The sequence below is a fragment of the Enterobacter sp. BIDMC 30 genome, from assembly GCF_000534355.1.
In the GTDB taxonomy this organism is placed as follows: Bacteria; Pseudomonadota; Gammaproteobacteria; order Enterobacterales; family Enterobacteriaceae; genus Enterobacter; species Enterobacter ludwigii.
Genome location: NZ_KI973169.1, coordinates 172,313 through 633,685, shown reverse-complemented (window position 1 = coordinate 633,685; position 461,373 = coordinate 172,313). Strand labels below are relative to the sequence as shown.

The 461,373-nt window shown below is 55.6% G+C and carries 407 protein-coding genes, 11 tRNA genes, 9 rRNA genes, 2 pseudogenes, 1 riboswitch and 1 other annotated feature (2 of these 431 only partly in view); of the genes and pseudogenes, 195 read left to right on the top strand and 234 right to left on the bottom strand.

All coding sequences use genetic code 11. The annotated features are described in order from the left end of the window. Positions 1-628, bottom strand: partial view of an osmolarity response regulator transcription factor OmpR gene (gene ompR, locus L466_RS19280; protein WP_006177890.1) — the 5' portion only. 92 nt of this gene lie to the left of the window's left edge; 628 of the gene's 720 nt are visible here — the first part of the coding sequence; it begins with the start codon at positions 626-628; its stop codon lies beyond the left edge, outside the window. 232 nt (positions 629-860) lie between these two features. On the opposite strand from ompR, the gene greB reads away from it, so the two are divergent. The 5 genes from greB (at position 861) to feoC (ending at position 6,872) form a co-directional block, all read left to right on the top strand. Beyond that, positions 861-1,334, top strand: a complete 474-nt coding sequence (gene greB, locus L466_RS19285; protein WP_014171964.1) for a transcription elongation factor GreB — start codon at positions 861-863, stop codon at positions 1,332-1,334. Positions 1,335-1,422: 88 nt separating this feature from the next. Further along, the gene (locus tag L466_RS19290) at positions 1,423-3,753 is read left to right on the top strand and encodes a Tex family protein (RefSeq protein WP_025202857.1); all 2,331 of its coding nucleotides are present in this window, start codon (positions 1,423-1,425) and stop codon (positions 3,751-3,753) included. A gap of 292 nt (positions 3,754-4,045) precedes the next feature. Then, positions 4,046-4,273, top strand: a complete 228-nt coding sequence (feoA, locus tag L466_RS19295; protein ID WP_020884570.1) for a ferrous iron transporter A — start codon at positions 4,046-4,048, stop codon at positions 4,271-4,273. Positions 4,274-4,303: 30 nt separating this feature from the next. Then, positions 4,304-6,622, top strand: a complete 2,319-nt coding sequence (feoB, locus tag L466_RS19300; protein ID WP_014171967.1) for a Fe(2+) transporter permease subunit FeoB — start codon at positions 4,304-4,306, stop codon at positions 6,620-6,622. 10 nt (positions 6,623-6,632) lie between these two features. Next, positions 6,633-6,872, top strand: a complete 240-nt coding sequence (gene feoC, locus L466_RS19305) for a [Fe-S]-dependent transcriptional repressor FeoC (protein WP_014171968.1) — start codon at positions 6,633-6,635, stop codon at positions 6,870-6,872. Between the two features lie 30 nt (positions 6,873-6,902). Here the strand turns inward: feoC and L466_RS19310 are convergent, their stop codons facing one another. Further along, entirely contained in the window at positions 6,903-7,172 is a 270-nt protein-coding gene (locus L466_RS19310; RefSeq protein ID WP_020884569.1) for a YdgH/BhsA/McbA-like domain containing protein, read from the bottom strand. 111 nt (positions 7,173-7,283) lie between these two features. Next, complete coding sequence (bioH, locus tag L466_RS19315; protein WP_032680144.1) at positions 7,284-8,057, bottom strand: pimeloyl-ACP methyl ester esterase BioH; 774 nt, start codon at positions 8,055-8,057, stop codon at positions 7,284-7,286. Positions 8,058-8,093: 36 nt separating this feature from the next. Between bioH and gntX the strand changes: the two genes are divergently transcribed. From gntX to gntT, 3 genes are all read left to right on the top strand, one after another. After that, on the top strand, positions 8,094-8,777 hold the full coding sequence (gene gntX, locus L466_RS19320; RefSeq protein ID WP_032680139.1) for a DNA utilization protein GntX: 684 nt from the start codon (positions 8,094-8,096) through the stop codon (positions 8,775-8,777). A gap of 61 nt (positions 8,778-8,838) precedes the next feature. After that, positions 8,839-9,414, top strand: a complete 576-nt coding sequence (gene nfuA / locus L466_RS19325) for a Fe-S biogenesis protein NfuA (RefSeq protein ID WP_003861601.1) — start codon at positions 8,839-8,841, stop codon at positions 9,412-9,414. Between the two features lie 307 nt (positions 9,415-9,721). Then, positions 9,722-11,038: a gluconate transporter gene (gntT, locus tag L466_RS19330; RefSeq protein ID WP_014171973.1), complete on the top strand. Its 1,317-nt coding sequence runs from the start codon at positions 9,722-9,724 to the stop codon at positions 11,036-11,038. 52 nt (positions 11,039-11,090) lie between these two features. Here the strand turns inward: gntT and malQ are convergent, their stop codons facing one another. Both malQ and malP read right to left on the bottom strand, forming a co-directional pair. Further along, positions 11,091-13,172 (bottom strand): 4-alpha-glucanotransferase, encoded by a 2,082-nt coding sequence (malQ, locus tag L466_RS19335; RefSeq protein WP_025202852.1) that lies wholly within the window; start codon positions 13,170-13,172, stop codon positions 11,091-11,093. 9 nt (positions 13,173-13,181) lie between these two features. Beyond that, on the bottom strand, positions 13,182-15,575 hold the full coding sequence (gene malP, locus L466_RS19340; RefSeq protein WP_032680138.1) for a maltodextrin phosphorylase: 2,394 nt from the start codon (positions 15,573-15,575) through the stop codon (positions 13,182-13,184). A 585-nt stretch (positions 15,576-16,160) separates the two neighbouring features. Here malP and malT point away from each other — a divergent pair. After that, a complete protein-coding gene (malT, locus tag L466_RS19345) occupies positions 16,161-18,866 on the top strand; it encodes an HTH-type transcriptional regulator MalT (RefSeq protein WP_032679122.1) in 2,706 nt (901 codons plus the stop codon). Positions 18,867-18,950: 84 nt separating this feature from the next. Here the strand turns inward: malT and L466_RS19350 are convergent, their stop codons facing one another. From L466_RS19350 to glpE, 3 genes are read right to left on the bottom strand one after another with little or no spacing between them, the layout of a single operon-like run. After that, positions 18,951-19,709: a DeoR/GlpR family transcriptional regulator gene (locus L466_RS19350; RefSeq protein WP_008503060.1), complete on the bottom strand. Its 759-nt coding sequence runs from the start codon at positions 19,707-19,709 to the stop codon at positions 18,951-18,953. 16 nt (positions 19,710-19,725) lie between these two features. After that, a complete protein-coding gene (gene glpG / locus L466_RS19355) occupies positions 19,726-20,556 on the bottom strand; it encodes a rhomboid family intramembrane serine protease GlpG (protein WP_032679123.1) in 831 nt (276 codons plus the stop codon). 47 nt (positions 20,557-20,603) lie between these two features. Further along, a complete protein-coding gene (gene glpE / locus L466_RS19360) occupies positions 20,604-20,936 on the bottom strand; it encodes a thiosulfate sulfurtransferase GlpE (RefSeq protein ID WP_020884562.1) in 333 nt (110 codons plus the stop codon). Between the two features lie 250 nt (positions 20,937-21,186). Between glpE and glpD the strand changes: the two genes are divergently transcribed. Further along, a complete protein-coding gene (gene glpD / locus L466_RS19365) occupies positions 21,187-22,695 on the top strand; it encodes a glycerol-3-phosphate dehydrogenase (protein ID WP_025202849.1) in 1,509 nt (502 codons plus the stop codon). An 87-nt stretch (positions 22,696-22,782) separates the two neighbouring features. On the opposite strand, the gene glgP is transcribed toward glpD, so the two are convergent. The 6 genes from glgP to asd all read right to left on the bottom strand — a co-directional run bounded on the left by glgP (position 22,783) and on the right by asd (position 33,486). Further along, a complete protein-coding gene (gene glgP, locus L466_RS19370; protein ID WP_014171981.1) occupies positions 22,783-25,230 on the bottom strand; it encodes a glycogen phosphorylase in 2,448 nt (815 codons plus the stop codon). 18 nt (positions 25,231-25,248) lie between these two features. Next, positions 25,249-26,682: a glycogen synthase GlgA gene (gene glgA / locus L466_RS19375; protein WP_014171982.1), complete on the bottom strand. Its 1,434-nt coding sequence runs from the start codon at positions 26,680-26,682 to the stop codon at positions 25,249-25,251. Beyond that, the gene (gene glgC, locus L466_RS19380; RefSeq protein WP_020884559.1) at positions 26,682-27,977 is read right to left on the bottom strand and encodes a glucose-1-phosphate adenylyltransferase; all 1,296 of its coding nucleotides are present in this window, start codon (positions 27,975-27,977) and stop codon (positions 26,682-26,684) included. Before glgC ends, glgA begins: the two co-directional genes overlap by 1 nt. 17 nt (positions 27,978-27,994) lie before the next feature. Beyond that, positions 27,995-29,968 carry a glycogen debranching protein GlgX gene (gene glgX, locus L466_RS19385; protein ID WP_032680137.1) on the bottom strand — a complete coding sequence of 658 codons (1,974 nt, stop codon included), beginning with the start codon at positions 29,966-29,968 and terminating at the stop codon, positions 27,995-27,997. Further along, on the bottom strand, positions 29,965-32,151 hold the full coding sequence (gene glgB, locus L466_RS19390; protein WP_020884557.1) for a 1,4-alpha-glucan branching enzyme: 2,187 nt from the start codon (positions 32,149-32,151) through the stop codon (positions 29,965-29,967). Before glgB ends, glgX begins: the two co-directional genes overlap by 4 nt. 231 nt (positions 32,152-32,382) lie before the next feature. Next, positions 32,383-33,486: an aspartate-semialdehyde dehydrogenase gene (gene asd / locus L466_RS19395; protein ID WP_014171986.1), complete on the bottom strand. Its 1,104-nt coding sequence runs from the start codon at positions 33,484-33,486 to the stop codon at positions 32,383-32,385. 177 nt (positions 33,487-33,663) lie between these two features. On the opposite strand from asd, the gene yhgN reads away from it, so the two are divergent. After that, positions 33,664-34,257, top strand: a complete 594-nt coding sequence (gene yhgN / locus L466_RS19400) for an NAAT family transporter YhgN (protein ID WP_003861574.1) — start codon at positions 33,664-33,666, stop codon at positions 34,255-34,257. Between the two features lie 50 nt (positions 34,258-34,307). Here the strand turns inward: yhgN and gntU are convergent, their stop codons facing one another. The 5 genes from gntU to L466_RS19425 form a co-directional block, all read right to left on the bottom strand. Then, entirely contained in the window at positions 34,308-35,648 is a 1,341-nt protein-coding gene (gene gntU, locus L466_RS19405) for a gluconate transporter (RefSeq protein WP_014171987.1), read from the bottom strand. A gap of 3 nt (positions 35,649-35,651) precedes the next feature. Then, positions 35,652-36,179: a gluconokinase gene (gene gntK, locus L466_RS19410; RefSeq protein WP_020884556.1), complete on the bottom strand. Its 528-nt coding sequence runs from the start codon at positions 36,177-36,179 to the stop codon at positions 35,652-35,654. A 126-nt stretch (positions 36,180-36,305) separates the two neighbouring features. Further along, complete coding sequence (gene gntR, locus L466_RS19415; RefSeq protein WP_014171989.1) at positions 36,306-37,301, bottom strand: gluconate operon transcriptional repressor GntR; 996 nt, start codon at positions 37,299-37,301, stop codon at positions 36,306-36,308. Between the two features lie 100 nt (positions 37,302-37,401). Continuing rightward, positions 37,402-38,097, bottom strand: coding sequence for a pirin family protein (locus L466_RS19420; RefSeq protein ID WP_014171990.1), 696 nt, complete (start codon positions 38,095-38,097; stop codon positions 37,402-37,404). A gap of 122 nt (positions 38,098-38,219) precedes the next feature. Then, positions 38,220-39,257: an oxidoreductase gene (locus tag L466_RS19425; protein ID WP_032680136.1), complete on the bottom strand. Its 1,038-nt coding sequence runs from the start codon at positions 39,255-39,257 to the stop codon at positions 38,220-38,222. Between the two features lie 308 nt (positions 39,258-39,565). On the opposite strand from L466_RS19425, the gene yhhY reads away from it, so the two are divergent. Beyond that, positions 39,566-40,054: an N-acetyltransferase gene (gene yhhY / locus L466_RS19430; RefSeq protein WP_014171992.1), complete on the top strand. Its 489-nt coding sequence runs from the start codon at positions 39,566-39,568 to the stop codon at positions 40,052-40,054. Positions 40,055-40,093: 39 nt separating this feature from the next. Here yhhY and ggt read toward each other — a convergent pair whose 3' ends face one another. Then, positions 40,094-41,836: a gamma-glutamyltransferase gene (gene ggt, locus L466_RS19435; protein WP_025202845.1), complete on the bottom strand. Its 1,743-nt coding sequence runs from the start codon at positions 41,834-41,836 to the stop codon at positions 40,094-40,096. A gap of 127 nt (positions 41,837-41,963) precedes the next feature. On the opposite strand from ggt, the gene L466_RS19440 reads away from it, so the two are divergent. Beyond that, positions 41,964-42,350 carry a DUF2756 family protein gene (locus tag L466_RS19440; RefSeq protein WP_020884553.1) on the top strand — a complete coding sequence of 129 codons (387 nt, stop codon included), beginning with the start codon at positions 41,964-41,966 and terminating at the stop codon, positions 42,348-42,350. On the opposite strand, the gene ugpQ is transcribed toward L466_RS19440, so the two are convergent. From ugpQ to livK, 10 genes are all read right to left on the bottom strand, one after another. Further along, a complete protein-coding gene (ugpQ, locus tag L466_RS19445; RefSeq protein ID WP_032680135.1) occupies positions 42,331-43,080 on the bottom strand; it encodes a glycerophosphodiester phosphodiesterase in 750 nt (249 codons plus the stop codon). The genes L466_RS19440 and ugpQ overlap by 20 nt on opposite strands. Then, entirely contained in the window at positions 43,077-44,147 is a 1,071-nt protein-coding gene (locus tag L466_RS19450) for a sn-glycerol-3-phosphate import ATP-binding protein UgpC (RefSeq protein ID WP_032679131.1), read from the bottom strand. Before L466_RS19450 ends, ugpQ begins: the two co-directional genes overlap by 4 nt. A gap of 1 nt (position 44,148) precedes the next feature. Further along, on the bottom strand, positions 44,149-44,994 hold the full coding sequence (gene ugpE, locus L466_RS19455; RefSeq protein WP_014171997.1) for a sn-glycerol-3-phosphate ABC transporter permease UgpE: 846 nt from the start codon (positions 44,992-44,994) through the stop codon (positions 44,149-44,151). Continuing rightward, positions 44,991-45,878 (bottom strand): sn-glycerol-3-phosphate ABC transporter permease UgpA, encoded by an 888-nt coding sequence (gene ugpA, locus L466_RS19460; RefSeq protein WP_014171998.1) that lies wholly within the window; start codon positions 45,876-45,878, stop codon positions 44,991-44,993. Before ugpA ends, ugpE begins: the two co-directional genes overlap by 4 nt. A gap of 73 nt (positions 45,879-45,951) precedes the next feature. After that, positions 45,952-47,268 carry a sn-glycerol-3-phosphate ABC transporter substrate-binding protein UgpB gene (gene ugpB / locus L466_RS19465; protein ID WP_032680134.1) on the bottom strand — a complete coding sequence of 439 codons (1,317 nt, stop codon included), beginning with the start codon at positions 47,266-47,268 and terminating at the stop codon, positions 45,952-45,954. A gap of 227 nt (positions 47,269-47,495) precedes the next feature. Next, entirely contained in the window at positions 47,496-48,209 is a 714-nt protein-coding gene (gene livF, locus L466_RS19470) for a high-affinity branched-chain amino acid ABC transporter ATP-binding protein LivF (protein ID WP_020884549.1), read from the bottom strand. Between the two features lies 1 nt (position 48,210). Then, positions 48,211-48,978: a high-affinity branched-chain amino acid ABC transporter ATP-binding protein LivG gene (livG, locus tag L466_RS19475; RefSeq protein WP_014172002.1), complete on the bottom strand. Its 768-nt coding sequence runs from the start codon at positions 48,976-48,978 to the stop codon at positions 48,211-48,213. Then, positions 48,975-50,252, bottom strand: a complete 1,278-nt coding sequence (livM, locus tag L466_RS19480; RefSeq protein WP_014172003.1) for a branched chain amino acid ABC transporter permease LivM — start codon at positions 50,250-50,252, stop codon at positions 48,975-48,977. The genes livG and livM overlap by 4 nt, the downstream gene beginning before the upstream one ends. After that, positions 50,249-51,175, bottom strand: a complete 927-nt coding sequence (livH, locus tag L466_RS19485; RefSeq protein ID WP_020884547.1) for a high-affinity branched-chain amino acid ABC transporter permease LivH — start codon at positions 51,173-51,175, stop codon at positions 50,249-50,251. Before livH ends, livM begins: the two co-directional genes overlap by 4 nt. 46 nt (positions 51,176-51,221) lie before the next feature. Beyond that, positions 51,222-52,331 carry a high-affinity branched-chain amino acid ABC transporter substrate-binding protein LivK gene (livK, locus tag L466_RS19490; RefSeq protein ID WP_020884546.1) on the bottom strand — a complete coding sequence of 370 codons (1,110 nt, stop codon included), beginning with the start codon at positions 52,329-52,331 and terminating at the stop codon, positions 51,222-51,224. Positions 52,332-52,755: 424 nt separating this feature from the next. Here livK and panM point away from each other — a divergent pair, with 424 nt between their 5' ends. Continuing rightward, on the top strand, positions 52,756-53,148 hold the full coding sequence (gene panM / locus L466_RS19495; protein ID WP_020884545.1) for an aspartate 1-decarboxylase autocleavage activator PanM: 393 nt from the start codon (positions 52,756-52,758) through the stop codon (positions 53,146-53,148). Between the two features lie 86 nt (positions 53,149-53,234). Here panM and livJ read toward each other — a convergent pair whose 3' ends face one another. The 6 genes from livJ to ftsY form a co-directional block, all read right to left on the bottom strand. Then, a complete protein-coding gene (gene livJ, locus L466_RS19500) occupies positions 53,235-54,335 on the bottom strand; it encodes a branched chain amino acid ABC transporter substrate-binding protein LivJ (RefSeq protein WP_072126534.1) in 1,101 nt (366 codons plus the stop codon). Positions 54,336-54,531: 196 nt separating this feature from the next. Then, complete coding sequence (locus tag L466_RS19505; RefSeq protein ID WP_032680133.1) at positions 54,532-55,797, bottom strand: 4-aminobutyrate--2-oxoglutarate transaminase; 1,266 nt, start codon at positions 55,795-55,797, stop codon at positions 54,532-54,534. A 135-nt stretch (positions 55,798-55,932) separates the two neighbouring features. Next, positions 55,933-56,790 (bottom strand): RNA polymerase sigma factor RpoH, encoded by an 858-nt coding sequence (gene rpoH, locus L466_RS19510; protein ID WP_014172011.1) that lies wholly within the window; start codon positions 56,788-56,790, stop codon positions 55,933-55,935. Positions 56,791-57,041: 251 nt separating this feature from the next. After that, positions 57,042-58,097 carry a permease-like cell division protein FtsX gene (gene ftsX, locus L466_RS19515; RefSeq protein WP_014172012.1) on the bottom strand — a complete coding sequence of 352 codons (1,056 nt, stop codon included), beginning with the start codon at positions 58,095-58,097 and terminating at the stop codon, positions 57,042-57,044. Next, positions 58,090-58,755 (bottom strand): cell division ATP-binding protein FtsE, encoded by a 666-nt coding sequence (gene ftsE / locus L466_RS19520; protein WP_014172013.1) that lies wholly within the window; start codon positions 58,753-58,755, stop codon positions 58,090-58,092. Before ftsE ends, ftsX begins: the two co-directional genes overlap by 8 nt. Before the next feature lie 2 nt (positions 58,756-58,757). Further along, positions 58,758-60,224 carry a signal recognition particle-docking protein FtsY gene (gene ftsY / locus L466_RS19525; protein WP_020884542.1) on the bottom strand — a complete coding sequence of 489 codons (1,467 nt, stop codon included), beginning with the start codon at positions 60,222-60,224 and terminating at the stop codon, positions 58,758-58,760. A 127-nt stretch (positions 60,225-60,351) separates the two neighbouring features. On the opposite strand from ftsY, the gene rsmD reads away from it, so the two are divergent. Beyond that, a complete protein-coding gene (gene rsmD / locus L466_RS19530; protein WP_020884541.1) occupies positions 60,352-60,954 on the top strand; it encodes a 16S rRNA (guanine(966)-N(2))-methyltransferase in 603 nt (200 codons plus the stop codon). Then, on the top strand, positions 60,938-61,219 hold the full coding sequence (locus L466_RS19535) for a DUF1145 family protein (RefSeq protein WP_014172016.1): 282 nt from the start codon (positions 60,938-60,940) through the stop codon (positions 61,217-61,219). The genes rsmD and L466_RS19535 overlap by 17 nt, the downstream gene beginning before the upstream one ends. 47 nt (positions 61,220-61,266) lie before the next feature. On the opposite strand, the gene L466_RS19540 is transcribed toward L466_RS19535, so the two are convergent. Further along, positions 61,267-61,626 carry a DUF2500 domain-containing protein gene (locus L466_RS19540; protein WP_014172017.1) on the bottom strand — a complete coding sequence of 120 codons (360 nt, stop codon included), beginning with the start codon at positions 61,624-61,626 and terminating at the stop codon, positions 61,267-61,269. A 129-nt stretch (positions 61,627-61,755) separates the two neighbouring features. On the opposite strand from L466_RS19540, the gene L466_RS19545 reads away from it, so the two are divergent. Further along, positions 61,756-62,382, top strand: coding sequence for a lysoplasmalogenase (locus L466_RS19545; RefSeq protein WP_014172018.1), 627 nt, complete (start codon positions 61,756-61,758; stop codon positions 62,380-62,382). Positions 62,383-62,458: 76 nt separating this feature from the next. Continuing rightward, positions 62,459-64,645 carry a Zn(II)/Cd(II)/Pb(II) translocating P-type ATPase ZntA gene (gene zntA, locus L466_RS19550; protein ID WP_032680132.1) on the top strand — a complete coding sequence of 729 codons (2,187 nt, stop codon included), beginning with the start codon at positions 62,459-62,461 and terminating at the stop codon, positions 64,643-64,645. Positions 64,646-64,687: 42 nt separating this feature from the next. On the opposite strand, the gene L466_RS19555 is transcribed toward zntA, so the two are convergent. From L466_RS19555 to tusA, 4 genes are all read right to left on the bottom strand, one after another. Beyond that, a complete protein-coding gene (locus L466_RS19555; RefSeq protein ID WP_014172020.1) occupies positions 64,688-65,974 on the bottom strand; it encodes a TRAP transporter large permease in 1,287 nt (428 codons plus the stop codon). A 10-nt stretch (positions 65,975-65,984) separates the two neighbouring features. Continuing rightward, complete coding sequence (locus L466_RS19560) at positions 65,985-66,494, bottom strand: TRAP transporter small permease (protein WP_014172021.1); 510 nt, start codon at positions 66,492-66,494, stop codon at positions 65,985-65,987. Between the two features lie 11 nt (positions 66,495-66,505). Further along, positions 66,506-67,477: a TRAP transporter substrate-binding protein gene (locus tag L466_RS19565; protein WP_014172022.1), complete on the bottom strand. Its 972-nt coding sequence runs from the start codon at positions 67,475-67,477 to the stop codon at positions 66,506-66,508. A 191-nt stretch (positions 67,478-67,668) separates the two neighbouring features. Continuing rightward, positions 67,669-67,911, bottom strand: coding sequence for a sulfurtransferase TusA (tusA, locus tag L466_RS19570; protein ID WP_020884537.1), 243 nt, complete (start codon positions 67,909-67,911; stop codon positions 67,669-67,671). Positions 67,912-68,077: 166 nt separating this feature from the next. Between tusA and L466_RS19575 the strand changes: the two genes are divergently transcribed. After that, positions 68,078-68,743 carry a 7-cyano-7-deazaguanine/7-aminomethyl-7-deazaguanine transporter gene (locus L466_RS19575; RefSeq protein WP_020884536.1) on the top strand — a complete coding sequence of 222 codons (666 nt, stop codon included), beginning with the start codon at positions 68,078-68,080 and terminating at the stop codon, positions 68,741-68,743. 72 nt (positions 68,744-68,815) lie between these two features. Then, the gene (locus L466_RS19580) at positions 68,816-69,373 is read left to right on the top strand and encodes a DcrB family lipoprotein (RefSeq protein WP_014172025.1); all 558 of its coding nucleotides are present in this window, start codon (positions 68,816-68,818) and stop codon (positions 69,371-69,373) included. Positions 69,374-69,377: 4 nt separating this feature from the next. Here L466_RS19580 and L466_RS19585 read toward each other — a convergent pair whose 3' ends face one another. Next, positions 69,378-70,595 carry an MFS transporter gene (locus tag L466_RS19585; RefSeq protein ID WP_020884535.1) on the bottom strand — a complete coding sequence of 406 codons (1,218 nt, stop codon included), beginning with the start codon at positions 70,593-70,595 and terminating at the stop codon, positions 69,378-69,380. A 144-nt stretch (positions 70,596-70,739) separates the two neighbouring features. On the opposite strand from L466_RS19585, the gene L466_RS19590 reads away from it, so the two are divergent. The 20 genes from L466_RS19590 (at position 70,740) to acpT (ending at position 87,793) form a co-directional block, all read left to right on the top strand. After that, positions 70,740-71,789 carry an AI-2E family transporter gene (locus L466_RS19590; protein ID WP_014172027.1) on the top strand — a complete coding sequence of 350 codons (1,050 nt, stop codon included), beginning with the start codon at positions 70,740-70,742 and terminating at the stop codon, positions 71,787-71,789. Between the two features lie 323 nt (positions 71,790-72,112). Further along, entirely contained in the window at positions 72,113-72,502 is a 390-nt protein-coding gene (locus tag L466_RS19595; protein WP_020884534.1) for a hypothetical protein, read from the top strand. 67 nt (positions 72,503-72,569) lie between these two features. Further along, positions 72,570-73,634 carry a methyltransferase gene (locus tag L466_RS19600; RefSeq protein ID WP_014172029.1) on the top strand — a complete coding sequence of 355 codons (1,065 nt, stop codon included), beginning with the start codon at positions 72,570-72,572 and terminating at the stop codon, positions 73,632-73,634. A 64-nt stretch (positions 73,635-73,698) separates the two neighbouring features. After that, positions 73,699-74,421 carry a beta-ketoacyl synthase chain length factor gene (locus L466_RS19605; RefSeq protein WP_032680131.1) on the top strand — a complete coding sequence of 241 codons (723 nt, stop codon included), beginning with the start codon at positions 73,699-73,701 and terminating at the stop codon, positions 74,419-74,421. Further along, entirely contained in the window at positions 74,418-75,233 is an 816-nt protein-coding gene (locus L466_RS19610) for a lysophospholipid acyltransferase family protein (RefSeq protein WP_025202835.1), read from the top strand. Before L466_RS19605 ends, L466_RS19610 begins: the two co-directional genes overlap by 4 nt. Beyond that, positions 75,214-75,471: a phosphopantetheine-binding protein gene (locus L466_RS19615; protein WP_020884530.1), complete on the top strand. Its 258-nt coding sequence runs from the start codon at positions 75,214-75,216 to the stop codon at positions 75,469-75,471. The genes L466_RS19610 and L466_RS19615 overlap by 20 nt, the downstream gene beginning before the upstream one ends. Before the next feature lie 13 nt (positions 75,472-75,484). Beyond that, entirely contained in the window at positions 75,485-75,736 is a 252-nt protein-coding gene (locus L466_RS19620; RefSeq protein WP_014172033.1) for an acyl carrier protein, read from the top strand. A gap of 6 nt (positions 75,737-75,742) precedes the next feature. After that, positions 75,743-76,330 (top strand): COG4648 family protein, encoded by a 588-nt coding sequence (locus L466_RS19625; RefSeq protein WP_032680130.1) that lies wholly within the window; start codon positions 75,743-75,745, stop codon positions 76,328-76,330. Then, the gene (locus L466_RS19630; RefSeq protein ID WP_032680129.1) at positions 76,323-77,684 is read left to right on the top strand and encodes a class I adenylate-forming enzyme family protein; all 1,362 of its coding nucleotides are present in this window, start codon (positions 76,323-76,325) and stop codon (positions 77,682-77,684) included. The genes L466_RS19625 and L466_RS19630 overlap by 8 nt, the downstream gene beginning before the upstream one ends. After that, positions 77,671-78,024, top strand: coding sequence for an ApeI family dehydratase (locus L466_RS19635; RefSeq protein ID WP_020884527.1), 354 nt, complete (start codon positions 77,671-77,673; stop codon positions 78,022-78,024). Before L466_RS19630 ends, L466_RS19635 begins: the two co-directional genes overlap by 14 nt. Beyond that, complete coding sequence (locus tag L466_RS19640) at positions 78,015-79,706, top strand: glycosyltransferase family 2 protein (RefSeq protein WP_032680128.1); 1,692 nt, start codon at positions 78,015-78,017, stop codon at positions 79,704-79,706. Before L466_RS19635 ends, L466_RS19640 begins: the two co-directional genes overlap by 10 nt. Positions 79,707-79,709: 3 nt before the next feature. Then, positions 79,710-80,132, top strand: a complete 423-nt coding sequence (locus L466_RS19645; protein WP_014172038.1) for an acyl-CoA thioesterase — start codon at positions 79,710-79,712, stop codon at positions 80,130-80,132. Beyond that, the gene (locus tag L466_RS19650; RefSeq protein ID WP_032680127.1) at positions 80,129-80,734 is read left to right on the top strand and encodes an outer membrane lipoprotein carrier protein LolA; all 606 of its coding nucleotides are present in this window, start codon (positions 80,129-80,131) and stop codon (positions 80,732-80,734) included. The genes L466_RS19645 and L466_RS19650 overlap by 4 nt, the downstream gene beginning before the upstream one ends. Beyond that, positions 80,703-83,027, top strand: coding sequence for an MMPL family transporter (locus L466_RS19655; protein ID WP_032680126.1), 2,325 nt, complete (start codon positions 80,703-80,705; stop codon positions 83,025-83,027). Before L466_RS19650 ends, L466_RS19655 begins: the two co-directional genes overlap by 32 nt. Continuing rightward, positions 83,024-83,602 carry a DUF3261 domain-containing protein gene (locus tag L466_RS19660; protein WP_014172042.1) on the top strand — a complete coding sequence of 193 codons (579 nt, stop codon included), beginning with the start codon at positions 83,024-83,026 and terminating at the stop codon, positions 83,600-83,602. The genes L466_RS19655 and L466_RS19660 overlap by 4 nt, the downstream gene beginning before the upstream one ends. Position 83,603: 1 nt before the next feature. Then, entirely contained in the window at positions 83,604-84,773 is a 1,170-nt protein-coding gene (locus L466_RS19665) for a beta-ketoacyl-[acyl-carrier-protein] synthase family protein (RefSeq protein WP_032680125.1), read from the top strand. Next, on the top strand, positions 84,770-85,243 hold the full coding sequence (locus L466_RS19670) for a hotdog family protein (protein ID WP_025202828.1): 474 nt from the start codon (positions 84,770-84,772) through the stop codon (positions 85,241-85,243). Before L466_RS19665 ends, L466_RS19670 begins: the two co-directional genes overlap by 4 nt. Further along, positions 85,240-85,971, top strand: coding sequence for a 3-ketoacyl-ACP reductase FabG2 (locus L466_RS19675; protein ID WP_020884521.1), 732 nt, complete (start codon positions 85,240-85,242; stop codon positions 85,969-85,971). Before L466_RS19670 ends, L466_RS19675 begins: the two co-directional genes overlap by 4 nt. Beyond that, a complete protein-coding gene (locus L466_RS19680) occupies positions 85,968-87,197 on the top strand; it encodes a beta-ketoacyl-ACP synthase (RefSeq protein WP_032680124.1) in 1,230 nt (409 codons plus the stop codon). The genes L466_RS19675 and L466_RS19680 overlap by 4 nt, the downstream gene beginning before the upstream one ends. 2 nt (positions 87,198-87,199) lie before the next feature. Further along, the gene (gene acpT, locus L466_RS19685; protein ID WP_025202827.1) at positions 87,200-87,793 is read left to right on the top strand and encodes a 4'-phosphopantetheinyl transferase AcpT; all 594 of its coding nucleotides are present in this window, start codon (positions 87,200-87,202) and stop codon (positions 87,791-87,793) included. Here acpT and arnF read toward each other — a convergent pair. The 8 genes from arnF to L466_RS19725 all read right to left on the bottom strand — a co-directional run bounded on the left by arnF (position 87,750) and on the right by L466_RS19725 (position 95,969). Further along, on the bottom strand, positions 87,750-88,154 hold the full coding sequence (arnF, locus tag L466_RS19690; protein ID WP_014172048.1) for a 4-amino-4-deoxy-L-arabinose-phosphoundecaprenol flippase subunit ArnF: 405 nt from the start codon (positions 88,152-88,154) through the stop codon (positions 87,750-87,752). The genes acpT and arnF overlap by 44 nt on opposite strands. Further along, entirely contained in the window at positions 88,151-88,489 is a 339-nt protein-coding gene (gene arnE / locus L466_RS19695) for a 4-amino-4-deoxy-L-arabinose-phosphoundecaprenol flippase subunit ArnE (RefSeq protein ID WP_014172049.1), read from the bottom strand. The genes arnF and arnE overlap by 4 nt, the downstream gene beginning before the upstream one ends. Next, positions 88,486-90,141 carry a lipid IV(A) 4-amino-4-deoxy-L-arabinosyltransferase gene (gene arnT, locus L466_RS19700; protein WP_032680123.1) on the bottom strand — a complete coding sequence of 552 codons (1,656 nt, stop codon included), beginning with the start codon at positions 90,139-90,141 and terminating at the stop codon, positions 88,486-88,488. Before arnT ends, arnE begins: the two co-directional genes overlap by 4 nt. After that, complete coding sequence (gene arnD / locus L466_RS19705; protein WP_032680122.1) at positions 90,138-91,040, bottom strand: 4-deoxy-4-formamido-L-arabinose-phosphoundecaprenol deformylase; 903 nt, start codon at positions 91,038-91,040, stop codon at positions 90,138-90,140. Before arnD ends, arnT begins: the two co-directional genes overlap by 4 nt. Beyond that, positions 91,037-93,019, bottom strand: coding sequence for a bifunctional UDP-4-amino-4-deoxy-L-arabinose formyltransferase/UDP-glucuronic acid oxidase ArnA (gene arnA / locus L466_RS19710; protein ID WP_032680121.1), 1,983 nt, complete (start codon positions 93,017-93,019; stop codon positions 91,037-91,039). Before arnA ends, arnD begins: the two co-directional genes overlap by 4 nt. Further along, entirely contained in the window at positions 93,016-93,999 is a 984-nt protein-coding gene (gene arnC, locus L466_RS19715; protein WP_020884516.1) for an undecaprenyl-phosphate 4-deoxy-4-formamido-L-arabinose transferase, read from the bottom strand. Before arnC ends, arnA begins: the two co-directional genes overlap by 4 nt. A gap of 1 nt (position 94,000) precedes the next feature. Next, a complete protein-coding gene (gene arnB, locus L466_RS19720) occupies positions 94,001-95,140 on the bottom strand; it encodes a UDP-4-amino-4-deoxy-L-arabinose aminotransferase (protein WP_032680119.1) in 1,140 nt (379 codons plus the stop codon). Between the two features lie 322 nt (positions 95,141-95,462). Beyond that, entirely contained in the window at positions 95,463-95,969 is a 507-nt protein-coding gene (locus tag L466_RS19725; RefSeq protein ID WP_020884514.1) for a phenolic acid decarboxylase, read from the bottom strand. 99 nt (positions 95,970-96,068) lie between these two features. Between L466_RS19725 and L466_RS19730 the strand changes: the two genes are divergently transcribed. Continuing rightward, positions 96,069-96,950 (top strand): LysR family transcriptional regulator, encoded by an 882-nt coding sequence (locus tag L466_RS19730; RefSeq protein ID WP_020884513.1) that lies wholly within the window; start codon positions 96,069-96,071, stop codon positions 96,948-96,950. Between the two features lie 33 nt (positions 96,951-96,983). Further along, positions 96,984-97,778 (top strand): SDR family NAD(P)-dependent oxidoreductase, encoded by a 795-nt coding sequence (locus L466_RS19735; RefSeq protein ID WP_025202822.1) that lies wholly within the window; start codon positions 96,984-96,986, stop codon positions 97,776-97,778. Between the two features lie 4 nt (positions 97,779-97,782). Here L466_RS19735 and L466_RS19740 read toward each other — a convergent pair whose 3' ends face one another. Next, positions 97,783-98,310 (bottom strand): NlpC/P60 family protein, encoded by a 528-nt coding sequence (locus L466_RS19740; RefSeq protein ID WP_020884511.1) that lies wholly within the window; start codon positions 98,308-98,310, stop codon positions 97,783-97,785. Positions 98,311-98,550: 240 nt separating this feature from the next. Between L466_RS19740 and L466_RS19745 the strand changes: the two genes are divergently transcribed. Beyond that, entirely contained in the window at positions 98,551-99,213 is a 663-nt protein-coding gene (locus L466_RS19745) for an HAD family hydrolase (RefSeq protein ID WP_014172059.1), read from the top strand. A 45-nt stretch (positions 99,214-99,258) separates the two neighbouring features. Here L466_RS19745 and L466_RS19750 read toward each other — a convergent pair whose 3' ends face one another. Further along, positions 99,259-100,287 (bottom strand): TerC/Alx family metal homeostasis membrane protein, encoded by a 1,029-nt coding sequence (locus tag L466_RS19750; RefSeq protein ID WP_025202820.1) that lies wholly within the window; start codon positions 100,285-100,287, stop codon positions 99,259-99,261. 165 nt (positions 100,288-100,452) lie between these two features. Next, complete coding sequence (locus tag L466_RS19755) at positions 100,453-100,851, bottom strand: potassium channel family protein (RefSeq protein WP_032680118.1); 399 nt, start codon at positions 100,849-100,851, stop codon at positions 100,453-100,455. Between the two features lie 334 nt (positions 100,852-101,185). Between L466_RS19755 and L466_RS19760 the strand changes: the two genes are divergently transcribed. After that, on the top strand, positions 101,186-102,520 hold the full coding sequence (locus L466_RS19760) for an MFS transporter (RefSeq protein WP_014172063.1): 1,335 nt from the start codon (positions 101,186-101,188) through the stop codon (positions 102,518-102,520). 37 nt (positions 102,521-102,557) lie between these two features. On the opposite strand, the gene L466_RS19765 is transcribed toward L466_RS19760, so the two are convergent. Then, complete coding sequence (locus L466_RS19765) at positions 102,558-103,295, bottom strand: IclR family transcriptional regulator (protein ID WP_032680117.1); 738 nt, start codon at positions 103,293-103,295, stop codon at positions 102,558-102,560. Between the two features lie 169 nt (positions 103,296-103,464). On the opposite strand from L466_RS19765, the gene L466_RS19770 reads away from it, so the two are divergent. Both L466_RS19770 and L466_RS19775 read left to right on the top strand, forming a co-directional pair. Then, a complete protein-coding gene (locus L466_RS19770; protein ID WP_025202818.1) occupies positions 103,465-104,157 on the top strand; it encodes an RraA family protein in 693 nt (230 codons plus the stop codon). Further along, positions 104,157-105,095 carry an NAD(P)-dependent oxidoreductase gene (locus L466_RS19775; protein WP_020884505.1) on the top strand — a complete coding sequence of 313 codons (939 nt, stop codon included), beginning with the start codon at positions 104,157-104,159 and terminating at the stop codon, positions 105,093-105,095. The genes L466_RS19770 and L466_RS19775 overlap by 1 nt, the downstream gene beginning before the upstream one ends. A 32-nt stretch (positions 105,096-105,127) precedes the next feature. On the opposite strand, the gene L466_RS19780 is transcribed toward L466_RS19775, so the two are convergent. Continuing rightward, the gene (locus L466_RS19780; RefSeq protein ID WP_032681933.1) at positions 105,128-106,324 is read right to left on the bottom strand and encodes a BaiN/RdsA family NAD(P)/FAD-dependent oxidoreductase; all 1,197 of its coding nucleotides are present in this window, start codon (positions 106,322-106,324) and stop codon (positions 105,128-105,130) included. Positions 106,325-106,553: 229 nt separating this feature from the next. Between L466_RS19780 and pitA the strand changes: the two genes are divergently transcribed. Further along, entirely contained in the window at positions 106,554-108,053 is a 1,500-nt protein-coding gene (gene pitA / locus L466_RS19785) for an inorganic phosphate transporter PitA (RefSeq protein ID WP_014172068.1), read from the top strand. A gap of 54 nt (positions 108,054-108,107) precedes the next feature. Here the strand turns inward: pitA and uspB are convergent, their stop codons facing one another. Then, positions 108,108-108,443, bottom strand: a complete 336-nt coding sequence (gene uspB, locus L466_RS19790; protein ID WP_003861224.1) for a universal stress protein UspB — start codon at positions 108,441-108,443, stop codon at positions 108,108-108,110. Positions 108,444-108,726: 283 nt separating this feature from the next. On the opposite strand from uspB, the gene uspA reads away from it, so the two are divergent. After that, complete coding sequence (uspA, locus tag L466_RS19795) at positions 108,727-109,164, top strand: universal stress protein UspA (RefSeq protein ID WP_003861223.1); 438 nt, start codon at positions 108,727-108,729, stop codon at positions 109,162-109,164. Between the two features lie 86 nt (positions 109,165-109,250). Here uspA and rsmJ read toward each other — a convergent pair whose 3' ends face one another. Next, positions 109,251-110,012, bottom strand: a complete 762-nt coding sequence (gene rsmJ, locus L466_RS19800; protein ID WP_032680116.1) for a 16S rRNA (guanine(1516)-N(2))-methyltransferase RsmJ — start codon at positions 110,010-110,012, stop codon at positions 109,251-109,253. Between the two features lie 7 nt (positions 110,013-110,019). Then, positions 110,020-112,062, bottom strand: a complete 2,043-nt coding sequence (gene prlC, locus L466_RS19805; RefSeq protein WP_032680115.1) for an oligopeptidase A — start codon at positions 112,060-112,062, stop codon at positions 110,020-110,022. Positions 112,063-112,276: 214 nt separating this feature from the next. Between prlC and L466_RS19810 the strand changes: the two genes are divergently transcribed. The 3 genes from L466_RS19810 to L466_RS19820 all read left to right on the top strand — a co-directional run bounded on the left by L466_RS19810 (position 112,277) and on the right by L466_RS19820 (position 116,464). Then, on the top strand, positions 112,277-113,119 hold the full coding sequence (locus L466_RS19810) for a 23S rRNA (adenine(2030)-N(6))-methyltransferase RlmJ (RefSeq protein ID WP_020884500.1): 843 nt from the start codon (positions 112,277-112,279) through the stop codon (positions 113,117-113,119). 71 nt (positions 113,120-113,190) lie between these two features. Then, on the top strand, positions 113,191-114,543 hold the full coding sequence (gorA, locus tag L466_RS19815; protein WP_032680113.1) for a glutathione-disulfide reductase: 1,353 nt from the start codon (positions 113,191-113,193) through the stop codon (positions 114,541-114,543). Positions 114,544-114,814: 271 nt separating this feature from the next. Continuing rightward, positions 114,815-116,464: an alpha,alpha-trehalase gene (locus L466_RS19820; protein WP_020884498.1), complete on the top strand. Its 1,650-nt coding sequence runs from the start codon at positions 114,815-114,817 to the stop codon at positions 116,462-116,464. A 60-nt stretch (positions 116,465-116,524) separates the two neighbouring features. Here L466_RS19820 and L466_RS19825 read toward each other — a convergent pair whose 3' ends face one another. After that, positions 116,525-118,114: an STY4199 family HEPN domain-containing protein gene (locus L466_RS19825; protein ID WP_014172075.1), complete on the bottom strand. Its 1,590-nt coding sequence runs from the start codon at positions 118,112-118,114 to the stop codon at positions 116,525-116,527. A gap of 148 nt (positions 118,115-118,262) precedes the next feature. On the opposite strand from L466_RS19825, the gene L466_RS19830 reads away from it, so the two are divergent. Both L466_RS19830 and L466_RS19835 read left to right on the top strand, forming a co-directional pair. Next, positions 118,263-118,802, top strand: a complete 540-nt coding sequence (locus L466_RS19830) for a GNAT family N-acetyltransferase (RefSeq protein ID WP_025202811.1) — start codon at positions 118,263-118,265, stop codon at positions 118,800-118,802. 71 nt (positions 118,803-118,873) lie between these two features. Then, positions 118,874-119,212: a lysozyme gene (locus L466_RS19835; protein WP_014172077.1), complete on the top strand. Its 339-nt coding sequence runs from the start codon at positions 118,874-118,876 to the stop codon at positions 119,210-119,212. Here the strand turns inward: L466_RS19835 and L466_RS19840 are convergent. Both L466_RS19840 and L466_RS19845 read right to left on the bottom strand, forming a co-directional pair. Further along, positions 119,191-119,793 carry a response regulator transcription factor gene (locus L466_RS19840; RefSeq protein ID WP_032680112.1) on the bottom strand — a complete coding sequence of 201 codons (603 nt, stop codon included), beginning with the start codon at positions 119,791-119,793 and terminating at the stop codon, positions 119,191-119,193. The two genes, L466_RS19835 and L466_RS19840, sit on opposite strands and share 22 nt — an antisense overlap. A gap of 173 nt (positions 119,794-119,966) precedes the next feature. Beyond that, a complete protein-coding gene (locus L466_RS19845; RefSeq protein WP_032680111.1) occupies positions 119,967-120,725 on the bottom strand; it encodes an SDR family NAD(P)-dependent oxidoreductase in 759 nt (252 codons plus the stop codon). 119 nt (positions 120,726-120,844) lie between these two features. On the opposite strand from L466_RS19845, the gene L466_RS19850 reads away from it, so the two are divergent. From L466_RS19850 to L466_RS19860, 3 genes are all read left to right on the top strand, one after another. Next, positions 120,845-121,744 carry a LysR family transcriptional regulator gene (locus tag L466_RS19850; RefSeq protein ID WP_014172080.1) on the top strand — a complete coding sequence of 300 codons (900 nt, stop codon included), beginning with the start codon at positions 120,845-120,847 and terminating at the stop codon, positions 121,742-121,744. Between the two features lie 50 nt (positions 121,745-121,794). Continuing rightward, positions 121,795-122,820: an inner membrane protein YhjD gene (gene yhjD, locus L466_RS19855; RefSeq protein WP_032680110.1), complete on the top strand. Its 1,026-nt coding sequence runs from the start codon at positions 121,795-121,797 to the stop codon at positions 122,818-122,820. 261 nt (positions 122,821-123,081) lie between these two features. Next, entirely contained in the window at positions 123,082-124,404 is a 1,323-nt protein-coding gene (locus L466_RS19860) for an MFS transporter (protein WP_014172082.1), read from the top strand. 60 nt (positions 124,405-124,464) lie between these two features. Here the strand turns inward: L466_RS19860 and L466_RS19865 are convergent, their stop codons facing one another. After that, positions 124,465-126,507, bottom strand: a complete 2,043-nt coding sequence (locus tag L466_RS19865) for an AsmA family protein (RefSeq protein WP_032680109.1) — start codon at positions 126,505-126,507, stop codon at positions 124,465-124,467. 65 nt (positions 126,508-126,572) lie between these two features. After that, positions 126,573-127,346 (bottom strand): cyclic-guanylate-specific phosphodiesterase, encoded by a 774-nt coding sequence (gene pdeH / locus L466_RS19870; protein ID WP_032679195.1) that lies wholly within the window; start codon positions 127,344-127,346, stop codon positions 126,573-126,575. Between the two features lie 228 nt (positions 127,347-127,574). Between pdeH and L466_RS19875 the strand changes: the two genes are divergently transcribed. After that, the gene (locus tag L466_RS19875; RefSeq protein WP_020884489.1) at positions 127,575-128,504 is read left to right on the top strand and encodes a 2-dehydro-3-deoxygluconokinase; all 930 of its coding nucleotides are present in this window, start codon (positions 127,575-127,577) and stop codon (positions 128,502-128,504) included. A gap of 45 nt (positions 128,505-128,549) precedes the next feature. Here L466_RS19875 and L466_RS19880 read toward each other — a convergent pair whose 3' ends face one another. The 9 genes from L466_RS19880 to bcsR form a co-directional block, all read right to left on the bottom strand. Beyond that, positions 128,550-130,043, bottom strand: a complete 1,494-nt coding sequence (locus L466_RS19880) for a M16 family metallopeptidase (RefSeq protein WP_014172086.1) — start codon at positions 130,041-130,043, stop codon at positions 128,550-128,552. 226 nt (positions 130,044-130,269) lie between these two features. Next, positions 130,270-131,556: a dicarboxylate/amino acid:cation symporter gene (locus tag L466_RS19885; RefSeq protein ID WP_014172087.1), complete on the bottom strand. Its 1,287-nt coding sequence runs from the start codon at positions 131,554-131,556 to the stop codon at positions 130,270-130,272. Positions 131,557-131,715: 159 nt separating this feature from the next. Beyond that, positions 131,716-133,722: a biofilm formation regulator HmsP gene (gene hmsP / locus L466_RS19890; protein WP_032680108.1), complete on the bottom strand. Its 2,007-nt coding sequence runs from the start codon at positions 133,720-133,722 to the stop codon at positions 131,716-131,718. A 119-nt stretch (positions 133,723-133,841) separates the two neighbouring features. Then, positions 133,842-137,324, bottom strand: a complete 3,483-nt coding sequence (gene bcsC / locus L466_RS19895; RefSeq protein ID WP_032680107.1) for a cellulose synthase complex outer membrane protein BcsC — start codon at positions 137,322-137,324, stop codon at positions 133,842-133,844. Then, complete coding sequence (gene bcsZ / locus L466_RS19900; RefSeq protein WP_032680105.1) at positions 137,306-138,412, bottom strand: cellulose synthase complex periplasmic endoglucanase BcsZ; 1,107 nt, start codon at positions 138,410-138,412, stop codon at positions 137,306-137,308. The genes bcsC and bcsZ overlap by 19 nt, the downstream gene beginning before the upstream one ends. Positions 138,413-138,418: 6 nt before the next feature. Continuing rightward, positions 138,419-140,839, bottom strand: coding sequence for a cellulose biosynthesis cyclic di-GMP-binding regulatory protein BcsB (gene bcsB / locus L466_RS19905; RefSeq protein WP_032670490.1), 2,421 nt, complete (start codon positions 140,837-140,839; stop codon positions 138,419-138,421). Between the two features lie 10 nt (positions 140,840-140,849). Then, positions 140,850-143,465 carry a UDP-forming cellulose synthase catalytic subunit gene (gene bcsA / locus L466_RS19910; RefSeq protein WP_025202799.1) on the bottom strand — a complete coding sequence of 872 codons (2,616 nt, stop codon included), beginning with the start codon at positions 143,463-143,465 and terminating at the stop codon, positions 140,850-140,852. Beyond that, positions 143,462-144,214, bottom strand: coding sequence for a cellulose biosynthesis protein BcsQ (gene bcsQ, locus L466_RS19915; protein ID WP_020884482.1), 753 nt, complete (start codon positions 144,212-144,214; stop codon positions 143,462-143,464). The genes bcsA and bcsQ overlap by 4 nt, the downstream gene beginning before the upstream one ends. Positions 144,215-144,225: 11 nt before the next feature. Beyond that, positions 144,226-144,414 carry a cellulose biosynthesis protein BcsR gene (gene bcsR, locus L466_RS19920; RefSeq protein ID WP_020884481.1) on the bottom strand — a complete coding sequence of 63 codons (189 nt, stop codon included), beginning with the start codon at positions 144,412-144,414 and terminating at the stop codon, positions 144,226-144,228. A gap of 173 nt (positions 144,415-144,587) precedes the next feature. Between bcsR and bcsE the strand changes: the two genes are divergently transcribed. The 3 genes from bcsE to bcsG are packed head-to-tail and all read left to right on the top strand — an operon-like array spanning position 144,588 to position 148,013. Then, a complete protein-coding gene (gene bcsE / locus L466_RS19925) occupies positions 144,588-146,150 on the top strand; it encodes a cellulose biosynthesis c-di-GMP-binding protein BcsE (protein ID WP_020884480.1) in 1,563 nt (520 codons plus the stop codon). Then, positions 146,144-146,341, top strand: a complete 198-nt coding sequence (bcsF, locus tag L466_RS19930; protein ID WP_025202797.1) for a cellulose biosynthesis protein BcsF — start codon at positions 146,144-146,146, stop codon at positions 146,339-146,341. Before bcsE ends, bcsF begins: the two co-directional genes overlap by 7 nt. After that, positions 146,334-148,013, top strand: coding sequence for a cellulose biosynthesis protein BcsG (gene bcsG, locus L466_RS19935; RefSeq protein ID WP_020884479.1), 1,680 nt, complete (start codon positions 146,334-146,336; stop codon positions 148,011-148,013). Before bcsF ends, bcsG begins: the two co-directional genes overlap by 8 nt. A 45-nt stretch (positions 148,014-148,058) precedes the next feature. Here the strand turns inward: bcsG and L466_RS19940 are convergent, their stop codons facing one another. From L466_RS19940 to pepQ, 12 genes are all read right to left on the bottom strand, one after another. Continuing rightward, positions 148,059-149,054, bottom strand: a complete 996-nt coding sequence (locus L466_RS19940; protein ID WP_032680104.1) for a glycosyl hydrolase family 8 — start codon at positions 149,052-149,054, stop codon at positions 148,059-148,061. Positions 149,055-149,060: 6 nt separating this feature from the next. Continuing rightward, the gene (birA, locus tag L466_RS19945; RefSeq protein ID WP_032680102.1) at positions 149,061-150,023 is read right to left on the bottom strand and encodes a bifunctional biotin--[acetyl-CoA-carboxylase] ligase/biotin operon repressor BirA; all 963 of its coding nucleotides are present in this window, start codon (positions 150,021-150,023) and stop codon (positions 149,061-149,063) included. Then, entirely contained in the window at positions 150,020-151,048 is a 1,029-nt protein-coding gene (murB, locus tag L466_RS19950; protein WP_032680100.1) for a UDP-N-acetylmuramate dehydrogenase, read from the bottom strand. Before murB ends, birA begins: the two co-directional genes overlap by 4 nt. Positions 151,049-151,182: 134 nt before the next feature. Further along, positions 151,183-151,298, bottom strand: a 5S ribosomal RNA gene (gene rrf / locus L466_RS19955). Positions 151,299-151,361: 63 nt separating this feature from the next. Beyond that, a 23S ribosomal RNA gene (locus L466_RS19960) occupies positions 151,362-154,267 on the bottom strand. A 180-nt stretch (positions 154,268-154,447) separates the two neighbouring features. After that, a tRNA-Ala gene (locus L466_RS19965) sits at positions 154,448-154,523 on the bottom strand. A gap of 38 nt (positions 154,524-154,561) precedes the next feature. After that, positions 154,562-154,638: transfer RNA gene (locus tag L466_RS19970), tRNA-Ile, on the bottom strand. Positions 154,639-154,708: 70 nt separating this feature from the next. Beyond that, a 16S ribosomal RNA gene (locus L466_RS19975) occupies positions 154,709-156,248 on the bottom strand. The 16S, 23S and 5S rRNA genes sit together here with 2 tRNA genes alongside, the layout of an rRNA operon. A gap of 381 nt (positions 156,249-156,629) precedes the next feature. After that, entirely contained in the window at positions 156,630-157,175 is a 546-nt protein-coding gene (gene hemG, locus L466_RS19980) for a menaquinone-dependent protoporphyrinogen IX dehydrogenase (RefSeq protein ID WP_020882866.1), read from the bottom strand. Between the two features lie 10 nt (positions 157,176-157,185). Beyond that, the gene (trkH, locus tag L466_RS19985; RefSeq protein WP_025202793.1) at positions 157,186-158,637 is read right to left on the bottom strand and encodes a Trk system potassium transporter TrkH; all 1,452 of its coding nucleotides are present in this window, start codon (positions 158,635-158,637) and stop codon (positions 157,186-157,188) included. A 41-nt stretch (positions 158,638-158,678) separates the two neighbouring features. Then, on the bottom strand, positions 158,679-159,293 hold the full coding sequence (locus tag L466_RS19990) for an IMPACT family protein (protein ID WP_020882868.1): 615 nt from the start codon (positions 159,291-159,293) through the stop codon (positions 158,679-158,681). Beyond that, positions 159,293-160,624, bottom strand: a complete 1,332-nt coding sequence (pepQ, locus tag L466_RS19995; protein WP_025202792.1) for a Xaa-Pro dipeptidase — start codon at positions 160,622-160,624, stop codon at positions 159,293-159,295. Before pepQ ends, L466_RS19990 begins: the two co-directional genes overlap by 1 nt. 190 nt (positions 160,625-160,814) lie before the next feature. Between pepQ and fadB the strand changes: the two genes are divergently transcribed. Both fadB and fadA read left to right on the top strand, forming a co-directional pair. Then, complete coding sequence (fadB, locus tag L466_RS20000) at positions 160,815-163,004, top strand: fatty acid oxidation complex subunit alpha FadB (RefSeq protein WP_032680099.1); 2,190 nt, start codon at positions 160,815-160,817, stop codon at positions 163,002-163,004. Positions 163,005-163,013: 9 nt separating this feature from the next. Continuing rightward, positions 163,014-164,177, top strand: a complete 1,164-nt coding sequence (gene fadA / locus L466_RS20005) for an acetyl-CoA C-acyltransferase FadA (protein ID WP_014172105.1) — start codon at positions 163,014-163,016, stop codon at positions 164,175-164,177. Positions 164,178-164,359: 182 nt separating this feature from the next. Here the strand turns inward: fadA and fre are convergent, their stop codons facing one another. Both fre and ubiD read right to left on the bottom strand, forming a co-directional pair. Continuing rightward, complete coding sequence (fre, locus tag L466_RS20010; protein WP_014172106.1) at positions 164,360-165,061, bottom strand: NAD(P)H-flavin reductase; 702 nt, start codon at positions 165,059-165,061, stop codon at positions 164,360-164,362. A 30-nt stretch (positions 165,062-165,091) separates the two neighbouring features. Beyond that, positions 165,092-166,597 (bottom strand): 4-hydroxy-3-polyprenylbenzoate decarboxylase, encoded by a 1,506-nt coding sequence (ubiD, locus tag L466_RS20015; protein WP_032680098.1) that lies wholly within the window; start codon positions 166,595-166,597, stop codon positions 165,092-165,094. A 170-nt stretch (positions 166,598-166,767) separates the two neighbouring features. Here ubiD and rfaH point away from each other — a divergent pair, with 170 nt between their 5' ends. Beyond that, complete coding sequence (gene rfaH, locus L466_RS20020; RefSeq protein ID WP_020882871.1) at positions 166,768-167,259, top strand: transcription/translation regulatory transformer protein RfaH; 492 nt, start codon at positions 166,768-166,770, stop codon at positions 167,257-167,259. On the opposite strand, the gene tatD is transcribed toward rfaH, so the two are convergent. The 9 genes from tatD to udp all read right to left on the bottom strand — a co-directional run bounded on the left by tatD (position 167,256) and on the right by udp (position 175,164). Next, positions 167,256-168,038, bottom strand: a complete 783-nt coding sequence (gene tatD, locus L466_RS20025; protein ID WP_032680097.1) for a 3'-5' ssDNA/RNA exonuclease TatD — start codon at positions 168,036-168,038, stop codon at positions 167,256-167,258. The two genes, rfaH and tatD, sit on opposite strands and share 4 nt — an antisense overlap. Before the next feature lie 41 nt (positions 168,039-168,079). Then, a complete protein-coding gene (tatC, locus tag L466_RS20030; RefSeq protein WP_014172110.1) occupies positions 168,080-168,850 on the bottom strand; it encodes a Sec-independent protein translocase subunit TatC in 771 nt (256 codons plus the stop codon). Between the two features lie 2 nt (positions 168,851-168,852). Further along, positions 168,853-169,395: a Sec-independent protein translocase protein TatB gene (gene tatB, locus L466_RS20035; RefSeq protein WP_032679208.1), complete on the bottom strand. Its 543-nt coding sequence runs from the start codon at positions 169,393-169,395 to the stop codon at positions 168,853-168,855. Between the two features lie 3 nt (positions 169,396-169,398). Then, the gene (gene tatA / locus L466_RS20040) at positions 169,399-169,653 is read right to left on the bottom strand and encodes a Sec-independent protein translocase subunit TatA (RefSeq protein WP_020882874.1); all 255 of its coding nucleotides are present in this window, start codon (positions 169,651-169,653) and stop codon (positions 169,399-169,401) included. 76 nt (positions 169,654-169,729) lie between these two features. Beyond that, on the bottom strand, positions 169,730-171,370 hold the full coding sequence (ubiB, locus tag L466_RS20045; protein WP_032680096.1) for a ubiquinone biosynthesis regulatory protein kinase UbiB: 1,641 nt from the start codon (positions 171,368-171,370) through the stop codon (positions 169,730-169,732). Continuing rightward, positions 171,367-171,972 carry a ubiquinone biosynthesis protein UbiJ gene (gene ubiJ, locus L466_RS20050; RefSeq protein WP_032680095.1) on the bottom strand — a complete coding sequence of 202 codons (606 nt, stop codon included), beginning with the start codon at positions 171,970-171,972 and terminating at the stop codon, positions 171,367-171,369. The genes ubiB and ubiJ overlap by 4 nt, the downstream gene beginning before the upstream one ends. A gap of 13 nt (positions 171,973-171,985) precedes the next feature. Further along, positions 171,986-172,741 (bottom strand): bifunctional demethylmenaquinone methyltransferase/2-methoxy-6-polyprenyl-1,4-benzoquinol methylase UbiE, encoded by a 756-nt coding sequence (ubiE, locus tag L466_RS20055; RefSeq protein WP_014172115.1) that lies wholly within the window; start codon positions 172,739-172,741, stop codon positions 171,986-171,988. A gap of 66 nt (positions 172,742-172,807) precedes the next feature. Further along, the gene (rmuC, locus tag L466_RS20060; RefSeq protein WP_014172116.1) at positions 172,808-174,265 is read right to left on the bottom strand and encodes a DNA recombination protein RmuC; all 1,458 of its coding nucleotides are present in this window, start codon (positions 174,263-174,265) and stop codon (positions 172,808-172,810) included. 137 nt (positions 174,266-174,402) lie between these two features. Further along, complete coding sequence (udp, locus tag L466_RS20065) at positions 174,403-175,164, bottom strand: uridine phosphorylase (RefSeq protein ID WP_003860792.1); 762 nt, start codon at positions 175,162-175,164, stop codon at positions 174,403-174,405. A 255-nt stretch (positions 175,165-175,419) separates the two neighbouring features. On the opposite strand from udp, the gene L466_RS20070 reads away from it, so the two are divergent. After that, positions 175,420-176,226 (top strand): dienelactone hydrolase family protein, encoded by an 807-nt coding sequence (locus L466_RS20070; RefSeq protein WP_014172118.1) that lies wholly within the window; start codon positions 175,420-175,422, stop codon positions 176,224-176,226. A 45-nt stretch (positions 176,227-176,271) separates the two neighbouring features. Here the strand turns inward: L466_RS20070 and metE are convergent, their stop codons facing one another. Further along, positions 176,272-178,533, bottom strand: coding sequence for a 5-methyltetrahydropteroyltriglutamate--homocysteine S-methyltransferase (metE, locus tag L466_RS20075; protein ID WP_032680094.1), 2,262 nt, complete (start codon positions 178,531-178,533; stop codon positions 176,272-176,274). A 116-nt stretch (positions 178,534-178,649) separates the two neighbouring features. On the opposite strand from metE, the gene metR reads away from it, so the two are divergent. Then, positions 178,650-179,603: an HTH-type transcriptional regulator MetR gene (gene metR / locus L466_RS20080; RefSeq protein WP_014172120.1), complete on the top strand. Its 954-nt coding sequence runs from the start codon at positions 178,650-178,652 to the stop codon at positions 179,601-179,603. On the opposite strand, the gene L466_RS20085 is transcribed toward metR, so the two are convergent. From L466_RS20085 to pldB, 3 genes are all read right to left on the bottom strand, one after another. Continuing rightward, the gene (locus L466_RS20085; protein ID WP_020882877.1) at positions 179,491-180,390 is read right to left on the bottom strand and encodes a carboxylate/amino acid/amine transporter; all 900 of its coding nucleotides are present in this window, start codon (positions 180,388-180,390) and stop codon (positions 179,491-179,493) included. The two genes, metR and L466_RS20085, sit on opposite strands and share 113 nt — an antisense overlap. A gap of 82 nt (positions 180,391-180,472) precedes the next feature. Continuing rightward, positions 180,473-181,273 carry a sugar/pyridoxal phosphate phosphatase YigL gene (gene yigL / locus L466_RS20090; protein ID WP_020882878.1) on the bottom strand — a complete coding sequence of 267 codons (801 nt, stop codon included), beginning with the start codon at positions 181,271-181,273 and terminating at the stop codon, positions 180,473-180,475. 32 nt (positions 181,274-181,305) lie between these two features. Beyond that, positions 181,306-182,298 carry a lysophospholipase L2 gene (gene pldB, locus L466_RS20095; protein WP_020882879.1) on the bottom strand — a complete coding sequence of 331 codons (993 nt, stop codon included), beginning with the start codon at positions 182,296-182,298 and terminating at the stop codon, positions 181,306-181,308. 109 nt (positions 182,299-182,407) lie between these two features. Here pldB and rhtB point away from each other — a divergent pair, with 109 nt between their 5' ends. After that, positions 182,408-183,028, top strand: a complete 621-nt coding sequence (gene rhtB, locus L466_RS20100; RefSeq protein ID WP_014172125.1) for a homoserine/homoserine lactone efflux protein — start codon at positions 182,408-182,410, stop codon at positions 183,026-183,028. Here the strand turns inward: rhtB and rhtC are convergent. From rhtC to pldA, 3 genes are all read right to left on the bottom strand, one after another. Continuing rightward, on the bottom strand, positions 183,025-183,645 hold the full coding sequence (gene rhtC / locus L466_RS20105; protein ID WP_014172126.1) for a threonine export protein RhtC: 621 nt from the start codon (positions 183,643-183,645) through the stop codon (positions 183,025-183,027). The two genes, rhtB and rhtC, sit on opposite strands and share 4 nt — an antisense overlap. Before the next feature lie 61 nt (positions 183,646-183,706). Further along, entirely contained in the window at positions 183,707-185,536 is a 1,830-nt protein-coding gene (recQ, locus tag L466_RS20110) for an ATP-dependent DNA helicase RecQ (RefSeq protein ID WP_025202782.1), read from the bottom strand. A gap of 90 nt (positions 185,537-185,626) precedes the next feature. Then, positions 185,627-186,496, bottom strand: coding sequence for a phospholipase A (pldA, locus tag L466_RS20115; protein WP_020882880.1), 870 nt, complete (start codon positions 186,494-186,496; stop codon positions 185,627-185,629). 161 nt (positions 186,497-186,657) lie between these two features. On the opposite strand from pldA, the gene yigI reads away from it, so the two are divergent. Beyond that, a complete protein-coding gene (gene yigI / locus L466_RS20120; RefSeq protein WP_014172129.1) occupies positions 186,658-187,125 on the top strand; it encodes an acyl-CoA thioesterase YigI in 468 nt (155 codons plus the stop codon). 51 nt (positions 187,126-187,176) lie between these two features. Next, positions 187,177-188,073, top strand: coding sequence for an EamA family transporter RarD (gene rarD, locus L466_RS20125; protein WP_014172130.1), 897 nt, complete (start codon positions 187,177-187,179; stop codon positions 188,071-188,073). Positions 188,074-188,115: 42 nt separating this feature from the next. Here rarD and corA read toward each other — a convergent pair whose 3' ends face one another. From corA to L466_RS0122220, 8 genes are all read right to left on the bottom strand, one after another. Next, positions 188,116-189,066 (bottom strand): magnesium/cobalt transporter CorA, encoded by a 951-nt coding sequence (gene corA, locus L466_RS20130; RefSeq protein WP_020882881.1) that lies wholly within the window; start codon positions 189,064-189,066, stop codon positions 188,116-188,118. Between the two features lie 151 nt (positions 189,067-189,217). Further along, on the bottom strand, positions 189,218-189,274 hold the full coding sequence (gene ysgD, locus L466_RS23850; protein ID WP_212743980.1) for a YsgD/CorL family protein: 57 nt from the start codon (positions 189,272-189,274) through the stop codon (positions 189,218-189,220). A 149-nt stretch (positions 189,275-189,423) separates the two neighbouring features. Beyond that, entirely contained in the window at positions 189,424-191,586 is a 2,163-nt protein-coding gene (gene uvrD / locus L466_RS20135) for a DNA helicase II (protein ID WP_032681932.1), read from the bottom strand. 80 nt (positions 191,587-191,666) lie between these two features. Further along, complete coding sequence (gene yigB / locus L466_RS20140; protein WP_014172133.1) at positions 191,667-192,383, bottom strand: 5-amino-6-(5-phospho-D-ribitylamino)uracil phosphatase YigB; 717 nt, start codon at positions 192,381-192,383, stop codon at positions 191,667-191,669. After that, positions 192,383-193,285 (bottom strand): tyrosine recombinase XerC, encoded by a 903-nt coding sequence (gene xerC, locus L466_RS20145; protein WP_032680093.1) that lies wholly within the window; start codon positions 193,283-193,285, stop codon positions 192,383-192,385. The genes yigB and xerC overlap by 1 nt, the downstream gene beginning before the upstream one ends. After that, entirely contained in the window at positions 193,282-193,989 is a 708-nt protein-coding gene (locus tag L466_RS20150; RefSeq protein WP_014172135.1) for a DUF484 domain-containing protein, read from the bottom strand. Before L466_RS20150 ends, xerC begins: the two co-directional genes overlap by 4 nt. Then, entirely contained in the window at positions 193,986-194,810 is an 825-nt protein-coding gene (gene dapF, locus L466_RS20155; RefSeq protein WP_032680092.1) for a diaminopimelate epimerase, read from the bottom strand. Before dapF ends, L466_RS20150 begins: the two co-directional genes overlap by 4 nt. 35 nt (positions 194,811-194,845) lie before the next feature. After that, positions 194,846-195,049, bottom strand: a complete 204-nt coding sequence (locus tag L466_RS0122220; RefSeq protein WP_025202779.1) for an LPS translocon maturation chaperone LptM — start codon at positions 195,047-195,049, stop codon at positions 194,846-194,848. A gap of 135 nt (positions 195,050-195,184) precedes the next feature. On the opposite strand from L466_RS0122220, the gene cyaY reads away from it, so the two are divergent. Further along, entirely contained in the window at positions 195,185-195,505 is a 321-nt protein-coding gene (cyaY, locus tag L466_RS20160; protein WP_014172137.1) for an iron donor protein CyaY, read from the top strand. Positions 195,506-195,548: 43 nt separating this feature from the next. Here cyaY and cyaA read toward each other — a convergent pair whose 3' ends face one another. Beyond that, positions 195,549-198,092 carry a class I adenylate cyclase gene (gene cyaA, locus L466_RS20165; protein ID WP_014172138.1) on the bottom strand — a complete coding sequence of 848 codons (2,544 nt, stop codon included), beginning with the start codon at positions 198,090-198,092 and terminating at the stop codon, positions 195,549-195,551. 346 nt (positions 198,093-198,438) lie between these two features. Here cyaA and hemC point away from each other — a divergent pair, with 346 nt between their 5' ends. From hemC to L466_RS20190, 5 genes are all read left to right on the top strand, one after another. Beyond that, positions 198,439-199,380 (top strand): hydroxymethylbilane synthase, encoded by a 942-nt coding sequence (gene hemC, locus L466_RS20170; RefSeq protein ID WP_032680091.1) that lies wholly within the window; start codon positions 198,439-198,441, stop codon positions 199,378-199,380. Beyond that, positions 199,377-200,117: a uroporphyrinogen-III synthase gene (gene hemD, locus L466_RS20175; protein ID WP_014172140.1), complete on the top strand. Its 741-nt coding sequence runs from the start codon at positions 199,377-199,379 to the stop codon at positions 200,115-200,117. Before hemC ends, hemD begins: the two co-directional genes overlap by 4 nt. A gap of 21 nt (positions 200,118-200,138) precedes the next feature. Beyond that, on the top strand, positions 200,139-201,332 hold the full coding sequence (gene hemX / locus L466_RS20180) for a uroporphyrinogen-III C-methyltransferase (RefSeq protein ID WP_032680090.1): 1,194 nt from the start codon (positions 200,139-200,141) through the stop codon (positions 201,330-201,332). Positions 201,333-201,334: 2 nt separating this feature from the next. Continuing rightward, positions 201,335-202,534, top strand: a complete 1,200-nt coding sequence (gene hemY, locus L466_RS20185) for a protoheme IX biogenesis protein HemY (RefSeq protein WP_032680089.1) — start codon at positions 201,335-201,337, stop codon at positions 202,532-202,534. A 169-nt stretch (positions 202,535-202,703) separates the two neighbouring features. Next, positions 202,704-203,915 (top strand): MFS transporter, encoded by a 1,212-nt coding sequence (locus L466_RS20190; protein ID WP_032680088.1) that lies wholly within the window; start codon positions 202,704-202,706, stop codon positions 203,913-203,915. 507 nt (positions 203,916-204,422) lie between these two features. Here the strand turns inward: L466_RS20190 and L466_RS20195 are convergent. The 17 genes from L466_RS20195 to trxA form a co-directional block, all read right to left on the bottom strand. Further along, positions 204,423-204,499, bottom strand: a tRNA-Pro gene (locus L466_RS20195). A gap of 44 nt (positions 204,500-204,543) precedes the next feature. Further along, positions 204,544-204,630 (bottom strand) — tRNA-Leu (locus tag L466_RS20200). A gap of 21 nt (positions 204,631-204,651) precedes the next feature. Continuing rightward, positions 204,652-204,727, bottom strand: a tRNA-His gene (locus L466_RS20205). Positions 204,728-204,794: 67 nt separating this feature from the next. Continuing rightward, positions 204,795-204,871 (bottom strand) — tRNA-Arg (locus L466_RS20210). Between the two features lie 102 nt (positions 204,872-204,973). After that, positions 204,974-206,359, bottom strand: coding sequence for a bifunctional threonine/serine APC transporter ThrP (locus L466_RS20215; protein WP_014172144.1), 1,386 nt, complete (start codon positions 206,357-206,359; stop codon positions 204,974-204,976). Positions 206,360-206,556: 197 nt separating this feature from the next. Further along, positions 206,557-207,297 (bottom strand): lipopolysaccharide N-acetylmannosaminouronosyltransferase, encoded by a 741-nt coding sequence (wecG, locus tag L466_RS20220; RefSeq protein ID WP_032680087.1) that lies wholly within the window; start codon positions 207,295-207,297, stop codon positions 206,557-206,559. Between the two features lie 12 nt (positions 207,298-207,309). Further along, positions 207,310-208,662 carry an ECA oligosaccharide polymerase gene (gene wzyE / locus L466_RS20225; protein WP_020882888.1) on the bottom strand — a complete coding sequence of 451 codons (1,353 nt, stop codon included), beginning with the start codon at positions 208,660-208,662 and terminating at the stop codon, positions 207,310-207,312. Then, positions 208,659-209,738, bottom strand: coding sequence for a TDP-N-acetylfucosamine:lipid II N-acetylfucosaminyltransferase (locus L466_RS20230; protein ID WP_032680086.1), 1,080 nt, complete (start codon positions 209,736-209,738; stop codon positions 208,659-208,661). Before L466_RS20230 ends, wzyE begins: the two co-directional genes overlap by 4 nt. After that, on the bottom strand, positions 209,735-210,985 hold the full coding sequence (wzxE, locus tag L466_RS20235; RefSeq protein ID WP_032680085.1) for a lipid III flippase WzxE: 1,251 nt from the start codon (positions 210,983-210,985) through the stop codon (positions 209,735-209,737). Before wzxE ends, L466_RS20230 begins: the two co-directional genes overlap by 4 nt. A 1-nt stretch (position 210,986) precedes the next feature. Further along, positions 210,987-212,117: a dTDP-4-amino-4,6-dideoxygalactose transaminase gene (rffA, locus tag L466_RS20240; protein WP_020882890.1), complete on the bottom strand. Its 1,131-nt coding sequence runs from the start codon at positions 212,115-212,117 to the stop codon at positions 210,987-210,989. Positions 212,118-212,121: 4 nt separating this feature from the next. Continuing rightward, positions 212,122-212,799, bottom strand: a complete 678-nt coding sequence (gene rffC, locus L466_RS20245; protein ID WP_014172151.1) for a dTDP-4-amino-4,6-dideoxy-D-galactose acyltransferase — start codon at positions 212,797-212,799, stop codon at positions 212,122-212,124. Further along, on the bottom strand, positions 212,796-214,058 hold the full coding sequence (gene wecC, locus L466_RS20250; RefSeq protein ID WP_032680084.1) for a UDP-N-acetyl-D-mannosamine dehydrogenase: 1,263 nt from the start codon (positions 214,056-214,058) through the stop codon (positions 212,796-212,798). Before wecC ends, rffC begins: the two co-directional genes overlap by 4 nt. Continuing rightward, positions 214,055-215,185 carry a non-hydrolyzing UDP-N-acetylglucosamine 2-epimerase gene (wecB, locus tag L466_RS20255; RefSeq protein WP_014172153.1) on the bottom strand — a complete coding sequence of 377 codons (1,131 nt, stop codon included), beginning with the start codon at positions 215,183-215,185 and terminating at the stop codon, positions 214,055-214,057. The genes wecC and wecB overlap by 4 nt, the downstream gene beginning before the upstream one ends. Before the next feature lie 56 nt (positions 215,186-215,241). Continuing rightward, positions 215,242-216,288 (bottom strand): ECA polysaccharide chain length modulation protein, encoded by a 1,047-nt coding sequence (gene wzzE, locus L466_RS20260; protein ID WP_032680083.1) that lies wholly within the window; start codon positions 216,286-216,288, stop codon positions 215,242-215,244. Positions 216,289-216,301: 13 nt separating this feature from the next. Continuing rightward, positions 216,302-217,405, bottom strand: a complete 1,104-nt coding sequence (wecA, locus tag L466_RS20265; RefSeq protein ID WP_014172155.1) for a UDP-N-acetylglucosamine--undecaprenyl-phosphate N-acetylglucosaminephosphotransferase — start codon at positions 217,403-217,405, stop codon at positions 216,302-216,304. A gap of 242 nt (positions 217,406-217,647) precedes the next feature. Beyond that, positions 217,648-218,907 (bottom strand): transcription termination factor Rho, encoded by a 1,260-nt coding sequence (gene rho / locus L466_RS20270; protein ID WP_008501566.1) that lies wholly within the window; start codon positions 218,905-218,907, stop codon positions 217,648-217,650. 341 nt (positions 218,908-219,248) lie between these two features. Further along, positions 219,249-219,578 (bottom strand): thioredoxin TrxA, encoded by a 330-nt coding sequence (gene trxA / locus L466_RS20275; protein ID WP_004386384.1) that lies wholly within the window; start codon positions 219,576-219,578, stop codon positions 219,249-219,251. A gap of 144 nt (positions 219,579-219,722) precedes the next feature. Here trxA and rhlB point away from each other — a divergent pair, with 144 nt between their 5' ends. Next, the gene (gene rhlB, locus L466_RS20280) at positions 219,723-220,988 is read left to right on the top strand and encodes an ATP-dependent RNA helicase RhlB (RefSeq protein ID WP_014172158.1); all 1,266 of its coding nucleotides are present in this window, start codon (positions 219,723-219,725) and stop codon (positions 220,986-220,988) included. A gap of 6 nt (positions 220,989-220,994) precedes the next feature. Further along, positions 220,995-222,479, top strand: coding sequence for a guanosine-5'-triphosphate,3'-diphosphate diphosphatase (gene gppA / locus L466_RS20285; RefSeq protein ID WP_014172159.1), 1,485 nt, complete (start codon positions 220,995-220,997; stop codon positions 222,477-222,479). A gap of 48 nt (positions 222,480-222,527) precedes the next feature. Here gppA and rep read toward each other — a convergent pair whose 3' ends face one another. Further along, a complete protein-coding gene (gene rep, locus L466_RS20290) occupies positions 222,528-224,552 on the bottom strand; it encodes a DNA helicase Rep (RefSeq protein ID WP_014172160.1) in 2,025 nt (674 codons plus the stop codon). 85 nt (positions 224,553-224,637) lie between these two features. Between rep and ppiC the strand changes: the two genes are divergently transcribed. Continuing rightward, positions 224,638-224,919, top strand: a complete 282-nt coding sequence (ppiC, locus tag L466_RS20295) for a peptidylprolyl isomerase PpiC (protein ID WP_008501570.1) — start codon at positions 224,638-224,640, stop codon at positions 224,917-224,919. 68 nt (positions 224,920-224,987) lie between these two features. Here ppiC and ilvC read toward each other — a convergent pair whose 3' ends face one another. Further along, entirely contained in the window at positions 224,988-226,463 is a 1,476-nt protein-coding gene (gene ilvC, locus L466_RS20300; protein ID WP_014172161.1) for a ketol-acid reductoisomerase, read from the bottom strand. 153 nt (positions 226,464-226,616) lie between these two features. Between ilvC and ilvY the strand changes: the two genes are divergently transcribed. Continuing rightward, positions 226,617-227,507 (top strand): HTH-type transcriptional activator IlvY, encoded by an 891-nt coding sequence (ilvY, locus tag L466_RS20305; protein ID WP_020882896.1) that lies wholly within the window; start codon positions 226,617-226,619, stop codon positions 227,505-227,507. Here the strand turns inward: ilvY and ilvA are convergent. From ilvA to ilvL, 7 genes are all read right to left on the bottom strand, one after another. After that, positions 227,504-229,048, bottom strand: a complete 1,545-nt coding sequence (gene ilvA, locus L466_RS20310) for a threonine ammonia-lyase, biosynthetic (RefSeq protein ID WP_025202773.1) — start codon at positions 229,046-229,048, stop codon at positions 227,504-227,506. The two genes, ilvY and ilvA, sit on opposite strands and share 4 nt — an antisense overlap. A 2-nt stretch (positions 229,049-229,050) precedes the next feature. Beyond that, positions 229,051-230,901 carry a dihydroxy-acid dehydratase gene (ilvD, locus tag L466_RS20315; protein WP_014172164.1) on the bottom strand — a complete coding sequence of 617 codons (1,851 nt, stop codon included), beginning with the start codon at positions 230,899-230,901 and terminating at the stop codon, positions 229,051-229,053. Between the two features lie 60 nt (positions 230,902-230,961). Next, on the bottom strand, positions 230,962-231,891 hold the full coding sequence (ilvE, locus tag L466_RS20320) for a branched-chain-amino-acid transaminase (protein WP_025202772.1): 930 nt from the start codon (positions 231,889-231,891) through the stop codon (positions 230,962-230,964). An 18-nt stretch (positions 231,892-231,909) separates the two neighbouring features. Next, complete coding sequence (gene ilvM / locus L466_RS20325) at positions 231,910-232,173, bottom strand: acetolactate synthase 2 small subunit (RefSeq protein WP_014172166.1); 264 nt, start codon at positions 232,171-232,173, stop codon at positions 231,910-231,912. Further along, positions 232,170-233,816 (bottom strand): acetolactate synthase 2 catalytic subunit, encoded by a 1,647-nt coding sequence (ilvG, locus tag L466_RS20330; protein WP_014172167.1) that lies wholly within the window; start codon positions 233,814-233,816, stop codon positions 232,170-232,172. The genes ilvM and ilvG overlap by 4 nt, the downstream gene beginning before the upstream one ends. A gap of 2 nt (positions 233,817-233,818) precedes the next feature. Further along, positions 233,819-233,869, bottom strand: a complete 51-nt coding sequence (gene ilvX, locus L466_RS23545) for a peptide IlvX (RefSeq protein WP_102046757.1) — start codon at positions 233,867-233,869, stop codon at positions 233,819-233,821. 86 nt (positions 233,870-233,955) lie between these two features. Further along, positions 233,956-234,054 carry an ilv operon leader peptide gene (gene ilvL / locus L466_RS22855; RefSeq protein ID WP_001311244.1) on the bottom strand — a complete coding sequence of 33 codons (99 nt, stop codon included), beginning with the start codon at positions 234,052-234,054 and terminating at the stop codon, positions 233,956-233,958. 339 nt (positions 234,055-234,393) lie between these two features. On the opposite strand from ilvL, the gene L466_RS20335 reads away from it, so the two are divergent. After that, positions 234,394-235,914 (top strand): YifB family Mg chelatase-like AAA ATPase, encoded by a 1,521-nt coding sequence (locus L466_RS20335; RefSeq protein WP_032680082.1) that lies wholly within the window; start codon positions 234,394-234,396, stop codon positions 235,912-235,914. A gap of 27 nt (positions 235,915-235,941) precedes the next feature. Here the strand turns inward: L466_RS20335 and L466_RS20340 are convergent, their stop codons facing one another. Continuing rightward, positions 235,942-236,280 carry a MaoP family protein gene (locus L466_RS20340; protein ID WP_014172168.1) on the bottom strand — a complete coding sequence of 113 codons (339 nt, stop codon included), beginning with the start codon at positions 236,278-236,280 and terminating at the stop codon, positions 235,942-235,944. A 118-nt stretch (positions 236,281-236,398) separates the two neighbouring features. On the opposite strand from L466_RS20340, the gene hdfR reads away from it, so the two are divergent. After that, entirely contained in the window at positions 236,399-237,220 is an 822-nt protein-coding gene (gene hdfR, locus L466_RS20345) for an HTH-type transcriptional regulator HdfR (protein WP_014172169.1), read from the top strand. 99 nt (positions 237,221-237,319) lie between these two features. On the opposite strand, the gene L466_RS20350 is transcribed toward hdfR, so the two are convergent. The 9 genes from L466_RS20350 to btuB all read right to left on the bottom strand — a co-directional run bounded on the left by L466_RS20350 (position 237,320) and on the right by btuB (position 245,672). Beyond that, a tRNA-Trp gene (locus tag L466_RS20350) sits at positions 237,320-237,395 on the bottom strand. Between the two features lie 53 nt (positions 237,396-237,448). Then, positions 237,449-237,525: transfer RNA gene (locus L466_RS20355), tRNA-Asp, on the bottom strand. A 55-nt stretch (positions 237,526-237,580) separates the two neighbouring features. Then, positions 237,581-237,696: ribosomal RNA gene (gene rrf / locus L466_RS20360) — 5S ribosomal RNA — on the bottom strand. A gap of 62 nt (positions 237,697-237,758) precedes the next feature. Then, positions 237,759-240,664: ribosomal RNA gene (locus tag L466_RS20365) — 23S ribosomal RNA — on the bottom strand. Positions 240,665-240,844: 180 nt separating this feature from the next. After that, positions 240,845-240,920 (bottom strand) — tRNA-Ala (locus L466_RS20370). A gap of 38 nt (positions 240,921-240,958) precedes the next feature. After that, positions 240,959-241,035: transfer RNA gene (locus L466_RS20375), tRNA-Ile, on the bottom strand. A 70-nt stretch (positions 241,036-241,105) separates the two neighbouring features. Beyond that, a 16S ribosomal RNA gene (locus L466_RS20380) occupies positions 241,106-242,645 on the bottom strand. A gap of 383 nt (positions 242,646-243,028) precedes the next feature. Further along, positions 243,029-243,880: a glutamate racemase gene (murI, locus tag L466_RS20385; RefSeq protein ID WP_020883936.1), complete on the bottom strand. Its 852-nt coding sequence runs from the start codon at positions 243,878-243,880 to the stop codon at positions 243,029-243,031. Continuing rightward, positions 243,825-245,672 carry a TonB-dependent vitamin B12 receptor BtuB gene (btuB, locus tag L466_RS20390; RefSeq protein WP_020883937.1) on the bottom strand — a complete coding sequence of 616 codons (1,848 nt, stop codon included), beginning with the start codon at positions 245,670-245,672 and terminating at the stop codon, positions 243,825-243,827. Before btuB ends, murI begins: the two co-directional genes overlap by 56 nt. A gap of 65 nt (positions 245,673-245,737) precedes the next feature. After that, positions 245,738-245,914: riboswitch (cobalamin riboswitch) on the bottom strand. 104 nt (positions 245,915-246,018) lie between these two features. On the opposite strand from btuB, the gene trmA reads away from it, so the two are divergent. Beyond that, positions 246,019-247,119, top strand: coding sequence for a tRNA (uridine(54)-C5)-methyltransferase TrmA (gene trmA / locus L466_RS20395; protein WP_032680081.1), 1,101 nt, complete (start codon positions 246,019-246,021; stop codon positions 247,117-247,119). A 41-nt stretch (positions 247,120-247,160) separates the two neighbouring features. On the opposite strand, the gene L466_RS20400 is transcribed toward trmA, so the two are convergent. Continuing rightward, positions 247,161-247,520, bottom strand: coding sequence for a YijD family membrane protein (locus tag L466_RS20400; RefSeq protein WP_014172173.1), 360 nt, complete (start codon positions 247,518-247,520; stop codon positions 247,161-247,163). 9 nt (positions 247,521-247,529) lie between these two features. Next, a complete protein-coding gene (gene fabR, locus L466_RS20405) occupies positions 247,530-248,168 on the bottom strand; it encodes an HTH-type transcriptional repressor FabR (RefSeq protein ID WP_008501784.1) in 639 nt (212 codons plus the stop codon). A 196-nt stretch (positions 248,169-248,364) separates the two neighbouring features. Between fabR and sthA the strand changes: the two genes are divergently transcribed. Then, positions 248,365-249,765, top strand: coding sequence for a Si-specific NAD(P)(+) transhydrogenase (gene sthA, locus L466_RS20410; protein ID WP_014172175.1), 1,401 nt, complete (start codon positions 248,365-248,367; stop codon positions 249,763-249,765). Here sthA and oxyR read toward each other — a convergent pair. The 4 genes from oxyR to argC all read right to left on the bottom strand — a co-directional run bounded on the left by oxyR (position 249,748) and on the right by argC (position 254,232). Continuing rightward, positions 249,748-250,665, bottom strand: a complete 918-nt coding sequence (gene oxyR / locus L466_RS20415; protein ID WP_014172176.1) for a DNA-binding transcriptional regulator OxyR — start codon at positions 250,663-250,665, stop codon at positions 249,748-249,750. The two genes, sthA and oxyR, sit on opposite strands and share 18 nt — an antisense overlap. A 327-nt stretch (positions 250,666-250,992) precedes the next feature. After that, the gene (gene argH, locus L466_RS20420; protein WP_014172177.1) at positions 250,993-252,366 is read right to left on the bottom strand and encodes an argininosuccinate lyase; all 1,374 of its coding nucleotides are present in this window, start codon (positions 252,364-252,366) and stop codon (positions 250,993-250,995) included. Positions 252,367-252,444: 78 nt separating this feature from the next. After that, positions 252,445-253,221 carry an acetylglutamate kinase gene (gene argB, locus L466_RS20425; RefSeq protein WP_086462987.1) on the bottom strand — a complete coding sequence of 259 codons (777 nt, stop codon included), beginning with the start codon at positions 253,219-253,221 and terminating at the stop codon, positions 252,445-252,447. A gap of 6 nt (positions 253,222-253,227) precedes the next feature. Continuing rightward, a complete protein-coding gene (gene argC / locus L466_RS20430; protein ID WP_032680080.1) occupies positions 253,228-254,232 on the bottom strand; it encodes an N-acetyl-gamma-glutamyl-phosphate reductase in 1,005 nt (334 codons plus the stop codon). Between the two features lie 88 nt (positions 254,233-254,320). On the opposite strand from argC, the gene argE reads away from it, so the two are divergent. From argE to L466_RS20455, 5 genes are all read left to right on the top strand, one after another. Then, on the top strand, positions 254,321-255,472 hold the full coding sequence (gene argE, locus L466_RS20435) for an acetylornithine deacetylase (RefSeq protein WP_020883942.1): 1,152 nt from the start codon (positions 254,321-254,323) through the stop codon (positions 255,470-255,472). A 270-nt stretch (positions 255,473-255,742) separates the two neighbouring features. After that, entirely contained in the window at positions 255,743-258,394 is a 2,652-nt protein-coding gene (gene ppc, locus L466_RS20440) for a phosphoenolpyruvate carboxylase (RefSeq protein WP_014172182.1), read from the top strand. Positions 258,395-258,457: 63 nt separating this feature from the next. Next, on the top strand, positions 258,458-259,222 hold the full coding sequence (locus L466_RS20445) for a helix-turn-helix transcriptional regulator (RefSeq protein ID WP_032680079.1): 765 nt from the start codon (positions 258,458-258,460) through the stop codon (positions 259,220-259,222). A 128-nt stretch (positions 259,223-259,350) separates the two neighbouring features. After that, positions 259,351-260,013 (top strand): fructose-6-phosphate aldolase, encoded by a 663-nt coding sequence (gene fsa, locus L466_RS20450; protein WP_032679238.1) that lies wholly within the window; start codon positions 259,351-259,353, stop codon positions 260,011-260,013. A gap of 12 nt (positions 260,014-260,025) precedes the next feature. Then, the gene (locus L466_RS20455) at positions 260,026-261,129 is read left to right on the top strand and encodes a bifunctional L-1,2-propanediol dehydrogenase/glycerol dehydrogenase (RefSeq protein WP_032680077.1); all 1,104 of its coding nucleotides are present in this window, start codon (positions 260,026-260,028) and stop codon (positions 261,127-261,129) included. A gap of 49 nt (positions 261,130-261,178) precedes the next feature. Here L466_RS20455 and katG read toward each other — a convergent pair whose 3' ends face one another. The 4 genes from katG to metB form a co-directional block, all read right to left on the bottom strand. Then, positions 261,179-263,359 (bottom strand): catalase/peroxidase HPI, encoded by a 2,181-nt coding sequence (gene katG / locus L466_RS20460; RefSeq protein WP_025202761.1) that lies wholly within the window; start codon positions 263,357-263,359, stop codon positions 261,179-261,181. Between the two features lie 209 nt (positions 263,360-263,568). After that, positions 263,569-264,459 carry a methylenetetrahydrofolate reductase gene (gene metF / locus L466_RS20465; RefSeq protein ID WP_014172187.1) on the bottom strand — a complete coding sequence of 297 codons (891 nt, stop codon included), beginning with the start codon at positions 264,457-264,459 and terminating at the stop codon, positions 263,569-263,571. Between the two features lie 226 nt (positions 264,460-264,685). Next, complete coding sequence (locus tag L466_RS20470) at positions 264,686-267,118, bottom strand: bifunctional aspartate kinase/homoserine dehydrogenase II (RefSeq protein WP_032680076.1); 2,433 nt, start codon at positions 267,116-267,118, stop codon at positions 264,686-264,688. Between the two features lie 2 nt (positions 267,119-267,120). Next, a complete protein-coding gene (gene metB, locus L466_RS20475; RefSeq protein ID WP_014172189.1) occupies positions 267,121-268,281 on the bottom strand; it encodes a cystathionine gamma-synthase in 1,161 nt (386 codons plus the stop codon). Between the two features lie 276 nt (positions 268,282-268,557). On the opposite strand from metB, the gene metJ reads away from it, so the two are divergent. After that, a complete protein-coding gene (gene metJ / locus L466_RS20480; RefSeq protein WP_007369220.1) occupies positions 268,558-268,875 on the top strand; it encodes a met regulon transcriptional regulator MetJ in 318 nt (105 codons plus the stop codon). 48 nt (positions 268,876-268,923) lie between these two features. On the opposite strand, the gene rpmE is transcribed toward metJ, so the two are convergent. Further along, on the bottom strand, positions 268,924-269,136 hold the full coding sequence (rpmE, locus tag L466_RS20485; protein ID WP_003862040.1) for a 50S ribosomal protein L31: 213 nt from the start codon (positions 269,134-269,136) through the stop codon (positions 268,924-268,926). A gap of 200 nt (positions 269,137-269,336) precedes the next feature. On the opposite strand from rpmE, the gene priA reads away from it, so the two are divergent. The 7 genes from priA to rraA all read left to right on the top strand — a co-directional run bounded on the left by priA (position 269,337) and on the right by rraA (position 277,305). Beyond that, entirely contained in the window at positions 269,337-271,532 is a 2,196-nt protein-coding gene (gene priA, locus L466_RS20490) for a primosomal protein N' (RefSeq protein ID WP_032679240.1), read from the top strand. Positions 271,533-271,651: 119 nt separating this feature from the next. Next, positions 271,652-272,677 carry a DNA-binding transcriptional regulator CytR gene (gene cytR / locus L466_RS20495; RefSeq protein ID WP_020883949.1) on the top strand — a complete coding sequence of 342 codons (1,026 nt, stop codon included), beginning with the start codon at positions 271,652-271,654 and terminating at the stop codon, positions 272,675-272,677. 93 nt (positions 272,678-272,770) lie between these two features. Then, on the top strand, positions 272,771-273,772 hold the full coding sequence (gene ftsN / locus L466_RS20500) for a cell division protein FtsN (protein WP_014172193.1): 1,002 nt from the start codon (positions 272,771-272,773) through the stop codon (positions 273,770-273,772). Positions 273,773-273,866: 94 nt separating this feature from the next. Continuing rightward, positions 273,867-274,397 (top strand): ATP-dependent protease subunit HslV, encoded by a 531-nt coding sequence (gene hslV / locus L466_RS20505; protein ID WP_014172194.1) that lies wholly within the window; start codon positions 273,867-273,869, stop codon positions 274,395-274,397. Between the two features lie 9 nt (positions 274,398-274,406). Next, complete coding sequence (gene hslU / locus L466_RS20510) at positions 274,407-275,738, top strand: HslU--HslV peptidase ATPase subunit (RefSeq protein ID WP_014172195.1); 1,332 nt, start codon at positions 274,407-274,409, stop codon at positions 275,736-275,738. A gap of 68 nt (positions 275,739-275,806) precedes the next feature. Continuing rightward, a complete protein-coding gene (menA, locus tag L466_RS20515; protein ID WP_014172196.1) occupies positions 275,807-276,727 on the top strand; it encodes a 1,4-dihydroxy-2-naphthoate polyprenyltransferase in 921 nt (306 codons plus the stop codon). Positions 276,728-276,819: 92 nt separating this feature from the next. Beyond that, the gene (gene rraA / locus L466_RS20520; protein WP_014172197.1) at positions 276,820-277,305 is read left to right on the top strand and encodes a ribonuclease E activity regulator RraA; all 486 of its coding nucleotides are present in this window, start codon (positions 276,820-276,822) and stop codon (positions 277,303-277,305) included. A 59-nt stretch (positions 277,306-277,364) separates the two neighbouring features. Here rraA and zapB read toward each other — a convergent pair whose 3' ends face one another. Beyond that, positions 277,365-277,604, bottom strand: a complete 240-nt coding sequence (gene zapB, locus L466_RS20525) for a septal ring assembly protein ZapB (RefSeq protein ID WP_008501806.1) — start codon at positions 277,602-277,604, stop codon at positions 277,365-277,367. Positions 277,605-278,002: 398 nt separating this feature from the next. On the opposite strand from zapB, the gene L466_RS20530 reads away from it, so the two are divergent. The 4 genes from L466_RS20530 (at position 278,003) to fpr (ending at position 282,341) form a co-directional block, all read left to right on the top strand. Then, positions 278,003-278,848 carry an MIP/aquaporin family protein gene (locus L466_RS20530; RefSeq protein WP_014885705.1) on the top strand — a complete coding sequence of 282 codons (846 nt, stop codon included), beginning with the start codon at positions 278,003-278,005 and terminating at the stop codon, positions 278,846-278,848. Positions 278,849-278,869: 21 nt separating this feature from the next. After that, positions 278,870-280,378 carry a glycerol kinase GlpK gene (glpK, locus tag L466_RS20535; protein WP_014172201.1) on the top strand — a complete coding sequence of 503 codons (1,509 nt, stop codon included), beginning with the start codon at positions 278,870-278,872 and terminating at the stop codon, positions 280,376-280,378. 109 nt (positions 280,379-280,487) lie between these two features. Then, a complete protein-coding gene (gene glpX, locus L466_RS20540; RefSeq protein ID WP_032680075.1) occupies positions 280,488-281,498 on the top strand; it encodes a class II fructose-bisphosphatase in 1,011 nt (336 codons plus the stop codon). Between the two features lie 96 nt (positions 281,499-281,594). After that, complete coding sequence (gene fpr / locus L466_RS20545) at positions 281,595-282,341, top strand: ferredoxin--NADP(+) reductase (protein WP_014172203.1); 747 nt, start codon at positions 281,595-281,597, stop codon at positions 282,339-282,341. Here the strand turns inward: fpr and L466_RS20550 are convergent, their stop codons facing one another. Next, positions 282,342-282,761, bottom strand: coding sequence for a DUF805 domain-containing protein (locus L466_RS20550; RefSeq protein ID WP_025202755.1), 420 nt, complete (start codon positions 282,759-282,761; stop codon positions 282,342-282,344). Between the two features lie 112 nt (positions 282,762-282,873). On the opposite strand from L466_RS20550, the gene L466_RS20555 reads away from it, so the two are divergent. Together L466_RS20555 and tpiA are read left to right on the top strand one after the other, a co-directional pair. After that, on the top strand, positions 282,874-283,470 hold the full coding sequence (locus L466_RS20555; protein WP_032680074.1) for a DUF1454 family protein: 597 nt from the start codon (positions 282,874-282,876) through the stop codon (positions 283,468-283,470). Between the two features lie 111 nt (positions 283,471-283,581). Continuing rightward, a complete protein-coding gene (gene tpiA, locus L466_RS20560; protein ID WP_014172206.1) occupies positions 283,582-284,349 on the top strand; it encodes a triose-phosphate isomerase in 768 nt (255 codons plus the stop codon). 33 nt (positions 284,350-284,382) lie between these two features. On the opposite strand, the gene L466_RS20565 is transcribed toward tpiA, so the two are convergent. The 6 genes from L466_RS20565 to cpxP all read right to left on the bottom strand — a co-directional run bounded on the left by L466_RS20565 (position 284,383) and on the right by cpxP (position 290,502). Continuing rightward, the gene (locus L466_RS20565; protein WP_025202752.1) at positions 284,383-285,687 is read right to left on the bottom strand and encodes an SLC13 family permease; all 1,305 of its coding nucleotides are present in this window, start codon (positions 285,685-285,687) and stop codon (positions 284,383-284,385) included. A gap of 73 nt (positions 285,688-285,760) precedes the next feature. After that, positions 285,761-286,504 (bottom strand): CDP-diacylglycerol diphosphatase, encoded by a 744-nt coding sequence (locus tag L466_RS20570; protein WP_025202751.1) that lies wholly within the window; start codon positions 286,502-286,504, stop codon positions 285,761-285,763. 109 nt (positions 286,505-286,613) lie between these two features. Then, complete coding sequence (locus L466_RS20575) at positions 286,614-287,603, bottom strand: sulfate ABC transporter substrate-binding protein (RefSeq protein ID WP_032680073.1); 990 nt, start codon at positions 287,601-287,603, stop codon at positions 286,614-286,616. A gap of 209 nt (positions 287,604-287,812) precedes the next feature. Next, on the bottom strand, positions 287,813-288,775 hold the full coding sequence (gene pfkA / locus L466_RS20580) for a 6-phosphofructokinase (RefSeq protein WP_014172210.1): 963 nt from the start codon (positions 288,773-288,775) through the stop codon (positions 287,813-287,815). A gap of 173 nt (positions 288,776-288,948) precedes the next feature. Next, on the bottom strand, positions 288,949-289,842 hold the full coding sequence (gene fieF, locus L466_RS20585) for a CDF family cation-efflux transporter FieF (RefSeq protein WP_032680072.1): 894 nt from the start codon (positions 289,840-289,842) through the stop codon (positions 288,949-288,951). A 153-nt stretch (positions 289,843-289,995) separates the two neighbouring features. Then, positions 289,996-290,502 carry a cell-envelope stress modulator CpxP gene (cpxP, locus tag L466_RS20590; RefSeq protein ID WP_020883960.1) on the bottom strand — a complete coding sequence of 169 codons (507 nt, stop codon included), beginning with the start codon at positions 290,500-290,502 and terminating at the stop codon, positions 289,996-289,998. Between the two features lie 150 nt (positions 290,503-290,652). On the opposite strand from cpxP, the gene cpxR reads away from it, so the two are divergent. Both cpxR and cpxA read left to right on the top strand, forming a co-directional pair. Further along, complete coding sequence (cpxR, locus tag L466_RS20595) at positions 290,653-291,351, top strand: envelope stress response regulator transcription factor CpxR (RefSeq protein ID WP_014172213.1); 699 nt, start codon at positions 290,653-290,655, stop codon at positions 291,349-291,351. Continuing rightward, the gene (gene cpxA, locus L466_RS20600; protein ID WP_010436910.1) at positions 291,348-292,721 is read left to right on the top strand and encodes an envelope stress sensor histidine kinase CpxA; all 1,374 of its coding nucleotides are present in this window, start codon (positions 291,348-291,350) and stop codon (positions 292,719-292,721) included. Before cpxR ends, cpxA begins: the two co-directional genes overlap by 4 nt. 54 nt (positions 292,722-292,775) lie before the next feature. Here cpxA and yiiM read toward each other — a convergent pair whose 3' ends face one another. After that, positions 292,776-293,450, bottom strand: a complete 675-nt coding sequence (gene yiiM / locus L466_RS20605) for a 6-hydroxyaminopurine reductase (RefSeq protein ID WP_032679245.1) — start codon at positions 293,448-293,450, stop codon at positions 292,776-292,778. Positions 293,451-293,520: 70 nt separating this feature from the next. Next, a complete protein-coding gene (sodA, locus tag L466_RS20610) occupies positions 293,521-294,141 on the bottom strand; it encodes a superoxide dismutase [Mn] (protein ID WP_014833772.1) in 621 nt (206 codons plus the stop codon). Positions 294,142-294,430: 289 nt separating this feature from the next. Here sodA and rhaT point away from each other — a divergent pair, with 289 nt between their 5' ends. After that, the gene (gene rhaT / locus L466_RS20615) at positions 294,431-295,465 is read left to right on the top strand and encodes an L-rhamnose/proton symporter RhaT (RefSeq protein WP_032680071.1); all 1,035 of its coding nucleotides are present in this window, start codon (positions 294,431-294,433) and stop codon (positions 295,463-295,465) included. On the opposite strand, the gene rhaR is transcribed toward rhaT, so the two are convergent. Together rhaR and rhaS are read right to left on the bottom strand one after the other, a co-directional pair. Further along, entirely contained in the window at positions 295,466-296,314 is an 849-nt protein-coding gene (rhaR, locus tag L466_RS20620) for an HTH-type transcriptional activator RhaR (RefSeq protein WP_014172216.1), read from the bottom strand. It lies immediately after the preceding gene. Positions 296,315-296,387: 73 nt separating this feature from the next. Beyond that, positions 296,388-297,224, bottom strand: a complete 837-nt coding sequence (gene rhaS, locus L466_RS20625) for an HTH-type transcriptional activator RhaS (RefSeq protein ID WP_032680070.1) — start codon at positions 297,222-297,224, stop codon at positions 296,388-296,390. A 301-nt stretch (positions 297,225-297,525) separates the two neighbouring features. On the opposite strand from rhaS, the gene rhaB reads away from it, so the two are divergent. The 4 genes from rhaB (at position 297,526) to rhaM (ending at position 301,533) form a co-directional block, all read left to right on the top strand. Next, on the top strand, positions 297,526-298,995 hold the full coding sequence (rhaB, locus tag L466_RS20630) for a rhamnulokinase (RefSeq protein WP_032680069.1): 1,470 nt from the start codon (positions 297,526-297,528) through the stop codon (positions 298,993-298,995). Then, complete coding sequence (gene rhaA / locus L466_RS20635; protein ID WP_020883965.1) at positions 298,992-300,251, top strand: L-rhamnose isomerase; 1,260 nt, start codon at positions 298,992-298,994, stop codon at positions 300,249-300,251. The genes rhaB and rhaA overlap by 4 nt, the downstream gene beginning before the upstream one ends. 109 nt (positions 300,252-300,360) lie before the next feature. After that, complete coding sequence (gene rhaD / locus L466_RS20640) at positions 300,361-301,191, top strand: rhamnulose-1-phosphate aldolase (RefSeq protein WP_014172220.1); 831 nt, start codon at positions 300,361-300,363, stop codon at positions 301,189-301,191. Between the two features lie 27 nt (positions 301,192-301,218). Then, the gene (gene rhaM / locus L466_RS20645; RefSeq protein ID WP_025202745.1) at positions 301,219-301,533 is read left to right on the top strand and encodes an L-rhamnose mutarotase; all 315 of its coding nucleotides are present in this window, start codon (positions 301,219-301,221) and stop codon (positions 301,531-301,533) included. A gap of 37 nt (positions 301,534-301,570) precedes the next feature. Here rhaM and L466_RS20650 read toward each other — a convergent pair whose 3' ends face one another. The 4 genes from L466_RS20650 to L466_RS20665 form a co-directional block, all read right to left on the bottom strand. Continuing rightward, positions 301,571-302,836 (bottom strand): MFS transporter, encoded by a 1,266-nt coding sequence (locus L466_RS20650; RefSeq protein WP_032680067.1) that lies wholly within the window; start codon positions 302,834-302,836, stop codon positions 301,571-301,573. 44 nt (positions 302,837-302,880) lie between these two features. After that, on the bottom strand, positions 302,881-305,004 hold the full coding sequence (locus L466_RS20655; protein WP_032680066.1) for an alpha-galactosidase: 2,124 nt from the start codon (positions 305,002-305,004) through the stop codon (positions 302,881-302,883). Positions 305,005-305,108: 104 nt separating this feature from the next. Further along, complete coding sequence (locus L466_RS20660) at positions 305,109-306,104, bottom strand: substrate-binding domain-containing protein (protein WP_014172224.1); 996 nt, start codon at positions 306,102-306,104, stop codon at positions 305,109-305,111. Between the two features lie 17 nt (positions 306,105-306,121). Further along, complete coding sequence (locus L466_RS20665) at positions 306,122-306,670, bottom strand: helix-turn-helix domain-containing protein (RefSeq protein WP_014172225.1); 549 nt, start codon at positions 306,668-306,670, stop codon at positions 306,122-306,124. Between the two features lie 104 nt (positions 306,671-306,774). Here L466_RS20665 and L466_RS20670 point away from each other — a divergent pair, with 104 nt between their 5' ends. Both L466_RS20670 and L466_RS20675 read left to right on the top strand, forming a co-directional pair. After that, positions 306,775-307,434: an AzlC family ABC transporter permease gene (locus L466_RS20670; RefSeq protein WP_032680065.1), complete on the top strand. Its 660-nt coding sequence runs from the start codon at positions 306,775-306,777 to the stop codon at positions 307,432-307,434. Then, positions 307,434-307,757: an AzlD domain-containing protein gene (locus L466_RS20675; protein WP_032680064.1), complete on the top strand. Its 324-nt coding sequence runs from the start codon at positions 307,434-307,436 to the stop codon at positions 307,755-307,757. The genes L466_RS20670 and L466_RS20675 overlap by 1 nt, the downstream gene beginning before the upstream one ends. 41 nt (positions 307,758-307,798) lie before the next feature. Here the strand turns inward: L466_RS20675 and L466_RS20680 are convergent, their stop codons facing one another. Both L466_RS20680 and fdhD read right to left on the bottom strand, forming a co-directional pair. Continuing rightward, the gene (locus L466_RS20680) at positions 307,799-308,011 is read right to left on the bottom strand and encodes a YdgH/BhsA/McbA family protein (protein ID WP_008501827.1); all 213 of its coding nucleotides are present in this window, start codon (positions 308,009-308,011) and stop codon (positions 307,799-307,801) included. Positions 308,012-308,125: 114 nt separating this feature from the next. Continuing rightward, the gene (gene fdhD, locus L466_RS20685; RefSeq protein ID WP_020883973.1) at positions 308,126-308,962 is read right to left on the bottom strand and encodes a formate dehydrogenase accessory sulfurtransferase FdhD; all 837 of its coding nucleotides are present in this window, start codon (positions 308,960-308,962) and stop codon (positions 308,126-308,128) included. Between the two features lie 383 nt (positions 308,963-309,345). Between fdhD and fdnG the strand changes: the two genes are divergently transcribed. The 5 genes from fdnG (at position 309,346) to L466_RS20715 (ending at position 316,049) form a co-directional block, all read left to right on the top strand. Beyond that, the gene (gene fdnG, locus L466_RS20695; protein WP_088202997.1) at positions 309,346-312,396 is read left to right on the top strand and encodes a formate dehydrogenase-N subunit alpha; all 3,051 of its coding nucleotides are present in this window, start codon (positions 309,346-309,348) and stop codon (positions 312,394-312,396) included. Between the two features lie 12 nt (positions 312,397-312,408). Further along, entirely contained in the window at positions 312,409-313,311 is a 903-nt protein-coding gene (gene fdxH, locus L466_RS20700; protein ID WP_014172231.1) for a formate dehydrogenase subunit beta, read from the top strand. After that, positions 313,308-313,943, top strand: a complete 636-nt coding sequence (fdoI, locus tag L466_RS20705; RefSeq protein WP_014172232.1) for a formate dehydrogenase cytochrome b556 subunit — start codon at positions 313,308-313,310, stop codon at positions 313,941-313,943. The genes fdxH and fdoI overlap by 4 nt, the downstream gene beginning before the upstream one ends. After that, positions 313,940-314,869 carry a formate dehydrogenase accessory protein FdhE gene (fdhE, locus tag L466_RS20710; RefSeq protein ID WP_032680063.1) on the top strand — a complete coding sequence of 310 codons (930 nt, stop codon included), beginning with the start codon at positions 313,940-313,942 and terminating at the stop codon, positions 314,867-314,869. Before fdoI ends, fdhE begins: the two co-directional genes overlap by 4 nt. A gap of 265 nt (positions 314,870-315,134) precedes the next feature. After that, positions 315,135-316,049 (top strand): alpha/beta hydrolase, encoded by a 915-nt coding sequence (locus tag L466_RS20715; protein WP_032680062.1) that lies wholly within the window; start codon positions 315,135-315,137, stop codon positions 316,047-316,049. A 28-nt stretch (positions 316,050-316,077) separates the two neighbouring features. Here L466_RS20715 and fabY read toward each other — a convergent pair whose 3' ends face one another. From fabY to L466_RS20745, 6 genes are all read right to left on the bottom strand, one after another. Further along, on the bottom strand, positions 316,078-317,019 hold the full coding sequence (gene fabY, locus L466_RS20720) for a fatty acid biosynthesis protein FabY (protein ID WP_020883976.1): 942 nt from the start codon (positions 317,017-317,019) through the stop codon (positions 316,078-316,080). A 44-nt stretch (positions 317,020-317,063) separates the two neighbouring features. Beyond that, positions 317,064-317,501 (bottom strand): D-aminoacyl-tRNA deacylase, encoded by a 438-nt coding sequence (dtd, locus tag L466_RS20725; RefSeq protein ID WP_020883977.1) that lies wholly within the window; start codon positions 317,499-317,501, stop codon positions 317,064-317,066. Continuing rightward, positions 317,498-318,379, bottom strand: a complete 882-nt coding sequence (locus tag L466_RS20730; protein WP_014172237.1) for a virulence factor BrkB family protein — start codon at positions 318,377-318,379, stop codon at positions 317,498-317,500. Before L466_RS20730 ends, dtd begins: the two co-directional genes overlap by 4 nt. Beyond that, the gene (yihX, locus tag L466_RS20735) at positions 318,373-318,972 is read right to left on the bottom strand and encodes a glucose-1-phosphatase (protein ID WP_014172238.1); all 600 of its coding nucleotides are present in this window, start codon (positions 318,970-318,972) and stop codon (positions 318,373-318,375) included. The genes L466_RS20730 and yihX overlap by 7 nt, the downstream gene beginning before the upstream one ends. Before the next feature lie 122 nt (positions 318,973-319,094). Further along, positions 319,095-319,895, bottom strand: a complete 801-nt coding sequence (locus L466_RS20740; protein ID WP_032679260.1) for a DeoR/GlpR family DNA-binding transcription regulator — start codon at positions 319,893-319,895, stop codon at positions 319,095-319,097. Positions 319,896-319,929: 34 nt separating this feature from the next. Further along, on the bottom strand, positions 319,930-320,826 hold the full coding sequence (locus L466_RS20745; protein ID WP_032680061.1) for a sugar kinase: 897 nt from the start codon (positions 320,824-320,826) through the stop codon (positions 319,930-319,932). A gap of 155 nt (positions 320,827-320,981) precedes the next feature. Here L466_RS20745 and yihU point away from each other — a divergent pair, with 155 nt between their 5' ends. The 7 genes from yihU (at position 320,982) to ompL (ending at position 329,719) form a co-directional block, all read left to right on the top strand. Further along, positions 320,982-321,872 (top strand): sulfolactaldehyde 3-reductase, encoded by an 891-nt coding sequence (yihU, locus tag L466_RS20750; protein ID WP_032680060.1) that lies wholly within the window; start codon positions 320,982-320,984, stop codon positions 321,870-321,872. Between the two features lie 17 nt (positions 321,873-321,889). Then, positions 321,890-322,765 (top strand): sulfofructosephosphate aldolase, encoded by an 876-nt coding sequence (yihT, locus tag L466_RS20755; RefSeq protein WP_025202734.1) that lies wholly within the window; start codon positions 321,890-321,892, stop codon positions 322,763-322,765. Positions 322,766-322,779: 14 nt separating this feature from the next. Further along, positions 322,780-324,021: a sulfoquinovose isomerase gene (yihS, locus tag L466_RS20760; RefSeq protein WP_032680059.1), complete on the top strand. Its 1,242-nt coding sequence runs from the start codon at positions 322,780-322,782 to the stop codon at positions 324,019-324,021. A gap of 16 nt (positions 324,022-324,037) precedes the next feature. Beyond that, positions 324,038-326,062: an alpha-glucosidase gene (locus L466_RS20765; RefSeq protein WP_020883981.1), complete on the top strand. Its 2,025-nt coding sequence runs from the start codon at positions 324,038-324,040 to the stop codon at positions 326,060-326,062. 45 nt (positions 326,063-326,107) lie between these two features. Next, entirely contained in the window at positions 326,108-327,490 is a 1,383-nt protein-coding gene (locus tag L466_RS20770) for an MFS transporter (protein WP_020883982.1), read from the top strand. Positions 327,491-327,533: 43 nt separating this feature from the next. Beyond that, the gene (locus L466_RS20775; protein WP_020883983.1) at positions 327,534-328,958 is read left to right on the top strand and encodes an MFS transporter; all 1,425 of its coding nucleotides are present in this window, start codon (positions 327,534-327,536) and stop codon (positions 328,956-328,958) included. Positions 328,959-329,032: 74 nt separating this feature from the next. Further along, positions 329,033-329,719, top strand: a complete 687-nt coding sequence (ompL, locus tag L466_RS20780) for a porin OmpL (protein ID WP_032680058.1) — start codon at positions 329,033-329,035, stop codon at positions 329,717-329,719. A gap of 83 nt (positions 329,720-329,802) precedes the next feature. Here the strand turns inward: ompL and typA are convergent, their stop codons facing one another. Further along, positions 329,803-331,626 carry a ribosome-dependent GTPase TypA gene (gene typA, locus L466_RS20785; protein ID WP_014172248.1) on the bottom strand — a complete coding sequence of 608 codons (1,824 nt, stop codon included), beginning with the start codon at positions 331,624-331,626 and terminating at the stop codon, positions 329,803-329,805. Between the two features lie 387 nt (positions 331,627-332,013). On the opposite strand from typA, the gene glnA reads away from it, so the two are divergent. The 4 genes from glnA to L466_RS23540 all read left to right on the top strand — a co-directional run bounded on the left by glnA (position 332,014) and on the right by L466_RS23540 (position 336,303). Then, on the top strand, positions 332,014-333,423 hold the full coding sequence (glnA, locus tag L466_RS20790; protein ID WP_014172249.1) for a glutamate--ammonia ligase: 1,410 nt from the start codon (positions 332,014-332,016) through the stop codon (positions 333,421-333,423). Between the two features lie 185 nt (positions 333,424-333,608). Continuing rightward, the gene (gene glnL / locus L466_RS20795; RefSeq protein ID WP_014172250.1) at positions 333,609-334,658 is read left to right on the top strand and encodes a nitrogen regulation protein NR(II); all 1,050 of its coding nucleotides are present in this window, start codon (positions 333,609-333,611) and stop codon (positions 334,656-334,658) included. A gap of 11 nt (positions 334,659-334,669) precedes the next feature. Further along, on the top strand, positions 334,670-336,082 hold the full coding sequence (gene glnG, locus L466_RS20800) for a nitrogen regulation protein NR(I) (RefSeq protein ID WP_020883985.1): 1,413 nt from the start codon (positions 334,670-334,672) through the stop codon (positions 336,080-336,082). Between the two features lie 110 nt (positions 336,083-336,192). Beyond that, positions 336,193-336,303, top strand: coding sequence for a YshB family small membrane protein (locus L466_RS23540; RefSeq protein WP_032670298.1), 111 nt, complete (start codon positions 336,193-336,195; stop codon positions 336,301-336,303). Between the two features lie 64 nt (positions 336,304-336,367). Here the strand turns inward: L466_RS23540 and hemN are convergent, their stop codons facing one another. Next, positions 336,368-337,741 (bottom strand): oxygen-independent coproporphyrinogen III oxidase, encoded by a 1,374-nt coding sequence (hemN, locus tag L466_RS20805; RefSeq protein WP_032680057.1) that lies wholly within the window; start codon positions 337,739-337,741, stop codon positions 336,368-336,370. Between the two features lie 188 nt (positions 337,742-337,929). Beyond that, positions 337,930-338,445: a Der GTPase-activating protein YihI gene (gene yihI / locus L466_RS20810; RefSeq protein ID WP_014172254.1), complete on the bottom strand. Its 516-nt coding sequence runs from the start codon at positions 338,443-338,445 to the stop codon at positions 337,930-337,932. Positions 338,446-339,023: 578 nt separating this feature from the next. Between yihI and yihA the strand changes: the two genes are divergently transcribed. Continuing rightward, positions 339,024-339,653, top strand: a complete 630-nt coding sequence (yihA, locus tag L466_RS20815; RefSeq protein WP_014172255.1) for a ribosome biogenesis GTP-binding protein YihA/YsxC — start codon at positions 339,024-339,026, stop codon at positions 339,651-339,653. 311 nt (positions 339,654-339,964) lie between these two features. Here yihA and polA read toward each other — a convergent pair whose 3' ends face one another. Beyond that, positions 339,965-342,757 carry a DNA polymerase I gene (gene polA, locus L466_RS20820; protein ID WP_032680056.1) on the bottom strand — a complete coding sequence of 931 codons (2,793 nt, stop codon included), beginning with the start codon at positions 342,755-342,757 and terminating at the stop codon, positions 339,965-339,967. A 440-nt stretch (positions 342,758-343,197) separates the two neighbouring features. Between polA and L466_RS20825 the strand changes: the two genes are divergently transcribed. Beyond that, on the top strand, positions 343,198-344,106 hold the full coding sequence (locus tag L466_RS20825) for an acyltransferase (protein WP_032679750.1): 909 nt from the start codon (positions 343,198-343,200) through the stop codon (positions 344,104-344,106). Between the two features lie 24 nt (positions 344,107-344,130). Here L466_RS20825 and dsbA read toward each other — a convergent pair whose 3' ends face one another. The 3 genes from dsbA to L466_RS20840 all read right to left on the bottom strand — a co-directional run bounded on the left by dsbA (position 344,131) and on the right by L466_RS20840 (position 346,113). Further along, a complete protein-coding gene (gene dsbA / locus L466_RS20830) occupies positions 344,131-344,754 on the bottom strand; it encodes a thiol:disulfide interchange protein DsbA (RefSeq protein WP_020883990.1) in 624 nt (207 codons plus the stop codon). 27 nt (positions 344,755-344,781) lie between these two features. Next, entirely contained in the window at positions 344,782-345,768 is a 987-nt protein-coding gene (locus L466_RS20835) for a serine/threonine protein kinase (RefSeq protein ID WP_020883991.1), read from the bottom strand. Between the two features lie 75 nt (positions 345,769-345,843). Further along, complete coding sequence (locus L466_RS20840; RefSeq protein WP_010436801.1) at positions 345,844-346,113, bottom strand: YihD family protein; 270 nt, start codon at positions 346,111-346,113, stop codon at positions 345,844-345,846. 68 nt (positions 346,114-346,181) lie between these two features. Here L466_RS20840 and mobA point away from each other — a divergent pair, with 68 nt between their 5' ends. Together mobA and mobB are read left to right on the top strand one after the other, a co-directional pair. Beyond that, on the top strand, positions 346,182-346,766 hold the full coding sequence (gene mobA / locus L466_RS20845; RefSeq protein WP_032679272.1) for a molybdenum cofactor guanylyltransferase MobA: 585 nt from the start codon (positions 346,182-346,184) through the stop codon (positions 346,764-346,766). Next, positions 346,763-347,266, top strand: coding sequence for a molybdopterin-guanine dinucleotide biosynthesis protein MobB (gene mobB, locus L466_RS20850; protein WP_032680055.1), 504 nt, complete (start codon positions 346,763-346,765; stop codon positions 347,264-347,266). The genes mobA and mobB overlap by 4 nt, the downstream gene beginning before the upstream one ends. A 74-nt stretch (positions 347,267-347,340) precedes the next feature. On the opposite strand, the gene rrf (L466_RS20855) is transcribed toward mobB, so the two are convergent. From rrf (L466_RS20855) to L466_RS20870, 4 genes are all read right to left on the bottom strand, one after another. Continuing rightward, positions 347,341-347,456, bottom strand: a 5S ribosomal RNA gene (rrf, locus tag L466_RS20855). Between the two features lie 63 nt (positions 347,457-347,519). Further along, a 23S ribosomal RNA gene (locus tag L466_RS20860) occupies positions 347,520-350,425 on the bottom strand. A 192-nt stretch (positions 350,426-350,617) separates the two neighbouring features. Beyond that, a tRNA-Glu gene (locus tag L466_RS20865) sits at positions 350,618-350,693 on the bottom strand. 85 nt (positions 350,694-350,778) lie between these two features. Further along, positions 350,779-352,318: ribosomal RNA gene (locus L466_RS20870) — 16S ribosomal RNA — on the bottom strand. A gap of 454 nt (positions 352,319-352,772) precedes the next feature. On the opposite strand from L466_RS20870, the gene L466_RS20875 reads away from it, so the two are divergent. Together L466_RS20875 and mdtD are read left to right on the top strand one after the other, a co-directional pair. Further along, complete coding sequence (locus tag L466_RS20875; RefSeq protein WP_032680054.1) at positions 352,773-353,480, top strand: FadR/GntR family transcriptional regulator; 708 nt, start codon at positions 352,773-352,775, stop codon at positions 353,478-353,480. Next, on the top strand, positions 353,477-354,910 hold the full coding sequence (gene mdtD, locus L466_RS20880) for a multidrug transporter subunit MdtD (protein WP_014172264.1): 1,434 nt from the start codon (positions 353,477-353,479) through the stop codon (positions 354,908-354,910). Before L466_RS20875 ends, mdtD begins: the two co-directional genes overlap by 4 nt. Here the strand turns inward: mdtD and rbsR are convergent. The 7 genes from rbsR to kup all read right to left on the bottom strand — a co-directional run bounded on the left by rbsR (position 354,876) and on the right by kup (position 362,814). Next, positions 354,876-355,868 (bottom strand): ribose operon transcriptional repressor RbsR, encoded by a 993-nt coding sequence (gene rbsR, locus L466_RS20885; RefSeq protein ID WP_072255737.1) that lies wholly within the window; start codon positions 355,866-355,868, stop codon positions 354,876-354,878. The genes mdtD and rbsR overlap by 35 nt on opposite strands. A gap of 3 nt (positions 355,869-355,871) precedes the next feature. Beyond that, on the bottom strand, positions 355,872-356,801 hold the full coding sequence (gene rbsK, locus L466_RS20890; protein ID WP_032681931.1) for a ribokinase: 930 nt from the start codon (positions 356,799-356,801) through the stop codon (positions 355,872-355,874). A gap of 107 nt (positions 356,802-356,908) precedes the next feature. Beyond that, positions 356,909-357,799 (bottom strand): ribose ABC transporter substrate-binding protein RbsB, encoded by an 891-nt coding sequence (gene rbsB, locus L466_RS20895; RefSeq protein ID WP_014172267.1) that lies wholly within the window; start codon positions 357,797-357,799, stop codon positions 356,909-356,911. Between the two features lie 27 nt (positions 357,800-357,826). Then, a complete protein-coding gene (gene rbsC / locus L466_RS20900; protein ID WP_020882772.1) occupies positions 357,827-358,792 on the bottom strand; it encodes a ribose ABC transporter permease in 966 nt (321 codons plus the stop codon). A gap of 4 nt (positions 358,793-358,796) precedes the next feature. Next, complete coding sequence (gene rbsA, locus L466_RS20905; protein ID WP_020882771.1) at positions 358,797-360,302, bottom strand: ribose ABC transporter ATP-binding protein RbsA; 1,506 nt, start codon at positions 360,300-360,302, stop codon at positions 358,797-358,799. Between the two features lie 7 nt (positions 360,303-360,309). Next, positions 360,310-360,729, bottom strand: coding sequence for a D-ribose pyranase (gene rbsD, locus L466_RS20910; RefSeq protein WP_020882770.1), 420 nt, complete (start codon positions 360,727-360,729; stop codon positions 360,310-360,312). 216 nt (positions 360,730-360,945) lie between these two features. Continuing rightward, positions 360,946-362,814 carry a low affinity potassium transporter Kup gene (gene kup, locus L466_RS20915; protein WP_014172271.1) on the bottom strand — a complete coding sequence of 623 codons (1,869 nt, stop codon included), beginning with the start codon at positions 362,812-362,814 and terminating at the stop codon, positions 360,946-360,948. A 222-nt stretch (positions 362,815-363,036) separates the two neighbouring features. Here kup and ravA point away from each other — a divergent pair, with 222 nt between their 5' ends. Next, on the top strand, positions 363,037-364,533 hold the full coding sequence (gene ravA / locus L466_RS20920; protein WP_025202724.1) for an ATPase RavA: 1,497 nt from the start codon (positions 363,037-363,039) through the stop codon (positions 364,531-364,533). Further along, on the top strand, positions 364,527-365,978 hold the full coding sequence (gene viaA / locus L466_RS20925; RefSeq protein WP_032680053.1) for an ATPase RavA stimulator ViaA: 1,452 nt from the start codon (positions 364,527-364,529) through the stop codon (positions 365,976-365,978). Before ravA ends, viaA begins: the two co-directional genes overlap by 7 nt. Here viaA and asnA read toward each other — a convergent pair whose 3' ends face one another. After that, positions 365,979-366,971, bottom strand: a complete 993-nt coding sequence (gene asnA / locus L466_RS20930; RefSeq protein ID WP_020882768.1) for an aspartate--ammonia ligase — start codon at positions 366,969-366,971, stop codon at positions 365,979-365,981. Positions 366,972-367,122: 151 nt separating this feature from the next. On the opposite strand from asnA, the gene asnC reads away from it, so the two are divergent. The 20 genes from asnC (at position 367,123) to phoU (ending at position 387,196) form a co-directional block, all read left to right on the top strand. Then, positions 367,123-367,581, top strand: coding sequence for a transcriptional regulator AsnC (gene asnC, locus L466_RS20935; RefSeq protein ID WP_014172275.1), 459 nt, complete (start codon positions 367,123-367,125; stop codon positions 367,579-367,581). Between the two features lie 90 nt (positions 367,582-367,671). After that, a complete protein-coding gene (gene mioC / locus L466_RS20940) occupies positions 367,672-368,121 on the top strand; it encodes an FMN-binding protein MioC (RefSeq protein WP_020882767.1) in 450 nt (149 codons plus the stop codon). A gap of 374 nt (positions 368,122-368,495) precedes the next feature. Then, positions 368,496-370,385 (top strand): tRNA uridine-5-carboxymethylaminomethyl(34) synthesis enzyme MnmG, encoded by a 1,890-nt coding sequence (gene mnmG / locus L466_RS20945; RefSeq protein ID WP_032679278.1) that lies wholly within the window; start codon positions 368,496-368,498, stop codon positions 370,383-370,385. A 100-nt stretch (positions 370,386-370,485) separates the two neighbouring features. Beyond that, entirely contained in the window at positions 370,486-371,109 is a 624-nt protein-coding gene (gene rsmG / locus L466_RS20950; RefSeq protein WP_032679279.1) for a 16S rRNA (guanine(527)-N(7))-methyltransferase RsmG, read from the top strand. Between the two features lie 616 nt (positions 371,110-371,725). Then, positions 371,726-372,106 (top strand): F0F1 ATP synthase subunit I, encoded by a 381-nt coding sequence (gene atpI, locus L466_RS20955; RefSeq protein WP_008500194.1) that lies wholly within the window; start codon positions 371,726-371,728, stop codon positions 372,104-372,106. A gap of 8 nt (positions 372,107-372,114) precedes the next feature. Beyond that, positions 372,115-372,930, top strand: coding sequence for a F0F1 ATP synthase subunit A (gene atpB, locus L466_RS20960; protein WP_014172280.1), 816 nt, complete (start codon positions 372,115-372,117; stop codon positions 372,928-372,930). Positions 372,931-372,979: 49 nt separating this feature from the next. Beyond that, positions 372,980-373,219 (top strand): F0F1 ATP synthase subunit C, encoded by a 240-nt coding sequence (gene atpE / locus L466_RS20965; protein ID WP_000429386.1) that lies wholly within the window; start codon positions 372,980-372,982, stop codon positions 373,217-373,219. Between the two features lie 48 nt (positions 373,220-373,267). Continuing rightward, positions 373,268-373,738 (top strand): F0F1 ATP synthase subunit B, encoded by a 471-nt coding sequence (atpF, locus tag L466_RS20970; RefSeq protein ID WP_003862370.1) that lies wholly within the window; start codon positions 373,268-373,270, stop codon positions 373,736-373,738. A 14-nt stretch (positions 373,739-373,752) separates the two neighbouring features. Then, entirely contained in the window at positions 373,753-374,286 is a 534-nt protein-coding gene (gene atpH / locus L466_RS20975) for a F0F1 ATP synthase subunit delta (protein WP_014172281.1), read from the top strand. Positions 374,287-374,298: 12 nt separating this feature from the next. Then, positions 374,299-375,840 carry a F0F1 ATP synthase subunit alpha gene (gene atpA, locus L466_RS20980; protein ID WP_006808751.1) on the top strand — a complete coding sequence of 514 codons (1,542 nt, stop codon included), beginning with the start codon at positions 374,299-374,301 and terminating at the stop codon, positions 375,838-375,840. Between the two features lie 51 nt (positions 375,841-375,891). Continuing rightward, entirely contained in the window at positions 375,892-376,755 is an 864-nt protein-coding gene (gene atpG / locus L466_RS20985; RefSeq protein ID WP_020882764.1) for a F0F1 ATP synthase subunit gamma, read from the top strand. Positions 376,756-376,786: 31 nt separating this feature from the next. Next, on the top strand, positions 376,787-378,169 hold the full coding sequence (gene atpD, locus L466_RS20990) for a F0F1 ATP synthase subunit beta (protein ID WP_006177559.1): 1,383 nt from the start codon (positions 376,787-376,789) through the stop codon (positions 378,167-378,169). Between the two features lie 20 nt (positions 378,170-378,189). Continuing rightward, a complete protein-coding gene (locus L466_RS20995; RefSeq protein ID WP_006177560.1) occupies positions 378,190-378,609 on the top strand; it encodes a F0F1 ATP synthase subunit epsilon in 420 nt (139 codons plus the stop codon). Positions 378,610-378,914: 305 nt separating this feature from the next. Beyond that, positions 378,915-380,285: a bifunctional UDP-N-acetylglucosamine diphosphorylase/glucosamine-1-phosphate N-acetyltransferase GlmU gene (glmU, locus tag L466_RS21000; protein ID WP_032679280.1), complete on the top strand. Its 1,371-nt coding sequence runs from the start codon at positions 378,915-378,917 to the stop codon at positions 380,283-380,285. 228 nt (positions 380,286-380,513) lie between these two features. Then, a complete protein-coding gene (gene glmS / locus L466_RS21005; protein WP_020882762.1) occupies positions 380,514-382,343 on the top strand; it encodes a glutamine--fructose-6-phosphate transaminase (isomerizing) in 1,830 nt (609 codons plus the stop codon). Positions 382,344-382,664: 321 nt separating this feature from the next. Beyond that, the gene (pstS, locus tag L466_RS21010; protein ID WP_014172287.1) at positions 382,665-383,705 is read left to right on the top strand and encodes a phosphate ABC transporter substrate-binding protein PstS; all 1,041 of its coding nucleotides are present in this window, start codon (positions 382,665-382,667) and stop codon (positions 383,703-383,705) included. Between the two features lie 80 nt (positions 383,706-383,785). Continuing rightward, positions 383,786-384,745 carry a phosphate ABC transporter permease PstC gene (gene pstC / locus L466_RS21015; protein WP_014172288.1) on the top strand — a complete coding sequence of 320 codons (960 nt, stop codon included), beginning with the start codon at positions 383,786-383,788 and terminating at the stop codon, positions 384,743-384,745. Next, on the top strand, positions 384,745-385,635 hold the full coding sequence (pstA, locus tag L466_RS21020) for a phosphate ABC transporter permease PstA (protein WP_014172289.1): 891 nt from the start codon (positions 384,745-384,747) through the stop codon (positions 385,633-385,635). Before pstC ends, pstA begins: the two co-directional genes overlap by 1 nt. Positions 385,636-385,682: 47 nt before the next feature. Beyond that, complete coding sequence (gene pstB / locus L466_RS21025) at positions 385,683-386,456, top strand: phosphate ABC transporter ATP-binding protein PstB (protein WP_014172291.1); 774 nt, start codon at positions 385,683-385,685, stop codon at positions 386,454-386,456. Positions 386,457-386,470: 14 nt separating this feature from the next. Then, positions 386,471-387,196 (top strand): phosphate signaling complex protein PhoU, encoded by a 726-nt coding sequence (gene phoU, locus L466_RS21030; protein ID WP_008500182.1) that lies wholly within the window; start codon positions 386,471-386,473, stop codon positions 387,194-387,196. Between the two features lie 85 nt (positions 387,197-387,281). Here the strand turns inward: phoU and yieH are convergent, their stop codons facing one another. Further along, a complete protein-coding gene (gene yieH / locus L466_RS21035; RefSeq protein ID WP_032680051.1) occupies positions 387,282-387,947 on the bottom strand; it encodes a 6-phosphogluconate phosphatase in 666 nt (221 codons plus the stop codon). A 166-nt stretch (positions 387,948-388,113) separates the two neighbouring features. On the opposite strand from yieH, the gene L466_RS21040 reads away from it, so the two are divergent. Continuing rightward, positions 388,114-389,451: an NCS2 family permease gene (locus L466_RS21040; protein WP_138614807.1), complete on the top strand. Its 1,338-nt coding sequence runs from the start codon at positions 388,114-388,116 to the stop codon at positions 389,449-389,451. A gap of 87 nt (positions 389,452-389,538) precedes the next feature. Here the strand turns inward: L466_RS21040 and L466_RS21045 are convergent, their stop codons facing one another. The 9 genes from L466_RS21045 to rpmH all read right to left on the bottom strand — a co-directional run bounded on the left by L466_RS21045 (position 389,539) and on the right by rpmH (position 397,058). After that, entirely contained in the window at positions 389,539-390,105 is a 567-nt protein-coding gene (locus tag L466_RS21045; RefSeq protein WP_020882759.1) for an NADPH-dependent FMN reductase, read from the bottom strand. A 36-nt stretch (positions 390,106-390,141) separates the two neighbouring features. Then, complete coding sequence (locus L466_RS21050; protein WP_014172296.1) at positions 390,142-390,888, bottom strand: 4'-phosphopantetheinyl transferase family protein; 747 nt, start codon at positions 390,886-390,888, stop codon at positions 390,142-390,144. A gap of 122 nt (positions 390,889-391,010) precedes the next feature. Further along, positions 391,011-391,982: an HTH-type transcriptional regulator YidZ gene (gene yidZ / locus L466_RS21055; protein WP_032680050.1), complete on the bottom strand. Its 972-nt coding sequence runs from the start codon at positions 391,980-391,982 to the stop codon at positions 391,011-391,013. Next, complete coding sequence (locus tag L466_RS21060; RefSeq protein ID WP_020882757.1) at positions 391,951-393,126, bottom strand: MFS transporter; 1,176 nt, start codon at positions 393,124-393,126, stop codon at positions 391,951-391,953. The genes yidZ and L466_RS21060 overlap by 32 nt, the downstream gene beginning before the upstream one ends. 111 nt (positions 393,127-393,237) lie before the next feature. Beyond that, entirely contained in the window at positions 393,238-394,602 is a 1,365-nt protein-coding gene (mnmE, locus tag L466_RS21065) for a tRNA uridine-5-carboxymethylaminomethyl(34) synthesis GTPase MnmE (RefSeq protein WP_014172299.1), read from the bottom strand. Positions 394,603-394,674: 72 nt separating this feature from the next. Continuing rightward, positions 394,675-396,318, bottom strand: a complete 1,644-nt coding sequence (gene yidC / locus L466_RS21070; protein ID WP_014172300.1) for a membrane protein insertase YidC — start codon at positions 396,316-396,318, stop codon at positions 394,675-394,677. 2 nt (positions 396,319-396,320) lie between these two features. Then, complete coding sequence (gene yidD / locus L466_RS22825; RefSeq protein ID WP_001307474.1) at positions 396,321-396,578, bottom strand: membrane protein insertion efficiency factor YidD; 258 nt, start codon at positions 396,576-396,578, stop codon at positions 396,321-396,323. Continuing rightward, positions 396,542-396,901, bottom strand: coding sequence for a ribonuclease P protein component (gene rnpA / locus L466_RS21075; RefSeq protein ID WP_014172301.1), 360 nt, complete (start codon positions 396,899-396,901; stop codon positions 396,542-396,544). The genes yidD and rnpA overlap by 37 nt, the downstream gene beginning before the upstream one ends. 16 nt (positions 396,902-396,917) lie before the next feature. After that, positions 396,918-397,058, bottom strand: a complete 141-nt coding sequence (gene rpmH, locus L466_RS0122205; protein WP_000831330.1) for a 50S ribosomal protein L34 — start codon at positions 397,056-397,058, stop codon at positions 396,918-396,920. 600 nt (positions 397,059-397,658) lie between these two features. On the opposite strand from rpmH, the gene dnaA reads away from it, so the two are divergent. The 4 genes from dnaA to gyrB all read left to right on the top strand — a co-directional run bounded on the left by dnaA (position 397,659) and on the right by gyrB (position 403,822). Beyond that, a complete protein-coding gene (dnaA, locus tag L466_RS21080) occupies positions 397,659-399,056 on the top strand; it encodes a chromosomal replication initiator protein DnaA (protein ID WP_020882755.1) in 1,398 nt (465 codons plus the stop codon). Between the two features lie 4 nt (positions 399,057-399,060). Further along, positions 399,061-400,161, top strand: coding sequence for a DNA polymerase III subunit beta (gene dnaN / locus L466_RS21085; RefSeq protein WP_014167956.1), 1,101 nt, complete (start codon positions 399,061-399,063; stop codon positions 400,159-400,161). A 147-nt stretch (positions 400,162-400,308) separates the two neighbouring features. Beyond that, positions 400,309-401,382 (top strand): DNA replication/repair protein RecF, encoded by a 1,074-nt coding sequence (gene recF, locus L466_RS21090; RefSeq protein ID WP_025202644.1) that lies wholly within the window; start codon positions 400,309-400,311, stop codon positions 401,380-401,382. Positions 401,383-401,410: 28 nt separating this feature from the next. Further along, positions 401,411-403,822 carry a DNA topoisomerase (ATP-hydrolyzing) subunit B gene (gene gyrB / locus L466_RS21095; protein WP_032679286.1) on the top strand — a complete coding sequence of 804 codons (2,412 nt, stop codon included), beginning with the start codon at positions 401,411-401,413 and terminating at the stop codon, positions 403,820-403,822. A gap of 33 nt (positions 403,823-403,855) precedes the next feature. Here gyrB and L466_RS21100 read toward each other — a convergent pair whose 3' ends face one another. Then, positions 403,856-404,803 carry a LysR family transcriptional regulator gene (locus L466_RS21100; RefSeq protein ID WP_032680049.1) on the bottom strand — a complete coding sequence of 316 codons (948 nt, stop codon included), beginning with the start codon at positions 404,801-404,803 and terminating at the stop codon, positions 403,856-403,858. A 109-nt stretch (positions 404,804-404,912) separates the two neighbouring features. On the opposite strand from L466_RS21100, the gene L466_RS21105 reads away from it, so the two are divergent. From L466_RS21105 to L466_RS21140, 8 genes are all read left to right on the top strand, one after another. Continuing rightward, a complete protein-coding gene (locus L466_RS21105) occupies positions 404,913-405,938 on the top strand; it encodes a zinc-dependent alcohol dehydrogenase family protein (protein ID WP_032680048.1) in 1,026 nt (341 codons plus the stop codon). Positions 405,939-406,051: 113 nt separating this feature from the next. Continuing rightward, positions 406,052-406,864: a sugar-phosphatase gene (gene yidA, locus L466_RS21110; protein ID WP_032679289.1), complete on the top strand. Its 813-nt coding sequence runs from the start codon at positions 406,052-406,054 to the stop codon at positions 406,862-406,864. A gap of 226 nt (positions 406,865-407,090) precedes the next feature. After that, positions 407,091-407,780: a D-galactonate utilization transcriptional regulator DgoR gene (dgoR, locus tag L466_RS21115; protein ID WP_006177594.1), complete on the top strand. Its 690-nt coding sequence runs from the start codon at positions 407,091-407,093 to the stop codon at positions 407,778-407,780. Continuing rightward, entirely contained in the window at positions 407,777-408,655 is an 879-nt protein-coding gene (locus L466_RS21120; protein WP_032680047.1) for a 2-dehydro-3-deoxygalactonokinase, read from the top strand. The genes dgoR and L466_RS21120 overlap by 4 nt, the downstream gene beginning before the upstream one ends. After that, positions 408,639-409,256 carry a 2-dehydro-3-deoxy-6-phosphogalactonate aldolase gene (locus L466_RS21125; protein WP_032680045.1) on the top strand — a complete coding sequence of 206 codons (618 nt, stop codon included), beginning with the start codon at positions 408,639-408,641 and terminating at the stop codon, positions 409,254-409,256. The genes L466_RS21120 and L466_RS21125 overlap by 17 nt, the downstream gene beginning before the upstream one ends. After that, positions 409,253-410,401 carry a galactonate dehydratase gene (gene dgoD, locus L466_RS21130; RefSeq protein ID WP_032680044.1) on the top strand — a complete coding sequence of 383 codons (1,149 nt, stop codon included), beginning with the start codon at positions 409,253-409,255 and terminating at the stop codon, positions 410,399-410,401. Before L466_RS21125 ends, dgoD begins: the two co-directional genes overlap by 4 nt. Positions 410,402-410,475: 74 nt before the next feature. Continuing rightward, entirely contained in the window at positions 410,476-411,813 is a 1,338-nt protein-coding gene (locus L466_RS21135) for an MFS transporter (RefSeq protein ID WP_078775102.1), read from the top strand. A 51-nt stretch (positions 411,814-411,864) separates the two neighbouring features. Continuing rightward, positions 411,865-413,094, top strand: a complete 1,230-nt coding sequence (locus tag L466_RS21140) for a DUF3748 domain-containing protein (protein WP_176586958.1) — start codon at positions 411,865-411,867, stop codon at positions 413,092-413,094. A gap of 10 nt (positions 413,095-413,104) precedes the next feature. Here the strand turns inward: L466_RS21140 and L466_RS21145 are convergent, their stop codons facing one another. Then, positions 413,105-413,422: a YceK/YidQ family lipoprotein gene (locus tag L466_RS21145; RefSeq protein WP_025202651.1), complete on the bottom strand. Its 318-nt coding sequence runs from the start codon at positions 413,420-413,422 to the stop codon at positions 413,105-413,107. Positions 413,423-413,670: 248 nt separating this feature from the next. Continuing rightward, positions 413,671-413,743, top strand: a sequence feature (ROSE (Repression Of Heat Shock gene Expression) occurs in the 5'-region of heat shock genes and acts as an RNA thermometer to modulate expression.). On the opposite strand from L466_RS21145, the gene ibpA reads away from it, so the two are divergent. The 3 genes from ibpA to L466_RS21160 all read left to right on the top strand — a co-directional run bounded on the left by ibpA (position 413,737) and on the right by L466_RS21160 (position 416,526). Beyond that, on the top strand, positions 413,737-414,147 hold the full coding sequence (ibpA, locus tag L466_RS21150) for a small heat shock chaperone IbpA (protein WP_008500162.1): 411 nt from the start codon (positions 413,737-413,739) through the stop codon (positions 414,145-414,147). (Overlaps the previous feature by 7 nt.) 136 nt (positions 414,148-414,283) lie before the next feature. Beyond that, a complete protein-coding gene (ibpB, locus tag L466_RS21155; protein WP_025202652.1) occupies positions 414,284-414,712 on the top strand; it encodes a small heat shock chaperone IbpB in 429 nt (142 codons plus the stop codon). A 152-nt stretch (positions 414,713-414,864) separates the two neighbouring features. Next, positions 414,865-416,526, top strand: coding sequence for a putative transporter (locus L466_RS21160; RefSeq protein ID WP_020882744.1), 1,662 nt, complete (start codon positions 414,865-414,867; stop codon positions 416,524-416,526). On the opposite strand, the gene L466_RS21165 is transcribed toward L466_RS21160, so the two are convergent. Then, complete coding sequence (locus L466_RS21165) at positions 416,494-417,240, bottom strand: GntR family transcriptional regulator (RefSeq protein WP_032680041.1); 747 nt, start codon at positions 417,238-417,240, stop codon at positions 416,494-416,496. The genes L466_RS21160 and L466_RS21165 overlap by 33 nt on opposite strands. Before the next feature lie 223 nt (positions 417,241-417,463). On the opposite strand from L466_RS21165, the gene L466_RS21170 reads away from it, so the two are divergent. From L466_RS21170 to L466_RS21185, 4 genes are all read left to right on the top strand, one after another. After that, positions 417,464-419,086 (top strand): alpha-glucoside-specific PTS transporter subunit IIBC, encoded by a 1,623-nt coding sequence (locus tag L466_RS21170; RefSeq protein ID WP_020882743.1) that lies wholly within the window; start codon positions 417,464-417,466, stop codon positions 419,084-419,086. Continuing rightward, positions 419,083-420,405 carry a 6-phospho-alpha-glucosidase gene (locus L466_RS21175; RefSeq protein ID WP_014167975.1) on the top strand — a complete coding sequence of 441 codons (1,323 nt, stop codon included), beginning with the start codon at positions 419,083-419,085 and terminating at the stop codon, positions 420,403-420,405. Before L466_RS21170 ends, L466_RS21175 begins: the two co-directional genes overlap by 4 nt. A gap of 91 nt (positions 420,406-420,496) precedes the next feature. Continuing rightward, positions 420,497-420,844, top strand: coding sequence for a YidH family protein (locus L466_RS21180; protein WP_020882741.1), 348 nt, complete (start codon positions 420,497-420,499; stop codon positions 420,842-420,844). Continuing rightward, complete coding sequence (locus tag L466_RS21185; protein ID WP_014167977.1) at positions 420,834-421,181, top strand: DUF202 domain-containing protein; 348 nt, start codon at positions 420,834-420,836, stop codon at positions 421,179-421,181. Before L466_RS21180 ends, L466_RS21185 begins: the two co-directional genes overlap by 11 nt. On the opposite strand, the gene dsdA is transcribed toward L466_RS21185, so the two are convergent. Continuing rightward, positions 421,165-422,457 (bottom strand): D-serine ammonia-lyase, encoded by a 1,293-nt coding sequence (gene dsdA / locus L466_RS21190; protein WP_032680040.1) that lies wholly within the window; start codon positions 422,455-422,457, stop codon positions 421,165-421,167. The genes L466_RS21185 and dsdA overlap by 17 nt on opposite strands. Before the next feature lie 17 nt (positions 422,458-422,474). Then, positions 422,475-423,812, bottom strand: a complete 1,338-nt coding sequence (dsdX, locus tag L466_RS21195; protein ID WP_032680039.1) for a D-serine transporter DsdX — start codon at positions 423,810-423,812, stop codon at positions 422,475-422,477. 204 nt (positions 423,813-424,016) lie between these two features. Here dsdX and dsdC point away from each other — a divergent pair, with 204 nt between their 5' ends. Next, positions 424,017-424,943, top strand: a complete 927-nt coding sequence (gene dsdC, locus L466_RS21200; protein WP_032680038.1) for a DNA-binding transcriptional regulator DsdC — start codon at positions 424,017-424,019, stop codon at positions 424,941-424,943. Between the two features lie 85 nt (positions 424,944-425,028). Further along, on the top strand, positions 425,029-426,117 hold the full coding sequence (locus L466_RS21205; protein ID WP_032680037.1) for a cellulase family glycosylhydrolase: 1,089 nt from the start codon (positions 425,029-425,031) through the stop codon (positions 426,115-426,117). On the opposite strand, the gene emrD is transcribed toward L466_RS21205, so the two are convergent. From emrD to tisB, 4 genes are all read right to left on the bottom strand, one after another. Then, positions 426,020-427,204: a multidrug efflux MFS transporter EmrD gene (emrD, locus tag L466_RS21210; RefSeq protein WP_020882737.1), complete on the bottom strand. Its 1,185-nt coding sequence runs from the start codon at positions 427,202-427,204 to the stop codon at positions 426,020-426,022. The genes L466_RS21205 and emrD overlap by 98 nt on opposite strands. Positions 427,205-427,379: 175 nt before the next feature. Next, the gene (locus L466_RS21215) at positions 427,380-428,213 is read right to left on the bottom strand and encodes an EamA family transporter (RefSeq protein ID WP_032680035.1); all 834 of its coding nucleotides are present in this window, start codon (positions 428,211-428,213) and stop codon (positions 427,380-427,382) included. 62 nt (positions 428,214-428,275) lie between these two features. Further along, positions 428,276-428,722, bottom strand: coding sequence for a GNAT family N-acetyltransferase (locus L466_RS21220; RefSeq protein WP_014167984.1), 447 nt, complete (start codon positions 428,720-428,722; stop codon positions 428,276-428,278). Between the two features lie 64 nt (positions 428,723-428,786). After that, positions 428,787-428,876, bottom strand: coding sequence for a type I toxin-antitoxin system toxin TisB (gene tisB / locus L466_RS22815; RefSeq protein WP_020684667.1), 90 nt, complete (start codon positions 428,874-428,876; stop codon positions 428,787-428,789). 525 nt (positions 428,877-429,401) lie between these two features. On the opposite strand from tisB, the gene ivbL reads away from it, so the two are divergent. The 9 genes from ivbL (at position 429,402) to L466_RS21260 (ending at position 438,390) form a co-directional block, all read left to right on the top strand. After that, on the top strand, positions 429,402-429,500 hold the full coding sequence (gene ivbL, locus L466_RS23535; protein ID WP_071605430.1) for an ilvB operon leader peptide IvbL: 99 nt from the start codon (positions 429,402-429,404) through the stop codon (positions 429,498-429,500). A 107-nt stretch (positions 429,501-429,607) separates the two neighbouring features. Further along, positions 429,608-431,296: an acetolactate synthase large subunit gene (gene ilvB / locus L466_RS21225; RefSeq protein WP_032680034.1), complete on the top strand. Its 1,689-nt coding sequence runs from the start codon at positions 429,608-429,610 to the stop codon at positions 431,294-431,296. Positions 431,297-431,299: 3 nt separating this feature from the next. Beyond that, positions 431,300-431,587 (top strand): acetolactate synthase small subunit, encoded by a 288-nt coding sequence (gene ilvN, locus L466_RS21230; protein WP_014167986.1) that lies wholly within the window; start codon positions 431,300-431,302, stop codon positions 431,585-431,587. 73 nt (positions 431,588-431,660) lie between these two features. After that, positions 431,661-432,254 (top strand): transcriptional regulator UhpA, encoded by a 594-nt coding sequence (gene uhpA / locus L466_RS21235; RefSeq protein ID WP_014167987.1) that lies wholly within the window; start codon positions 431,661-431,663, stop codon positions 432,252-432,254. Then, on the top strand, positions 432,251-433,756 hold the full coding sequence (gene uhpB, locus L466_RS21240) for a signal transduction histidine-protein kinase/phosphatase UhpB (RefSeq protein WP_032680033.1): 1,506 nt from the start codon (positions 432,251-432,253) through the stop codon (positions 433,754-433,756). The genes uhpA and uhpB overlap by 4 nt, the downstream gene beginning before the upstream one ends. Further along, positions 433,749-435,068 (top strand): MFS transporter, encoded by a 1,320-nt coding sequence (locus L466_RS21245; RefSeq protein WP_014167989.1) that lies wholly within the window; start codon positions 433,749-433,751, stop codon positions 435,066-435,068. The genes uhpB and L466_RS21245 overlap by 8 nt, the downstream gene beginning before the upstream one ends. Positions 435,069-435,200: 132 nt before the next feature. Beyond that, positions 435,201-436,592: a hexose-6-phosphate:phosphate antiporter gene (uhpT, locus tag L466_RS21250; RefSeq protein WP_020882733.1), complete on the top strand. Its 1,392-nt coding sequence runs from the start codon at positions 435,201-435,203 to the stop codon at positions 436,590-436,592. 154 nt (positions 436,593-436,746) lie between these two features. Continuing rightward, the gene (locus L466_RS21255) at positions 436,747-437,751 is read left to right on the top strand and encodes an alpha/beta fold hydrolase (RefSeq protein WP_020882732.1); all 1,005 of its coding nucleotides are present in this window, start codon (positions 436,747-436,749) and stop codon (positions 437,749-437,751) included. A gap of 186 nt (positions 437,752-437,937) precedes the next feature. Further along, on the top strand, positions 437,938-438,390 hold the full coding sequence (locus tag L466_RS21260; RefSeq protein WP_014167992.1) for a DUF1198 domain-containing protein: 453 nt from the start codon (positions 437,938-437,940) through the stop codon (positions 438,388-438,390). Here the strand turns inward: L466_RS21260 and L466_RS21265 are convergent. After that, the gene (locus L466_RS21265) at positions 438,387-439,307 is read right to left on the bottom strand and encodes a LysR family transcriptional regulator (RefSeq protein ID WP_032680032.1); all 921 of its coding nucleotides are present in this window, start codon (positions 439,305-439,307) and stop codon (positions 438,387-438,389) included. The two genes, L466_RS21260 and L466_RS21265, sit on opposite strands and share 4 nt — an antisense overlap. 372 nt (positions 439,308-439,679) lie before the next feature. Here L466_RS21265 and L466_RS21270 point away from each other — a divergent pair, with 372 nt between their 5' ends. The 6 genes and pseudogenes from L466_RS21270 to L466_RS22805 all read left to right on the top strand — a co-directional run. Beyond that, entirely contained in the window at positions 439,680-439,898 is a 219-nt protein-coding gene (locus tag L466_RS21270; RefSeq protein ID WP_032680031.1) for a hypothetical protein, read from the top strand. 14 nt (positions 439,899-439,912) lie between these two features. Next, the gene (locus L466_RS21275) at positions 439,913-440,506 is read left to right on the top strand and encodes an HAD family hydrolase (protein ID WP_032680030.1); all 594 of its coding nucleotides are present in this window, start codon (positions 439,913-439,915) and stop codon (positions 440,504-440,506) included. Positions 440,507-440,527: 21 nt separating this feature from the next. Then, positions 440,528-441,748 (top strand): MFS transporter, encoded by a 1,221-nt coding sequence (locus L466_RS21280; RefSeq protein WP_025206519.1) that lies wholly within the window; start codon positions 440,528-440,530, stop codon positions 441,746-441,748. Further along, positions 441,735-442,148 (top strand): carboxymuconolactone decarboxylase family protein, encoded by a 414-nt coding sequence (locus tag L466_RS21285; RefSeq protein ID WP_014167999.1) that lies wholly within the window; start codon positions 441,735-441,737, stop codon positions 442,146-442,148. The genes L466_RS21280 and L466_RS21285 overlap by 14 nt, the downstream gene beginning before the upstream one ends. Beyond that, positions 442,145-442,324 (top strand): annotated as a pseudogene (locus L466_RS21290) (acetyl-CoA acetyltransferase); the annotation flags it as partial. The gene L466_RS21285 and the pseudogene L466_RS21290, both read left to right, overlap by 4 nt. Then, positions 442,318-442,449: pseudogene (locus L466_RS22805) on the top strand (acetyl-CoA C-acetyltransferase); the annotation flags it as partial. The pseudogenes L466_RS21290 and L466_RS22805, both read left to right, overlap by 7 nt. 65 nt (positions 442,450-442,514) lie before the next feature. Here L466_RS22805 and L466_RS21295 read toward each other — a convergent pair. Continuing rightward, positions 442,515-443,513 carry an aldo/keto reductase gene (locus tag L466_RS21295; RefSeq protein ID WP_014168002.1) on the bottom strand — a complete coding sequence of 333 codons (999 nt, stop codon included), beginning with the start codon at positions 443,511-443,513 and terminating at the stop codon, positions 442,515-442,517. 206 nt (positions 443,514-443,719) lie between these two features. Between L466_RS21295 and nepI the strand changes: the two genes are divergently transcribed. After that, entirely contained in the window at positions 443,720-444,910 is a 1,191-nt protein-coding gene (gene nepI / locus L466_RS21300) for a purine ribonucleoside efflux pump NepI (RefSeq protein WP_032680029.1), read from the top strand. 39 nt (positions 444,911-444,949) lie between these two features. Here the strand turns inward: nepI and L466_RS21305 are convergent, their stop codons facing one another. The 6 genes from L466_RS21305 to L466_RS21330 all read right to left on the bottom strand — a co-directional run bounded on the left by L466_RS21305 (position 444,950) and on the right by L466_RS21330 (position 450,879). Next, complete coding sequence (locus tag L466_RS21305; RefSeq protein ID WP_020882723.1) at positions 444,950-445,855, bottom strand: DMT family transporter; 906 nt, start codon at positions 445,853-445,855, stop codon at positions 444,950-444,952. 152 nt (positions 445,856-446,007) lie between these two features. Beyond that, positions 446,008-447,387, bottom strand: coding sequence for a carbohydrate porin (locus L466_RS21310; protein ID WP_014168005.1), 1,380 nt, complete (start codon positions 447,385-447,387; stop codon positions 446,008-446,010). A gap of 138 nt (positions 447,388-447,525) precedes the next feature. Next, complete coding sequence (locus L466_RS21315; protein ID WP_014168006.1) at positions 447,526-447,828, bottom strand: PTS lactose/cellobiose transporter subunit IIA; 303 nt, start codon at positions 447,826-447,828, stop codon at positions 447,526-447,528. Further along, the gene (locus L466_RS21320; RefSeq protein WP_032680028.1) at positions 447,828-449,210 is read right to left on the bottom strand and encodes a glycoside hydrolase family 1 protein; all 1,383 of its coding nucleotides are present in this window, start codon (positions 449,208-449,210) and stop codon (positions 447,828-447,830) included. Before L466_RS21320 ends, L466_RS21315 begins: the two co-directional genes overlap by 1 nt. 17 nt (positions 449,211-449,227) lie before the next feature. Continuing rightward, positions 449,228-450,553, bottom strand: a complete 1,326-nt coding sequence (locus tag L466_RS21325) for a PTS cellobiose transporter subunit IIC (RefSeq protein WP_014168008.1) — start codon at positions 450,551-450,553, stop codon at positions 449,228-449,230. A gap of 11 nt (positions 450,554-450,564) precedes the next feature. After that, positions 450,565-450,879 carry a PTS sugar transporter subunit IIB gene (locus tag L466_RS21330; protein ID WP_014830072.1) on the bottom strand — a complete coding sequence of 105 codons (315 nt, stop codon included), beginning with the start codon at positions 450,877-450,879 and terminating at the stop codon, positions 450,565-450,567. 293 nt (positions 450,880-451,172) lie between these two features. Between L466_RS21330 and L466_RS21335 the strand changes: the two genes are divergently transcribed. Beyond that, entirely contained in the window at positions 451,173-452,123 is a 951-nt protein-coding gene (locus L466_RS21335; protein WP_014168010.1) for a LacI family DNA-binding transcriptional regulator, read from the top strand. A 27-nt stretch (positions 452,124-452,150) separates the two neighbouring features. Here the strand turns inward: L466_RS21335 and L466_RS21340 are convergent, their stop codons facing one another. The 5 genes from L466_RS21340 to L466_RS21360 all read right to left on the bottom strand — a co-directional run bounded on the left by L466_RS21340 (position 452,151) and on the right by L466_RS21360 (position 458,938). Beyond that, positions 452,151-452,447, bottom strand: coding sequence for a YicS family protein (locus L466_RS21340; protein WP_020882719.1), 297 nt, complete (start codon positions 452,445-452,447; stop codon positions 452,151-452,153). 179 nt (positions 452,448-452,626) lie between these two features. Further along, a complete protein-coding gene (locus L466_RS21345) occupies positions 452,627-453,991 on the bottom strand; it encodes an efflux transporter outer membrane subunit (protein WP_032680026.1) in 1,365 nt (454 codons plus the stop codon). Further along, positions 453,991-457,101, bottom strand: a complete 3,111-nt coding sequence (locus L466_RS21350; RefSeq protein WP_032680024.1) for an efflux RND transporter permease subunit — start codon at positions 457,099-457,101, stop codon at positions 453,991-453,993. Before L466_RS21350 ends, L466_RS21345 begins: the two co-directional genes overlap by 1 nt. Further along, positions 457,101-458,222 carry an efflux RND transporter periplasmic adaptor subunit gene (locus tag L466_RS21355; protein WP_032679304.1) on the bottom strand — a complete coding sequence of 374 codons (1,122 nt, stop codon included), beginning with the start codon at positions 458,220-458,222 and terminating at the stop codon, positions 457,101-457,103. Before L466_RS21355 ends, L466_RS21350 begins: the two co-directional genes overlap by 1 nt. A gap of 146 nt (positions 458,223-458,368) precedes the next feature. Next, entirely contained in the window at positions 458,369-458,938 is a 570-nt protein-coding gene (locus L466_RS21360; protein ID WP_032680022.1) for a TetR/AcrR family transcriptional regulator, read from the bottom strand. A gap of 186 nt (positions 458,939-459,124) precedes the next feature. Between L466_RS21360 and L466_RS21365 the strand changes: the two genes are divergently transcribed. Continuing rightward, positions 459,125-459,544 (top strand): GNAT family N-acetyltransferase, encoded by a 420-nt coding sequence (locus tag L466_RS21365; RefSeq protein WP_014168016.1) that lies wholly within the window; start codon positions 459,125-459,127, stop codon positions 459,542-459,544. On the opposite strand, the gene L466_RS21370 is transcribed toward L466_RS21365, so the two are convergent. Continuing rightward, positions 459,541-460,188 carry a TetR/AcrR family transcriptional regulator gene (locus tag L466_RS21370; RefSeq protein WP_025206509.1) on the bottom strand — a complete coding sequence of 216 codons (648 nt, stop codon included), beginning with the start codon at positions 460,186-460,188 and terminating at the stop codon, positions 459,541-459,543. The genes L466_RS21365 and L466_RS21370 overlap by 4 nt on opposite strands. 78 nt (positions 460,189-460,266) lie before the next feature. Between L466_RS21370 and L466_RS21375 the strand changes: the two genes are divergently transcribed. Beyond that, positions 460,267-461,373 carry the 5' portion of an MDR family MFS transporter gene (locus tag L466_RS21375; RefSeq protein ID WP_032680021.1) on the top strand. 411 nt of this gene lie beyond the right edge of the window, so only the first 1,107 of its 1,518 coding nucleotides appear in the window; the start codon lies at positions 460,267-460,269; its stop codon lies beyond the right edge, outside the window.

The following is a 461,373-nucleotide window of genomic DNA, read 5'->3' as shown; positions in this document are numbered from 1 at the left end:
GGCGCAGACGGGAGATCTGCACGTCAATGGAACGTTCCATTGCGGAGTATTCACGGCCACGCGCCAGGTTCATCAGCTTGTCACGTGAAAGCGGCTCACGCGGGTGGCTGACCAGCGCTTTCAGCACCGCGAACTCACCGCTGGTGAGCGGCATAGGTTCATCTTCACGGAACATCTCACGGGTACCGAGATTCAGCTTGAACTTACCAAACGCAATCACCGCTTCTTCCTGCGACGGTGCGCCAGGCAGTTCGTTCGCCTGACGGCGCAGCACAGCGCGAATACGGGCCAGCAGTTCACGCGGGTTGAACGGTTTTGGAATGTAGTCGTCAGCGCCGATTTCCAGACCAACGATGCGGTCAACCTCTTCCCCTTTCGCCGTCACCATGATGATCGGCATAGGGTTGCTCTGGCTACGCAGACGGCGGCAGATGGAAAGCCCGTCTTCACCAGGCAGCATCAGGTCGAGTACCATAAGATGGAATGATTCGCGGGTCAGCAGACGGTCCATCTGCTCAGCGTTGGCCACGCTACGAACCTGGAAGCCCTGCTCGGTCAGATAACGCTCAAGCAGCGCACGCAGGCGCATGTCGTCATCCACGACCAGAATTTTGTAGTTCTCTTGCATTGTGTGTACTCCCAAAGGTTCGGATAGTCTAATAACAGCGTATTCTAAAAAAGTGCACGTGTTCGACCAGCTAATTCTGGTATAAATTCTAGTCGAAATTGTTACAAAGCATATTTAACAGCAGCTTATCTGCACATTTCATCACATAAATCATTATTAACGTTGTCTGTTAGACTACGTGATACGTAATGTGCGCAAAGAATGCAATGATGTCGAGTCTTAAGGTCACCCCATGAAAACGCCCCTGATCACCCGCGAAGGGTATGAGAAACTCAAAAAAGAGATGGATTACCTGTGGCGCGAAGAGCGTCCTGAAGTGACCAAGAAAGTGACCTGGGCCGCAAGCCTGGGCGATCGCAGTGAAAATGCTGACTACCAGTACAACAAAAAACGGTTACGTGAAATCGACCGCCGGGTCCGCTATCTGACCAAATGCCTTGAGAACCTCAAAATAGTGGATTACTCCCCACAGCAGGAAGGCAAAGTGTTTTTCGGCGCGTGGGTCGAGATTGAGAACGACGATGGCGACACCCTGCGTTTTCGTATCGTCGGCTATGACGAAATTTTTGGTCGTAAGGATTACATCTCTATCGACTCACCAATGGCCCGTGCGCTGCTGAAAAAGGAAGTGGGCGATTTGGCCGTCGTGCAGACCCCTGGCGGCGAAGCCAGCTGGTACGTCAACGAAATTACGTACGTTAAATAGTCCGAGAGCGCCCTCCGCGGCTGGCATTTTGCCGTGTCAGCCCGTATAACTATCCCCTGATTTTTTCGACTCAACAGATGATAAAGCCATGATGAAAGATTCGCTCTGCCGCATTATTGCGGGTGAACTTCAGGCCAGAGCCGAACAGGTAGAAGCTGCCGTTCGCCTGCTTGATGAAGGGAACACCGTGCCGTTTATTGCACGTTATCGTAAGGAAGTCACCGGCGGTCTGGATGACACGCAGCTGCGTAACCTGGAGACCCGTCTCGGTTACCTGCGTGAACTGGAAGACCGTCGTCAGGCGATCCTCAAATCCATCGGCGAACAGGGAAAACTGACCAGCGAGCTGGAAACCGCAATCAACGGCACCCTGAGCAAAACCGAACTCGAAGACCTTTATCTGCCGTACAAACCGAAGCGCCGCACCCGTGGACAGATTGCCATTGAGGCAGGCCTGGAGCCGCTGGCCGAACTGCTGTGGAACGAACCGTCCCACGACCCGGAAACCGAAGCCGCGAAGTTTATCGATGCCGATAAAGGGGTCGCAGACACCAAAGCCGCACTCGACGGCGCGCGCTATATTCTGATGGAGCGTTTCTCCGAAGATGCCGCTCTGCTCGCGAAAGTGCGTGACTATCTGTGGAAAAACGCCCACATTGTCTCTACCGTGGTCAGCGGGAAAGAGGAAGAAGGCGCCAAGTTCCGCGATTATTTCGATCATCACGAACCCATCTCTACCACCCCTTCACACCGCGCGCTGGCGATGTTCCGCGGCCGCAACGAAGGCGTGCTCCAGCTCTCCCTGAATGCCGACCCACAGTTTGACGAGCCACCAAAAGAGAGCCACTGCGAGCAGATCATTATCGACCACCTCGGCCTGCGCCTGAACAACGCGCCGGCAGACAGCTGGCGCAAAGGCGTGGTGAGCTGGACGTGGCGCATCAAGGTACTAATGCACCTCGAAACCGAACTGATGGGCACCGTGCGTGAACGCGCCGAAGACGAAGCAATCAACGTCTTCGCCCGTAACCTGCACGACCTGCTGATGGCCGCACCTGCCGGCCTGCGCGCCACCATGGGACTCGATCCGGGTCTGCGTACCGGCGTAAAAGTGGCCGTGGTTGACGGTACCGGCAAGCTGGTGGCTACCGACACCATTTATCCGCATACCGGCCAGGCGGCGAAGGCTGCCGTCGTGGTTGCGGCGCTGTGCGAGAAATACAACGTGGAGCTAGTGGCCATCGGCAACGGTACGGCCTCCCGTGAAACCGAGCGTTTCTACCTCGATGTGCAGAAACAGTTCCCGAAAGTCACCGCACAGAAAGTGATTGTCAGCGAGGCGGGCGCTTCCGTCTATTCGGCGTCTGAACTGGCCGCCCTGGAGTTCCCGGACCTGGACGTTTCCCTGCGCGGTGCGGTTTCTATCGCCCGTCGTCTGCAGGATCCGCTGGCGGAGCTGGTTAAGATCGACCCGAAATCCATCGGCGTCGGCCAGTATCAGCATGACGTGAGCCAGACTCAGCTGGCCCGTAAGCTGGATGCGGTCGTGGAAGACTGCGTAAACGCCGTCGGCGTTGACCTGAACACGGCCTCTGTTCCCCTGCTGACCCGCGTGGCGGGCTTAACCCGCATGATGGCGCAAAACATCGTTGCCTGGCGTGATGAGAACGGCCAGTTCCAGAACCGCCAGCAGTTGCTGAAGGTGAGCCGTCTGGGGCCAAAAGCGTTTGAGCAGTGCGCGGGCTTCCTGCGCATCAACCACGGCGATAACCCGCTGGATGCCTCAACCGTTCACCCGGAAGCGTACCCGGTAGTGGAACGCATTCTGGCCGCAACCCAGCAGGCGCTGAAAGACCTGATGGGCGACAGCAGCGCGCTGCGTAACCTGAAGGCGGTCGATTTTACCGACGAGCAGTTCGGGGTGCCGACGGTCACGGACATCATCAAAGAGCTGGAAAAACCGGGCCGCGATCCGCGTCCTGAGTTTAAAACCGCGACCTTCGCCGACGGCGTTGAAACCATGAATGACCTGCTTCCAGGCATGGTACTCGAAGGGGCTGTCACTAACGTCACCAACTTTGGCGCGTTTGTCGATATCGGCGTGCACCAGGACGGTCTGGTCCACATCTCTTCCCTTGCCGATAAATTCGTTGAAGATCCGCATACCGTGGTCAAAGCGGGCGACATCGTGAAGGTGAAGGTGATGGAAGTGGATCTGCAGCGTAAGCGTATCGCCCTGACGATGCGTCTGGACGAGCAGCCAGGTGAAACCAACGCGCGCCGCGGCAGTAACGGCGGCGGACGCGAGCAGCAGCGCCCGGCCGCAAAAGCGGCGAAGCCACGCGGACGTGACGCCCAGCCTGCGGGCAACAGCGCCATGATGGATGCGCTGGCGGCAGCAATGGGTAAGAAACGCTAACCGCATAAAAAAGGCCCGGTGATGCGTCACTCACCGGGCCGATATCCCGCCGAAATTAATTGTAAAATATGAAACCGGTTGTATATCTATATTTCAACCATCAGTGATCACACTATTAACATATAAGCCTTTCCTCTCCCTGCCGCAGAATCAGTAAATATTGAGCAAGGTCAAACAGGCCGTAAATTAATACCGCAAACAACATTCCGTCACAGTTTTATTATTGCTGATAAAAACTATTCTCATTATCATCCCATAGTAGATATTTTAACCTCTCGTGGAATCAGGCATTATGCAATTCACTCCAGACAGTGCATGGAAAATTACCGGTTTTACCCACGAAATTAGCCCGGCCTACCGACAAAAGCTGCTGTCGCTGGGCATGCTGCCCGGCTCGTCATTTCAGGTCGTGCGCGTCGCCCCGTTAGGTGATCCGGTGCATATCGAAACCCGACGCGTAAATCTGGTATTGCGTAAAAAAGATCTCGCATTAATAGAAGTCGAAGCCTTATCCCGATAACAAGCCAGCGGTTTCAGTGAGTCCAGAAAAATGAAAAAATTAACTATTGGCTTAATTGGCAATCCTAATTCCGGCAAGACAACGCTATTTAACCAGCTCACGGGTGCGCGCCAGCGCGTCGGTAACTGGGCTGGCGTAACGGTTGAACGTAAAGAAGGCCTGTTCTCAACAACAGATCACCAGGTCACGCTGGTTGACCTACCCGGCACGTACTCCTTAACCACGATCTCCTCGCAAACTTCGCTCGATGAGCAGATTGCCTGCCACTATATTCTTAGCGGCGACGCGGATCTGCTCATCAACGTGGTTGATGCCTCAAACCTTGAGCGTAACCTCTACCTGACGCTGCAGCTGCTGGAGCTGGGCATTCCCTGCATCGTGGCGCTCAACATGCTCGACATTGCAGAGAAACAGAAACTGCGTATCGACGTCGATGCCCTCTCCGCACGGCTGGGGTGCCCGGTCGTTCCGCTGGTGTCGACGCGCGCCCGCGGTATTGATGCCCTGAAACTGGCTATCGATCGCCACGCGGGAAATCGTAACGTTGAGCTGGTGCACTACGCCCAGCCGCTCCTGCGCGAAGCGGATCTGCTGGCGCAAGAGATGGACAAAAGCATGCCCGCGAAACAGCGCCTGTGGCTCGGCCTGCAAATGCTGGAAGGGGATATCTACAGCCGCGCCTATGCTGGTCATGCGGCAGATAAACTGGACGTGGTCCTCGCCCGTCTGAGCGACGAGCTGGATGACCCGGCCCTGCATATCGCTGATGCTCGCTATCAGGCCATCGCCGCGATTTGCGACGTGGTCAGTAACGCCCTGACGGCGGAACCGAGCCGCTTCACCGCGGCCGTGGATAAGGTTGTGCTTAACCGCTTCCTCGGTTTGCCGGTCTTCTTGCTGGTGATGTACCTGATGTTCTTGCTCGCCATTAACATTGGTGGCGCACTCCAGCCGATTTTCGATGCCGGTTCCGTTGCTATCTTTGTTCATGGCATTCAGTGGGTGGGTTACACCCTGCATTTCCCGGAATGGCTGACCATCTTCCTTGCCCAGGGGATTGGCGGTGGTATCAACACCGTACTGCCTCTGGTGCCGCAAATTGGCATGATGTATCTGTTCCTCTCCTTCCTTGAGGATTCCGGTTACATGGCGCGCGCCGCCTTCGTCATGGATCGCCTGATGCAGGCGCTCGGTCTGCCGGGCAAATCCTTCGTGCCGCTGATCGTTGGCTTCGGCTGTAACGTGCCCTCGGTTATGGGTGCCCGTACGCTGGATGCACCGCGTGAACGTCTGATGACCATTATGATGGCACCGTTTATGTCCTGCGGTGCGCGACTGGCTATCTTCGCGGTCTTTGCCGCGGCCTTCTTTGGGCAGCAGGGGGCGCTGGCGGTCTTCTCGCTGTACGTGCTGGGTATCGTCATGGCCATTCTCACGGGGCTGATGCTGAAACACACCATCATGCGCGGCGAAGCGTCGCCGTTCGTAATGGAACTGCCGGTCTACCACGTCCCCCATCTTAAAAGCCTGGTGATCCAGACCTGGCAGCGCCTGAAAGGCTTCGTCCTGCGTGCCGGTAAAGTGATTGTTATCGTGAGTATTTTCCTGAGCGCGCTGAACAGCTTCACCCTGAGCGGACAGGCTGCGGATAACATCAACGACTCCGCCCTCGCCTCCGTCAGCCGCGTCATAACCCCGGTCTTCAAACCGATTGGCGTCCATGACGATAACTGGCAGGCGACCGTCGGTCTGTTCACCGGTGCGATGGCGAAAGAGGTGGTCGTCGGGACCCTGAATACGCTCTACACCGCGGAGAACATCCAGGAGCAAGCGTTCAATCCGGCAGAGTTTCATCTCGGTAACGAACTGCTGGGCGCCGTCGAAGAGACATGGCAGAGCCTGAAAGACACCTTCAGCCTGAGCGTGCTGGCGAACCCTATCGAGGCCAGTAAAGGTGACGGCGAAATGGCAACGGGTGCCATGGGCGTGATGAGCGAGAAATTTGGCAGCGCCTCTGCGGCCTACAGCTACCTCATCTTTGTTCTGCTCTATATTCCGTGCATCTCCGTCATGGGCGCGATTGCCCGCGAGTCCAGCCGTGGCTGGATGGGTTTCTCCATTCTGTGGGGGCTCAACATCGCTTACTCGCTGGCGACGCTCTTTTATCAGACCGTTAACTTTAGCCAGCACCCGCGGTATAGCCTGGTGTGCATCCTGGCGGTTGTGCTCTTTAACGTGCTCGTTCTCGGCCTGCTACGCCGGGCACGCAGCCGGGTTGATATCAACCTGCTGGCAAACCGCAAAACGGCTGCCACCTGCTGCAACAGCCCGGCGGGCGACTGTCACTAAGGGGTAAGCCATGGCATCGTTGATTCAGGTACGTGACCTGCTGGCGTTACAAGGGCGAATGGAGGCGAAACAGCTGAGCCTCACCCTGCATACCCCGCAGCCGATGATCGATGCCATGCTGGAAAGACTGGAAGCCATGGGAAAAGCGGTGCGTATTCAGGAAGAGGCGGAGGGCTGCCTGTCCGGCAGTTGTAAAAGCTGCCCGGAAGGAAAAGCCTGCCTCAGAGAGTGGTGGGCACTGCGCGCATAAAGCCGGGCATCGCTGCCCGGCATTATCGTATTACTTATAGACGTCCGCCGTTGCGCGCACGTTTTTGGTCTGTTTTTCGGCACTGGTGACGACGTAGTACTTCCCACCCAGCTCATCCGCTTTCTTAGACAGCTCTCTTTTGGCGTCCATCGGCGCGGTCGTGTCAGACGTAGAAATCTCACCAACTTTGGTCAGATTCATCCCGGCAACTTTATCTTTTTCCAGCTCTTGTGCCGCAAAGGCGCCAAATGAAAGTGACCCAATAACCAGAGAAGTGACGATACCTGTAACAAGTTTCATAGCCTGACTCTCCATAGGATTGTTGTTTTGATTATCGTAGGCAGAACAACCGCAACGACATCTGGAGTATGGTTGCGGTGTGAAACTTTTTCCAGGCTGGATAGAAAATAATCAGTCTAAACGTTGACTTAACGCAACGAGCGCTGAACAAAACTCCGCCGGATGAGAGATAAACGGCGCATGCGCGGCTTTGTTTATCACCAGAGACTCACTTTGTGGCCAGAGTGAATCCAGCACTGGAACCACTTTGCGCGGCACCAGCCCGTCGAGGTAGCCGTAGATACGCAGGTGCGGCATCGCCAGCGCGGCCAGCGGCTCACGCAAATCGACAGTTTTGAGGATCTCAAGCCCCCCGTTAAGCACCTCAACGTCCGGCATCGGCAGGGAAAGCACGGTCTGCTTCAGCACTCTGGCATCCTGACGCGCGGTGTCGGTTCCCATTGTCTGCAGGGCCAGGAAACGCTCAACGGTCCGCTGGAAGTCTTCGCTCAACTGTTTCTGGAACCCGGCCAGCACATCCGGTTTTATGCCCGGCCAGTCGTCCTTTGCACTGAAGCACGGTGACGAGGCGACCGTGACCAGCGCACGCACGCGCTCGGGATGGGTCAACGCAATCTGGCTCGCCACCAGCCCACCCAGGCTCCAGCCCAGCCAGATGGCGTGTTGCGGCGCAGCGTCCAGAACCTGCTGCGCCATCTCCTCGACCGACATTGCCCCAAAGCCGCGGCTGCGGCCAAAGCCCGGTAAATCCACCAGATGCAGGGTAAATTGCGAGGCGAGTTCCCCGGTTATGCAATTCCATACTTCGGCATTCAGGCCCCATCCGTGCAGCAGCACAAGATGGCAATTTCCCGTCCCTACGGTCTGCCACCACAGCGTCTTCATCAGTTACTGTTCTCTTTTTTCACATGGAGGTTGAACATGTTAACAGTGCCTGGCTTGTGCTGGCTATGCCGGATGCCGCTTGCCCTCAGCGCATGGGGCGTCTGCTCCGTTTGCACCCGCTCGCTGAAAAGGCAGGCGATGACGTGTCCGCAGTGTGGGCTAGCGGCCACTGGGCGAGACGTTCCCTGCGGCCGCTGCCTGAAAAAAGCGCCGCCGTGGTGTGCCCTGGTGGCTGTGGATGATTATGTTGCGCCGTTAAGCGGCCTTATACATGCGCTGAAGTTTGCCGGCCAGAGTGTGCTGGCGCGTCCCCTCGCCCGCTTGTTACTGCTGGCCGTTTTACAGGCGCGACGCACCCGCGGCCTGCCGAACATCGACATGGTGGTCAACGTGCCTTTATACTGTCGCCGACACTGGCGACGCGGCTATAACCAAAGTGACCTGCTCTGCCGCCCGCTCGCCCGATGGCTCGGTTGCCGGTACGACGCCCGTGCGCTCAAACGCGTCCATAACACGGCCATCCAGCATCAGCTCACGGCCCGGCTTCGCAAAAGGAACCTCAAAAATGCCTTTCGTCTTGAATTCCCGGTCAAAGGCCTCCATATCGCGATTGTGGATGATGTCGTCACCACAGGCAGTACCGTTGCTGAACTTTCCCGACTGCTTTTGCAAAGCGGCGCCGCGTCGGTTCAGGTATGGTGTCTGTGCCGTACCTTGTAGCCCTTCTTCAATGGGCGTATGATTATACCCAGGTAATTTAGTCAACTATTAGGCCAAAGCTATGATCCGTATTTCCGATTCTGCACAAGCGCACTTTGCCAAACTGCTGGCAAATCAGGAAGAAGGGACGCAGATCCGCGTGTTTGTGATCAATCCAGGCACTCCGAATGCAGAATGTGGTGTCTCTTATTGTCCTCCGGACGCAGTGGAAGCGACTGACACTGCCCTTAAATTTGAACAGCTCACGGCTTACGTTGATGAGCTGAGCGCACCGTATCTTGAAGATGCGGAGATCGACTTCGTCACCGATCAGCTGGGTTCTCAGCTGACCCTGAAAGCGCCAAACGCCAAAATGCGTAAAGTGTCTGACGATGCCCCCCTGATGGAGCGCGTCGAGTACCTGCTGCAGTCTCAGATCAACCCACAGCTGGCGGGCCACGGCGGTCGTGTTTCCCTGATGGAAATCACTGAAGACGGCCTGGCGATCCTGCAGTTCGGCGGCGGCTGTAACGGTTGTTCAATGGTTGATGTCACGCTGAAAGAAGGGATCGAGAAGCAGCTGCTGAACGAATTCCCGGAACTGAAAGGTGTGCGCGATCTGACCGAACACCAGCGCGGCGAGCACTCTTACTACTAAGCGTCCGCCTGCTTTTGCCCGGTGGCGCTATGCTTACCGGGCCTGCTTTCCCCTCCCTGCCTTGCCTCCCCATATGTTGACCTGCGTCTCATAATTCAAATTTAGCCCCCCAGGGTGATTCTCAACCACGACATGTTACCCGTATCATTCTCGTGGGCACTAAGCACCTTCATAACAGCCGACTAAACTTAATAGTTTCCAAGGCAACAGTATTAGTGCCGTTAACACTCTGTTCCCAGTTGGGACAATCGGAATTTGTCGTTGAAACAATGACGTTACCCATAACAATTCAAAGGCCAGGTAAATCATGCCATTAGTCATCGTTGCTATCGGTGTTGTGTTATTACTGCTCTTGATGATCCGTTTCAAAATGAACGGGTTTATCGCTCTGGTTCTGGTGGCACTTGCAGTCGGTCTGATGCAAGGGATGCCGCTGGTGAAAGTCATCAGCTCCATTAAAGCCGGTGTCGGCGGCACGCTCGGTAGCCTGGCACTGATCATGGGCTTTGGCGCTATGCTCGGCAAAATGCTGGCAGACTGTGGGGGCGCCCAGCGTATTGCCACCACGCTGATTGCCAAATTTGGTAAGAAGAATATTCAGTGGGCGGTCGTGTTAACCGGGTTTACCGTCGGTTTCGCACTGTTCTATGAAGTGGGCTTCGTGCTGATGCTGCCACTGGTGTTCACCATCGCAGCGGCAGCGAACATTCCACTGCTGTATGTCGGTGTACCGATGGCCGCCGCGCTGTCCGTTACGCACGGTTTCCTGCCACCACACCCGGGTCCAACCGCGATCGCCACCATCTTCCATGCCGATATGGGTAAAACCCTGCTGTTCGGTACGATTCTGGCAATCCCGACGGTGATCCTGGCCGGCCCGGTTTATGCCCGCTTCCTGAAAGGGATTGATAAGCCTATCCCGGAAGGTCTGTACAGCGCGAAAACCTTCACGGAAGAAGAGATGCCTGGTTTTGGCGTCAGCGTCTGGACCTCTCTGGTGCCGGTCATCCTGATGGCGATGCGTGCCGTGGCGGAAATGATCCTGCCAAAAGGCCACCCGTTCCTGTCCGTTGCCGAGTTCCTGGGCGACCCGGTGATGGCGACGCTGATTGCGGTACTGATTGCGATGTTCACCTTCGGCCTGAACCGTGGTCGTTCAATGGATCAGATTAACGACACGCTGACCTCTTCCATCAAAATCATTGCCATGATGCTGCTGATTATCGGTGGTGGCGGTGCGTTCAAGCAGGTGCTGGTCGACAGCGGCGTGGATAAATACATCGCGGCCATGATGCATGAAACCAATGTGTCACCGCTGCTGATGGCGTGGTCTATCGCTGCGGTGCTGCGTATCGCGCTCGGCTCTGCAACCGTTGCAGCAATCACCGCCGGTGGTATCGTTGCGCCGCTGATTGCGACGACGGGCGTGAGCCCTGAGCTGATGGTTATCGCGGTAGGTTCCGGTAGCGTGATTTTCTCTCACGTGAACGATCCGGGCTTCTGGCTGTTCAAGGAATATTTCAACCTGACTATCGGTGAAACCATCAAGTCCTGGTCTGCACTGGAAACCATTATTTCGGTGTGTGGTCTGGTCGGGGTTCTGCTGTTGAACATGGTTATCTGATATCAAAAAGCCGGGTAGCTTGCGCTTACCCGGCTTTCTTCTCTCTGTGAGACTACCGCGTTTTACCCACCGCTTTTCTGCGCTTATCCAAATCCTTAATCAGCCTGTTCACCCCGTCATCGGCAAACATCTTCTCAAGCGTGATGGACAATTTGCGACGCCAGTTCTTGTACTGATAGCTGGTACCCGGAATGTTCACCGGCTCCGCCATATCAATCCAGTCTTCCGGCTGCAGACCCAGCAGGGCACTGTTGCTGTCGGCAATATAGCGCTGCAATCCGCGGTTGAGTGTAGGCGTCATCGACATCAGTGATGCCTTATGCCCGGCGCGTTTCGGCAGGCAGCCATGCTTGTGTAACGCATCAAGCAACCCTTGCTTCGCCAGCTCGCGATCCTGATACAGCCCACGTAAGACCTCTTCATCCGGATACAGACCCAGCGTTTTACCGAGTGTCAGATCGCCGCTTTCCCAATAGCCACGAAGCGTAGGAAGGTCATGCGTCGTCGCGACTGCCATTGACTGTTCAGGGTACGCTTTCGGCGCGCGGAAGGTTTTCTCATGGTCGTTTTCAAAATAGAGCACTTTATAGGAGTAAACACCGCTGTCGCGGAGCTTACTGACAATCTCAACCGGCACGGTACCGAGATCTTCGCCGATCACCATGCACTGATGACGTTTACTCTCCAGCGCCAGGATCGAGAGCAGATCGTCAACCGGATACTGTACATACGCGCCGTGGTCAGCCGTTTCACCATAAGGGATCCACCACAGACGCAGGACGGACATCACGTGGTCAATTCGCAGCGCGCCGCAGTTTTGCATGTTGGCGCGCAGCAGGTCGATAAACGGCTCGTAAGCCCGCGCAGCCATGACGTGCGGATCCATCGGCGGCAAACCCCAGTTCTGGCCGAGGGGGCCAAGAATATCCGGCGGTGCGCCCACGGAGGCCTTCAGGCAATAAAGCTCGCGGTCACACCAGGTTTCCGCCCCGCCTTCCGCCACGCCAACGGCCAGATCGCGGTACAGGCCGATCGGCATTTTATAGCCCTGGCTCACCTGCCAGCAGGCAGCAAACTGGCTGTAAGCCAGCCACTGCAGCCAGAGGAAGAAGTCCACCTCGTCAGCATATTTTTTGCAGAACGCCTGCACTTCGGGCGTATCGACAGATTGATACGCTTCCGGCCATACCGGCCAGCCCCAGCGCATTTCGTCCTCTTTTACCTGATAAGCGTGCAATGCATCGAACGCCGCCTGCCAGTAAAGGCTCTCGCCTTCCTGAGCTACAAACTGGCGGAAAGCCGACATCTGCTCATCATCACGCTGCGAAAAACCTTTCCACGCCAGACGTAACGCGGCCATTTTCAGTGCGGTGACGGTAGCATAGTCTACCCAGTCCGTCTCGCGCGCCTGCTTCAGCGCCTGCTGAGTGGTCGTGAGGTTCCACCACGCCTGCGCCTCTTTGCTGCTTTTGAAATCGTCTAAGGCATTCACGTCAATGTAAATCACGTTCAGCCAGCGACGGGATGACGGGCTGTACGGACTGGCACTTTCCGGGTTCGCCGGATAGAGCGCATGAATGGGGTTGAGGCCGATAAACGCACCGCCGCGCTCGCCCACATCCGCCAGCATCTTTTTCAGGTCGCCAAAATCGCCGATACCCCAGTTGCTGTCAGAGCGCAGCGTGTAGAGCTGCACGCAGGCCCCCCACAGCTTTTTACCCTCGAGCAACGCCTGCGGCTCATAGCAGCGTTTTGGCGCAACAATCACCCGACAATGAAAACGCTGGTCGTCCTGCGTGAGGGTTAACGTGTGATAGCCCTCCGGCAGTTTTGCCGGAAGATTAAGCGCTTTGCCACCGGTGGCGTGGCCTTTGTGCTGTTGCCCCTCTTCGGTCGTGAGCAGCCAGCTAAATTCGCCGCGCCCGTTTACCGTTAGCGGCATCTTTTTACCGGCGGTAAACACCTTCACGTTCGGCACCGGAGCAACCGACGCTTTCGCGTCGGTCTTGTGCATGGCATCCAGCAAACGTCTTTTGGTGTCGGCGCCAATAGACTGTGGTTTGCCATGAGCATTAATGTAACTAAGGCTGATCCCCGCCGCCTGCGCGGCACTGTCCAGACGTTTACTCTCCATCGCGCTTCCTTAGCATTTTGCCTGCCAGATACGAGCCTGATAATCACGGATTGAGCGGTCAGAACTGAACATCCCGCAGCGGGCGGTGTTCAGAATGCACGCCCGGGTCCACGCTTCCTGGTCGCGATACAGCACATCGACCTGTTTTTGCGCGTCCACATAGGCCGTAAAGTCCGCCATGACCAGATACGGGTCACCGCCGTGTTTGTCCATGCTGTGCAGCATCTGGTCAAAGGCATGTTTATCGCCGTCACTGTACTTGCCGCTTTCCAGCTCTTTCAGAACCGCATCAAGAACTTTGTCTTTCTTACGCCATTTCACCGGGTCGTAACCTTTGGCCTTGAGGGCTTTCACTTCTTCGACGGTATGGCCGAAGATAAAGATGTTCTCTTCCCCCACCTTTTCGGCGATCTCGACGTTCGCGCCGTCGAGCGTACCGACGGTCAGCGCACCGTTCAGCGCCAGCTTCATGTTGCCGGTACCGGAAGCTTCTTTCCCTGCCGTGGAGATCTGCTCGGAGATATCCGCCGCCGGGATCAGCATCTCAGCTGCAGAGACGCAGTAGTCCGGCAGGAACACCACCTTCAGCTTGTCACCCACTTTCGGATCGTTATTGATGGCCGCGGCCACTTTATTAATGGCGAGGATAATGTTTTTCGCCAGGTAGTAGCCCGGTGCGGCTTTCGCCCCAAACAGGAACACGCGCGGTACGCGGTCAGCCTGCGGGTTCTCGCGGATCTCTTTATACAGCGCCAGAATGTGCAGCAGGTTCAGGTGCTGGCGTTTGTACTCATGCAGACGTTTGATCTGAATATCGAAAATGGCGTTCGGGTTGATCTCAATCCCGGTACGCGCTTTGACAAAATGCGCCAGACGCACTTTGTTTTCGAGCTTAATGGCGCGGTACTGCTCGCGGAATGCCGCGTCGTCGGCATACTTTTCCAGATTGATAAGCTGGTCCAGATCGTTGGCCCACTCTTTCTTCAGGGTTTTGTCCAGCAAGCCGGCCAGCAGCGGGTTGCACTGCTTAATCCAGCGACGCGGCGTGATGCCGTTGGTCACGTTATGGAATTTGGTCGGCCACAGCTGGTGGTATTCCGGGAACAGGTCTTTCACCACCAGATCCGAGTGCAGCGCCGCCACACCGTTCACCGCAAAACCGCTCACCACGCACATGTTCGCCATGCGCACCTGTTTGTCATGTACCACAGCCAGCTTCGCCCACACCGCTTTGTCGCCCGGCCAGGTTTTATCCACTTGCTTTTTAAACGCGTCGTTAATCTTGTTGATGATCTGCATATGACGCGGCAGCAGGGCTTTCACCAGCTTCTCATCCCAGCACTCCAGCGCTTCAGGCATCAGGGTGTGGTTGGTATAGGCAAACGTACGGCTGGTGATCGCCCACGCGTCATCCCAGCCCAGCTGGTGCTCGTCAATCAGCACGCGCAACAGTTCAGGAATCGCAATCGTCGGGTGCGTATCGTTAAGCTGGATCACTTCGAAGTCCGGCAGCTGCGCCAGCTTGCGGCCCGCCAGGTGATGACGACGCAGAATATCCGCAATGGAACAGGCACACTGGAAGTACTGCTGCATCAGACGCAGTTTCTTGCCCGCCAGATGGTTGTCGTTCGGGTAAAGGACTTTGGTCAGTTTCTCGGCGTCGATCCCCTGCTGCTCGGCACGCAGGAAATCGCCGTCGTTGAATTTGGTCAGGTTGAAGGGATGAGCATGCTTTGCCTGCCACAGACGCAGCGGTTGCGCCACGCCGTTATGGTAGCCCAGCACCGGCAGATCCCAGGCTTCGCCGGTCAGGGTAAACGCAGGCTCCCACAGCCCCTGCTTCGTGACTTTACCACCAATGCCTACCTGAACATCAAGCTGTGCATTGTGGCGGAACCAGGGGTAAGTATTGCGGTGCCAGTCATCCGGTGCTTCCATCTGATGACCATCAGCAAACGACTGACGGAACAGGCCGTACTGGTAGTTCAGACCGTAGCCAATGGCCGACTGACCGACGGTGGCCATCGAGTCAAGGAAACAGGCCGCCAGACGTCCCAGACCACCGTTACCCAGCGCCGGGTCAATCTCTTCTTCCAGCAAGTCGGTCAGGTTAATGTCATGCTCTTTCAGCACATCACCCACCTCCTGATACCAGCCGAGGTTCAGCAGGTTATTACCTGTCAGACGGCCAATCAGGAACTCCATTGAGATGTAGTTAACGTGGCGCTGGTCTTTCGTCGGTTTTGCCAACGGTTGAGCATCCAGCTGCTCCGCGAGCGCACCGCTCACTGCCTGCCACCACTGGTGAGGCGTCATCTCGTTTGCAGCGTGAAGGCCAAAACGCTGCCACTGACGCGTCAGGGCAGCCTGGAATTGAGCTTTGTTAAAGGTAGGCTGTGACATAGGGAATTGGCATCCTGTAGAGAGAAAACACATGTTGGCGCTAGTGTGCCAGGCTCATTTCGCCTCTTCCTCATCCCGCAGGGGATTAGGCAGGGAGGAGTAGCGGGGATGAGCATAAAAGTGTGATCAAGGCCACTCTGAGAGCATAGTGTGAGTGTGCCAGGAAGAAAAAAAGATAACCGGGGAGAATGTCAAAAAAATGAAATACAGTTTCGGATGAAATTAATCCGCGCCGAAATGATTACTTACGCAGAATAATATTTCTGCAATGGGGCCTTACCTAAGGGGATTATTAATCTCACTCAACTTTACCCGAACTTTATTAAATTTGACGTCACTATACCTTTCTGAAACCAGTTTCAGCGTAACCGTGTGACACTGGGACAAGCCAGCGCTGACGCGGTGTTAAAGCCATTCTGGAAAAGTTCCGGTACTCGCCTGAATGTTTTGTGACAGAGTGCAAATTCAGAGCCACAAAACCCAGACATAACTTGCAATAGTTCTCTTTCTGGCCGACCTTATAGCTATTAATTACGAAGCGCAAAAAAAATAAATTCTCTCGTTCCCCACAGTGAAGTGAAAACTATGTTGATTCCGTCTAAATTAAGTCGCCCGGTTCGTCTTGACCATACAGTGGTCCGCGAGCGTCTGCTGGCTAAACTTTCCGGCGCGCATAATTTCCGACTGGCGCTGGTTACGAGCCCTGCAGGTTATGGAAAAACAACGCTCATTTCGCAATGGGCCGCAGGTAAGAGCGACCTTGGCTGGTACTCCCTTGATGAGGGCGATAACCAGCAAGAGCGTTTTGCCAGCTATCTGATTGCCGCCATTCAGCAGGCAACCAACGGACACTGCGTCGCCAGTGAGGTCATGGTGCAAAAGCGCCAGTACGCCAGCCTGTCTTCCCTTTTCTCGCAGCTGTTTATCGAACTGGCCGAATGGCATCGCCCGCTGTACGTGGTGATTGATGATTATCATCTCATCACTAACCCGGTTATCCATGAATCGATGCGTTTCTTCCTGCGTCATCAGCCGGAAAACCTGACCCTGGTCGTGCTGTCGCGTAACCTGCCGCAACTGGGCATCGCCAACCTGCGCGTGCGCGATCAGCTGCTGGAAGTCGGCAGCCAGCAGCTGGCCTTTACCCATCAGGAAGCCAAACAGTTCTTTGACTGTCGACTGAACTCGCCAATTGAGGCCTCCGAAAGCAGCCGCCTGTGTGATGATGTCGCCGGCTGGGCGACGGCGCTGCAGCTGATTGCTCTCTCTGCCCGGCAAAATAACAGCCCGACGCACCAGTCTGCGCGTCGCCTGGCGGGGATTAACGCGAGCCATCTTTCTGATTATCTCGTCGACGAAGTGCTGAACAGCGTTGATCCGTCGACCCGAAATTTCCTGCTCAAAAGTTCTCTGCTGCGTTCCATGAACGACGCGCTGATCGTTCGCGTGACCGGCTGTGAAAACGGTCAGCTGCAGCTGGAAGAGATTGAGCGCCAGGGCCTGTTCCTGACCCGAATGGACGATCCCGGCGAGTGGTTCAGCTATCACCCACTGTTTGGCAGCTTCCTGCGCCAGCGCTGTCAGTGGGAGCTTGCGACGGAACTGCCGGAAATCCATCGCGCCGCCGCCGAAAGCTGGATGGCACAAGGTTTTCCGAGCGAGGCGATTCACCACGCGCTTGCCGCCGGTGATGCCGGCATGCTGCGCGATATCCTCCTTAACCACGCATGGGGCTTGTTTAACCACAGCGAGCTGACGTTGCTTGAAGAGTCACTGAAAGCCCTGCCGTGGGAGAGCCTGCTGGAGAATCCGCGCCTGGTGCTGCTGCAGGCCTGGCTGATGCAGAGCCAGCATCGCTACAGTGAAGTAAATACCCTGCTGGCACGTGCCGAGCAGGAGATGGAAAGCGATATGGATGCCACCCTGCACGGCGAATTCAACGCCCTGCGGGCGCAGGTGGCGATTAACGACGGTGATCCGGAAGAGGCGGAGCGCCTGGCGATGGTTGCGCTGGATGAACTGCCGCTGGCCAATTTCTACAGCCGTATTGTGGCCACCTCGGTACACGGTGAAGTTCTGCACTGCAAAGGCGAGCTGACGCGCTCCCTTTCGCTCATGCAACAAACTGAACAGATGGCCCGCCGCCACGATGTCTGGCATTACGCGCTGTGGAGCCTGATCCAGCAAAGTGAAATTTTGTTTGCGCAGGGGTTCCTGCAGGCCGCCTGGGAAAATCAGGAAAAGGCCTTCCAGCTGATTCGTGAGCAGCATCTGGAACAGCTGCCGATGCACGAGTTCCTGCTGCGCATTCGTGCACAGCTCCTTTGGGCATGGTCGCGTCTGGATGAAGCGGAAAGCTGCGCCCGTCAGGGTGTGGACGTTCTCTCCAGCTTCCAGCCACAGCAGCAATTGCAGTGTCTGGCGCTGTTGGTTCAGTGCTCGCTGGCGCGTGGCGATCTCGATAACGCCCGCAACCACCTTAACCGTCTGGAAAACCTGCTCGGTAACGGTCAGTACCACAGCGACTGGGTGTCCAACGCCGATAAGGTGCGGGTGATTTACTGGCAGATGACCGGCGACAAAAAATCCGCCGCCAACTGGTTACGTCAGACCCCTAAACCGGAATTTGCCAACAACCACTTCCTGCAGAGCCAGTGGCGCAACATTGCCCGCGTCCAGATCCTGCTTGGTGAATTAGACCCTGCCGAAATCGTGCTGGAAGAGCTTAATGAAAACGCCCGCAGCCTGCGGCTGATGAGCGATCTCAACCGCAACCTGCTTCTGCTGAACCAGCTCTACTGGCAGGCGGGCCGCAAAAACGATGCCCAGCGCGTCCTGCTGGAAGCGCTGCAGCTGGCGAACCGCACCGGGTTTATCAGCCACTTTGTCATTGAAGGTGAAGTGATGGCCCAGCAGCTGCGACAGTTGATTCAACTCAATACGCTGCCAGAGCTGGATCAGCATCGTGCCCAGCGTATTCTGCGCGAGATTAACCAGCACCATCGCCATAAGTTTGCACACTTTGATGAGAACTTCGTTGAACGTCTGCTGAACCATCCAGAAGTACCGGAACTGATCCGCACCAGCCCGCTCACTCAGCGCGAATGGCAGGTGCTGGGGCTGATCTACTCAGGCTACAGCAACGAGCAGATCGCCGGTGAACTGGCGGTGGCGGCGACCACCATCAAAACCCATATCCGTAATCTCTATCAGAAGCTGGGCGTCGCCCATCGTCAGGATGCGGTGCAGCATGCACAGCAATTGCTGAAGATGATGGGGTACGGCGTGTAATTCTGGTGCGCGTGGGTGCCCTCACCCGGGCCTGTTTTGCAGAAACTAAAAACGGCAACCTTCGGTTGCCGTTTTGCTTTTACGTCAGCACAGTTCCAGCTGCAGATTATTATCCTTAATCACCTGCATCACGCCTGCCGGCGGCATCACGTCGGTATAAACCGCATCAACCATGCTGATGCTGCCCATATTCACCATCGCGTTACGGCCAAACTTGGAGTGGTCCACCACGAGCATAACATGGCGTGAATTCTCAATAATCGCGCGCTTGGTGCGGACTTCATGATAATCAAACTCCAGCAGGGAGCCATCGCTGTCGATACCGCTGATCCCGAGAATGCCGAAATCGAGACGGAACTGAGAGATAAAGTCGAGCGTCGCTTCACCGATGATGCCGCCGTCGCGGCTGCGCAACTCGCCGCCCGCAAGGATGATGCGGAAATCGTCTTTCTGCATCAGGGTATTCGCGACATTCAGGTTATTGGTCACGACGCGCAGGTTTTCATGATCCAGCAGCGCATGGGCGACCGCTTCCGGCGTGGTGCCGATATCAATAAACAGCGTCGCCCCGTTAGGGATCTGGCTGGCGACTTTCCGCGCAATGCGCTCTTTCTCCGCCGTTTGCGTGGCTTTACGGTCATGCCATGAGGTATTGACCGAGCTGGACGGCAGCGCCGCCCCGCCGTGGTGGCGCAGAATACGGTTTTGATCGGCAAGGTCGTTCAGGTCACGACGAATGGTCTGCGGGCTGACGGCAAACTGCTCGACCAGCTCTTCGGTACTGACATATCCCTGTTTTTTAACCAGTTCGATAATGGCGTCATGACGTTGTGTTTGTTTCATCGATTATCCCTGAGAATTATGTTCGTTTTCGCGCATGGAGCGTGTCGGCAAACGCCATCGCCAGCCCAACGGCCAGCCCGGTGACGTGTGCACCATTGGCGATAGACATACCAAACAGATCAAACCATCCGGCAATTAGCCATATTAATGCAAAGGTTATTAACCCGCGTTGCAGATAGATGCCACTTTCAGGATCGCGCTCACCTCTGAGCCAGACATAGCCCATCAGGGCATACACAACACCTGATAATCCGCCAAACCATGGGCCGCTGAATTTGTGCTGCACATAGCCACTCAACAGGGCACTGATGACGGTGATCACAATCAGCTTCCCGCTGCCAAGACGCTTCTCGACGGCACCGCCAAGGTACCACCACCACAGCAGGTTAAAGAGAATATGCATCACCGAGAAGTGCATCAGCGCGTGGGTAAAATAGCGCCAGACGTCAACGTCCAGTGAAGGGTCATAGGGCCATGCCAGGGCGATCATGACGCTCTGGTCGCCGACCACGTTCATCATAATGAACACGATAATGCAGGCCGCCATCAGCAGCAGCGTAAACGGACCCGCGCGTTCGCGCACGGTGGCAAAGAAGGGAAAACGACGATAGTGCAGCCCGCTGCCCGTCTGGCCTGATTGCCAGCTTGCGGCCAGATAGCGCGGGTCGCCGGGGTTCTCAAGGAATCGCGCCAGCTCCTCATTTACCCTCGCGGCCTGGCTCTCGTCGGCCAGCCACACATCGGTCTGATGATGTTGCTGGATGGTCAGAATAACGCCCTGCGTCGCCATATAGTCGACAAACGCCTGGGCGACGCGCGGGTTGGTAAAAGAGGTGATCATCAACATGGGCAGCCGTCGCTTATTTCCACACAAAAGGGGACAGTATAGCGGTATCAGCGCTCAAACGCGTATTCAACTTCTGCCGGGAAATGACGATGCCAGGCATCGAAGCCGCCATCAACGCTGTAAACCGCATCGTAGCCCTGCTGAAGCAGGTACTGCGCTGCACCTTTACTGCTGTTGCCGTGGTAGCACATGACCATCACCGGCGTGTCGAAGTCGTTATCGCGCATAAACGCGCCCAGGGAGTCGTTGGTCAGGTGGAACGCGCCTGGCGTGTGGCCCATCGCAAAGCTCTGTGGATCGCGGATGTCCACCAGTACAGCCGTTCCCTGGTGCATTTTCTGATGGGCTTCTTCTACGTTAATACATTCAAACTGATCCATGGTGCTCTCATCTTATATTCAGGTGTGGTGCGCTTCCTCTCCCCCACTCTCTCCTGAAGTGAGAAGGTTGGGCGAGGGCATCAAGCGGCACTATTTTACCCCGTAGTGTACGTCCTGGCGGCGGGTAAACGCCATTATGTTATCCATATCACTCTAAATTGTTTTTTTGATGTTACCAAAAGCGCGTTCCTTTGCTATTATGAGCGATATCGAACATTTCTGAGCTTTAACGAAAGTGCGTGAGGGTGTTATGGAAACCAAAGATCTGATTGTGATAGGCGGTGGCATCAACGGTGCCGGGATTGCGGCCGATGCTGCAGGACGCGGTTTATCCGTGCTGATGCTGGAAGCTAACGATCTCGCCTGCGCGACCTCGTCCGCCAGCTCCAAACTGATCCACGGTGGCCTGCGCTACCTGGAACACTACGAATTCCGCCTGGTCAGCGAAGCCCTGGCCGAACGTGAAGTGCTGCTGAAAATGGCCCCGCATCTGGCGATTCCGATGCGCTTTCGCCTGCCCCACCGCCCGCATCTGCGTCCGGCGTGGATGATTCGAATCGGTCTGTTTATGTACGATCATCTGGGCAAACGTACCAGCCTGCCAGGATCGACCGGTTTGCGTTTTGGCTCAGAATCGGTCCTTAAACCTGAAATCGTGCGCGGATTCGAATATTCCGACTGCTGGGTAGACGATGCGCGTCTGGTCCTTGCCAATGCGCAGATGGTGGTGAAAAAAGGCGGCGAGGTGAAAACCCGCACCCGCGCCACGGCTGCCCGTCGTGAAAACGGCCTGTGGATTGTTGAAGCGGAAGACGTGGATACCGGCGAGAAGTTCAGCTGGAAAGCGCGCGGCCTGGTAAACGCCACCGGGCCGTGGGTGAAACAGTTCTTTGATGAGGGAATGCACCTGCCTTCGCCGTACGGCATCCGCCTGATCAAAGGCAGCCACATTGTCGTGCCACGCGTGCATACCCAGAAGCAGGCCTATATCCTGCAAAACGAAGATAAACGTATCGTGTTTGTGATCCCGTGGATGGACGAGTTCTCCATCATCGGCACCACCGACGTGGAGTACAAAGGCGATCCGAAAAATGTCGAGATCGACGAAAGTGAAGTCAGCTACCTGCTGAAAGTGTATAACGCGCACTTCAAAAAACAGCTGGCACGCGATGACGTGGTCTGGACTTACTCCGGCGTGCGTCCGCTGTGTGATGACGAATCGGACTCACCGCAGGCCATCACCCGCGACTATACGCTGGATATTCATGACGTGGACGGCCAGGCACCGCTGCTGTCGGTCTTTGGCGGCAAGCTCACTACCTATCGTAAGCTGGCCGAACACGCACTGGAAAAACTGGTGCCGTACTACAAGGGCATTGGCCCGGCCTGGACTAAAGGTGCCGTATTGCCTGGCGGCGATATCGGGGATAACCGCGATGATTATGCCGCGAAACTGCGCCGTCGTTACCCGTTCATCACCGAAGGGATGGCGCGTCACTACGCCCGTACCTACGGCAGTAATACGGAATGGATCCTGGGTGAAGCCAAAACGCTTGCCGACCTGGGTGAACATTTCGGTCACGAACTCTACGAAGCCGAACTGCGCTATCTGGTTGAGAACGAGTGGGTGCGCCGCCTGGATGATGCCATCTGGCGTCGTACCAAAGAAGGGATGTGGCTGGATGCCGAGCAGCAGTCGCGCGTGGCGCAGTGGCTGGCGCAGAACGCGGGAAAGCGTGAGCTGTCATTAGCATCGTGATGTAAAAAGGCCCGGTGGCGTTACGCTTCCCGGGCCTGCAGATCGCACAAGCCGGGTCAGGCGAAGCCGCCACCCGGCTCTGTTTTTTTATAACCGCACGGGATCGATATGCCAGATAGTTTCAGCATATTCTTTGATAGTACGGTCTGATGAGAAATAGCCCATATTGGCGATGTTATGCATCGCGGCGCTGGTCCACTTCTCCTGCTGACGGTACAACTCGTCCACGTTGTCCTGGCAGTCGACATAGCTGCGGTAATCCGCCAGCACCTGATAGTGGTCACCAAAGTTAATCAGTGAATCGACCAGATCGCGATAGCGGCTCGGCTCTTCAGGGTTAAACACGCCGGTGGCGATTTGCGTCAACACCTGGCGCAGCTCTTCATCTTCTTCATAGTACTCGCGCGGCGAGTAGCCCTTCCTGCGAAGCGCCTCCACCTCCTCCGTCGTGTTACCGAAGATAAAGATATTTTCTGCCCCGACATGCTCCAGCATCTCAACGTTCGCGCCATCCAGCGTACCGATGGTCAGTGCGCCATTCAGGGCAAACTTCATATTACTGGTGCCGGAGGCTTCCGTACCGGCCGTGGAAATCTGCTCAGACAGGTCCGCCGCCGGAATGATCAGCTGCGCCAGACTCACACTGTAGTTCGGGACAAAGACCACCTTCAGCTTGTCACCGATATCCGGATCGTTGTTGACCACCTTCGCCACATCATTGATGAGATGAATAATGTGCTTCGCCATGTAGTATGCCGACGCCGCCTTACCGGCAAAGATTTTCACCCGTGGCACCCAGTCGGCCGTTGGGTCGGCTTTGATGCGATTGTAGTGCGTGATCACGTGCAGCACGTTCATGAGCTGTCGCTTGTACTCATGGATACGCTTGATTTGCACATCAAACAACGCTTTCGGGTTGGCCACCACGTTCAGGTGCAGCGCAAGATACACCGACAGCCGCTTCTTGTTCAGAAGCTTGGCTTCACGCACGGCTTTGTTCACCGCCGGGAAATCCAGGTGCTGTTCAAGCTCGCCCAGTTGACTCAAATCGGTACGCCAGGTGCGGCCAATATGTTCGTCCAGGACGTCGGAGAGCGGCTGGTTAGCCAGCGCCAGCCAGCGACGCGGGGTAACACCGTTCGTCACGTTGCAAAAACGCGTCGGGAAGATCTTCGCGAAATCAGCAAACAGCGACTGCACCATCAGGTTCGAGTGCAGTCCGGAAACCCCGTTCACCTTGTGACTGATCACCACCGCCAGCCAGGCCATACGCACGCGGCGACCGTTGGATTCATCAATGATTGAAGCCCGGCTCAGCAGGCCAGTATCGTTTGGATACTGCTCCTGCAGCGTCTTCAGGAAGTAGTCGTTAATCTCAAAGATAATCTGCAGATGGCGCGGCAAAATTTTACCGAGCATGTCGACCGGCCAGGTTTCCAGCGCTTCGCTCATCAGGGTGTGGTTGGTGTACGAGAAGACCTGGCAGGTCACTTCAAACGCATCATCCCAGCTGAATTTGTGCTCGTCGATCAGCAGACGCATGAGCTCGGGGATCGAAAGCACCGGGTGGGTGTCGTTGAGGTGAATGGCGGTTTTTTCCGCCAGGTTACTGTAGGTTTTGTGCAGCTGATAGTGACGGCTCAGGATGTCCTGAATCGTCGCGGACACAAGGAAATACTCCTGACGCAGACGCAGTTCGCGTCCGGAATAGGTCGAGTCATCCGGATAAAGCACGCGGGAGACGTTTTCAGAGTGGTTTTTATCTTCCACCGCCGCAAAATAGTCGCCCTGGTTGAATTTACCGAGGTTGATTTCGCTACTGGCCTGGGCGCTCCACAGGCGCAGGGTGTTGGTGGCATCGGTGTCGTATCCGGGGATAATCTGGTCATAGGCCACGGCCAGGATCTCTTCCGTCTCAACCCAGCGGGATTTTTTTCCCTCCTGCTGAATACGGCCACCAAAGCGCACTTTGTAGCGCGTGTTGTGTCGTTTGAATTCCCACGGGTTGCCGTACTCAAGCCAGTAGTCCGGAGACTCTTTCTGTCGGCCTTCCACAATGTTCTGTTTGAACATGCCGTAGTCGTAGCGAATCCCGTAGCCGCGGCCCGGCAGGGCCAGCGTCGCCAGCGAGTCCAGGAAACAGGCGGCCAGGCGCCCCAGGCCGCCGTTACCGAGGCCCGGGTCGTTCTCTTCGTCAATCAGCTCTTCTAAATCTAACCCCATCTCTTCCAGTGCGGTTTTGACGTCGTCATAGATACCGAGCGACAACAGCGCATTGGACAGCGTGCGGCCAATCAAAAATTCCATCGACAGGTAATAAACCTGACGCGTTTCCTGCGAGAGCTGGGCGCGGTTAGAGCGCAGCCAGCGTTCCACTAAGCGGTCACGCACGGCAAACAGCGTGGCGTTCAGCCACTCGTGTTTGTTGGCGATGACCGGGTCTTTCCCGATGGTAAACATCAGCTTATAGGCGATAGAGTGCTTTAACGCCTCAACGCTGAGCGTGGGTGAAGAATAGCTAAAAGGAGCATTCATATCAGTAACTTCGCCTCGTTACATCAAGCGTTGATAAAGGTCGCGGTATGACTGCGCCGCAACGTGCCAGCCAAAGTCCAGGGACATCGCCTGACGCTGAACGTAACGCCACAGAGATGGACGGGACCACAAGACGAAAGCACGCCGAATCGCCCGCAGCAGCGACCAGGCATTACTGTCCTCAAAGACAAACCCGCTGGCGATACCGTCCGCAAGGTTTTCCAGAGAACTGTCCGATACGGTATCCGCCAGCCCGCCGGTACGACGTACCAGCGGCAGCGTGCCGTATTTCAGGCCATAAAGCTGCGTCAGGCCACACGGTTCGAAACGGCTCGGCACCAGAATGACGTCAGCACCGCCCATAATCCGGTGCGAAAACGCTTCGTGATAGCCAATCTGCACCCCTACCTGCCCGGGGTGTTCCGCCGCTGCCGCAAGGAAACCTTCCTGCAGCACCGGGTCGCCGGCACCGAGCAGCGCCAGTTGTCCCCCCTGCTCCAGTAAGCCCGGCAGCGCCTCCAGCACTAAATCCAGCCCTTTCTGGCTGGTCAGACGGCTGACGACGGCGAACAGCGGCACTTTATCGTTCACCTTCAGCCCCATCGCAATCTGCAGCTGGCGTTTGTTTTCCGCTTTGTCTTCCACGGAATCGCGGCCATAGCGTGCCGCCAGCAGAAGATCGGTCTCCGGATTCCAGATCTGCTCATCAACGCCGTTGAGGATCCCCGACAGGCGGCCCTCACGATGGCGCTGTCGCAGCAACCCTTCCAGACCGTTACCAAACTCCGGCTGGGTAATTTCCCGGGCGTAGGTCGGGCTCACGGCCGTAATGTGATCGGCGTAGTAGATGCCGGCTTTCAGGAACGAAATCTGCCCGTTAAACTCCAGCCCGTGCATGTTATAGAACGACCATGGCAGATCGATGTCATTCATGTGATGGGCATAGTACATGCCCTGATACGCCAGGTTGTGAACGGTAAAGACCGATTTCGCCGGGTGGCCGCGCGCCGCCAGATACGCCGGTGCAAGCCCGGCGTGCCAGTCGTGAGCGTGTACCACATTCGGGCGCCAGAACGGATCCAGCCCGGTTGCCATTTCAGCACCGACCCAGCCGAGCAGTGCGAAACGCAGCACGTTGTCGGTATAGGCGAACAGGTTCGTATCGTGATACGGGCTACCCGGTCGATCGTATAAATGCGGCGCATCAATCAGGTAAATGCCTACGCCATTGTAATGTCCAAACAGCAGGGTGATGCGGCCGGCGAAGGTTTCACGACGAGTGACCACCTTTGCATCTGGAATACCACGCCGGATATCCGGAAAAGCGGGCAACAGAACTCGGGTATCTACACCCCCGGCGATTTGCGCCGCAGGCAATGCGCCAAGAACATCCGCCAGACCGCCCGTTTTTAACAACGGGAACATCTCAGAACATACATGTAAAACCTGCATTATCGCTCCTGTTTGACCTGCAGCTTCCGCAACATTTCCCGTGTTACTAACACGATCCCCTCTTCCGAACGGTAGAAACGACGCGCGTCTTCTTCCGCATTTTCACCAATCACCATGCCTTCAGGTATGACGCAGGCACGGTCGATAACGCAACGGCGCAGACGGCATGAGCGTCCGACCCAGACATCCGGCAACAGCACCGCCGAATCGATATTACAGAATGAGTTCACGCGCACGCGGGGGAACAGCACCGACTGCACCACCACCGACCCCGAGATAATGCATCCGCCGGACACCAGCGAGTTCAGCGTCATGCCGTGGCTGCCGGAGCGGTCCTGAACGAATTTCGCCGGCGGCAGCGATTCCATGTGGGTACGGATTGGCCAGTTCTGGTCGTACATATCCAGTTCAGGCGTCACCGACGCGAGATCGAGGTTTGCCTTCCAGTAGGCCTCCAGTGTTCCGACGTCGCGCCAGTAAGGTTCAGCATTCGGATCAGACTGCACGCAGGACAACGGGAAGGGATGTGCATACGCCATGCCAGCTTTGGTAATTTTCGGAATGATATCTTTGCCGAAGTCGTGGCTGGAGTTTTCGTCTTTGTCGTCTTCTTCCAGTAGCGCGTAAAGATAATCAGCATCAAAGACATAGATCCCCATGCTGGCGAGCGATTTGGTATCGTCTCCTGGCATTGTCGGTGGGTTCGCCGGTTTTTCGACAAAATCGATAATCTTGTCGTCGGCGTCGACGTGCATCACCCCAAATGCCGTCGCCTCAGCAACAGGCACGGGCAGGCATGCCACGGTGCAACGCGCCCCTTTTTCGACGTGGTCGATCAGCATGTGGGAGTAGTCTTGCTTGTAGATATGATCGCCCGCGAGGATCACGATGTATTCCGCGTTATAACGACGAATAATGTCGAGGTTTTGCGTCACCGCATCCGCCGTCCCGCGATACCAGTTCTCACCGTGAACGCGCTGCTGGGCAGGCAGAAGATCGACAAACTCATTCATCTCTTCACTGAAGAATGACCAGCCGCGCTGGATGTGCTGCACCAGAGTATGCGACTGATACTGCGTAATGACGCCAATGCGGCGAATGCCTGAGTTCAGGCAGTTGGAGAGCGCAAAGTCGATAATACGGAACTTACCACCAAAGTGGACGGCAGGTTTGGCGCGTTTGATGGTCAAATCTTTCAGACGAGTACCACGCCCGCCTGCGAGTATCAGGGCAACAGTTTTTAATGGTAGCTGGCGTGCCAACATTAAGGGATCGTTCTTCTCTAATCTAACCATGACTAACTCCTTTTTTATCATCTTTGGAATACGCACACTCCGTGCGCAGGCCCGTGCCAGACAGCCATTACTACCGGATTATCCGCTCCGGCAAATGGGGGAACAGCGCGCCATTCCCCGTCAGGTAAAACAATCTCAGCGACGTCATCCGTCGCGTTCAGCGTGACCAGCCACCTCTCCGAAAGCAGGATTTGCAGGCGTGGTACGCCGTGTTGCCACTCTTGCGCGCTTAAGGGTTGCGCGTCTTGATTCAGCCAGCGGACATTACCGTCGCCCTCTTCCCACCAGCGATCGGCGGTGAGCGCGGGAATTTGCTGGCGAAGATGGATCAGCGCAGCGGTAAAATGAATCAACCCGCTGTTCGCTTCATCCCAGTCGAGCCAGGTCAACGTGTTGTCCTGGCAATACGCATTGTTGTTACCATGCTGACTGTGACCATGTTCATCGCCTGCCAGCAGCATCGGCGTGCCCTGCGACAATAACAGCGTTGTCAGCAGCGCATGCACGCTGGCGCGTCGCCGCTCGATAACATCAAGGCTTCCGCCTAACCCTTCTATACCATGATTGAAGCTATGGTTATTGTTAGTGCCATCGCGATTCTCCTCGCCGTTCGCTTCATTGTGTTTCTGATTGAAACAAACGCAGTCCCGGAGCGTAAAACCGTCGTGCGCCGTCAGCAGGTTGATCGTCGCAGACGGTCGTTTGCCATCACGCTTAAAAAGATCGCTGGATCCGGCAAAGCGTCCGGCGAACTCCCCCAGCGACAGATTCCGTTCCAGCCAGAAGCGGCGCGCGGCATCGCGATAGTGATCGTTCCACTCGGCAAACAGGGGCGGGAAATTCCCGACCTGATAACCCCCTTCACCGATGTCCCACGGCTCGGCAATGAGCTTCACCTGTGACAGCACCGGACAGTTTTTGATCGCTTCAAACAGCGGCGCCTGCTGGCTGAAGGCCGGCGTACGCCCCATAACCGGTGCCAGATCAAAACGAAAACCGTCGACGTGGAACGTGTCCACCCAGTACTTCAGGCATTCATACGCGAAATGCATGACCGCCGGGTGGCTGAGATTGAGCGTGTTACCGCAACCGGTCCAGTTGAAGTAATCGCCATCGTCCCTGATCCAATAATAGCTACGGTTATCAATTCCGCGCATGGAGAGCGTCGGTCCATCGAGATCGCTTTCCGCACTGTGGTTCAGTACCACGTCCAGAATGACCTCAATACCTGCCGCATGAAGCGCCTTTACCGCATCACGAAACTCGTCCCGCGCCTTGTCCGGATGAGCGGCATAGCGGGGTTCGAGCGCAAACATCGCCAGCGGGTTGTAGCCCCAGTAGTTACTGAGCCCCAGCCGCTGCAGACGAGGTTCACTGGCAAAATGCGCGACGGGCAACAGCTCCAGGGCCGTGATCCCGAGGTGCTTAAGGTAGGCAATCATGGTCGGATGACCGAGCGCCTTGTAGGTGCCGCGCATCTCTTTCGGGATCGACGGATGCAGATACGTCAGCCCTTTGACATGCGCCTCGTAGATAACGGTGTTGCCCCACGGCGTGCGCGGCGGGGCATCGTCTTCCCAGTCGTAGAGATCGTTCACCACCACGCTTTTAGGCGCCACGGGGGCGCTGTCGCGGTGGTCGGGTTCACCGTAGCCGACATGGAAAATAGGGTCGTCTTTAAACTCGCCATCCACGCGGTGCGCACACGGATCGATCAGCAGCTTCGCCGGGTTAAACCAGTGCCCCTGCGCAGGTGCCCACGGGCCGTGTACGCGATAGCCGTAGTGCATTCCTGGCCGTCCCCCGGCCAGGTAGCCGTGCCAGGTATCTCCTGTGCGAGACGGCAGGTCGTAACGATGTTCATTACCCTCGCCGTCAAATACGCACAGTTCAACCCGCTCCGCATGGGCAGAAAAGAGCGTGAAATTCACCCCCTTTCCATCAAAACGTGCCCCGAGCGGTTCGGGTTTACCTGCCGTAAGCTGGGTCATTCCCCCTCCCGGATCAGCCAGATGGTGCTGAGCGGCGGTAGCGTAAGGCTCAGGGAATTCGGTCGCCCGTGGCTTTCAATGGCATCGCTTTGCACCAGACCACCGTTACCGGCATTGCTGCCGTGGTAGTGCGTGGAATCGGTATTCAGGATTTCACGCCACTTGCCGGCCTGGTTAATCCCGAAGCGATAATGATGGCGCGGTACAGGGGTAAAGTTGCTGGCGACGATAATTTCGTTGCCGGCTTTATCCCGCCGCACAAAGACAAACACCGAGCGCTCATGGTCATCCACCACCAGCCACTCGAAACCGTACGGGTCAAAATCAAGCTCATGCAGGGCTTTGTGGTGACGGTAGGTCAGGTTCAGGTCCCGCACCAGACGCTGTACGCCGTGGTGCCAGTTGTCGCCCCCTTCCAGCAGATGCCAGTCGAGGCTGGTGTCGTGGTTCCACTCGCGCCCCTGGGCGAACTCATTGCCCATAAACAGCAGTTTTTTACCCGGGAAGGCGAACATCCAGCCGTAGTAGGCGCGCAGGTTGGCGAACTTCTGCCATGCATCGCCCGGCATGCGGTCGAGAATGGATTTTTTGCCATGCACCACTTCGTCATGCGACAGCGGCAGCATGAAGTTCTCGGTGTAGTTGTAGAGCAGCCCGAAGGTGAGTTTGTCATGGTGATACTGACGGTAGACGGGATCCAGCTTCATGTAGTCGAGCGTGTCGTGCATCCACCCCAGGTTCCATTTGTACCAGAACCCCAGTCCGCCGGTTGACGGTGGACGGGAGACGCCAGGGAAGTCGGTGGACTCTTCCGCCATCGTCACCGCACCTTCGACCTGCTCGCCGATAATACGGTTGGTGTTGCGCAGAAACTCAATCGCTTCCAGGTTTTCACGGCCGCCATACTCGTTCGGGATCCACTCGCCTTCTTTGCGGCTGTAGTCGCGGTAGATCATCGACGCCACGGCATCAACGCGCAGGGCATCAATGCCAAAGCGCTCAATCCAGTACAGCGCATTGCCCACGAGGTAGTTTGCCACTTCACGACGACCGTAGTTGTAGATCAGCGTGTTCCAGTCCTGGTGATAGCCTTCGCGCGGGTCGCTGTGCTCGTACAGCTTAGTGCCGTCAAACTCTGAAAGACTAAAATCATCGGACGGGAAATGGCCCGGCACCCAGTCGAGGATCACGTTTAACCCGGCGGCGTGCGCGGCATTGATAAAATAGCGGAAGTCATCGCGCGTGCCGAAGCGACGCGTCGGGGCATACATCCCGGTCGGCTGATAACCCCAGCTTCCGTCGAACGGGTGTTCATTAATTGGCAGCAGCTCAAGGTGGGTAAAGCCCATCCATTTCGCGTACGGAACCAGCTGGTCGGCAAGCTCCCGGTAGCTGAGCCAGAAGTTGTTATCGGTATGGCGACGCCAGGAACCGAGATGCACTTCGTAGACGGAGATTGGCGCATCAAAGCGGTTGGCCTGCTTGCGTTCTTCACTCTGGACAACTTTTTCCGGCAGGCCGCAAATCATTGACGCGGTTTCCGGACGCATCTGTGCTTCGAAGGCGTACGGGTCGGACTTAATACGCAGCTTGCCGTGCGCATCGATCATCTCGAATTTATACAGCTGGCCGTTGTGCGCGCCGGGGATAAACAGCTCCCAGATACCGCTTTCGCGGCGCAGACGCATCGGGTGACGACGGCCATCCCAGTAGTTGAACTGGCCAACAACGGAGACTCGCTGGGCGTTAGGCGCCCACACGGCAAACCGCGTGCCGGTGATGCCATCCATCGTATCGGCATGGGCACCCAGCGTTTCATAAGGTCGCAGGTGGGTACCTTCAGACAGCAGCCACGCGTCCATCTCCTGTAAAAGAGGCCCAAAACTGTAGGGATCATCGATGAGATTTTGCTGACCATGCCAGATAACGGCAAGCTGATAACGAAAAGGGTTTTTACGACGGGGCATTACGCCCGAAAAGAAGCCACGAGAATCGAGGCATTCCAGATTGCCGACCTTGCGGCCGGTTTTGGGTTCGATAACCCACACTTCTGTGGCATCCGGTAACAGTGCCCGGACTTCCAGCCCGGCCTCGGTACGGTGCATCCCCAGTACGGAAAAGGGGTCGGCAAAATGACCCGCAATAAGCGCATTAATCACGTCTCTATCCACACGATCGGACATGGTATTCATCCTGTTTTTTATGTCGTCCTTTTTTAGCGCCTGGGACGACTTTAATGTGACCTGAACGGGCATCCTCTCAGCCCCGTCCTAACCTCAGGTAAGAAATAACTCTTCCTTAAAGCATAGCCAACGCTCTAAATGACTCCTGATAAAAAATAAGACATATGCGTTTTACTCCATGTAGTACGCGGAAAAGGGGGTGAAAATCACCCCCCGGGGTTTAACAAATTATTACGCCAGCTGGCGCAGCATGCGACGCAGCGGCTCGGCTGCGCCCCACAGAAGCTGGTCGCCGACGGTGAATGCAGAAAGGAACTCCGGCCCCATGTTCAGCTTACGCAGACGACCCACCGGGGTGGTCAGCGTGCCGGTGACGGCAGCCGGGGTCAATTCACGCATGGTGATGTCGCGATCGTTTGGAACCACTTTCGCCCACGGGTTGTGTGCAGCCAGCAGCTCTTCCACGGTCGGAATCGACACATCTTTTTTCAGTTTAATCGTGAAGGCCTGGCTGTGGCAGCGCAGCGCGCCGATACGTACGCACAGACCGTCAACTGGAATGGTGTTCGCGGTATTGAGTATTTTGTTGGTCTCAGCCTGACCTTTCCACTCTTCGCGGGTCTGGCCGTTATCCAGCTGTTTGTCGATCCACGGGATCAGACCACCGGCCAGCGGTACACCAAAGTTATCCACCGGCAGCTCGCCGCTGCGGGTCAGCTCGGTGACTTTACGCTCGATATCGAGAATAGCGGAGGCCGGGTTTGCCAGCTCGGTTGCAACGCTGTGGTGCAACTGGCCCATCTGCGTCAGCAGCTCGCGCATATGACGCGCACCGCCGCCGGACGCGGCCTGGTAAGTCGCCACGGAGACCCACTCCACCAGGTCCTGCGCGAACAGGCCGCCGAGGGACATCAGCATCAGGCTGACGGTGCAGTTACCGCCGACAAAGGTTTTTACGCCGTTGTTCAGGCCGTCGGTGATGACGTCCTGGTTGACCGGGTCGAGAATGATGATGGCATCGTCTTTCATGCGCAGTGAAGACGCCGCATCAATCCAGTAGCCCTGCCAGCCGCTTTCACGCAGCTTTGGATAAATTTCGTTGGTATAATCGCCGCCCTGGCAAGTGACAATAATGTCGAGTGCCTTCAGCGCTTCCAGATCGAAAGCATCCTGCAACGTACCGGTGCTGCCGCCAAAAGAAGGTGCAGCCTGGCCGAGCTGGGAAGTGGAGAAGAAGACCGGGCGGATGGCGTCAAAATCGCGCTCTTCAACCATGCGTTGCATGAGAACAGAGCCGACCATACCGCGCCAGCCGATAAAACCAACGTTTTTCATAGCATTTTTTTCCTGCAGAGGGTGTGTGCTGATTGTGCAAACCAGTATTCAACTGGGATATGCTTCACATTACAAAATGCTGCCAAAGTCGCAAGCGAAATTAATCGATGATGGCCCCCCAATCAGAAATAGCGCTAATCATCATAATAACCATAGAGAGTTTCAGGGATAATTTTAATGAGTGAAATCATATCCGCGGCGGTTTTATTGATCCTGATAATGGATCCTCTGGGCAACCTGCCTATCTTCATGTCGGTGCTGAAGCACACCGAACCCAAACGCCGTCGGGCGATCATGATCCGCGAGCTGCTTATCGCGCTGCTGGTGATGTTCATCTTCCTGTTTGCCGGTGAGAAAATCCTCGCCTTCCTGAATCTGCGTGCCGAAACGGTTTCGATTTCCGGTGGGATTATCCTGTTCCTGATAGCGATTAAGATGATTTTCCCGAGCGCCGAAGGCAGCAGCAGCGGCCTGCCCGCGGGGGAAGAGCCGTTTATTGTGCCGCTGGCGATTCCCCTTGTCGCCGGACCGACGATTCTGGCAACGCTGATGCTGCTGTCGCATCAGTACCCCAATCAGATGAGCCATCTGGTGATTGCCTTGCTGATTGCCTGGGGCGGGACGTTTATCATTCTGCTGCAGTCGTCGTTGTTCCTGCGTCTGCTGGGTGAGAAAGGCGTAAACGCGCTGGAGCGCCTGATGGGGTTGATTCTGGTGATGATGGCGACGCAGATGTTCCTGGACGGGATCCGCGCGTGGATGAAGGGCTAGGTAAAAACAAAAAAGGACAACTCACGTTGTCCTTTTGCTTTTAGCCGGGTTTAACTCAACAGCGTAAACGCAATCATCCCGACAATGGCACCCGTCGTGCCGAGGATGGTTTCCATCAGCGTCCAGGTTTTCAGGGTTTGCGCTTCGGTCGCACCGGTAAATTTACCGAACAGCCAGAAGCCGGCGTCGTTGACGTGTGACACCACAATCGACCCGCCCGCAATACAGATTGAGAGCGCGGCCATCTGGGCACCGGAGTAGTTAAGCTGTTCAATCACCGGCATCACCAGACCCACGGCGGTTAAACATGCCACCGTCGCAGAGCCCTGGATGATACGCACCGCCGCAGCCAGTACGAAACAGGTCACCGCAATGGGCAGCCCCATGCCGGTCAGGGCTTCGCCCAGCGCCGGACCCACGCCGGAATCCACCAGCACCTGTTTGAACACGCCACCGGCACCGATCACCAGCAGAATGATACCCGCCGGCTGCAGCGCATGGCCGCAGATTTCCATCACTTTGTCTTTCGGCATGCCCTGACGCATCGCCAGGCCGTACATCGCCACCAGACACGCCACCAGGATCGCCGTGAACGGGTGGCCGATAAACTCAAACCATTCGTACGCGGTAGACCCTACCGGCACGAAACGCGCGGCGATGGTTTTCAGCCCCACCAGCACCAGCGGCAGCAGGATTAGCGCCAGGCTGAAGCCGAAGGACGGCATTTTGCCTTCGCCAAGGTGTGGCTCGGTGACGTCATCCGGAATGTGAAGCTCAACGTAACGGCTGATGAAGTTGCCCCACAGCGGGCCGGCAATAATCATTCCCGGGATCGCTGCACACAGACCAATCAGGATCATCCAGCCAAAATCGGCGTGCATCTGAGAAGCCAGCAGCATCGGCGCAGGCCCAGGCAGCAGGAACGCCGCCGCAGCCGCCACGCCCGCAAACAGCGGAATCACAAGCTTCACGAGGTTAGTGCCGGTATGGCGCGCCATCGAGAACGCCACGCTAATCAGCAGCACCACGGCCACTTCGAAGAACAGCGGCAGCGCACAAATCAGACCGGCGAGGCCAATCGCGTAGTGCGCACGGCTGTGTCCGAAGGATTTGAGCATTTTGACGGCAATCTGGTCGACTGCGCCCGTCTCATGCAGGATCTTGCCAAACATCGCGCCCAGCGCGACCACAATGGCCAGGAAACCCAGCGTGCCTCCCATCCCTTTTTCCATCGTCGCTGCGATCTTATCGAGCGGCATACCGGAAAAGAGACCTGCACCAATAGACACCACCATTAAGGCAACGAAAGCATGCATACGCGCTTTCATCACTAAAAACAGCAGCAGCAATACGGAACCAACTGCTGTTAAAACTAGCGTTAATGTACTCAAAACTTACTGCCTTTTATTAATGACCTCGATGGTGCTGGCAACAACACCCTCCAGTGACTGATCGATATCAACCACTAAGACGTCTTTCTCATCGTCGCCCGGCTCCTGCAACGCTTCGAACTGCGTCACCAGCATCTGGGTTTTGAAGAAGTGGCCTTTACGCGCCTTCAGACGGCTCTCAATCACCTCGAAATCGCCTTTCAGGTAGATGAAAGAGAGGTTCGGGTTGCCGTCACGCAGCAGGTCGCGGTAGGTTTTTTTCAGCGCGGAGCAGACGATCAGGGAGACCTTGTTGGTACGCTGCATCGCGAACGCGGCGTCATTCAGCGCCTGCAACCACGGTTTGCGGTCGTCATCGTTCAGCGGCTCGCCGGAGGCCATTTTCATGATATTGCTGCGCGGATGGAGGAAGTCGCCATCAAGAAACGCCGCATGAAGTTGATGCGCCACTTCGCTGGCCACGGCAGATTTACCGCTACCGGAAACGCCCATCAGGACGTAAACGTGGTGATCATGATTAGTCGTGCTCAAAGGGTGTCCCTCAGTCAATTGTTACGGGTAACAGTTATCGGTAACATTGTCCTGCCGGGGCAAAAGAGAAGCAATATCCAAACGTGCGCGAAGTGAATAAGTGTGACCCACTTCAAATTTGTCAGCTTAAATAGATCCACCCGGTGACAAGGTGAAACCTAAATCTAACATTTTCGGCGTCACCGTCTCGCCACGTATGCGCGCCAGCAGGCGTTCTGCGCCAATACGGCCCATACGTTCACGCGGTGTCAGGACGCTCGCCAGACGGGGTTCCATCACCTGGCCGATATCGTGGCCGTGGAAACCGGCAATCGCCATGTCTTCGGGGATCTTCAGCCCCAGACGCTGGCATTCGAACGCTGCACCGACCGCAAGGTCATCGTTGGTACAGAAAATACCGTCCAGTTGCGGATACTCGCGTCGTGCCTGACGCATCAGCTCAATACCCGACGTGTAGGATGACGACTGCTCAACCATCACGCTGTACGGTGTTAAACCGGCGTCGAGCATTGCCTGCTCGTATCCCTTCTGTTTGATGATAGTACGTTCATCCAGACGTGCACCCAGGTAGGCAATGTGGCGATGGCCGCGGGCAATGATAGCCGCCGTCATCTGGCGCGCCGCTTCGAAGTTATCAAAGCCCACCGCAATATCGAGACACGGCGACTGGCTGTCCATCAGCTCCACCACCGGAATGCCTGCCACTTCAATCATTTTTAGCGTACGGGGGGTGTGAGTACGTTCGGTTAAAATCAGACCGTCGATGTTCCAGGAGAGCATGGACTCAAGACGTTCTTCTTCCAGTTCCGGCTTGTACCCATAGTGAGCGAGCATGGTCTGATAGCCAAAGGCATCGGTCACGCTTTCAATGCCGCGCAACACTTCGGCAAAAACCTGGTTGGTTAAGGAAGGCAGGAGGACGCCAACCGCGCGGCTGGTCGCATTCGAAAGAATATCGGGGGCGCGGTTAGGGATATACCCCAGTTCATCGAGGGCAGCGGCAATCTTGCCACGCAACGCCACGGAAACCTGTTCCGGGTTACGTAAAAACCGGCTGACCGTCATTTTGGTCACACCGACGCGATCGGCTACATCCTGAAGTACGGGGCGTTTCTTTTTCATCGTCCTGAGAAATCGTAAGTGATAGATTTGCTCAGTTTATCACGGACAAAGCCCATCCTTCCCCTGTCAAAGGGAAGGATGGGCATTTATTTATGATTTATTACACCGGTGGCAGATCAAACAGCAGAATTTCGCTTTCACTGTCGGCATGCACGGACAGTGCCTGCTCATCCCAGATTGCCAGACCATCCGCCGTGGTAGCTTTCGTGCCGTTAATAGACACCTCGCCTTTCACCACCTGGATCCAGACGCGGCGGTTAGCGGCAATCTGATGGACAGACTGTTCGTCTTTTGCCAGCGCCCAGCGGTACAGTTCCATATCCTGGTGCACTTTCAGCGAACCGTCACGCGCATCCGGAGAGAGCACCAGCTGTTTGCCCTGTTTAGCATCAAAGCGGCGCTGTTCGTAGCGCGGGGTGATGCCGGTTTCTTCCGGAATGATCCAGATTTGATACAGGTGCAGTTTTTCCGTTTTGCTTGGGTTGTATTCAGAGTGACGCACCCCGGTACCCGCACTCATAATCTGGAACTCGCCCGCCGGAACCTGCTCTTTGTTACCCATGCTGTCCTGGTGCTCAACCGCCCCTTCCAACACATACGTCAGGATTTCCATGTCTTTGTGCGGGTGGGTACCGAAGCCCTGGCCTGCATCAATCACGTCATCGTTAATGACGCGCAGTGCGGAGAAGCCCATAAAGTTCGGGTCGTAGTAGTCAGCAAACGAGAATGAATGCCATGAGTCCAGCCAGCCATGATTCGCGTGACCACGTTCGTTTGCTTTGCGTAAGTAGATCATTGTTTCACCCTCAGTTCGTTTCGATGGAGTAAGTGTGGACGCAAACGGCCTGGGATCATAGAGGGTGAAAATTGACTCCTCTGTTCAAAAATTTAGAACAAGCAAAGAGGAGTCATGTTTTCTTATCTGGCGAGGGTTATCGTGGCAGGAGAGGCCTGTTCGAAGGCCCGTTCAAGGAGTTCGAGATTGGTCATAACTTCAGATTCCTTGACGTAATTGGGCGCACCGTTAGTCAGGGTCTCATACAGCGCATCGTAAACGCGGCCATAGTCACCCGCTTCGGGTTTCACGTCCTCTTTAACGGTGATGCCCTCTGCGTTGACATACTCCAGCACGCCCACGGAGTCATCCGCCGCAAACCTCGGGTCGCCTGGCATAATGTTCGCCTTCAGGCTGGTCTCCTGCTGGTCGATACCGTACTTGATAAACGAGCCTCTGGTGCCATGCACAATAAATTTCGGGTAGTCAATTTTCACCAGATGGCTGGTTTTGACGATGGCTTTCAGGTCGCCGTAAAACAGCTGGGCTTCGAAGGTGTCATCCGGATTGGCTTTGTTGCGCAGGCTGCGGATGTCGTACGCCATGTGGTCCGGTCGGCCAAACAGAGAGATGATTTGATCGAGCGTATGCACGCCCAGACCATAGAATGAGCCATCCTGCGGCAGGCCGGGATGCGTTTCGGCCACCGGACGGTAGTAATCAAAGTGGCTTTCAATCTCGACGATGTCACCCAGTTTACCGCTCTCAATCACTTTTTTTGCCGTCAGGAAGCAGCTGTCAAAGCGGCGGTTTTGGTACGGCGTGACGGTCAGCCCTTTGCGCTTCGCCAGGTCAAACAACGTTTTCGCCTCTGTCATTGTCGGGGTAAACGGCTTTTCCACCAGCACGTTTTTGCCCGCCTCCAGCGCGCGTTTTGCGTACTCGAAATGGCTGTCAGCGTGGGTACAGACAATCACCAGTTTGACCTGCGGATCGTTGAGGACCTCATCAAGATCGCAGGTGAAATGAATATGGGAGTACTGGGGAGACTGCTCTTCCGGCTTCGCGCGACGCCGGTAGATATGGGCAACGTGCCAGCTGTCTTTGCGGTTGAGAACATACGGAAGGTGGTAACGCGTGGTGCTTTTGCCAAATCCAATAAATGCGCAATGTAATGTCATGGCTCAGTCCTTTTTAAGGTTACTGAGTGCAACCATAGCGCAAGTTTTGCCCTCACCCCAGCCCTCTTGCACGGGGAGCGGGCGAAAAAAGACAAAAAAAAGCCAGCGAAAAGCTGGCTAAAGTAATACTGGAAGCAATGTGAGCAATGTCGTGCTTTCAGGTTCCCGTAGGGGTCTTCCTGAACGCAGAGCAATAATAATCATTCTCATTCGCACTTGTCCAATCTTTTTTGCAAAAATTAGCAGTTGACTCAAATTTTAATCTCACTGATGTTGGAATGGACGTTTAACTGACTGAGGATGAAGGAATGAGTGAGATTGTGATACGCCATATCGAAGCCCGCGATGCAGAAGCGCTACGTGACATTATGTCGCATCCTGGGGTGTATCACGACACACTACAACTTCCCCATCCCTCAATGGATATGTGGCATGACCGGGTCGCGACGAAACCGGGAAGACGGCATCTCGTCGCCTGTCTGGACCAGCGAGTGGTTGGCCATATGGCACTCGATGTGATGGAAAATCCCCGCCGCAGCCACGTTGCAACGTTCGGCATTAGCGTGGCCGCTGATGTACAGGGACGCGGTGTGGGTCGTGCGCTCATGCGCGAAATGGTCAATCTCTGCGACAACTGGTTGCGCATTGAACGCATTGAGCTCACGGTTTTTGCAGATAACCCTGCGGCACTGGCGCTGTATAAGAAGTTTGGGTTTGAAATCGAAGGGACCGGCAGGAACTTCGCCCTGCGTAACGGCGACTATGTGGACGCGTATTACATGGCGCGGCTGAAGTGATAAATTGCCCGGTAGCGCGACGCTTACCGGGCAATAAAATCAGAACCCCGCCGTCAAATCATCCACCGAACGCGGATCCGAGGCCCCAAACAGCGTGCCGTCCGGGCCGACCATAATGCTCTGGGTGCTGCCCATTGCCTCTTTCAGCGCCACCTTCTGTCCGCGCTGCTCCAGCAGTTTTAAGGTGTCCGGGCTAAAGCCCTTCTCAACGCGCAGCTCATCCGGCAGCCACTGATGATGGAAACGTGGTGCGTTCGTCGCTTCGGCGACATTCATTCCAAAGTCGATGCTGTTCACCACCATCTGCAGCACCGTGGTGATAATACGGCTGCCGCCAGGGCTGCCTGTCACCAGCCAGGTTTTACCGTCTTTGACCACGATGGTAGGCGACATGGACGACAGCGGACGCTTCTTCGGCCCGACCGCATTCGCATCCCCGCCTACCAGCCCGTAGACGTTCGGCACGCCCGGTTTGGCCGAGAAGTCATCCATCTCGTTATTGAGCAGAATCCCGCTGTTGCCTGCCACGATGCCTGTACCAAAGGTGGTGTTGAGGGTATAGGTCACCGCCACCGCGTTACCGTCTTTATCCACCACCGAGAAGTGGGTGGTCTGGTTGCTCTCATACGGTGCCAGCTTGCCCGGGCGGATCTCGCTCGACGGTTTGGCCTTGTTGATGTCAATCTCATCAGCAATCGATTTGGCATAGGCTTTATTGGTCAGCGCCTGCCACGGCACCTTCACGAAGTCCGGGTCGCCCAGGTATTCTGAACGGTCGGCGTAGGCGCGTTTTTCCGCCTCTGCCATCACCTGCATGGCATCCGCACTGCCGAAGCCGAACTTGTGCATATCGAAGTTTTCAAGAATGTTGAGGATCTGCACGATGTGAATGCCGCCGGAAGACGGCGGTGGCATCGAGAAAACGTCATAGCCGCGATAGCTTCCGTGAATCGGCTCACGCTCGACGGCCTTGTACTCCGCGAGATCCGCTTTGGTGATAAGCCCACCGTTCTTTTGCATCTCTTCGGCAATCTGATCGGCAATCGCCCCTTTATAGAACGCATCCGGGCCGTGCTCCGCAATCAGCTCCAGACTTTTCGCCAGGTTCTTCTGCACCAGCTTATCGCCCTTCTTCAGCGGTTCACCGTCTTTCCAGAAGATAGCCTTGCTGTTTTCGTGATTCGGAATCACTTCGCTGCCATAGGTTTTAAGATCGTCAGCCAGGGCGTCATTCACCACAAAACCTTCGCGGGCGAGCTTAATCGCAGGCTGTACCACTTTGTTGAGCGGCAGGGTGCCATATTTTTCCAGCGCCAGGGAGAAGCCTGCGACGGTGCCCGGCGTACCGGAGGCGAGATGCGAGGTCAGGGATTTTTTGCTGTCCGGGTTGCCTTGATCGTCAAGGAACATATCGCGGGAAGCCTGTCCGGGGGCCATCTCACGGAAGTCGATGGCGGTGGTTTTGCCGTCTTTGGTCCGCAGCATCATAAAGCCGCCGCCGCCCAGGTTCCCCGCCTGCGGATGCGTCACCGCCAGCGCATAGCCCACCGCGACTGCCGCATCCACCGCATTACCGCCCTGCCGGAGAATATCGACGCCCACTTTCGTTGCCAGCGCATCCACCGACGCCACCATACCCTGCGTTGCCCGCACGGGATGAAAAACATCTTCCTCCACGCCGTACGAGACTGGCGGAGCCGCTGGCGGGTTGGCCGCCACGCTAAATGTGCCGCCTGCCATCAGCGCGGCGATCGCTATCCAGCGCAAAAACGTTGGTTTCATCATTATTGTTCTCCAGGTGAAGAGGGCCATATTCCCCGCTTAAGCCTGGTTCACAACTCCTAAAAAATCATCGTCATGGTGAAATCAGGGTAAACTTAAGAGAAGCCTCAAAAGAAGGGAGATGACAATGAAACGCTTACTGATTCTTACGGCGCTGCTTCCGTTTGCCGCGCTCGCACAGCCACTCAATACGATGAACAACCCGAACCAGCAGGGCTACGTCATTCCAAGCCAGCAGCGTATGCAAACGGAGATGATGAGCCAGCAGCAACAGCAGAAAGGGATGCTAAACCAGCAGTTGAAAACGCAGACCCAGATGCAGCAGCAAAGCCTGCAAAACCAGATGAACACCAACACCCAGCGCATACAGCAGGGTCAGGTGCGTGAGCAGCCGCTGCCTAACCCAAACGGCGGGATGCTGGGCGGAATGACCTCGTCGGGCAGCGGACAGCAGCATATGCTGCCGTCTCAGTCACCGTCGAATGGCGGGATGCTTAATTCTTCGCAGAACTAAAGTTCGGGCCGATCACGTCAATCGCATCGGTACAGATACTGTCCACCCCCCAGCGCAGCAGCTCCGCCGCGCGCTGGGGTTTGTTGACGGTATAAACCAGAATATGCAGCCCTGCCTCTTTCAACACGTTTACCCGTGCCTCATCCAGCAGCGCGTGGTTCAGGTGAATCGACACACACCCTAAACGGCTGGTCAGCTCACGCCAGTCATCACGCCACGTATCAAGCAACAGTCCGCGCGGCAACGCCGGGACGGACGCCTGCGCCGCCTCCAGGGCATCAATGTCAAACGACGACAGCAGGGGTGGCGTCATGCCCTCCCACAGCTCACGCGCGGCCAGCGCAATGACTTTACCTGTGAGCGGCCCGGTGCCGGTGGTTGGTTTGATTTCGATATTGGCCATCATGCCATGCAGGCGACAGCGGTCGGCCACTTCCGCCAGCAGCGGCAGCGGCTCGCCTTTGAACTCGCTGCTGTACCAGCTTCCGGCGTCGACGTTCAGCAGATCGCGCCACGGCAGGTCTCCCGCCACGCCCCAGCCATTGCTGGTGCGTTCGAGGTTGTCATCATGCAGAAGGAAAATCTCGCCGTCTTTCGATAGCTTGGCGTCGAACTCGATCATCGTGTGACCGTAATGCGCGCCCATATCGATAGCCGCCAGCGTGTTTTCCGGCGCCAGTTTACCGCCGCCCCGGTGGGCGACGATGTGGGGATAAGGCCAGTTACTCATATACGTTGTCCTGTTTCACCGTCGAATACGTGCAGGTGATTTTCCGGCAGATGCAGCCACAGCGTGCTGCCTGCTTTAGGGCGCTCCTGATGGGCCAGACGCACCACCATTTTTTGTTCACCCCAACGTCCGTGCGCCAGGTTGTCAGCCCCCAGCATCTCCAGCGTGTCCATGACCAGCGGCACGCCGCCTTCCGCCTGTGAGGTTAACCCAATATGTTCCGGGCGGATACCGAGCGTCATCTTACGCCCGGCATAGCCACGATAGTACCCGTTTACGGGCAGCGCCATCCCACTTTCCAGCTCAAAGTGCGTACCGGCGCTGCTGAGCCGCCCTTCCAGCAGGTTCATCGCCGGGCTGCCAATAAAGCTCGCCACAAAGCGGGAGGCCGGTTTCTCGTATACCTCTACCGGGGTGCCAATCTGCTCGGCGACGCCTTTGTTCATCACCATCACGCGCTGAGCGAGGGTCATCGCTTCCACCTGATCGTGCGTCACATACAGGGAGGTGGTTTTCAGACGACGGTGCAACTGCTGCAGCTCAAGGCGCATCTGCACGCGCAGCTTGGCATCAAGGTTTGAGAGCGGCTCGTCGAACAGGAACACCGCAGGGTCACGCACAATGGCGCGCCCCATCGCCACGCGCTGGCGCTGTCCGCCGGACAGTTCACGCGGACGTCGCTTGAGCAGGCCATCCAGCTCCAGAATACGCGCCGCCTCTTTCACGCGCTCATCGATATGGCTTTTGCCCATCCCGCGGATTTTCAGCCCCCATGCCATGTTCTCTTCCACGCTCATGTGCGGATAAAGGGCGTAGTTCTGAAACACCATCGCGATGCCCCGGTCCTTCGGCTCCATCTCGGTCACGCGCTGGCGATCGATCCAGATATCGCCGCTGGTCACACGTTCAAGCCCGGCAACCATGCGCAGCAGCGTTGATTTACCGCAGCCTGACGGGCCAACCATCACGATAAACTCCCCGTCCGCCACGTCGAGCGTTAACGGCTGAATGACCTGGGTTTTGTTGTCCCAGCTTTTGGTCACTGCCTGTAATTTTAAACCTGCCATCTTATTTCTCACTGTCCACTAAACCACGCACGAACGCACGTTGCATGGCTAAAACGATAACGACCGGGGGGATAAGGGTGAGCAGCATCGCCGCCATCACCTGATTCCAGAGCGTGGTGCCTTCACCGGTGGCGATCATGCCTTTGATGCCCGCCACGGCGGTGCCAAGATTGACGTCCTGAATAATCAGCAGCGGCCACAGATACTGGTTCCAGCCGTAGATAAAGGTGATGACAAACAGCGCCGCAAGGTTGGTTTTCGACAGCGGCAGCACGATGTCACGGAAGAAGCGCATCGGCGAGGCACCGTCAATACGCGCGGCCTCAATCAGCTCGTCCGGCAGGGTCATAAAGAACTGGCGGAACAGGAAGGTGGCGGTGGCCGAGGCCATCAGCGGCAGGGTTAAACCTGCGTAGCTGTCCAGCATCTTCAGGTTGGCGATCACTTCCACCGTCGGGAAGATACGCACTTCGACCGGCAGCATCAGAGTGATGAAGATCATCCAGAAGAACAGATTACGCAGGGGGAAGCGGAACCAGACGATGGCGAAGGCCGAGAGCATCGACACCGTGATTTTGCCCACCGTAATACCGAACGCCATGATGAAGCTGTTCAGCATCATCAGCCAGAATGGCGCGCTGTTAGCGCCCACGCCCTGGGTCCAGATGGTTTTCATGTTTTCGAAAAGATGCCCGCCTGGGATCAGCGTCATCGGCGTATCAAACACCGCTTTGGTGTCCAGCGTGGCGGCAACGAAGGCCACGTACAGCGGGAACAGAATGACGATGATGCCCAAAATCAGCATGGTGTGGCTGAACATCGTCAGCCCGCGACGGTTCTCGATCATTGGTAGCGCACCTTACTTTCGACATAACGGAACTGCACTACCGTGAGAAGGATGACGAGGAACATCAGCACGACCGACTGGGCGGCGGATGCCGAGAGATCCAGACCGGCAAAGCCTTCGCGATAGATCTTATAGATAAGCGTCGTCGTGGCCTGTACCGGGCCACCGGCCGTGGCGGCGTCGATCACCGGGAAGGTGTCGAAGAAGGCGTAAACCAGGTTGACCACCAGCAGGAAGAAACTCACCGGGGCAATCAGCGGCAGCGACAGCCTAAAGAAACGACGGACCGGCCCTGCACCATCAATCGCCGCGGCTTCAACCAGCGAGCGCGGAATAGACTGCAGCGCAGCAAAGAAGAACAGGAAGTTGTAGCTGATCTGTTTCCACACCGACGCGAAGACCACCAGGAACATCGCCTGACCGCTGTTCTGGGCGTGGTTCCAGTCGTAGCCGAACTCCGCCAGGAAATGGGTAATCAGCCCGCGCCCTGGGTTAAACAGGAAGATCCACAGCACGGCGGCGACGGCAGGCGCCACGGCGTAAGGTAGCAGCATCAGCGTCTGATACAGACGGCTGCCGCGCACCACGTAATCCACCAGCGCCGCGAAAAAGAGCGATGCGACAAGACCGCTGACAGTGACCAGCGCGCTGAACTTCATGGTCGTCCAGAAGGCGTCGAGGTAATAGCTGTCATGGAACAGTGCGGTAAAGTTGTCCAGCCCGACAAACTGGCTGGAAAGCCCAAACGGATCGACGCTTTGTACCGAGTACCAGAGCGCCTCGCCCGCAGGCCAGATAAAGAAGATAACGGTGATGACCAGCTGCGGCGCGACCAGCAAATACGGCAGCCAGCGCGAACGGAACACCGGACGGGATGAGGACATAGTTTAGCTCAGCATAGGTAGCCCTCACCCCAGCCCTTCCCGCAGGGAGAGGGACAGGATGAGGGTAAAATGATTAAGACTTTGTTGATTGCTCAAAGCGTCGCAGCAGCTGATTACCGCGCTCTACCGCAGAATCCAGGGCCTGCTGTGGGGTTTTCTTCCCGGTCCACACGCTTTCCAGCTCTTCATCTACGATGGTACGGATCTGCGGCATGTTCCCCAGACGCAGGCCTTTGGTGAACGGCAATGGCGGCTTGTTGAGCATCTGACGCGTCGCGATATCCGCGCCCGGGTTTTTGCTGTAGAAGCCCTGCTCGCGGGTCAGGTCATACGCGGCCGTGGTGATAGGCAGGTAGCCGGTTTTCTGATGCCATTCGGCGGCATTCTCTGGTTTCGCCAGGAAGTCGAGGAACTCGGCCACGCCCTTGTAGGTGCCCTTGTCTTTGCCCTGCATGACCCACAGGCTCGCCCCACCGATGATGGCGTTCTGCGGTGCGCCTTTCACGTCAGCGTCGTAAGGCATCATGCCTACGCCGTAGTTGAATTTTGCGTAATGACGGATATCCGCCAGAGAGCCGGAAGAGGCGGTCGTAATCGCGCAGTCACCGTTGTAGAACTTCTCGGTGGATTCGTCTTTACGCCCGAAGTAGCTGAAATCGCCCTTCTTGTTGAGATCGGCAAGCAGAGCGATGTGCTTCACCTGCTCTGACTTGTTGAACTCCAGTACCGCGTCGGTGCCGTCGAAGCCGTTGTTTTTGGTGGCCACCGGCAAGCCGTGCCAGGCGCTGAAGTTTTCAATCTGGATCCAGCCCTGCCAGCCGCTGGCGTAGCCGCACTTCATCCCCGCCGCTTTCAGCTTAGCGGTGTACGCCGCCAGATCCTGCCAGGTTTTTGGCGGTTGTTCCGGATCTAAACCGGCTTTCTTGAAGGCGTCTTTGTTGTAGTACAGCACCGGCGTGGAGCTGTTAAACGGCTGAGACAGCAGATGACCGGTTTTGGAATCGGTGTAGTAACCCGCCACGGTCGGCACGAATTGCGATTCGTCGAAGTTGATACCTGCGTCTTTAAACACTTCGTAGACCGGTTTAATGGCTTTAGAGGCCATCATGGTCGCAGTACCGACTTCGTAAACCTGAAGCAGCGCAGGTGCATTACCGGTACGGAAAGCGGCAATGCCCGCGCTCAGGCTCTGCTCGTAGTTACCTTTGTACACCGGCACAATTTTGTAATCCGGATGGGTGTCGTTGAAACGCTGCGCCAGGGAGTCAACTTCTTTACCCAACTCCCCTTCCATGGAATGCCAGAACGGAATGGTGGTGACAGCCATTGCGTTCGCCGCAAAAGTCAGCCCCATTGCCAGACCCAAAGCTGTGTGTCGTAACGATGTCATTGTCATCTCTCTTATTGTGCCGGATGCGCGATATCACGCGTTTTTATGCTCGCGAGGTAACATGACATGCTCGAATGACAGAAAAATAACTGTTTCTTTACAGTGAGATGACAACAAAACGTCAGGCGGATGATGGTTGTGTGAAGGCGGTTGGGGTAAGTTCGGTGCGGTCTGGTGCCCTGCATGAAAAAAGGCAACTGACGTTGCCTTTTTGCTTTTGCTTTTATCTAGCCGCCGAGATAGGCGCTTCGCACCGCTTCGTTTGCCAGCAGCGCGTCGCCGGTATCGGAGAGCACCACGTGGCCGTTTTCCAGCACGTAGCCGCGGTCGGCGAGCTTCAGCGCCTGGTTGGCGTTCTGCTCGACGAGGAAGATGGTCATCCCCTCTTTACGCAGCTGTTCGATGGTGTCGAAGATCTGCTGAATGATGATCGGCGCAAGACCGAGCGACGGTTCATCCAGCAGCAGCAAACGCGGCTGGCTCATCAGCGCGCGGCCAATCGCCAGCATCTGCTGTTCACCACCGGACATCGTGCCGGCCCGCTGAATACGGCGCTCCCACAAACGCGGAAACAGCTCATAGACCCATTTGATGCGGGACTGGTACTGGTCGCGGTCAGCAAAGAAGCCGCCCATCGCAAGGTTCTCTTCCACCGTCATTCGTGAGAAGACGCGACGCCCTTCCGGGACAATCGCCACCGCTTCACGCATGATTCTGGCGGTTTGCCAGTCGGTAATATCTTTGCCATCAAAGACAATCCGCCCGCTGGTGGCGCGCGGGTCGCCGCACAGGGTGCCGAGCAGCGTGGTTTTACCCGCACCGTTCGCGCCAATCAGGGTGACGATTTCGCCCTGATTGATATGCAGGCTGACGTCGTGCAGCGCCTGTATCTTGCCGTAGTGAGCATTAACCTTGTCGAACGTTAACATCGCTTTTTCCATCTTATGCCTCACCCAGGTATGCACGGATCACGTCCGGGTTGTTGCGGATCTCTTCCGGCGTCCCGTTTGCCAGCGGCGTGCCCTGGTTTACCACGTAGATACGGTCAGAAATGCCCATCACCAGCTTCATGTCATGCTCAATCAGCAGGATGGTGGTGTCGTGATGATCGCGCAGTTCGGCAATCAACTCGTCCAGCTCTTTGGTCTCTTTCGGATTAAGCCCTGCCGCCGGTTCATCGAGCATCAGGATTTCTGGCTGCGTCACCATGCAGCGTACGATCTCCAGACGACGCTGGTCACCGTAGGCCAGGTTGCTGGCCTGACGGTTCGCATGCTGCAGCAGGCCGATACGGTCGAGCCAGGTGGCGGCGCGGTCGAGCGCTTCATCCTGAGCACGGCGGAAGGCCGGGGTTTTCAGCAGGCCAGAGAAAAGGCCGGTTTTGAGCTGCAGGTGTTGCGCCACCAGCAGGTTCTCTATCACCGTCATCTCGCGGAACAGACGCACGTGCTGGAAGGTACGCACCACCCCCATGCGGGCAATCTGCTGGCCCGGAAGCCCTTCCAGATGCTGGTCGCGCAGCTTGATGGTGCCGCCCGTCGGCTTGTAGAAACCGGTCAGGCAGTTAAAGACCGTGGTTTTCCCCGCGCCGTTAGGGCCAATCAGGGAGACAATCTCTTTCTTGTGCAGATCCAGATTCACGTTGTTGACGGCCAGCAGGCCGCCAAAACGCATCATCAGGCCGTTAACGGATAATAATGGCTGGCTCATGCCTGCTCTCCTTTCGCTTGCCCGTTTTTCAGCTTCAGCTGTGGACGGGTCATCGGCAGCAAGCCCTGCGGACGCCAGATCATCATCAGCACCATCAAACCACCCAGCATCAGCATGCTGTATTCGTTAAAGTCGCGCATCAGCTCACGGGAGACCACCAGCAGAATGGCCGCCAGGATAACGGCAAACTGCGAGCCCATACCGCCGAGCACCACAATCGCCAGCACAAAGGCAGATTCGGCAAAGGTAAACGATTCGGGGCTGACAAAGCCCTGACGCGCGGCAAACAGCGTACCGGCAAAACCGGCAAACGCGGCGCTGATGGTAAACGCGGTCAGCTTGATGCGGGTCGGGTTGAGGCCCAGTGAACGGCAGGCGATTTCATCTTCACGCAGCGCTTCCCACGCACGGCCCAGCGGCATACGCAGCAGACGGTTAATCACGAACAGGGTAAGCACCACCAGCAGCAACGCCACCAGGTAGAGCCAAATCACCCGGTCGGACGGATCGTACTTCACGCCAAAGAAGTTGCTGAAGGTATCCCAGCCCCCTTCGCGAGCCGTACGGCTGAACTCCAGACCAAAGAAGGTCGGTTTCGGGATCTGGCTGATCCCGTTCGGGCCGCCGGTCACTTCGGTGTTGTTGAGCAGCAGGATACGCACGATTTCGCCGAAACCTAAGGTCACAATCGCCAGGTAGTCACCGCGCAGGCGTAAGACCGGGAAGCCCAGCAGGAAGCCCGCCGCGGCGGAGACCAGGCCCGCCAGCGGCAGACAGGTCCAGAAGCCGAGACCGTAATAGTGGTTAAGCAGCGCGAAGGTATAGGCCCCGATGGCGTAGAATCCACCGTAGCCCAGCACCAGCAGGCCAGACAGCCCCACCACCACGTTCAGGCCCAGACCGAGGATCACGTAGATCATGGTCAGGGTCGCGATATCGACCGTACCGCGAGAAACCACAAACGGCCACGCCACCGCAGCCACCAGTAGCGCCACGAAGAACAGCTTCTGCTTAACGGTTGAACCGTCGAGAGCCGGCAGAACGAATTTCGGACCGGAGACACTTTTCAGCGTCTTCTGGAACACAGGACGCAGCATCTGGAACAGAAACACGACCGCGGTGCCAATGAATATCCACTGCCAGCGAATGTCGGCGGCGGTATCCACCACCAGTTTTGTGCCGTCCAGCTCTAACTGGACGCCCATAAAGACGCCTGCCAGCACGAAGAACATGGCGGCAGAGAGGAGCGCCATTGCGAAATGCATCGGTTTCATACTTTCTCTACCTCCGGACGACCCAGAATACCGGTAGGCATTACCAGCAGAACCAGAATCAGCAGGGCAAACGACACCACATCTTTATATTCCGTACTCAGATACGCGGAGGAGAGCGCTTCGGCCACGCCCAGGATCAGGCCGCCAATCATCGCGCCTGGAATACTGCCGATACCGCCCAGGACCGCCGCGGTGAAGGCTTTCATCCCGGCCATAAAGCCGATGTACGGGTTGATAACGCCGTAGAACTGCCCCAGCAGGACGCCCGCGACCGCCGCCATCGCTGCCCCAATCACAAAGGTCAGGGCGATAACGCGGTCGGTGTTGATGCCAAGCAGGCTCGCCATCTTCAGATCTTCTGCGCAGGCACGGCAGGCGCGTCCCATACGCGAGTAGCGGATAAAGACCGTCAGGGCGAGCATTGCAACGAAGGTCACCACCCAGATCACCAGCTGCATGGTGGTGATAGAGGCAGAGAAGTTCTCGCTGGCACCGACCACCCACTGACCGTTGAACAGGCTTGGCAGCGCCACGTCGCGCGAGCCTTCCGTCAGGCTGACGTAGTTTTGCAGGAAGATCGACATTCCGATGGCGGAGATCAGCGCAATCAGGCGTTTGGAGCTACGCACCGGCCGGTACGCCACGCGTTCAATGCTCCAGCCATAGGCGCTGGCAATCACAATCGCGCCGACAAACCCGGCGGCGACCAGCAGCCAGCTGCTGTCGATACCCATCATCATCAGGGCGGCGATAATCATAAAGGAGACATAGCTACCGATCATGTAGACCTCGCCGTGGGCGAAGTTAATCATGCCGATAATGCCGTAAACCATCGTGTAGCCGATGGCGATCAGCGCGTAGGTGCTTCCCAGCGTGACGCCGTTAAACATCTGCTGCAGGAAATAGAGAAACTGCTCGGACATATGCAAACCTTTTTATACCCGCCCGGCGGTCCGGGCGGTGGGATAATTATTTGGCGACCGAGGACGAACCGTCGGCGTGCCACTTAAAGACACCAAACTCAAATCCCTTCAGATCGCCTTTCTCATCCCAGTTCAGCGGCCCAATCACGGTGTTCGCCCCGTGTGCTTTTAAATCTTTCACCAGATCCAGCGGTTCTTTGCTGCCGGTGCGATCCAGCGCGGTTGCCAGAGACTGCACCGCCGCGTAGGTGATCCAGACATACGGACCACTTGGATCTTTCTTCTGCGCCTTGAGCGCGTCTACGATAGCCTTGTTCGCAGGATCCTGGTCATAGCGTTTTGGCATCGTCACCAGCATGCCTTCGCCTGCGTCCCCGGCGATGTTCGACAGGGAAGCGTTACCGACGCCTTCTGGCCCCATAAACTGGGTTTTCAGCCCGACCGAACGCGCCTGACGCAGCATCTGACCCATTTCCGGGTAGTAGCCGCCGTAGTAAACAAAATCGATATTCTCTTTTTGCAGGCGGGCGATCAGCGCGGAGAAATCTTTCTCGCCAGCGGTGATGCCATCAAAGAAGACGATATTCGCGCCGCCTTTTTTCAGCCCGTCCTGAACGGAGCGCGCCAGGCCTTCGCCGTACTGCTGTTTGTCATGAATAATGGCGATGCGCGTCGGCTTGACGGTATCGAGGATGTATCGGGCGGCGGTTGGTCCCTGAGACGAGTCCAGACCGGCAGTACGCATGATGTGCTGATAACCGCGCTGAGTCAGTTCAGGGTTGGTTGCGCCCGGGGTAATCATCAGAATGCCTTCGTCTTCGTAGATATCCGACGCAGGCTGGGTGGACGACGAGCACAGGTGGCCAATCACGTACTGGATGCCATCGTTCACGATTTTGTTAGCGACCGCGACGGCCTGTTTGGGATCGCAGGCGTCGTCATATTCCACGCCAACCAGCTTGTCGCCTTTGATGCCGCCTTTGGCGTTGATGTCTTTGATTGCCTGGCGAGCACCGTTGAACTCCATATCCCCCCACTGGGCAACAGGACCGGACATCGCACCCACTACAGCAACCTTAATATCTTCCGCCATGGCTGCATGCGAAATCGCCAATGCAACCATCCCCGCGATTAACGTCTTCGCGTTCCTTTTCATCTCTGAATCCCCATTCGTGATGTCGTGTATATATTTTGTTTTATTATGGTTAAAAAGCATTCTGTACTTTTAATGCACAACGCTATTTTTACCAGCGCCTTTAATGGTTTAGCGCAGTTTTTTCATAAAAACCAGACTAAAATCTCTATTTTTCAGGCGATTAAGCAAAGATAATATTCTGAAATAGGGCAGAGATAAACAAATAAAATTGCAGTTTGCAGCATAAAATAACGGTACAAAGCGCCGAATAATTCACTGCCATTCAGGTTAAAATTCTGCTTATTTTTCGATCCATGTGTTTTCAAACTGCCCTTCGCGCTGCCAAAAAACTAATCACCTGGTGAGCCGGGATAAAAAGAGGAAGCCGCTGAGGGAATAAATTGAGTACACTGCCCCTACTCAATTTGATTTGGACAAGCAGCTAATGAAACTGACTATCGTGCGTCTGGTGACCTTTAGCGACCAGGATCATATCGACCTGGGCAAGATCTGGCCGGAATATTCCCCTTCGTCGCTCCGTGTCGATGAGACACACCGCATCTACGCCGCGCGCTTTAACGAGCGTCTGCTCGCCGCGGTTCGCGTGACGCTGAGCGGCACCGAAGGGGCGCTGGACTCACTGCGCGTACGTGACGTGACCCGTCGTCGCGGTGTGGGGCAGTATTTAATTGAAGAGATAATCCGTGAAAACCCGAACGTCACCTCCTGGTGGATGGCCGACGTGGGCGTGGAAGACCGCGGCGTGATGGCGGCGTTTATGCAGGCGTTAGGGTTTACGGCGCAGGAAAACGGGTGGGAGAAACGTCAGGTTTGCTGAATGCCGCCTGATGCCCTCACCCCGCCCCTCTCCCACAGGAGAGGGTGAAAATACTAAAACGGCAACCGAAAGGTTGCCGTTTGCTTTTATTTGGCGTCGGTCGCCGTTCCGTTAGCATGCCAGTCAAACACGCCGAACTCGAAGCCTTTCAGATCGCCCTTCGCATCCCAGGAAAGCGGACCCATCACGGTATCGACAGAGTTGGCTTTCAGCCAGGTGGCAATCTCAGCCGGATCGGCTGACTGGTTCAGACCCGCCTGCAGAGACTGCAGCGCAGCGTAGGTGGTCCAGACGAACGCGCCGCTTGGATCCTGTTTCTTCGCCTTGATGGCATCCACGATCGGTTTGTTCGCAGGCACCTGGTCGTAGTTCTTCGGTTTGGTCACCAGCAGGCCTTCAGCAGACTCACCGGCGATGTTAGACAGGGAAACGTTCGCAACCCCTTCCGGGCCCATAAACTGGGTTTTCAGGCCGGCCGCACGTGCCTGACGCAGGATCTGGCCCATTTCAGGGTGATAGCCACCGTAGTAAACGAAATCAATATTCTCTTTCTTCAGACGTGCCACTAGAGTGGAGAAGTCTTTCTCACCGGCGGTGATACCGTCGAAGAAGACCACATTGGCATTGCCTTTCTTCAGACCATCCTGCACGGCACGCGCCAGACCTTCACCGTACTGCTGTTTGTCGTGAACAATCGCGATACGCTTCGGCTTCACGTTGTCCAGAATGTATTTTGCCGCGGTTGGGCCCTGGTCTGAATCCAGACCGGTGGTACGCAGGGTCAGCTTATAGCCACGTGCGGTCAGCTCCGGCGCCGTTGCAGCCGGGGTGATCATCAGAATGCCTTCGTCTTCGTAGATATCAGACGCGGGCTGTGTGGAAGAGGAGCACAGGTGACCGATAACGTATTTGATTCCGTCGTTCACCACTTTGTTCGCCACGGCAACCGCTTGTTTCGGGTCACAGGCATCATCATATTTTACGATCTGCAGTTTTTCGCCCTTGATGCCGCCCTTAGCATTAATGTCTGCAACCGCCTGTTCTGCGCCGGTAAATTCCTGGTCGCCGTACTGTGCTACCGGACCGGACATCGCGCCCACGACAGCCACTTTAATATCGGCTTGTGCCATCGTGCTGAATGCCAACGCAATACATCCTGCCAGTAACGCTTTACCCTTCATATTCATCCTGAGATTCCCCATTATTATGGTTATTACGATTGTCGTGATGTTGTTGTGTAGCGCTTTATTTCAGTTATAGGTATGGCAGTCGCGCTTTTTCAGCATACTCTGCTAAAACATACCCCATTTTTATGATTTTGGAATAGCTAATTTGAAATGAATATATGATAAGCCCGGCAGGGATCACCGCCGGGCCAGGGCTTTAACGTGTCAGCGACGCGGAGATAATATCCAGCGCTTTACGGAACTGAACTTCGGGGATGGTAAGCGGATAGAGGAAACGGATAACGTTGCCGTACACGCCGCAGCTCAGCAGCAATAGACCTTCCTGTAACGCACGCTCCTGGACCTGACGCGTGAATTCCGGCGACGGCAGCCCGGTTTGCGGGTCATTAAACTCCACCGCCACCATTGAGCCCTGGGCACGGATATCGGCAATAAACGGACAGTCGCCCTTCGCTTTGTTCAGCACTTCCACCAGATGATGGCCAAGATGCGCCGCGCGCGTGCAGAGATCCTCTTCATCAATCACATCCAGCACGGCATGGGCTGCGGCAATCGCCAGCGGGTTGCCGGCGTAAGTCCCGCCCAGCCCGCCAGGTGCGGGGGCATCCATCACCTCCGCCCGGCCAGAGACCGCCGAGAGCGGCATCCCGCCGGCCAGGCTTTTCGCCATGGTGATCAGATCCGGCTTCACGCAATGGTGTTCCATCGAGAACAGCTTGCCGGTTCGCGCAAAGCCACTTTGCACTTCATCGGCAATCAGCAAAATTCCGTGCGTATCGCACAGTTCGCGCAGGGCCTGCATAAAATCGGCGGGGGCAATGTTGAATCCCCCCTCCCCCTGAACCGGTTCCAGGATAATGGCCGCCACCTGGTCCGGCGCAATGTCGGCTTTGAAGATGCGTTCGAGACTTTTTAACGCTTCTGCCGTGCTGACGCCGTACAGATCATTTGGATAGTGTGCGTGATAAACCGATCCGGGAAACGGACCGAAACCGAGTTTGTACGGCGCCACTTTCCCCGTCAACGCCATCGTCATAAAGGTACGGCCGTGGAAGGCTCCGCCAAAGGCGATCAGGCCAGGACGACGGGTATACGCGCGGGCAATTTTTACCGCGTTTTCGACCGCCTCTGCTCCCGTAGAGAAGAAGGCCGTTTTGGCAGGCCCATCAACGGGTACATGTTGGTTGATGCGCTCGGCAAGCGCCACATAGCCTTCGTACGGGACAATCTGGTATGCCGTATGGGTAAATGCGTGGAGTTGTTTTTCGATGGCGGCAATAACTTTTGGATGCCGATGGCCGGTATTCAGCACCGCAATCCCGGCGGCGAAGTCGATATACTCGTTACCCTCGACGTCCCACACCGTGGCATTTTCGGCTTTATCGGCGTAGAAGTTACACATCACGCCGATACCGCGCGGCGTCGCCTGCAAACGCCGGTCATTCAGTTCACTGTTTTTCACCCTGTCCCCCTGAGAAAGTCACCTGCTTAGCGCATCTGTAAGTGTTTGCCAGGGGGAGGGAATTCGCCAGAGCGGGAGATAAAAAAACAAAACCCCCGAATTTGCATTCGAGGGTTATCGGGGACATCGCGGAAATTACGCTTCGATAGCGGCGCGAAGTTTTTTCATGGCGTTCTTTTCAAGCTGACGCACACGTTCAGCGGAGACGCCGTAGCGATCGGCCAGCTCCTGCAGCGTGGACTTGTTGTCTTCGTCCAGCCAGCGGGCGCGGATAATATCCTGGCTACGTTCGTCAAGGCCTTCCATTGCTGAAGTCAGCTTGTTCGCGGCCTGATCTTCCCAGTTATCCTCTTCAATGCCGTCAGCAAAGTTAGAGGTTTTATCCTGCAGATACAGAACCGGTGCCATTGGCTGGCTGTCAGAGCCGTCGTCGTCGGAGGACATATCGAAGGTCATGTCCTGCGCGGCCATACGGGATTCCATCTCACGCACGTCTTTGCTGGATACGCCCAGCTCGCGCGCCACCATTTCAACTTCATCCTGATTGAACCAGCCCAGACGCTGCTTGGTTTTACGCAGGTTGAAGAACAGTTTACGTTGCGCTTTTGTCGTGGCGACTTTCACGATACGCCAGTTGCGCAGCACGTATTCATGAATTTCTGCTTTGATCCAGTGCACGGCGAAGGAGACCAGTCGCACACCCACTTCCGGGTTGAAGCGACGTACAGCCTTCATCAGACCGATGTTACCTTCCTGAATCAAGTCCGCCTGCGGCAGGCCATAGCCCGCATAATTACGAGCAATGTGAACAACAAAGCGCAGGTGAGACAGGATCAGCTTTTTCGCTGCTTCCAGATCGCCCTGGTAATGCAGCTTTTCAGCAAGCTCCTTTTCTTCCTCGGCCGTTAACATCGGCCAGGTGTTCGCAGCCCGGATATAAGATTCCAGGTTACCAACAGGGGCTAAAGCTAAAGTTTGCATTTCTTTGGTCATTCATTCCTCTCAATGTTTCTTCTGGTCCAGGCTGTCCCCATCAGGCAACAACCATGCCAAAGCGTTTGAGCCACGAGATTAGCATTCACTCTTTTATCAGACAGTGATTTTATCCACAAGTTCCAGGTGCAACGGTGAATAAATTACGCACAAATTGTGACATGGAGATGATAACAGGGGAAGAGACAACAGGGACGCTTTCCCTGCAGAGCGAACATCTCGGTGCAGGGAAAGATTATATCACGCTTTTATTAGTCGGGAGTAAAGTGACGTAAATGTTGCACGGTTGCCAGCCATGCTGCCACCCAGCCGATCATCGAGCACACCAGCAGCAGTAACAGGCACTCATCGAACCCTAAGCCGCTGATATCAAACTTCGTTCCGAAAACCTGCGCCACTTCGGTTACGGCAGAGGACAGCCGCATCACCAAAATTTCTGACAATATCAGTGAAAGAAATGCGCCGGAAAAACCGAGCAATGCGCCGCCGTACAGGAACGGACGCAGGATGAAGCCATCCGTCGCACCAATCAGTTTCTGCACGTTAATGGTGTCGCGACGCGCGAAAATGCTCAGGCGCACGCTGTTACCGATGACGAGGAAGACCGCCGCCACCATCAGCACACCAATCATCGCCGCCACGCGCCCTACCAGCCCGGTCAGCGCAGCAAGACGCGCAAACCAGCTGTCATCCATGCGCACTTCATCAATCCCGTTGATACGGGTGATGCGGTCACGCAGGGTGTTGAGCGAATCGGTCCCCTGGAAATCGAGTTTCGGGATCACCACCGCCACGGCCGGGAGGGGGTTCTCTTCAAGCATGTCCAGCGCACCGCCAAAGCCTGACCAGTTACGGAACTCACCCAGGGCTTCTTCACGAGAGAGATAATTCACTTTCTCTACGCCCTGTTCGGCCTGGATTTGCCCCACAACCTGCGCCGCCGCGTTATCGTCGAGCGCCTTATCCAGATAGACCGTGATCTGCGGAGAAGGATAGTACTGCGACGCCGCCTGGTTAACGTTTTTATAGACCATGTAGCAGACGCTTGGCAGCGTCAGGGAGATGGCAATCACCATCACCGTCAGGAACGTCGCCAGCGGTTTGCTTTTCAGGTCCTGCAACGCACCGTGGAACGCATAACGCACCTGCTCGTTGAACACGTTGGTTTTGCGGGAGTTCGGCTTAGGCGCCGCTTTCGCACGCTTTGGTGCATTACGATTGCCGTCACCGCCGCCCTGCGGCTTACGGAAGCGGTCAAACCGGTTTCCGAACTGCCGAATCTGGTTTATTGCATCACGCTTATTCACCGAGGCCTCCGTGCAAATGACCGTCGCTCAGGGTCAGCATGCGGTACGAACGACGGGAAATCAGCCCGATGTCGTGCGTTGCCATCAATACCGTCACCCCAACGCGGTTAAATTCCTCAAACAGACGCAAAATCCCTTCTGACAGGGCGTCGTCCAGGTTACCGGTCGGTTCATCCGCCAGCAGTACCGCAGGTTTGTTCACCACCGCACGGGCAATCCCCACACGCTGCTGTTCACCGCCAGACAGCTGGATCGGGAAGTTCTTCGCTTTGTCCAGCAGCCCGACTTTATCCAGCGCCGCAGAGACGCGACGACGGATATCATCATAGCTGGCACCGGCAATAATCAGCGGAATGGCCACGTTATCGAAAACGGTGCGATCCATCAGCAGGTGGTGGTCCTGGAAAATCATGCCAATCTGACGACGCAGGAAAGGCACCTCACGGTTTTTCAGACGGCTAATATCATGGCCGCTGAACCAGATTTTCCCGGCGCTCGGCCGCTCGATCCCACAGATAAGCTTGAGCAGGGTACTTTTCCCCGCGCCGGAATGGCCGGTCAGGAATGCCATCTCGCCTGGCTGCAGGTGGAATGTCACCCCCTGCAGCGCTTGTCTCCCACCGAGATAGGCCTTGCTGACGTGTTCAAAGCGAATCATTGTTAGTCCTCTCGGGCAAATAGTGCCTCAATAAAGTCGTCCGCTTTAAACGGACGTAAATCCTCAATACGCTCGCCCACACCGATGTAACGGATAGGAATATTGAACTGATCGGCCACGGAGAAGATCACCCCGCCTTTCGCGGTGCCGTCCAGTTTGGTCAGCGTGATCCCGGTCAGCCCTACCGCTTCATGGAACAGCTTCGCCTGGCTGATGGCGTTCTGTCCGGTGCTGGCATCAATGGTCAGCATAATTTCATGCGGTGCCTCTTCGTCCAGCTTCTTCATGACGCGGACGATTTTCTTCAACTCTTCCATCAGGTGCGCTTTGTTCTGCAAACGCCCTGCGGTGTCGGCAATCAGCACATCCACATTACGCGACTTCGCCGCCTGGATAGCGTCAAAGATAACGGAGGCGGAATCCGCACCGGTATGCTGCGCAATCACCGGGATGTTGTTACGCTGGCCCCAGACCTGCAGCTGCTCAACCGCCGCCGCACGGAAGGTATCACCTGCCGCCAGCATTACCGATTTGCCCTGCTGCTCAAACTGTCGCGCCAGCTTGCCGATAGTGGTGGTTTTCCCCACACCGTTCACGCCAACCATCAGAATAACAAATGGCGTTTTGCCTTCAATATTAAGCGGTTCGTCAACTTTTGCGAGGATTTCGCCCATCTCGTCTTTCAGCAGACCGTACAGCGCTTCGGCGTCACGCAACTCCTTGCGGCTCGCCCCTTCGGTCAGACTGGCGATGATCTTACGGGTTGTTTCCACCCCAACGTCGGCGATCAGCAGTTGCTCTTCCAGCTCTTCAAAGAGATCGTCGTCGATCTTCTTGCCGCGGAACAGACTGATAAATCCGGAACCTAAGTTTTCTTTGGTTTTGAGCAGGCTACGCTTCAGGCGGGCGAAGAAACCTTCTTTGGTGGGTTTTTCCTGCTCCTGAGCAACCTCTTCACCCTGCTCTGGTTGCGCTTCCACCGGCACGACGATAACCGCTTCTTCCGCCGCGTCTGCTGCCAGCGCCTGGGCTTCCAGCTCTTCGTCGGTAAGCGCTGGCTCGTCTTGTGCTTCTTCTTCCACCGCCTCAACAATTTCGACGGTTTCTGCCTCGGCCTGCCACTCCTGCGCTGAAACCTCTTCGGCTTTCACCTCTTCCGGCAGCGGCAACGTTTCATGCTCGATAATCGCCTGCGGCGTATCGATAACGTCTTCTACCACAACGGGTTCTGGCTTCTCGCTTTCCTGAACCTGTTCGGTAACTTCCACCACCTCTTCAGCAAAGGCTTCGGTCTCTTCTTTGCTGTGCGCGTGCTCTTCCGCGTCGACAACGGCGGCAGTTTCTACCGGCGTTTCAGGCTGAGACTGCTCTTCAACGGCTTGTTGTTCTTCGGTTTTCTGCTCTGTTTCTTGCTCTTTTTCACCGAAGCCCAGCCAGGAAAAGAAGCCACGTTTTTTTTGTTTTGCCATCTGCGACTACACTCCTCGCGGCGCTATATACATGGAAGCTAAAAAAATGATGAAATAGTCTAACACTTTACTTAATTGACATCACCGCCCGCAATCGCAGGCCAATTGTTAACAGAGCTTTCCAGAGATGAAGAAACCCAACCGCGCCCCAGCCGGTCAAATTCGTATTATCGGCGGCCAGTGGCGAGGCCGGAAATTACCGGTGCCGGATAGCCCCGGACTACGCCCAACCACGGACCGCGTACGCGAAACGCTGTTTAACTGGCTGGCCCCCTCAATGGTGGATGCCCACTGCCTGGACTGCTTCGCGGGCAGCGGCGCGCTGGGTCTGGAGGCGCTGTCGCGCTATGCCGCCAGCGCCACGCTGCTGGAAATGGAGCGCGGCGTTGCGCAGACGTTGCAGCAAAATCTGGCAACGCTGAAAGCGACCAACGCCAAAGTAGTGAATACCAACACACTGAGCTTCCTCGCGCAAAAGGGCACGCCGCACAACGTGGTGTTTGTCGACCCGCCGTTCCGCAAGGGGCTGCTGGAAGAGACGTTATCCCTGCTGGAAAACAACGGCTGGCTGGCGGATGACGCGTTAATCTACGTCGAAAGCGAAGTCGAAAATGGTTTACCGCCGGTCCCGGTTCACTGGGATCTGCACCGAGAAAAAGTGGCAGGTCAGGTCGCTTATCGTCTGTATCACCGTCAGGCACAAGGAGAATCCAATGCCAGTACTGATTAATGTGGGACGTTTGTTGATGCTGGGCGTCTGGGCATTTCTGCTCCTCAATCTGGTGCACCCGTTCCCGCGCCCGATGAACATCTTTGTGAACGTGGCCTTTATCTTTACCACCTTCATGCACGCCCTGCAGATGGTGATGCTGAAAAACGGCCTGCCAAAAGACGGTCCGCAGATGACCGGCTGGCAGCAGCTGCGCGTGTTTATTTTTGGCGTATTTGAACTGCTGGTGTGGATGAAGAAATTTAAGGCCCAGGCGAAGAAGTAAGGCGCCTCAAGCCTCAGCCTACCCCTCTCCCTGCGGGAGAGGGAACATTACCGATCTGGCGTAAACCCTTCAAACCGCGACCCTTTGTAACTCAGCATCCCTTTTTCTCCCACCGTCAGTTGATGGTACTGCTGCGCCTCAAGACGGTAGGTCATCTCCAGCCCGCCGGTTTCCGGCTTAAAGCTCGCTTCATAGCGCATGGTGGCTCCCGCCGGCGTAACCTGCTGCTGGCGCGAGCGTCGGTCATTGAGGGCTTTCTCGCGTTTATTGCTTACCACCACGCGTTTTTGCATCAACGGCGCGGCATCGTTGTCCGCCTTCTCACGGCGCTGCTGCACGAAACGAAAGGAGGCGGCAATGACGATAATCGCCACCACGATAACGAAAAAAAGCGGCATCTTGCTCATTCAAAAATCCCATCAGATTATACGGAATTCAGGATACCTTGCCTTCCCCGGCATTGCCAAACGCCTGCCCCCATCACTACACTGAATAAGAAACTGATTATTCAGACTCAACAGTTACAGGGAGTTAATATGCTTTGGTCATTTATCGCTGTCTGTTTTTCCGCATGGCTTTACGTCGATGCATCCTATCGCGGCCCTGCCTGGCAGCGATGGTTGTTTAAACCCGTCACGCTGTTGTTACTCCTGCTGCTTGCCTGGCAAGCGCCCATGTTTAACGCCGTCAGCTATCTGGTTCTTGCCGGTCTGTGTGCGTCCCTGATTGGTGATGCCTTAACCCTGCTGCCGCGACAGCGCCTGCTGTATGCCGTTGGGGCATTTTTCCTGTCGCATTTGCTTTATACCATTTACTTCGCCAGCCAGATGACGCTCTCCTTCTTCTGGCCGCTGCCGCTGGTGCTGCTGGTCATTGGCGCGCTGCTGATCGCGGTGATCTGGACGCGTCTGGAAGAGATGCGCTTGCCTGTCTGCACGTTTATCGCCATGACGCTGGTGATGGTATGGCTGGCGGGTGAACTGTGGTTCTTCCGTCCGACGGCACCGGCAATGTCCGCGTTCTTTGGTGCCACGCTGCTGTTACTCGGGAATATCGTCTGGCTGGGCAGCCACTATCGTCGCCGCTTCCGTGCGGATAACGCGATTGCCGCCGCCTGCTACTTTGCCGGGCACTTCCTGATTGTGCGTTCACTGTATATCTAAATAAGCCTTGACTCTGGAGTCGACTCCAGAGTGTATGCTGCGGTTAATGAGAAAATTATCATTACCGGAGACTGCCATGTCGACTCCAGAAACACCTAAAAAAGTTCCACAATTCTCGGCACTTAAGCTCAGCCCCGTTCCCGCGAAGGACGACTGCTGCTGCGACGGCGCATGCGAAACGCAAAACACGCCGCCGCTCCCGGAAAACGCAAACCGCTACAGCTGGGTGGTCAACGGTATGGACTGCGCGGCCTGCGCCCGTAAAGTCGAAAACGCGGTAAAACAGGTCCCGGGCGTCAGCCACGTCCAGGTCCTTTTCGCCACCGAGAAGCTGCTGGTCAGCGCCGATAATGACATCAGCACGCTGGTTGAAGCCGCCGTCAGTAAGGCCGGTTACAGCCTGCGCAGCGAAACCGCACCTGTCGAAAAGACGTCAGCCCTGCGAGAAAACCTGCCCATTATCACCCTTGTCATCATGATGGCCCTGAGCTGGGGTCTGGAGCAGTTTAACCACCCGTTCGGTAACCTGGCGTTCATCGCCACGACGCTTGTCGGACTGTTCCCGATTGCCCGTCAGGCCGTGCGGCTGATGAAAAGCGGAAGCTGGTTCGCCATCGAAACGCTGATGAGCGTGGCGGCGATCGGCGCGTTGTTTATTGGCGCGACGGCGGAAGCGGCCATGGTGCTGCTGCTGTTCTTAATTGGCGAGCGCCTTGAGGGCTGGGCGGCGAGTCGGGCACGGAAAGGGGTCAGCGCGCTGATGGCGCTGAAACCGGAAACCGCAACGCGGGTGACGGGCAGCGAACGCCAGACGGTGGCTATTAACACGCTGCGCCCGGGTGATGTGATTGAGGTCGCCGCTGGCGGGCGTCTGCCTGCGGACGGTGAGCTGCTTACCGCCACGGCGAGTTTCGATGAAAGTGCCCTCACCGGCGAGTCGATTCCGGTTGAACGCTCAGCGGGCGAGAAAGTGCCTGCAGGCGCCACCAGCGTCGATCGTCTGGTGCAACTCACGGTTCTCTCCGGACCGGGTGAGAGCGCCATCGACCGCATCCTGAAGCTGATTGAAGAGGCCGAGGAGCGTCGCGCACCCGTTGAGCGCTTTATCGATCGCTTCAGCCGGATCTACACCCCCGCCATCATGCTGGTCGCCCTGCTGGTGACAATTATTCCACCGCTGTTCCTGGGCGCAGCCTGGGGGGGCTGGGTTTATAAGGGTCTGACGTTGCTGCTGATTGGTTGCCCGTGCGCGCTGGTGATCTCCACGCCGGCGGCCATTACCTCCGGTCTGGCGGCCGCGGCGCGTCGTGGAGCGCTGATTAAAGGCGGTGCGGCGCTGGAGCAACTGAGCCAGGTACAACATATCGCCTTCGATAAAACCGGTACGCTGACGGTGGGTAAACCGCAGGTCACGGGCATTTATCCTCAGGAGGTCAGTGAAAATACGCTGCTCGCCCTGGCCGCTGCCGTCGAACAAGGCTCCACCCACCCGCTGGCACAGGCAATAGTCCGCGAGGCGCAGTCGCGTGGGCTGGACATCCCTGCCGCCACCGCACAGCGGGCGCTGGTCGGGTCCGGGATTGAAGCCGACGTTGAAGGGAATAACGTCCTGATCGTTGCCGCGAATACGTTTCCAGCGGCCGGGCTGAGCCAGCCAGTCCAGGCGCTGGAACAGGCCGGGCAAACCGTGGTGATGGTAGTGCAAAACGGCGTGGCGATAGGGATGCTGGCACTGCGTGATACCCTGCGTGACGATGCAAAAGACGCCGTCGCCGCGCTGCATCAACTGGGCGTGCAGGGGGTGATCCTCACCGGGGATAACCCGCGAGCCGCGGCAGCGATTGCCGGTGAGCTGGGGCTGGCGTTTAAAGCCGGGTTATTGCCTGCGGATAAAGTGCGCGCTGTAACGGAACTGAACAACCATGCACCGCTGGCAATGGTGGGTGACGGCATCAACGATGCCCCGGCGATGAAAGCCGCCACCATTGGCATTGCAATGGGCAGCGGCACCGACGTGGCGCTGGAAACCGCCGACGCGGCGCTCACCCATAACCGCCTGACCGGGCTGGCGCAGATGATTGCTCTGGCGCGCGCCACGCGGGCCAATATCCGTCAGAACATCGGGATTGCGCTGGGCCTGAAGGGGATTTTCCTGGTCACCACGCTGCTCGGTATAACCGGCCTGTGGCTGGCGGTACTGGCGGATACCGGCGCGACGGTACTGGTGACGGCGAACGCGCTCCGCTTATTACGTCGACAATAACACGAGATGCCCTCTCCCACCGGGAGAGGGCGGAAAACGGCGTCACTGCATCCCTAACACGCGCGGCAGCCACAGCGAGATGGCCGGGATGTACGTCACCATCGCCAGCACCACCAGCAGCATGCCGTAAAACGGCAGCATGGCGCGAACCACATGCTCGATTTTCTGTTTACTTACCGCGCTCGCCACAAACAGCACCGAACCGACCGGCGGCGTAATCAGCCCGATCCCCAGGTTCACCATCATGATCATCCCAAAATGCACCGGATCGATGCCCAGCGAATTGGTCACCGGCAACAGCACTGGCGTCAGGATCAGGATGATCGGCGCCATGTCCATTAACGTGCCGATCAGCAGCAGCATGATGTTGAGATACATCAGGATCACGTACTTGTTATCGGAGAGCGAGGTGAAGAACTCGGTGATACGGCTCGGGAGCTGCATGTAGGTCATCACCGCGCCAAACGCCGCCGCAAAGCCAATCAGTATCATCACGATGGTGACGGTTTTCACCGTCCTGCACATCAGCTTCGGCAGCTCGTTCCATTTGTAGTCCCGGTAGATAAACATGGTGACAAAGAACGCCCACAGACAGGCCACAGCAGCGGATTCCGTTGCGGTAAATATCCCGGACAGTATCCCGCCGAGAATAATCACTACAGTCATCAGCCCCCACAGCGCGTCCAGCGTGATTTTCAGCGCCTGCTTAAAGGGAATTTTTTCCCCTTTCGGGTAGCCACGTTTGCGGGCAAAGCCCAGACACATTGCCATCAGGCTTACGCCGAGCAGCAGCCCTGGCAGCACCCCCGCGATAAACAGCGTCGCGATAGAGACCGTTCCGCCTGCCGCGAGGGAATAAATTACCGAGTTGTGGCTGGGCGGGATCAAAATCGCCTGTACCGATCCGCTGGCGGTCACCGCCGCCGCATAATCGCGTGGATAGCCCTTCTTCTCCATCTCCGGGATCATTACGCTGCCAATGGAGGCCGTATCCGCCACCGACGAGCCGGAAATCGCGCCGAAGAACGTGGAGGCCACAATATTCACCAGCGACAGCCCACCGCGAATAAAGCCAACAAACACGTAGGCGAAATTGACCAGCCGTCGGGCAATCCCCCCTTCCGCCATAATCGCACCCGCGAGAATAAAGAAGGGGATCGCCAGCAGCGTGAATTTATTCACCCCGCTGGTTATCTGAATCATCAGCGCCTCGAGGGGTAAATCTATCCACAACGCGCCCGCGACGGCGCTTAGCCCGACGGCAAAGGCCACCGGCATCCCCAGCGCCAGCAAAATGGCGAGGGTGAATAACAAAACGAATGCATCCATTGTTCACCCCTTAACTGTGGTTGCCGATCAGCACGACGGGACGGTTTTCCTGCGAGCCAAACAGCAGGCGCTCAATCACAAACAGGATCAGAACGGCAGAGCCCACCGGCAGCGGCAGATAGCTCTCGCCGGAGGTCAGGACCGGAAATTCGGCGACCGGTTGCTCCCAGAGTTCGACGCACAGCCAGTAGCTGTACCAGAACATCAGGCCAGCGATCAGCAGCATCAGCAGATCAACGGCCCGTGCGCAGACGGTTTTTAACGGCCCGGGCAGCCGGTCGGTGAGCATATTCACCGCAATGTGCGAACCGGCACGGTAGCTGACCGCCGCGCCGATAAAGGTGAAGGTCACCATGCAGATGATGGCAACCGGCTCCGGCCAGGATTCACCGCGGTTAAGCACATAGCGCGAAAAGATGCCGATGGGGATCACAATCGTCATCACCAGCAGCGAGATGCCCGCCACGGCCATCGCCAGCAGGTAGAGACGGTCCATCCACTTCAGATAGAGTTCGGACATACGTACTCCGGTTACTTGACGTCAGCGATGGCTTTCATCAGATCCTGATGCTTTTCGCCATACTGGGCGCGCACCGGCTCTGTGGCTTTGATAAATACCGTTTTGTCGATCTCGTGGAACTGCACCCCGCCAGCCTTCATTTTTTCCAGCGCCTGGGCGTTATAGGCTTCCCACAACTTACGTTGTTCAAACTGGGCTTCACGGGCCAGGGTCAGGATCTTTTTCTGCTCGTCGGCGCTGAGTTTGTCCCACTTCACTTTTGAGTAGAGCAGCATTTCCGGGGTGATAAAGTGGCCGCTGAGGGTGTAGTTTTTGGCGACCGGCATATAGTTATGCGCGACATAGGTCGGTGGATTATTCTCCGCGCCGTCAATCACGCCGGTTTGCATCCCGCTGTAAACTTCGCTCACCCCCATTGCCACCGCGTTAGCACCCATATCTTTCAGCGTCGCCAGCGCCACCGGACTGCCCTGTACGCGGATTTTCTTCCCTTTCAGATCGTCGGGTTTAACAATCGGATCTTTGGTGATCAGGTTGCGGGTGCCGGAGTCCATCCAGCCGAGGAACACCAGTCGTGATTTCGGGTTGGCGGTCAGCTTATCGCCAATTTGCTTGCCGATATCCCCGTCGATCACTTTGTGCATGTGGTCTTCATCGCGGAAAACGTAGGGCAGCGTGAAGACTTCGATATCGGGCAGGATGGCCGCCACCGGCGCCATCGAGACGCGGATCATATCGATCGCCCCCATCTGCGCCTGCTCAATCATCTGTTTTTCATCCCCCAGCACGCCGCCGGGGAAAACCTTAATCTCCAGCTTGCCATCGGTTTGTTGTTTGAGTTTTTCACCCATTTGCTGAACCGCCACCACGTTCGGGTAGCCTTCAGGGTGCACATCGGCGGCTTTGATGGTTTGCGCAGCGACAGAGCAGGCAAAAGCGGAGAGGCACAGGGCGGCCAGTAACGGCTTGAGGGTCGTTTTCATCGGGTCAACTCCAGGGTAGTGAGATAAGCGTTAAAACAGTGTTTTATTTTTGTACGCTTAAAAACTAGACTACGGCCGGAAAAGCGGAGGTGAAGCGCCTCACAAAAGCGTGAAATTTTGAAACGATGGTTTAGAAAGGTTTTCTCCCTCTCCCGGTGGGAGAGGGTCGTGGTGAGGCCATCAGGCCGCACTTACCCCTTACGGATCACATACCGGTACGGCAGCGTTTCGGTCTGCTGTGCCACTAGCTCATGTTCCATAAAGGTACAAAAACCGGGAATGTCGCGGGTGGTGGCGGGGTCGTCGGCGATGATCAGCAGCGTCTCACCGGTCTGCATGTTGCGCACGGTTTTACGTACCATCATTACCGGCTCCGGGCAGCGAAGGCCCTGAGCATCAAGGGTGTGGTCTGGGCTGGAAAACAGATCGGTCATGTTCTTCTCGGTCAGGTAAAAACGGCTGTAGTTTACGCCCCATCGTCGGCAATGCAACCAGGTTAACGATTGCGTAAAAACTAACCATTGCAATGTCCGGCCAAAGCAGTATCATGCTGCGGTTTTTATTGGGTTCCCTCACCCCAACGTATAAAAAGGTTACAACATGATGCAGTTTTCTGATTCGCAGCGCGTTAAAGCGTTGTTCTGGCTTTCGCTTTTTCATTTGCTGGTGATTACCTCCAGCAACTATCTGGTGCAACTCCCGATCTCCATCTTTGGTTTTCATACCACGTGGGGTGCGTTCAGTTTCCCGTTTATTTTTCTCGCCACTGATTTGACCGTGCGTATTTTCGGCGCACCGCTGGCTCGCCGCATTATTTTTGCGGTCATGCTGCCGGCGCTGTTCATTTCGTACGTGATCTCTTCCCTGTTTTATATGGGAAGCTGGCAGGGGTTCGAGGCATTAACGCACTTCAACCTCTTTGTCGCCCGTATCGCCTCCGCCAGCTTTATGGCCTACGCGCTGGGGCAGATCCTCGACGTTCACGTGTTTAACCGCCTGCGTCAAAATCATCGCTGGTGGATGGCACCTACGGCGTCCACGCTGTTCGGCAACGTCAGCGACACGCTGGCCTTCTTCTTTATCGCATTCTGGCGTAGCCCGGATGCATTTATGGCCCAGCACTGGATGGAAATCGCCCTTGTGGACTACTGCTTCAAGGTGCTTATCAGTATTGTGTTCTTCCTGCCGATGTACGGCGTCCTGCTGAATATGCTGCTGAAAAGACTCGCAGATAAATCTGAAATCACAGCATTGCAGGCTGGTTAAGGGTTCGCTTTATCAGTTGTGATAAGATGAACCAATCAGCCGTTATGGCCGTTTATCGAAAGGAAGAAGTTAATGCGCAATCTGGTTAAATATGTCGGGATTGGCCTGCTGGTTGTGGGCCTTGCAGCCTGTGATAACAGCGACACGAAAACGCCTGCTCAGGGCGCGTCTGCAGAGAGCAACGCCACCGGTCAGCCGGTGAGTCTGCTGGACGGTAAACTCAGTTTCTCTCTGCCGGCAGATATGACTGACCAGAGCGGCAAGCTGGGTACCCAGGCGAACAATATGCACGTTTACTCCGATGCAACCGGGCAGAAAGCCGTCATTGTGATTGTGGGCGACGACACCAGCGAAGACCTGGCCGTCATGACCAAACGTCTGGAAGATCAGCAGCGCAGCCGCGATCCGCAGCTGCAGGTCGTGACCAATAAATCTATCGAACTGAAAGGCCACACGCTGCAACAGCTGGACAGCATCATCTCAGCAAAAGGCCAGACCGCTTACTCTTCCGTGGTGCTTGGCAAGGTCGATAACAAACTGCTGACCCTGCAGATCACTCTGCCGGCGGAAAATCAGCAGAAAGCGCAGACGGCTGCTGAAAACATCATTAACACCATCGTGATCCAGTAATTCTTCACGATGATGACGTGGCCTCCGGTGCCTGCACCGGGGGCCATTTTTTTAGCCGCCATGTCAGCATCAATGCGATAACCACCAGACCCGCCGCGGCAAGATAGATTACCGGTACCCCTGCCCACGCCATCACCAGCCCTGCCAGCGGCCCGGTAATGCCCAGCGACATGTCCATAAACACCGTGTAGGTCGCCAGCGCCGACCCCTGGTTCTGCTGTGGCACGGCTTTTACCGCGACCACGCCGAGTGCCGGGAAGACCAGCGAAAAGCCTGCGCCGGCGAGGAAAACGCCCATTTTCGCCATCCACGGTGCGGTGGCAATCCCGGTCAACACCAGCCCGACAATCTCTACCGCAAAGCAGATCAACGCCACATTCAGTCCCCCCAGACGGTTGATACCGTTCGGGAAGAGTAAACGCGCGCCGACAAACGCACAGCTAAACAGCGTCAGGGCAAAGGCTGCGCCGTCCCAGCCTTTGGCGTCATAGAAGAGAGTGATGAACGTGGCGATCACGCCGAAGCCGGTGGTTGCCAGCGCCAGCGCCATACCATAAGGCCAGACGCGCCCCAGCACCGCCCTGAACGGCAGTGGCTTGCCTTTGCTGGCCTTCACCTTCGGGCGCGGCAGGGCAAACAGAATCGCGAGCAGCGCGACGACCATAATGGTGATAGCCAGCCCGGATAGCCCGCCATAGGCATAACAGATCACCCCCAGCGGTGCGCCCAGCGCCATTGCGCCGTAAGTGACGATACCGTTCCACGAGATCACCCGGCCAATATGGGACGCACCCACCACACCCACGCCCCACAGCGTCGAACCGGTGCCCGCCAGACTTTGTCCAATACCCAGAATCACACGCCCCAGACAGAGCAGCGCCAGGCTGACCAGCGGCCAGTGGCTGGTGGTGGCGGCCAGCAGGTAGCCCAGACCACTCAGAAAACAGCCGCAGAGCCCCACAATGACGATGCGCTTTGGCCCAAACAGATCCGCATAGCGCCCGGCATGCGGGCGGCTCAGGAGCGTGGCGAAATACTGCAGGCTGATGACCAGCCCCGCCCAGAATGCGCTAAAACCCATGACGTCATGGACATAGCCCGGCAACACCGCCAGCGGCAGGCCAATCGTCAGATAACTGGCGAAGTTAAAAATCACAACGGAAACAATGCGCAGATTGAGGCGCAATCCGCTCAGCGCCGGTTCGGCGGCATGCTCTGGCATGGGGTTTAACCTGAATTTTTACAACAGTGTTTCACTATTACCACGGCAGGATAAGAAAATCAGCACTGACTTTCAGATTATCGGCTCCAGACGAAGCGGCCACCGGGCACTACACTTAACGGGCTATCACATTAAGGAACCCGCATGATACCGAACCAGTCCGACAAAGCAGGACTTCACATCTTATTAAAACTCGCCTGCCTGGTGGTTATCCTCGCAGGTATCCATGCTGCCGCTGACATCATTGTCCAGCTCCTGCTGGCGCTCTTTTTTGCCATTGTGCTTAATCCGCTGGTGACCTGGTTTTTGCGCCGGGGCATCAGCCGTCCGGTGGCCATTACTATCGTGGTCATCGTGATGATGATTGCCCTGACGGCGCTTTTCGGCGTGCTGGCGGCGTCGCTCAGTGAATTCTCCACCATGCTCCCGCAGTACAACAAAGAGCTGACGCGTAAGATCGTTTCGCTTCAGGAGATGATGCCTTTTCTTAACCTGCATATCTCACCCGAGCGGATGTTACGCCGCATGGATTCAGAGAAGGTCATGACCTACGCCACCACCCTGATGACCGGCCTTTCCGGCGCGATGGCCAGCATCCTGCTGCTGGTGATGACGGTGGTGTTTATGCTGTTCGAGGTCCGCCATGTTCCTTATAAGCTGCGCTTTGCGCTGAATAACCCGCAAATTCATATTGCGGGTTTACACCGGGCCCTGAAGGGCGTGTCCAAATATCTGGCCCTGAAAACGCTGTTAAGCGTCTGGACCGGGGTGATTGTCTGGCTGGGACTGATGCTGATGGGCGTGCAGTTCGCGCTGATGTGGGGCGTACTGGCGTTTCTGCTGAACTACGTACCCAACATCGGCGCGGTGCTTTCCGCCGTGCCGCCGATGATTCAGGCGTTTCTGTTCAATGGCTTTTACGAATGCATGCTGGTGGGGGCGCTGTTCCTGGTCGTGCATATGGTGCTGGGCAATATCCTTGAGCCGCGCATGATGGGCCACCGTCTCGGAATGTCGACGCTGGTGGTGTTCTTGTCGTTGCTGATCTGGGGATGGCTGCTGGGACCGGTCGGGATGTTACTGTCAGTACCGCTGACCAGCGTGTGTAAGATCTGGATGGAAACCACCAAAGGTGGCAGCAAACTGGCGATCCTGTTGGGTCCCGGGCGACCGAAAAGCCGATTGCCGGGATAACGGGTCCCACAACGCGTAACTGTGCAACACACCGAAAATTACCGCGACGCTCACCGCGCGGTAATTTTCATTTTCGTTAAGGAGGATTTCGCGTTATTTATCCCGCCCTAATAAATGAATTATCATGCAAATATTTATTTAACGCAAATTACATGACATATAATTCTCACCCTTTCGTTTCAATGCATTACACCTCCCCTCGCGTAAAATAAATAACCACTTTTATATCGACAAAAATTATCCTCATTAGCGATAATACCCCGCCAAAATATAATTTTTTAAAATTACTGATTTAAATTGTTATTATTGATACGGAGTTGTTGATGAAAAAGATCATTAAATGGTTTGCTGCTGTTGCTGTCGTCGGCGCACTGGCCGGTTGCGCGCGTACCGCCCCAATCGATCAGGTTCACGCTACTGTCAGTACAGGCCACACCGCTGAGCAGGTGAAAACCGCCATTCTGAAAGCAGGCCAGAAGCGCGACTGGATCATGAGCGAAGCGGGCCCGGGCGTAATTAAAGGCCGTCTGCAGGCACGCGACCACTCGGTCGAAATCCGTATTCCTTATTCTGCGACAAGCTATTCAATTAATTACGAAAGCAGTATGAACCTGAAAGCCGCCGACGGTAAAATCCACAAGAACTATAACCGCTGGGTGCATAACCTCGACCACGATATTCAGATGAACCTCTCTGCAGGTGCCGCGCTGTAATATTTTCCTCATGTCGGGCCGAAATAGCCCGATAACGTTTTTCTCGGCCTCATAAGGTTACGCACGCATGTACGAAAAGGACACCCTCAACGCGCTGGACGCCATTACCGAAGCGCAACGCATCGCTTTTGCGCCGATGCTGTTTCAGACCGCGCGTTGTCTGCGTAATTCGGGCGTGCTTTCCTGGCTGGATAAAAAAGGGAAAACAGGGGCAAGTCTCGAGGAAATAACCGAAAACAGTACCCTGAGCAGTTATAGCGTAAGCGTATTGCTGGATATGGGATTAAGCGGACGGATCGTTACCTGTAAAGAAGGGCGCTATTTCCTGGCAAAGGTGGGTCATTTCTTATTGCATGACACCATGACCCGCGTGAATATGGATTTCACGCAGGATGTTTGTTACCAGGGATTATTCCATCTGGCCGATGCCCTGCAGGAAGAAAAACCGGCGGGATTATCCGTGTTTGGCAACTGGCCAACCATCTATCCGGCATTATCACAATTACCCGCGCAGGCAAAAGAGAGCTGGTTCGCTTTTGATCATTACTATTCTGATGCCGCTTTCGACGCGGCGCTGCCATATATATTCGCAAGCTCGCCGACAAAATTGTACGATGTGGGCGGAAATACGGGTAAATGGGCGTTACGCTGCTGCCGCTATGACGACAATGTTGCCGTGACGATCCTTGACCTGCCACAGCAGATAACGCTGGCGCAGGAAAACATCGAAAAAGCAGGTTTATCTCATCGCATTGGCTTCCATGCTGTCGATATGCTTAGTCATGCGACATTGCCGGGTGAAGCCGATATCTGGTGGATGAGCCAGTTCCTGGATTGTTTCTCTCCGGACCAGATTGTCGCCATGTTGACTCGCGTTGCACAGGTTATGAAGCCCGGCGCGCGACTGTGCATCATGGAACTGTTCTGGGATGCCCAAAAATTTGAAGCCGCCTCATTCAGCCTGAATGCTACCTCGCTTTATTTCACCTGTATGGCGAACGGCAACAGCCGGTTTTACAGTGTAGAGAAATTTTATCACTACCTGGAGCGGGCCGGTTTCCACGTAGAACAGCGGCTGGACAACCTTGGGGTAGGTCATACCCTTTTGATTTGTCAAAAAATTGAACAATAGAGCAGTTGAACTGCCCGGCAGGCTTGCCTGTCTTTTAATGATGGTTTTCCGCGGACGCGCGTAGATGAAATTTTCACTGAACATAATTGACTGGCAGGCAAGAGCGCCAGGCCTGAGCGATGCCGCAGAGTGGCAGGCGTGGTCACGCCAGCACCTTACCCTCGACCCGGCTGCGCCGCTGCCTAAGCTTACCGAACTGCCAATGATGACCGCGCGCCGCCTCAACTCGGGCAGTAAGCTGGCGGTAGACCTCGGACTCACCCTGCTTCGCCGCCACGCGATTGATGCCGTTGTCTATTCCAGCCGTCATGGCGAACTGGAGCGTAATTTCCGCATCCTGCACTCCCTGGCGACCGGTCAGGCCGTCTCGCCGACAGACTTTGCCATGTCCGTGCACAATTCGGCGGTGGGCAACCTGACGATCACTGCGCGACACCCCATCGTCTCGTCTTCTGTTTCTGCCGGGCTGGACACCTTCCAGCAGGCATTATGTGAAGTGTTGAGCCTGCTTCAGGCGGGCTATTCCCGCGTCTTGCTGGTCGATTTTGACGGCGCCCTGCCCGATTTTTATCATCCGGGTTTACCGCCGCAGATGCCCACCTGGCCCTACGCGCTGGCCCTGGTGATTGAAGCCGGGAGCACACTGCAGTGTGAAACCCACAGCGGCAGCACGGGTGAAGAACCTCCCCTGCCGCAGAGCCTGATGTTCCTGCAACGTTACCTCCGCGATGAACGACAGTTTGTGGTTTCAGGCGAACGTCTGCTGTGGCAATGGACACGCAAATGAGCCGCCTGACTGCCCGTATCAACTGGTTATGGCGTCTGATGATGACCGGCTTCTGCTTCGTGCTGTTTGGCACGGGCGGGCTGCTGCTGTCGCTGGTGTGGTTCAACCTGCTGTTGCTGGTTCAGCGCGACCGCGCCAGACGCCGTCGCCTGGCGCGTCGCAGTATCGCGGCCAGCTTCCGCTTTTTCTTACATGTCGCCCGTGGCACCGGGGTACTGGACTATCGCATTCACAATCTTGACGCCCTTCGCGGGGATCGCGGTTGTCTGGTGGTGGCCAATCACCCCACGCTGATTGATTACGTGATTCTGGCGTCAGTCATGCCCGAAACCGACTGTCTGGTGAAAAGTGCGTTGCTCCGCAACCCCTTTGTCAGCGGCGTCATTCGCGCAGCGGATTACCTGATTAACAGCGAAGCGGAAACGCTCCTCAGTGCAAGCCAGCAGCGTCTGGCCCAGGGCGACACGCTGTTAATTTTCCCGGAAGGCACACGAACCCGGTCGGGAGAGGCAATCTCCCTCCAGCGCGGCGCGGCAAATATTGCCGTGCGCTGCCACAGCGACCTGCGCATCGTGGTGATCCACTGCAGCGAACCTCTGCTGGATAAAAAAAGTCACTGGTACGACGTACCGCCCGTAAAACCTGTTTTCACCGTAGATGTTCGCGATCGCGTGAATATCGACGCTTTTTACGATGCGAAGACACAAGAACCGGCACTGGCGGCAAGGCAGTTAAACCGGCATCTGCAGCATCGATTAACATCAGGCCTTCAATCTTTGTCAGGAATTAATGATGCAAGCGCTTCATCTTGAAATTAAAAACCTCATCATCACCACGCTGAATCTGGACGAGCTTACCGCCGAGGATATCGATACCGATGCTGCGCTGTTTGGTGATGGACTGGGTCTCGACTCTATCGACGCCCTCGAACTTGGCCTGGCCGTGAAAAACCAGTATGGCGTGGTGCTGTCTGCCGAAAGCGAAGAGATGCGTCAGCACTTCTTTTCCGTCGCCACGCTGGCTTCTTTTATCAACGCTCAACGCGCCTGAGATGTGATCCGTTATGACTGAACAAGAAACCATTTATCAGGAAGTCTGCGAACTCCTGGCTACGCTGTTTGAACTCGACCCACAGGAAATCACGCCTGAGGCTCGCCTGTACGAAGATCTGGATCTGGACAGTATCGATGCAGTGGACATGATTGTTCACCTGCAGAAGAAAACGGGGACGAAAATCAAACCGGAAACCTTCAAATCTGTCCGTACCGTGCAGGATGTGGTTGACGCTGTCGCTCAGCTTTTGCGCGACGAGTAAACCACCGTGCCTGGAGGACGAGCGTTTCCGGCGATCCCACTCCTGACGGGAGTCGTGTTGCTGGCATGGCCATTCCTGATTGGATTGGGGCTGACGCACAACGGTCTGCACTGGCTGTTGCCGCTGATGGCCCTGGTGCTGGTGCTGCGTCTGCATCAGGCGCGGCGAAACGCAGGCCCGATGCGGTATGTGGTGCAGTGCATTGCGCTGGCAGGCCTGGCGCTCTGCGCGGCGAGCTATCTGCTGAAAGCGCACCAGTGGCTGCTGCTCTATCCGGTGGTGGTTAATCTCGTGATGCTGGCCGTGTTTGGCGGCTCACTGTGGACAACCATGCCGCTGGTTGAACGGCTGGCACGTCTGCGTGAACCGAATTTGCCTCCGGTGGGTGTGCGATATACCCGTAAGGTGACGCTGGTGTGGTGCGGGTTTTTCCTCGGTAACGGTGCGATAGCCCTGTTTACCGTGCTACACGGCGATATGCATGTCTGGACAGTGTGGAACGGTATGGTGGCTTATTTTCTGATGGGCACGCTGATGGCGACAGAGTGGCTGGTGCGTCAACGGGTGATGAAAAAAGAGAAGCTCGATGAATAAACCCCTCCCGCTGGGCCAGTGGTTAAATGCTCCACGCCCTGACGACACGCCGATCGCCTGGCTTGACGATCGCACCTGGACGCTGGGTGAGTTGCGCCACGATGTCACCTTGCTGGTAGAAGCATTGCGACAGCAGGAGGGTGAACGCTGGGCGCTGTGCTTTGAAAACAGCTACCTGTTTATTGTTGCGCTGCTGGCCTCACTGCATTCCGGTAAAACCCCGGTCATTCCAGGCCATAGCCGGGTCTCTCTGCTCGACGAACAGCAGTCGCTGTTTAGCGGTGTCCTGAGCGATCAGACGCTGGATATTCAGGGAAAGGTCATTGTGGTGACCTCCTCCCCTCAGCGCGCGTGCCAATGGGCACCGTTGCCCGTCATTGACGACGCGCGCTTTGTTGAACTCTTTACCTCGGGCTCCACGGGCACCCCGCGCCGGGTCATTAAACACATCGCCAGCCTGGACCGTGAAGCATGCCTGCTGGCGAACCGTTTTGGCGAACGCCTGGCGGGCTGCAGCATTGTGGCCTCGGTTGTGCCACAACATCTCTATGGCCTGACGTTCCGCATCATGTTGCCAATGGCGATGGGGCTTCCGCTGCACGCCGCCATGCTCTATTACGCTGAGCAGCTGGCGGCACTCCCTCACGACAGACAGTACCTTTTTATCAGTAGTCCGGCGTTCCTGAAACGGCTGGATACCGAGCTGACTGCCCCTCCTGTCGTGATGCTGATCTCCGCCGGGGGAATGCTGCCCTGGTGCGATGTCACGGAGACCCATGGCTGGCTTAACGTCTGGCCGGATGAAATCTACGGCAGCACCGAAACCGGGATCCTCGCCTGGCGGCACCGTCAGGCGGACAGCGTTCCCTGGCTCGCCTTCCCCGGCGTGGTGTTCCAGAGTGAAGGGGAAATCTGCCGCGTGACCTCCCCGCTCATTCACGAAGGCGCAGGGTTAGAGCTGGACGATATCCTGCACTTCGACAGTAACGGTTTTTTTAGCATTGCCGGACGTCGTGGTCGGGTGGTCAAAATCGAAGAAAAGCGTATCTCACTGAACGAGATTGAACGTCGCCTGCTGGAGCTTGAGGGCATATGTGAAGCCGCAGCATTACCGGTTACCCGCGGAGGTCGTCAGGGTATAGGTGTCCTGCTGGTTCTGGATGAGAAGACCCGTCAGCGCTGGCATCAGCAGGGCAAAAAAACGCAGGAACTGGCCTGGCGCCGCGCCCTGCGGCCCTGGCTTGAGCCGGTCGCCGTCCCCCGCTACTGGCGCATTATCGATGAGATGCCGGTAAACAGTATGAATAAGCGTGTCTATGCGCAGTTACAGGAGTTGTTTCATGAAAATTCATGAAATCGAACGCCACCAGGCACAGCCGCAGCACCTGGAAATCGTTTTGCATCTTGACCCCTCCCTGTTCTGGTTCCAGGGGCATTTTGCCGTACAGCCGTTGCTGCCAGGTGTGGCACAGATTGACTGGGTCATGCACTACGCCACCACGCTGCTGGCGCCGGGTTACCGTTTTCACAGCATCCAAAATGTGAAATTCCAGGCCCCTCTGCTGCCGGATACCACGGTCACGCTGGTCCTTAACTGGCATGCCGAACGTCAGATACTGACCTTCAGCTACCAGCGCCATGCCGGTGACGATCGCCATACTGCCAGCAGCGGGAAGATTCGCCTGTGTCAGTAACCTTCCGCCCCTGCGTGCTGATCCCGTGCTACAACCATGGCGCGATGATGGCAAAAGTACTGTCGCGGCTGGCACCGTTCGGCTTGCCCTGTCTGGTGGTCGATGACGGAAGTGACGAGCAGACGCGCCGCATTCTGGAGCGTCTGGCCGCCGGGCAGCCCCAGGTTACGCTGGTACGTCTGGCGCAAAACGCAGGTAAAGGTGCCGCGGTCATTAAGGGGCTGGAAGAGTCGGCCCGCGCGGGCTATACCCACGCCGTACAGGTGGATGCCGACGGCCAGCATGCTATTGAGGATATCCCCAAAATGCTGGCTCTGGCTGAGCGTCACCCGGAGGCGCTGATATCTGGCCAGCCCATTTACGATGAGTCCATTCCGCGCTCCCGCCTCTACGGTCGCTGGATAACGCACGTCTGGGTATGGATTGAAACCCTGTCCCTGCAACTTAAAGACAGCATGTGCGGTTTTCGGGTCTACCCGGTCTCGCCCACGCTGCAGCTGGCCGCACGCGTGCCGCTTGGTAAACGTATGGACTTTGACACCGAAGTGATGGTCCGTCTCTACTGGCAGGGCAATACCAGCTATTTTCTGCCGACCCGCGTTACCTATCCGCCGGACGGGTTATCCCATTTCGACGCGCTCAAAGACAACGTGCGGATCTCACTGATGCACACCCGGCTGTTCTTCGGCATGCTGCCCCGCATTCCCGCCCTGCTGCTTCGTCGTCGTCGCCAGCACTGGGCGCAGCAGGACGAGGTGAAGGGCCTGTGGGGAATGCGCCTGATGCTGCGCGTCTGGCAGCTGTTTGGCCGCCGGGCCTTTACCGTGCTGCTGTGGCCGGTTATCGGGGTGTACTGGCTTACGGCCCAACAGGCGCGACAGGCTTCGCAGCAGTGGACAGCACGAGTGAAGCAGGTGCTGACGCAGCGGAACATGCCTGTTCCGCCACGCCTTAACAGCTTTTTCCATTTTATGCGCTTCGGCAACGCCATGCTGGATAAAGTCGCCAGCTGGCGCGGCGAACTGAAGTTTCATCGTGACGTGGTCTTTGCTCCCGGTGCGTATGACGTGCTGGATGCTGACGCATCGCAAGGCAAACTGCTACTCGCGTCGCATCTTGGCGATGTGGAAGCCTGCCGGGCACTGGCTCAGCTGGAAGGCAGCAAAGTCATCAACGCGCTGGTCTTTAGCGATAACGCGCAGCGCTTTAAACAGATCATGACCGAGATGGCACCCCAGGCGGGGGTTAACCTGATGCCCGTGACGGACATTGGGCCGGATACCGCCATCGCCATCAAAGAGAAGCTTGAGCGCGGTGAATGGGTCGCCATTGTGGGCGATCGCATAGCGGTCACGCCACAGCGCGGCGGCGACTGGCGGGTGATCTGGAGTTCGTTTATGGGACAGCCCGCCCCGTTCCCGCAAGGGCCGTTTATTCTCGCCTCCATTCTGCGCTGCCCGGTGGTGCTGATTTACGCCCTGCGTCAGCAGGATGCGCTCACGATACACTGCGAACCATTTGCCGACCCGCTGCTTCTGCCACGCGGGGAGCGCCAGCAGGCGCTGCAACAGGCCGTCGATCGCTATGCACAGCGGCTTGAGCATTACGCCTTAATGTCACCGCTCGACTGGTTTAATTTTTTCGATTTCTGGCACCTGCCGGATGCCAAAGAGAAGGAGTAAAGGGTGCTGACCGATCCCCGCTTTACGACCGAAGTAGAAATCACCGTTCCGTTCCACGATGTCGATATGATGGGCGTGGTCTGGCACGGCAACTATTTTCGCTACTTTGAGATTGCCCGCGAGGCGCTGCTCAACCAGTTTAACTACGGCTATCGCCAGATGAAGGCGTCAGGCTATGTCTGGCCGGTAGTCGATACCCGGGTGAAATACCGCGATGCGGTGACCTTTGAGCAGCGCATCCGTGTGCGCGCGCACATCGAAGAGTATGAAAACCGTCTGCGCATCGCCTATCAAATTTTCGACGCGCAAACCGGTAAACGCACCACCACCGGCTATACCATCCAGGTGGCCGTCGAAGAAGCCAGCCGTGAAATGTGCTTTGTCAGCCCGGCTATATTGTTTGAACGAATGGGAGTTACGCCATGAGATGGTTGCCTGTGCTGGCACTGATGATCAGCCCGCTGGTGAGCGCCGTGACGCTGGATGAGCTGCAGCAGCGGTTTACCGGGCAACCTGTCGTGCGCGCGCATTTCGAACAGGTCCGGACGATTAAGGATCTGCCACAGCCGCTGCGCTCGCAGGGCGAAATGTTGCTCGCACGCGACAGCGGCCTGCTGTGGGATCAAAAAGCGCCTTTCCCCATGACGTTGTTGCTGGATGATAAACGGATGATCCAGACGATCAATGGCCAGCCTCCGCAGACCATTACCGCCGACAATAACCCGCAGATGTTCCAGTTCAACCACCTGCTGCGGGCGCTGTTCCAGGCCGACCGCAAGGTGCTGGAAGAGAACTTCCGCATCGATTTTCGCGATCTCGGCGAAGGCCGCTGGTCGCTGGTGCTGACCCCCACAACGACACCGCTGGACAAAATTTTCGCTACCCTCGATCTGGGCGGCGCGACCTACCTTGAGACGATTCGCCTCAACGATAAGCAGGGCGACCGTACCGATATCGTCCTTTCCCGCCACACACTGACGCCCGCCAGCCTGACCGATGACGAACGCCAACGCTTTGCCGCACCGTAAATCCCTGCGCCCGGCGCTGCTGTGGGCGACGGTATGCCTGATTCTGTTGGGTGTGTTGCTGTCGCTGCTGCCCGGCGCGCGCCTGAACAGCAGCGTACTGGCTATGCTGCCGAAGCAGACGCTCGGGGCAATCCCGCCGGCACTCAACGACGCGTTTATGCAGCGTCTTGACCGCCAGCTTGTCTGGCTGGTCAGTCCCGGTAAAGAACCCGATCCGCGGGTGGCGCAGCAGTGGCTGGATCTGTTGAAAAACAGCCATTCGCTCAGGGAGGTTAAAGGCCCGATGGACGCCGCCGGGCAAAAAGCCTGGGGCGAGTTCTTCTGGCAGCATCGCAACGGCCTGATTGATTCGGCCACCCGGGCCCGCCTGCAAAACGGCGGTGAGGCGCAGGCGCAGTGGATTTTATCCCAGCTCTACTCGGCCTTTTCCGGCGTGAGTGGCAAAGAGTTGCAAAACGATCCCCTGATGCTGATACGCGGCTCGCAGCTGGCGCTGGCGCAAAACAGCCAGAAGCTACGGCTGATGGACGGCTGGCTGGTCACCCAGGATGCCAGTGGAAATTACTGGTATATGCTGCACGGTGAGCTGGCGGGCTCATCGTTTGATATGCAGCAAACCCATCAGCTGGTAACCACCCTTACCGCCCTGCAGGAGACGCTGAAAACACGCTTTCCGCAGGCGCAGCTGCTCTCACGCGGTACCGTGTTTTACAGTGATTACGCCAGCCAGCAGGCAAAACGGGACATCTCTACGCTGGGCATCGTCACGATCCTTGGGGTTATCCTGCTCATCCTGGCAGTGTTTCGTTCCCTGAAACCCCTGCTGCTGTGTCTGATTTCCATTGCCACAGGTGCGCTGGCGGGTACGGTGGTGACGCTGCTGCTGTTTGGCGAACTGCATCTGATGACGCTGGTGATGAGCATGAGCATCATCGGAATTTCAGCGGATTACACGCTCTATTACCTCACCGAACGCATGGTGCACGGCGCAGAACATTCCCCGTGGCAAAGCCTGGCCAAAGTACGTAATGCGCTGCTGCTGGCGCTGCTGACGACCGTTGCCGCCTACCTGATTATGATGCTGGCCCCCTTCCCCGGGATCCGCCAGATGGCAGTGTTTGCCGCGGTGGGGCTGAGCGCCTCCTGCCTGACGGTGATTTTCTGGCATCCCTGGCTGTGCCGTGGTTTGCCGGTGCGGCCGGTTCCGTTTATGGTCCTGATGTTGCGCTGGCTGGCCGCCTGGCGACGCAATAAAAAACTCTCTGTGGGCCTGCCTGTGGTACTGGCGCTGGTCTCGGCTGCCGGGCTTGCCACCCTGAAGGTCAACGACGATATCGCCCAGCTACAGGCGCTGCCCAAAGACATTCTGGCGCAGGAGAAAACCATTACCGCCCTGACCGGGCAAGGTGTCGATCAGAAATGGTTTGTGGTGTATGGCGCATCGCCGCAGCAAACGCTGGAACGGCTGGAAGCCTTTACCCCGGCGTTAGCCCAGGCCCAAAAAGCGGGGGATATTACCCGCTGGCGGACCCTGCCCTTAAATTCGCTGGCGCGCCAGAAAAGCGATCTGCTGCTGTTGCAGCAGGCCGCGCCGGCCATAACGAACGCGCTGCGAAACGCGGGGCTGAACACCGTCACACCGAATCTGAACGCCATGCCCGTGAGCGTGGAGGCGTGGCTCGCCAGCCCGGCCAGCGAAGGCTGGCGTCTGCTGTGGCTGACCCTGCCTGACGGCGAAAGCGGTGTGTTAGTGCCGGTGGACAACGCCCGGAACAGCGCCGCACTCAGCGAAGTAGCCGCCCGTCATGCGGGCGTTGTCTGGGTCGATCGCAAGGCCAGTTTTGACAGCCTGTTTGCGCTCTACCGCACGCTGTTAACGGGACTCTTGTTTGTCGCGCTGGCGGTGATTGCCTGCGGGGCGATGGTACGCCTCGGCTGGCGAAAAGGACTTATCAGTCTGGTCCCGTCCGTGCTGTCGCTCAGCTGCGGGCTGGCCGCGCTGGCCGTCACGGGGCATCCGGTAAATCTGTTTTCACTGCTGGCGCTGGTCCTGGTGCTCGGCATTGGCATTAACTACACGCTGTTTTTCGGCAACCCGCGCGGTACGCCGCTGACGTCGATGCTGGCCATCACACTGGCGATGATGACCACGCTGCTGACGTTAGGCATGCTCGTGTTCAGCGCCACGCAGGCCATCAGCAGCTTCGGTATTGTGCTGGTGAGCGGCATTTTTACCGCCTTCCTGCTGGCGCCGCTGGCGATGCCTGTTAAGAAAGAGAGAAAACGAAAATGAATGCTTTTTACCGCGCAGCCGCGCTGGTCGCGACGCTGCTGCTGGCAGGCTGTAGCCATTCGACCGATACTGAAGGGACACGTCCGCAGGCCTGGCTTCAGCCGGGAACCCGAGTGACGCTGCCGCCGCCCGGTATTACCCCGGCGGTCAGTTCGCAGCAGCTGCTGACCGGAACCTTCAACGGACAAACGCAGTCCCTGCTGGTCATGCTCAACGCGGATGATCACAAAGTGACGCTTGCCGGGCTCTCTTCCGTCGGTATCCGTCTGTTCCTGGCGACTTACGACGACACCGGGATCCACACCGAACAGTCGATCGTTGTACCGCAGTTGCCTCCCGCCAGCCAGGTACTGGCCGATGTGATGCTCAGCCACTGGCCACTCAGTGCCTGGCAGCCACAACTGCCAAAGGGCTGGACGCTTAAAGACAAGGGCGATCGGCGCGAGCTACGCAATGCCAGCGGCAAGCTGGTGACTGACATTGTCTACCTGCAACGCAAAGGCAAGCGCGTGCCAATCAGCATCGAGCAACACGTCTTTAACTACCACATCACCATTCAATATCTGGGTGACTGAGATGATTTACATTTTTGCTGTTGGCATGGTCAACGCGCTGGGTAACTCGCTGGATGAGATTGCCGCTAACCTGACGGCGGGCGTAGCCCCTGGCATGCACTGTCGGTCCGGCTGGTTGCAGGATGCACCCGACGCCGTGCTGGGTGGCGTGGAAGGTGAATTGCCGTCCATTCCGGATACCCTGTCCGCGCACCACACCCGCAATAACCAGCTGCTGCTGGCCGCGCTGGCACAGATTCAGTCCACCGTTGACGACGCGATTGCCCGGGTCGGCCGCGACCGCGTGGCCGTGGTTTTGGGTACCAGCACCTCCGGCCTCGATGAAGGGGATGAGCACGTACGATTAACGCTCAACGGCGAAGCCAGCACCCGGTGGCAGTATCCACAACAGGAGCTGGGCGATCCGTCCCGCTTTCTTGCTAACTGGTTACAGCTCGAGGGCCCGGCATATACCCTCTCGACCGCCTGCTCCTCCAGCGCGCGGGCAATTATCAGCGGCCGGCGTCTGATTGACGCCGGGCTGGTGGATATTGCCATTGTTGGCGGCGCAGATACCCTGAGCCGGATGCCCGTCAATGGCTTTCACAGTCTGGAATCGCTTTCTCCAACGCTCTGCGAGCCGTTTGGCCGCGACCGTCGGGGTATCACCATTGGTGAAGCCGCTGCGCTGATGGTGTTGAGCCGTGAACCCGCCGGGGTCGCGCTGCTGGGAACAGGCGAGTCCAGCGATGCTTACCATATTTCGGCGCCGCATCCGCAGGGTGAAGGTGCCATTCGCGCCATTACCCAGGCGCTCAATGACGCGGGTCTGCAGCCGGAGGATATTGGCTATATCAACCTGCACGGCACCGCCACACCGCTCAATGACCAGATTGAATCACACGTGGTACACGACCTCTTTGGAGAAAACGTGCCCTGCAGTTCTACCAAACACCTTACCGGCCATACGCTGGGCGCTGCCGGTATCACCGAAGCGGCGTTGAGCTGGCTTATTCTGACGCGTGACCTGCCGTTACCCCCACAGGATTTCGCCCGCTACGCGCCGGACGAGACGCTGTCGCCGTGCGGCGTGCTGCACCAGAGCACCGCGCTGAAAAAACCGGTCATTTTATCTAACTCGTTCGCGTTTGGTGGCAACAACGCCAGCATCCTGCTGGGGAGAGTGTCATGAGCTACTTATCACCCGTCGACTATCTGCCGCACGATGCGCCAATGATGCTGCTGGGATCCGTTGAACGCGTCACCGACGATTCCGCCGTATGCCGTGTCGCGGTCAACGGCCAAAGCGTACTGGCGCCCTTTTTGAATGCCGAGGGCGATTTGCCTGGCTGGTACGCGCTCGAACTGATGGCGCAGACCGTTGGCGTCTGGTCAGGCTGGCATCGCCAGCAGAAAGGGCAAGATCATATTGCGCTGGGCATGGTGCTGGGTGCGCGCGAGTTGGTCTGCGCCAGTGGACGTTTCGCAAAAGACGCGACGCTGGACATCACCGTCAGACTGCTGATGCAGGATGAACGCTTCGGCAGTTTTGAATGTACGATCTCCTCAGGTGAGGAGACGCTGGCCACGGGCCGGGTCAATACCTTCCAGCCGAGCGCAGAAGAATTAACATCGCTTTTTAATCAGGGATCTCACGCATGAGTCGTTCCGTACTGGTCACCGGGGCCAGCAAAGGCATTGGTCGTGCCATCGCCTGCCAGCTTGCCGCTGATGGGTTTACCGTAGGCGTACATTACCACCGTGACGCCGCAGGCGCGCAGGCGACGCTGGATACCATCACACAGGCGGGCGGTCAGGGTCGCCTGCTCTCTTTCGATGCAGGTAACCGCGAACAGTGCCGTGACGTGCTGGAGCAGAATATCGAGGCCCACGGCGCATGGTATGGCGTGGTCAGTAATGCCGGTATCACCCGCGACGGTGCGTTTCCGGCCCTCAGCGAAGACGACTGGGACAGCGTCATCCATACCAATCTCGACAGTTTTTATAACGTTATTCAACCCTGCATTATGCCGATGATCGCCACCCGAAAAGGGGGGCGCATTATCACCTTATCCTCCGTGTCCGGCATGATGGGCAACCGCGGTCAGGTGAACTACAGCGCGGCAAAAGCGGGCATTATTGGCGCGACCAAAGCACTGGCAATTGAGCTGGCAAAACGCAACATCACCGTGAACTGCATTGCGCCGGGGCTGATTGATACCGGCATGATTGAAATGGAAGAGGCTGCGCTGAAAGAGGCAATGTCCATCATTCCCATGAAACGGATGGGCCAGGCCGAAGAGGTTGCAGGACTTGCCAGCTATCTGATGTCAGATATTGCAGGCTACGTTACCCGCCAGGTCATTTCCATCAACGGAGGAATGCTATGACGCGTCGCGTGGTGATTACCGGTATGGGCGGCGTTACCGCCTTCGGCGAGGACTGGCAATCCGTTTCCCGCAGGCTGCTGGCGTATGACAACGCGGTACGCAAAATGCCGGAGTGGCAGGTTTACGATGGCCTGCACACCCTGCTGGGCGCGCCGATTGATGATTTCACCCTGCCGGAACACTATACCCGCAAGCGTATTCGCGCCATGGGCCGCGTGTCGTGGATGTCGACCCGCGCCACCGAGCTGGCGCTGGAGCAGGCGGGGCTGATTGGCGAGGCGGTGCTCACGAATGGCCAAACCGGTATCGCCTATGGCTCCTCCACAGGCAGTACCGGGCCAGTCAGCGAATTCGCCACCATGCTCACCGAAAAACACACCCACAACATCACCGGTACGACCTATGTGCAGATGATGCCGCACACGACCGCGGTGAATACCGGCCTGTTCTTTGGCCTTCGGGGTCGCGTTATCCCGACGTCGAGTGCCTGTACGTCGGGCAGTCAGGCCATTGGCTACGCCTGGGAAGCCATTCGTCACGGTTATCAGACCGTGATGGTCGCAGGCGGAGCAGAGGAGCTTTGTCCGTCAGAGGCGGCGGTGTTTGACACCTTATTCGCGACCAGCCAGCGCAACGATGCGCCGAAAACCACCCCTTCGCCATTTGATACGCAGCGTGATGGTCTGGTCATTGGGGAAGGCGCAGGCACCCTGATTCTGGAAGAGCTTGAGCATGCCAGAGCACGCGGTGCAACTATCTATGGCGAGATCGTTGGCTTCGCCACCAACTGTGATGCAGCCCATATCACCCAGCCACAACGTGACACCATGCAAATTTGTATGGAGCAGTCGCTGGCGTTAGCAGGGTTAAGCGCGCGGGACATGGGGTACATCTCCGCGCACGGTACCGCCACCGATCGCGGTGATATCGCTGAAAGCCAGGCCACCGCCGCTATCTTTGGCGACAACGTGCCAATTTCGTCGCTGAAGAGCTATTTTGGCCACACGTTAGGCGCCTGTGGGGCACTGGAAGCCTGGATGAGTCTGCAGATGATGCGTGAGGGCTGGTTTGCCCCGACGCTCAATTTAAGACAACCGGATGAGCAATGTGGTGCTTTAGATTATATTATGGGTGAAGCCCGTCAGATTGACTGCGAGTATCTGCAAAGCAATAACTTCGCATTTGGCGGCATCAACACGTCGATAATCATCAAACGCTGGGCGTAACTATGTACCAGTTTATACTGGGAAAGATCTCCACCCTGAGCGCAGACCCGCTGGCGTCGACGCTTGCACATATGGCACCTGCGGGTGCACGAAATGCATCCTGGCTGGCGGGGAGAACCCTGCTCGCCAAAACGCTTTCTCCTTCTCCGTTACCCGAGATCGTCTATGGTGAGCAAGGGAAGCCGGCCTTCGTGGATGCGCAGCCCTTCTGGTTTAACCTGAGTCACAGCGGCGATAATATCGCGCTGCTGCTGAGCGACGAAGGCGAAGTGGGGTGTGATATCGAAGTTATCCGCCCACGTGAAAACTGGCAGGCGCTGGCTAACGCCGTCTTCAGCGTGGCGGAACATGCGGAGCTGGAGCGCGAAGACCCGGAGACAAAGCTTTCTGCTTTCTGGGGGATCTGGACGCGTAAAGAGGCCATCGTGAAGCAGAGAGGCGGCAGCGCCTGGCAGATTGTCAGTATCGACAGCACGTCGCAGACGCATTCGGTAAGCCAGCTCCAGTTCGGCTCGCTCAGTCTTGCCGTCTGCACCTCAACGCCTTATACCCTTACCGCCGGGACGATTGCTCACCACGGGATGTCCGTGGCATAAAAATCACCAGCACGCCGAGAATAATCATCCCGACCCCCGCCAGCCCGTGCCAGGAAAAGTGTTCGTTCCAGCCGGGCAACAAAATGGCCGCGGCCCACACCAGAATGTAACTGAGGCTCAGCAAGGCATACGCTTTGCTGAGCGCCATGCGATGCAACGCCAGATACCAGCAGCCCATCGAGGCCACATACCCCATGAGTCCCAGCAGCAGCGCGCCAGTACCGGATGAGACGTGCCAGAGCGCGGAGACAAACGCATAAAGCTCGCTGACTGGCGGCAGAGCCTGCATGGCATAGCGCAGCAGCAGCTGCGCCGCGCTGACCAGCATTACGCTGCATAACGCCCAGAACGTTCCTCTCACAGGCTTCCTCCGAGGATAACAATGCCGATGATGATGAACCCGACGCCCAGCCAGTGATGCAACGCGACTTTTTCATGCCAGAATGCTTTCGCCGCCAGGGTCACCCAGACAAAATTGAGGCTCAGCATAGGGTAGGCAACGCCGACAGGCAGGCGCTGCAGGACAACCAGCCAGACCAGCATGCCGCTGCCCAGCGCCAGCAATGCCAGGCCCAGCCACAGCATAATATGCGCGCCACGCCGCCCGGCTTTCGCCGGACGGGTGGCCTGCTTCTGACACAGCTGCCCTGCGCAGGTCAGCAGGCTTGCCAGTATCAACCAGAGCCAGGTCGTCATTGCGGTAAATACTGCAGCCAGGCCAGACGGCCCTGAATATACAGGCTGTCCGGTTCTGGCAGATGAGCCCGCTTAATATCGTCGTGTTTTGACAGCAGGATCACCAGTGACACGCCCCCCTGCTGGCGATGCGTTGCCAGCCACTGCGCAAAATTATCTTTCTCGACAAACCGGTCTTTCACATCCGGGTACGCTAGCCCGTAGCTCAGCTCGCCGCTCTGACCAAACAGAATGATGTCATTACGCCTAAGCTCCCACGCCAGCCCGGAGGCTACGCCAACATTGTTCGCCAGCACAAACCGGCTGCTCTGAAGCGGGTCACGGATGGTATCCACCAGCGACTGCGGCTGTTTGGAATCTACCACCAGGTTAGGAATGGCAAACCCAATCAGCAGCGCCACGCCAGCAGGACACAACGCCGCCAGCCACCAGCGCTGCGCGCTTTGCCGCACGGTAAACCAGCCGACAGCCGCCCAGACGAGAAACGCCAGCACTGCGCAGAAGACTTTATACAGCTCAACGGATGTCCAGACCGGATGCTTAGCAACCCCCCACGGCGAGACCACCAGCGCCGCCACCACGCCAATCACACCAAACGCCAGGTTAATCCCGCCGTTAATGCGTAACGCTCTGGCCCCTTTGTCCGCCGCGATGCAGGCATAGCGCGCCATCAGGATAGCCAGCGGCGCAAAACACGGCAGGATGTAGGTTGGCAGTTTGCCTTTGGCAATGCTGAAGAACAGCAGCGGCATCACGACCCATCCAAGCAGATAAAAGCCACCGCCCGTGTTGTCTCTTTCGCGCCAGCCCAGCCGAAATGCGCCGGGCAACAGCGCCAGCCACGGCAGACTGCCGGCCAGCAGGAACGGCAGGTAGTACCAGAACGGCGCCTTGTGCTGAGCATCGCTCTGGGCAAAGCGCTGAATATGCTCAACCCAGAAGAAGTAGCGCCAGAAATCAGGCTCTCGATGCGCAATGGCCAGCGCCCAGGGCAGGACGATCAGCACACAGCTCACGATGGCCAGCCAGCCAAAGATCAGCACCTCTTTCCAGCGTTTCTGGGCAATCACCCACGGCAGCACGCCTATTACCGGCACCGCCAGCGCCAGGAATCCTTTGGTCATCACCCCCATGCCGCAGGCAAGCCCGAGCAGCACGTAGCCACCCGCTTTTCCGGCCACGGTTTCAGCCTGCGAGGCCAGCCAGAAGCTGCACATAGCGGCCACCAGCCACAGGGTAATGATGGGATCCAGCACGGCGTACGTACCAATGCCATACACCAGGAACAGGGTCAGGAAGATAAGGCCGGAGAAAATGGCAACGCGCTTATCCCGCCACAGGCGCCACGCCATCCAGATCACCAGCAGAGCCGTCAACCCGGTTGAGAATATGGCGCCGGCGCGCACGGCAAAGTTAGTATGCCCAAACAGCAGTTGTCCGATACTGTTGATCCAGTAGCCCGCAATCGGCTTTTCAAAGTAACGCAGCCCCAGAAAATGCGGGACAATCCAGTCTCCTGACGCCAGCATTTCGCGGCTGATTTCCGCATAGCGCGTTTCATCAGGCTGCCACAACAGGCGGATATCGATCGGAATGAGGTAGTAAACGATAAACAGTGCGAGAAGCGCTAAGCCATAACGGGCTGCTTTCATGATACCGGACTCACGGTTTGTTGATAGCCAAGCCAGCCTTCCCGGCCAGCCAGTTCATTACGCACAATTTTACCCACGGGCAGGACGCTAAGATCCTTTGGCAGCAATTCGCTCAATGGACAAAACTGAATGCCCTCCTGAGCGGCCATCGTCAACAGTGCATCGAAATCATGCTGATACGCAATCCCTTCCACTTCCGCGTGGATGGTATAGACGGGCGTACCGGTGTCGCGATGAATGCAGTCCAGAATATAGCGATTGAACCCTCCGGCACTGACCTCGCGCCCAACCACTTCATCCCAGGTGGGAAGCGTGACCGGGATTTGCACCGTCCCCAGGCGATTCTCCCCGATGAGCGGCAAAAAAGGCCCGGTGCCGCGGCAATCGCTGTTGTAGCGAAACGCGAAGGGTTCTTTGGCTTTCACCACGCGTTGGTCGGCACGCCATCCTGCCACGGCGGAGCAGCGAATCGTCTGACCGGTGATGGCCTCCAGCTCCAGCATGCCGCGCTCAACTTCACGCGACAGGCGTGGAATATCCCAGACGCCAGCCCAGGCCTGCCAGGCATGGTGATCCCAGGCATGCAGTCCAACCTCATGGTGCTGCGCCGCGTCGCGGATAACGGCTTCGTTACCCGCGCCAATGCGCCTGCCGGGCCATGCGGTTCCGGCCAGCAAAATATCCCAGCCGTAGAGAGAGGCTGCGCGTGAGCGCAGCATTTTGAACAGAAATGCCGGTTTAACCAGACGCCATAAATGACGTCCCATATTGTCAGGCCCCACGCTGAAGAAAATAGATGAGCGCACGTTGTGCTTGCTCAGCAGTTCCAGCAGTTTGGGTACGCCGTCACGCGTCCCCCTGAAGGTGTCGACATCAATGCGTAAACCGACTTTTCTCATGAGACCTGTTCCGACAGCTCCACGGTGCGCAGGAAGAAATCGAGCGTTTCATCAATGGTCTGATCCATCTTCACCGTCGGTGTCCAGTTCAGGCAGCGTTTCGCATTACGAATGCTCGGTTTACGGTGCTCAACGTCCTGATAACCTTTACCGTAGTAGCTGCTGCTTTCCACTTCACGGAAACCGGCAAACGGCGGGAAGCGATCGCGCAGCGGATGACGTTCAAAGCTTGCCAGCAGCATCTCAGCCAGTTCGCGAATGCTCGCTTCGTTATCCGGGTTACCGATGTTGATGATCTCTCCGTTGCAGCGACCCTCTTTGTTTTCGATGATGCGGAACAGCGCCTCGATACCGTCGCTGATATCCGTAAAGCAGCGTTTTTGTTTACCGCCTTCGATAAGCTTGATGGGCGAGCCTTCCACCAGGTTCAGGATCAGTTGGGTGATGGCACGTGAGCTGCCGATACGCGCCGCGTTAAGGTTATCCAGACGTGGCCCCATCCAGTTAAACGGACGGAACAGCGTAAAGCGCAGACCCGCTTTCTCACCGTAGGCCCAGATCACGCGGTCGAGCAGCTGCTTGGAGACGGAATAAATCCAGCGCTGTTTGTTGATCGGCCCGACGACCAGGTTAGAGGTATCTTCGTCGAAGTTTTTGTCAGTACACATGCCGTACACTTCAGAAGTGGACGGGAAGATGATGCGCTTGTCGTATTTCACACAGTCGCGGATGATCTTCAGGTTCTCTTCGAAGTCCAGCTCGAACACGCGCAGCGGGTTACGGGTGTACTCAATCGGCGTGGCAATCGCCACCAGCGGCAGCACCACGTCACATTTTTTAATGTGATATTCAATCCACTCGGAGTGAATGCTGATATCCCCTTCCACAAAGTGGAAACGCGGGTTGTCGAGGAAACGACTGATGGCATCAGCACCGATATCCAGACCATAAATTTCGTAGTTATCGTCTTTCAGCAGACGCTCGGTCAGGTGGTTGCCGATAAAGCCGTTGACGCCGAGGATCAGCACGCGGGTGCGGCGTTTGATGGCCACAACCGGTGCGCTGGTGATCAGTGCGCCAGTGACCAGCCCCAGAGACTGAGCCAGCTGCGCGCCCTGAACATAAACGCCGTTATCGGTTTGCCCGGTAACGATCTCCAGCGCCTGCTCGCCGCAGCTGACAATCAGCGGGGAAGCCGAGACAACGGTGCCCGGTTTGGCGGCAGGAATGTCGTCGCGTACGCGGGATTTCCAGACGATAAATTTACTCACGCCGGCAAAGCTGTACGCTCCCGGCCAGGGGTCGGTGACGGCACGCACCAGGTTGTGCAACTGACGAGCCGGCTTGTTCCAGTCCAGGCGACCATCTTCTGGCTTGCGACGGCCAAAACAGCTCGCCTTGCTCTCATCCTGCGCGGTCTCGCTGAAGGTGCCGTTAAGGATCGCTGGCAACACATCACGTAACAGGCTTTGCGCTACGGTGCAGAGCTTCTGATGAAGCTGCAGCGCAGTTTCATCCGCATCGATAGCCACGCGCTGCTGCGCGATGATGGCACCGGCATCTGCGCGGTGCACCATACGGTGCAGAGTGACGCCGGTTTCCGTTTCGCCGTTCACCAGCACCCAGTTCAGCGGTGCGCGGCCACGGTAGGCGGGCAGCAAAGAGCCGTGAAGATTAAATGCCCCTTTTGCGGCCAGACTTAAAATCTCATCGCAAATCAGGTTGCGATAATAGAATGAGAAGATGGCATCAGGCGCGAGCGCCCGGATGCGGTCCACCCACAGCGGATGGTTGACATCGTCCGGGGCGTAAACCGGAATACCGCGCTCTGCGGCGATACGCGCCACCGAGCCAAAGAAGTTATTCTCTCCGGCCGTGTCCGGATGCGTGAAGATTGCAGCGATTTCATAGCCCGCTTCCAGCAGGGCCAGCGTGCCCGCACACCCCATATCGTGATAGGCAAAGACAACAGCTTTCATGGGTGAATTTCCTCTTGAGATGCTTTGTGTTCCTGGCGGACAACACGTTGAATAAAGTAGCGCGGACGTGCGCGAACATCGTTATAAATACGGCCAATGTATTCCCCGAGCAGGCCCATCCCGACAAACTGGGCGCCGATGAACATAAACAGCACGGCAAAGAGCATGAAGACCCCTTCCGCCGCCCATTGGGGACCGTAGATCAGGCGGAGTAACACCAGCAGCACGGAGAGCGCGAAGCCGAACACGGCAATGATGCTGCCGAAAACGCTCAACAGGCGCAGCGGCGTGGTGGTCAGGCAGGTGATAAGGTCGTACATCAGGTTGATGAGACGCATAAAGCTGTACTTCGACTCCCCGTGCTCGCGCTCGGCGTGCAGTACCGGGATTTCCGTCGCCTTACGGGCAAAGGTGTTCGCGAGAATGGGAATAAACGTGCTGCGTTCATGGCAGTGCAGCATGGCGTCGACAATATGGCGGCGGTAGGCGCGCAGCATGCAGCCATAATCGCCCATCGCTTTGCCGGTGGTCCGCTGGATCAAACGGTTGATTGTGCGGGAAGCCAGCTTACGGAACAGGCTGTCCTGACGGTTTTGCCGCACCGTGCCGACCACGTCGTACCCTTCATCGGCCTTTGCAACCAGACGCGGGATCTCTTCCGGCGGGTTTTGCAGATCGGCATCAAGCGTAATAATCAGATCGCCCGTCACGTGGCTGAACCCGGCCATAATGGCGGAGTGCTGGCCGTAGTTACGGTTAAGCAGCACGGCAACAATATGGCTGCCCTCGGCCTGCGCGGCTTCGGTCAGCATCAGCGCGGAATTATCGCTACTGCCATCATCCACCAGCAGTATTTCATAGGCTTTGCCGAGCGTGTCGCAGGCGGCCGTCGTACGGCTGATCAGTTCGGGCAGGCTCTCCTGTTCGTTGTAAACGGGGATTACCACAGAAACTTTTTGTACTGGCGGTGCGCTGAACATATCAATTTCCTGCAAGCTGATGGAGCGCGGTAATGACGCGGGTTGTGTCGTCATGAGTCATGTCCGGGAAAAGGGGGAGAGAACAAATACGCGCGCTATTCCATTCAGAATTCGGGAGCGATACATCAGGAAAACGCTCGCGGTAGTATTTTTGCGTGTGCGCCGCGCGGAAATGCAGGCCGGTGCCAATGCCTTTTTCCTTCAGGGCTGCCATCAGGTTGTCGCGAGAAATCCCGCAGCGGGCTTCATCCACGCGAATGATGAACAGGTGCCAGGCGTGGACGTGCGGCCATGAAGGAATACGCAGCGGGTGGAACGGCGTATCGGCAAGCTCGCGCAGATAGCGTTCAGCAATGTCATGACGTCGTGCGTTGGCCTCTTTCAGTTTGCCCAACTGCACCAGCGCCAGCGCGGCGTTGATATCCGCCAGGTTGTATTTGAAGCCGGGCGTGATAACTTCTGCCTGCGGCGCACGACCGTGCGTCTGGCGGTCGTAGGCATCCACACCCAGGCCGTGGAATTTCAGGCTACGGATCCGCTGCGCCAGTTGCGCATCGTCCGTGACCACTAACCCGCCTTCGGCGCAGGTCATGTTTTTAATGGCGTGGAATGAGAAAATCGCGGTGCCCTGCCAGCCCACGTGACGCGAGTGGTAGTACGTGCCGGCTGCATGCGCCGCATCTTCAATGACCGGGATACCGTGACGTTCCCCGATGGCGCGAATGGCGTCGATGTCACACGGCGCGCCGGCATAATGAACCGGAACAATCGCTTTTGTGCGTGGCGTAATGGCGGCGTCGATCGCATCCGGCGTGACCATCAACGTATCCCGGTCCACATCAATCATCACCGGGGTTGCGCCCAGCAGCACAATCATATTCAGTGTGGATACCCAGGTCAGGGAGGGGGTAATCACTTCATCGCCTGGACCAATACCCAGCGCCATCAGCGTGACATGCATTCCCGCGGTCGCTGAGCTGACGGCAATCGCATGTTGATTCCCGGTTAGCTGACAGAATGCCTCTTCAAGCGCCTGATTTTTCGGTCCTGTGGTGATCCAGCCGGAGGTTAATACCTCCTGCAACGCCGCTAATTCCTCGCTACCCATGGACGGCCGGGAAAAAGGCAAAAAATCACTCATCATTAATTTCCTTGAAATAAGAATGGCACGCTTTTGATATTAACCAAATGCCGGCTCGTTTATTTCAACGAACCATAAACTTATATCAAGGTAGCTAACATTTCTTAGGGAAAAATTAAGAAAGACATTCCATTCACTTTATCAACCCATTAACCACTTAAAATACAAAGAGTTAAATTATTATGAATTATTTATTGTGTGATCAAACTCGACCTTTGCCTGCAATTTTTTAAACATAACATCAACAAACAAAAAAAATCCCGGCTATTTCTTTTAAAAGAAGAAATAGCCGGGAACTTTTCTTTTTAGTTAATTGTCGCGCTTATTTTAAATTATCAGGAAAGTTTTTTGGTAACTCGCTCGCCGCACAGGCAATAACGCTTTCATTATTCGCCCCACAGTCGCGAACAAAGGTGATCGTCGCAAATTCATCAATGACTTCAGTGGGGTATGCCGGACCCGCATCACGATACGCATTCATCAATGGAATATGATCGTTCTGGAAGCAGACGGTTTTTTCTGGATTGTTGATCACCCAACGTGGGAAGAAGATGGTGCCGTGGAACAGTTTGTCACCCAGGTTTGCTATCAGGCTCACGTCGGTACCGGTTGGTTCTGTCCAGGAAATTTTATAGATGCTCTCCCCTACGCGAACAATATAAGCCTGCTGATCTTTCACCCAACGGTTCGCCACAATCCCGCTGTGAATACGGTAATCAAGGGTGGTTTCATTTTTGACATAAATCTCGTAGTTCCAGCCATTATCGTAGGTATATACAAGGTGTTTGCCGACGAAGCCGCTTAAGTCATGTTTGTCGAAGGTGTTCATAATGTGTCTCCTTTGTTTTGATGAGACGATCGTACCCCTTCAAAAAATGAATGAATAACGCTATGTTTGAATCAAATTCATCCAGATTTTAGATTAATCATGCATAAGACGACGCTTGAACAATGGTCATTACTGGAAAGAGTGGTCGAGGCAGGTAGCTTTGCCAAAGCAGCGGAAGAGACCAACCGCAGCCAGTCCTCGGTCAGCTATAACCTGTCGCTGCTGCAGGAGCGGCTGGGCGTGGCGCTGCTGGTGCCCGAGGGGCGGCGGGCGGTCTTGACCCCGGCCGGCGAACTCCTGCTCAACCAGGTTAAACCGTTGCTGAAAGCCTTCGCCTATGTTGAGACTCGTGCGGCAAGCCTGCGTAACGGAATGCGCACGCGGTTAGATCTGGTGGTGGACAGCATTTTCCCGCGCCGACGCCTGTTCGCTATTTTGCGTCAGTTCCAGCAGCTGTATCCACAAACGCAGGTCCGTCTCACCGAAGTGCTGGAAAATAGCCGCACCGATGTCATTAATGATGAAGCCGACGTGATGGTGTTAACCCGCCGCCAGGACATAACCGGTCTTGGCGAATGGCTGATGAATATCGACTTTGTTGCCGTGGCGCATCATCAACATCCCCTCTTTAGCCTCGACGCGCCGCTTAACGACGATATGCTGCGCCCGTGGCCGCTCATTCAGATAGCCGACAGCCAGACCGCCGCGCGTGCGGCCGGTGAGTCGTGGACCTTTTCCACCATTGATGCAGCCATAGAGGCGGTGATGTCTCAGGTCGGCTATGGCTGGCTGCCAGAGGAGCGTATTCAGACCCAGCTTGATCTGGGGGTGCTTAAACGCCTGCCGCTTAGCCATGGCGCACGCCGGGCTACGCCGCTGCACCTGATTGTGAAACGCTCCCTCGGCCCGCTGGATGAACAGGTTGAGACCCTGCTGCGCCTTTTTAGCCAGGAGCCGCCATCCTCACCTGCTACGCTTTAAGGTCCGAACGTTAAACACGATAAGGAGCAGATGATGAAGATCGATTTTACGGGGAAAGTCGCGCTGGTGACCGCCTCTACCGGCGGGATCGGGTTCGCCATAGCCCGAGGGCTGGCTGAAAGCGGTGCGGAAGTGATCATCAATGGCCGTAGCACGGAGTCGGTGAATAAAGGTATCCAGCAGCTACAACAGGTTGTGCCTGGGGTGCAGGTACGCGCTGCAATTGCCGACCTCAGCACGGCTGAAGGGGTGGAATCGCTGCTGAACGTGGCGACCCACGTCGACATCCTGGTCAACAACGCCGGCATTTACGGCCAGCAGGATTTTTATGGCACCGACGATGACACCTGGGAGCGTTACTGGCAGACAAACGTGATGTCCGGCGTACGTATCTCCCGTGCGCTGCTGCCGGGTATGGTGCAGAAAGGCTGGGGACGCGTGGTGTTTATTTCGTCCGAGTCGGCCTGCAATATTCCGGCAGACATGATCCACTATGGCGTGACCAAAACGGCGCAGCTGTCGCTCGCTCGCGGGCTGGCGAAGTTCGTGGCGGGAAGCGGTGTCACGGTGAACAGCGTATTGCCCGGTCCCACCCTTTCAGACGGTTTTGCCGGCATGATGAAAGACGAGATCGAGAGAACCGGCAAATCGCTGGAGGAACTGGCGAAAGAGTTTGTGATGACTCACCGCCCGAGCTCGGTTATCCAGCGTGCCGCGACGGTGGAAGAAGTCGCCAATATGGTGGTGTATGTCTGCTCGCCCCAGGCCTCCGCCACCTCGGGCGCGGCACTGCGCGTCGATGGCGGCGTGGTGGATGACATCATCTGATCCCTCAGACAGAACGGTCTGTGACCCGTCGGGCAGTAATATAGTGCGCCTGCCAGTAGTCATCAGTCAGGGTTGAGACGGTTACGCCCTGGCTGCGTGAGGCATGAATAAACTGGCTATTGCCGATGTACACGCCCACGTGCCTTCGGTCTGGACCGGTCTGAAAGAAGACCAAATCCCCCGCCTTCAGACGGTATTGCGCCACCTTCACGCCGCGATGGATCTGTTCGCCCGTCGTGCGCGGCAGATTAAGGTGCGCCGCATCGCTGAACAGATGCTGCATCAGCGCGGAGCAGTCCACGCCCCGATGTGTGGTCCCGCCCCACTGATAGTGGGTGCCTTTCCACTTCTGGTATTGATCAAGGATCCGGGTACGCAGTGGTCCTGTTTCCTGGTGCAGCAGCGCGGATTTTGCCGGAGAAAGGGCAAGCTCGCGGTTCATTGACAGCATCGACGCCGGCAGTTGAAAACTCAATGCCGAAAACGAAGCCAGACTTAACGAGAGGATTGAAATAAGCGATCTAAACGTCATATCAAAATAGATTCAGTGAGTGAATATTTTCCTTACCGGTGGGGGCCAACGTTCCCCCGAAATAGCGCTCAATGTGGCGATAATATAGACAGCTCGCTTTTCAACCAATTATTATTGAGACCAAAAATGGACTCACTTTCCGATCGCAAGATCGCGAAAAAAATGCTCAAGACAGAAGGACAGACAGGGTAAAGCAGGTAAACTAATCAACAGAATGTGTATTTTAGCTAAGACGTATTTATGACCAATATGATTGCCGACGAGGCCGTGGCCAAATCCAACGTGCTCTCCGTCTTCGACTTTGATGGAACACTGACGCACCACGACAGCTTTATCCCTTTCCTGCGTTTTGCCTTTGGTAAACGTTACTTCGCGGGCCGCCTGGTGCGTATGGCCTTGCCCACGCTCCACTGCGTGCGTCGTAAGCTGACGCGCGATGAGCTGAAGGAAGTGTTGATTAAAACGTTCCTGACGGGCGTGGATGAACACTGGCTACGCCAGCAGGCGGAAGCGTTTTGCGAAAAATACTGGGACAAGCTGATGCGCCCTGCCGGCGTACTGGCCGTCGCCGCAGAGGTGAATTCCGGTGCGGAAGTGACCATCTGCTCCGCCTCTCCGGCGCTGGTGCTCCAGCCGTGGGCTGACAAGCTGGGGATTAAGCTGATTGGCACACAGCTGGAAGTGAAAGACGGCAAGCTGACCGGGCGTATCACCGGCAACAACTGCCGCTGTGCCCAGAAGGTGGCGAGGCTGGAAAAAGTGTATGGCGATCTGAATAGCTACCACCTGCGCGCGTGGGGCGATACCCGCGGCGACCATGAACTGCTGGCGGCGGCGCAGGATGCACACTGGCGGCACTTCCATCCACCGCGCAAGCGTCGACATTCACCGATTAAGTGTTAGACACTGTCTACCCGAAAACGGCAACCAAAGGTTGCCGTTTTGCTTTTAATGGGCTTCTTTCTTACCCGGGAACATCACGCTGGTGATAATCCCCAGCGCCAGCACGCCAAGCACCACAAACAGGCTTGCCGTGGCACCAATGCTGTAACCGTGGTGCCAGAAGTGATCGGTGGCATTTAATCCGAGCTTGAACGCCACGAAGAACAGCAGCAGCACCACCGCTTTCTCCAGATGCACCAGATACTGCTTCAGCGCTTCCAGCACGAAGTAGAGCGTACGCAAGCCGAGGATGGCGAACATCATTGCGCTGTAAATAATAAGCGGCTCACGGCTGACGGCAATAATGGCCGGCACGGAGTCAAACGCGAACATCACATCAGAGAGTTCCACGACCGCCACGCAAAGCAGCAGCGGCGTTGCGTAGCGTTTCGCCTTCTTCACGCGTCCAACCGTTACGTCCTGGTTTTCAGGTTTCTCCAGCTCCGCGTCCACCTCTTTCTGGGTCAGAATAAAGGCATTGCTGCTGATTTTAGGCCAGACAGGATAGAAGCGTTTCACCAGACGGTAAGCCAGATGGCCGGAGTAATCTTCAACCTCGTCACTCTCTTCATTACGTCTGAGCATCATCACCGCCGTCCAGCCGACGACCAGCGCGAAGATAACCTCGACGTAAGGCCCCAGACTTAACAAGCTGGTCCCAATGGCCACAAAGATACCGCGGAAAACAATCGCCCCCAGCACGCCCCAGTAGAGGACGCGGTGACGATATTTATCCGGCACGCCGAACCAGGCAAAAATCGCCATCATCACAAACAGGTTATCGACGGAGAGCACCTCTTCCAGCGCGTAACCGGTGAGGAACAGGCTCGCCATCTCTGCGCCGTGGTGAACATACAGGAACCCGGCGAAAGCCATGGCCATCATGACCCAGAAGAGGGACCACATGGCAGCGCTTTTCAGCGAGATCGGTTTATCGTGACGGTGCATAAAGAGGTCGATAAACATCGCCCCGACGGCCATCACTACAAAGACAACAACGGTTTCAGTCGGGAAACCGAGATGAGCAGCAGACATACACAACCCTTTTGGCAGACAAAACACAGCACCATGCAAACTGGCGTAAACCAGGAACGGAAAGGGGCAGGCTGTTTACCAGCCTTTACCCCTTAAAGCCGCGGCCTTCCAGGCCCGGCAAAGAGAGGTACTTTACCGCACTCCATGGGGTCGCGCATCTGCCGTTTAGGCGCTCATGCCGCGCAAACGCTGCAGTACGGCCACCAGAACCGCCACTGACCAGCCCACCATCAAGGCGCCGACCAGGCCTTCCACACCCCCAATCAGCCGCCAGTGCTGAGGCAACGTGACATCGCCGTATCCCACCGTGGCGTAACTGACCAGCGAAAAGTAGAAGCTGGTGTTCCAGTCGTTAAATGCATCAATAACAAAATAAAACCCGGCGAAGAGACCGGCTTCAAGAAGATGGGCGAAGATCATGGAGATAACGATCCCGACGTTACGCAAAACCACACGCACCGCAGAGCCGACCTCTAAGTTAATGAATTTTAAAACGCAAAACATCCACAGCGAATGGATGACCACCGTAAGGGTAAGCAAAATAATGATGCTGAGTAGCTGCATGAAAGGTGCTCTGACCGGGAAGAAAAATGACCCCGCGAACGCAGCGGGGCACCTGGAGCTGTCTGGCCTGGTCGAAGCTTAGTGGATCGGAGGAAAAAAGTTGGTGCAATAATTGCGCTGCGTGATTATCACCCTTTTAGAGTCTCCTCTTTGCGGCTGGTTCGACTGCTGTGAGCGATATATCTGGAGCGCACTATCTGTGAGTCACCTCTTATTTACATCATTTAAACCTTCCATTAACTGGATAAAAAGAACGCGCCGTCGCTATAGTGGTTTTGTTTAATAAAACTCAGTTGTACCTAATAAAACAAAGAACATACCCTGCGAGGACACAATGACAGAACATTTACGTAACGGTGCTACCGCCACCGAGGACATAGAAAGAGAGACGATGCGGAAGGTGATCTGGCGTATTCTCCCGTTTCTGATTGTCAGTTACCTGGTCTCCATTATCGATCGCGGGAATATCGGCATGGCTTCGCTGCAGATGAATGAGGACCTTGGCCTCAGCAAAGCTGCATTTGGCTTCGCCAGCAGTCTTTATTTCGTGGCCTATTTTCTGTTTGAAGTACCCAGCAACCTGGCCATGCAGAAAGTCGGCGCCCGGCTGTGGATCCCGCGCATTATGATCAGTTGGGGCATCGTCTCCATGTGTATGTCCCTGGTGCAGAACACCACGTCGCTCTATATCGTCCGTTTTCTTCTCGGTGCTGCAGAGGCGGGCTTCTTCCCGGGCGTCGTGCTGTATCTGACCTGGTGGATCCCGTCCCGCTACCGCGCACGCATTATTGCGTCCTTTATGGTCGCCATCCCACTCGCTAACTTCATTGGCTCCCCGCTTTCCGGGTTGATACTGTCACTGGATGGCTGGCTGGGTCTTCGCGGCTGGCATCTGCTGTTCATTATTGAAGGCTTGCCGGCGGTGCTGCTGGGTATTGCCGCCTGGTTTATTCTCCGGGATCGCCCTCATCAGGCGAGCTGGCTTAGCAGTGAACAGAAACAATGGCTGGAAACCACGCTGGAAACCGAGCGCAATCAGCAAAAGAATATCGGACACCAGACCACCTGGCAGTTGTTAAAGCATCGCCAAATCTGGCTGATGGCGCTTATTTACGCGGGTGCATCGTCCGCGGGTACCACCATCAGCGTCTGGTCTCCTCAACTGCTGAAATCCTTCCATCTCGATAATCTTGAGACAGGTCTGCTTAACGCCATTCCTTACGGTCTGGCATCTGTTCTCATGATTGTATGGGGACGGAATTCCGATCGTACCAACGAACGCCGCTGGCATACCGCACTCACGCTATTCATAATTGCCGCCGGCGTGTTCGCCGCCTTTGTGAGCGTTTCGCTGTCTGCCACGATCGTTATCCTCAGCATTATGCTGATAGGCGCCTATTCAATGAAAGGGCCTTTCTGGGCGCTGGCGTCCGGTTGGATGAGCAGTACTTCAGCGGCGGCGGGACTGGCCGCGATTGGCGCCATCGCAAACCTGATAGGCGGGGCGGTGATGGTAAACGCGTACGGTATTATCAATGAGCGGACGGGCAGCTACACGCTGGCGATGCTTCCGCTGGCCGCGCTGTGCGTGGCCGGGGGGATAGCGGTGCTCATTATGGGCCGACAGGCCCGCAACGCTCAGCTACACGAAAAACAGGTCACGCATTAGCGTTGACAGAAGCGGGACAACTGTCCCGCTTCTGCATTTAAAGATGTTCTTCCGCCGTATCGCTCGTCTCCCCAAAAAACTGCTGACAGAAGAGCTTACTGGCTCCCATTTTCTGCGACAGACGGCTTGCTGCCGCCTTCATCAACTGACCTATCTCCTTCTCACGACGATCTTCCGTCAGCCGTGAGATGGGGCCGGTCAGGGCTAACACCGCAACCAGCTTGTCGTGAACGCCGAAGACAGGCATCGCAAACGCAGCGGTGTGGGGATCGCGTGCGCCTGACGTGTAGAAAGGGAGTTCAGCGTCTCCCTCCGGCAGGCTCTCATTGAGCCCCCAATGGCGTAATACCTTACTGATGGCCGAATTATCGAGCGGAAACTGGCTACCGGGAAGATTGCTGTGTCGCAGGCCATGCGACGCTTCAGCGCGAAACAGGCAAAGCCGCTGCCCTCCCTCCAGCACATACCAGCTGGCACTCTCCTGAGACGCCAGGGATAAGGCCTGAAGCTCTGGCTGAACCACTCGGGAAAGATGGAAAGAGTGTTCATACAGCTTGCCGAGGTAAAGCAGACGTGGGCCCAGCGCATAATTGCCGTCTTCATGCCTGACGACGTAATTCATCCGTTCAAGAGAATTCATCAAGCGGTAAACCGTGGTTTTGTGATAACCCGATAGCTGTGCCAGCGCGGTCAGCGTCAGGCTCTCATCCCCAGGACGGAAGCAATCCAGTAAAGCCAGCGCTTTTTCAACCGCTACAACGCCTTCATTCCCCATCATTATCTCCTTGTTAGCCCGGCAGTGAGTGTACCTCAAATTTTGTGAGTCACTTCGTGTTTACATCACAAACGCCATCTCGGGTCTGGCTAAAAGGAAAGCAACACCGCTATAGTTGTTTTGCACTGTACACCTGCATTGTACTTAGTAAAACAATATGGAGGCATTCATGTCCGTTACTGAAAAAAAACCGATTAATCGCCAGTTTGATCGCGTTTCTGCCGAGGACGTTCGTCGGGCTGCCGAGTATCAGGCCGCTATTCTGGCCGACGTGGCCGGTCGCCGCGGTACGCTTCATGGCCGCATCAAACCGCTGGCCCCACACATGTCCGTTGCGGGTCCGGCCATCACCGTTGAAGTCCGTCCGGGTGATAATCTGGCGATTCATGCCGCGATGGCGGTGGCGCAGCCCGGCGATGTCCTGATCGTCGATGGCAAAGGCGACCTGAGCTGCGCGCTGCTTGGGGAAATCATGGCCACTCAGGCTCAGGCGAGCGGCATTGCGGGCATTATTATTGACGGCGCTGTACGAGACGCCGATACCTTAAGCAAAGGTCACTACCCTGTCTTTTCTGCCGGTCTGAACCCCTGCGGCCCGACAAAGCTAATTTCTGGTCGGGTTAATCATCCCATTTCAGTCGCCGGGGCGACGGTTCAGGCCGGGGATCTGGTTGTCGCGGATATCGACGGCGTGGTAGTCATCCCGCGCGATGAGGTTCAGGAAGTTATCGCGCTGGCAAAAGGAAAGCTGGAGATGGAGACCCGACGCCTTGCCGCCATCCGTGAAGGCGATTTACGTCCACACTGGCTTGATGACGCGCTTCGTAAGGCAGGTATGTTAGATGACGGGGAGACGCTGTGATGGGGGGCAAAGACGTAGTTCTGGTTACCGGAAGCGACCTGGCGGAGCAGGCCATGGTGATGTTGCAGGGCTTTGAGGTGGTGTTTGCGGGCCGCCAGCCCACAGAAGATGAACTGATCGCGCTGTGTGAACGACACAATCCTGTGGCGATTCTGGTACGTTACGGCAAGATTACCGCGAAAGTCATGGATGCCGCCCCCGCTCTGCAGGTTATTTCCAAGCACGGAAGCGGGATCGATGTGATAGACCAGACGGCAGCGGCCGAGCGCAACATCGCCGTCCGCGCTGCGCCAGGTGCAAACGCGGCGGCAGTGGCTGAACATACCTGGGCGCAGATCCTCGCCTGCGCAAAGTCGGTGGTACCTCTGGACAAGCGCCTGCGAGACGGGCACTGGGATAAGGCAACGCATAAATCCATTGAACTGGAGGGCTTAACGTTAGGGCTCATCGGATTGGGTGCTATCGGCTCGCGTGTGGCACATATTGGCCACGCATTCGGCATGAAGGTGCTGGCTTACGATCCCTATGCTAAGTCCATGCCTGCCCTGTGTGAACGCGCAGAAACGCTGAATGGACTTCTTTCCCGTTCCGATGTCATCTCTTTGCACTGTCCGCTGACCGATGAGAATCGGGGGATGATCAATAGCCAGACGCTCGCACACTGCAAGCGGAACGCAATTCTGGTAAATACGGCACGCGGCGGACTGATCGACGATGAATCGTTACTGGCGGCGCTCAGGGATGGCACGCTGCACAGCGCAGCGCTGGACAGCTTTACCCACGAGCCGCTGACGGCGCCGCACCTCTGGCAGTCCGTAGAAAACGTGGTTATTTCACCGCATATTGGCGGCGTTACCGCAGCGTCATATATCAAGATGGGGACAGTGGCCGCAAGCAATATTCTTGCTGTAACAGACGTAACCACCGTCAGCCCGTAAAGCCATCTGTGACGAGTGGCAGTGCTCTTATGTCACTTGTCTTCTGCCAGCGCCTGAGCACACGCCCAGGCACTTGCCCATGCCCACTGGAAATTGTACCCGCCGAGCCAGCCGGTCACATCCATCACCTCACCAATAAAATAGAGCCCCGGCACGTTGCGCGCTTCCATGGTGCGTGAGGAGAGTTCATGGGTGTCGACCCCACCAAGCGTCACTTCCGCCGTGCGGTAGCCTTCGGTACCGTTGGGCTGCACCCGCCAGGCTGTCAGCGTCTCAACCAGCACCGCCTGTTCGCGGCTGTTAAGCTGCTTGAGCGACACATCGGGGATCTGACCCAGCACCTGCAAACATTCCACCAGACGTTTTGGCAACTGCATGGCCAGCGTGTTTTTCAGGCTTTGATTCGGGTGCGCCGCGCGTTGCTCGTTGAGGAAAGCCTCCAGGTCGCAATCGGGTAGCAGGTTAACCGTGACAAACTCCCCCGGCTGCCAGTAGCTGGAGATTTGCAGTACCGCCGGGCCGGAAAGACCACGGTGGGTAAACAGCAGGTTTTCACGGAACACCGTACCGTCTTCAGCCGTAATGACCGACGGCACCGAGACGCCAGAAAGCGTCTGGAGCTGTTCCAGCAGGGGCTTATGCAGGGTGAACGGTACCAGCCCCGCACGGGTGGGCAGCACGTTCAGGCCAAACTGTTCGGCAATCTTGTAGCCGAATGGTGAAGCACCCAGCCCCGGCATGGAGAGGCCACCGCTGGCAATCACCAGGTTATCGGCGCTGACGCTTTCCCCGCTTAACTGCAGCGTGTAGCCCTGCTCATCGCGGGACACCTCCAGCACTTCCGTGCGCAGGCGCATCACCACGCCGCCCTTCTCGCACTCGGCCACCAGCATATCGACAATCTGCTGGGCGGAGTCATCACAGAACAGCTGGCCCAGCGTTTTCTCATGCCATGCGATACCGTGCTTACCCACCAGGTCGATAAAGTCCCACTGGGTGTAACGCGCCAGGGCCGATTTGCAAAAATGACGGTTCTGGCTCAGATAAGCTGCGGGTTCGACATAGAGATTTGTAAAGTTGCAGCGCCCGCCACCGGACATCAGAATTTTACGTCCTGGCTTTTTACCGTTATCCAGCAATAGCACGCGACGACCCGCCTGTCCGGCCATCGCCGCACAAAACATACCCGCCGCACCGGCGCCAATTACCACGGCATCAAACCTTTCCACGTCAAAATCCTCTTCGTTAACTGCCGCGGATTGTAAAGTTTCCTCTGTGGTCACACCAGCGCAATTAACCGAGATATCAGTCATATACTTGAAATATAAAATATATTTCTTTACCTAACGCCAACAAAGCCGAAGTTATATCAAAAAAAAGCTATATTTCACTTTGCCCGCCGCGCATTTGTCCTGGATAATGCGCCGCGTTCATGTCCTCAAAATGGCGTAACGTCCTATGCTACATTTGTTTGCTGGCCTGGATTTACATACCGGGCTTTTATTATTGCTTGCTCTGGTTTTTGTACTGTTTTACGAAGCGATCAACGGCTTCCACGACACTGCAAACGCAGTAGCAACGGTTATCTACACTCGCGCAATGCGATCGCAGCTCGCGGTTGTTATGGCGGCGGTATTTAACTTTTTTGGTGTTCTTCTGGGTGGACTGAGCGTTGCATATGCGATCGTGCATATGTTGCCAACGGATCTGCTTCTCAACGTTAGTTCTGGCCATGGCCTCGCTATGGTGTTCTCAATGCTGCTTGCTGCAATTATCTGGAACCTCGGTACCTGGTATTTCGGCCTGCCTGCATCCAGTTCTCACACCCTCATCGGCGCGATTATCGGTATTGGGTTAACGAATGCCCTCATGACCGGTACCTCGGTTGTTGATGCGTTAAACATCCCGAAAGTGCTGGGAATTTTCGCCTCACTGATTGTCTCCCCTATCGTGGGTCTGGTGGTCGCAGGCGGATTGATTTTCATCCTGCGTCGTTACTGGAGCAATACGAAAAAACGCTCCCGTATTCACCTGACACCGGCAGAGCGTGAGAAGAAAGACGGCAAGAAAAAGCCGCCATTCTGGACGCGGATTGCCCTGATCCTTTCCGCTATCGGCGTTGCCTTCTCTCACGGCGCGAACGACGGTCAGAAAGGCATTGGTCTGGTAATGCTGGTACTGATTGGCGTCGCACCGGCGGGATTCGTGGTTAACATGAACGCCTCCGGTTACGAAATCACCCGTACCCGTGATGCGGTGAACAACGTTGAAATCTATTTCCAGCAACACCCTGAGCTGCTGAAGAAGGCAACCGGCGTTGACCAGTTGATCCCTTCTCCTGAAGCAGGCGCTACCACTGCGCCGGGCGAATTCCACTGCCATCCGGCAAACGCGATTAACGCGCTGGAACGCGCCAAAGGCATGCTGGGTAATATCGAAAGCTACGACAAACTGTCCGTTGAGCAACGTGGTCAACTGCGTCGCATTATGCTGTGCATCTCTGATGTCACGGATAAAGTGGCGAAGCTGCCAGAAGTGAATGCTGACGACCAGCGTCTGCTGAAGAAACTGAAAGGCGATATGCTCAATACTATTGAGTACGCGCCAATCTGGATCATCATGGCTGTCGCACTGGCTCTCGGTATCGGTACGATGATTGGCTGGCGTCGTGTGGCGACCACCATCGGCGAGAAGATCGGTAAGAAAGGCATGACGTATGCGCAGGGTATGTCCGCGCAGATGACGGCGGCGGTTTCAATCGGTCTGGCGAGCTATACCGGTATGCCAGTTTCGACCACCCACGTACTCTCCTCTTCCGTGGCAGGGACCATGATTGTTGACGGCGGCGGTCTGCAACGCAAAACCGTGACCAACATTCTGATGGCCTGGGTATTTACCCTTCCGGCCTCTATCCTGCTGTCGGGTGGGTTGTACTGGATTTCGCTGAAGCTTATCTAATCGGCAGAACGCGATAAAAAAGCGGGTCAGGAAACTGACCCGCTTTTTTTATGCTCAGTGCCAAATCATCAAGGCAATCATGCTGACCACAACCAGACCACACAGGGCGCTGGTTAAAATGAACTGACGGCGAAGACGCTCGCAACGGCGAATAAACTCTTCATCGTGGTGATCGCGATAGCGCTGGTAATAGATATACCCTACCAGACGCATCTGCTTGCTGGGCTGTCCGTGCGAGGTGAAGAACCCTCCACCGTCCACATACTGATAAAGCAACGGATCGCAACCACGAAGTACCACTAACAGCGCACGTAACGATGAGAAGTAGCGCGCCATATTCACTATGCAAACCACGCATAACGCCCAAAACAATGCGACGGTGCTAATCATACATCCTCCCCGGCGTACGCCCACGAAGCAAGGCCTCTGAGCTACCGCACTCCAGTGCCCTGACAGACAGTTCAGTGAAAGAATGAACAAAAGTCGATCCGGTTCGCGTTTTAATATCCGAACGGCTCATTAAATAGTGTAGGAGATCCGTTAATTTTTTTGCCACAAGGTTAATCGTTATCAACACCAAAGCTTGAAAAATATGTTTTACTGGGCCGTAATGAAAGCATCAGACGACGGCTTTTCCATTTAGTCATCGATAACTTAAGGAAGGAGTAACACTATGGCTTACAAACACATTCTCATCGCGGTAGACCTCTCTCCGGAGAGTAAAGTGCTGGTTGATAAAGCGGTATCCATGGCACGCCCTTACAACGCGAAAGTTTCTCTTATCCACGTTGATGTGAATTACTCCGACCTCTATACCGGTCTGATTGACGTCAATCTCGGTGATATGCAGAAACGCATCTCTGAAGAGACACACCACGCCCTGAGCGAACTGTCCACCAACGCGGGCTACCCTATCACCGAAACCTTAAGCGGCAGCGGCGATCTGGGTCAGGTGCTGGTTGATGCGATTAAGAAATACGATATGGACCTGGTCGTTTGTGGTCACCACCAGGACTTCTGGAGCAAGCTGATGTCTTCAGCGCGTCAGCTGATTAACACCGTTCATGTGGATATGCTAATTGTTCCACTGCGTGACGAAGAAGACGAGTAAGTCTGCTTTCCCTCTCCCAAAGGGAGAGGGAACCGTTCGAGCCTCTTTCCAGCGCGGGTTGGGGTGACGGCATCAAACCGCACACCCTAACCTTCCTGTTCCGTCGTCCCCGAATAAATATCAAACCGGTGCCCTTTGGTAACCACCGCATTGGCCGTGGCCACGTCCGCCAGCGGCGGCGCATAGTCCGGACGTTTCACCACCACGCGCTTCGTGGCTAGCTGACGAGCAGGCGCCAGCAAACCATCCGCGTCTAAATCCGGTCCGACCAGCGACTGGAACACCCGCATCTCTTTCTTCACCAGCGCGCTTTTCTGCTTATGCGGGAACATCGGGTCGAGGTAGACCACCTGTGGACGCGGAGTGATATCGGTCAGCGCCGTCAGGCTGGAGGCGTGAATCAACTGCAAGCGCGCCTGCAGCCACAGTCCAATCTCCGGGTCGGCATAGCCGCGCGTCAGCCCGTCGTCGAGCAGCGCGGCCACGACCGGATTGCGCTCCAGCATCCGCACGTGACACCCTACCGAGGCCAGCACAAACGCATCGCGCCCTAAACCCGCCGTGGCATCCACCACGTCAGGAAGATAGCTTCCTTTGACGCCAACCGCTTTGGCAACCGCTTCACCGCGACCGCCGCCGAACTTGCGCCGGTGCGCCATAGCGCCCCCCACAAAATCGACAAATATCCCGCCGAGCCTGGGTTCGTCACGCTTACGTAATTCCAGATGCGCCGGCGTCATCACCAGCGCCATCAGGTTTTCATCATCATGCTCCAGCCCCCAGCGGGTGGCCAGAACAGATAAGGCGCCGTCTCCGGCGCCTGTTTCATCGACTAAACAGATCTTCACGTAACGGTTAGCCTTTAATTCCGTAGTGCTCAAGCATCGCATCCAGCTGCGGCTCGCGGCCACGGAAGCGTTTGAACAGCACCATTGGCTCTTCAGAACCGCCGCGCGTCAGGATGTTATCAAGGAACGACTGGCCGGTTTCACGGTTGAATATGCCCTCTTCTTCAAAGCGAGAGAACGCATCCGCCGCCAGCACGTCGGCCCACAGGTAGCTGTAATAGCCTGCCGCATAGCCGCCCGCGAAGATATGGCTGAACGCGTGCGGGAAGCGGCCCCAGGTTGGGCCAGGAATAACGGCGACCTGCTTTTTAATCTCGGCCAGCGTCTCGAGGATTTTCGCCCCCTGCTCCGGACTAAACTCGGCGTGCAGACGGAAGTCGAACAGGCCGAACTCCAGCTGGCGCAGGATAAACATCGCCGCCTGGTAGTTTTTCGCCGCCAGCATTTTATCCAGCAGTTCTTTCGGCAGCGGTTCGCCGGTTTCGTAATGGCCGGAGATGAACGCCAGCGCGTCCGGCTCCCAGCACCAGTTTTCCATAAACTGGCTTGGCAGTTCGACCGCATCCCATGGCACACCGCTGATACCGGCAACGCCTGCGGTTTCGATGCGGGTCAGCATATGGTGCAGGCCGTGACCGAATTCGTGGAACAGGGTAATCACTTCGTCATGGGTAAACAGCGCAGGTTTGCCATTCACCGGACGGTTGAAGTTACAGGTCAGGTACGCCACCGGCTTCTGCAGGGAACCGTCCGCTTTACGCATCTGCCCGACGCAATCATCCATCCATGCACCGCCGCGTTTGTTCTCGCGAGCGTACAGATCCAGGTAGAAGCTCCCGCGCAGCTCGTTCTTCTCGTCATACAGTTCGAAGAAGCGCACGTCCGGATGCCAGACGTCGATGTCGGTACGTTCTTTGGCGGTGATCCCGTAAATGCGTTTAACCACTTCAAACAGACCGTTAACGGCTTTGTTTTCCGGGAAGTAAGGACGCAGCTGCTCATCGCTGATGCTGTAAAGGTGCTGTTTCTGTTTTTCACTGTACCAGGCGATATCCCACGGCTGCAGCTCGTCGACACCGTATTCCGCTTTCGCGAAGGCGCGCAGCTGTGCCAGCTCTTTCTCGCCCTGCGGACGCGCACGTTTCGCCAGGTCAGTCAGGAAATCGAGGACCTGCTGTGGATTTTCCGCCATTTTGGTGGCGAGGGATTTGGAAGCGTAGCTCTCAAAGCCCAGCAGCTGTGCCAGCTCGTGACGCAGCGCGAGGATTTCAGCCATCACCGGGCTGTTATCCCACTTACCGGCATTCGGGCCCTGATCGGAGGCGCGGGTGCTGTACGCACGGTACATCTCCTCGCGCAGCGCCTGATTGTCGCAGTAGGTCATGACCGGCAGGTAGCTCGGGATGTCCAGGGTTAAGAGGAAGCCTTCCTGCTCTTTCGCTTCGGCCTGCGCTTTCGCCGCCGCCAGCGCGCTTTCCGGCATACCGGCCAGCTCGGCTTCGTCGGTAATCAGCTTCGTCCAGCCCATGGTCGCGTCCAGCACGTTGTTGCTGTACTGGTTGCCCAGCTCAGACAGACGGGCCGCAATTTCACCGTAACGGGTCTGTTTCTCTTTCGGCAAACCAATACCGGAGAGTTCGAAATCACGCAGAGCGTTATCGACCGATTTTTTCTGCGCGGTATTGAGTTCGGCATAGTGGTCGCCATCGCGCAGGTCGCGATAGGCTTTGTACAGCCCCTCGTGTTGACCAACCCAGGTGCTGTACTCAGAGAGCAACGGCAGGGTTTGTTCATACGCTTCACGGAGTTCCGGGCTGTTTTTCACTGAATTCAGATGGCTTACCGGGGAGAAGAGGCGTCCCAGCACGTCATCCACTTCGGCCAGCGGCTGACACAGATTTTCCCAGGTGTACGGCGCGCCCTGCGCCACCACGCTTTCTACCGCCGCACGGCAGTTGTCCAGCGCCTGTGTTACGGCTGGAACCACATGCTCAGGGCGGATTTTAGAAAACGGTGGCAACGAAAAAGGCGTCAGTAATGGATTGGTCATAAACGCTGTCCTGTTGAATAAGATGAATGAAGCGCGCATCCGGCGCTGTGCATATGCGATCTAGAATGGGGATAAGTGTAGAGGATTTCAATGCCAGACGTTGCGCTTTCGCGGCAGGATAAACTTTTCTGTATACTGTGGCGATACGCTCTATTTTTGCCCGATGGCGCTACGCTTATCAGGCCTACGTTTACTACCTGGAACACATTCATTCATGCTCAGTTATCGCCACAGCTTTCACGCAGGCAACCACGCCGACGTCCTTAAACACACCGTTCAGAGCCTGATCATTGAATCACTTAAAGAGAAAGATAAACCGTTTCTCTATCTGGACACCCACGCGGGCGCGGGACGTTATCAGCTAAGCGGCGAACATGCCGAACGCACCGGGGAATACCTGGAAGGGATCGCCCGCATCTGGCAGCAGGACGACCTGCCGGCAGAGCTGGAGCCCTACATTGGTGTGGTGAATCATTTTAACCGCAACGGCCAGTTGCGCTACTACCCTGGCTCGCCGTTGATTGCCCGCCAGCTGCTGCGCGAGCAGGACAGCCTTCAGCTGACCGAGCTGCACCCAAGCGACTTCCCGCTGCTGCGTTCTGAATTCCAGAAAGACAGCCGCGCCCGTGTGGAAAAGGCGGATGGCTACCAGCAGCTGAAGGCCAAACTGCCGCCGGTATCCCGTCGCGGTCTGGTGCTGATCGACCCGCCTTATGAGATCAAAACCGACTATCAGGCGGTAGTGAGCGGTATTAACGACGGCTACAAACGTTTTGCGACGGGCACCTATGCCCTGTGGTATCCGGTGGTGCTGCGCGCGCAAATTAAACGCATGATCAAAGACCTGGAAGCGACCGGTATCCGCAAAATTCTGCAAATTGAACTGGCCGTGCGCCCGGACAGCGACCAGCGCGGCATGACCGCTTCCGGCATGATTGTGATCAACCCGCCATGGAAGCTCGAAGCGCAGATGAACAACGTGCTGCCATGGCTGCACAAGACGCTGGTGCCGGCCGGAACGGGCCATGCCACCGTCAGTTGGATCGTGCCGGAGTAATCGCAGTCATCGGTGGAAACTATTGATTTCAGGTATACAATCGCGGCAATTCACGATTAAGGATAAAAGCTATGACTAAGCATTATGACTACATCGCAATCGGCGGCGGCAGCGGCGGCATCGCCTCCATCAACCGCGCGGCCATGTATGGCCAGAAATGTGCGCTGATCGAAGCCAAAGCGCTGGGCGGCACCTGCGTCAACGTGGGTTGTGTACCGAAGAAAGTGATGTGGCATGCGGCCCAGATCCGTGAAGCAATCCATATGTATGGCCCGGATTACGGCTTTGACACCACCATCAATAACTTTGACTGGAACAAGCTGATCGCCAGCCGTACTGCCTATATCGACCGTATTCATACCTCGTACGACAATGTGCTGGGCAAGAACAACGTCGATGTTATTCATGGTTTTGCGCGCTTTGTTGATGCGAAGACGATAGAAGTTAACGGTGAGACGATCACTGCCGATCACATCCTGATCGCGACCGGCGGGCGTCCGAGCCACCCGGATATTCCCGGTGTGGAATACGGTATCGACTCCGACGGTTTCTTCGAGCTGCCTGCTCTGCCAGAACGTGTTGCCGTGGTGGGCGCGGGATACATCGCCGTAGAACTGGCCGGTGTGATTAATGGCCTGGGCGCAGAAACGCACCTGTTCGTGCGTAAACACGCGCCGCTGCGCAACTTTGACCCGCTGATCGTCGATACGCTGGTCGAAGTGATGAATACCGAAGGCCCAACGCTGCACACCCACGCCGTGCCAAAAGCGGTCGTGAAAAATGCAGACGGTAGCCTGACGCTTGAGCTGGAAGATGGCCGTAGCCAGACCGTGGATTGCCTGATCTGGGCGATTGGTCGTGAACCGGCTAACGACAACTTCAACCTGGCGGCGACGGGCGTTAAAACCGATGAGAAAGGGTATATCGTTGTCGATAAATTCCAGAACACCAGCGTTCCGGGCATTTACGCGGTGGGCGATAACACCGGTGCGGTCGAACTGACGCCGGTTGCGGTTGCCGCGGGCCGTCGCCTCTCTGAGCGTCTGTTTAACAACAAACCGGAAGAGCATCTGGACTACAGTAACATTCCGACCGTGGTCTTCAGCCACCCGCCAATCGGCACAGTGGGCTTAACAGAACCTCAGGCGCGCGAGCAGTATGGCGACGACCAGGTGAAAGTATATAAATCCGCGTTCACCGCGATGTATACCGCCGTCACCTCTCACCGTCAGCCATGCCGCATGAAGCTGGTCTGCGTGGGTCCGGAAGAGAAGATTGTCGGTATCCACGGCATTGGCTTTGGCATGGACGAGATCCTGCAGGGCTTCGCCGTGGCGTTGAAAATGGGTGCCACCAAGAAAGACTTCGATAACACCGTTGCGATCCACCCGACAGCGGCCGAAGAATTTGTCACCATGCGTTAAGCAAAATGCCCCTCTGCGGAGGGGCGTTTGTTTCAGACATAAATCGTTGCACAACGAATGCTCTGAATTATTTGCCCCATAAATTTGTCTAAAAATCCCTTTTAGCCTTTATTTTTCAGGCAATTACTGTTTTAACTCCGCAAATACCCCGCGTTTAAAAACGTGATCAACCGCACATTTCCCTCAGCCAACACCGAAGCGAATGTCTACGCTTATAAGACGCCCGGAAAAAACTGTTATTTTGAACACACAACCGGAGGTCCTTATCGCCATGTTCAACCAGAAACTACAGGCTGCCGAGAACATCGAGTTCGAGATTGCAGAAGAGCTGCGCTACGAGACCGATCCCTGCGAGTTAAAACTGGATGAAATGATTGAGGCGGAGCCGGAACCCGAAATGATTGAGGGGCTACCCGCCTCTGATGCTCTGACGCCCGCCGATCGCTATCTGGAACTGTTCGAGCACGTGCAGTCGACACGTCTGTTTGCGGACAGCAAAACCTTCCCCGACTGTGCCCCGAAGATGGATCCTCTGGATATTCTGATCCGCTATCGCAAGGTCAGGCGCCACCGGGATTTCGACCTGCGCCGGTTCGTGGAGAACCACTTCTGGCTGCCAGAGACCTATACCACGGAATATGTCTCCGACCCCGGCCTGTCGCTAAAAGAGCACATTGACAGCCTGTGGCCCGTGCTGACGCGCGAGCCGCAGGACCACATCCCCTGGTCTTCTCTGCTGGCGCTGCCGCAGGCCTATATCGTGCCCGGCGGGCGTTTTAGTGAGACCTATTACTGGGATTCCTACTTCTCTATGCTGGGTCTGGCAGAGAGCGGACGTAACGATCTGCTGAAATGTATGGCGGATAACTTCGCGTGGTTGATTGAACGCTACGGCCATATCCCGAACGGTAACCGTACCTATTATCTCAGCCGCTCCCAGCCGCCGGTATTTGCCCTGATGGTAGAGCTGTTTGAAGAGGATGGTGTGCGCGGTGCAAAGCGCTACCTTGAACACCTCAAAATGGAGCATGCCTTCTGGATGGACGGGGCGGAATCGCTGCTGCTTAATCAGGCCTATCGCAGCGCGGTGCGTATGCCGGATGGCTCGCTGTTAAACCGCTACTGGGACGACCGTGACACGCCGCGTGATGAATCATGGATTGAGGATGTGGAAACCGCCCGTCACTCTGGCCGTCCGCCGAATGAGGTTTATCGCGATTTGCGCGCAGGCGCGGCCTCCGGCTGGGATTACTCCTCGCGCTGGCTGCGGGAGCCTGGCCGACTTGCCAGCATCCGCACCACGCAGTTTATTCCTATCGATTTGAACGCGTTCCTGTTCAAACTGGAAAGCGCGATCGCCAATATTTCGGCATCGAAAGGGGATAAAGAGACAGCGGAACTGTTCCGCCAGAAAGCCAGCGATCGCCGCGCCGCGGTGAACCGGTATCTGTGGGATGACGAGAATGGCTGTTACCGTGACTACGACTGGCGCCGCGAGGTCATGGCGCTGTTCTCAGCGGCGAGCATTGTGCCGCTGTACGTTGGCATGGCGACTCACGAGCAGGCTGAACGCTTGTCTGATGCGGTAAAAGCACGTCTGCTGACGCCGGGCGGGATTCTGGCCACCGAGTACGAAACCGGCGAGCAGTGGGATAAACCCAACGGCTGGGCGCCGCTGCAGTGGATGGCGATTCAGGGCTTCAAACAGTACGGCAATGACTCGCTGGGCGATGAGATTGCCTGGAGCTGGCTGCAGACGGTGAATCATTTCTATAAAGCCCACCATAAGCTGATTGAGAAATATCACATCGCCAGCAGTACGCCGCGCGAAGGGGGCGGGGGTGAGTACCCGCTGCAGGATGGCTTCGGCTGGACTAACGGCGTGGTACGGCGGTTGATTGGGTTGTATGGGGAGCCGTGACCTTCTGCGGTCTGATGCCCGTATCCATCCCTCTCCTCCCGGGAGAGGGAGAAGACAGGATTAACGAATCACTTCATAAATGGCGGTCTGGATGGACTGCCATTTTTTTGTGGTGGCATCCGGCTGTGACTGTGCCCGACGCGTCGCCAAATCCAGATCATGCTGCTGGCGCTTCACCACGGCAGGCACGGTGCAAAACGCCTTTAGATACTGTTTACGCATTGACGTCAGGGACTCGCCATTCGACATGGCATGGCTGAGCGTGTTGATAAAGCGCCGGCACGGCTTCTGTTCCACCATGTTCTGTCGGTAGCGCAACATCAGCTCCAGAACGTCGTCATAGTCAGCCGACATCGCCTCTTCCGTCCAGGAGAGCTTCCAGTCCATCCCTCCCTGCAAAAACAGCAGTGCCACCCGGGTATCATTGCGGTTAATCGCCGAGCGGAAATTATTCTCGTCCCAGGTCACGCCCATGCGCGACAGCGTCTCGCGCGAGGACGGGGTTTCGCGCATCTCCTGAGGCTGGGCCGTTTCTGCAACGTTCCCGGCTGCAGGCTGGGGTTTACTGCTGGTTACCAGCCAGAAGCCGCCCGCCACAATGGCAATCACCATCACGCCAACCGCCCCCCATAACGCGCCGGAAATAAGCTGCTCACGCTGTTCTGGCGTGCGCGGTGCGCGCTGGGTCGGTTTTTCAATCGTGTCACGAACCTCAAAGAGATCCCCGCCGGTCACGCGATCCATTTTCTGCGCCTTTTCCCAGAAAGCATGCAGCTCGCTGGCATCCACCGCCATCAGTCCGGCCGGGTTGACGCGGGTTCTCCCCTCTTCAAAAGCACGTTGAACCGGTCGGGTGATCTGCGTGTAGTAGTTATCCAGCAGCTGGATTTGCGCCGAACTTAACGCCTTCTGCACGGTAATATTGTTGCGGATTTGCCGAATATCATCGAGGAAGGTTTGCAGGGTTTTCCGCGGTTCCACCATCAGCGTGAGCATTGACGGATCGTTAAACAGCGAAGCGTAGTAGCGGCTGAACTCTTTTTTATCCACCAGCATCTGTGCCAGCTCACTGAACATCATGCCGCTCAGCACATCATTGATGTCACCAAGCTTCAGCCAGCGCCGCACGCGGTCCGCGTTAAACAGGGTTTTAAGATGGTTATTCAGCCGCACCTGATCGGGCCAGGCCTGCTGGATGAGCCCTTTTATCATCAACTCAATCGTACGCACCTGCTTGTGCGCCTGTTGTTGCTGGAGTTCACTGCCAGGCGCCACTTCGGTGCTGTAGGTCAGAAGAGGCTGTTGCAAACGAAGGTGCTCCAGCGTAGTCACAAACCGCATCGCGGCAATCAGCTGGTTTTCACTGACATCCTGACCGCTTTCGTACTGAGGAACACGCTGCTGAAGCAGACGCAATTGCAGCGTGAATTCGGACATCTCCGCGTCATTCAAATTGAGCGTCTTCGCAACCGCATTCCAGCCCCCCAGGCCTAAACGCGCGCTGTCCAGTTGTTCCAGAAACCAGCGTGGATCTTTTCCCTCAGAAACATGTACATTCAGGAGAAGTAAAATTTCAACCGAGGCCTGGCGAATAACCGCCAGACAGTGTTCGAACTGTTCGCGGATAGGGTGTGCTGTGCTGAGAGTCATTGTTTTCCTTAAGCGACAACGAAGACAACCAGAATGGGCCCGTAATGGCCGTTTTTCTTTTTATTTATACGAGGTTAACCATACCTGACTTTCTGTTGAAATAAAGTGACACCACGAAAATCATTTTAAATGTTTCAGGAGAATCTGAATGCCTGTCTTAACGACATCGCGTCTTATCTGTTCACCGCTGCAAGACCATGACTGGCCCTTTTTCCTGGCGTTACAGCACGACCCCGAGGTGATGCGTTTTGTCGCGGAAGATCGCCCCGTGGAGGCGATCCGCGAGGCGTTCGAATCTCGTCTGACGCCCTGGACGCCGGGCAGCGCGCACTGGCTTTGCCTCGTTGTGCGTGACGCCACCTCCGGCGTACCGCTCGGCGTCACCGGTTATATTCATCGCGATGACGATTGCGCGGAAGTGGGTTTTCTTTTTGCACCTGCGGCCCAGGGGAAAGGCTACGGCTTCGAATCGCTGCAGGCGCTGTGCGGTTACGCCTTTCATCAGGGCGGCATACGCCGCCTCACCGCCACCGTCACGGCGGGGAATATCGCCTCCAGACGCCTGCTGGAAAAAACGGGCTTTCGTCTGGAGGGCGAGTTACGCGAGAGTTATTACCTTGGCGGACAATGGCATAATGACTGGCTGTTTGGTTTATTGAAGCAGGAATATCTCAGCAATCATTCCTGATCTATAGCCATTTGGCGGATATTTCGCGTGTGTCGTTTCCTCTACAATATTGCCATTAAGAGGAAACGAATATGAAAGGTCATGCGCTGAAGATATCTTCTGCCGCCATTGCGTTAATAAAAAAACACCAGGGGCTTTCTCTGGAGAAATATCGTGATGAAAACGGTTTATGGGTTATTGGCTATGGCCATGTTATTCGCCAGGGCGAATGTTTTCAGCGTCTTATCACGCCGCTACAGGCTGAATATTTACTTCACGATGATATTCAGCTGTGCGAAACGCTGCTGCGGGAAAAATTTAAACGCCCGTTAACCCAACAGCAGCACGACGCGCTGGTGTTGATGATGCTCAGTTTCGGTGAGACGACCTCACTCCCGACCGCAATTCTTCAGGCCGTCGCCCGGGTATAGTACATCGCGGCCTGGGTTCTGTTTTTCACCTCCAGGCGGCGGAAAAGCGCTTCCAGGTGCGCTTTCACCGTGGCGGCGCTGATGTTGAGATTGCGTCCGATCTCTTTGTTGGACTCCCCCGCCGCCAGTAATTTCAGGACTTCGCGCTGGCGTTCGCTTAAGGATAATAACGCCTGCGGCGCCGACGGTTGCCTCACCCACTCACCGGGGAAGCACACCATTCCTCGGGAGACCGAATCCAGCACCGCGGAAAAGCGCTCCGGGTGCGCATTGCGGGGAATAATGGCCATCACGTTTCGCTGCAGCAATTGCTCAACCCATCGGGCCTCTTTTTTAGCCAGAACCATTACCACGCGTATCGTCGGAAAACGCTGCATGATCGCTTCCAACCAGGCGATCCCCTCATCCTCAATTAAATTCCCGTCAATCATGACGATAGCCGAGGGTGACGCTGAAATTTGCGCCCGTAAATCTTCTGCCTGACAGCTTCCCGTAATATTTATTTCCGGAATTAATTTCTGAAGACTGTGTATCGCTCCGTGAATAAACAGGGACTGCCTGTCAAACATAATTACCCGCATCGTTTTTCTCCCTCTGAGAGTCGCGAAGGGAGATTCTACAGAGGCATTATTTAAGAAAAAACTCAATGAACGGAGACGTTACAAATCCACCAGTGTTATTTATATCTCCCAGTATCTGGACACATTCAATTTGAGGATTTCCTTAAGAGGTTCCTTCCCCTTAAGCGAAGGCATCACAGGAACATACCGCCTGACACTTCAATACGTTGCGCATTCATCCAGCCCAGTTTATCGCTGAGCAGCGCCGCAATGGCATCACCGATATCATCCGGCAGCCCTACGCGCCCGAGCGCCGTCTGCGTTGCCAGCATCTGGTTAAGCTGCGCGTTGTCACGCACGCGTCCGCCGCCAAAGTCGGTTTCTATCGCACCGGGAGCAATGATATTGACGGAGATACCGCGCGCGCCCAGCTCTTTCGCCTGGTAGCGGGTCAGCACTTCCATCGCCCCTTTCATTGCCGCATAGGTGCCGGAACCGGGTTGCGTAAAACGGGCCAGCCCGCTGGAGACGTTCAGGATCCGCCCACCGTCGTTCAGCAAGGGAAGCAAACGCTGCGTCAGGAAAAAAGGCCCTTTGAAATGGATATTCAGCGCCTCATCAAACTGGGCTTCCGTTGTCTCGGCATAGGGCGCGTACAAGCCCGTCCCGGCGTTGTTTAATAAATAATCAAAGGTTTCACGCTGCCATACGGTATTAAGGATTTCCTGAAGCTGACCGGCAAAAAGGTCGAAACTGGCAACATCGCCGACGTTGAGCTGCAATGCGGCCGCGTTAACGCCTTTTTGCTGAATTTCGCGCACAACATCCAGCGCGTCCTGTTGGCTTCGGTTATAGGTCAGGATAATTCCCGTTCCGTCTGCTGCCAGCTTTAAGGCCGCGTTTTTACCCAGGCCACGGCTACCACCTGTGACTAATGCAATACGTTCAGACATAAGAAACCTCGTTTTGACTGTTGTGGAGATTGAGAAAGAGCTTATTAGGTGATAGAAGATCAATAAAGATGTCGCAGAGCGCTTCACTGTTTCAATTGCAACAACAATGAGCTTCGTCTATGGATAAAATTCACGCAATGCAGCTGTTTGTTCGTGTCGCGGAACTGGAGAGTTTTTCCCGGGCGGCGGAGTCACTGACGCTGCCGAAAGGCAGTGTTTCGCGGCAAATTCAGGCGCTGGAAAACCGACTGGGAACCCAGCTATTGCACCGAACCACGCGTCGCGTAAGCCTGACGCAGGACGGCATGGTGTATTACGAGCGGGCAAAAGATCTTCTGACAAACCTGGATGAACTGGACGGTATGTTCCAGCATGACCCCTCCACCATCAGCGGTCGGTTACGCGTGGATATGCCCGTCAGCGTTGCTCGAAATTTAGTCATCCCCAAACTGCCTGCTTTTCTGCAGCAATATCCGGGCATCGAGCTGGAACTTAGCAGCAGCGATCGCCTGGTGGATGTTATTCGTGAAGGGTTTGATTGTGTGGTACGCGTCGGCGCGCTCAAAGACTCGGGACTTATCGCCCGCCCGCTGGGCAAGCTGTCGGTGATTAACTGCGCCAGCCCGGATTATGTCACGCGTTTTGGCTATCCGGAAACGCTGGAAGATTTGGGTTCACACGCCGTCATTCACTACGCCGCCACGCTGGGAACACGTCCCCAGGGCTTTGAGTTTTATAACGGCACGTCGACGCAGTGGGTGAAGACGGGCGGGGTTTTGACCGTCAACAGCACAGAAACGTATCAGGCGGCCTGCATCGCCGGACTGGGTATTATCCAGGTGCCGCGCGTTGGCGTGCGTGACGCTCTGCGCACCAGGAAGTTGATTGAAGTTCTCCCGCAGTACCGGGCGGAACCGATGCCGGTATCGCTGATTTATCCCCACCGGCGCAACCTCTCCCGTCGGGTACATCTGTTTATGGAGTGGCTTACTGCACTCACAAAAGCTTACGTGGATTAGTCGCAAGCTATAATTCAATAACATCCAGCCAAACGAAAAGGAAAAGTCGCGTGACGCCGGAAAACAACCCGCAACGACCTACCCAACATTTAGATTACGAACCCATCCAGAAGATGGAAACCGGGCCCGAAGAAGTAAAAATGCCAGGCACCGCCAGCAAAGCGCTGGGGACTGTCACCAGCCTGGCAGAGCGGATACAGCAGTTCCCCATGATTGCGCACCTGATACGCGCGACAGAGCGGTTTAATGACCGCATGGGTAACCAGTTTGGGGCTGCCATCACCTATTTCTCTTTTTTATCGATGATCCCGATCCTGATGGTGTCTTTTGCCGCAGCCGGTTTTGTGCTCGCGTCACACCCAACGCTGCTGCAGGATATCTTCAATAAAATCCTGAATAACGTCAGTGATCCGACCCTCGCCACCACGCTCAAAAACACCATTAATACCGCCGTACAGCAACGTACGACGGTCGGTATCGTCGGTCTATTGATTGCCCTTTACTCCGGGATTAACTGGATGGGCAACCTCCGCGAGGCCATTCGTGCCCAGTCGCGTGAGGTGTGGGAGCGTAAGCCTCAGGACCAGGAGAAAATCTGGGTTAAGTATCTTCGCGACTTTGTTTCGCTGATTGGCCTGCTCGTCGCGCTGATTGTGACGCTCTCCATCACCTCCGTCGCCGGTTCGGCGCAGCAGATGATTATCTCTGCGCTCTATCTGGATTACATCGAGTGGCTGAAGCCCGCGTGGCGCGGCATTGGACTGGCTATTTCCATCTTCGCCAACTATCTGCTGTTCTTCTGGATCTTCTGGCGCTTGCCCCGCCATCGTCCGCGTAAGAAGGCGTTGATCCGCGGCACATTGATTGCGGCGATAGGCTTTGAAGTGATCAAAATTGTGATGACTTACACTCTGCCATCGCTGGTGAAATCCCCTTCTGGCGCGGCGTTTGGCTCGGTGCTGGGGCTGATGGCGTTCTTCTACTTCTTCGCCCGCCTAACCTTGTTCTGCGCGGCGTGGATTGCCACCGCCGAGTACAAAGACGACCCGCCTATGCCGGGTAAAACACACCGATAACGCCTCTCCCGGGCTGAAACTTCAGCCCGCTTCATCATTTCAGCATATAAATCCAGTCCGTAACTTTTATTTAACCAAAAACCAGTTTTATCAGCTGATATTTGAAAACTGTGAAGCATTTCATGGAAGTTTTTTGTCTGGCCTGAACATTATCCGCTTTTTGTTGCTTTTATCACCAGCAGGCGGCTTTGTTACAGATTGAAATGTCGCTTTTGCTGTGCGTAATATGGCCTTTCGTCCGACTAAAAATAAGAAAATATTATGCAAGCAACAGCCACAACACTCGACTCCGGTGCGGAAACCGCGCCGGTTAACTCGCGAAACAAAGTTGTCGTCGCCTCGCTGATTGGCACCGCCATTGAGTTCTTCGACTTTTACATTTATGCCACCGCAGCGGTCATTGTCTTCCCGCATATTTTCTTCCCGCAGGGTGACCCGACGGCAGCCACGCTGCAGTCTCTGGCTACCTTTGCGATCGCGTTTGTTGCGCGTCCGATTGGCTCGGCCCTGTTTGGACACTTTGGCGATCGCATCGGCCGTAAGGTCACGCTGGTGGCCTCGCTGCTGACGATGGGGATCTCCACCGTCGCTATCGGCTTGCTGCCTACCTACGAAACCATTGGTATTCTGGCCCCGATGCTGCTGGCGCTGGCGCGTTTTGGTCAGGGTCTGGGGCTGGGCGGTGAATGGGGTGGTGCGGCGCTGCTGGCCACGGAGAACGCACCGGCACGCAAACGCGCGCTGTACGGTTCATTCCCGCAGCTTGGTGCACCGATTGGCTTCTTCTTTGCGAACGGGACTTTCCTGCTGCTCTCCTGGCTGCTGACGGACGAACAGTTCATGAGCTGGGGCTGGCGTATTCCGTTCGTCTTCTCCGCCGTGCTGGTGCTGATTGGCCTGTATGTCCGCGTGTCACTCCACGAAACGCCGGTTTTCGCTAAAGTTGCCGCCGCGAAAAAACAGGTAAAAGTGCCGCTGGGTACGCTGCTGACTAAACACGTCCGCGTGACGGTACTGGGCACGTTTATCATGCTCGCGACCTACACGCTGTTCTATATCATGACGGTCTACTCAATGACATTCAGCACCGCCGCCGCGCCGGTTGGGCTCGGCCTGCCGCGTAACGAAGTGCTGTGGATGTTGATGATGGCGGTCATTGGGTTTGGCGTTATGGTGCCGATTGCCGGCCTGCTGGCGGATAAGTTTGGTCGTCGCTCAAGCATGATTGTTATCACCACGCTGATCATTCTGTTTGCCCTGTTCGTCTTCCCGCCACTGCTGGGTTCAGGTAGCCCTGCGCTGGTCATGGCGTACCTGCTCATTGGTCTGAGCCTGATGGGCCTGACCTTCGGCCCGATGGGTGCGCTGCTGCCAGAGCTGTTCCCGACGGAAGTGCGTTATACCGGTGCGTCGTTCTCCTATAACGTTGCCTCTATTCTGGGTGCGTCCGTTGCGCCTTATATCGCCACCTGGCTGCAGGCAAATTATGGCCTGTTCTACGTGGGCGTTTACCTGGCCGCAATGGCAGCGTTGACGCTGATTGCCCTGCTGCTGACCCACGAGACGAAGCACCAGTCTCTGTAATTCACCGCGGCCTGATACCCTCTCCCCCAGGGAGAGGGTAAAGGTCCCGAAAGCCGTACGTTATTTTTTCATCTGCGACAAAATGTTCCGGCACTGATTCGCATCCCCTTCTGACGGCGAAATTAACGCCAACAGCGCCGCCGCTGGCGTAACCAGCGTCGCGAGTGCTGCCGCCACCGCGCCGCGCGCAATCAGCGGACCGGGTTTCACACCCGCCTGAGGATTTTTAAAGGTCCCACGCACGTAGAGCGGCGAACGCAGGGTGATGATACGAATCCCCTTACTTTCCGGATCGATGGTTAAATCAAGCTGCTCGGAGGCCATACTGGCGGTGCCGGTCACGTTGATGACCGCGTTCTCCGTATCGAAGGCAAAAATCTGCGGGCGCGCCACGCCGTTGACCAGATCCAGGTTGGCCGCCGCACAGTTCACCCGCACCTCATCATCACCGAAGATTTGCCCGATGACGTAGTTCCCGACGTTCAGCCCCAGGATTTCCATCAGGTTACGGCTCACCAGCCCGTCATTCATCAGAAGCTTCAGGTTACCGTTACTGCTCCCGAGCAGTGCAGCCACAGAATTCCCCACGCCGCGGATATCGGCATCGCCGTTCATTTCACCCAGGGTTTTCTGCATCAATTCCACGTTCGGCATCAGCTCTTTCAGTTTGAGCCGGCGGGCCTTGATATCGGCACGCCCCTGCATCGGCTTTTTATCGCCTTCGAGGTGAATGTTCGATGAGAGGGTCCCACCCGCCATACCAAACTTCAGCGGCTGCAGGCGTAAATCGGCATTTTTAAGCAGGATATGGGTCGAAAGATTGCTGATCGGCAGCGTACTGCCATGCTCGATTTTGCCCCCTTTAAAGCGAACATCCGCATCCATTACGTCCCACTTATCGGTCTCAAAGCGATCGTAAGGCAGGACTTTCCCCGCCGGCTGGCGATCTTTCTTCACCTCTTTTGATTTCGTGCCTTTACCGGAATCAATCCCGATCAGCGGCCCCAAATCGGCCAGCCGCAGCTGGCGAGACTCCACATCGCCTTCCAGTTTCGGACGCGGTTTTCCGGTGGTGTAGGTCAACGAGCCATGGATATCGCTGTCGCCAATACGGCCATTGAAATCGCGATAATCAAATACCGACGATTTTTCCGTGTCGATTTTTGCCACCAGATGCCCGTCCGTCTCAAACGGTGGCGTATCTGGCAGCAGGACGCCAGTGAGTTCATACAGTTCACCCAGCGAATCACCGGCAAATTTCAGCCGCAGATCAACGCCCCCCATGTTCATAGGGTCGTTGACGGCCCCGGTGAAGGCCACCCGCGTGTTCCCGGAGCGGAAATCCGCCTGCACAGGAAACGGCGTCGAGTCGCTTCGAAGCGCCAGCATGCCGCCAATTTTACCGGTGCCGGTCAGGGGCTGCCCTTTGTAGCGCCCTTCGGCCTTCAGGCCGAAAACATAATCCCCGGCTTTGGCATTATCGCCCTTCGCTTTTGCGCCGGTCACTTCGCTAAACGGCAGCGGTTTGCCCAACGGATCGACCAGGATCTCGATATCAGCTTTGCTGACCTTGTCGTCGATGGCGATCCGCCCGCGATCGAAGAGAATATTGTCGAGACGGAATGACCATGATGAGGGCTGCGCATTGGGATCTTTTTCGTCGCTGCTGGCGAGATCAAACGTCCAGTTGTTGTTCTTTTCGGAAAGGCGGATCAGACGCGCATCGGGCTGCTGAAGCTTGATCCACGGCAGGTAAACCGTTTTGGTCAGTAGCGCTAACGGGGCCAGCGTGGCTTCTACGCGGGGCAGATGCACCATTGTCACGTCAGGAATATCCGGCGGGTTGCCGAGAATGATGTCGTCGGCGTGGACATGCGGCCAGGGGATCCAGCTTCGCCAGCCGGTCTCCTCTTTCTGACGTTCCCACACCACCCCGAGATCGCCGCGTATGGCGAAGGGGCGATTGAGTTCGGTGGAGACTTTCTGGTTGATGGTCGGCTTAAGGCGGTTCCAGTCAAACGTCGCGATAATGACGACGGCGACCACGATCAACAACAATAAAATCCCTGCTGTCCAGGAGATTACCCTGGTTGTTTTTGTCATTGTTATCCCCTTTCCTGATGACCTTACCTGTAAAACTATAGTTCAGACAAAGGGAAGCGGGCAGATCAGAGGATCGTTATCACGGAATCGAGGGTATCCATTGGGACCGGACGAGAGAGGAAATAGCCTTGTGCCGCCGCCGCGGGAGAATTTTGCACATCACGCCACTCATCCAGCGTTTCCACACCTTCCACTATCACGCCCTGGCAGTAGCGGTTCATCAGCTGTAATAACAGCGTAAACAGATTCCGCCCTTCCGGGGTCTGGCGCAGCATAATGAACAGGTCGCGGGCCACTTTAATGTAGTCGTAACGCACTTCGCTGAGGGCAGAGAAGTTCGCCATCCCGGTGCCAAAGTCATCCAGCCACAGCGGGCCGAATTCGCACATCGAGGCAAATGATGAGTCCTGTGGCAGACGAACATGCTCCACCAGCTCAAAGCGCATCCACGGTAAGGAGGCGATCAGCTCCTGTAATTTCGCGTTCTGGCGCAGCGCCAGCAGGGTGGGTCCATCGACGTTGACCGAGGCGAGGATGGCATGCTGTTCGAAAAAGGCCTGTTTGGTTGCCAGCATACGGAGCTGTTCTTCCAGCACATCCAGGCGCTGGCGCACGGCAACTTCGGCAAAATAGCGGTCCGGTGCGATACGCTGTGAGGGGTTTGACGGGTGCGTCACGACGGTCAAAATTTCAATAGCCATCAGTCGACCGTCCGTTCGGTAGATCGGCTGATAGGTGTACGCACGCTCACATTGCAGCCAGTAGCGATGCTCCTGCAAGTTCTCAATACTTGCCTCAGGCGTAGTGCTCAGCCGCTGGATAACCTGCTCTGACTTCATTTCAGATGTCCTGTTGTTGGATGGCCTTTCTGGACTCGTCAAAGGGTTATCGGCCCGGCAATTGAGAACTTTATGTTCAATTCACCGGGAAAATGAAATTAAGCGGGCAGAAATTAACAGGAACACGCGCTGGCTCAAATAAAATAATGGAACGTCGTTTTAATATAGTTGACCGCATAATTCACTCAGCGCACACTACCGAAAATTACTCTGTTCAGGTTCACGACTATGACCAAGAAAATTGCCGTGATTGGCGAATGCATGATTGAGCTGTCACAAAAAGGCGCGGAAGTCAGCCGCGGTTTTGGTGGCGATACGTTAAACACCTCCGTTTATATTGCCCGTCAGGTTGCCCCTGAGGCCCTTACCGTGAACTACGTCACCGCCCTGGGGACGGACAGTTTCAGCCAGCAAATGCTGGAAGCCTGGCAGAGTGAGCAGGTGGACACCTCGCTGATACAGCGTATGGAAAACCGCCTGCCGGGGCTTTACTACATTGAAACCGACGATACCGGCGAGCGGACCTTCTACTACTGGCGTAACGAAGCCGCGGCCAAATTCTGGCTGGAGAGCGACGATGCGGCTGCCATCTGCGAAGCGTTAGCCACCTTTGATTATCTTTATCTGAGCGGGATTAGCCTGGCTATTTTAAGCTCAGCCAGCCGTGAAAAGCTGCTGTCGTTACTGCGTGAATGCCGCGCCAATGGCGGCAAGGTTATTTTCGATAATAACTACCGTCCGCGCCTGTGGGCCAGCCGTGAAGAGACGCAGCAGGTTTATCAGCAGATACTGCAATGCACCGATATCGCCTTCCTGACGCTCGATGATGAAGATGCGCTGTGGGGTGAGAAACCCGTTGATGAGGTGATTGCGCGTACGCAGGCCGCCGGCGTAAGTGAAGTGGTGATTAAGCGCGGGGCTGATTCGTGTCTGGTCGCCATCGAAGGTGAAGCCGTCATCGACGTCCCTGCGGTGACGTTGCCGAAAGAGAAAGTGATTGATACGACGGCGGCGGGTGATTCATTCAGTGCGGGCTATCTGGCGGTGCGTCTGACGGGCGGGACGCCAGAAGCGGCGGCCCAGCGTGGACACCTGACGGCGAGCACCGTGATCCAGTATCGCGGGGCAATTATTCCGCGTGAGGCAATGCCACAGTAAAAACAAAACCCTCTCCGACAGGGAGAGGGTTCTGGATGAGGGGCATTACTGCCCCTGCGGGATATCCGTTGCGTCCTGGTGCAAATCATCTGCCGTAGCAGCCTGCGATGGCTGCGGCGCGGAGGCCATAATGGTATTCCAGGTCGACTGAAGTTCCTTCATGTCATATTCCGGCTCGCCTTTCGGCTGCAGAAGAATCAACGCCATTTCCTGCGACAGCTGCTGACGTAAGTCCTGATTCAACATATCGACGGTCAACCCCTCCAGGAAGTCCTGACGAAGCTTCTGGTACTGCTCCGGCGCGATATCCACCACCTGATTCTGCAGTGAGCGAATACGCTGGCTGATCAGAATGTCGGTATCGGCGCGGGCATACGTTGCAAACAGCTTCTGCAGCTCAAGTTTTTTCTGCGCGACCAGCGCATTGAACTCTTCTTCCGACAGGCCCTCTTTGCGCACTTTTGCCAGCTCTTTTGCCACCACGCCCAGATTCGCATTCAGCTTATCGCCCGGCGATTCAACGTTAATGGCACACTGTGCACGCTGGAACAGCACGCGGCAGTCAAAGCCGAGACCGATATTCTTCACGTTATTCTTGCTGAGCGTCTGCTGAACGTGCCAGAACAGCGCTTCACGTGCCAGATCGGCACGCCAGTAGCGCAGCAGCGCCGCTGACTCACGGATTGGCTGCCAGGCGTTATCCCACATGACGGAGAGGCGATCCTGACGAACGGTATCCGTCATAATGCTGACAGGCTCTGCGCGCAGCGGAGAGAGCGTTGGGACAGGGGCCGGTGTTTCGCGTTTGCCTTTCAGTTCGCCAAACGCTTTGTTGATCTGCTCCACCACCGCACGGCTGTCCACATTCCCCACCACGATAAGCGTCATCGCGTCCGGGGTGTACCATTTCTGGTAGAACGATTTTACCTGCTCAGCGTCCACCGGCTGTTTCAGCGGCTCGGCCGGGTCATGCCCAAGCAGCGTTGAACCCTTCAGGCGGTAACGCCACCAGCCCTCTTTGGTGTCCACAGGCCAGGTGGCAACCATGTCACTGTTGCTCAGCGCATAGTTAACGGTTTCCGGCGTAATCGCCAGATTGCCCGACGCATCGGCGAGATACGTAAGGGCTTCTTTGAGCAGGTCGTTACGGTTATTTGGCAGGCTCAGGTTGAACATGGTGTAGTCATACGAGACCACGGCCGGCGGAAGCGGGCGTTTCGGATCAATGGCCTGTTGCCAGAGCGAACGCACCTGAACTGCTTGTAAACTGCCGCTCTGCGTGAGCGCCAGTCGGGGAATAAAATGGCTAAAACCGGTTTGCTGAGTGCTTTCCGTGAGGGAGCCGGTATTAACAGACAGACGGATTTCAACACGGTCACTTGGACGTTGTGGGGTGGCTAAAACCTGCCACTGAAAACCGTTCGCTAGTGTCCCTTGTTGCCAGGCCGGGTCTGGCTGGAGCGCATCTGCCTGCACATAACTGGCTGCTGCCATCATCAGCAAACCGCCGGTTAAGAGTCGAATTTTTGTGCCCTGCATGTGAACCCCTGATCAACATTCCTGGTTAAAGAGAGTGTCTCGCGACGCGTTTCACTCTTAAAGATGACGATGAAAACACGTCGATTAGACCGCGTGTTCTACAAAACGTCACGGTCAGAAGTGAAATATACCCAAAAAAAATCTTGTCGAATTATGACAGGTACGAACAGTTATTATGCGCAGGAGCCCGCATCCCGACAAGGGAATGCGGGCATTTGTGACAATATTAAGAGGATAAACCAGGAGTTTTGCTGTCTGACTGGCGATTATTTAACGTATCGTCGAGCTTTTTGTGATCCAGCTCTTTCACCCATTTTGCCACGACTACCGTTGCCACACCGTTACCTACGAGGTTGGTTAAGGCACGGGCTTCAGACATAAAGCGGTCAATACCGAGAATCAGCGCCAGCCCCGCCACCGGCAGGTGTCCGACCGCGGAAATGGTGGCCGCCAGCACGATAAAGCCACTGCCAGTAACACCTGCGGCCCCTTTAGACGAGAGCAGGAGCACCACCAGCAGGGTAACCTGATGGAAAATGTCCATATGGCTGTTGGTCGCCTGAGCGATAAACACGGCCGCCATTGTCAGGTATATCGAGGTGCCATCAAGGTTGAAGGAGTAGCCCGTCGGGATGACCAGCCCCACCACCGATTTACGGCAGCCCAGCTTTTCCATCTTATCGAGCATGCGCGGCAGGGCCGATTCGGATGAAGAGGTCCCCAGAACAATCAGCAGCTCTTCGCGGATATAACGGATAAATTTGAAAATGCTGAACCCTGCCGCGCGGGCGATTGAGCCCAGCACCACCACCACGAACAGAATACAGGTGATATAGAAGCAGATGATGAGCTGGCCCAGCTGCACCAGGGTACCCACGCCGTACTTACCGATGGTGAATGCCATCGCACCGAAGGCCCCAATAGGCGCCAGGCGCATGATCATATTGATGATGCCGAAGATGACCTGCGAGAAGCTTTCGATGACGTTAAAGATCAGCTGGCCTTTGTTGCCCAGACGGTGCAGGGCAAAGCCAAACATGACGGCAAACAGCAGCACCTGCAGAATGTTGCCGCTGGCAAATGCACCAATGACGCTGCCTGGGATAACGTCCAGCAGGAAAGCCACTACCCCCTGGTCTTTCGCCTGATCGGCATACACCGCGACCGCTTTGGCATCCAGCGTCGACGGGTCAACGTTCATCCCCGCGCCGGGCTGCACCACGTTCACGATGATAAGACCAATAATCAGCGCAAGGGTACTGACCACTTCGAAATAGAGAAGCGCCACTGCACCGGTACGGCCTACCGCCTTCATGCTTTCCATGCCAGCGATGCCCGTCACGACGGTACAGAAGATCACCGGGGCGATGACCATTTTGATGAGCTTAACGAATGCGTCGCCAAGCGGTTTCATTTGTGCGCCAAGTTCAGGGTAATAGTGACCAAGCAAAATACCGATTGCGATGGCTGTCAGGACCTGAAAATAGAGACTTTTGAAGAGTGAGGTTTTCATAGGGTGTCCTTGGGAAGAAAAACCACAGGCTTTGTAAGGTTATGGTTAACCTGCGGCTTTAAAATAACACCCGTATAACAGGACAGAAATAAACCCAGTTCAAATTTGAAACACAAATGTTAAGAACTTTGAGCTGGCTCGCACAAGCCAGCAACAAAATTACACGTTTGCGCTATTGTCCCCACCGGAAAGGTAGCGTTGTTCAAAGACATCCGACGGAACAGCCGGTGCAAACAGGAAGCCCTGTCCACCCTCCACGCCCGCTTCAGCCAGCCAGGTGCGCTGCGCGTCTGTCTCAATCCCTTCGGCAATCAGCTGCAGTTTCAGGCTGCGGGCCAGCTGGATAATGGCCTGGACCATGCTGCTGTCTTCCGGCAACCCTTCAACAAAGGCTTTGTCGATTTTCAGCACATCCACCGGCAGGGTTTTCATATGCTGGAGCTGACGCAGCCCGGCATAACCCATACCGAAATCGTCCAGCGCGATGCGTATACCGGCATTACGCAGCGGTTTCAGAATCGCGACCGCCTCATTAGGATCGTCAATACGCCGGCTTTCCGTGACTTCCAGCGTCAGCGTATCAGGCTTGATCCGGTAACGATGGATAAGCTCCAGCATCTCAGACACCATGGTCGGATGCATCAGCTGCAGGGCGGACAAGTTGACCGACAGCGGGAGCGTCACGCCTCGTTCCTGCCAGGCAGCAAGCTGTCGGCACGACTCCTCCAGCACCCAGTAACCGACGGTGACCATCAGGCCACAGGATTCGATGCGCTCAATGAGCCCTTCCGGCAATTCCCATGAACCATCCGGCTGCTGCACGCGCAGCAGCGCTTCCGAGCTGATCACCTCGCCCGTCAGCAAATTCACCTGCGGCTGGAGCCAGAGGGCAAACTGACGGTTATCCAGCGCGGTCAAAATGTCGCTCTCTTCCGTCAGGCGCTGCTGCGCCCTTTCCATCTGTTCCGGGTCGAAGAACTGGATCTGATTTTTCCCTTTGCGCCGGGCGGTAAACGCCGCCGAGAAAGCACGACGGTAAAGCTGTTCCGCCGTTAAGTCACCGTAGTACATCGCAATACCGATACTGGCGCTTGGACGAAGCTGGATGCCCTGAATGGGCAGCCGCTCATTAATGACAGTGAGTACTTGCTGACCTAACGTGATCGCATGCCACGGCTCTTTCACGCCGTTGGCAATCACCACCAGGTCATACCCGCTGACCTGGGTCAGCACCATGCGCGGGGCCAGCACGGACTTCACTTTCTCCACCAGCGTCAGGAGCAGCATTTCACGCTGGTTCTCTTTGAGCACGCCGGCGGTGTCCTGCAGGGTTTCACAGGCGATCACCATCAGCGCGGTGGTTTGCTGGCGGGCAACAGTCTGTTCCAGCATCGCCATCAGGAAGGCTTTATTGGGCAGCTCCGACACCGGGAAGCGCGTGGCGCTGCTGTTCAGCTCATCCTGCTGGCGCTGCATCCGCTGCTGGTTGAGGTTATAGCTACGTACCAGCATGCCAATCTCGTCGTCATGATGAAGACGCGGCAGCGGAAGCTGATGCCCCACCTGGTCCTGCGGTGAAAGCGTGTTCAACTCCCGGGCAATCCGGCGTAGCGGATGCACAATCAGACGGTTAATACACCAGGTCAGCGCCACGCTCAGAATAAGCGTCATAAGTAAGCAAGTGGTCACTAACGTGACAACCCAGCTCATGACGAACTTGTACATGCGGTACGAGTCTGCCTGCAGAACAAGGTAGGCCAACGGCTGTGGATTCGCGGGACGCTCAAGCGAATAGACCGGCAGCGAAATCTGCACCGGCAGTTCAAACAGCCGCATCACCATCATGGGGACCGGGCGCTCGGGGATAAAACTCATCCGCAGCGCCTGAAACTGATTGGGTAACACCACGTCTGCGCGGCTCACGACACCGGCAGGCTGAATGCGTTTTAAAATGGTTTCCGCTTCGGGAATGTCCCCTTTCAAAATAGAGGCAGAGAGCGGGCCACGCACCGAGCGGGCAATACTTTCTAATTGCGAAGCCGTGTTATAGCGATTCTGCTGTACGGAATGAAACAGCAAAATTACGCAAAAAAGGAGTACAAACAGCATTGTGACGGCAGAAACCATCGCCATCTGTTTGATAGTTAAGGAACGGCTGACACGCAAAATGACTCTCCACAAAACTCGAAGCGCAGGGCGCACCAGGGTGTAAACCTGGTGCGCCTGAGTATACCCGATTGCTGTACTTTTAAGAGAGACTTACAAATGGATTAAGTTAAATCCGATTACCAGTCCGCGTAAGGGATCAGCGGCTGCGGCGGTAAGTCCATATCGCCCTGCCAGCCTGCAGCAGAGTAGCGAACATAAAGCAGTGCGTGGCTTGGGGTATAATCTTTTGCTTCCTGAATATCCACACCGAGGCCCACAAACCAGTTGGACGTGACCCGGCGCTCGATAATGGCCCGTGCGGTATAACCCGTGCCTGAGGAGCTGCTGCCGGTTTCCATTTCGCCTCTGTCGGTGTAGCGACCGGGCTCATCGGTCGGAATCAGTCCCTGAATGGGATAGCGCATCACGTCGTTAGTTTTAGAATGAGACCATGACACCGATCCGCCCAGCTCCCAGGACCAGTTCTCGGTACGTTTACGCCAGGTGACAGGCAACGCGAAGGAGACATACTCCTGCGGGCTGTAATAACCGCCCTGACCCAGGGTATAACCGCTCAGATCTTTATCGTAGTGCCAGAGCATGTTGCTCACGCCAACGGTCAGACGCTCATTGTTTTTATTGATGAGCTTGTAGTAGTAACCGGTCATCCAGCGGACGCGCCAGTTATCTTCCACATTTTTACCCGTCAGCGTTTCCGCATTCAGGCTCGACCAGACGCCGTGCGCCTCACCTTTGTCATAACTGATGCTCGCGCCACCGCCGGTTGCGCGCACGCCGCCCCAGGTGGTGCCGGTGTTGGTATCTTTTTGCCCGGCAAAGGCGAGCAGAGAGCTGGAGATCGGGCGACGATGGGCGTTAACGGTATAACCGATTGGCCCCAGGTCGCTGCTGTAGCTTACACCACCGACCACGTCGACAACGTCAAAGCCCATCGGCGTGGTCCCAATATCCCACGCCCAGGTTTTGTTCTGCCAGCCCACGGCAATACTCGCGCCATTTGCTGACTGATGCGTGTTGCCACTACACGGCGTTTCGTAACAGGTGCCCCATTTCGGATCGTAAGTACCGTTATCGGTGGAAAAGGACCCGGCATCCATATTGACCAAATCGCTACGCAGGAACATACGGCCATCTGCCAGTGGCGCATCCGCCTGTAACATGGTGGTATGCGCTTTAAGATCGGAATAGCCGCCGGTGCCGCTGGAGCCCCAGTAATCATGCTGCAGCGTGACGTTAACATCCTGCTGACGGTACAAATCACCGGCGTCGCTACGCACGCCGCGTTTCAGCCAGTCGTCTTTTTCGTCGTTACGCGTCAGGCGGGTAAAGCTGTCATTGTCAGCCGGACGTGTCGTCGTGACGCCTGACGACACCATCGCATCTTTATACGTTTCCAGTGCCTGCTGAGGCTGACCATTTTGCGTCTGGAAACGGGCGGCATCACGTAATACCAGCGCGTTTTCCATAGATGCAGGCTGTGATTTCGCCTGAGGAATAATCTTGCTGAACGTCTGCTCTGCGGCGGCGGAATCCCCAAGGCCTGCCTGCGCCATCGCGATCCGGCGCTGCATATTGAGCGACAGCGGCTCTCCGTTTTGCGCAGCAGGCAGTTTTGCCAGCGCGGCACGGGCTGCCTCTTTGTTGCCCTGGGCGCTATACACTTCGGTCAGACCGAGGATCGCATCTTCGTTCTGCGGTTCACGCTCCAGCACGGTGTTGTAAGCCGTTTTCGCGGCCTCCAGATCGCCACGCTGCTGCGCCCAGTCCGCAAGGGTTAAGTCGATACGGGTAGAGGACGGCTGCTGGCGAAGGAGGTTTTCCGCCTCCTGCTCTTTGCCGCTGTCGCGCAGTCGGTTTGCCGTTTCCAGCGTCTGGTTACTCTGCAGGCGGTCGGCAAGCTCCTTAATATTGGCGTTCCACTGGCTGCGCGGAAGCGTCTCCAGATGCGTGAGCGCGGCCCGGTCCTGATCGTTTCCGGAGAGATACAGCCCACTGGCATACACCTGTTCCGGATCGGACGGTTTCTGGCTGGCAAGCTGGCGCATCAGGGTATCCGCCTGGCTGCGCTGGCCCGCGCTATAGAGATCGCGCGACAGACGGTAGGTTATCCAGACGTCGCCCGGAGAGAGTGCCAGACGACGACGCTGAATTTCCGCCGCCTGAGCGTATTGGCCCTGGTTTTCCAGCTGTTCCGCCTGGGCTGACAGCTGCTCGTTGGTCAGGCTGCGTTCAATGTCATCAATGCTTCGGCGCTGGCTGGCAGAGAGCGACTGGATAAACTGCGCGGCCTTTTCCGGGGACTGCGCACGATAAACATTGGCAAGGCCACGAACGGCATTGCTGTTACCGCTGTCCATACGCAGCGCCTGACGGTAATAACGTTCCGCCGCAGCCGTGTCTTTACGCGCCGCCGCGGCATCTCCCAGCCCCAGTACCGCATAACTGTCGGTATTGTCGAGGGTACGCGCCTGCTGGTAATAACGTTCCGCCTGCGCCGTATTGTTCGCTTTCAGGGCGGTATCACCCTGCTGGATCAGCAGCCAGTAGCGGTTAACTTTCAGCAAACTGTCCCATTTGCCGCGGTTATCGCTCTGCGGATCGAGGGCGATCGCCTTTTCAAACTGCGCCACCGCACGGGCGCGATCGCCTTTCTGAGAGTACGCCTGTCCAAGCGCGCCCACGGCTTCGCTGTCGGCATGATTTGCGCTGACCGCTTTTTGCAGATCCGCCACCGCCTTATCGCCCTGCCCGGCATCCACCGCCGCCAGCCCTTGTGCTTTCGCACGGAACGTTGGGTCGGCGAGCTGTTTTTGCTGCGTATCAAGTTGAGTACGCGCCGCCGCTACGCTGTCGCCGTCGCTGAAGACGCTCAGGTATTTTTGCAGCGCGCTGACGCTGGCGTTACTGACAGGCTGATCTTTGATCTGCTCATACCACATATCAGATGCCTGGCTGCGGCCATTGCTGGATTTGGCCATTTCCTGCAACACCGCAAAGCCTTCATCGCGACGACCGGTCTGGAACAGCAGCTGTGCCAGCGTGCCCTGCAGCTGCGTATTGCCCGGGCTGCTGGCGTTAATTTTCTTCAACTGGTTAATGGCGACGCTACGGCGGGCAGGATCTTTCGCCACAACATTCCAGTATTCCGTCGCCACGTCACCGCCCGGCGGATTACCGTCAAAAAGCTTGTCATAGGCCGCGATGGCCTCCTGAGTATGCCCCGTTGTAGCCAGTAACCGGGCCTGCTGTAACTGCTGACGGCCTTCAGGCGTAGAAAGCAGCATCGTATTGCGCGAGGACTGATACGCACTGGAGCCCGGCGCGATCCCTTTCAGACGATCCAGCTCTTTTTGCGCACCGGCGTTATCACCCTGACGAAGCAGGTAACGAAAGCGCGCCGCAATGACGTCGGGGTTGTTCGGGTCAATCAGCTCAAGGCGGTAGAGCGACTGACGAACCAAATCCTCACGCTGCGTCGATTCACCCAGCCGCACCTGTTGCAGCAGCTGTTGCTGCTGCGGGGAGTTAGCGGCCTGAGCCAGCGGCATCAGTGCCAGGCTAAGCGATAAACTGAGAAGATTTACTGTGAAGTTGCGCATTCCTGGCCCCAGTCCGGTATTAATTCACCTTGAGCGGTGAAGCGAAAACGATGCTGATCCCATCCTTGCCCGAAGAGAGTCAGTACGTAGCTGTAATAGGCATTATTATCGGGAAAATTATCTGCAACGCGCTGGCGCTGTACCGCCTGCGCATCACGCTGCTGTAAAAAAGGCAGCATCGCAGCGGAAAAGCCGACCGGCCCCTTGCCCGCAGGCTTCCCGCTCGCCACATCCACTTTTTCCGGCGGTACACCGTGTTTCGTGGTCATTGTCGCCATCGGCCGGAAGCGCGTAAGCAACCGGGCTTTCTGGGCGTCTTTGTCACTCATCATTCCGACCCAGAGGTAGACGCGGATGGCGTCGTAGCCGCCCACCAGCGATTTATCCTGCTGCAAATGCCAGCCTCTGTTTTTCTGATACTGCACCCAGTCCGGCGAAAACCCCTTTGGCGCCGTTTCCAGCAACAAGCGCAGATTGGTTTCACGAAGGGTCGTCCACGGGGCACCAAAGCGCGTGAAATAGCTCGCTATCTGCGGGGGAAGATAGCTGGGGTTAAAGCGCCAGGCTTTCTCCTCGGCAAAACCGACCTTCCCGGGCAGCAGCATGGAGCCGAGTCCCGGTACTTTCACCACTTCCTCATGGGCAATGCGTTTAAGGAGCGCCTTACCCGTGCGGGTATAGCCCGGATGTTTCCACAGCCGACCCGCCTCAAGCAGTGACCATGCAATCCAGACATCGGCATCCGAGGCGGAGTTGGTATCGATTATCGCCCAGTTGTCGTGGTCTTTCTGACCCCATAGCCAGGCGGGCAAATTATCGTTCAGATTGCCCCCGGCCAGGTTGTCGCGCGTCCACGTCAGCAATTGATCAAAGGCTTTGCGATCGTTCGCGGCCAGGGCAAAGAACAACGCATAGCTTTGCCCTTCCGACGTGGTGATTTTGCGCGTGTCGCTGGGATCAATGACACGCCCGCTCTCACTGATGTAATCCTTTTTAAACTGCTCCCAGGCAGGCCAGGTGCAGGCGGCGCGAAGAGGGATCGCCGCCAGCATCAACGCTGCTAACACACACCAGCGAAACGCTTTCATCACCTGTTACTCATCCGGGTTAAGGCGACGACGGCTGATGATACGCAGCAGACGCCACAGCACCCACGCCAGCAACACCACGCTGACGGCGGCCAGGATAGCCAGCAGAACCGGATGGTTAGCCAGCGCATACCACAGACGCTCGAACCACGGCAGATGGCCCACATAGTACACATCGCCCACGCGCAGGCTATTGACCCCAGACTCGCGGATCACCGCCACCGAACCATACATCGCGGCACGTTTGCCGCTGTCGTTCATCGCGCTGTTGAGTAACGCATACCCACGCGGGCTGTCCGCCAGGAGCGCCACTACGCTACGCTGCTCGTTGTAAGGTGACTGGAAGCCAACCACCGCGGCCATTGGTCCCTGAGACGTAACGGTTGTCTGCACGCTGGCCTGACGATCGTTGATATCCGGCATAATGCTCGGGAACTCGGTCTGACGCAGTGGCGTGTTAACCCAGGACTGCGCCGCTTTGACCAGCAGATCGATACGCTTGTCATCCTTCAGCTTATCCGGGATGTTACCGATCACCATGATGTCCGCGTCTTTGTTCTGGATCTGGCTACCATCGTCAGTCAACGTGACGTTAATTGCCGGTAATCCGGTCTGCGCACCCACGGACGCCATGGTGTCCAGCAGGGTCGTCACCTGGCCCTCATTTGGTGCTTTTGGCATGACGACAATGGATTCAGAGAGATCGGCCATACGGCTGAACGGGAAGCTGGCATTGGCAAATGCACGCAGGTCCGGCATGGCAAGGAAGTGATAATACTTCGAGAAGTCGATGGTTGACTCATCACCAATCACAACGTGGTTCTGTACTTGCTGGAAGGTGATGCAGTTATCCACCGAGCCGCCAGGCATCGGGTTCATGTACTGGAAATCAAAGCGCAGCTGGTTGATCGCCCCAAGCTTCAGCGCCGGAATAGAGACGTCCGTTTTCCCGTCCAGCAGCCCCTGCAACACCGGCAGACGGAGCATCAGTCGGTTAGTATCCTGCGTGCTTGTCAGACTGAAAGATTGCAGGAACTGGTTGTTCAGGCTGATATCCATGCGTGAACTGTCTTTGGTTGCCGGCGCGGTGTAACGGTAGCTCAGATTGATATCAATACCGTTGGTGCGCAGCAGGTACAGGTCTGGCGGCAGATTCAGTGACAGACTAATCGGGGCTGGCTCAAGCCCCGTCGCCTGCAGCTGTTCTTCATACGTTTTCAGTTCGCCAAACGTGACGGCACGGTCAGTACGCACCCAGTTTGGTGCATCATAAGGTTTACGCGGCAGCAGCGGTTTAACCTCATCCACCACCACGCTGTTTCCACGGAACAGAACGTTACCCTGGGCAATGCCCTTGGCCGCCTGCACCAGGTCTTTATCATCACGCCCGAAGACCACCAGCAGCTTCACGTACGGGTTATCCGGGTGGCTCATCATCTCAATGGTCGGCGCTTTTACGTCCGGGTGATCGCGCAGGAAGGCAGGACGTTTCGCGTTGGTCGCAAACACGATCGCGTTTCTGTCCGGCATTTTGTCGTACATCACCGGGAAGTTCTGCCCGCGCCAGCCGGAACGTGAACCAAACCACGATGCCACAATGGTGGCCGCCAGCTGCTCGGTGACGTCCGGAGACGCCGCAAACACCATTGGCAGCACTAACTGACGATTATCACGCGGATCAAAGAACGGAACCGGGAACGACGAGAGGTCGTTTTTCAGCGCCAGCGACTGGTAGGTCATCTGCAGCGAAGAGTTGCGTCCTACGTCTACCCACAGGGTATTGCTGGCAGGGTTCTCACAGACGTCACGGTAGTGACCGACAAACTCAAGACGTATGCGGTTAAAGTCGGTGATGAAAAGGGGGTTAATTGGCACCTGGGCCTGTGTTTTCTTACCCAGTTGCTCTTTCGTGACGGGCAGGACGTCCATCAGCTCATCATTCAGGTAAACCTTCAGTTGAGACTGTACCGGCAACAGCGACGGTGATGGCGTGTATTCAAGGTTCAGCATGGCGTGAGAGACAACCTCATCGCTGCGCATACCGAACTCAATGCCGCCGTTAGGGTTAATACCGCGCAGCACCATGCTGCCCGGCGGCGGCGCAATCTGCGCAAAGCTCAGCTTCACGTCCCGTGACGGGGCATCTTCCGCGACAATAGGCGCGTTTGCTCCCTGTACGCCCGGCATCACCTGACCGACGACATTGCTGTCTGCCGGCAGGGTGTTGCCGTCCGTAGGCTGGTTCGGAATGACGTTTTCCGTTTGACCGGGTGCCGCGGTGATAACCGGATCGGTCGCCTGGGCGACCACAGGCACCGTCGGAGCAGGCGTTGCCGCTGCGTTATCGGGTGCTGCGTTAGCCATCGTTGTGGGGAGCGCACTTACCCCCATTGCCACTGCACATAACCAGGAAAGTTTAGTTTTCATCGCGTTATCATCATTGTTGAGCCATAACCGGGTCCGCCTGCTTCGCCTCATCCCGCTCGGGACGACGAGGAACGAACGATACGATCCAGGAAACCAGCGAAGTAAGGGACCGGAAAATTAATTTCACCGACGACGGGGCAAATTCTGCAAGGTGACGATAGCCACGGAACCCCAGCTTCAGAATATCCAGCAGGCTTTCCAGAGGTTTATCTTCCGGGAAGCTGTCCTGCCAGAGAGCCCACGTGTCCGCGCGGGCAAACGTACACTGCACAAAATCAATATGTTGCTTTTTCGTCAGCGGCATCAGTTGCAGACCGACTTCATTACCGGCTACACGCACCACCTGCGTCGGGAAGACGTACTCCTGCTGGCCGCGTTTCAGCAGCAGGTTAACCTTCTGCCCTTCCAGCACCTTCGCCTGACCGTTGATTTTTATCCCCAGACCACCGTCTGAGAAGTCGTGCACGGTACAGGAGAAGAGGTGACCATCTTCACGGGCGATTGCCGCAGGCATGCAGATTTCCACGCGATGCGCACGGCGGACCTGTTTGCTCTCCACCGACACCGCAACCGCGCCGCCGAGGATAATCAGGTTGTAGAACACCCATGCCATGCTCACGAACACGGTCAGGATCTCGTTTTCCGGGCCGTAGAAGTAGCGCCAGATACCGGCAATCACGCCCACGATATTCAGCAACACCAGGAAGATGTACGGCCGGGAGATGACCCAGTCGACATACTCCTCTTCCACCAGACCGCCCTTCGCGGTGACGTTGAATTTACCTTTGTGCGGGTTGATCAGTGCCACCATCGTCGGCGGCGCGATGTACCAGGCCAGCACCGTTTCGTAGATTTCACTCCAGAACGAATGGCGGTATTTACCCTGAATCTTCGAGTTCGTCAGGCTCGCGTGAATCATGTGCGGCAGAACGAACAGCGCAATCATCAGCGCAGGCGCGTAGATGATATAGGCGTGAAGAAGCAGGAACGCCAGCGGCGCGGTCAGGAAGATGAGGCGCGGGATACCGGACAGGAAGTGGAACATGGCGTTGACGTAGCACAGACGCTGCGCGAGTTTCAGCCCTTTCCCAATCAGGGGGTTATCGAGACGGAAAATCTGCACCATGCCGCGCGCCCAGCGAATACGCTGGCCGATGTGCGCCGAGAGAGATTCCGTTGCCAGACCCGCGGCCTGCGGAATACGCATATACGCGGAGGTGTAGCCCCGACGGTGCAGGCGCAGCGAGGTATGCGCATCTTCGGTGACCGTTTCGACGGCAATGCCACCGATCTCATCCAGCGGTTTACGGCGAATAACCGCACAGGAACCGCAGAAGAAGGTCGCATCCCACATGTCGTTCCCGTCCTGCACCAGGCCATAGAACAGCGTGCCTTCGTTAGGGGTTTTACGGAAACGGCCAAGGTTACGTTCAAATGGATCCGGCGAGAAGAAGTGGTGCGGCGTCTGCATCATCGCCAACTCTTTCTCCTTCAGGAACCAGCCCATCGTCATCTGCAGGAACGAGCGCGTCGGCACGTGGTCGCAGTCAAAGATTGAGACAAACTCACCTTTGGCATATTTGAGGGCGTTGTTGATGTTCCCGGCCTTGGCGTGTTCATGCGTGGTACGGGCGATGTACTCGACACCCACCTCTTCCGCGAACTGGCGGAACGCCGGGCGGCCGCCGTCATCCAGGACCCAGATTTTGAGTTTATCTTTCGGCCAGTCGATACCCAGCGCGGCGTAAATCGTGTTTTTTACCACGCTCAGGTCTTCGTTGTAGGTCGGCACGAAGAGATCGACAGACGGCCATTGTGACGTGTCTTTTGGCAGCGGAACCGGCTGACGGTTGAGCGGCCAGATGACCTGGAAATACCCCAGCACCAGTACAACCCAGGCGTACGTTTCCGCAAACAGCAGAACCAGACCGCACACCAGGCTGACCGGGTCATCCCAGTTGAGCGTTGAGGTGTAACGCCACCAGATGTAGCGACAGGAGACGGTCAGCGACAGCACTATCAGCATCAGGGCGGAGAAGCGTCCCGGAATACGGCGCACCAGCAATGCCACGCCCCACAGCAGGATCAGGAAGGTGAACTGCGCCAGAGGGTTAAAGGGCTGCGTAATACAGACCAGGGCCAGAATGAGCGAGAAAACGACGATTACGCCGAGTATAAAACGCCGCAAGCCCGGGTGCAGATGCCCGAGCTCTTTATGGTTATCCAGATGGCTGGTCTTGTCACCCACGCGGTCAGGCAAACTGTCCAGCCACTGGTGATAGCGCTCACGTAAATGTTGCACGCGGGAGAAGCTGCGCCAGCGCGGCGCTTTGTTTTCTGAGCGGGACGACGTGGCCACCAGCCAGACAGCCTGAATGATATAACGCGCCGGATCCAACGGTCGCGGGCGGTCGGGATGAATATGCGGATATAACTCACTGTGCTGCGCACGAATGCGCTGCCAGCGCGGGTGTTCGAGGGGAATAAACGTCCAGGCCAGAATCATCCAGAAGCAGCCGAGCGCGGCGCTGAATGCCGAAGCTCCGTGCCGGCGAAAATGCCGGTAATGTTCGCTCAGACGCGAACTGACCGGCGGGATGAGTAACCAGCTGGCGAGACGGCTCATACAGAACTCCCTGCAGGCTCTGCCCCTTTGGCAAAGTGCAGCAGACACCAGTTCGCCAGCGTCAGGATCTCTTCTGCCGCCAGGGAATCGCTGCGGTATTCACCGAGTGGCTGTTTGGAGGCAAGGCATTCCGCCATGCCCTCATCACGATGGATAACAATCGGCAGCAGACGGCGCTGGCTTTGCAGCCAAACCTGATACAGATCGTCCTGGATCTGGCTGCCAATACGTAAATCGTTAATCAGGATATGACCATTTTCAGGCAACCCTTGCTGATGCAGACGGATATGGCAATTCGCGTCGACGTTCACAATCGACAGCACGCGATCGCACTGCGCCATAAGTTGTCGGGTCAGCGTGCCGGCGCCGTGCGGCAGATCCAGAAGGATCCACTTATAATGGCCTTTTTCTTTCAGCTCCTGCAGCGCGACGGTGAACTGGGAAAACAGACGCTGATAGGCAGCTTCATTTTCACGCTCGGTAGTGGTCAATTGGCCAAAGGGCAGTAAATCAAGCTGCGAGGTATAACGCATACCCGCATCGCGCCAGTCTTTATCATCAAGCAGCGCGCGAGCCCAACCCTCTGTACGCGTAAAGTCGACATTAAACGACATGCGCAGCAAATTATCGGCACAGGCGTCAATCACCAATACCGATTCACCTAAAAGCTGTAATGACCACGCCAGCGCCGCGGTAACGGATGTTGTACCTACTCCACCACGGACGCCCTGTAATCCTAGTATGGCCATCAATGGCTCCCTTATTGTTGTTGGGCAAATTCAGCTAATAGCGGCCAACGTTTAATAGCCGCGGCCAACTGTTCCCGCTGGGAAATGTCGGTGTAATCTATTTCAGGTAATGAAAACGCCTGCGTCAGCGCCAGAAAGTCGTTCTGGAATGTGTAACCCAGGGTTGAGTCGACTGGGGTGCCGGGTTCGTTATTATCCATTCTATTCCATCCCTTTGAGTAAAATCGCACAATCAGAAGTAGCGAGGCTTCCTGCCCTATCAAATTTCATTTACATGCTAAATCTGATGTTCTTTAATTTCAATGTTAGGTTTATTTCTACGCTTTCGCTAGTAAACTGAGATACAGAGAAATTAAACGAAAAGAGGGACACCGTGGACTCCATATTTTCTATTGGCATCCAGTCATTATGGGACGAATTGAGCCACATGCCAGTCGGAGGAGTCTGGTGGATTAATACGGATCGTAATGAAGATGCTATCAGTCTGGTAAACAAGACAATTGCCGCTCAGGGCAAGGATTCCCGCGTGGCCGTCGTGAGCATGGGCGAAGAGCCAAAGAAAATTATCACCCTTGAAAACGATCGCGGTCCGCAGACGGTGCGATTATTTTCCATGCCTGCGGAGGCCGATAGTCTATACTTTTTGTCCCGCGACATTCAGTGCTCTATTGATCCGGATCACTATCTGGTGATTCTGAAATGCTCAAATAACGCCCTGCAAAATATCCCTGCTGAAAAACTACTGCCCTGGCTGGAAAAAATCAATAAATGGGCAAAATTTCAAAATTGCACGCTATTGATAGTCAATCCTGGCAGTAATAACGACAAACTGTTTTCCCTTTTAATGGGCGAATATCGCTCCCTGTTTGGTCTGGCGAGTCTTCGGAACCAGGCAGACAGCTATCTCTACGATATTGCGTTCTGGTGTAATGAAAAAGGCGTAAGCGCCAGACAACAGCTCACCCTTAAACATATTGAGGGCGAATGGCACCTGGCGCAGCAGGAAGAAACCGTGGTGCAACCGCGCAGCGATGAAAAACGAATCCTGAGCCATATTGCCGTTTTAGAGGGGGCGCCTGCGCTCTCGGAAAATTGGTCATTGTTTGATTCTAACGAAGCGCTTTTTAATGAAGCTCGCACAACCCAGGCAGCAACCATTGTTTTTTCGCTCATGCAAAATAACCAGATTGAAACGCTGGCGCGACAGATCCACACCTTACGTCGCCAGCGCGGAAGCGCCTTAAAAATAGTGGTGCGCGAAAATAACACCAGCCTTCGCGCCACGGATGAGCGCCTGCTTCTGGGCTGCGGTGCCAATATGGTGATTCCGTGGAATGCGCCGTTATCACGCTGCCTGACGCTTCTCGAAAGCGTTCAGGGCCAGCAGTTCAACCGTCACGTACCGGAAGATATCTCCACCCTGCTCTCCATGACGCAGCCGATGAAGCTGCGCGGATACCAGAAATGGGATACCTTCTGCGACGCCGTCGGCAACATGATGAGCAACACGCTGCTTCCTGCAGACGGGAAAGGGGTAATGGTTGCCCTGCGCCCGGTACCGGGTATCCGCGTTGAACAGGCGCTCACGTTATGTCGTCCGAACCGCACAGGAGACATCATGACCATCGGCGACAACCGCCTGGTGCTGTTCTTGTCCTTCTGCCGGATAAACGATCTTGATACCGCCCTTAACCATATCTTCCCCCTGCCAACCGGGGATATTTTCTCGAACCGTATGATCTGGTTCGAAGATAATTCTATCAGTGCAGAGCTGGTGCAGATGCGTGCCCTCGAGCCTGAACAATGGGCGAAACCGCTCACCGTGAAGAGCGATGCCAAACCGATTCTCAACGCCCGACATGACGGACACGTCTGGCGGCGAATACCGGAACCCCTTCGCCTGTTAACTGAGAATGGGGAGAACGCACCATCATGAATATCAGCGATATCATTCAACTGGTCGTATTCTGTGCGCTGATCTTTTTCCCGCTTGGCTACTATGCACGCCATTCCATACGCCGTATCCGCGATACGGCCAGAGTGCTGTTTGTAAAACCTCGCTATGTAAAACCAGCCGGAACACTGACACGGGCATCACACGTCAAGGCAGACCGAAAACATGACTAATTCTACCTATACCGCTTCGTCACCATCGCCGCTCTGGCAATACTGGCGCGGCCTTTCCGGCTGGAACTTCTACTTTCTGGTGAAGTTTGGTCTGCTGTGGGCAGGCTATCTGAATTTCCATCCCCTGCTCAACCTGGTGTTTATGGCTTTCCTGCTGATGCCTTTGCCCAATATCAGGCTGCATCGCTTGCGTCACTGGATTGCTATCCCTGTCGGCTTTGCTCTGTTCTGGCATGACACCTGGCTGCCGGGACCGGACAGCATTATGAGTCAGGGTTCGCAGGTGGCAGGGTTTAGCGCCAGCTATGTCCTTGACCTGACCGAGCGCTTTATTAACTGGCAAATGATAGGTGCCGTCTTTGTGCTGCTGGTAGCCTGGCTGTTCCTGTCACAATGGATCCGCGTCACGGTATTTGTCGTCGCCATTATGATCTGGCTGAACGTGCTGACGCTTGCAGGTCCAGACTTCTCCCTGTGGCCCGCGGGTCAACCCACGACCACGGTGACCACTACCGGGGGAAGTGCAGCGGCAACCGTCACGACGGCAGGTGATACGCCTGTGGTCGGCGATATCCCGACGCAGACCGCACCGCCGACGTCCACTAACCTGAACGCCTGGCTCTCCAGCTTCTATACCGCGGAAGATAAACGTCAGACCAAATTCCCGGAAGCCCTGCCGGCGGATGCTCAGCCGTTTGAGCTGCTGGTGATCAACATCTGTTCACTCTCCTGGGCTGACGTCGATGCCGCGGGTTTGATGTCTCACCCGCTGTGGTCCCATTTCGATATCCAGTTTAAAGACTTTAACTCTGCCACCTCGTACAGCGGCCCGGCGGCAATTCGCCTGCTTCGTGCAAGCTGCGGTCAGACATCGCATAAGAACCTGTATCAACCCGCCGGCAACCAGTGTTATCTGTTCGATAACCTCTCAAAACTGGGCTTCACGCAGCATCTGATGCTGGGACATAACGGCCAGTTCGGTAACTTCCTGAAAGAGGTGCGCGAACAGGGTGGTATGCAGGCACAGCTGATGGATCAAACCGGACTGCCGGTCACTCTGCTGGGCTTTGACGGTTCACCTGTTTATGACGATACCGCCGTGCTGCAACGCTGGCTGAAGACCATCGAAAAAGACAGTAATCCGCGCAGTGCAACGTTCTACAACACGCTGCCGCTTCACGATGGTAACCACTTCCCTGGCGTGAGCAAAACGGCCGATTATAAAGTTCGTGCGCAGAAATTCTTCGATGAACTGGACGCGTTCTTTACGGAGCTGGATAAATCGGGCCGTAAAGTAATGGTGGTTGTGGTACCTGAACACGGCGCCGCGCTGAAAGGCGACAGAATGCAGGTGTCAGGTCTGCGTGATATCCCTAGCCCGTCTATTACCAACGTACCGGCAGGCATTAAATTCTTTGGTATGAAGGCACCTCATCAGGGCGCACCGATTGAGATCGCTCAGCCAACCAGCTATCTGGCCATTTCAGAACTGGTTGCCCGCGCGGTTGACGGCAAACTGTTTGTGGAAGACAGCGTGAACTGGGATCAACTCACCAGTAACCTGCCGCAAACTGCCGAAGTCTCTGAGAACGCGAACGCGGTTGTGATTCAGTATCAGAACAAACCGTACGTTCGCCTGAACGGTGGAGACTGGGTACCTTATCCGCAGTAAACCGCATTTCCCTCTCCCCCCAGGGGAGAGGGCTCACCCGTTCCGTTATGGCTGCTCAGCAAGCCATACAAGCATTTTCAGGCTTGCGGAGTAGTAATCATCCTTTGCAGTGATCTCGGGTTCTCCGGATGGCTGTCCCATCGTTAAATCACGTACCGCCAGCAGCCCCCCTTCCATCATGTAAGGCGCATATTCATTGGTCGTCACGTTTACCCATGCGGGAGTTTGTTCGCGGGGGAACTGACCGAACCAGACTCGCCACGTCGTTAACAGCGGGCTCTTCTTATCAGACCAGGCCAGGTAAAGTGGAATGCGGATCGCGTCGTAGCTCATCCGTGGCGGCCAGGCTTTGGCCGGGGACAGCGTGCCCGTAGAGTCCAGTGAGACCCAGTCCGTGGGAAGTCTGGCTTTACCCGATCCCATTTTTGCCAGCAAGCGATGGCCATCCTGAATCAACTTGCCCCAGACCGGCGAATGGCTGCGGCTGGCAAAGGCCTGCCAGGCCGGGAAGACGAAATAAGAGGGGTTTAGCACGATCTCACCGTCGAGGGTAAACCCCTGAACGCCGGGCAGCATCACGCGGTAACCCGCATAACGGGTCACGGTGTGGCTAATGAGTGCTTTCGTTATCGCATCCGATGCGGCGCTGTACTGTTTGTCATGCCAGCGCGTATCCGCTTTCAACAGCGCCCAGGCAATCAGGACATCGCCATCGGCGGCGTTATTTTTGTCAGCAATCGGGTTGGACTCGGCAGGGTTATAACGCCAGTAAAACAGACCATTTTCTTTGTTCTTTAACGTACCGTCAGTCCATTTCCACAGCTTATCAAACGTGGCTTTATCGTCGTTAGCCACCGCCATTAGCATGGCGAAGCCCTGGCCTTCAGTATGCGAAACATTGCCGTTGCCGGTATCGACAATCCGCCCTTCAGGCGTAAAGAAGCGTGCTTTGTAACTCTCCCAGGCCTGGCCCGCCTGAGAGAGGGGGGAGAACAGTAAACTCATCATGACGGCCAGAGCGGCGCATGCGGGTTTTCGCATAATGGGTTATTCCGCGCTGCGCAGTGAAATCTCACCGCCCACCCAGGGTTTGATCACGCCATCCTGCTCCAGGAGCAACGCGCCCTGTGCGTCGATGCCGCGGGAAATACCGTAGATCTCTTTATCACCAATCAGCAATTTCACCGGACGGTTAATAAAGTTATCCAGCTTTTCCCAACGGGACAGGAAGGATGCCAGCCCCTCTTGTTCAAAGAGCGAAAGCGAACTGCGTAATTCTTTAATCATACGCACGGCAAGGGTGTTGCGATCGATGGTGATCCCCGCTTCCTGCAGGTTGGTCCACGCCTGATTCACCACGTCATTTTGTACATTGCGCATCACCATATTGAGGCCGGCACCAATGACAATTTGCGCCGCGTCGCCTGTTTTACCCGTTAATTCAACGAGAATACCGGCAAGTTTACGATCGTTCAGATAAAGATCGTTTGGCCATTTCACCCGCACCTTATCAGCGCCCAGATCGTGCAGCACTTCCGCCATCACAATCCCGATGACCAGACTCAGGCCAACAGCAGCAGCGGGACCCTGCTCCAGACGCCAGTACATGGAGAGATAGAGGTTGGCACCAAATGGCGAAAACCACTTGCGGCCTCGACGGCCACGCCCGGCCTGCTGGTACTCGGCTACACAGGCATCCCCGGAGGATAATTCGCTGAGTCGATCCATAAGGTACTGGTTGGTCGAATCGATCACCGGCAAGACCGCAACATTGCCATGCTCTACCTGGCTGCGGATCAGCTCTTCATTCAGCAGCTGAATCGGCTCCGGCAAGCTGTAGCCTTTTCCGGGTACCGTAAAGACATCGACACCCCAGTCGCGGAGGGTCTGGATATGCTTGTTAATGGCGGCACGGCTCATGCCCAGGTGTTCACCCAGTTGCTCGCCGGAATGGAATTCACCGTCGGCAAGAATGCTTATCAGGGTTAAAGGGATAGTATTGTCCTTCACGCGATAACCTCCACGGCATTCACTTCACCCGTACGGCCAATGAAGCGGACCTCTGGCTCCAGCCAGACGTTAAATTTTTCGCCCACTTGCTGACGGACGTGATGGGCCAACTGGACAACATCCTCGCTGGTCGCATCGTTTTGATTAATCAGCACCAGAGCCTGCTGGCGATGAACGGCCGCACCGCCCACGGAGGCGCCTTTTAACTGGCATTGATCGATAAGCCAGCCCGCGGCCAGCTTCACGCTACCATCCGCCTGTGGGTAATGGGGCGCGGCAGGCCAACCTGCAAGAAACGCTTGTGCGTTTTCGCTGCTGATAACCGGGTTTTTGAAGAAACTTCCCGCATTTCCATTCACTTTAGGATCAGGAAGCTTGGTCGTGCGCATATGGCACACCGAGTCAAAAACGTCACGGGCAGTCGCCGTTTCGGGATCGAGACGCGTTAAATCACCGTAGGTCAGCACCGGCTGCCAGTTTTTTGACAGACGCAGGCCTACGGCGACAATCACGTAGCGATCCTGATATTCATGCTTGAAAATACTGTCACGGTAGCCAAAACGGCACTGTTCAGCGGTTAAACGCTGAGCCGCGCCGGTCGACAGCTCAATACAATCTACATATTCACAAACGTGTTTCAGTTCGATGCCATAGGCACCGATATTTTGAATGGGGGATGATCCGGCGCAGCCAGGGATAAGGGCAAGGTTTTCCAGTCCTGGCATCCCTTTGTCCAGGGTGTATTGCACCAGATGATGCCAGTTTTCACCGGCGCCAACGTGCAGATGCCAGCTATCGGCGCGCTCTTCCACATCAATTCCCATGATGCGGTTAACGATCACCGTTCCCGCAAAATCATCGAGAAACAGGACATTACTTCCTTCGCCCAGAATCAGTACAGGTTCGTCTTGTTCTGTTGCGCTTTGCCAGGCATCCAGCAGCTGCTGTGTAGTATCGGCACGTACAATTTTATTAGCATTACGTTGAATGCCAAAGGTATTCCAGGGCTTAAGGGAGTGATTCATAGACGCTATCCTGAGACAAAAACCGGGATAGTTTACCGTATATACGGGGGGATAGGTGATTAGTTTAGAGCAACGAGGAAGGGATAAAAACGCAAAAAGGCCATCCTTTCGGATGGCCTCTTCACTTATTTGATGCCTGGCAGTTCCCTACTCTCACATGGGGAGACCCCACACTACCATCGGCGCTACGGCGTTTCACTTCTGAGTTCGGCATGGGGTCAGGTGGGACCACCGCGCTAAAGCCGCCAGGCAAATTCTGTTATCTGTATCAGCTGAAAATCGTCTCTCATCGCCAAAACATCTTCGGCGTTGTAAGGTTAAGCCTCACGGTTCATTAGTATCGGTTAGCTCAACGCATCGCTGCGCTTACACACCCGACCTATCAACGTCGTAGTCTTCAACGTTCCTTCAGGAGACTTAAAGTCTCAGGGAGAACTCATCTCGGGGCAAGTTTCGTGCTTAGATGCTTTCAGCACTTATCTCTTCCGCATTTAGCTACCGGGCAGTGCCATTGGCATGACAACCCGAACACCAGTGATGCGTCCACTCCGGTCCTCTCGTACTAGGAGCAGCCCCCCTCAATTCTCCAGCGCCCACGGCAGATAGGGACCGAACTGTCTCACGACGTTCTAAACCCAGCTCGCGTACCACTTTAAATGGCGAACAGCCATACCCTTGGGACCTACTTCAGCCCCAGGATGTGATGAGCCGACATCGAGGTGCCAAACACCGCCGTCGATATGAACTCTTGGGCGGTATCAGCCTGTTATCCCCGGAGTACCTTTTATCCGTTGAGCGATGGCCCTTCCATTCAGAACCACCGGATCACTATGACCTGCTTTCGCACCTGCTCGAGCCGTCACTCTCGCAGTCAAGCTAGCTTATGCCATTGCACTAACCTCCTGATGTCCGACCAGGATTAGCTAACCTTCGTGCTCCTCCGTTACTCTTTGGGAGGAGACCGCCCCAGTCAAACTACCCACCAGACACTGTCCGCAACCCGGATCACGGGTCTACGTTAGAACACCAGCCATTAAAGGGTGGTATTTCAAGGTTGGCTCCACGCAGACTGGCGTCCACGCTTCAAAGCCTCCCACCTATCCTACACATCAAGGACCAGTGTTCAGTGTCAAGCTATAGTAAAGGTTCACGGGGTCTTTCCGTCTTGCCGCGGGTACACTGCATCTTCACAGCGAGTTCAATTTCACTGAGTCTCGGGTGGAGACAGCCTGGCCATCATTACGCCATTCGTGCAGGTCGGAACTTACCCGACAAGGAATTTCGCTACCTTAGGACCGTTATAGTTACGGCCGCCGTTTACCGGGGCTTCGATCAAGAGCTTCGCGTTACCGCTAACCCCATCAATTAACCTTCCGGCACCGGGCAGGCGTCACACCGTATACGTCCACTTTCGTGTTTGCACAGTGCTGTGTTTTTAATAAACAGTTGCAGCCAGCTGGTATCTTCGACTGATTTCAGCTCCACCCGCAGGGGCTTCACCTACATATCAGCGTGCCTTCTCCCGAAGTTACGGCACCATTTTGCCTAGTTCCTTCACCCGAGTTCTCTCAAGCGCCTTGGTATTCTCTACCTGACCACCTGTGTCGGTTTGGGGTACGATTTGATGTTACCTGATGCTTAGAGGCTTTTCCTGGAAGCAGGGCATTTGTTACTTCAGCACCGTAGTGCCTCGTCATCACACCTCAGCGTTAATAAACGACCGGATTTACCTAATCGTTCCGCCTACATGCTTAAACCGGGACAACCGTCGCCCGGCTAACATAGCCTTCTCCGTCCCCCCTTCGCAGTAACACCAAGTACAGGAATATTAACCTGTTTCCCATCGACTACGCCTTTCGGCCTCGCCTTAGGGGTCGACTCACCCTGCCCCGATTAACGTTGGACAGGAACCCTTGGTCTTCCGGCGAGCGGGCTTTTCACCCGCTTTATCGTTACTTATGTCAGCATTCGCACTTCTGATACCTCCAGCACCCCTCACAGGACACCTTCAACGGCTTACAGAACGCTCCCCTACCCAACAACACATAGTGTCGCTGCCGCAGCTTCGGTGCATGGTTTAGCCCCGTTACATCTTCCGCGCAGGCCGACTCGACCAGTGAGCTATTACGCTTTCTTTAAATGATGGCTGCTTCTAAGCCAACATCCTGGCTGTCTGTGCCTTCCCACATCGTTTCCCACTTAACCATGACTTTGGGACCTTAGCTGGCGGTCTGGGTTGTTTCCCTCTTCACGACGGACGTTAGCACCCGCCGTGTGTCTCCCGTGATAACATTCTTCGGTATTCGTAGTTTGCATCGGGTTGGTAAGCCGGGATGGCCCCCTAGCCGAAACAGTGCTCTACCCCCGAAGATGAGTTCACGAGGCGCTACCTAAATAGCTTTCGGGGAGAACCAGCTATCTCCCGGTTTGATTGGCCTTTCACCCCCAGCCACAAGTCATCCGCTAATTTTTCAACATTAGTCGGTTCGGTCCTCCAGTTAGTGTTACCCAACCTTCAACCTGCCCATGGCTAGATCACCGGGTTTCGGGTCTATACCCTGCAACTTAACGCCCAGTTAAGACTCGGTTTCCCTTCGGCTCCCCTATACGGTTAACCTTGCTACAGAATATAAGTCGCTGACCCATTATACAAAAGGTACGCAGTCACCCCATAAAAGAGGCTCCCACTGCTTGTACGTACACGGTTTCAGGTTCTTTTTCACTCCCCTCGCCGGGGTTCTTTTCGCCTTTCCCTCACGGTACTGGTTCACTATCGGTCAGTCAGGAGTATTTAGCCTTGGAGGATGGTCCCCCCATATTCAGACAGGATACCACGTGTCCCGCCCTACTCTTCGAGTTCACAGCCTGTGCATTTTCGTGTACGGGACTGTCACCCTGTACCGTGCGACTTTCCAGACGCTTCCACTAACACACAAGCTGATTCAGACTCTGGGCTGCTCCCCGTTCGCTCGCCGCTACTGGGGGAATCTCGGTTGATTTCTTTTCCTCGGGGTACTTAGATGTTTCAGTTCCCCCGGTTCGCCTCGTTAACCTATGTATTCAGTTAACGATAGTGTGACGGATCACACTGGGTTTCCCCATTCGGACATCGCCGGGTCAAAGGTTCATATCACCTCGCCGGCGCTTTTCGCAGATTAGCACGTCCTTCATCGCCTCTGACTGCCAGGGCATCCACCGTGTACGCTTAGTCGCTTAACCTCACAACCCGAAGATGTTTCTTTCGATTCATCACCGGCTTGCGAAAATTTGAGAGACTCGAACACACATTAGCTGTGTGTCGTTTCAATTTTCAGCTTGATCCAGATTTTTAAAGAGCAAAACTTCGCAGTGCACCTTTTCAGGTTCACTCTGAAGTTTTCTTGTTTTCGCAGTAAAAGATGGTGGAGCTATGCGGGATCGAACCGCAGACCTCCTGCGTGCAAAGCAGGCGCTCTCCCAGCTGAGCTATAGCCCCATCGTATGACCAACCTCTTCAAATCTGCATGACAGATTTGGTAGGCCTGAGTGGACTTGAACCACCGACCTCACCCTTATCAGGGGTGCGCTCTAACCACCTGAGCTACAAGCCTGTAGAGGTTTTTTACTGCTGTTTTTCATCAGACAATCTGTGTGGACACTACAAAGGCAGGTTCTTTAAGGTAAGGAGGTGATCCAACCGCAGGTTCCCCTACGGTTACCTTGTTACGACTTCACCCCAGTCATGAATCACAAAGTGGTAAGCGCCCTCCCGAAGGTTAAGCTACCTACTTCTTTTGCAACCCACTCCCATGGTGTGACGGGCGGTGTGTACAAGGCCCGGGAACGTATTCACCGTAGCATTCTGATCTACGATTACTAGCGATTCCGACTTCATGGAGTCGAGTTGCAGACTCCAATCCGGACTACGACGCACTTTATGAGGTCCGCTTGCTCTCGCGAGTTCGCTTCTCTTTGTATGCGCCATTGTAGCACGTGTGTAGCCCTACTCGTAAGGGCCATGATGACTTGACGTCATCCCCACCTTCCTCCAGTTTATCACTGGCAGTCTCCTTTGAGTTCCCGGCCGGACCGCTGGCAACAAAGGATAAGGGTTGCGCTCGTTGCGGGACTTAACCCAACATTTCACAACACGAGCTGACGACAGCCATGCAGCACCTGTCTCAGAGTTCCCGAAGGCACCAATCCATCTCTGGAAAGTTCTCTGGATGTCAAGAGTAGGTAAGGTTCTTCGCGTTGCATCGAATTAAACCACATGCTCCACCGCTTGTGCGGGCCCCCGTCAATTCATTTGAGTTTTAACCTTGCGGCCGTACTCCCCAGGCGGTCGACTTAACGCGTTAGCTCCGGAAGCCACGCCTCAAGGGCACAACCTCCAAGTCGACATCGTTTACGGCGTGGACTACCAGGGTATCTAATCCTGTTTGCTCCCCACGCTTTCGCACCTGAGCGTCAGTCTTTGTCCAGGGGGCCGCCTTCGCCACCGGTATTCCTCCAGATCTCTACGCATTTCACCGCTACACCTGGAATTCTACCCCCCTCTACAAGACTCTAGCCTGCCAGTTTCGAATGCAGTTCCCAGGTTGAGCCCGGGGATTTCACATCCGACTTGACAGACCGCCTGCGTGCGCTTTACGCCCAGTAATTCCGATTAACGCTTGCACCCTCCGTATTACCGCGGCTGCTGGCACGGAGTTAGCCGGTGCTTCTTCTGCGGGTAACGTCAATTGCTGCGGTTATTAACCACAACACCTTCCTCCCCGCTGAAAGTACTTTACAACCCGAAGGCCTTCTTCATACACGCGGCATGGCTGCATCAGGCTTGCGCCCATTGTGCAATATTCCCCACTGCTGCCTCCCGTAGGAGTCTGGACCGTGTCTCAGTTCCAGTGTGGCTGGTCATCCTCTCAGACCAGCTAGGGATCGTCGCCTAGGTGAGCCGTTACCCCACCTACTAGCTAATCCCATCTGGGCACATCTGATGGCAAGAGGCCCGAAGGTCCCCCTCTTTGGTCTTGCGACGTTATGCGGTATTAGCTACCGTTTCCAGTAGTTATCCCCCTCCATCAGGCAGTTTCCCAGACATTACTCACCCGTCCGCCACTCGTCACCCGAGAGCAAGCTCTCTGTGCTACCGTTCGACTTGCATGTGTTAGGCCTGCCGCCAGCGTTCAATCTGAGCCATGATCAAACTCTTCAATTTAAGTTTGATGCTCGTGAATTAAACTTCGTAATGAATTACGTATGTTCACTCAGAGACTTGGTATTCATTTTTTGTCCGAAGACATTAAGAATCCATGTCACTTTGAGTGCCCACACAGATTGTCTGATAAATTGTTAAAGAGCAGTTGCGACGCGGCTTACAGCTCACCGCCGCGAGGTCACGTATATTACGTTTTCCTCATTCAGAGTCAAGCATTTATTTTCGCTTATCTCTGTTGGTGTTCATCTCTGAACCCCGCTAACCCGGCGGCGTGTGTGCCGTTGTTCCGTGTCAGTGGAGGCGCATTATAGGGAGTTATTCTGAAGTGACAAGCACAAAATACAAAAAACTTTTCGTTCGCTCACTTTTCAAACTTCACGCCTATTTAAGCCGCGAATCGCCTGATAAATGTGCGATCTCCCGCGCAAAACTGGCGACCTGCGACCAGTCGGTATACACCACCTCTTTGCGCGTATCGGTTTCGCCGCCGGTCATCTTCATAATGAGGCGAATCATAAAGCGGTCATACCAGCGATAGCGCGGATAACGCAGCGCGCCGGCAAAGACGGCGCTGATGTCCGGCTGCCACGGAGAGCTCAACAGAAACTTGCGCGTATAGCTGTTGGTCTGCGGCGTACGTTTCTCAGGTTTACGCGCCACCAGATTGACCGAGTAAAAAGCCCCGGGCAGTTTATTGAGCACTGCCGTATGCTTTTTCACAAAACGATCCAGCGCCGGATGGAAATGCCCGTAACGAATAGACGCGCCAATAACCACACGGTCGTAATCCTGCCAGGCTATCTGCTCCGTGCGGTTCAGGTTCACCACATCAGAGTAAATCCCCAGCTCTTTTAATTCTGAAGCCAGATATGAGGCAATCTCACGCGTTTGCCCATCCCGCGTAGAGAAAAGAATAAGTGTTTTCACCGACGACTCCTTACTCGCGCCAGAATGTTGGGGTGAACAGCACCAGCAGCGTAAAGACCTCCAGACGACCAAACAGCATGTTGGCGATGAGGATCCATTTCGCGACCGGGTTCATACTGGCAAAGTTATCCGCCACAACCCCCAGGCCAGGCCCGAGGTTATTCAACGTTGCTACGACGGAAGCAAAGGCAGAGAAATCATCCACCCCCGTCGCGATAATCGCCAGCATACTGACGATGAAGACCAGCGCATAGGCCGAGAAGAACCCCCACACCGCTTCAAGAATACGTTCCGGCAGGGCACGGTTACCCAGTTTGATGCTGTAAACCGCGTTCGGGTGGACCAGACGTTTAAGTTCACGGTTCCCCTGCTTAAACAACAGCAGAATACGGATCACCTTCAGGCCACCGCCCGTCGACCCCGCACAACCCCCGATGAACGCAGAACACAGCAGCAGTACCGGCAGGAACAGCGGCCAGCGCGCAATACTGTCCGTTGTAAAACCGGCGGTGGTTGCCATCGACACCACCTGGAAGAACGCCTGATTTAACGTGGTCAACGCGGAGTTATAGACATCGTGGAACCACAACACCACGGTACAGATGATGACGAGCGTAAGCTGGACACCAATGAACATGCGAAACTCCGGGTCACGCCAGTACACCTTCAGGCTACGCCCGCTGAGTAAGGAGAAGTGCAGACCGTAGTTACAGCCGGAAATCAGCAGGAAGATGGCAATGATCGTGTTAATGGTGGGGCTGTCGAAGTAACCCACGCTGGCATCGTGGGTCGAGAACCCGCCGATGGCGATCGTCGCAAAACTGTGCCCGATAGCGTCGAATGCAGGCATCCCGGCAAACCATAATGCTAACGCACAGGCGACCGTCAGTAAGACATAGATAAGCCACAGGGTTTTCGCCGTCTCGGCTATGCGCGGGCGCATCTTGTTATCTTTCAGTGGACCCGGCATTTCCGCACGGTAAAGCTGCATCCCCCCGACGCCAAGAATAGGCAGGATGGCCACTGCCAGGACGATGATCCCCATCCCCCCGAACCATTGCAGCATCTGGCGATAAAAGAGAATGGCATGCGGTAAGGAATCCAGCCCGACCAGCGTGGTCGCCCCGGTCGTCGTTAAACCCGAGAACGATTCAAAAAACGCATCCGTGACGGTCAGATTAGGCTGCTCAGAGAAGATAAAGGGTAGCGCACCCACACTTCCCAGCACTGTCCAGAACAGAACAACAATCAGAAACCCTTCGCGAGATTTCAGCTCACCCTTTTGACGACGGTTTGGCCACCACAGCAGTGAGCCAATCGCCAGCGCGACAAAGAAGGTCTGGGTAAATGCCCGCCCCGCGCCGTCCCGGTAGATAAGCGCTACCAGTCCAGGGAGAATCATCGTCCCGGAAAAAAGTATGACCAGCAGTCCAACGATTCGGGTAATGGCACGAAAATGCATCTCTGCCGCTTCCTTTGGTATTCAAAAAAGTGAGGTGGGGATTATTCTTCAATCGGCAGCAATTGCAACGAACCGCGACTAAAATCCGCCAGCTTTGCTGAAAAAGCAGCCAGTTCCGCCTGCGGAAGCGCCACGCGCAGTTGCACCATTGCCTGATAGTCACTGTGCGCGATGACGCCGTTAAACTGCTTTAGCAATGCCTCAATGCCGGATAACTGGCCGTAATCGCACAATAAAGTATATTCGGTGAGCGGCGTTTTGCGGGTGGTAATCAGCATATTCAGTGCCTGCTGAACCCCACCGCCATACGCTTTAACCAGTCCACCCGTGCCTAATAAAATACCGCCGTAGTAGCGAACGACCACGGCGGTGATTTCACCCACGCCGCTGCCCATCAACTGGGAGAGCATGGGTTTACCGGCTGTGCCTGCCGGTTCACCGTCATCGGAAAACCCCAGCTGTTGTGAATCGTTCGGCGGCCCTGCCACCCATGCCACGCAATGGTGACGTGCGTCAGGGTGCTGCGCGCGAACGGACTCAACAAACGCTTTTGCCGCCTCAACGCCGTCTGTATGTGCCAGCAGCGTAATGAATCGGCTCTTCTTAATTTCCTCAACAAAGGTGACCGGTTCAGCCGGTATCAGCCAGCTATCCATCAGGCCAGCTTCAGGTCTCGCGTCATATTCTCAATACCGTTTTCGTGGATCACCACGTTGTCTTCGATACGAATACCGCCAAACGGTTTCAGCGCTTCAATTTTGTCCCAGTTGAAGTGCTTGCTGAACGGGCCTTCACGCCATGGCGCTAACAGCGATTCGATAAAGTAGATACCCGGCTCGATGGTCAGCACCATACGCGGCTCAAGAATACGCGTGCAGCGCAGGTAAGGATATTTAGACGGCGCGGCCAGGTGCGTACCGGTATCGTCCTGCATAAAACCGGCAACATCATGAACCTGCAGGCCCAGCGGGTGACCAATACCGTGCGGCATGAACGGCCCGGTCAGATCGTTTTCCACCATCGCCTCTTCGCTCATGTCTTTCACGATCTGGTGCTTACGCAGCAGTTTAGCGATGCGCTGATGGAACTGGATGTGGTAATCCACATAGCTGGTTCCCGCTTTCATGGTGCCAATAAGCGCCAGTTGCTCATCGTTAACGTCTTTAATCAACTGTGCAAAATCGGTATCCGCATTTGCCGCCCAGGTGCGGGTCAGGTCGGCCGCATAGCCGTTGTACTCTGCCCCAGCGTCCAACAGGAAGCTGCGCAACTCGGATGGCACCTGGTGATCGAGCCTGGTGTAGTGCAGAACGGACGCATGCTCATTCAGCGCCACGATGTTGCTGTAAGGGACATCAGTGTCACGGTGGCCGGTGGCGGTCAGATACGCCTGGTTAATATCGAACTCGCTCATGCCAGACTGGAACGCTTCATGCGCAGCACGGTGACCATTTACCGCCGTTTTTTGCGCTTCACGCATGCAGTAAAGTTCGTAGTCGGTCTTATAAGCGCGATAGTAGTGCAGATAATCCAGAACCCCTTTCGGATTGAGTTTATCCGCCGGAATATCCAGACCGAGCGCACGCTCGGGAACCGGGCCAATATAAGCAATATTGCCGCGCCCGGCTGGCAGGAGGCTGCCAATGCCATCGGCTTTTGGTAAAGCGATAACGTCCACTTCTTCCGTCCAGAAGCTGGTCGGCAGCGGCTCAACGTTGTGCCAGTAATCGACAGGCAGATAGAACCACAGTTTCGGCTTGTTCACCCCGTCCACCAGCAACCAGCAATTTGGGACCTGCGTGACCGGCACCCAGGCTTTGAACTGCGGGTTGACCTTAAACGGATACGCATGGTCATCCAGGAAGGTGTTAATCAGCTCTCCGGAGTGGATTAACAGCGCATCCAGCTTAAAGCGCGCCAGTACATCACGGGTACGTTCCTGTAGGGTAACGATATGATTTTTATAAAGCGAAGCCAGTGAGTCCATCTTTCTTCCTTTCATTTTTCTGAGCTCAAGTCATCGCATCTTAGCACACCTGACTCCGACTGCGTGATTTCCACCGACCGTGATCAATGCAGCAATTTCTTAATGAGAAATTTGCATTTTATTAACATAAATCCCACACTCCGTCTCATCTGGTATGACCAGATCCACTTGCTGGATTCAGGAGACTGACATGCTCTACAAAGGCGACACCCTGTACCTCAACTGGCTGGAAGATGGCATTGCCGAACTGGTGTTCGATGCCCCCGGCTCAGTCAACAAGCTTGATACCGCGACGGTGGCCAGTCTTGGCCAGGCGCTGGATGTGCTTGAAAAACAATCTGAATTAAAAGGGCTGCTGCTGCGCTCAAACAAAGCGGCTTTTATTGTCGGTGCAGATATCACCGAATTCCTTTCACTGTTCCAGGTCCCGGAAGAACAGCTGAGCCAGTGGCTGCACTTTGCCAACAGCGTCTTTAATCGTCTGGAAGATCTGCCTGTTCCGACAGTCTCCGCCGTTAACGGCTACGCGCTGGGCGGCGGCTGCGAGTGCGTGCTGGCGACCGACTATCGTCTGGCCACGCCAGACCTGCGCATCGGCCTGCCGGAAACAAAACTGGGCATCATGCCAGGCTTTGGCGGTTCCGTACGCATGCCACGCATGCTGGGTGCCGATAGCGCCCTGGAGATCATCGCCGCCGGTAAAGATGTCGGGGCGGAACAGGCGCAGAAAATAGGCCTGGTGGACGGTGTGGTTAAACCAGAAAAACTGATTGAAGGCTCCCTCGCCATTCTCCATCAGGCCATTAATGGCGACCTCGACTGGAAAGCCAAACGTCAGCCGAAGCTTGAACCGTTGAAACTCAGCAAAATTGAAGCCGCCATGAGCTTCACCATCGCCAAAGGGATGGTGATGCAGACGGCAGGCAAACACTACCCCGCGCCCATTACCGCCGTTAAAACGATTGAAGCCGCGGCCCGCTTTGGCCGTGATGAAGCGCTGAAACTGGAAAACCAAAGCTTTGTTCCGCTGGCGCACACTAATGAAGCTCGCGCACTGGTGGGCATCTTCCTGAACGATCAATTCGTGAAAGGTAAGGCGAAACAGCTGACCAAAAATGTTGAGACGCCAAAACAGGCGGCGGTACTCGGTGCAGGCATTATGGGCGGCGGCATCGCTTATCAGTCGGCCTGGAAAGGCGTGCCTGTGGTGATGAAAGACATCAGCGAGAAATCCCTGACGCTGGGCATGACCGAAGCGGCCAAGCTGCTGAATAAACAGCTGGAACGCGGCAAAATTGACGGTCTGAAACTCTCAGGGGTGATCTCGACAATCCACCCGACCCTGGACTATAGCGGTTTCGACCGTGTGGATGTGGTCGTTGAAGCGGTCGTTGAGAACCCGAAAGTCAAAAAAGCGGTGCTGGCGGAAACCGAAGAGAAGGTTCGTCCTGATACCGTACTGGCCTCAAACACCTCCACCATCCCGATTAGCGAACTGGCAGGCGTTCTGAAGCGCCCGGAAAACTTCTGCGGTATGCACTTCTTTAACCCGGTGCACCGTATGCCGCTTGTCGAAGTGATCCGTGGGGAAAAAACCTCTGACGAAACGATCGCCAAAGTCGTGGCATGGGCCAGCAAAATGGGCAAAACCCCAATCGTGGTCAACGACTGTCCGGGCTTCTTCGTCAACCGCGTGCTGTTCCCGTACTTCGCCGGTTTCAGCCAGCTCCTGCGCGACGGTGCGGATTTCCGCAAAGTCGACAAAGTGATGGAAAAACAGTTCGGCTGGCCGATGGGCCCGGCGTATCTGCTGGATGTGGTCGGCATTGACACCGCACACCACGCCCAGGCGGTGATGGCGGCAGGCTTCCCGCAGCGCATGCAGAAAGATTACCGCGACGCGATTGACGCCCTGTTTGACGCCAGCCGCTTTGGTCAGAAAAACGGCCTGGGCTTCTGGCGTTATAAAGAAGACAGCAAAGGCAAACCGAAGAAAGAAGAAGACGCGGCGGTGGATGGCCTGCTGGCCGACGTCAGCCAGCCGAAACGTGACTTCACCGACGATGAAATCATCGCCCGAATGATGATTCCAATGATCAACGAAGTGGTGCGTTGCCTGGAAGAAGGCATTATCGCCAGCCCGGCAGAAGCGGATATGGCACTGGTGTACGGCCTCGGCTTCCCTCCGTTCCACGGCGGCGCGTTCCGCTGGCTGGATACGCTCGGCAGCGCCCGTTATCTCGATATGGCTCAGCAGTACCAGCACCTCGGCCCGCTGTATGACGTGCCGGAAGGTCTGCGTAACAAAGCGCGCCATAACGAACCCTATTACCCAGCAGTTGAGCCAGCCCGTCCGGTTGGCGAGCTGAAAACGGCTTAAGGAGTCACAATGGAAAAGGTTGTCATTGTTGATGCGATTCGCACCCCGATGGGCCGTTCAAAAGGCGGTGCATTCCGTAATGTGCGCGCGGAAGACCTCTCCGCGCACCTGATGCGTAGCCTGCTGGCGCGTAACCCGGCACTGGATCCCGCTGCGCTCGACGATATTTACTGGGGCTGTGTACAACAAACCCTCGAACAGGGCTTTAACATCGCCCGTAACGCTTCGCTGCTGGCGGAGATCCCGCATTCAGTTCCGGCGGTGACCGTTAACCGTCTGTGTGGTTCGTCAATGCAGGCGCTGCACGATGCGGCACGCATGATCATGACCGGTGATGCACAGGCCTGTCTGGTCGGCGGCGTGGAGCACATGGGCCACGTGCCGATGAGCCACGGGGTTGATTTCCACCCGGGTATGAGCCGTAACGTGGCGAAAGCGGCGGGAATGATGGGCCTGACCGCTGAGATGCTTTCCCGCCTCCACGGCATCAGCCGCGAAATGCAGGATACCTTTGCTGCGCGCTCCCACGCACGCGCCTGGGCCGCAACGCAATCCGGCGCATTTAAGCATGAGATCATCCCAACCGGTGGTCACGATGCTGACGGCGTTTTGAAGCAGTTCAGCTACGATGAAGTGATTCGCCCGGAAACCACTGTAGAAACCCTTTCTACGCTGCGCCCGGCGTTTGACCCGGTCACCGGTACGGTAACGGCAGGCACCTCGTCTGCCCTATCTGACGGGGCCGCCGCGATGCTGGTGATGAGTGAAAGCCGTGCCCGCGAGTTAGGCCTGACGCCTCGCGCCCGGGTGCGTTCGATGGCGGTGGTGGGTTGCGATCCGTCCATTATGGGTTACGGTCCGGTGCCGGCCTCGAAGCTGGCGCTGAAAAAAGCAGGCTTAACCACCAGTGATATCGATCTGTTTGAGATGAACGAAGCCTTTGCCGCGCAGATCCTGCCGTGCATCAAAGATCTGGGCCTGATGGATCAGATAGACGACAAGATTAACCTCAATGGCGGCGCGATCGCCCTCGGTCACCCGCTGGGTTGTTCCGGGGCACGCATCAGCACCACGCTGATTAACCTGATGGAACGCAAAGACGCTCAGTTTGGTCTGGCGACGATGTGTATCGGGCTGGGTCAGGGTATCGCGACGGTATTTGAGCGAGTGTAATTCTTCGAGGGGTTCTTACAGCCAGTGTCGCCAGAACACGGCGGCACGCGAGCGGCGCCCGATGCGCTTACGGAAGTAAGGAATTCGGGTGAGCACGCGCAGCCAACGCAGTTATGGCGCCAGTGGCGAAGAGATAAAGTTTAGTTGCCGTTCTTCCCGCCTGTCAGGGGCGGGTTTTTTATTTAAATGAACGCGAACGCATCGCCGAAGAGACGGTCTTCACGCGCGTCACGTTCGTTGCAGAACAGGTCACGGGCAATTTTCGCCATCTCAAAACGGCCAGCAATATAGATATCATGTCCCGCCAGCGTGCCGTGATCCTGCAGCACCGCCGTCAGCACCGTACCGCTGCGCCCACGCCAGCCCTCTTCAGGCTGCTCCACCACCGGCTCAATACGCAGGTGTGGATGATTGACGCTTAATGCTTCCAGTTCAGACAGGTCGTAGAGATGTTTCTCTTCGCGGCCGCCCCAGTAGATGGTGATATCGCGATCCGGGTTACGCGCCAGGGCCGTCAGCAGGATAGAGCGCACGTAAGAGAAACCTGTTCCCCCCGCAATCAGGATCAGCGGACGGTCTTCATCTTCACGCAGCCAGGCATCACCGTGAGGAATATCTACCACGATTTCACGTTCTTTCAGAATGCGATCCATGACGGCCATCGCATACAGGTTAAGCTCAGACGCACCAATATGAAGCTCAATAAATTCCTGCTCTGCTGGCGTAGAAGCCATAGAGAAGGGACGCTTATCACGCTCATCCATCACGACCATCAAGTACTGACCGGCGCGGAAAGAGAATGCCGCTTCAGGTACTAAACGGACGCGATATACGGTGTCGGTGATAGCATCTACCGAGGTCACTTTACAGCTTAAGGTTGTCATTCGCTCTCTCTGTCGTGAAGTCTATAGGGCTTAACGGCCTGTTTCAGGTTTACCGTTATTCATTATGGCCAGTTCATCCCAGATCGCGTCAATGCGCGCGGTCACGGCAGGATCTTTTTTGATCGGTCGACCCCATTCACGCTCGGTTTCGCCGGGCCATTTGTTTGTGGCATCCAGTCCCATTTTTGAGCCAAGACCGGAGACCGGCGAGGCAAAATCCAGATAATCTATCGGCGTGTTTTCGACTAACACCGTATCGCGCGCCGGATCCATTCGCGTAGTAATGGCCCAGATAACGTCATTCCAGTCGCGGGCGTTAACATCATCATCGCAGACAATAACAAATTTGGTATACATAAACTGGCGCAGGAAAGACCATACGCCCATCATCACGCGTTTAGCGTGACCAGGATATTGCTTCTTCATCGTCACCACCGCCAGGCGATACGAACACCCTTCCGGCGGCAGGTAAAAATCAACAATTTCCGGGAACTGCTTTTGCAGGATCGGCACAAACACTTCGTTCAGCGCCACTCCCAGTACCGCCGGTTCATCCGGTGGACGTCCGGTATAGGTGGAGTGGTAAATCGCATCTTCACGCTGGGTGATGTGCGTGACGGTAAACACCGGGAAGTTATCAACTTCGTTGTAATAGCCAGTGTGGTCACCGTATGGCCCTTCCGGTGCCATTTCGCCCTGCTCAAGGTAACCTTCCAGAACGATCTCCGCGCTGGCAGGAACTTCAAGGTCATTAGAAATACACTTCACGACTTCGGTTTTGGTTCCGCGCAGCAGGCCTGCAAAGGCATATTCGGACAGCGTATCCGGCACTGGCGTTACCGCCCCCAGAATCGTGGCCGGATCGGCGCCTAACGCAACGGAAACCGGGAAACGCTCGCCCGGGTGTTCAGTACACCACTCCTGGAAATCCAGGGCGCCGCCACGATGTGACAACCAGCGCATGATGAGCTTATTCTTGCCAATCAGCTGCTGGCGGTAAATACCCAGATTTTGTCGCTCTTTGTGCGGACCACGCGTGACGGTGAGCCCCCAGGTGATAAGCGGCGCAGCATCTTCAGGCCAGCATTGCATGACCGGAATTTTAGTCAGATCCACCGCATCGCCTTCCAGCACTTTCTGCTGACACGGTGCGCCGCGCAGACGTTTGGTTGGCATGTTTAGCACCTGCTTAAACTGCGGCAGTTTATCGAACAGATCGCGGAAACCTTTCGGTGGTTCTGGCTCTTTCAGAAACGCCAGCAGTTTACCCACTTCGCGCAGCGCCGTGACGTCCTCCTGTCCCATCCCCAACGCCACACGGCGCGGTGTGCCAAACAGGTTGCACAGCACCGGCATCGAATACCCTTTTGGGTTTTCAAACAGTAAAGCGGGGCCACCGGCACGCAGGGTGCGGTCAGCAATTTCTGTCATTTCCAGATAAGGATCAACAGGAAGTGTAATGCGTTTGAGTTCGCCCTGCTTTTCCAGCAGCGTCAGGAAGTCGCGGAGATCGTGGTATTTCATGCAGTTAGTCATGGCCTCTCTGTAAGCGCTTCATTATACGGCGTAAGCCTGCTTGATGCTGTAATTTTGTTAAATTAGCGTGAACTTATGCATTCTGTTCCCTTTTCCCCCATTATAATCAACTTAGCGATCCCGCCAGGGTTTTGATATGCTTGCGCCCCGAACTAAGGGAAAGAGTGATTATGCAGGCCTGGTATTTACTGTATTGCAAACGCGGGCAACTTCAGCGCGCGCAGGAACATCTTGAACGTCAGTCTGTAAATTGCCTGACACCCGTGATCACGCTTGAAAAAATGCAGCGCGGGAAGCGCACGACCGTCAGTGAGCCATTATTCCCGAACTATCTGTTCGTTGAGTTCGACCCGGAAGTGATTCACACCACGACCATCAGCGCCACACGCGGTGTCAGCCACTTTGTGCGTTTTGGCGCTCACCCGGCCACGGTCCCGTCAACGGTGATTCATCAGCTTTCGGTGTACCAGCAACCTGAAGGCATCACCGATCCGGAAACCCCCTACGCAGGCGACAGCGTCGTCATCACTGAAGGGGCTTTCGAGGGCTTACAGGCGATTTTCGCCGAGCCTGACGGTGAAGCACGCTCCATGCTGCTGCTCAACCTGCTGAATAAGCAGGTATTGCAGAGCGTGAAAAACACCGACTTCCGCAAAGTTTAAACGTCTATCCCGAACAGGCGACGCACGTTGTCATCCGTCTGTGCGCACAGCCAGTGCGGGTCTTCTCCGCGCCAGCGCGCTACGCTCTCAAGAATATGCCCCAGATAGGCCGGTTCGTTACGTCGAGAAGCCGGTTTGGGTTGCATATCTCGCGGCAGCAGATAAGGTGCGTCGGTTTCAACAAGCAAGCGGTCCGCCGGGATCACCTGCAACAGCTCGCGAAGCTCAAGCCCGCGACGTTCATCGCAAACCCAGCCGGTAATGCCCAGATATAACCCGCGTTCCAGACAATCCAGCGCTTCCTGCCGTGAACCGGTAAAGCAGTGCAGTACCGCACCGGGCAGTTTATCGAGCCAGGGTTCCAGTAAGGCGAGGAATCGCTCATGCGCGTCACGGCAGTGCATAAACACAGGCATTCCAAGCTCTGCCGCCAGGGCGAGCTGGGCGGTGAAGGCGTTTTCCTGTTCGGCTGGCGTGGAAAAGTTACGGTTGAAATCGAGACCACATTCGCCAATGGCCACGACTTCAGGGGTTTTCGCCAGCCTGTGTATGATTTCAGCGCTCTGCGGCGTCCACTGGCTGCTGTCATGAGGATGCACGCCAGCGGTTGACCAGCAGCGATCATAGCGTTGAGCAAGCTGTTGCGCCTGCTCGCTTTCATGCAGGTTGGTTCCCGTCAGGAGCAGTCCTTTCACCCCGGCGGCAAAAGCACGCGCGACGACTTCATCGCAGTCTTTCGCAAACTGCGAGCTGGTCAGGTTGAGTCCGATATCAAACATGCGATTCCCCATAGCACAACCGCCCTGACGGGCGGCTGGTTTTACTCTTCAGTGGTCTTTTCCGACGTATCGTCTTCGTCATCCGACCGACGCCCTTTTCCCACGTAGAAACGCGAGAAGAATACGCCGACTTCAAACAGACAATACATCGGTATTGCCAGCAGCGTTTGTGAGAAGACGTCAGGTGGTGTGAGCAGCATGCCAACCACAAACGCGCCGACCAGGATATACGGGCGCTTCTTACGCAGGTCATCAGGGGTCGTCACTCCTACCCAGCAAAGCAGCACAATGGCTACCGGCACTTCGAATGCCACACCGAACGCCATAAACAGCGCCATCACAAAGCTGAGGTAGCTGGCGATATCCGTCGACACCTGAACCCCTTCCGGCGCGGTATGCGTCAGGAAGCCAAAGGCCAGCGGGAAGACAACAAAGTAGGCGAACGCCATGCCGATATAGAACAGCAGCGAGCTGGATACCAGCAGCGGGATCACCAGCTTGCGTTCATGCTTGTACAGCGCTGGCGCCACAAACGCCCACACCTGATAAAGAATGACCGGCGCAGAGGCAATCAGCGATACCCAGAATGTGAGCTTAATAGGGGTAAAGAACGGTGATGCAACGTCCGTTGCGATCATCGTTGCCCCCAGCGGCATCTGCTTGATCAGCGGCGCAGAGACAACCTGGTAGATATCATTGGCGAAATAGACCAGGCATAAGAAAATGAGGAAAACCGCGATAATGCAGTTTAACAGGCGCTTACGCAGCTCTATGAGGTGCGTAATCAGCGGTTGGGTATCATCTACTGCCATGTTTACGCTTTATCACTCGACGAGGGGGATGATTCGGAAACAGGCGCGGCAGGCTTAACGTCAGCCGCTTTTACTACCGGTGCTTCCGGCTGCGTCTGTTTTTTCGGTTCAGATTCCTGCGGCGTTTGTTCAGGCGCGGTAGCCTGATGCTCCGCGCTGGCAGGCGTAACGCCCTCGCGCTGCGCTTCGCTGTCCTTCACCACCGGGTTGTGGATGGTGTTGGCTTCATCGCTCGCCTTTTCAGGATCGTTGACGCTGTAGGAGCGCTTCATGGATTCTGCCGCTTCACGCAGTTCATCCATTGAGGCTTTCAGTTCAGGCGTCAGGTTATCCATGCTCGCCTTTTCCACCTTTTTCAGGCTTTCCTGAAACTCCTGCAGCTTAAGTTCCTGCGCCAGCTCATTTTGTACGGTCGAAGCCAGCGATCTCAGCGCGCGTACCCAGCCCACAACGGTTTTCACCGCCACCGGCAGACGCTGGGGTCCTAACACTATCAGGCCAATCACAAAGACCAGCAGCAGCTCACTAAAACCAATGTCGAACACGAATTACACCTGCTCTTTATCGTGGCGTTTAGCGTCTTCTTTTTTCGCCTCTTCCTGCTTGTCGGAGATGGATTTAGCAGTAAAGTCAGCATCCTGGCTGGTTTTATCCTGCTTGCTCTCATCATCGCTCATCGCTTTCTTGAAGCCTTTGATAGACGCGCCCAGATCGGAGCCGATAGAACCGAGCTTTTTCGTGCCAAACAGCAGCACGACGATGACGGCAATGATCAACAATTGCCAGATACTGATACCACCCATACATGTACCTCAGGGATAGATGATTAATGAGTCAGGTCGCATTATACGTAGGCGACCCGTCGATAGCGACGCAAAATCAGCGCGTTTTTCTCCAGCCGGCGAGCCAGACCACAACACCGCCAGCCATCAGCCAGGCGGGCATCATCTGCCAGTCAGGGCGAGTAATCAGCAACAGCGTACCACTCAGCAGCAGCGTTGCTCCAATGCCAAAGAGATAGCGCGACTGCCCCTGTCGAACACGGCTGGACTGAAGCTCGCGGGCGATTTTATCCATGCTGTGCTGAAGGTTCTTGCTCTGACGCAAACTGTCGTAAATCAGTTCAGGAATATCAGGCATTTTTTCTATCCAGAACGGGCCTTTCTCTTTAATAGAGCGCACCAGCGCCGGAATGCCCACCTGATCCTTAATCCAGGATTCAAGGAAAGGTTTCGCAGTCTTCCATAAGTCTAACTGAGGATAGAGCTGTCGACCTACACCTTCAACGTAAAGTAATGTTTTCTGAAGTAAAACTAACTGTGGCTGCACTTCCATGTTGAAGCGGCGTGCCGTGTTAAACAGGTTCAGCAATACGTGTCCGAAGGAAATTTCTGCCAGCGGCTTTTCAAAAATCGGCTCGCAGACGGTACGGATAGCAAACTCAAACTCTTCGACGTTGGTGTCCGGCGGAACCCAGCCAGAATCAACGTGCAGCTCGGCCACCTTGCGGTAATCACGGTTAAAGAAGGCGATGAAGTTCTCAGCGAGATAGCGCTTATCTTCTTTGTTCAGCGAGCCCACAATACCGCAGTCAATACCGATATATTTCGGGTCTTCCGGGTGCTCATAACTGACGAAGATATTCCCCGGGTGCATGTCCGCGTGGAAAAAGCTGTCGCGGAATACCTGGGTAAAGAAGACCTGTACGCCACGCTCGGCCAGCAGCTTCATGTTGGTTCCCTGCTTTTCCAGGGCTGCCACATCCGAGACCGGAATACCGTAAATCCGCTCCATTACCATCATGTTCTGGCTGCAGTAGTCCGAATACACTTCCGGCACATAGAGCATCGGGCTGTTTTCAAAGTTCCGGCGCAGCTGGATGGCATTTGCCGATTCACGCAGCAGGTTTAATTCATCAATCAGCGTTTTTTCATACTCCCGCACAACTTCCATTGGGCGCAAACGGCGTCCGTCGGGGAGCAGGCGCGGAACCCAGCGTGCAAGCCGATAGATAAGCTTCATGTCCGCTCGGATTACCGGCATGATGTCCGGGCGGATCACTTTGATAACCACCTCTTTGCCGTTCTCTTTCAGACGGGCTGTATGCACCTGGGCGATGGAGGCTGAAGCAAGAGGTTCTATTTCGAAATCGTCAAACCATGTCTCGACAGGAATATTGCCCATCGCCTCTTCGATCTGTTTTTTCGCTCTCACACCGTCAAACGGTGCAACGCGGTCCTGCAGCAGTGCCAGTTCATCGGCAATCTGCGGCGGGAAAAGATCGCGGCGAGTCGAGAGCATTTGCCCGAACTTAATCCATACCGGGCCCAGCTCCTGGAGCGCCAGGCGAAGACGTTCACCCAGCGGCTGATCTTTATGACGATTAGGCATCCAGAACAACATCCGCCGCCAGATGCGAAGCAGCAGCGTGATACGCATTTTGGGGATAAGCTCGTCGAGCCCGTAACTCAAAAAGGTGTGGACGATAAAATAGAGGCGCCGAATTTCACCAGGCGTCATTTGCCCTCCAGTTTTTCCAGCCGTTTGGTTAAGGCATCCACCGCGCGTTCAACCGCTGCGGTCTCTTCCGCAAACCATGCAACTTCAAGCGCGCCAGGGGCCATACGCCACTCTTCAGTCAGTACTTCCGCCGCATAGCGTTGCTGCCGTTGCAGACTCTTGCGAAGGAAAGCCGTACCGCCATGAATGGCTTTACCGATCCCTTCGGCAGCAATGTCGCCAATGAAAGGCGCAAGCAGCTCTGCCGGGTCAAACTCGGCCAGATCGCTGAGCGCAACGAAATTCTGTACGACCTGAATGTCGCCTTCCACTTCCAGCTCACCGCTGCGGATAAGCGCCGTAAGCTGCTGACGGTCACGTAATTTTGGCAGCACGCTCATGTGCGTAATCACGGAGCAGTCGGCTTCACCTTCCCACTCACCCAGAACGTCAAGCTGGCGTTCACTGAAAACCAGCACAAGCGGCGTCGAGAACTCTTTCAGAACAACACGCAGCACCTTGCCGTTAAGCCGCTGACGTGCGGCTTTTAGCGCCGGTGCGCGGTAAAGAAAGGCATTCAGGACATTCTCGATGCCTGCGGTGACTAAGGGTTTAAAGGGCACGGGAAACCTCCACTCAGAACTTATAACCGCGATGCAGCGCGACGACACCTGCCGTCATGTTGAAATACTCAACGTTCTCGAATTCCGCATCCTGCATCATGGCCTTTAAAGTGTCCTGATCCGGGTGCATACGGATAGATTCCGCCAGGTACCGATAGCTTTCCGCGTCGTTTGCCACCAGCTCACCAATGCGCGGCAGCACATGGAATGAGTATGCGTCGTAAGCTTTGCTTAACGGCTCAAGAATCGGTTTGGAGAATTCGAGCACCAGCAGGCGTCCACCCGGCTTTAACACGCGGTACATGGAGCGCAGCGCTTTTTCTTTATCGGTGACGTTACGCAGGCCGAAGGAGATAGTGATGCAGTCAAAGGTATTATCCGGGAAAGGCAGCGCTTCGGCGTTCGCCTGCACATACTCGACATTACCTACCACGCCGATGTTACGCAGCTTCTCACGTCCCATTTTGAGCATTGAGTCGTTAATATCTGCCAGAACAACGCGACCGGTTTCGCCCACCAGACGGGAGAATTTTGCTGTCAAATCGCCTGTACCGCCGGCTAAATCCAGTACCGTTTGTCCACGACGCACACCGCTACAGTCGATGGTGAAGCGCTTCCACAAGCGATGAATGCCGAACGACATCAAGTCATTCATCACATCGTACTTCGCCGCCACGGAATGAAATACGTGGGCCACCATATCAGCTTTCTGCGCTTTGGCGACAGTCTGAAAGCCAAAGTGCGTCGTGTCTTGTGAATCGTCAACCATCTCAGAGCCTGCTTATCAGTAAAATGTTCGTGAAGTGTAACAGATTGGGCGCGTTTGCCCTACGTTTCAACCTTCGCGAAAGAAACGTGCCGGACGCTCGTCTGACGTTAAATCTGTCGCTAACGTATTGTCTTCACTGTTTGTCTTTTGTTCGCCAGCGCCTTCGCGCAGGCGAAACTCTTCATCCTGGGCGGTGGCCTGCTCAACTAATTCCGGATTAATCTCGCGCTTCACCTCCACACCCAGGGAACGAAACGCTTCGGCCTGCGCCAGTAAGTTGCCACGCCCGGAAGAGAGTTTTTTCATCGCCTGGCGATAGTTATCCTGGGCGCGGTCAAGGCTTTGCCCGACCGAGGACATATCATCCACAAAAAGGCGCATTTTGTCGTAAAGCTTGCTGGCGCGATCGGCAATCTGCTGCGCATTACGGCTCTGATGTTCATAGCGCCACAGGTTGGCAATAGTGCGCAATGCCACCAGCAGCGTGGTGGGGCTCACCAGCATAATGTTATTTTTTAGGGCTTCGGTAATCAGTTCAGGCTGTCTGTCGAGCGCCAGCAAGAACGCGGGTTCAACCGGAATAAACATCAGGACGTAATCCAGCGAGCGCAGGCCGGGTAACTGCTGGTAGTCTTTTCTGCCCAGCAGACGAATGTGGTTACGCACGGAGGCGATGTGCTCCTGCAGCGCCGACTCGCGGGTGTAGTCATCTTCCGCATTGAAATAGCGCTCATAAGCCACCAGCGTCATTTTGGCGTCTATCACCACATCTTTGCCCTGCGGGAGCCGCACAATCACATCAGGCTGCATACGCGAGCGGGCATCGTTCTCGATACTCACCTGCGTTTCGTATTCATACCCTTCCCGCAGGCCAGAGGCCTCCAGCACGCGGGTCAGCACCACTTCCCCCCAGTTGCCCTGGGTTTTGTTATCGCCCTTCAGCGCACGGGTCAGGTTGACCGCTTCCTGCGCCATTTGCGCATTCAGCTGCTGAAGATTGCGAATTTCATGCGCCAGCGTGTGCCGCTCGCGAGCCTCCTGCCCAAAGCTGTCCTGTACCTGACGACGAAAGCCGTCCAGCTGTTCACGCAGGGGCGTTAGCAGGCTATTCAGGCTTTGGCGGTTTTGTTCGTCTACGCGGCGGTTGCTGTGTTCAAAAATGCGGTTCGCGAGATTCTCGAACTGCTCGCTGAGGCGTTGCTCGCTGTTCATCATCTGGCGGATTTTATCTTCCGCATGCAGCTGGGTGGATTCGAGGCGGGTAGTCACTTCGCGGAGATCGGCCTCCAGCGAGGTGTTGATATCGCGAAGATTGCGCAGCTCGTTGTTGAGCAGTTCGCATTCGTCACGCCAGTGTTCGCTCAGCGCAACCTGCTGTTTTGCTGCGCTTAAATCGGCGACTATCTCTTCGCGCTCGGCCAGCTGATCGGCCTTTTGTTGCGCGTGCTGGTAGCTGGAAATCAGCCAGCCTGCCCCCACGCCCACCAGCGCAATCACTGCATAAATCAGGATTGAGATATCCACAATGCCCCCTGCATCAACGTATTACCTGCACAAAATAGAATTGTGCTGTATAAACGTCCAGTTTGAAAGGGTTTTCCTGCGAGGCGCTACGCAAAAAAAAGGCCGAACGGGTCGGCCTTTTTTCGTATAAGAAGGGATTAGATCAGGCGACGCGCTGCTTCAACCACGATTTTCACCGCATGACTTTCGGTCTGCTTCATGGTTTCCGCGTTCGGGATCTCCTGCTGGGTACGGTTGACGATAACGCCCGCCACCATACCGGCACGCAGACCCTGGCTTGCGCACATGGTCAGCAAGGTTGCAGATTCCATTTCGTAGTTCATTACGCCCATAGACTGCCACTCTTCCATAGAACCTTTGAAACGGCTTACCACGCGGCCGGAGAAGGTGTCATAACGCTCCTGGCCTGGGTAGAAGGTATCAGAAGAGGCGGTCACGCCTACGTGGGTGGTTGCGCCAACGGATTTCGCGGCTTCAACCAGTGCGGTGGTGCATTCGAAATCCGCCACCGCCGGGAATTCCATAGGGGCAAAGTGCAGACTCGCGCCGTCCAGACGCACGGAAGCGGTTGTCACCAGCACGTCGCCAACGTTGATATGCGGCTGAATGGCACCGGTAGTCCCGATACGCAGGAAAGTACGAATGCCCAGCTGCGCCAGCTCTTCAACAGCAATTGAGGTGGACGGGCCACCGATACCGGTAGAACAGACGATCACCGCTTTGCCATCCAGCTCAGCGCGCCAGGTGGTGAATTCACGATGGGCAGCAAGCTTAACCGGCTTATCCATCAGCGCGGCGATCTTTTCCACACGCTCAGGATCGCCCGGGACGATAGCCAGCGTAGCCCCTTGTAAATCGTTTTTAGTGAGGCCGAGATGAAAAACATCAGACTTAGACATAGGTGACTCCTCTGTGGGTCGGTTAGTCAGAAGAAGTAAAAAGGTACTTTACAGAAGCAGTAAGCAGAATTACGTGACACATCTCACCATGAATGAAAATGATTGCAGTAAATTTCCATGAAATAGTGATTCACATCACATTAACAAGTTATATCGTCAGGTGCTGCACAAAAGATAGACCGTTTCAGGCACTGTGAATTGTTAACCTGGTGACTATATTTACCTTTGCGCTAACTCATTGGTACGGAGAATGCCATGACTGAAAAAACCGGTTTTGCACCTGCAGCGGCCCCTCATGCATCAACCATCGTCTCAACACCTGAAGAGGCCATTACGGCAGGTGAGACCTCCATCCCCTCACAGGGGGAGAATATGCCTGCTTACCACGCGCGGCCAAAATCGGCCGACGGCCCGCTGCCCATCGTGATTGTGGTTCAGGAAATTTTCGGCGTTCACGAACATATTCGCGACCTTTGCCGCCGTCTGGCGCTGGAAGGTTATCTGGCTGTTGCGCCAGAGCTCTATTTCCGTCAGGGCGATCCGAACGACTACAGCGATATACCGACGCTGTTCAGCAACCTGGTCAGCAAAGTGCCGGATGCACAGGTACTGGCCGATCTGGACCACGTGGCCAGTTGGGCTGCGCGCAATGGCGGCGACGCACATCGTCTGATGGTGACGGGTTTCTGCTGGGGAGGACGTATCAGCTGGCTGTATGCCGCACATAATCCGCAGCTTAAAGCCGCCGTTGCCTGGTACGGCAAACTGGTGGGGGAGAAAACGCTGAACTCGCCGAAGCATCCCGTTGATATCGCCACCGAGTTAAATGCCCCAGTCTTAGGGCTTTATGGCGGCCAGGACACCGGGATCCCGCTTGATACGGTAGAGACCATGCGCCATGCGCTCCGCGCAGCCAATGCAAAAGCTGAAATCATCGTTTACCCGGATGCCGGCCACGCCTTTAATGCCGACTATCGTCCGAGCTATCACGCGGAATCGGCTAAAGATGGCTGGCAGCGGATGCTGGCATGGTTCAGCCAGTACGGCGGGAAAAAAGCGTAAAACAAAAGCCCGGTCGCGGCTACGCCTTGCCGGGCTTCGGATTTATCAGGCCTGACGCAAATTCTGCGCCGCCCTGACCATGTTCGCGAGTGCCGCGCGGGTCTCCGGCCAGCCGCGGGTTTTCAGTCCGCAGTCCGGGTTGACCCACAGGCGCTCAGCCGGGATCCGCTGGGCGGCTTTTTTCAGCAGGCTTTCAATCCACTCCACGCTCGGTACGTTCGGGGAGTGGATGTCGTAGACACCCGGCCCAATTTCGTTTGGATACTCGAACGCTTCGAAGGACTCCAGCAGTTCCATGTCTGAACGCGACGTTTCGATGGTGATCACGTCGGCATCCAGCGCGGCAATCGAATCCATAATGTCGTTAAATTCGCAGTAACACATGTGGGTGTGGATCTGCGTGTCGTCTTTCGCGACCGCGGCGTTGAGGCGGAAAGCCTCCACACCCCACTTCAGATAAGCATCCCAGTCACTGCGACGCAGCGGCAAACCTTCGCGTAGCGCCGGTTCATCAATCTGGATGATGCCGATACCCGCCGCTTCCAGATCGGCCACTTCATCACGCAGCGCGAGCGCAATCTGTTTGGCGATGGTTTCACGGGTCACATCTTCACGCGGGAAGGACCAGCAGAGGATCGTCACCGGGCCGGTCAGCATCCCTTTCACCGGTTTGTCGGTCAGGGACTGGGCGAATTTTGCCCACTCTACGGTGATCGCTTGCGGGCGGCTGACGTCACCAATCACCACCGGTGGCTTCACACAGCGGGAACCATAGCTCTGCACCCAACCGTTCTGCGTAAAGACGAAACCGTCCAGATGTTCGCCGAAGTATTCCACCATGTCGTTACGCTCGGCTTCACCGTGCACCAGCACGTCCAGACCTAAACGTTCCTGCTCAACAATCGCCTGTCTGATGTGCTCAGCGATGCCGGTGCGGTAGTGATTCGCATCGAGGTTGCCCTTTTTGAAATCCAGACGCAGGCCGCGGATCTCCGTCGTCTGCGGGAAGGAGCCGATGGTGGTGGTTGGCCACGCTGGCAGGTTGAAACGGGCACGCTGGGCTTCGGCACGCACTTCATAGGGGCTCTGACGCTGGCTGTCCTGCGCGGTAATGGCCGCCAGACGTTTTTCGACCGCCGGGTTGTGGACGCGCGCCGAATGACGACGCGCCTGAATGGGGGCGCTCCAGTCGGTAATGGCCGTGGTGTCACCGCTATTTAACGCATCACGCAGCAGCGCCAGCTCTTCACATTTTTGCAGCGCAAAGGCAAACCAGCTCTTCACCTCGGGATCCAGACGGGTTTCCACACTCAGATCGATTGGGCTGTGCAGCAGAGAGCAGGAGGAGGCCACCCACAGCTCACGTTTGCCGACGATATCTTTAATCTGTGCATATTTCTCGCTCAGATCGGCGCGCCAGACGTTACGGCCATTCACCAGTCCGGCCGAGAGTAGCCACTCTTCGGGCAGACGTTTGTGCAGTTCGGCCAGGTCATCTTTGCCGTGGACCAGGTCAACATGAAGACCCTGAACCGGCAGCGCAGTAATAGTACTCAGGTTCGGCGTCACGCCTTCAAAATAGGTGGTCAGCAATAGCTTCACCTGACCAGTAAGGGCATCGTAAGCGGGTTTAAACGCTTTCAGCCACGCCTGCGGCAGCTCCAGCACCAGCGCAGGCTCATCGATTTGCACCCACTGAATTCCGCGTTTACCCAGTTCAATCAGCACCTGTTTGTAGACCGGCAGAATATCGTTCAGCAGGCTGAGACGGTCAAACTGCTCGCCTTTCACTTTACCCAGCCACAAATACGTTACCGGCCCCAGCAGTACCGGTTTCACCTGGTGGCCCAGCGCCAGCGCTTCATCGACTTCGTCGAGCAACTGGGTCCAGCTCAGTTTGAACTGCTGGCCTTTCACAAATTCCGGCACCATATAGTGATAGTTGGTGTTGAACCACTTGGTCATTTCCGCCGCTGCCGCAGGCTCTCCCGTTGGCGCACGACCACGGCCAATGCGGAACAGGGTGTCGATATCTACCGATCCATCTTTGTTCTGATGACGAGCCGGCACGTTGCCAAGCAGCAGGCTGGTGGTCAGAACATGGTCGTACCAGGCGAAATCGCCCACGGGCAGCAGGTCAATGCCCGCCTGCTTTTGCTGTTCCCAGTGGCGCGCACGCAGTTCGCGGCCCACGGCCAGCAATTCTTCACGGCCAGAGGTACCTGCCCAGTAACTTTCCTGCGCTTTTTTCAGCTCGCGGCGAAGGCCAACGCGAGGGAAACCGAGAGTGTGATTGCGAATTGTCATGGTGTGTCCCCTGTGAATTTTTCGTATTTAGCCATCCAGATGTTTACACATCCATAATTGGCAGTTACTGTATATTCCTCAAGCGCAAAATGTTCATGGCGAAGTGAAGGACTTTCATGATCGAGATTAAACACCTGAAAACGCTACAAGCGTTGCGAAATTGCGGTTCTCTCGCGGCGGCGGCAGCCACGCTGCACCAGACCCAGTCCGCCCTTTCTCACCAGTTCAGCGATCTGGAACAACGCCTCGGCTTTCGTCTTTTTGTGCGTAAGAGCCAGCCGCTACGCTTTACGCCTCAGGGCGAGATCCTGCTGCAGCTGGCTAATCAGGTGCTGCCGCAAATAGCCAGCGCGCTGCAGTCCTGTAACGAGCCGCAGCAAACCAGACTGCGTATCGCCATTGAGTGTCACAGCTGTATTCAATGGCTGACACCCGCGCTTGAGAACTTCCGCCAGAGGTGGCCGCAGGTGGAGATGGATTTCAAATCCGGCGTGACGTTCGACCCGCAGCCGTCGCTCCAGCAGGGCGAACTGGATCTGGTGATGACCTCAGACATTCTGCCCCGCAGCGGCCTGCACTATTCGCCAATGTTTGATTATGAGGTACGTCTGGTGCTGGCTCCGGATCATCCGCTGGCCAGTAAAACGCGTATCACCCCGGAAGATTTAGCCAGTGAAACGCTGCTGATTTACCCGGTACAGCGCAGTCGGCTGGATATCTGGCGTCACTTCCTGCAGCCGGCCGGCATTAGCCCGCAGCTCAAAAGCGTGGATAACACCCTGCTGTTAATTCAGATGGTTGCCGCCAGAATGGGCATCGCTGCGCTGCCACACTGGGTTGTGGAGAGTTTTGAACGCCAGGGTCTGGTTGTCACTAAAACCCTGGGTGAGGGACTATGGAGCCGGCTGTACGCCGCCGTGCGCGATGGCGAGCAGCGTCAGCCGATTACGGAAGCGTTTATTCGCTCTGCGCGGAACCACGCGTGCGATCATCTTCCGTTTGTGCGGAGCGCGGAGCGACCCAACGGCGATGGACCCACAGCGAAGCCAGAATCACTGCTCCCCCAATAAGGAAGCTCGGCCAGTGAGGCTGCTGCTGCCAGATGGCAAGGTTCACCAGCAGCCCTGCAGGCACATGCACGTTGTTCATGATCCCCAGCGTACCGGCGTCTACCTGCGTAGCGCCGTAGTTCCACATGAAGTAACCCAGCCCCGATGCCACCACGCCCAGCCAGACCAGAACGCCCCACTGCAGGGTTGTCGTCGGGAGCTTTTGCGGGTTACCGAGCATAAACCATGCCGCCACCGCGACGATAGCTGCCCCCATATAGAACCAGGCGAACGCGTTATGCTGTGGCATCGGTCGGGTTTCCATCAGGCGCTTGTACCCGACCATACCGATGGCAAAGCTGAGGTTCGCCAGCTGCACGAACATCAGCCCGGTCCAGAAGTGGTCGCTCACTTTGTCGTAGCGAATAATCGCCGCCCCGATCACCGCCAGCGCCGCGCTCAACAGATATCCCCAGCGCAAACGACGTTTGCTGAGCAGATCGTAAATCAGCGTGATATAGAGCGGTGTAAGCACGGTGAAAAGCAGAAATTCAGAGACAGACAGGTAGACGTAAGCCCGGAAGCTGAACAGGTACATGATGCCGAGCTGCATCGCCCCCACCAGCATGTACAGCAAAATGGTCTTCAGCGATTGCCCGCGTGTACGCAGGAAGGGCAGGAATACCAGCGCCGCCAGCCCCACGCGCATCAGCACCGAGAAGTAGCTGTCGACGTGCCCGGCGAGATACTCGCCAATCAGGCTAAAAGAGAAGGCCCACAGGATAGTGGTAATAATGAGTAGCGCCACAATGCTTGTCTCTCAGAAAGAAGGACAGGCATTGTAGCGAACTCTTTAGTTGACAACTGAGCAATAAACAATCAAATGAAGATTATTCAAGGAACAGTTTGCGCAGGTATTTTGGTACCGCGTTGTCAGCGTTAGACCCAATCACTTCCAGTTCCGGGTGCAGGTCTTTCAGACGCTGGTGTGCATTCTGCATAATGCAGCCTTTGCCCGCCATAGAGAGCATCTCGGCGTCGTTCATGCCATCACCGAAGGCGATACAGTCTTTCAGTTCGAAGCCCAGACGTTTCGCCACGGCTTCCAACGCGTGCCCTTTGGAAACACCCCCGGCCATAACTTCCAGACAGGTCAGGGTCGAGAAACTCACGTTGACGCGGTCACCCCAACGCGCATTAATCGCCTGTTCCAGCGGCAGCAACGCTTCGTGGCTTTCGCAGGTAAAGAACACCTTGCTGATCCCTTCCGGCTCCAGCAGGCCTGGCTCGTACAGGGAATAGTTAAATACCGCTTCCTTGAAGAAACGCATTTCATCCGGGCGATGGCGATTCATGAACCAGTCGTCATCGCGATAAACGTTAGTGATAATGTCCGGGTTGTTATGCACTACGCCGAACAGATCGGCGGCAATGTCGCGATCCAGGTTATGCGTAAAGATCAGGTTGCCATCGGTATCGTGCACGCGCGCACCGTTGGAGGTGATCATGTACGATTTGATCTCAAGATTATCGCGGATCTGCCCCACGTCCACGTGGTGGCGGCCGGTGGCAAACACGAAGTTCACTCCGCGGGCGGTCAGAAGCTTTAAGGTCTCTTTCGCGTAAGGCGACAGGGTATGGTCGGGCGAAAGCAGCGTGCCATCTAAATCAGATGCAACAACCTGGTACATAGGGATTTCAACCTCTGGTGGTAAAACAACAATCAATTATGCCTGTCGAAAAATTCAACAATGGCGTTGAGCGCGACTGAGCGCATAGCGTCCTTTTCAAAAAGGATCTCATGGTACGCGCCGTTGATGACCAGCGGTTTACCCCCTTCGCAAGGGTGACCGGCGGCAGCGCGGAGTTCACAAAAGCGGTCATGCATGCGGTTATCCACCACACGCTCTTCTTCAGCCTGAATCAGAAGTGTCGGCGTATCATCTTTACCAACACCAGCAAGCACCTGTTCACCGGCAAGGATCCCTTCCCGCACCCAGTGATATGTCGGGCCACCGACGCGCAGGCGCGGTTCATCGGCATAAAAACGCAGGTTACGGCGATAACGCTGCCGGCTATGGGTCAATACGTTGAGGGCAAACGGCAGCGCGCGCCAGCGCCCTGTCCCGATGGCATACCCTTCACGAATGCGCTGATGGCCCTCAGCCCAGTCGAGAATATGGCGCACCATCCAGTCCGGAAAACGCATGACGATGCCATACATTGGCGCGGTAAGCGCAATGGCATCACACTGGTGGTCATAGCGCTGTAAAAACAGCGTCGAAATCGCCCCACCCATAGAGTGCGCCAGAATATAGCGCTTACGCCACGGGCCCGGCTGAACTTCCTGCTGCCAGAAGGCGGCAAGATCGTCGACGTAATCGCTGAAGTTATCCACATGACCGCGATGCGTGTCCGACAATAAGCGGCCAGAAAGCCCCTGCCCGCGATGGTCGATAATCAACACATCGAAGCCCAGATGGAACAGGTCATAGGCCAGTTCAGCGTATTTGATGTAGCTCTCGATACGTCCCGGACAGACCACGATCACCCGATCGTTTTTCTCATCATGGAAACGCACAAAGCGTACCGGAACATCGCCAACACCCGTAAACTCATCTTCCTCACGCTGACGCCAGAAATCGGTCAGCGGCCCCATAGAGAAAGCAGCAAATGCGTTTTCTCGTGTTTCCCAGTCCTTTTTCTGCTGAAACATCGGGTTTCCACCCCCGTAAGCCAAGGAATATCGTTTTTTCGTCACCGGTCACAAAATGACGTAACAATAGCGTATTGTGGCATAAAAACAGACAATTCGGGAGTTTCAAATGACCTTCGAGTGGTGGTTCGCTTATCTGCTGACATCCATCATCCTTAGCCTTTCCCCAGGTTCAGGCGCCATTAACACCATGACCACCTCCATCAACCACGGCTATCGCGGTGCCGCGGCGTCCATTGCCGGTTTGCAGACCGGTCTGGGCATTCATATCGTGCTGGTGGGCATTGGTCTGGGTACGCTCTTCTCCCGCTCGGTACTGGCCTTTGACGTGCTGAAATGGGCCGGTGCCGCGTACCTGATTTGGCTCGGTATTCAGCAGTGGCGTGCGGCAGGCTCAATTGATCTTAATACGCTCGCCCAGACGCAAACACGCGGGCGCCTGTTTAAACGCGCGGTGTTTGTGAACCTGACCAACCCGAAAAGTATTGTTTTCCTCGCCGCGCTGTTCCCGCAGTTTATCGTCCCGCATCAGCCACAGGTCATGCAGTACGTGGTGCTGGGTGCGACCACCATTGTTGTCGATATCATCGTGATGATTGGTTACGCGACGCTGGCGCAGCGGATTGCGGTATGGATTAAAGGGCCTAAGCAGATGAAGGCCCTGAACAAAATCTTTGGTTCGCTGTTTATGCTGGTAGGCGCGCTGCTTGCGTCAGCGCGTCATGCTTAGCGAGAAATGATGAGATGAATGCCAAAGCCGGCGAACAACGCGCCGGCGAAGCCGTCAATCCACTTCGCAATACGCTGGTAACCGCGGCGCATCGCCGGTAAGGCAAACAGGCTGGCAACCACGGTAAACCACGCAAAAGTTTCCACCACGATCAGCAGGAAAATGCCCCAACGCGCACCCGCCCCCACGTTGTCACCCACAAACAGGGAGAACACGGAGCCGAAATAGATAATCGCTTTTGGGTTCGCCAGGTTGGTGAGCAGCCCTTTAATAAAACTCCGGCCGCCCGTTGCCAGCTCAACTTTCGGTTCTTCCGGCTTTTTCTCTTCTTTCTTCAACGCCCCGCGCAGCATCTGGTAGCCCATCCAGCAAAGGTAAAGCCCCCCGCCAACCATGATGATGTTGTGCAACCAGGCCATCTTCGCCAGAATCAGGTTCAGACCAAGCAGCGCCACGGCCGCCCAGACCATAACGCCCATGGTGATACCCAGTACCCCCATCATCGCTTCTTTGCGGGAGCGGCTGACGGCGGTTTGGGACACGAAGAAAAAGTCAGGACCCGGGCTCATGAGCGCAACGATGTGCACTAACGCCACGGTAAGAAATAGCATTAACATAATTAACTCGCAGGGAAATAATTAAGTGAGTCACCATCCTGACATTTTTTAGGCTGGCTGACTACTCCTCATCGTCACCGTCGACATGAGCACGGATAAGCGCCATAAACTCTTTGCCAAAGCGTTCCAGCTTGCGCGTACCAACACCGTTGACGCTGAGCATTTCGCTGGCGCTGAGCGGCGTCTGCTCTGCCATCTCGATAAGCGTCGCATCGTTGAAGACCACGTAGGGCGGAATGTTCTCTTCATCAGCAATGGCTTTACGCAGCTTGCGCAGTTTGGCAAACAGCTTGCGGTCGTAATTGCCGCCGTACGATTTTTGCATCACCCGCGGCTTCAGGGCGACAACGCGCGGAACCGCGAGCTTCAGTTCGATATCCCCGCGCAGCACCGGACGTGCCGCTTCGGTAAGCTGAAGCGCGGAGTGTTGGGCAATGTTTTGCGTGGCAAAGCCCAGGTGAATCAGCTGACGGATGATGCTCACCCAGTGCTCGTGGCTCTGGTCTTTGCCGATACCGTAGACGGGCAGCTTATCGTGTCCCATGTCGCGGATACGCTGGTTATTCGCCCCGCGTAACACTTCCACCACGTAGCCCATGCCGAAGCGCTGGTTCACACGATAGATGGTCGAGAGCGCTTTGCGCGCATCCATCAGGCCATCGTATTGCTTTGGTGGGTCAAGACAGATATCGCAGTTGCCGCACGGCTCCTGACGCCCCTCGCCAAAGTAGTTGAGCAGCACCAGACGGCGGCAGGTTTGCGCTTCGGCAAACGCGCCCATCGCGTTGAGCTTGTGGCGTTCGATATCCTGCAGTTGGCCCTGCGGTTTCTCTTCCAGACAACGGCGCAGCCACGCCATGTCGGCCGGATCGTAAAACAGCATGGCTTCTGCAGGCAGTCCATCACGCCCGGCGCGGCCAGTTTCCTGGTAGTACGATTCGATATTGCGCGGAATGTCGAAGTGTACGACGAAGCGCACGTTCGGCTTGTTGATCCCCATTCCGAACGCCACCGTCGCCACCACAATCTGCAGGTCATCGCGCTGGAATTTCTCCTGCACATCGGCGCGAACCGCGTTTTCCAGCCCGGCATGGTAGGCGGCGGCGCTAAAACCACGGTTCTGCAGGCGCGCGGCCGTGTCTTCCACCTTCGCGCGGCTGTTGCAGTAGATGATGCCGGACTTCCCGCGCTGCTCCTGCACGTAGCGCAGAAGCTGATCCAGCGGCTTGAATTTTTCCATCAGCATGTAGCGGATGTTCGGGCGGTCGAAGCTGCTGACCTGAATCAGCGGATCGTTCAGCCCCAGCAGCCGGACGATATCCTGACGCGTGGTGTCATCTGCCGTCGCGGTGAGCGCCATAAACGGCAGTTCGGGAAAACGCTGACGGAGCTGGCCGAGCGCCGCATATTCCGGGCGGAAATCATGTCCCCACTGGGAGATACAGTGGGCTTCATCCACCGCCAGCAGGACCGGATTCCAGTGCGACAGATGATCGAGGAAGTTATCCAGCATCAGACGTTCCGGCGCGATATACAGCAGGCGAACCTGCCCGGTACGGCAACCGGCCATAACCTCTTGCTGCTGCTCGCGGGTCTGGCTGGAGTTAAGACAGGCCGCCGCCACGCCGTTGGCAAGGAGCTGATCGACCTGATCTTTCATCAGGGAAATAAGAGGCGATACCACGACCGTCAAGCCGTTGAGCACCAGCGCAGGCACCTGATAGCAGAGGGATTTACCGCCGCCGGTAGGCATGACCACCAGACAATCGCGGCCTTCCAGCACGGTTTCAATGATGGTTTCCTGGCCAGGGCGGAACTGCTGGTAGCCAAAGGTTTCATGCAAAACCTGTTTAGCCAGCGATTCCTGATTCAATACTTCCGCCTGCGCCACGTTAACCCCATTTGCCAGAAATAAAACAGGCGCTATTTTCAGCGCCTGAGAGAGAAACTTCAACGTTTAACGAAAAAACATTCGAGCTGCCTAGAAAATATCGTTCAGCATCACACCCACACCTACACGGGTCTGGTTGAAGTTGTAATCGATAAGCGACTCGCCGTAACCGCTGTAAACCTGAGTATAGAGCCGAACGTGCTTGCTCACCGGATAACTGAGGCCCAGTTCCGCGCCACCGTAACCGGTGTTCCAGTTGTACTGGCCTTTGGCGCTCAGCACCGCGTCACCCAACTGATAGCCGATTTTGAGCTGATAATAACCCATATATTTGGTGATATCCGGGTTGTCGTCGGTATCGCCCACCACAAACCACGGCTTCACTTCCGCCATCCAGTTGCCGTTTTGCGCCATCAGTCGCGTATAGGCACGGTTCCAGCTGCGCGAGGTAGGGTCGGAGCGTCCATTTGAATCGTGGTTAAAGCCCACCTCAATGTCACGCAGCGTCCAACCCGCGAATTCATAATCGGTCGCAAAACCGAGGAACAGCTGCGGCTCATAGTTGGTTTCACGGAACGGTGAAGATTCGCCACTGTTGGAAAGCTGCCACCAGGATTTCTGCGTGTAAGAGGCGCCGAGCACCGAATTCGGTCCCAGAATGCCGCGCCAGAACGGGAACGCGAGACTTAACTGGAACTTCACTTCGTCTTTACGCGCATTATCGGACCAGTTATAGGAGCTTATCGCCTCTTTGTTGAGATCGCTGGTCTGCGTGTATATCACGTAGTTGGTGTCATACGGATACAGCGTGAACGGATTATCATGTTCCTGAAGAAGGTTCGCGATAATGCTGCCCTGCACGGCAGGTTGATCGTGAACTTCTTTAATCGTCGCTTCCTGGGCATATGCTGTGAGGGGCAGCGCAACCGCCGCCAGTAACCAGGCCAGATACGTCCGCATCGGTGGTGTTCTCCTGCAAAGAGTTAATTAGTTGAATTGTTATGTGGCGGATATTCTACATACTTCTGCGACAACTGCTGCATCCTCGTTTCTGAAAGTGGAATTCCTTATTGCTGAAGCATAAAATCAACATTTTATTAACAATAAGGATGTGATGCCTCATGTCAGCCATGCTTACCGCCGAAGAAGCGTTAAAACTCGTGGGCGAGATTTTTGTTTACCATATGCCGTTTAACCGTGCACTGGGTCTGGAGCTCGAGCGCTACGAGAAAGCGTTTGCCCAGCTCAGCTTCAACAACCAGCCGATGATGGTAGGCAACTGGGCGCAGAGTATTTTGCACGGCGGGGTGATTGCCTCAGCGCTGGATGTGGCGGCGGGTCTGGTCTGTGTGGGCAGTACGCTGACGCGCCATGACACCATCAATGAAGACGAGTTGCGCCAGCGTTTGTCGCGTATGGGCACCATCGATTTACGCGTCGATTACCTGCGTCCCGGGCGCGGAAACCGTTTTACCGCCACCAGCAGCCTGCTGCGCGCCGGGAATAAGGTTGCCGTCGCCCGCGTTGAATTGCATAACGAAGAGCAGGTCTATATCGCCAGCGCAACTGCCACTTATATGGTGGGTTGAAACCCTAAAATCGGGTAAAATTAATTCACTTTTTTGTAACGGATTATCCCGATGGATGCTAAACAAACGCGGCAGGGCGTACTACTCGCCCTTGCCGCTTATTTTATTTGGGGTATCGCACCGGCGTACTTCAAGTTTATCGCTTACGTACCCGCTGACGAGATCCTCACACACCGTGTGATTTGGTCGTTTTTCTTTATGATCGCGCTGATGAGCGTTAGCCGTCAGTGGTCTGGCGTCAAAACGCTGCTGAAAACGCCGAAAAAGGTGTTCCTGCTGGCCCTCTCAGCCGTGCTGATAGGCGGCAACTGGCTGCTCTTTATCTGGGCAGTCAATAACCATCACATGCTCGAAGCGAGCCTGGGCTATTTTATTAATCCCCTGGTCAACATTGTTCTGGGCATGATTTTCCTGGGCGAGCGCTTCCGTCGCATGCAGTGGCTGGCGGTCATCCTCGCTTTTTGCGGCGTGCTGGTCCAACTGTGGACCTTCGGTTCGCTGCCCGTGATCGCTCTGGGCCTGGCGTTCAGCTTTGCGTTTTACGGGCTGGTCCGGAAGAAAATAGCCGTTGAAGCGCAGACCGGGATGCTGTTTGAAACCCTGTGGCTATTACCGGTCGCGGCGATTTACCTGTTTGGTATTGCCGACAGCGCAACCAGCCATATGGGCAGTAACCCGTTGTCGTTGAATCTGATGCTGATGGCGGCCGGTGTGGTAACCACCATTCCTCTGCTGTGCTTCACCGGTGCCGCAACGCGCCTGCGTCTCTCCACGCTGGGCTTCTTTCAGTACATCGGTCCGACGCTGATGTTCCTGCTGGCAGTGGTGTTTTACGGCGAAGTACCGGGCGCAGATAAGATGGTGACGTTTGCCTTTATCTGGGTGGCGCTGGCGATTTTTGTTGCAGACGCCCTTTATACCCAGCGCAGAACGCGCAAAGGATTGTAAGCGGTGATGAGGCGGGCAGGCACAACGCCACCCGCCTGAAGTTTACAGCCAGTTACGGCGCTTGAAGTAGAGGTACGGCGCCAGCCCGGCGAGGATCATAAAGATAATCGCGCCAGGGTAGCCAAAGCTCCACTTAAGCTCCGGCATAAACTCAAAGTTCATCCCGTAGCTCGAGGCCACCAGCGTTGGTGGCAGGAAGACCACCGAGACCACCGAGAAGATCTTGATGATGCGGTTCTGCTCGATATTGATAAAGCCCATCGCCGCCTGCATCAGGAAGTTGACCTTCTGGAACAACGATTCATTGTGCGGCAGCAGGGATTCGATATCGCGCAGGATCTCACGTGCCTGCTCCAGCTGACCGCCCGGCAGACGCGCCTTACGCACCAGGAAGTTCAGCGCGCGCTGGGTATCCATCAGACACAAACGCACCTTCCAGCCGATATCTTCCAGCTCTGCCAGCGTCGAGAGCGCTTCGTCGTATTCATCGCCCTGATGACCTTCCATGATGACGCGGCTCAGCTTTTCCAGGTCGCTGTAGATGTTTTCAATTTCATCCGCCAGCTGTTCGATTTTGGTTTCAAACAGGTCCAGCAGCAGTTCGTAGGCATTACCGTCGACCATCGCCTGGCTACGGGCGCGCATGCGGTAGAGACGAAACGCGGGCAGCTCACGCTCGCGCAGGGTAAACAGGCGACCGTCACGAATGGTAAACGCCACGGTGGAGTTACCTGCGTGATCGTCGGCGTCTTCAAAAAAGAAGAAGGAGTGAATATGCAGACCGTCTTCATCTTCAAAAAAACGAGCAGATGCTTCGATGTCTTCCAGTTCCGGGCGGGTTGCCAGGCTTTGCCCCAGCTCAGATTGTACGCGAAGGCGCTCATCGTCGTCCGGCTCGACCAGATCCACCCATACGGCATCAATGAGGGGCTGTGACTCTTCGGCTTCAAGCCGAGTCAGTCGGTTATTTTCGAGTTGAAATGCGCTCAACATGACCGGGACTCCCAATGCAAAAAATATCGGACAGTTCGGTGGGCACACAGAAACAAATTGGGTTTCAGACCATTAAACAGCCTGACTCAGCGCGACGGGAATAATGCAGGTCGCTGACAACCACTAAGGCCATCAGCAAGAGGAGATAGCCTTAGGAGTTGTTCCTGGATGACAGGGAATTGAGCCAGTATCTACTGGGTGTGTCCAAGGCGAATGTCCTCTTAGCGTAATCGTGCGCGCATGTTACGCCAGCAGTAATAGTGGCGTCAACACGCAACGGAACGCTGAAGGGCATTAATTGACCTTCAACGTATAAGGCTAGCAGATTATTACAAAATAATGATATTTTTCTGAAAGTTACACATTTTCCAGCCTGGCGTAGGCTGCCACCAGCCATTTGATACCTTGCCCCTGGAACGCCACCTGCAGGCGGCTGTGCTCGCCGCTACCTTCCAGATTGACGATGGTGCCTTCACCAAACTTAGCATGACGCACGCGCTGACCCAGCTTGTAGCCGGTGTCCGTTTCAGCAATCGGCGAGCCCATACGCTGATGGCTGACCGGGCGGCTGATACTGGCGCGCAGGCGCACCTCTTCCACGCACTCTTCCGGCAGTTCGCCGATAAAGCGCGACGGACGGTGATACACCTCTTTACCGTACAGGCGTCGGGTTTCGGCATAGGTCAGCGTCAGCTTTTGCATCGCGCGCGTCACGCCAACATAGGCCAGACGACGCTCCTCCTCCAGACGCCCACCTTCATCCAGCGACATCTGGCTCGGGAACATCCCCTCTTCCATCCCGACGATAAACACCTGCGGGAACTCCAGACCTTTGGCGGAGTGCAGGGTCATAAGTTGAACCGCATCCTGCCAGGTGTCTGCCTGCCCTTCGCCCGCTTCCAGCGCCGCGTGGGAGAGGAACGCCTGCAGCGGCATCAAATCTTCGTCTTCTTCGTTGTAGCTGAACTGGCGCGTCGCCGTCACCAGTTCCTCTAAGTTCTCAATACGGGTCTGGCCCTTTTCGCCTTTCTCCTGCTCATACATGGTGCGCAGACCGGAGTCTTTAATCACCCGGTCAGTCTGTACGTGCAGAGGCATATCGGCCGTTTCCTGTGCCAGGGCATCAATCAGCTCCAGGAAGCGTTGTAAGGCGCTGGCTGCACGTCCGGCGAGCGCTTTCTCCTGCAACAGCTCGCGGCACGCCTGCCAGAGTGTCAGCTGGCGATCGCGGGAGGCCTGGCGCACCACGTCCAGGGTACGGTCACCGATGCCGCGGGTTGGGGTGTTCACCACGCGCTCAAACGCCGCATCGTCATTACGGTTTGCGATCAGACGCAGATACGAGAGCGCGTCTTTGATCTCCTGACGTTCAAAGAAGCGCATGCCACCGTAAATGCGGTACGGCATACTCACCTGCAGCAACGCCTCTTCCAGCACGCGCGACTGGGCGTTGCTGCGATAGAGAATGGCACACTGCTCCAGCGCGCCACCGTTGTCCTGCCAGGTTTTAATACGGTTCACCACAAAGCGCGCTTCATCAAGTTCGTTGAATGCGCAGTAGATAGAGATCGGTTCACCGTCAACGCCATCGGTCCACAGCTTTTTACCCAGACGCCCGTTGTTGTTCTCAATCAGGGCGTTGGCGGCGCTCAGAATGTTGCTGGTCGAACGGTAGTTCTGCTCCAGACGGATGGTCTGAGCACCGGGGAAATCATTGAGGAAGCGCTGAATGTTTTCCACCTGCGCCCCACGCCAGCCATAGATGGACTGATCGTCATCACCGACGATCATCACCTTGCCGGTATCACCGGCCAGCAGGCGGATCCATGCATACTGGATGTTGTTGGTATCCTGGAATTCGTCCACCAGAATATTGGTGAAGCGTTCACGATAGTGCTGCAGGATATGCGGTTTGTTGAGCCACAGCTCATGCGCACGCAGCAGCAGCTCAGCAAAGTCCACCAGACCTGCGCGATCGCACGCCTCCTGGTAGGCTTTATAAACGTTCTGCCAGGTTTGCTCGACCGGGTTGCCGAAGCTCTGAATATGGTGCGGACGCAGCCCTTCGTCTTTCTGGCCGTTGATGTACCACATTGCCTGACGCGGCGGCCACTGCTTCTCGTCGAGATTCATCGCCTTGATAAGACGCTTCAGCAGACGCAGCTGATCTTCGCTGTCGAGGATCTGGAAATCCTGCGGCAGGTTAGCGTCCATATGGTGCGCCCGCAGCAGGCGATGCGCCAGACCGTGGAAAGTCCCCACCCACATGCCGCCCTGGCTGGTGCCCATCAGCTGTGCGATTCGGTGGCGCATCTCTGCCGCCGCCTTGTTGGTAAACGTCACCGCCATAATGGAGTACGGCGAGCAGTTTTCCACGCTCTGCAGCCACGCAATACGGTGTACCAGCACGCGCGTCTTACCACTGCCCGCCCCAGCCAGCACCAGCATGTTGGTGCGCGAAGCGGCAACCGCGTCACGCTGTTTGTCATTAAGGCTGTCGAGCAGGTAAGAAACGTCCATTGGCACCGTCACGTAATGTCAGGCAGGCGAATGTGATTCCTTCGCCAAAACCCTGTTAATTTATACAGAACAATTGATGATTATATCAGCGTCGTGAGGGATGCCAACCGTGAAATTTCCACGTGCGGCAGAAGACGGCTGTCCGGCGTTGTCATCAGGTCAGCGTTTTCCGGCTTGATCCAGCAGGCCTGCATGCCGCAGCGGATCGCCCCGGCCACGTCCGTGGTCAGGTCATCACCCACATGCAACATTTCGCCGAGCGGCAGGTTCAGTTTTTCCGCCGCCAGGTGATACATATCGTTAAACGGTTTCGAGCGCCCGTGCGGGCCCGCGCGCAGCACAAACTCAAAATAATCGCCAAGACCAAACAGCTCAGGCTGGGCATTGCCATTGGTAATCGCCACCAGCGGCCACTTCTCTGCCAGCGCGGCCAGCGTATCGTGGGTTTCCTGTGGCACATCAATACGGCTGCGCCATTTGGCGAAGTTTTCCATGGACGCTTCAGCCCCTATCGCCGCATCACGCGCGCTCATGCCAACATTCAGCATCGCCTGTTCAACCGCACGTCGACGCCATTCGGTCACGTCATGGTAAATGTCCGGCTCGGTCTCCCGCAGGGACTGACGCAGCTGCTGGAAGTCCTTGTTCTGCATCGTCTTCAGCGCCGGGTGATAGTTCTGCACAAACGCCAGCGACTCCTGCTCGGTACGCAGGATCACCTGGCGGTTATCATAAAGGGTGTCATCAAGGTCAAAGGTAAGGGCTGATATCTGACCCAGTGGGCGGTAAAAACGCATTATTTCCCCCGTTTGGCGCGTGGATGCGCCGCGTCATACACCGAGGCAAGGTGCTGGAAGTCTAAGTGGGTATAAATTTGGGTGGTGGACAAATTCGCGTGGCCGAGCAGTTCCTGCACGCCGCGCAGATCGCCGCTTGATTCAAGCATGTGGGTCGCAAAAGAGTGGCGCAGCTTGTGCGGGTGAACATGGCTGTTCAGCCCCTGCTTAATGCCCCACTCCGCAAAACGCTTCTGCACGTTACGCGCCGAGATCCGCTTGCCGAGTTTCGACAGGAACAGCGCCTCTTCTTCCGTGCCAAACAGCCCGCGCAGGTCAAGCCAGTGCTCAATCCAGGCGACAGCGTTGCGACCAATCGGCAGGCGGCGCTCTTTGCTGCCTTTGCCCATCACCCACACTTCGCCGGTATCCAGATCGAGATGTTTTATATCGAGATTGACCAGTTCAGACAGACGCAGTCCGGCACCGTACATCACCTCCAGCATCGCGCGGTCACGCACCGCCAGCGGATCGTTAAGATCGATATCCAGCAGGCGATTGACATCATCGACGTCGATATTTTTAGGCAGATGACGCGGTGCTTTTGGCGTGGCAATGCCTTTCGCCGGGTTGGCTTTAAGGCTGCCCTGGCTCACCAGCCAGTCGAAGAAACTGCGCAGGGCAGAGAGCCTGAGCGCCAGACTCGCCGGGCCTAACCCTTTCCTGCGGCTACGCACGACGACTCCACGAACCGTCGCAGCGTCACATTGTTGCCAGCTTTTCAGGCCGATTTCATCGGCAATCTGAATGATGGCATCAAGCTGACGCTGATAGTTCAGCAGCGTTATGGGGCTAAGCTGACGTTCAACTCCCAGGTAGCGCAGAAAGCGCGCGACGTCAGTGGCAAGAAGTCCGTCCGTCATACGCGCTCAATCCAGCGCTCCAGCAGCTCAGGCAGCATCAGGGCGATCTCCTGCAACAGGTGCGTACCTTGCCCCTGCTCATAGTGATGCGCGTCGCGACTGGTAAATAACATCACGCCTAAGTCGCCATCGCGCCCCATCAATGACATGGCCACCGAGCCAATCGCTTTGGCTTCTGGCAATACCACCAGCAATTCTGGTCCGTTCAGCGGCCCCAGATAGTGATGTTGATGACCCAGGCGCTGAATACGTAGCGGCTCAAACGCCTGACGGCTGAGCGCCAGATGGGTGAAACCAGACGGTGCACCAATGCGCCAGCGGTCGGGGAAGAGACGAAGGGTTGCGCCTGCAAGCCCCAGTTCTCGCGCCCAGCGGTGGAAACGGCTGAGAAACTCGTCAAGGCTGTGGGCCGAGGCCAGACGCGCCTGCAGATGCAGCAGTCGATAGAACAGGCTTTCGTTATTGTTCGCCTGTTCCATGAGCAGCGTCATGTTCTCTTCAAGCTGATTGATGTGGTTGCGCGCGCGAGCCATGTGCCATTCGACCAGCGACACGGTCCCGCGCACCGGATGCGGCACGCGCATCTGTTCGACAAGACGTGCATTGCGAATAAAAAACGCGGGATTGTTCAGCAGATAATCAACAACAGCACTGTCGTCCAGTTCCGTCACCGTTTCCTGCAGTTCTTCCCCTGGTTGCTTCATAGATGGATAAACCCGTCATAGACATGTACCGCCGGGCCAGTCATAAACAGCGGATGACCCGGTCCTTTCCAGGCGACATCAAGACGACCGCCTGGTAACTCCACGCGAACCTCTTCTGCCAGTAACCCCTGAGCGATGCCGACGGCCACTGCCGCGCAGGCACCGCTTCCGCAGGCCTGGGTTTCGCCCGCGCCGCGTTCATACACCCGCAGACGGATGTGTTCACGCTTCACCACCTGCATAAAACCAATGTTCGCGCGTTCCGGGAAGCGTTCATGGCTTTCCAGCACCGGGCCGAGGGTTTCAACGGCGGCGGTCTCCACATCATCAACCTGAATCACGCAGTGCGGGTTTCCCATCGAGACGACGCCACACAATACTGTCTGCTCGGCCGCACGCATAATATAGGTCTTTTCCGCTTTGTTTGCGCGAAACGGCACGGCGGAAGGTTCAAAGTTCGGCTCGCCCATATTCACGCGAACCAGATCGTCATCGGTGACGCTGAGCACCATGCGACCATTCGCGGTACTGACGCGGATATCGCGCTTGTTCGTCAGCCCTTTCAGGCGGACAAAGCGGGCAAAACAGCGCGCACCGTTGCCGCACTGGGAGACTTCACTGCCGTCAGCGTTAAAAATACGGTAGTGGAAATCGAGGTCAGGATCGTACGGCGGCTCAACCACCAGCAGCTGATCGAACCCCACGCCCAGATGCCGATCCGCCAGGCGGCGGATCAGTTCCGGGGAGAAAAAGACATTCTGCGTTACCGCGTCGACGACCATAAAATCGTTGCCAAGGCCATGCATCTTAGAGAACTGCATCATTCGCTCCATTGCGCGGGTACAGAACGTAATCGTCAGAGATTAACCTGAGTCGGACCACCATTATTGCCACGATCGTTCGTGTCTGGCGTGGAAGACTCAATACCGCTTTGCACAGGTTTCGTCGGCGGCGGCGCCGTTTTATCCGCTGGCGGGAAGTAAAGCGGTCCCTTCAGTCCACAGCCCGTCAGACTAAACAGCGTGATGAGAACGGCAAGCGTTCGGAAAACGTTTTTCATTATAAAGTTGCCCGTAAGTTCAAATCTGTTTCTATCATCGCAGGAGAAGACACAAAAGCAAGAGTTTGCCGCTTTCCTGCAACGGGAATTATTTAGCGTTATACTGCCGGCATCACGAAAAACAGGAACAAAACCATGAACGACAGTGAATTCCATCGCCTTGCAGACACCTTATGGATGACCATCGAAGAGCGGCTTGACGACTGGGACGGCGACAGCGATATCGATTGTGAGATCAACGGCGGCATTCTGACCCTGAGCTTCGAAAACGGCAGCAAAATTATTATTAACCGCCAGGAGCCGCTTCACCAGGTCTGGCTGGCCGCCAAACAGGGTGGCTACCATTTCGATCTGAAAGAGGGCGAATGGGTGTGTGACCGTAGCGGCGAAACGTTCTGGGATCTGCTGGAACAGGCGGCGACCGCGCAGGCAGGCGAAGACGTGCGTTTTCGTTGAGTCTGTTTTGCCCGGTGGTGCGCTGCATACCGGGCAAAAACTGTCAGGAGAAATACTGCTGCAACAGCGGGGTAGTGTCCTGGCTGGCGGGAACCGCTGGCGTAACGGCCTGCGTACGGAACGGAATCACCTGCGAACGTCCGTCTACATTCACAATCTGATAGAACTGCGGCAGGTTAAAGTTGATGAAGCTGGAGCCGTAGGTAAAGCGGTCATGTGAGGACGAATAGAAGCGGCTGACGTCGCGCACCAGCTCCTCTTTACTGCCTTCACAGTGGTGATAAACCTCAGCGCGGTTCGTCTCATCCAGGATGTAGATGTTGAAACCGGCGTCGTCACCCGACTCTTCAAAGAAGAACTGAATAATCCCTTCGCTCGCAAAGCCATCCACGACCTGTGGCAGTTTCACGTGGTTGGTTTCCACCTGCACTGACAGGCCATGCAGCTTGTTGTGCGAAATGGCGCCGTAGAACTCGATGGCGTTTTCCAGCTTCTGTACTGAAACATTCAGGCGCTCGAAGAACAGGCCCCAGGTCTGTCCAGAGACGCGCAGCGCTTTAAAGCGACCGGTTTCCTGACGGGTACTGGAGAGGCGCAGTTCGATGCACTCTGAAACCAGCTGCTGCACACGGGTACGGATCAGACCGCGCAGATGCTGGCTATAGCAGAACACCTCAACGCTGTCCGGCGGCGCAGCGTCCTGGTGCATCTTGCCGAGAATCGTTTTCAGCGCTTCGATCATCGCCTGCTCGCCGTTGAAGTGCAGAGTACGCACTTCGTTCCACGAGTTGCGGTACAGCAGGTCTACGCTGCCCACCAGGCAGTTTTGCTGCTCGCCAAAGCTAAAGACATCCAGCTTGCGGAAATCAAAATGGACCACCTGATTGCGGAAGGCCGCCGTCGGGTCATATTCCAGGTTGACGATAATCGCCAGATGGCGAATTTCACACGGACTGTAGAGCGCTTTTGGCGTCGGTGCCGGCAGACGCAGCGGGAAGTGGTGGGAGACATCCGCCACCATCTCCTGCAGTTTGGCTAAATCGACAACCTCGTTGCCTTTGATAAACAGCCGGGTACGCGAGGTCAGCAGGCCGTTGAACCAGGCCCAGGCCACCAGCTTGTTCAGGTAGCGGTTATATTCCAGCGGCTGATGGCTGATGATCGAGTCCATGCTTGGCGCACGGTTGTACAGGTACCACCCGGTGCGGTTTGCGCGGCCCGGCGGCACATAGATAAAGGTCAGGTTCGGTTCTGACAGGTCCGGTGAAATCTGCGGGTTAACCAGCGTGACTTTACCCGGCAATGCTTCAAACGCCGCATACAGTTTACGCGTCAACACCCCGATATCCTGCGGGCTGGCGGAAACGCTGAGATTGTTACGACGCGCAAAGCGGATAAGGTTGCGGTAGCTTTGCATCATGGCATCGAGCAGTTCGTTGTGCGCTTCACGCACCTGATCGATTTTCCAGTTGGCGCGGTTATCAAGCATCGACAGACGTTCTTCGTCCCATCCCCACTCTTTAACCAACTGACTGACCACTTCACGACGCCAGCCTACGCATGCGCGTTCGCGGCTGAGTTTTTCACAGACTTTGAGATAGAAACATCGACGCACCAGATCGAGACGCGTGGTGTCATCAATGGCTTTCAGGTATTCGGTGACGCGTTCAAGCATCATGCAGTAAGCATCCAGCCCGTAGGAGACAATTTCTCCGTCGTGCAGACGCTGCTTGATATCTTTCGCCAGCAAACGCGGCGTGGGGTATTCCCAGGAATAGGCTTCCAGCAGCAGGGTTTTCAGCACGGCCTTATACGGCGAATCAATGCTTTTATAGAGCTGCCAGAGGCTCGCGCCAAAGTACTCTTCGGCGGAAAGCGAACTGAGGCCACCCAGATCCAGCCATTCATTTGGTGTCAACACACCCTGGGAGTACAACGACATTACGTAATCGTCGTAATGCTCTTCTTCGTCGCACGGCACCATATTCCACAGAATACGCTTACCGGCCAGGCGTACGGCAGTACGATAAAACTCGTCCAGCAATAAGATGTGCTGGGTTGAGCCGCAGTCTTCACCACCCAGACTGCCACTTTCGTTATGACGGAAACGGTTTTCATCAATCAGGAAGAAACTGACTTCTACGCCAAGCGACGCGGCCCAGCTTTCCAGCAGGCTGCACTTTCGCTGCAGCAGCTGACGCTCGTCATTATCGAGCCAGGACTGATGACAGACCCAGATGTCCAGGTCCGAAGAACAGCTTTGCCCAACCGAGGAGGTGCTGCCCATGGTGTAAACGCCTGTAATCGGCAGTTCACCTTTCGGTGATTCCTGCGGCGGCATACCACGGTAGAGTTCAAGTTCGGTCAGGTAGTGTTGTTGGGTTTCATCAGGCGTGAAAAGACAGATGCCTCTGGGAACGTTACCGTCAAGGTAGCCAGGCATCAGCGGATGGTGATAGTGCAATAATGTCGGCAGAAGACTGTATACCTGCTGGAAAGCAGGGCCCATAGCAGCAAGCGCGCGATCGACACGCAGTTGGTTTATGGCATCCAGTCTCTGTTTCAGAGTCTCAATATAGAGGTACAAGACGTATCGCCTGATGTTTCCGGGTGTCGCACGCTATTCAAAACAGAAATAACAGCGGACCCGCAGTATTACAAAAAGAGAACCGTTACCTTTTTTCGCCCTTATCATTATGGTGGTACCGACGAAAAAATGGTCTAAAACGTGATCAATTTAACACCTTGCCGGTTGACCGTAAAGAAAGATGCGCTACATACAGTGTAGCACCGTTCTGTACGTGTAAATTCCTTAATACGGCTGTGGCTGACGAGAACCCCGCCCTGTCCCTCTCTTCTTCATCACCGTAAAACTGCCATCCCAGAGTCAACAATGTTAGGATGGTTAGCGATTGATAATGACGGTAACAAGCATGTTAGACAATGTTTTGAGAATTGCCACACGCCAAAGCCCTCTTGCGCTCTGGCAGGCACATTATGTTAAGCAGCGCCTTGAAGCCTGCCACAGTGGATTGTGCGTCGAGCTGGTGCCGATGGTCACGCGCGGTGACGTGATCCTTGATACGCCACTGGCTAAAGTGGGCGGCAAGGGCCTGTTTGTCAAAGAACTGGAACTGGCATTGCTTGAGAACCGCGCCGATATCGCCGTACATTCGATGAAAGATGTGCCCGTCGAGTTCCCGGAAGGGCTGGGGCTGGTGACCATTTGCGAGCGTGAAGATCCGCGCGATGCGTTTGTCTCCAATCACTATGATTCGCTCGATGCGTTGCCAGAAGGCAGCGTGGTTGGCACGTCCAGTTTACGTCGTCAGTGTCAGCTGGCAGAACGTCGTCCGGACCTGATCATTCGTTCGCTGCGCGGTAACGTTGGTACGCGTCTGAGCAAGCTGGATAACGGCGATTACGATGCCATTATCCTCGCGGTTGCGGGTCTGAAGCGCCTGGGGCTGACGTCGCGCATTCGCGTCGCGTTGCCGCCTGAGCTGTCGCTGCCGGCTGTGGGTCAGGGGGCCGTCGGCATTGAATGCCGTCTGGATGATGAGCGTACCCGCACGCTGCTTGCCCCGCTGAACCATGATGAGACCGCTATCCGCGTAAACGCCGAGCGCGCCATGAACACCCGCCTCGAAGGAGGGTGTCAGGTGCCGATTGGCAGCTATGCTGAATTAATTAACGGTGAACTGTGGCTGCGAGCGCTGGTTGGCGCACCGGATGGTTCACAGATGGTCCGCGGCGAACGTCGTGGTAAAGCGCAAGATGCCGAACAGCTTGGCGTGTCGCTGGCAGAAGAGCTGCTGGATAACGGCGCCCGCGAGATCCTGGCTGAGGTTTATAATGGAGAACCCCCTGCATGAGTATTCTTGTCACCCGCCCTTCTCCCGCAGGAGAGCAATTAGTGAGCCGTCTGCGCGCACTGGGGCAGGTGGCCTGGAGTTTTCCGCTCATTGAATTCTCCCCCGGTCGGGAGCTGTCCGCGCTTGCCGACCATATGAATACCCTCCAGCAGGGCGACTTGCTGTTTGCGCTGTCGCAACATGCGGTGGAATTTGCCCAGGCGCAGCTACAACAGCAGGGGCTTAACTGGCCAACCGCCCCTCACTATTTTGCGATTGGTCGTACAACGGCACTGGCGTTGCATACCGTAAGCGGAACAGACGTTCGTTACCCGTTAGATCGGGAAATCAGCGAAGTCTTGCTACAATTACCTGAATTACAAACTATTGCCGGAAAGCGTGCACTCATTTTACGCGGTAACGGCGGGCGCGAACTGTTGGGCGAAACGCTGCGGGAACGCGGGGCTGAGGTCACGTTCTGCGAATGCTATCAGCGTTGTGCAAAACATTACGATGGTGCGGAAGAGGCGATGCGCTGGCATATGCGCGGCATTACGACCCTGGTGGTGACCAGCGGTGAAATGCTGCAGCAGCTCTGGTCGCTGGTGCCCCTTTGGTATCGTGAAAACTGGTTACTCCACTGCCGGCTTCTGGTCGTCAGTGAGCGTCTGGCGAACCAGGCCCGGGAACTGGGCTGGCAAGATATTCGGATCGCTGATAACGCTGACAACGATGCGCTGCTGCGCGCATTACAATAACTCTCATAATGGGAAGCCATAATGACGGAACACGATAAATCCTCCGCCGTGGTTGAAGAGACCAGGGAGACTGTGGACATCACGCCGCAGTCAGAAACGACTGAGAAAACCGTTGAGAAGAAGAACGGCAGCAATAAAACCAGCCTCGCGCTGAGCGCGATAGCCATCGCCATTGCGCTGGCCGCAGGCGTTGGCCTCTATGGCCTGGTGAAACAGCAAGGTTCCAGCCAGACAGCGACCAACGACACGCTGGTCAATCAGCTTACCGCCCTGCAAAAAGCGCAGGAGACGCAGAAAACTGAACTGGAAACGGTGATTAAACAGCAGTCCGCGGCGCTCGCTGAGGAGAACAGCAAACAGGAAGAGCTGACCAAACAGCTGGACGACGTGCAGCAGAAAGTCGCCACGATTTCCGGTACCGATGCCAAAACCTGGCTGCTCTCGCAGGCCGATTTCCTGGTGAAGCTGGCCGGACGTAAGCTCTGGAGCGATCAGGACGTCACCACCGCCGCCGCGCTGCTGAAAAGCGCTGATGCGAGCCTGGCAGACATGAACGATCCGAGCCTCATTACCGCGCGTCGTGCCATTACCGAAGATATCGCCAGCCTCTCTGCCGTTTCGCAGGTGGACTACGATGGCATCATCCTGAAGGTCAATCAGCTTTCAAACCAGATTGATAACCTGCAGCTGGCGGATAACAACGACGATGACTCCCCGATGGATTCTGACGGCACCGAGCTTTCCAGCTCCCTGAGCGAATGGCGCGTGAACCTGCAAAAAAGCTGGCAGAACTTTATGGATAGCTTCATTACTATCCGCCGCCGCGACGAAACCGCCGTTCCGCTGTTAGCGCCGAATCAGGACATTTATCTGCGCGAAAACATTCGCTCCCGCCTGCTGGTGGCGGCCCAGGCCGTGCCGCGTCATCAGGAAGAAACCTACAAACAGGCGCTTGATAACGTCTCGACATGGGTACGTGCTTACTACAATACCGATGATGCCACGACCACGGCTTTCCTCGATGACATTGATAAACTGAGCCAGCAGAACATCACCATGAACGTGCCGGACAAGCTGGAAAGCCAGCCGATTCTGGAGAAACTGATGCAGACGCGCGTGCGCAACCTGCTGGCGCAGCCGGGCGTTCCGGCAGAACCTCACGCCCAGGCCCCTGCCGCCGCGCCAGCGCCTGAAAGCGCGCCACAAGGAGAGTAATGATGCTTAAAGTACTCTTACTCTTCATCCTGCTGATCGCCGGGATCGTGCTGGGGCCGATGCTTGCCGGTCATCAGGGTTACGTCCTGATCCAGACCGATAACTACAACATCGAAACCAGCGTAACGGGTCTGGTGATCATCCTGATCCTCGGTGTGGTGGTGCTCCTTGCGGTGGAGTGGATCCTGCGCCGAATTTTCCGTACCGGTGCGCATACGCGTGGCTGGTTCGTTGGCCGTAAACGCCGCCGCGCCCGTAAGCAGACTGAGCAGGCACTGCTTAAGCTGGCCGAGGGTGACTATCAGCAGGTTGAAAAGCTGATGTCGAAAAATGCTGACCATGCCGAACAGCCGGTGGTGAACTATCTGCTGGCCGCCGAGGCAGCGCAACAGCGGGGTGACGAAGCCCGCGCCAACCAGCACCTGGAACGCGCGTCAGAACTTTCTCCGAAAGACCCGATTCCCGTTGAGATCACCCGCGTTCGCCTGCAGCTGGCCCGCAACGAAAACCACGCCGCGCGTCACGGTATCGACCGTCTGCTGGAAGTCTCGCCACGCCACCCGGAAGTGCTGCGTCTTGCCGAGCAGGCCTATATTCGCACCGGTGCCTGGGGTTCACTGCTGGATATCATTCCGTCGATGGCCAAAGCCGACGTCGGTGATGATGAGCATCGTGATGAACTTCAGCGTCTGGCATGGATTGGCCTGATGGATCAGGCGCGTGCCGATCTCGGCAGCGATGGCCTGAAAACCTGGTGGAAGAATCAGAGCCGGAAAACGCGTCAGCAGGTTCCGTTGCAGGTTGCGATGGCAGAACATCTGATTGAATGTGACGATCATGACACGGCGCAGGAGATCCTCCTCGACGGACTGAAGCGACAGTATGACGATCGCCTGGTTATGGTGATCCCGCGTCTGAAAACCAATAACCCTGAGCAAATTGAAAAAATGCTGCGTCAGCAGATTAAAGCCGTCGGCGACCGTCCATTGCTGTGGAGTACGCTGGGCCAGTCGCTGATGAAGCACGGTGAATGGCAGGAAGCGAGTCTCGCCTTCCGTGCAGCGCTGAAACAGCGCCCGGACGCGTTTGACTACGCGTGGCTTGCCGATTCGCTGGACAAGCAGCACAAGCCGGAAGAGGCTGCCGCCATGCGCCGCGATGGACTGTTATTAACGCTGCAAAATAATGGCAGCCAGCAATAAATAACAAGGAGGCCAGACGGCCTCCTTTTTTTATTCCCCTTCGCCTGCTACATTCTTTACCACATCATCTAAAACGAACCCGCCAATGTAACGACGTCTTTTCATTAACTTTTTTCCATACACGCGACGAGTGCCGCGTGGACTGAATCGTTTTTGAAAGGAAATCGTCATGAACTCCCTTTTGTACGCGCTTATTGAAGCGCTGCGCTGCCACCGCTGGCTGCGCCTGCTGGCCTGTGCCTTTATCTTTACATCACTGGGAAATGGCGTCACCCAGGTGGTGGTCTTCGGCTTACTGTTAGCATGGTCCGCCCCGCCCGCGCTGCTTACCCTCGCCTTTCTTTTCGCCACGCTACCTGGCTTTATCGGCAGCCTCATCAGTGAAAAGCTGTGCGCGCGCTATTCTCCGATATCCCTGTTGATACTCACCGAGGGGCTTGGCTTACTGGCCCTGCTCTTTCCCCTGCTGGGCGTGCAGTATCACAGTATCCCTGCGTTACTGGCCGTGCAGTCCACCGAAGCACTGCTCAACGGGATGAGCTGGCCTGCGCTGACGCTGCTCTTTAAACGCGGACTCAGAGAAGCAGAACTGCCTGCCGCAACCTGCCTCGAGAATGTGATTTTTGCCGCTCAGGTTTTGTTAGGCACCGGGCTGGGGATGGTACTTTTCCAGAAGATCGCCATCCTCGCCTTGCTGGCCATTGATGCCATCAGCTTTCTCGGATCGCTGTTCATGCTCTGGCTGGTGGGTCGTGTATATTTCGCGCCCACACTGGCAGTCCCCACTGAAGAGAAAGCGCCTGCGGCTTTACGCTGGCAGATGTTGACCATCCGGCAGAAACGCAGTTTGCTGATTTTGCCTGCGCTGGCCGCCGTCGGTTCACCGGCCATGGCACTTCTTCCGGCAATGGCACAGCAGATCCATCCTCAGGATGCGGCCAGCCTTGCTTTGCCACTGCTTTTTGCAAGGAGCATGGGACAACTTTGCGGTCCCCTGCTGCTAAAAAGAGACAGCCTGACGCGTTTTGCAGCACACACGCCACGGATTTTACTGTGTCTCGGCATCTTCCTTGCCGCGTATGGGATGCTCCCGCTGTTGTCCGGGTGGATGGCATGCGCGCTGGGGATGATATTTGTCGCACACCTGGCCTCAAATGTTCTCTTTGCGGCTGGCACGTTTGCCGTACTCAGCAGTTTTCAAACCACGCACATGGCTTCGGCCAGCAGTAAAGCCTGGCGCTGGCAAACGCTCAGTGCCTCGCTTTTCACCGGTATTGCCGCGATGGCGGCAGCAGGGTTTGGCTCCATACAAGCGCTTTACAGCGTTTCGTCAGCCGCTCTGATACTGGTCGCCCTGATCATGTACGTTTACCGGGAATAAGGCATAAAAAAACGCCTGCTATAAAAGCAGGCGTTAAAACAGGTCTGTAAGACAACATATTTGGTGCTTCACTCAACGTTATGCCCATGGTGTCTGATGAGGCCGAAGCGACATCTGTCAGTGGACGATAAGCACCGTAAATGGCTCTGCGTCATTCCTGAGTTTATGAGGCACTAAGGCGAACATAAGAGATGGAATGAGCATCTACACGTATATTATTGCACGTAACGTGCCAACTTGACACGCAGAACTTTTACATCGCGCAACATTTTAAGATAAAAGGAAATTATGTTGTTGAGCGGTATCTTAGACCCTACAACCTGCTGATAAACACGACGAAATGTCGTCTGGAGGAGACACGAAAGCCGCCAAATTATTATATCTTTTACTTTCAGTGTGTTATGTGTCGCTGAATCGCGACAAGGAAGCCGGCTGTTGTCGTGGAATCACTACAGAGGAGAGAAAGGCGCAGAAAACAAAAAACCCCGCCGAAGCGGGGTTCAAAATTGGTCGGCGAGAGAGGATTCGAACCTCCGACCCACTGGTCCCAAACCAGTTGCGCTACCAAGCTGCGCTACTCGCCGATGTACTGCTTTTTGAATTTTTAGTTCAATTCATTAAAAAGTCGTGGTGCGAGGGGGGGGACTTGAACCCCCACGTCCGTAAGAACACTAACACCTGAAGCTAGCGCGTCTACCAATTCCGCCACCTTCGCAATTCACAACTCTTTCAATAATGGGGTGGCTAATGGGATTCGAACCCACGACAACTGGAATCACAATCCAGGGCTCTACCAACTGAGCTATAGCCACCACTGTATTCTTTCACGCGGTACTGACTACTTCTCAGACCACCGCAGCTCTAGCGCCGGGACTAAAATGGCGCGCCCGACAGGATTCGAACCTGAGACCTCTGCCTCCGGAGGGCAGCGCTCTATCCAGCTGAGCTACGGGCGCTTAGCGCCGTTGCGGGGCTGGATATTACGTACCTCCGACCCCGCTGTCTAGTGCTTTTTTGAAAAAAATGCGCGTTTGGTTATGGTTTGCACATTTTGCCGCTTATTCCTCCACTTTCTGCGAGGTAGCGCGGCGGCCCAGACCAAAAAGCTTATACGCCGCGGTCACCGCCGCCAGGAAGATCATCCCGACAAACAGCGACATGCGCGTATCTTCATTAAAGTACATTCCAATTAATACGCAAACCAGGAACGCCATCGTCAAATAGTTGGCGTACGGGAACAGAATGGAACGGAACGGATGGCTGGCGATGGCCTTTTTATGTGCCTGGCGGAAACGCAGCTGGCTAATCAGGATAACAAACCAGGGCACCATGCCTGGCAGCACGCTGGCGCTGTAGACATAAACGAATACGCGCTGCGGATTCGGGATGATGTAGTTCAGGCAAGAGCCAATCAGCAGGATCACAATCGACACCGCCACACCCGCAACCGGCACGCCCGCACGCGAAACTTTTGCCATTGCCGCTGGCAGCTGGTTGTTTCTGGACAGCGCGTAGAGCATACGTCCGCAGCTGTACATCCCGCTGTTGCAGCCTGACAACGCCGCCGTCAGAACCACAAAGTTAATGATGCCTGCTGCTGCCGTGATACCAATCTTTGCGAAGGTTAAGACAAACGGGCTACCGGTCGTGCCAATTTCATTCCACGGGAAGATGGTTACGATAACGAAGATCGCCCCCACATAGAAAATCAGGATACGCCACAGCACCTTGCCTACGGCGCTGCGCAGCGTAACCTGCGGGTTTTTCGCTTCACCCGCGGTAATACCGATAAGCTCGACCCCCTGATAAGAGGCCACAACGATACACAGTGCCGTCAGGAAGCCCTTCCAGCCGCCCGCAAAGAAGCCGCCGTTTTCGGTCAGGTTACCAAAGCCAATGGCGTGCCCGCCGTTGCCAAAGCCGAAGAAGATAACGCCCAGCCCGACCACAATCATCACGATGATGGTGGTGACTTTGATCATCGCAAACCAGAATTCGATTTCACCATAAAGACGAACCGCGGCAAGGTTTGCCAGTGCCACCAGCCCCACGGCAATCAGCGCCGGTATCCACTGGACCATGTCCGGGAACCAGAACTGCACATAGACCCCTATCGCCGTGATTTCAGAGATGCCAACCGCCATCCACATAAACCAGTATGACCAGGCCGTCAGGTAGCCAAAGAACGGGCTCATATATCGGTGCGCGTAAACGGCGAAGGAACCCGTGACGGGCTCCATGAAAAGCATTTCGCCCATCGAACGCATGATGAAGAAAACGAACAATCCCGCAATGATATAAGCCAGCAAGACCGAAGGTCCTGCCCATTTGAGCGTGCTTGCGGAGCCCATAAACAGGCCCACGCCGATAGTGCCGCCCAGCGCTATCAGTTCAATATGACGAGCCTCCAGCCCACGCTGTAGCTCCGGTTTTTTCTCTGCCATAGATCCTCGATTGTGTTTGCTGTTTCCCGACTTCAGGCCAGGTATTGTTTTTTAGGGGTACTAAAATACGGGGCGAATGGTTTCTTAAAATGCGGCAAATGGCAAACGATGCATAAAAAAAATGAATGCATTGCACAGATTCGCAGCAGTTTTGCAGGGGAGTTGCAGCGCGAACAGCATATCGCGCTACATTTTGATTACATTTTCCCGGTGTAGTGCCAGGTAAGGTAGCGAAGCAGACGGATCTGTCGTGTAATCCGCGTCGGCTGAGATAGCAGGCGATACAGCCACTCCAGCCCCAGGTTTTGCCAGACTTTGGGCGCACGCTTAACATGGCCGGTAAAGACGTCATACGTTCCGCCAACGCCCATATAAAGGGCATCCGGACACACCTGACGGCAGTCACGCATCAGGAGCTCCTGGCGTGGGGAGCCCATCGCCACGGTGATGATTTTCGCTCCGCTGTCGCGAACGCGTTCAAACAGCGCCTGCCGGGCCTCTGGTTTGAAGTAGCCATCCTGGCTGCCCACGATGTTAACATTCCATTGACTGCGCAATTTCGCTTCGGTCTGCGCCAGTACCTCCGGCTTACCGCCAATCAGGAATACCGGCGTGCCTTCCGCCCCTGCGCGTGCCATCAGTTGCTCCCAGAGATCGGCCCCTGCCACGCGAGATACATTAGCGCCAGGATACTTTTTGCGGATTGAACGCACCACGCTGATACCGTCGGCATATTTAAATTCAGCCGCTTCTATCAGGCTTCTCACTTCGGCGTTGTCTTCCACCGCCAGCATCTTTTCCGCATTGATGGCGACCAGCGTACCGGATTTCATCTGACCATCAGCGAACAGAAAATCCAGCGCGTGTTGCATATCGCGCCAGCCAATAAGCTGCAGACCGCGCAGCGTATAGCGCGGTGCAGAAGTTTTATCCGTCATGACTTTCCCTACTCACACTTGCGACAGCGTTGTGCTGCCCTGCGGCTCGCGCTTATGCACAAGCCCTGCACTGTCAAACAGCCAGTACAACAGTTTGGCCAGTAACAGGCAGATGCCAAAAACGACCATGAAGAAAACCACGCGCGACACGAATGAATCCAGCCCTTCACGCGCCAGAACGATCATATTGAAAATGGCACCAAAGCAGAAACTGTGCAAAATAGCCGCCTTATAGCGGTTTGTTTCTTCGTTGCCGCGCACGTAGAGCCAGTCAAACCACTTGATGATCAGCCCCACCACCACCGCCCCCGGCAGGATAAACCAGCTTCCCCCCATCACCACCAGCGAGCCAATCAACGTAGGTGAGATCGCAAGGCCTGAGTGGTTGTTCAACACTTCCCAGGTAAAATAGTTTGCCGTGTTGAGAACGACGCCGGGACGGTCTGGCCACAGCCAGGTTGGGATAAAGACATAAAAGTCGCGCACAATAGGCGCAAGGCCCTGGAAATCGATTTTGTCGTAGTTTTGCAGCAACAACGCCAGGTTTTCCCACGGCGAGAAGGTGTCGCGCGTGAGATAGAGGAATGTGTAAAACGCCTCGTCACCGGCTACGTTGAGCCCGTAGCGCTTCAGGGCAAGCCAGAACATACCAACAATGCCAAACACCCCAGCAGCCACCAGCATCCATAAAGAGATCCACCCGCGGATGATGCCGATAAACAGGAAGATTGCGAAAGCGATGATGATGTTTGCACGCGTCCCTCCCACAATCATGTAGGTCAGGAAACCGAAGGCGACGGTACTCACCAGGAAAAACAGCCAGGCTTTGCTGTCCTGACGCAGGAAAAAGATCACCAGCATCGCCGGAATGAAGAAGTAGAAGAAGCGCTTAAGCGCCACGCCCGACACTTCGGCAGAAAAAATCTGGCTGTAGGACTGGAGCTTGAACAGCAGAAAACCATTGTGCATGAAGAAGATACCCACGCTTACCAGCGCGATCGTCATCAGCATCACCCACGTCAGGTGCGTCTCCACCCGGTTCATGGTGAAGAGCGCCCGGCGCGGCGCGGTGGATTGCGCTGAACGCAGGCGCGTTTTATAGGTGGCGTAGTAGACGGCGTAGAAGCAGGTCGCTGCCAGGATCGCCTGAAGCAGGATCTCGGGCGGGGCAACACTCACGTCAAACCGGAAGACCAGAATGCTGGTCAGCGGGAATCCGAAAAAGAAGGTCAGAAGAAACAGTAACGAGAAGAAGACGTTAAAGTTAAAACGCACCCGGCGAAACTCGAACCAGGTGAGCGTGGCGATGAATAAAGTGCTCAGAAGCCAAACGATCAGTAAGCCGCTGAATTGCAACTGGCTCATGCTTTGTCTCCTGCAGCGATACGCAGCGCGCGGTGCCACGGCGTGAGGTAGTTCGGGCTAAAGAAGTCGATGGCACTTTTGTCCACCAGCGCCAGTTGTCTCTGCGCTTCGCGGACCACCTCTTCGTTAAGCACGTCGGAAGTAAACAGCACCGGCAGATGCTGCTCCGCCATGTCCTGCCAGAACGGGTTTTCGCGATTGAGTACGCAGGGCACACCCGCCTGAATCAGCAGACACAGCGTGCCAATTCCTTGCTGACGGGCAAAGATGAAATAGCCCAGATCGCACCGACGCAGCAGCGCAAGATACTCATCAAATTCCAGCTTATCGTGGAGAATGTGCACATTCGCGGCGCTAAATAACGCGAGTGCCTGCTGGCGGACCTCATTGATATAGGCATCGTTATTGGCCGGATACCCCATCGGCACAATCACATTGACGGTATCGCCAAACTGCTGATGTACCGCCCTGAGCGCGGCAAGATGTTCATTGCTGCGATCGCCTGAATTACCCACCAGAATCGTCAGTTTACCCTCGCGCGGCGTATCATTCGCCATGTTGTTCAGCGCCGGGTTCATTCGGGTCGGGAAATAGAGTAGCTCACCGCGTACGTCAGGGTGGCGTTTAGCAAAATAATTGAGATCGCCACGGGTCGCGAAAACGCATCCCACACGCCCCTGCGCCATGCGCCGCAACGGGTAGAAAAGACGGAATTTCCAGCCGCTGGAGACTTCGTAGAGATCGGCTCCCCAGATATGCCAGCTGCACTGCGAAGGTTTGATCCCCCCGCTCAGGAGCGCCAGCCACAGGCCGGTATTAAACTGCCCATGGAAAAAGAAACGTTGCTCACGATCCGCTTTGGCTTTGGCAACAACCGCCTTCGCCAGCGCAGCCTTGTCCGGCCAGAAAGAGAGAGTCAGCGCCGGACACGCCACGCTCAGGCCATTATCCTGACCGGCAACCATAAACTCACGAGCGTCGGGATCCCCCGATGCCAGTTCATCATTGAAGAACCGTAACACGGTCTGGTTATGGTGTGGGATATCCGATCCCAGTATGTGAATCAGTGCAGTCATGCGCGTTTACGCCAAAGTAAAAATACGCCGCAACAGGCAGCGAAATAAACGATATAGGTTGCCATATAGGCCTGAGCCGCCCCCAGCGCACCGTGTGACGGGATCAACCAGTGTGAGAATGCGGTCAGTAATGCAAACTGGCTGATTTCCGCCAGGATATACAACCGTAGCGAGGCTTTCGCAATCACCAGATAACCAAAAACGTAAGCCCCCACTTTCAGTACGTCGCCCACCAGTTGCCAGGCAAACAGATCGCGCATGGCGGTAAACTTCGCGGAGAAGAGCAGCCAGATGGCGACATCGCGCAATAGCCATACGGTTAAACTGGCTGCCGCAACGGCGGGAAGGACAAACCGCAGTGAGCGGGAAATTTCGCGCGTGATATCCTGCCTGGAGGTCAGGCGCGATAAGGTTGGCAGCAAATAGACGCTAAAGGAAGCCGTTATAAATTGGAGGTAGGCATCGGAAATACTGCTCACCCCTTGCCAAATCCCAACTTCGTCCCAGCTGTAATGCGCCGCCAGCAGGTTTCGCATCATCACATAGGCGACGGGGAGCGTGACGGAGGTGATGAGCGCCATCAGGGTAAATTTTCCCAGCTGGCTTGCCAGCACCTTATCCCATTGAGGTTTCAGGTAACTCAACGGAATGGTGCCCCGACTCATTAGCATGAACGCCGCCGGAACGACCACTAATGCCGGTACCAGCGCCAGCCCCAGCAACGCGCCTTCATAGCCGCCCAGCCGATAACAAAAATAGTAGGCAATCACGCCGATGACGCTGCCGAGGATTAACGCCAGTGCGTTCCCGGCCGCATCACGAAAGCCTTTCATCAGCGCCAGCAGCAGGTTAGCCCAGGCAATGCCCAGCTGAACCAGCGCGACCAGACGAACCAGCCCCTGATAATGGGTGTGACCAAATAACCCCTGGCTTATGGGTGCCGCTGCCAGCAGGAAAATAACCGCCATCAGGGTCGAAAAGCCGGTGACCATCGCCGAGGATGTACCGACAACACGGCGAAGCTGGGCCGCATCATCATGGTACTGCGCAACATATTTCGTGACGCCGTTGAAAATCCCTGCGCCGGCCAGTACCCCAAGGACGGTCACAAGCTGACGGAAATTGCCTGCCAGCCCGACGCCTGAAGGGCCGAATGAGACGGCCAGCAGCTTGACGACCAGTAGCCCGGCGCCAATTTTGACAAGTGTGGACGCGGCGGTCCACACCGATGCTTTTGCCAGAGACATATCAGCCGAAATAACTCAGAAGGGTGTTAATCACCGTACGCTGGTTAACAGGCGCGAGGTTGTAGAACAGTGGCAAACGAAGCAAACGCTCACTTTCTTTCGTGGTGTAGCGATCTTCACCCGCGAATACCCCAAATGCCTCTCCTGCCGGGCTGGAATGCAGCGGGATATAGTGGAACACCGCCAGAATTTCGGCTTCTTTTAGCCAGGCAATCAACTTGCTGCGATCGTCGTTATCGCGCAGTTTGATATAGAACATATGGGCATTATGGACGCAATCAGCCGGAAGGGTCGGCAGCTCTATTCGCCCGGCTTGGGCCAGCGGTTGCAGCGCGTCGTAATAAGTTTGCCACAGGGACAAGCGCTGAAGATTAATGCGGTCCGCTGCCTCCAGCTGCGCCCACAGGTATGCCGCCTGCAGATCGGCCATCAGATAGCTTGAGCCAATATCGCGCCAGGTATATTTGTCTACCTGCCCCCGGAAGAACTGGCTGCGGTTGGTGCCTTTTTCCCGGATCACTTCCGCGCGCTCGACCAGCGCACGGTCGTTAATCAGCGTCGCACCACCTTCGCCACCGGCGGTATAGTTTTTGGTTTCGTGGAAACTAAAGCAGCCGATATGGCCGATCGTTCCCAGCGCTCGCCCTTTATAGGTCGACATCACGCCTTGAGCGGCATCTTCAACCACGAACAGGTCATGTTTTTTGGCGATCGCCATGATGGTGTCCATCTCACACGCCACTCCCGCGTAGTGAACCGGCACAATCGCGCGCGTTTTGTCCGTGATTGCCGCTTCAATCAGCGTCTCATCGATGTTCATGGTATCCGGGCGAATATCCACAAAGACGATTTTCGCACCACGCAGGACAAAGGCATTCGCTGTAGAGACGAAGGTGTAGCTCGGCATGATCACTTCATCGCCCGGCTGGATATCCAGCAGCAACGCCGCCATTTCCAGCGATGCGGTACAGGACGGGGTCAGCAGGACTTTAGCGCTGTGAAACCGCTGCTCCATCCACTGCTGGCAGCGACGGGTAAAACCACCGTCACCACAGAGTTTGCCGCTGCCCATAGCAGACTGCATATAGTCGAGTTCAGTGCCCACGACGGGTGGTGCGTTAAATGGAATCATCTTGTCACCTGTATAACCAGTAAGCGGTGGCGTCGATGTTGGCACCACTCGCGATATAACGTTTAAGCGCGGCGGTGTTGCCCATCTGGGTTGCCACCCGCAGAGTCAAAAGCTGTTGCTGCTGCGCCCAGTGAAGCGCCGCCTGCATGAGTTTTTCGCCCATGCCGCGCCCGGCTAATAAACCAATACGCCCCTCGTTCGCGTTGAGCTTACGAAGCGAGACAAATCCCTCAATCTGGCCGTCTGCAGTGCGAAACACCAGGCACACATGGTCAAAGGTGCCTTTTACCGCGTTCTCTACCCACTGGGCGTAGAAACGTCCACTGTCGTCCGGTGCATACCACGGTGCGCGAAAACGGCTCCGGGCAAACGCCTGCGCCGCCATCTGACGCAGCGCGGGGATATCCTGCTCCGTTGCCACTTCCGCACCGGGCGAATCATGACGGGCGAGCGTAAGGGACAGATCAACCTCGCCTTCAACCAGCTGAAAACCTTGTTGCTGGAGCGCATCGAGCAGGTCGGCACGGTCTGCGGGGATCCTGGCCTGTACCCGCGGCCAGGCGGTGAAGTCGGCGTCAGTCAGAACCGGCGCATCGTCGCGCAGGCGCACGATGGCTGATGGCAGACCAAAAAAGGCACTCTCCCACTCAAGGGACTCGAGAACCCCCTTCAGGTGGCTCAACGCCAGACACCTTTCGTATCAACCACATACTGTTGGCGTACGGCATCACCGGACGTCGCTTTAAATTCTTTATGATCCACCAGCAGCACCAGCACATTCGCCGTCGCCAGTGCCTCATCCAGCGCGGTCAACGTACAGTGGCCCGCCAGTTTTGCCGGCAGTTCATGAATATTGGGTTCAACCACCAGCGTTTCGCCGGTGTGCCAGCCAGCGATCATCTCTGCAATCTCCATCGCCGGGCTTTCGCGTAAGTCGTCAATATTCGGTTTGAATGCCAGACCAAAGCAGGCAATTTTCAGCTCACTGGCGCGTTTGCCGCTCTCAGCCAGACAGTCCGCTACGGTGGCTTTCACCTGACTGAGCACCCAGTGTGGCTTGCTGTCATTCACTTCACGCGCGGTGCGGATCAGGCGGGCCTGCGCCGGGTTTTGCGCCACAATAAACCACGGGTCGACAGCGATACAGTGACCGCCCACGCCCGGGCCAGGCTGGAGGATATTTACGCGCGGATGGCGATTCGCCAGGCTAATCAACTCCCAGACGTTAATCCCCTGATCGGCGCAAATCAGCGACAGTTCATTCGCGAAGGCGATATTCACGTCCCGGAAACTATTTTCCGTGAGCTTGCACATTTCGGCGGTGCGGGAGTTGGTCACCACACATTCGCCTTCAAGGAAAATCTTGTAAAGCGCGCTGGCGCGTGCAGAACAGACTGGCGTCATGCCGCCGATCACGCGATCGTTTTTAATCAGCTCTACCATCACCTGACCTGGCAGCACGCGCTCAGGACAGTAAGCAATATTGATATCAGCTTGCTCGCCCGCCTGCTGCGGGAAGCGTAAGTCAGGTCGGGCTTGCGCCAGCCACTGCGCCATCTGTTCGGTAGCACCGACGGGTGAAGTGGACTCCAGGATCACCAGAGCCCCTTTTTTCAGGACCGGTGCAATCGATTTTGCCGCCGCTTCGACGTAAGCCATGTCGGGCTCATGGTCGCCTTTAAAGGGGGTTGGCACCGCAATCAGATATGCATCCGCCTCGACCGGCGTCGTGCTGGCACGCAGGAATCCGCCATCAACCGCCTCTTTCACCACGCGACCGAGATCGGGCTCCACGATATGAATTTCGCCACGGTTAATGGTTTCCACCGCATGCACGTTGATATCCACGCCCACAACCTGTTTTTGGCGGGAGGCAAACGCTGCCGCTGTGGGCAAGCCAATGTAGCCAAGACCAATGACAGAGATGGTTGTAAAACTCATAGCGATACCCGATTGTGTTTAAGTGCATGCAAAATACGGCCACAAGCCTGCCCATCGCCATACGGGTTATGGGCCCGGCTCATCGCCTGATACTCTTCGTCGTCGTGAAGCAGGCGCGTCACCTCTTCGACGATCAGCTGTGCATTGGTGCCGACCAGACGTACCGTGCCCGCTTTCACCGCTTCCGGGCGTTCAGTCGTTTCACGCATGACCAGCACAGGCTTGCCGAGAGACGGCGCCTCTTCCTGAATACCACCGGAATCGGTCAGGATCAGCCAGGCGTGGTTCATCAGCCAGACAAACGGCAAATAGTCCTGCGGTTCAATCAGCAGGACGTTTTCTATATGCCCAAGGATACGGTTGACCGGCTCGCTGACGTTAGGATTAAGGTGTACCGGGTAGACAATCTGCACATCCTGATTCTGCGCAGCGATTTCCGCCAGGGCATGACAGATTTGCTCAAAGCCGCGTCCAAAGCTCTCGCGACGGTGGCCGGTGACCAGAATGGTTTTTTTGCCATTGTTCAGGAAGGGGTAGCGTGCAGCGAGTTCTTTCTGAAGATCGTTGTTTGACAGCACGCGGTCACGAACCCAAATCAGGGCATCAATCACCGTATTCCCGGTGACAAAGATTTTGTTGTCGGCAATATTTTCACGCAGCAGGTTCTGTCGTGAATTTTCGGTGGGCGCAAAATGGTACATCGCCAGATGGCCGGTGAGTGTGCGGTTGGCCTCTTCGGGCCACGGCGAATAAAGGTTGCCAGTACGCAGACCCGCCTCAACGTGGCCGACAGGAATTCGCTGGTAAAACGCAGCCAGGCTGGTTGCCACCGTGGTGGTGGTATCGCCATGCACCAGAACCACGTCAGGTTTGAAGGACTCCAGAATCGGCTTGAGCTCTTGCAGAATACGGCAGGTTATCTCCGTTAACCCCTGCCCCGGCTTCATAATATTGAGATCGTAATCCGGGACGATAGAAAAGAGAGTTAAGACCTGATCGAGCATCTCACGGTGTTGGGCAGTGACGCACACTTTCGCTTCAATATCAGGATCACTGGCCAGCGCATGAACCAGAGGTGCCATCTTAATGGCCTCCGGCCTGGTGCCAAATACGGTAAGTACTTTCACATCGATTCTCTTCGATTAAACGATGAAGGCCGCAGCCTTCATCGTAGACGGCGTTCTTAGTTAGTGCGACGACGCGTTAACGCCACGCCTGCGCCAGTCAGTGCACCCACAATCCCCCACATGATCATCAGGAATGCGCGGCGCGGACTATCGCGTTTTACAGGTTCTTCAGGCGTTCGCAAATAACGATAGGTCTGAAAACGCGGGTCCATTGTTGGACCGACATTCAGGGTGTTCAGCATCGCGCGGTTTTGATCGTAGTCGAGGTCAAAATCAGGGCCAACGGCCTGGAGGTTTTCCAGTCGAGCCTGCAGCATTGGGCGCCCGAGAAGGAACATTTCTGAATCAGGCAGTTCATCTGCCGGCACGTCCGTCTCGGTGCGGGAAATATTGTGCTGTTCGGCAATTTTTAGCGCCTGCTCAATATTGTGTACACGGCGGGCGAAGATGGCTTTAGCCACCTCTTCCTGACGTTTAACCTGCGCTTTCATCTGGATAGTACGGGCAGCCCAGGCACCTTTCAGCTCTTCATTAAGGTGGCTTGCCGCACGCTGGCTGGCAAAGGCAACGTACTGGCGCAACAGGTTATTGGCATCCGGCGCGGTTTCGGCAATCAGCTTGACGCTGTCGTTGACGTTACGCAGCGCATCTCCCGGCATAAACTGAATGTTGTTAATCATGTCATCCAGCAGCGCGGCATCGGCTTTACTGTTGCCCACCATCCGTTGCTTGTAATAATCCGTCTGGCTCCAGAAATCACGGCGCGTATCCCAGGAAGCCAGCTGCATCACAAACTCTTTATAGGCCTCATCCATGACGGAAGCCTGATCAGGGGTGGTCAGATTGGCTTTGATGTCCAGGTTACGCAGGAACTGCTGCTGGGAATAGAACCCCCCGAGCATATTAACCGTTGGTTTATCTGTGATTGCCGTAGCGCTCCACTCTTGTTTTGCAAAGAAGGTGTAGGCCAGCGCTAACAATGCAAACCCCAGCGCGATCCCCGCAATCCAAAGTTTGCCTGCCCACAACACGCGAAACAAACCCCGAATATCCAGCTCATTCTCAGTTACCACTGATTTCGCTCCCGCCAACGGTTGAGTCATCATAGTCCCGGTTTTACTTAGTTAATGTTGTATTGTTGCCACTGTTGCGACGCATCCTGCGTTTAAGACGTTTAATAAACCGCGCCACTTTCCATGCGCGCTTAATGCAGTAGCCGTACAGGAAAAACGCTAGCAAGAATAATACCAACATGACCCATTCAGGGATGAAATGAGCATATTCCGCAGCCACCCCAATTGCGGCCAGAATAGCGGCAGCCAGGGTAATCAGCACAAACGCCTGACGTGAAGTAAAACCGGCACGCATGATGAGATGGTGAATATGCTGGCGATCGGGAGAGAAAGGACTCATTCCTTTACGCAGACGACGATACATAATCGCCACCATATCCATTAGCGGAATGGCAATAATCCACAGCGCTGTTACCGGGCTAATCGGGTGGGTTTTACCCTGAGTAGTCTCCAGCAAAATCCAGATAACGGTAAAGCCGATCAGCGTACTGCCCGCATCACCCATAAACACTTTATAGCGACGACCGAGCGCACCGAGATTTAAGAGGATATAAGGCAGAATGGCGGCAATCATGGCAAAACACCACATCGACAGGCTGTACTGACCATCGAACCATAAAATGATGCCGATTGCGGCAAACGAAACCGACGACAATCCACCGAGCAGGCCGTCAATACCATCCACCATGTTGAAAGCATTTATCGCCGCCCAGACGGCAAACAGTGTCAGGAAGAAGCCAAAGGGCCCCAGTACTAACTCCCAGGGTCCGAACACATAACCGAGGCTTCTCAGATATAGCCCACCAACGACCATCATGATAACGCCAATGGCGGCCTGGACGGTGGCGCGAATTTTTACCGCGATATCGAACCGATCATCCAGCGCCCCGACTAATACCAGGACACCGGCGCAGGCAAGGTAGAGGGCGGCGTGTGGAATATAATAATCCGCAATACCAAACGTGAAACAGATACCAGCGTAAACAGAAATCCCTCCAACCAGAGGAATAAGTCCCTGATGACGTTTACGAAAATTAGGCTTATCCACCAACCCTATTCTTTTGGCCACCTTACGCGCGATGAACAAAAAACAGGTTGTGAATAAAAAAATACTGATTAGCTCAGTAACGGCGGTGAGTAGATTCACAATGGATTGCTCTCAACAAAAGTTAGTCCCGGAAGTATAACCATGAAGCCCCTGCCTCAGAAGTAATAAAGAAGGCTTCTTACAACTCCCTTTGTATATTTTTCAATCAATTATTTCGTTAACTGCACAAACAGTCTTATTGTCGCACTGACTGGTCTGAAATGGGAGTCTGCATTAATAGCGTATAAGCCATAAAAGAAAAACGCCACGTAAAAACGTGGCGCTTGCTGGCTTTATTTGCGTTACGAGCGTTTCATCATATCGAAGAAATCGTCGTTAGTTTTGGTCATCGCCAGTTTGTTAATGAGGAACTCCATTGCGTCGATTTCACCCATTGGATGGATGATTTTGCGCAGGATCCACATTTTCTGCAGCTCTTCCTGGGTGGTGAGCAGCTCTTCTTTACGGGTACCGGAACGGTTGTAGTCGATAGCCGGGAAGACGCGTTTCTCAGCAATTTTACGAGAGAGGTGCAGTTCCATGTTACCTGTACCTTTAAACTCTTCGTAAATAACTTCGTCCATTTTGGAACCCGTATCGATCAGCGCCGTAGCGATGATGGTCAGGCTGCCGCCCTCTTCCACGTTACGTGCCGCACCGAAGAAGCGTTTTGGACGATGCAGGGCGTTAGCGTCCACACCCCCCGTCAGCACTTTACCGGAAGCCGGAACGACGGTGTTGTAGGCACGCGCCAGACGGGTGATGGAGTCGAGCAGGATGATCACGTCTTTCTTGTGTTCAACCAGGCGTTTCGCCTTCTCGATAACCATTTCCGCAACCTGAACGTGGCGAGATGCGGGTTCGTCAAAGGTAGAAGCAACCACTTCACCTTTAACCAGACGCTGCATCTCGGTCACTTCTTCCGGACGTTCGTCAATCAGCAGTACCATCAGTACGCAGTCTGGGTGGTTATAAGCGATGCTCTGCGCGATATTCTGCAGCAGCATGGTTTTACCCGCTTTTGGCGGTGCGACGATCAGACCACGCTGTCCACGACCGATTGGCGATGCCAGATCCAGGACGCGAGCGGTTAAATCTTCAGTTGAGCCGTTACCACGCTCCATGCGCAGGCGAGAGTTCGCGTGCAGCGGCGTTAAGTTCTCAAACAGGATCTTATTACGGGAGTTTTCCGGTTTGTCGAAGTTAACTTCATTCACTTTCAACAGCGCAAAGTAGCGTTCACCCTCTTTTGGAGGACGAATCTTACCTGAAATGGTGTCACCAGTGCGGAGGTTGAAACGGCGGATTTGGCTAGGGGATACGTAGATGTCGTCAGGGCCGGCGAGGTAGGAGCTGTCTGCAGAGCGGAGGAAACCAAATCCGTCTTGCAATATCTCCAGCACACCGTCGCCAAAGATATCTTCGCCACTCTTAGCGTGCTGCTTCAGGATGGCGAAAATGATGTCCTGCTTGCGCATACGAGCCTGGTTTTCCAGCCCCATATTTTCGCCGAGAGTGATCAGCTCAGAAACCGGCGTATTCTTTAATTCGGTAAGATTCATAATGGTGTGGGTTCTTAAACTCGGGGTGATACTCGAACTTAATGTTGTGAATGGTATGGCAGGGTCATCCATGCCTGTTTAGCGGCCATCAACTCATGTCTGTTCGCTGTCTGGTCACAGGGAAAAAACGCAGAACTGAAACGACAAGACGGATTGAGTGACAAGCCCGGAATTTAGCAACTTCACGCACTGTTTGTGTCAACAACGGGAAGTATCGGGTAAAACAAGATTCAAACAACAAGATATGTTTAAAACGAAGTCATAGCTAACTTAGCACGACTTCAGCCGGGCGTCCAGAGTTCCACATAATTTAGGCGCTCTGGACGCGCAGCAAAGAAACCTTACGCCAGGTTAGCGTCGAGGAACTCTTTCAGTTGACCTTTGGACAGTGCGCCCACTTTGGTCGCTGCCACTTCGCCGTTTTTGAACAGCAGCAGGGTCGGAATGCCACGGATACCGTATTTTGGTGCGGTGCCCGGGTTCTGGTCGATGTTCAGCTTGGCAACGGTCAGTTTGCCCTGATATTCGTCAGCGATCTCATCCAGAATCGGGGCGATCATTTTGCAAGGACCACACCATTCAGCCCAGAAATCGACGAGTGTCAGCCCGTCAGCCTTAAGTACGTCCGTGTCAAAACTGTCGTCAGTCAGGTGAATAATTTTATCGCTCATATATAACTCCACAGGAATAAGCCTGGTGCGTTGGTTTCGCCCTCATCAACGACGTGTTGATGTCGCATTAACCAACTAAAGGTTGACTTTATTTCACCGGATACGCTTTCGTAAAGCAATAGTAAGCTGATATTCTACCACACTATGAGCAAAACACATTTAACAGAACAGAAGTTTTCCGACTTCGCCCTGCACCCAAAAGTGATCGAAGCCCTTGAAAATAAAGGGTTTCATAACTGCACGCCCATTCAGGCTCTCGCCCTGCCGCTGACGCTGGCGGGACGTGACGTAGCAGGGCAGGCGCAAACCGGTACTGGCAAAACGATGGCGTTTTTAACGTCAACGTTTCATTATTTACTTTCTCATCCAGCGATTGCAGACCGCAAAGTTAACCAGCCGCGCGCGCTAATTATGGCCCCGACGCGAGAACTGGCGGTACAGATCCACGCAGACGCTGAACCCCTGATGCAGGCTACGGGCCTGAAAATCGGCCTGGCTTATGGCGGCGATGGTTACGATAAGCAGCTGAAAGTGCTGGAAAGCGGTGTGGATATCCTGATCGGTACCACCGGCCGTCTTATCGACTACGCAAAACAGAACCACATTAACCTTGGTGCCATCCAGGTTGTGGTGCTGGATGAAGCTGACCGTATGTACGATCTGGGCTTCATTAAAGATATCCGCTGGCTGTTCCGCCGCATGCCACCCGCGAATCAGCGCCTCAACATGCTGTTCTCTGCAACCCTGTCGTATCGCGTACGCGAACTGGCATTCGAGCAGATGAACAACGCCGAATATGTGGAAGTGGAACCCGAGCAGAAAACCGGCCACCGCATCAAAGAAGAACTCTTCTATCCTTCCAATGAAGAGAAAATGCGTCTGCTGCAAACGCTGATCGAAGAAGAGTGGCCAGACCGCGCCATTATCTTCGCGAACACCAAGCACCGCTGTGAAGATATCTGGGGCCATCTGGCTGCAGACGGTCACCGTGTTGGCCTGCTGACGGGCGATGTCGCGCAGAAAAAACGCCTGCGTATTCTTGAAGAATTCACCCGTGGCGATCTCGATATTCTGGTCGCCACCGACGTCGCAGCGCGCGGCCTGCACATTCCAGCCGTTACGCACGTCTTTAACTATGACCTGCCGGATGACTGCGAAGACTATGTACACCGTATCGGTCGTACCGGTCGTGCGGGTGCAAGCGGCCACTCTATCAGCCTCGCGTGTGAAGAGTATGCGCTGAACCTGCCGGCGATTGAGACGTACATCGGCCATTCTATTCCGGTGAGTAAGTACAACCCGGATGCGCTATTAAGCGAACTGCCGCCGGCTAAGCGCCTTACCCGCGCCCGTTCCGGCAATGGCCCGCGTCGATCTGGCGCGCCGCGTAATCGTCGTCGCTCAGGTTAAAAAATTATGCTCAGCTCCACCTCGCTTTATGCGGCAATTGATCTCGGTTCGAATAGTTTTCATATGCTGGTTGTGCGCGAGGTGGCGGGAAGCATACAAACGCTGACGCGCATTAAGCGCAAGGTCCGCCTCGCGGCGGGCCTGAGCAGCGATAATCACCTCTCTCCTGAAGCCATGGAACGTGGCTGGCAGTGCCTGCGACTCTTTGCAGAGCGTCTGCAGGATATCCCGCATTCCCAAATCACCGTCGTCGCCACAGCGACACTCCGCCTGGCGGTTAACGCCGTGGATTTTATTGCCAAAGCGCAGGAAATTCTCGGTTGTCCGGTGCAGGTTATCAGCGGTGAAGAAGAAGCGCGCCTGATTTATCAGGGCGTTGCGCACACCACGGGAGGCGACGATCGTCGTCTGGTTGTGGATATCGGGGGCGCCAGTACCGAACTCGTGACCGGCACCGGTGCGCAGGCAACGTCGCTATTCAGCCTGTCGATGGGTTGCGTAACCTGGCTTGAGCGCTACTTTACTGACCGCAATCTGGGTCAGGAGAACTTCGACGAGGCGGAAACTGCCGCACGCGAGGTGTTACGCCCGGTGATGGACGAACTGCGCTACCACGGCTGGAAAGTCTGCGTGGGGGCCTCCGGTACCGTGCAGGCATTGCAGGAAATTATGATGGCGCAGGGCATGGATGAGCGGATCACGCTTGCCAAGCTTCAGCAGCTTAAACAGCGGGCCATTCAGTGCGGGCGTCTGGAAGAGCTGGAAATTGAAGGCCTGACGCTTGAACGCGCGCTGGTATTCCCGAGCGGGCTCGCGATCCTGATCGCCATCTTCACCGAGCTGAACATCAAATGTATGACGCTGGCGGGCGGCGCGCTGCGTGAAGGTCTGGTCTACGGAATGTTGCATCTGTCGGTCGATCAGGACATTCGCAGCCGTACCCTGCGAAACGTGCAGCGTCGTTTCCTGGTTGATATCGATCAGGCAGGCCGCGTGGCACAGCTGGCGTCACGCTTCGCCGATCATGTGGCTAATGCCTGGGATCTGGACCCTTTGAGTCGCGATCTGCTGCTAAGTGCCTGTGCACTGCATGAAATCGGGCTGAGCATTGATTTTAAACAGGCCCCGGCTCATGCCGCTTATCTGGTGCGTAACCTCGATTTACCCGGCTATACCCCTGCGCAGAAAAAGTTGCTGGCAACGCTGCTGCTGAACCAGACGAACGCCGTTGACCTCTCCTCTTTGCATCAGCAAAACGCCGTACCGCCGCGCGTGGCCGAGCATATGTGCCGCCTGCTGCGTCTGGCTATTCTGTTTGCCAGCCGCCGCCGCGATGATTTGCTGCCGGCACTCAATCTGGTGGCGGATGACGAAAAACTTTCGCTGACGTTGCCGGAAAACTGGCTGGATAATCATCCGCTTGGGGCGGAGATGGTCGAGCAAGAGTGTCAGTGGCAGAGCTACGTACACTGGGTGCTTGAGGTGAAATAACAGGGCGGACATGCCCGGTAGCGCTACGCTTGCCGGGCCTGTAACAACCTACCCCTTCTCTTTGGCTTTCGCCAGCATGGCGCGGATGTTAGCGACGTTCGCCTGCCCCTTATGCATCCGCTCTTCAGCCGTAATCACTTTACGCTCCTGCTCCCAGATGAGGTCGTCCTGCGGAAGTTCCAGCAGGAAACGGCTCGGCTCCGGGCGCACCAGTTCGCCATATTGTCTACGCTCTTTGCACAGCGTGAAGGTCAGCTCTTTCTGAGCGCGCGTGATGCCTACATAGGCCAGACGGCGCTCCTCATCGACATTATCTTCATCAATGCTGCTCTGGTGCGGCAGTAACCCCTCTTCCATGCCAACCAGATAGACATACGGGAATTCCAGACCTTTTGACGCATGCAGCGTCATCAGCTGAACCTGATCGGCCTCTTCTTCGCTCTCGCCTCGCTCCATCATATCGCGCAGGGTAAAGCGGGTAACCACCTGCGTCAGGGTCATCGGTTCATCAATCTCCGAGCCTTCCAGCATTTCAGTCATCCAGCTGAACAGCTGGTTAACGTTTTTCATGCGCATCTCGGCCGCTTTCGGACTGGCGGAGGTTTCATACAGCCAGGACTCGTAGTCGATACCGTGGATAAGGTCGCGCACGGCGGCGATAGGTTCGCGCTCTGCCAGCCGCTGCACTTCACCAAGCCAGTGGGTAAAGCGGGTTAATGAATCGTAGCCGCGTCCGGTGAGTGTCTGACTCAGCCCCATATCGAAGCTGGCGGTAAACAGACTCTTATTACGCGTCATCGCCCACTCGCCAAGCTTTTGTAGCGTCGCCGGGCCAATTTCCCGTTTCGGGGTATTCACGATACGCAGAAACGCGCTGTCATCATCCGGGTTAGTGAGCACACGCAGGTAGGCCAGAAGATCTTTGATTTCGGGCCGCGAGAAAAAGGAGGTCCCGCCCGAAATTTTGTACGGGATGCGGTTTTGCATCAGCATCTTTTCAAAGACGCGTGACTGGTGGTTGCCGCGATAGAGGATCGCGTAATCTTTGTATTCGGTTTTATTGACGAAGTGGTGGGCGATGAGTTCGCCTGTGACCCGCTCCGCTTCGTGCTCTTCATTGTTGGCACTGAGCACTTTAAGCTCTGTACCGTAGCCCAGTTCGGAGAACAGGCGTTTTTCGAACACGTGCGGGTTGTTGGCGATCAGGATGTTCGCGGCTTTAAGGATACGCCCGGAGGAACGGTAGTTCTGCTCCAGTTTGATCACCTGCAGCGCCGGGAAATCTTTACTCAGCAGGACCAGGTTTTGCGGACGCGCACCGCGCCAGGAGTAAATGGACTGATCGTCATCACCGACCACCGTGAAACGTGCGCGCTGTCCCACCAGCAGTTTCACCAGTTCATACTGACTGGTATTGGTGTCCTGATACTCATCCACCAGCAGGTAGCGGATTTTATTCTGCCAGCGCTCACGCACCTCTTCATTACGCTGCAGCAGTAGCGTGGGAAGCAGGATCAGGTCGTCGAAATCCAGCACGTTACAGGCTTTCATATGCGCATCGTACAGACCGTAGCAGTGGGCGAAGATCCGATCCCGCTCGCCTTTGGCGATCGCCGCGGCCTGGGCCGGGGTCATCAGATCGTTTTTCCAGTTGGAGATCGTCGAGATCAGCTGTTGCAGCAGAACCTTATCATCTTCGATCAGCCCCTCGGTGAGCTCCTTGAGCAGGGCCACCTGGTCGGTATCGTCAAACAGTGAGAAGTTGGATTTCATCCCCAGCGCGGCGTATTCACGTTTGATGATATCCAGCCCCAGCGTATGGAAGGTAGAAATCATCAGACCGCGCGCCTCTTTACGCCCCAGCGTCTGGCCGACACGCTCTTTCATCTCGCGCGCTGCTTTGTTAGTAAACGTCACCGCCGCGATGTGGCGAGCCTGATACCCGCAGCCGCGGATCAGGTGGGCAATCTTATTGGTGATGACGCGCGTTTTGCCGGATCCCGCGCCCGCCAGCACCAGACAGGGTCCAGTGACAAATTCGACGGCTTGTTGTTGTCCGGGGTTTAAACGCATAAATGATCACTCAATGAAAGTCAGGAGGGGAGAATAACAGCGTGGTAGTATAGCGAGCCTAATCCATACCACTCAAGGCACGATCATGGCAAAAACCGCGGCAGCACTGCATATCCTTGTAAAAGAAGAAAAACTGGCTCTGGATCTTCTCGAGCAGATCAAAAACGGCGCCGACTTCGGCAAGCTGGCGAAGAAACACTCTATTTGTCCGTCAGGTAAACGCGGCGGTGATTTAGGTGAATTCCGTCAGGGTCAAATGGTTCCGGCGTTCGATAAAGTGGTCTTTTCCTGCCCGGTGCTGGAACCCACAGGCCCACTGCACACGCAGTTTGGCTACCATGTTATTAAGGTTCTGTACCGCAAATAACAGCAAGGCCTTCTCTGAGAGAAGGCCTTGTACGTTTAGTCAGGTCAGGGCATCAGCCCGCCCGGGTATTAACCTGCTACCGCGATACGTTTCATATCGGTCATGTAGCCACGCAGTTTCTGGCCCACTTTCTCGATTTCATGGCCGCGAATGGCTTCGTTTACATCACGCAGCTGCGCGTTATCCACTGCACCTTCCGCAATCGCTTTGCCCAAGTCGCCCGGCTGCAGAGTCGTCATGAACTCTTTCAGCAGCGGTACGCAAGCGTAAGAGAACAGGTAGTTACCGTACTCGGCGGTATCAGAGATAACCACGTTCATTTCGTACAGACGCTTACGGGCGATGGTGTTCGCAATCAGCGGCAGCTCGTGCAGTGATTCATAGTAGGCAGACTCTTCGATGATGCCGGAATCCACCATGGTTTCGAACGCCAGCTCAACGCCAGCTTTCACCATCGCAATCATCAGAACGCCTTTATCGAAGTACTCCTGCTCGCCGATTTTACCTTCAAACTGTGGGGCGGTTTCAAAAGCGGTTTTACCGGTCTCTTCACGCCAGGTCAGCAGTTTCTTATCGTCGTTAGCCCAGTCCGCCATCATGCCGGAAGAGAACTCGCCAGAGATAATGTCGTCCATATGTTTCTGGAACAGCGGTGCCATGATCGTTTTCAGCTGTTCAGACAGCGCGTAAGCACGCAGTTTCGCCGGGTTGGACAGACGATCCATCATCAGCGTGATACCGCCCTGCTTCAGCGCTTCGGTGATCGTTTCCCAGCCGAACTGAATCAGTTTTTCTGCGTACGCCGGGTCTGTACCCTCTTCCACCAGCTTGTCGAAGCACAGCAGAGAGCCCGCCTGCAGCATACCGCACAGGATGGTTTGCTCACCCATCAGGTCAGATTTAACTTCCGCGACGAAAGACGATTCCAGAACGCCCGCACGGTGGCCACCCGTTGCTGCAGCCCATGCTTTGGCGATCGCCATACCTTCGCCTTTCGGATCGTTTTCCGGGTGAACGGCGATAAGCGTTGGCACGCCGAAGCCACGTTTGTACTCTTCACGTACTTCAGTACCAGGGCACTTCGGTGCCACCATCACAACGGTGATGTCTTTACGGATCTGCTCGCCCACTTCAACGATATTAAAGCCGTGGGAGTAACCTAACGCCGCACCGTCTTTCATCAGCGGCTGCACGGAACGCACAACGTCAGAGTGCTGTTTGTCTGGCGTCAGGTTAACCACCAGGTCTGCCTGGGGGATCAGTTCTTCATAGGTACCGACTTTAAAACCGTTTTCGGTCGCTTTGCGCCAGGACGCACGCTTCTCAGCAATCGCTTCTTTACGCAGGGCGTAGGAAATATCCAGACCGGAGTCACGCATGTTCAGGCCCTGGTTCAGACCCTGGGCGCCGCAGCCGACGATGACCACTTTTTTACCCTGAAGGTAGCTCGCGCCATCGGCAAATTCGTCGCGCGCCATAAAGCGGCATTTGCCCAGCTGCGCCAGCTGCTGGCGCAAATTCAGTGTATTAAAGTAGTTAGCCATAATGGACTCCGTGATGTTGTGTTGTTGTGCTTATTGTTCGGTTCGCTTTTGCGAGAATGAACTTACTATATGACAGGAAATTTATTGCGGAAATTGATATATTCACAACATCACGTTGCAATATTTGCAATGTAAAAAGGGGGAGTGAAATCAGTGGATTTACGCGATCTGAAAATGTTCCTGCATCTGGCGGAAAGCCGTCACTTTGGGCGCAGCGCCCGGGCGATGCACGTCAGTCCCTCCACGCTTTCGCGCCAGATCCAGCGCCTTGAGGAAGACCTCGGTCAGCCCCTGTTTGTACGCGACAACCGCACCGTCACCCTCACGGAAGCCGGTGAGGAGTTACGGGTCTTTGCCCAACAAACGCTGCTGCAGTATCAACAGCTGCGACACACCATTGACCAGAAAGGGCCATCGCTGTCCGGCGAGCTGCATATTTTCTGCTCCGTGACCGCGGCCTATAGCCATCTGCCGCCGATTCTTGACCGCTTTCGCGCAGAACAACCGTCGGTGGAAATTAAACTCACCACCGGTGATGCCGCCGACGCAATGGAAAAAGTGGTGACAGGCGAGGCGGATCTCGCCATTGCCGGGAAACCCGAAACCCTGCCAGGCGCTGTCGCGTTCTCAATGCTGGAGAACCTGGCGGTCGTGTTGATTGCCCCCGCGTTACCCTGCCCGGTGCGTAATCAGGTGTCGGTGGAAAAGCCAGACTGGTCCACGGTGCCTTTTATCATGGCCGATCAGGGGCCGGTGCGCCGTCGTATTGAGCTCTGGTTTCGTCGCCAGAAGATCAGCAACCCGTCAATTTACGCGACGGTTGGCGGGCATGAGGCGATGGTGTCAATGGTGGCGCTGGGCTGCGGCGTGGCACTGCTGCCGGAAGTGGTCCTGGAGAACAGCCCGGAACCGGTGCGTAATCGCGTGATGATTCTGGAGCGCAGCGACGAAAAAACGCCGTTTGAGCTTGGCGTGTGCGCACAAAAAAAGCGGCTGCAGGAGCCGCTTATTGATGCCTTCTGGCAGATACTGCCTAACCACTAGCCCGCCAGGAAGAACCTGAACGCCGGGTTATGGGTTTCATCGTGACACTCATAGCCCAGCTCGTTCAGCCGCGTTTCGAAATCAGGCTCGTGCTCGCCCAGTTCGAAGGCGGCCAGCACGCGCCCATAATCGGTACCGTGGCTGCGGTAGTGGAACAGAGAGATGTTCCAGTGCGTGCCCAGCGTATGCAGGAACTTGAGCAACGCGCCCGGTGACTCCGGGAACTCGAAGCTGTAGAGACGTTCCTGCAGCGGCTTCGATGGACGCCCGCCCACCATGTAACGCACGTGCAGTTTCGCCATCTCATCGTCGGAGAGATCCACGACGCTGTAGCCACCTTCGTGGAGCAGGTGGAGGATCTCTTTACGCTCTTCCAGACCACGGCTTAACCGTACGCCGACAAAAATGCAGGCATCTCGGGCGTCGGCAAAACGGTAGTTAAACTCCGTGACTGAACGGCCGCCCAGCAGCTGACAAAACTTCAGGAAGCTGCCCTTCTCTTCCGGGATGGTAACCGCCAGCAGCGCTTCGCGTTGCTCACCCAGCTCGCAGCGTTCGGAAACATAGCGCAGACCGTGGAAGTTCACGTTGGCACCAGAAAGGACATGCGCCAGACGCTCGCCGCGGATGTTGTGCTGCGCGATGTATTTCTTCATCCCCGCCAGCGCCAGCGCACCGGAAGGTTCCGCTACCGCACGCACATCTTCGAACAGATCTTTCATTGCGGCGCAGATGGCGTCGCTGTCGACGGTGATAATATCGTCAAGATACTCCTGGCAAAGACGGAAGGTTTCATCGCCAATGCGTTTAACCGCCACGCCTTCAGCAAACAGCCCGACGCGTGGTAAGTCCACCGGATGACCGGCATCCAGCGCCGCTTTCAGACAGGCTGAGTCTTCCGCCTCAACGGCAATCACTTTGATTTGCGGCATCAGCTGTTTGATCAGCACCGCTACGCCCGCCGCGAGGCCGCCACCGCCAACCGGCACGAAGACGCGGTCGAGATGCGCATCCTGCTGCAGCAGCTCAAGCGCCAGCGTCCCCTGTCCGGCAATGACCATCGGATGATCGAACGGCGGCACCCAGGTAAACCCCTGTTGCTGCGCCAGCTCTATCGCTTTGGCTTTGGCTTCGTCAAAGTTTGCGCCGTGGAGCAACACTTCACCGCCGAAACCGCGTACGGCATCCACTTTGATATCAGCAGTAGCAACCGGCATAACAATCAGCGCTTTCAGCCCCAGGCGCGCTGAGGAGAACGCGACGCCCTGCGCGTGGTTGCCCGCAGAGGCGGTAATCACCCCCCGCGCTTTTTGCTCGTCGGTCAACCCGGCCATCATTGCGTAGGCGCCACGCAGCTTGAAGCTGTGTACCGGCTGGCGGTCTTCGCGTTTCACCAGAATCACGTTGTCGAGGCGCGAGGAGAGTTTTTCCATCTTCTGCAGCGGCGTGACCTGTACGGCTTCATAGACCGGTGCACGTAGCACCGCCCTGAGGTATTCCGCCCCCTCAGGGGCGGCGGATAACGGTTGCGACTCGGCCATCATTAGCCCCCAAGTTTCGATTTGTCGCGCACCGCGCCTTTATCTGCACTGGTGGCAAGGCTCGCATAGGCACGCAGGGCGAAGGAGACGTCGCGCTGGCGATCTTTTGGCGTCCAGGCTTTGTCGCCGCGAGCCTCCTGGGCTTCACGACGCGCCGCAATATCCTGGTCGCTCAGTTTCAACTGAATACCGCGATTCGGGATATCAATTTCGATCAGGTCGCCATCTTCAATAATCGCGATGTTGCCGCCGCTTGCCGCTTCCGGTGACACGTGGCCAATGGAGAGACCAGACGTACCGCCAGAGAAACGTCCGTCGGTGATCAGCGCACAGGCTTTACCGAGGCCCATGGATTTCAGGAAGGTGGTGGGATAGAGCATCTCCTGCATACCCGGCCCGCCTTTCGGCCCTTCGTAGCGAATGACAACCACGTCGCCTTCCACCACTTTGCCACCGAGAATAGCCTCTACCGCGTCGTCCTGGCTTTCGTACACTTTTGCCGGGCCGGTGAATTTGAGAATGCTGTCATCCACGCCTGCGGTTTTTACAATACAGCCGTTTTCTGCAAAGTTACCGTAGAGCACGGCCAGACCGCCGTCCTTGCTGTAGGCATGTTCCAGTGAGCGAATACAGCCTTCTGCACGATCGTCATCCAGCGTGTCCCAGCGGCAATCCTGTGAGAAGGCCTGGGTGGTACGAATACCTGCCGGGCCGGCGCGGAACATCTTTTTCACCGCATCGTCTTTCGTGAGCATGACGTCGTATTTGTCCAGCGACTCCGGCAGCGTCAGGCCGAGCACGTTTTTGACGTTGCGGTTCAGCAGCCCGGCGCGATCCAGCTCACCGAGAATACCCAGTACGCCACCCGCACGGTGGACATCTTCCATGTGGTATTTCTGGGTACTCGGCGCAACTTTACAGAGCTGCGGTACTTTGCGGGACAGCTTGTCGATATCGCTCATGGTGAAGTCGATTTCAGCTTCCTGCGCGGCGGCCAGCAGGTGGAGAACGGTGTTGGTGGAACCGCCCATGGCGATATCCAGCGTCATGGCATTTTCAAACGCGGCTTTGCTGGCGATATTACGCGGCAGCGCGCTTTCATCATCTTGCTCGTAGTAGCGTTTGGTCAGCTCAACGATGCGTTTACCGGCATTGAGGAACAGCTGTTTACGGTCGGCGTGGGTCGCCAGCAGCGAGCCGTTGCCCGGCTGAGACAGACCCAGCGCTTCGGTCAGACAGTTCATGGAGTTCGCGGTGAACATACCTGAGCAGGAGCCACAGGTTGGGCACGCAGAACGTTCAACCTGATCGCTTTGTTCATCAGAAACTTTTGGATCCGCGCCCTGAATCATCGCATCGACCAGGTCGAGCTTGATGATTTTATCGGAAAGCTTGGTTTTACCCGCTTCCATTGGACCGCCGGAGACGAAGATCACCGGAATGTTCAGACGCAGGGAAGCCATCAGCATCCCCGGGGTAATTTTATCGCAGTTGGAGATACAAACCATGGCATCCGCGCAGTGGGCGTTCACCATATACTCCACCGAGTCGGCGATCAGCTCACGCGACGGCAGTGAATAGAGCATACCCCCGTGACCCATCGCGATACCGTCATCCACCGCAATGGTGTTGAACTCTTTCGCCACACCGCCGGAGGCTTCGATTTGCTCGGCAACGAGTTTGCCGAGATCGCGCAGGTGCACGTGGCCCGGCACAAACTGGGTGAAGGAGTTCACCACGGCGATAATAGGCTTACCGAAATCGGCGTCGGTCATCCCGGTGGCGCGCCACAGTGCGCGGGCACCCGCCATGTTACGGCCATGAGTGGTGGTGGCGGAACGATACTTAGGCATGCTTTATTTACTCCCGTCTGACTATTGAATGGGACGGTGCGTGCCGTCCCATATTTATGCTTATTGATTAACCTGATCCAGCCAGCCGTATTTATCTTCCGTTTCACCGGTGAAGAGGCCAAAGAAGGCTTGCTGAATACGTTTGGTGACCGGACCACAGCGGCCAGCACCAACCTGAATACCGTCTACGCTACGAACCGGCGTAATTTCCGCCGCGGTACCGGACATGAACACTTCATCGGCCAGGTACAGGGATTCGCGGGACAGGACCTGCTCACGGACTTCGATACCCAAATCTTTTGCCAGCTTGATGATGGCGTCACGGGTAATACCCGGCAGAGCGGAAGAGGTAAATGGCGGCGTAAACAGAATGCCGTCTTTCACTTCGAACAGGTTTTCACCTGCACCTTCAGAGATATAGCCATTCACGTCCAGCGCGATACCTTCCTGATAACCGTGACGGCGCGCTTCGCTACCGACCAGCAGTGAGGAGAGGTAGTTACCGCCCGCTTTTGCCGCCGTCGGGATCGTGTTTGGTGCCACGCGGTTCCAGGAAGAAACCATTGCGTCGATCCCCTGCTCCAGGGCTTCAGCCCCCAGATAAGCACCCCACGGGAACGCAGCAATGATCACATCGGTGGTATAACCGGCTGGCGGGTTCACGCCCATGCCTACATCACCTACAAACACCAGCGGACGAATATAGGCACTGGTGAGGTTGTTCTTACGAATCACGTCGCGGCAGGCTTCCATCAGCTCATCCACGCTCTGAGAAACCGGGAAACGATAAATTTTGGCTGAGTCATGCAGACGCTGCATGTGTTCGCGATGACGGAACACCACTGGCCCTTTGTGTGAGTCGTAGCAACGGATGCCTTCGAAGACAGAGGTACCGTAATGCAACGCGTGGGACATAACGTGGACTTTCGCGTCCTCCCAGCGAACCATCTCACCATTGAACCAAATGTAATCAGCTTTTTTTGTCGTCATTTTCTCTTCCTGTCGCGCTTAAGCACGGATCTGTTGTGATGTGGTTGTGCTCTGGCAGATGGCAACATGTGCAACGTCTACCAGTTTTGTTAACTGACTAAACAGTAAGTCGACCGACCGCGGGCTGGCAACGGTTAATTCGATACTGATATTTTGAGCATCAGTGGCCGTCTCCATATTCATAGAGCAAATCTGAAAGCCACGGTGACGCACCACACGCAAAACGCGTTCTAATGTCTCTGGATTGAAGCGAGCCTGCACGGCGACCTGATGTTGCATCATGATAATTTCTCCAGCATTTGTGAGTTACTGGCACCTGGCGGTACCAACGGCCAGACATTCTCAAGCTCGTCGATTGAGACATGAAGCAGGTACGGCCCTTCGCTTGACAGCATGGTGTCGAGTGCCGCTTCAACCTGGTCTTTACGGGTGATGTGCTGGCCAGGGATACCAAAGGCACTGGCCAGAATGAGGAAATCAGGGTTATCCGTCAGGGTAGTCTCACTGTAGCGTTCCTGGAAAAACAGCTGTTGCCACTGACGAACCATTCCTAAACGCTGGTTATCGAGCAAGACGATTTTCAACGGTAACTGCTTGCGCTTAACGGTGCCCAGCTCCTGAACGTTCATCATGAAAGAGCCGTCACCGGAGATACAGATAACCGTATCGTTCGGGCGGGCAACCTGCGCCCCTACCGCGGCAGGGAGACCGAAGCCCATCGTCCCTAAGCCGCTGGAGGTAATGAAGTTTTCCGGGCGCGTGTAAGTCATGTGCTGTGCTGACCACATCTGGTGTTGGCCTACATCCGTCGTGACCACACAGTCTGCCGGTTTACGGTCGGACAATTGCTTTAACAGCAGTGGCGCATAGATGGCGTCACCAGGATGGTCGTAACGCCAGGTATGTTCAACGCGCATATCGGCGGTGTGCTGACGCCATGCGTCGATTTTCAGAGGCTGCTGTAAAGCCGGTAATAACGCGTTGAGATTGCCCTGCAGGGCCACATGCGCCTGACGCAGTTTGTTCATCTCCGCCGGGTCGATATCCATGTGGATCACGTTGGCATTCGGCGCGAAGGTATTCAGCTTGCCGGTGACACGATCATCAAAACGGGCACCTACGGCGATCAGCAAGTCACACGCCTGCACGGCCAGGTTCGCCGCTTTGGTACCGTGCATCCCCAGCATGCCCAGATAGTACGGATAGTCCGCATCTACCGCGCCAAGACCTTTCAGCGTACAGGTGGCGGGCATTTGCGTAACCGCGATGAATTCGCGCAGGGCGGGAACGGCCTGTGCCATACCAACCCCACCCCCTACGTACAACATCGGTTGTTTAGCGTGGGCAATCATCTGCCGCGCCTCTTCCACCGCGGCGTGCGGGAATGCATCGTCGCTTTCAACGGTGGAGAAGTGCGGTTCCAGATCGCCCAGAGCAACCTGGATATCTTTCGGGATATCAACCAGAACCGGTCCAGGGCGACCAGAGTTTGCTACCTCAAACGCCTCTGCCATCACACGCGGCAGCTCTTCCAGAGACTGAACGAGGAAGCTGTGTTTGGTGCAGGCCAGTGACAAGCCGAGCACGTCCACTTCCTGGAAGGCATCAGTACCAATGAGGGGCGAGGCCACCTGACCGGTGATGGCGACAACGGGAACGGAATCAAGCAGTGCATCCGCCAGGCCGGTGATCAGGTTTGTGGCGCCCGGCCCTGAGGTTGCCATGCAGACACCGGTTTTACCGGTGGCACGTGCATAGCCAATGGCGGCCATCGCAGCGCCCTGCTCGTGTCGGCACAAGAGGTGTTCCACGCCGCCGTCATACAATGCATCGTAAATCGGCATTATTGCGCCCCCCGGATAACCGAAGACAGTGTCGACTCCCTGTGCGCGCAACGCATGTACTACCCACTGTGCACCATTCATAGTTAGTTCCCCGTCATAAATCGGGAGAAACAGAATTTTGTGCTATTAGTCATTCTCTGCTCCTCATGTAAGTTTTTTAGTCATAAAAAAACCCCCGGACCTTTCGGTGCGGGGGTCTTAGTTCGTTAAGGCTTGATTTCTAAGCCTTTCCTCGTCCAAGTGCAGCCCCGCACGGTGGGATAATAATCACCACCACGCTAATCACGACCAGGCTAATCACTCGTAGAAGGGCTGTCATTTTCAGTTCTTTTTGCATCTTGTTCGAAGGAATACCTAAAGAGGTATCACAGTTTTTAAATCAAACACAAGATTTATTTATGGCTGGTTTCGTTAGCCTGCGAATCATATTTTCTGAACGTATTGTTTTATATAAAGAAATTTGATAGTGAATATTTTTCATTTTTTCAGCACGGACAGAGCGGTATGTCGCCAGTACATTTTTTTGCGAGCAGGGTTCCGCAGAAAAGAAAAGGTTACATCTTGACGTTAAAACCTCGGAAGAGGATGCGTAAATCCGCTAAATGTGGCTAAACATGCATATCGGTCACGGGCATAGTCATCTCCTGAGGAGGTGCTTATGTCACTGTCAGTTGTTTATACCCGTGCGGCCATTGGAGTAAAAGCACCGCTTATTTCGGTAGAAGTTCATCTCAGCAACGGGCTGCCCGGGCTGACGCTGGTTGGATTGCCGGAGACCACGGTAAAGGAAGCCAGAGATCGGGTGCGCAGTGCGATTATTAATAGCGGTTATACCTTTCCGGCAAAGAAAATCACCATCAACCTTGCGCCTGCAGACTTGCCTAAAGAGGGAGGGCGATATGATTTACCTATCGCTATAGCGCTCCTCGCCGCCTCTGAGCAGCTTAACAGCAGCAGACTAGGCGCATATGAGTTCATCGGTGAACTGGCGCTCACAGGCGCGCTGAGGGGCGTTCCTGGTGCCATCTCGGGTGCGCTGGAGGCCATTCGCGCAGGTCGACAAATCATTGTTGCCAATGAAAATGGTGCAGAAGTGAGCCTGATAGCCGAGAGAGGATGTCTGCTAGCCGGGCATTTACAGGAAGTGTGCGCGTATCTTGAGGGGCAACATGTGCTGTCAGAGCCGGAAGAATCAGGCGATCCCCTGGCAGAAAGCCCGGACGATCTGAGCGATATTTACGGCCAGGAGCAGGGGAAGCGGGCGCTGGAAATCACCGCTGCCGGCGGACATAACCTGTTGTTGATTGGCCCACCGGGTACAGGAAAAACGATGCTGGCGAGCAGGTTGAATGGTTTACTGCCTCCACTTAATAACCATGAAGCGCTGGAAAGCGCGGCGATATTTAGTCTGGTGAGTTCAGTGTCATTGCAAAAACAGTGGCGACGTCGCCCGTTTCGCTCTCCGCACCACAGTGCCTCACTGGCGGCCATGGTCGGCGGTGGCACCATACCAGGGCCGGGAGAGATCTCTCTGGCGCACAACGGCATCCTGTTTCTGGATGAACTGCCTGAATTTGAACGCCGTGTTCTGGATGCGCTGAGGGAGCCCATCGAATCGGGTGAGATCCACATCTCCCGTGCACGCGCTAAAATAAGCTATCCCGCGCGGTTCCAGCTGGTAGCGGCAATGAACCCCAGCCCATCGGGCCATTATCAGGGAAACCACAATCGCTCCACGCCTGAACAGACGCTGCGCTACCTGGGGAAGTTATCTGGTCCTTTCCTGGATCGTTTCGATTTGTCGCTGGAAATCCCCTTGCCTCCTCCCGGCCTGCTCAGCCAGAGCAGCGCCAGAGGAGAGAGTACGGTGGAGGTTCGCGAGCGGGTTATCTCCGCGCAGGCCCGGCAGTATATGCGTCAACATAAGCTGAATGCCCGTCTGGATAACGCTGAGATTCGGCAGTTTTGTCCTCTTAAGACTGAAGATTCATGCTGGCTGGAGGATACGTTGACGCGCTTTGGGCTTTCCATTCGCGCATGGCAGCGTCTTATAAAAGTCGCCCGCACCATCGCCGATGTGGAAAAGTGCCCTGACATTGAGAGGCGGCATCTGCAGGAAGCGTTAAGCTATCGTGCGATCGATCGCTTGCTCCTGCACCTGCAAAAGTTACTGGCATAAAAAAAGGGGCCACAGCCCCTTTTCTTGTTAGTCGTCAGACTCAGTGTAGTCTTCAGCACCTTCCATCTGCGGCTTACCGCCAGACAGCGTATGGAAACGCTTTGGACGCTTAATGCGTGCCATATACTTGATCCATACACGTTCTGCTTCAGACTGTGGCTCACGCTCGCCACGGCAGACTGCGACAAACTGTTTTTCGTCTTCAGTTGCAGGCTCACGTTTACCCAGATCCAGCTCGTTAAAGGCATAACCATGACGCTCAAGCATCTGCGCCTCTTTGATGGTGAAATCGCCGTGACGAGAGAACCCGCGTGGATAATTTTTATTGTCGAAAAAACGATTAGTCGTCGTAAAGCTTTCCGCCATCCTACACGCTCCTAATTCTTTGGCCGAGCTATTTATGGCGCGGAGTATTAGTTACGCTTGACAGAGTGTAAAACAAAACATTTAAATCATAACGACAAATTATTTTGCGGAGAAAGATGTGGATACGGAATTGCTAAAAACTTTCCTGGAAGTGAGCAGAACGCGCCACTTTGGGCGAGCAGCGGAAGCCCTTTACCTGACGCAGTCAGCGGTCAGTTTTCGTATTCGACAGCTGGAAAATCAACTGGGTGTGAACCTTTTTACCCGCCACCGCAACAACATACGCCTCACGCCAGCCGGTGAAAAACTGCTGCCGTATGCAGAAACACTGATGAATACCTGGCAGGCGGCACGAAAAGAGGTTGCGCACACCTCGAGGCATAACGAGTTCTCCATTGGGGCCAGCGCATCGTTGTGGGAATGTATGCTCAGTCAGTGGCTTACCCGGCTCTACCCTTCCCACAACCATTTGCAATTTGAAGCGCGGATTGCGCAACGTCAGTCGCTCGTTAAGCAACTGCACGAGCGCCAGCTGGATCTTCTGATCACGACCGAAGCCCCCAAAATGGACGAATTTAGCAGCCAGATTGTTGGCCAGTTTGGCCTTGCGCTTTATGCCTCCGAGCCTTCAATGATGAAAGCCGACCTGACCTATCTGCGTCTGGAGTGGGGGCCAGATTTCCAGCAACACGAGGCGGGATTGATTGCTCCGGATGATGTGCCACAGTTAACAACCAGCTCTGCGGAGATCGCCTGTCAGCAGCTCTCCTTACTGAAGGGGTGCACCTGGTTACCTGTTCGCTGGGCAGACACGAAACCCGGGTTGCATACCGTTGTGGACTCCACCACGCTTTCCAGACCGCTGTATGCCATCTGGCTCCAGAACAGCGATAAGCAATCGCAGATAAAAGATCTTCTAAAAATTAATATTATGGATTGATGCATGCGCCAGCAGAAATGCTGGCTGCAACGTCTGAAGAGGGGACTCGGCGTCTTTCAGGCAAAAAAAAAATCCTTTGCCGAAGCAAAGGATTATATATGGCAGGGGCGGAGAGACTCGAACTCGCGACACCCGGTTTTGGAGACCGGTGCTCTACCAACTGAGCTACGCCCCTAAAGTCTTTTGCCATTAAGCCTGCCGGGTAGGCAGGCTTAATGTCTTAATAAGTGGCGGAACGGACGGGACTCGAACCCGCGACCCCCTGCGTGACAGGCAGGTATTCTAACCGACTGAACTACCGCTCCACCGAAGACTGCTGTAACCACCGGATTTATGCACCGGCTTACTACGTAATTTGATGCCTGGCAGTTCCCTACTCTCACATGGGGAGACCCCACACTACCATCGGCGCTACGGCGTTTCACTTCTGAGTTCGGCATGGGGTCAGGTGGGACCACCGCGCTAAAGCCGCCAGGCAAATTCTGTAATCTGTATCAGCTGAAAATCTCTCTCATCGCCAAAACATCTTCGGCGTTGTAAGGTTAAGCCTCACGGTTCATTAGTATCGGTTAGCTCAACGCATCGCTGCGCTTACACACCCGACCTATCAACGTCGTAGTCTTCAACGTTCCTTCAGGAGACTTAAAGTCTCAGGGAGAACTCATCTCGGGGCAAGTTTCGTGCTTAGATGCTTTCAGCACTTATCTCTTCCGCATTTAGCTACCGGGCAGTGCCATTGGCATGACAACCCGAACACCAGTGATGCGTCCACTCCGGTCCTCTCGTACTAGGAGCAGCCCCCCTCAATTCTCCAGCGCCCACGGCAGATAGGGACCGAACTGTCTCACGACGTTCTAAACCCAGCTCGCGTACCACTTTAAATGGCGAACAGCCATACCCTTGGGACCTACTTCAGCCCCAGGATGTGATGAGCCGACATCGAGGTGCCAAACACCGCCGTCGATATGAACTCTTGGGCGGTATCAGCCTGTTATCCCCGGAGTACCTTTTATCCGTTGAGCGATGGCCCTTCCATTCAGAACCACCGGATCACTATGACCTGCTTTCGCACCTGCTCGAGCCGTCACTCTCGCAGTCAAGCTAGCTTATGCCATTGCACTAACCTCCTGATGTCCGACCAGGATTAGCTAACCTTCGTGCTCCTCCGTTACTCTTTGGGAGGAGACCGCCCCAGTCAAACTACCCACCAGACACTGTCCGCAACCCGGATCACGGGTCTACGTTAGAACACCAGCCATTAAAGGGTGGTATTTCAAGGTTGGCTCCACGCAGACTGGCGTCCACGCTTCAAAGCCTCCCACCTATCCTACACATCAAGGACCAGTGTTCAGTGTCAAGCTATAGTAAAGGTTCACGGGGTCTTTCCGTCTTGCCGCGGGTACACTGCATCTTCACAGCGAGTTCAATTTCACTGAGTCTCGGGTGGAGACAGCCTGGCCATCATTACGCCATTCGTGCAGGTCGGAACTTACCCGACAAGGAATTTCGCTACCTTAGGACCGTTATAGTTACGGCCGCCGTTTACCGGGGCTTCGATCAAGAGCTTCGCGTTACCGCTAACCCCATCAATTAACCTTCCGGCACCGGGCAGGCGTCACACCGTATACGTCCACTTTCGTGTTTGCACAGTGCTGTGTTTTTAATAAACAGTTGCAGCCAGCTGGTATCTTCGACTGATTTCAGCTCCACCCGCAGGGGCTTCACCTACATATCAGCGTGCCTTCTCCCGAAGTTACGGCACCATTTTGCCTAGTTCCTTCACCCGAGTTCTCTCAAGCGCCTTGGTATTCTCTACCTGACCACCTGTGTCGGTTTGGGGTACGATTTGATGTTACCTGATGCTTAGAGGCTTTTCCTGGAAGCAGGGCATTTGTTACTTCAGCACCGTAGTGCCTCGTCATCACACCTCAGCGTTAATAAACGACCGGATTTACCTAATCGTTCCGCCTACATGCTTAAACCGGGACAACCGTCGCCCGGCTAACATAGCCTTCTCCGTCCCCCCTTCGCAGTAACACCAAGTACAGGAATATTAACCTGTTTCCCATCGACTACGCCTTTCGGCCTCGCCTTAGGGGTCGACTCACCCTGCCCCGATTAACGTTGGACAGGAACCCTTGGTCTTCCGGCGAGCGGGCTTTTCACCCGCTTTATCGTTACTTATGTCAGCATTCGCACTTCTGATACCTCCAGCACCCCTCACAGGACACCTTCAACGGCTTACAGAACGCTCCCCTACCCAACAACACATAGTGTCGCTGCCGCAGCTTCGGTGCATGGTTTAGCCCCGTTACATCTTCCGCGCAGGCCGACTCGACCAGTGAGCTATTACGCTTTCTTTAAATGATGGCTGCTTCTAAGCCAACATCCTGGCTGTCTGTGCCTTCCCACATCGTTTCCCACTTAACCATGACTTTGGGACCTTAGCTGGCGGTCTGGGTTGTTTCCCTCTTCACGACGGACGTTAGCACCCGCCGTGTGTCTCCCGTGATAACATTCTTCGGTATTCGTAGTTTGCATCGGGTTGGTAAGCCGGGATGGCCCCCTAGCCGAAACAGTGCTCTACCCCCGAAGATGAGTTCACGAGGCGCTACCTAAATAGCTTTCGGGGAGAACCAGCTATCTCCCGGTTTGATTGGCCTTTCACCCCCAGCCACAAGTCATCCGCTAATTTTTCAACATTAGTCGGTTCGGTCCTCCAGTTAGTGTTACCCAACCTTCAACCTGCCCATGGCTAGATCACCGGGTTTCGGGTCTATACCCTGCAACTTAACGCCCAGTTAAGACTCGGTTTCCCTTCGGCTCCCCTATACGGTTAACCTTGCTACAGAATATAAGTCGCTGACCCATTATACAAAAGGTACGCAGTCACCCCATAAAAGAGGCTCCCACTGCTTGTACGTACACGGTTTCAGGTTCTTTTTCACTCCCCTCGCCGGGGTTCTTTTCGCCTTTCCCTCACGGTACTGGTTCACTATCGGTCAGTCAGGAGTATTTAGCCTTGGAGGATGGTCCCCCCATATTCAGACAGGATACCACGTGTCCCGCCCTACTCTTCGAGTTCACAGCCTGTGCATTTTCGTGTACGGGACTGTCACCCTGTACCGTGCGACTTTCCAGACGCTTCCACTAACACACAAGCTGATTCAGACTCTGGGCTGCTCCCCGTTCGCTCGCCGCTACTGGGGGAATCTCGGTTGATTTCTTTTCCTCGGGGTACTTAGATGTTTCAGTTCCCCCGGTTCGCCTCGTTAACCTATGTATTCAGTTAACGATAGTGTGACGGATCACACTGGGTTTCCCCATTCGGACATCGCCGGGTCAAAGGTTCATATCACCTCGCCGGCGCTTTTCGCAGATTAGCACGTCCTTCATCGCCTCTGACTGCCAGGGCATCCACCGTGTACGCTTAGTCGCTTAACCTCACAACCCGAAGATGTTTCTTTCGATTCATCACCGGCTTGCGAAAATTTGAGAGACTCGAACACACATTAGCTGTGTGTCGTTTCAATTTTCAGCTTGATCCAGATTTTTAAAGAGCAAAACTTCGCAGTGCACCTTTTCAGGTTCACTCTGAAGTTTTCTTGTTTTCGCAGTAAAAGATGGTGGAGCTATGCGGGATCGAACCGCAGACCTCCTGCGTGCAAAGCAGGCGCTCTCCCAGCTGAGCTATAGCCCCATCGTATGACCAACCTCTTCAAATCTGCATGACAGATTTGGTAGGCCTGAGTGGACTTGAACCACCGACCTCACCCTTATCAGGGGTGCGCTCTAACCACCTGAGCTACAAGCCTGTAGAGGTTTTTTACTGCTGTTTTTCATCAGACAATCTGTGTGGACACTACAAAGGCAGGTTCTTTAAGGTAAGGAGGTGATCCAACCGCAGGTTCCCCTACGGTTACCTTGTTACGACTTCACCCCAGTCATGAATCACAAAGTGGTAAGCGCCCTCCCGAAGGTTAAGCTACCTACTTCTTTTGCAACCCACTCCCATGGTGTGACGGGCGGTGTGTACAAGGCCCGGGAACGTATTCACCGTAGCATTCTGATCTACGATTACTAGCGATTCCGACTTCATGGAGTCGAGTTGCAGACTCCAATCCGGACTACGACGCACTTTATGAGGTCCGCTTGCTCTCGCGAGTTCGCTTCTCTTTGTATGCGCCATTGTAGCACGTGTGTAGCCCTACTCGTAAGGGCCATGATGACTTGACGTCATCCCCACCTTCCTCCAGTTTATCACTGGCAGTCTCCTTTGAGTTCCCGGCCGGACCGCTGGCAACAAAGGATAAGGGTTGCGCTCGTTGCGGGACTTAACCCAACATTTCACAACACGAGCTGACGACAGCCATGCAGCACCTGTCTCAGAGTTCCCGAAGGCACCAAAGCATCTCTGCTAAGTTCTCTGGATGTCAAGAGTAGGTAAGGTTCTTCGCGTTGCATCGAATTAAACCACATGCTCCACCGCTTGTGCGGGCCCCCGTCAATTCATTTGAGTTTTAACCTTGCGGCCGTACTCCCCAGGCGGTCGACTTAACGCGTTAGCTCCGGAAGCCACGCCTCAAGGGCACAACCTCCAAGTCGACATCGTTTACGGCGTGGACTACCAGGGTATCTAATCCTGTTTGCTCCCCACGCTTTCGCACCTGAGCGTCAGTCTTTGTCCAGGGGGCCGCCTTCGCCACCGGTATTCCTCCAGATCTCTACGCATTTCACCGCTACACCTGGAATTCTACCCCCCTCTACAAGACTCTAGCCTGCCAGTTTCGAATGCAGTTCCCAGGTTGAGCCCGGGGATTTCACATCCGACTTGACAGACCGCCTGCGTGCGCTTTACGCCCAGTAATTCCGATTAACGCTTGCACCCTCCGTATTACCGCGGCTGCTGGCACGGAGTTAGCCGGTGCTTCTTCTGCGGGTAACGTCAATTGCTGCGGTTATTAACCACAACACCTTCCTCCCCGCTGAAAGTACTTTACAACCCGAAGGCCTTCTTCATACACGCGGCATGGCTGCATCAGGCTTGCGCCCATTGTGCAATATTCCCCACTGCTGCCTCCCGTAGGAGTCTGGACCGTGTCTCAGTTCCAGTGTGGCTGGTCATCCTCTCAGACCAGCTAGGGATCGTCGCCTAGGTGAGCCGTTACCCCACCTACTAGCTAATCCCATCTGGGCACATCTGATGGCAAGAGGCCCGAAGGTCCCCCTCTTTGGTCTTGCGACGTTATGCGGTATTAGCTACCGTTTCCAGTAGTTATCCCCCTCCATCAGGCAGTTTCCCAGACATTACTCACCCGTCCGCCACTCGTCACCCGAGAGCAAGCTCTCTGTGCTACCGTTCGACTTGCATGTGTTAGGCCTGCCGCCAGCGTTCAATCTGAGCCATGATCAAACTCTTCAATTTAAGTTTGATGCTCGTGAATTAAACTTCGTAATGAATTACGTATGTTCACTCAGAGACTTGGTATTCATTTTTCGTCCGAGGACGTTAAGAATCCATGTCACTTTGAGTGCCCACACAGATTGTCTGATAAATTGTTAAAGAGCAGTTGCGACGCGGCTTACAGCTCACCGTCGCGAGGTCACGTATATTACGTTTTCCTCATTCAGAGTCAAGCATTTATTTTTGCTTTTCTCTGTTGGTGTTCATCTCTGAACCCCGCTAACCCGGCGGCTTGTAAGCCGTTGTTCCGTGTCAGTGGAGGCGCATTATAGGGAGTTCTCAGACGTTGACAACCCCTCTTTTAAAAAAAACGTTCAACCGTCTCTTTTTTGCTCAAAATCGTGCTACAGCGCCAGTTTTTCGAGCGTTTCAAAGCCATAACGGCGTAAAACGGGCAAAAGTTGCTCGGTCTCGTTAGTGATGGCCATACAAAAAGCGATGTTTGCATCGGCAGATTTAGCATCCGGAGCTTCATGTTCCAGCAACCAGGCCGTACGTCGGGCTATAGCCGCCCCCGAATCCACCAGCCGTGTGCCCTCAGGCAGAACTTCTAATAACTCTTCCTGTAATAGAGGGAAATGGGTGCACCCCAGCACAACGGTGTCCGGTGGCTCCGGCATCCGCAGCCACGGGCGGAGAATACGGCGCAACTCTTCGAGCGGCACTGCCTTTCCGTGTAGCTTCGCTTCGGCGATCTCGACCAGTTCCGCCGAACCGAGCATCGCAATCTGGCATTCGTTGGCAAAGCGGTCGATTAACTCGCGCGTATAAGGTCGCTTCACCGTGCCTCGCGTTGCCAGTAAACCAACAATGCCATTTGCCGTCAGACGCGCGGCAGGCTTTATTGCAGGAACAACGCCCACAACCGGGAACTGGAATTTTTCGCGCAATGCAGGAAGCGATACTGTACTGGCCGTGTTACAGGCGATGACCGCCAGCGAGAGGGGATAACGCTTTTGTACCGCGGTGACGATTTCAACCACACGCTCAACAATAAAGTCTTCACTCTTTTCCCCATACGGGAACGCGACGTTATCAAAGGCGTAAATGTAATGGAGATCCGGCAGAAGATGTCGAATCTCATCATAGACCGAAAGCCCACCGACGCCGGAATCAAATACCAGCACGGTGGGACGCGGATTAGAAGGTGTAGCTGCCAGACAAGGTGTATTCCCGTCCTGCAGTTTGGTAGCCATAAACTGTCTCGTAATCTTTATCGAACAGGTTGGCTATTTTACCACGAACTGTAAGGTGAGAGGTGACAGGATATGAAACTGCGACATCCCACAGGCTTACGCCGCCCATTTTCACCTTTTCAGACGGGTAGGTACCAAAGTCAGTGTCGTAACGTGTTCCCAGGTAGTGGTAAGTCAGGCTCCAGTCGAATTCATAGACCTGCGTATCAAGCTGATACTTCACCTGCTGCTTAGCCCGGCGATCCAATAGCTGGTTTGTTGCCGCATTGCGTGCATCCACATAATCGTAACCGACCGTATGAGTCAGTGGACCTGTATCAAAGGACGCTGTGGCTTCAACCCCTTTAATACGCGCCTTGCCTACGTTGTAGTATTCCTGAAGGTTGTTATTAAAGTCGATCAGGTTATCAACGTCATTGCGATAGGCCGATACGCGCCAGTTCACGCCAGCCGTCAGACCTTCGAACGCGCCTTCCCACTGTTTACTCTCCTCAGGATCAAGATGGTCGTTGCCATAGAAACCATACAACTGCCCGAGGTTGGGTGCTTTATAGGCAGTGCCATACGAGGCAATGAATCGATAACCTTCAATGAACTCCCAGCCCGCACTGCTCTGCCAGGTGCCATGGCGACCAAACTGAGAGTTATCGTCGCTACGCGCTGCCCCTTCCAGGGTAAAGTCGCCAAACTGCTGCAGCGCAGTCAGGTAGACGCCGGTGTTACGCAGGTCATAGCCGTTTGTGACATAGCTTGTTCCTGGTTCGGTGCTCTGCTTCTGCCAGTCGACACCTGCGCCAATATTGCCATGGCCCACCTCAACGGAGTTGGTCCACTGCACGTTGTACTGTTTGATCTCATCCAGCGTGGCATTGGAATCATAACGTCCCAGATGCGGGTCGTAGTTATAATCTTTGCTGTGGCTATAGCTGGTGAGAAGTTGTGAATGGACGATGTCATTATTAAAGCGCAGTCCAGCGTCCCAGGTCTGGCTATAGAGCTGACGGGTATCAACCAAAACATCAGGCGTAAATGAACTGTAATAGCCGTCATAGGCGGTACGGTTGCTGTAGCCATAGCCGCGAACGAACCCGCTCCACTGATCAGAGAAAGCATGCTCCAGCGCACCGTAGAGGGTTTTATTCATAAAGCCGTCACGATCGGTCTGAGCCAGACCACCGTTGTTGCCATCCGCAACCACGTCAAAGCCTTTGGTATAGGTATAATCACCCGCCAGCGTCACGCGTGTGCTGTCACCCAGGGTTTGCTGGGTGCTGCCGCCGTAATTTTGGTAGCCATGCGAGCCTACGCCCGCATTCAACGTCGTGCCGTCCTTTGCGCGGGTAGTAATAATGTTCACTACGCCACCAATCGCATCAGAACCATAGACTGCAGAGCGTGGCCCGCGAATATATTCAATGCGCTGCACCAGGGCGATCGGGAATTGGCTGAGATCGGACGACCCCGTTACCCCAGCCTGGTTAAGACGGATCCCGTCGACAAGAATAAGAACATGACTGGAATTAGTTCCCCGAATAAAAAGAGAGGAAAGTTGCCCCATTCCGCCGTTTTGGGCGGTATCCACGCCAGGCAAGCGACGCATAACGTCAATGACGGTGTTTGCCTGCCAGCGATCAATATCCTCGCGCGTCACCACAGACGTTGGTGCAAGAACGGTATTAACAGGTTGCTCAAAACGGTTTGCTGTCACCACCAACGAGTCGGCGCTATCCTGCGCCCAGCCCGAAAATGCCGTGACGGACAACGCCGTCAACAGCGATACTTTTTTAATCATTGTTAAAGCATCCACAATATAAGAAGGATGCCGCAGGCTTCATCTATAGCACGCGATGACGAAACCAAATGCGACGTGATCCCGGCAGGTCTTCGGGCTAGGTGGCGTTTTGCGGATGAAGACTTCCCATTTTCACAGTGTCTACAATTCTCATCCCGCCAGTCTTTACCGCTGCGCGTCAGCTCCAGATTTTCACTGGATTCCCTTTTCACTCTCAGGAGACCGGAAACAGAATGCTACAATTAGACACGTATAGATGTCCAGATAGCTATTGGCCATTAAATCTGGACATCCACTGCACAATCCCTACAATCCCCGCGTAATTCTTTATCACTCAGGACGCATCATGACCCCCGAACACCTCCCAACAGAACAGTACGACGCACAGCTGGCAGAGAAAGTTGTCCGCCTGCAAAGTATGATGACGCCTTTCAACGCGCCCGTTCCTGAGGTGTTCCGCTCGCCCGTTAGCCACTACCGCATGCGTGCGGAATTCCGCATCTGGCACGACGGTGACGACCTGTACCACATCATTTTCGATCAGCAGACGAAGTCCCGCATTCGGGTTAACAGCTTCCCGGCGGCGAGTGAACTCATCAACCAGCTCATGACGCTGATGATCGACGGCGTACGCAACAACCCTGTGCTGCGCCACAAGCTGTTCCAGATTGATTATCTGACCACACAAAGCAACCAGGCGATTGTCTCTCTGCTGTATCACAAAGCGCTGAATGACGAATGGCGCGAGCAGGCAGAAGTGCTGCGCGATGCCCTGCGCGCGCAGAACATCAACGTTCACCTGATTGGTCGTGCGACAAAAACCAAAATCATGCTGGATCAGGATTTCATCGACGAACGTCTGTCGGTGGCGGGAAAAGAGATGGTGTACCGCCAGGTTGAGAACAGCTTTACCCAGCCAAACGCAGCAATGAACGTACAGATGCTAGAGTGGGCGCTGAAGGCGACCGAAGGGTCAAAGGGCGATCTGCTTGAGCTGTACTGCGGGAACGGCAACTTCTCCCTGGCGCTGGCGCGTAACTTTGAGCGCGTCCTGGCGACGGAGATTGCCAAGCCGTCCGTTGCCGCTGCACAGTACAACATTGCCGCCAATCACATCGACAATGTGCAGATCATCCGTATGTCTGCAGAAGAGTTCACGCAGGCCATGAATGGCGTACGACAGTTTAATCGCCTGGAGGGGATCGATCTGAAGAGCTACCAGTGTGAGACGATTTTTGTCGATCCGCCGCGCAGTGGCCTGGACAGCGAAACCGAGAAGATGGTGCAGGCGTACCCGCGTATTTTGTACATTTCCTGTAACCCGGAAACGCTGTGCAAGAATCTCGAAACATTAAGCCAGACGCACAATGTTGAACGTCTGGCTCTCTTCGATCAGTTCCCGTATACGCACCATATGGAGTGCGGCGTACTTCTTACCGCGAAGTAACGTGATGGCAGGCAGGTCAACCTGCCTGCAACCCCACTCTCTTACTCCGGCAGCCCGTGCTTGCGGCTACGCATGCGCGAGCCAATCCAGAACACCAGTGCCACGGAAAGTACCGCCGGCAGGAAGTTAGAACCGATATCCGGATACTCTGCACGCACCACGGTGCTATACAGCAACACGCCAAGAATAAAGCAGGCCGCGGCCAGCCCAGGCAACCCGACCGGCATGGTGCGGTTCAGGTAACGCTGATGCAGACAGTACACCGTCAGCACCAGCGCAATGAGCGGGAAAATAGAAAATGGAACGATCGAGCTGAACACAGCCGCAAACGTGCCATTAATTGATAAGCCAGCGATCAATGCCAGCAACAGCGTACCCTTATCCTGACCTGACTGTTTCATTACTCACCTTCACTCTTCGGTTTGATGTGCCAGTTTCTCTTGTTCACGGCGATACCAGTAGTACGCGCCTTTGGAGATCATCCTGAGCTGTAATACCAGTCGCTCTTCGAGCTGCTTGCGTTGTTCGATGCTGACATCCAGCGCTTCGGCACCCGCGCTGAAAACAATCGTCACCATCGCCTCAGCCTGTGCTTCAGTGAACGCACGCGGCATATGGTTTTCGAGTTCAAGATAGTCGGCAAGTTCCGCGATAAAATGCTGAATTTCACGCGCCACAGCGGCACGGAACGCGGCTGATGTTCCGGAACGTTCCCGCAACAGCAGGCGAAACGCGTTGGGGTTATTGCCAATAAATTCCATAAAGGTCGACACAGAGGTGCGGATCACGCTCCCCCCTTTAGCGATACGCTGCCGCGCCTGGCGCATAAGCTGACGCAGCATCAGACCGCTCTCGTCGACCATGGTCAGACCCAGTTCATCCACATCACGGAAATGACGATAGAAGGACGTTGGCGCAATGCCGGCCTCGCGCGCAACTTCACGCAGGCTTAAACTGGCAAAACTACGCTCGGCACTCAGTTGACTGAATGCGGCTTCCACCAGCGAACGCCGGGTTTTCTCTTTTTGTTGTGCTCTTACGCCCATCACGATAGTTGAATCCTTCCAAAGGCCTGATGGCACTATACCAGAGAATAAAATTAATCTGTTTGCCTGGCTTTGTGAATGATTGTTTACGTACGGTTTGTGCTCCACTGCCGGAAAAAAGCACAACGATAATTGGGTTACTCGGGCAATGATGTTATGATTCTGTTGCTTTTATGTATAAGAACAGGTAAGCCTTACCATGCCACATTCCTACGATTACGACGCAATTGTGATAGGTTCCGGCCCCGGCGGCGAAGGCGCTGCTATGGGACTGGTGAAACAGGGAGCCAGAGTAGCGGTGATAGAGCGCTACCATAACGTTGGCGGCGGTTGCACCCATTGGGGCACCATCCCTTCCAAAGCCCTCCGCCATGCCGTTAGCCGCATTATTGAATTTAACCAGAACCCTCTTTACAGCGACCACTCCCGACTTCTTCGTTCCTCCTTTGCTGACATCCTGAATCATGCGGATACCGTTATTAACCAGCAGACGCGGATGCGCCAGGGGTTTTATGAGCGTAACCACTGTGAAATTTTGCAGGGCAATGCGCACTTTGTTGATGAACACACCCTGGCACTCGAATGCCACGACGGATCGGTCGAAACCATCACGGCGGAAAAATTTGTCATCGCCTGTGGTTCACGCCCGTACCATCCGGCAGACGTGGACTTCTCCCACCCGCGCATTTACGACAGCGATTCCATCCTGAGCCTGCACCACGAACCCCGTCATGTGATTATCTATGGCGCAGGGGTGATTGGCTGCGAATATGCGTCGATCTTCCGGGGCATGGACGTGAAAGTTGACCTGATCAACACCCGCGACCGCCTGCTGGCCTTCCTCGATCAGGAAATGTCAGACTCGCTCTCTTACCACTTCTGGAACAGCGGCGTGGTGATTCGCCACAACGAAGAGTACGAGAAAATTGAAGGCTGCGACGACGGTGTGATCATGCATCTGAAATCGGGCAAGAAGCTGAAAGCAGACTGCCTGCTGTACGCCAACGGCCGTACCGGTAACACCGATTCTCTGGCTCTGGAAAATATCGGGCTCGAAACCGACAGCCGCGGTCAGCTGAAGGTGAACAGCATGTACCAGACAGCCCTGCCGCATGTGTATGCTGTCGGTGATGTTATCGGTTATCCAAGCCTGGCTTCTGCAGCATACGATCAGGGACGCATCGCGGCGCAGGCGCTGGTGAAAGGCGAAGCGACGGCACATCTGATCGAAGATATTCCGACAGGTATTTATACTATCCCGGAAATCAGCTCCGTCGGGAAAACCGAGCAGCAGCTGACGTCAATGAAGGTGCCTTACGAGGTGGGTCGCGCACAGTTTAAACATCTGGCGAGGGCGCAAATCGTGGGAATGAGCGTGGGTACGCTGAAGATCCTGTTCCATCGCGAGACGAAAGAGATCCTCGGTATTCACTGCTTTGGTGAACGCGCGGCGGAGATTATTCATATCGGCCAGGCGATCATGGAGCAAAAAGGTGGTGGTAACACCATCGAGTACTTCGTTAACACCACCTTCAACTACCCGACCATGGCGGAAGCCTATCGGGTCGCGGCACTGAACGGTTTAAACCGCCTGTTTTAACGCATTGTCAAAATGGCCATCCATCGAACCACGGATGGCCTCTGCCAGCTGCTCATAGCGGCTGCGCAGCGGTGAACCCGGACGATAAACCAGACCAATGGTACGACGTGGCTCTGGTTTAATGCATGGCAGATAAACCACGCCGTCACGTTTACGTTCGCGCGGCACGGCCAGTGCCGGCAGCAATGTGATCCCACTGCCCGCCGCCACCATATTACGCAGCGTTTCAAGGCTCGTTGCGCGGAAATGGGTATCCTCGTCAGCACCCGCTTCGAAGCAGAAGCCCATCGCCTGATCGCGCAGGCAGTGACCATCTTCCAGCATCAGCAGTTTTTCACCGGCCAGATCGGCCATCGGCACGCGATCGCGGTTCGCCCACGGGTGATCTTCATAGATCGCCAGCATCATGGGCTCATCAAACAGCGGCACTTCGATAAAAGCTTCACTCTCTTTGACCAGCGCCAGAATGGCACAATCGAGCTTGCCGCTGTCTAACTGCGCCAGCAGCTGATGGGTTTGCGCTTCATGCAGATACATTTCGAGTTTCGGGAACGTCTGATGCAGCATTGGAATGATGTGCGGCAACAGGTACGGGCCAACGGTTGGGATCAGGCCAATATGCAACGGGCCGGACATCGCCTCCCCCTGCTGGCTTGCCATTTCCTTGAGCACTTTGACCTCGCGCAGCACGGTGCGCGCCTGATCCACCAGCAGCAGACCTGCCTGGGTGAACAGTACCTTACGACTGGTGCGCTCCAGCAGCATCACGCCCAGCTCGTCTTCCAGCTTGCGGATCTGGCCGCTCAGGGTAGGCTGGCTGACGTGGCAGGAATCTGCCGCGCGGCGAAAATGGCGGTGCTCGGCTAGCGCTACCAGGTATTCAAGATCACGAATATTCATTATTCATCCTCCGTCGCCACGATAGTTCATGGCGATAGATAGCATAGCAACGAACGATTATCCCTATCAAGCATTCTGTTGAATAATACACCACATAGACGAGGGGGCACGTGTTTGACCCTTGACGTCCCCGCACCGTCAGCGAGTTTCTCTCAAAACTCGAACAACTAAAGCCAACGTGAACTTTTGCGGACCCCGTGGTCCGCTTTTTTTTTGCGTAAAAAAGCCCGGGGATAAAAGCAAAATGGCAACCGAAGTTGCCATTTTTAGTGTTTACTCCCTCTCCCGGTGGGAGAGGGCCGGGATGAGGGCACCAGCCCGCACTCATCAAACCAGCCGGTTTTTCGCATCCGCAATCGCCTGCGCGACCTGCTTCGGTGACACGCCGCCTTTCGCTGCACGCTTATCCAGACAAGACTGTAACGCCAGAATCGGATACACATCATCACCGATAACCGCACTGAATTTCTGCAGGTCGGTCAGCGGCAACGCTTCCAGTGCCTTACCCTGACGAATGGCTTCAACCACCGCTTCACCGACAATATGGTGCGCTTCACGGAACGGTACGCCTTTCGCCACCAGGTAATCGGCAAGCTCGGTCGAGTTTGCATAGCCCTGCTGCGCCGCTTCCTGACAACGCGGGCGTTTCACCTGAATGCCATCCAGCACCAGCGCGCCCATATGCAGGCAGTCCAGCCAGGTATCGAGCGCGTCGAACAGCCCTTCTTTGTCTTCCTGCATATCTTTGTTATACGCCAGCGGCAGCCCTTTCAGGGTCATCATCATGCCGGTCAGCGCGCCCTGCACACGGCCACACTTACCGCGGATAAGCTCCAGCGCATCCGGGTTTTTCTTCTGTGGCATCAGAGAGGAGCCTGACGTCACGCGGTCAGACAGCTCAACAAACCCGGCTTCACCGGAGTTGAAGAAAATCAGGTCTTCGGCAAAGCGCGACAGATGCACCATGCCGATAGACGCATTGGAAAGCAGCTCCAGCACGTGATCACGGTCAGAGACGCTGTCCAGGCTGTTACGGGTGGCTGAAGCAAAGCCCAGCCAGCCTGCCAGCTGATCACGGTCGATTTCATAGGCCGTCCCTGCCAGCGCACCGCTGCCCAGCGGGCTCACGTCCAGACGCTTCAGGGTATCCTGCAGACGGCTTTCATCACGCGCCAGCATCTCAACGTAGGCCAGACACCAGTGCGCAAAGGTTACCGGCTGCGCACGCTGCAGGTGGGTATAACCCGGCATCACCGCATCCTGGTTGTTCTGCGCGGTTTCCACCAGCGCGCCCTGCAGCTGACGGTTGGCTGCCAGCAGTTCACCAACGGTATCTTTACACCACAATTTCAGATCAGTCGCGACCTGGTCGTTACGGCTACGCCCGGTATGCAGTTTTTTACCCAGTTGGCCGACTTTATCGATGAGTTTCCCTTCCACCCAGCTGTGAATATCTTCCGCATCGCTGGCGAGGATCTGCTGCGGGTCAAGACGCACCTCTTCCAGCAGGTTATTCAGCGCCTCTTCCAGCTGCAGCTGTTCGTCTGCGGTCAGAACGCCCACGGTGACCAGCGCTTTGGACCAGGCCACAGAGCCGACGATATCCTGCTCGGCCAGGCGGTAGTCGAAGCGCAAAGAGTCGTTGAACTGTTTGAACCGTTGATCCGCTGCCTGTGTAAAACGCCCACCCCAAAGTGCCATAACATGCTTCCTTAATATCTTTGAATTTCATTGCCCGGCTGCGCTGCGCTGACCGGGCCTGCAGAATCGGTAAATTGCTTACGCCAGAATACGCGTGCCAATCGGCGTGCCGTTAAACAACGCCGGGAGTTGCTCCGCGTGGCGCCAGGAGGCGATGTCCACCGGACGTCCGAGCGTACGCGCGGCATCCAGCGCCGCATTGACTTTGACGATCATGCCGTCGGTAATAATGCCCTGCTCGATAAGCTGTTCGGCTTTCGCTGCGGTCATTTCCGCAATACGCTGACCTTTGCCGTCGAGAATACCGCTTACGTCAGAGAGCAGAATCAGGTCCGCGCCCAGCGTAGCCGCCAGAGCCGTTGCCGCCTGGTCTGCATTGACGTTCATCAGTTCGCCCTCTTCGGTCACCCCGATAGAGCTCACCACCGGCAGGAATCCTCCTTCCAGCAGCATGTTAATCAGCTTAGGCGAACCAGGCTGTGCCAGTCCAACGTGTCCGAGCTCTTCGTCGAGCTGGGTCACTTTTACGCTGTCACCATCGCCCAGACACAGGCCGACAGAGGCGATATGGTGTTTCTTCGCCCACGCCAGCAGCGTTTTGTTCGCCGTCCCCGCCAGGGCACCGGTAATAATGTCAATCTGGTCAGCAGGCGTGACGCGCAGGCCATTTTTCTTTTTCACCGGCAGGTTGAGCCCTTTCATCAGCTCATCAACCACGCAGCCGCCGCCGTGCACAATCACCAGCGGACGTTGGTGTGATTCGCGATAGTTCACCAGCGCGGTAAAAAGACGCTCCAGCGCTTCTTCGCTGTCCAGCAGTACACCACCGAGTTTGATAATTAATGGGTTCATCATCACACCTTAAATAAGAGCCTGGGTTTCCGGGAAACCGAAACGAATATTTGCACACTGCATTGCCTGTGCGGCAGCGCCTTTAAGTAAGTTATCTTCCGCAGCCACCACAATCAGGTGCTCACCCTGCACGGCAAAGCCGATGTCGCAGAATGGCAGGCCAACCACGTTTTTCAGCGCCGGCACGCCTTTGTCGTACAGACGCACCAGCGGTTTGTCCGCATAGGCCTGCGTAAAGGCTTTGCTCACCTGTTCGTGGGTCACGCCGGGTTTCAGGCGGCAGGTGATGGTTTCGAGGATCCCTCGCGGGAAGCTGCCCAGATGCGGCGTGAAGATGACATCCGCACCCAGATGCGTCGTGATTTCAGGGTGATGGCGGTGATTGAACACGCCATACGGCTGAAGGCTCACTTCGCAGAAGCTGTTAGCGATAGCGGCTTTACGCCCCGCGCCGCTGACACCACTGGTGGCGTTGATCACCGGCCACTGGTTCAGATCCAGCAGGTCTGCGTCGATCAGCGGCTTCAGAGAAAGCTGTGCCGCCGTCGGATAACAGCCCGGCACGGCAACCAGATCCGCTTCCTTCAGTTTATCTGTGCTCCACTCCGCCAGGCCGTATACCGCTTTTTCCAGCAGCTCAGGGTGTTGATGGGTGAAACCGTAATATTTTTCGTAGAACGCGCCGTCATTCACACGGAAGGCGCCGGAGAGGTCGAACACCACACAGCCGGCCGCCAGACATTGCGGAACCAGGTCGTGGCTGACTTCGTGCGCGGTAGCTAAAAACACCACGTCGACGCCGTCGGTGAACGCGCGGATGTCAGACATTGGCTGCAGCGGCAGATCAACAATGCCTTTAAGTTGCGGATGCAAATCGGAAATTAACTTTCCTGCATCATTGCTTTGCGCTGACACGGTCAAAGCGGTTATGGTCATATGAGGATGGCGATTCACGTAGCTTACAAGCTCTGCGCCCGCATAACCGCTAGCGCCTACAATCAGCGTATTCAACATCGGGTTCCTTTATGCTCAACGTTAATGTATTTTTATTCACATTTATTGCATGAATATTGATACTATCACGACCTAAGGTGTGTCAACAATGAAAATGAACTTACCGCCATTTATCGAGATTTACCGCGCCCTGATTGCCACACCCTCCATCAGTGCGACCGAAGAAGCGCTGGATCAGAGCAATGAGTCTTTAATCAATCTGCTGGCAGGTTGGTTTAGCGATATTGGGTTTAACGTTGAGGTTCAGCCCGTTCCCGGAACACGCCATAAATTTAACCTGCTCGCCAGTACCGGACAGGGTGCCGGCGGCCTGCTGCTGGCCGGTCATACCGATACCGTTCCCTTTGACGATGGTCGCTGGACGCGCGATCCGTTCACCCTGACCGAGCATGACAACAAGCTTTACGGTCTGGGCACCGCCGACATGAAAGGCTTTTTTGCTTTTATCCTCGATGCGCTGCGTGACGTGGACGTGACAACGCTGAAGAAACCGCTCTACATTCTGGCCACTGCCGATGAAGAGACCAGCATGGCCGGGGCGCGCTACTTCTCTGAAAACACCTCAATTCGCCCGGATTGCGCCATTATTGGTGAACCAACGTCACTGCAGCCAATCCGTGCCCACAAAGGCCATATCTCCACGGCGGTGCGCGTGCTGGGCCAGTCAGGCCACTCCAGCGATCCGGCGCGCGGCGTCAACGCCATCGAACTGATGCACGACGCCATCGGCCGCATCATGCAGTTGCGCGACTCGCTGAAAGAGCGTTATCACTACGACGCATTCACCGTGCCTTATCCGACGCTGAACCTCGGCAGCCTGCACGGTGGTGATGCATCCAACCGTATCTGCGCCTGCTGCGAACTGCATATGGATATCCGTCCGCTGCCGGGCATGACGCTGAGCGATCTCGACGGCCTGTTGACCGAAGCGCTGGCGCCGGTCAGCGAGCGCTGGCCGGGCCGCCTGACGGTCTCCGAGCTTCATCCGCCGATCCCTGGCTACGAATGTCCACCGGATCATCAACTGGTTGAAGTCGTGGAAAAGCTGCTCGGTGAGAAAACCGACGTGGTGAACTATTGCACCGAAGCACCGTTTATTCAGACCCTGTGTCCTACGCTGGTGCTTGGCCCGGGTTCCATCAACCAGGCCCACCAGCCGGATGAATATCTGGAAACGCGCTTTATCAAACCGACCCGTGAACTGATTACCCAGGTCGTGCATCACTTCTGCTGGCATTAAAATGCCCCTGAGGGTTCCCTCTCCCGGTGGGAGAGGGTCAGGGTAAGGGCAACAAATCCCGCGATCTTCGTCACATTCCCATAAGCATCTCTTATCTGACGCAAAGCGAATTAAATTTCGTAAATTACCCACATTTATTCGTTTGCTGAACCGTTTTCGCAGCAATTGACGACGGGGGTTTTACGTGGCTTTATAAAGGGAGATGACAAAATATTGTCCAAAAGATTTTCGATTGGGCATAAACAAAAATGATGGGGTGACTGGGTTTTTATGAACGAACAATATTCCGCGTTGCGTAGTAATGTCAGTATGCTCGGCAAAGTGCTTGGAGATACCATCAAAGATGCGTTGGGGGAAAACATCCTCGACCGCGTTGAAACCATCCGCAAGCTGTCAAAATCTTCCCGTGCAGGTAACGAGGCCAGTCGTCAGGAGCTGCTCACCACCTTGCAGAACCTTTCTAACGATGAGCTGCTGCCCGTTGCCCGCGCCTTCAGCCAGTTTCTGAACCTGGCAAACACCGCTGAGCAATACCACAGCATTTCGCCGAATGGCGAAGCTGCCAGCAACCCGGAAGTCATTGCCCGTACGCTTCGTAAACTGAAAGACCAGCCAGACCTCAACGAAGACATCATCAAAAAAGCGGTGGAATCCCTTTCGCTGGAGCTGGTTCTGACCGCTCACCCAACCGAAATCACTCGCCGCACCCTGATCCACAAAATGGTGGAAGTGAACAACTGCCTCAAGCAGCTGGATAACAAAGACATTGCTGACTACGAGCGCAACCAGCTGATGCGCCGTCTGCGCCAGCTGATTGCCCAGTCCTGGCACACCGATGAAATTCGTAAGCATCGTCCAAGCCCGGTCGACGAAGCCAAATGGGGCTTTGCAGTGGTGGAAAATAGCCTGTGGGAAGGGGTGCCGAACTACCTGCGTGAGCTGAACGAGCAGCTGGAAGCGAATCTGGATTACCGCCTGCCGGTCGATTTTGTGCCGGTGCGCTTCACCTCCTGGATGGGCGGCGACCGTGACGGCAACCCGAACGTCACCGCGGAAATTACCCGCCACGTGCTCCTGTTGAGCCGCTGGAAAGCAACCGATCTGTTCCTGAAAGATATTCAGGTATTGATCTCCGAGCTGTCGATGGTAGAGGCCACGCCTGAACTGCGCGCGCTGGCCGGCGAAGAAGGTGCCAGCGAGCCGTATCGTTTCCTGATGAAAAAACTGCGTGGCCAACTGATGGCGACGCAGGCCTGGCTGGAAGCGCGTCTGAAAGGCCAGCGCCTGCCAAAGCCGGAAGGCCTGCTGAGCCAGAACGAGCAGCTCTGGGAGCCGCTGTATGCCTGCTATAAATCACTGCAGGCCTGCGGAATGGGCATCATCGCGAATGGCGAATTGCTCGACACCCTGCGCCGCGTGAAGTGTTTCGGCGTGCCGCTGGTGCGTATTGACGTCCGTCAGGAAAGCACCCGTCATACCGAAGCGCTGGGCGAACTGACCCGCTATCTCGGCATCGGCGACTATGAAAGCTGGTCCGAAGCGGACAAACAAGCCTTCCTGATCCGCGAACTGAACTCCAAGCGTCCCCTGCTGCCACGTAACTGGGAGCCAAGCAACGAAACCCGCGAGGTGCTCAACACCTGTAAAGCGATCGTTGATGCGCCGAAAGGATCGGTGGCTGCCTATGTGATCTCCATGGCGAAAACGCCGTCTGACGTGCTGGGCGTTCACCTTCTGCTCAAAGAAGCCGGTATCGACTATGCCCTTCCGGTTGCACCGCTGTTTGAAACCCTTGATGACCTGAACAACGCCAACGACGTCATGACGCAGCTGCTGAATATCGACTGGTACCGCGGCTTTATTCAGGGCAAACAGATGGTGATGATTGGCTATTCCGACTCCGCAAAAGACGCGGGCGTCATGGCGGCATCCTGGGCGCAGTATCAGGCACAGGATGCGTTGATCAAAACCTGTGAAAAAGCGGGCATCGAACTGACGCTGTTCCACGGACGCGGCGGCTCGATTGGCCGTGGTGGCGCGCCAGCGCATGCGGCACTGCTGTCACAACCGCCGGGAAGCCTGAAAGGCGGCCTGCGTGTGACCGAACAGGGCGAAATGATCCGCTTCAAGTACGGCCTGCCGGAAGTGACCATCAGCAGCCTGTCGCTCTATACCAGTGCAATTCTGGAAGCGAACCTGCTGCCACCACCAGAGCCGAAAGAGTCCTGGTGCCATATCATGGACGAGCTGTCAGATATCTCCTGCGATCTGTACCGCGGCTACGTGCGTGAAAACAAAGATTTTGTGCCTTACTTCCGTTCAGCTACCCCTGAGCAGGAGCTGGGTAAACTGCCGCTGGGTTCACGTCCGGCTAAGCGCCGCCCGACCGGTGGCGTAGAGTCTCTGCGTGCCATCCCGTGGATCTTCGCCTGGACCCAGAACCGTCTGATGCTGCCCGCCTGGCTGGGCGCAGGCGCGGCGCTGCAGAAAGTGGTGGAAGATGGCAAACAGAACGAACTGGAAACCATGTGCCGCGACTGGCCATTCTTCTCCACCCGTCTGGGTATGCTGGAGATGGTCTTCTCGAAAGCAGACCTGTGGCTGGCGGAATACTACGATCAGCGTCTGGTGAAGCCTGAGCTGTGGACGCTGGGTAAAGAGCTGCGCGAACTGCTGGAAGACGACATCAAAGTGGTGCTGGACATTGCTAACGACTCGCACCTGATGGCGGATCTGCCGTGGATTGCCGAGTCCATCCAGCTGCGTAATATCTACACCGACCCCCTGAACGTCCTGCAGGCGGAGCTGCTGCACCGTTCACGTCTGGCGGAAGAAGAAGGTAAAGAGCCGGATCCACGCGTCGAACAGGCGTTGATGGTGACGATTGCAGGCGTTGCGGCAGGTATGCGTAACACAGGCTAATCCATTGGCTTCATACAGGCCCGGCAGCGCTAACGCTGCCGGGCGATATCCGGTATTCACGCCATGCACCACGACATCAGCACCCTTCTGACCGACCTCATTAATGGCACCATAGCGCTACGTGACGTACGGTTTGTCGCCCCGCCCGACCCACACTCCCGCACATCGCCTTGCCTGGTCATTAACCTCGATAATGCCTGCGAAGCGTGGTTTTCTTCCTCTGCGGAGGGGTTACTTCATACCGGACACGCGCTCAGCATCAGCTTCGGTAAACAGCAGCTGTCGTTTCGTCTTTATCGGGATAACGTGCTTATACAGCACCAGCAGGTTGCCCGGCGCGGCCCCCGAACCGGAGCGTTTCTCCTGCAAACGCTGGCCGAGCTGCAGATGCAGCCTGATGAACAGGAAACGGCCAGACTGGTGGTACTGAGTATGCTCAGCCACTGTCGCGATCTTCTTGGCAGCGACATTCACACTGACAGCCGCAGTCGCGCTCTGTTTGAAGCCATCCGGCGCTATCTCGATGAACATCACGCCTCACCGCTGACCCGCGATTCCGTGGCGCGGGCGTTTTATATTTCACCCAACTACCTTTCACATCTGTTTCAGAAGACCGGGAACGTGGGGTTCAATGAATACCTGACCCAAACGCGTCTGGAACACGCGCGCCAGTTGCTCAAGGGTTATGATCTAAAAATCAAAGACATTGCCGCCCGCTGCGGCTTTACAGACAGCAACTACTTCTGCCGCCTCTTTCGTAAACATACCGAACGCTCCCCTTCCGAGTACCGCCGCCAGTATCACAGCCAGCTGACTGCCAAAAACTAGCATTGTGATCGCCCTCTCACTTCACTAAGCACATTACATTTGTCCAGTATTTGGCAAAATTGACCTGTATCACCGGCCAGCAGCCCCACCTTATCCTTAAGTTAACCTTTCTGACTTAAGGAAAAATAATGGAACTGTATCTGGATACCGCCAACGTGGCAGAGGTTGAGCGCCTGGCGCGCATTTTTCCGATTGCCGGCGTCACCACCAACCCGAGCATTGTAGCCGCCAGCGGCGAAACCCTCTGGAACGTACTGCCGCGTCTGCAAAACGCCATCGGGCCACAGGGTACGCTGTTTGCCCAGACCATGAGCCGTGAAGCCGAAGGGATGGTGGCAGAAGCCAAACGCCTGAGTAACGCCATTCCTGACATCGTGGTGAAAATCCCGGTGACCGCGCAGGGCCTTATAGCGATAAAAATGCTGAAAAAAGAGGGCATAACCACGTTGGGCACGGCCGTTTACAGCGCCGCCCAGGGTTTACTGGCCGCGCTGGCGGGAGCGAAATATGTCGCACCGTATGTTAACCGCGTCGACGCTCAGGGCGGGGACGGCATTCGTATGGTACAGGAGCTGCAATCCCTGCTCGAACGGCACGCCCCAGAAAGCAGCGTGCTGGCCGCCAGCTTCAAAACACCACGTCAGGCGCTGGACTGCCTGCTCGCCGGATGTGAAGCAATCACGCTTCCTTTAGATGTAGCGCAACAAATGCTCGGCACCCCGGCGGTAGAGTCAGCCATAGAGAAGTTTGAGCACGACTGGAAAAACGCGTTTGGTAACCTCAACCTCTAAGGGAGATCTGTTATGGACCGTATCATTCAATCGCCGGGGAAATATATCCAGGGCGCTGATGTTCTCACCCGTCTCGGCGACTATCTAAAACCACTGGCAACACGCTGGTTGGTTGTGGGCGATAAGTTTGTGCTGGGTTTTGCACAAGAGACCTTGCTTGAGAGTTTCAAAAAAGCGGAAATTCATGCTGAAATCGTGCCCTTCGGTGGCGAATGTTCGCAAAACGAAATCGATCGCCTGAAAAAACGGGCCGACGGCGCCGACTGTATGGCGGTGCTCGGTATCGGCGGCGGGAAAACGCTGGATACCGCCAAAGCGCTGGCGCATTTTATGGACGTGCCCGTTGCCATCGCCCCGACTATCGCCTCCACCGACGCCCCGTGCAGCGCCCTTTCTGTCATTTATACCGACAGCGGTGAATTCGATCGCTACCTGATGCTGCCGCATAACCCGAACATGGTGATTGTCGACACCCGGGTGGTGGCTGGCGCTCCGCCGCGTCTGCTGGCCGCCGGGATAGGCGATGCCCTTGCCACCTGGTTTGAAGCGCGCGCCTGTTCCCGTAGTGGCGCGATCACCATGGCGGGCGGAAAATGTACCCAGGCTGCGCTAGCCCTCGCCGAGTTGTGCTACAACACGTTAATTGAAGAGGGTGAGAAAGCGATGCTCGCGGCCGGGCAGCACGTGGTCACACCGGCGCTGGAGCGCATCATTGAAGCCAATACCTATCTGAGCGGCGTTGGATTTGAAAGCGGTGGACTGGCGGCCGCGCACGCCATTCACAACGGAATGACCGCCGTGCCGGAGGCACATTCGTTCTATCACGGTGAAAAAGTGGCGTTTGGGACGCTGACGCAACTGGTGCTGGAAAATGCCCCGGTAGAGGAAATTGAAACCGTCGCAGCGCTGTGTCACAGCGTAGGTTTGCCCATCACGCTGGCACAACTGAACATTAAAGAGGATATTCCGCTTAAAATGCGGCTGATTGCCGAGGCTGCCTGCGCAGAGGGTGAAACCATTCACAACATGCCAGGCGGGGTGTCACCGGATCAGGTTTACGCGGCGCTGCTGGTGGCCGATCAGTACGGGCAACGGTTCCTGCGGGAGTGGGCGTAACCGGTATTTCCGGATGGTAAAAAAATCCCCGCCGAAGCGGGGATTGTATTTACTGCAGATCAAACCGATCCAAATCCATCACCTTCGCCCAAGCGGCAACAAAGTCGCGGACGAATTTCTCATGGGCGTCGCTGCTGGCGTAAACCTCGGCCAGCGCGCGCAGCACGGCGTTCGAACCGAATACCAGATCGGCACGCGTGGCGGTGTATTTCACTTCACCGCTGGCGCGATCGCTGCCGGCAAACAGCTCGTTTGATTCATCGGTCGCTTTCCACTGGGTATTCATGTCCAGCAGGTTCACGAAGAAATCGTTGCTCAGCACGCCTTCACGATGGGTGAACACTCCGTTCTGACTGCCATCGAAGTTCGCCCCCAGTACGCGCAGACCGCCAATCAGCACCGTCAGTTCTGGTGCAGTGAGCGTCAGCTGCTGGGCCTTATCAATCAACAGAGACTCGGTAGTGGAGGCATCAACCTGTGCACGGTAGTTACGGAAGCCATCGGCAATCGGTTCGAGCAGGTTAAACATCTCGATATCCGTCTGATCCTGGCGCGCATCAACGCGGCCCGGCGTGAACGGTACATTGACGTAAACGCCGGCCTCTTTCGCCGCCTGTTCAACACCCACCACACCTGCCAGCACGATGATATCGGCCAGTGACGCTTTGTTGGTGGTACGCTGAATAGCTTCCAGGGCGGGTAACGCGCGAACCGCTGCGGCGTTAACTTCCCAGTCGCGCTGGGGTGCCAGTGCCAGACGCGCACCGTTGGCGCCGCCACGCTTATCGCCACCGCGGAAGGTCGATGCAGATGCCCAGGCAACGGAAACCAGGTCGCTCACGGACAGACCCGAGGCAATGATTTCCGCTTTCAGACTCTCGATGTCCTCTTTGGTCGGGTTGAACACCGCCTGCGGCAGTGGATCCTGCCAGATGAGATCTTCTTTCGGCACTTCCGGACCAATGTAACGCGCTTTTGGCCCCATATCACGGTGGGTCAGCTTGAACCACGCGCGCGCAAAGGCTTCGTTAAAGGCCTGCGGATCGTTCAGGAAGCGGCGGGAGATTTTCTCAAACTCGGGGTCAAAACGCAGCGTCAGATCGGTGACCAGCATCGTCGGTTTGCGCTTTTTCGACGGGTCGAACGGATCAGGCATAATGTCTGGTGCATCCACGGCTTCGAACTGAATCGCACCCGCCGGGCTGCGGGTCTGCACCCACTCGTATTTGAACAGGTTCTCGAAGAAGTAGTTACTCCACTGGGTCGGCGTTTGCGACCAGATGACTTCCAGCCCGGAGGTGATCGCATCTGCGCCAACACCGGTACCGTGCGTACTGGTCCAGCCCAGACCCTGCGCTTCAATTGGCGCGGCTTCCGGGTCGGCACCGACATGGGTCGCTTCACCTGCACCGTGGGTTTTACCGAGGGTATGACCGCCTGCAATCAACGCAACGGTCTCTTCGTCGTTCATCCCCATGTTGCCAAAGGTGGCACGGATCGCCGCGGCCGCTGACAGCGGTTCACCGCTGGCGTTTGGCCCTTCCGGGTTAACGTAAATCAGCCCCATTTCGGTGGCTGCCAGTGGGCGCTTCGCCAGTGCTTCCGGGTCACGGTGGGTGAGCCAGGCTTTTTCATCACCCCAGTTCACGTCCATATCCGGTTCCCAGACATCTTCACGCCCGGCCCCAAAACCAAAGGTACGGAAACCAGAGTTCTCCAGCGCCACGTTACCGGCAAGGATGAAGAGGTCAGCCCAGGAAATTTTTTGACCGTATTTTTGCTTGATAGGCCACAGGAGACGGCGCGCTTTATCCAGACTTACGTTATCTGGCCAGGAGTTCAGGGGGGCAAAGCGCTGTTGACCGCGCCCTGCGCCACCGCGACCGTCAACGGAGCGATAGGTACCTGCGCCGTGCCAGGCCATACGGATAAACAGGCCGGCATAGCTGCCCCAGTCGGCTGGCCACCACGGCTGAGAGTCGGTCAGAAGTGCTTTGAGATCGCCCTTGAGCGCTGAGTAATCAAGTTTGCTGAATTCTTTGCGGTAGTCAAAGTCTTCACCCAGAGGGTTAGAACGGTTGGAATGTTGATTAAGAAGATCGACGCGGAGTTGTTTTGGCCACCAGTCGCGGCTGCCTGTGCCTGCCCCCGCGCTGTGATCGACGCTGCCCTGATGGAACGGGCACTTGCCGATTGATGCCGCATTATTGCTGTCGTCTGACGTGCTCATCGCTATGCTCCCTTTTACAGTGTTACCGTTACGATATACGCCCTTGTTGATAAGGTATAGTTGAGATAACCCACAGATTCGATAGTTAATTCCGTTTAATTTCCCATTGAAAGTATGTGCGTTCTGTACGTCAAAGGCAGCATTGCTGATATGGCGGGGAAATAAAACCCTTATAAATCAAAAAACCCTCCGAAGAGGGCTTCTATTTATTATGCGCCAGGCCGAACACCCAGCGTATGGCAAATGGCGTAACTCATTTCCGCGCGGTTGAGCGTATAGAAGTGGAAATCCTTCACTCCTTCACGACTCAAGATCTTCACCATGTCCATCGCGATGTTTGCGCCCACCAGCTTGCGTGTTTCCGGATCATCGTCCAGCCCTTCGTACATTTTAGACATCCAGTGCGGAATGCGCACATTGGTCATATCGGCAAATTTCTTCGCCTGTTTGAAGTTAGAGACCGGCAAAATTCCCGGGATAATTTCGACGTCTATGCCCGCGGACACACAGCGGTCACGAAAGCGCAGGTAGCTTTCCACATCAAAGAAGAACTGGGTAATGGCGCGGTTCGCACCGGCGTCCACTTTACGCTTCAGGTTAAGCAGATCCGCCTGGGCGCTTTTCGCTTCCGGGTGAACTTCAGGATAAGCAGCAACGGAAATGTCGAAGTCTGCGACCTCTTTCAGCAGCGCGACCAGATCGGTGGCGTACATGTCCGGTTTACCGCTCCCCGGCGGCAGGTCACCGCGCAGGGCGACGATATGGCGAATACCGTTGTTCCAGTAGTCCTGGGCAATGGCACGCAGCTCATCGCGCGTCGCGTCGATACAGGTCAGGTGCGGAGCCGCTTCCAGACCCGTACGGTCCTTAATGCCTTTAATGATGCTGTGCGTACGGTCACGCTCACCGGAGTTGGCACCGTAGGTGACGGAGACAAACTTCGGTTTCAGGCTGCTCAGGCGATCGATAGAGCTCCAGAGGGTTTGCTCCATTTCACTGGTGCGCGGCGGGAAAAATTCAAAAGAGACGTTAATCTGACCATTTACTTCGGCCAGGCTCTGATTCAGGGCTTCCCGCTGGTTGGCGTGAAAAAAGCTCATACCTTACCTCATCAATCGCGTGTCATTGTGTGTTGTGTTTCGAACTTCTATACGTTTAGACGTCCAGATGTAAAAATGACGGAAAAGCGGAGGGACGTCAACAGAAATAATCGCCAGGAATGGTGAGGAATGCTCAGGGAAGATGAAGGGAGTTCATGATGGCGGGTGAGTGCGGTCTGATGCCCTCACTCTGTCCCTCTCCCACCGGGAGAGGGAACAAGAAAGATTACAGCAGTTTAGCCAGACGGTTGATGTCGGACTGGATGGCCCCGGCGGTCACATCGCGCCCCGCACCCGGGCCACGGATCACCAGTGGGTTATCACGGTACCAGCGGCTTTCAATGGCGAAAACATTATCGCACGGCAGCAGTGCCGCCAGCGGATGTTCAGGACGAACCGCCTCGACACCCACACGTGCTTTTCCGTTCGCTTCGAAACGCGCCACGTAGCGCAGCACCAGGCCCATCTCGTTTGCCGCTTCCAGACGTTGCACCATCTGCTCGTTCAGCTCTTCGCCGTTCTCGAAGAAGTGGTCGACAGAGTCGTTCTCACAGCCAGCAGGCACCAGCGACTCAACGCGCACGGCATCAGGTTCGATGTCATAACCGGCTTCGCGCGCCAGGATCACCAGCTTACGCATAACGTCTTTACCGGAGAGGTCAACGCGTGGGTCAGGTTCCGTTAAGCCCTGCTGCCATGCCTGATCCACCAGGTCAGTGAACGGCACGGTGCCATCAAACTGCAGGAACAGCCAGGAGAGCGTGCCGGAGAAGATGCCACTCAGCGCCAGAATGCTGTCGCCGCTTTCAATCAAATCACGCACGGTATGGTTAACCGGCAAGCCAGCGCCCACCGTGGCGTTATACAGCCAGTGACGGCCTGTCTTTTCAAACGCGTCGTGGATTTGACGGTACTTGTCCGTGCTGCTCGCCCCCGCCAGCTTATTGGCGCTAATAACATGGAAACCGTGGCTGGCGAAATCAAGATACTGATCGGCAAGCTGTTCACTGGCGGTCACGTCCAGCACCACCAGATCGTCATACGGGTGCGCGCGCATCCAGAGGAACAGCGACTCTTCGTCCTGTTCAACCGCTTCATCGTTAAAGAAGGCCAGCGCCCGGCTGGCGTCCAGCCCTTCGTAGTTCAACAGGCTGCGGCGGCTGTCCACCACGCCCGCGAGAATAAATTCAAACCCGGTACGCGCTGAGAGAGTCACCTGCTCGCGCGCGAACAGCTCCAGCCAGCGTGAGCCGATGTTTCCTTTGCCAAACAGCACCAGTCCAATGCGTTTCTCCGCACGGAACAGAGAGGTATGCAGCCCCTGAATCAGACTCTCGGTGGGTCCTTTACGCAGTACGGCCACCAGGCTGATGCCCTCTTCCGACTGCCAGGTGAATTCAACCGGCTGGCCTTTCAGCTGCTGCCAGAAACGGTGGCAGTGCAGCGGGTTGCGGGTAACGCCCGCCCCCACCATCGCCACCAGCGCCAGACCCTGACGCAGGCGAAGCTCGCCCGGCAGGCCCGCTTCATCAAGAATTTTCAGGGCGCTGTCCGCCACTTCGGCGGTGTAGCAGAACTGCAGCAGCTGGCGGTCGTTATGCACGCCAACGGCGAGCGGACGCACCTGGGCGCGTTTAAGGATCAGGTCGATGTCTTTGTGTGCCAGTTTGAAATCCTGGCCCGCCGGGACCTGGAACTCAATCAGGCAGATGTCGTCATGGCTGGTCACAATTCGCGCCCCCGTACCGGACGCCAGGACGCGTTCGATACGGGTAGAGCCTTGATCCGGGGTGTAACTACAGCGCAGCTGCAGGTCGATGTCGCTCCCCGAAACCGGCTGTAGCGTACGCGCATGCAGAACCGGTGCCGCCAGGCGGGCCAGCTCGCTGGCCTCGTCCAGACGCAGCAGCGGCAGCAGGCAGGCATCTTTCACTTTACGCGGGTCAGCACTGTAGACACCGGCCACGTCGCTCCAGATGGTGACGCGGGAAACGCCTGCCAGCGCACCAATTTGCGTCGCTGAGTAGTCAGAGCCGTTACGTCCCAGCAGCACGGTTTCACCGGCACTGCTGCGGCTGATAAAGCCGGTCACCACAATACGTTTGCCCGGATGCTGAACCAGCAGCTGTTGCAGCAGCGGATATGACAAGCCTTCATCCACCTGCGGCTGAGCGGCGCGTTCGGCGCGCAGGAAGTCACGCGCGTCAAGCCAGGCTGCATCCACGCCCAGGTGTTGCAGCACGGCCGCCATCAGGCGCGCAGACCACACTTCACCGTGGCCGACCACCTCGGCATACACCGCGTCGGTAATACCGCTGTCCAGCAGGGCAGCCAGACGCTCAAGGTCATGCGTAAAGGCGCTAATCAATCCGTCCGCGACGTCCGCAGGCAGTAAGCCGGCAATCAGCTCACTCTGGTAACGACGTAAGGACTGTTGCACCTGATGCGCAGAGAGGCGATCGGTCTGACTCAGTTTGAGCCAGCTAATCAACTGGTTGGTGGTGCTGCCAGCCGCGGAGACAACCATCATGTCCCCCGGCTGCGAATACTCTGTCATGATCCCTGCGACACGCAGGTAACACTTCACATCAGCAAGACTACTACCACCAAACTTGTGCAGTTGACGACCCTTCGCCCCTGCCTGCGCTATCACACTCATGATTACCCCTTGGCTGCGACCCGGAAGCCATTTTCCAGATCGGCAATTAAATCTTCAGAATCTTCAATACCGGTCGAGATACGCAGCAGCGTCTCAGAAATACCGGCGGCGGCACGTGCTTCTGGTGCCATACCTGCGTGCGTCATGGTCGCGGCGTGGGAGATCAAGCTTTCAACCCCACCTAATGATTCCGCCAGCGTAAACAATGACAGCCCGCTCAGGAAGCGACGCAGCGTTTGCTCGTCACCGTCCAGTTCAAAACTTAACATCGCGCCAAATCCCTTTTGTTGACGCGCGGCAATCTCGTGCCCCTGGTTTTCCGGCAGCGACGGGTGATAGAGCTTTTTCACCAGCGGCTGGGTCTTCAGGAAATCGACAATCGCCTGAGCATTGCGCTGCGCCACTTCCATGCGCGGCGACAGCGTGCGGATACCGCGCAACAACAGGTAGCTGTCGAAAGCGCTCGCAGTGACGCCAATGTTATTGGCCCACCATGCCAGTTCGGTGACAACGTCGGGATCTTTTGCAATCACCACGCCCGCTACCACATCAGAATGACCGTTCAGATATTTTGTGCATGAATGCAATACCAGATCGGCACCCAGCGCAAGCGGGTTCTGAAGGGCCGGACTGAGGAAGGTATTATCCACTACACTTATCGCTCCCGCATCCCTTGCGCGCTGACAAATTTTCGCAATATCGACGACGCGCAACAATGGATTGCTTGGACTTTCCACCAGCACCAGCTTCGGTTTCTCTGCCAGCGCCTGTTTCAGCGCCTGTTCGTCGTTTTGATCGACAAACAGTACGCGGTAGCACCCGCGTTTTGCGAGGCTGTCAAACAGACGATAGCTACCACCGTAACAGTCGTGCGGTGCCACCAGCAGGTCGCCCGGCTTCAGAAATACCGTCGTCACCAGGTGAATCGCAGACATCCCGGTGTTGGTTAACACGGCGCCTGCACCGCCTTCCAGCTCCGCCAGCGTGCGCTGGGTCACGTCACGCGTCGGGTTGCCGCGACGGGAGTAGTCATGCGCACGGGGTTCATTAAAACCGGTAAAATTGTAAGTACTGGAAAGATGAATTGGCGGGACAACACAGCCGTACTGCTCGTCATCATTTAATCCGCTACGCACTGCGATGGTGGCCTGTTTACGCGTCATGGTGAAGGCTTCCTGGCTAAAAGAGGTGAAAAGTCAGGCACCAGAGTAAACACTGAAAGTATGGACGTCAATACATCTGGACATCTAAACTTCTTTGCGTATAGATTGAGCAATGCGCAAATAGCCGTTAAAATTATATGCTTTAGTGCACGCTGCAGCGGCAATATCCGTGCCACGGTATCGTCTCTACGGTAAACTACGCTGGATTACGGTCAAAACTGGCGATGACGGGTTTTGCACCTTTAGATTAATGACTGAGAGGATTAAAGGTATCTCATGGCTGAATGGAGCGGCGAATATATCAGCCCATACGCTGAGCACGGTAAGAAGAGTGAGCAAGTAAAGAAAATTACGGTTTCCATTCCTCTGAAGGTGTTGAAGATCCTCACCGATGAACGTACGCGTCGTCAGGTGAACAACCTGCGCCACGCGACCAACAGCGAACTGCTGTGCGAAGCGTTTCTGCATGCGTTTACCGGTCAACCGTTGCCAAACGATGAAGATCTGCGCAAAGAGCGTAGTGATGAAATTCCGGAAGAGGCGAAGGTGATCATGCGTGAACTGGGTATCGACCCGGATACGTGGGAATACTGAGAAGCGGATACAAAAAAGGCACCTTGCGGTGCCTTTTTTTCGGGAAACTTACTTAGCGCCCGGGATGCTGAAACGCTTGTTGAAGCGGTCAACACGGCCACCGGTTGCAACATCACGCTGCTTACCAGTGTAGAACGGGTGGCATTTGCCGCACACGTCCAGGTTCAGATCGTGACCCACGGTAGAGCGGATCTGGATAGAGTTACCGCAAGAACAGTTTGCAGTAATCATTTCGTATTTCGGGTGAATATCTTTTTTCATGGGAGAACCTCAGTTAAGGCCGCGTCGCTCTTCCAGCCCTAACGCCAGACACCACGCGATGTTGAATGTAAGTTCTTTGGCGTAAAGTACACCAAAGGCGGCGAATCATACAGAATTTGACCAACGTATGCAAACTGATCCGCACGCCGCTTTCACTAATGTGTATACTAACGCGCCACTTTTCAAGTCAGGAAGATTCGATGCCCGTCGCTCACGTTGCCCTGCCCGTTCCGCTTCCCCGCACCTTTGACTATCTGCTGCCTGACAGCATGAGCGCCAAAGCGGGCTGTCGCGTGACCGTGCCATTTGGCAAACAGCAGCGTATTGGGATTGTGGTGTCGGTAAGCGATAAGAGCGAATTGCCGCTCAATGAGCTGAAAGCCGTCGCAGAGGTACTGGACAGCGAGCCCGTTTTCTCCACCAGCACCTGGCGGCTCCTGCTGTGGGCGGCAGATTACTACCATCACCCCATCGGCGATGTCCTGTTCCACGCCCTGCCTGTTATGCTTCGTCAGGGTAAAAGTGCCAGCCACGCTCCCCTCTGGTACTGGTTTGCCACTGAAGAGGGCCAGGCGGTCGATATCAATAGCCTGAAACGCTCGCAGAAACAGCAGCAGGCGCTGGCGGCCCTGCGTCAGGGGAAAATCTGGCGACATCAGGTTGACGAGCTTGAGGTGAGTGAAACGGCGCTACAGGCCCTGCGCAAAAAAGGGCTGAGCGAACTGGCAAGCGAGGCGCCTGCCCTTTATGACTGGCGGGACAGTTTCTCCGTTTCAGGGGATCGTCTGCGACTCAACACCGAGCAGGCCACCGCCGTAGGAGCCATTCACAGCGCCTCCGATCATTTCTCCGCCTGGCTACTGGCAGGGGTCACCGGCTCCGGCAAAACAGAAGTGTATCTCAGCGTACTGGAAAACGTGCTTGCGCAGGGTAAACAGGCGCTGGTGATGGTTCCGGAAATCGGCCTTACGCCACAAACCATCGCCCGTTTTCGCGAGCGGTTTAATGCGCCGGTTGAAGTGTTACATTCGGGCCTGAACGACAGCGAGCGCCTCAGCGCCTGGCTGAAAGCCAAAAACGGCGAAGCGGCGATTGTGATTGGCACCCGTTCCTCGCTGTTTACGCCGTTTAAAAACCTCGGCGTTATCGTCATCGATGAAGAGCATGACAGCTCCTATAAGCAACAGGAAGGCTGGCGCTATCACGCCCGCGATCTGGCCGTTTATCGCGCCCACAGCGAGCAAATCCCGATTATTCTTGGCTCCGCGACGCCCGCCCTCGAAACGCTGCATAACGTTCGCCAGCGTAAATACCACATGCTGCGCCTGACGCGGCGCGCAGGGAACGCGCGCCCTGCCATTCAGCATGTGCTGGATCTAAAAGGCCAGCAGGTGCAGGCGGGGTTAGCGCCTGCGCTTATCACCCGGATGCGCCAGCATTTGCAGGCCGGTAATCAGGTCATTTTGTTCCTTAACCGCCGCGGGTTTGCCCCGGCGCTGCTGTGTCACGACTGCGGCTGGATTGCCGAATGCCCGCGCTGCGACCACTACTACACGTTCCATCAGGCCCAGCGCCATTTGCGCTGCCACCACTGCGACAGCCAGCGGCCGGTACCACGCCAGTGTCCGTCATGTGGCTCAACGCATATCGTGCCGGTCGGTCTGGGGACGGAGCAACTGGAGGAGGCCCTTAAGCCTTTCTTCCCTGACGTTCCTCTTTCCCGCATCGACCGTGACACCACCAGCCGCAAAGGGGCGCTGGAACAGCAGCTGGCGGAAGTGCATCGCGGTGGCGCACGCATTCTGATTGGCACGCAGATGCTGGCCAAAGGGCACCACTTCCCGGACGTAACGCTGGTCGCCCTGCTGGACGTAGACGGCGCGCTGTTTTCGGCCGATTTTCGCTCAGCAGAACGTTTTGCCCAGCTTTATACCCAGGTTGCCGGACGTGCCGGTCGCGCAGGCAAACAGGGTGAGGTGGTTTTACAGACCCACCATCCTGAACATCCGTTACTGCAAACCCTGCTGCATAAAGGCTATGACGCGTTTGCGGAGCAGGCGCTGGCAGAACGCCAGACGATGCAGCTTCCGCCGTGGACCAGCCACGTCATCATCCGCGCAGAAGATCACAACAACCAGCAGGCACCGCTTTTCCTGCAGCAGCTGAGAAACCTCCTGCAGGCCAGTCCGCTGGTGGATAACCCGCTGTGGATACTGGGGCCGGTGCCGGCGCTGGCACCAAAGCGTGGTGGACGTTTCCGCTGGCAGATTTTGCTCCAGCACCCTTCGCGCATCCGCCTGCAACATATCGTCAGCGGCGCGCTGGTGCTGATCAATACCCTACCGGAAGCGCGCAAAGTGAAGTGGGTGCTGGACGTTGATCCTATCGAAGGCTGAAGACGGATCGAAAAATTTAACGCTCCTCACACTTTTTATGAAAATTCTGTAACCGATTCCATTAACTATCTGTAAAAATGGTGGCGTCAGAAGTTCGGTGTTCAGGCGAGGAGAAGACGTTGAAGTCCAGGAAAGAGGTTGCCACGGCGACCATGAAAGACGTTGCCCAGAAAGCACAAGTCTCTACGGCAACCGTGTCCCGCGCATTAATGAACCCGGATAAAGTCTCCCAGGCGACCCGTAACCGGGTAGAGCAGGCTGCGCTGGAAGTGGGCTATTTCCCGCAGGCGATGGGACGAAACGTTAAACGCAATGAGTCGCGCACCATCCTGGTGATTGTGCCGGACATCTGCGATCCCTTCTTCAGCGAGATTATTCGCGGTATCGAAGTGACAGCGGCAGAGCAAGGTTATCTGGTGCTGATTGGCGACTGTGCTCACCAGAACCAGCAGGAAAAAACCTTTATCGACCTCATTATTACCAAGCAGATCGACGGCATGTTGCTGCTTGGGTCTCGCCTGCCGTTTGATGCCAGCATTGAAGAGCAGCGCAATTTACCGCCGATGGTGATGGCCAACGAGTTTGCACCCGAGCTGGAGCTGCCGACGGTACATATTGATAACCTGACCGCCGCGTTCAACGCCGTCAACTATCTTCAGGAGCTGGGGCACAAGCGTATTGGCTGCATTGCCGGGCCGGAAGAGATGCCATTGTGCCACTACCGCCTGCAGGGCTACGTTCAGGCGCTGCGCCGTACCGGCGTCACCGTCGACCCGCACTACATTGCTCGCGGGGATTTCACCTTTGAAGCCGGTGGACAGGCGCTGGAGAAGCTGCTGGATCTGCCCGAGCCGCCGACCGCGGTGTTCTGTCACAGCGATGTGATGGCACTGGGGGCATTATCGTATGCGAAGCGCCGCGGCCTGCGCATACCGAAAGATTTGTCGATCATCGGATTCGATAATATTTCGCTGTCAGAATTTTGCGATCCTCCACTCTCGACTGTGGCGCAGCCGCGCTATGATATTGGGCGTGAAGCGATGCTTCTTCTGCTGGATCAGCTGCATGGTCAAACAGTTAACAGCGGCTCGCGGTTGCTGGACTGTGAATTGATTGTGCGCGGTTCTACCCAGGCATTGACTTAAAGTAAATGTCTTTCAGACACCCTTATCTGGTCAAAGCCCCGCCGCTTAAGTAACATGGCGGGCTGACGAACGAATAAATACAGCGAAACGATAGTGGCACAACGAGATTATGTACGTCGCGGCCAGCCGGCACCTTCGCGACGCAAAAAGAGTAGCTCAAGGAAAAAGCAACGTAACCTGCCTGCTGTCTCGCCAGCGATGGTCGCTATTGCTGCGGCTGTAGTCGTGGCCTTTATTGGTGGTCTGTACTTTATCACGCACCATAAAAAAGAAGAGTCCGAGGCGCTTCAGGCCAGCAAGGTTGCCGGAAACGGCCTTCCGCCGAAGCCTGAAGAGCGCTGGCGCTATATCAAAGAGCTGGAAAGCCGTCAGCCTGGCGTACGTGCGCCGACCGAACCTTCAGCGGGTGGCGAAGTGCAAAATGCCAGCCAGTTGACGGATGAACAGCGTCAGTTGCTGGCACAAATGCAGGCCGATATGCGCCAGCAGCCTACGCAGCTGAACGAAGTGCCGTGGAACGAGCAGACGCCGGAACAGCGTCAGCAAACGCTGCAGCGTCGTCAGGCGCAGCAGCAGCTCCAACAGCAACAGCAGCAACAACAGCAGTGGGCGCAAACCCAGCCAGTGCAGCAGCCTAAAACGCAGCCACGGGTGACGGAACAGCCGTATCAGCAGCAAACGCGAACGGCGCAGTCCCAGCCAGTGCAGCAACCGCCGAAGGCCCAGCCGCAGAAACAGGCGGCTCAGCCGTATCAGGATCTGCTGCAGACGCCGGCGCATACCACTGCGCAGCAGCCGAAAACGCAGCAGGCCGCACCGGTAACCAAAGAGACCGATGCGCCGAAGCAGACTGCTGAGAAAAAAGACGAACGCCGCTGGATGGTGCAATGTGGTTCATTCAAAGGTGCTGAGCAGGCGGAAACGGTGCGCGCACAGCTGGCTTTTGAAGGGTTTGATTCACGCATTACCACCAATAACGGCTGGAATCGCGTGGTGATTGGCCCGGTCAAAGGCAAAGAAAATGCCGACGGAACCATTTCCCGTTTGAAAGTGGCGGGACACACAAACTGCATTCGACTCGCTACCGGGGGTTGAAACCCCCAAATTCCCCCCCATCTATCATTCTATTCAGCCCTGAGCACAGGCTCAGGGCTACTGTTTCCCGATTCTGTAACCAGGGGGTCTGCTCGTGACAACAATAGTAAGTGTACGCCGTAACGGCCACGTGGTAATCGCCGGTGATGGCCAGGCCACGCTGGGTAATACCGTAATGAAAGGCAACGTGAAGAAAGTTCGTCGTTTATACAACGACAAAGTGATCGCCGGTTTTGCAGGCGGCACGGCTGACGCCTTCACGCTGTTCGAACTGTTTGAACGCAAACTGGAAATGCACCAGGGTCACCTGGTGAAAGCCGCCGTTGAGCTGGCGAAAGACTGGCGTACTGATCGCATGCTGCGCAAACTTGAAGCGCTACTGGCGGTGGCCGATGAAACCGCTTCGCTTATCATCACCGGTAACGGTGACGTCATTCAGCCTGAAAACGACCTGATTGCTATTGGCTCTGGTGGCCCGTACGCCCAGGCTGCAGCCCGTGCGCTGTTGGAAAACACCGACATGAACGCGCGCGATATCGCGGTGAAGGCGTTGGATATTGCAGGTGATATCTGCATCTATACCAACCACAACCACACCATCGAAGAATTACCGTCTAAAGCGTAAGGATCTCCCATGTCTGAAATGACCCCACGCGAAATTGTCAGCGAACTGGACAAGCATATTATCGGCCAGGACAACGCCAAGCGCTCCGTGGCTATTGCCCTGCGTAACCGCTGGCGCCGCATGCAGCTCGAAGAAGAGCTGCGCCATGAAGTGACGCCAAAAAACATTCTGATGATCGGCCCGACCGGTGTCGGTAAAACCGAAATCGCCCGTCGTCTGGCGAAACTGGCTAACGCCCCGTTCATCAAAGTCGAAGCCACCAAGTTCACCGAAGTGGGCTATGTGGGAAAAGAAGTGGACTCCATCATTCGCGATCTGACCGACTCGGCGATCAAAATGGTGCGCGTCCAGGCGATTGAGAAAAACCGCTACCGCGCCGAAGAGATGGCGGAAGAGCGCATTCTTGACGTCCTGATCCCACCGGCGAAGAACAACTGGGGCCAGGCTGAACAGCAGGCTGAGCCGTCAGCGGCGCGTCAGGCGTTCCGCAAAAAACTGCGTGAAGGCGAGCTGGACGACAAAGAGATTGAGATCGATCTTGCTGCTGCCCCTATGGGTGTGGAAATCATGGCACCGCCTGGCATGGAAGAGATGACCAGCCAGCTGCAGTCCATGTTCCAGAACCTGGGCGGCCAGAAGCAGAAAGCGCGTAAGCTGAAAATCAAAGACGCGATGAAGCTGCTGATCGAAGAAGAAGCGGCGAAACTGGTGAACCCGGAAGAGCTGAAGCAGGATGCTATCGACGCGGTTGAGCAGCACGGTATCGTGTTTATCGACGAAATCGACAAAATCTGTAAGCGTGGCGAATCCTCAGGCCCGGATGTCTCCCGTGAAGGCGTTCAGCGCGACCTGTTGCCGCTGGTTGAAGGCTGCACCGTCTCCACCAAACACGGTATGGTCAAAACAGACCACATCCTATTTATCGCCTCTGGCGCATTCCAGGTGGCGAAACCGTCTGACCTGATCCCGGAGCTGCAGGGTCGTCTGCCGATTCGCGTGGAGCTGCAGGCGCTGACCACTGAAGATTTCGAACGCATCCTGACCGAGCCAAATGCCTCTGTGACCGTACAGTACAAAGCGCTGATGGCAACCGAAGGTGTGAACATCGAGTTCACTGAAGACGGTATCAAACGCATCGCCCAGGCCGCCTGGCAGGTCAACGAAACCACCGAGAACATCGGTGCCCGTCGTCTGCACACCGTGCTGGAGCGCCTGATGGAAGATATCTCTTATGATGCGAGCGACCTGAACGGTCAAAGCATTACCATTGACGCAGAATATGTGGGTAAACACCTGGATGCGTTAGTGGCAGATGAAGATCTGAGCCGTTTTATCCTATAATCGCGGTTACTGCATTCTCATCACGTTTAATGGGGGCTAAAGCCCCCATTTTTATTGGCTAAATTACTATGACTGACATCAGCCGTACTCAGGCGTGGCTCGAAAGTCTGCGCCCTAAAACTCTTCCTCTGGCCTTTGCCGCCATTATCGTCGGTACGGCGCTTGCCTGGTGGCAAGGCTATTTCGATCCGCTGGTTGCCGGGCTGGCACTGATTACCGCCGGTCTGCTGCAAATTCTCTCCAATCTCGCCAACGACTATGGCGATGCGGTTAAAGGCAGCGACAAACCCGACCGTATCGGGCCACTGCGCGGTATGCAGAAAGGGGTCATTACCCAGGCGCAGATGAAGCGCGCGCTGATCATCACCGTGGCGCTGATTTGTCTTTCCGGCCTGGCGCTGGTAACGGTCGCGTCTAAAACCCCCAGCGATTTCATTGGTTTCCTGGTACTGGGTTTGCTCGCCATTATTGCCGCCATTACCTATACCGTCGGTACCCGCCCTTACGGGTATATTGGGCTGGGTGATATCTCCGTGCTGGTGTTCTTCGGCTGGCTGAGCGTGATGGGGAGCGGGTACTTACAGGCACATACCCTGATCCCGGCCCTGTTCCTGCCGGCAACCGCCTGCGGCATGCTGGCGACGGCGGTGCTTAACATCAACAACCTGCGCGATATCGACAGCGACCGTGAGAACGGCAAAAACACGCTGGCCGTGCGTCTGGGGCCCGTTAATGCACGCCGTTATCATGCGTGTCTGCTGCTGGGCGCTCTGCTGTGCCTGGCGCTGTTTAACGTTATCTCGCTGCACAGCATATGGGGCTGGCTGTTTGTACTCGCCGCACCGCTGCTGATTAAGCAGGCGCGATTCGTCATGCGTGAACTCAGCCCTGCGGCCATGCCGCCAATGCTGGAGCGTACGGTAAAAGGGGCACTGCTGACTAACCTGTTGTTCGTCATCGGGATTGTCTTAAGTCAGACGCTGGGTTAACTGACAAATATCAATTAACAATTGATGATTTTGCCAACAACGCATTTAGCACGATATACTGAACACATTCGCAGCAACTGAGCGTTAAACCTATGAAATACGATACCTCCGAGCTTTGTGACATCTACCAGGAAGATGTCAACGTCGTTGAACCGCTGTTCTCCAACTTTGGTGGGCGGTCGTCGTTTGGCGGACAAATCGTCACGGTGAAATGTTTCGAGGATAACGGGTTGCTCTATGATCTGCTCGAACAGAACGGCCGTGGCCGCGTTCTGCTGGTTGATGGCGGGGGCTCCGTACGTCGTGCCCTCATTGATGCTGAGCTCGCCCGTCTTGCCGTACAGAACGAGTGGGAAGGCATTGTGGTGTATGGCTCAGTGCGCCAGGTGGACGATCTCGAAGACCTGGACATTGGCATTCAGGCTATCGCGGCCATTCCGGTGGGTGCTGCGGGTGAAGGTATCGGCGAAAGCGACGTGCGCGTCAATTTCGGCGGCGTGACCTTCTTCTCCGGTGACCATCTCTATGCCGATAACACCGGGATTATCCTTTCCGAAGATCCGCTGGATATCGAGTAATAAAAAAGCCGGGTGGCGGCGACGCCTTACCCGGCCTGTTCTGCATTTCCCGAAAGAAATTACACTTCTTCCATACGCCCCAGCAGCGCCTGCAGACGATCCTGCCAGCCATTCTGCTGTTCACGCAGCTGGTTGTTTTCGCGCTCCAGTTCTTCACGGCTGTGCTGAGCGTTCTGAACTTCCTGCGCCAGGCTGTTGTTCTTCTCTTTCAGCTCTTCAATTTCCATCTGCAGCAGCGTGATGGTGTCAATCGCCTGCTGTACTTTCGATTCCAGTTTCTCAAACACTTCTAAAGACATGATCCTACCTCTCCTGAATTGCAAGGCGACGCTTTAACGTAAACGCGCACAACAGATATGCCGATTGTATGAAGCCCCGTCGCCCCTGTCCAGCGGCAGACCGCGCAGATCGTGGTTTGCAACACTTTTCGGCCTCGTCCTGGTGCGTTCGCGGCATATACCCCTAAATTGTTAACTGATTCGTTAATGAAATGATTCAGCTCACATTTTGCCATTGGTGTAAAAATGCGCTTTATGGCGCGAAAACGCTCATTTTATTGACGCAGACCACACATTTTGATTTCGATATTTCTCGTTTTTGCTCGTTAACGATAAATTAACACTATGTCTACAGGGCATCGTGGCTGTCACGGGCGGTCATGCTAACAATAAACATCAATTTCTTCAGGATTCCGATTATGAGTCAGACATCAACCTTAAAAGGCCAGTGCATTGCCGAGTTCCTTGGTACCGGGTTGTTGATATTCTTCGGAGTGGGCTGTGTTGCTGCACTGAAAGTGGCGGGTGCCAGTTTCGGTCAGTGGGAAATCAGTATTATCTGGGGTCTGGGCGTGGCGATGGCCATCTACCTGACCGCAGGGGTTTCCGGCGCACATCTTAACCCGGCGGTGACCATCGCGCTGTGGCTGTTCGCGTGCTTCGACGGACGCAAAGTTGTTCCCTTCATCCTTTCTCAGTTTGCCGGCGCGTTTTGCGCAGCGGCGTTAGTTTACGGGCTTTATTACAATCTTTTCATCGACTTCGAACAGACACATCATATGGTGCGTGGCAGTGTCGAAAGTCTGGATCTGGCAGGCATTTTCTCAACCTATCCCAACCCGCATATCAATTTTGTGCAGGCGTTCGCAGTTGAAATGGTGATTACCGCTATTCTGATGGGCGTTATCCTGGCGCTGACCGACGACGGAAACGGCATTCCGCGCGGCCCGCTGGCACCGCTACTGATTGGCCTGCTGATTGCGGTGATCGGCGCATCCATGGGCCCGCTGACCGGGTTTGCGATGAACCCGGCGCGTGATATCGGACCTAAAGCTTTTGCCTTTATCGCAGGATGGGGCGACGTGGCCTTCACCGGCGGTAAAGATATCCCTTACTTCCTGGTACCGCTGTTTGCACCGGTTGTCGGGGCTGCGCTGGGTGCATTTAGCTACCGCAAATTAATTGGTCGCCATTTACCGTGCGACACCTGTGTGGAAGAGGAGAAGGAAACGACTTCTACCGCACAACAAAAAGCTTCGCTGTAATCTGACTACGGGACACATACCATGACCGAAAAAAAATATATCGTTGCGCTCGACCAGGGCACTACCAGCTCCCGCGCTGTCGTAATGGATCATGACGCGAATATCGTCAGCGTGTCACAGCGCGAATTTGAGCAAATCTATCCTCGTCCAGGCTGGGTCGAACACGACCCTATGGAGATCTGGGCTTCACAAAGCTCCACGCTGGTAGAAGTGCTGGCGAAAGCCGATATCAGTTCCGACGAGATTGCCGCTATCGGTATTACCAACCAGCGTGAAACCACTATCGTCTGGGAGCGCGAAACCGGTAAGCCCATTTACAATGCCATCGTCTGGCAGTGCCGCCGTACATCAGAAATCTGCGAACAGCTGAAGCGCGACGGTATGGAAGACTATGTACGTAGCGCAACCGGTCTGGTCGTTGACCCGTATTTCTCCGGTACCAAAGTGAAATGGATCCTCGACCACGTTGAGGGTTCACGTGAACGTGCAAAACGCGGTGAGCTGCTGTTCGGTACCGTCGACACCTGGCTTATCTGGAAGATGACCCAGGGGCGTGTCCACGTCACTGATTACACCAACGCCTCGCGCACCATGCTGTTCAACATCAATACCCTGGAGTGGGATGACAAGATGCTGGACGCGCTGGATATCCCGCGCGCGATGTTGCCAGAAGTCCGCAAATCTTCTGAAGTTTACGGTCAGACCAATATCGGCGGCAAAGGCGGCACGCGTATTCCAATCGCCGGTATTGCCGGTGACCAGCAGGCGGCGCTGTTTGGCCAGCTGTGCGTTAAGGAAGGGATGGCGAAAAACACCTACGGCACCGGCTGCTTTATGCTGATGAACACCGGTGAGAAAGCGGTGAAATCAGAAAACGGCTTGCTGACCACCATCGCCTGCGGTCCACGCGGTGAAGTGAACTATGCGCTGGAAGGTGCGGTGTTCATGGCAGGTGCGTCTATTCAGTGGCTGCGTGACGAGATGAAACTCATCAGCGATGCGTTTGACTCCGAGTATTTCGCAACCAAAGTGAAGGACACCAACGGCGTGTATGTGGTTCCGGCCTTTACCGGTCTGGGCGCCCCCTACTGGGACCCGTATGCACGCGGCGCGATTTTCGGCCTGACCCGTGGGGTAAACTCGAACCACATTATCCGCGCGACGCTGGAATCCATTGCTTATCAGACGCGCGACGTACTGGAAGCGATGCAGGCTGACTCCGGCATTCGTCTGCATGCCCTGCGCGTGGACGGCGGCGCCGTTGCCAACAACTTCCTGATGCAGTTCCAGTCCGACATTCTGGGCACCCGCGTAGAGCGCCCGGAAGTTCGTGAAGTCACCGCGCTGGGTGCGGCGTATCTTGCAGGTCTGGCTGTCGGCTTCTGGCAGAATCTGGATGAACTGCAGGAAAAAGCGGTTATCGAACGCGAATTCCGCCCTGGCATCGAAACCACTGAGCGTAACTACCGCTACAGCGGCTGGAAGAAAGCGGTGAAACGCGCCCTGGCGTGGGAAGAGCACGAGCAGTAATTTCTCCCCTCACCCTTCCCCTCTCCCCGCCGGGGAGAGGGGACCGACCGCACCCACTCCCACTCTGTGATAAACTTCGTGCAATTCCTTTTGATTGCACGAGTACCTCATGAAACGTGAACTGGCTATCGAGTTTTCCCGCGTCACCGAAGCTGCCGCACTGGCGGGCTATAAATGGCTTGGCCGTGGCGACAAAAATACCGCAGACGGTGCGGCTGTCCATGCCATGCGCATTGTGCTTAACCAGGTCAATATCGATGGCACCATCGTCATTGGCGAAGGCGAGATCGACGAAGCGCCAATGCTCTATATCGGTGAGAAAGTGGGCACCGGCAAAGGTGATGCCGTGGATATCGCCGTCGACCCGATTGAGGGTACCCGCATGACGGCAATGGGCCAGGCCAACGCGCTGGCCGTGCTGGCGGTAGGGGACAAAGGCTGTTTCCTCAACGCACCGGATATGTACATGGAAAAGCTGATTGTCGGCCCCGGCGCCAAAGGGGCTATCGACCTGAGCCTGCCGCTGGAAGAGAATCTGCGTAACGTTGCCAGGGCGCTGGAAAAACCGCTTAGCGCGCTCACCGTGACCATTCTGGCGAAACCGCGCCACGATGCCACCATTGCCCAGTTGCAACAGCTCGGCGTGCGCGTCTTTGCCATCCCGGATGGCGACGTGGCAGCATCTATCCTGACCTGCATGCCAGACAGCGAAGTGGATGTGCTTTACGGCATCGGCGGCGCGCCGGAAGGTGTGGTCTCCGCCGCGGTGATCCGCGCTCTGGATGGCGACATGCAGGCCCGTCTGTTGCCCCGTCACGAAGTCAAAGGCGACAGCGAAGAGAATCGCCGTATTGGGGAAGAAGAGCTGGCACGCTGCGAAGCGATGGGTATTGAAGCCAACAAGGTGCTTGCGCTGGATGACATGGCGCGCAGCGACAACGTTGTCTTCTCCGCAACCGGCATCACCAAAGGTGACCTGCTGGATGGCATCACCCGTAAGGGCAATATGGCCACCACCGAAACCCTGCTGATCCGCGGTAAATCGCGCACCATTCGCCGCATTCGGTCTGTTCACTATCTGGATCGTAAAGACCCTGACGTGCAGGCGCACATTCTGTAAAACCGTTTGATCGATAGAGCTTTCCGGCCCAAATGGGCTGGAAATCTTCACCACAAGTCCGGAAGATAGAACAGAGAAAAAGCACAGGAGAAGATCATGGCGGACTGGGTAACAGGTAAAGTCACAAAGATACAGTTCTGGACCGATGCGCTATTTAGTCTCACCCTGCATGCTCCCGTCCATCCGTTTACGGCCGGGCAATTTGCGAAGCTGGGGCTGGATGTTGACGGCGAGCGCGTGCAGCGCGCCTATTCCTACGTTAATGCCCCCGATAACCCGGATCTCGAGTTCTATCTGGTCACCGTCCCGGACGGCAAACTCAGCCCACGCCTTGCCGCGCTTAAACCCGGTGACGATGTGCAAATTGTGAGTGAAGCGGCCGGTTTCTTCGTGCTGGACGAAATCCCGGACTGCGACACCCTCTGGATGCTGGCAACCGGCACGGCCATTGGCCCCTATCTCTCTATTTTGCAGTACGGCAAAGACCTTGAGCGCTTTAAAAACATCGTGCTGGTTCACGCCGCGCGCTATGCCGCAGACTTGAGCTATCTTCCGCAGATGCAGGCGCTGGAAAAGCAGTACGGCGGGAAACTGAAAATTCAGACCGTGGTCAGCCGCGAAACCGCAGCAGGCTCACTGACGGGCCGCGTACCGGCATTGATTGAGAGTGGTGCACTGGAAGACGCAATTGGCTTGCCGATGAGCGCTGAAACCAGCCATGTCATGCTGTGTGGCAACCCGCAGATGGTTCGCGACACGCAGCAGCTTCTGAAGGATACCCGGCAGATGACGAAACATCTTCGCCGCCGGCCGGGCCATATGACTGCCGAACACTACTGGTGATCAGCGGTATTTCACCTCAAGGGTGTCTTTGCCGTATTTGTTTTCGCTCTGGGTGCCGATAAACGCGCCCAGATCGACCACCATCATGACAAAAATAATGGTTGGTAGCAGTCTGCCCACCACCCAGGGAAGGATGGACGGAAGTATCGACCAGTTCCCGGCCACCAGCATCCACGCCAGAATAATCAGAAAAGCCCACGCGCCGGAACGGCCGCGATCGTGCAGACGTTTCACCACCACGGCCGCGGTTGGCCACAGTAAACAGACCAGCGCAAACGCCGCCGTTTGTGTGCTGAGCCATGCGTTGAAGGCAACGAAAAACAGAAGCAGCATGGCAACGATCCACGTCGCCATCCAGATCCAGAAGTCACGGCGTCCAATACGCCCTTTGAATGAAAACAACCACTGCTGTATGGTCATGTAAGGTTCCTTATTATCATATAGCGCGCATTTTACCCTGGAGTTGTGACCTTTTGACAAGCCGACCAGATATCGATTTAATCATGAACACTTACGGCCAGGGGCAATGTTGATGAAAAGTTCGGCACGTTCTCTTTTCCTGTGTTTAGTGATGCTCATCGCGGGTGTCCCCCTGCACGCCGCCGAAACCACTGCCCCGACGACAGCCCCCTATCTGCTGGCAGGTGCGCCCTCGTTCGATCAGTCAATCAGCCAGTTTCGTGAAACCTTCAATAAAACCAACCCCACGCTACCGCTGGATGAATTCCGCGCCATTGACAGCTCCCGGGATACGCCAACCCTGACCCGGGCTGCGAGCAAGATTAACGAGAATTTATATGCCTCCACTGCGCTGGAGCGCGGCACGCTAAAAATTAAAAGCATGCAAATAACCTGGCTGCCGATTCAGGGGCCAGAGCAGAAAGCCGCTAAGGCAAAAGCGCTCGAGTACATGAGCGCGATACTGCAGGCTTTTACGCCCGCGCTGACCAAAAAGCAAAGCCAGCAAAAGCTGCAAAAACTCCTCACCGCCGGTAAAAATAAGCGTTACTACGCCGATACCGAAGGGGCCATACGCTATGTGGTGGCAGATAACGGCGAAAAAGGACTGACCTTCGCTGTTGAACCGATTAAGCTGGCACTATCAGACACACTCGGAGGGGCGAATTAATGACAAAAAGCAAAGCCTTTCGAGGGAAAATCTCTATACTGATTCACAGACCATGCTGCCCGACAGGGCGGCCATATTCCTTAATTCGCTAATTTAGCGTGGAGAATTGAAATGCGACATCCTTTAGTGATGGGTAACTGGAAACTGAACGGCAGCCGCCACATGGTAAACGAACTGGTTGCGAACCTGCGTAAAGAGCTGGCGGGCGTGACGGGCTGCGCGGTTGCTATCGCTCCGCCGGATATGTACCTGGATCTGGCTAAACATGCCGCTGACGGCAGCCACATCATTCTGGGCGCACAGAACGTTGACGTTAACCTGTCAGGCGCATTCACCGGTGAAACCTCTGCTGAAATGCTGAAAGATATCGGCGCGAAATACATCATCATCGGCCACTCTGAGCGTCGCACTTACCACAAAGAATCCGACGAATTTATCGCGAAGAAATTCGCGGTGCTGAAAGAGCAGGGTCTGATCCCGGTTCTGTGCATTGGTGAAACCGAAGCCGAAAACGAAGCAGGCAAAACGGAAGAAGTGTGTGCTCGTCAGATCGACGCCGTGCTGAAAACGCAGGGTGCTGCAGCATTCGAAGGCGCGGTTATCGCGTACGAACCCGTCTGGGCGATCGGTACCGGCAAATCAGCGACCCCTGCGCAGGCGCAGGCGGTTCACAAATTTATCCGTGACCACATTGCTAAAGCGGACGCGAAAGTGGCTGAGCAGGTAATTATTCAGTACGGCGGTTCCGTTAACGCATCCAACGCTGCTGAGCTGTTCACCCAGCCAGACATCGATGGCGCGCTGGTTGGCGGCGCATCCCTGAAAGCTGACGCTTTCGCGGTGATCGTTAAAGCAGCAGAAGCGGCTAAACAGGCGTAAAAACCGACTTCCCTCCCCCACCGGGGAGGGAAATTACACTTTCCCCAGCACGCTAAACCACAGATAATCCAGCGGCAGCAGCACCAGATACGTTGCAATCGCCAGCGCCAGACAGAGCAACATCCCCGCCTTTGCAGGCACCTTCCCTAAACCCATTGCCACCACAATCGGCGACGCCTGATACGGCAGCAGCGGCGTGGAATACCCCAGTACCTGAATCATGATCACCGACAACAGCGGGAAACCGGTGGCGTCCGAAAAACTCTGTGCCAGCGTGGTGTACAACGCCGGTACACCGTTTGCGGTCATAATGAAGTTGAGCGCCGTGGTAATACCGGTAAGCGCCAGGAAGCTGGTGAACGGTCTGTTGGCATCAAGCGGCATAATCCGCAATAATGCCTCCCCCACCGCGGAACCGATACCCGTTTGGGTCACTACAATCGCCAGCCCGAGAATCCCCGCCACGTAAATGCAGGTGCGCATGTTCACTCCCGCAGAAAACTCTTCACCGGTGATAAACCCAACGCGTGGCAGCATGACGATGACCGATGCCGCAAGGCCCGTCCACGCCGGTCCAACGCCGTGCCAGCTCTCTGTCACCCACATCCCCAGCACCACCGCCAGCAGCCAGGCGAGACGCTTTTCATCCCGGCCCATCGGTTCAGACGGCGTAAGATCGGTGGCCGGTTTCGGGCTGCCGGGGAACAACCAGCAGATCAGGCCGATCAGAATGCCCCCTTTCAGGATCCCGAGGACGGGTGTATGCAGCAGCAGATACGGGACATAGTTCAGATGGATCCCGTACGAGCCCTCCGCGGCGCCACTCATCACCAGATTCGGCACGTTGGCAGGCAGGATGGTCGCCGAGAGCTGGAAGGTTCCGAACCCGACGGCCAGCGCCAGGCCATACCACGCGCGGGAACCGTCGGGGATGGCGGCCCTTTTGGCCATGGCGGCGACAATCGGCATCAGCAGCGCGATACGGCCCATATTCGACGGCATCACAAACGCCAGCGCGTAGCTCAGCCCCACCACGCTTGCCACCATCAATACCCACGAATCCGTGAGTTTTGCCGACAGCGCCCGTGCGGCCCTGTCCGCCAGACCGGTTTTACGGATTGCCACCCCCAGCACGAAGCCGCTAAACACTAACCAGAATGCAGACGAGGCAAAACCACCAAAAATCACCTCCGCCGGGGCGATTCTGGCGGTCATCGCTGCCGTGAAAAACAGCAGCGCGGTGATAAATTCCGGCAATAGCGACGTCGCCCACAGCACGATGGTGACGCCGACTATCAATGAGGGCACAAACAGAGGATGCGTTAACCAGAGCGACATTCCTGTCTCCTGTCGTTTTTTTCAGCAAGTCTACGGCGACAGGCAGGACGAGTAAACGCTATTTATGGTGAGGTCACTTCAGGATATCGCATTGATGATCCTGCAATTCCTCAGCCGACGCGCGATTCAGGGTCAGCAAGTTACGTTCGGTCGCCAGTAAGACAAACGATCCATCCGACTGCTGCGCCATGGCCAGCGCGAAGCGCCCCATATGGTCACGCGCTTCCGGCAGCTCTTCAGCCAGCATCATAAACGGACTGCGCTGTACCAGCTCATTTTCCGTCACGCGACGGGCGAGGTACTCATGCCCTTCCAGCCCGCCCGGGAACGGTAACCACTGGGTACTGATTTGCCCCTGCGCGGCATTAAGCTTCTCGCGCACGTCCGGGCGCAGGCAGGAGATATGGATATGAAAATGGTTCTGCGTACGGCCTGTCGGGGAGTTAATGGTGAGCGAAATTGCGCTGTCCGGCACCTCGGCCCCGCGCTTCATGCTCATAAAGTTGCGTGACTGCCAGGCCAGCCAGAAGAAGTTGGGCGTATTCGGTTCGGTCAACAGCGGGCTTTCGGTTCCTTTGATACGGTAAGTCGGCATCAGGAGATACTGCAGCGGCCCGTTGCGGTCTTTAAACACCACATAACCCGCATCAGGCTTTACCTGCGCGCACGGGGCCGGGTTACGGTGCTGGAGTTGATTCGGCAGACACTGGTCGAGAACGATATGACGCAACGCATTCGGATTACCCGCTTTCATCCAGTACCAGCCACCCGCGGCAAGAATGATGACAACCAGAATCAGTAATAGTATTTTTTTCACAATGCGTTCCCTGTTTTCAATAGTGGCGAAAGAGTAACGCAAAATGATGACCAAATAAAAAACCCGGCGGATTTCTCGCGCCGGGTCACCGTGTCTGTCCTGCTAACGTTTAGCGCTTGCTGATCTGATCGAAAGTTCCGCCGTTAGAGAAGTGCTCTTTCTGCGCTTTCGCCCAGCCGCCGAACTCTTCATCAATGGTGAAAAGCTTCAGTTTCGGGAAGACGCTTTCATATTTCTTCGCCACCGCCGGATCGCGTGGACGATAGTAGTTTTTCGCCGCAATTTCCTGGCCTTCTGGCGAGTAGAGATACTTCAGGTACGCTTCCGCCACCGCTTTGGTCTCTTTCTTCTCAACCACTTTATCAACCACAGAAACGGTAGGTTCGGCGAGGATAGATTCGCCTGGCGTAACGATCTCGAACTTGTCTTTACCCAGTTCGTGGGTGGCGAGCAGGGCTTCGTTTTCCCATGCGATCAGCACGTCGCCAATCCCACGCTCAACGAAGGTGTTCGTGGCACCACGTGCGCCAGAGTCCAGCACCTCAACGTTTTTATACAGTGCTTTCACGAACGCCTGGGCTTTCGCCTGGTCACCGTTGTTGTGATGCAGCGCGTAGCCCCAGGCCGCCAGGTAGTTCCAGCGTGCGCCACCCGAGCTTTTCGGGTTCGGGGTGATAATGGAAACGCCCGGCTTAACCAGATCGTTCCAGTCATGAATTTGTTTTGGGTTGCCCTTACGCACCAGGAAAACAATGGTCGAGGTGTAAGGCGCTGAGTTGTCCGGCAGGCGTTTGATCCAGTTTTTATCGATACGCCCACGCTCGGCGATGGCGTCGACGTCATAGGCCAGCGCCAGGGTAACCACGTCGGCTTCAATCCCGTTGATGACTGAGGTCGCCTGCTTACCGGAGCCACCATGCGACTGACGCACCACCACGTTGTCGCCGGTTTCCTGTTTCCAGTGTGCCGCGAAGGCTTTGTTGTACTGCTCGTACAGCTCACGCGTCGGGTCGTATGACACGTTCAGTAACTGGATGTCCTTAGCCAGAACGCTGGTCGATGCCAGCAATAATGTTAACCCCACGCCCCATTTATTCATCGCCCGGATCTCTTGTGTAATGTTTTGATGCTTGCAGCGTGCCAGAAAGCTAACCAATGATTAAAGAATAAAAAAAGATTGGCTATAACGTAGAGGAATAAAAAACGGGCAGGCATAAAAAAACCGGGCGGCGATATCGCCTTACCCGGTCTTTATGAGCGTGGACTGCGGACCCGGTTAACTCAGCGCGACCGGGGGAAAGTCACCGCTCAGTACAGTTTTTTTGCGCAGTCCAGCCAGTCACCCTTGAACGGACGCTTCATGTTTTCAATGGCGTCGATGATGTCATGGTGAACCAGTTTTTCGTTCTGAATACCGACGCAACGACCGCCATGACCCTGCAGCAGCAGTTCAATGGCGTATGCACCCATACGTGATGCCAGGATGCGGTCGTATGGACCCGGGGAACCCCCACGCTGGATGTGGCCCAGAACGGTAGCGCGCGTTTCACGTTTGGTTTCGGTTTCGATGTACTTCGCCAGCTCGTCAACGTCACAGATATGCTCGGTGATGGCTACGATGGCGTGTTTCTTGCCTTTTGCGATACCCGCTTTGATTTCAGCCACCAGATCTTCACGGCTGAATTCCACTTCCGGAACCACCACGAACTCACAACCGCCGGCGATGGCCGCAGCCAGCGTCAGGTCACCACAGTAACGGCCCATCACTTCCACGATGGAGATACGCTGGTGGGAAGAAGAGGTGTCGCGCAGGCGGTCAATCGCTTCAACAACGGTGCCCAGTGCGGTGAAATAACCGATGGTGTAGTCAGTGCCTTTGATGTCGTTGTCGATCGTACCCGGCAGCCCGATGCACGGGAAGCCCATTTCAGTCAGACGTTTTGCACCCATGTACGAGCCGTCACCACCAATAACAACCAGTGCGTCGAGGCCACGTTTTTTCATGTTCTCAATAGCCACTTCACGGACGTGTTCATCACGGAATTCCGGGAAGCGCGCAGAACCGAGGAAGGTACCGCCACGGTTGATCATGTCGGACACGCTGTAACGGTCGAGCTGAACCATGCGATCTTCATACAGGCCCAGATAACCATCATAGATACCAAAAACTTCCAGGCCTTCCGTCAGCGCTGAACGGACAACCCCACGAATTGCCGCGTTCATGCCCGGCGCATCACCGCCGCTTGTCAACACACCGATTTTCTTAATCATGACTACCTCTGAACTTAGGAATGCAAAATTGAAATCTGTTGCCGGAAGAATTTATCGACCAACGAATACTGCAAATAGTATATCAATCACTTCCAGCTGAATTGATTCAGGTCAGACCAAATGGCGGTAATTTATACACAAAATGCTGGCCTGGCTCACTTTTTTACAACCAATTACGAAAGCTCAACATGTCCGGGTACAACCGAGCAGGGATCCTGGTGAATAATGACGTCTGAACCAGGAAAACGCTGCAAAATCGCCTGCTCGACCTGCTCAGCAATAACGTGAGCCTGAACCAGTGGCAGGTTGTCTTCCATTTCAATATGAATCTGAATAAAGCGGGTCGGCCCTGACTGCCGCGTTCGAAGATCGTGTGCACCTCTGACACCAGGCCAGGAGGTCACGGTAGAAAAAATTTCATTACGTTCTGAGTCCGGGAGGGCGCGGTCCAGAAGCGATTGCACCGCTTCATACCCCATCCGTAAGGCGCTATATAAAATATAGATGCCAATCCCTAACGCAAACAACGCATCGGCCCGATGCCAGCCATACCAGGCCAGACCGAGCGCAATAAGAATAGCGCCATTCATCATAACATCAGATTGATAATGAAGCATATCCGCCCGTACAGCCTGGCTTTGCGTTTTGCGAACAACCCAGCGCTGGAACGTTACCAGAACAAGTGTGCATATAAGTGCCACAATCGTCACGACCACGCCCACGCCGGGATCGTTCATCGGTGACGGCGAGACGAGATGCTGAATACCGGTTAAAAACAGAAACAGCGCGGAGCCGGAAATAAACATGCTTTGCGCCAGCGCGGCCAGCGATTCGGCTTTCCCGTGCCCAAACGTATGTTCTTCATCCGCCGGTTGCAGCGAGTAACGCACAACCAGCAGGTTCGTCAGCGAGGCGGCAATATCCATCAACGAGTCCACCAGCGCCGCGAGAATACTGACTGAGCCGGTATACCACCACGCAAAAATTTTAATCACTAACAGGCTTGAAGCCACGATGGTTGCTGCAATCGCTGCCCGACTTACCAGTCTTCCATAGGATTGATTCATAAACGCTCCTGTCATGTCATGCCGCTAGTATAACGGAAGCATGGGGAGTCAAAGGATGAATAAACGGTTAACAAAGCAGAATGAAGGGCAAAAAAAACCCCCACATCATGTGGGGGAAGACAGGGATGGTGTCTATGGCAAGGAAAACAGGGTTTACTGGTTACTACGGGTACTGCTATTGCTACTGAAAAACGTTGTTTCTGAGCTTCGCTGCATCCGTGCAACCTCACGCAACTGGTCCATTCGCTGCTGATGTCTTGTGTTCAAAACCGCTTGCTGCTCGGGCGTTAGCAGGTGGAACATCTGGTTGCGGACCTTCGCCATCTCTACCTGGCGGGCAACCTGCTCCTGTGCCATTTTTTCGGCCTGAGCGCGTACAGCGCTTTCGTCAAATTTTTCTGCGGTGACAAGGCGGTGCATTGTCTCCATTTCGCTAACATTAACAGGGGGCTGGTCGTGTCGTGCCCTCTGCATCAGATCTCGCATCTGTTGACGCTGATGTTCGGTTAAACTTATGCCATCAAACATATGGCTTTGGCTGCTGTGCTGCGTTGCCCCCTCCGTTGAGGGCCCGTTATCGCCGGGGATAGCTACAGCGGCCTGGCTTAATGTACTGAACGCCAGCGTTGAGGCCATGACGGCAGCGGTAACTTTGCGCATCACTTGCTCCCAAAATCTTTCGTGTCGCGATTCAACGAGAGACAGTCTACGATTCAGGCTGCAAACATGCGTCAGGGGGTGTAAAACAACGTAAAGTCATGGATTAGATAGCCTTGATGTCGTAATTTCTGCCTCGGAGGTATTTAAACAATGAATAAAATCCTGTTAGTTGATGATGACCGAGAGCTCACATCCCTTTTAAAGGAGTTGCTCGACATGGAAGGTTTCAACGTTCTGGTTGCCCATGATGGCGAGCAGGCGCTGAGTCTCCTTGACGACAGCATCGATTTACTTTTGCTCGACGTTATGATGCCGAAGAAAAACGGCATTGATACGTTGAAAGAGCTTCGCCAGACACACCAGACGCCCGTAATTATGCTGACCGCTCGCGGCAGCGAACTTGACCGTGTACTTGGCCTTGAGCTGGGCGCGGATGACTATTTACCAAAGCCGTTTAACGACCGTGAACTGGTTGCCCGTATTCGCGCTATCCTGCGTCGCTCTCACTGGAGCGAACAGCAGCAGAACAGCGACAACAGTTCACCGACGCTGGAAGTCGACTCCCTGAGCCTGAATCCGGGCCGTCAGGAAGCGAGTTTTGACGGTGAAACGCTGGAACTGACTGGCACCGAGTTCACCCTGCTGTATCTGCTGGCCCAGCACCTCGGCCAGGTGGTATCGCGTGAACATTTGAGCCAGGAAGTGCTCGGCAAACGCCTCACCCCGTTTGATCGCGCCATCGATATGCATATCTCGAACCTGCGCCGCAAGCTGCCGGAACGCAAGGACGGGCACCCGTGGTTTAAAACCCTGCGTGGTCGCGGTTATCTGATGGTTTCCGCTTCATGATAGGAAGCTTAACAGCCCGCATCTTCGCCATTTTCTGGCTGACGCTGGCACTGGTTTTAATGCTCGTTTTGATGTTGCCAAAACTCGACTCACGCCAGATGACGGAGCTTCTCGACAGCGAGCAACGTCAGGGCGTGATGATCGAGCAGCACGTGGAAGCCGAGCTGGCAAACGACCCGCCGAACGATTTAATGTGGTGGCGCAGGCTGTTTCGCGCTATCGACAAATGGGCACCGCCAGGCCAGCGCCTGTTGCTGGTGACCAGCGAAGGGCGCGTGATTGGCGCCGATCGCAATGAAATGCAGATCATCCGTAACTTCATTGGTCAGGCGGATAACGCCGACCATCCTCAGAAGAAAAAATACGGTCGGGTTGAGATGGTAGGCCCCTTCTCCGTAAGAGATGGCGAGGATAATTACCAGCTTTACCTGATCCGCCCGGCGAGCAACTCCCAGTCCGATTTCATCAACCTGCTGTTTGACCGTCCGCTTCTGCTGCTGATTGTCACCATGCTGGTCAGCTCACCGCTGCTGCTGTGGCTGGCGTGGAGTCTGGCGAAACCGGCGCGTAAGCTGAAAAACGCGGCGGACGAAGTGGCGCAGGGTAACCTGCGACAACACCCTGAACTGGAAGCCGGTCCACAGGAGTTCCTTGCCGCGGGGACCAGTTTTAACCAGATGGTGAGCGCCCTCGACCGCATGATGACGGCACAGCAACGCCTGCTGTCGGATATCTCGCACGAGCTGCGCACGCCGCTCACGCGCTTACAGCTCGGCACCGCGCTGCTGCGTCGCCGCAGCGGTGAGAGCAAAGAGCTGGAACGTATTGAAACGGAAGCGCATCGTCTGGACAGCATGATTAACGACCTGCTGGTCATGTCGCGCAATCAGCAGAAAAACGCGCTGGTGAGCGAAACGGTGAAAGCCAACCACCTGTGGCATGAAGTGCTGGATAACGCGGCGTTCGAAGCGGAGCAGATGGGGAAATCTTTTACCGTCAACTTCCCGCCGGGGCCATGGCCGCTGTACGGTAACCCCAACACGCTGGAAAGCGCGCTGGAGAACATCGTGCGTAACGCCCTGCGCTATTCGCACACGAAGATTGAGGTAGCCTTCTCGGTGGATAAAGACGGGATTACCATTATCGTTGATGACGATGGTCCTGGGGTAAGCCCGGAAGACCGCGAACAGATTTTCCGTCCGTTCTACCGTACCGACGAGGCGCGTGACCGTGAATCTGGCGGCACGGGGCTGGGTCTGGCGATTGTTGAAACCGCCATGCAGCAGCATCGCGGCTGGGTGAAGGCCGATGACAGCCCGCTGGGTGGGTTACGGTTAACGCTGTGGCTGCCGTTGTATAAACGTTCGTAGTCGTTTAGCCGGGCAGCGGTATCGCTGACCCGGCTTGCCTCTCCTGCGGGGAAACTATTTCCCCCACAATCTCCGCGAATTATCTTCGATCTTGCTACTTAAACGGCGTTTCTGCATCGTTCGGGTCCAGCTCGTGGACAGCCCTGCAGCGGACAAAAGCCGATGGTACTGGTCGTCATCAAACGGCATATGCCAGGCGATCGCGCAGGCGTCATATACCGAGACATCACTCAGGCGCGATGCCAGCACCAGCGGCGCATCTGCCGATACCTGACCTGCCAGCACCACCCGATATAACCAGCCCGTTTTACCCGCGCTCTGTAGCCGGGCAGACATGTCGCTGATGCCGAAATGATAGTTTAGTTTGAAGCACGGCGAGCGCGGCTGCGTCACCTGAATCAGGGCATCGCCCCAGCGGTAGATATCGCCGATAAAGACGTTTTTCTCGGTCAGCCCTTCCGTTGAGAGATTCTCACCAAACGCGGGCGCGACAAACATATCCGCCTGTTCGGGAAACTCGGTTATCCAGTGCTGATAGTGTTCCCGCGGATAGTGGCACAGCGCGCGGTCAGGCCCGCCATGGATTTTCTTTTCGGCCTGCTCATCGCCCACCAGCCCGAGGTCGGTTAACGTCAACTCGCCGTCGACCTGAATTTTGGCGATGGCGCTCGGGCGGCTGCCGTCGTACTCCCTTACCTTGCCTGTAAAGACATTCACCGGAAAATGCATCGCTGCTCCTTTCTGCAGATACAAAAAAAGCGAGTCATCAGACTCGCTTCTCACAGGCGTCAATGCAACCTTATTTTTTCGCGGCGAAACGCGCTGCTGCTTCGTCCCAGTTCACCACGTCCCAGAAGGCTTTGATGTAGTCCGGGCGACGGTTCTGGAATTTCAGGTAGTAAGCGTGTTCCCACACGTCCAGACCCAGGATAGGGAAACCGGATGCGCCAGAGATTGCTTCACCCATCAGCGGGGAGTCCTGGTTAGCCGTTGAAACAACCGCCAGTTTGTCACCTTTCAGAACCAGCCACGCCCAGCCAGAGCCGAAACGGGTCGCAGCGGCTTTTTCAAATTCCGCTTTGAAGTTGTCTACAGAACCGAAATCGCGCTCGATAGCCGCTTTCAGGTCGCCCTGCAGGGTGGTACCGGTTTTCAGGCCTTTCCAGAACAGGCTGTGGTTAGCGTGACCACCTGCGTTGTTACGCAGAACGGTTTTCTTGTCAGCTGGCAGCTGGTCCAGTTTGGTGATCAGCTCTTCAACAGGCAGGCTAGCGAACTCTGGCAGGCTTTCGAGCGCGGCGTTCGCGTTGTTCACATAGGTCTGGTGGTGTTTAGTGTGATGGATTTCCATCGTCTGCTTGTCGAAATGCGGTTCCAGTGCGTCGTAGGCATACGGCAGGGATGGCAGTGTATAACTCATAATCCTCTCCATTATTGTCGGGCGGCACAGCTGTTAATGCCGCGTAAGCAGTTGGTTCATTATAGTTAATTAAATGATATTGAAAATGATTATCAATGCCGTAGTTTTTATAAGGTTATTCGGTTTTCGATTATTGCTGAAATTGTGAGTCTGCTCACCCGGTTAACGCGTTGATTGCCATTCAAAACCAAAGTGCGGCAACCTTCCGAAGGTTACCCGACTGCTTAATTTTTACACTCATCGAGTCAGTGGGAAGCCACCGGCATATAAAAACGATGAGGATGTAAACATGAATCATGCGATTACGATGGGTATTTTCTGGCATCTGATAGGCGCGGCCAGTGCAGCCTGTTTCTATGCCCCGTTTAAACAGGTCAAACAGTGGTCATGGGAAACCATGTGGTCCGTCGGCGGTGTGGTCTCGTGGATAATTTTTCCCTGGACCATCAGCGCCATGCTGCTCCCGGATTTCTGGGGCTACTTCTCCTCCTTTAACGCCTCCACCCTGCTGCCGGTCTTTCTCTTTGGCGCCATGTGGGGCGTCGGTAACATTAACTATGGCCTCACCATGCGCTACCTCGGCATGTCGATGGGCATTGGCATCGCGATTGGTATTACGCTGATTGTCGGCACTCTGATGACGCCAATCCTCAACGGCAACGTCGACGTGCTGATCAACACCAAAGGCGGCCAGATGACGCTGCTGGGCGTGCTGGTGGCCGTTATTGGCGTGGGCATTGTCACCCGCGCAGGGCAGCTGAAAGAGCGCAAAATGGGCATCAGAGCCGAAGAGTTCAACCTGAAGAAAGGCCTGCTGCTGGCGGTGATGTGCGGGATCTTCTCCGCAGGCATGTCATTCGCGATGAACGCCGCCAAACCGATGCATGAAGCTGCTGCCGCACTGGGCGTCGACCCTCTGTACGTGGCACTGCCAAGCTACGTGGTGATCATGGGTGGCGGAGCGGTGGTTAACCTCGGTTTCTGTTTTTTCCGTCTGGCAAACGTGAAGACCTTGTCACTGAAAGCCGACTTCTCGCTGGCTAAACAGATGATTATCGGGAACGTGCTGCTCTCGGCGCTCGGTGGGCTGATGTGGTATCTCCAGTTCTTCTTCTACGCGTGGGGTCACGCCAGTATTCCGGCGCAGTATGACTATATGAGCTGGATGCTGCACATGAGCTTCTACGTGCTGTGCGGTGGGCTGGTGGGTCTGCTTCTGAAAGAGTGGAACAACGCCGGCCGTCGCCCGGTGGGCGTGCTGAGTCTGGGGTGCGTGGTGATCATTATTGCGGCCAACATTGTGGGCCTCGGCATGGCGAACTGATTACGCCGCGTTACGACTGCGATGACGCCACTGAACCGGCGTCATCCCCACCTCGCGGTTAAAGACCACCGAAAAATAGTTACTGTCCTCAAAGCCGCAGCGCATCGCCACATCGCTGACCATCAGTTCCGTATGCTGAAGCAGGTACTGGGCATGGCAGATGCGCAGCTGGCGCAGATAGTGGTTCACCGTCATCCCGGTCTGGGTGCGGAATTGCTGGCGCAACGCGCGCTCGCTGCACTGTGCCTGCTCGCAGAATTTCTCCAGCACAAAGCTTTTGTTAAGGCTGCCCGCCAGGGTGGTGATGAGCTTATCGAGCAGGGCTTCCTGCGCGGTAGCCGACGGGTTATCAATGGCGTAGCGATGGCGCGTCAACGTCATGACCAGCTGGGCGAAAAGCAGTTCTGCCATCTGATGAGCCTCAGGATCGCTTTTCTGGCTCTCCTGCTCCAGCTGAGAAATCACCTGTCGCACCTGCGTCATGCCGTTACTGCTCAGTCGCCAGTGCGCCGCGCACTTCGTATCATTAAACCCCGGAATGTAAGCCGCCCAGTCGACGTTCAGTTTCAGCCTGTCGGGGCAGTAAATCACATTCTGCAGGACCAGGTCGTTGACCGAAGCGTAGGCGTGCTTGTCTTCAGCACGGATGTAAAACAGATCCCCACGCGTAATGCGGTAGGGCCGGTCGTTGAGGATATGCAAGCCATTGCCCCGCCACACCAGCACCAGCTCGCAGAACTCATGAGTGTGCTCGGCAAAGACGTTTTGCGGATAGCGATCCGCCACCGCGACGGCCTGGCCGGCGGAGGCAAAAAAATCCACTTTGCGAAGCATTAACTGAGCAACCACGACACCACCTCGACAGCAAATAACCTGACATTATTAGCGTTTTTGCCCACGGGAAACGGTGACAACCCTCGCGTTACTGCAGTGACGCGTCCTTTCCCTGGCGAATATCGCGCGGTGACCAGCTAAATTCCCGGCGAAACAGGGTCGAAAAGTGGTTACTGTCGCCGAAACCGCAACGATAGGCGATATCCGTGACGCTCTCATCGGTATGACGCAGCAGATGGCGCGCTTTAATCAGGCGCAGCCGGTTCAGATAGCGCTGGGGCGTCAGCCCGGTTTGCTGCTTCAGCTGACGATGCAAGGTCCGGAGCGACAGCGAAAAATCATCCGCCAGCGTTTCCCAGCAGACATCCTCGGCGAAATGGTCCTCCAGCCAGGCCATCAGTTGAGTCAAACGCGCATCGTTATTACCCAGCCCGGCCACCATGCTACTGCGCCGCAGCAGCACCAGCAGCTGCATAAACAGCAGCTCACGCGTGGCGATGACGTGGGTCTCCTGTCCCTCGTCGCGCTGTTCCATCTGGCTCACCAGCTGACGCACCTGCTGCAGCGTGGACTGATTCACCCGCCAGTGCGAAGGATAGATGCCGTCCTTCTCCTGCGGCAGGAGATGGTTCAGCCCGGACAGGAACTGGAACGCATCGGGCGAACGGTAGAGCACGTTAGTCAGGCACAGGTTGTCGGTATGTTCATATAAGTGCCGGTCATGATCGCGCACAAAGCAGACCGTCCCACCACTGATGGTATACGGCTGGCCGTTAAACACATGGATCCCCGTTCCGTGTTCAACAATCACAATTTCGTGAAAATCATGATGATGCTCAGGGAACGCCACCTGAGGGAGTCGCGGTTCAATCGCGACAGACGACCCACCCGAAGGAAAAAAATCCGCGCTGTGCAGTACGGTCATAACGGCCCCCACCAATGAGAAATGTTCTCAAAATAGTAATTAAGGCCCCGTCCCCTCACCTTAAATTTTCGACCGTAAACCTCGCAAAAACTGTCCGTTTTTCAAGAAACAGGCTGAAAGATCAGGAAATGCGGTAAGCGTCACACTGCCTGCAAACCCCGTCACGCCTGGAAACTGTGAACTCCCTCACGTTCATCTTTGCTTTCTTGCCAGCCCCGGAAAACCGCTGTCACTGGCGAGAAGGTGGTGATGGGTTCCTTTTTTTACACTCACCGCTAATGACTTTAAGAAGGACACAACCATGACTTTTCGCCATTGCGTGGCTGTCGATCTAGGCGCATCCAGCGGCCGTGTAATGCTGGCCACTTATGACGGCAAGCGGCAGACGCTTTCGCTTCGCGAGATGCACCGCTTTGTTAACTGCCTGCAAAAGCAGGACGGCTGTGAGGTGTGGGATATCGACAGCCTTGAGGCAGCGATCCGCACCGGACTGCAGAAGGTCTGCGATGCGGGGATCCGTATCAACAGTATCGGCATCGATACCTGGGGCGTCGATTACGTACTGCTGGACAGCAACGGTGAACGCGTCGGTTTGCCGATAGCCTATCGCGACAGCCGCACCGACGGCCTGATGGCGCGTGCGATTGCCGGGCTTGGCAAGGAGAATATTTATGGCCGCAGCGGTATTCAGTTTCTGCCATTCAATACGCTCTATCAACTGCGCGCGCTGGTCGAACAGCAGCCGGCGCTGGTTCCCCGCGTGGCGCATGCACTGCTGATCCCGGACTACTTCAGCTACCGCCTGACCGGCAACATGAACTGGGAATACACCAACGCCACCACCACGCAACTGGTGAACATCAACTCCGATAACTGGGATGAACACCTGCTGGCCTGGACCGGGGCTTCACCCTCCTGGTTCGGTACGCCGACGCATCCTGGCAATGTGATCGGGCAATGGATGTGCCCGCAGGGTAATGCGATCCCGGTGGTGGCGGTTGCGAGTCACGATACCGCCAGCGCCGTCATTGCGTCACCGCTTGCCGGTAACGACGCCGCCTACCTCTCTTCCGGGACCTGGTCGCTGATGGGCTTTGAGAGCAAAACTCCCTACACCAGCGATGCCGCGCTGGCCGCGAACATCACCAACGAAGGCGGTGCCGAGGGGCGCTACCGCGTGCTGAAGAACATCATGGGTCTGTGGCTGCTCCAGCGCGTGCTTAAAGAGCAGAACATTACCGACCTGCCCGCGCTTATTGCCGACACCGAAAGACTGAAAGCCTGCAGTTTCCTGATCAATCCCAATGATGACCGCTTTATCAACCCGGCGGACATGAGCGCCGAAATCCAGGCCGCCTGCGTCGACGCCGGGCAGCCCGTGCCATCGAAACCGGCAGAACTGGCACGCTGTATTTTCGACAGCCTCGCCCTGCTGTATGCCGAGATCCTGAGCGAGCTGGCCGACCTTCGTGGCCGGCCGTTCACTCAGCTGCATATTGTCGGCGGCGGCTGCCAGAACCAGCTTCTGAACCAGCTCTGCGCCGATGCCTGCGGGATCACCGTGGTGGCGGGCCCGATTGAAGCGTCGACGCTCGGCAATATTGGCATTCAGCTCATGACCCTGGACGAACTCGCCAGCGTGGACGATTTCCGCACGGTGGTGTCGGCGAACGCCACGCTGACCACGTTCATCCCCAATCCCTGCCATGAAATTGCCCGCTATCGGGCGCAGTTTCAGCAAAACCGACTGACTAAGGAGCTTTGCGCATGACCACTCAACTTGAACAAGCCTGGGACCTGGCTAAACAGCGTTACGCCGCCGTCGGCGTGGATGTCGATGAGGCGCTGCGCCAGCTCGATCGTCTTCCGGTCTCCATGCACTGCTGGCAGGGCGACGACGTTGCCGGTTTTGAAAACCCGGGCGGCTCGCTGACGGGGGGCATTCAGGCCACCGGCAACTATCCGGGCAAAGCGCGTAACGCCACCGAGCTGCGCGCCGACCTGGAGCTGGCGCTGAGCCTGATCCCGGGGCCTAAGCGGCTGAACCTGCATGCTATCTATCTGGAATCTGACACGCCGGTCGCGCGTAACGAGATCAAACCTGCGCACTTTAAAAACTGGGTAGCGTGGGCGAAAGCCAACCAGCTGGGCCTGGATTTCAACCCATCCTGCTTCTCGCACCCGCTGAGCGCCGACGGTTTTACCCTTGCCCACGCGAACGACGATATCCGCCAGTTCTGGATTGACCACGTAAAAGCCAGCCGCCGCGTCTCCGCGTACTTTGGCGAGCAGCTTGGCACGCCGTCGGTGATGAACATCTGGATCCCGGACGGCATGAAAGACATCACCGTTGACCGTCTGGCCCCGCGTCAGCGCCTGCTGGCGGCGCTGGATGAAGCCATCAGCGAAAAACTGAACCCGGCGCACCACATCGACGCCGTAGAGAGCAAGCTGTTCGGTATTGGTGCGGAAAGCTACACCGTTGGCTCGAACGAGTTTTACATGGGGTACGCCACCAGCCGCCAGACCGCGCTGTGCCTGGATGCCGGCCACTTCCACCCGACAGAGGTGATCTCCGACAAAATCTCCGCCGCCATGCTCTACGTACCCCGCCTGCTGCTGCACGTGAGCCGTCCCGTACGCTGGGACAGCGACCACGTGGTGCTGCTGGATGACGAAACCCAGGCCATTGCCAGCGAAATCATTCGCCACGATTTGTTTGACCGCGTGCACATTGGCCTCGACTTCTTTGATGCCTCCATCAACCGCATCGCAGCCTGGGTGATTGGCACCCGCAACATGAAAAAAGCCCTGCTGCGTGCGCTGCTGGAGCCCACCAGCGCCCTGAAACAGCTGGAAGAGAACGGCGATTACACCGCGCGCCTGGTGCTGCTGGAAGAGCAGAAAACCCTGCCGTGGCAGGCGGTGTGGGAGATGTACTGCCAGCGTAACGACACCCCAGCGGGCAGTCAGTGGCTGGATAACGTGCGGATGTATGAGAAAGACGTGCTGAGTCAGCGCGGATAAATATGCCCTCACCCTCTTCCTGTGGAAGAGACCACTTTTACCCCCTCTCCCTGTGGGAGAGGGCCGGGGTGAGGGAAACGCTCACCACGATCACGGGAAATGAAACACTATGCAGACCATCACTAACGCCTGGTTCGTCCAGGGCATGATTAAAGCCACCTCCGACGCCTGGCTGAAAGGCTGGGACGAGCGTAACGGCGGTAACCTGACGCTGCGCCTGGATGATGCCGACATTGAACCGTTCGCCGCCGAGTTCCATCAGAAGCCGCGCTATATCGCCCTGAGCCAGCCAATGCCGCAGCTCGCCAGCACGCCGTTTATCGTTACCGGTTCCGGTAAATTCTTCCGTAACGTGCAGCTCGACCCGCAGGCCAACCTCGGGGTGGTGAGAGTGGACAGCGACGGCGCAGGCTATCACATCCTCTGGGGGCTGACGGACGATGCAGTGCCCACGTCTGAACTCCCGGCGCACTTCCTCTCTCACTGTGAGCGTATCAAGGCAACCCACGGCAAAGACCGGGTGATCATGCACTGTCACGCCACCAACCTGATCGCCCTGACCTACGTGCTGGAAAACAGTAGCGACTACCTCACGCGGAAGCTGTGGGAAGGCAGCACCGAATGTCTGGTGGTTTTCCCCGACGGGGTCGGCATTCTGCCGTGGATGGTGCCGGGTACCGACGAAATCGGCCAGGCCACCGCCATCGAAATGCAGTCACACTCCCTGGTGCTGTGGCCGTTCCACGGGGTATTCGGCAGCGGGCCGACGCTCGACGAAACGTTTGGTCTGATTGATACCGCCGAGAAGTCCGCCGAGGTGCTGGTGAAGGTCCTGTCGATGGGCGGCATGAAGCAGACCATCACCCGGGAAGAGCTGATTGCACTCGGTAAACGCTTTGGCGTCACGCCGATGCAGTCGGCACTGGATTTGTACCCATAGCGGCCCGCGAAAGCGGCTGGAGGCATGATGATCCGCAAAGCATTTGTGATGCAGGTGAACCCTGACGCGCACGACGAGTACGCGCGTCGCCATAACCCCATCTGGCCAGAGCTGGAGGCGGTATTAAAAGACCACGGTGCGCACCATTACGCTATCTATCTCGATGAGACGCGTAACCTGCTGTTTGCGAGCGTTGAGATTGAATCGGAAGCGCGCTGGAACGCGGTGGCAAAGACCGACGTTTGTCAGCGCTGGTGGAAATACATGGGTGAGGTAATGCCCTCGAACCCCGACAATAGCCCGGTGAGTGCCGAACTGAAAGCGGTGTTTTACCTGCCCTAAAGCGTTAACGCTGCCGCATCCGCGGCAGCGTCCTGCGTTAGTTTGCCTCCACCGCAGCGCGGCGCGCCGCAATCTCCTGCTTACTGCTCAGCGTAAAGGCCGAGACCACCGTAATCGCCAGTACAAAACAGCCCAGCATCAGGTAGGTCTCCTGGAAACCGATCCGGTCATACATATTCCCGGCAAAAGCAGAGAGGAAAATCGCCGCCGACTGTTTGGCAAACTGGAAGCCAATCAGATAGATAGTGGCCGACAGACGGGTATCGAACACGCCGGTGATGTATTTGAACGCCCCCACCAGCAGGAACGGAACCTCCAGCGCGTGCAGCATCTTCAGGGCAATGACCTCCACCGCGGTGGTGGCGAACGACGAACCGATAATGCGCGTCGCCATAATCAGCCCGGCAATCAGCAGCGTATTCTTCGCGCCGATACGGTTGATGATCCACGGCGAGCAGAACATGATGATCGCGTTGCAAATTTCCCCCGCCGTGGTGGCAAAACCAAAGGCTCGCGTTCCCTCCTGCGGCGTTGCGAAGAAGGTTTTAAAGAAGGTGGCAAACTGCTGGTCAAAAACGTCATACACGCAGGCCACACCGATGACGTACAGAATGAACATCCACATTCTGCGCTGACGGAACAGGTTAAAGACCGTCCTGGCGGTGATCTGCGGCTGGTTGGCCCCCAGCGCATTCATCACCTGCGCAGTCTGGTTTGGCTTCGGTTTCGCAACCACCAGCAACAGCATCAGCAGCAGCGCAGCCGCTGATCCCATCCAGAAGACATACGACGGGTCGATGCCAAACAGAATACCGCCCGTTGAAGCGCACAGCCCCCAGCCGAGACAGCCGAACATGCGCGCCTTGCCGTATTCAAACACGCTGTTACGGCTCACGCGTTCGATGTAGGCCTCAATCGCGCCTGAACCTGCGGAGAAGACAAAACCGATGTACAGACCGCCGCTCAGCGCCCCCAGCCAGATACTGCTTTTCAGCAGTGGCGCAAAGACATACAGGAAGAACGGCGCGAACAGAAACAGCAGCACCGTGATAATCCACAGCAGGTGTTTTTTCAGCCCCAGCTTATCCGAAATGACCCCAAGCACGGGCTGGAAGGCGATGGCCGAAAGCGAGATACAGGAGAATACGATCCCGGTATGGGTTTTGTTCAGGCCAATGACATCCGACAGCCAGATCGGCAGAAACGGAAAGCAGGTGGCCATAATGAAGAAGTAGAGAAAGAAGAACAGCCCGAAGATCCAGAAGTTAGGGTTGTCCTTGTGGGTACAGGTTGTTGTGTTCATTATTTTTATCCTCAACGGAGGGCCAGTCTCCCGGCCCATCACCCTTACACGCGTTCAACGCCAATCAGAATGGCGGTTTCCGGGTCCAGAATCGGCAGTGCGATCCCCGCCTGCATCAGCCACTCACCGCTGGCCGTCTGGGACGTTTCCATCCACGCCGGTAGCTTGCGCATGGTGTGCCCGCCCTCACCGGTGAGTCGAATGTTGGGGTGGTCGAGCAGCGTGATGCGGTACTGCGCCTGCGCGTCGAGCCCCGGCATGCGCAGCGGCATCATGAGCGTGTAATCCGGCATGGCCAGTTGGCTGACCATAAACAACCCCTGCGTTTTGTCTTCGCTCACTATACCCTGCGCCAGCGTGCTGGCATCCGGCATATCCACGCGCCACTGGGTACCGTGATGGATGACTTCCCGCCACTGCTTGTGCAACGCGGCGTAATGGCGATAGCCTTCACGCTCCTGAGCATCGACGGTGAGCGGATCAAGCTCCAGTCCCATGTGGCCAAACAGTGCCGTCAGGCCGCGGAAAGCAATGCTGTGCTGGCGGAAGGTGGCGTGACATTTATGATGACCGATATGCGCGCCCATCACTTCCGGCGGGAAGAAGTAGCTCATGCCACGCTGGATGGTATTGCGCTCCAGCGCGTCGTTATTATCAGAGGCCCAGAAGCGGTGGCTGCGGGTCAGGACTTCATAGTCGATTCGCCCGCCGCCCGAGGAGCAGGACTCAAATTCAATGTGCGGGAAACGCTCGCCCAGCACGTCTAACAGACGATAAAACTGCCGCGTCTGCGCATCCGCAGCGGCTTTGCCGTGGTGCCCGGGCTGTACCAGTTCGCGGTTCATATCCCACTTAACGTAGTCGATGGCATGTTCGCCCAGCAGCCAGCTCATGCGCTCGACCAGATAATCAAAAGCCTGCGGAATATTCAGGTTGAGCACCAGTTGATGACGGCCCGTTGCCTGGGTGTAGCCCGGCAGCGCCAGCACCCAGTCGGGATGGGCACGATACAGATCCGAGTCCGGGTTAATCATCTCCGGCTCAATCCAGATACCAAATTCCATGCCGCGCTTTTTCACATGGTTAATCACCGGCGTCAGCCCGTCCGGGTATTTTTTCTCGTCCAGGTACCAGTCACCCAGCGCCGCGTGGTCATCGTTACGGCCTTTGAACCAGCCGTCGTCGATGATAAAACGCTCCACGCCCAGCGCCGCAGCCTCATCGGCCATGCGCATGATGTACGCCGGGTCATGGCTGAAGTAGATCCCCTCCCAGGTATTGAGATGTACCGGGCGCGGTTTGTTTTCAGGGAAGCGGATAACGTTGTCGCGCAGATACCGGTGGAACGACTGGCTCATGCCGTTCAGACCCCGTGCGGAGTAGCTCGCATACAGGCGTGGTGTCCAGAGCGTTTCCCCCTCTTCAATCGCCATTTCTCCCGGCAGGTAGAGGGCTTCGGCCTGCAGATAGCGGCGTCCGTCGGTTTTGACTTCCGCACGCAGGCGGTGGTTGCCGCTCCAGCCCAGATGCACGCCCCAGACGTCGCCGTGCATTTCGTTAAATGAGGACGTACCGGCGATCAGCGCCGGGAAGTGTTCGTGAGAGGTCCTGCCGCGGCGGTTTTCAATCACAACGCTGTCGTGTTCAAGCTTCACGCGATGCGGCTGGAACTCACGGATCCAGCGTCCGTGGAACGCCATCACGTCCTGCGCGCGTTCAGCGACCGGTAGCGTCACGGCAAAACGATCAACCTGCCACGCCTGCGCCCGTAGGTTAGTTAAACCGTGACGCACCACCAGTACCCCGCTTGCATCCAGTGCCAGCTCGCTGGTCAGACGCAACCCGGCATGTTCATCTTCCGCCGTTAAGGTCAGGGTTTGTCCCTGGTGCTGCACATGGGTGGTTTTAAAGACAGGCGACCCGTCCAGCCCCTGGCGGTGCCCTTCAATACCGGGCGAACCAAACAGACCGTGTCCCAGCTCCGCCATCAGCGTCACCGGGGCGTCAACGTCGAGCCTGCCGTTCGCCACCGGACGAGACAGACTTACCACATCTTGCGGTGAAAAGTGGTGAAGGTGCGGCCCCCAGTAGAGAATTTCGGCGAACGGGTGCGTGGTGATCACCAGGTCAACCGCCTTACTTTCGAGTCGAAAAATGGAATCGTGCATCAGACCTCTCCTGTCATCGGGATGATCTGAGTGTTGATCCGAAACGTTTCGGATACAAACCAAAACGTTTCGGATCTGTGATCGGCTTTGGAATTTTGCTGTGTTTAGGCCGTCTGGCCCGGGAAGAACTCTGGCTGCCAGAGCACCTGTAGCTGAGCGATATCGTCGCCGTTAATCAACTGACGCACCATGTCAGCGATCTGTTTCCCGACGCCCTGGCGGGTGGACTGAATAACCGCCGCCACATCAACATCGACAATGCTGTCCTGCGGTAAGCCGTCGTAAACCACCAGCGAAACGGCGTTTTCACCGCAGAGAAGACCCCGCTGCGCCAGCGCCATGGCCGCGCCGTCGCCGTGAGTGTTGCAGTCGGTAATGATGGCCGTGGGGGGCTGCGGCAGGGAGAGAAGTTCATTCGTCGTGGCGTAACCCACGCGGCGCGAAGGCGGCATGGCGCGCAGCCATTCGCTGGATAACCCGGCTTCGCGTAGCGCATCCAGATAACCCTGGCGGCGCTGGGTGATGAAGGCCTGATTGTTGCTTTCACCTAACAAGGCGATGCGGCGATGCCCCTTTTCAATCAGCCAGCGGGTGGCATTGTACGTGCCGGCATAGTTGTCGAAATCAAACCACGCATAGGGCTGCGGCAGTTGGCTGCGCCCGAGCGCGAGAAAGGGAAAACCGGCGGCCTGAAGCTGTTCCAGCCGCGGGTCATGATCCAGCGTGTGCGCCACAATCAGCGCATCCACGCGACGACTTTGCACCATACGCATATAGCTGTGCTTGTCCGCCAGATCATCATCGGCAATCAGCAGGAGATCGATTTCATGTCGCGCCAGTTCGTGGCTAATTTCGCCGACCATGTCCATAAAGACGCTGTTATTGAGCGGAACAGGATGCACCGGAAAAACCAGACCCACGGCGTCGATTTTGCCCATCTTCAGGCGACGCGCGAAGGTGTTTGGCCGGTAGCCACGGCGCTGAGCCTCCGCTTCGACGCGGGCGCGCGTCTCGCGGGAGACATCGTCATACCCGTTAAGGGCGCGGCTGACGGTGGTAACAGACAGCCCCAGTTCTTTGGCAATGGCTTTAAGCGACATGATTTTCCGTATCTGCGTTAATTTTGTTCAGCCACCAGAAGCGCGTGCGTATCCGGCTCGAGGGCCTTAAAGATATGCGGCTGGTCAGCGGGATAGCAAATGTAATCCCCCGGGCCAAGCTCTTCCGCCGCGTCGATCAGACCAACCAGCGCTCTACCCTGCGTCACAATAATATGCTCCACTGAGCCTGCCGGATGTGGCTGAGAAATGCGGTCGGCACCCGGCTGGGTGAGTAACAGGTAGATGTCACGACGCGCGCCCGGCGGGCACGCCGCCAGCAAAATGGCTTCATAATTGGCCTGTCCGGCAACCACCTTCGTTCCTTCTCCACGGCGGATCACCTGAGTGGTCGGCTGCTGCGGTTCAAGCAAACGGGCAAAAGGAATGTCCAGCGCCACACAGAGTGACCAGAGCGTCTCCAGGCTGGGATTCCCGTTGCCGGATTCCAGCTGCGACAGCGTGGATTTAGCGATCCCGGCACGGCGCGCGATTTCCGCCAGTGAAAGTCCGGTTCGCAGGCGTTCTCGCACCAGACTTTTAGCGATCACGCTGATTGGCTGCGTCATAAAAACGGCCCCTTTGTTCTATAAATCGAACGAATCGTTCGCCTTGAAAAACGGTTCTGATGCGTTCATTATAATGGAAATACGTTCGATATGGCTAAAATAGTATGAAGCATCATCTCTCCACCCTGAAAGGCGACACGATAAAAGCAATCATCCTGGTGTGTCTCGCGGTAGGCGTCGTCGGGATGTCCTATGGCTCGCTGGCAATGGCCTACGGTTTCCCGGTCTGGGTCCCGTTTTTACTCTCCATTACCGTGCTGGCGGGTGCCTCTGAATTTATGTTTATCGGCATTGTGGCAAGCGGCGGTAACCCTCTGGCAGCGGCGGCTGCCGGATTACTGGTTAATGCACGTCATGTACCGTTTGGGGTGACGGTGCGTGAACTGGTGGGTAAACGTGGCCTGAGTTTTCTGGGTTGCCACATTATGAACGACGAAAGCGTGGTGTTCGGGTTGTCGCAAAAAACGTCCGAACAGCGTAAGGCGGCATACTGGCTATGCGGTTTAGGCGTGGCGATCGTCTGGCCGCTGGGTACATTGCTGGGCACCATGGTTGGCAAACTGTTGCCGGACCTTGAAACCATCGGGCTGGATGCGGTATTCCCGGCGATTTTACTGGCGTTAGTGGTGCCGGCTTTTAAAAATCGCACCACCCTGATCCGCGCCTGCAGCGGTGCTGCATTGTCACTGGCCGCCGTGCCGTTTGCCCCGGTGGGTTTACCGGTTCTGCTCTCTTTACTGGGTCTTGCTGCGAGGAAAAAATAATGGGGAATATGACGGTCTTTATTCTCGGTATCGCCGTGCTTTCCGTGGGAACCTATTTAATGCGTCTCGGTGGGGCAAAACTCGGCAACCGACTGGCGCTGTCAGACCGCTCTCAGGCTCTGCTTTCAGATGCGGCAACGGTTTTGCTGTTTTCCGTCGCGCTGGCGACCACCTTCTATGAAGGTGAGCATTTTGCCGGTATGGCGCGCGTACTGGGCGTGGCGTTTGCAGTGTTTCTGGCATGGCGAAAAATGCCGTTAATTGTGGTGATCGTGGCGGCAGCGGTCGTGACTGCATTGCTGCGTCTGGCGGGTATCCAATAAAAAAAAGCGCCCCGGGGGCGCTCTTTCGACGGTGTGGCAGCTTATTTGTTCAGTTCAGCGGTCATGTGTACGCGGTTACCGGTAAACGCCTGCGTAATTTTGTAAGATGACGCGCCCGCTTCCTGAGCCTGTGCAGCAATTTTCGCTTCTGCGCCATCAATGGTAGAGGCGGTTGCGGTCACAGTCTGTGCAGCGAAAGAACCGAAAGACGTAGCCAGAGCGATTACTGCGACAAAAGTTTTGATGCTTTTCATGATATAAACCCTTTCAATTAGTTGTTTGTTTAAGGCACCGTGCCTTGATGAGATAAATAGTAGACCTCATCATGAACAACTAAAAGCGGAAGGATTTGCTATTCTTTTTCAAATTTACTGATTAACTATTAATCGCTGCGGATGGGTATAAATCGTCGCCCTTCCCGGCTTACAAAATCCCACCAGCGTCAGGTTACAGCGCTCCGCCACTTCTACCGCCAGCGTGGTCGCGGCCGATACGGCAAAAAGGATTTCAACGCCGCACATCGCCGACTTTTGCACCATCTCGTAGCTGGCGCGGCTGGAGACCAGTGCCGCCCCCTGCTGCCAGAGGTCGCTTTCGCGCGCCCGGCGGCCCATCAGTTTATCCAGCGCCACATGGCGGCCGACATCCTCATGCCCCCCGGCAATATCGCCCGATGGCAGAACCCATGCCGCCGCATGCGTGCATCCGCTCAGCTGGCCGACAGGTTGCACGTCATTCAGATGTTCAAGGGCATGGTCGAGATGGGCCAGATTGAAGGTCTGGGTAAACGGCAGAGGTGCGACAGGCTTACCGATATCATTGAGCTGCTCTACCCCGCAAACCCCGCATCCGGTACGCCCGGCCAGCGCGCGTCGCCGCTCTTTGAGCCCCATAAACCGGCGGCTTGAGAGTTCGATTTGCACTTCAAGGCCGTTACAGGCCTTCACCACATCCATACCGTAAATTTCTTGCGGGTGCTCAATGATGCCTTCCGAGAGGGAAAAGCCAATCGCGAACAGCTCCAGATCTTTCGGCGAAGCCATCATCACCACATGGGAAATACCGTTGTAAACCAGAGCAACGGGCACTTCCTCCGCCAGAAAATCAGGCGTGGTGTGGGTAATGTGGGGCGGTCTGTGTACCGACAGTTCCACGATACCGGCAGGCAGTGGCGACGAGTGGGTAACACGGTTTTGTTTAGACACAGCGGTATTCCTGAACAACCACGGAGGTGAGCCTGCTATTGCATCACAAACCGCAGGCCATACGCATAGTATGGATCAACTTTTCAGCACCCATCCTCATCAAGTTTACCTACTCATTTGGGAGAGGCGCAACCGAGGCGGTGATACAGCCCTTTAACATGCCGGGGCAATAATGTGACTCGTGTCACACTTTATAATCAACACAGTGATAATACGTTCACTTTGTATTAACGCCATTGGAACAGGCGTACCGACATTGTGGTATTCTGATGATATCCCTCGTAGAACTGAGGGATTAACGCAAATTTTTCTCCTTTGCGGTCACCGTTCAACCGCGAAGTCAAAACTACATATGTAAGCAATGTCGAAACAAGGAGTGACCCATGCAGGTCAGCAGAAGGCAGTTCTTTAAGATCTGCGCTGGCGGTATGGCAGGCACCACGGCGGCGGCACTGGGTTTTGCACCCGGTGTAGCGCTGGCGGAGACGCGGCAATATAAACTGCTGCGCACCCGTGAAACCCGTAATACCTGTACGTACTGCTCTGTCGGTTGCGGGCTGTTGATGTATAGCCTCGGCGACGGTGCTAAAAACGCCAAAGCGTCTATCTTCCATATCGAAGGTGACCCGGACCATCCGGTCAACCGCGGCGCGCTGTGCCCGAAAGGTGCCGGCCTGGTTGACTTTATCCACTCCGAAAGCCGCCTGAAATTCCCTGAATATCGTGCGCCAGGTTCCGATAAATGGCAGCAAATCAGCTGGGAAGACGCATTTGACCGCATCGCTAAACTGATTAAAGAAGACCGCGATGCCAACTTTATTGCGAAGAACGCTGAAGGCGTCACCGTCAACCGCTGGCTCTCCACCGGGATGCTGTGTGCGTCTGCTTCCAGTAACGAAACCGGCTATTTAACCCAGAAATTTACGCGTGCACTCGGTATGCTCGCGGTCGACAACCAGGCGCGTGTCTGACACGGACCAACGGTAGCAAGTCTTGCTCCAACATTTGGTCGCGGTGCGATGACCAACCACTGGGTCGACATCAAGAACGCCAACCTTATTGTGGTGATGGGCGGTAACGCCGCTGAAGCGCACCCTGTCGGGTTCCGCTGGGCGATGGAAGCCAAAATCCACAACGGTGCGAAACTGATTGTGATCGATCCCCGCTTTACGCGTACTGCGTCAGTGGCGGATTTCTACACCCCTATTCGTTCAGGTACTGACATCACTTTCCTGTCAGGCGTATTGCTGTACCTGATGACCAACGAAAAATATAACCGCGAATACACCGAAGCCTATACCAACGCCAGCCTGATCGTGCGTGAGGATTACCACTTCGAAGATGGACTGTTCAGCGGTTATGACGCCGAAAAACGCAAATACGACAAGACCAGCTGGAACTATGAGCTGGACGAGAAAGGCTTTGCGAAGCGTGATACGACGCTGCAGCATCCGCGCTGCGTGTGGAACCTGCTGAAAGAGCACGTTTCCCGCTACACGCCGGACGTTGTCGAAAACATCTGTGGTACGCCGAAGGAAGACTTCCTGAAGGTGTGCGAGCTTATCGCCGAAACCAGCGCGAAAGACAAAACGGCGTCGTTCCTCTACGCGCTCGGCTGGACCCAACACTCTGTCGGCGCGCAGAACATCCGTACCATGGCGATGGTTCAGCTGCTGCTCGGCAACATGGGGATGGCTGGCGGCGGCGTGAACGCCCTGCGTGGTCACTCCAACATTCAGGGTCTGACCGACCTTGGTCTGCTGTCTCAAAGCCTGCCGGGTTACATGAACCTGCCAAGCGAAAAACAGACCGACCTGCAAACCTACCTCACAGCCAGCACGCCTAAACCGCTGCTCGAAGGTCAGGTGAACTACTGGGGCAACTATCCGAAGTTCTTCGTCTCGATGATGAAAGCCTTCTTCGGTGACAAAGCGACAGCAGAAAACAGCTGGGGCTTTGACTGGCTGCCGAAGTGGGACAAAGGTTACGACGTTCTGCAGTACTTCGAGATGATGCATCAGGGCAAGGTGAATGGCTATCTGTGCCAGGGCTTTAACCCGGTCGCCTCATTCCCGAACAAGAACAAGGTGGTTGAATCGCTGTCGAAACTGAAGTTCCTGGTGACGATTGACCCACTCAACACCGAGACGTCGACCTTCTGGCAGAACCACGGTGAGTCGAATGACGTTGACCCATCGAAGATTCAGACTGAAGTGTTCCGTCTGCCTTCTACCTGCTTCGCGGAAGAGAACGGTTCCATCGTGAACTCTGGCCGCTGGCTGCAGTGGCACTGGAAAGGTGCGGACGCCCCGGGCATCGCCATGAACGACGGCGAGATCCTGGCCGGTATCTTCCTACGCCTGCGTAAGATGTATGCGGCAGAAGGCGGTGCGAACCCGGAACCGGTGCTGAACATGACCTGGAACTACTCGACGCCGGAAAACCCAGCGCCGGAAGAAGTGGCGATGGAGAGCAACGGTAAAGCGCTGGCAGATGTTATCGACCCGGCCACCGGAACGGTGCTGGCGAAGAAAGGCGATCAGCTCAGTACCTTCGCGCACCTGCGTGATGACGGCACGACCGCCAGTGGCTGCTGGATCTTTGCCGGTAGCTGGACGCCGAAAGGTAACCAGATGGCCAACCGCGATAACGCTGACCCGTCAGGCCTCGGCAATACGCTGGGCTGGGCCTGGGCATGGCCGCTGAACCGCCGCATTCTCTACAACCGTGCTTCCGCTGACCCGCAGGGTAATCCGTGGGATCCGAAGCGTCAGTTGCTGAAATGGGACGGCGCGAAATGGGGCGGTGTGGATATTCCGGACTACAGTACTGCCCCTCCAGGCAGCGATGTCGGGCCGTTTATCATGCAGCCTGAAGGGATGGGACGCCTGTTTGCTATCGATAAGATGGCGGAAGGGCCATTCCCGGAACACTACGAGCCGTTTGAGACGCCGCTGGGCACCAACCCGCTGCACCCGAACGTGGTCTCTAACCCGGCAGCCCGCATCTTTAAGGGCGATTTCGACGCGCTGGGTAAAAAAGACAAGTTCCCGTATGTGGGCACCACTTACCGTCTGACCGAACACTTCCACTACTGGACCAAGCACGCGCTGCTTAACGCTATCGCGCAGCCGGAACAGTTTGTGGAGATCGGCGAGAAGCTGGCGAACAAGCTCGGCATTGCCCATGGCGATACCGTGAAGGTCTCTTCTAACCGTGGCTACATCAAGGCCAAGGCGGTGGTGACCAAGCGTATTCGCACGCTGAACGTTCACGGTCAGCAGGTGGATACCATCGGTATTCCGATTCACTGGGGTTATGAGGGCGTGGCGAAGAAAGGGTTCATTGCGAACACCCTGACGCCGTTCGTCGGTGATGCGAACACGCAGACGCCGGAGTTTAAGGCCTTCCTCGTGAACGTGGAAAAGGTGTAACGGAGACGACTTATGGCTTATCAATCTCAAGACATTATCCGTCGTTCCGCGACTAACGGTTTCACGCCCGCGCCTCAGGCGCGGGACCACCAGCAGGAAGTGGCGAAGCTTATCGACGTGACCACCTGTATCGGCTGTAAAGCCTGCCAGGTGGCCTGTTCTGAGTGGAACGACCTCCGTGATGAAGTGGGTCACAACGTCGGGGTGTACGACAACCCGGCTGACCTGACCGCCAAGTCCTGGACGGTGATGCGTTTCTCGGAAGTGGAACAGAACGACAAACTGGAATGGCTTATCCGCAAAGACGGCTGTATGCACTGTGCGGATCCGGGCTGCCTGAAGGCATGTCCGTCAGAAGGGGCTATCATTCAGTATGCTAACGGTATCGTCGACTTCCAGTCCGAACAGTGCATTGGCTGCGGCTACTGCATAGCGGGCTGCCCGTTCGATGTCCCTCGCATGAACCCGGAAGACAACCGCGTCTACAAATGCACGCTGTGCGTAGACCGCGTAAACGTCGGCCAGGAGCCTGCGTGCGTGAAAACCTGTCCGACGGGCGCTATCCACTTTGGTTCCAAAGAGGATATGAAAACGCTGGCGGCTGAACGCGTGGGCGAACTGAAAACCCGTGGCTACGACAACGCAGGCCTGTACGATCCGGCCGGCGTGGGCGGCACGCACGTGATGTATGTGCTGCACCACGCAGACAAGCCGAATCTGTATCACGGCCTGCCGGAGAACCCGGAAATCAGCGCGACCGTGAAGTTCTGGAAAGGCATCTGGAAACCGCTGGCAGCAGTGGGTTTTGCTGCCACCTTCGCAGCGAGCATCTTCCACTATGTCGGTGTCGGTCCGAACCGCGCGGAAGAGGAAGACGACAACCTGCATGAAGAGAAAGACGAGGTGCGCAAATGAAAAAACGTGACACCATCGTGCGCTATACCGCGCCGGAACGCATCAACCACTGGGTCACCGCCTTCTGCTTCATGCTGGCGGCGATAAGCGGGCTGGGGTTCTTCTTCCCCTCCTTCAACTGGCTGATGCAGATCATGGGGACTCCACAGCTGGCGCGTATACTGCACCCGTTTGTTGGCGTCATCATGTTCGCGTCGTTCATCATCATGTTTTTCCGATACTGGCACCATAACCTAATCAATCGGGATGATATCTTTTGGGCGAAGAATATTCGTAAGATCGTCGTCAACGAGGAAGTGGGTGATACCGGGCGTTATAACTTCGGCCAGAAGTGCGTATTCTGGGCGGCGATTATCTTCCTGGTCCTGTTGCTGGTGAGCGGCGTGATCATCTGGCGTCCGTATTTTGCGCCTGCTTTCTCAATCCCGGTGATCCGATTCGCGCTGATGCTGCATTCATTTGCCGCAGTGGCGTTAATTGTGGTTATCATGGTGCATATTTACGCCGCCCTTTGGGTGAAAGGCACCATTACCGCGATGGTGGAAGGCTGGGTAACCAGTACGTGGGCGAAGAAACATCACCCGCGCTGGTACCGAGAGGTCCGCCAGAAACAGGAAAAGTCATCTGAATGAGTATTCGCATAATCCCGCAAGATGAGCTGGGTACGAGCGAGAAACGCACGGCGGAATATATTCCGCCGTTGTTATTCCCCAGACTCAAGAACCTCTATAACCGCCGCGCAGAGCGTCTGCGCGAGCTGGCAGAGAACAACCCACTGGGTGATTTTCTGCGTTTTGCCGCGCTGGTTGCCCATGCGCAGGAAGTGGTGCTCTACGACCACCCGCTGCAAATTGACCTGACCGCGCGCATCAAAGAGGCCAGCGAGCAGGGTAAGCCTCCGCTGGATATTCACGTTCTGCCGCGCGATAAGCACTGGCATACGCTGCTGCACTCCCTGATTGCCGAGCTGAAACCCGAGATGAGCGGTACCGCGCTGGCGGTCATTGAGAATCTGGAAAAAGCCTCCGATCAGGAGCTGGAAGAGATGGCGAGCGCGCTGTTTGCGTCCGATTTCTCCCTGGTCAGCAGCGACAAAGCGCCGTTCATCTGGGCGGCGTTGTCGCTTTACTGGGCGCAAATGGCCAGCCTGATCCCGGGTAAAGCCCGCGCCGAATACGGCGAAGCGCGTCAATTCTGCCCGGTATGCGGCTCAATGCCGGTGTCCAGCATGGTGCAGATCGGTACCACTCAGGGGTTGCGTTATCTGCACTGCAACCTGTGTGAAACCGAGTGGCACGTGGTGCGTATTAAATGCAGCAACTGCGAGCAGACGCGCGATCTCAACTACTGGTCACTGGAAAATGAAGACGCGGCGGTCAAAGCTGAAAGCTGCGGCGACTGCGGTACCTACCTGAAGATCCTTTATCAGGAAAAAGACCCGAAAGTCGAAGCCGTCGCCGACGATCTCGCCTCGCTGATTCTGGACGCCAAAATGGAGCAAGAGGGCTTTGCTCGCAGCTCTATTAACCCGTTCCTGTTCCCGGGTGAAGGGGAGTAATCCCCACTCACAGTGCCGGGCAACGTTGGTTTGCCCGGCCTGTATCTGGTTGACTGCAACATCCTCGCCTTCCTCTCGCATATCTTCCAGCATCACTGTGCAGGCAAACTACACGTGCGTTATTCAGGACTAAAGCCAAATTTAACATCCATGTTTACTTTTACGAGCCGCTTTCCAGAATCGTTTTCAGCCTCATTTTCCCTGTTTAACTCGACAACAAACTGAGTTATAACACTGTGTATTCATACAGATTAAAGGGACCCACATGGCACTCGAAAAAGGGATTGATACGCTGGTTCAGGCGTTCATCGCAGCAGGACGCCCTTCTGCGCGTAGCCAAAGTATTGATGACCGGAGAGCAGGCTATATTGCCAGCACGGCGCTTGCCGGTGAGACAGAAACGCGCGTTGACGTAGAGACGCTGAACCTCGAAGGCATCACATATCGCGTCTTCTCTCCGCCAGATGCTGCTGAAAAGCTGCCGACCGTTATTTACTACCACGGAGGATGCTTTATCAGCGGCGGCTTCGATACTCACGATAATCAACTGCGCCAGTTAGCGTTTTATGGCAACTGCCGCGTCATTGCGATCCAGTACAGACTTGCTCCTGAACATACCTACCCTGCCGCTCATGATGATGCAGAAAGAGGCGCACATCTGATCTGGCAATACGCGGATATGTTTGGCGTGGATAAAAACCGTATCACCCTGTGCGGGGACAGCGCGGGAGGCCATCTGGCACTGGTGACTGCCCTGCGGCTCACGTCTTCCGGACTCTGGCAGCCGGCGCAGCTCATTCTTATCTACCCAATGCTGGATGCCACGGCCTCTTTTGAAAGTTATACCCGTAACGGCGCGGATTACGTCATCACCCGCGATACGCTGCTGAGCGGATATGAGCTCTATCTGGCCAACACGGAACGCCAGCATCCTGAAGCGAGCCCGCTCTGGCGAAAGGATTTTAGCGGCCTGCCTCCCGTGCACATCATTACTGCCGAGTTTGATCCGCTTTGCGACGAAGGTGAAGCGCTATATCAGCACCTGACTGAGCAAGGCGTCACGTGTACGGCTCAGCGGTGGCTGGGGGTTATCCATGGATTTTTCCAGCTTGGCGGGGTCAGCCCGTCTGCGCGCGATCTTCTGAGGGATATTGCCAGACGGATCGGCGCGGGGAATTAGCCCGGCAATCATGCCGGGATGACGGAACCTACTCTTCTTCGTTTCCACCCTCTTCAAACGCGCCAAACGGCTTCGCAGGAAGAACGATGTAGGTACCTTCAAAGACGGCACCCGGCGTTTCATCGCCGAACAGCTCAACGCGCATCTGTACGCGCGCTTTACGCCCGCGCGCCAGGCGGTCGAGATCGCCCCCAAGTGCGCCAAGATCGGCAACGGCGCTCGGCTTACCACTGATTGGCGCGCTGTAACGAATATGGGCATCGGCCAGAATAATGGTGCCGCCAAGATGGCGTTCGCGGAGCATCAGCCAGATTAGCCCCCAGCCGGTCAGCGTGGCGAGTGAAAACAGGCTGCCGGCAAACAGGGTGTGATGGGGGTTCTGATTGCCGATTTCCGGCATGGTGGTAATGAATTTTTGCCCGGTGTACTGCTGAATACGCACGCCCATTTTTTCACTCAGGGGAATGTGCTGATACCAGGCCTGCTGGAGCTGCCCACACCAGTCGGCGCGATGGAGAATATCATCCAGCGTAGCGATGGGTTTGATCATCAAAAAGTGACGAATCGGCGTGGTTTGCGGGGCGGTGATTTCCCCCTGGTTAACAAAACCGAGTTTGGCGAAGAATTCGACGGCGTCTTCGCGGGCACTACAGGTGACGCGCTTAACCCCTTCCTGACGGGCGACGGACTCAAGGGTCATCGCCATCAAGGTGCCGAGGCCTTTATCCTGCACGGAAGGATGAACCGCCATAAAGCGGATTGAAGCTTCGTTATCGGCATTGATGTACAAACGCCCGACGGCGACGAGGTTACCCTCTTCGTCCATCACCATCTGGTGATGGGCCATCGCATCCCAGGCGTCGCGCTCAGACCCTTTTGGCTGATGTAATGGCTTGCGTAACATTTCCCAGCGGAACTGGTAATAGGCTTCTAACTCTTCTTCCGTTTGCGGTACTCGAAGGTGATACATAGCTGTACTCTCTCTTGTTACCCGCGGCCACGCCGCCAGTTGGCTCATACCTGGAGCCAGAATGTGACGGGGCCATCGTTCACCAGCGATACCTGCATATCTGCAGCGAATCGTCCGGTTTGCGTATTCATGTCCTGTTGACGACAACGCGCCACAAAGTACTCGTAAAGGGCTTCTGCTCGATCCGGTGCGGCACCTTTAGAGAAACCCGGGCGCATGCCGCGCTCGGTATCGGCCGCCAGCGTAAACTGGGAGACCACCAGCACGCTGCCACCCGCCTGCTGAACGTTCAGGTTCATCTTACCTTCCGCATCGCTGAAAATGCGGTAGCCCAGCACGCGCTCGCACAAGCGGTTGGCTTTCTGTTCGTCATCATCCTTTTCGACACCTAACAACACTAAAAGTCCTGGGCCAATTTCACCCGTCACCTCTCCCTCCACGGTGACGCTGGCACGGGTTACGCGCTGTATCAATGCAATCATGGTTGGTCTGCTTCTTGTTGTTTTTCAGCTTCTGCTGCTTTTTTAAGTTCGCGGTATACGCCGAGAGTGACAGTTATTTCGGCACCAAGCAAGACGATACACCAGGTCCAGTAGACCCAGACAAATAAAATGGGGATCACCGCCAGCACGCCGTAAATCAGCTGATAAGACGGGAACATGGTGATGTAAAGGGCAAACCCTTTTTTGCCCAGTTCAAAGAGCAATGCCGCGACCAGCGCGCCCACGACCGCATCGCGGTTAGGCACGCGCGTGGTCGGTACCACGCTGTACAGCAGCCAGAAAGAGAGCCACGATAATATCAGCGGGAAGATACGCAACAGGTTATCGATAACGCCGTTGAGATCGCTGGCCCAGCGCAGTGAAAGCAGATACGAACTGATAGCCAGACTCGCACCGGCCAGCAAGGGCCCCAGCGTTAAGATCATCCAGTACACCGCAAAGGAATAAACCTTGGGCCGCGCCTTTTTACTCCGCCAGATGGCATTCAGCGCGTTATCTATGGCGTACATCAATAACAACGCCGTGACGATCAGGCCACACGCCCCGACCGCCGTCATTTTGCTGGAGTTAGCGACAAACTGTTCAATGTAGTTCTGTATGACGTCCCCGGTGGCGGGAATAAAATTCGCAAAGACAAAGTGGCGAAGCTGCAGGCTGACATCTGCAAACATCGGAAAAGCGGAAAATAGCGCAAAAATGACGGCCACCAGCGGCACTAGCGAGAGCAATGATACGTAGGCGAGATTACCCGCCAGCGTGGTCATGTTGTCCTCATCAATGCGATGCCAGAGCAGTTTCAGCCACGCCCTGAGCGGACGAGTATGATGCGTGGCTTTTTGATGAACGGTTTTTAGCATAACTGCTTCGCAAAATAGTTTGGTATCGTCTCCTTTCCGGTCACCAGAATTGACGTGATACCCAACTGGTTAGCTCCCTCTATATTATCGGCATTGTCGTCGAAAAAGACCGCATCGGCCGCGGTGAATCCTTCCGCCTGCAGAACCGCCTGATAGATACGCGCTTCGGGTTTACGCATCCCCATCTCCTGGGAGAGGTAGATTTTATCGGCCGCCGCCTGCACCTCAGGATACTCGTCAGGCCAGAACGTGGTATGCAGACGGTTAGTATTCGACAGCACCACAACCCGATGCCCCTGCTCGCGGAGTTTATGCATAATGGCGATCACGTCAGGGCGGATCGCGACGAACACTGCCTGCCAGCCATGGGAAAACTGCTCGTAACTTAACGGCACATCCATTTCATGACACAGACGTTCAGCAAATTCTTCATCGCTAATTTCGCCGCGCTCGTGCTGATGGAAGGTCTCGCCCATGGCGAAACTCTGCTTTAACGTCGCCAGCGGGACACGGCTAAAGTCGCTCCATGCGCCCAGCACCCGATTAAAATCGATATCGACGATTACATTTCCTAAGTCAAAGATATAAAGCATTTTTTATCTCCTGCTCGCCGTGGAAAAGTAACTGTAGCGGGAAAGATAAGGTTTGGCTATGCGCCAGATTCAGCTTACAGAAAGGAAAGGCCCGAGCCTGAATATCGGGCCATTAAGAAGGGTTAGCCTGCCTGCTGTTCGTCGCCTGAATTCACCTCAACGACTTCAACCTTGCTGGATTTGAGATGATTGTGCAGCGCAGATCCCGGTAGCTCATCGGTGAAGAGCGCGGTTGCCTGCGACACGTTACCAATTTCAACGGCAGCAGAGGCGTGGTATTTCGTATGATCGGCCGCCAGTAAAATATGTCGCGCGTGGGCCATCATGGTTTTCACCACGCTGGCTTCATTAACGTCAAACTCCATCATCGCGCCGTCGTGTTCAATTGCTCCGACGCTGGTCACCAGGTAATCGGCACGGAAGCCTGACACGAACGCCGTCGCTGCAGGCCCGATAATGCCTCCGTTATGCGGACGCAGCGTACCGCCAGGCACCATCACTTCAAAGCGCGGGTTCTTATACAGAATATGCGCCACCCGCAGGCTGTTGGTGATGATGCGCAGATGATTATGGTTGAGCAGCGCCCGGGCAACGTGCTCCACCGTCGTCCCGATAGTAATGAAGATGGTTGAACCATCGGGAATGTAGTCAGCAATCGCTTCGGCAATGGCCCGCTTCTCTTCGGTCAAGGAGACTTCACGTTGCTCAAATGCGGTGTTCACCACGCTGGATGCCCTGCCCGCGCCGCCATGATGACGCGTGATCAGCCCCTGCTCACTCAGCTTGCGGATATCCCGGCGCACGGTTTGCGTTGAGACGTCCAGCAGTTGCGCCAGTTCATCAATGTTCATATAGCCGCGGTCAGCAATCAACGTAAGCAGTTGATCGTGCCGCGGGTTGCCGGTCAGTTCGGTAAGGCTCATGGGCTGTCCTCTGAAAACCATCACGCCCCGCATTTTATACAAAAAGTGACAAAAAAGAGCGGGTTTGATCACAGTCAGGTATACCTGCCCGTCCTCCGGGCCGGGTACATTTCAGTGCCGCAACCGCACTCGCGAAACGTACCGCGTCTGTTGCATCCCCCTGCTGCGCCAGACTCACCGCCAGCGCGCCGTGAAAGACATCCCCTGCACCTGTTGTATCCACCACGTCGACCGCAAATCCCGGCTGATGACACAGCGCGCCCTGCTCCAGCCAGTAACACCCTTCACGCCCTTGCGTGACGTAGACATGTCCATTTGTGAGCGTTTGTGCTTTTCTCAGTGCGTTTTCCGTGTCGTCCAGCTGGCTTAAACGCCGCAAACCCGGCGCGGAGAAGGCCGCGTGATCGCTTAAGGCGACCAGCTCAGCAATATCCTGCGGGGTGACATCGGCATCAAGCAGCGTGCTGACGCCCTGCTGGCGGGCAAGGGTGAACGCCTGTTTAGCCCCTTCGTGCCAGCGCACGTCGGCTAATACGATATCCCATTGCGAAAAGTCGATATCCTGCAGCCATGCCGCCGTAGCCGGGAGATCGGGGCTGGGGTAGTTAGCAATGACACGCTCCCCGTGACCATCCACCAGCACGGCCGATTGCGATGAACGGGCTCCTTTCACCATCCGCGTATAGCGCGTGTTTACCCCCAGGGACTCCAGCTCCGCGAGCAGTCTTCTGCCGGTATCGTCATCACCCACCCGGCCAATAAAATCCACCTCAGCCCCCAGTTTCGCTGCCGCCACCGCCGCAGTCGCCGCAGGACCGCCGCCCACCTCCGTATAGTCTTTTGCGACATATTTGCCACCTTCTTTCGGTAAATCATCGAGATACCAGATGCGATCCAGCACGGTAATGCCGACACAAACGATGCGAGTCATGGTGATTCCTTCTGCGTTTTCTGATGCTCTCATTTTAATTTCACGAAATGTTTAAAAAGTGACCCCTGTCAATTTTTTGACTATAAATTACAAATACGATCAAAAACAGACAACACAAACGCTCAATAATTGACACGATGTGACAGGAGAGAAGCATGTCAGCAATTGCCTTTATCGGGTTAGGACAGATGGGTGCGCCTATGGCAACGAATCTGCTTAAACAGGGCCACCAGCTTCACGTTTTTGATGTAAACCCACAGGCGATACAGGCCCTGGTGGCGCGTGGAGCCCTGGCTGCAGCCACGCCTGCACAGGCAGTAAAGGAGGCCGAATTTGTCATCACCATGCTGCCAAACGGAGACCTGGTTCGCACAGTCTTGTTTGGTGAGCAGGGCGTCTGCGAAGGGTTATCCCGCGAAGCGCTGGTCATTGATATGTCCACCATTCACCCGCTACAGACCGATGCCCTGATCCGCGACATGGCTGAACGTGGTTTCAGCATGATGGATGTGCCTGTCGGACGCACATCGGACCATGCCGTCGCCGGAACATTACTCCTTCTGGCTGGCGGCACCGCGCAGCAGGTTGAACGAGCCACGCCGGTGTTGATGGCGATGGGCAATGAACTGATAAACGCAGGTGGGCCAGGTATGGGCATCCGCGTGAAGCTTATTAACAACTACATGAGCATTGCCCTGAACGCGCTGTCCGCTGAAGCCGCCGTGCTGTGTGAAGCCCTCGGCCTCTCTTTCGATGTGGCGCTCAGTGTTATGAGCGGTACGCCAGCAGGAAAAGGCCACTTCACCACCTCATGGCCTAACAAGGTGCTCAAAGGCGATCTTACACCGGCCTTTATGATCGACCTCGCGCATAAAGATCTGGGGATCGCGCTGGACGTGGCAAACCAGCTCCACGTCCCGATGCCGCTGGGCGCCGCCTCCCGTGAAGTCTACAACCAGGCGCGGGCCGCCGGACGCGGGCGCGAAGACTGGACAGCCATTCTTGAACAGGTTCGCGCATCCGCCGGGCTGAAAAAAACACACTGATACGAAAGGACTGAGGAATGACGATGTACACCCTGAAAGATATCACCCGACCTTCCGGCGGTTTTGCAATGCTGGCCGTTGACCAGCGCGAAGCGATGCGCCTGATGTTTGCTGCGGCGGGCGCCCCGGTGCCGGTCACCGATCGGCATCTCACCGACTTTAAGGTCAACGCGGCCAAGATTCTGTCGCCGTATGCCTCCGCCATTCTTGTCGATCAGCAGTTTTGCTACCAGCAGATCGTTGAGCAACAGGCCGTTGCCAAAAGCTGCGCGATGATTGTGGCAGCAGACGAATTTATTCCGGGGAACGGGATCCCCGTTGACAGCGTCGTCATCGATAAAAACGTTGATGCTCAGGCGGTCAGGCGCGATGGCGGTAAAGCGCTGAAGCTACTGGTGCTGTGGCGTAGCGACGAAGATCCGCAGCAGCGTCTGGAGATGGTGAAGGCGTTCAATCAGCTGTGCCATGACAATGGACTGCTCAGCATTATTGAGCCGGTAGTCCGCCCGCCGCGTCGCGGCGCGACGTTTAATCGTGAACAGGCCATTATCGACGCGGCAAAAGAGCTGGGAGACAGCGGAGCTGACCTTTACAAAGTGGAGATGCCCCTGTTCGGCAAAGGCTCTCAGCAGGAATTGCTGACTGCCTCGCAAAAACTGAACGAGAACATCGCCATGCCGTGGGTGATCCTCTCATCCGGCGTGGACGATAAGTTGTTCCCAAGGGCGGTGAGTGTTGCGATGCAGGCGGGTGCATCCGGCTTTTTAGCCGGCCGCGCCGTCTGGTCATCAGTGATTGGCCTGCCGGACACGGAACTGATGCTCCGTGATATTTCTGTGCCGAAACTGCAGCGTTTGGGTGAGATCGTCGACGAAATGATGGCTCGCCGTTAAGAAAGGACCCGAACATGAAATGGTTTAACACCCTGAGCCATAACCGCTGGCTTGAACAAGAGACTGACCGCATTCTCGATTTCGGTAAAAACGCCGCCGTGCCGACCGGCTTTGGCTGGCTGGGCAATAACGGTCAGGTGCGCAGCGATATGGGCACGCATCTGTGGATCACCGCCCGTATGCTGCACGTTTATGCCGTGGCGGCAAACATGGGGCGTCCCGGCGCATATGCCCTGGTGGAGCATGGCATCAACGCCCTGAATGGTCCGCTGCGTGACCCGCAATATGGCGGCTGGTACGCCTGTATTAACGATGGAGGCGTTATGGATGCCTCCAAGCAGGGCTATCAGCACTTCTTTGTTTTGCTGGGCGCAGCCAGCGCCGTCACCACCGGCCATCCACAGGCTCGCAAGTTACTAGACGATGCCATTGAGGTGATTGAGCGTTATTTCTGGAGCGAACAGGAACAGATGTGCCTGGAATCCTGGGATGAGGCCTTCAGCAAAACCGAAGAGTACCGTGGCGGCAACGCCAATATGCACGCTGTCGAAGCCTTCCTGATTGTGTATGACGTGACGCATGACCGTAAATGGCTCGACCGCGCCCTGCGCATTGCCTCGGTGATCATTCACGACGTGGCACGCAAGGGCGAGTACCGGGTTAATGAGCATTTCGATACACAGTGGAACCCCATCCGCGATTACAACATTGATAACCCCGCTCATCGTTTTCGCGCCTACGGCGGTACGCCAGGCCACTGGATCGAGTGGGGCCGCCTGATGCTGCACCTGCGCGCTGCGCTGGAAGCGCGTTTTGAAACACCGCCCGCATGGCTGCTGGAAGATGCAAAAGGGTTGTTCCACGCCACAATCCGCGACGCCTGGGCACCCGATGGTGCCGACGGTTTTGTCTATTCCGTTGGCTGGGACGGTAAACCCATCGTTCGCGAGCGCGTGCGCTGGCCGATTGTCGAAGCGATGGGAACGGCCTATGCGCTCTATACCGTCACCGGCGAGGCGCAGTACGAAGCCTGGTATCAGAAATGGTGGGATTACTGCATCAAATACCTGATCGACTACGAGAACGGTTCATGGTGGCAGGAGCTGGATATCCATAACGAAGTGACCACCAAAGTCTGGGACGGCAAGCAGGATATTTATCATCTGCTGCATTGCCTGGTGATCCCTCGCTTACCGCTGGCGCCAGGGTTAGCCCCGGCCGTTGCCGCCGGATTACTGGATAGCCAGGCCAAATAATAAAAACGGAGATCTTATGCGTACCCTACACAATATTATTCTTAAAAGCAGTGAACATGGTTTCACCCTGAGCTGGCAGGATCGTCTGATTCTGTCCCACACCGCCGACACCCCGTGCCTGTGGATCGGCGCAGGTGAAGCCGATATCGAGATGTTTCGCGGCAACTTCAGCATCAAAGACAAACTCAACGAAAAAATTGCCCTGACCGAGGCCACCGTCGCACCGCAAAATGCGGGCTGGGCGATTCGCTTTACCCGGGGTGACGCCGTCAGCGCCACGCTACTGGTGGGTGTGGATGCCGAAGGACGCCTGGAGCTGAAACTCAAAAATGATGCCACCTGCCATAACCGCATCTGGCTGCGGCTGGCGGCCCAGCCCGAGGATCATATCTATGGTTGCGGAGAGCAGTTCTCCTACTTCGACCTGCGCGGCAAGCCCTTCCCGTTGTGGACCAGCGAGCAGGGCGTGGGCCGTAATAAGCAGACCTACGTCACCTGGCAGGCAGACTGCAAAGAGAACGCGGGCGGCGATTACTACTGGACCTTCTTCCCGCAACCCACCTTTGTGAGTACCCAGAAGTACTACTGCCACGTGGATAACAGCTGTTATATGAATTTCGACTTCAGCGCGCCGGGGTTCCACGAGCTGGCCTTCTGGGAGGATAACGCCACGCTGCGCTTCGAATGTGCGCAAACGTATGTCGATCTGCTGGAAAAACTGACCGGGTTGCTGGGCCGTCAGCCCGAACTGCCGGACTGGGTTTACGACGGGGTAACGCTGGGCGTTCAGGGTGGCACCGACGTGTGCCAGCAAAAGCTCGACACCATGCGCAACGGCGGTGTGAAGGTGAACGGTATCTGGGCGCAGGACTGGTCCGGCATCCGGATGACCTCCTTTGGCAAACGCGTGATGTGGAACTGGAAGTGGAACAGCGATCTGTATCCGCAGCTGGATACACGTATCCCGCAGTGGAAGCAGGAGGGCGTGCAGTTCCTCTCCTATATCAACCCTTACGTGGCCAGCGACAGAGACCTCTGTGAAGAGGCGGCGAAACGCGGCTATCTGACCAAAAACGCCGACGGGCAGGACTATCACGTCGAGTTCGGCGAGTTCTACGCGGGCGTTATCGACCTGACGAATCCGGAAGCCTACGACTGGTACAAAGAGGTCATCAAAAAGAACCTGATAGCGCTGGGCTGTGGCGGCTGGATGGCTGATTTTGGTGAATATTTGCCGACTGATACCTTCCTGCACAACGGCGTGAGCGCGGAAATCATGCACAACGCCTGGCCTGCGCTATGGGCGAAATGTAACTACGAGGCGCTGGAAGAGACCGGCAAGCTCGGCGAGATCCTGTTCTTTATGCGCGCGGGTTATACCGGCAGCCAGAAACACTCGGTGATGATGTGGGCCGGCGATCAGAACGTCGACTGGAGCCTGGACGACGGTCTGGCATCAGTGGTTCCTGCGGCACTCTCACTGGCAATGACCGGGCACGGGCTGCATCACAGCGACATCGGCGGTTATACCACGCTGTTTGAGATGAAACGCAGCAAAGAGCTGCTGCTGCGCTGGTGCGACTTCAGCGCCTTCACACCGATGATGCGTACCCACGAGGGCAACCGCCCTGGCGATAACTGGCAGTTTGATGGCGACGGCGAAACCATCGCCCACTTTGCGCGTATGACGACCGTCTTCACTACCCTGAAGCCCTACATCAAAGCCGCCGTTGCGCAGAACGCGAAAAGCGGCCTGCCGGTGATGCGCCCGCTGTTCCTGCATTACGAAAACGATGCGCGCAGCTACACGCTGAAATACCAGTATCTGTTTGGCCGCGATCTGCTGGTGGCACCGGTCCATGAAGAAGGCCGTCGTGACTGGACGCTCTATTTGCCTGAGGACACCTGGGTGAATGCCTGGACGGGTGAAACGCATGAGGGCGGTGACATCACCGTTGACGCTCCGCTCGGCAAACCGCCGGTGTTTTATCGCCAGCAAAGCGAATGGGCAGACCTGTTTAGCACCTTACGTCATATCTGATAAGGCTCGCCCGCAGGGAAACCTGCGGGCAGATGGAGAACAATAATGCGTCAACACGCTTCCGATCCGGCAACGCTACGCCTGCCGTTTAAAGAGAAACTCGCCTACGGGATGGGCGATCTCGGCTCTAACATCCTTCTGGATATCGGCACGTTGTATCTGCTGAAGTTCTACACCGACGTTCTTGGCCTGCCTGGTACCTACGGCGGGATCATCTTCCTGATTGCCAAGTTCTTCACCGCCTTCACCGATATGGGCACGGGTATCATGCTCGACTCCCGACGCAAGATCGGTCCTAAGGGCAAATTCCGCCCGTTCGTGCTGTATGCGGCGTTCCCGGTGACGTTACTGGCCATCGCAAACTTTGTCGGCACGCCGTTTGAAATCACCGGCAAAACGGTGATGGCGACCGTGCTGTTCATGCTTTACGGCCTGTTCTTCAGCATGATGAACTGCTCCTACGGTGCGATGGTGCCGGCCATTACCAAAAACCCGGACGAGCGCGCTTCGCTGGCCGCCTGGCGTCAGGGGGGCGCCACGCTTGGCCTGCTGCTCTGTACCGTCGGGTTTGTGCCGGTAATGAACCTGATTGAAGGCAATGACCAGCTTGGGTATATCTTTGCCGCGACCCTCTTCTCGCTGTTCGGGCTGTTCTTTATGTGGTGGTGCTATAAGGGCGTGACCGAGCGTTACGTTGAAATGCAGCCCGCCAATCCAGCCCAGAAGCCCGGCCTGCTGCAGTCGTTTCGCGCCATCGCCGGTAACCGACCGCTGTTTATTCTCTGCATCGCCAACCTGTGCACGCTGGGGGCCTTTAACGTCAAGCTCGCCATTCAGGTTTACTACACGCAGTACGTGCTGAACGACCCTATTCTGTTGTCCTACATGGGCTTTTTCAGCATGGGCTGCATTTTTATCGGCGTCTTTATGATGCCCGGCGCGGTGCGTCGCTTCGGCAAGAAAAAGGTCTATATCAGCGGGCTGCTGATTTGGGTGGCAGGCGACCTGCTCAACTACTTCTTTGGCGGTGGTTCGGTGAGCTTTGTGGCGTTCTCCTGTCTGGCCTTCTTCGGCTCAGCCTTCGTGAACAGCCTCAACTGGGCGCTGGTGTCCGATACCGTGGAGTACGGCGAATGGCGCACCGGCGTGCGATCCGAAGGGACGGTCTATACCGGCTTTACCTTCTTCCGGAAGGTCTCACAGGCGCTGGCCGGCTTCTTCCCCGGCATCATGCTCACGCAAATCGGCTATGTGCCAAACGTGGTGCAATCCGCCGGAACGGTTGAAGGGCTGCGGCAGCTGATATTTATCTACCCCAGTCTGCTGGCCGTCATCACCATCGTGGCGATGGGCTGTTTCTACAACCTCAACGAGAAGATGTATGTGCGCATCGTGGAAGAAATTGAACTGCGCAAACGTACAGCATAACTGACTTGAGAGAGCGCCCTGCGGGGCGCTGTGAGGATCGACCATGACACATAAGAGTGATCCGTTAACCCTGAAGCTGAGCCTGCGCGAAAAGTGCGCCTACGGGATGGGCGATTTTGGCTCTAACCTGATGCTCTGTATTGGCACGCTGTATCTGCTGAAGTTTTATACTGATGAACTGGGCATGCCCGCTTTTTATGGCGGCATTATTTTCCTGGTGGCGAAGTTCTTTACCGCATTCACCGACATGCTGACCGGGGTGTTGCTGGATTCGCGGCGTAACATCGGTGCCAGAGGCAAATTCAGGCCGTTTATTCTTTATGCCTCGGTGCCGGTTGCCCTGGTGGCCACGGCGCAGTTTGTGGCCACCGATTTTAGCCTGACGGTGAAAACCGCTATTGCCACCCTGCTCTTCATGATGTTTGGCCTCTGTTATAGCCTGATGAACTGCTCTTACGGCGCGATGGTTCCCGCCATCACTAAAAATCCGAACGAGCGGGCGCAGCTTGCGGCCTGGCGTCAGGGCGGCGCTACGGTTGGGTTGTTGCTCTGCACCGTGGGGTTTATGCCAATCCAGGCGCTGTTTGTCAGCCAGCCCTCTCTCGGCTATCTGGTGGCCGCACTGGTGTTCGTCACCGGCGGTCTGTTCTGCATGTGGTGGTGCTACAGCGGTGTGAAAGAGCGCTATGTGGAGGTTACGCCCGATCATCATAAGCCTGGCATCCTGAAATCCTTCTGTGCCATTTTCCGCAACCCGCCGTTGCTGGTGTTGTGTATCGCCAACCTCTGCACCCTCGCCGCGTTTAATATCAAACTGGCGATTCAGGTCTACTACACCCAGTACGTGCTAAACGATCTGCATCTGCTGTCGTGGATGGGTTTTTTCAGTATGGGCTGCATTCTGGTTGGCGTGTTTCTGGTGCCTGGCGCGGTTAAGCGCTTCGGCAAGAAGCCGGTCTACCTTGGCGGGCTGACGCTGTGGGCCGTGGGCGACGTAATGAACTTCCTCTGGGGAACCAGCTCCCTGCTCTTTGTGCTCTTTTCCTGCATGGCCTTTTTCGGTACGGCATTCGTAAACAGCCTCAACTGGGCGCTGGTGCCCGATACCGTGGATTATGGCGAGTGGAAAACAGGCATTCGCGCCGAAGGGTCGGTTTATACCGGTTATACCTTCTCACGCAAAATCTCCGCCGCCCTCGCCGGTTTCCTGCCGGGCATTATGTTGACGCAGATTGGCTACATTCCACACGCCGTGCAGAGTGCGGGCACGCTACTGGGGCTCCGTCAGCTAATTTTTCTCTGGCCGTGCGGCCTGGCGATCGTTGCCGCGATAACCATGGGACTCTTTTATAAACTCAACGAAGCACGCTTCGCCTTTATTATTGAGGAGATTGGAAAACGGAAAAAACAACCCGCAAAACCCCCTGAGTTAACCACCAACAATAAAGCGTCAGCAGTCACTTTATAACAATAAATCCGGCCCTGATTCCCTTCCTGTGTAACAGGAGGGGGGCCTTTCTGTACCTCATACATGGACTGATTATGAAAAGAATCGTTACTGCACTGGTTGTGTCGTCTGTGTCCTGCTCGGCAGTTGCCAGCGCCTATGTCGAAACGCGCGAAGCCTATAATACGGCCTCTGAACTGCACGAAGTGATCCTGCGTGCCGGCTATAACTTCGATAACGGCGCGGGGCTGATGTTCACTAACGCCTATAACGTGGGCAAATGGGACGAGCTTAAGCACAGCTATAACGAAATTGAAGGGTGGTATCCGCTTTTTAAACCGACCGATAAACTCACCTTTCAGCCTGGCGGTTTACTGAATGACAGCAGCGCCGGGTCCGGAGGCGCTATCTATCTGGATACCAATTATAAATTTCTCGACTGGTTTAACCTGACCTTCCGTTATCGCTATAACCACAACAATTACGATACGCCGGACTACAACGGCCAGATGGATAAAAACGACACCCACGAATTCGCTAACTACTGGAATTTCAAGGTCACGGATGCGTTTTTCTATACCTTTGAACCGCATTTTTTCCAGCGCGTGAACGATTACCACAGCAAAAATGGCAAAGACCATCACTGGGAAATCACTCACAAATTTAGCTATAAAATCGATAAAAACTGGCTGCCCTATCTCGAGCTCCAGTGGCTGGACAGATGGAATGATTACAACCGCGAGCAGTACCGTATCCGCCTGGGGTTAAGGTATTCGTTCTGATAATAAAAAAAGCCGCTGATCGCTCAGCGGCTTTTTACGTGCCGGGTGGCGCATGCGCTTACCCGGCCTACGGATTGACCGTATTACTCTTCTTTCGCACCGCGCATTGCACGTTTACGATCGTTCTCGGTCAGGTGACGTTTACGGATACGGATAGACAGTGGGGTCACTTCTACCAGTTCGTCGTCATCGATGAACTCCAGAGCTTGCTCCAGGGTCATCTTGATCGGTGGAACCAGAACCGTTGCTTCGTCAGTACCGGACGCACGCATGTTGGTCAGTTTCTTACCGGTCAGGCAGTTTACAGTCAGGTCGTTAGAACGACTGTGAATACCGATGATCTGGCCTTCATAAACTTCAGCACCGTGACCCAGGAACAGCTTACCGCGATCCTGCAGACCGAACAGCGCAAACGCAACCGCTTTACCCTGACCGTTGGAGATCAGAACGCCGTTGTTACGCTGGCCAACTTCACCCGGACGCACGTCGTCGTAGTGGCTGAAGGTGGAGTACAGCAGACCGGTACCGGACGTCATGGTCATGAACTCTGAACGGAAACCGATCAGACCACGGCTTGGGATCACGTAGTCGAGACGTACGCGGCCTTTGCCATCTGGATTCATGTTTTTCAGGTCGCCTTTACGCTCACCCAGAGCCTGCATAACAGAACCCTGATGCTGCTCTTCAACGTCCAGCGTTACGTTCTCGAACGGCTCTTGTTTACGGCCGTCGATTTCGCGGAAGATAACTTTCGGACGGGAAACCGCCATTTCGAAACCTTCACGACGCATGTTTTCGATCAGAACAGACAGGTGCAGCTCACCACGACCAGAAACGCGGAATGCGTCAGCATCCTGAGTTTCTTCAACGCGCAGCGCAACGTTGTGCACCAGCTCTTTGTTCAGGCGGTCAAGGATCTGACGAGAGGTAACGAATTTACCTTCTTTGCCACAGAACGGAGAGGTGTTGACGTTGAAGAACATGGTTACCGTTGGTTCATCAACGGACAGGGCTGGCAGCGCTTCCACATTCTGCGGGTCGCAGATGGTGTCAGAGATGTTCAGCTCGCCCAGACCGGTAATCGCGATGATGTCGCCCGCTTCAGCCAGTTCGCTGTCGATACGCTCCAGACCCAGGTGAGTCAGCACTTTGCCCACTTTACCGTTACGGGTTTTGCCTTCGCTATCGATGATAGTAACCTGCTGGTTCGGCTTCACTTTACCGCGTTTGATGCGGCCGATACCGATAACGCCAACGTAGTTGTTGTAGTCCAGCTGGGAGATCTGCATCTGCAGCGGACCATCAAGATCAACATCCGGAGCCGGTACGTGATCAACAATCGCCTGATACAGCGGAGTCATGTCTTCCGCCATATTTTCGTGATCCAGACCCGCGATACCATTCAGCGCCGAAGCGTAAATGATAGGGAAGTCCAGCTGCTCGTCGGTCGCGTCGAGGTTAACGAACAGGTCGAACACCTGATCAACAACCCAGTCAGGACGCGCGCCCGGACGGTCAACCTTGTTGATAACAACAATAGGTTTCAGGCCATGGGCAAATGCTTTTTTGGTCACGAAGCGCGTTTGCGGCATTGGGCCGTCAAATGCGTCAACCACCAGCAGCACGGAATCCACCATGGACATCACGCGCTCAACTTCACCACCGAAGTCGGCGTGCCCTGGGGTATCAACGATGTTGATACGGTAGTCATTCCATTTGATAGCGGTGTTTTTCGCGAGGATAGTAATCCCACGCTCTTTCTCCAAATCGTTGGAGTCCATCACACGCTCTTGAGTTTCGGCACGAGCATCAAACGTACCGGACTGCTGCAGCAGCTTATCAACCAGGGTGGTTTTACCATGGTCGACGTGCGCGATGATGGCGATGTTACGCAAATTTTCGATCACAACTTTGCCTCAGGCATTAGAAATAGCGCGTTATTGTACACGGATTAATCGCACTACAAAACAGGATCACAAACATCCCCCGCAAACAAGTATTGCAGAGATGCTTTGTGATCGCTTTCACGGAGCGTAAAAAGGGCACTTTAACGAAAATTGCACCAATATGGTGCTCAGTGTTCACACTGAAGCACTATACTGGTGCAACATAACCATTGTGGTGCAGCACTTTTGCACTATGGTGCGCATGATAACGCCTTTTTGGGGTGTTTTAAAAGTTGGCACAGATTTCGCTTTATAAAAATACGGCAAAAAAATGGCACACAGCCAGCCCAAGACAGAAATTGAAGACCTCGTTACCACGACGACAATGACCAATCTGGAGAGTTAAGTATGTCCGCTGAACACGTTTTGACGATGCTGAACGAACATGAAGTGAAGTTTGTTGATCTGCGCTTCACCGATACCAAAGGTAAAGAACAGCACGTCACTATTCCTGCTCATCAGGTAAACGCCGAATTCTTTGAAGAAGGCAAAATGTTTGACGGCTCCTCCATTGGCGGCTGGAAAGGTATCAACGAATCTGACATGGTTCTGATGCCTGACGCTTCCACTGCGGTCATTGATCCGTTCTTCGAAGAACCAACCCTGATCATCCGTTGCGACATCCTCGAGCCAGGCACACTGCAGGGCTACGACCGCGACCCACGCTCCATCGCGAAACGCGCTGAAGAGTACCTGCGTTCAACCGGTATCGCAGACACCGTACTGTTCGGGCCAGAGCCAGAATTCTTCCTGTTTGATGACATCCGTTTCGGTGCCTCTATTTCTGGCTCCCACGTTGCCATCGACGATATCGAAGGTGCATGGAACTCCTCCACCAAATACGAAGGTGGTAACAAAGGTCACCGTCCTGGCGTTAAAGGCGGTTACTTCCCGGTTCCTCCGGTCGACTCCGCTCAGGACATCCGTTCCACCATGTGTCTGGTGATGGAAGAGATGGGCCTGGTGGTTGAAGCTCACCACCACGAAGTGGCGACTGCGGGTCAGAACGAAGTGGCAACCCGCTTCAACACCATGACCAAAAAAGCAGACGAAATTCAGATCTACAAATACGTTGTGCACAACGTTGCGCACCGTTTCGGTAAAACCGCGACCTTCATGCCAAAACCAATGTTTGGCGATAACGGTTCCGGTATGCACTGCCACATGTCTCTGTCCAAGAACGGAACCAACCTGTTCTCTGGTGACAAATATGCCGGTCTGTCTGAGCAGGCTCTGTATTACATTGGCGGCGTAATCAAACACGCTAAAGCGATCAACGCCCTGGCGAACCCAACCACTAACTCCTACAAGCGTCTGGTCCCAGGCTACGAAGCACCGGTAATGCTGGCGTACTCTGCGCGTAACCGTTCTGCTTCTATCCGTATCCCGGTGGTGGCGTCTCCTAAAGCGCGTCGTATCGAAGTTCGCTTCCCGGATCCAGCTGCTAACCCATACCTGTGCTTCGCAGCACTGCTGATGGCGGGTCTGGACGGTATCAAGAACAAGATCCACCCAGGCGAAGCTATGGACAAAAACCTGTACGACCTGCCGCCAGAAGAAGCGAAAGAGATCCCACAGGTTGCAGGCTCTCTGGAAGAAGCCCTGCAGGCGCTGGACGCAGACCGCGAGTTCCTGACTGCGGGTGGCGTGTTCACTGACGACGCTATCGATGCTTACATCGCCCTGCGTACTGAAGAGAACGACCGTGTGCGTATGACGCCACACCCGGTTGAGTTCGAACTGTACTACAGCGTTTAAGTTTCAATGAGTTTCGCGCGCCCTTTTACGCGCGATCTCACAAGCTTTTATTTGTTGCCGTGGAAACTTTCAGCCCATCTCCGGATGGGCTTTTTTCTCCACCAACAAACTGATCTCACGCGCTTTTTACGACGAAAAAGCTATACTGCACTAAATTAGTGCAACCAACTCCAGGAGACTGCTGAATGGCAACTGGCACGCTGCCCGATGCTGGGCAGATCCTCAATTCTTTGATTAACAGTATTTTGCTGGTCGACGACGAGCTGGCCGTACATTACGCCAACCCGGCGGCGCAGCAGCTGCTCGCCCAGAGTTCACGCAAACTGTTTGGCACCCCGCTTCCGGAATTATTGAGTTATTTCTCGCTGAATATTGGCCTGATGCAGGAAAGTCTGCAGGCCGGTCAGGGCTTTACCGATAACGAAGTCACGCTGGTGATCGACGGGCGCTCACATATTTTATCGCTTACCGCACAACGGCTTCCTGAAGGGCTGATCCTGCTTGAAATGGCGCCGATGGATAATCAGCGCCGCCTGAGCCAGGAACAACTTCAGCATGCCCAGCAAATTGCCGCCCGTGACCTGGTGCGAGGCCTGGCGCATGAAATCAAGAACCCGCTGGGTGGCTTACGCGGTGCGGCACAACTCCTGACCAAAGCGCTGCCCGACCCTGCGCTGGCGGAGTACACCAACGTCATCATTGAGCAGGCAGACCGCCTGCGTAACCTGGTTGACCGTCTGCTCGGGCCACAACAGCCCGGCATGCATGTCTCAGAAAGTATTCATAAAGTGGCTGAGCGGGTTGTGAAACTCGTCTCGATGGAGCTGCCGGAGAACGTCACGCTGGTCCGTGACTACGACCCAAGCCTGCCGGAACTGGCGCACGACCCGGATCAGATTGAGCAGGTCTTGCTGAATATTGTGCGTAATGCCCTGCAGGCGCTGGGGCCGGAAGGGGGCGAAATTATTTTGCGCACCCGCACCGCGTTCCAGCTCACACTGCACGGCGTGCGCTATCGTCTGGCTGCCCGCATCGACGTTGAGGACAACGGGCCGGGTATTCCGTCGCATCTTCAGGACACCCTGTTCTACCCGATGGTCAGCGGTCGCGAAGGCGGTACCGGCCTGGGGTTATCCATTGCCCGTAGTTTGATCGATCAACACTCTGGAAAAATTGAATTTACCAGTTGGCCGGGACATACCGAGTTTTCGGTTTTCCTGCCGATTAAAAAATAAAGGTGACGTTTATGCAACGAGGGATAGTCTGGGTAGTCGATGACGATAGCTCCATCCGTTGGGTGCTTGAACGCGCGCTCACAGGGGCAGGATTAAGCTGCACGACGTTTGAGAGCGGCAGCGAAGTGCTCGACGCACTCACCACCAAAACGCCGGATGTGCTGCTTTCGGATATTCGCATGCCGGGAATGGACGGACTGGCGCTTTTAAAGCAGATCAAACAACGCCATCCTATGCTTCCGGTCATCATAATGACGGCGCATTCCGACCTGGACGCCGCGGTGAGCGCCTATCAGCAAGGGGCGTTCGATTACCTGCCCAAACCGTTTGATATCGACGAAGCGGTCGCCCTGGTTGAGCGCGCGATCAGCCACTACCAGGAGCAGCAGCAACCTCGTCACACGCCTGACTTCGGGCCCACGACGGACATCATTGGCGAAGCGCCAGCCATGCAGGATGTGTTTCGTATCATTGGCCGTCTGTCACGCTCGTCCATCAGCGTACTGATTAACGGTGAATCGGGAACCGGTAAAGAGCTGGTAGCGCATGCCTTACATCGCCACAGCCCGCGGGCAAAAGCACCGTTTATCGCCCTGAATATGGCCGCCATCCCGAAGGATTTAATTGAATCTGAACTGTTTGGCCATGAGAAAGGGGCTTTTACCGGCGCAAATACCATTCGCCAGGGTCGCTTCGAGCAGGCTGACGGTGGAACACTCTTCCTGGATGAAATCGGCGATATGCCGCTGGATGTCCAGACCCGTTTGCTGCGCGTGTTGGCCGACGGACAGTTTTATCGCGTAGGTGGCTATGCGCCGGTGAAGGTCGATGTACGCATTATTGCCGCGACGCACCAGAATCTGGAGCAGCGCGTCCAGGAAGGTAAATTCCGTGAGGATTTATTCCATCGCCTGAACGTGATCCGCGTTCATTTGCCACCGCTACGTGAACGCCGTGAAGATATTCCCCGCCTGGCGCGTCATTTTCTGCAGGTCGCTGCCCGTGAGCTGGGCGTGGAAGCCAAGCAGTTGCACCCGGAAACCGATGCCGCCCTCACCCGTCTGGCGTGGCCGGGCAACGTGCGTCAGCTGGAAAACACCTGTCGCTGGTTGACCGTAATGGCCGCCGGACAGGAAGTCCTGATTCAGGATTTACCGGCTGAACTGTTTGAAGCGACTGCGCCAGAAAGCAGCACCGGACATGCATTGCCGGACAGCTGGGCGACACTGCTGGCGCAGTGGGCCGATCGCGCGCTGCGTTCCGGTCATCAAAACTTACTGTCTGAAGCCCAGCCCGAGATGGAGCGCACGCTGTTGACCACCGCACTCCGCCATACACAGGGCCATAAGCAGGAAGCGGCACGCCTGCTGGGATGGGGACGTAATACCCTGACGCGTAAGCTGAAAGAGCTGGGCATGGAGTGATCTTTACCCTTGTGTAAAGGTTATTAATTGAGCGCAAATTGCTGCTATTTTGCGCTTTACTGTATCAATGATTTTTGTATGATCGTGCCCGGAAAGTGAGGGTGATCATCATGCTGGAAACATTAGTGAATATGCTCTCAAGTGGAGCAGCTGAAAGCCACACGCCACAAACAGCCGTTGCTGCTGTGCTGTGCGCGGCGCTGGTTGGGCTGTTTAGCTAGAGAGTCGCTAACAAAAAAGCCGGGTAGCGGCTTCGCCTTACCCGGCCAAATATGTTGGCACGTCTTAAATGACGCGTGAGAACTGCTGCAGACGCGCTTTCTGACGCAGATAGGCGTCGAAGCACATGCAGATATTACGAATCAACAGGCGCCCTTTGGGTGTCACGTCAATTGCACGTTCTGAAACATCCACCAGCCCATCTTTTGCCAGAGGCGCTAACAGCTTCAGGTCATCAGCAAAGTAATCGCTGAAATGCAGTTCCCACTGCGTTTCCACCTCGCTGAAATCAAGACGGAAGTTACAGATGAGCGCCTTAATCACATCACGACGGATGCAGTCATCGCGCGTTAACGCGATACCGCGCCACAGCGCGTTGCCCGCGTCATCTACCTGCTGATAGTAAAGCTTCAGCTCTTTCTGGTTCTGCGCGTAGCAGTCACCGATCATGCTGATGGCGGAGACGCCCATCCCCAGCAAATCGGTGTCGCCCTGGGTGGTGTAGCCCTGGAAATTTCGGTGCAGTACGCCTTCGCGCTGGGCAATAGCCAGCTCGTCATCCGGACGAGCAAAGTGATCCATCCCGATGAACTGATAACCGGCTTCGGTCAGCGAGGCGATGGTTTCCTGCAGAATATCCAGCTTCTGTTGGGCAGAAGGCAGGTCGGCATCTTTGATTTTGCGCTGAGCGGCAAACAGCGTCGGCAGATGCGCATAGTTAAAGACGCTCAGGCGGTCCGGGTTGAGTTCGGCCACGCGTTTCAGCGTGAAGGCGAAGCTCTCCGGCGTTTGCTTAGGCAGGCCGTAAATCAGGTCGATATTGGTCGACGTAAAGCCGATATCGCGGGCGTGGTTGAGTAAGGCAAAGATAAACTCTTCATCCTGCTCACGGTTCACCAGCCGCTGCACCTCTTTGTTGAAGTCCTGCACGCCCATGCTCAGGCGATTGAAACCTTCAGCGCGTAAATGATCCAGTACATCCAGCTCAATTTCGCGCGGATCGACCTCGATCGAGATTTCAGCATCGTCGTTAAAACGGAAGTTGTTGCGCAGGAGCGTCATTAAACGGCTGATCTGCGCTTTATTCAGATACGTTGGCGTCCCCCCACCCCAGTGAAGCTGGCTGACGTGACGGCCGGCAAACAGCGGGGCACGGTGCAGAATTTCCTGCTCCAGCGCATCCAGATACTGATCGGCTTTATGTTGCTGACGGGTAACGATTTTATTGCAGCCGCAGAAGTAGCAGAGCTTGTGGCAGAACGGAATATGGACATAGAGCGACAGCGGTCGCTCGGGGTAGCGCGCGACAGCCTGCTGAAACGCCGCCTCGCCGAAACTATCGGAGAACTCCAGCGCGGTGGGGTATGACGTATAACGCGGCCCGGAATAGTTATATTTCTGGATTAGGGCCAAATCCCAGTCGATAGTTGGTACAGACATGCTCACTCCTTCCGTTGGTGTCGCGTTCGCATACGGCGGCCCGTTCTGGTCCCATCTCGGGCCATCACTCGGGTGCGCAGCCACTTCTGTCGCCGCGACAACCGCCGTAGTTTAACGAATAACCACACCAGATAACATATAACCGGAAGGGTTATTAGCAGGACTATCGTCCCTGCCGGATGCAAATGTTAGTTTCCACCCTTCAGAAGACGCATCATATCTTCCTGCTTTTCGTCTTCTTCTTCGTCTTCGTCATCGTCGTAAGACAGACCCAGCTTCTGCATCAGCTCATCAATGCGGTCCAGTTTGGCATCAACCCATGACTGCTCTTCGGCGGTCAGGGTTTCCCCCTCTTCAAGACGTTCCAGCAGCGCGTCCAGGCGCTCATCGTTCTCCAGCAAATCCAGCTCAGCCTGCGGTGAAAGCATAGGTTTCTCGCTCTTTGGTTTGTGCTGCTTAGTGACCGGGGTGTCTGTCACGCCCAGTGGAACAGGTGTTTTACTGCCAATACGTGGGTCTTTCTGCTGCTTGTTTTTCGCAGAAGCGCCAGAAGCATCACCACCGTTTGCACGGCTACCCGCAGCATGACCGCGATGTTTTTTATCGCGTTTGCGATCGCGCGATTCCTGGTTCAGTTCTTCGCGCGTTTTGCGGTGTGCTTTTGCAGGGCGTTTAGCGCCCGCAGCGGAGGTCGGTTTTTTCATGATGTTTTATCTTTAAGTCGTTTTCTTCAGTATAGAATTGCGGCGAAATCTAGCAGAAAGCAAGCAAAGAAAAAAGGCGACAGAGCAATCTGTCGCCTTTTTTCCTGACTCACAACCCTTAACGGGTCAGACATTCCGTGTTTGCCAACAACAAACCCTGTTTATCCCTTGGCTAATACCATCCGTGATACGGTTCCGTTTCCTGTTAAAACGCCTCCAGGCGTTGGTCATCCTGACAATCCTGCGTCTTCGCCTCCTGGCGCTCCTGACCCTAATCCTTAAGTCTGTTTCCTGTTGGCTTCCTCGCCCTGACGCACACTTTACCCTGTTCAGTTAAACTGACAAGCAACGAAACGGCACAAAAACGGATTTTCAGATAATTACCCGAGAATAAGCTTATGATTTAAAACAATTTGGCTTTTTTAACGCCTGCGAATTCTCTGAAATCTCCCATAGTATTCATAGCCGATCTCTCACAACCGCCAGGGTTTTAACCTACAGGCACTGTGCAATCAAAAAAGTCTTTTGCCGGCATTCAGGTATAATCCCCCTCAGATTACGATTTTGGAGACGACCACGTGACTACCTGGAACTACCAACAGACGCATTTTGTCACCAGTGCGCCCGATATCCGCCACCTTCCTTCTGATACTGGCATTGAAGTGGCTTTTGCTGGCCGCTCTAACGCGGGGAAATCCAGCGCCCTGAATACGCTGACCAATCAAAAGAGCCTGGCGCGTACCTCAAAAACACCTGGCCGTACTCAGCTGATTAACCTGTTTGAAGTGGCAGAAGGCAAACGCCTGGTCGACTTACCGGGATATGGTTACGCGCAAGTACCGGAAGAGATGAAGATCAAATGGCAGCGTGCGCTGGGTGAATACCTGGAAAAACGCCAGTGCCTGAAAGGTCTGGTGGTGCTGATGGATATCCGCCATCCCCTGAAAGATCTCGATCAGCAGATGATCGACTGGGCTGTCTCAAGTGAGATAGCCGTGCTGGTACTGCTGACTAAAGCGGATAAACTGGCGAGCGGCGCGCGTAAAGCGCAGGTGAATATGGTTCGCGAAGCGGTGCTGGCTTTTAACGGCGACGTACAGGTAGAGCCGTTCTCCTCACTGAAAAAGCAGGGTGTCGACAAGCTGCGTCAGAAGCTCGATAGCTGGTTCAACGAGCTGGAACCCGCGACGGAAGCGGAAGAAGAGTAATACCGAGCGCGGCGATGTCCGCGCTTTTTTTGCCTGGATTTTTCTTTGCCGCAATAAAAAACGCCCCAGTCATTACTGACTGGGGCGGCTAAAATATTCAGCCAAATCCGATTACGTGAAGTAAAAGGTCTGAAAGATAGAACATCTTACCTCTGTACCCTACGCGAATAACTCTACCCCTTTTTTTGCTGTAGAAAAAGCACTTTTTGTAGTTTTTTTTCATTCTTTACATAGGGAATTCTAATGATCGTCACAAAACGCACTTTGTTATGTTGCTAACTTACATAAAAAGCGCGTTATTGGCAGAACCCTTAGTGAGCTTGATCCCAGTTTTCACCGCTGCCCACTTCCACCAGCAACGGCACGTCAAGCGTCATGCTGCTTTCCATCAGTTCGTGGATCTTCTTCGACACGGTGTCCAGATCATCTTTGTGGACTTCGAATACCAGTTCATCGTGTACCTGCATGATCATCTTCACGCGTGGCTTCTCTTTTTCCAGCCAGGCATCAACCGCAATCATCGCGCGCTTAATAATGTCTGCCGCCGTCCCCTGCATCGGGGCGTTGATGGCAGCACGTTCTGCACCGGCACGACGCGCGGCGTTGCTTGATTTGATGTCCGGCAGATAAAGGCGACGGCCATCCAGGGTTTCGACGTAGCCTTTCTCCTTCGCCTGCGCACGGGTGCGTTCCATATATTCCAGCACGCCCGGATAACGCTCGAAGTAGAGATCCATATACTTCTGCGACTCTTTACGCGGAATGTTGAGCTGGCGCGAAAGGCCAAAGGCGCTCATGCCGTAGATCAGACCGAAGTTGATCGCCTTAGCACTGCGACGTTGCTCGTGAGTCACGCTGTCCAGCGGCAGCCCAAAGACTTCAGCCGCCGTTGCACGGTGGATATCTTTTCCTTCCGCAAAGGCCGTCAGCAGCCCCTTGTCGCGTGACAGGTGCGCCATAATACGCAACTCAATTTGCGAGTAGTCGGCCGAGACGATCAGGTAGTCGTCTGGCGCGATAAACGCCTGACGGATACGACGGCCTTCTTCATTGCGTACCGGGATGTTCTGCAGATTTGGATCGGTCGAGGAGAGACGACCGGTCGCCGCCACAGCCTGATGATACGAGGTATGCACGCGGCCCGTTTTAGGGTTGATCATCAGCGGAAGTTTATCGGTATAGGTAGACTTCAGCTTCGCCAGACCACGGTACTGGAGAATCACTTTTGGCAGCGGGTAATCCAGCGCCAGTTCCTCAAGCACTTCTTCAGACGTTGATGGCGCGCCGCCAGGGGTTTTCTTCAGCGGCTTAATTCCCTGTTTTTCAAACAGGATGGTCTGAAGCTGTTTCGGAGACGAAAGGTTAAACGGTTCGCCGGCAAGCTCATGCGCCTTCTGCTCAAGCTCGGTCAACCGCTGCGCCAGTTCTCCAGAGTGGTTATGCAGCACCGTCGGATCAATTTTTACGCCGTTGCGCTCAATGCGCGAGAGCACAGGTACCAGCGGCATCTCAATGTGCTGGAACACGTTCAGCGGACCTTCGTGCTTCTGCAGTTTTAGCCACATCTTCAGGTGCAGTTGCAGCGTGACATCGGCGTCTTCGGCCGCGTAGCGACCCGCTTCTTCCAGGGCAATCTGATTGAAGGTGAGCTGGTTTTTACCTTTTCCGGCAATCTCTTCAAAGGTAATGGTCTTATGCTTGAGCCAACGGTCGGATAAGGAGTCCATATCGTGACGACCCGCCACGCTGTCGAGAATGTAAGATTCCAGCATGGTATCGAACGCAATGCCGCGCAGCTCAATGCCATAGTTTTGCAGAATGCCGCGATCATATTTGAGGTTTTGCCCGACCTTAAGCGCCTTGTCATCTTCCAGAATCGGCTTCAGCAGCTCCAGCACACGCTCACGCGGGATCTGATCAGGCGCATCGAGGTAATCATGTGCAACGGGCACATAGGCCGCCATTCCCGGCTCCGTCGCAAATGACAGGCCGACCATATTGGCCGAGATGTTATCGAGGCTGTCGGTTTCCGTGTCGAAGGCAAAGAACGGCGCTTTTTTGAGTTTCTCAATCCACGCCACCAGCTGTGACTCTTCAAGGAGGGTTTCGTAATTGTCGAAAGAGAGCGCGATGGCCTCTTCTTCTGCCAGCTCTTCGGCATCAATGACAATCGTCTCCTTTGGCTTAGCGGCCGGTTTGGCCCCTTTTGCCTGCAGCCATTTACCGGCTTCCACGTCCGTGGTCCAGCGCTTGAATTCGTATTTCTTAAACAGGCTTAGCAGTTCGTCTGCGGAAGGCTGCTGCACTTCCAGCTGCTCACAACCCAGTTCCAGTTCAACATCGGTTTTAATGGTTGCCAGCTTATAGGAGAGATAAGCCACCTCTTTGTTCTCTTCCAGCTTTCCGGCCATGGTTTTTGCACCACGGAAGGAGAGGCCGGCGATTTTTTCCGGCTCCGCGTACAGTGTATCCAGTCCGCCCAATCCCTGAAGCAGCGCCTGGGCGGTCTTTTCACCCACGCCAGGTACACCCGGGATGTTATCCGAGGAGTCGCCCATCAGCGCGAGGAAGTCGATAATCAGCTCTGGCGGCACGCCATATTTTGTGACCACCTCTTCAGGCCCCAGGATGGTGTTGGTCATGGTGTTAATCAGGGTGATACCTGGCGTTACCAGCTGCGCCATATCTTTATCCCCTGTACTGATCAGTACCGGACGACCCATTTTTTCTGCTTCACGTGCCAGCGTACCTATTACGTCATCGGCTTCGACCCCAGAGACGGCCAGCAGCGGCAAGCCCATCGCTTTTACCATCGCGTGCAGCGGTTCAATCTGCGCACGCAGATCGTCAGGCATTGGCGGACGGTGAGATTTGTAATGCTCAAAAAGCTCGTCGCGGAAGGTTTTACCTTTCGCATCAAACACCACTGCCGCATGGGTTGGCTGGTACTGAAGAATCAGGCTGCGCAGCATGTTTAGCACGCCGTACATTGCGCCGGTAGGTTCCCCTGCGCTATTGGTCAGAGGAGGAAACGCATGATACGCCCGATACAGGTAAGAAGAGCCGTCGACGAGAATAAGAGGGTTTTCTGGGATCTGAACCATAATGTCCGTGCCTTTAATCAATTTATGCGTAAAGGATGCCACAGAAGGATGAAAACATCAGTTATTAGCGCCAGATACAGGAAAAGATTTTGCGATCGTGAGGATCGCTCGCAAAAATAAATCTGTGGATAAGTTTGTGCATACTTTTACGTCACAGGAATAACAGACGCTAAAAGTACATACCTCATAATAAATAGATGCTATATATCATAGAGTTATTATGTTTCATTTGATCTTCATGGCCAATTGATGACAATTTAGTCTATGTGGATATAAGCCCAGGGCCGCATGCCGTTATAGCGAAATCTTCTGCTCCCGGGCGTTATCCCGCAACGCCTGGCATGAAAGCACCCTTATTTTGTCTGATTTCTGATAAAATCAGCGCCCTGCACCGGATAGCCGGCCGCTCACTTACAGCTAACCATCTGAAAAAGCTCATCATGTCGAGATTGCTCGCAGCAATAACATTACCTTTAAGCATCATTTTAACTATTCTGGTGACTGTCGCCTGTTCTGTGCCGATCATTATTGCCGGCATCATTAAGTTGCTGCTGCCCGTGCCCGTGGTATGGCGAGCCGTATCCGCATTTTGTAATTTTATGATGTACTGCTGGTGTGAAGGACTGGCGTTCCTGTTGTACCTGAACCCACACCTGAAGTGGGATGTGGAAGGGCTTGAAGGCCTCAACAAAAAGAACTGGTACCTGCTTATCTGCAACCACCACAGTTGGGCAGACATCGTGGTGTTATGCGTGCTTTTCCGCAAACATATCCCGATGAACAAATACTTTCTGAAACAGCAGCTCGCCTGGGTGCCTTTTATCGGTCTGGCCTGCTGGGCGCTCGATATGCCGTTTATGAAACGCTATTCGCGCAGCTATTTGCTTCGTCATCCGGAGCGTCGTGGTAAAGATGTGGAAACCACGCGCCGTTCCTGCGAAAAATTTCGCGCGCATCCGACAACCATTGTGAACTTCGTGGAAGGCTCGCGCTTTACGGAAGAGAAGCGTCAACAAACTCGCTCTCCTTATCAGCACCTGCTGCCGCCCAAGGCTGCGGGCATTGCGATGGCGCTTAACGTGTTGGGCGCGCAGTTCGATAAATTACTCAACGTCACGCTCTGCTATCCGGAAAACGACAGGACACCGTTCTTCGATATGCTCAGCGGCAAGCTGACGCGGATCGTTGTACGCATCGAGCTGGTGCCGGTTGATGACGGGTTGCACGGGGATTACGTTAACGATAAGAATTTCAAACGTCTTTTCCAGCGTTGGCTGAATACGCTCTGGAATGAGAAAGATGAACAGATAGAAAAGATTAAATCTTCATACAAAAACGCCGGTCAGTGACCGGCGTTTTTTTCTTTATTGCTCTTACTTCTTCTCGACCAGATATTTCACGGTATCCGCGTACTGCTGTACGAAGATATCCATGCTGCTGGTGTCCATGCCCTGCGTGTTCAGCTGATATTTGCCGTTAACATACATCGCCGGAACGCCCTGCAGCTGAAGGTCTGCGGCGGCTTTTTCCTGCTGGGCTACCAGAGATTTCACCACAAAGCTGTTCCATGCCGCGTCGTATTCTTCACCTTTCACACCGGCATCCACGAAGACTTTACGGATATCTGCAGTCGTCTGAACTGTCTGGGTTTTCTGGACTGCTTCAAACATTGGTGCAGTGATCTTATCTTCCACGCCCAGCGCGATAGCTACCGCCCACGCCTGAGTCAGGTCTTTACCCAATGGGCCCAGGAACTCAACGTGATACTTGGTCATTTTGGTGCCTTCTGGCAGCTTTTTCTTCACGTTATCGGAAACATGCAGCACCTGCTCGAACTGATAGCAATGTGGGCAATAAAACGAGAAGAACTCCAGAACCTGTGGCTCGCCAGCGACTGGCTTTTCCAGTGTCGTATACTGTTTGCCGTCGGTAAACTGCGCAGCAGAAGCGCTAAATGCCAGAATCATACCTGCCAGCGCCAGCCAAATTTTTTTCATGATTAACTCTCTCCTGGGTGTGTCCAATTAATACATCGGCGTTAATTGCAGAGGGGGCTCCTTAAGAACCTTAACCTGCTCAGTAAATGTGGATATCTGGCTGCGCCAGTAATCCTCTCCGGTAAGCCACGGGAAATTACGGGGAAATGCAGGATCGTCCCAACGCCTGATTAACCATGCGAGATAATAAACAAAACGCATCGCGCGTAAAGGTTCAATCAGGACAATTTCGTCTGAATTAAAAGGGCTAAACTCTTCATAGGCCTCAATAATCGTTTCAAGCTGCATCCGTTGCTCAGCTTTATCGCCATTGAGCAGCATCCACAGGTCCTGAACCGCTGGCCCCATACGTGCATCATCGAGATCGACGAACAGCGGGCCATCACGCCAGAGAATATTACCAGCGTGACAATCGCCGTGCAGACGCAGAACGGAAATATCATCGCGCCAGCAGGTTTTCACCGCATCAATAAGTTTATCGGTCGCGTTGAGGAAATTATCCTTAAGCGCTTTGGGGATTAGCGCCGAGGTTTCAAATACCTGACGAGGTTCAAGCAGGTATTCCTGAATACCGATTGTCGGACGGGCAATAAAGTCTTCTTTGCGTCCTGTCTGGTGAATGCGTCCCAGATATCGGGCAACCCACTCCATCTGATCGATATTATCCGCTTCAAACTGGCGGCCCCCCAGGCTTGGGAATACGGCGTAGTAAAACCCTTCGTGGGTGAGCAGCGTTTGGTTATTAAATTTAAGCGGCGCGGCAACGGGAACATCATCATCCAGCAGATCGTGAGCAAACTGGTGCTCTTCCTGAATTTGTTCTGCGGACCAACGTTGAGGGCGATAGAACTTTACGACGAAGCGCTGACGATCCTCGTCCTGAAACTGATAGACGCGGTTTTCGTAGCTATTTAAGGGGGTTAGCCCGGAATCCACCCGAATACCCTGTTCAAACAGCGCATCCATAATGGTATCCGGGTGTAATGTCTGGAAAGTAAAAGCCTGGTCGTTCATCCGATCATCCGGAAATTATACGAATGATTCAGGATATCATCTTGTGGCGATTTCGGTGCCGCCGCTTACAAGCTTTTACTCTTTAATTACGCCACGTGCGCGTAGCAACGCGGTTTTAAAATCTTCCTCATAATCTTTCTGAATACCAGGAATAACAGCGTCTTTGGCAGAGTCGCGCATTTTGAGATGGTAGATCAGGATATCGTCAGAAAGGTCTGTCAGTTCGCCGTCAAAACCTGACTCTTTCGCCAGTTTCTGTAAAAATTGCATCAGATTAAGCTCTGGCTCTTTTTGCCAGGCCGGCTGGAGGAGTTCAATGACTTCATTCAGACGTTTACATTTCATGGTGGTGCTCCTTTCATTGAGAGTGACACGTTAGCAGGGTCAATCCCACAATAAAAGAGGCGATATTCATGAATCATGGCCAACAAATAATCGGCGTTGTTCTGGCGGGTGGCAAGGCAACCCGAATGGGGGGGAAAGATAAAGGTCTTCAGCTCCTTAACGGTAAGCCACTCTGGCAGCATGTCGCTGATACGCTTGCGGACCAGGTCATGACAATGGCCATCAGCGCTAACAGGCATAGAGATGTTTATCAGCGTAGCGGGTATCCCGTTTACGAGGATACGCAGGAGAATTACCCCGGGCCGCTGGCCGGTATGCTTTCGGTTATGCAGCAGTCGCACGGGGAGTGGTTTATCTTCTGTCCGTGTGATACCCCGTTTATTCCGTCTTGTCTTGTCGAACGCATGGTACGGCTTCGTGGTAGCGCACCCGTTGTCTGGGCCCATGATGGTGAGCGTGACCACCCTGCTGTTGCGTTGATCCACCGTTCGTTAGTTCCGGCGTTACAGGAGTACCTGACGGCAGGAGAGCGCAGGGTGATGGCTTTTATGCGCCAGTCAGGCGGCCATCCCGTCGATTTTAGCGATTTGAAATCGGCGTTTATGAACGTCAATACCACAGAAGATTTGCAGATGATGCAGGAGAAAAAATGATACCTGTTTTGGCCATTTCAGCCTGGAGTGGTACCGGGAAAACGACGCTGCTGAAAAAACTGATCCCTGCGCTTTGCGCTAAAGGTGTTCGCCCCGGATTAATTAAGCATACGCATCATAATATGGATGTCGATAAGCCGGGAAAAGACAGCTATGAGCTGCGTAAGGCGGGAGCAGCCCAAACGATGGTGGCGAGTGATCAGCGCTGGGCATTGATGACTGAAACACCGGATGAAGCGCCGCTGGATCTCATGTATCTGGTTAGCCGGATGGATCACTCTACTCTGGATCTGGTGCTGGTTGAGGGGTTTAAGCATGACGCGGTGGCAAAGATCCTGCTGTTCAGAAGCCATGCCGGGCATGATGTTCACGAGCTGACGCTCGATGAGCATGTGATTGCAGTCGCCAGTGACGTAGCCCTGGATCTGGAGATACCGGTACTGGATTTGAATAACGTTGAGGAGATCGCCGCGTTTATTTTGAATTGGTGTGCTGTCTGATGCTCTCTCTGGTGGTGGGAAAAACCCAAAGCAAAAAACCCCGCACCATACGGTACGGGGTTCTTTTAATTGATGCCTGGCAGTTCCCTACTCTCACATGGGGAGACCCCACACTACCATCGGCGCTACGGCGTTTCACTTCTGAGTTCGGCATGGGGTCAGGTGGGACCACCGCGCTAAAGCCGCCAGGCAAATTCTGTTATCTGTATCAGCTGAAAATCGTCTCTCATCGCCAAAACATCTTCGGCGTTGTAAGGTTAAGCCTCACGGTTCATTAGTATCGGTTAGCTCAACGCATCGCTGCGCTTACACACCCGACCTATCAACGTCGTAGTCTTCAACGTTCCTTCAGGAGACTTAAAGTCTCAGGGAGAACTCATCTCGGGGCAAGTTTCGTGCTTAGATGCTTTCAGCACTTATCTCTTCCGCATTTAGCTACCGGGCAGTGCCATTGGCATGACAACCCGAACACCAGTGATGCGTCCACTCCGGTCCTCTCGTACTAGGAGCAGCCCCCCTCAATTCTCCAGCGCCCACGGCAGATAGGGACCGAACTGTCTCACGACGTTCTAAACCCAGCTCGCGTACCACTTTAAATGGCGAACAGCCATACCCTTGGGACCTACTTCAGCCCCAGGATGTGATGAGCCGACATCGAGGTGCCAAACACCGCCGTCGATATGAACTCTTGGGCGGTATCAGCCTGTTATCCCCGGAGTACCTTTTATCCGTTGAGCGATGGCCCTTCCATTCAGAACCACCGGATCACTATGACCTGCTTTCGCACCTGCTCGAGCCGTCACTCTCGCAGTCAAGCTAGCTTATGCCATTGCACTAACCTCCTGATGTCCGACCAGGATTAGCTAACCTTCGTGCTCCTCCGTTACTCTTTGGGAGGAGACCGCCCCAGTCAAACTACCCACCAGACACTGTCCGCAACCCGGATCACGGGTCTACGTTAGAACACCAGCCATTAAAGGGTGGTATTTCAAGGTTGGCTCCACGCAGACTGGCGTCCACGCTTCAAAGCCTCCCACCTATCCTACACATCAAGGACCAGTGTTCAGTGTCAAGCTATAGTAAAGGTTCACGGGGTCTTTCCGTCTTGCCGCGGGTACACTGCATCTTCACAGCGAGTTCAATTTCACTGAGTCTCGGGTGGAGACAGCCTGGCCATCATTACGCCATTCGTGCAGGTCGGAACTTACCCGACAAGGAATTTCGCTACCTTAGGACCGTTATAGTTACGGCCGCCGTTTACCGGGGCTTCGATCAAGAGCTTCGCGTTACCGCTAACCCCATCAATTAACCTTCCGGCACCGGGCAGGCGTCACACCGTATACGTCCACTTTCGTGTTTGCACAGTGCTGTGTTTTTAATAAACAGTTGCAGCCAGCTGGTATCTTCGACTGATTTCAGCTCCACCCGCAGGGGCTTCACCTACATATCAGCGTGCCTTCTCCCGAAGTTACGGCACCATTTTGCCTAGTTCCTTCACCCGAGTTCTCTCAAGCGCCTTGGTATTCTCTACCTGACCACCTGTGTCGGTTTGGGGTACGATTTGATGTTACCTGATGCTTAGAGGCTTTTCCTGGAAGCAGGGCATTTGTTACTTCAGCACCGTAGTGCCTCGTCATCACACCTCAGCGTTAACAAGGAACCGGATTTACCTGGAACCTCCGCCTACATGCTTAAACCGGGACAACCGTCGCCCGGCTAACATAGCCTTCTCCGTCCCCCCTTCGCAGTAACACCAAGTACAGGAATATTAACCTGTTTCCCATCGACTACGCCTTTCGGCCTCGCCTTAGGGGTCGACTCACCCTGCCCCGATTAACGTTGGACAGGAACCCTTGGTCTTCCGGCGAGCGGGCTTTTCACCCGCTTTATCGTTACTTATGTCAGCATTCGCACTTCTGATACCTCCAGCACCCCTCACAGGACACCTTCAACGGCTTACAGAACGCTCCCCTACCCAACAACACATAGTGTCGCTGCCGCAGCTTCGGTGCATGGTTTAGCCCCGTTACATCTTCCGCGCAGGCCGACTCGACCAGTGAGCTATTACGCTTTCTTTAAATGATGGCTGCTTCTAAGCCAACATCCTGGCTGTCTGTGCCTTCCCACATCGTTTCCCACTTAACCATGACTTTGGGACCTTAGCTGGCGGTCTGGGTTGTTTCCCTCTTCACGACGGACGTTAGCACCCGCCGTGTGTCTCCCGTGATAACATTCTTCGGTATTCGTAGTTTGCATCGGGTTGGTAAGCCGGGATGGCCCCCTAGCCGAAACAGTGCTCTACCCCCGAAGATGAGTTCACGAGGCGCTACCTAAATAGCTTTCGGGGAGAACCAGCTATCTCCCGGTTTGATTGGCCTTTCACCCCCAGCCACAAGTCATCCGCTAATTTTTCAACATTAGTCGGTTCGGTCCTCCAGTTAGTGTTACCCAACCTTCAACCTGCCCATGGCTAGATCACCGGGTTTCGGGTCTATACCCTGCAACTTAACGCCCAGTTAAGACTCGGTTTCCCTTCGGCTCCCCTATACGGTTAACCTTGCTACAGAATATAAGTCGCTGACCCATTATACAAAAGGTACGCAGTCACCCCATAAAAGAGGCTCCCACTGCTTGTACGTACACGGTTTCAGGTTCTTTTTCACTCCCCTCGCCGGGGTTCTTTTCGCCTTTCCCTCACGGTACTGGTTCACTATCGGTCAGTCAGGAGTATTTAGCCTTGGAGGATGGTCCCCCCATATTCAGACAGGATACCACGTGTCCCGCCCTACTCTTCGAGTTCACAGCCTGTGTGCTTTCGTGTACGGGACTGTCACCCTGTACCGTGCGACTTTCCAGACGCTTCCACTAACACACAAGCTGATTCAGACTCTGGGCTGCTCCCCGTTCGCTCGCCGCTACTGGGGGAATCTCGGTTGATTTCTTTTCCTCGGGGTACTTAGATGTTTCAGTTCCCCCGGTTCGCCTCGTTAACCTATGTATTCAGTTAACGATAGTGTGACGAATCACACTGGGTTTCCCCATTCGGACATCGCCGGGTCAAAGGTTCATATCACCTCGCCGGCGCTTTTCGCAGATTAGCACGTCCTTCATCGCCTCTGACTGCCAGGGCATCCACCGTGTACGCTTAGTCGCTTAACCTCACAACCCGAAGATGTTTCTTTCGATTCATCACCGGTTTGCGAAAATTTGAGAGACTCGAACACACATTAACTGTGTGTCGTTTCAATTTTCAGCTTGATCCAGATTTTTAAAGAGCAAATATCTCAAACGTCACCCGAAGATGAGTTTTGAGATATGTCGGCAGGTGACTTTCACTCACGAACCAGCAAGTGGCGTCCCCTAGGGGATTCGAACCCCTGTTACCGCCGTGAAAGGGCGGTGTCCTGGGCCTCTAGACGAAGGGGACACTGAAGTCTCAATCGCAAGACGCCTTGCTATTTACTTTTCATCAGACAATCTGTGTGAGCACTACAAAGGCAGGTTCTTTAAGGTAAGGAGGTGATCCAACCGCAGGTTCCCCTACGGTTACCTTGTTACGACTTCACCCCAGTCATGAATCACAAAGTGGTAAGCGCCCTCCCGAAGGTTAAGCTACCTACTTCTTTTGCAACCCACTCCCATGGTGTGACGGGCGGTGTGTACAAGGCCCGGGAACGTATTCACCGTAGCATTCTGATCTACGATTACTAGCGATTCCGACTTCATGGAGTCGAGTTGCAGACTCCAATCCGGACTACGACGCACTTTATGAGGTCCGCTTGCTCTCGCGAGTTCGCTTCTCTTTGTATGCGCCATTGTAGCACGTGTGTAGCCCTACTCGTAAGGGCCATGATGACTTGACGTCATCCCCACCTTCCTCCAGTTTATCACTGGCAGTCTCCTTTGAGTTCCCGGCCGGACCGCTGGCAACAAAGGATAAGGGTTGCGCTCGTTGCGGGACTTAACCCAACATTTCACAACACGAGCTGACGACAGCCATGCAGCACCTGTCTCAGAGTTCCCGAAGGCACCAAAGCATCTCTGCTAAGTTCTCTGGATGTCAAGAGTAGGTAAGGTTCTTCGCGTTGCATCGAATTAAACCACATGCTCCACCGCTTGTGCGGGCCCCCGTCAATTCATTTGAGTTTTAACCTTGCGGCCGTACTCCCCAGGCGGTCGACTTAACGCGTTAGCTCCGGAAGCCACGCCTCAAGGGCACAACCTCCAAGTCGACATCGTTTACGGCGTGGACTACCAGGGTATCTAATCCTGTTTGCTCCCCACGCTTTCGCACCTGAGCGTCAGTCTTTGTCCAGGGGGCCGCCTTCGCCACCGGTATTCCTCCAGATCTCTACGCATTTCACCGCTACACCTGGAATTCTACCCCCCTCTACAAGACTCTAGCCTGCCAGTTTCGAATGCAGTTCCCAGGTTGAGCCCGGGGATTTCACATCCGACTTGACAGACCGCCTGCGTGCGCTTTACGCCCAGTAATTCCGATTAACGCTTGCACCCTCCGTATTACCGCGGCTGCTGGCACGGAGTTAGCCGGTGCTTCTTCTGCGGGTAACGTCAATTGCTGCGGTTATTAACCACAACACCTTCCTCCCCGCTGAAAGTACTTTACAACCCGAAGGCCTTCTTCATACACGCGGCATGGCTGCATCAGGCTTGCGCCCATTGTGCAATATTCCCCACTGCTGCCTCCCGTAGGAGTCTGGACCGTGTCTCAGTTCCAGTGTGGCTGGTCATCCTCTCAGACCAGCTAGGGATCGTCGCCTAGGTGAGCCGTTACCCCACCTACTAGCTAATCCCATCTGGGCACATCTGATGGCAAGAGGCCCGAAGGTCCCCCTCTTTGGTCTTGCGACGTTATGCGGTATTAGCTACCGTTTCCAGTAGTTATCCCCCTCCATCAGGCAGTTTCCCAGACATTACTCACCCGTCCGCCACTCGTCACCCGAGAGCAAGCTCTCTGTGCTACCGTTCGACTTGCATGTGTTAGGCCTGCCGCCAGCGTTCAATCTGAGCCATGATCAAACTCTTCAATTTAAGTTTGATGCTCGTGAATTAAACTTCGTAATGAATTACGTATGTTCACTCAGAGACTTTGGTATTCATTTTTTGTCCGAAGACATTAAGAATCCATGTCACTTTGAGTGCCCACACAGATTGTCTGATAAATTGTTAAAGAGCAGTGCCGCTTCGTTTTCGCTGCGGCGCGGGGTGTGCATATTACGCTTTCCCGCTTCAGAGTCAAGCATTTATTTTCGCTTATCTCTGCTGACCCGGCGGCGTGTGTGCCGTTGTTCCGTGTCAGTGGAGGCGCATTATAGGGAGTTATTCTGAAGTGACAAGAGGAAATTCAAAAAAAGTTTCTGTCCGTGTTTTTTTTCACCAACAGGGGTGAAATCAAGCTACAAATTGTTCTATTTGATGTATCTGCAACCACAATAACACCCGAGGTGGCATAATTATCAGCATGAATCTTTAAGGAATAAACGCGATGCCATTAAGCGCACAACAACTGGCTGCCCAAAAAAACCTGTCGTATGTGCTGGCAGAAAAACTGGCTCAGCTGATTTTAGCGGGTAAATATGCCCCGGGGAGCATCCTGCCGGGTGAAATGGAGTTGGGTGAGCAGTTTGGGGTGAGCCGTACCGCCGTTCGCGAAGCGGTGAAAACCTTAACGGCAAAAGGCATGGTGCTTCCGCGTCCTCGCATTGGTACGCGTGTGATGCCACAGAGCAACTGGAACTTCCTCGATCAGGAACTGCTCTCATGGTGGATGACGGAAGATAACTTTCATCAGGTCGTCGATCACTTCCTGGTGATGCGCAGCAGTCTTGAACCTCAGGCCTGCCTCCTTGCCGCCACGCTCGGGACGGCAGAACAGAAAGCGCAGCTCAATGCCCTGATGGAAGAGATGGTGTTCCTGAAAAAACACTTCAACCGCGAACGCTGGATTGAGGTCGATATGGCCTGGCATGAACACATCTATATGATGAGCGCCAATCCGTTCCTGACATCCTTTGCCTCTTTATTCCATTCGGTATACCACACCTACTTTACCTCTATTACACAAGACGAAGTGGTAAAGCTGGATTTGCACCAGGCGATTGTTGATGCCATTCAGGAGAGCGACGGGCAGCGAGCCCTGGATGCATGCCAGGCATTGCTGGCCGCGCCAACCCACCAGCAGGTACATAAATGAGAGAGAAAAAAGCGCGCAGCATGGCCGGATTGCCGTGGATTGCAGCCATGGCGTTCTTTATGCAGGCACTGGATGCCACCATCCTCAACACAGCGCTACCCGCGATTGCACAAAGCCTTAACCGATCCCCGCTGGCGATGCAGTCCGCCATCATCAGTTATACCCTGACTGTCGCGATGCTCATTCCGGTGAGCGGCTGGCTGGCTGACCGCTTCGGCACCCGCAAAATATTCATGCTGGCCGTGACGCTCTTTACGCTCGGCTCTTTGGCCTGTGCGCTGTCAACGTCTCTTACAGAACTGGTCATCTTCCGTGTTCTTCAGGGCGTTGGCGGGGCGATGATGATGCCCGTGGCGCGTCTGGCGTTACTGCGCGCCTATCCGCGCAGCGAACTGCTTCCTGTGCTCAACTTCGTCACAATGCCCGGCCTGGTCGGCCCCATACTGGGTCCGGTTCTCGGCGGGGTATTCGTCACCTGGGCAAGCTGGCACTGGATCTTCCTGATTAATATTCCCATTGGCGTCGCGGGGCTGCTTTATGCCCGCAAATATATGCCGAACTTCACCACCCCAAGACGCCGTTTCGATATGCGTGGTTTTTTCCTGTTTGGCCTGAGCCTGGTGCTCTTCTCCAGTGGGATGGAGTTGTTTGGTGAGAAGATCGTGGCGACATGGATTGCACTCTCCGTCATCCTCGGCGGTATTTTGCTGTTCCTTCTTTATATACGTCATGCACGCCGTCACCCGACGCCGTTAATTTCTCTGTCGCTGTTTAACACCCGAACGTTTTCCGTGGGGATTGCGGGCAACATTGCCTCACGCCTGGGGACGGGCTGCGTGCCATTCCTGATGCCACTGATGCTGCAGGTGGGTTTCGGCTACCCGGCTCTGATTGCCGGTTGCATGATGGCCCCCACGGCGATGGGCTCTATTCTGGCCAAATCAACCGTCACGCAGGTGTTGCGCTGGTTTGGTTATCGTAAGACGCTGGTAGGTGTAACGGTCTTTATCGGGCTGATGATCGCGCAGTTCTCCCTGCAATCCGCCTCTTTACCGGTCTGGATGCTGATCCTGCCCCTGTTTGTGCTGGGAATGGCCATGTCGACACAGTTCACGTCGATGAACACCATCACCCTCGCCGACCTGACCGACGATAACGCCAGTAGCGGCAACAGCGTGCTGGCAGTGACTCAGCAGTTGTCGATCAGTCTGGGGGTGGCCGTCAGTGCGGCGGTGCTGCGGTTTTATGAAGGTTTTGACAGTGCGAACACCGTCGAACAGTTTCACTATACCTTTATTACCATGGGCGCACTCACCGTCGTGTCGGCGTTGGTCTTTATGCTGTTAAAACCCAAAGATGGCCGCAACCTGATCAAAGAGCGCCACAAAGCAAAGGCTAAACCGAACCCCGTTCCATCAGAACAGGAGTAAGCTGCAGACGTTGCTGCTGCAAGCCGGGCTCGGCCATTCGGTGGATAAGCACATCGATGGCCAGCTCGCCCAGTTCATCTTTTGGCTGATGAATCGTGGTGAGCGGCGGCGTCATGTAGCGGGCCAGTTCAATGTCATCGTAACCAATCACCGCCATATCGTGTGGAACACGCAGCCCCGCCTGATATAACGCCTGGTACGCGCCAAACGCCATCGCATCGTTGCCGATAAACACAGCCTGCGGACGCTGCGCTTGCGACAGCAGTTTCTGCATAGCTTCAAAGCCGCCGTTAAATTCGAAATCACCGGTAATACGGTAGCCATCCGGAACAGTAAGCCCCGCCCGCGCCATCGCAGAAAGATACCCCTCAAGACGCAAACGCGCCGGGGTTTTATCCAGGGGGCCAGTAATGCAGGCGATGCGGGTATAGCCTTTATCGATCAGATACTGGGTGGCCATGTCACCTCCCAGCAGCGAGTTATCCTGAATGAGATCGCTGGTACCGTCGAACGGCGCCCAGTCCATCATCACCGTGGGAATAGAAGGGTAGCGCTGAATAATCTCTTTCGAGGGCTGATGTGTTTCGGTACACAGCAGCAGTAACCCGTCGACGCGTTTTTGCATCAGCGTCTCCAGGTTGCGGTTCATTCGCTGCTCATCCCCTTCGGTATTGCACAGCACCAGGCTGTAACCACGCTCGAAGCAGCTGCGTTCGACACCGCGAACAAGTTCAGAATAAAAGGGGTTGGTACTGGCGGTGATCAGCATGCCGATGGTGCGCGTCTGGTTGAGCTTGAGGCTGCGCGCCAGCGCGGACGGCGCATAGTTGAGATCTTTAACCGCGGCTTCGACTTTTTCCCGAATCGCCTCGCTAACGAAGCGATCGTTATTAATGACGTGGGAGACTGTCGACGTAGAAACGCCCGCCTGGCGGGCGACATCTTTCATTGTGGCCAAGCGTTACCCCTGCTGACTTAAGAATTCATCAATCTCTTTACGCCACGGAACGGAAGGCTGGGCACCTTTGCGCGTTACGGCAATCGCCGCGGCGGCATGGGCAAAGCGAATAGCATCATCCATTCTCTTGCCTTCCAGCAGCGCAGTCACCAATGCACCGTTAAAGGTATCTCCCGCCGCGATGGTATCAATCGCCTTAACCTTAAAGCCCGGCACGCGACGACCTTCCCCGTTTACGCTGGCCCACACTCCACGGCTGCCAAGGGTAATGATAACGGTGCCGATGCCTTTATCGTGCAGCACTTTCGCCGCCCGCGCGGCGTCGTCATCATTTTCAACGCGAACGCCTGTCAGTTTCTCCGCTTCAGTTTCGTTCGGGGTAATGATATCCACCAGCGCCAGCAGCTCGTCTGATAATACCCGCGCAGGCGCAGGATTGAGTACGACAGTGGTATGATTTTGATGCGCTATCTCTGCGGCCGCCAGGACGCTTTCAACGGGTGATTCCAGTTGCATCAGAAGCGCTTCGGCATGCGCGATGATCTCGCGCTGCGCGTTCACCCGCTCAGTGGTCAGCGCGGCGTTAGCCCCCGCATGAATACCGATGACATTCTCACCTTCCGCATTGACGAAAATCAGCGCCACGCCGGTTGATTCCCCTTCGACAACGCTGACAGGCGCAATATCAATGTTATCGCTGGCCAGCTGTTTGCGTACGCGCTCACCGGTATCGTCATCACCCGTGCAGGCAATAAAGGCGATCTTCGCCCCACTGCGTCCTGCGGCGACGGCCTGGTTGGCGCCCTTACCGCCGAATGCCACCTGATACTGATTACCGGTGACGGTTTCGCCCGGTGTCGGGAACGATTCAAGGTTAAGAATGTGATCGGCATTGATACTGCCAAGGACGACAAGATTGCCTGCGGTTTTCATGGTTGAGGTGTCCATCTGAGAGCGCCACCGGTGTGACCCGGTGGCGTATGCCACACTTTTCTTTATAGGGTGTCCCTCAGGCAGCCAGCGACTGCCTGATTCGCCTTTTACTGCTTGATGACCAGTTTCAGGTCAACAGGATATTTGGCCTGAACTTTTTCGCCCTTCAGCACTTTATCAGCAGTCTGCACGCCCGTTGCGCCGATCTGCTCAGGCAGCTGAGCGATGGTCGCCGCCAGTTTGCCATCTTTTACTGCTTTTTCACCATCCGGCGTGCCGTCAAATCCGACAACCATCACATCAGATTTACCTGCGGTCTGCAGAGCACGCAGCGCGCCCAGCGCCATTTCGTCGTTCTGTGCAAACACAGCCTGCACGTCAGGGTGCGCGGTCAGCAGGTTCTGCATCACGTTCAGACCTTTCGTGCGGTCGAAGTCAGCAGGCTGGCTGGCCAGTACGTTAAATTTGTGCGCTGCAACCGCCTGCTGGAAGCCTTCACCACGCTCACGCGCCGCTGACGTACCGGCAATACCCTGCAGTTCGATAACTTTCGCGCCTTCACCCGCTTTCTTCGCGATGTAGTCACCCGCGATTTTGCCACCCAGTACGTTATCAGAAGCGATGTGGCTGACTACGTCGCCTTTCGTCGCCTGACGGTCAAGGGTGATGACCGGGATCTTCGCCTGATTTGCCATCTTCACGGCGTTACCCACAGCGTCAGAATCCGTTGGGTTGATCAGCAGGATTTTGGTGCCACGTACGGTTAAGTCCTGAACGTTTGCCAGCTCTTTCGCCGGGTTGTTCTGAGAGTCCAGCACCACCAGGTTGTAGCCCAGTTTGTCAGCTTCTTTCTGTGCACCGTCCTTCAGAGAGACGAAGAACGGGTTGTTCAGCGTGGAGATAACCAGCGCGATGGTGTCTTTCGCCATTGCGTTAGCACTTACGGTTGCGCTCAGCGCGACAGCAGAAACCAGGGTAGCCAGTTTTTTCATGTTCATATCTAAGATGTCCTGTAGTGTCGTCAGTTACTGTTTTTTGTTGTCTACCAGAACCGCCAGCAAAATCACCACTGCTTTAACGATCATCTGGTAATAGGAGGAAACACCTAATAAATTCAAACCATTATTCAGGAAACCAAGGATCAGTGCGCCGATCAATGTCCCAACAATGCGACCTTTACCGCCCGCAAGACTCGTACCGCCCAGAACGACTGCCGCAATGGCATCCAGCTCATACCCCGTCCCCGCCGTTGGCTGCGCAGAAGAGAGGCGCGCCACTTCGATGATGCCTGCCAGAGAGGCCAGCAGACCACACAGCGAATAGACGATGATTTTGACTTTATTGACGCTGATCCCGGACAGACGCGTTGCCGCTTCGTTACCGCCCAGCGCATAGATATAACGACCCAGACGGGTGTGATGCAGCATGTACCACGCCGCGAGGAAAACGATAGCCATGATCCAGACCGGCGTCGGGATACCCAGCGGACGACCAATACCGAACCAGCCAAACAGATCGGCGTTATCCGTAAAGCCGGTATTTACCGGACTGCCGTTGGTGTAAACCATGGTGACACCGCGCAGCAAGAGCATCATGACCAGCGTCGCAATGAACGCCTGAACGCGACCTTTCGCCACAATCACACCGGTCACGGCACCAATTGCCGCCCCAAGTGCCAGCGCAGCTGCAACGGCCACCAGCGCGTTGACCTCAATCCCTACAATTGAAGCCGCAACCGCACCGGTGAGCGCCAGCAGGGAACCGACGGACAGATCGATACCCGACGTCAAAATCACCAGCGTCATCCCTACCGCCATAATGGCGTTAACCGACGTCTGCTGAAGAATATTGAACAGGTTATTAACGGTAAAAAAGTTTGGACTCATGGTCGAAACAATCGCGATCAGCACCAGCAGGGCAATCAGCGATTTTTGTTCCAGCAGCCATGCCTTTGTGAAATAACGGCGACCAGAAACAGCCTGGGTAGTCATCTTCTTACTCCTGATTCACGCGATTAAGCTTGCCCACAGCGGCAGCCATCAGAACTTCCTGGGTGGCCTGCTCGCGAGTGAATTCACCACCGAGATGCCCTTCATGCATGACGATAATGCGATCGCTCATGCCTAATACTTCTGGCATCTCGGAAGAGACCAGAATGATGCTCAGGCCGTCGGCCTTGAACTGGTTAATCAGCTGATAGATCTCTTTCTTGGCCCCAACGTCCACGCCGCGGGTTGGCTCATCAAGGATCAGCACTTTCGGGCGCGTCATCAGACCGCGCGCAATGGCCACTTTTTGCTGATTACCACCGGACAACAGGCCAATCGCCTGCTCCATCGACGGCGTTTTAACGTTGAAGAGACGGATAAAATCGCTGACCGCCTGCTGTTCATCTTTGTGCTTCAGGCTGCCACCGCTGCGGCTGAAATAGCGCAGGGCAGTAAGCGACATGTTCTCTTTTACCGACATCCCCAGCACTAAGCCGTCACGCTTGCGGTCTTCGGAGATATAGACGATGCCGTTTGCCAGGCCATCCTGTGGAGAGCGAGTCACCACCTCATGACCGTCGAGCGTGACATAACCGCTGGTACGCGGCAGTGCGCCATAGAGCACTTTCATCAGCTCGGTACGGCCTGCCCCCATTAACCCCGCCACGCCAAGGATCTCCCCCTGGCGCAGGGTAAAGGTGACATCGTTCACACCCGGGCCACAGAGGTTGTCCACCTTAAGGCGGATCTCACCCGGTGCTTTGTCCAGATGCGGATACTGGTCTTCGAGCTTACGTCCCACCATCATTTCGATAAGGGTATCTTCGGTCAGCGTGGCGACTTCGCGCTCGGCAATGAATTGCCCGTCGCGGAAGACCGTTACGTCGTCGCAGATCTCGAAAATCTCTTTCATACGGTGAGAGATATAGACAATCCCGCGTCCCTGCGATTTCAGCTCGCGGATAACGCGGAATAAAGATTCGGTTTCGGTGTCGGTCAGCGCGTCCGTCGGTTCATCCATAATGATGACCTTCGACTCAAAGCTCAGCACCTTCGCGATTTCAACCATTTGCTGATCGCCAATGGAAAGGTCGCCCACCAGACGGTCGCTCTTGAAGCGCAGGTTTAGCTTCGCCAGCAGTTTGTCCGCTTCGGCATACATCGTTTTCCAGTCGATTTTGCCAAACCGGTTAACGAACTCGCGTCCGAGGAAGATGTTTTCCGCAATGCTGAGCTGCGGGATCAGGTTCAGCTCCTGGTGGATAATACCGATACCCGCATCCTGGGAAGATTTCGGGCCGTTGAACGTGGTCTCTTTACCCAGCCACAGCAGCGAGCCGGCATCGCGTTGATAGATACCGGTCAGCACTTTCATCATGGTGGATTTGCCGGCCCCGTTTTCGCCCACCAGCGCCATTACGCGTCCGGGATAAACGTTCAGTGCCGCGCCAGAGAGGGCTTTTACGCCCGGGAACGCTTTATCGATCCCTTTCAGTTGCAGTAATGCGTCCATGATGGCCTCAGAAGGTGACGCCAGCACAGAGAATGATATTCGCATACGGGGAACACTCCCCGCTGCGAATCACCGCCTGACTGTCTGCGGTTTGTTGTTTGAATTGCTCGTGCGTTGTGTAACGAATTTCTATGGTGTTTCCCTGGTGTTGTTGCAGTTGCTCAATGTGGCTGAGCAACGTTTCGTGGAGTTGCGGATTATGGTGTTTAATTTCCGTCGCGAGAATGGCCGCCTCAACCTGCATCTCCGCCGTCACCACGTCCAGTACCTGCATAAACGAGGGCACGCCCTGCGTTAACGCCATATCAATACGGGTTGTGCTGCGCGGAACCGGTAAGCCTGCATCGCAAACCACCAGCGTATCGGTATGCCCAAGACGGGAAATAACCGATGAGATTTCTGCGTTAAGAACGGTGCCTTTCTTCATTTTCTTGCTCCACTAGCGAAACGTTTCGCTGAAATCAGTTTAGTCTTAACGGTGTTCAGAAAACCACCATGACATAACAGATTTGTGATCGGCGTCGAAACGTTTCGCTACGTGAAATGAGAAGGCGATAAATGCAAAAACGGTAACCCTTTGGTTACCGCTTTTTTAGGGTTGCCCCCTCTCCATCCAGGAGAGGGCATCAGGCCACACGAGGACCTAGATTTCGACCTGCGTTCCCAGCTCAATCACACGGTTAGGCGGGATCTCAAACTGGTCAGGCGCGCGAAGGGCGTTACGCTGCAGGATAAGGTACAACTTGCCGCGCAGGCGCAAATACCAGGGGCGCTTGCCGATAATCAGCGACTCGTGGGACATAAAGAACGAGGTCTCCATCATGCGACAGCTCAGCCCTTCCAGACCACAGCGATGGAACACCTCTTCGACGTTTGGTGTCTCACGCCAGCCGTAGCTTGCCACGACGCGCCAGAAGGTCGGCGACAGTTGCTCGATTTGCACGCGGCGGACATTGTGGACGTACGGGGCATCTTCGGTGCGCAGGGTCAGCAGGATCACGCGCTCGTGCAACACTTTGTTGTGCTTGAGGTTATGCATCAGCGCAAACGGGATAACGTTCAGCGCACGCGACATATACACCGCGGTGCCCGGCACGCGTACCGGCGGCGATTTCTCCAGCGAGGCAATCATAGCCTCCAGGGAGTTACCGTGCTCATGCATACGGCGCAGAAGGCGGAAACGTTCGCTTTTCCACGTGGTCATGACAATGAACATCACCAGACCGAGCGTCAGCGGCAGCCAGCCACCGGAGACAATCTTGTCGAGGTTGGCGGAGAACAGCGGCACGTCAATGCACAGGAAGCCGACCAGAATCATCATCACGAGGAATTTGTTCCAGTGCCAGTTTCGGTACGCTACCGTGGTGGAGAGCAGCGAGGTCAGTACCATCGTACCGGTTACCGCAATACCGTACGCCGCCGCCAGGTTGCTGGAGTGCTCGAAGCTGACGATGACAATCACCACGGCGAAATAGAGCAGCCAGTTGATGAACGGAATGTAAATCTGGCCCGACTCCATCTCGGAGGTATGGATAATGCGCATAGGCGAGAGATACCCCAGACGCACGGCCTGACGCGTCAGAGAGAACACGCCTGAAATTACCGCCTGCGAGGCAATAACGGTCGCCAGCGTCGCCAGAATCAGCATGGGCACCAGCGCCCAGTCCGGAGCCAGCAGGAAGAAGGGGTTCTTAATCGCCTCCGGGTTTTGCAGCAGCAGCGCACCCTGACCGAAATAGTTCAGCACCAGCGACGGCAGGACCACTAAAAACCACGCCACGCGGATAGGCAGTTTCCCGAAGTGCCCCATATCGGCATACAGCGCCTCAACACCGGTGATGGAGAGCACGACGGCACCGAGCGCGACGAAGGAAACCACTTTGTATTCGAGGAAGAAATGCACGGCCCAGTAAGGGTTCAGCGCATGCAGCACATCCGGGTTAGCAATAATGCTGCGTAAACCGAGTGCCGCCAGGACCAGGAACCAGGCCAGCATAATCGGAGCGAACAGCTTGCCCACCAGCCCGGTGCCGTGCTTCTGGATGATGAACAGCAGCGTCAGGACAAGGATCGCCAGCGGAACAACCCACGAATCAAGCTGTGGCGCGATAATCTCCAGCCCCTCTATCGCCGAGAGAACCGAAATCGCGGGCGTAATGACGACTTCCCCATAGAAGAAGCTGCCGCCAATCAGGCCGATAATGACCAGCACCGACGTCATTCTGGCGGAGGTATTCCGCCCGGCAAGGGACATCAGAGTCAGGATCCCCCCTTCACCGGCGTTATCTGCACGCATAACGAAGGAGAGGTATTTCACTGAAACCACCAGGATCAGCAGCCAGAAGATGAGGGACAGGAAGCCAAAGACGGCATCGCGCTCAACACCAAAACCAAACTGACCGGACAGACATTCACGAAGCGTATAAAGCGGGCTGGTGCCGATATCACCGTAGACAACCCCGATCGCCGCAAGCGTTATTGCGGGTAATGATTGCTTATTATCAGTGCTCATAGACTAGTCTTTTCGTTTAAATAACAAATGTGTGCTTAGTCCCTTGGCCCACAAAAAGCGCACAGTATGCACGATTCAATGCAAAATCGTACCCCTAAATGCAACCGCATTAATGTAGCGCAAAGAAAATAGCGCCGCACTTCAGTCTATTACCAGCCCTGACTGAAACGTCTATACTCGCTTCAATTGGCCGCCACGACGGCGAAAGGATGCAAAACTATTATGGCTCACTCACATTTAATAGCAGAAAGAATTTCCCGCCTCAGCGGCGCGCTGGAAAAAGGCCTTTTCGAGCGTAGCCACGCCATTCGCCTCTGTTTACTGGCAGCGTTGAGCGGCGAAAGTGTCTTTCTGCTTGGACCTCCGGGCATCGCCAAAAGCCTGATTGCCCGCCGGCTGAAATTTGCCTTTCAGAACGCCCGCGCTTTCGAATACCTGATGACCCGCTTTTCCACCCCAGAAGAAGTTTTCGGCCCGCTTTCCATTCAGGCGCTGAAAGATGAAGGGCGCTATCAGCGCCTGACTGAGGGGTATCTTCCGGAAGCGGAAATTGTTTTTCTTGATGAGATCTGGAAAGCGGGGCCGGCTATTCTGAACACCCTGCTCACGGCGATAAACGAACGCCGATTCCGCAACGGTGCCAGCGAAGAGAAAATCCCGATGCGCCTGCTGGTGGCGGCCTCTAACGAACTACCGGAAGCCGACAGCAGCCTTGAAGCGCTGTATGACCGCATGCTGATCCGCCTGTGGCTCGACAAAGTGCAGGATAAATCCAACTTCCGCTCGATGCTGGTCAGCCAGCAGGATGAGAATGAAAACCCGGTCCCCGCTTCGCTGCAGGTCACGGATGAGGAGTATTACCAGTGGCAGGAGGATATCGGCAAAATCACACTGCCGGATTCGGTGTTTGAGCTGATCTATCTGCTGCGCCAGCAGCTCGATTTACTGCCTTCTGCGCCGTATGTCTCCGACCGTCGCTGGAAAAAAGCGATCCGCCTGCTGCAGGCCAGCGCCCTGTTCAGCGGCCGCGATGCCGTTGCGCCAATCGATCTGATCCTTTTAAAAGATTGTCTCTGGCACGACGCGGAAGGCATGAACCTGATGCAGCAGCAGCTTGACGTATTGATGACCGGACACGCCTGGGGCCAGCAGTCGATGCTCAACCAGCTCGGGGCGATTGCCCAACGGCGTATTCAGCTGCAGCAACAACAAAGCGACAAAACAGCGCTGAAAGTAAACCGCCTTGGCGGTATGTTCGCCCGCAAAGCGCATTATGAGCTGCCGTCCGAACTGACCAGTACAACGCTGACGCTCCTGCTTCAGCAGCCCCTTAAGCTTCATGACATGCAGGTGGTCCATATCACCGTGGAGCGAGAGCCACTGGCTCAGTGGCTTGATAAGGGCGGGGAGATCCGCGGCAAACTCAACGGCATCGGTTTTGCCCAGCCGCTGACGCTGGAAGTGGACAGCAGCCAGCATCTGGTGATCCGCGACGTCAGCCTGCAGGGATCGCGTCTTGCGCTTCCGGGAACCGCCTCTGACAGCGTGCCGGAAGAGATTAAACGCCAGCTTGAAGCGCTGGATACGGAATGGCACCAGCAACATACGCGCTTCAGCGAGCAGCAAAAATGCCTCTTTATTCATAGCGATTGGTTAGGTCGCATCGAAGCCAGCCTGCAGGATGTCAGCGCGCAGATCAAACAGGCTCGTCAATGCTAACGCTGGATACGCTTAACGTCATGCTGGCCGTCAGCGAAGAGGGGTTGATCGAAGAGGTGGTCATCACCCTTCTGGCCTCCCCGCAGCTAGCGGCTTTTTTTGAAAAATTCCCGCGGCTCAAAAAGGCGATGACCGACGATCTCCCGCGCTGGCGCGAAAACCTGCGTCAGCGGTTCAAAGAGACCGAAGTCCCCCCTGAATTAACTGACGAGGTGGCCTGCTATCAGCAGTGCCAGCGGCTCTCTACGTCACAGTTTATCGCCCAGCTCCCGCAAACCCTGACGTTACTCGACACGGTACACTCTCCGTTTGCCAGCCAGGCGCGAGCGCTGGTCACGGATAACGCCACGTTTACCCCCGCGCTACACACCCTCTTTTTACAACGCTGGCGCCTCAGCCTGGTGGTGCAGGCCACAACGTTGAACCAGCAGTTGCTGGATGAGGAGCGTGAACAGCTGCTTAGCGAAGTGCAGGAACGCATGACCTTGAGCGGTCAGCTGGAGCAGGTGCTGGTGGAAAATGATAACGCCGCCGGGCGTCTTTGGGATATGAGCGCCGGTCAGCTGCGGCGCGGAGATTACCAGCTCATCGTCAAGTACGGCGATTTTCTGGCACAGCAGCCAGAGCTGATGAAGCTTGCCGAACAGCTGGGTCGCTCACGGGAGGCCAAATCGGTCCCAAAGAAAGATGCCCCAATGGAGACCTTCCGCACCCTGGTCCGTGAACCGGCCACCGTGCCTGAGCAAGTGGATGGGCTCCAGCAAAGCGACGATATTTTGCGCCTGCTGCCCACGGAGTTGAGTACGCTGGGGATGACCGAGCTTGAGTACGAGTTTTATCGCCGGCTGGTGGAAAAACAGCTTCTGACCTACCGGTTGCATGGCGAAGCCTGGCGTGAAAAGCTCAGCCAGCGCCCGGTCATCCATCAGGATTTTGACGAACAGCCGCGCGGGCCTTTTATTGTGTGCGTGGATACGTCCGGCTCGATGGGAGGGTTTAACGAACAGTGCGCGAAAGCGTTCTGCCTGGCTCTGATGCGCGTGGCGCTCGCCGATCGACGTCGCTGCTTCATCATGCTCTTTTCCAGCGAAGTTGTGGGGTATGAACTGACACATCAGCAGGGTATTGAGCAGGCGATCCGCTTTTTAAGCCAGCGCTTTCGTGGCGGTACCGATCTGGCCAGCTGTTTTCGAAGCATCGTTGAGCGGATGCAGGGCGGAGACTGGTATGACGCTGACGCCGTGGTCATCTCCGATTTTATTGCCCAGCGGCTACCGGATGACGTGGTGAATAAAGTGAAGGAGTTACAGCGAGTGCACCAGCACCGTTTCCATGCTGTGGCGATGTCTGCCCATGGAAAACCCGGCATCATGCGCATCTTCGATCATATCTGGCGCTTTGATACCGGGTTACGTAGCCGCCTGCTAAGACGCTGGCAGCGCTAATTACAGAAGAGATTCAACGCGATCGCGTACCTGTTGTGGCCAGACACCGCACTGCACCTGACCAATATGAGGCAGCTGCAACAGCAGCATGGTCAGACGGGACTGGCCAATACCACCGCCAATGGTCTGCGGCATCTCTCCGCGCAGCAGCGCCTGGTGCCACTCCAGCGTGAGGCGATCTTCATCCCCGGTCAGTGCCAGCTGACGTTTCAGGGCGTCAGCATCCACGCGGATCCCCATTGAAGAGAGCTCGAACGCATCTTCCAGCACCGGGTTCCAGACCAGAATATCGCCGTTCAGACCGGCGCGTTCGCCCTCACCCGTCGTGCTCCAGTCATCATAATCCGGCGCACGCACATCATGGCGTTTACCGTCAGACAATTTGCCGCCAATCCCGATCAGGAACACAGCACCCAATTCTTTGGCGATCGCACGCTCACGGCCTTTGGCATCCAGATCGGGATAACGGCTCAGCAGTTCCTGGCTGTGGACAAAGTGGATCGATTCCGGCAGGAACGGTGCCAGACCAAACTCTTTGCTCACTGCCGCTTCGGTCGCTTTGATCCCGGCGTAGATCGCCTCAACGGTGGATTTCAGCGTACCGACGTGACGCTCGCCATCGCCCATGACGCGCTCCCAGTCCCATTGATCGACGTAGACAGAGTGCATTGGCGTAAGACGGTCTTCATCGGGGCGAAGGGCTTTCATGTGCGTGTAAAGCCCTTCGCCCGCGCTGAAATCGTGTTGTCCCAGGGTTTGACGTTTCCACTTCGCAAGGGAATGCACCACTTCGAACTGGGCGTCTGGCAGTGTTTTCACTTTCACCTGTACCGCTTTTTCGCATCCAGAAAGGTTGTCCTGCGTCCCGTCACCCACGCGGCTGAGAATGGGCGCCTGGACTTCGATCAGACCAAGCTTATCTTCCAGCTGACGTGAAAAATGGGATTTAACGAAGCTGATCTGGCGTTGTTTTGCGATGTAAGCGGTTTTCATTATTTATACTCCTGCGTCCTGTTGATAGAGATTAAGCAACAGAAATGGCCTGTTATTCAATAACCCATCAACAAAAAGCCATCTTCACTTTTGATTCATTAAAATAAGGCGCTAGAATAGAGAGATTCATTAATGTTCATAAGAAAAAGCTATGGAAAATTATCAGATCGATAATCTGGACCGCGGCATCCTGGAGGCCTTAATGGCCAATGCACGTACTGCCTACGCGGAACTGGCGAAACAGTTTGGCGTCAGTCCGGGCACAATCCACGTTCGCGTGGAAAAGATGAAACAGGCGGGGATCATTACCGGCGCACGTATCGACGTCAGCCCTAAGCAGCTGGGTTATGACGTCTGCTGCTTTATTGGCATTATTCTCAAAAGCGCCAAAGACTATCCGTCAGCCCTGGCGAAGCTCAACGCGCTTGAAGAAGTCACGGAGGCCTACTACACCACCGGGCACTACAGTATCTTTATAAAGGTGATGTGCCGCTCTATTGATGCCCTCCAGCAGGTACTTATCAACAAGATCCAAACAATTGATGAAATTCAGTCCACTGAAACATTAATCTCCCTGCAGAACCCGATCATGCGTACCATCCGCCCCTGATCGGGCAAATTCATTCCCACATTTTCCACAGGTAGATCCCAGCTCGTTCACAGCGTACAATGAGCCCCTCTTTATTTGAGCGAGCGATCAATGGCGGACATTACCCTTATCAGTGGCAGCACCCTGGGCGGCGCGGAATACGTTGCGGAACATCTGGCTGAGAAGCTGGAAGACGCGGGCTTTTCCACCGAAACACTGCACGGCCCATTGCTTGACGATCTCCCGACTGATGGGGTCTGGCTACTGATCACCTCGACGCACGGCGCAGGCGATCTGCCGGATAATCTGCAACCTTTATATGACGAACTGCTGGAACAGCAGCCTGACCTGTCAAACGTCCGTTTTGGCGCGGTGGGTATCGGCAGTCGTGAATATGACACCTTTTGCGGTGCAATAGAGAAAGTCGAAGCCGCTGTGACTGCCTGTGGGGCAAAACAGCTGGGTGAAACACTGAAGATCAACATCCTCGATCATGACATTCCGGAAGATCCAGCGGAGATCTGGCTGGGTGAATGGAAAAATTTACTCAAAAACGATTAAAGATCGCGCGAACATATGTGGATAACTCTGGTTAAAAGCTCGTATTAAGCGGTAGTTATCCAAGTTATAACTCTGAGGCTGTTTTGGGCCTGTGTATAAAGTCGCGTTCTGATCCCAGCTTATACTGGCCAGGATCACCGATCATTCACAGCAAACGATCCTTTCTAACTGCATGATCTTCATCGTGAGATCGGGCTTATCCACAGAGGTACTCGATCCTAATAAGAGATCACAATAGAACAGATCTCTAAATAAAAAGATCTTCTTTTTAATAGCCCAGGATCCCAATGCTTTCTCGAAAGACTAAAGTTGAGTAGAATCCACGGCCCGGGCTTCAATCCATTTTCATACCGCTTTACGCGAGGCAGACCACCATGTTTTATCAGGATCCTTTTGACGTCATCATCATTGGCGGGGGTCATGCAGGCACTGAGGCCGCAATGGCCGCAGCGCGAATGGGTCAGCAGACCCTGCTTTTGACACACAATATCGACACGCTGGGACAAATGTCCTGTAATCCGGCGATTGGCGGCATTGGGAAAGGACACCTGGTAAAAGAAGTGGATGCACTTGGCGGCCTGATGGCGAAAGCGATCGATCATGCCGGCATCCAGTTTAGGATACTAAACGCGAGCAAAGGTCCCGCTGTGCGCGCTACTCGTGCTCAGGCAGACCGCGTGCTTTACCGTCAGGCGGTACGTACTGCCCTGGAGAATCAGCCAAACCTGATGATCTTCCAGCAGGCGGTAGAAGATCTTATCGTTGAAAACGATCGCGTTGTGGGTGCCGTAACCCAGATGGGCCTCAAGTTCCGCGCGAAAGCCGTCGTACTGACTGTCGGGACCTTCCTGGATGGCAAAATCCATATCGGTCTGGATAACTACAGCGGTGGCCGTGCTGGCGATCCGCCGTCCATTCCGCTGTCTCGTCGTCTGCGTGAACTTCCGCTGCGCGTCAGTCGCCTGAAAACAGGCACGCCACCGCGTATTGATGCGCGCACCATTGATTTCAGCGTGCTGGCACAACAGCACGGTGATAACCCCATGCCGGTGTTCTCGTTCATGGGCAATGCGGCTCAACATCCGCAGCAGGTACCGTGCTACATCACGCATACCAACGAAAAAACCCATGACGTGATCCGCAATAACCTTGACCGCAGCCCAATGTACGCTGGCGTGATCGAAGGGATCGGCCCGCGTTACTGTCCGTCGATCGAAGACAAAGTGATGCGCTTTGCCGATCGTAACCAGCACCAGATCTTCCTGGAGCCGGAAGGACTGACGTCAAATGAAATTTACCCGAACGGCATCTCCACCAGCCTGCCGTTCGATGTGCAGATGCAAATTGTTCGCTCAATGCAGGGTATGGAGAACGCGAAAATCGTTCGTCCTGGCTACGCTATTGAGTACGATTTCTTCGATCCGCGTGACCTGAAGCCAACCCTGGAGAGCAAATTCATCCACGGTCTGTTCTTCGCCGGCCAGATTAACGGCACGACCGGTTACGAAGAAGCTGCCGCTCAGGGTCTGCTTGCCGGTCTGAACGCAGCACGCTTCTCTGCGGAGAAAGAGGGCTGGGCACCTGCGCGTTCTCAGGCTTATCTGGGCGTGCTGGTCGACGATCTTTGCACCCTGGGTACCAAAGAACCGTACCGTATGTTTACCTCTCGCGCGGAATATCGCCTGATGCTGCGCGAAGATAACGCCGACCTGCGTCTGACCGAAGTGGGTCGTGAACTGGGTCTGGTGGATGACGAACGTTGGGCGCGCTATAACGAAAAACTGGAACGCATTGAGCAGGAACGTCAGCGTCTGAAAACCACCTGGGTGAATCCACAGGCGGAAACCGCTGCAGAAGTGAATGCTCACTTAACTGCGCCGCTTTCGCGCGAAGCCAGCGGCGAAGACTTGCTGCGTCGCCCTGAAGTGACCTACGAGAACCTGGTGAAACTGACCGCGTTCGCGCCTGGCCTTGAAGACGCTGAAGCGGCTGAACAGGTTGAGATCCAGGTCAAATACGAAGGTTACATCGCGCGTCAGCAGGATGAGATTGAAAAACAGCAGCGCAACGAAAATACGCTGCTGCCGGAAATGCTGGACTACCGTCAGGTGACGGGGCTTTCCAATGAAGTGATCGCCAAGCTGAACGATCATAAGCCTGTGTCGATCGGTCAGGCATCCCGTATCTCCGGTGTCACACCTGCCGCGATTTCGATTCTGCTGGTGTGGCTGAAAAAGCAAGGTATGCTGCGCCGTAGCGCATAATATCCAGTGCTTTTGGCGGGTGGCGCTTCGCTACCCGCCCTGCTAATTCGTAGGCCCGGTAAGCGCCACCGGGCAATTTATGTCTAAACAGGTACCCACTGTGCTCAATAAACTCTCTCGTCTGCTGGAACAGGCAGGTATTTCGCTCACCGATCACCAGAAAACTCAGCTGGTGGCCTATGTCGATATGCTGAACAAATGGAATAAAGCGTACAACCTGACGTCTGTTCGCGACCCCAACGAGATGCTGGTTCGTCATATCCTCGATAGCATCGTGGTTGCGCCGTATCTTAAAGGGGAGCGCTTTATCGATGTGGGCACAGGTCCTGGCCTGCCGGGGATCCCGCTGTCGATTGTCCGCCCTGAGAGCCATTTCACGCTGCTGGACAGCCTTGGCAAACGCGTCCGTTTTTTACGTCAGGTACAGCATGAGCTGAAGCTGGAGAATATCGCCCCTGTACAGAGCAGGGTAGAGGCGTTCCCCGCGGAGCCACCGTTTGACGGTGTTATCAGCCGCGCGTTTGCGTCGCTCAATGATATGGTGAGCTGGTGTAAGCACTTGCCTGCACAAGATGGCCGCTTTTATGCCCTGAAAGGGCAGTTGCCGGGCGATGAAATTGAACAGCTTCCGGAGGGTTTTGCTGTCGAATCCGTTGAGAAATTAAACATTCCTCAGCTTGAGGGTGAACGCCATCTGGTGATAATTAAGCCAAACAATTTTTAAATATTTAATAAAAATTGTGGAATTCGTGCTGTTCTGACCATGTTAAATAACAGCACTAATTCTCTGGTTTTACCGAAGAGAGTTTAACCTCTGTGTTACTAAGGTTTTTCTAACGGTTAACGTAACAGCCATTGTTCAGCATGAAGATAGTCAACATCGAAAATATCAGCCTGCTAAAAGTGGAATACGGCAACCAGAATCGAATGTTAAATATTTATTAAGAATGTCAATAAAAGGTTTTTATTGTATACCGGGCTGTTTTGAAAATAGTTACGATAATTTGTCTTTAATTTCATAAAGATGAAATAAACCGATTTGCGTCTTTGATAAATACACCCTTATCGCAAATGTGTGTTTTGTGATCTCGTGCACGCTTTGTAGCCAACGTTTTCGCGCTGTTTGCAGTTTTGGTCGAAGGTCGTGGCTTTCAGGAAAAGTTAAAAAATAGCGGCGGGGAAAAATATTTAAACATTTATTCACCTTTTCGCTACTTAATGTTTGAAATCACGGGTGCGCACCGTATAATTTGACCGCTTTTTGATGCTTGACTCTGAGCCTTAAAGGACGTTTTATACGACACGCGGCATACCTCGAAGGGAGCAGGAGTAAAAACGTGATGTCTGTGTCGCTCTTGAGTAGAAACGTTGCTCGTAAGCTTCTGTTCATTCAGTTTCTGGCTGTGATAGCAAGTGGACTGCTGTTTAGCCTCAAAGACCCCTTCTGGGGCATCTCCGCCGTGTGCGGGGGTTTGGCGGTTGTTCTGCCAAACGTATTGTTTATGATTTTTGCCTGGCGTCATCAGGCGCATACACCCGCCAAAGGCCGTGTGGCCTGGTCCTTCGCTCTCGGTGAAGTGTGTAAGGTGTTGCTGACCTTTGCTCTACTGGTGATGGCGCTGGCGGTTTTGAAAGTGGTATTCATGCCGCTGATAGCAACGTGGGTTTTGGTGCTGGTGGTACAAGTTCTGGCTCCAGCTGTAATCAACAACAAAGGGTAAAAGGCATCATGGCTTCAGAAAATATGACGCCGCAGGATTACATAGGTCACCATCTGAATAACCTTCAGCTGGACCTGCGTACATTCTCGCTGGTGGATCCGCATAACCCCCCGGCCACCTTCTGGACGATCAACATCGACTCCATGTTCTTCTCGGTCGTTTTGGGTCTTCTGTTCCTGGCCATGTTCCGCGGTGTTGCGAAAAGAGCGACCAGCGGTGTTCCAGGGAAATTCCAGACGTTCATCGAAATGATCATCGGCTTCGTCCATGGCAGCGTCAAAGACATGTACCATGGTAAGAGCAAGCTGATTGCTCCGCTGGCCCTGACCGTGTTCGTTTGGGTGTTCCTGATGAACCTGATGGACCTGCTGCCAATCGATTTCCTGCCGTGGATTGGCGAACATGTCCTCGGTCTGCCAGCACTGCGCGTGGTGCCTTCCGCTGACGTGAACATCACCCTGTCGATGGCGCTGGGCGTGTTTATCCTGATTCTTTTCTACAGCATCAAAATGAAAGGCGTAAGCGGCTTCGTGAAAGAGCTTACCTTGCAGCCGTTCAACCACTGGGCGTTTATTCCGGTCAACCTGATCCTGGAAGGCGTTAGCCTGCTGTCCAAACCTGTTTCACTGGGTCTGCGACTGTTCGGCAACATGTATGCGGGTGAGCTGATTTTCATTCTGATCGCGGGTCTTCTGCCGTGGTGGTCACAGTGGATTCTGAATGTGCCTTGGGCCATTTTCCACATCCTGATCATTACGCTGCAAGCCTTTATCTTCATGGTTCTGACGATCGTCTATCTGTCGATGGCGTCTGAAGAGCACTGATTTTTTACCAACACTACTACGTTTTAATTGAAACAAACTGGAGACTGTCATGGAAAACCTGAATATGGATCTGCTGTACATGGCTGCCGCTGTGATGATGGGTCTGGCGGCTATCGGTGCTGCGATCGGTATCGGCATCCTCGGGGGCAAATTCCTGGAAGGCGCAGCGCGTCAACCTGATCTGATTCCTCTGCTGCGTACTCAGTTCTTTATCGTTATGGGTCTGGTGGATGCTATCCCAATGATCGCTGTAGGTCTGGGTCTGTACGTGATGTTTGCTGTCGCGTAGTAGTAGTTTTAAAACCCTAAGCCACAGATATTAAAGAGGTATTGTGCTGTGAACATGAACGCAACAATCCTCGGCCAGGCCATCGCGTTTATTCTCTTTGTCTGGTTCTGCATGAAGTATGTATGGCCGCCTTTAATGGCTGCCATCGAAAAACGTCAGAAAGAAATTGCTGACGGTCTGGCTTCTGCAGAACGCGCTAAGAAAGATTTGGACCTTGCACAGGCCAACGCGACAGACCAGCTGAAAAAAGCGAAAGCGGAAGCTCAGGTTATCATCGAACAGGCTAACAAACGCCGTTCGCAGATCCTGGACGAAGCCAAAGCTGAAGCAGAACAGGAACGTACTAAGATCGTGACACAAGCTCAGGCTGAAATTGAAGCTGAGCGTAAACGTGCTCGCGAAGAACTGCGTAAGCAGGTTGCGATTCTGGCTGTTGCTGGCGCCGAGAAGATCATCGAACGTTCCGTGGATGAAGCTGCTAACAGCGACATCGTGGACAAACTTGTCGCTGAACTGTAAGGAGGGAGGGGCTGATGTCTGAATTTGTTACGGTAGCTCGCCCCTACGCCAAAGCAGCTTTTGACTTTGCTGTCGAACACCAAAATGTCGATCGCTGGCAGGATATGCTGGCGTTTGCCGCTGAGGTGACGAAAAACGAACAAATGGCCGAGTTGCTTTCTGGTGCGTTAGCGCCTGAAACTCTCGCCGCGTCGTTTATCGCCGTGTGCGGAGAGCAACTGGATGCCAATGGTCAGAACCTGATTAAGGTAATGGCAGAAAATGGTCGTCTCCGTGTGCTCCCGGATGTTCTCGAGCAGTTTGAGCACTTACGTGCCCTTAGTGAAGCTACCGCTGAAGTCGAAGTGACTTCTGCGACTGAACTGAGTGATGAACAGCTTGCGAAAATTACCGCCGCGATGGAAAAACGTCTGTCACGCAAAGTTAAGCTGAATTGCAAAATCGATAAGTCTGTAATGGCAGGCGTAATCATCCGTTCGGGTGATATGGTCATTGATGGCAGCGTACGCGGCCGTCTTGAACGCCTTGCAGACGTCTTGCAGTCTTAAGGGGACTGGAGCATGCAACTGAATTCCACCGAAATCAGCGAACTGATCAAGCAGCGCATTGCTCAGTTCAGTGTTGTGAGCGAAGCTCACAACGAAGGTACTATTGTTTCTGTAAGTGACGGTGTTATCCGCATCCACGGCCTGGCCGATTGTATGCAGGGTGAGATGATTTCCCTGCCGGGTAACCGTTACGCTATCGCACTGAACCTGGAGCGCGACTCCGTAGGTGCAGTTGTGATGGGTCCATACGCTGACCTCGCCGAAGGCATGAAGGTTAAGTGTACTGGCCGTATTCTGGAAGTGCCGGTTGGCCGTGGCCTGCTGGGTCGCGTTGTTAACACCCTGGGTGCGCCAATCGACGGTAAAGGTCCGGTTGAGCACGATGGCTTCTCCCCAATCGAAGTTATCGCACCAGGCGTTATCGACCGTCAGTCCGTTGATCAGCCAGTGCAGACTGGTTATAAGTCCGTTGATGCCATGATTCCAATCGGTCGTGGCCAGCGTGAATTGATCATCGGTGACCGTCAGACCGGTAAAACCGCGATGGCTATCGACGCCATCATCAACCAGCGTGACTCCGGCATCAAATGTGTGTACGTGGCTATCGGCCAGAAAGCGTCCACCATTTCTAACGTGGTTCGTAAACTGGAAGAGCACGGCGCGCTGTCTAACACCATCGTTGTTGTGGCGACCGCTTCTGAATCTGCTGCACTGCAATACCTGGCACCATACGCCGGTTGCGCAATGGGCGAATACTTCCGTGACCGCGGTGAAGATGCGCTGATCGTATACGATGACCTGTCTAAACAGGCCGTTGCATATCGTCAGGTTTCCCTGCTGCTCCGTCGTCCACCTGGACGTGAAGCGTTCCCTGGCGACGTATTCTACCTCCACTCTCGTCTGCTGGAGCGTGCTTCCCGCGTTAACGCGGAATACGTCGAGAACTTCACCAAAGGTGAAGTGAAGGGTAAAACCGGCTCTCTGACCGCGCTGCCAATCATTGAAACCCAGGCGGGTGACGTTTCTGCGTTCGTTCCGACCAACGTAATCTCCATTACCGATGGTCAGATCTTCCTGGAAACCAACCTGTTTAACTCCGGTATTCGTCCGGCAGTTAACCCGGGTATCTCCGTATCCCGTGTGGGTGGTGCTGCTCAGACCAAGATCATCAAGAAACTGTCCGGTGGTATTCGTACCGCGCTGGCACAGTATCGTGAACTGGCTGCGTTCTCTCAGTTCGCATCCGATCTGGACGAAGCAACCCGTAAACAACTGAGCCACGGTCAGAAAGTGACCGAGCTGCTGAAGCAAAAACAGTACGCACCAATGTCTGTTGCTCAGCAGGGCCTGGTTCTGTTCGCGGCTGAACGCGGTTACCTCGAAGATGTGGAACTGGCGAAAATCGGTAGCTTCGAAGCCGCTCTGCTGGCTTACGTCGACCGTGATCACGCTCCGCTGATGCAAGAGATCAACCAGACCGGTGGCTATAACGACGAAATCGAAGGCAAGCTGAAAGCTATCCTCGATTCCTTCAAAGCAACCCAATCCTGGTAATCGTCCGGCGGCTTGTCTCAGGACAAGCCGCCTGGCATTGAGGAGAAGCTCATGGCCGGCGCAAAAGAGATACGTAGTAAGATCGCAAGCGTCCAGAACACGCAAAAGATCACTAAAGCGATGGAGATGGTCGCCGCTTCCAAAATGCGTAAATCGCAGGATCGCATGGCGGCCAGCCGTCCTTATGCAGAAACCATGCGCAAAGTGATTGGTCACCTTGCAAACGGTAATCTGGAATATAAGCACCCTTACCTGGAAGAACGCGACGTTAAGCGCGTGGGCTACCTGGTGGTGTCGACCGACCGTGGTCTGTGTGGCGGCTTGAACATTAACCTGTTCAAAAAACTGCTGGCGGATATGAAAGCATGGTCTGAAAAAGGCGTTCAGTGCGATATCGCAATGATCGGCTCTAAAGGCGTCTCTTTCTTTAACTCCGTTGGTGGCAACATTGTCGCTCAGGTGACGGGTATGGGTGATAACCCTTCCCTGTCCGAGCTGATCGGCCCGGTTAAAGTGATGTTGCAGGCTTACGATGAAGGCCGTCTGGACAGACTGTACGTTGTCAGCAACAAATTTATTAACACCATGTCTCAGGTTCCAACGCTCACTCAGATGCTGCCTTTACCGGCATCAGAAGATGACGAGCTGAAGCAAAAATCCTGGGATTACCTGTATGAACCCGATCCGAAACCGCTGTTGGATACCCTGCTGCGTCGTTACGTTGAATCTCAGGTTTATCAGGGCGTTGTAGAAAACCTGGCCAGCGAGCAGGCCGCACGAATGGTGGCGATGAAAGCCGCGACCGATAATGGCGGCAGCCTGATTAAAGAGCTGCAGTTGGTTTACAACAAAGCTCGTCAGGCCAGCATTACTCAGGAACTCACCGAGATCGTCTCGGGGGCCGCCGCGGTTTAACCAGGTTTACGAATTACGTAGAGGATTCAAGATGGCTACTGGAAAGATTGTCCAGGTAATCGGCGCCGTGGTGGACGTCGAGTTCCCTCAGGACGCCGTACCACGCGTGTACGACGCGCTTGAGGTACAGAATGGTAACGAGAGCCTGGTGCTGGAAGTTCAGCAGCAGCTCGGCGGCGGTATCGTGCGTACCATCGCGATGGGTTCTTCCGACGGTCTGCGTCGTGGTCTGGAAGTTAAAGACCTTGAGCACCCGATCGAAGTCCCGGTAGGTAAAGCAACACTGGGTCGTATCATGAACGTATTGGGTCAACCAATCGACATGAAAGGCGACATCGGTGAAGAAGAGCGTTGGGCTATCCACCGCGCAGCACCTTCCTACGAAGAGCTGTCCAGCTCTCAGGAACTGCTGGAAACCGGCATCAAAGTTATCGACCTGATGTGTCCGTTTGCGAAGGGCGGTAAAGTTGGTCTGTTCGGTGGTGCGGGTGTAGGTAAAACCGTAAACATGATGGAGCTGATCCGTAACATCGCGATCGAGCACTCCGGTTACTCCGTATTTGCGGGCGTAGGTGAACGTACTCGTGAGGGTAACGACTTCTACCACGAAATGACCGACTCCAACGTTCTGGACAAAGTATCCCTGGTTTACGGTCAGATGAACGAGCCACCAGGAAACCGTCTGCGCGTTGCGCTGACTGGCCTGACTATGGCTGAGAAGTTCCGTGACGAAGGCCGTGACGTTCTGCTGTTCGTTGATAACATCTATCGTTACACCCTGGCCGGTACTGAAGTATCTGCACTGCTGGGTCGTATGCCTTCAGCGGTAGGTTATCAGCCGACGCTGGCGGAAGAGATGGGTGTTCTTCAGGAACGTATCACCTCTACCAAAACCGGTTCTATCACCTCCGTTCAGGCGGTATACGTACCTGCGGATGACTTGACTGACCCATCCCCAGCCACCACCTTTGCGCACCTTGACGCAACCGTGGTACTGAGCCGTCAGATCGCGTCTCTGGGTATCTACCCGGCCGTTGACCCGCTGGACTCCACCAGCCGTCAGCTGGATCCACTGGTTGTGGGTCAGGAACACTACGACACCGCGCGTGGCGTACAGTCCCTGCTGCAGCGTTACCAGGAACTGAAAGACATCATCGCCATCCTGGGTATGGATGAGCTGTCTGAAGAAGACAAACTGGTGGTAGCACGTGCGCGTAAGATCCAGCGCTTCCTGTCCCAGCCGTTCTTCGTTGCGGAAGTATTCACCGGTTCTCCGGGTAAATACGTTTCCCTGAAAGACACCATCCGTGGCTTTAAAGGCATCATGGAAGGCGAATACGATCACCTGCCGGAGCAGGCGTTCTACATGGTTGGTTCCATCGACGAAGCCGTGGAAAAAGCCAAAAAACTTTAACGCCTTAATCGGAGGGTGATATGGCAATGACTTACCACCTGGACGTCGTCAGCGCAGAGCAACAAATGTTCTCTGGTCTGGTCGAGAAAATCCAGGTAACGGGTAGTGAAGGTGAACTGGGTATTTTCCCGGGTCACGCACCGCTGCTCACCGCCATTAAGCCTGGTATGATCCGCATCGTTAAACAGTTCGGTCATGAAGAGTTTATCTATCTGTCCGGCGGCATTCTTGAAGTGCAGCCTGGCAGCGTGACCGTTCTGGCCGATACCGCTATTCGTGGCCAGGATCTCGACGAAGCACGAGCCCTGGAATCGAAGCGTAAGGCTGAAGAGCACATTAGCAGCTCTCATGGTGACGTGGATTACGCTCAGGCGTCTGCGGAGCTGGCCAAAGCGATCGCGAAACTGCGCGTTATCGAGTTGACCAAAAAAGCGATGTAACACCGGCTTGAAAAGCACAAAGCCAGTCTGGTTTCCAGGCTGGCTTTTTTTATGGTTTCGTATCACACCGATCTTTATTCATGATCCAAAAGAATAGCTAAGCTATTGTGTGTGCTAGCGACTTATCGCGAGAAGGCTATTTTCCAGAGAAAAAGGGGTTTACTCTGCCCCTAAAAATCGCCTCAAATAGCCATTATTGGCTGATGTTGAACGTTTTAACGCCATTCCATTTTATGACGCAAAATATGTAGAATTTTCAACGTCAACGGGTTTAACTTCTTACTCAAATTACAGTCAGGACGCGTATGTTGAACAATACAATGAGCGTGGTCATCCTTGCCGCCGGTAAAGGTACCCGCATGTATTCCGATCTTCCAAAGGTACTGCACACGCTGGCAGGAAAGCCGATGGTGCAGCATGTCATTGATGCCGCTAATGAACTGGGTGCCCGTCAGGTCCATCTGGTCTATGGTCACGGCGGCGATCTGCTTAAAAAGACGCTGAACGATGACAAACTCAACTGGGTGCTTCAGGCAGAACAGTTGGGGACCGGACACGCCATGCAGCAGGCCGCCCCGTTCTTTGCAGATGACGAAGATATTCTGATGCTTTATGGCGACGTCCCGCTGATCTCTGTCGACACCCTTGCCCGCCTGCGTGAAGCTAAACCGCAGGGTGGTATCGGGTTGTTAACCGTCGTGCTTGACGATCCGACCGGCTATGGCCGCATTACCCGCGAAAACGGTAATGTAACGGGTATCGTTGAGCATAAAGATGCCAGCGACGCACAACGTCAGATTCAGGAGATCAACACCGGTATCCTGATTGCCAATGGCGCGGACCTGAAGCGCTGGCTGTCGAAGCTCAACAACAACAATGCGCAGGGTGAGTACTACATCACCGACATCATCGCGATGGCCTATCAGGAAGGGCGTGAGATTGCGGCGGTTCATCCGGCACGCATTAGCGAAACCGAAGGGGTGAATAACCGCCTTCAGCTTTCCCGTCTGGAACGCGTTTATCAGTCCGAACAGGCTGAAAAACTGCTCCTGGCAGGCGTTATGCTGCGCGACCCGGCGCGTTTCGATCTGCGCGGGACCTTATCTCACGGGCGCGACGTTGAAATCGATACTAACGTTATCCTTGAAGGCAACGTCACGCTTGGCCACCGCGTCAAAATTGGTGCCGGTTGTGTTATCAAAAACAGCGTCATCGGTGATGACTGCGACATTAGCCCGTACAGCGTGGTTGAAGATGCACATCTGGACGCGGCATGCACCATTGGGCCGTTCGCACGTCTGCGCCCTGGCGCTGAATTGCTCGAAGGCGCCCATGTTGGCAACTTCGTTGAGATGAAAAAAGCGCGTCTGGGCAAAGGTTCCAAAGCCGGCCATTTAACCTACCTGGGCGATGCAGAAATTGGCGATAACGTGAACATTGGTGCAGGAACAATCACCTGCAACTATGACGGTGCCAACAAGTTTAAAACCATCATCGGTGATGATGTGTTTGTCGGTTCTGATACACAGCTGGTGGCACCGGTGACGGTCGGGAACGGGGTAACCATTGCCGCCGGGACGACCGTGACGCGCGATGTTGCCGACAATGAGCTGGTGCTGAGCCGCGTGCCGCAGGTTCACAAGCAGGGCTGGAAACGCCCGGTGAAGAAAAAGTAACGACCTGCACCCTGCTCTCTCCCGCGAGGAGAGAGTTCGTTCGGTGCGGTGTTTTTTGCCCTCGCCCCTCTGGGGAGAGGGATGGGGTGAGGGGATAACATAATCCTCCCCCCAAAGGCAGTACGTATAACAATAACCCCACTCTCTACAAGGCTCGGGGTGCCCGGAAAGGGCAAATACAGGTCAGCGACAACGCATGGCATAACGCCATAATCAGGAAATTAAACTATGTGTGGAATTGTTGGCGCAGTTGCGCAGCGTGATATTGCTGAAATCCTTCTCGAAGGTTTACGTCGTCTGGAATACCGTGGTTACGACTCTGCCGGTCTGGCAGTTGTGGATGCAGAAGGGCATATGACCCGTCTGCGTCGTCTCGGTAAAGTGCAGATGCTGGCCCAGGCTGCGGAAGATCATCCGCTGCACGGTGGCACGGGTATTGCGCACACCCGCTGGGCGACCCACGGCGAACCGTCTGAAGGCAATGCGCACCCGCATGTGTCCGAACACATCGTGGTCGTGCATAACGGCATTATCGAAAACCACGAACCGCTGCGCGAAGAACTTAAAGCGCGCGGCTATACCTTCGTCTCTGAAACCGACACCGAAGTTATTGCTCACCTGGTTCACTGGGAGCTGGAGCAGGGCGGTACACTGCGTGAAGCGGTGCTGCGCGCGATCCCTCAGCTGCGCGGTGCATACGGTACGGTAATCATGGATTCACGCGATCCGTCCACGCTGCTGGCCGCACGTTCCGGTAGCCCAATGGTTATCGGTCTGGGCATGGGCGAGAACTTTATCGCCTCTGACCAGCTGGCACTTCTGCCGGTTACCCGTCGCTTTATCTTCCTGGAAGAGGGTGATATCGCGGAAGTGACGCGTCGCAACGTGACGGTATTCGATACCAAAGGCGAGCAGGTGAAACGCCCGGAGATCGAATCCAATCTGCAGTACGACGCAGGCGACAAAGGCGCTTACCGTCACTACATGCAGAAAGAAATTTACGAGCAGCCGAACGCCATCAAAAACACCCTGACCGGGCGCATCAGCCACGGCGAGGTGGACCTGAGCGAACTGGGCGCCAACGCCAATGAGCTGCTCGGTAAGGTTGAGCATATTCAGATCGTGGCCTGCGGTACCTCCTACAACTCCGGTATGGTCTCCCGCTACTGGTTTGAATCCCTGGCCGGTGTTCCGTGTGACGTCGAAATCGCTTCAGAATTCCGCTACCGCAAATCCGCGGTGCGTCGTAATAGCCTGATGATCACCCTTTCCCAGTCTGGCGAAACGGCGGACACCCTGGCGGCGCTGCGTCTCTCTAAAGAGCTGGGCTATCTGGGCTCTCTGGCCATCTGTAACGTGCCGGGTTCTTCGCTGGTTCGTGAATCCGATCTGGCGCTGATGACCAACGCAGGTACGGAAATCGGCGTGGCCTCCACCAAAGCGTTTACCACTCAACTGACCGTTCTGCTGATGCTGGTGGCGAAACTGGCGCGTCTGAAAGGGCAGGATGCGGCTGTTGAGCATGACATCGTTCATGGCCTGCAGGCGCTGCCAAGCCGTATTGAGCAGATGCTGTCTCAGGACAAACGCATTGAAGCGCTGGCGGAAGATTTCTCTGACAAACATCACGCCCTGTTCCTCGGCCGTGGCGATCAGTATCCAATTGCGCTGGAAGGCGCGTTGAAGCTGAAAGAGATCTCCTACATCCACGCGGAAGCTTACGCAGCAGGCGAGCTGAAACACGGCCCGCTGGCGCTGATTGACGCAGACATGCCGGTCATCGTTGTGGCACCTAACAACGAACTGCTGGAAAAACTGAAGTCCAATATCGAAGAAGTCCGCGCCCGCGGTGGTGTACTGTACGTCTTCGCCGATAAAGACGCCGGCTTTGCGAGCAGCGACAATATGCACATCATCGAGATGCCGCATGTGGAAGAGGTGATTGCCCCTATCTTCTACACCGTTCCGCTGCAGTTGCTGGCCTATCACGTCGCGCTGATCAAAGGCACTGACGTTGACCAGCCACGTAACCTGGCGAAATCGGTCACCGTAGAATAATCCCCTCAGGCTCCACCTTCGGGTGGAGCTTTTTTACCCTTCCTGGTTTGTTTTTAATCAACCCATCCGCATTTTTATTTATGACAATCTGTCATCTTCAGCTACTTTTTTCAGTGTCACATAAAGAAAATATTTCTGAAAACTTGCTGTCATGTAAGTGGTTAACTAGATGATAATTAAATGAATTTTTACTGATATTTAAGCTAAATTTTCATTGTCATAAAACTGTCATAATTCGTACATTTATCTGTCACCTGTTTGTCCTATTTTGCTCATCGTAGCCACTAAACAACGATTTACGAAAATCTTGCAGGAGACATTATGAAAGTTATGCGTACCACTGTCGCAACTGTTGTCGCCGCGACCTTATCTCTGAGCGCGTTCTCTGTATTTGCAGAAGCAAGCCTGACTGGCGCTGGTGCAACCTTCCCTGCGCCGGTGTATGCCAAATGGGCGGATACCTACCAGAAAGAAACCGGTAACAAGGTTAACTATCAGGGTATCGGCTCCTCCGGTGGCGTAAAACAAATTACCGCGAATACCGTTGATTTCGGCGCATCAGACGCTCCACTGTCTGATGACAAACTGGCGCAGGAAGGCCTGTTCCAGTTCCCGACCGTTATCGGTGGTGTTGTGCTGGCCGTTAACATTCCAGGCCTGAAATCAGGCGAGCTGGTCCTGGACGGCAAAACCCTGGGTGACATCTACCTCGGTAAAATCAAAAAATGGGATGACGAAGCCATCACCAAACTGAACCCGGGTGTCAAACTGCCTTCGCAGAACATCGCAGTGGTTCGTCGTGCAGATGGTTCCGGTACCTCTTTCGTTTTCACCAGCTACCTGGCGAAAGTGAACGAAGAGTGGAAATCTAAAGTCGGTTCCGGCTCTACCGTTAACTGGCCAACCGGTCTGGGTGGTAAAGGCAACGACGGTATCGCCGCGTTCGTACAGCGTCTGCCTGGTTCTATCGGCTATGTAGAGTATGCGTACGCTAAGCAGAATAACCTGTCCTACACCAAACTGGTTTCTGCCGATGGCAAGCCAGTCAGCCCGACTGAAGAGAACTTTGCTAACGCTGCAAAAGGCGCTGACTGGAGCAAATCCTTCGCTCAGGATCTGACTAACCAGAAAGGCGACGGTGCGTGGCCAATCACCTCTACCACCTTCATTCTGGTTCACAAAGAGCAGAAGAAACCTGAGCAGGGCGCTGAAGTGTTGAAGTTCTTTGACTGGGCGTACAAAAACGGCGGCAAACAGGCTAACGCGCTGGATTACGCCACCCTGCCGGACAACGTGGTTGAGCAGATTCGCGCTGCATGGAAAACCAACGTGAAAGACAGCAGCGGTAAAGCATTGTATTAATTTAGTATTCTGACGAAAATGGCGGGTGGCGCTCGCGCTACCCGCCGATTTCGTAAACGCGTTTAACAGAAGAGTGATTTATGGCTGCAACAAAGCCTGCATTTAACCCTCCGGGTAAAAAAGGTGACATGATTTTCAGCGCGCTGGTCAAACTGGCTGCGCTGATTGTGCTATTGCTGCTGGGCGGCATTATCGTGTCCCTGATTTTCTCCTCCTGGCCGAGCATCCAGAAATTCGGTTTCTCCTTCCTGTGGACCAAAGAGTGGGATGCGCCGAACGATATCTACGGTGCGCTGGTGCCGATTTACGGCACGCTGGTGACGTCGTTTATCGCTCTGCTGATTGCGGTGCCGGTGAGCTTTGGTATTGCCCTGTTCCTGACGGAACTGGCGCCGGGCTGGCTGCGTCGTCCACTGGGTATCGCCATTGAACTGCTGGCCGCTATTCCAAGTATCGTGTACGGCATGTGGGGCCTGTTTATCTTTGCTCCCCTGTTCGCAACGTACTTCCAGGAACCGGTGGGTAATGTTCTCTCCGCCATTCCGTTTGTCGGCACCCTGTTCTCTGGCCCGGCTTTCGGTATCGGTATTCTGGCTGCGGGGGTGATCCTCGCCATTATGATTATTCCGTACATTGCGGCGGTAATGCGCGATGTCTTCGAACAAACCCCGGTGATGATGAAAGAGTCGGCCTACGGCATCGGCTGCACCACCTGGGAAGTTATCTGGCGCATCGTCCTTCCGTTCACCAAAAATGGGGTGATTGGCGGCGTCATGCTGGGTTTAGGCCGTGCTTTGGGTGAAACCATGGCGGTGACCTTTATTATCGGTAACACCTACCAGCTCGACAGCGCCTCCCTCTACATGCCGGGTAACAGTATTACTTCCGCACTGGCGAATGAATTTGCCGAAGCGGAATCCGGGCTGCACGTCGCGGCGCTGATGGAACTGGGCCTGATCCTGTTTGTGATTACCTTCATTGTGCTGGCGATCTCCAAGCTGATGATCCTGCGTCTCGCAAAAAATGAGGGGGCACGCTAATGGCAACTCTCGAAATGCAAAGCACCACTGCGCTGGCGGAATCCCGTCGCAAAATGCAGGCGAAGCGTCGTTTCAAAAACCGCGTTGCGTTGACGCTCTCAATGGCAACGATGGCGTTCGGTCTGTTCTGGCTGGTCTGGATCCTGTTCTCGACCGTTGTGCGCGGCATCGACGGGATGTCGCTGTCACTGTTCACCGAGATGACGCCGCCGCCAAATACGGCGGGTGGCGGCCTGGCGAATGCCCTGGCGGGAAGCGGTTTGCTGATCCTCTGGGCGACGGTAGTTGGTACACCGCTTGGCATTATGGCGGGGATTTATCTGGCGGAGTACGGGCGTAAATCCTGGCTGGCAGAGGTGATTCGTTTCATTAACGACATCCTGCTGTCTGCGCCGTCTATCGTGGTCGGTCTGTTTGTTTACACCATTGTGGTGGCACAGATGGAACACTTCTCCGGCTGGGCCGGCGTGATTGCGCTGGCGCTGCTGCAGGTACCTATCGTCATTCGTACCACCGAGAACATGCTGAAACTGGTGCCGGATAGCCTGCGTGAAGCGGCTTACGCGCTGGGCACGCCGAAGTGGAAAATGATCTCCGCGATTACGCTAAAAGCCTCCGTCTCCGGGATCATGACCGGTATCCTGCTGGCCATTGCCCGTATTGCAGGCGAAACGGCGCCGCTGCTGTTTACTGCCCTCTCCAACCAGTTCTGGAGTACGGACATGATGCAGCCGATCGCCAACCTGCCGGTGACGATTTTTAAATTTGCGATGAGCCCATTCGCGGAATGGCAGCAGCTGGCCTGGGCCGGGGTGCTGATCATTACCCTTTGCGTACTGTTGCTGAACATTCTGGCGCGCGTCATTTTCGCGAAGCAGAAACACGGTTAAATTTTTACGGCGCGGCAGATCGCGGCGCCGAATGAGGAAATGAGTCAATGAGTATGGTTGATACTGCCCCGGGTAAGATTCAGGTTCGTGATTTGAACTTCTACTACGGCAAATTCCATGCCCTGAAGAACATCAACCTGGATATCGCCAGGAACCAGGTCACGGCATTTATCGGTCCGTCTGGCTGTGGTAAATCCACGCTGCTGCGTACCTTTAACAAAATGTATTCGCTCTATCCGGAGCAGCGTGCCGAAGGTGAAATCATCCTGGACGGCGATAACATTCTGACCAACAGCCAGGATATCGCCCTGCTGCGTGCAAAAGTCGGGATGGTGTTCCAGAAACCGACGCCGTTCCCGATGTCCATCTACGACAACATTGCCTTTGGCGTACGTCTGTTTGAAAAGCTCTCCCGTACGGATATGGATGAGCGCGTTCAGTGGGCTTTGACCAAGGCCGCATTATGGAACGAAACCAAAGATAAGTTGCACCAGAGCGGTTACTCTCTCTCCGGTGGTCAGCAGCAGCGTCTGTGCATTGCGCGTGGTATCGCCATTCGCCCGGAAGTGTTGTTGCTGGATGAGCCGTGTTCAGCTCTGGACCCGATCTCAACCGGCCGTATTGAAGAGTTGATCACCGAGCTGAAGCAGGATTACACCGTGGTTATCGTGACCCACAACATGCAGCAGGCTGCGCGTTGTTCCGATTACACGGCGTTTATGTACCTGGGCGAGTTGATTGAGTTCAGTAATACGGACGATCTGTTCACCAAGCCCGCTAAAAAGCAAACAGAAGACTATATCACCGGTCGTTACGGTTGATTCAGGAGCGCGCTATGGACAATCTCAATCTTAACAAACACATTTCAGGCCAGTTCAACGCAGAGCTGGAAAGTATTCGCACTCAGGTGATGACCATGGGTGGCATGGTTGAGCAGCAGCTTTCCGATGCCATTACCGCGATGCACAACCAGGACAGCGAGCTGGCGAAGCGCGTTATCGAAGGTGATAAAAACGTCAATATGATGGAAGTCGCCATTGATGAAGCCTGCGTGCGTATTATCGCCAAGCGTCAGCCAACGGCGAGCGACCTGCGTCTGGTTATGGCGATCATCAAAACCATCGCCGAGCTGGAGCGTATTGGTGACGTTGCAGATAAAATCTGCCGCACCGCGCTGGAGAAATTCTCTCAGCAGCACCAGCCACTGCTGGTGAGCCTCGAGTCGCTGGGTCGTCATACCGTGCAGATGCTGCATGACGTACTGGATGCCTTTGCGCGAATGGATCTGGACGAAGCGGTACGTATCTACCGTGAAGACAAGAAGGTCGACCAGGAGTATGAAGGCATCGTGCGTCAGCTGATGACCTACATGATGGAAGACTCCCGTACGATCCCAAGCGTCCTGACCGCGCTGTTCTGCGCGCGCTCAATCGAGCGTATCGGTGACCGTTGCCAGAACATTTGCGAATACATCTTCTACTTCGTGAAAGGACAGGATTTCCGTCACGTTGGCGGCGATGAGCTGGACAAGCTGCTGGCGGGTAAAGATCCGAAAGAGTGATGCGCTAATATGCCCGGTGCTGCTGCGCTTACCGGGCCTGCGAGCGCTATAGGCCGGATAAGCGTCAGCGCTATCCGGCTTTTTTTCAGCGAGTAATATTCCACCCGCGAGCCTTCCACAATTCTGGCAGCTGCGCCAGATCGGTGAAGGTCGTCACTTTTGGATGATCGATCGGTTTGTTGTGCGGATCGGCGCAAAAGTAAAACACCTCCATACCCGCATCAATTCCCGACTGCGCTCCCGCAGAAGAGTCATCCACCAGAATGCAGTTCGCCACGTTTACGTTCATCGCTTTTGCTGCATGGAACATCAACGCCGGGTCTGGCTTCCAGCGCTGGATATCGTAGCCGCTGAACAGTTTTTCCGGGAAGTGGTGCAACATTTCAAGCTTACCCAGCGAGTGCTGCATTTTGCTGACCGGACCGTTCGAGACCACGCAGATGGGCACCGTCATCGCATCCAGAAGCGCATTCGCCCCGGCAATGACCTCCAGTTCGGAGTCGAAGAGGCGTGCGACCTCGGCGCGGTAGACCGGCTCCAGATCTGCTTTCGCCAGATCCACACCGTGCTCTTCGTTAATGATGTCGATGATCTCGTAGAGCTTCACACCTTTAAAGCGTTTAAACACCTCTTCGAGATCCAGCGTAATGCCAAATTCCCTGAACATGGTCACATACGCGCGGGAACAAATGACCTCACTGTCGACCAGCGTACCGTCGCAGTCGAAAAATACCGCTTCAATTCCGAACATGCCTTTCCCTTTTTACAAGTTTAACGTTTACGTACGGCAGTTTAATGAGACGCAATCGTTGCCGTATAAGCAAAATCAATGAAAAAATGTCTCTCGTAACCGCCACTATTGTCGCATTTTGGTATAGGATAGCGACGAATTTTCCCTCCTTGTTCGGAAATTGATGATGAGTCAACAACACACTACCCAGACATCTGGTCAGGGTCTGCTTGAGCGCGTGTTTAAACTGCGTGAGCACGGCACAACGGCACGCACCGAAGTGATCGCCGGTTTCACCACCTTCCTGACGATGGTCTATATCGTTTTTGTTAACCCACAAATTCTGGGCGTTGCTGGCATGGACACCAGCGCCGTCTTCGTGACCACCTGTCTGATCGCTGCGCTGGGCAGTATCCTGATGGGTGTGTTCGCTAACCTGCCCGTGGCGCTGGCCCCGGCAATGGGTCTGAACGCTTTCTTCGCGTTCGTGGTCGTCCAAGCGATGGGTCTGCCATGGCAGGTCGGCATGGGCGCTATCTTCTGGGGCGCGGTTGGCCTGCTGTTGCTGACCATTTTCCGCGTACGTTACTGGATGATAGCCAATATTCCGGTGAGCCTGCGCGTGGGGATTACCAGCGGTATTGGTCTGTTTATCGGCATGATGGGTCTGAAAAACGCAGGCGTTATCGTGGCTAACCCGGACACGCTGGTGAGCATCGGTCACCTGACCTCGCACAACGTGCTGCTGGGCGTGCTGGGCTTCTTTATCATCGCTATCCTGGCTTCGCGCAATATTCATGCGGCCGTGCTGGTTTCCATCGTGGTCACCACGCTGCTGGGCTGGATGCTGGGCGATGTGCAGTACAAAGGGATTGTCTCCGCGCCACCGAGCGTGTCTACCGTCATTGGGCACGTCGATCTGGCAGGCTCCCTGAACCTGGGTCTGGCGGGCGTGATTTTCTCCTTCATGCTGGTTAACCTGTTTGACTCCTCCGGTACGCTGATTGGCGTGACCGACAAAGCCGGCCTGGCGGATGAGAATGGGAAATTCCCGCGCATGAAGCAGGCGCTGTTTGTTGACAGTGTCTCCTCTGTCACCGGCGCGTTTATCGGTACATCGTCTGTTACCGCTTACATTGAATCCTCTTCAGGTGTCTCTGTGGGTGGCCGTACCGGTCTGACGGCGGTTGTGGTGGGTATCCTGTTCCTGCTGGTGATCTTCCTGTCACCACTGGCGGGCATGGTACCTCCGTATGCAGCAGCCGGCGCGCTGATCTACGTGGGGGTGTTAATGACCTCCAGCCTGTCGCGCGTGAAGTGGGATGATTTAACCGAAGCGGTGCCTGCGTTTATTACCGCGGTGATGATGCCGTTTAGCTTCTCGATCACCGAAGGTATCGCGCTGGGCTTTATCTCCTACTGCGTCATGAAGATTGGTACCGGTCGCTTCCGCGACCTCAGCCCGTGCGTCATCATTGTGGCGCTGCTGTTTGTGCTGAAGATTGTTTTTATTGATGCCAAATAAACAGAAAGCCCTTTTCGTCGAAAAGGGCTTTTGTGTTTGCGCCCTCTCCCTGTGGGAGAGGGCCAGAGTGAGGGTGTCAGGCTACGTTTAAGCTTTCACTCGCTTAATATAATCACCAAACGCGGTGAGCTGGCCAGAAAGATGGTCACGCGTACTTTGATCCACCACTTCACCCGTCTGCGGGTCGACCTTGTTCTGAATCACGCCCCCCATAAATTCCGGTTTGTTCATTACCATCGCATCCAGGAAGACCAGGATCTGACGCAGATGGTACTGGCAGCGTGCCCCGCCAATCGCGCCCATAGAGCTGGTCTGGATCAGCACCGGTTTACCCGACAGCGGCTGCTCCGGGAGACGGGATAACCAGTCAATGGCGTTCTTCAAGCCACCCGGAACGGAGTAGTTATATTCAGGCGTAACAATGACCACGCCGTCTGCCTGGCGGATCTGCTCTGCAAGCGCTTCTACGCTCTGTGGAAACCCTTCTTCCTGCTGCACGTCCGCGTCGTAAAGCGGAATGTCGCCAATCGATGGCAGGGCGCTGATGTCCATACCTGCCGGTGCCAGCTGAGGCAGCGTGCGGGCAACCATCCCGTTAAATGAACCTTTGCGCAGGCTTCCCAGTAACGTAACAACTTTCAACGTATCAGACATGATTACTCCTGTTTCATCATGATGACCCTGAATGGATCAGCTAAGGGTATATGCTTTTTCTGCCGGTAAACTGGTTAATCTCATCAGGCGCGCGGCGGGTTCGTTGGCTCGCTCGGGCACATCCGGAAGGCTACTCCATCCGTGTTGACTGTCAAATTCCCAGATTTTCAATCGTTCGATGGCGGGGGTCACCGCGATGGACCAAATCAGTACGTCTTCGGCATCGCTGAGCGCCTCTACCAGCGTGGCTTTAGCGGAACGCAGACGTCCGGAGCCGGGAAGCAATTGCAGCAGGCTGGCGTCGTCTGATGCACAGCCGCAGAGCTTTCGAATGCTCTGGCGTAAGGTAATGAGCTGAGCTCTGGCCTCGATGGGATCGTTCTGGTTACGCACCCACAGCTTTTCATTGCTGGAAAGCGGGTAGTCATCGTGCGGGTTCGCGCCATGGAAGCCGCGGGTTGCGTGCTGAAGCTCCATGTCCAGGCCGCAATCCCCTTCAGTGGTGAGCGCGACGCCAATGATATTGCCCGTATAGGCAATGGAGAAACGCGGCAGCTCCGGGTCGGCAAAGACCGGGCGGCCTTCAGGTTGGGTGAGGATATCCGGCAGTTCACTGGTGCCGTACAGCATGAACATCAGCTCAGCGAGAAGCGCGCGGGATGCCAAAAACCGCGTCCGGCGATGCTCCGGCAGTTTACGTGCTTCCTGGTGACACGCGGATGAAATTCTGGCCGATACGAGATGTCCCTCTGTCAGTATCCCTCTTGCAAAGTGCGTTGCCATTTTTCGCTCCTTGATAATGGTCGTATTCGGTTAAACGGTTACATGATTATCGCTTAACTTGCCTTCTGTTTTAATCAGTAAATGGGAGTAAGAGAAGCCTGAGGACCCAACTTTACATTTTCTTAGGCAAAAATAAGCGCTGGAGCGGCATATAGCGCTTTGATTGTCTCACGGAGCCAGAGGATTTTCGGATTATGGCTGTTTCGTTTATGCCAGATCAGCGTGAAAGGAACGGTCAGTTTTTCAGCCTGGGCTTCATCAATGGGAATGGGCAGGGCGATCAGCTTACGCTGGTGGAGTTGATTATAGTGATGGCAGTAGTGTGGCCCCGTGGCGATGTAGTTATGGCCTGGCTGCGCCGCCATAAACATCGACTGTTCGAAACCGGGCAGGCTCATGGCGATATTACGCTCACGTCCCATCTCTCTGAGCACCTCATCAAGCGCCCAGGTGTCGCTGCGCTCCCAGAAGATGCTGATATGCGGATAGCGCAGGAAAGTCTCCAGATTCCACTCTTCCTGAAGAGCCGGATGATCTTCGCGCAAATAGACGCAGGGGCGGTCGCTGAACAGAATTTCGTAGTCGATAAACCACGGCATCAGCTTCAACAGCTCGCGGGAGCGCGGATGCGTTTCACGGCCCGTGAAGCCAAGATCGACTTCTCCGCGCGTAATGGCATCCACCGAGTCGTAATCCCAGTGGCGCATCTTTACCGTGGCCTGTGGATAGCGCTGATTGACCTGCTCGAGCAGGGCATTAAAACGGATCAGCATCAGAGGCGTTTCCGCGGCCAGCACGAACGTCAGCCCGCCCGGGGAGTCATGATGGAATTTATCGAGGATCTGATTGCCAATCTGCATCCAGTCGGCCAGATCCTGCTCCAGACTCATCGTCAGCGGTGTCGGCAGCAGGCCTAACGGTGTTTTCACAAACAGCGGATCGTCAAACCAGTCGCGCAGTTTCGCCAGCGATTTACTTACCGCGGACGGGGTCACGTTCATCCGTTTCGCGGCTTTGGTTACGCTGCGCTCCTGCAGCAAAAGCTGCAGGCACAACAACAGGTTAAGATCGAGACTGCTGATTGGCTTCTTCATAATGGGCCGCGGGCTGGATGACCATAAGTAAGGTGATGCAGAGCATGCTACAACCAATCAGAATCCCGATCAGCATATTGAGCGCATTAAGGCCGATGACCGCCGCCAGCCATATCCACAGCGACGAACCACAGACCTGCGCAATACCCAGTACCGAGCTTGCCACACCCGCGCGCAGCGAGAACGGGCCAAGCGCCTGACTCATCGCCACGCCAAAGCCGACGGAGAAGCCGGCGCAAATCAGCGTAATCCCTACCAGCATCAGCGCATGTGTGCTGGTGGTCGCCAGAATCCCCCCCGCAGCGAGGAACAGCACCTGAGAGGTTAGCATGAGCGTGCGCTGACGGAAGATATTCAGTGCGAACGGCGTCGAGAACGAGACAGCCATACTGACCATCGCGGTGAGTGCCATCACGGTGGAATACTCACCGCGATCAAACCCCATGGTCTCCATCAGCAACACCGGGGAAACGTTTACATACGTCAGGATCACCGCCACGCTCAGTGTGGTAATGGCCAGGCGACTCAGGAAAAAGCGGTTTAGCAGCGTCTCGGCCGGATGAAGGGTTGCCGTATGGCCTGCGTTTTGCGAGCCTGGATGGGTCTCTTTCAGCACCGTGATCGAGAGGATAAAGACCAGCGCACCCATGGCCGCCATCGTCCAGAACAGGCTCTGCCACGGGAATTTCAGCATGATCAGATAGCCCACCACCGGCGCCATCACCGGAATGATGCAGGTAATACCGTTGAGCATGGAAAGCACTTTGGCACGGCGCTGGGCGCTTAAGGTATCGCGTAGGATGGCGAAGGCCACCACATAACAGCCACCGGCACCTATCCCCTGAATAAAGCGTCCTGTCAGGAACAGGGTACTGTCCTGGGCCAGGGAGCAGAGCATTGACGCCAGCGCGAAGATGATGGCACAGGTAATGGCCACGGGCTGACGACCCGCTTTGTCCGCGATTTTCCCGGCAAATACCATCGATGATGCCATCCCGGCGAGATAGGCCGAAAACGCAATATGCAGCTGCGCCTCGCTGGCACCCAGATCGCGGGCAATGTGCGGCAGCCCCACCAGATACATATCAATACCCGATGGATAAAGCAGAACCAGCGCAAAACTACAAAACAGAAAACGAGCCATAAACCCCCCATAGATGCAGGCAAGCAGAATAGGGGGATAAAAGGGATTAGGCGAGTTGCCATTTGGACAAAGGTGATTTCCCGGGAGGAAATCACCCTTCATCAGCGGTAATTACTTGCCGATACAGAAGCTCGAGAAAATCCGTCCCAGCAGATCGTCCGAGGTGAATTCGCCGGTTATCTCACTCAGATTTTGCTGCGCCAGACGCAGCTCTTCCGCCAGCAGTTCACCCGCCCATGCGCCAAGCAGCTGTGCTTTCCCCTGATCGAGGTGGCGTGCCGCGTCTTCCAGCGCCTGAAGGTGACGACGGCGCGCAAGGAAGCCGCCTTCCATACTGGTATCAAAGCCCATGCTCTGTTTGAGATGGTTGCGCAGGTCGTCAACGCCTTCACCGGTACGGGCCGACAGGCGAATAAGTGAGTGGCCATTCACTTCACTAATACCCAGCGTTTCGCCGGTCACATCCGCTTTGTTACGCACCACGGTGATCGGCAGTTTTGCCGGCAGGCGGGCAATAAAGTCGGGCCAGATGTCCGCCGGATCAACGGCATCGGTCGTGGTACCGTCCACCATAAACAGCACGCGGTCAGCCTGCTCAATCTCCTGCCAGGCGCGTTCGATACCGATGCGCTCTACTTCGTCACTGGCGTCGCGAAGACCTGCCGTGTCGATGATGTGCAGCGGCATACCGTCGATATGAATATGCTCACGCAGCACGTCGCGGGTGGTACCGGCGATGTCGGTGACGATCGCCGCTTCACGGCCCGCCAGGGCGTTGAGCAGGCTCGATTTACCGGCGTTAGGGCGGCCCGCAATCACGACCTTCATCCCCTCGCGCAGCAGGCTACCCTGACGTGCTTCGGCACGCACCGCGTCGAGATCGGCCATCACGCTATTGAGCTGAGCTTCAATTTTACCGTCAGAGAGGAAGTCGATCTCCTCATCCGGGAAATCGATAGCCGCTTCGACATAGATGCGCAGGTGAGTAAGTGCTTCCACAAGATGATTCACGCGCGCCGAGAACGCGCCCTGAAGCGAGTTCAGTGCGGAGCGGGCTGCCTGCTCGGAGCTGGCGTCGATCAGGTCAGCAATTGCTTCTGCCTGTGCGAGGTCGAGCTTGTCGTTCAGGAAGGCACGCTCGGAGAACTCACCTGGCTTTGCAATGCGCAGGCCCGGCAGCGTCAGAATGCGTTTTAACAGCAGGTCGAGAATGACCGGGCCACCGTGGCCCTGCAGCTCCAGCACGTCTTCTCCGGTAAAGGAGTTCGGGCCTGGGAACCACAGCGCAATGCCCTGGTCCAGCGGCGTGCCGTCAGTGTCTTTAAACGGCAGATAATCAGCGTAGCGCGGCTTTGGCAGTTTACCCAGCACCGCTTCGGCGACCTCGCGGGCCTTCAGGCCGGAGATACGCAGAATGCCTACACCACCGCGTCCCGGTGGGGTTGCCTGGGCGACGATAGTGTCGTTATGGCTCATGGTTGGTCTCGTTCAATACAAATAAAAAAGGCGGTCAATCGACCGCCCTTATTTTAGCGTTAACTTACCGAATCAGGACTTTTTCTTTTCGCGGCTATGCAGGCCACGTTTTTCCAGACCACGGTAAATCAGCTGCTGCTGGATAATGGTCACCAGGTTGCTGACGATATAGTACAGCACCAGACCTGACGGGAACCACAGGAAGAACACGGTGAAGATGACCGGCATAAAGGTCATGATCTTCTGCTGCATCGGGTCGGTCACGGTGGTCGGCGACATCTTCTGGATGAAGAACATCGTTACGCCCATCAGGATCGGCAGGATGTAGTACGGGTCCTGTGCAGACAGGTCATGGATCCACAGGGCGAACGGCGCGTGGCGCAGCTCAACGGAACCCATCAGCATGTAGTACAGCGCAAGGAAGATTGGCATCTGAATCAGCAGCGGGAAGCAACCACCCAGTGGGTTCACTTTTTCTGCTTTATACAGGGCCATCATCTCCTGGCTCTGACGCTGTTTGTCATCGCCCAGACGCTCACGCATTGCCTGAATCTTCGGCTGCAGCATACGCATCTTCGCCATGGAGGTGTACTGCGCTTTAGTCAGCGGGTACATGATGCCACGTACGATGAAGGTGATAACGATGATGGAGAAGCCCCAGTTACCCAGGAAGCTGTGGATGAACTTCAGCAGCTTAAACAGCGGCTGAGAGATGAACCACAACCAGCCGTAGTCCACGGTCAGATCCAGGTGCGGCGCAACGGCAGCCATTTTGTCCTGGATTTCCGGACCGACCCACAGGGTGCTTGCCAGCTTACCGGTTTGACCCGGCTGAACCAGAACCGGCTGAGATTTGTAGCCAATGGCTGCAAGACCGTTACCCAGGTTCGCGGTATAGAAGTTGTTAGTACCGTCGTTCGTTGGCACCCACGCAGTGGCGAAATACTGCTGCAGCATTGCCACCCAACCGCCTTTAGCGCTGACGTTCAGGTTTTCGTTATCGGCAATGGTGTCGAATTTGTATTTCTCGTACTTCGCATCAGGCGTGGAGTACGCCGCGCCACGGAAGGTATGCAGCGCAAAGTTGCTGCTTCCGGTGTCACGGTGAGACGGCAGATTGATGGACTGCTTCAGCTGACCAAAGGTCGACAGTTCCAGCGGTTTCGCACCGGTGTTCTGAACGCTGTAGCCCACGTTCACCGCATATTCACCGCGTTTCAGGGTGAAGGTTTTGGTGAAGGTGTTGCCCGCGGCGTCGGTGTAGGTCATCGGGATAGCGATTTCGTTCTGACCATCAGCCAGTACGAAGGTCTCTTTCTCGACGTTGTACAGTGGACGCGCACCGTTAGCCGGGTTATCCGGGCCATCACGACCGGTCAGGCCGCTCTGGGCCTGGTAGATAAACTCAGGCGTGGTTTCCAGTAACTGGAACGGTTCGTTAGACTTCAGCTCTTTTGGGTAGGTCAACAGCAGCGCCTGCTCAACATCACCACCACGGGTGTTGATAGTCAGCTCAAGCACATCGGTCTTAACCGTAATCTGTTTCCCCTGGCCACTGGCCGGTACGCCCTGGTCGGCGGCGCTACCCGCTGCGGTGGTCGTAGTCTGCGTGGTCTGCTGCTGGGGTTGAGGATTTTTATCCTGCTCCCATGCCTGCCAGATCATGAAAGACACGAACAACAAAGCGATGATAAGAAGATTGCGTTGCGAATCCATCGTTAGTGTTCTCTGGTATCAAAGGGTCCTGGCGGGACGGGATCGTCTCCACCTGGGTGTAAAGGGTGGCATTTTAATACGCGTTTCACCGTCAACCAACTGCCTTTTATCACTCCAAACCTGCGCAATGCCTCAATTCCGTAGCTTGAGCATGTTGGCGTGAAACGGCAGTGCGGCCCGAGTAGCGGACTAATCAGGCGTTGATAGACCCGAATGAGGGCTATCAGGACCCGCGAGCCAGGCGACAATGGCGGCGCCATAATTTTTCCAACGCTTCCGAGAGAGCACGGTTATCGAGGTCGGCAACCCCTTTTTTAGCCACCACCACGAAATCCATTGAAGGCAGTTCGTGTTGACGTAAACGGAAGCTTTCACGCGTCAGACGTTTAATCCGATTGCGTTCATGCGCACGCTTAACGTTTTTCTTGGCGACAGTAAGACCGATGCGGGGATGCCCCAGCGAATTCAGGCGGCCGAGGATGGTGATTTGCGGCGTGCCAGCCCGTTGTGGCTGCTGGAAGACGAAAGTGAAATGAGTGGGAGTTAACAAACGTAACTCCCTGGGAAATGCTAGCTTAACCACTCAGGGGTTAGCTTTATTACTTGGAAACGGTCAGACGAGCGCGGCCTTTAGCACGACGACGTGCCAGAACCTGACGACCATTTTTAGTAGCCATACGAGCACGGAAGCCGTGAGAACGGTTGCGCTTCAGTACAGACGGTTGAAAAGTGCGTTTCATGGCGATTTCTACCTAAACTTGAATAAATTCACTGACTTTTGCGTATACCCGAACGAGTTTCGAACGACTAACGCCTCAGCGTGGGTGATTAAAGAGGCCGGATTGTAATAATTGTACACTCCGGAGTCAATTCTCTTTCCTTATTTCCCGCGTATTTCCGCACGTTTTCGCGTGGAAAATGAGCAACGGACGACGCAGGAAGATGAGCACCACGCGCCGGGTCGAGGATTATACGGCCTCCCAAACAAAGCGCAAGGATCGTCCCGGATCTTCGTTAGATCATTTAAGCAAGAAATTGTCTGTGCTCATTAATTTTTCCAATATGCGGGCTAAATCGTAGGGTACTCACCCCAGGATCGTTTACACTTACCCGGTTTCCGATCTTCCTGTGGATAAATCGGGAAGAATCTGTGAGAAACAGAAGATCTCTGGCTCAGTTTAGGCTATGATCCGCGGTCCCGATCGGGATCCAGCGATCCTGGCCGGGTATAACCGCAGATAGCGGTTCGCACATCACCCTTTTGCACAGGGTCATGTCGATGTGCGCCAACAATCATGAATATTCAATAGTTTTCTTTTATTGTTCGAGTGGAGTCCGCCGTGTCACTTTCGCTTTGGCAGCAGTGTCTTGCCCGATTGCAGGATGAGTTACCAGCCACAGAATTCAGTATGTGGATCCGCCCCTTGCAGGCGGAACTGAGCGATAACACGCTGGCTTTGTATGCGCCAAACCGTTTTGTGCTCGATTGGGTAAGGGATAAATACCTTAATAACATCAATGGACTGCTGAATGATTTCTGCGGATCCGATGCGCCACAGCTACGCTTTGAAGTGGGAACAAAACCGGTCACGCAGACCGTGCGTGAAACGGTAAATGTGGCAATACCTGCTCAGGCAGCCCCCGCGCCGGCACCGCGCGCCCTTCCGGCGACCCGTTCGGGCTGGGACAACGTGCCTGCTCCGGCAGAGCAAACCTACCGTTCTAACGTCAATGTTAAACACACGTTCGATAACTTCGTTGAAGGTAAATCGAACCAGCTGGCGCGCGCGGCGGCACGCCAGGTTGCAGATAACCCCGGTGGTGCCTACAACCCGCTGTTCCTTTATGGCGGCACGGGGTTGGGTAAAACGCACCTTCTGCATGCGGTAGGCAACGGCATTATGGCGCGTAAGCCAAATGCGAAAGTGGTGTATATGCACTCCGAGCGCTTCGTTCAGGACATGGTAAAAGCCCTGCAAAACAATGCGATCGAAGAGTTTAAACGCTACTACCGTTCTGTTGACGCACTGCTTATCGATGACATCCAGTTCTTTGCCAACAAAGAACGATCCCAGGAAGAGTTTTTCCACACCTTTAATGCGCTGCTGGAAGGTAATCAGCAGATCATTTTGACGTCGGATCGTTATCCAAAAGAGATCAACGGCGTTGAAGATCGTCTGAAATCCCGTTTTGGCTGGGGCCTGACCGTGGCGATCGAGCCACCGGAACTGGAAACCCGCGTCGCGATCCTGATGAAGAAAGCCGATGAAAACGACATTCGCCTGCCGGGTGAAGTGGCGTTCTTTATTGCCAAGCGTCTGCGCTCCAACGTCCGTGAGCTTGAAGGGGCACTGAACCGCGTGATTGCCAATGCCAACTTCACCGGCCGTGCGATCACCATCGATTTTGTGCGTGAAGCGCTGCGCGATTTGCTGGCACTGCAGGAAAAATTGGTCACTATCGACAATATTCAAAAGACGGTGGCCGAGTACTACAAAATCAAAGTGGCAGATTTGCTGTCTAAACGTCGTTCCCGCTCGGTGGCGCGTCCGCGTCAGATGGCGATGGCGCTGGCAAAGGAGTTAACCAACCACAGTCTGCCGGAGATCGGCGATGCGTTTGGTGGCCGTGACCATACGACCGTGCTGCACGCTTGTCGTAAGATTGAGCAGTTACGCGAAGAAAGCCACGACATAAAAGAAGATTTTTCCAATTTAATCAGAACATTATCATCGTGACGCTATGAAATTTACCGTTGAACGTGAACATTTATTAAAACCGCTGCAACAGGTGAGTGGCCCATTAGGTGGCCGCCCAACGCTGCCAATTCTCGGAAACCTGCTGCTTCAGGTCGCGGACGGTACGCTGTCGCTGACCGGCACAGATCTGGAAATGGAAATGATCGCGCGCGTTACGCTGTCTCAGCCGCATGAAGCGGGCGCGACCACTGTTCCGGCACGTAAATTCTTTGATATCTGCCGCGGGCTGCCGGAAGGCGCTGAAATTGCCGTGCAGCTGGAAGGCGACCGTATGCTGGTGCGCTCTGGCCGTAGCCGTTTCTCGCTCTCGACGCTGCCTGCCGCGGACTTCCCGAACCTGGACGACTGGCAGAGTGAAGTTGAATTCACCCTGCCGCAGGCAACGATGAAGCGTCTGATTGAAGCCACGCAGTTCTCAATGGCGCATCAGGACGTTCGTTACTACTTAAACGGCATGCTGTTCGAAACCGAAGGTGAAGAGCTGCGTACCGTGGCTACCGACGGTCACCGACTGGCAGTCTGTTCCATGCCCATTGGCGACTCGCTGCCAAACCATTCGGTGATCGTACCGCGTAAAGGGGTGATTGAGCTGATGCGTATGCTCGACGGTGGTGATACGCCACTGCGCGTGCAGATCGGCAGCAATAACATCCGTGCTCACGTGGGTGATTTTGTCTTCACATCGAAGCTGGTTGACGGCCGTTTCCCCGATTATCGCCGCGTATTGCCGAAGAACCCGGACAAAACGCTGGAAGCCGGTTGCGACAGCCTCAAGCAGGCCTTTGCCCGCGCCGCGATTCTCTCTAACGAGAAATTCCGCGGGGTGCGTCTGTATGTGAGCGAAAATCAGATCAAAATCACCGCCAACAACCCGGAGCAGGAAGAGGCAGAAGAGATTCTGGACGTCACCTATGCCGGGACTGAGATGGAAATCGGCTTTAACGTCAGCTATGTGCTGGATGTGTTGAACGCGCTTAAATGCGAGAACGTTCGCATTCTGCTGACCGACTCCGTTTCGAGTGTACAGATTGAAGATGCGGCCAGCCAAAGTGCGGCTTACGTTGTCATGCCGATGAGGCTGTAGTGAACGCTATCGGGCTATCTTACTTGCCTTTTTCAACCCGGGCTGTGCTCGTCCCTGTCTCGTACTTTGTGTACGCGCCAGGGTCTGCGTGCAGTCCGCGTTGAAACGGGCTGAGCCGATTACGCCCTGGCCCGAAGAAATCCAGATATGTCACTGACGCGCCTTTTAATTAAAGATTTCCGCAATATCGAAAACGCGGATCTCGCTTTATCCCCTGGCTTTAATTTCCTGGTTGGCGCGAACGGCAGCGGCAAAACCAGCGTGCTTGAGGCCATCTATACGCTCGGCCACGGACGGGCGTTTCGCAGTCTGCAAATTGGCCGCGTCATTCGCCACGAACAGGAAGCCTTTGTTCTGCACGGGCGTTTGCAGGGCGAGGAGCGTGAAACAGCCATCGGTCTGACCAAAGACAAGCAGGGCGACAGCAAGGTTCGTATCGACGGTACTGACGGCCACAAAGTGGCTGAGCTCGCGCTGCTGATGCCGATGCAGCTGATTACGCCGGAGGGGTTTACTTTACTCAATGGCGGCCCCAAATACAGAAGAGCCTTCCTTGACTGGGGATGCTTTCACAACGAAGCCGGTTTCTTTAACGCCTGGAGCAACCTGAAGCGCCTGCTTAAGCAGCGTAACGCTGCACTGCGCCAGGTGACACGCTACGCCCAGTTGCGCCCGTGGGACAAGGAATTAATTCCCCTTGCGGAACAAATCAGCTGCTGGCGTGCCGAATACAGCGCGGGTATCGCCGACGATATGGCCGACACCTGCAAACAGTTTTTACCTGAATTCTCTCTCACCTTCTCCTTCCAGCGCGGCTGGGAGAAAGAGACAGATTATGCCGAAGTGTTAGAGAGAAATTTCGAGCGCGACCGCATGCTGACCTACACCGCACATGGCCCGCACAAGGCGGATTTCCGCATTCGTGCCGACGGTGCGCCGGTGGAAGACACGCTGTCGCGTGGGCAGCTCAAGCTTTTGATGTGTGCGCTGCGCCTGGCGCAGGGAGAGTTTTTGACCCGCGAGAGCGGGCGACGCTGCCTGTACCTGATAGATGATTTTGCCTCGGAACTTGACGACGCGCGGCGCGGGCTGCTTGCCAGCCGCTTAAAAGCCACGCAGTCACAGGTTTTCGTCAGTGCGATTAGCGCTGAACACGTTATAGACATGTCGGACGAAAATTCGAAGATGTTTACCGTGGAAAAGGGTAAAATAACGGATTAACCCAAGTTGAAATGAGCGAGAAACGTTGATGTCGAATTCTTATGACTCCTCCAGTATCAAAGTCCTGAAAGGGCTGGATGCGGTGCGTAAGCGCCCGGGTATGTATATCGGCGACACGGATGACGGCACCGGTCTGCACCACATGGTATTCGAGGTGGTAGATAACGCTATCGACGAAGCGCTCGCGGGTCACTGTAAAGACATCGTGGTCACGATCCATGCGGACAACTCCGTCTCCGTCACCGATGACGGTCGTGGCATCCCAACCGGTATTCACCCGGAAGAGGGCGTATCGGCTGCGGAAGTTATCATGACCGTTCTGCACGCAGGCGGTAAGTTCGATGATAACTCCTATAAAGTTTCCGGCGGTCTGCACGGTGTAGGTGTGTCCGTGGTTAACGCCCTGTCGCAGAAACTGGAGCTGGTTATCCAGCGCGAAGGCAAAATTCACCGTCAGCTGTATACGCATGGCGTGCCGCAGGCACCGCTGGCTGTTACGGGTGACACCGACAAAACCGGTACCATGGTGCGTTTCTGGCCGAGCCTTGAAACGTTCACCAACGTTACCGAGTTCGAATATGAGATTCTGGCGAAACGCCTGCGTGAACTGTCGTTCCTGAACTCCGGCGTCTCGATTCGTCTGCGTGACAAACGCGACAACAGAGAAGACCACTTCCACTACGAAGGCGGTATCCGGGCGTTCGTTGAGTATCTGAACAAGAACAAAACGCCCATTCACCCGAATATCTTCTACTTCTCTACCGAAAAAGACGGTATTGGCGTGGAAGTGGCGCTGCAGTGGAACGATGGTTTCCAGGAAAACATCTACTGCTTCACCAACAACATTCCACAGCGTGACGGTGGTACTCACCTTGCGGGCTTCCGTGCGGCGATGACCCGTACCCTGAATGCCTACATGGACAAAGAAGGCTACAGCAAAAAAGCGAAAGTCAGCGCCACCGGTGACGATGCCCGTGAAGGCCTGATTGCGGTTGTCTCCGTGAAGGTGCCGGATCCGAAGTTCTCCTCTCAGACTAAAGACAAGCTGGTCTCTTCTGAGGTGAAATCGGCGGTTGAACAGCAGATGAACGAACTGCTGAGCGAATACCTGCTGGAAAACCCGTCAGACGCGAAAATCGTGGTTGGCAAAATTATTGATGCGGCACGTGCCCGTGAAGCGGCGCGTAAAGCCCGTGAAATGACCCGTCGTAAAGGCGCGCTGGATTTAGCTGGCCTGCCAGGCAAACTGGCTGACTGCCAGGAACGCGACCCGGCGCTGTCCGAACTGTACCTCGTGGAAGGGGACTCCGCGGGCGGTTCTGCGAAGCAGGGCCGTAACCGTAAGAATCAGGCTATCCTGCCGCTGAAGGGTAAAATCCTCAACGTAGAGAAGGCCCGTTTCGACAAGATGCTCTCTTCTCAGGAAGTGGCAACGCTGATCACCGCGCTCGGTTGCGGCATCGGCCGTGACGAGTACAACCCGGACAAACTGCGCTACCACAGCATCATCATCATGACCGATGCGGACGTCGACGGCTCGCACATCCGTACGCTGCTGTTGACCTTCTTCTATCGTCAGATGCCAGAAATTGTTGAACGTGGCCACGTCTACATTGCACAGCCACCGCTGTACAAAGTGAAGAAAGGCAAACAGGAACAGTACATCAAAGACGACGAAGCGATGGATCAGTACCAAATCGCGATCGCGCTTGATGGTGCGACCCTGCATGCGAACTCTCACGCCCCTGCACTGGCCGGTGAGCCGCTGGAGCGTCTGGTGTCCGAGTTTAACGCGGCACAGAAAATGATTGGTCGTATGGAGCGTCGTTATCCTAAATCGCTGCTGAAGGCGCTGATTTATCAGCCAACCCTGACGGAAGCCGAACTGAGCGATGAACAGGTTGTTACCCGCTGGGTGAACACCCTGGTAACCGAGCTGAACGAGAAAGAGCAGCACGGCAGCCAGTGGAAGTTTGATGTCCAGCAGAACGCTCAGCAGCAGTTCGAACCGATTGTGCGCGTGCGTACTCACGGCGTAGATACCGATTACCCCCTGGAGCACGAGTTTGTGACCGGTCCGGAATATCGCCGTATCTGTACGCTGGGTGAGAAGCTCCGTGGTCTTATCGAAGACGATGCGTTTATCGAACGTGGTGAACGTCGTCAGCCGGTAGCAAGCTTCGAGCAGGCGCTGGAATGGCTGGTGAAAGAGTCCCGTCGTGGTCTGTCTATTCAGCGTTATAAAGGTCTGGGTGAAATGAACCCGGATCAGCTGTGGGAAACCACCATGGATCCTGAAAGCCGTCGTATGCTGCGCGTGACCGTTAAAGATGCGATTGCAGCCGATCAGCTGTTCACAACCCTGATGGGCGATGCGGTTGAACCACGTCGTGCCTTTATCGAAGAGAACGCCCTGAAAGCGGCGAATATCGATATCTAAGGGTGGTTACACCGCAAGTCAGAGGCCGCGCGTTTAGCGCGGCTTTTTTGTGGGCGCAGAATTATCAGCATCCAGCTCCAGCGACAGGACTGACGGTAACCGGCTGACCAGCATGTCGACCGCAATCCTGACTCGCAGGGGCAGATGCGGCGTCTGCTGCCAGACCGCGTGAACGTCGAAACGCACATCCGGCGCCTGTTTTAAGAGTGGGATGAGCCTTCCATTCTGCAGCTCTTTGCGCACCATCCAGCAGGGTAACCATGCAATACCATGCCCGGCCAGCGCTGCGTCGCAGATAGCCTGCAGATCGTCCATATTGAGGGATGATCGGGGAATTAGGGTGTGCGATGTTCCTTCGTGGTCCGCCAGTTCCCACGGTAACACCCTGCCGGCACGCAGGTAGTTAATGGCCTTATGCTGGCGTAAATCGGCAACGGTTTCAGGCTGGCCGTTATTCCTCAGGTACTCCGGCGCGGCGCACAGCACCATTCGGTGTTCCCCCAGGCGTCTGGCGACCAGCATGGTGCTGTCCGGCAGTGCGCCGTTTCGCACCGCCATATCAAACCCTTCCTCGACGATATCCACTACGCGATCGCTGAATGACATTTCCAGCTCAAGGGCAGGATGCTCCTGCGTCAAGGCTATCAGCAGCGGGGCGATGCACTGGCGACCAAACAGCACCGGCATGGCAACACGCAGACGGCCACTCACCTGATGTTTCCCTGTTTCCAGCAGCGACTCCGCGCCACGGATTTCCTGGAGTGCTCGCAGGCAACGTTCATAAAAAAGGGCACCGTTATCGGTCATGCTTTGGCTACGCGTTGTGCGCTGAAACAGGCGTACCCCCAGCCGCGCTTCAAGGCGAGCAATGCTTTTCCCTACCGCCGAGCGCGACAAATGCAAACGCACCGCGGCCTGAGCAAAACTGCCTGCCTCTACGGCGGCGACAAAAACGGGAATATCCTTCAGCGTATCGGTCATGGCTTGTCGCTCTTCAGGAATCAATAGTGGGAAAAGGTATCGCCACTGGCGACCATGAGTCAACGTTAGACTGTCAGTACTGAAGTGCATTTGATAACAGGAGAAAAAGATGAAAGAGATGATGCAACGCTGGTCAATGGACGCCCTTGGGCGTGAAAACCTCAGACTCACTCAGGCGCCTGTTCCCCAGCCGGGCCCGGGTGAAGTGCGCGTGCGGGTGAACGCTGTCGCGCTCAACTATCGCGATAAAATGGTCATCGAAGGCAACATGCCGATCGCGCTCTCCTTCCCGTTTACTCCGGCATCTGACATGGCAGGCGTGGTGGACAGTACGGGGGAAGGCGTTACCCGCTTTAAACCCGGTGCTCGCGTCATCTCCACCTTCTCTCCGGAGTGGGTAGACGGTAAACCGAAAGGCGACGCCCGCAATTTGCCCTACCAGACGCTGGGCGGTTACTTTCAGGGGATGCTGTCTGAATACGTGATCATGCGTGAAAACTGGCTGGTGGCCGCCCCGGAAACGCTGGATGACGCAGAGGCCAGCACCTTACCCTGCGCGGGGCTTACCGCATGGTTTGCACTGGTGGAGCGCGGACAGTTACGTGCCGGACAGTCGGTGCTGGTGCAAGGCACAGGCGGTGTCGCAATCTTCGCGTTGCAAATCGCCAAAGCACACGGTGCAGAAGTTTTTGTGACGTCGGGCAGTGATGAAAAACTGGCGCTGGCTAAAACGCTCGGTGCCGATCGGGGCATCAACCGGCTTAAAGGGAGCTGGGCTGACGAGATTTACGCGCTGACGCAGGATCGCGGTATCGACCATATTATTGAAACCGTTGGCGGGGAGAACCTGAGACATTCCCTGCGGGCCGTTGCCGTTCACGGGCGCATATCCGTCATTGGCGTGTTGGCCGGGAGTGAAATCTCGCTGCCTGCCAGCGAACTCTTGCTGAAATCACCGGTGATTCAGGGGATTGGCGTCGGGCACCGCCGTGCGCTGGAAGATTTTGTCCGCGCAGTCGATGTCACGGGGCTGAAACCGGTGATTGAACACCGCTACCGTTTTAACCAGCTTGAAGAGGCGCTTGTACACCTCGACCGCGGTGCTTTTGGCAAAATAGTCCTCACCCGCGAGTAAGCCGTTATCCCCGGGACAGGCGTAAAAGGGGGCTTTTGTTGCGCAATGTAGCTCTATTTTTGTGGGCTTAATCGCGTTAGCATGAGGCAGCACTCATTTATCCCGGGGACCCTATGGCTATCAAACTTATTGCTATCGACATGGACGGCACGCTGTTGCTGCCAGACCACACTATTTCTCCAGCCGTTAAAAACGCGATTGCCGCTGCGCGCGCAAAAGGCGTGAATGTGGTACTGACCACCGGTCGTCCGTATGCGGGCGTGCACAGCTACCTGAAAGAGCTGCACATGAATCAGCCGGGCGATTACTGCATTACCTATAACGGTGCGCTGGTACAGAAGGCGGCGGATGGCAGCACGGTGGCGCAAACCGCGCTGAACTATGACGATTACCTGTTCCTGGAAAAACTGTCCCGCGAGGTCGGTTCCCATTTCCACGCGCTCGATCGCAATACGCTCTATACCGCTAACCGTGATATCAGCTATTACACCGTACATGAATCCTATGTCGCGACGATCCCACTGGTGTTCTGCGAAGCTGAGAAAATGGATCCGAGCACCCAGTTCCTGAAAGTGATGATGATTGATGAGCCTGACATCCTGGACAAAGCGATAGCGCGCATTCCGGCTGAGGTAAAAGAGAAATACACCGTGCTGAAAAGTGCGCCGTACTTCCTCGAAATCCTGGATAAACGCGTCAATAAAGGCACCGGTGTGAAATCGCTGGCAGATACGCTGGGCATCAAACCGGACGAGATCATGGCGCTGGGCGATCAGGAAAACGACATTGCGATGATTGAATATGCGGGCATGGGTGTGGCAATGGACAATGCGATCCCGTCGGTGAAAGACGTGGCCAATTTCGTGACCAAATCTAACCTCGAAGACGGCGTTGCCTACGCGATCGAGAAATTTGTTCTGCAGTAACAGCGTTTCACGCTCATCAGCCTCGGTTATCAACCGGGGCTTTTTTTTGCGCTGAATTTATCAAATTGTTCTTTTTGTGATCTGGATTGTAGTACAACATTAATTGATTGTACTACATTACAGCCACGGTAATGACGAAAGGCGTCACGTTTGTACTGCAAAAGTGAGGCGAAATTCAGCGGTCGAGGTAAAGTAGTCCTGAACATACAGAGCATAAGGACTCTCCATGACTCTCAATAAAACCGATCGCATCGTCATCACGCTGGGCACCCAGATTGTGGGTGGAAAGTACGTTCCCGGTTCACCGCTGCCTGCTGAGGCAGAGCTGTGTGAGGAGTTTGAAACCTCGCGCAACATCATTCGGGAAGTGTTTCGCTCGCTCATGGCAAAGCGGCTGATTGAAATGAAGCGCTACCGCGGCGCCTTTGTCGCCCCGCGTAATCAGTGGAACTACCTCGACACCGATGTCCTGCAGTGGGTGCTGGAAAACGACTACGACCCAAGGCTGATTGGTGCGATGAGTGAGGTACGAAACCTGGTAGAGCCGGCCATCGCCCGTTGGGCTGCGGAACGTGCAACGTCAGGAGACCTGGCTCAGATTGAGTCCGCCCTGAACGACATGATTGCCAATAACCAGAACCGGGATGCGTTCAACGAAGCGGACATCCGCTATCACGAAGCGGTGCTGCAGTCGGTCCATAACCCGGTATTACAGCAGCTTAGCGTTGCCATCAGCTCGCTACAGCGCGCGGTATTTGAACGAACCTGGATGGGCGATGAGGCCAACATGCCAAAAACGCTCCAGGAACATAAAGCGCTGTTCGATGCTATCCGGCATCAGGACGGCGACGCGGCAGAGCAGGCGGCACTTACGATGATCGCCAGCTCGACACGAAGGTTGAAGGAAATCACATGACATCTCGCTACATCGCTATTGACTGGGGATCGACCAATCTGCGCGCCTGGCTGTATCAGGGCGAGCAGTGCCTGGAAAGCAGGCAATCAGAAGCAGGCGTGACGCGCCTGAACGGTAAATCCCCCGAGGCGGTGTTAGCAGAGGTGACACACAACTGGCGCGAGGGCGCCACGCCGGTGGTCATGGCGGGTATGGTGGGCAGTAACGTGGGCTGGAAGGTCGCGCCTTATCTGCCCGTACCTGCCGCGTTCGCTGCCATTGGCGAGCAGTTAGCGTCCGTTGGTGACAATATCTGGATTATTCCAGGATTGTGCGTTTCCCGGAACGATAACCACAATGTGATGCGCGGCGAAGAGACCCAGCTCCTTGGCGCGCGCACGCTCTCTCCTTCTTCTGTCTACGTCATGCCCGGCACGCACTGTAAATGGGTGCAAGCCGACGCTGAGCACATCCACGATTTTCGCACCGTGATGACCGGTGAGCTGCACCACTTGCTGCTGACGCACTCGCTGGTGGGCGTGGGGTTGCCGGAGCAGGACGCTTCGCCCGGGGCCTTTGCCGCCGGGCTGGAGCGGGGTATCGCCAGCCCTGCCGTTTTGCCGCAACTTTTTGAAGTTCGCGCTTCGCATGTACTGGGCACGCTTCCCCGTACGCAGGTCAGCGAATTTTTATCGGGCCTGTTGATTGGCGCGGAAGTCGCCAGCCTGAGCGAGCAGTTCGCCGGGCAACAGGCCATCACCCTCGTCGCGGGTTCATCGCTGACCTCTCGCTACCGCCAGGCGTTCAATGCCATCGGGCGGGACGTAGCAGCGGTAGAAGGCGACACGGCATTTCAGGCAGGAATAAGGAGCATCGCTCATGCAGTGGCAAACTAATCTTCCCCTCATCGCTATCCTGCGCGGCGTCACGCCCGACGAGGTATTAGCGCACGTAGGTGCGGCGATCGACGCCGGTTTTGACGCCGTGGAAATACCGCTTAATTCCCCACAGTGGGAAAAGAGCATCCCGGCGGTCGTGGACGCGTTTGGTGATAAGGCGCTGATTGGCGCTGGCACCGTTCTGCAACCGGAGCAGGTGGACCAGCTTGCGCAGATGGGCTGCAGGCTGATTGTGACGCCGAATATTCACCCTGAGGTGATCCGTCGCGCAGTGGGCTACGGCATGACCGTCTGCCCGGGATGCGCAACGGCAACAGAAGCGTTCGCGGCTCTCGATGCGGGCGCGCAGTCGCTCAAAATTTTCCCGTCATCGGCTTTTGGTCCGGCCTATATCAGCGCGCTGAAAGCGGTATTGCCCGCCAGCGTACCGGTCTTTGCGGTGGGGGGCGTGACGCCAGAAAACCTGGCGCAGTGGATCAACGCAGGTTGTGTCGGGGCGGGTCTGGGCAGCGATCTCTATCGCGCCGGGCAATCCGTCGAACGTACCGCACAGCAGGCGGCCGCATTTGTGAAAGCGTATCGAGAGGCAGTGAAATGAAAATAACCAAACTCACCACGTACCGTTTACCGCCGCGTTGGCTGTTCCTGAAAATCGAAACCGATGAAGGCGTGGTCGGCTGGGGCGAACCGGTCATTGAAGGGCGTGCGCGTACCGTGGAAGCGGCGGTGCATGAGCTGGGCGAGTACCTGACAGGACAAGATCCTGCCCGCATCAACGACCTGTGGCAGGTGATGTACCGCGCAGGTTTCTACCGGGGTGGACCGGTTCTGATGAGCGCCATCGCCGGTATCGACCAGGCGTTATGGGATATCAAAGGCAAAGTGCTGAATGCCCCGGTCTGGCAGCTGATGGGCGGCCTGGTGCGCGACAAAATCAAAGCCTACAGCTGGGTGGGCGGCGACCGTCCCGCGGAAGTGATCGACGGTATCAGGCAGCTGCGCAATATTGGTTTTGACACCTTTAAACTGAACGGCTGCGAAGAGATGGGTGTCATCGACAACTCACGGGCGGTAGACCGCGCGGTAAATACCGTGGCGCAGATCCGTGAAGCGTTCGGCAACGAGATTGAGTTTGGCCTGGACTTCCACGGTCGCGTCAGCGCGCCGATGGCCAAAGTGCTAATTAAAGAGCTGGAGCCGTACCGTCCGCTGTTTATCGAAGAGCCGGTGTTGGCCGAGCAGGCGGAGTACTACCCGAAACTGGCCGCACAGACGCATATCCCGATTGCCGCCGGTGAGCGCATGTTCTCGCGCTTCGAGTTCAAACGCGTGCTGGAAGCTGGCGGCCTGGCGATATTGCAGCCGGATCTGTCGCATGCCGGCGGCATCACGGAATGCTACAAAATCGCCGGGATGGCGGAAGCCTACGACGTGGCGCTGGCACCGCATTGTCCGCTGGGGCCGATCGCACTGGCAGCCTGTCTGCACGTCGACTTTGTCTCGCGCAACGCGGTATTCCAGGAACAGAGCATGGGCATTCACTATAACAAGGGCGCGGAACTGCTCGACTTTGTGAAAAACAAAGATGATTTCAGCATGGAAGGCGGTTTCTTTAAACCGTTAACGAAGCCGGGCCTTGGCGTGGATATCGACGAAGCCAAAGTCATTGAGCTGAGTAAAAACGCGCCTGACTGGCGCAACCCGTTATGGCGTCATGAAGATGGCTCTGTCGCTGAGTGGTAATTCAGCCAAAGCACATCGCCACTAAAAAGTAATTTCAACAATAACAAACACACACCCTCTGTAAATTACAGGGCATGGTGAGCGGCTTCGCTATGCCCAAAATCTGGAGACAGATTGCGATGGATATTCCTGTTACTGCTGCAAAAACCGGGCGTCGGCGCTACCTGACGCTGGTCATGATCTTTATTACTGTGGTCATCTGTTACGTTGACCGCGCCAACCTTGCCGTGGCTTCAGCCCATATTCAGGAGGAGTTTGGGATCAGCAAAGCGGAAATGGGCTACGTCTTTTCGGCGTTTGCCTGGCTGTATACGCTGTGCCAGATCCCCGGCGGCTGGTTCCTTGACCGCGTCGGCTCGCGCCTGACCTATTTCATTGCCATCTTCGGCTGGTCGGTGGCGACCCTGTTCCAGGGCTTTGCCACCGGGCTGATGTCGCTGATTGGCCTGCGTGCGATCACCGGGATTTTCGAAGCCCCGGCGTTTCCGACCAATAACCGCATGGTGACCAGCTGGTTCCCGGAGCATGAACGCGCCTCGGCCGTTGGATTCTACACCTCCGGGCAGTTTGTCGGCCTGGCGTTCCTGACGCCGCTGCTGATCTGGATCCAGGAACTGCTGAGCTGGCACTGGGTCTTTATTGTGACCGGGGGGATCGGCATTATCTGGTCGTTGATCTGGTTCAAGGTCTATCAACCGCCGCGTCTCACCAAAAGTATCAGCAACGCTGAACTGGACTATATCCGCGACGGGGGCGGTCTGGTGGATGGCGATGCGCCGGTGAAAAAAGAGGCGCGTCAGCCGCTGACCAAAGCCGACTGGAAGCTGGTTTTTCATCGCAAGCTGGTGGGGGTTTATCTGGGGCAGTTCGCGGTGACCTCCACGCTGTGGTTCTTCCTGACCTGGTTCCCGAACTATCTGACCCAGGAAAAAGGCATCACCGCGCTGAAGGCAGGCTTTATGACCACCGTACCGTTCCTGGCGGCCTTCTTTGGTGTACTGCTTTCTGGCTGGCTGGCGGACAGGCTGGTGAAAAAAGGGTTCTCGCTGGGTGTCGCGCGTAAAACGCCTATTATCTGCGGGCTGCTGATCTCCACCTGCATCATGGGCGCAAACTACACCAACGATCCGGTCTGGATTATGACGCTGATGGCGATTGCGTTCTTCGGTAACGGTTTTGCCTCCATCACCTGGTCGCTGGTCTCCTCGCTGGCCCCGATGCGCCTGATTGGTCTGACCGGTGGCGTGTTCAACTTTGTCGGCGGCCTGGGGGGGATCACGGTTCCGCTGGTCATCGGTTATCTGGCTCAGGACTATGGCTTTGGCCCGGCACTGATCTATATCTCCGCAGTGGCCTTGCTCGGTGCGCTCTCCTATATCCTGCTGGTAGGTGACGTCAAACGTGTAGGCTAATTCCCCGCAATGTTTTACCCTGATGCGATAACTGCGCATCAGGGTAACGCCATGAAACAAATCACCTTCGCCTCCCGTCATCACCAGCTTACCAATATCAATACCTGGACGCCGGACAGCCAGTGGCTGGCCTACGATGTGCGTCCGTCCGGCGCATCGTTTACCGGTGAAACCATTGAGCGGGTCAATGTTATTACGGGTGACGTCGAGGTGATCTATCGCGCCAGTCACGGTGCGCATGTTGGCGTGGTGACCGTTCATCCGCAGCAGGACAAATATGTCTTTATCCACGGCCCGGAAAACCCGGATGCAGACTGGCACTACGATTTTCATCATCGTCAGGGCGTGGTTGTACACAACGGTCAGGTGAGTAACCTGGATGCCATGGATATCACGCCGCCTTATACCGCAGGCGCGCTGCGTGGCGGCAGCCACGTGCACGTTTTTAGCCCTGACGGACAGTTCGTGAGCTTTACCTACAACGACCATGTATTGCATGAACGTGACCCGAAGCTCGATTTACGTAACGTCGGCGTCGCAGCGCCTTTTGGCCCGGTGACGCCGCAAGGGACGCATCCACGTGAATATTCCGGCACCTTCTGGAGCGTGCTGGTGAGCCGCACGACGCCCGCGCCTCAGCCCGGCAGCGATGAGATCAACCGAGCCTATGAAGAGGGCTGGGTGGGCAATGACAGGCTGGCGTTTATCGGCGATACCGTGTCTGCGACAGGCGAGAAAGTGCCGGAACTGTTTATTGTGGATCTGCCCAACGACGAGCAGGGATGGAAACGCGCGGGCGATGCGCCGCTGCAGGGGACTCCTGAGACGCTGCCTGCGCCCCCGGCGGGTGTCATGCAGCGCCGGCTGACCTTTACCCACCAGCGGGCATTCCCGGGGCTGGTAAACGTGCCGCGTCACTGGGTGCGCTGTAACCCGCAGGGGACGCAGATTGCGTTTCTGATGCGTGATGATAAGGGCATTGTGCAGCTGTGGCTTATCGCTCCTGAAGGCGGCGAACCACGCCAGTTGACGTATAACGAAAGTGACATTCAGTCGGCATTTACCTGGCACCCAGCCGGTCACCGTCTTGGATTTGTGCTGGAAGAGCGGATTGCCTGCTGTGATGCGCAAACCGGAGAGGTGACGTTTTTGACGTCCGATCACGGCAATCCACCGTCTGGTGATGCGGTCGTGTTTTCCCCGGACGGGCGTTTTATTGCATGGATGGAAGAGACAGAAGGTTTCCGTCAGCTTTGGCTAACGGAAACCGGGCAGCGTTAACGCGTTGGCGTTAAGCGGGCGGAATGACGGAATTGGTGGCCAGATTTTGCTGCTCGCTTTTCTCTACCCGCGAGCGCACGGAGCTGTCCTTACGGAACATATCCCACGGCAGCAAAAGCGTATCGGCCACAGCCGTAAACGGCATATCCAGGATGACCAGGGATTTTGTGCCCCAGTTGGTATCGTCATCGGAGATCATCTCAGCGCTGGCACGCGTCCCCGGATATGTTCCTTCTTTACCGCCGGTGTGAGACATCACGCTCGAACACCCGCAAAGTAAAACAACCCCGCTGAACGTCGTCAGCTTTATCAGAACATTTTTCATCATCACTCAGTCATCGTTAATGGCACTGCATAAACCTGCAACTCAGGGTTATAGCGAGCCTCGTTCAAAATGGATAGCCCGATAACCCCGCACTGTGGCAGCCATCGCAATTTAACCCTTTGTGCTGTTGTCCCAGTCTAAGCGAGATGCACGAAAGTGCAAAAAAAAGTGCGCCTGCTGCGCTTGAAAAGACCGGTTCCAGACCCATTTTAAGAATGTAACCCGATAACGAACACGCCTGAGGGGTGTTCAGGGGCACACTGGCCTGTCCATGGTGGAAGGCTACAATTTCTCGCTGATTTCAGGAGCTTTTATTTATGCGTAACTTCGATCTTTCCCCGCTATACCGTTCTGCAATTGGTTTTGACCGCCTGTTTAACCATTTAGAAAATAACCAAAGCCAGAGCAACGGCTACCCTCCATACAATGTTGAACTGGTTGATGAAAACCACTACCGCATCGCCATTGCCGTCGCCGGTTTTGCAGAGAACGAACTGGAGATCACCGCGCAGGACAACTTGCTGGTGGTGAAAGGTTCACATACGGCTGAGCAGAAAGAACGCACCTACCTTTATCAGGGTATCGCCGAGCGCAACTTTGAACGCAAGTTCCAGTTAGCCGAGAACATTCACGTGAAAGGCGCGAACCTGGTCAACGGCCTGCTGTTTATCGAACTGGAACGTGTGATTCCGGAAGAGAAAAAACCGCGCCGTATCGAGATCAACTGATTATGCGGGTCGCGCGAGCGGCCCACCCAGAATTGCTTGCCGTAATGGGAGCATATGTGAATCCATGAGGATTTGCAGGAACAACTGCGCACAAAAATAAACTGTGCCGAACTCGCTTCTCAGAAGGAGATTTAGTATGCGTAACTACGATTTATCCCCCCTGCTGCGTCAGTGGATTGGTTTTGACAAATTGGCTAATGCCCTGCAAAGCACCACCGAGCAACAGACGTTTCCGCCGTACAACATCGAAAAAAGCGATGACAACCACTATCGCATCACCCTTGCGCTGGCCGGGTTCCGCCAGGACGATCTGGATATTCAGCTCGAAGGCACGCGCCTGACCGTGAAAGGTACGCCGGAAAAACAAGAAACCGAGACCAAATGGCTGCACCAGGGCCTGGTTAATCAGCCGTTTAGCCTGAGCTTTACTCTGGCTGACCATATGGAAGTGTCCGGTGCGACATTTACCAACGGGCTGCTGCATATCGACCTGACCCGCAACGTGCCGGAAGCCATTGCACCGCAGCGTATCGCCATTAGCGAGCGTCCTGCGCTGAACAGTTAACCCTCTGCGGGTTGTTGCCACTCCCACAGGGAGAGGATGAAAAGATAACGCCCTGCCCCGGCAGGGCTTTTTTGTGCGCCATCGCCCATACAACCGCGTGCGGCTCTGAGAGAATCCGTAGCATAACTAAGGTTATGCACAGGAAGTGGATCATGAGTGATATCGCGTTAACCGTTAGCGTGTTGGCCCTGGTCGCAGTGGTGGGTCTGTGGATTGGCAATGTTAAAATCCGCGGCGTCGGATTTGGGATAGGCGGGGTGCTGTTCGGCGGGATTTTTGTCGGCCATTTTGCCGACCAGCTTGGGCTGGTGCTCAGCGCCGAAATGCTCCATTTCATCCAGGAATTCGGTCTGATCCTCTTCGTCTACACCATCGGTATTCAGGTGGGGCCTGGCTTTTTCGCTTCCCTTCGGGTCTCCGGATTACGGCTGAACCTGTTTGCCTTCGGCATTGTGGTGATGGGAGGGCTGGTCACCGCCATTCTGCATAAGCTCTTCGATATTCCGCTGCCGGTGGTGCTGGGTATTTTCTCCGGGGCGGTCACCAATACGCCTGCACTGGGTGCAGGGCAGCAAATTTTGCGCGATCTTGGCATCTCCCCCGGTATTGTCGACCAGATGGGGATGAGCTACGCCATGGCCTATCCGTTTGGGATTTGCGGCATTCTGCTCTCCATGTGGCTGGTGCGGGTACTCTTTCGCATTAACGTCGAAAACGAGGCAAAAGACCACGAAACCACGCTCACCAACGGCCATATGCCGATCAAAACCATCAACATTCGCGTCGATAACCCCAACCTCAACAATATGGCGATTCAGGATGTACCGATCCTGAACAGCGCCAATATTATCTGCTCACGCCTTAAACGTGACGATATGCTGATGGTACCTGCGCCCGGGACCATTATTCAGCAGGGTGACCTGCTGCACCTGGTCGGACAGCCCGGGGATTTAAACAACGCGCGGTTGGTGATTGGTCAGGAGGTGGAGACCTCGCTCTCCACGCGCGGCACCGATATGCGTGTAGAGCGCGTCGTGGTGACCAACGAGCACGTGCTTGGCAAGAAAATACGCGATTTGCAGGTTAAAGAGCGCTATGACGTCGTGATCTCCCGTCTTAACCGTGCTGGGGTGGAACTGGTCGCCAGCCCGGAAGCCAGCCTGCAGTTCGGCGATATCCTGAACCTGGTCGGACGCCCGTCATCCATTGATGCGGTAGCGGACATGGTGGGTAACGCCCAGCAAAAACTGCAGCAGGTGCAGATGTTGCCGGTCTTTATCGGTATCGGGCTGGGAGTGCTGCTTGGCTCCATTCCGCTGTATGTCCCGGGTTTTCCGGTTGCGCTCAAGCTGGGCCTGGCGGGTGGACCGCTGATTATGGCACTGATCCTCGGGCGTATCGGCTGTATCGGTAAGCTCTACTGGTTTATGCCGCCAAGCGCCAACCTGGCGCTGCGCGAGCTGGGGATTGTGCTGTTTCTGGCGGTGGTCGGCCTGAAATCCGGGGGCGATTTTATCGATACCCTGGTGAAGGGCGAGGGGATGAGCTGGGTCGGCTACGGGATATTTATCACGGCGATTCCGCTCCTGACGATGGGGATCCTGGCGCGGATGTTCGCCAAAATGAACTATCTGACGCTCTGCGGCATGCTCGCCGGATCAATGACTGACCCACCCGCACTGGCCTTTGCCAACAACCTGCACGCCACCAGCGGCGCGGCGGCGCTGTCATACGCCACGGTCTACCCGCTGGTGATGTTCCTGCGCATTATTACCCCGCAGCTACTGGCGGTGCTGTTCTGGGGGATGAGCTAGCAGATCGTCCGGGTGGATGCGCCGCAGATGGTAGTCCACCTGGTAATCACGGGTATTACGGAACATCACGGAATAATTGAGAAATTCGCCGCTGTCGCTGTAGGAGAGAGACGTTATCCGCAGCAGCGGCGTCTGTTCCGGCAGGTTCAGGTAACCGGCGAGCTGTTTATCTGCCAGCACCGGCGTCAGGCTCTCGTAGTTGCCGCTGATGGTTATTCCGCACTCCTTCTCGATGTAATCAAACTTCGACCCTTCCAGATGTGCCAGTGAAAGCGTGCGGAACAGCTTCACGGGCATAAAGCTGTCCTCCAGCATCAGGGGCTTTCCGTCGACATAACGCACCCGGCGCGAGAAGTAGATGCGCTCATCCACCTGAATGCGGAGCTGGCTGGCGATAGCGGGCGGGGCGGGCATCACTTCGAACTGTAGCACCTTGCTCTGCACCTCTTTTCCCTGCTGGCGCAGCACCTCCACCAGCCCGGTCAGATTGGTGGTTTCGTGGTGGACATCTTTACGCGCCACGAATGTCCCGCTACCGTGTCGGCGTTCAACCAGCCCCCAGTTCACCAGCAGATCCAGCGCCTTTCGAATGGTCATCCGCGCCACGCCAAACTCCTGCGCCAGCGCTTTCTCACCCGGCAGCGGACTCCCGATATTGTAGTCCGACGAATTTAGCCGCAGCCGCAACCTGTCAGCGATAGATTTGTAGATCACCAGTAGACCTCTCTGCCCGTATTAACGCGTGGCTTGCGTCCTGACATGTCCATATTAACCACGAAAAGTAGACCTGATTGGTCAAAATAAAACCATGAATGCGATCACGAATCGCAGCGGCACGTCATGTTCGCCCATGGGTAAATTCTTATGCTCACTTCAGGCCCAGCAAAAAATCATAAAGGCCTCTACCCCCTACAGGTTGTTACGTGAGGATTTAAAAATGCTCAGTCAAATACAACGTTTTGGCGGCGCCATGTTTACCCCGGTGTTGTTATTTCCCTTTGCCGGGATCGTGGTCGGGATCGCCATCATGCTTCGCAACCCGCTGTTTGTGGGCGAGGCCTTAACCGCCCCCGATAATCTGTTCGCGCAAATTGTTCACATCATTGAAGAGGGCGGCTGGGCGGTGTTTCGCAATATGCCGCTGATTTTTGCCGTGGGTTTACCGATTGGTCTGGCGAAGCAGGCGCAGGGCCGCGCCTGTCTGGCGGTGCTGATCAGTTTTCTGACCTGGAACTACTTTATCAATGCGATGGGGATGACATGGGGTCATTTCTTTGGCGTCGACTTCGCCGCTGAGCCCACTGCCGGCAGCGGACTGGCCATGATTGCCGGTATCAAAACGCTCGATACCAGCATCATTGGGGCGATTGTGATTTCGGGGATTGTCACCGCTATCCACAACCGCTATTTCGACAAGCAGCTGCCTGTTTTCCTGGGGATTTTTCAGGGCACCTCGTTTGTCGTTATCCTCGCGTTCTTTGTGATGATCCCCTGCGCCTGGCTGACGCTGATGGGCTGGCCGAAAGTGCAGCTGGGCATTGAGTCCCTGCAGGCCTTTTTACGCTCTGCCGGTGCGCTGGGGGTGTGGGTTTATACCTTCCTGGAACGCATTCTGATCCCTACCGGATTACACCACTTTGTCTACGGTCCGTTTATCTTTGGCCCGGCAGCGGTCGAGGGCGGCATCCAGGTTTATTGGGCGCAGCATCTTCAGGAATTTAGCCAAAGCACGCTGCCGCTGAAAACCCTGTTCCCGGAAGGCGGTTTTGCGCTTCATGGCAACGCCAAAGTGTTTGGCTCTGTCGGGATTGCGCTGGCGCTCTGGTACACCGCGTCACCGGAAAACCGCGTCAAAGTGGCAGGCCTGCTGATCCCGGCCACGCTGACCGCCGTGCTGGTGGGCATTACCGAGCCGCTGGAATTCACCTTCCTGTTCATTTCGCCGCTGCTGTTTGCCGTCCACGCCGTTCTGGCTGCCACGATGGCGACGGTGATGTACATCTTCGGCGTCGTGGGCAACATGGGCGGCGGACTGCTGGACCAGTTCCTGCCGCAAAACTGGATCCCCATGTTCCACAACCACGCCTCGACGGTATTCACCCAGATGGGTATCGGTCTTTGCTTCACCGGCCTCTATTTCGTGGTCTTCAAAACGCTGATTGAACGGCTGAACCTTAAAACCCCGGGCCGTGAAGAGAGCGAAGTCAAACTTTACAGCAAGGCGGATTATAAAGCGGCACGCGGGCAAACCACCGCACCGGCTGCCGCCAGCCAGCAGGTTGGGCAAGCCGCCGGATTCCTGCAGGCGCTGGGCGGCGCGGCCAATATCGAAAGCATTAATAACTGCGCCACCCGCTTACGTATCGCGCTGGTCGACATGGCGCAAACCCAAAGCGACGACGTCTTTAAGGCCCTGGGCGCACACGGTGTGGTGCGACGCGGCAACGGCATTCAGGTGATTGTTGGACTGCACGTCCCTCAGGTGCGAGACCAGCTTGAATCGCTGATGAAAACCCCTTCAACAAACGAACAAACTACCCTGACAGAGGCTATATCATGAAAAAATTCTCAGTTGTCATTGCAGGCGGCGGCAGTACCTTCACGCCGGGGATCGTCCTGATGCTGTTAGCCAACCGTGACCGTTTTCCGCTGCGCGCGCTGAAATTCTATGACAACGACGGCGCACGTCAGGAGACCATCGCCGAGGCGTGCAAGATCATCCTTAAAGAGCAGGCTCCGGAGATTGAGTTTAGCTACACCACCGATCCTGAAGCGGCCTTTACCGACGTCGATTTTGTGATGGCACATATCCGCGTGGGGAAATACCCGATGCGTGAAAAAGACGAGAAAATCCCCCTGCGTCACGGTGTGCTGGGTCAGGAGACCTGCGGACCCGGCGGGATCGCCTACGGCATGCGCTCTATTGGCGGCGTGCTGGAGCTGGTCGATTACATGACGCAATACTCCCCGAATGCGTGGATGCTGAACTACTCGAACCCGGCGGCCATCGTGGCTGAAGCGACCCGTCGCCTGCGACCCAACGCCAAAATCCTCAACATCTGCGATATGCCCATCGGCATAGAAGGGCGTATGGCGCAGATAGTCGGCCTTAAAGACCGTAAAGAGATGCGCGTGCGTTACTACGGGCTGAACCACTTCGGATGGTGGACATCCATTGAAGATGCAAACGGCAATGATTTAATGCCGAAACTGCGCGAATATGTCGCGAAAAACGGCTATGTGCCGCCCTCTGACAATGCCCATACCGAAGCCAGCTGGAACGACACGTTCGCGAAGGCAAAAGATGTGCAGGCGCTGGATCCGGACACCATGCCAAACACCTATCTGAAATATTACCTGTTCCCGGACTACGTGGTCGCGCACTCCAATCCGGAACGCACGCGCGCTAACGAGGTGATGGATCACCGTGAGAAGCATGTGTTCAGCGCCTGCCGGGCGATTATCGAAGCCGGTGTATCGTCCGCCGGGGAGCTGGAAATCGACGAACATGCGTCGTACATCGTCGATCTGGCGACTGCGATTGCCTTCAACACTCAGGAGCGCATGCTGCTGATTGTGCCCAACAACGGTGCCATTCATAACTTTGATGCCGACGCGATGGTAGAAATTCCGTGCCTGGTCGGTCATAACGGGCCGGAGCCGTTAACGGTGGGCGATATTCCACACTTCCAGAAAGGGTTGATGAGCCAACAGGTAGCGGTGGAAAAACTGGTAGTGGATGCCTGGGAGCAGCGCTCGTACCAGAAATTGTGGCAGGCGATTACGCTGTCGAAAACGGTGCCGAGCGCCTCCGTTGCGAAAGCGATTCTGGATGACCTGATCGAGGCCAACAAAGCGTACTGGCCAGCGCTGCATTAATCGTCCTGACCGGCATCGCCCGATGCCGGTCTCCTTGTCCTTGTCGATTTACGCTATGCTGGAACCTGCCTGTAGCAGACAAGGAATCTTCATGAAAATTTCCCGCCTCGGTGAAGCCCCTGACTACCGCTTCTCGCTGGCTAATGAGCGTACGTTCCTCGCATGGATCCGCACCGCGTTGGGCTTTCTCGCCGCGGGTGTGGGGCTTGACCAGCTCGCGCCTGATTTTGCCACGCCGCTGATCCGCGAAGTGCTGGCGTTGCTGCTGTGCCTGTTTGCCGGCGTGCTGGCCATATACGGCTACCTGCGCTGGCTGCGTAACGAAAAGGCGATGCGGCTTAAGCAGGATCTCCCCTATACGCGTGGGTTACTCATCATCAGCATGATTTTGCTGGCGGTAGCGGGCGTGGTGATGGTGCTGGTGTTGTATGGTGGATAACCGCAAAGCGCGACGCGAAGCCGACCCCGGCCTGCAGCCGGAGCGGACGTCGCTGGCCTGGCTGCGTACGTTACTGGGGTATGGCGCGCTGATTGCCCTCGCCATCAAGCACAACTGGCATCGCACAGGCGTGCCATTCTGGATCTCACTGGTCGTGCTGGCGCTTGTGGCGATCGTTTTGTGGCGCTATACCCGCAGTCGCAACGTAATGGATGTGACGCAGGACGATTTTGTACAGCCGAAGGCGGTGCGCGATAAGTTCCTGATCGCCCTCGCGGTGCTGTCGTTGTCACTGCTGTTTGCGGTCACCCATCTGCAGTTTATTTTTTCCCTTTAGCCAGGTACTTCGCCATCTCGTCTTCCGGCACCATTCCGCCGCCGGTCGCCCAGACCAGATGGGTCGCGTTCGCGGATGCGACAGGAACACGCAGCGGCCCGGCCATGCCCGCCAGCGCCGACGGCTCAAGGCGAATGCCTTCTTCCTGCGCCAGCCAGCCGAGCATGTCGTACATGCTTTGATCGGAAAGGGTATAGAACCCGTCAAGGAGCCGCTCCATCGCCCGGCCCACAAAGCCAGACGCGCGTCCAACCGCCAGCCCGTCGGCGGCCGTCACGTTGTCGATACCCAGATCCTGCACGGCGATGGCATCATGCAGTCCGGTGTAGACCCCCAGCAGCATGCACGGGGAGTGCGTCGGCTCGGCGAAGAAACAGTGTACGTTATCGCCAAAGGCCAGCTTCAGGCCAAACGCCACGCCGCCAGGACCGCCACCGACGCCACAAGGCAAATAGACGTACAGCGGATGTTCCGCATCCACCACGCGACCCTGTGCGGCAAACTGCGCTTTTAGCCGCTCGCCTGCCACCGCATAGCCGAGGAACAGCGTGCGGGAGTTCTCATCGTCGATAAAGAAACAGTTCGGATCGCTCTCCGCGGCCTTACGTCCTTGCTCCACCGCCACGCCGTAATCCTGCTCATATTCCACGACGATCACACCGTGGCTGCGCAGTTTGGCTTTTTTCCACTCACGGGCATCGGCAGACATGTGCACCGTAACCTGAAAGCCGATGCGCGCGCTCATGATGCCAATGGACATCCCGAGGTTGCCGGTGGATCCCACCGCGATACTGTACTGGCTGAAGAACGCTTTAAAACGCGGTTCCAGCAGGATGCTGTAATCGTCTTCGACGCTCAGCAACCCTGCTTCCAGCGCCAGTTTCTCGGCGTGAGTCAGCACTTCATAGATGCCCCCGCGCGCTTTGATGGAGCCAGAGATAGGCAGATGACTGTCTTTTTTCAGCAGCAGCGTGCCGGGAATGGCCACCCCCGATTCGTTCTCCAGCCTTTTCTGCATCGCCGGGATAGCCACCAGCTCGGACTCGATAATCCCCTGTGTGGCCGCCGTTTCGGGGAACGCTTTTGCCAGATACGGCGCAAAGCGGTTAAGGCGTGCATGCGCGTCGTCCACATCGGCTTTGCTCAGCCCGACATACGGCAACCCTTCAGCAAGCGAGGTGGTGCGCGGGTTTAGCCAGGTGGTCTCTTTCAGGGCAATCAGATCCTCAATCAGAGGGAACTGTGCGGTTAAGGTGCTGATAGTTGCGTTTTCCATAGTACGTCTCTTCGCGCTCAGATAATGAAAGAAAGCAGGAATGTGCTGCCAAGTGCAAGTACCGAGGCGATAAACGTCGCCGTCGTATAGTACTTCAGGGTCTCGTTCAGGCTGGCACCGCAGTACTGCTTCACCAGCCAGAAGAGGGAATCGGTCACGATCGTGCAGCCAATGGCACCGGAACCGATGGCAATGGTGATGATCTCCGGACTGACGTTAGGATAGAGCGGCAGCATGGGTGCGACGATGGCGGTTGCGCCCATCATCGCCACCGTGGCCGACCCCACCGCCGCGTGCAGAACCAGCGCCACCAGCCACGCGAGCAGGATCGGGTGCATATTCAGGTTCGACAGAATGTGCGCCAGGGTATCGGCCAGGCCGCTGGTTTTGAGGATGGCGTTAAACGCGCCGCCCGCGCCGATAATCAACAGAATGTTGGCGATGGCGCCAAAGCCATGCTCGGTATGGGTCAGCATCGTACCCATCCCCATATGCTGGCGCAGCCCCAGCAGGTAATAGGCGACGAACACGGCGATGAACATGGCGGTGATCGGGTTACCGATAAATTCCAGCAGCGTATACAGCGTGCCTTCTCTTGCCATATTCAGCTCGGCGAGGGTCTTCACCAGCATCAGGCCGATGGGCAGCAGCACGGTAAACAGCGTGGCTCCCAGCGAGGGCAGCGTATGTTCTTCACGAACGTTGAGGTCAGAAAATTCAGCCGGGACGGCTTTAAAGGGCAGGCGATCGCCCAGCAATTTCAGGAACAGCGGGCCGCCAACCAGCGAGGCCAGCAGGCCAACCATCAGACCGTAGACGATAACCGTCCCCACGTCCGCCCCCAGCTTATTCGTGACAAACAGGGCCGCCGGTTGCGGCGGAACCACGCAGTGCACCGCCATCAGCGCGGTACAGAGGGGAATGGCCAGCTTCAGCAGCGAGGTATGGGTCTTTTTGGCGATGGAGAAGGCCAGCGGGATCAGCAGGACGACGCCGACTTCAACAAACAGCGTAATGCCGCAGATAAGCCCCACCAGTACCATGATGACATCGGCTGACAGCCAGCGGCAACGCTGAAGCGCTATCCCAATGCGTTCTGCCGCACCGGACACCTCCATCATCTTGCCGAGGATGGTGCCAAGCCCGATCACCGCCGCCAGGAAGCCGAGCGTGCCGCCAATACCGCTTTCAATGGCATTCACCATGTCCAGCGGGCGCATTCCCATCATGGCACCGACAAAAAAGCTCGCCAGCAGCAGCGCCAGGAACGGGTGAAACTTCAGTTTTACGATAGTTAATACGATTAACGCGATGCTGATGAGCAGCGTCGCCACAACCCAGACCTGAGCACCCATATCTCACCTCACCCTTATGTTATTTACGGGTATTGGACGAAAAATCAGCGGGTGCTGACAAACGATATAAATTGCCTTTCAGATGAGCCAGATTGGATCAAACGCGTGACTGGACTCAAAAAAGCGCACTTAATGCGTGTTTGGTTCACATAAATTCAACTTTGAGCGGTATCCTGAGCAGCAAAAGTCCGTGCGAGAAGTGCGATGAATGACGCAAATGAAGGTCGAAACCGGCTGTTAAACGGCTGGCAGCTGTCAAAAATGTATACGTTTGAAGTGGCCGCCCGTCACGAGTCCTTCGCGCTGGCGGCGGAGGAGCTGTCGCTCAGCCCCAGTGCGGTGAGTCACCGTATCAACCTGCTGGAAGAGGAGTTAGGGATAGCGCTGTTTGTCCGCTCCCACCGTAAAGTGGAGCTGACGCAGGAGGGTAAACGCGTCTACTGGACGCTGAAATCGTCGCTGGATACGTTGAACCAGGAGATCCTGGATATCAAGAACCAGGCGCTGTCCGGCACGTTGACGGTTTACTCTCGTCCGTCGATTGCCCAGTGCTGGCTGGTGCCCATGCTCGGGGATTTCACCCGGCGTTATCCCGCGATCTCGCTGACCATCCTGACCGGCAATGAAAACGTCAATATGCAGCGAACCGGTATCGATCTGGCGCTCTATTTCGACGATACGCCGCCAGCCAATTTGACGCATCACTTCCTGATGGACGAGGCGATTTTACCCGTCTGCTCGCCGGCGTATGCCCGGGAACATGACCAGCTGAAAAATCCCGGCCACCTCAGCCACTGTACGCTCCTGCACGATCGCCAGGCCTGGAGCAATGATTCCGGTACCGACGAATGGCTCAGCTGGGCGGCACATTTTGCAGTGAACATGCCATCATCATCGGGCATTGGCTTCGATCGTTCTGATTTAGCGATTGTCGCGGCAATGAACCATGTCGGGGTCGCGATGGGGCGAAAACGGCTGGTACAAAAGCGGCTCGAACGCGGTGAGTTGATTGCACCGTTTGGGGAGAAAACGCTTAAATGCCATCAGCATTACTACATGTCGACCCTGCCAGGACGACAGTGGCCGAAAATAGATGCCTTTATTAGCTGGCTGAGAGAACTGGCTGGCTGAAGAATTATTACGCTTTGGCGCTACACCAAATGTGAAAAAGCGTGCTAAATACAGGTAATGCTTTTGATTTCTCGCAAGGTACACCGTGTTAAAGCCTTTGATTGCCACTGCGTTACTGTTCTCTTCCGGCTGGGTGATTGCCGCTGAGCCACCGCTGACGGCTGCGCTTTATGCGCAAAAGCTGGGCGTGGGGATGGACGTAGACTGGGCGCGCACCGAGCGCGGCATTCGGGAGTTCGATCCGCTGGTGGTTCGCGATTTTCGTGCGAAGGGTATCAGCCATGTGCGTATCCGCGTGGCCGATGAACCGACGGAAGCGCGGCTGATTCATCTGCGTAAGCTGGTGGAAGCCTGCGAGCAATACGGGGTGATCCCGATTATCGCTTATCAGGCCGATGAATATAAAAACGACCCGAAAGCCGAGACGGAAAAAGAGGTGATTAACTGGTGGATTGCCGTGGCGCACTACTTCGGCCAAAGCTATCCCCTGCTGGGTTTTGACCTGATTTATGAACCGGCGGACAAGCTCAACCATAACGCCGCGTCGCTTAATCGGGTTTACGAGAAAACCGTCAAAGACATTCATGCAATTGATGCTAATCGCATGATCTTCATCGCGCCACGTCTGCGGGCTGCGCCAGAAGACCTCTCCAGCCTGAAACTCCCGGCGCACAGCCAAAATTATCTGCTGGCGGAGTGGCACATTTTCCCGTGGGGTCCGCTAAAGAGTAACGGTAAATATCCGTGGACGTCCGGGACGGTGGCGGAGAAAGCGGCTATCCATAATCGCATTGCGACCGCGCTGCACTGGCAGCAAAAAACCGGTCACGTCAGCTGGGTGGGCGGCTGGGGCGTGGGTGAATCAAATCACTTCACCCCAACCGCATCGCAAATGGCGTTTGCCTCGTTTATGGCCTGCGAACTGCAAAAGGCCAAAGTTCCCTACGCTATCAACGCGGATATTCAGTTTTACGACGGGGAAGAGGGCGCCTGGCGTCCTGCACCAGAGCCGCTGCTGCAGGCCATGATCGCGCCTGTTTGTGAAAAGCCCGGCGAGAAGCCGGGCCATCATGCGGTTAAACCGGCTGCTCGTGATGGGGAACACGCGACGCCAGCGGCAGCCAGCACAGTAAAATCAGCAGCCCCATCAGCGTCATCAGCAACCCCAGACTAGCCTGGCCAGTTTGCGGCATCATCGCCGAGAGCCAGGCCAGCGCGCCGGAACCGATGTTCTGCAGTCCCCCCACCAGTGCGCCCGCCGTGCCTGCGAGGAACGGGAACGGCTCCATTGCGCCGCTGGTGGCGAGCGGGAACAGCATCCCCGCGCCGAAGAAGAACAGCGCCGCCGGGATCAGGAGCGTCCAGACGGTCATCACGCCAAACAGCCCCGGGATCCACATCATCAGACCTGCCAGCAGGCAGCTGATCACCGACTGCCACATCAGCGTTGAGAAACGCTTGTTCTGACGGCCGGCAAACCAGGCACCAAAGAATGCGGCCGGGATGGGCAGAATAAACAGGATACTGACCACCATGCTGCTCAGGCCAAGCCCGGCACCCAGCAGCACGCCGGAGCAGGCTTCAAACACGGCAATACCCGCCAGGCCACCAACCAGCATTAGCAGATAACAGGTAAACGCGCCGTTGCCGAACAGCGTTTTATAGCTGGTGATAAGGCGGGTGCGTGGCGCGTCCGTTGGCCGGGTTTCCGGCATCCACCGCGCCATGCTGAAGGTCACAATTACGCACAGCACCAGCAGGAAAGCGTAGCAGGCACGCCAGGACCACATCGTATCGAGCAGGCCACCAATCAGCGGCGCCAGCAGAGGGCTCACCAGAATCCCCATATTTAACAAACTGTTGGCATGGCGGAGCTGGGTGCCCTGATAGAGATCGCGTGGCAGGGTTCGCGCCATCACCCCTCCGACGCCGGTGCCGACACCCTGCAGGGCGCTGGCGGCAATCAATATGGTCAGGTTATGGGTGGTAATGGCAATCACCGTCGCCACCATGAAAATGGACATACCCACCAGAATCACCGGGCGACGCCCGACGCGGTCAGACAGCGGTCCATAGAACAGCTGCGAAACGCCATAAGTCAGCAGATAAGCTGCCATTACGCTCTGTACTGCGCCCTCGCGGACGTTAAGTTCCTTTGCCATATCGGCGATCGCTGGAATGTAGATGGTTTGCGCCATCTGACCGACGGCCACCAGTAACACCAGCATCAACAATAAGTTAACGTTCCTGTGTTTTTTCATGTCGCTGAATACTTTTGCCAAAAGAGAGAAATAAAGAATAAGTGACTACGCATTCCCATAAATGCGCGAGGAATCTACCACAGAGAGATGACAAATTAAGCATTCCTGTGATGAATGTCAGAAGGGGTAAAGGCAGGATTTGTAAACAAGATCGGCAACTAATGTTGCCAGTGATTTATGCCAGGCGCAGCAGGATCGCCCCGCCCGCAATTCCCACTGCGGCCGCGATACGCAGGCCTGCAACCTTCTCTTTTAACAGCACAAATGCGATCAGTGCCCCGAAGAGGATGGATGTTTCACGCAGGGCGGCGACCACGGCCAGCGGAGCCTGGGTCATCGCCCAGAGCGCCAGCCCGTAAGAGCCCATGGTGCCGATACCCCCGAGCAGCCCTTTTTTCCAGTGCGTACGCAGGTATCTGGAAGCTTCGCGTCGGCGCGCCATCATCGCCCACAAGAGCAGGCAGAAACCATTCATAAAGAAGGTCCATAGCGTATAGCCCAGCGCGGTGTCTGATAACCGCACGCCGGTGCCATCGACCAGCGTATACCCGGCGATAAAGCAGGCGTTGAGCAGTGCAAGCCAGACCCCCTTACGCGACGTCATGCGGCCGTTCATGGCCATAGCCAGAATCGACAGGCAGATCACGGCGATGCCGGACCACGCGAGCCATGACAGGCTATCTCCCAGCACCAGCACGCTTATCAATGCCACCAGCAGCGGTGCCGTACCGCGCATCAGCGGATAGGTCTGGCTCATATCGGAGACCTGGTAGGTCTTTGCAACCAGCACCGTGTACACCACCTGCAGCGCGCAGGAGACCCCTAAAAACGGCCAGCTGGCAGCAGACGGCTGTGGGGAGAAGGGCAGTAATACCAGGGCGATAAACGCGGCGGAACCGCTAACGCTGATTGCTGAATAGAGCTTGTCTGTACCGGCTTTAACAATGGCGTTCCAGCTGGCATGCAGCAGCGCGGCGAACAGTAAAATGCAGAAGACGGTAATGGTCATGGCGTATCTGGCGGTGAATTGTCACTCAACTGTAACATTCACAACCTGATGCTGCCAGCCGGTCACACCGCGCAAAATAGACGGTGTGTGACCCGTGGTTCATCCGAGACCAGCGTAAAGCCCGCCTGATGATAAAACCCGTAGGCAGCGTCCGGGGCGTGGGTATTGAGAAAATCAAACCAGATGCTGGCATCGGCCATTACCACGGTCAGAAGCTGCTTACCAATGCCCAGCCCGCGGCACTTCTCGCTGACGTAGAGATGACGAATGCGGCCGGCGCGCGGCTGCTGGCTGAAGGGATCGCGGTTAAGACCGCATACGCCCACCAGCTTGCCGTTCAAAAAGGCGCCCAGCAGCTTTTCGCCCGGTGCGTTAAAACGGTTTTCACCGCGCTGCCAGTTCTCTTCCAGCCGGCGCAGCATGTTGAAATTCGATGCGATACTTTCGGCCTTTAAGGCGATATAGCCTGGTTCTTCTGGCGTGACAGGCTCAATTAACAGACGCGACATAGCATTCCCTCGTTATTAAAGAGGGGCGGTTGCCCGCCCCTCTCAGGTGCGACTTGAACCTGAATCACCGAAGGTATTTCAGGACAGCATCAAGTAGTTGCAGTACAGCAACAATGAGTTTGAGGATAAGTATCACCATATCCACTACGCTCATACGCGTCTCCTTTTGGTTAAAAGGAGCACGATGCTGGCGTACCTTTCCGCCGCCTGTGACCAGCACCTGGATTGACGTAACACAGTGTGCTCACTTCAGGGGGTTAAGGCACTGACGGCACCACCCGTTTCAGCCAGGACTTCGTTGCGCCGGTAGAACTGCGGCCCCCTCGCTCACTGCGAACACCCTCAGTATAGATAAATACTGTATGCATGAACAGTATTTTTTGGACAAAATTCAGAAGGCGGTCCATACTCAAAAACGTCAAAATCCGTGCCTGAATTGCGCGTTCGTCTTCGATCGCGTATACTTTTTGCGTTGACGTAACACAGTGTGTTCTGCGGCGACCAACCGCAAAAACTCTGAAAAAAAACCTCGCTCAGGCGAGGTTTTTTGTTTTCCGCACGCAACAAACGAAACGTGATCTTCGACGCATTTTTGCGCAGATGAAAATATTTCCATTGTCATGCCCGAAAAGCTGTGTTTGTATAAATTCTATCAATAGATTCCAAACACAGGTCCCCAATGACAGCATCCATGTTCACCTCGACCCTACTAGCAACTGCGCAACCAGCCGCAGTGGTCGTCGTGCGTGTGGTGGTGGTCGTCGGCAATGCGCCGTAGGGACTGGATCAACACACGAATCCAAAACCCCGCCGGCGCAAACCGGGCGGGGTTTTTCGTTTAAGGACCCTCCCCGGAAAGTCGGCTCAGAAGAAAAGGACTGGAGCATGGCAAGTTCGGGCACAACATCCACCAAAACGCGTTTCACGGGCGCGCAGTTAATCGTTCATTTGCTGGAACGACAGGGCATCACCACGGTTGCGGGGATCCCGGGCGGCACCGTGCTGCCGCTGTATGATGCGTTAAGCCAAAGCACGCAGATTCGTCACGTTCTGGCGCGTCACGAGCAGGGTGCGGGTTTCATCGCTCAGGGTATGGCGCGTACGCAGGGCAAACCTGCGGTCTGTATGGCCTGCAGTGGCCCGGGTGCGACTAACCTGGTCACCGCTATCGCCGACGCGCGCCTGGACTCAATTCCACTGATCTGCATCACCGGCCAGGTGCCGTCCTCCATGATCGGTACCGACGCGTTTCAGGAAGTGGATACCTACGGCATCTCTATCCCCATCACTAAACATAACTATTTAGTTCGCGATATCGCCGAGCTTCCTCAGGTTATCAGCGATGCGTTTCGTATTGCGCAATCCGGCCGTCCCGGCCCGGTGTGGATAGACATTCCTAAGGATGTTCAGACCGCAGAGATCGAGATTGACGTGCTGCCGGAGCCGGGTGAACGTGCGCCAGCGCCGCAGTTCAGCGCAGAGAGCGTGCAGGCTGCAGCGGCGATGATTAACGCCGCCAGACGCCCGGTGCTTTATCTGGGTGGCGGGGCGATTAATGCCTCCGACGCGGTACGCCAGCTCGCAGAGAAAGCAAGCCTGCCCACCACCATGACCCTGATGGCGCTGGGTATGTTGCCAAAAGCGCACCCGCTGTCGCTGGGTATGCTGGGGATGCACGGCGCGCGCAGCACGAACTATATTCTGCAAGAAGCGGATTTGCTGATTGTTCTGGGTGCACGTTTTGATGACCGGGCGATTGGCAAGACCGAGCAGTTCTGCCCGAACGCCAAAATCATTCATGTGGATATCGACCGTGCCGAGCTGGGTAAAATCAAGCAGCCGCACGTGGCGATTCAGGGTGATGTTGCCGAGGTGCTGGCGCAATTGATTCCGCAAACGGACGCTTCCGATCGCGCCGACTGGCGTCAGCTGGTTGCCGATCTGCAAAAAGAGTTCCCGGGCGCTATTCCAACCGAGGGGGACCCGCTGAGCCATTACGGGCTGATTAACGCCGTGGCCGCCTGCGTTGATGACAGCGCGATTATCACCACCGACGTGGGCCAGCACCAGATGTGGACCGCCCAGGCCTACCCGCTGAACCGTCCGCGTCAGTGGCTGACCTCGGGTGGGCTGGGGACCATGGGCTTTGGCCTGCCGGCGGCAGTGGGCGCGGCGCTGGCCAATCCCGATCGCAAGGTGATCTGCTTCTCCGGTGACGGTAGCCTGATGATGAACATTCAGGAAATGGCGACGGCAGCCGAAAACCAGTTAGACGTGAAAATCATCCTGATGAACAACCAGGCGCTGGGGCTGGTGCACCAGCAGCAGAGTCTGTTCTATACGCAGGGCGTGTTTGCCGCGACCTATCCAGGAACGATTAACTTTATGCAGATTGCCGCTGGTTTTGGCCTGCATACCTGCGATTTGAACGCCGAAGCGGACCCTCATGCGGCGCTGCAGGCGGCGATTTCTCATCCTGGCCCGGCGCTGATCCACGTGCGTATCGATCCTGAACAAAAAGTGTACCCGATGGTGCCGCCAGGTGCGGCAAATACAGAGATGGTGGGGGAATAAGCCATGCAGAAACAACATGATAACGTCATTCTGGAACTCACCGTCCGCAACCACCCTGGCGTGATGACGCACGTCTGTGGGCTCTTTGCCCGCCGCGCGTTTAACGTGGAAGGTATCCTCTGTCTGCCCATTCAGGGCAGCGAGCACAGCCGCATCTGGCTACTGGTGAATGACGATCAGCGTCTGGAGCAGATGATTGCGCAGATCGACAAGCTGGAAGATGTCGAGAAAGTGGTGCGCAACCAGTCCGATCCCACCATGTTTAACAAAATTGCGGTGTTCTTCGAGTAAATAGCGCAAAGCTTGAACCCCCACGCGCTTATCGTTAAGGTAAGCGCGTTTTTTAACCCGCCAGGAACGCGCCATGACCACCATCGCCCTTATCGACGACCATCTCATCGTCCGCTCCGGATTTGCCCAGCTGCTGAACCTTGAGCCTGATTTTCAGGTGGTGGCAGAGTTCGGCTCCGGTCGCGAGGCGCTGGCAGGTTTGCCCGGGCGCGGTGTCCAGGTCTGTATCTGCGATATCTCGATGCCGGATCTCTCCGGACTCGAGCTGCTGAGCCAGTTACCGAAAGGGATGGCGATCGTGATGCTCTCGGTCCATGACAGCCCGGCGCTGGTGGAGCAGGCACTGAACGCAGGCGCACGTGGATTTCTTTCCAAGCGCTGCAGCCCGGACGAACTGATCGCTGCCGTGCGCACGGTCTCCACCGGCGGGTGCTACCTGACGCCGGATATCGCCATCAAGCTGGCGGCAGGGCGACAAGACCCACTCACCCGACGCGAACGTCAGGTCGCAGAAAAACTGGCGCAGGGGATGTCGGTGAAAGAGATTGCCGTGGACCTGGGGCTGTCGCCAAAAACCGTTCACGTTCACCGCGCTAACCTGATGGAAAAACTCGGCGTCAGTAATGACGTTGAACTGGCGCGCCGCATGTTCGACAGCTGGCAATGAACCCGCTGTTTTCACGGCTGATCGCCGTTGCTGCCAGTTTTTCCATTTTCTCCGCCGCCTGGTTCTGCCTGTGGAGCATCAGCCTGCATCTGGTTGAACGCCCGGAGCTGGCGGTGCTGCTTTTCCCGTTTGGCCTGCGTCTGGGGCTGATGCTGCAATGTCCGCGCGGTTTCTGGCCGGTACTGCTGGGCGCCGAATGGCTGATGCTGGTCTGGCTGGCGCAGGAGGTGGCGCTGGCGCACTTGCCTTTACTGCTGACGGGCAGCGTACTCACGCTGATCCCGGTGGCGCTGATCTCCCGTTATCGTCACCAGCGCGACTGGCGCACGCTGCTGCGTCAGGGGGCGGCGCTGATTGCCGCCGCGCTGTTGCAGTCCCTGCCGTGGACCGGCGAGGAGGAGATGCTTAACGCCCTTCTGCTGACGCTGACCGGCGGTCTGACGCTGGCTCCCACCTGCCTGGTTATCTGGCACTACCTCACCAGTACCGTCTGGCAGCCGCTCGGACCGGCGCTGGTCTCTCAGCCGGTAAACTGGCGCGCCCGGCATCTTATCTGGTATCTGCTGCTGTTTGCGATCAGCCTGTGGCTGCAGCTTGGCCTGCCCGATGAGCTGTCGCGCTTTACCCCGTTTTGCCTGGCGTTGCCGATTATTGCCCTTGCGTGGCACTACGGCTGGCAGGGCGCGCTGATTGCCACCCTGATGAACGCTATCGCGCTGATTGCCAGCCAGACCTGGCACGATCACCCCGTCGATTTACTGCTCTCCCTGCTGGCTCAGAGCCTGACCGGGCTGCTGCTGGGGGCCGGGATTCAGCGCCTGCGTGAACTTAACCACTCATTACAAACCGAGCTGGCGCGTAATCGCCGTCTGGCAGAACGCCTGCTGGAAACGGAAGAGAGCGTCCGGCAGGAGGTGGCCCGCGAGTTGCACGATGACATCGGCCAGACCATTACCGCCATTCGTACTCAGGCAGGCATCGTTCAGCGTCTGGCGGCCGAAAACGCTGGCGTAAAGCAGGGCGGGGCACATATCGAACAGCTCTCTCTTGGCGTGTATGACTCGGTGCGGCGACTGCTTGGCAGGCTGCGACCGCGCCAGCTGGACGATCTTACGCTTGAGCAGGCGGTACGGTCTCTGATGCGCGAGATGGAGCTGGAAAGCCGCGGGATCGTCAGCCATCTTGACTGGCGCATCAATGAATCTTTGCTGAGCGAGGGCCAGCGCGTCACGCTGTTCCGCGTCTGTCAGGAAGGGCTGAATAATATTGTTAAGCACGCCAGCGCCAGCGCGGTAACGCTGCAGGGATGGCAACAGGATGAACGCCTGATGCTGGTGATTGAAGATGATGGCTGCGGTCTGCCGCCGGGCTCCGGCCAGCTGGGTTTTGGCCTGGCGGGCATGCGTGAGCGCGTCAAGGTGTTGGGCGGCACCCTGACGATCTCCTGCACCCACGGCACGCGCGTCAGCGTCAGTTTACCGCTGAGGAGTCAGCATGTTTAAAACCCCGGCGAATGCCGCCCCGCTAAACGATAAACGTGAAATTGACGCCCGCTATCGTTACTGGCGTCGCCATATCCTGATCACCATCTGGCTGGGGTATGCGCTTTTTTACTTTACCCGCAAAAGTTTCAATGCCGCCGCGCCGGAAATCCTCGCCAGCGGGGTGATGACACGCACCGATATTGGCCTGCTGGCGACGCTGTTTTACATCACCTACGGCCTGTCGAAGTTCTTCTCCGGTATCGTCAGCGACCGCTCGAATGCCCGTTATTTTATGGGCTCAGGACTCATTGCCACCGGGGTGGTGAACATTCTGTTTGGCTTCTCTACCTCGCTCTGGGCCTTTGCGCTGCTGTGGGCGTTGAACGCCTTTTTCCAGGGATGGGGCGCGCCGGTGTGTGCCCGTCTGCTCACCGCCTGGTACTCGCGCAACGAGCGTGGCGGCTGGTGGGCTATCTGGAACACGGCGCATAACGTCGGGGGGGCGCTTATTCCGATGGTGGTCGGGGCGGCGGCGCTGCACTACGGCTGGCGCACGGGAATGATGATTGCCGGCGGGCTGGCGATCGTTGCCGGGCTGTTTCTTTGCTGGCGACTGCGTGACAGGCCACAAACCGTGGGCCTGCCCGCGGTAGGCGACTGGCGGCACGACGAGATGGAAGTCGCTCAACAGCAGGAAGGTGCAGGGCTGACGCGTAAAGAGATCCTCACCAAATATGTGCTGTTAAATCCCTATATCTGGTTACTCTCCCTCTGCTACGTGCTGGTCTACGTGGTGCGTGCGGCGATCAACGACTGGGGCAATCTGTATATGTCCGAAACCCTGGGCGTCGATCTGGTGACCGCCAACTCGGCGGTGACGATGTTCGAGCTGGGCGGCTTTATCGGCGCGCTGGTGGCGGGATGGGGCTCGGATAAGCTCTTCAACGGTAACCGCGGGCCGATGAACCTGATCTTCGCCGCCGGGATTTTACTTTCCGTTGGTTCGCTATGGCTGATGCCGTTTGCCAGCTACGTGATGCAGGCGGCGTGTTTCTTCACCACCGGCTTTTTCGTCTTTGGCCCGCAGATGCTGATCGGCATGGCGGCGGCGGAGTGTTCACACAAAGACGCCGCGGGGGCCGCGACGGGCTTTGTCGGGCTGTTTGCTTACCTTGGCGCTTCGCTCTCCGGCTGGCCGCTGGCGCGGGTGATCGACGTCTGGCACTGGAGCGGTTTCTTTGCCGTGATCGCCATCGCGGCAGGAATTTCGGCCCTGCTGCTGCTGCCGTTCCTGCATGCGCAGGCGCCGCGCGAGGCACACGAAGCGTGATGTGCTTCACCTTTTCATCCCGAATGGCGCAAAACTAAGAAATTTTCCTGGTTTCACCTGGACGCTGTCTCAGGCGTCGCTCCCGGCTGGTTTTTACAATGCTGCAAAAATCAGCTCAGGAGTAAACCAATCATGCTGGCCTTCTTAAATCAGGTGCGTAAACCGACCCTGGATCTGCCGCTCGATGTGCGGCGTAAAATGTGGTTCAAACCGTTCATGCAGTCTTACCTGGTGGTCTTTATCGGCTACCTGACCATGTACCTGATCCGCAAAAACTTTAACATCGCGCAGAACGACATGATCTCAACCTACGGGCTGAGCATGACGCAGCTGGGGATGATTGGCCTGGGCTTCTCTATCACTTACGGCGTGGGTAAAACCGTCGTTTCCTACTACGCGGACGGCAAAAACACCAAGCAGTTCCTGCCGTTTATGCTGATCCTCTCCGCCATCTGTATGCTCGGCTTCAGCGCCAGCATGGGCGCGGGCTCCGTCAGCCTGTTCATGATGATCGCCTTCTACGCCCTGAGCGGTTTCTTCCAGAGTACCGGCGGGTCGTGCAGTTACTCCACCATCACCAAATGGACCCCTCGCCGCAAGCGTGGTTCGTACCTCGGCATGTGGAACATCTCCCACAACCTCGGTGGGGCGGGTGCGGCAGGCGTGGCGCTGTTCGGCGCAAACTACCTGTTCGACGGCCACGTGATCGGCATGTTTATCTTCCCGTCGATTATCGCCCTGATCGTCGGCTTTATTGGCTTGCGCTACGGCAGCGACTCCCCGGAATCGTACGGCCTCGGCAAAGCCGAAGAGCTGTTCGGCGAGGAGATCAGCGAAGAGGACAAAGAGACCGAAGAAAACGAGATGTCCAAATGGCAGATCTTTGTTGAGTACGTGCTGAAAAACAAAGTGATCTGGCTGCTGTGCTTCTCCAACATCTTCCTGTACGTGGTGCGTATCGGTATCGACCAGTGGTCGACCGTGTATGCCTTCCAGGAGTTGAAGCTCTCCAAAGAAGTCGCGATTCAGGGCTTCACCCTGTTCGAAGTGGGCGCGCTGGTCGGCACGCTGCTGTGGGGCTGGCTCTCGGACCTCGCCAATGGTCGCCGCGCGCTGGTGGCCTGCGTCGCGCTGGCGCTGATTATCGCCACGCTCGGCGTCTACCAGCACGCCAGCAACCAGTACGTTTACCTGGCGTCCCTGTTCGCGCTCGGCTTCCTGGTGTTTGGACCGCAGCTGCTGATCGGCGTGGCGGCAGTGGGCTTCGTGCCGAAAAAAGCGATCGGCGCTGCCGATGGGATTAAAGGCACCTTCGCCTACCTGATCGGCGACAGCTTCGCCAAGCTGGGTCTGGGTATGATCGCCGACGGTACGCCGATTTTCGGCCTCACCGGCTGGGCGGGCACCTTTGCCGCGCTGGATGCCGCCGCCATCGGCTGTATCGTCCTGATGGCGATGGTCGCGGTGCTGGAAGAACGTAAGATCCGCCGTGAAAATCGGATGCAGAAATTAAAAGTAGCCTGAGTGTGCAGGTAACTTCTTTGCCCGGTTGACCGCCGGGCTTTTTTTTACATTCCACCTTTACCCCCCTTTACAGACCCGCTCCCTGCAATGCTCTACATTTTAATTTTGCTGCCGCACCCCGCGGCTTTTGTCCGTTTTGTTATGGAGAGCTTGCATGGTAAACCGACGACTATCCTGTCTTGCGCTATTGGTGGCGCTTGCCTCCCCCGCCCTGGCGGCGGATGCGCCGACGTACGGTGAGAAGCTGGAGGGGTTTGATTACGCCTGGCCGGTTAAGCATTTCACCTTTACCTCGCAACATCAGCCGCTTGATATGGCCTATCTGGACGTTAAGCCAGAAAAACCCAACGGCCGCACCGTGGTGCTGATGCACGGTAAAAACTTCTGCGCCGGAACGTGGGAGGGGACTATCCGCGCACTTTCCGCCAGCGGATACCGCGTGGTGGCACCAGACCAGATTGGTTTTTGTAAATCCACCAAACCCGAGCATTACCAGTACACCTTCCAGCAGCTGGCGGATAACACCCACGCGTTGCTTAAGCAGCTCGGCGTCGATCGCGTGACGGTTATTGGGCACTCGACCGGCGGCATGCTGGCGACCCGCTACGCGCTCATGTGGCCGCAGGAAGTGGAACAGCTGGTGATGGTTAACCCGATTGGTTTAGAAGACTGGAAAGCCCGCGGCGTACCGCATATTACGGTCGATCAGTGGTATCAGCGTGAACTTAAAACCAGCGCCGATGGTATTCGTCAGTACGAGAAAAATACCTACTATGCCGGGGAGTGGAAGCCGGAGTATGAGCGTTGGGTAACGATGCTGGCCGGGCTGAACAATGGGCCGGGCAAAACGCGTGTCGCCTGGAACTCAGCCCTGCTTTACGACATGATTTATACCCAGCCGGTGATCTACGAATTTGGTGAACTGAAGATGCCGGTATTATTGATGATCGGCACCAAAGACAACACCGCCATCGGGAAAGACCTCGCCCCGCCGGCGATCCGCAAGACGCTGGGCAACTATGCAGTACTGGGTAAGGAGACGGAAAAACGCATTCCGCATGCGACGCTGGTTGAGTTTAACGACATGGGCCATGCGCCGCAGATGCAGGACCCTCAGCGCTTCCATGACGCGCTGCTGAAAGGGCTGCAGGCACGCTGACCGGTCTAAAGCAACAGCCCCGCAGCCCGTTCTGCGCGGGCTGTCTTCAGCGCACTACACGCCAGCATACCTGGCGCTGCCCTCATAACGATTTTCCACCTTTTTTCACTGAACTATTATGGCCTTGCCCGCTGTCGACGCCGCGCGTTTCCCGCTATGATGAGCGGCTGACGTAGAGGAGAACGCATGGTCTGGATAATGCTGGCAACGCTTGCCGTGGTGTTTGTGGTGGGATTTCGGGTCCTGACCTCAGATTCACGTCGCGCAATTAAACGCCTGAGCGAGCGGCTGGGGATCACCCCGGTTCCTGTAGAATCGATGATCGATCAGTTCGGTAAAACGCCCGGCAATGAGTTTATCCGCTACCTTGAACGCCCGGACGAGGCGCATCTGCAAAACGCGGCGCAGGTGCTGCTGATCTGGCAGGTCTGCATTGTCGACGGCAGTGAAGAGAATTTGCTTGCCTGGCACCGTATGCTGCGTAAAGCCCGTCTGGCCGCGCCGATCACGGACGCGCAGGTCCGTCTGACGCTGGGTTTTATGCGTGAAATGGAGCCCGATCCGCAGGAGCTAAACGCCTTCCAGTTACGCTATAACCAGCTTTTCCTGCCGGAAGAGGGCGTGTTTTACCTGCATTAAGCCGTTTTCCCGCATAACACATTCTGTGCGTTAAGAATCTCCTCTCTATTTTCATTGAGGCGAGTGGCGGCATAGATATCTATGTTTAACCTTTTTGCCTCGGCGTCCGTGAGTTCACGGTAGCAAAGCCCTTCCTGATTAAAGGTGCATTTCGACTGAGGCAGCAGCGCAAATCCTTTCCCTCTTGCGATACGGCTTAGCATCACAAGGGTATCATCCGGCTCTTTTATCCGCTTCAGAGGCGTTTTCAGCGTATCAAAGTAGCTTTCGCATTTGTCGTAAAATGACGGGTTGGCACTTCTGGAAAACCAGAAAATGGGAAGATCGCTAATATCCTCCAGCGCGACTTTCTCTTTCAGGCTGGCAGGATGTAAAGAGGGCATTGCGATGAGCAACGGTTCCTGGCAGACCCAGCGGTATTGAACAATGTCTTCATGACCCGTTCCTTTTTCACCGGTCAGCACCAGATCCAGCATGTTTTTAGACAAGCTTTGCAGCAGTTGGGCTGACGTCAGGTCCGGCGTTTCGACATCATCTCCCGCGTTCATTTTTTGAAGCTGGGAATTCACGGGTTCAATATATTCAAAATTAAGGGTCCGCGTGAGTCCAATACGCAGGCTCGTTTCAGAAGAGAGAGGATCTTCTTTTAGGTTACTGATGTCTTTGAGTATTTTTTCAGCCTGAACAACCAGCGCACGGCCTGCTTCTGTGAGGCTAACGTCATGCGTGTTGCGGCTGAACAACTGGCGTTTCAGAACCGCTTCAAGGCATTTTATCTGACGCGTCAATGGCGGTTGAGTCATGCGTAGGCGTTCGGCAGCCTTACGGAAGTTCAGTTCATGTGCGACAGCGAGAAAGCATTGTAATTGTTTGATACTGGGCAGGTTATTGCTGATTAAATGTTCTGCTGTGGCCATACGTGGGTCCTGAATGCGAAAAGGTATTTCGTCTTTTTTCCATTTCGATATTACACGCTAAATGTGGGCAGTAAACCCATTTCAACAGTAATACCAAAAATATATTACAAATTTAACAATTCCAATTGTTCCCTGTATTGATAAATTTCTACCAGAATCCTCACTCAATCAATATTCGGAGTAATTATGTCGTCAAAATATGTACTGGTATCACGCTTCCCGTTAAAAAATACTTTTACTGAGAAAGATTTTACCTCCTTAAAAAGCAATGAAAACGTTCGCTAGTTTTCCTGTGAAGAAAACGGTGTTAATGAACTGCTGGAACTGCGCGCTGTCAATGACATTAAAGAAATTGCGTGTGCTGAGAGTGAAATGGAATCCATGTTCCATCGTTTCTCTGCTGTTCTTTCTGCCGATATTCGTCGCGAACTGCTTAAATTTGTTGAATCCCCAATCGATAATAAAAAGAGCTTACCCGAATCAAATTATATTCAGCTTCGTCACGTTGAGGTGCCCGCCCATAACTATCAGCAGTATCGTCAGTGGCGCGATGAAACCACGCCGCATTTTTTGACGTTGATGAGACGCTAATAAATATTAAAAGTATGTTTGATTTCTATGACTTCTGGTGCAGGGAAAATAATCAAAACGATCGTCTTCAACGCTATATGTCTCGCTTTCGCGTCGACGTTAAAAACGGTGTGCCAGGGGAGACGCTGAACAGAGAGTATTATCGCCAGTTTAAAGGTGTGTCTTGTCGTTATCTGGAAGAAATGGGCGATGAATGGTTCAGGCGTAAGCCAGAAAACGAATTTTTTATTGAGAGTGCCGTTTCAGCACTTAAAAGCCATCAGAGACAGAACATGTACACCGTATTTATATCGGGCTCTATGCTTCCGATTCTGTCACCCATTGCGAAATATCTTGGGGTAACGGACATACTCTGTGCTCCGTTGATAATAAATGACGCAGGCGAGTTGACGGGGGAAATCGGCCTGCCCCAAACAATTGGAGCGGGTAAAAAAGACGCCCTGATGACGTTTTGCCGGGATAAGGAGATTCATCCGGCGGATTGTTATGCCTACGGTGACGATCTTTCGGATATTCCAATGCTCGAAGCCATTGGGCATCCCGTCTGTGTGGGAGAGCATTCCGCGCTTACCCGATATGCAGCAGAAAAAAATTGGCACATTATTTAAACCATTATTGAGGTAAGTAGTATGACTTCAGAACTCTCTCCGCAAAATATGACGTTAAGGTCATGGCTTGCGTTATTCATTCTGGCTATTTCAACGTTTACTATTGTCACTACCGAACTGGCGCCGGTCGGATTATTAACGCCAATCGCAGAGGGATTACGGTCTTCGGAATCCGCGGTGGGCATGACCGTGTCGCTTTATGCCTGGGTGGGGGCGTTGAGTGCGCTGTTTGCCTCCGTCTTTTTAGGCAATGTGGCTAAGAAGCGGCTTTTACTTGTGCTCACCGTGGTGCTTCTGATCTCTAACGTCATGGCCGCGACGGTAAACACCTACGGAATGCTGCTTAGTGCCCGCGTGCTGGGCGCGCTTGCACACGGTGCATTCTGGGCGATGATCGGCGCAACGGCGGTTGCCATGGTTCCTGCCAGATATATTGGTGCGGCGACGTCAATCGTATTTGGTGGCGTTTCCGCAGCAAGCGTTTTTGGCGTACCGGTTTCCAACTACATTGGTATCCACTTCGGCTGGCGGCAGGCATTTTGGCTGATGGCCGCGCTGAGCGTAATTGCCTTTGTGGGTATTAGCGTGCTTGTTCCCCAGATCGCCAGCAAAAGCGCGCTTGGCCTGGATGCGCTTAAGGGCGTGCTGAAATCGTCTACCCTGTGGAAAATTTACTCAGCAACCCTGCTGGCTGTTACGGCGCACTTTGCCGCCTTTACGTACATTGAACCCTGGCTTCACACGCAGAGTTTACTGTCCACCGCCTTTATTCCCGCCGTGCTTTTTGTTTACGGCATCGCGGGTCTGGCCGGTAATTTCCTGACCGGCGTGATGATTGATAAGTATCTCAAGCTGACGGTTTCGCTGTCTGTACTGCTGATCTGTGCAGTGCTGCTGTTCCTGGGCCTGTCAGGTTCCTCGCTCTCTGCTGCGCTGATATTCACCAGCATGATTATCTGGGGCGTTGCCGTGTCAGGAATATTTGTCGGCTTCCAGACGTGGGTTTTACGTATGGCTGAAGATAAAGCCTTCCCGGCCTCCGCAATCTACGTTTCGTTTTTCAATACCGCCATTGGTATCGGCGCGTCGGTCGGTGCCTGGATGGTTTCATCATTTTCAATGCCGCTCCTGTATATCGTCGCCGGCACGGCTATCGGCCTGTCCGTTCTGCTTGTCGCGGTTATTCCTGCAACCTTGACCGCAAAACAATCCCGTATGGAGAAATCTTATGAGTCAAATTAATGACCGCACGCGCTATGGCAGAGAGATCATGGACCGTCTTGAAGCAGGGCTCGCGGATAAAGTCACCCGCCGCCTGAGCGAACTGGACCCGGGCCTGCCCGCCCTGATAACCGACTATGCGTTCGGGGATGTGGTGGGACGTCCGGGACTGGAACTCAAAACGCGCGAAATGCTGACTGTCGCCTCGCTTGTGACGCTGGGTAATGCTATGCCGCAGCTGGAACTGCACATGAGAGGCGCGCTCAACACCGGCGTGACGCCGGAAGAGCTGCTTGAAATTGTGATACAGATGGCGGTGTATGCCGGCGTTCCCGCCTGTATGAACGGTCTTACCGCCTACCGTGCGGCAATCGCTGCGACGGGTCATACGTTGCCGGGACTGAAAGGGAGTCATGCATGAGCGAGGTTGTCATTATTGCAGCCCGCCGCACGGCGACGGGCGCATTTCTGGGCGCGCTTGCTGAGCATTCCGCCGCTGACCTGGGAAGCCGGGTCATTCAGGCGCTCCTGAAAGAATCTGGCGTAGAGGCCAGTAATATCTCTCAGGTCATTATGGGTCAGGTTCTTACGGCGGGGCAATCGCGCTTTGCCGGATTTTGGTGACGCTGGTTCATGCCCTGGTCCGTAATGACGGCAAGTGTGGCGTCGCCGCGCTGTGCGTAGGCGGTGGGGAAGGCGTCGCGTTGAGCGTTTATCGCTAACGGCACGGCGTATCCGATATAAAAAAACCGGGAAAACCCGGTTTTTTTATTTTCATGATGAGGTATCAGGCGTTCACGCCCTTCATACCCTCGGCAGAATAGCGATCGCCTTTAATCGCTATCCGGCGATGCAGGTTGTTCAATGATTCAATATCGCTCTTCTCAAGCTCAATGTTGGCAGCGCGCGCGTTCTCGGCCAGATAGCCAGTGTGCTTAGTGCCCGGGATGGGAACCAGCCGATCGTATTGCGCTAACAGCCAGGCAAGGGCAATCTGACCCGCGGTACAGCCGTATTTCGCCGCCAGCGGGTGGATGACATCGAGCAGCTGGCGATTATGATCGAGGCTGGACTGCATAAAGCGCTCGTTATTTTTACGGAAATCACCCTCTGCAAATTCGCTATTGTTCAGGTATTTTCCCGTCAGGAAGCCTCTGCCAAGAGGCGAGTAGGGCACCAGACCAATGCCTAACGTTTTCACGACCGGCAGAATGCTTTCCTCGATATCGCGTGTCCACAGAGAATATTCCGTTTGCAGCGCGGTGACCGGATGTACCGCATGGGCCCGTTGTAGCGTTGACGCCGACACTTCGCAAAGGCCGATGTGGTTGATCTTGCCCTCTTTCACAAGGGTGCGTAGACAATCCATACTCTCTTCGACCGGGGTGGTGTTACTCAGTCTGTGTAGATAAAAGAGGTCGATTCGCTCCACGCCAAGCCGCTTGAGGGACTCATTACAGCAGCGGATGATATAGTCAGGCGTATTGTTGATGGTGCGGGCATAAGACTCGTCGGGAGAGCGATCGATGCCGCATTTCGTGGCTATTTTGAACTGCTCGCGAGTGCTTTTATCCAGCCCGGCAAGAAAATGACCGATTAGTCTTTCATTATGACCACGGCCATATAAATTTGCGGTATCAATAAACGTCACGTTCAGATCGATGAGGCTATGCAATACCCGCAGCGAGGCGTTGTCATCAGTCTGGCCATAAAATTCACTCAGACCCATGGCACCGTAGCCGACGGCACTGACGGTAAGATTTTGAGATAAATTACGTGTTTTCATAGTTTCTCCTTTTCAGACGCTATGATTGTTTCACCTCAAATGTGGATACTGAATTTTCATTTTCGTTATGCAGAAAAGGTATCAGTCGACGACGCGCTCTCTTCAGGCTCATTAAAAACGACAAAAGTTGTCAAATCGTTAAATTCGTCACACTTTTGATGATAAACTGCGCGACTTTTCCGCACGTTTTTATCTCAGGTGACGCCATGACAGAACACATTCAGCCCACGCCCAGACCGCAGACCCAGGAGGTCACTCGCCCCAACTGGTCGGCGGTTTTCTCCGTGGCATTTTGCGTTGCCTGCCTGATTACCGTTGAGTTTCTGCCGGTGAGCCTGCTGACGCCGATGGCACAGGATCTGGGCATTTCCGAAGGGGTGGCGGGGCAGTCCGTCACTGTGACCGCCTTTGTGGCGATGTTCGCGAGCCTGTTTATTACCCAGGTGATCGGCACCATCGACCGCCGTAAAGTGGTCATTCTGTTCAGCGTGCTGCTGACGCTCTCCTGCCTGCTGGTCTCTTTTGCCAATAACTTCACCCTGCTGCTGCTGGGTCGCGCCTGTCTGGGGCTGGGATTAGGCGGCTTCTGGGCGATGTCGGCCTCGCTCACCATGCGTCTGGTTCCCGCGCGCGCCGTGCCGAAAGCCCTCTCCGTGATCTTTGGTGCTGTTTCGATTGCGCTGGTCATTGCTGCGCCGTTGGGCAGTTTCCTTGGCGGGATCATCGGCTGGCGTAACGTCTTTAACGCTGCCGCGGTGATGGGGGGGCTATGCATTCTCTGGGTCTGGAAAGCGCTGCCGTCCTTACCGGGGGAGGCGGCACACCATAAACAGAATATGTTCAGCCTGCTGAAGCGCCCGGGCGTGCTGGCGGGGATGACCGCCATCTTTATGGCATTTGCCGGACAGTTTGCCTTCTTCACCTATATCCGCCCGGTATTCATGAACATGGCCGGGTTTGATGTGGATGGCCTGACGCTGGTGCTCCTGAGCTTCGGTATCGCCAGCTTTGTCGGCACCTCGCTGTCGTCCGCGTTCCTGAAGCGTTCCCTGAAAGTGGCGCTGGCGGGCGCGCCGCTGGTGCTGGCAATTAGCGCTGCGGTGCTGGTGCTGTGGGGCAGCGATAAGTGGGTTGCGTCGGCGATTGCGATTATCTGGGGCTTTGCTTTTGCGCTGGTGCCGGTGGGCTGGTCGACGTGGATCACCCGCTCGCTCGCCGATCAGGCGGAAAAAGCCGGGTCGATTCAGGTCGCGGTGATCCAGCTGGCGAACACCTGCGGTGCGGCGATTGGCGGCGTTGCGCTGGACCATCTGGGGCTGACGTCACCGCTGGTGATTTCAGGAACCCTGATGCTGCTGACCGCGCTGCTGGTGGCGGGGAAGGTGAAAGCAAAATAAGTAAATCCCCTCTTCCCACAGGGAAGAGGGGATATCAGGCTACGCCGATGTCTGAACCCGTCTTCTCGAATCCATCGAAATCAGCACCACCGACGACACAATCAACAGCGTGCCCAGCCAGTCCGGCAGCGTAAACGCCACCCCAAGCAAAATCACCGACAGCAGGGCGCTGCTCAGCGGCTCGGCACAGCTCAGAATGCTCGCCTTCGGCCCGCCAATCATCTGCGCGCCTTTCAGATACAGGCTGAACGTCAGCGCCGTGCCAATCACCACCAGATAGAAAAACGCCAGCAGCAGGCTGCCATCAATCACGAAGGTGGTCCCGCGTCCGGCGTAGAATGGCGTCAGCACGACCCCCGCGATTAACATACTCCAGCCAACAATCGGCAGCGTGCCGTAGCGGGCGATCAGCGTCGACGGATAGGTCGTATAAAACGCGGCGGCAAAGGCCGAGGCGATACCGAAGAACAGGGCGGCAGGGGAGATGGAGAGCGAGGTTGGATCGCCGTGGGTGACCAGCAGGAAGGTGCCGACAAGTGACGTCAAAATGGCGGATAAAACAAACACGCCGGGACGTTTTTTCCTCGCCAGCGCGAACCAGGCGACAATGATCGTTGGCGAGAGAAACTGCAGCACGGTGGCCGTCGCCGCGTTGGATTTTTCAATCGTCAGCAGGAAGGTGAGCTGGACGGTGAGCGCACCAACCAGCGAGAAAAACAGCAGGCTGAGGGCGTCTTTACGATGTTTGATGACTGAGAAAATCTTGTCGCCATGAACGAAGGAGAGGGTCAGCAAGATGACGCCGGTAAACAGCAGGCGAATCATCGTCAGGTAAGGGGACGAGATCTGGCTTTTCTCCATGATGTACTGCGCGCAAACCCCTGAGCTGCCCCATAAAACGGCGGCGATCAGAACGTTGAGCATTCCTTTACGTGTGGAACCCATGTTCTCCCCTGTTATGTTGGTTTTTGTGTAGCATAACATGGGTCTTGCCGGGTGCGGTGTGGCCTGATGCCCTCACCCCGGCCCTCTCCCACAGGGAGAGGGTGCAAACACGAAAAACGGCAACGTGCGTTGCCGTTTTGCTTTTACCTTGCTTAGAACCACGCTTCCCACATCGCGCCGACGTTGAAATCATCCAGCGTCTCATCTTTTGTACCGTTCACACGGGCGGTGCGTTCGTTATCCACTTTGCCGCCGGTCACGTAGAAGCGCAGCATTGGGCGGAACTCTGGCCCCATGGCGATGGACATGTTCTGCGACAGGGTCAGCTTCCAGCCTTTGTTATCACCGCCATTGTCGTAATCCACGTGCTGCCAGCCCGCTTCCAGCCAGGTGGAGTGAACGTCGTTCCACCAGTGCATCGGACGCACGATGGCGTTGTAGTTCTTACGGTTGTCGGTTTTATCGCGGCTGTTGTCGTAGTCGTGGAAGGCGAGGATGTACTCCACCTGCGTGGCCTGGGTGAATTTGTACAGCCCTTCGAAGCTGGCGTAGACCGTGGTCAGATCTTCGGTTTTGTTGAATACGCTGTTGTCCGCGTTATCAGAATAACGGGCAATCACCTTATTCACGCCGCTGTCGTTGGTGTGGCTCAGCACCACGCCGCCCTGCCAGGCCTTCAGACGCTCTTCACTCTCAATGGCTTTGGAGTCAAAACCGTAGTTCGCGTACAGCTCCAGATCCAGCGGGCCGACTTTCATGCCGTGGATTTTAGAGGTCGCAGCGTAGTTACCCTTGTCGCCCGTGCCGGAACCGCCGGTACAGGTAATGCGCGACGGGTTTGCCTCATCTTCCATCACTTCCGGGCTACAGGATTCCACCGCGGCCACCGCGGCAACGTCAAACTGCACGCCGCCGATGTCGAAGTTCTTCACCCCGGCACCCTGGCCGTCGTGGTTCATCCAGAAGTAATCGTTGATACCCTGCTGTGGACGCTGGTGGAAGTCACGGCCGGCCCAGAAATAGGCGTTCGGGTTGGAGGCCATAATGTTGGTCACACCGGCATAGGCTTTTTTCAGGTTAACCTCGTCGCCCCAGTGGTCGATCATCACGTTGATGTCCCAGATGGCACCGTTGTCGCCCTTGAAGGCTTTGGAGAGCTGGAATTCACCGCCGTTGCCTTCGTTACCCAGACGACCGATTGCGGATGCGCCGTTATAGGAACCGTCTACCGCCACGTATTTCTGATCGGCTGCCTGGAAGTGCGCGCCGTAGCGGGCATAGCCGGTAAATTTAACCCCAAACGGAATCGCGAGGTCCGGTGATTGCGCCGCGCTTTGCGGTTCGGTGACCACGTCCGCTTTTTTCGCGACGGCAGCGTCCATTTTGGCCTGACGTTCGGCCAGCGCTTTGTCTACCGCTTTCGCCACGATGGCGTCGATTTGCTCTTGCGTAAATTCTTGTGCGAGTACAGAAATTGGGCAAAGCGCGGCGACAACCGCCATGGTTAATGGAAGTTTTTTAATATAATTCATGGTTATCTCAATATAGTTTAATTTTATTCAGACAATAACCATCCCGCTCCGATCTGACAGAGTTTGTCGCTATCATCAGAACAAGTGGATTTCTATTTTAGGTACAGAGTGATTACATTAACGTTTTTTCGCCATACATTATCTCTGATATAAATGGATTATTTCTTCGGATAATTCACGTGCCAGCAGGGAATTCATTAAATGATCCTGCGCGTGAACCATTATTAAGGTCATAGGCTGGCGGGCTTCGCCCGCATCCTGTTCGATCAGTTTGGTCTGCATTTTGTGCGCCTGGCGCGCGTAGCCATCGGCTTCGCGCAGCAGGCTTTTGGCTTCGTCAAGGTTGCCCTGACGCGCCGCGTGCAGAGCTTCAAAGCACAGGCTACGCGACTGACCGGCGTTGACGATAATTTCCATTACGGCTTCTTCTAATGCGATCATTACACTGACTCTCTGTCAAAACTGTTATTTAATGCGGTGGCGGCAAACCACTCGCCGCTTTTCTTGATGGTGCGCTGCTGGGTAGTTAAATCGAGCTGGATAAATCCGTAGCGATTTTTATACGCATTACACCACGACCAGTTATCAATAAAGGTCCACATATGGTAGCCAAGACACTGGCACCCTTCGCTAATACCTTTATGCAGCCAGGCCAAATGTTCGGAAATAAAATCGATGCGGTATTGATCGTTTATCTGACCATTCTCAATAAAGCGCTGTTCATTTTCGACACCCATACCGTTCTCAGAAATAAAACAGCGTGGGTTACCGTAATTGTCGCGCAGGTTAATCAGAATATCGTAAATACCCGGCTCATAAATTTCCCAGCCACGGTATGGATTCATCTTGCGGCCAGGCATTTCGTAATTATCAAAGAACCACTCCGGCATAAACGGTGCCTGTGGGTTCACCGCACTGTCACGGCATTTCACGCGACGCGGCTGATAATAGTTAATGCCGAGCAGGTCGATTTTTCCTTCCGCAATCAGGAAACTGTCTTCCGGTTTGCAGGCGGGGAGCTGATCGTAAGATTTCAGCAACGCCACCAGATCCGCCGGGTATTCGCCGCGCAGGACGGGGTCAAGGAAGCTGCGGTTAAACATCAGGTCCGCAATGTGTGCCGCTTTGAGGTCAGCCGGGTTTTGCGAGCGCGGATAGGACGGCGTCAGGTTCAGTACGATACCGATCTCCCCGGCGTAGTGCCCGGCACGGTAAGCGCGTACCGCCTGCGCATGCGCCAGCACGGTGTGATACGCCACGGTGGCCGCACGACGAAAATCCACCACGTTGGGATAGTGGAAATCGTACAGATAGCCGCCTTCCACCGGCACAATCGGCTCGTTGAAGGTAAACCAGTGCAGCACGCGATCGCCAAACAGATCGAAGCAAATCTGCGCATAACGGGCGTAAGCGTCCACCACGTTGCGGTTTTCCCAGCCGCCAATCTCCTGCATCGCCATCGGCATGTCGAAGTGGAACAGGGTGATAAACGGGGTAATACCCTGTTCAATCAGCTCATCAATGACCTGATGATAAAAATCGACCGCTTCCGGGTTCACTTCACCGATACCGTCGGGGATCAGGCGCGCCCAGCTAATCGAGGTGCGAAAGCTGTTGTGGTTCAGCTGCTTTAACAGCTGAATGTCCGTTTTCCAGTGTTGATAAAACGTGGAGGTGTGCTGCGGTCCCACGCCATTATGAAAACGGTTCGGCTCGCGGGCAAACCAGTAATCCCAGGTGGTTTCACCCTCTCGTGTCCCTTCGGTCTGGAGGGCGGAGCTTGCGCTGCCCCACCAGAAATTATCGGGAAATGCGTATTTCATGACCTTTCCTCTTTGACTTAATGACTTGCTGTTTCAGCGGCACCGACGGTTGCCTGGGCTTTCTGCTCTTCGTTTTTCATCAACGTACGCTCGTAAGCACGCAGGAACGGCAGGTACATCAGCGCTGACATCACCATACACACCAGACACATCACCACCGGGCTCAACGCCCAGTTTGCCGCCCACGATGCGCCAATAGGGGCCGGGGTCGTCCACGGGGTTAACGACACCACCTGTGCCAGCCAGCCCATTTTGGTGGCGCCGTACGCCAGGCAGGCGTTCACCAGCGGAACAAACACGAACGGGATAAACAGCATTGGGTTCATGATGATTGGCGCGCCGAACAGAATCGGTTCGTTGATGTTAAAGAAGCTGGGCACAACGCCCATTTTGCCGATGGTGCGCAGGTGTGTGACGCGGCTGCGCAGCAGCAGGAAGGCCAGCGGAAGCGTGGAGCCGACGCCGCCAATCAGCAGGTAGTGGTCCCAGAAACCCTGCAGGTAAACGTGTGGCAGCGCCGCGCCAGCCGCCAGTGCCGCCTGGTTTGCGGACAGGTTGGCCATCCAGAACGGGTTCATGATGCCGGTGACAATCAGCGAGCCGTGGATACCGGCAAACCAGAAGATCTGGCACAGCAGCACGGAGAGCAGAATGGCAGGCAGGGAGTCAGACGCAGAGACCAGCGGTTCCAGCAGGTGCATAATCGCCTGCGGGATAATCATCCCGGTTTGTGCTTCGATAAACAGGTTCAGCGGGTGCAGGGTACCGATCACCACCATGACCGGGATCAGGATCTCAAACGAACGCGCCACACCGGTCGGCACTTCTTTCGGCAGACGGATGGTCACGTTGTTCTGCTTCAGCCACGCATACACGCGGGTGGAGTAGATGGCGGTAATCAGCGCGGTGAAAATCCCCTGGCCGGAGAGGTACTGGGTCGAGATCTTGCCGTCGGCATACGGAGCTGCCACCAGCAGGAAGGCCATAAAGGCCAGCAGACCGGACATCACCGGATCGAGGTTAAACTGACGCCCCAGGCTTGCACCAATCCCCACCGAAATGAAGAACGTCATCACGCCCATGCTGAGGTTGAACGGCAGCATCAGCTGTTCACGGTAAGTCTGGGAGAAATCCAGCCAGCCGCGGGCAAAGCTGTTTGTCGTATCCGCGGAGAAGGGCGGGAAGATGAACACCAGCATAAACGAGCCGATGATCATAAACGGCAGCGCGGCGGTAAAGCCGTCGCGGATGGCAATCACATACTTTTGCTGGCCGAGCTTCGCGGCCAGCGGGGTAATTGACTGCTCAATAACCGCGACCATTGATTGATATAACGAACTCATGTGAACACCTTTTAGTGTGCCGCTTCGATGAGCGACAGAGCATAGTCCAGTACTTTATCGCCACGTTGCATACCGTAATCCATCATGTCGATGGGTTGGACCGGGATGCCCTTTGTAGCCGCCTTGTCTGAGAGTGTCTGTAACATGTACTTCACCTGGGGTCCGAGAAGGACAACCTGGTACTGCGGAAACTGCGTATCAAATTCGGAAACGCCATACGCGTCTATTTTTACCGGCAACCCGCGCTCTTTCGCGACATCGACCATTTTGCTGACCAGCAGGCTGGTGGACATCCCGGCAGAGCAACACAGCATAATCTTGAACATCGACAACCATCCTCTAAATGTAAAAAGTTATTGCGAGGATGATTGGACATTATACGGAAACCGGTTTCCATTTATAAAAGACAGAAGTGTGACAACCATCAAGATCCACTACTTATGACGCTAATTAACCAGATGCATGTCACATAATTTGCGCGTTTTGACATCATTTTGAGTTGAAATGGAAAATCGATTTCCATGAAAAACGGAAAAGGATATACTCCATTCTGGCTATAATATGAGCCGTAGCGGTGATGGAATTTGCAGGTGCGAAGTAAGCCTGCCAGGGGAAAGAGATGTCGACAATCAATGATGTATCACGTCTTGCCGGGGTGTCTAAAGCCACGGTATCGCGAGTGTTGAGTGGGTCGCGTGGCGTAAAGGAAGCCAGCCGCCAGGCCGTTTTAAAAGCGGTTGATGAACTGAACTACCGGCCCAATGTGATTGCGCAGTCGCTGCTGAGCCAGTCGACGGGGTGTATTGGGGTGATTTGCGCGCAGGAGAATATTAACCAGACCACCGGTTATCTTTACGCGCTGGAAAAGCACCTCAGCCAGCATCAAAAACATCTGCTGTTGCGCTTCGCGCATACCAAAGCGGAAGTGATGCACGCCCTGGAAGAACTTTCCTGTGGGTTATGTGATGACATCCTGGTGATTGGCGCGCGTTTCCCGCTGGACGTCGAGATGGACAATGTCATTCTCGTTGACTGTATGGAGTCCGATAATTCCAACAGCATCCAGTTCGATCACGCCTTTGCCGCCGAAACCGCCTGTAACTATCTGACCAGCCAGGGGCGACGCCAGATAGCCCTGATCCATCCGCAAGGCAGCGGTTTCGCCGACCAGGTGTTGCTGGGCTATAAACACGCGCTGGAGAAAAATTTCCTGCCCTTTAATCGCAACCTCGTCTTTATGGATGCCACCTCCTCATCCGTTGCGCTGCAGGAGTTGCTTAACAATGCGAGCACGCTGAATTTTAACGCGCTGCTGGTGGCGGACGAACAGGAAGCTCAGCGGGTGATCCCGCAGCTGCAGGCATTTAATAAATCCGTGCCGGACGACATTATGGTCTTTAGCCTTGCCGGATCGCTGCATCTGCCGGGTATCCCGGTGATCCCGGCCATCGAATACTCGATGGATGCTATGGCGGCACGTATTGTGGGCTGGCTGACGGAGAAAACGCAGATGCTGGGGTCCTATGTTCTGCGCGGGGATTTGATTATTCCGGATGTACGAAAGCGCTAAAAAAAAGCGTGAAGCCTGGCTTCACGCTTAATAATCTTCCATACAATCCACCTGACTGACCGCGTCCCAGTAAGCATCCAGATTGTCGCGCTTCACGGCCGTGATGGCGTTTTTGATCAACAGTTGATTGGCCTCAGACGACAAAATCATCGCCTGCCAGGCTTTATCGCTCTGCTTTTTCTGGGGCGTGCAGGCCTTCTTCACATCTTTAAGGATCTGCTGCTTTATCTGGGCCTCTTTCACGGGATCGTCTTTTTCCTGGGCATGGACAAACGCGGCGAAGAGCAGACAAACGAGCAGGCAAACCAGGTGTGCAGCTTTCATCAAAATCCCCTTTAGACGTCACAGGCTTCCCATGAAATATATCGTTACATTCAGTGTAGCGACGCCAGCCGAAAGTATGAATTTTTGTCTACCTGCGTATGAGAACCCTGCACCTGCACCTGCACCTGCACCTGCACCTGCACCTGCACCTGCACCTGCACCTGCACCTGCACCGGCGGTTATTGAATCCCTCCGCCCAGCGACTGCCACAGCGTAATACGGTTTTCAAAGTCGGTCTGCTGCAGGGCAATCAATGATGCCCGTGCCGACCACAGGGCGCGCTGCGCGGTGAGAACGGTCAGGTAATCACCCGCCCCCACCTGATAGCTGCGCGTTGCCACATCCAGCGTTTTTTGCTCTGCCGCCACGTATTCACGTTGGGCATCAAGCTCTTCACTCAGGGTTTCGCGGCGCGCCAGCGCATCGGCTACATCTTTGAACGCGCTCTGGATGGTTTTCTCATAGGTGGCAATCAGCCCTTTTTTCTCCGCTTCGGCATAGCGCAGTTGCGCCATGTTATTGCCGCCGCTGAACAGCGGCATGGAGATGGACGGCGCGAACGACCAGACCTTCATGCCGTGGCTGAACAATGACGAGAGCGAATCGCTGCCGACCCCGGCGCTGGCGGTAAGCGAAATCGTCGGGAAGAAGTTGGCGCGCGCAGCACCGATGTTGGCATTCGCGCTCAACAGGTTATGTTCAGCCTCCTGAATATCCGGGCGACGCAGCAGCGTGGCGGAGCTAACGCCCGCCGGGATCAGGGTGATGGCGTTATCGCTCAGGCTCTCCAGCGTACCGGGTAGCAGGTTTTCCGGTACCGTCTCGCCCGCCAGCAAATTCAGGGCGTTTTTGTCCTGCATCACCAGCGTCTGATAGCTGGCGACGCTGGCGCGGGCCTGCTGATAAACCGCCATTGCTTCGCTGACATCCGTTGCGGCGGCGACCCCGACGTCCTGCTGACGCTGCACAATCTTGAGCGAGTTCGCTGCGCTCTCCTGAGTGGATTTTGCCAGCGCCAGATTGCTGTTATCTGCCGCCAGAGTAATCCAGGCGGTGGTCAGCTCGCTGACCATTGTCAGGCGCGTGTTCTGCGCCGTGAACTCGCTGGCAAGCCAGGTTTCACGCGCGGCGCGCGAGAGGCTCTGGTTACGACCAAACAGATCCAGCTCGAAGCTGGAGACGGCGCCGTTGGCCTCATCGCTGGTGCTCACGCCGCTGGCCAGCGTGCGGCTGCGGGTATGGCTCAGGCTGGCATCCGCCGACGGGAACAGAGACGAGCGCGTCTCACCATACTGGGCGCGGGCGGCGTCGATATCAGCAATCGCTTTTTGCACATCGCGGTTGCTGGTGAGTGCCATTGTTACCACCCTGTTCAGGCGGTGATCGTTCATCACCTGCTGCCACTGGCTGACCACGGCGGTGGCTTCGCCGTGGGTGCCCGGCAACGTGGCCGGGACGGGCGCGTCAGGACGCTGATAGGTAGGGTCTAACGAAACGCAGCCTGCGCTCAGCAGTGCCAACACTAAAACAGATACACGAAACATTATGACCTCCGGTTTGCGTGCTTACCGGAGAAGAGACGTTTCACCAGTACGAAGAATAATGGAACAAAGAAGATGGCCAGCAGCGTTGCCGCGAGCGTCCCGCCGATGATGCCGGTCCCAATCGCCACGCGGCTGTTGGCTCCTGCACCGGTGGCGACAGCCAGTGGTGTTACCCCGGCGATAAACGCCAGCGACGTCATGATGATCGGACGCAGTCGCGTCTGAGCCGCACGCAGCGCGGCACGCGTCAGGGAGTAACCTTCCGCGACTTTCGCCTCCGCAAACTCAACGATCAAAATGGCGTTTTTCGACGACAGGCCGATGGTGGTCAGCAGCGCCACCTGGAAATAGACGTCGTTGCTCAGCCCGCGCAGCGAGGCGGCCAGCGCCGCACCCAGCACCCCAAGCGGGATCACCAGAATGACTGAAATCGGCACCGACCAGCTCTCATACAGCGCGGCCAGGCACAGGAATACCACCAGGATGGAGAGGGCATACAAGCTCATTGCCTGGCCGCTCGCCAGTTTCTCCTGTAACGACAACCCGCTCCACGCCCAGGTTGTGCCGGCCGGCAGGTTGTTCGCCAGCTGTTCCATCCGGGTCATCGCCGTACCGGAGCTGGCACCCCTGGCGTTCTCGCCCTGAATTTCATAGGCCGCCGAGCCGTTGTAGCGCACCAGACTCTCCGGGCCATATTCCCAGCGCGTGGTGGCGAAAGCGGAGAACGGTGTCATGGTGCTGTCGCTGCCGCGTACGTACCATTTGTTGAGATCGGAAGGCACGGCGCGGTAATCGCTGTCTCCCTGGATGTAGACCTTTTTCACGCGGCCCCGATCGATAAAGTCATTCACGTAGGTTCCGCCCCAGGCGCTGGAGAGGGTATCGGTGACGTCGCTCAGGGAAAGGCCCAGCGATACGGCTTTGTTGTTGTCGATATCCACCTGCAGCTGCGGCATCTGCGGCAAATCATTGGCGCGAACGGCATGCAGGGAGGTGTCCTGATTCGCCTGGCCGATCAGCTGATTACGCATCTTCAGTAACGTGTCGCGATCGGTGCTACCGCTGGCCATGAGCTCGAAGGTAAAACCGTTGCTCTGGCCGAGGCCGTCTACGGCCGGGGGCGTCATGGCAAAGACGGTGGCATCGCGAAGGGAGCCGAGTTCCTGAGTGGCGCGCAGGGCAATCGCCTGAGCGGTGTTCTCATCGCCTTTACGCTCGGACCAGTTTTTCAGGGAGACAAACGCCATCCCGGCATTCTGGCCGCTGCCGCTAAAGCTAAAGCCCTCGACCGTAAAAATCACATTGGTGTTGGCTTTTTCTTTAGTGAGGAACCACTCGCGAACCTGACGACTGATCTCCGCGGTACGTACCGCTGTCGCACCGGCAGGCAGGGTGTACTGCACCATGATTTCACCCTGGTCCTCCGTGGGCAGGAAGCTGCCGGGCAGTTTCAGCATTGCCACGGCCATCGCGCCACAGAGCAGGGCGTAGACCACCAGCATGCCCGCGGAGCGGCGCAGCGCGCGCAGGACTTTATTCTGGTAGCCATGCTCGGTCTTACTGTAGAAGCGGTTAAACGCGCCGAAGAACCCTTTTTTGTGAGGAGGCGTATGGCGCAGTACCGAGCCGCAGAGCGCGGGTGTCAGGGTCAGCGCCACCACCACCGAGAGGATCATCGCTGAGATAATGGTGACCGAAAACTGGCGGTAGATGACGCCGGTTGAGCCGCCGAAGAAGGCCATCGGCAGAAACACGGCGGAAAGCACCAGCGCAATGGCGACCAGCGCACCGGAAATTTCGCCCATCGATTTTTCGGTGGCTTCGCGGGCGGGCAGACCTTCATCGCGCATAATGCGCTCGACGTTTTCCACTACCACGATGGCGTCATCGACCAGCAGACCTATCGCCAGCACCATCGCAAACAGCGTCAGGGTATTGATGGAATAACCGAACAGCGCCAGCACGCCAAAGGTGCCCAACAGAACCACCGGCACCGCCAGCGCGGGGATGAGCGTGGCGCGAATGTTTTGCAGAAACAGATACATCACCACCACCACGAGGATAATGGCCTCAAACAGCGTCTGAATCACATCTTCCACCGAGATCTTAATGAACTCGGTGCTGTCTTTCGGATAGGCCACATCATAGCCTTCCGGCATAGCCCGTTTGAATTCGGCAATTTTATCTTTCACCGCGGTGGCGGTATTGAGCGCATTCGCGCCCGGCGAGAGCATCACCGCCATACCGGCTGCCGGGTGGCCATTCAGCCTGGCGGTAGCCGTGTAATCCTCGCTGCCCATCTCCACGCGCGCCACGTCGCCGATACGCACCACTGCGCCGCTGGACTGGCTCTTAACGATGATATTTTTAAACTGATCGACCGTCTGCAGGCGCGACTGGGCACGCACGGTGGCGGTCAACTGCTGGGTACCGGACGCGGGTAACGCGCCGATTTTACCGGCGGAAACCTGCACGTTCTGCGCTTCAATAGCGCTCTGAACGTCGGATGGCATCAGCGAGTACGACGCCAGCTTTGCCGGGTCAAGCCAGATGCGCATGGCGTATTCCGCACCAAACACCTGCAGGCTGCCGACGCCCTCTACGCGTGCCAGCGGATCCTGCATATTACTCACCAGCCAGTCGGCGATATCCGAACTGCTGGCATGGTCGGTTTTATCGTACACGCCCATGATCAGCAGGAAGTTACTCTGCGATTTTTGCACCGTAATGCCGGCCTGCTGTACCTCGGTCGGCAAGCGCGACTCGGCCTGCTGAACTTTGTTCTGCACCTGAACCTGCGCGGTATCCGGGTCAGTTCCCTGTTCGAACGTGACGGTGATGCTTACCGAGCCGTCCGAACTGCTGGTGGAGGTAAAATAGAGCAGGTTATCCAGCCCGGTCAGCTGTTGCTCAATGACCTGGGTGACGCTGTTTTCCAGAGTCTGTGCCGACGCGCCAGTGTAGGTGGCAGAGATTTTGATCGACGGCGGAGCGACGTCGGGATACTGCGCGACGGGCAGGGTACGGATCGCCAGCACCCCGGCGAGCATAATCAGAATAGCAATCACCCAGGCAAAAACCGGGCGACGCACGAAGAAGCGGGAAAACATCAGGCGTTTCCTCCCGCGGTTTTCATCTCTTCGGCGTTAACTTGCTGACCGGCGGTCACTTTATCGGTGCCTTCCACAATCAGCTTATCGCCAGCCTTCAGTCCACTCAGCACCAGCCATTTGTCGCCGTAGGTGTCACCCGTTTCCAGCTGACGTTGTTCCACCTTATTGCCGGCTCCCACCACCAGCGCGGTGGCGTTGCCTTTGGCATCACGGGTAATTCCCTGCTGCGGGGCGAGGATGGCCTCGCTCATTACCCCTTCATCCACTCTGGCGCGAACAAACATCCCGGGCAGAAGCTGATGCTGCGGGTTGGGGAAGACGGCGCGCAATGTGACCGATCCGGTGGATTCGTCCACTGCCACTTCAGTCAGGGCCAGACGGCCTTTTTCCTGATAGGTGCTGCCATCTTCAAGGATCAACGACACGCTCAATGTCTCGCTGTTGCTGGCAAGCGTTTGTTTGCGTAATCGCAGAAGATCGGCGCTGGAGCGGGTTAAATCGACGTACATATTGTCCAGGCCGCGAATGGTGGCGAGTGCGGTCTCTTGCTGGGCAGTGACCAGTGCGCCGGGGGTGACCGAAGAGATGCCAATACGTCCGGCAATCGGGGCGGTCACCGTGGTCCAGTTGAGGTTAATGCGCGCGCTTTCCTGGGCTGCTTTTTTCGACTCCACGCTGGCCTTGTCCTGCGCGCAGGTGGACTTTGCATCTTCGGCATCCTGACGCGATACGCCGTCGTCTTTCACCAGTTGTGTATAGCGTTGAGCTTTCTGGCAATCGGCCTGCACCAGCGCCTGCGCCTGTTTCAGGGCTGCGGCGGCCTCATCGTAGGCGGCGCGGTAGCTGGAAGGGTCAATTTGATACAGCGCCTGTCCGGCTTGCACGGTATCGCCTTCGGTAAAGAGCCGTTTCTGAATAATGCCGCCCACCTGAGGACGCACTTCCGCGCTCATGGCGGCCGTGGTGCGTCCGGTCAGTTCACTGACCACGGAAACGGGTTGGCTCAGGAGCGTAACAATCCCCACTTGCGGGAGGGGATGTTGAGGAGCAGATGTTTGTGCATTATCGCACCCCGTCAGGAGGAATAATGCTGCGATGGAGGTTGTTATGGCTTTCATAATTTTTTCCAGGGTGAACGATGCCTGCCCTGTTAATGGCTTAACAAGGAAGGGGGCTATTTAAAGGCACAGCGATACCGCATCTCCGGCAGAGCCGGAAATGTTAATAAGGGAATAACGTCTTCCCGCTAATTATTCACATGCGATTACTTCGCAGAGAAAAGCATATTTAAAATATTTTGATAAAGAGGCTCTAATTGTTCAGAGGGTACGTTTAAGGGGGTGAGTCGACGGTAAATAGACCCCTCAATCATTACCGCAGTAATCTCCACGCAGCAGCGAATATGATCATCACTCAGGTGGGGAAACTGTTTTTTCAGGTGTGCGCAGGCATTAGCAAACATCCGCTTTTCCGCTTCGACCAGCATGGCCGCCACCTGGGGATTACGCGTGGCTTCAGCCGACATCTCAAGCATCAGCGCATCGTCATCTTCATTCAGGGTCTGTCGCCAGGCGAGCGCCTGAGGCATCCCCTCGACCAGCGTTTTACCCTGAATCTCTTCGATGCGTGAGTCGATGATACGGCGAATCATCTCTTCAATAATCGCATCTTTGTTACTGAAATAACGGTAGATTTGCCCGACGCTGAGCTTTGCCTCACTGGCGATCTGCGACATGCTGGCCGCATGAAAACCGCTGGTGCGAAAGCACTGACGCGCGGCAGCGATGATGTCGTCCTGACGCTGTTTTTGGCGTTCTTCCAGTTTTGTGCTCATCGTCGGTTACCCTATAAAAGTGAGAATGATCGTTCTCATTATACGTTTCAGGTGCGTATTGGGAAGACTTTTTTTAAGTACTTATTGAATGAATATTTCAATGTTTAAAGAATGGAGAAAAAAAGGAGTTTTGATGAAGGAAAGGCTGTGCAATATTAAGATTGCACAGAAAATAAGGAGAAAAATATGCATCTGAGCACGACGGATAACGTCACACACGATGAAAAAGAAGAATTATTAACAGGGCTTCGCGCCTACAACGGACAATTTTTAGATCTCTCAAACTTTAGCGGCGACATTGGCGTTTATGTGCGAGACGATAAGGGCGTGATGCTGGGTGGGTTAATTGGCGTGCGCAAAGGCGACTGGCTAAACATCGATTTTCTGTGGGTCAGCGACACCGTGCGGGGATCGGGCGTCGGCAGCCAGCTTATCAAAACGGCAGAAGACGAAGCCCGACGCAAAGGCTGCACCCATGCGCTGGTGGATACGGTCAGCTTCCAGGCACGTCCATTCTATGAAAAGCAGGGCTATCAGCTGCAGATGTCGTTGCCGGATTATCCGTACCCGGGTATGCAAAGGCATTATCTGACCAAATCCCTTTAACCGCCGATGCCGTTACCCATCACGGCCAGCGCGTGACGCACAATGATCTCTGGCGAGAGGGCGTGTAGCCTCTCGTCGTTGCGCATTCTTGAGAACGGCACCAGCACCAGGCTTAGCAGCGTGGTGAACAGCAGTTCTGGCGCGAGTGCCCGGTTCAGTTGCCCTTCCTGCTGCCAGCGTTTAAGGGTGGCGAGTGTTGCCTGGTATTTGTCGTCACCGAACCGCGCGTGCAGATGCGTGCGCAGTACAGGCATCTCCCCGATGACCTCCTGCATCCACAGCGGGGCAAACCAGCGGTGCTGCTCCGCCAGCTCGGCCAGTACCTTCACCATTTGCGTTAATGCGTTGACCGGCGAGTCGGGGTTTTCGGCGAAAATTGCGCCGATCCGGTTACGTAAGGGCAGGAAGCGCTCCTCAATCATCGCGTCGAGCAATTGTTCTCGTGAATTGAAGTAGTAATGCAGCATCGCTGGCGTTACGCCCGCTTCTTTGGCGATGGCGTTCAGCGAGGTTTGAGCGATTCCCTGGCGGGAAAAGAGGCTCAACGCAATATCCAGCAGCTGTTCGCGGCTGGCGGTTGCCCGCTTTCCGCCGCGTGGTCGACCGGGGCGGCGCGGTTCAGAATTGTCCTTATGTGCTGGCATAGTCGCAGGATCTCTTGATCTTATTCATCACTTACTTAAATATTAATTATCCAGTTAATTAATTTCAAGCGATCTCTTATGGAGTCCGACGTAATGACTCAACCTGCGCAAAACGCGCCGTCGATAAAGCTGTTGTTCAGCGCGTTGCTGCTGGTGATGTTGCTTTCGGCGCTGGACCAGACGATTGTTTCCACGGCGTTGCCCACCATCGTTGGGGAACTGGGTGGCCTGGATAAGCTCTCCTGGGTGGTGACGGCCTATATCCTCAGCTCGACCATTGTGGTGCCGCTGTACGGAAAATTCGGCGATCTGTTTGGGCGTAAAATCGTCCTTCAAATCGCTATTGTGCTGTTTCTGGCGGGGTCGGTGCTCTGCGGTCTGGCGCAAAACATGACCCAACTGGTGCTGATGCGCGGCCTGCAAGGGCTGGGCGGCGGCGGTCTGATGGTCATCAGTATGGCCGCCGTGGCGGACGTTATTCCGCCTGCGGAGCGTGGCCGCTATCAGGGGCTGTTTGGCGGCGTATTTGGTCTGGCGACGGTGATCGGGCCGCTTATCGGCGGGTTTATCGTGCAGCATGCCTCCTGGCGCTGGATTTTTTATATCAACCTGCCGCTCGGTCTCTTTGCCCTGATGGTGATAGGCGCGGTGTTCCACGGCAGCGCACGGCGCAACAAGCACGAGATTGATTATCTGGGGGCGATTTATCTCAGCATGGCGCTGCTGTGTATCATCCTGTTTACCACTGAAGGCGGGACGATACGCCAGTGGAACGACCCGCAGCTGTGGTGCATTCTGGCCTTTGGCCTGACGGGTATCGCCGGGTTTATCTATGAGGAGCGTCTGGCCTGGGAGCCAATCATTCCGCTCTCGCTGTTCCGCGATCGCAGTTTTCTGCTCTGCAGCCTGATTGGCTTTATTATCGGGATGTCGCTCTTTGGCTCGGTCACCTTCCTGCCGCTCTATCTGCAGGTTGTGAAAGACGCCACGCCGACTCAGGCCGGTCTGCAGCTGATCCCGCTGATGGGCGGACTGCTGCTAACCTCGATCATCAGCGGGCGGATTATCAGCCGTACCGGAAAATACCGTCTGTTCCCGATCGCCGGTACGCTGCTTGGCGTGGTGGGCATGGTGCTGCTGACGCGTATCTCGATCCACTCGCCGACCTGGCAGCTGTACATTTTT

Coding starts and splice junctions, on each gene's coding strand:
- greB (WP_014171964.1), top strand. CDS start 861: ATGAAAACGCCCCTGATCACCCGCGAAGGGTATGAGAAACTCAAAAAA.
- L466_RS19290 (WP_025202857.1), top strand. CDS start 1,423: ATGATGAAAGATTCGCTCTGCCGCATTATTGCGGGTGAACTTCAGGCC.
- feoA (WP_020884570.1), top strand. CDS start 4,046: ATGCAATTCACTCCAGACAGTGCATGGAAAATTACCGGTTTTACCCAC.
- feoB (WP_014171967.1), top strand. CDS start 4,304: ATGAAAAAATTAACTATTGGCTTAATTGGCAATCCTAATTCCGGCAAG.
- feoC (WP_014171968.1), top strand. CDS start 6,633: ATGGCATCGTTGATTCAGGTACGTGACCTGCTGGCGTTACAAGGGCGA.
- L466_RS19310 (WP_020884569.1), bottom strand. CDS start 7,172: ATGAAACTTGTTACAGGTATCGTCACTTCTCTGGTTATTGGGTCACTT.
- bioH (WP_032680144.1), bottom strand. CDS start 8,057: ATGAAGACGCTGTGGTGGCAGACCGTAGGGACGGGAAATTGCCATCTT.
- gntX (WP_032680139.1), top strand. CDS start 8,094: ATGTTAACAGTGCCTGGCTTGTGCTGGCTATGCCGGATGCCGCTTGCC.
- nfuA (WP_003861601.1), top strand. CDS start 8,839: ATGATCCGTATTTCCGATTCTGCACAAGCGCACTTTGCCAAACTGCTG.
- gntT (WP_014171973.1), top strand. CDS start 9,722: ATGCCATTAGTCATCGTTGCTATCGGTGTTGTGTTATTACTGCTCTTG.
- malQ (WP_025202852.1), bottom strand. CDS start 13,172: ATGGAGAGTAAACGTCTGGACAGTGCCGCGCAGGCGGCGGGGATCAGC.
- malP (WP_032680138.1), bottom strand. CDS start 15,575: ATGTCACAGCCTACCTTTAACAAAGCTCAATTCCAGGCTGCCCTGACG.
- malT (WP_032679122.1), top strand. CDS start 16,161: ATGTTGATTCCGTCTAAATTAAGTCGCCCGGTTCGTCTTGACCATACA.
- L466_RS19350 (WP_008503060.1), bottom strand. CDS start 19,709: ATGAAACAAACACAACGTCATGACGCCATTATCGAACTGGTTAAAAAA.
- glpG (WP_032679123.1), bottom strand. CDS start 20,556: ATGTTGATGATCACCTCTTTTACCAACCCGCGCGTCGCCCAGGCGTTT.
- glpE (WP_020884562.1), bottom strand. CDS start 20,936: ATGGATCAGTTTGAATGTATTAACGTAGAAGAAGCCCATCAGAAAATG.
- glpD (WP_025202849.1), top strand. CDS start 21,187: ATGGAAACCAAAGATCTGATTGTGATAGGCGGTGGCATCAACGGTGCC.
- glgP (WP_014171981.1), bottom strand. CDS start 25,230: ATGAATGCTCCTTTTAGCTATTCTTCACCCACGCTCAGCGTTGAGGCG.
- glgA (WP_014171982.1), bottom strand. CDS start 26,682: ATGCAGGTTTTACATGTATGTTCTGAGATGTTCCCGTTGTTAAAAACG.
- glgC (WP_020884559.1), bottom strand. CDS start 27,977: ATGGTTAGATTAGAGAAGAACGATCCCTTAATGTTGGCACGCCAGCTA.
- glgX (WP_032680137.1), bottom strand. CDS start 29,968: ATGACCCAGCTTACGGCAGGTAAACCCGAACCGCTCGGGGCACGTTTT.
- glgB (WP_020884557.1), bottom strand. CDS start 32,151: ATGTCCGATCGTGTGGATAGAGACGTGATTAATGCGCTTATTGCGGGT.
- asd (WP_014171986.1), bottom strand. CDS start 33,486: ATGAAAAACGTTGGTTTTATCGGCTGGCGCGGTATGGTCGGCTCTGTT.
- yhgN (WP_003861574.1), top strand. CDS start 33,664: ATGAGTGAAATCATATCCGCGGCGGTTTTATTGATCCTGATAATGGAT.
- gntR (WP_014171989.1), bottom strand. CDS start 37,301: ATGAAAAAGAAACGCCCCGTACTTCAGGATGTAGCCGATCGCGTCGGT.
- L466_RS19420 (WP_014171990.1), bottom strand. CDS start 38,097: ATGATCTACTTACGCAAAGCAAACGAACGTGGTCACGCGAATCATGGC.
- L466_RS19425 (WP_032680136.1), bottom strand. CDS start 39,257: ATGACATTACATTGCGCATTTATTGGATTTGGCAAAAGCACCACGCGT.
- yhhY (WP_014171992.1), top strand. CDS start 39,566: ATGAGTGAGATTGTGATACGCCATATCGAAGCCCGCGATGCAGAAGCG.
- ggt (WP_025202845.1), bottom strand. CDS start 41,836: ATGAAACCAACGTTTTTGCGCTGGATAGCGATCGCCGCGCTGATGGCA.
- L466_RS19440 (WP_020884553.1), top strand. CDS start 41,964: ATGAAACGCTTACTGATTCTTACGGCGCTGCTTCCGTTTGCCGCGCTC.
- ugpQ (WP_032680135.1), bottom strand. CDS start 43,080: ATGAGTAACTGGCCTTATCCCCACATCGTCGCCCACCGGGGCGGCGGT.
- L466_RS19450 (WP_032679131.1), bottom strand. CDS start 44,147: ATGGCAGGTTTAAAATTACAGGCAGTGACCAAAAGCTGGGACAACAAA.
- ugpE (WP_014171997.1), bottom strand. CDS start 44,994: ATGATCGAGAACCGTCGCGGGCTGACGATGTTCAGCCACACCATGCTG.
- ugpA (WP_014171998.1), bottom strand. CDS start 45,878: ATGTCCTCATCCCGTCCGGTGTTCCGTTCGCGCTGGCTGCCGTATTTG.
- ugpB (WP_032680134.1), bottom strand. CDS start 47,268: ATGACATCGTTACGACACACAGCTTTGGGTCTGGCAATGGGGCTGACT.
- livF (WP_020884549.1), bottom strand. CDS start 48,209: ATGGAAAAAGCGATGTTAACGTTCGACAAGGTTAATGCTCACTACGGC.
- livG (WP_014172002.1), bottom strand. CDS start 48,978: ATGAGCCAGCCATTATTATCCGTTAACGGCCTGATGATGCGTTTTGGC.
- livM (WP_014172003.1), bottom strand. CDS start 50,252: ATGAAACCGATGCATTTCGCAATGGCGCTCCTCTCTGCCGCCATGTTC.
- livH (WP_020884547.1), bottom strand. CDS start 51,175: ATGTCCGAGCAGTTTCTCTATTTCCTGCAGCAGATGTTTAACGGCGTC.
- livK (WP_020884546.1), bottom strand. CDS start 52,331: ATGAAAAGGAACGCGAAGACGTTAATCGCGGGGATGGTTGCATTGGCG.
- panM (WP_020884545.1), top strand. CDS start 52,756: ATGAAACTGACTATCGTGCGTCTGGTGACCTTTAGCGACCAGGATCAT.
- livJ (WP_072126534.1), bottom strand. CDS start 54,335: ATGAATATGAAGGGTAAAGCGTTACTGGCAGGATGTATTGCGTTGGCA.
- rpoH (WP_014172011.1), bottom strand. CDS start 56,790: ATGACCAAAGAAATGCAAACTTTAGCTTTAGCCCCTGTTGGTAACCTG.
- ftsE (WP_014172013.1), bottom strand. CDS start 58,755: ATGATTCGCTTTGAACACGTCAGCAAGGCCTATCTCGGTGGGAGACAA.
- ftsY (WP_020884542.1), bottom strand. CDS start 60,224: ATGGCAAAACAAAAAAAACGTGGCTTCTTTTCCTGGCTGGGCTTCGGT.
- rsmD (WP_020884541.1), top strand. CDS start 60,352: ATGAAGAAACCCAACCGCGCCCCAGCCGGTCAAATTCGTATTATCGGC.
- L466_RS19535 (WP_014172016.1), top strand. CDS start 60,938: ATGCCAGTACTGATTAATGTGGGACGTTTGTTGATGCTGGGCGTCTGG.
- L466_RS19540 (WP_014172017.1), bottom strand. CDS start 61,626: ATGAGCAAGATGCCGCTTTTTTTCGTTATCGTGGTGGCGATTATCGTC.
- L466_RS19545 (WP_014172018.1), top strand. CDS start 61,756: ATGCTTTGGTCATTTATCGCTGTCTGTTTTTCCGCATGGCTTTACGTC.
- zntA (WP_032680132.1), top strand. CDS start 62,459: ATGTCGACTCCAGAAACACCTAAAAAAGTTCCACAATTCTCGGCACTT.
- L466_RS19555 (WP_014172020.1), bottom strand. CDS start 65,974: ATGGATGCATTCGTTTTGTTATTCACCCTCGCCATTTTGCTGGCGCTG.
- L466_RS19560 (WP_014172021.1), bottom strand. CDS start 66,494: ATGTCCGAACTCTATCTGAAGTGGATGGACCGTCTCTACCTGCTGGCG.
- L466_RS19565 (WP_014172022.1), bottom strand. CDS start 67,477: ATGAAAACGACCCTCAAGCCGTTACTGGCCGCCCTGTGCCTCTCCGCT.
- tusA (WP_020884537.1), bottom strand. CDS start 67,911: ATGACCGATCTGTTTTCCAGCCCAGACCACACCCTTGATGCTCAGGGC.
- L466_RS19575 (WP_020884536.1), top strand. CDS start 68,078: ATGATGCAGTTTTCTGATTCGCAGCGCGTTAAAGCGTTGTTCTGGCTT.
- L466_RS19580 (WP_014172025.1), top strand. CDS start 68,816: ATGCGCAATCTGGTTAAATATGTCGGGATTGGCCTGCTGGTTGTGGGC.
- L466_RS19585 (WP_020884535.1), bottom strand. CDS start 70,595: ATGCCAGAGCATGCCGCCGAACCGGCGCTGAGCGGATTGCGCCTCAAT.
- L466_RS19590 (WP_014172027.1), top strand. CDS start 70,740: ATGATACCGAACCAGTCCGACAAAGCAGGACTTCACATCTTATTAAAA.
- L466_RS19595 (WP_020884534.1), top strand. CDS start 72,113: ATGAAAAAGATCATTAAATGGTTTGCTGCTGTTGCTGTCGTCGGCGCA.
- L466_RS19600 (WP_014172029.1), top strand. CDS start 72,570: ATGTACGAAAAGGACACCCTCAACGCGCTGGACGCCATTACCGAAGCG.
- L466_RS19605 (WP_032680131.1), top strand. CDS start 73,699: ATGAAATTTTCACTGAACATAATTGACTGGCAGGCAAGAGCGCCAGGC.
- L466_RS19610 (WP_025202835.1), top strand. CDS start 74,418: ATGAGCCGCCTGACTGCCCGTATCAACTGGTTATGGCGTCTGATGATG.
- L466_RS19615 (WP_020884530.1), top strand. CDS start 75,214: ATGCAAGCGCTTCATCTTGAAATTAAAAACCTCATCATCACCACGCTG.
- L466_RS19620 (WP_014172033.1), top strand. CDS start 75,485: ATGACTGAACAAGAAACCATTTATCAGGAAGTCTGCGAACTCCTGGCT.
- L466_RS19630 (WP_032680129.1), top strand. CDS start 76,323: ATGAATAAACCCCTCCCGCTGGGCCAGTGGTTAAATGCTCCACGCCCT.
- L466_RS19635 (WP_020884527.1), top strand. CDS start 77,671: ATGAAAATTCATGAAATCGAACGCCACCAGGCACAGCCGCAGCACCTG.
- L466_RS19650 (WP_032680127.1), top strand. CDS start 80,129: ATGAGATGGTTGCCTGTGCTGGCACTGATGATCAGCCCGCTGGTGAGC.
- L466_RS19655 (WP_032680126.1), top strand. CDS start 80,703: ATGACGAACGCCAACGCTTTGCCGCACCGTAAATCCCTGCGCCCGGCG.
- L466_RS19660 (WP_014172042.1), top strand. CDS start 83,024: ATGAATGCTTTTTACCGCGCAGCCGCGCTGGTCGCGACGCTGCTGCTG.
- L466_RS19665 (WP_032680125.1), top strand. CDS start 83,604: ATGATTTACATTTTTGCTGTTGGCATGGTCAACGCGCTGGGTAACTCG.
- L466_RS19670 (WP_025202828.1), top strand. CDS start 84,770: ATGAGCTACTTATCACCCGTCGACTATCTGCCGCACGATGCGCCAATG.
- L466_RS19675 (WP_020884521.1), top strand. CDS start 85,240: ATGAGTCGTTCCGTACTGGTCACCGGGGCCAGCAAAGGCATTGGTCGT.
- L466_RS19680 (WP_032680124.1), top strand. CDS start 85,968: ATGACGCGTCGCGTGGTGATTACCGGTATGGGCGGCGTTACCGCCTTC.
- acpT (WP_025202827.1), top strand. CDS start 87,200: ATGTACCAGTTTATACTGGGAAAGATCTCCACCCTGAGCGCAGACCCG.
- arnE (WP_014172049.1), bottom strand. CDS start 88,489: ATGACGACCTGGCTCTGGTTGATACTGGCAAGCCTGCTGACCTGCGCA.
- arnT (WP_032680123.1), bottom strand. CDS start 90,141: ATGAAAGCAGCCCGTTATGGCTTAGCGCTTCTCGCACTGTTTATCGTT.
- arnD (WP_032680122.1), bottom strand. CDS start 91,040: ATGAGAAAAGTCGGTTTACGCATTGATGTCGACACCTTCAGGGGGACG.
- arnA (WP_032680121.1), bottom strand. CDS start 93,019: ATGAAAGCTGTTGTCTTTGCCTATCACGATATGGGGTGTGCGGGCACG.
- arnC (WP_020884516.1), bottom strand. CDS start 93,999: ATGTTCAGCGCACCGCCAGTACAAAAAGTTTCTGTGGTAATCCCCGTT.
- arnB (WP_032680119.1), bottom strand. CDS start 95,140: ATGAGTGATTTTTTGCCTTTTTCCCGGCCGTCCATGGGTAGCGAGGAA.
- L466_RS19725 (WP_020884514.1), bottom strand. CDS start 95,969: ATGAACACCTTCGACAAACATGACTTAAGCGGCTTCGTCGGCAAACAC.
- L466_RS19730 (WP_020884513.1), top strand. CDS start 96,069: ATGCATAAGACGACGCTTGAACAATGGTCATTACTGGAAAGAGTGGTC.
- L466_RS19735 (WP_025202822.1), top strand. CDS start 96,984: ATGAAGATCGATTTTACGGGGAAAGTCGCGCTGGTGACCGCCTCTACC.
- L466_RS19740 (WP_020884511.1), bottom strand. CDS start 98,310: ATGACGTTTAGATCGCTTATTTCAATCCTCTCGTTAAGTCTGGCTTCG.
- L466_RS19745 (WP_014172059.1), top strand. CDS start 98,551: ATGACCAATATGATTGCCGACGAGGCCGTGGCCAAATCCAACGTGCTC.
- L466_RS19750 (WP_025202820.1), bottom strand. CDS start 100,287: ATGTCTGCTGCTCATCTCGGTTTCCCGACTGAAACCGTTGTTGTCTTT.
- L466_RS19755 (WP_032680118.1), bottom strand. CDS start 100,851: ATGCAGCTACTCAGCATCATTATTTTGCTTACCCTTACGGTGGTCATC.
- L466_RS19760 (WP_014172063.1), top strand. CDS start 101,186: ATGACAGAACATTTACGTAACGGTGCTACCGCCACCGAGGACATAGAA.
- L466_RS19765 (WP_032680117.1), bottom strand. CDS start 103,295: ATGGGGAATGAAGGCGTTGTAGCGGTTGAAAAAGCGCTGGCTTTACTG.
- L466_RS19770 (WP_025202818.1), top strand. CDS start 103,465: ATGTCCGTTACTGAAAAAAAACCGATTAATCGCCAGTTTGATCGCGTT.
- L466_RS19775 (WP_020884505.1), top strand. CDS start 104,157: ATGGGGGGCAAAGACGTAGTTCTGGTTACCGGAAGCGACCTGGCGGAG.
- pitA (WP_014172068.1), top strand. CDS start 106,554: ATGCTACATTTGTTTGCTGGCCTGGATTTACATACCGGGCTTTTATTA.
- uspB (WP_003861224.1), bottom strand. CDS start 108,443: ATGATTAGCACCGTCGCATTGTTTTGGGCGTTATGCGTGGTTTGCATA.
- uspA (WP_003861223.1), top strand. CDS start 108,727: ATGGCTTACAAACACATTCTCATCGCGGTAGACCTCTCTCCGGAGAGT.
- prlC (WP_032680115.1), bottom strand. CDS start 112,062: ATGACCAATCCATTACTGACGCCTTTTTCGTTGCCACCGTTTTCTAAA.
- L466_RS19810 (WP_020884500.1), top strand. CDS start 112,277: ATGCTCAGTTATCGCCACAGCTTTCACGCAGGCAACCACGCCGACGTC.
- gorA (WP_032680113.1), top strand. CDS start 113,191: ATGACTAAGCATTATGACTACATCGCAATCGGCGGCGGCAGCGGCGGC.
- L466_RS19820 (WP_020884498.1), top strand. CDS start 114,815: ATGTTCAACCAGAAACTACAGGCTGCCGAGAACATCGAGTTCGAGATT.
- L466_RS19825 (WP_014172075.1), bottom strand. CDS start 118,114: ATGACTCTCAGCACAGCACACCCTATCCGCGAACAGTTCGAACACTGT.
- L466_RS19830 (WP_025202811.1), top strand. CDS start 118,263: ATGCCTGTCTTAACGACATCGCGTCTTATCTGTTCACCGCTGCAAGAC.
- L466_RS19835 (WP_014172077.1), top strand. CDS start 118,874: ATGAAAGGTCATGCGCTGAAGATATCTTCTGCCGCCATTGCGTTAATA.
- L466_RS19840 (WP_032680112.1), bottom strand. CDS start 119,793: ATGCGGGTAATTATGTTTGACAGGCAGTCCCTGTTTATTCACGGAGCG.
- L466_RS19845 (WP_032680111.1), bottom strand. CDS start 120,725: ATGTCTGAACGTATTGCATTAGTCACAGGTGGTAGCCGTGGCCTGGGT.
- L466_RS19850 (WP_014172080.1), top strand. CDS start 120,845: ATGGATAAAATTCACGCAATGCAGCTGTTTGTTCGTGTCGCGGAACTG.
- L466_RS19860 (WP_014172082.1), top strand. CDS start 123,082: ATGCAAGCAACAGCCACAACACTCGACTCCGGTGCGGAAACCGCGCCG.
- L466_RS19865 (WP_032680109.1), bottom strand. CDS start 126,507: ATGACAAAAACAACCAGGGTAATCTCCTGGACAGCAGGGATTTTATTG.
- pdeH (WP_032679195.1), bottom strand. CDS start 127,346: ATGAAGTCAGAGCAGGTTATCCAGCGGCTGAGCACTACGCCTGAGGCA.
- L466_RS19875 (WP_020884489.1), top strand. CDS start 127,575: ATGACCAAGAAAATTGCCGTGATTGGCGAATGCATGATTGAGCTGTCA.
- L466_RS19880 (WP_014172086.1), bottom strand. CDS start 130,043: ATGCAGGGCACAAAAATTCGACTCTTAACCGGCGGTTTGCTGATGATG.
- L466_RS19885 (WP_014172087.1), bottom strand. CDS start 131,556: ATGAAAACCTCACTCTTCAAAAGTCTCTATTTTCAGGTCCTGACAGCC.
- bcsC (WP_032680107.1), bottom strand. CDS start 137,324: ATGCGCAACTTCACAGTAAATCTTCTCAGTTTATCGCTTAGCCTGGCA.
- bcsZ (WP_032680105.1), bottom strand. CDS start 138,412: ATGAAAGCGTTTCGCTGGTGTGTGTTAGCAGCGTTGATGCTGGCGGCG.
- bcsB (WP_032670490.1), bottom strand. CDS start 140,839: ATGAAAACTAAACTTTCCTGGTTATGTGCAGTGGCAATGGGGGTAAGT.
- bcsA (WP_025202799.1), bottom strand. CDS start 143,465: ATGAGCCGTCTCGCCAGCTGGTTACTCATCCCGCCGGTCAGTTCGCGT.
- bcsQ (WP_020884482.1), bottom strand. CDS start 144,214: ATGGCCATACTAGGATTACAGGGCGTCCGTGGTGGAGTAGGTACAACA.
- bcsR (WP_020884481.1), bottom strand. CDS start 144,414: ATGGATAATAACGAACCCGGCACCCCAGTCGACTCAACCCTGGGTTAC.
- bcsG (WP_020884479.1), top strand. CDS start 146,334: ATGACTAATTCTACCTATACCGCTTCGTCACCATCGCCGCTCTGGCAA.
- L466_RS19940 (WP_032680104.1), bottom strand. CDS start 149,054: ATGCGAAAACCCGCATGCGCCGCTCTGGCCGTCATGATGAGTTTACTG.
- murB (WP_032680100.1), bottom strand. CDS start 151,048: ATGAATCACTCCCTTAAGCCCTGGAATACCTTTGGCATTCAACGTAAT.
- trkH (WP_025202793.1), bottom strand. CDS start 158,637: ATGCATTTTCGTGCCATTACCCGAATCGTTGGACTGCTGGTCATACTT.
- L466_RS19990 (WP_020882868.1), bottom strand. CDS start 159,293: ATGGATAGCTGGCTGATACCGGCTGAACCGGTCACCTTTGTTGAGGAA.
- pepQ (WP_025202792.1), bottom strand. CDS start 160,624: ATGGACTCACTGGCTTCGCTTTATAAAAATCATATCGTTACCCTACAG.
- fadB (WP_032680099.1), top strand. CDS start 160,815: ATGCTCTACAAAGGCGACACCCTGTACCTCAACTGGCTGGAAGATGGC.
- fadA (WP_014172105.1), top strand. CDS start 163,014: ATGGAAAAGGTTGTCATTGTTGATGCGATTCGCACCCCGATGGGCCGT.
- fre (WP_014172106.1), bottom strand. CDS start 165,061: ATGACAACCTTAAGCTGTAAAGTGACCTCGGTAGATGCTATCACCGAC.
- ubiD (WP_032680098.1), bottom strand. CDS start 166,597: ATGACTAACTGCATGAAATACCACGATCTCCGCGACTTCCTGACGCTG.
- rfaH (WP_020882871.1), top strand. CDS start 166,768: ATGCAGGCCTGGTATTTACTGTATTGCAAACGCGGGCAACTTCAGCGC.
- tatD (WP_032680097.1), bottom strand. CDS start 168,038: ATGTTTGATATCGGACTCAACCTGACCAGCTCGCAGTTTGCGAAAGAC.
- tatC (WP_014172110.1), bottom strand. CDS start 168,850: ATGGCAGTAGATGATACCCAACCGCTGATTACGCACCTCATAGAGCTG.
- tatA (WP_020882874.1), bottom strand. CDS start 169,653: ATGGGTGGTATCAGTATCTGGCAATTGTTGATCATTGCCGTCATCGTC.
- ubiB (WP_032680096.1), bottom strand. CDS start 171,370: ATGACGCCTGGTGAAATTCGGCGCCTCTATTTTATCGTCCACACCTTT.
- ubiE (WP_014172115.1), bottom strand. CDS start 172,741: ATGGTTGACGATTCACAAGACACGACGCACTTTGGCTTTCAGACTGTC.
- udp (WP_003860792.1), bottom strand. CDS start 175,164: ATGTCTAAGTCTGATGTTTTTCATCTCGGCCTCACTAAAAACGATTTA.
- L466_RS20070 (WP_014172118.1), top strand. CDS start 175,420: ATGACTGAAAAAACCGGTTTTGCACCTGCAGCGGCCCCTCATGCATCA.
- metE (WP_032680094.1), bottom strand. CDS start 178,533: ATGACAATTCGCAATCACACTCTCGGTTTCCCTCGCGTTGGCCTTCGC.
- metR (WP_014172120.1), top strand. CDS start 178,650: ATGATCGAGATTAAACACCTGAAAACGCTACAAGCGTTGCGAAATTGC.
- yigL (WP_020882878.1), bottom strand. CDS start 181,273: ATGTACCAGGTTGTTGCATCTGATTTAGATGGCACGCTGCTTTCGCCC.
- pldB (WP_020882879.1), bottom strand. CDS start 182,298: ATGTTTCAGCAGAAAAAGGACTGGGAAACACGAGAAAACGCATTTGCT.
- rhtB (WP_014172125.1), top strand. CDS start 182,408: ATGACCTTCGAGTGGTGGTTCGCTTATCTGCTGACATCCATCATCCTT.
- rhtC (WP_014172126.1), bottom strand. CDS start 183,645: ATGTTAATGCTATTTCTTACCGTGGCGTTAGTGCACATCGTTGCGCTC.
- pldA (WP_020882880.1), bottom strand. CDS start 186,496: ATGCGGACGTATCTGGCCTGGTTACTGGCGGCGGTTGCGCTGCCCCTC.
- yigI (WP_014172129.1), top strand. CDS start 186,658: ATGTCAGCCATGCTTACCGCCGAAGAAGCGTTAAAACTCGTGGGCGAG.
- rarD (WP_014172130.1), top strand. CDS start 187,177: ATGGATGCTAAACAAACGCGGCAGGGCGTACTACTCGCCCTTGCCGCT.
- corA (WP_020882881.1), bottom strand. CDS start 189,066: ATGTTGAGCGCATTTCAACTCGAAAATAACCGACTGACTCGGCTTGAA.
- uvrD (WP_032681932.1), bottom strand. CDS start 191,586: ATGGACGTTTCTTACCTGCTCGACAGCCTTAATGACAAACAGCGTGAC.
- yigB (WP_014172133.1), bottom strand. CDS start 192,383: ATGCGTTTTTACCGCCCACTGGGTCAGATATCAGCCCTTACCTTTGAC.
- xerC (WP_032680093.1), bottom strand. CDS start 193,285: ATGACGGACGGACTTCTTGCCACTGACGTCGCGCGCTTTCTGCGCTAC.
- L466_RS20150 (WP_014172135.1), bottom strand. CDS start 193,989: ATGAAGCAACCAGGGGAAGAACTGCAGGAAACGGTGACGGAACTGGAC.
- dapF (WP_032680092.1), bottom strand. CDS start 194,810: ATGCAGTTCTCTAAGATGCATGGCCTTGGCAACGATTTTATGGTCGTC.
- L466_RS0122220 (WP_025202779.1), bottom strand. CDS start 195,049: ATGAAAAACGTTTTCCGAACGCTTGCCGTTCTCATCACGCTGTTTAGT.
- cyaY (WP_014172137.1), top strand. CDS start 195,185: ATGAACGACAGTGAATTCCATCGCCTTGCAGACACCTTATGGATGACC.
- hemC (WP_032680091.1), top strand. CDS start 198,439: ATGTTAGACAATGTTTTGAGAATTGCCACACGCCAAAGCCCTCTTGCG.
- hemD (WP_014172140.1), top strand. CDS start 199,377: ATGAGTATTCTTGTCACCCGCCCTTCTCCCGCAGGAGAGCAATTAGTG.
- hemX (WP_032680090.1), top strand. CDS start 200,139: ATGACGGAACACGATAAATCCTCCGCCGTGGTTGAAGAGACCAGGGAG.
- hemY (WP_032680089.1), top strand. CDS start 201,335: ATGCTTAAAGTACTCTTACTCTTCATCCTGCTGATCGCCGGGATCGTG.
- L466_RS20190 (WP_032680088.1), top strand. CDS start 202,704: ATGAACTCCCTTTTGTACGCGCTTATTGAAGCGCTGCGCTGCCACCGC.
- L466_RS20215 (WP_014172144.1), bottom strand. CDS start 206,359: ATGGCAGAGAAAAAACCGGAGCTACAGCGTGGGCTGGAGGCTCGTCAT.
- wecG (WP_032680087.1), bottom strand. CDS start 207,297: ATGACGGATAAAACTTCTGCACCGCGCTATACGCTGCGCGGTCTGCAG.
- wzyE (WP_020882888.1), bottom strand. CDS start 208,662: ATGAGCCAGTTGCAATTCAGCGGCTTACTGATCGTTTGGCTTCTGAGC.
- L466_RS20230 (WP_032680086.1), bottom strand. CDS start 209,738: ATGACTGCACTGATTCACATACTGGGATCGGATATCCCACACCATAAC.
- wzxE (WP_032680085.1), bottom strand. CDS start 210,985: ATGTCTCTGGCAAAAGCATCGGTGTGGACCGCCGCGTCCACACTTGTC.
- rffA (WP_020882890.1), bottom strand. CDS start 212,117: ATGATTCCATTTAACGCACCACCCGTCGTGGGCACTGAACTCGACTAT.
- wecC (WP_032680084.1), bottom strand. CDS start 214,058: ATGAGTTTTACAACCATCTCTGTCATTGGTCTTGGCTACATTGGCTTG.
- wzzE (WP_032680083.1), bottom strand. CDS start 216,288: ATGACTCAACCGTTGGCGGGAGCGAAATCAGTGGTAACTGAGAATGAG.
- rho (WP_008501566.1), bottom strand. CDS start 218,907: ATGAATCTTACCGAATTAAAGAATACGCCGGTTTCTGAGCTGATCACT.
- trxA (WP_004386384.1), bottom strand. CDS start 219,578: ATGAGCGATAAAATTATTCACCTGACTGACGACAGTTTTGACACGGAC.
- rhlB (WP_014172158.1), top strand. CDS start 219,723: ATGAGCAAAACACATTTAACAGAACAGAAGTTTTCCGACTTCGCCCTG.
- gppA (WP_014172159.1), top strand. CDS start 220,995: ATGCTCAGCTCCACCTCGCTTTATGCGGCAATTGATCTCGGTTCGAAT.
- rep (WP_014172160.1), bottom strand. CDS start 224,552: ATGCGTTTAAACCCCGGACAACAACAAGCCGTCGAATTTGTCACTGGA.
- ppiC (WP_008501570.1), top strand. CDS start 224,638: ATGGCAAAAACCGCGGCAGCACTGCATATCCTTGTAAAAGAAGAAAAA.
- ilvC (WP_014172161.1), bottom strand. CDS start 226,463: ATGGCTAACTACTTTAATACACTGAATTTGCGCCAGCAGCTGGCGCAG.
- ilvA (WP_025202773.1), bottom strand. CDS start 229,048: ATGGCCGAGTCGCAACCGTTATCCGCCGCCCCTGAGGGGGCGGAATAC.
- ilvD (WP_014172164.1), bottom strand. CDS start 230,901: ATGCCTAAGTATCGTTCCGCCACCACCACTCATGGCCGTAACATGGCG.
- ilvE (WP_025202772.1), bottom strand. CDS start 231,891: ATGACGACAAAAAAAGCTGATTACATTTGGTTCAATGGTGAGATGGTT.
- ilvM (WP_014172166.1), bottom strand. CDS start 232,173: ATGATGCAACATCAGGTCGCCGTGCAGGCTCGCTTCAATCCAGAGACA.
- ilvG (WP_014172167.1), bottom strand. CDS start 233,816: ATGAATGGTGCACAGTGGGTAGTACATGCGTTGCGCGCACAGGGAGTC.
- ilvL (WP_001311244.1), bottom strand. CDS start 234,054: ATGACAGCCCTTCTACGAGTGATTAGCCTGGTCGTGATTAGCGTGGTG.
- L466_RS20335 (WP_032680082.1), top strand. CDS start 234,394: ATGTCACTGTCAGTTGTTTATACCCGTGCGGCCATTGGAGTAAAAGCA.
- L466_RS20340 (WP_014172168.1), bottom strand. CDS start 236,280: ATGGCGGAAAGCTTTACGACGACTAATCGTTTTTTCGACAATAAAAAT.
- murI (WP_020883936.1), bottom strand. CDS start 243,880: ATGGCTACCAAACTGCAGGACGGGAATACACCTTGTCTGGCAGCTACA.
- btuB (WP_020883937.1), bottom strand. CDS start 245,672: ATGATTAAAAAAGTATCGCTGTTGACGGCGTTGTCCGTCACGGCATTT.
- trmA (WP_032680081.1), top strand. CDS start 246,019: ATGACCCCCGAACACCTCCCAACAGAACAGTACGACGCACAGCTGGCA.
- L466_RS20400 (WP_014172173.1), bottom strand. CDS start 247,520: ATGAAACAGTCAGGTCAGGATAAGGGTACGCTGTTGCTGGCATTGATC.
- sthA (WP_014172175.1), top strand. CDS start 248,365: ATGCCACATTCCTACGATTACGACGCAATTGTGATAGGTTCCGGCCCC.
- oxyR (WP_014172176.1), bottom strand. CDS start 250,665: ATGAATATTCGTGATCTTGAATACCTGGTAGCGCTAGCCGAGCACCGC.
- argH (WP_014172177.1), bottom strand. CDS start 252,366: ATGGCACTTTGGGGTGGGCGTTTTACACAGGCAGCGGATCAACGGTTC.
- argB (WP_086462987.1), bottom strand. CDS start 253,221: ATGATGAACCCATTAATTATCAAACTCGGTGGTGTACTGCTGGACAGC.
- argC (WP_032680080.1), bottom strand. CDS start 254,232: ATGTTGAATACGCTGATTGTAGGCGCTAGCGGTTATGCGGGCGCAGAG.
- argE (WP_020883942.1), top strand. CDS start 254,321: ATGAAAATGAACTTACCGCCATTTATCGAGATTTACCGCGCCCTGATT.
- ppc (WP_014172182.1), top strand. CDS start 255,743: ATGAACGAACAATATTCCGCGTTGCGTAGTAATGTCAGTATGCTCGGC.
- L466_RS20445 (WP_032680079.1), top strand. CDS start 258,458: ATGCACCACGACATCAGCACCCTTCTGACCGACCTCATTAATGGCACC.
- fsa (WP_032679238.1), top strand. CDS start 259,351: ATGGAACTGTATCTGGATACCGCCAACGTGGCAGAGGTTGAGCGCCTG.
- L466_RS20455 (WP_032680077.1), top strand. CDS start 260,026: ATGGACCGTATCATTCAATCGCCGGGGAAATATATCCAGGGCGCTGAT.
- katG (WP_025202761.1), bottom strand. CDS start 263,359: ATGAGCACGTCAGACGACAGCAATAATGCGGCATCAATCGGCAAGTGC.
- metF (WP_014172187.1), bottom strand. CDS start 264,459: ATGAGCTTTTTTCACGCCAACCAGCGGGAAGCCCTGAATCAGAGCCTG.
- L466_RS20470 (WP_032680076.1), bottom strand. CDS start 267,118: ATGAGTGTGATAGCGCAGGCAGGGGCGAAGGGTCGTCAACTGCACAAG.
- metB (WP_014172189.1), bottom strand. CDS start 268,281: ATGACGCGTAAACAGGCCACCATCGCAGTGCGTAGCGGATTAAATGAT.
- metJ (WP_007369220.1), top strand. CDS start 268,558: ATGGCTGAATGGAGCGGCGAATATATCAGCCCATACGCTGAGCACGGT.
- rpmE (WP_003862040.1), bottom strand. CDS start 269,136: ATGAAAAAAGATATTCACCCGAAATACGAAATGATTACTGCAAACTGT.
- priA (WP_032679240.1), top strand. CDS start 269,337: ATGCCCGTCGCTCACGTTGCCCTGCCCGTTCCGCTTCCCCGCACCTTT.
- hslU (WP_014172195.1), top strand. CDS start 274,407: ATGTCTGAAATGACCCCACGCGAAATTGTCAGCGAACTGGACAAGCAT.
- menA (WP_014172196.1), top strand. CDS start 275,807: ATGACTGACATCAGCCGTACTCAGGCGTGGCTCGAAAGTCTGCGCCCT.
- rraA (WP_014172197.1), top strand. CDS start 276,820: ATGAAATACGATACCTCCGAGCTTTGTGACATCTACCAGGAAGATGTC.
- zapB (WP_008501806.1), bottom strand. CDS start 277,604: ATGTCTTTAGAAGTGTTTGAGAAACTGGAATCGAAAGTACAGCAGGCG.
- L466_RS20530 (WP_014885705.1), top strand. CDS start 278,003: ATGAGTCAGACATCAACCTTAAAAGGCCAGTGCATTGCCGAGTTCCTT.
- glpK (WP_014172201.1), top strand. CDS start 278,870: ATGACCGAAAAAAAATATATCGTTGCGCTCGACCAGGGCACTACCAGC.
- glpX (WP_032680075.1), top strand. CDS start 280,488: ATGAAACGTGAACTGGCTATCGAGTTTTCCCGCGTCACCGAAGCTGCC.
- fpr (WP_014172203.1), top strand. CDS start 281,595: ATGGCGGACTGGGTAACAGGTAAAGTCACAAAGATACAGTTCTGGACC.
- L466_RS20550 (WP_025202755.1), bottom strand. CDS start 282,761: ATGACCATACAGCAGTGGTTGTTTTCATTCAAAGGGCGTATTGGACGC.
- L466_RS20555 (WP_032680074.1), top strand. CDS start 282,874: ATGAAAAGTTCGGCACGTTCTCTTTTCCTGTGTTTAGTGATGCTCATC.
- tpiA (WP_014172206.1), top strand. CDS start 283,582: ATGCGACATCCTTTAGTGATGGGTAACTGGAAACTGAACGGCAGCCGC.
- L466_RS20565 (WP_025202752.1), bottom strand. CDS start 285,687: ATGTCGCTCTGGTTAACGCATCCTCTGTTTGTGCCCTCATTGATAGTC.
- L466_RS20575 (WP_032680073.1), bottom strand. CDS start 287,603: ATGAATAAATGGGGCGTGGGGTTAACATTATTGCTGGCATCGACCAGC.
- pfkA (WP_014172210.1), bottom strand. CDS start 288,775: ATGATTAAGAAAATCGGTGTGTTGACAAGCGGCGGTGATGCGCCGGGC.
- fieF (WP_032680072.1), bottom strand. CDS start 289,842: ATGAATCAATCCTATGGAAGACTGGTAAGTCGGGCAGCGATTGCAGCA.
- cpxP (WP_020883960.1), bottom strand. CDS start 290,502: ATGCGCAAAGTTACCGCTGCCGTCATGGCCTCAACGCTGGCGTTCAGT.
- cpxR (WP_014172213.1), top strand. CDS start 290,653: ATGAATAAAATCCTGTTAGTTGATGATGACCGAGAGCTCACATCCCTT.
- cpxA (WP_010436910.1), top strand. CDS start 291,348: ATGATAGGAAGCTTAACAGCCCGCATCTTCGCCATTTTCTGGCTGACG.
- yiiM (WP_032679245.1), bottom strand. CDS start 293,450: ATGCATTTTCCGGTGAATGTCTTTACAGGCAAGGTAAGGGAGTACGAC.
- sodA (WP_014833772.1), bottom strand. CDS start 294,141: ATGAGTTATACACTGCCATCCCTGCCGTATGCCTACGACGCACTGGAA.
- rhaT (WP_032680071.1), top strand. CDS start 294,431: ATGAATCATGCGATTACGATGGGTATTTTCTGGCATCTGATAGGCGCG.
- rhaS (WP_032680070.1), bottom strand. CDS start 297,224: ATGACCGTACTGCACAGCGCGGATTTTTTTCCTTCGGGTGGGTCGTCT.
- rhaB (WP_032680069.1), top strand. CDS start 297,526: ATGACTTTTCGCCATTGCGTGGCTGTCGATCTAGGCGCATCCAGCGGC.
- rhaA (WP_020883965.1), top strand. CDS start 298,992: ATGACCACTCAACTTGAACAAGCCTGGGACCTGGCTAAACAGCGTTAC.
- rhaD (WP_014172220.1), top strand. CDS start 300,361: ATGCAGACCATCACTAACGCCTGGTTCGTCCAGGGCATGATTAAAGCC.
- rhaM (WP_025202745.1), top strand. CDS start 301,219: ATGATCCGCAAAGCATTTGTGATGCAGGTGAACCCTGACGCGCACGAC.
- L466_RS20650 (WP_032680067.1), bottom strand. CDS start 302,836: ATGAACACAACAACCTGTACCCACAAGGACAACCCTAACTTCTGGATC.
- L466_RS20655 (WP_032680066.1), bottom strand. CDS start 305,004: ATGCACGATTCCATTTTTCGACTCGAAAGTAAGGCGGTTGACCTGGTG.
- L466_RS20660 (WP_014172224.1), bottom strand. CDS start 306,104: ATGTCGCTTAAAGCCATTGCCAAAGAACTGGGGCTGTCTGTTACCACC.
- L466_RS20665 (WP_014172225.1), bottom strand. CDS start 306,670: ATGACGCAGCCAATCAGCGTGATCGCTAAAAGTCTGGTGCGAGAACGC.
- L466_RS20670 (WP_032680065.1), top strand. CDS start 306,775: ATGAAGCATCATCTCTCCACCCTGAAAGGCGACACGATAAAAGCAATC.
- L466_RS20675 (WP_032680064.1), top strand. CDS start 307,434: ATGGGGAATATGACGGTCTTTATTCTCGGTATCGCCGTGCTTTCCGTG.
- L466_RS20680 (WP_008501827.1), bottom strand. CDS start 308,011: ATGAAAAGCATCAAAACTTTTGTCGCAGTAATCGCTCTGGCTACGTCT.
- fdxH (WP_014172231.1), top strand. CDS start 312,409: ATGGCTTATCAATCTCAAGACATTATCCGTCGTTCCGCGACTAACGGT.
- fdoI (WP_014172232.1), top strand. CDS start 313,308: ATGAAAAAACGTGACACCATCGTGCGCTATACCGCGCCGGAACGCATC.
- fdhE (WP_032680063.1), top strand. CDS start 313,940: ATGAGTATTCGCATAATCCCGCAAGATGAGCTGGGTACGAGCGAGAAA.
- L466_RS20715 (WP_032680062.1), top strand. CDS start 315,135: ATGGCACTCGAAAAAGGGATTGATACGCTGGTTCAGGCGTTCATCGCA.
- fabY (WP_020883976.1), bottom strand. CDS start 317,019: ATGTATCACCTTCGAGTACCGCAAACGGAAGAAGAGTTAGAAGCCTAT.
- dtd (WP_020883977.1), bottom strand. CDS start 317,501: ATGATTGCATTGATACAGCGCGTAACCCGTGCCAGCGTCACCGTGGAG.
- L466_RS20730 (WP_014172237.1), bottom strand. CDS start 318,379: ATGCTAAAAACCGTTCATCAAAAAGCCACGCATCATACTCGTCCGCTC.
- yihX (WP_014172238.1), bottom strand. CDS start 318,972: ATGCTTTATATCTTTGACTTAGGAAATGTAATCGTCGATATCGATTTT.
- L466_RS20740 (WP_032679260.1), bottom strand. CDS start 319,895: ATGAGCCTTACCGAACTGACCGGCAACCCGCGGCACGATCAACTGCTT.
- L466_RS20745 (WP_032680061.1), bottom strand. CDS start 320,826: ATGACTCGCATCGTTTGTGTCGGCATTACCGTGCTGGATCGCATCTGG.
- yihU (WP_032680060.1), top strand. CDS start 320,982: ATGTCAGCAATTGCCTTTATCGGGTTAGGACAGATGGGTGCGCCTATG.
- yihT (WP_025202734.1), top strand. CDS start 321,890: ATGACGATGTACACCCTGAAAGATATCACCCGACCTTCCGGCGGTTTT.
- yihS (WP_032680059.1), top strand. CDS start 322,780: ATGAAATGGTTTAACACCCTGAGCCATAACCGCTGGCTTGAACAAGAG.
- L466_RS20765 (WP_020883981.1), top strand. CDS start 324,038: ATGCGTACCCTACACAATATTATTCTTAAAAGCAGTGAACATGGTTTC.
- L466_RS20770 (WP_020883982.1), top strand. CDS start 326,108: ATGCGTCAACACGCTTCCGATCCGGCAACGCTACGCCTGCCGTTTAAA.
- L466_RS20775 (WP_020883983.1), top strand. CDS start 327,534: ATGACACATAAGAGTGATCCGTTAACCCTGAAGCTGAGCCTGCGCGAA.
- ompL (WP_032680058.1), top strand. CDS start 329,033: ATGAAAAGAATCGTTACTGCACTGGTTGTGTCGTCTGTGTCCTGCTCG.
- glnA (WP_014172249.1), top strand. CDS start 332,014: ATGTCCGCTGAACACGTTTTGACGATGCTGAACGAACATGAAGTGAAG.
- glnL (WP_014172250.1), top strand. CDS start 333,609: ATGGCAACTGGCACGCTGCCCGATGCTGGGCAGATCCTCAATTCTTTG.
- glnG (WP_020883985.1), top strand. CDS start 334,670: ATGCAACGAGGGATAGTCTGGGTAGTCGATGACGATAGCTCCATCCGT.
- L466_RS23540 (WP_032670298.1), top strand. CDS start 336,193: ATGCTGGAAACATTAGTGAATATGCTCTCAAGTGGAGCAGCTGAAAGC.
- hemN (WP_032680057.1), bottom strand. CDS start 337,741: ATGTCTGTACCAACTATCGACTGGGATTTGGCCCTAATCCAGAAATAT.
- yihI (WP_014172254.1), bottom strand. CDS start 338,445: ATGAAAAAACCGACCTCCGCTGCGGGCGCTAAACGCCCTGCAAAAGCA.
- polA (WP_032680056.1), bottom strand. CDS start 342,757: ATGGTTCAGATCCCAGAAAACCCTCTTATTCTCGTCGACGGCTCTTCT.
- L466_RS20825 (WP_032679750.1), top strand. CDS start 343,198: ATGTCGAGATTGCTCGCAGCAATAACATTACCTTTAAGCATCATTTTA.
- dsbA (WP_020883990.1), bottom strand. CDS start 344,754: ATGAAAAAAATTTGGCTGGCGCTGGCAGGTATGATTCTGGCATTTAGC.
- L466_RS20835 (WP_020883991.1), bottom strand. CDS start 345,768: ATGAACGACCAGGCTTTTACTTTCCAGACATTACACCCGGATACCATT.
- L466_RS20840 (WP_010436801.1), bottom strand. CDS start 346,113: ATGAAATGTAAACGTCTGAATGAAGTCATTGAACTCCTCCAGCCGGCC.
- mobA (WP_032679272.1), top strand. CDS start 346,182: ATGAATCATGGCCAACAAATAATCGGCGTTGTTCTGGCGGGTGGCAAG.
- mobB (WP_032680055.1), top strand. CDS start 346,763: ATGATACCTGTTTTGGCCATTTCAGCCTGGAGTGGTACCGGGAAAACG.
- L466_RS20875 (WP_032680054.1), top strand. CDS start 352,773: ATGCCATTAAGCGCACAACAACTGGCTGCCCAAAAAAACCTGTCGTAT.
- mdtD (WP_014172264.1), top strand. CDS start 353,477: ATGAGAGAGAAAAAAGCGCGCAGCATGGCCGGATTGCCGTGGATTGCA.
- rbsK (WP_032681931.1), bottom strand. CDS start 356,801: ATGAAAACCGCAGGCAATCTTGTCGTCCTTGGCAGTATCAATGCCGAT.
- rbsB (WP_014172267.1), bottom strand. CDS start 357,799: ATGAACATGAAAAAACTGGCTACCCTGGTTTCTGCTGTCGCGCTGAGC.
- rbsC (WP_020882772.1), bottom strand. CDS start 358,792: ATGACTACCCAGGCTGTTTCTGGTCGCCGTTATTTCACAAAGGCATGG.
- rbsA (WP_020882771.1), bottom strand. CDS start 360,302: ATGGACGCATTACTGCAACTGAAAGGGATCGATAAAGCGTTCCCGGGC.
- rbsD (WP_020882770.1), bottom strand. CDS start 360,729: ATGAAGAAAGGCACCGTTCTTAACGCAGAAATCTCATCGGTTATTTCC.
- kup (WP_014172271.1), bottom strand. CDS start 362,814: ATGAGCACTGATAATAAGCAATCATTACCCGCAATAACGCTTGCGGCG.
- ravA (WP_025202724.1), top strand. CDS start 363,037: ATGGCTCACTCACATTTAATAGCAGAAAGAATTTCCCGCCTCAGCGGC.
- viaA (WP_032680053.1), top strand. CDS start 364,527: ATGCTAACGCTGGATACGCTTAACGTCATGCTGGCCGTCAGCGAAGAG.
- asnA (WP_020882768.1), bottom strand. CDS start 366,971: ATGAAAACCGCTTACATCGCAAAACAACGCCAGATCAGCTTCGTTAAA.
- asnC (WP_014172275.1), top strand. CDS start 367,123: ATGGAAAATTATCAGATCGATAATCTGGACCGCGGCATCCTGGAGGCC.
- mioC (WP_020882767.1), top strand. CDS start 367,672: ATGGCGGACATTACCCTTATCAGTGGCAGCACCCTGGGCGGCGCGGAA.
- mnmG (WP_032679278.1), top strand. CDS start 368,496: ATGTTTTATCAGGATCCTTTTGACGTCATCATCATTGGCGGGGGTCAT.
- atpI (WP_008500194.1), top strand. CDS start 371,726: ATGTCTGTGTCGCTCTTGAGTAGAAACGTTGCTCGTAAGCTTCTGTTC.
- atpB (WP_014172280.1), top strand. CDS start 372,115: ATGGCTTCAGAAAATATGACGCCGCAGGATTACATAGGTCACCATCTG.
- atpE (WP_000429386.1), top strand. CDS start 372,980: ATGGAAAACCTGAATATGGATCTGCTGTACATGGCTGCCGCTGTGATG.
- atpH (WP_014172281.1), top strand. CDS start 373,753: ATGTCTGAATTTGTTACGGTAGCTCGCCCCTACGCCAAAGCAGCTTTT.
- atpA (WP_006808751.1), top strand. CDS start 374,299: ATGCAACTGAATTCCACCGAAATCAGCGAACTGATCAAGCAGCGCATT.
- atpG (WP_020882764.1), top strand. CDS start 375,892: ATGGCCGGCGCAAAAGAGATACGTAGTAAGATCGCAAGCGTCCAGAAC.
- atpD (WP_006177559.1), top strand. CDS start 376,787: ATGGCTACTGGAAAGATTGTCCAGGTAATCGGCGCCGTGGTGGACGTC.
- L466_RS20995 (WP_006177560.1), top strand. CDS start 378,190: ATGGCAATGACTTACCACCTGGACGTCGTCAGCGCAGAGCAACAAATG.
- glmU (WP_032679280.1), top strand. CDS start 378,915: ATGTTGAACAATACAATGAGCGTGGTCATCCTTGCCGCCGGTAAAGGT.
- glmS (WP_020882762.1), top strand. CDS start 380,514: ATGTGTGGAATTGTTGGCGCAGTTGCGCAGCGTGATATTGCTGAAATC.
- pstS (WP_014172287.1), top strand. CDS start 382,665: ATGAAAGTTATGCGTACCACTGTCGCAACTGTTGTCGCCGCGACCTTA.
- pstC (WP_014172288.1), top strand. CDS start 383,786: ATGGCTGCAACAAAGCCTGCATTTAACCCTCCGGGTAAAAAAGGTGAC.
- pstA (WP_014172289.1), top strand. CDS start 384,745: ATGGCAACTCTCGAAATGCAAAGCACCACTGCGCTGGCGGAATCCCGT.
- pstB (WP_014172291.1), top strand. CDS start 385,683: ATGAGTATGGTTGATACTGCCCCGGGTAAGATTCAGGTTCGTGATTTG.
- phoU (WP_008500182.1), top strand. CDS start 386,471: ATGGACAATCTCAATCTTAACAAACACATTTCAGGCCAGTTCAACGCA.
- yieH (WP_032680051.1), bottom strand. CDS start 387,947: ATGTTCGGAATTGAAGCGGTATTTTTCGACTGCGACGGTACGCTGGTC.
- L466_RS21040 (WP_138614807.1), top strand. CDS start 388,114: ATGAGTCAACAACACACTACCCAGACATCTGGTCAGGGTCTGCTTGAG.
- L466_RS21045 (WP_020882759.1), bottom strand. CDS start 390,105: ATGTCTGATACGTTGAAAGTTGTTACGTTACTGGGAAGCCTGCGCAAA.
- L466_RS21050 (WP_014172296.1), bottom strand. CDS start 390,888: ATGGCAACGCACTTTGCAAGAGGGATACTGACAGAGGGACATCTCGTA.
- yidZ (WP_032680050.1), bottom strand. CDS start 391,982: ATGAAGAAGCCAATCAGCAGTCTCGATCTTAACCTGTTGTTGTGCCTG.
- L466_RS21060 (WP_020882757.1), bottom strand. CDS start 393,126: ATGGCTCGTTTTCTGTTTTGTAGTTTTGCGCTGGTTCTGCTTTATCCA.
- mnmE (WP_014172299.1), bottom strand. CDS start 394,602: ATGAGCCATAACGACACTATCGTCGCCCAGGCAACCCCACCGGGACGC.
- yidC (WP_014172300.1), bottom strand. CDS start 396,318: ATGGATTCGCAACGCAATCTTCTTATCATCGCTTTGTTGTTCGTGTCT.
- yidD (WP_001307474.1), bottom strand. CDS start 396,578: ATGGCGCCGCCATTGTCGCCTGGCTCGCGGGTCCTGATAGCCCTCATT.
- rpmH (WP_000831330.1), bottom strand. CDS start 397,058: ATGAAACGCACTTTTCAACCGTCTGTACTGAAGCGCAACCGTTCTCAC.
- dnaN (WP_014167956.1), top strand. CDS start 399,061: ATGAAATTTACCGTTGAACGTGAACATTTATTAAAACCGCTGCAACAG.
- recF (WP_025202644.1), top strand. CDS start 400,309: ATGTCACTGACGCGCCTTTTAATTAAAGATTTCCGCAATATCGAAAAC.
- gyrB (WP_032679286.1), top strand. CDS start 401,411: ATGTCGAATTCTTATGACTCCTCCAGTATCAAAGTCCTGAAAGGGCTG.
- L466_RS21100 (WP_032680049.1), bottom strand. CDS start 404,803: ATGACCGATACGCTGAAGGATATTCCCGTTTTTGTCGCCGCCGTAGAG.
- L466_RS21105 (WP_032680048.1), top strand. CDS start 404,913: ATGAAAGAGATGATGCAACGCTGGTCAATGGACGCCCTTGGGCGTGAA.
- yidA (WP_032679289.1), top strand. CDS start 406,052: ATGGCTATCAAACTTATTGCTATCGACATGGACGGCACGCTGTTGCTG.
- dgoR (WP_006177594.1), top strand. CDS start 407,091: ATGACTCTCAATAAAACCGATCGCATCGTCATCACGCTGGGCACCCAG.
- L466_RS21120 (WP_032680047.1), top strand. CDS start 407,777: ATGACATCTCGCTACATCGCTATTGACTGGGGATCGACCAATCTGCGC.
- L466_RS21125 (WP_032680045.1), top strand. CDS start 408,639: ATGCAGTGGCAAACTAATCTTCCCCTCATCGCTATCCTGCGCGGCGTC.
- dgoD (WP_032680044.1), top strand. CDS start 409,253: ATGAAAATAACCAAACTCACCACGTACCGTTTACCGCCGCGTTGGCTG.
- L466_RS21135 (WP_078775102.1), top strand. CDS start 410,476: ATGGTGAGCGGCTTCGCTATGCCCAAAATCTGGAGACAGATTGCGATG.
- L466_RS21140 (WP_176586958.1), top strand. CDS start 411,865: ATGAAACAAATCACCTTCGCCTCCCGTCATCACCAGCTTACCAATATC.
- L466_RS21145 (WP_025202651.1), bottom strand. CDS start 413,422: ATGATGAAAAATGTTCTGATAAAGCTGACGACGTTCAGCGGGGTTGTT.
- ibpA (WP_008500162.1), top strand. CDS start 413,737: ATGCGTAACTTCGATCTTTCCCCGCTATACCGTTCTGCAATTGGTTTT.
- ibpB (WP_025202652.1), top strand. CDS start 414,284: ATGCGTAACTACGATTTATCCCCCCTGCTGCGTCAGTGGATTGGTTTT.
- L466_RS21160 (WP_020882744.1), top strand. CDS start 414,865: ATGAGTGATATCGCGTTAACCGTTAGCGTGTTGGCCCTGGTCGCAGTG.
- L466_RS21170 (WP_020882743.1), top strand. CDS start 417,464: ATGCTCAGTCAAATACAACGTTTTGGCGGCGCCATGTTTACCCCGGTG.
- L466_RS21175 (WP_014167975.1), top strand. CDS start 419,083: ATGAAAAAATTCTCAGTTGTCATTGCAGGCGGCGGCAGTACCTTCACG.
- L466_RS21180 (WP_020882741.1), top strand. CDS start 420,497: ATGAAAATTTCCCGCCTCGGTGAAGCCCCTGACTACCGCTTCTCGCTG.
- L466_RS21185 (WP_014167977.1), top strand. CDS start 420,834: ATGGTGGATAACCGCAAAGCGCGACGCGAAGCCGACCCCGGCCTGCAG.
- dsdA (WP_032680040.1), bottom strand. CDS start 422,457: ATGGAAAACGCAACTATCAGCACCTTAACCGCACAGTTCCCTCTGATT.
- dsdX (WP_032680039.1), bottom strand. CDS start 423,812: ATGGGTGCTCAGGTCTGGGTTGTGGCGACGCTGCTCATCAGCATCGCG.
- dsdC (WP_032680038.1), top strand. CDS start 424,017: ATGAATGACGCAAATGAAGGTCGAAACCGGCTGTTAAACGGCTGGCAG.
- emrD (WP_020882737.1), bottom strand. CDS start 427,204: ATGAAAAAACACAGGAACGTTAACTTATTGTTGATGCTGGTGTTACTG.
- L466_RS21215 (WP_032680035.1), bottom strand. CDS start 428,213: ATGACCATTACCGTCTTCTGCATTTTACTGTTCGCCGCGCTGCTGCAT.
- L466_RS21220 (WP_014167984.1), bottom strand. CDS start 428,722: ATGTCGCGTCTGTTAATTGAGCCTGTCACGCCAGAAGAACCAGGCTAT.
- tisB (WP_020684667.1), bottom strand. CDS start 428,876: ATGAGCGTAGTGGATATGGTGATACTTATCCTCAAACTCATTGTTGCT.
- ivbL (WP_071605430.1), top strand. CDS start 429,402: ATGACAGCATCCATGTTCACCTCGACCCTACTAGCAACTGCGCAACCA.
- ilvB (WP_032680034.1), top strand. CDS start 429,608: ATGGCAAGTTCGGGCACAACATCCACCAAAACGCGTTTCACGGGCGCG.
- ilvN (WP_014167986.1), top strand. CDS start 431,300: ATGCAGAAACAACATGATAACGTCATTCTGGAACTCACCGTCCGCAAC.
- uhpA (WP_014167987.1), top strand. CDS start 431,661: ATGACCACCATCGCCCTTATCGACGACCATCTCATCGTCCGCTCCGGA.
- uhpB (WP_032680033.1), top strand. CDS start 432,251: ATGAACCCGCTGTTTTCACGGCTGATCGCCGTTGCTGCCAGTTTTTCC.
- L466_RS21245 (WP_014167989.1), top strand. CDS start 433,749: ATGTTTAAAACCCCGGCGAATGCCGCCCCGCTAAACGATAAACGTGAA.
- uhpT (WP_020882733.1), top strand. CDS start 435,201: ATGCTGGCCTTCTTAAATCAGGTGCGTAAACCGACCCTGGATCTGCCG.
- L466_RS21255 (WP_020882732.1), top strand. CDS start 436,747: ATGGTAAACCGACGACTATCCTGTCTTGCGCTATTGGTGGCGCTTGCC.
- L466_RS21260 (WP_014167992.1), top strand. CDS start 437,938: ATGGTCTGGATAATGCTGGCAACGCTTGCCGTGGTGTTTGTGGTGGGA.
- L466_RS21265 (WP_032680032.1), bottom strand. CDS start 439,307: ATGGCCACAGCAGAACATTTAATCAGCAATAACCTGCCCAGTATCAAA.
- L466_RS21270 (WP_032680031.1), top strand. CDS start 439,680: ATGGAATCCATGTTCCATCGTTTCTCTGCTGTTCTTTCTGCCGATATT.
- L466_RS21275 (WP_032680030.1), top strand. CDS start 439,913: ATGTTTGATTTCTATGACTTCTGGTGCAGGGAAAATAATCAAAACGAT.
- L466_RS21280 (WP_025206519.1), top strand. CDS start 440,528: ATGACTTCAGAACTCTCTCCGCAAAATATGACGTTAAGGTCATGGCTT.
- L466_RS21285 (WP_014167999.1), top strand. CDS start 441,735: ATGAGTCAAATTAATGACCGCACGCGCTATGGCAGAGAGATCATGGAC.
- L466_RS21295 (WP_014168002.1), bottom strand. CDS start 443,513: ATGAAAACACGTAATTTATCTCAAAATCTTACCGTCAGTGCCGTCGGC.
- nepI (WP_032680029.1), top strand. CDS start 443,720: ATGACAGAACACATTCAGCCCACGCCCAGACCGCAGACCCAGGAGGTC.
- L466_RS21305 (WP_020882723.1), bottom strand. CDS start 445,855: ATGGGTTCCACACGTAAAGGAATGCTCAACGTTCTGATCGCCGCCGTT.
- L466_RS21310 (WP_014168005.1), bottom strand. CDS start 447,387: ATGAATTATATTAAAAAACTTCCATTAACCATGGCGGTTGTCGCCGCG.
- L466_RS21315 (WP_014168006.1), bottom strand. CDS start 447,828: ATGATCGCATTAGAAGAAGCCGTAATGGAAATTATCGTCAACGCCGGT.
- L466_RS21320 (WP_032680028.1), bottom strand. CDS start 449,210: ATGAAATACGCATTTCCCGATAATTTCTGGTGGGGCAGCGCAAGCTCC.
- L466_RS21325 (WP_014168008.1), bottom strand. CDS start 450,553: ATGAGTTCGTTATATCAATCAATGGTCGCGGTTATTGAGCAGTCAATT.
- L466_RS21330 (WP_014830072.1), bottom strand. CDS start 450,879: ATGTTCAAGATTATGCTGTGTTGCTCTGCCGGGATGTCCACCAGCCTG.
- L466_RS21335 (WP_014168010.1), top strand. CDS start 451,173: ATGTCGACAATCAATGATGTATCACGTCTTGCCGGGGTGTCTAAAGCC.
- L466_RS21340 (WP_020882719.1), bottom strand. CDS start 452,447: ATGAAAGCTGCACACCTGGTTTGCCTGCTCGTTTGTCTGCTCTTCGCC.
- L466_RS21345 (WP_032680026.1), bottom strand. CDS start 453,991: ATGTTTCGTGTATCTGTTTTAGTGTTGGCACTGCTGAGCGCAGGCTGC.
- L466_RS21350 (WP_032680024.1), bottom strand. CDS start 457,101: ATGTTTTCCCGCTTCTTCGTGCGTCGCCCGGTTTTTGCCTGGGTGATT.
- L466_RS21355 (WP_032679304.1), bottom strand. CDS start 458,222: ATGAAAGCCATAACAACCTCCATCGCAGCATTATTCCTCCTGACGGGG.
- L466_RS21360 (WP_032680022.1), bottom strand. CDS start 458,938: ATGAGCACAAAACTGGAAGAACGCCAAAAACAGCGTCAGGACGACATC.
- L466_RS21365 (WP_014168016.1), top strand. CDS start 459,125: ATGCATCTGAGCACGACGGATAACGTCACACACGATGAAAAAGAAGAA.
- L466_RS21370 (WP_025206509.1), bottom strand. CDS start 460,188: ATGCCAGCACATAAGGACAATTCTGAACCGCGCCGCCCCGGTCGACCA.